426 protein-coding genes, 18 tRNA genes, 3 rRNA genes, 7 pseudogenes, 1 riboswitch and 1 other annotated feature (2 of these 456 cut by a window edge) are annotated in these 461373 nt (G+C 38.3%); of the genes and pseudogenes, 261 read left to right on the forward strand and 193 right to left on the reverse strand.

Features of this window, described 5'->3' with window-relative positions; genetic code table 11:
• The 9 genes from PMI_RS00930 to sfsA all read right to left on the reverse strand — a co-directional run.
• A protein-coding gene (locus PMI_RS00930; RefSeq protein WP_004245006.1) for a response regulator transcription factor crosses the window boundary here: on the reverse strand, positions 1-198 show its 5' end (the start). 435 nt of this gene lie to the left of the window's left edge; the window shows 198 of its 633 coding nt (coding positions 1-198); its start codon is at positions 196-198; its stop codon lies off the left edge, out of view.
• A gap of 200 nt (positions 199-398) precedes the next feature.
• Positions 399-779, reverse strand: a complete 381-nt coding sequence (panD, locus tag PMI_RS00935) for an aspartate 1-decarboxylase (RefSeq protein WP_004247282.1) — start codon at positions 777-779, stop codon at positions 399-401.
• 28 nt (positions 780-807) lie between these two features.
• Entirely contained in the window at positions 808-1659 is an 852-nt protein-coding gene (panC, locus tag PMI_RS00940; protein WP_004245004.1) for a pantoate--beta-alanine ligase, read from the reverse strand.
• Between the two features lie 43 nt (positions 1660-1702).
• Positions 1703-2494 carry a 3-methyl-2-oxobutanoate hydroxymethyltransferase gene (gene panB, locus PMI_RS00945; protein ID WP_004247283.1) on the reverse strand — a complete coding sequence of 264 codons (792 nt, stop codon included), beginning with the start codon at positions 2492-2494 and terminating at the stop codon, positions 1703-1705.
• 357 nt (positions 2495-2851) lie between these two features.
• Positions 2852-3349, reverse strand: a complete 498-nt coding sequence (gene folK, locus PMI_RS00950) for a 2-amino-4-hydroxy-6-hydroxymethyldihydropteridine diphosphokinase (RefSeq protein ID WP_004245001.1) — start codon at positions 3347-3349, stop codon at positions 2852-2854.
• The gene (pcnB, locus tag PMI_RS00955; RefSeq protein WP_370463127.1) at positions 3342-4898 is read right to left on the reverse strand and encodes a polynucleotide adenylyltransferase PcnB; all 1557 of its coding nucleotides are present in this window, start codon (positions 4896-4898) and stop codon (positions 3342-3344) included. Before pcnB ends, folK begins: the two co-directional genes overlap by 8 nt.
• A 114-nt stretch (positions 4899-5012) precedes the next feature.
• Entirely contained in the window at positions 5013-5318 is a 306-nt protein-coding gene (locus PMI_RS00960) for a hypothetical protein (RefSeq protein ID WP_004247285.1), read from the reverse strand.
• An 85-nt stretch (positions 5319-5403) separates the two neighbouring features.
• Positions 5404-5859, reverse strand: a complete 456-nt coding sequence (gene dksA, locus PMI_RS00965; RefSeq protein ID WP_004244998.1) for an RNA polymerase-binding protein DksA — start codon at positions 5857-5859, stop codon at positions 5404-5406.
• Positions 5860-6055: 196 nt separating this feature from the next.
• On the reverse strand, positions 6056-6766 hold the full coding sequence (sfsA, locus tag PMI_RS00970; protein WP_004244997.1) for a DNA/RNA nuclease SfsA: 711 nt from the start codon (positions 6764-6766) through the stop codon (positions 6056-6058).
• 85 nt (positions 6767-6851) lie between these two features.
• Between sfsA and hrpB the strand changes: the two genes are divergently transcribed.
• Complete coding sequence (gene hrpB / locus PMI_RS00975) at positions 6852-9281, forward strand: ATP-dependent helicase HrpB (RefSeq protein ID WP_012367502.1); 2430 nt, start codon at positions 6852-6854, stop codon at positions 9279-9281.
• Between the two features lie 131 nt (positions 9282-9412).
• Positions 9413-11722 (forward strand): annotated as a pseudogene (mrcB, locus tag PMI_RS00980) (bifunctional glycosyl transferase/transpeptidase); the annotation flags it as partial.
• A 102-nt stretch (positions 11723-11824) separates the two neighbouring features.
• Here the strand turns inward: mrcB and hemL are convergent.
• Positions 11825-13111 carry a glutamate-1-semialdehyde 2,1-aminomutase gene (gene hemL / locus PMI_RS00985; protein WP_012367503.1) on the reverse strand — a complete coding sequence of 429 codons (1287 nt, stop codon included), beginning with the start codon at positions 13109-13111 and terminating at the stop codon, positions 11825-11827.
• Positions 13112-13388: 277 nt separating this feature from the next.
• Here hemL and erpA point away from each other — a divergent pair, with 277 nt between their 5' ends.
• From erpA to PMI_RS01020, 7 genes are all read left to right on the forward strand, one after another.
• Entirely contained in the window at positions 13389-13733 is a 345-nt protein-coding gene (erpA, locus tag PMI_RS00990; RefSeq protein ID WP_004244992.1) for an iron-sulfur cluster insertion protein ErpA, read from the forward strand.
• 764 nt (positions 13734-14497) lie between these two features.
• A complete protein-coding gene (locus PMI_RS00995) occupies positions 14498-15016 on the forward strand; it encodes an Hcp family type VI secretion system effector (protein WP_004252498.1) in 519 nt (172 codons plus the stop codon).
• A 250-nt stretch (positions 15017-15266) separates the two neighbouring features.
• Positions 15267-17255 carry a type VI secretion system Vgr family protein gene (locus tag PMI_RS01000; protein WP_041707118.1) on the forward strand — a complete coding sequence of 663 codons (1989 nt, stop codon included), beginning with the start codon at positions 15267-15269 and terminating at the stop codon, positions 17253-17255.
• Positions 17255-18055 carry a DUF4123 domain-containing protein gene (locus PMI_RS01005; RefSeq protein WP_012367505.1) on the forward strand — a complete coding sequence of 267 codons (801 nt, stop codon included), beginning with the start codon at positions 17255-17257 and terminating at the stop codon, positions 18053-18055. The genes PMI_RS01000 and PMI_RS01005 overlap by 1 nt, the downstream gene beginning before the upstream one ends.
• Positions 18056-19975, forward strand: a complete 1920-nt coding sequence (locus PMI_RS01010) for a lipase family protein (RefSeq protein WP_012367506.1) — start codon at positions 18056-18058, stop codon at positions 19973-19975. It begins immediately after the preceding gene.
• On the forward strand, positions 19956-20750 hold the full coding sequence (locus PMI_RS01015; protein ID WP_012367507.1) for a hypothetical protein: 795 nt from the start codon (positions 19956-19958) through the stop codon (positions 20748-20750). Before PMI_RS01010 ends, PMI_RS01015 begins: the two co-directional genes overlap by 20 nt.
• Before the next feature lie 183 nt (positions 20751-20933).
• The gene (locus PMI_RS01020; protein WP_012367508.1) at positions 20934-21728 is read left to right on the forward strand and encodes a hypothetical protein; all 795 of its coding nucleotides are present in this window, start codon (positions 20934-20936) and stop codon (positions 21726-21728) included.
• Positions 21729-21766: 38 nt separating this feature from the next.
• On the opposite strand, the gene btuF is transcribed toward PMI_RS01020, so the two are convergent.
• Positions 21767-22597, reverse strand: a complete 831-nt coding sequence (btuF, locus tag PMI_RS01025) for a vitamin B12 ABC transporter substrate-binding protein BtuF (RefSeq protein WP_004252487.1) — start codon at positions 22595-22597, stop codon at positions 21767-21769.
• A gap of 99 nt (positions 22598-22696) precedes the next feature.
• Positions 22697-23404 carry a 5'-methylthioadenosine/S-adenosylhomocysteine nucleosidase gene (gene mtnN, locus PMI_RS01030; RefSeq protein ID WP_004244989.1) on the reverse strand — a complete coding sequence of 236 codons (708 nt, stop codon included), beginning with the start codon at positions 23402-23404 and terminating at the stop codon, positions 22697-22699.
• A gap of 119 nt (positions 23405-23523) precedes the next feature.
• On the opposite strand from mtnN, the gene dgt reads away from it, so the two are divergent.
• The 8 genes from dgt to PMI_RS01075 all read left to right on the forward strand — a co-directional run bounded on the left by dgt (position 23524) and on the right by PMI_RS01075 (position 36988).
• Positions 23524-25032 carry a dGTPase gene (gene dgt / locus PMI_RS01035; protein WP_012367509.1) on the forward strand — a complete coding sequence of 503 codons (1509 nt, stop codon included), beginning with the start codon at positions 23524-23526 and terminating at the stop codon, positions 25030-25032.
• Positions 25033-25419: 387 nt separating this feature from the next.
• Positions 25420-26745 (forward strand): 23S rRNA (uracil(1939)-C(5))-methyltransferase RlmD, encoded by a 1326-nt coding sequence (rlmD, locus tag PMI_RS01040; protein ID WP_004244987.1) that lies wholly within the window; start codon positions 25420-25422, stop codon positions 26743-26745.
• A 55-nt stretch (positions 26746-26800) separates the two neighbouring features.
• Positions 26801-29041, forward strand: coding sequence for a GTP diphosphokinase (relA, locus tag PMI_RS01045; RefSeq protein ID WP_004244986.1), 2241 nt, complete (start codon positions 26801-26803; stop codon positions 29039-29041).
• Positions 29042-29151: 110 nt separating this feature from the next.
• Positions 29152-29949 (forward strand): nucleoside triphosphate pyrophosphohydrolase, encoded by a 798-nt coding sequence (mazG, locus tag PMI_RS01050; RefSeq protein WP_012367510.1) that lies wholly within the window; start codon positions 29152-29154, stop codon positions 29947-29949.
• Between the two features lie 511 nt (positions 29950-30460).
• On the forward strand, positions 30461-32098 hold the full coding sequence (pyrG, locus tag PMI_RS01060; RefSeq protein ID WP_004244983.1) for a glutamine hydrolyzing CTP synthase: 1638 nt from the start codon (positions 30461-30463) through the stop codon (positions 32096-32098).
• 64 nt (positions 32099-32162) lie between these two features.
• Positions 32163-33464, forward strand: a complete 1302-nt coding sequence (gene eno, locus PMI_RS01065) for a phosphopyruvate hydratase (protein WP_012367511.1) — start codon at positions 32163-32165, stop codon at positions 33462-33464.
• A 320-nt stretch (positions 33465-33784) separates the two neighbouring features.
• Positions 33785-35167, forward strand: a complete 1383-nt coding sequence (locus tag PMI_RS01070; RefSeq protein WP_004247295.1) for an SLC13 family permease — start codon at positions 33785-33787, stop codon at positions 35165-35167.
• A 183-nt stretch (positions 35168-35350) separates the two neighbouring features.
• Positions 35351-36988, forward strand: coding sequence for an alpha-keto acid decarboxylase family protein (locus PMI_RS01075; protein WP_012367512.1), 1638 nt, complete (start codon positions 35351-35353; stop codon positions 36986-36988).
• 88 nt (positions 36989-37076) lie between these two features.
• Here PMI_RS01075 and mltD read toward each other — a convergent pair whose 3' ends face one another.
• Together mltD and gloB are read right to left on the reverse strand one after the other, a co-directional pair.
• Positions 37077-38411: a murein transglycosylase D gene (mltD, locus tag PMI_RS01080; RefSeq protein ID WP_012367513.1), complete on the reverse strand. Its 1335-nt coding sequence runs from the start codon at positions 38409-38411 to the stop codon at positions 37077-37079.
• Positions 38412-38484: 73 nt separating this feature from the next.
• Positions 38485-39240, reverse strand: a complete 756-nt coding sequence (gloB, locus tag PMI_RS01085) for a hydroxyacylglutathione hydrolase (protein ID WP_004252479.1) — start codon at positions 39238-39240, stop codon at positions 38485-38487.
• Positions 39241-39277: 37 nt separating this feature from the next.
• Here gloB and PMI_RS01090 point away from each other — a divergent pair, with 37 nt between their 5' ends.
• A complete protein-coding gene (locus PMI_RS01090; protein WP_004244976.1) occupies positions 39278-39991 on the forward strand; it encodes a class I SAM-dependent methyltransferase in 714 nt (237 codons plus the stop codon).
• Between the two features lie 24 nt (positions 39992-40015).
• On the opposite strand, the gene rnhA is transcribed toward PMI_RS01090, so the two are convergent.
• Complete coding sequence (rnhA, locus tag PMI_RS01095; RefSeq protein WP_004244975.1) at positions 40016-40495, reverse strand: ribonuclease HI; 480 nt, start codon at positions 40493-40495, stop codon at positions 40016-40018.
• Positions 40496-40560: 65 nt separating this feature from the next.
• Here rnhA and dnaQ point away from each other — a divergent pair, with 65 nt between their 5' ends.
• From dnaQ to PMI_RS01115, 4 genes are all read left to right on the forward strand, one after another.
• Entirely contained in the window at positions 40561-41319 is a 759-nt protein-coding gene (gene dnaQ / locus PMI_RS01100; protein WP_012367515.1) for a DNA polymerase III subunit epsilon, read from the forward strand.
• A gap of 122 nt (positions 41320-41441) precedes the next feature.
• Positions 41442-41518: transfer RNA gene (locus tag PMI_RS01105), tRNA-Asp, on the forward strand.
• A 489-nt stretch (positions 41519-42007) separates the two neighbouring features.
• Positions 42008-42988 (forward strand): FecCD family ABC transporter permease, encoded by a 981-nt coding sequence (locus PMI_RS01110; RefSeq protein WP_223232014.1) that lies wholly within the window; start codon positions 42008-42010, stop codon positions 42986-42988.
• Positions 42988-43782, forward strand: a complete 795-nt coding sequence (locus PMI_RS01115) for an ABC transporter ATP-binding protein (RefSeq protein ID WP_012367516.1) — start codon at positions 42988-42990, stop codon at positions 43780-43782. The genes PMI_RS01110 and PMI_RS01115 overlap by 1 nt, the downstream gene beginning before the upstream one ends.
• A gap of 70 nt (positions 43783-43852) precedes the next feature.
• On the opposite strand, the gene PMI_RS01120 is transcribed toward PMI_RS01115, so the two are convergent.
• Positions 43853-44689 carry an HpcH/HpaI aldolase/citrate lyase family protein gene (locus tag PMI_RS01120; RefSeq protein ID WP_012367517.1) on the reverse strand — a complete coding sequence of 279 codons (837 nt, stop codon included), beginning with the start codon at positions 44687-44689 and terminating at the stop codon, positions 43853-43855.
• 213 nt (positions 44690-44902) lie between these two features.
• Between PMI_RS01120 and PMI_RS01125 the strand changes: the two genes are divergently transcribed.
• From PMI_RS01125 to fbaA, 12 genes are all read left to right on the forward strand, one after another.
• Positions 44903-46786, forward strand: a complete 1884-nt coding sequence (locus tag PMI_RS01125; protein ID WP_012367518.1) for an IucA/IucC family protein — start codon at positions 44903-44905, stop codon at positions 46784-46786.
• A gap of 10 nt (positions 46787-46796) precedes the next feature.
• On the forward strand, positions 46797-48908 hold the full coding sequence (locus PMI_RS01130) for a TonB-dependent receptor (protein ID WP_012367519.1): 2112 nt from the start codon (positions 46797-46799) through the stop codon (positions 48906-48908).
• 11 nt (positions 48909-48919) lie between these two features.
• A complete protein-coding gene (locus tag PMI_RS01135) occupies positions 48920-50323 on the forward strand; it encodes a Y4yA family PLP-dependent enzyme (protein ID WP_012367520.1) in 1404 nt (467 codons plus the stop codon).
• A gap of 11 nt (positions 50324-50334) precedes the next feature.
• Entirely contained in the window at positions 50335-51351 is a 1017-nt protein-coding gene (locus PMI_RS01140; protein WP_012367521.1) for a PLP-dependent cysteine synthase family protein, read from the forward strand.
• Positions 51348-52505 carry an NAD/NADP-dependent octopine/nopaline dehydrogenase family protein gene (locus tag PMI_RS01145; RefSeq protein ID WP_012367522.1) on the forward strand — a complete coding sequence of 386 codons (1158 nt, stop codon included), beginning with the start codon at positions 51348-51350 and terminating at the stop codon, positions 52503-52505. Before PMI_RS01140 ends, PMI_RS01145 begins: the two co-directional genes overlap by 4 nt.
• Position 52506: 1 nt before the next feature.
• Positions 52507-53718 carry an MFS transporter gene (locus PMI_RS01150; protein WP_012367523.1) on the forward strand — a complete coding sequence of 404 codons (1212 nt, stop codon included), beginning with the start codon at positions 52507-52509 and terminating at the stop codon, positions 53716-53718.
• Positions 53719-53728: 10 nt separating this feature from the next.
• Entirely contained in the window at positions 53729-54856 is a 1128-nt protein-coding gene (locus tag PMI_RS01155) for an ABC transporter substrate-binding protein (protein WP_004247313.1), read from the forward strand.
• Between the two features lie 2 nt (positions 54857-54858).
• Positions 54859-55305 (forward strand): ParB N-terminal domain-containing protein, encoded by a 447-nt coding sequence (locus tag PMI_RS01160; protein WP_004244957.1) that lies wholly within the window; start codon positions 54859-54861, stop codon positions 55303-55305.
• 336 nt (positions 55306-55641) lie between these two features.
• Positions 55642-57636: a transketolase gene (gene tkt, locus PMI_RS01165; RefSeq protein ID WP_004244955.1), complete on the forward strand. Its 1995-nt coding sequence runs from the start codon at positions 55642-55644 to the stop codon at positions 57634-57636.
• Positions 57637-57894: 258 nt separating this feature from the next.
• Complete coding sequence (gene epd, locus PMI_RS01170; RefSeq protein ID WP_004244954.1) at positions 57895-58914, forward strand: erythrose-4-phosphate dehydrogenase; 1020 nt, start codon at positions 57895-57897, stop codon at positions 58912-58914.
• Positions 58915-59016: 102 nt separating this feature from the next.
• A complete protein-coding gene (gene pgk / locus PMI_RS01175) occupies positions 59017-60180 on the forward strand; it encodes a phosphoglycerate kinase (protein WP_004247314.1) in 1164 nt (387 codons plus the stop codon).
• A gap of 64 nt (positions 60181-60244) precedes the next feature.
• On the forward strand, positions 60245-61324 hold the full coding sequence (gene fbaA, locus PMI_RS01180; protein WP_004244952.1) for a class II fructose-bisphosphate aldolase: 1080 nt from the start codon (positions 60245-60247) through the stop codon (positions 61322-61324).
• A gap of 91 nt (positions 61325-61415) precedes the next feature.
• Here fbaA and PMI_RS01185 read toward each other — a convergent pair whose 3' ends face one another.
• From PMI_RS01185 to hpaC, 3 genes are all read right to left on the reverse strand, one after another.
• Positions 61416-61628, reverse strand: a complete 213-nt coding sequence (locus tag PMI_RS01185) for a TM2 domain-containing protein (protein WP_004244951.1) — start codon at positions 61626-61628, stop codon at positions 61416-61418.
• Positions 61629-61889: 261 nt separating this feature from the next.
• Positions 61890-63368, reverse strand: a complete 1479-nt coding sequence (gene dtpB, locus PMI_RS01190; protein ID WP_004244950.1) for a dipeptide/tripeptide permease DtpB — start codon at positions 63366-63368, stop codon at positions 61890-61892.
• A 623-nt stretch (positions 63369-63991) separates the two neighbouring features.
• Entirely contained in the window at positions 63992-64510 is a 519-nt protein-coding gene (hpaC, locus tag PMI_RS01195) for a 4-hydroxyphenylacetate 3-monooxygenase, reductase component (RefSeq protein WP_004244949.1), read from the reverse strand.
• A gap of 107 nt (positions 64511-64617) precedes the next feature.
• On the opposite strand from hpaC, the gene PMI_RS01200 reads away from it, so the two are divergent.
• Positions 64618-64809, forward strand: a complete 192-nt coding sequence (locus PMI_RS01200; RefSeq protein WP_041707081.1) for a hypothetical protein — start codon at positions 64618-64620, stop codon at positions 64807-64809.
• 277 nt (positions 64810-65086) lie between these two features.
• The gene (gene hpaR, locus PMI_RS01205; protein ID WP_004244947.1) at positions 65087-65524 is read left to right on the forward strand and encodes a homoprotocatechuate degradation operon regulator HpaR; all 438 of its coding nucleotides are present in this window, start codon (positions 65087-65089) and stop codon (positions 65522-65524) included.
• Between the two features lie 70 nt (positions 65525-65594).
• Here hpaR and betT read toward each other — a convergent pair whose 3' ends face one another.
• Positions 65595-67598 (reverse strand): choline BCCT transporter BetT, encoded by a 2004-nt coding sequence (gene betT, locus PMI_RS01210; protein ID WP_004244946.1) that lies wholly within the window; start codon positions 67596-67598, stop codon positions 65595-65597.
• Positions 67599-67966: 368 nt separating this feature from the next.
• Positions 67967-68602, reverse strand: a complete 636-nt coding sequence (locus PMI_RS01215) for a hypothetical protein (protein WP_004247317.1) — start codon at positions 68600-68602, stop codon at positions 67967-67969.
• A gap of 279 nt (positions 68603-68881) precedes the next feature.
• Between PMI_RS01215 and PMI_RS01220 the strand changes: the two genes are divergently transcribed.
• A complete protein-coding gene (locus PMI_RS01220; protein WP_004244944.1) occupies positions 68882-69556 on the forward strand; it encodes a DUF421 domain-containing protein in 675 nt (224 codons plus the stop codon).
• A gap of 82 nt (positions 69557-69638) precedes the next feature.
• Here the strand turns inward: PMI_RS01220 and rnz are convergent, their stop codons facing one another.
• Positions 69639-70556 (reverse strand): ribonuclease Z, encoded by a 918-nt coding sequence (rnz, locus tag PMI_RS01225; protein WP_012367526.1) that lies wholly within the window; start codon positions 70554-70556, stop codon positions 69639-69641.
• 1240 nt (positions 70557-71796) lie between these two features.
• Here rnz and PMI_RS01230 point away from each other — a divergent pair.
• The 8 genes and pseudogenes from PMI_RS01230 to PMI_RS01265 all read left to right on the forward strand — a co-directional run bounded on the left by PMI_RS01230 (position 71797) and on the right by PMI_RS01265 (position 78851).
• On the forward strand, positions 71797-72324 hold the full coding sequence (locus tag PMI_RS01230) for a fimbrial protein (protein WP_004244940.1): 528 nt from the start codon (positions 71797-71799) through the stop codon (positions 72322-72324).
• Positions 72325-72563: 239 nt separating this feature from the next.
• Positions 72564-75191, forward strand: coding sequence for an outer membrane usher protein (locus PMI_RS01235; protein WP_012367527.1), 2628 nt, complete (start codon positions 72564-72566; stop codon positions 75189-75191).
• A gap of 48 nt (positions 75192-75239) precedes the next feature.
• A pseudogene (locus PMI_RS01240) lies at positions 75240-75998 on the forward strand (fimbria/pilus periplasmic chaperone).
• An 11-nt stretch (positions 75999-76009) separates the two neighbouring features.
• Entirely contained in the window at positions 76010-76564 is a 555-nt protein-coding gene (locus PMI_RS01245; RefSeq protein WP_004244937.1) for a fimbrial protein, read from the forward strand.
• 13 nt (positions 76565-76577) lie between these two features.
• Positions 76578-77096 carry a fimbrial protein gene (locus PMI_RS01250; protein ID WP_012367528.1) on the forward strand — a complete coding sequence of 173 codons (519 nt, stop codon included), beginning with the start codon at positions 76578-76580 and terminating at the stop codon, positions 77094-77096.
• A 10-nt stretch (positions 77097-77106) separates the two neighbouring features.
• Complete coding sequence (locus tag PMI_RS01255) at positions 77107-77643, forward strand: fimbrial protein (protein ID WP_012367529.1); 537 nt, start codon at positions 77107-77109, stop codon at positions 77641-77643.
• A gap of 18 nt (positions 77644-77661) precedes the next feature.
• Complete coding sequence (locus tag PMI_RS01260; protein WP_012367530.1) at positions 77662-78510, forward strand: MrpH family fimbial adhesin; 849 nt, start codon at positions 77662-77664, stop codon at positions 78508-78510.
• Positions 78511-78530: 20 nt separating this feature from the next.
• Positions 78531-78851 carry a helix-turn-helix domain-containing protein gene (locus tag PMI_RS01265; protein ID WP_004244929.1) on the forward strand — a complete coding sequence of 107 codons (321 nt, stop codon included), beginning with the start codon at positions 78531-78533 and terminating at the stop codon, positions 78849-78851.
• 564 nt (positions 78852-79415) lie between these two features.
• Here PMI_RS01265 and mrpI read toward each other — a convergent pair.
• On the reverse strand, positions 79416-79982 hold the full coding sequence (gene mrpI, locus PMI_RS01270; RefSeq protein WP_004247323.1) for a phase variation DNA invertase MrpI: 567 nt from the start codon (positions 79980-79982) through the stop codon (positions 79416-79418).
• A gap of 678 nt (positions 79983-80660) precedes the next feature.
• Between mrpI and mrpA the strand changes: the two genes are divergently transcribed.
• From mrpA to PMI_RS01320, 10 genes are all read left to right on the forward strand, one after another.
• Complete coding sequence (mrpA, locus tag PMI_RS01275; RefSeq protein ID WP_004247325.1) at positions 80661-81188, forward strand: MR/P fimbria major subunit MrpA; 528 nt, start codon at positions 80661-80663, stop codon at positions 81186-81188.
• Between the two features lie 97 nt (positions 81189-81285).
• Positions 81286-81834, forward strand: coding sequence for an MR/P fimbria assembly terminator MrpB (mrpB, locus tag PMI_RS01280; RefSeq protein ID WP_023843516.1), 549 nt, complete (start codon positions 81286-81288; stop codon positions 81832-81834).
• 22 nt (positions 81835-81856) lie between these two features.
• On the forward strand, positions 81857-84472 hold the full coding sequence (mrpC, locus tag PMI_RS01285; RefSeq protein WP_004247328.1) for an MR/P fimbria usher protein MrpC: 2616 nt from the start codon (positions 81857-81859) through the stop codon (positions 84470-84472).
• A gap of 55 nt (positions 84473-84527) precedes the next feature.
• A complete protein-coding gene (gene mrpD / locus PMI_RS01290) occupies positions 84528-85286 on the forward strand; it encodes an MR/P fimbria assembly chaperone MrpD (protein WP_004244924.1) in 759 nt (252 codons plus the stop codon).
• A 13-nt stretch (positions 85287-85299) separates the two neighbouring features.
• The gene (locus PMI_RS01295) at positions 85300-85845 is read left to right on the forward strand and encodes a fimbrial protein (protein ID WP_004244923.1); all 546 of its coding nucleotides are present in this window, start codon (positions 85300-85302) and stop codon (positions 85843-85845) included.
• A gap of 12 nt (positions 85846-85857) precedes the next feature.
• Positions 85858-86343 (forward strand): fimbrial protein, encoded by a 486-nt coding sequence (locus tag PMI_RS01300; RefSeq protein WP_004244922.1) that lies wholly within the window; start codon positions 85858-85860, stop codon positions 86341-86343.
• A 10-nt stretch (positions 86344-86353) separates the two neighbouring features.
• Positions 86354-86902, forward strand: a complete 549-nt coding sequence (locus PMI_RS01305; protein ID WP_004244920.1) for a fimbrial protein — start codon at positions 86354-86356, stop codon at positions 86900-86902.
• 21 nt (positions 86903-86923) lie between these two features.
• On the forward strand, positions 86924-87751 hold the full coding sequence (gene mrpH / locus PMI_RS01310; protein ID WP_004244918.1) for an MR/P fimbria adhesin subunit MrpH: 828 nt from the start codon (positions 86924-86926) through the stop codon (positions 87749-87751).
• A gap of 21 nt (positions 87752-87772) precedes the next feature.
• Positions 87773-88096, forward strand: a complete 324-nt coding sequence (gene mrpJ, locus PMI_RS01315) for a transcriptional regulator MrpJ (protein WP_004244917.1) — start codon at positions 87773-87775, stop codon at positions 88094-88096.
• Between the two features lie 623 nt (positions 88097-88719).
• Positions 88720-90294, forward strand: a complete 1575-nt coding sequence (locus tag PMI_RS01320) for an AbgT family transporter (RefSeq protein ID WP_004244916.1) — start codon at positions 88720-88722, stop codon at positions 90292-90294.
• Positions 90295-90333: 39 nt separating this feature from the next.
• Here PMI_RS01320 and PMI_RS01325 read toward each other — a convergent pair whose 3' ends face one another.
• Positions 90334-90717, reverse strand: coding sequence for a DnaJ family domain-containing protein (locus PMI_RS01325; RefSeq protein ID WP_012367532.1), 384 nt, complete (start codon positions 90715-90717; stop codon positions 90334-90336).
• A 131-nt stretch (positions 90718-90848) separates the two neighbouring features.
• On the opposite strand from PMI_RS01325, the gene PMI_RS01330 reads away from it, so the two are divergent.
• Together PMI_RS01330 and arnT are read left to right on the forward strand one after the other, a co-directional pair.
• The gene (locus tag PMI_RS01330) at positions 90849-91187 is read left to right on the forward strand and encodes a carboxymuconolactone decarboxylase family protein (protein ID WP_004244914.1); all 339 of its coding nucleotides are present in this window, start codon (positions 90849-90851) and stop codon (positions 91185-91187) included.
• A 353-nt stretch (positions 91188-91540) separates the two neighbouring features.
• Positions 91541-93187, forward strand: a complete 1647-nt coding sequence (gene arnT / locus PMI_RS01335; protein ID WP_012367533.1) for a lipid IV(A) 4-amino-4-deoxy-L-arabinosyltransferase — start codon at positions 91541-91543, stop codon at positions 93185-93187.
• Positions 93188-93675: 488 nt separating this feature from the next.
• Here the strand turns inward: arnT and PMI_RS01340 are convergent, their stop codons facing one another.
• From PMI_RS01340 to PMI_RS01375, 8 genes are all read right to left on the reverse strand, one after another.
• Positions 93676-95028 (reverse strand): TolC family outer membrane protein, encoded by a 1353-nt coding sequence (locus tag PMI_RS01340; protein WP_012367534.1) that lies wholly within the window; start codon positions 95026-95028, stop codon positions 93676-93678.
• Positions 95028-96353 (reverse strand): HlyD family type I secretion periplasmic adaptor subunit, encoded by a 1326-nt coding sequence (locus PMI_RS01345; protein ID WP_004247333.1) that lies wholly within the window; start codon positions 96351-96353, stop codon positions 95028-95030. Before PMI_RS01345 ends, PMI_RS01340 begins: the two co-directional genes overlap by 1 nt.
• A 16-nt stretch (positions 96354-96369) precedes the next feature.
• Positions 96370-98109 (reverse strand): type I secretion system permease/ATPase, encoded by a 1740-nt coding sequence (locus tag PMI_RS01350; RefSeq protein ID WP_004252439.1) that lies wholly within the window; start codon positions 98107-98109, stop codon positions 96370-96372.
• 162 nt (positions 98110-98271) lie between these two features.
• Positions 98272-99747: a serralysin family metalloprotease ZapA gene (gene zapA, locus PMI_RS01355; RefSeq protein ID WP_004244908.1), complete on the reverse strand. Its 1476-nt coding sequence runs from the start codon at positions 99745-99747 to the stop codon at positions 98272-98274.
• A gap of 609 nt (positions 99748-100356) precedes the next feature.
• On the reverse strand, positions 100357-102420 hold the full coding sequence (locus tag PMI_RS01360; protein ID WP_012367535.1) for a M10 family metallopeptidase: 2064 nt from the start codon (positions 102418-102420) through the stop codon (positions 100357-100359).
• Positions 102421-102650: 230 nt separating this feature from the next.
• Positions 102651-104615: a M10 family metallopeptidase C-terminal domain-containing protein gene (locus PMI_RS01365; protein WP_012367536.1), complete on the reverse strand. Its 1965-nt coding sequence runs from the start codon at positions 104613-104615 to the stop codon at positions 102651-102653.
• Positions 104616-104921: 306 nt separating this feature from the next.
• Positions 104922-106886: a M10 family metallopeptidase C-terminal domain-containing protein gene (locus PMI_RS01370; protein WP_012367537.1), complete on the reverse strand. Its 1965-nt coding sequence runs from the start codon at positions 106884-106886 to the stop codon at positions 104922-104924.
• A 646-nt stretch (positions 106887-107532) separates the two neighbouring features.
• Positions 107533-109482 (reverse strand): M10 family metallopeptidase C-terminal domain-containing protein, encoded by a 1950-nt coding sequence (locus PMI_RS01375; protein WP_012367538.1) that lies wholly within the window; start codon positions 109480-109482, stop codon positions 107533-107535.
• Positions 109483-109950: 468 nt separating this feature from the next.
• Between PMI_RS01375 and PMI_RS01380 the strand changes: the two genes are divergently transcribed.
• Positions 109951-110835, forward strand: coding sequence for a helix-turn-helix domain-containing protein (locus PMI_RS01380; protein ID WP_004244894.1), 885 nt, complete (start codon positions 109951-109953; stop codon positions 110833-110835).
• Here the strand turns inward: PMI_RS01380 and PMI_RS01385 are convergent.
• The 8 genes from PMI_RS01385 to PMI_RS01420 all read right to left on the reverse strand — a co-directional run bounded on the left by PMI_RS01385 (position 110829) and on the right by PMI_RS01420 (position 121218).
• Complete coding sequence (locus PMI_RS01385) at positions 110829-112085, reverse strand: Zn-dependent hydrolase (protein WP_004247342.1); 1257 nt, start codon at positions 112083-112085, stop codon at positions 110829-110831. The two genes, PMI_RS01380 and PMI_RS01385, sit on opposite strands and share 7 nt — an antisense overlap.
• Before the next feature lie 368 nt (positions 112086-112453).
• The gene (locus PMI_RS01390) at positions 112454-113839 is read right to left on the reverse strand and encodes a carbohydrate porin (protein WP_012367539.1); all 1386 of its coding nucleotides are present in this window, start codon (positions 113837-113839) and stop codon (positions 112454-112456) included.
• Positions 113840-113893: 54 nt separating this feature from the next.
• Positions 113894-114538: a beta-phosphoglucomutase gene (pgmB, locus tag PMI_RS01395; RefSeq protein WP_004252426.1), complete on the reverse strand. Its 645-nt coding sequence runs from the start codon at positions 114536-114538 to the stop codon at positions 113894-113896.
• Positions 114531-117248, reverse strand: a complete 2718-nt coding sequence (locus PMI_RS01400) for a glycoside hydrolase family 65 protein (protein ID WP_012367540.1) — start codon at positions 117246-117248, stop codon at positions 114531-114533. The genes pgmB and PMI_RS01400 overlap by 8 nt, the downstream gene beginning before the upstream one ends.
• A gap of 25 nt (positions 117249-117273) precedes the next feature.
• The gene (gene treB, locus PMI_RS01405) at positions 117274-118695 is read right to left on the reverse strand and encodes a PTS trehalose transporter subunit IIBC (protein WP_004247346.1); all 1422 of its coding nucleotides are present in this window, start codon (positions 118693-118695) and stop codon (positions 117274-117276) included.
• Between the two features lie 118 nt (positions 118696-118813).
• Positions 118814-119782, reverse strand: coding sequence for a trehalose operon repressor TreR (treR, locus tag PMI_RS01410; protein ID WP_004244888.1), 969 nt, complete (start codon positions 119780-119782; stop codon positions 118814-118816).
• Positions 119783-119944: 162 nt separating this feature from the next.
• Entirely contained in the window at positions 119945-120397 is a 453-nt protein-coding gene (locus PMI_RS01415) for a YqeJ family protein (RefSeq protein WP_004244887.1), read from the reverse strand.
• Entirely contained in the window at positions 120394-121218 is an 825-nt protein-coding gene (locus PMI_RS01420) for a winged helix-turn-helix domain-containing protein (RefSeq protein ID WP_004244885.1), read from the reverse strand. The genes PMI_RS01415 and PMI_RS01420 overlap by 4 nt, the downstream gene beginning before the upstream one ends.
• A gap of 640 nt (positions 121219-121858) precedes the next feature.
• Between PMI_RS01420 and PMI_RS01425 the strand changes: the two genes are divergently transcribed.
• The 9 genes from PMI_RS01425 to PMI_RS01465 all read left to right on the forward strand — a co-directional run bounded on the left by PMI_RS01425 (position 121859) and on the right by PMI_RS01465 (position 129645).
• Positions 121859-122143, forward strand: coding sequence for a helix-turn-helix domain-containing protein (locus PMI_RS01425; protein WP_004247348.1), 285 nt, complete (start codon positions 121859-121861; stop codon positions 122141-122143).
• A gap of 144 nt (positions 122144-122287) precedes the next feature.
• Positions 122288-122848, forward strand: coding sequence for a fimbrial protein (locus PMI_RS01430; RefSeq protein ID WP_004247349.1), 561 nt, complete (start codon positions 122288-122290; stop codon positions 122846-122848).
• A 188-nt stretch (positions 122849-123036) separates the two neighbouring features.
• Positions 123037-123609, forward strand: coding sequence for a fimbrial protein (locus tag PMI_RS01435; RefSeq protein WP_036919880.1), 573 nt, complete (start codon positions 123037-123039; stop codon positions 123607-123609).
• Between the two features lie 60 nt (positions 123610-123669).
• The gene (locus tag PMI_RS01440) at positions 123670-126192 is read left to right on the forward strand and encodes a fimbria/pilus outer membrane usher protein (RefSeq protein ID WP_036919883.1); all 2523 of its coding nucleotides are present in this window, start codon (positions 123670-123672) and stop codon (positions 126190-126192) included.
• 35 nt (positions 126193-126227) lie between these two features.
• Complete coding sequence (locus tag PMI_RS01445; protein ID WP_004247352.1) at positions 126228-126959, forward strand: fimbrial biogenesis chaperone; 732 nt, start codon at positions 126228-126230, stop codon at positions 126957-126959.
• A 31-nt stretch (positions 126960-126990) separates the two neighbouring features.
• On the forward strand, positions 126991-127419 hold the full coding sequence (locus tag PMI_RS01450; protein WP_004247353.1) for a hypothetical protein: 429 nt from the start codon (positions 126991-126993) through the stop codon (positions 127417-127419).
• On the forward strand, positions 127412-127945 hold the full coding sequence (locus PMI_RS01455) for a fimbrial protein (protein WP_012367545.1): 534 nt from the start codon (positions 127412-127414) through the stop codon (positions 127943-127945). Before PMI_RS01450 ends, PMI_RS01455 begins: the two co-directional genes overlap by 8 nt.
• A 20-nt stretch (positions 127946-127965) precedes the next feature.
• A complete protein-coding gene (locus PMI_RS01460; protein ID WP_036900794.1) occupies positions 127966-128481 on the forward strand; it encodes a fimbrial protein in 516 nt (171 codons plus the stop codon).
• A 12-nt stretch (positions 128482-128493) separates the two neighbouring features.
• The gene (locus tag PMI_RS01465) at positions 128494-129645 is read left to right on the forward strand and encodes an MrpH family fimbial adhesin (protein WP_004247356.1); all 1152 of its coding nucleotides are present in this window, start codon (positions 128494-128496) and stop codon (positions 129643-129645) included.
• Between the two features lie 118 nt (positions 129646-129763).
• Here PMI_RS01465 and PMI_RS01470 read toward each other — a convergent pair whose 3' ends face one another.
• The 5 genes from PMI_RS01470 to PMI_RS01485 all read right to left on the reverse strand — a co-directional run bounded on the left by PMI_RS01470 (position 129764) and on the right by PMI_RS01485 (position 136567).
• A complete protein-coding gene (locus tag PMI_RS01470; RefSeq protein ID WP_012367546.1) occupies positions 129764-130456 on the reverse strand; it encodes a TetR/AcrR family transcriptional regulator in 693 nt (230 codons plus the stop codon).
• Positions 130457-130585: 129 nt separating this feature from the next.
• Positions 130586-131914 (reverse strand): putrescine-ornithine antiporter, encoded by a 1329-nt coding sequence (gene potE / locus PMI_RS01475; RefSeq protein WP_004247370.1) that lies wholly within the window; start codon positions 131912-131914, stop codon positions 130586-130588.
• A 63-nt stretch (positions 131915-131977) separates the two neighbouring features.
• Positions 131978-134140: an ornithine decarboxylase SpeF gene (gene speF / locus PMI_RS01480; RefSeq protein ID WP_012367547.1), complete on the reverse strand. Its 2163-nt coding sequence runs from the start codon at positions 134138-134140 to the stop codon at positions 131978-131980.
• Positions 134141-134513: 373 nt separating this feature from the next.
• The gene (gene speFL, locus PMI_RS19215) at positions 134514-134621 is read right to left on the reverse strand and encodes a leader peptide SpeFL (RefSeq protein WP_107034653.1); all 108 of its coding nucleotides are present in this window, start codon (positions 134619-134621) and stop codon (positions 134514-134516) included.
• Positions 134622-135796: 1175 nt separating this feature from the next.
• Positions 135797-136567, reverse strand: a complete 771-nt coding sequence (locus PMI_RS01485; protein ID WP_004244852.1) for a phosphoribosyltransferase — start codon at positions 136565-136567, stop codon at positions 135797-135799.
• A 287-nt stretch (positions 136568-136854) separates the two neighbouring features.
• Between PMI_RS01485 and PMI_RS01490 the strand changes: the two are divergent.
• Positions 136855-137405 (forward strand): annotated as a pseudogene (locus PMI_RS01490) (recombinase family protein).
• Positions 137406-138398: 993 nt separating this feature from the next.
• Here PMI_RS01490 and PMI_RS01500 read toward each other — a convergent pair.
• From PMI_RS01500 to PMI_RS19515, 3 genes are all read right to left on the reverse strand, one after another.
• Positions 138399-139259, reverse strand: coding sequence for an HNH endonuclease (locus tag PMI_RS01500; protein ID WP_012367549.1), 861 nt, complete (start codon positions 139257-139259; stop codon positions 138399-138401).
• Complete coding sequence (locus tag PMI_RS19510; protein ID WP_053089301.1) at positions 139252-139704, reverse strand: AAA family ATPase; 453 nt, start codon at positions 139702-139704, stop codon at positions 139252-139254. Before PMI_RS19510 ends, PMI_RS01500 begins: the two co-directional genes overlap by 8 nt.
• 561 nt (positions 139705-140265) lie before the next feature.
• A complete protein-coding gene (locus PMI_RS19515) occupies positions 140266-141246 on the reverse strand; it encodes an AbiJ-related protein (RefSeq protein WP_012367550.1) in 981 nt (326 codons plus the stop codon).
• Between the two features lie 252 nt (positions 141247-141498).
• Between PMI_RS19515 and pilL2 the strand changes: the two genes are divergently transcribed.
• The 7 genes and pseudogenes from pilL2 (at position 141499) to PMI_RS18830 (ending at position 144891) form a co-directional block, all read left to right on the forward strand.
• Positions 141499-142053, forward strand: coding sequence for a PFGI-1 class ICE element type IV pilus protein PilL2 (gene pilL2 / locus PMI_RS01510; RefSeq protein WP_012367551.1), 555 nt, complete (start codon positions 141499-141501; stop codon positions 142051-142053).
• Positions 142050-142754 carry a TIGR03759 family integrating conjugative element protein gene (locus PMI_RS01515; protein WP_012367552.1) on the forward strand — a complete coding sequence of 235 codons (705 nt, stop codon included), beginning with the start codon at positions 142050-142052 and terminating at the stop codon, positions 142752-142754. The genes pilL2 and PMI_RS01515 overlap by 4 nt, the downstream gene beginning before the upstream one ends.
• A 15-nt stretch (positions 142755-142769) precedes the next feature.
• Positions 142770-143030: pseudogene (locus PMI_RS18825) on the forward strand (TIGR03747 family integrating conjugative element membrane protein); the annotation flags it as partial.
• Positions 143031-143084: 54 nt separating this feature from the next.
• Positions 143085-143651: a hypothetical protein gene (locus PMI_RS01520; protein ID WP_223293427.1), complete on the forward strand. Its 567-nt coding sequence runs from the start codon at positions 143085-143087 to the stop codon at positions 143649-143651.
• Between the two features lie 3 nt (positions 143652-143654).
• Complete coding sequence (locus tag PMI_RS01525) at positions 143655-143924, forward strand: hypothetical protein (protein ID WP_004244841.1); 270 nt, start codon at positions 143655-143657, stop codon at positions 143922-143924.
• A 226-nt stretch (positions 143925-144150) separates the two neighbouring features.
• Positions 144151-144423 carry a transposase gene (locus PMI_RS01530; protein ID WP_012367553.1) on the forward strand — a complete coding sequence of 91 codons (273 nt, stop codon included), beginning with the start codon at positions 144151-144153 and terminating at the stop codon, positions 144421-144423.
• A gap of 219 nt (positions 144424-144642) precedes the next feature.
• Complete coding sequence (locus PMI_RS18830) at positions 144643-144891, forward strand: IS3 family transposase (protein WP_004247373.1); 249 nt, start codon at positions 144643-144645, stop codon at positions 144889-144891.
• Positions 144892-145225: 334 nt separating this feature from the next.
• Here the strand turns inward: PMI_RS18830 and PMI_RS01540 are convergent.
• From PMI_RS01540 to mutY, 4 genes are all read right to left on the reverse strand, one after another.
• Positions 145226-145301 (reverse strand) — tRNA-Phe (locus PMI_RS01540).
• Positions 145302-145561: 260 nt separating this feature from the next.
• Positions 145562-146632, reverse strand: coding sequence for a membrane-bound lytic murein transglycosylase MltC (gene mltC, locus PMI_RS01545; RefSeq protein WP_004244838.1), 1071 nt, complete (start codon positions 146630-146632; stop codon positions 145562-145564).
• 62 nt (positions 146633-146694) lie between these two features.
• A complete protein-coding gene (locus PMI_RS01550; RefSeq protein ID WP_004244837.1) occupies positions 146695-146967 on the reverse strand; it encodes an oxidative damage protection protein in 273 nt (90 codons plus the stop codon).
• 30 nt (positions 146968-146997) lie between these two features.
• Positions 146998-148038, reverse strand: a complete 1041-nt coding sequence (gene mutY / locus PMI_RS01555) for an A/G-specific adenine glycosylase (protein ID WP_012367554.1) — start codon at positions 148036-148038, stop codon at positions 146998-147000.
• Positions 148039-148253: 215 nt separating this feature from the next.
• Here mutY and trmB point away from each other — a divergent pair, with 215 nt between their 5' ends.
• The 5 genes from trmB (at position 148254) to PMI_RS01580 (ending at position 152209) form a co-directional block, all read left to right on the forward strand.
• Positions 148254-148973: a tRNA (guanosine(46)-N7)-methyltransferase TrmB gene (gene trmB / locus PMI_RS01560; RefSeq protein ID WP_004244835.1), complete on the forward strand. Its 720-nt coding sequence runs from the start codon at positions 148254-148256 to the stop codon at positions 148971-148973.
• Entirely contained in the window at positions 148973-149299 is a 327-nt protein-coding gene (locus PMI_RS01565) for a YggL family protein (RefSeq protein WP_004244834.1), read from the forward strand. Before trmB ends, PMI_RS01565 begins: the two co-directional genes overlap by 1 nt.
• A 76-nt stretch (positions 149300-149375) precedes the next feature.
• Entirely contained in the window at positions 149376-150302 is a 927-nt protein-coding gene (gene glsB, locus PMI_RS01570; protein ID WP_012367555.1) for a glutaminase B, read from the forward strand.
• Positions 150303-150373: 71 nt separating this feature from the next.
• A complete protein-coding gene (locus PMI_RS01575) occupies positions 150374-151111 on the forward strand; it encodes a YggN family protein (RefSeq protein WP_012367556.1) in 738 nt (245 codons plus the stop codon).
• 147 nt (positions 151112-151258) lie between these two features.
• Positions 151259-152209 carry a siderophore ABC transporter substrate-binding protein gene (locus PMI_RS01580; protein WP_012367557.1) on the forward strand — a complete coding sequence of 317 codons (951 nt, stop codon included), beginning with the start codon at positions 151259-151261 and terminating at the stop codon, positions 152207-152209.
• A gap of 102 nt (positions 152210-152311) precedes the next feature.
• Here PMI_RS01580 and hemW read toward each other — a convergent pair whose 3' ends face one another.
• From hemW to PMI_RS01605, 5 genes are read right to left on the reverse strand one after another with little or no spacing between them, the layout of a single operon-like run.
• Positions 152312-153442: a radical SAM family heme chaperone HemW gene (hemW, locus tag PMI_RS01585; RefSeq protein WP_004244830.1), complete on the reverse strand. Its 1131-nt coding sequence runs from the start codon at positions 153440-153442 to the stop codon at positions 152312-152314.
• Positions 153435-154028, reverse strand: a complete 594-nt coding sequence (locus tag PMI_RS01590) for an XTP/dITP diphosphatase (protein ID WP_004244829.1) — start codon at positions 154026-154028, stop codon at positions 153435-153437. Before PMI_RS01590 ends, hemW begins: the two co-directional genes overlap by 8 nt.
• Before the next feature lie 10 nt (positions 154029-154038).
• Positions 154039-154602, reverse strand: coding sequence for a YggT family protein (locus PMI_RS01595; RefSeq protein ID WP_004244828.1), 564 nt, complete (start codon positions 154600-154602; stop codon positions 154039-154041).
• A gap of 18 nt (positions 154603-154620) precedes the next feature.
• On the reverse strand, positions 154621-155439 hold the full coding sequence (gene proC, locus PMI_RS01600; protein ID WP_012367558.1) for a pyrroline-5-carboxylate reductase: 819 nt from the start codon (positions 155437-155439) through the stop codon (positions 154621-154623).
• An 18-nt stretch (positions 155440-155457) separates the two neighbouring features.
• A complete protein-coding gene (locus tag PMI_RS01605; RefSeq protein WP_004244825.1) occupies positions 155458-156156 on the reverse strand; it encodes a YggS family pyridoxal phosphate-dependent enzyme in 699 nt (232 codons plus the stop codon).
• Between the two features lie 21 nt (positions 156157-156177).
• Here PMI_RS01605 and PMI_RS01610 point away from each other — a divergent pair, with 21 nt between their 5' ends.
• Positions 156178-157197: a type IV pilus twitching motility protein PilT gene (locus PMI_RS01610; RefSeq protein ID WP_017628337.1), complete on the forward strand. Its 1020-nt coding sequence runs from the start codon at positions 156178-156180 to the stop codon at positions 157195-157197.
• Here PMI_RS01610 and ruvX read toward each other — a convergent pair.
• The 4 genes from ruvX to rsmE all read right to left on the reverse strand — a co-directional run bounded on the left by ruvX (position 157194) and on the right by rsmE (position 159987).
• A complete protein-coding gene (gene ruvX / locus PMI_RS01615; protein ID WP_004247382.1) occupies positions 157194-157613 on the reverse strand; it encodes a Holliday junction resolvase RuvX in 420 nt (139 codons plus the stop codon). The two genes, PMI_RS01610 and ruvX, sit on opposite strands and share 4 nt — an antisense overlap.
• On the reverse strand, positions 157613-158176 hold the full coding sequence (locus tag PMI_RS01620; RefSeq protein WP_004244821.1) for a YqgE/AlgH family protein: 564 nt from the start codon (positions 158174-158176) through the stop codon (positions 157613-157615). The genes ruvX and PMI_RS01620 overlap by 1 nt, the downstream gene beginning before the upstream one ends.
• A gap of 112 nt (positions 158177-158288) precedes the next feature.
• A complete protein-coding gene (gshB, locus tag PMI_RS01625; RefSeq protein WP_004244820.1) occupies positions 158289-159245 on the reverse strand; it encodes a glutathione synthase in 957 nt (318 codons plus the stop codon).
• A 10-nt stretch (positions 159246-159255) separates the two neighbouring features.
• Positions 159256-159987 carry a 16S rRNA (uracil(1498)-N(3))-methyltransferase gene (gene rsmE, locus PMI_RS01630; protein WP_004244819.1) on the reverse strand — a complete coding sequence of 244 codons (732 nt, stop codon included), beginning with the start codon at positions 159985-159987 and terminating at the stop codon, positions 159256-159258.
• 247 nt (positions 159988-160234) lie between these two features.
• Here rsmE and PMI_RS01635 point away from each other — a divergent pair, with 247 nt between their 5' ends.
• Positions 160235-160867 (forward strand): prepilin peptidase, encoded by a 633-nt coding sequence (locus PMI_RS01635; protein ID WP_012367560.1) that lies wholly within the window; start codon positions 160235-160237, stop codon positions 160865-160867.
• A 101-nt stretch (positions 160868-160968) separates the two neighbouring features.
• Here PMI_RS01635 and PMI_RS01640 read toward each other — a convergent pair whose 3' ends face one another.
• Entirely contained in the window at positions 160969-161634 is a 666-nt protein-coding gene (locus PMI_RS01640) for a DsbA family protein (protein ID WP_017827570.1), read from the reverse strand.
• Positions 161622-162494 carry an MBL fold metallo-hydrolase gene (locus PMI_RS01645; protein WP_004247385.1) on the reverse strand — a complete coding sequence of 291 codons (873 nt, stop codon included), beginning with the start codon at positions 162492-162494 and terminating at the stop codon, positions 161622-161624. Before PMI_RS01645 ends, PMI_RS01640 begins: the two co-directional genes overlap by 13 nt.
• 104 nt (positions 162495-162598) lie before the next feature.
• Between PMI_RS01645 and PMI_RS01650 the strand changes: the two genes are divergently transcribed.
• Entirely contained in the window at positions 162599-163519 is a 921-nt protein-coding gene (locus PMI_RS01650; protein ID WP_012367563.1) for a LysR family transcriptional regulator, read from the forward strand.
• Here the strand turns inward: PMI_RS01650 and PMI_RS01655 are convergent.
• On the reverse strand, positions 163496-164422 hold the full coding sequence (locus PMI_RS01655) for a LysR family transcriptional regulator (protein ID WP_004244812.1): 927 nt from the start codon (positions 164420-164422) through the stop codon (positions 163496-163498). The genes PMI_RS01650 and PMI_RS01655 overlap by 24 nt on opposite strands.
• A gap of 109 nt (positions 164423-164531) precedes the next feature.
• Here PMI_RS01655 and lysA point away from each other — a divergent pair, with 109 nt between their 5' ends.
• The gene (gene lysA, locus PMI_RS01660; RefSeq protein WP_012367564.1) at positions 164532-165776 is read left to right on the forward strand and encodes a diaminopimelate decarboxylase; all 1245 of its coding nucleotides are present in this window, start codon (positions 164532-164534) and stop codon (positions 165774-165776) included.
• 133 nt (positions 165777-165909) lie between these two features.
• Here lysA and fadE read toward each other — a convergent pair whose 3' ends face one another.
• Complete coding sequence (gene fadE, locus PMI_RS01665) at positions 165910-168357, reverse strand: acyl-CoA dehydrogenase FadE (protein WP_012367565.1); 2448 nt, start codon at positions 168355-168357, stop codon at positions 165910-165912.
• A 238-nt stretch (positions 168358-168595) separates the two neighbouring features.
• Between fadE and lpcA the strand changes: the two genes are divergently transcribed.
• Complete coding sequence (lpcA, locus tag PMI_RS01670) at positions 168596-169174, forward strand: D-sedoheptulose 7-phosphate isomerase (RefSeq protein WP_004244807.1); 579 nt, start codon at positions 168596-168598, stop codon at positions 169172-169174.
• A gap of 58 nt (positions 169175-169232) precedes the next feature.
• Positions 169233-170000, forward strand: a complete 768-nt coding sequence (locus PMI_RS01675) for a class II glutamine amidotransferase (protein WP_004244806.1) — start codon at positions 169233-169235, stop codon at positions 169998-170000.
• Here PMI_RS01675 and PMI_RS01680 read toward each other — a convergent pair.
• On the reverse strand, positions 169971-170723 hold the full coding sequence (locus PMI_RS01680; protein WP_004252270.1) for a L,D-transpeptidase family protein: 753 nt from the start codon (positions 170721-170723) through the stop codon (positions 169971-169973). The genes PMI_RS01675 and PMI_RS01680 overlap by 30 nt on opposite strands.
• 415 nt (positions 170724-171138) lie before the next feature.
• Here PMI_RS01680 and PMI_RS01685 point away from each other — a divergent pair, with 415 nt between their 5' ends.
• The 8 genes from PMI_RS01685 (at position 171139) to nqrM (ending at position 178321) form a co-directional block, all read left to right on the forward strand.
• Positions 171139-172479 carry a Na(+)-translocating NADH-quinone reductase subunit A gene (locus tag PMI_RS01685; protein WP_004244804.1) on the forward strand — a complete coding sequence of 447 codons (1341 nt, stop codon included), beginning with the start codon at positions 171139-171141 and terminating at the stop codon, positions 172477-172479.
• Positions 172480-172482: 3 nt separating this feature from the next.
• Complete coding sequence (locus PMI_RS01690; protein WP_004244803.1) at positions 172483-173721, forward strand: NADH:ubiquinone reductase (Na(+)-transporting) subunit B; 1239 nt, start codon at positions 172483-172485, stop codon at positions 173719-173721.
• Positions 173714-174499: a Na(+)-translocating NADH-quinone reductase subunit C gene (locus PMI_RS01695; RefSeq protein WP_004244802.1), complete on the forward strand. Its 786-nt coding sequence runs from the start codon at positions 173714-173716 to the stop codon at positions 174497-174499. Before PMI_RS01690 ends, PMI_RS01695 begins: the two co-directional genes overlap by 8 nt.
• Entirely contained in the window at positions 174492-175121 is a 630-nt protein-coding gene (locus tag PMI_RS01700; protein WP_012367566.1) for an NADH:ubiquinone reductase (Na(+)-transporting) subunit D, read from the forward strand. The genes PMI_RS01695 and PMI_RS01700 overlap by 8 nt, the downstream gene beginning before the upstream one ends.
• A 5-nt stretch (positions 175122-175126) precedes the next feature.
• Entirely contained in the window at positions 175127-175723 is a 597-nt protein-coding gene (gene nqrE, locus PMI_RS01705; protein ID WP_004244800.1) for an NADH:ubiquinone reductase (Na(+)-transporting) subunit E, read from the forward strand.
• Between the two features lie 16 nt (positions 175724-175739).
• Positions 175740-176966: an NADH:ubiquinone reductase (Na(+)-transporting) subunit F gene (gene nqrF, locus PMI_RS01710; protein WP_004244799.1), complete on the forward strand. Its 1227-nt coding sequence runs from the start codon at positions 175740-175742 to the stop codon at positions 176964-176966.
• Between the two features lie 85 nt (positions 176967-177051).
• Complete coding sequence (locus PMI_RS01715; RefSeq protein WP_004244798.1) at positions 177052-178074, forward strand: FAD:protein FMN transferase; 1023 nt, start codon at positions 177052-177054, stop codon at positions 178072-178074.
• A 19-nt stretch (positions 178075-178093) separates the two neighbouring features.
• Positions 178094-178321 (forward strand): (Na+)-NQR maturation NqrM, encoded by a 228-nt coding sequence (gene nqrM / locus PMI_RS01720; RefSeq protein WP_004244797.1) that lies wholly within the window; start codon positions 178094-178096, stop codon positions 178319-178321.
• Positions 178322-178477: 156 nt separating this feature from the next.
• Here the strand turns inward: nqrM and PMI_RS01725 are convergent, their stop codons facing one another.
• On the reverse strand, positions 178478-178690 hold the full coding sequence (locus PMI_RS01725) for a CsbD family protein (RefSeq protein WP_004244796.1): 213 nt from the start codon (positions 178688-178690) through the stop codon (positions 178478-178480).
• 93 nt (positions 178691-178783) lie between these two features.
• On the reverse strand, positions 178784-179656 hold the full coding sequence (locus tag PMI_RS01730; protein ID WP_012367567.1) for a glycerophosphodiester phosphodiesterase family protein: 873 nt from the start codon (positions 179654-179656) through the stop codon (positions 178784-178786).
• Positions 179657-179891: 235 nt separating this feature from the next.
• On the opposite strand from PMI_RS01730, the gene dinB reads away from it, so the two are divergent.
• A complete protein-coding gene (gene dinB, locus PMI_RS01735; RefSeq protein WP_004244794.1) occupies positions 179892-180947 on the forward strand; it encodes a DNA polymerase IV in 1056 nt (351 codons plus the stop codon).
• Positions 180948-181023: 76 nt separating this feature from the next.
• On the opposite strand, the gene PMI_RS01740 is transcribed toward dinB, so the two are convergent.
• Positions 181024-183186, reverse strand: a complete 2163-nt coding sequence (locus tag PMI_RS01740; RefSeq protein ID WP_012367568.1) for a TonB-dependent siderophore receptor — start codon at positions 183184-183186, stop codon at positions 181024-181026.
• A gap of 249 nt (positions 183187-183435) precedes the next feature.
• The gene (locus PMI_RS01745; RefSeq protein ID WP_004252266.1) at positions 183436-184893 is read right to left on the reverse strand and encodes an aminoacyl-histidine dipeptidase; all 1458 of its coding nucleotides are present in this window, start codon (positions 184891-184893) and stop codon (positions 183436-183438) included.
• 353 nt (positions 184894-185246) lie between these two features.
• Between PMI_RS01745 and gpt the strand changes: the two genes are divergently transcribed.
• From gpt to luxS, 19 genes are all read left to right on the forward strand, one after another.
• Positions 185247-185708 carry a xanthine phosphoribosyltransferase gene (gene gpt, locus PMI_RS01750; protein WP_004244790.1) on the forward strand — a complete coding sequence of 154 codons (462 nt, stop codon included), beginning with the start codon at positions 185247-185249 and terminating at the stop codon, positions 185706-185708.
• Between the two features lie 232 nt (positions 185709-185940).
• On the forward strand, positions 185941-187191 hold the full coding sequence (gene frsA, locus PMI_RS01755) for an esterase FrsA (protein WP_004247395.1): 1251 nt from the start codon (positions 185941-185943) through the stop codon (positions 187189-187191).
• Between the two features lie 71 nt (positions 187192-187262).
• Positions 187263-187664, forward strand: a complete 402-nt coding sequence (crl, locus tag PMI_RS01760) for a sigma factor-binding protein Crl (RefSeq protein WP_012367569.1) — start codon at positions 187263-187265, stop codon at positions 187662-187664.
• Between the two features lie 112 nt (positions 187665-187776).
• Positions 187777-188880, forward strand: a complete 1104-nt coding sequence (gene proB, locus PMI_RS01765; RefSeq protein ID WP_004247396.1) for a glutamate 5-kinase — start codon at positions 187777-187779, stop codon at positions 188878-188880.
• 11 nt (positions 188881-188891) lie between these two features.
• Positions 188892-190145, forward strand: coding sequence for a glutamate-5-semialdehyde dehydrogenase (gene proA / locus PMI_RS01770; RefSeq protein ID WP_004244786.1), 1254 nt, complete (start codon positions 188892-188894; stop codon positions 190143-190145).
• 144 nt (positions 190146-190289) lie between these two features.
• Complete coding sequence (gene aroL, locus PMI_RS01775) at positions 190290-190802, forward strand: shikimate kinase AroL (protein ID WP_004244785.1); 513 nt, start codon at positions 190290-190292, stop codon at positions 190800-190802.
• Positions 190803-190905: 103 nt separating this feature from the next.
• Positions 190906-193065, forward strand: coding sequence for a bifunctional acyl-ACP--phospholipid O-acyltransferase/long-chain-fatty-acid--ACP ligase (gene aas / locus PMI_RS01780; RefSeq protein ID WP_086935843.1), 2160 nt, complete (start codon positions 190906-190908; stop codon positions 193063-193065).
• The gene (lplT, locus tag PMI_RS01785) at positions 193065-194267 is read left to right on the forward strand and encodes a lysophospholipid transporter LplT (RefSeq protein ID WP_012367571.1); all 1203 of its coding nucleotides are present in this window, start codon (positions 193065-193067) and stop codon (positions 194265-194267) included. The genes aas and lplT overlap by 1 nt, the downstream gene beginning before the upstream one ends.
• A 32-nt stretch (positions 194268-194299) precedes the next feature.
• The gene (pncC, locus tag PMI_RS01790; RefSeq protein ID WP_012367572.1) at positions 194300-194806 is read left to right on the forward strand and encodes a nicotinamide-nucleotide amidase; all 507 of its coding nucleotides are present in this window, start codon (positions 194300-194302) and stop codon (positions 194804-194806) included.
• Between the two features lie 107 nt (positions 194807-194913).
• Positions 194914-195981: a recombinase RecA gene (gene recA / locus PMI_RS01795; RefSeq protein WP_004247401.1), complete on the forward strand. Its 1068-nt coding sequence runs from the start codon at positions 194914-194916 to the stop codon at positions 195979-195981.
• 900 nt (positions 195982-196881) lie between these two features.
• On the forward strand, positions 196882-199509 hold the full coding sequence (gene alaS / locus PMI_RS01800; RefSeq protein WP_004244779.1) for an alanine--tRNA ligase: 2628 nt from the start codon (positions 196882-196884) through the stop codon (positions 199507-199509).
• 217 nt (positions 199510-199726) lie between these two features.
• Positions 199727-199915: a carbon storage regulator CsrA gene (gene csrA / locus PMI_RS01805; protein WP_004244778.1), complete on the forward strand. Its 189-nt coding sequence runs from the start codon at positions 199727-199729 to the stop codon at positions 199913-199915.
• 465 nt (positions 199916-200380) lie between these two features.
• Positions 200381-200473: transfer RNA gene (locus tag PMI_RS01810), tRNA-Ser, on the forward strand.
• 9 nt (positions 200474-200482) lie between these two features.
• Positions 200483-200559: transfer RNA gene (locus PMI_RS01815), tRNA-Arg, on the forward strand.
• Between the two features lie 89 nt (positions 200560-200648).
• Positions 200649-200725: transfer RNA gene (locus PMI_RS01820), tRNA-Arg, on the forward strand.
• A 51-nt stretch (positions 200726-200776) separates the two neighbouring features.
• Positions 200777-200853, forward strand: a tRNA-Arg gene (locus PMI_RS01825).
• A 43-nt stretch (positions 200854-200896) separates the two neighbouring features.
• Positions 200897-200973, forward strand: a tRNA-Arg gene (locus PMI_RS01830).
• Between the two features lie 184 nt (positions 200974-201157).
• Complete coding sequence (gene gshA / locus PMI_RS01835) at positions 201158-202738, forward strand: glutamate--cysteine ligase (protein WP_004244777.1); 1581 nt, start codon at positions 201158-201160, stop codon at positions 202736-202738.
• Positions 202739-202903: 165 nt separating this feature from the next.
• Positions 202904-203419: an S-ribosylhomocysteine lyase gene (gene luxS / locus PMI_RS01840; protein ID WP_004244776.1), complete on the forward strand. Its 516-nt coding sequence runs from the start codon at positions 202904-202906 to the stop codon at positions 203417-203419.
• 130 nt (positions 203420-203549) lie between these two features.
• On the opposite strand, the gene PMI_RS01845 is transcribed toward luxS, so the two are convergent.
• Positions 203550-204824, reverse strand: a complete 1275-nt coding sequence (locus PMI_RS01845; RefSeq protein ID WP_004247404.1) for an HlyC/CorC family transporter — start codon at positions 204822-204824, stop codon at positions 203550-203552.
• A 35-nt stretch (positions 204825-204859) separates the two neighbouring features.
• Positions 204860-205660, reverse strand: a complete 801-nt coding sequence (locus PMI_RS01850; protein WP_004244774.1) for a cytochrome C assembly family protein — start codon at positions 205658-205660, stop codon at positions 204860-204862.
• Positions 205661-205832: 172 nt separating this feature from the next.
• On the opposite strand from PMI_RS01850, the gene ffh reads away from it, so the two are divergent.
• The 7 genes from ffh (at position 205833) to tyrA (ending at position 212048) form a co-directional block, all read left to right on the forward strand.
• On the forward strand, positions 205833-207194 hold the full coding sequence (gene ffh / locus PMI_RS01855; protein WP_004244773.1) for a signal recognition particle protein: 1362 nt from the start codon (positions 205833-205835) through the stop codon (positions 207192-207194).
• A 137-nt stretch (positions 207195-207331) separates the two neighbouring features.
• A complete protein-coding gene (gene rpsP, locus PMI_RS01860) occupies positions 207332-207580 on the forward strand; it encodes a 30S ribosomal protein S16 (RefSeq protein WP_004244772.1) in 249 nt (82 codons plus the stop codon).
• An 18-nt stretch (positions 207581-207598) separates the two neighbouring features.
• Positions 207599-208144: a ribosome maturation factor RimM gene (rimM, locus tag PMI_RS01865; protein WP_004244771.1), complete on the forward strand. Its 546-nt coding sequence runs from the start codon at positions 207599-207601 to the stop codon at positions 208142-208144.
• A gap of 39 nt (positions 208145-208183) precedes the next feature.
• Positions 208184-208936: a tRNA (guanosine(37)-N1)-methyltransferase TrmD gene (trmD, locus tag PMI_RS01870; RefSeq protein ID WP_004244770.1), complete on the forward strand. Its 753-nt coding sequence runs from the start codon at positions 208184-208186 to the stop codon at positions 208934-208936.
• 52 nt (positions 208937-208988) lie between these two features.
• Positions 208989-209342, forward strand: coding sequence for a 50S ribosomal protein L19 (gene rplS, locus PMI_RS01875; RefSeq protein WP_004244769.1), 354 nt, complete (start codon positions 208989-208991; stop codon positions 209340-209342).
• 451 nt (positions 209343-209793) lie between these two features.
• Complete coding sequence (locus tag PMI_RS01880; protein ID WP_004247405.1) at positions 209794-210888, forward strand: 3-deoxy-7-phosphoheptulonate synthase; 1095 nt, start codon at positions 209794-209796, stop codon at positions 210886-210888.
• A gap of 35 nt (positions 210889-210923) precedes the next feature.
• On the forward strand, positions 210924-212048 hold the full coding sequence (gene tyrA / locus PMI_RS01885) for a bifunctional chorismate mutase/prephenate dehydrogenase (RefSeq protein ID WP_004252261.1): 1125 nt from the start codon (positions 210924-210926) through the stop codon (positions 212046-212048).
• Between the two features lie 104 nt (positions 212049-212152).
• Here tyrA and PMI_RS19375 read toward each other — a convergent pair whose 3' ends face one another.
• Together PMI_RS19375 and PMI_RS19380 are read right to left on the reverse strand one after the other, a co-directional pair.
• Positions 212153-212326: a hypothetical protein gene (locus tag PMI_RS19375; RefSeq protein ID WP_004244766.1), complete on the reverse strand. Its 174-nt coding sequence runs from the start codon at positions 212324-212326 to the stop codon at positions 212153-212155.
• A gap of 29 nt (positions 212327-212355) precedes the next feature.
• Positions 212356-212511 carry a hypothetical protein gene (locus PMI_RS19380; RefSeq protein WP_004247407.1) on the reverse strand — a complete coding sequence of 52 codons (156 nt, stop codon included), beginning with the start codon at positions 212509-212511 and terminating at the stop codon, positions 212356-212358.
• Positions 212512-212898: 387 nt separating this feature from the next.
• Here PMI_RS19380 and PMI_RS01890 point away from each other — a divergent pair, with 387 nt between their 5' ends.
• Complete coding sequence (locus PMI_RS01890; RefSeq protein ID WP_026090474.1) at positions 212899-214239, forward strand: anaerobic C4-dicarboxylate transporter; 1341 nt, start codon at positions 212899-212901, stop codon at positions 214237-214239.
• Positions 214240-214332: 93 nt separating this feature from the next.
• Here PMI_RS01890 and pheA read toward each other — a convergent pair whose 3' ends face one another.
• The 3 genes from pheA to bamD all read right to left on the reverse strand — a co-directional run bounded on the left by pheA (position 214333) and on the right by bamD (position 217139).
• Complete coding sequence (gene pheA / locus PMI_RS01895; protein WP_004244764.1) at positions 214333-215490, reverse strand: bifunctional chorismate mutase/prephenate dehydratase; 1158 nt, start codon at positions 215488-215490, stop codon at positions 214333-214335.
• Positions 215491-215525: 35 nt separating this feature from the next.
• Positions 215526-215644, reverse strand: a sequence feature (Phe leader region).
• A 155-nt stretch (positions 215645-215799) separates the two neighbouring features.
• Positions 215800-216135, reverse strand: a complete 336-nt coding sequence (gene raiA, locus PMI_RS01900) for a ribosome-associated translation inhibitor RaiA (protein WP_004244763.1) — start codon at positions 216133-216135, stop codon at positions 215800-215802.
• A gap of 269 nt (positions 216136-216404) precedes the next feature.
• Complete coding sequence (gene bamD / locus PMI_RS01905; RefSeq protein ID WP_012367573.1) at positions 216405-217139, reverse strand: outer membrane protein assembly factor BamD; 735 nt, start codon at positions 217137-217139, stop codon at positions 216405-216407.
• A 130-nt stretch (positions 217140-217269) separates the two neighbouring features.
• Between bamD and rluD the strand changes: the two genes are divergently transcribed.
• The 8 genes from rluD to rrf all read left to right on the forward strand — a co-directional run bounded on the left by rluD (position 217270) and on the right by rrf (position 227910).
• Positions 217270-218247, forward strand: a complete 978-nt coding sequence (rluD, locus tag PMI_RS01910; RefSeq protein ID WP_004244761.1) for a 23S rRNA pseudouridine(1911/1915/1917) synthase RluD — start codon at positions 217270-217272, stop codon at positions 218245-218247.
• The gene (yfiH, locus tag PMI_RS01915; protein ID WP_012367574.1) at positions 218248-218979 is read left to right on the forward strand and encodes a purine nucleoside phosphorylase YfiH; all 732 of its coding nucleotides are present in this window, start codon (positions 218248-218250) and stop codon (positions 218977-218979) included.
• Positions 218980-219124: 145 nt separating this feature from the next.
• A complete protein-coding gene (gene clpB / locus PMI_RS01920) occupies positions 219125-221701 on the forward strand; it encodes an ATP-dependent chaperone ClpB (RefSeq protein WP_004244758.1) in 2577 nt (858 codons plus the stop codon).
• A gap of 578 nt (positions 221702-222279) precedes the next feature.
• Positions 222280-223822, forward strand: a 16S ribosomal RNA gene (locus PMI_RS01925).
• 71 nt (positions 223823-223893) lie between these two features.
• Positions 223894-223970: transfer RNA gene (locus tag PMI_RS01930), tRNA-Ile, on the forward strand.
• Between the two features lie 133 nt (positions 223971-224103).
• Positions 224104-224179: transfer RNA gene (locus PMI_RS01935), tRNA-Ala, on the forward strand.
• Between the two features lie 336 nt (positions 224180-224515).
• Positions 224516-227590, forward strand: a 23S ribosomal RNA gene (locus tag PMI_RS01940).
• Positions 227591-227794: 204 nt separating this feature from the next.
• A 5S ribosomal RNA gene (rrf, locus tag PMI_RS01945) occupies positions 227795-227910 on the forward strand.
• Together the 16S, 23S and 5S rRNA genes with 2 tRNA genes alongside form the textbook arrangement of a ribosomal RNA operon.
• 93 nt (positions 227911-228003) lie before the next feature.
• Here rrf and PMI_RS01950 read toward each other — a convergent pair.
• From PMI_RS01950 to PMI_RS01965, 4 genes are all read right to left on the reverse strand, one after another.
• Positions 228004-228351, reverse strand: a complete 348-nt coding sequence (locus PMI_RS01950; protein WP_012367575.1) for a YfiM family lipoprotein — start codon at positions 228349-228351, stop codon at positions 228004-228006.
• Positions 228352-228498: 147 nt separating this feature from the next.
• Positions 228499-229857, reverse strand: coding sequence for a CDP-diacylglycerol--serine O-phosphatidyltransferase (pssA, locus tag PMI_RS01955; protein WP_004246096.1), 1359 nt, complete (start codon positions 229855-229857; stop codon positions 228499-228501).
• Between the two features lie 188 nt (positions 229858-230045).
• Positions 230046-232706, reverse strand: a complete 2661-nt coding sequence (locus PMI_RS01960) for a bifunctional acetate--CoA ligase family protein/GNAT family N-acetyltransferase (RefSeq protein WP_004252258.1) — start codon at positions 232704-232706, stop codon at positions 230046-230048.
• 44 nt (positions 232707-232750) lie between these two features.
• Positions 232751-233434, reverse strand: a complete 684-nt coding sequence (locus PMI_RS01965; RefSeq protein WP_004247414.1) for a tRNA-uridine aminocarboxypropyltransferase — start codon at positions 233432-233434, stop codon at positions 232751-232753.
• Positions 233435-233571: 137 nt separating this feature from the next.
• On the opposite strand from PMI_RS01965, the gene PMI_RS01970 reads away from it, so the two are divergent.
• Positions 233572-234630 carry a C48 family peptidase gene (locus PMI_RS01970; protein ID WP_012367577.1) on the forward strand — a complete coding sequence of 353 codons (1059 nt, stop codon included), beginning with the start codon at positions 233572-233574 and terminating at the stop codon, positions 234628-234630.
• A 174-nt stretch (positions 234631-234804) separates the two neighbouring features.
• A complete protein-coding gene (locus PMI_RS01975; RefSeq protein WP_004246089.1) occupies positions 234805-235908 on the forward strand; it encodes a tRNA/rRNA methyltransferase in 1104 nt (367 codons plus the stop codon).
• Between the two features lie 107 nt (positions 235909-236015).
• Here PMI_RS01975 and emrB read toward each other — a convergent pair whose 3' ends face one another.
• The 3 genes from emrB to PMI_RS01990 form a co-directional block, all read right to left on the reverse strand.
• The gene (gene emrB / locus PMI_RS01980) at positions 236016-237533 is read right to left on the reverse strand and encodes a multidrug efflux MFS transporter permease subunit EmrB (RefSeq protein WP_004247419.1); all 1518 of its coding nucleotides are present in this window, start codon (positions 237531-237533) and stop codon (positions 236016-236018) included.
• A gap of 17 nt (positions 237534-237550) precedes the next feature.
• Complete coding sequence (emrA, locus tag PMI_RS01985) at positions 237551-238726, reverse strand: multidrug efflux MFS transporter periplasmic adaptor subunit EmrA (protein ID WP_004252255.1); 1176 nt, start codon at positions 238724-238726, stop codon at positions 237551-237553.
• 175 nt (positions 238727-238901) lie between these two features.
• Positions 238902-239552: a GntR family transcriptional regulator gene (locus PMI_RS01990; protein WP_012367579.1), complete on the reverse strand. Its 651-nt coding sequence runs from the start codon at positions 239550-239552 to the stop codon at positions 238902-238904.
• Between the two features lie 85 nt (positions 239553-239637).
• Here PMI_RS01990 and PMI_RS01995 point away from each other — a divergent pair, with 85 nt between their 5' ends.
• On the forward strand, positions 239638-240840 hold the full coding sequence (locus PMI_RS01995; protein ID WP_012367580.1) for an MFS transporter: 1203 nt from the start codon (positions 239638-239640) through the stop codon (positions 240838-240840).
• Between the two features lie 40 nt (positions 240841-240880).
• Entirely contained in the window at positions 240881-241483 is a 603-nt protein-coding gene (locus PMI_RS02000) for a cysteine hydrolase family protein (RefSeq protein WP_012367581.1), read from the forward strand.
• A gap of 202 nt (positions 241484-241685) precedes the next feature.
• Here the strand turns inward: PMI_RS02000 and mprA are convergent, their stop codons facing one another.
• Complete coding sequence (gene mprA / locus PMI_RS02005) at positions 241686-242213, reverse strand: transcriptional repressor MprA (protein WP_004246081.1); 528 nt, start codon at positions 242211-242213, stop codon at positions 241686-241688.
• 492 nt (positions 242214-242705) lie between these two features.
• Positions 242706-243914: an MFS transporter gene (locus PMI_RS02010; protein ID WP_004246079.1), complete on the reverse strand. Its 1209-nt coding sequence runs from the start codon at positions 243912-243914 to the stop codon at positions 242706-242708.
• 378 nt (positions 243915-244292) lie between these two features.
• Between PMI_RS02010 and PMI_RS02015 the strand changes: the two genes are divergently transcribed.
• Positions 244293-246686, forward strand: a complete 2394-nt coding sequence (locus tag PMI_RS02015) for a TonB-dependent hemoglobin/transferrin/lactoferrin family receptor (protein WP_012367583.1) — start codon at positions 244293-244295, stop codon at positions 246684-246686.
• A gap of 88 nt (positions 246687-246774) precedes the next feature.
• On the opposite strand, the gene proX is transcribed toward PMI_RS02015, so the two are convergent.
• The 7 genes from proX to nrdH all read right to left on the reverse strand — a co-directional run bounded on the left by proX (position 246775) and on the right by nrdH (position 254709).
• Positions 246775-247770, reverse strand: a complete 996-nt coding sequence (gene proX / locus PMI_RS02020; protein ID WP_004247424.1) for a glycine betaine/L-proline ABC transporter substrate-binding protein ProX — start codon at positions 247768-247770, stop codon at positions 246775-246777.
• A gap of 119 nt (positions 247771-247889) precedes the next feature.
• Positions 247890-249119 carry a glycine betaine/L-proline ABC transporter permease ProW gene (gene proW, locus PMI_RS02025; RefSeq protein ID WP_004252252.1) on the reverse strand — a complete coding sequence of 410 codons (1230 nt, stop codon included), beginning with the start codon at positions 249117-249119 and terminating at the stop codon, positions 247890-247892.
• On the reverse strand, positions 249112-250311 hold the full coding sequence (gene proV / locus PMI_RS02030) for a glycine betaine/L-proline ABC transporter ATP-binding protein ProV (protein ID WP_004246075.1): 1200 nt from the start codon (positions 250309-250311) through the stop codon (positions 249112-249114). The genes proW and proV overlap by 8 nt, the downstream gene beginning before the upstream one ends.
• 608 nt (positions 250312-250919) lie before the next feature.
• Positions 250920-251888: a class 1b ribonucleoside-diphosphate reductase subunit beta gene (nrdF, locus tag PMI_RS02035; protein WP_012367584.1), complete on the reverse strand. Its 969-nt coding sequence runs from the start codon at positions 251886-251888 to the stop codon at positions 250920-250922.
• Between the two features lie 25 nt (positions 251889-251913).
• A complete protein-coding gene (nrdE, locus tag PMI_RS02040; protein ID WP_004252248.1) occupies positions 251914-254040 on the reverse strand; it encodes a class 1b ribonucleoside-diphosphate reductase subunit alpha in 2127 nt (708 codons plus the stop codon).
• A gap of 28 nt (positions 254041-254068) precedes the next feature.
• Positions 254069-254473, reverse strand: a complete 405-nt coding sequence (nrdI, locus tag PMI_RS02045) for a class Ib ribonucleoside-diphosphate reductase assembly flavoprotein NrdI (RefSeq protein WP_004246072.1) — start codon at positions 254471-254473, stop codon at positions 254069-254071.
• Between the two features lie 11 nt (positions 254474-254484).
• Positions 254485-254709 (reverse strand): glutaredoxin-like protein NrdH, encoded by a 225-nt coding sequence (gene nrdH, locus PMI_RS02050; RefSeq protein WP_004246071.1) that lies wholly within the window; start codon positions 254707-254709, stop codon positions 254485-254487.
• Positions 254710-254990: 281 nt separating this feature from the next.
• On the opposite strand from nrdH, the gene PMI_RS02055 reads away from it, so the two are divergent.
• Both PMI_RS02055 and cspE read left to right on the forward strand, forming a co-directional pair.
• The gene (locus PMI_RS02055) at positions 254991-255464 is read left to right on the forward strand and encodes a methylated-DNA--[protein]-cysteine S-methyltransferase (protein ID WP_004246069.1); all 474 of its coding nucleotides are present in this window, start codon (positions 254991-254993) and stop codon (positions 255462-255464) included.
• Positions 255465-255661: 197 nt separating this feature from the next.
• On the forward strand, positions 255662-255871 hold the full coding sequence (gene cspE / locus PMI_RS02060; RefSeq protein WP_004246068.1) for a transcription antiterminator/RNA stability regulator CspE: 210 nt from the start codon (positions 255662-255664) through the stop codon (positions 255869-255871).
• A 457-nt stretch (positions 255872-256328) separates the two neighbouring features.
• On the opposite strand, the gene crcB is transcribed toward cspE, so the two are convergent.
• The 10 genes from crcB to rsfS all read right to left on the reverse strand — a co-directional run bounded on the left by crcB (position 256329) and on the right by rsfS (position 265455).
• A complete protein-coding gene (crcB, locus tag PMI_RS02065; RefSeq protein ID WP_004246058.1) occupies positions 256329-256703 on the reverse strand; it encodes a fluoride efflux transporter CrcB in 375 nt (124 codons plus the stop codon).
• Positions 256704-256718: 15 nt separating this feature from the next.
• Complete coding sequence (gene lipA, locus PMI_RS02070) at positions 256719-257684, reverse strand: lipoyl synthase (RefSeq protein ID WP_004246057.1); 966 nt, start codon at positions 257682-257684, stop codon at positions 256719-256721.
• A gap of 101 nt (positions 257685-257785) precedes the next feature.
• Complete coding sequence (lipB, locus tag PMI_RS02075) at positions 257786-258430, reverse strand: lipoyl(octanoyl) transferase LipB (protein WP_004246056.1); 645 nt, start codon at positions 258428-258430, stop codon at positions 257786-257788.
• 351 nt (positions 258431-258781) lie between these two features.
• Positions 258782-259045 carry a DUF493 family protein YbeD gene (gene ybeD / locus PMI_RS02080; RefSeq protein WP_026090527.1) on the reverse strand — a complete coding sequence of 88 codons (264 nt, stop codon included), beginning with the start codon at positions 259043-259045 and terminating at the stop codon, positions 258782-258784.
• 198 nt (positions 259046-259243) lie between these two features.
• Complete coding sequence (gene dacA, locus PMI_RS02085) at positions 259244-260455, reverse strand: D-alanyl-D-alanine carboxypeptidase DacA (protein WP_004246054.1); 1212 nt, start codon at positions 260453-260455, stop codon at positions 259244-259246.
• A gap of 126 nt (positions 260456-260581) precedes the next feature.
• The gene (gene rlpA, locus PMI_RS02090; RefSeq protein WP_012367585.1) at positions 260582-261595 is read right to left on the reverse strand and encodes an endolytic peptidoglycan transglycosylase RlpA; all 1014 of its coding nucleotides are present in this window, start codon (positions 261593-261595) and stop codon (positions 260582-260584) included.
• Positions 261596-261605: 10 nt separating this feature from the next.
• A complete protein-coding gene (gene mrdB / locus PMI_RS02095; RefSeq protein ID WP_004246052.1) occupies positions 261606-262718 on the reverse strand; it encodes a peptidoglycan glycosyltransferase MrdB in 1113 nt (370 codons plus the stop codon).
• 4 nt (positions 262719-262722) lie between these two features.
• Positions 262723-264618, reverse strand: a complete 1896-nt coding sequence (mrdA, locus tag PMI_RS02100; protein WP_004246051.1) for a peptidoglycan DD-transpeptidase MrdA — start codon at positions 264616-264618, stop codon at positions 262723-262725.
• Between the two features lie 37 nt (positions 264619-264655).
• Positions 264656-265126, reverse strand: coding sequence for a 23S rRNA (pseudouridine(1915)-N(3))-methyltransferase RlmH (gene rlmH / locus PMI_RS02105; protein ID WP_004246050.1), 471 nt, complete (start codon positions 265124-265126; stop codon positions 264656-264658).
• A 2-nt stretch (positions 265127-265128) separates the two neighbouring features.
• On the reverse strand, positions 265129-265455 hold the full coding sequence (gene rsfS, locus PMI_RS02110) for a ribosome silencing factor (RefSeq protein WP_004246049.1): 327 nt from the start codon (positions 265453-265455) through the stop codon (positions 265129-265131).
• Positions 265456-265845: 390 nt separating this feature from the next.
• Between rsfS and PMI_RS02115 the strand changes: the two genes are divergently transcribed.
• Positions 265846-266601: a YbgA family protein gene (locus PMI_RS02115; RefSeq protein ID WP_012367586.1), complete on the forward strand. Its 756-nt coding sequence runs from the start codon at positions 265846-265848 to the stop codon at positions 266599-266601.
• 13 nt (positions 266602-266614) lie between these two features.
• Here the strand turns inward: PMI_RS02115 and nadD are convergent, their stop codons facing one another.
• The 8 genes from nadD to PMI_RS02155 all read right to left on the reverse strand — a co-directional run bounded on the left by nadD (position 266615) and on the right by PMI_RS02155 (position 274965).
• Complete coding sequence (gene nadD, locus PMI_RS02120; protein WP_004252240.1) at positions 266615-267286, reverse strand: nicotinate-nucleotide adenylyltransferase; 672 nt, start codon at positions 267284-267286, stop codon at positions 266615-266617.
• Complete coding sequence (holA, locus tag PMI_RS02125) at positions 267279-268313, reverse strand: DNA polymerase III subunit delta (RefSeq protein WP_004246046.1); 1035 nt, start codon at positions 268311-268313, stop codon at positions 267279-267281. The genes nadD and holA overlap by 8 nt, the downstream gene beginning before the upstream one ends.
• Positions 268310-268858: an LPS assembly lipoprotein LptE gene (lptE, locus tag PMI_RS02130; protein WP_004246045.1), complete on the reverse strand. Its 549-nt coding sequence runs from the start codon at positions 268856-268858 to the stop codon at positions 268310-268312. Before lptE ends, holA begins: the two co-directional genes overlap by 4 nt.
• Positions 268859-268870: 12 nt before the next feature.
• Entirely contained in the window at positions 268871-271453 is a 2583-nt protein-coding gene (gene leuS, locus PMI_RS02135; RefSeq protein ID WP_004247439.1) for a leucine--tRNA ligase, read from the reverse strand.
• A gap of 359 nt (positions 271454-271812) precedes the next feature.
• Complete coding sequence (locus tag PMI_RS02140; protein ID WP_004246043.1) at positions 271813-272538, reverse strand: amino acid ABC transporter ATP-binding protein; 726 nt, start codon at positions 272536-272538, stop codon at positions 271813-271815.
• Complete coding sequence (gene gltK / locus PMI_RS02145) at positions 272539-273213, reverse strand: glutamate/aspartate ABC transporter permease GltK (protein ID WP_004246042.1); 675 nt, start codon at positions 273211-273213, stop codon at positions 272539-272541.
• Positions 273213-273953 carry an amino acid ABC transporter permease gene (locus tag PMI_RS02150; RefSeq protein WP_004247440.1) on the reverse strand — a complete coding sequence of 247 codons (741 nt, stop codon included), beginning with the start codon at positions 273951-273953 and terminating at the stop codon, positions 273213-273215. The genes gltK and PMI_RS02150 overlap by 1 nt, the downstream gene beginning before the upstream one ends.
• Positions 273954-274071: 118 nt before the next feature.
• A complete protein-coding gene (locus PMI_RS02155) occupies positions 274072-274965 on the reverse strand; it encodes an amino acid ABC transporter substrate-binding protein (RefSeq protein ID WP_004246040.1) in 894 nt (297 codons plus the stop codon).
• A 356-nt stretch (positions 274966-275321) separates the two neighbouring features.
• Here PMI_RS02155 and PMI_RS02160 point away from each other — a divergent pair, with 356 nt between their 5' ends.
• The 4 genes from PMI_RS02160 (at position 275322) to PMI_RS02175 (ending at position 279062) form a co-directional block, all read left to right on the forward strand.
• Positions 275322-275711 (forward strand): hypothetical protein, encoded by a 390-nt coding sequence (locus PMI_RS02160; protein WP_004246039.1) that lies wholly within the window; start codon positions 275322-275324, stop codon positions 275709-275711.
• Positions 275712-275791: 80 nt separating this feature from the next.
• Positions 275792-277828 carry a protein-disulfide reductase DsbD family protein gene (locus PMI_RS02165; protein ID WP_012367588.1) on the forward strand — a complete coding sequence of 679 codons (2037 nt, stop codon included), beginning with the start codon at positions 275792-275794 and terminating at the stop codon, positions 277826-277828.
• Positions 277828-278559, forward strand: a complete 732-nt coding sequence (locus PMI_RS02170) for a DsbA family protein (protein WP_004247442.1) — start codon at positions 277828-277830, stop codon at positions 278557-278559. Before PMI_RS02165 ends, PMI_RS02170 begins: the two co-directional genes overlap by 1 nt.
• Positions 278559-279062 carry a protein disulfide oxidoreductase gene (locus PMI_RS02175; protein ID WP_004252236.1) on the forward strand — a complete coding sequence of 168 codons (504 nt, stop codon included), beginning with the start codon at positions 278559-278561 and terminating at the stop codon, positions 279060-279062. Before PMI_RS02170 ends, PMI_RS02175 begins: the two co-directional genes overlap by 1 nt.
• A gap of 8 nt (positions 279063-279070) precedes the next feature.
• On the opposite strand, the gene PMI_RS02180 is transcribed toward PMI_RS02175, so the two are convergent.
• From PMI_RS02180 to miaB, 6 genes are all read right to left on the reverse strand, one after another.
• Complete coding sequence (locus tag PMI_RS02180; protein ID WP_012367589.1) at positions 279071-279754, reverse strand: hypothetical protein; 684 nt, start codon at positions 279752-279754, stop codon at positions 279071-279073.
• A 76-nt stretch (positions 279755-279830) separates the two neighbouring features.
• Complete coding sequence (gene lnt, locus PMI_RS02185) at positions 279831-281354, reverse strand: apolipoprotein N-acyltransferase (protein WP_012367590.1); 1524 nt, start codon at positions 281352-281354, stop codon at positions 279831-279833.
• Between the two features lie 7 nt (positions 281355-281361).
• Complete coding sequence (gene corC / locus PMI_RS02190; protein WP_004246033.1) at positions 281362-282243, reverse strand: CNNM family magnesium/cobalt transport protein CorC; 882 nt, start codon at positions 282241-282243, stop codon at positions 281362-281364.
• Positions 282244-282313: 70 nt separating this feature from the next.
• Entirely contained in the window at positions 282314-282781 is a 468-nt protein-coding gene (gene ybeY / locus PMI_RS02195; protein ID WP_004246032.1) for an rRNA maturation RNase YbeY, read from the reverse strand.
• Positions 282774-283835, reverse strand: coding sequence for a PhoH family protein (locus tag PMI_RS02200; RefSeq protein WP_004246031.1), 1062 nt, complete (start codon positions 283833-283835; stop codon positions 282774-282776). Before PMI_RS02200 ends, ybeY begins: the two co-directional genes overlap by 8 nt.
• A gap of 28 nt (positions 283836-283863) precedes the next feature.
• Positions 283864-285294, reverse strand: coding sequence for a tRNA (N6-isopentenyl adenosine(37)-C2)-methylthiotransferase MiaB (gene miaB, locus PMI_RS02205; RefSeq protein ID WP_004246028.1), 1431 nt, complete (start codon positions 285292-285294; stop codon positions 283864-283866).
• A 212-nt stretch (positions 285295-285506) separates the two neighbouring features.
• On the opposite strand from miaB, the gene ubiF reads away from it, so the two are divergent.
• The gene (gene ubiF, locus PMI_RS02210; RefSeq protein WP_086935844.1) at positions 285507-286694 is read left to right on the forward strand and encodes a 3-demethoxyubiquinol 3-hydroxylase; all 1188 of its coding nucleotides are present in this window, start codon (positions 285507-285509) and stop codon (positions 286692-286694) included.
• Positions 286695-286742: 48 nt separating this feature from the next.
• Here ubiF and fghA read toward each other — a convergent pair whose 3' ends face one another.
• From fghA to nagB, 13 genes are all read right to left on the reverse strand, one after another.
• Positions 286743-287573, reverse strand: a complete 831-nt coding sequence (gene fghA / locus PMI_RS02215) for an S-formylglutathione hydrolase (protein ID WP_004252226.1) — start codon at positions 287571-287573, stop codon at positions 286743-286745.
• A gap of 53 nt (positions 287574-287626) precedes the next feature.
• Positions 287627-288739 carry an S-(hydroxymethyl)glutathione dehydrogenase/class III alcohol dehydrogenase gene (locus PMI_RS02220; protein ID WP_012367592.1) on the reverse strand — a complete coding sequence of 371 codons (1113 nt, stop codon included), beginning with the start codon at positions 288737-288739 and terminating at the stop codon, positions 287627-287629.
• 19 nt (positions 288740-288758) lie between these two features.
• Complete coding sequence (frmR, locus tag PMI_RS02225) at positions 288759-289034, reverse strand: formaldehyde-responsive transcriptional repressor FrmR (RefSeq protein WP_004246023.1); 276 nt, start codon at positions 289032-289034, stop codon at positions 288759-288761.
• 266 nt (positions 289035-289300) lie between these two features.
• Positions 289301-289385 (reverse strand) — tRNA-Leu (locus tag PMI_RS02230).
• A 51-nt stretch (positions 289386-289436) separates the two neighbouring features.
• Positions 289437-289511 (reverse strand) — tRNA-Gln (locus PMI_RS02235).
• A gap of 3 nt (positions 289512-289514) precedes the next feature.
• Positions 289515-289591, reverse strand: a tRNA-Met gene (locus tag PMI_RS02240).
• A gap of 44 nt (positions 289592-289635) precedes the next feature.
• Positions 289636-289710: transfer RNA gene (locus PMI_RS02245), tRNA-Gln, on the reverse strand.
• Between the two features lie 44 nt (positions 289711-289754).
• Positions 289755-289829, reverse strand: a tRNA-Gln gene (locus PMI_RS02250).
• A 25-nt stretch (positions 289830-289854) separates the two neighbouring features.
• Positions 289855-289939: transfer RNA gene (locus tag PMI_RS02255), tRNA-Leu, on the reverse strand.
• A gap of 8 nt (positions 289940-289947) precedes the next feature.
• Positions 289948-290024 (reverse strand) — tRNA-Met (locus PMI_RS02260).
• A gap of 414 nt (positions 290025-290438) precedes the next feature.
• Entirely contained in the window at positions 290439-291671 is a 1233-nt protein-coding gene (gene nagC, locus PMI_RS02265; protein WP_012367593.1) for a DNA-binding transcriptional regulator NagC, read from the reverse strand.
• A 9-nt stretch (positions 291672-291680) separates the two neighbouring features.
• Positions 291681-292844, reverse strand: coding sequence for an N-acetylglucosamine-6-phosphate deacetylase (gene nagA, locus PMI_RS02270; RefSeq protein WP_004246019.1), 1164 nt, complete (start codon positions 292842-292844; stop codon positions 291681-291683).
• Positions 292845-292966: 122 nt separating this feature from the next.
• Positions 292967-293773, reverse strand: coding sequence for a glucosamine-6-phosphate deaminase (nagB, locus tag PMI_RS02275; RefSeq protein WP_004247451.1), 807 nt, complete (start codon positions 293771-293773; stop codon positions 292967-292969).
• Between the two features lie 387 nt (positions 293774-294160).
• On the opposite strand from nagB, the gene nagE reads away from it, so the two are divergent.
• Positions 294161-296164, forward strand: coding sequence for an N-acetylglucosamine-specific PTS transporter subunit IIBC (nagE, locus tag PMI_RS02280; RefSeq protein WP_004252221.1), 2004 nt, complete (start codon positions 294161-294163; stop codon positions 296162-296164).
• 227 nt (positions 296165-296391) lie between these two features.
• Here nagE and PMI_RS02285 read toward each other — a convergent pair whose 3' ends face one another.
• From PMI_RS02285 to PMI_RS02350, 16 genes and pseudogenes are all read right to left on the reverse strand, one after another.
• Positions 296392-297393 carry a tyrosine-type recombinase/integrase gene (locus PMI_RS02285; RefSeq protein ID WP_012367594.1) on the reverse strand — a complete coding sequence of 334 codons (1002 nt, stop codon included), beginning with the start codon at positions 297391-297393 and terminating at the stop codon, positions 296392-296394.
• Complete coding sequence (locus tag PMI_RS02290) at positions 297350-297595, reverse strand: excisionase (protein WP_012367595.1); 246 nt, start codon at positions 297593-297595, stop codon at positions 297350-297352. The genes PMI_RS02285 and PMI_RS02290 overlap by 44 nt, the downstream gene beginning before the upstream one ends.
• Positions 297592-297930: a phage protein NinX family protein gene (locus tag PMI_RS02295; protein WP_004247455.1), complete on the reverse strand. Its 339-nt coding sequence runs from the start codon at positions 297928-297930 to the stop codon at positions 297592-297594. The genes PMI_RS02290 and PMI_RS02295 overlap by 4 nt, the downstream gene beginning before the upstream one ends.
• Entirely contained in the window at positions 297923-298099 is a 177-nt protein-coding gene (locus PMI_RS19385) for a hypothetical protein (RefSeq protein WP_012367596.1), read from the reverse strand. Before PMI_RS19385 ends, PMI_RS02295 begins: the two co-directional genes overlap by 8 nt.
• 206 nt (positions 298100-298305) lie before the next feature.
• Positions 298306-299031 carry a phage holin family protein gene (locus PMI_RS02300; protein WP_012367598.1) on the reverse strand — a complete coding sequence of 242 codons (726 nt, stop codon included), beginning with the start codon at positions 299029-299031 and terminating at the stop codon, positions 298306-298308.
• Between the two features lie 28 nt (positions 299032-299059).
• Positions 299060-299593 carry a phiTE_072 family protein gene (locus PMI_RS02305; RefSeq protein WP_036908297.1) on the reverse strand — a complete coding sequence of 178 codons (534 nt, stop codon included), beginning with the start codon at positions 299591-299593 and terminating at the stop codon, positions 299060-299062.
• Between the two features lie 9 nt (positions 299594-299602).
• Complete coding sequence (locus tag PMI_RS02310) at positions 299603-299776, reverse strand: DUF7167 family protein (RefSeq protein ID WP_223310088.1); 174 nt, start codon at positions 299774-299776, stop codon at positions 299603-299605.
• A 33-nt stretch (positions 299777-299809) separates the two neighbouring features.
• Complete coding sequence (locus tag PMI_RS02315; protein WP_012367601.1) at positions 299810-300004, reverse strand: hypothetical protein; 195 nt, start codon at positions 300002-300004, stop codon at positions 299810-299812.
• Between the two features lie 39 nt (positions 300005-300043).
• Positions 300044-300220, reverse strand: coding sequence for a hypothetical protein (locus PMI_RS19390; protein WP_012367602.1), 177 nt, complete (start codon positions 300218-300220; stop codon positions 300044-300046).
• Between the two features lie 30 nt (positions 300221-300250).
• Positions 300251-300745: pseudogene (locus PMI_RS02320) on the reverse strand (single-stranded DNA-binding protein).
• Complete coding sequence (recT, locus tag PMI_RS02325; protein WP_012367603.1) at positions 300735-301541, reverse strand: recombination protein RecT; 807 nt, start codon at positions 301539-301541, stop codon at positions 300735-300737. Before recT ends, PMI_RS02320 begins: the two are co-directional and overlap by 11 nt.
• A complete protein-coding gene (locus PMI_RS02330; RefSeq protein ID WP_012367604.1) occupies positions 301534-302352 on the reverse strand; it encodes a PD-(D/E)XK nuclease-like domain-containing protein in 819 nt (272 codons plus the stop codon). Before PMI_RS02330 ends, recT begins: the two co-directional genes overlap by 8 nt.
• Complete coding sequence (locus PMI_RS02335; protein WP_012367605.1) at positions 302349-302603, reverse strand: hypothetical protein; 255 nt, start codon at positions 302601-302603, stop codon at positions 302349-302351. Before PMI_RS02335 ends, PMI_RS02330 begins: the two co-directional genes overlap by 4 nt.
• Before the next feature lie 267 nt (positions 302604-302870).
• A complete protein-coding gene (locus PMI_RS19395; RefSeq protein WP_012367607.1) occupies positions 302871-303026 on the reverse strand; it encodes a hypothetical protein in 156 nt (51 codons plus the stop codon).
• Between the two features lie 88 nt (positions 303027-303114).
• Positions 303115-303342 carry a hypothetical protein gene (locus tag PMI_RS02345; protein WP_012367608.1) on the reverse strand — a complete coding sequence of 76 codons (228 nt, stop codon included), beginning with the start codon at positions 303340-303342 and terminating at the stop codon, positions 303115-303117.
• Between the two features lie 122 nt (positions 303343-303464).
• Positions 303465-303740, reverse strand: a complete 276-nt coding sequence (locus tag PMI_RS02350) for a hypothetical protein (RefSeq protein WP_012367609.1) — start codon at positions 303738-303740, stop codon at positions 303465-303467.
• Between the two features lie 167 nt (positions 303741-303907).
• Between PMI_RS02350 and PMI_RS02355 the strand changes: the two genes are divergently transcribed.
• On the forward strand, positions 303908-304123 hold the full coding sequence (locus PMI_RS02355) for a hypothetical protein (protein WP_012367610.1): 216 nt from the start codon (positions 303908-303910) through the stop codon (positions 304121-304123).
• On the opposite strand, the gene PMI_RS02360 is transcribed toward PMI_RS02355, so the two are convergent.
• From PMI_RS02360 to PMI_RS02380, 5 genes are all read right to left on the reverse strand, one after another.
• On the reverse strand, positions 304120-304335 hold the full coding sequence (locus tag PMI_RS02360) for a hypothetical protein (protein ID WP_012367611.1): 216 nt from the start codon (positions 304333-304335) through the stop codon (positions 304120-304122). The two genes, PMI_RS02355 and PMI_RS02360, sit on opposite strands and share 4 nt — an antisense overlap.
• A 159-nt stretch (positions 304336-304494) precedes the next feature.
• Positions 304495-304803, reverse strand: coding sequence for a hypothetical protein (locus tag PMI_RS19535; RefSeq protein WP_012367612.1), 309 nt, complete (start codon positions 304801-304803; stop codon positions 304495-304497).
• 1 nt (position 304804) lies between these two features.
• Positions 304805-305005, reverse strand: a complete 201-nt coding sequence (locus tag PMI_RS02370; protein WP_232504901.1) for a hypothetical protein — start codon at positions 305003-305005, stop codon at positions 304805-304807.
• A gap of 600 nt (positions 305006-305605) precedes the next feature.
• The gene (locus PMI_RS02375; RefSeq protein ID WP_012367614.1) at positions 305606-305911 is read right to left on the reverse strand and encodes a hypothetical protein; all 306 of its coding nucleotides are present in this window, start codon (positions 305909-305911) and stop codon (positions 305606-305608) included.
• 30 nt (positions 305912-305941) lie between these two features.
• Positions 305942-306643 (reverse strand): XRE family transcriptional regulator, encoded by a 702-nt coding sequence (locus tag PMI_RS02380; RefSeq protein ID WP_012367615.1) that lies wholly within the window; start codon positions 306641-306643, stop codon positions 305942-305944.
• Positions 306644-306750: 107 nt separating this feature from the next.
• Between PMI_RS02380 and PMI_RS02385 the strand changes: the two genes are divergently transcribed.
• The 33 genes from PMI_RS02385 to PMI_RS02535 all read left to right on the forward strand — a co-directional run bounded on the left by PMI_RS02385 (position 306751) and on the right by PMI_RS02535 (position 326981).
• Complete coding sequence (locus PMI_RS02385; RefSeq protein ID WP_012367616.1) at positions 306751-306936, forward strand: Cro/CI family transcriptional regulator; 186 nt, start codon at positions 306751-306753, stop codon at positions 306934-306936.
• Positions 306937-307056: 120 nt separating this feature from the next.
• The gene (locus PMI_RS02390) at positions 307057-307404 is read left to right on the forward strand and encodes a hypothetical protein (protein WP_004247478.1); all 348 of its coding nucleotides are present in this window, start codon (positions 307057-307059) and stop codon (positions 307402-307404) included.
• 95 nt (positions 307405-307499) lie between these two features.
• Positions 307500-307673, forward strand: a complete 174-nt coding sequence (locus PMI_RS19400; protein ID WP_004251793.1) for a hypothetical protein — start codon at positions 307500-307502, stop codon at positions 307671-307673.
• The gene (locus PMI_RS02395) at positions 307670-308437 is read left to right on the forward strand and encodes a helix-turn-helix domain-containing protein (protein WP_012367617.1); all 768 of its coding nucleotides are present in this window, start codon (positions 307670-307672) and stop codon (positions 308435-308437) included. Before PMI_RS19400 ends, PMI_RS02395 begins: the two co-directional genes overlap by 4 nt.
• Entirely contained in the window at positions 308437-309822 is a 1386-nt protein-coding gene (locus tag PMI_RS02400) for a replicative DNA helicase (protein ID WP_012367618.1), read from the forward strand. Before PMI_RS02395 ends, PMI_RS02400 begins: the two co-directional genes overlap by 1 nt.
• Positions 309823-309847: 25 nt before the next feature.
• Complete coding sequence (locus PMI_RS02405; RefSeq protein WP_012367619.1) at positions 309848-310297, forward strand: YbcN family protein; 450 nt, start codon at positions 309848-309850, stop codon at positions 310295-310297.
• Positions 310298-310375: 78 nt separating this feature from the next.
• Positions 310376-310666, forward strand: a complete 291-nt coding sequence (locus PMI_RS02410; RefSeq protein WP_012367620.1) for a DUF1364 domain-containing protein — start codon at positions 310376-310378, stop codon at positions 310664-310666.
• A complete protein-coding gene (locus PMI_RS02415) occupies positions 310663-311019 on the forward strand; it encodes a RusA family crossover junction endodeoxyribonuclease (protein ID WP_004245983.1) in 357 nt (118 codons plus the stop codon). Before PMI_RS02410 ends, PMI_RS02415 begins: the two co-directional genes overlap by 4 nt.
• Positions 311019-311651 (forward strand): bacteriophage antitermination protein Q, encoded by a 633-nt coding sequence (locus PMI_RS02420; protein WP_004247487.1) that lies wholly within the window; start codon positions 311019-311021, stop codon positions 311649-311651. The genes PMI_RS02415 and PMI_RS02420 overlap by 1 nt, the downstream gene beginning before the upstream one ends.
• Positions 311652-311961: 310 nt before the next feature.
• Positions 311962-312483 (forward strand): YagU family protein, encoded by a 522-nt coding sequence (locus PMI_RS02425; protein WP_004247148.1) that lies wholly within the window; start codon positions 311962-311964, stop codon positions 312481-312483.
• A gap of 158 nt (positions 312484-312641) precedes the next feature.
• A complete protein-coding gene (locus PMI_RS02430; RefSeq protein ID WP_004247488.1) occupies positions 312642-313064 on the forward strand; it encodes a hypothetical protein in 423 nt (140 codons plus the stop codon).
• A 53-nt stretch (positions 313065-313117) separates the two neighbouring features.
• Positions 313118-313387, forward strand: a complete 270-nt coding sequence (locus PMI_RS02435) for a phage holin family protein (protein ID WP_004251611.1) — start codon at positions 313118-313120, stop codon at positions 313385-313387.
• Positions 313387-313857 carry a lysozyme gene (locus PMI_RS02440; RefSeq protein WP_012367622.1) on the forward strand — a complete coding sequence of 157 codons (471 nt, stop codon included), beginning with the start codon at positions 313387-313389 and terminating at the stop codon, positions 313855-313857. Before PMI_RS02435 ends, PMI_RS02440 begins: the two co-directional genes overlap by 1 nt.
• The gene (locus PMI_RS19405; protein WP_012367623.1) at positions 313839-313997 is read left to right on the forward strand and encodes a hypothetical protein; all 159 of its coding nucleotides are present in this window, start codon (positions 313839-313841) and stop codon (positions 313995-313997) included. The genes PMI_RS02440 and PMI_RS19405 overlap by 19 nt, the downstream gene beginning before the upstream one ends.
• 2 nt (positions 313998-313999) lie before the next feature.
• Entirely contained in the window at positions 314000-314461 is a 462-nt protein-coding gene (locus PMI_RS02445) for a lysis protein (protein WP_012367624.1), read from the forward strand.
• Positions 314462-314808: 347 nt separating this feature from the next.
• Complete coding sequence (locus PMI_RS02450; RefSeq protein ID WP_004247494.1) at positions 314809-315393, forward strand: BRO-N domain-containing protein; 585 nt, start codon at positions 314809-314811, stop codon at positions 315391-315393.
• 199 nt (positions 315394-315592) lie between these two features.
• A complete protein-coding gene (locus PMI_RS19410; RefSeq protein WP_004245978.1) occupies positions 315593-315751 on the forward strand; it encodes a hypothetical protein in 159 nt (52 codons plus the stop codon).
• Between the two features lie 33 nt (positions 315752-315784).
• Complete coding sequence (locus tag PMI_RS02460) at positions 315785-316387, forward strand: hypothetical protein (protein ID WP_017628804.1); 603 nt, start codon at positions 315785-315787, stop codon at positions 316385-316387.
• A gap of 2 nt (positions 316388-316389) precedes the next feature.
• On the forward strand, positions 316390-317877 hold the full coding sequence (locus tag PMI_RS02465) for a terminase large subunit (RefSeq protein ID WP_012367627.1): 1488 nt from the start codon (positions 316390-316392) through the stop codon (positions 317875-317877).
• Complete coding sequence (locus tag PMI_RS02470) at positions 317877-319247, forward strand: DUF4055 domain-containing protein (RefSeq protein WP_012367628.1); 1371 nt, start codon at positions 317877-317879, stop codon at positions 319245-319247. Before PMI_RS02465 ends, PMI_RS02470 begins: the two co-directional genes overlap by 1 nt.
• Positions 319244-320365 (forward strand): phage minor head protein, encoded by a 1122-nt coding sequence (locus tag PMI_RS02475; protein ID WP_012367629.1) that lies wholly within the window; start codon positions 319244-319246, stop codon positions 320363-320365. Before PMI_RS02470 ends, PMI_RS02475 begins: the two co-directional genes overlap by 4 nt.
• A 111-nt stretch (positions 320366-320476) precedes the next feature.
• Positions 320477-321238, forward strand: a complete 762-nt coding sequence (locus tag PMI_RS02480) for a hypothetical protein (protein ID WP_012367630.1) — start codon at positions 320477-320479, stop codon at positions 321236-321238.
• 13 nt (positions 321239-321251) lie between these two features.
• Positions 321252-322205, forward strand: coding sequence for a major capsid protein (locus PMI_RS02485; protein WP_012367631.1), 954 nt, complete (start codon positions 321252-321254; stop codon positions 322203-322205).
• A 53-nt stretch (positions 322206-322258) separates the two neighbouring features.
• Positions 322259-322492: an Ig-like domain-containing protein gene (locus PMI_RS19225; RefSeq protein WP_228766817.1), complete on the forward strand. Its 234-nt coding sequence runs from the start codon at positions 322259-322261 to the stop codon at positions 322490-322492.
• A 39-nt stretch (positions 322493-322531) separates the two neighbouring features.
• Positions 322532-323011 carry a DnaT-like ssDNA-binding protein gene (locus PMI_RS02495; RefSeq protein WP_012367632.1) on the forward strand — a complete coding sequence of 160 codons (480 nt, stop codon included), beginning with the start codon at positions 322532-322534 and terminating at the stop codon, positions 323009-323011.
• Between the two features lie 2 nt (positions 323012-323013).
• Entirely contained in the window at positions 323014-323364 is a 351-nt protein-coding gene (locus PMI_RS02500; RefSeq protein WP_004245967.1) for a hypothetical protein, read from the forward strand.
• A 1-nt stretch (position 323365) separates the two neighbouring features.
• On the forward strand, positions 323366-323947 hold the full coding sequence (locus PMI_RS02505) for a hypothetical protein (RefSeq protein WP_004245966.1): 582 nt from the start codon (positions 323366-323368) through the stop codon (positions 323945-323947).
• Positions 323944-324345, forward strand: coding sequence for a phage tail terminator-like protein (locus tag PMI_RS02510; protein WP_004245963.1), 402 nt, complete (start codon positions 323944-323946; stop codon positions 324343-324345). Before PMI_RS02505 ends, PMI_RS02510 begins: the two co-directional genes overlap by 4 nt.
• A 45-nt stretch (positions 324346-324390) precedes the next feature.
• Positions 324391-325047 carry a phage tail protein gene (locus tag PMI_RS02515; RefSeq protein ID WP_004247505.1) on the forward strand — a complete coding sequence of 219 codons (657 nt, stop codon included), beginning with the start codon at positions 324391-324393 and terminating at the stop codon, positions 325045-325047.
• 51 nt (positions 325048-325098) lie between these two features.
• Positions 325099-325404, forward strand: a complete 306-nt coding sequence (locus PMI_RS02520) for a phage tail assembly chaperone (RefSeq protein ID WP_004245960.1) — start codon at positions 325099-325101, stop codon at positions 325402-325404.
• Between the two features lie 26 nt (positions 325405-325430).
• Entirely contained in the window at positions 325431-325706 is a 276-nt protein-coding gene (locus PMI_RS02525) for a DUF1799 domain-containing protein (RefSeq protein ID WP_012367633.1), read from the forward strand.
• Positions 325707-325931: 225 nt separating this feature from the next.
• Positions 325932-326165: a hypothetical protein gene (locus PMI_RS02530; protein WP_012367634.1), complete on the forward strand. Its 234-nt coding sequence runs from the start codon at positions 325932-325934 to the stop codon at positions 326163-326165.
• Between the two features lie 6 nt (positions 326166-326171).
• Entirely contained in the window at positions 326172-326981 is an 810-nt protein-coding gene (locus PMI_RS02535; RefSeq protein ID WP_012367635.1) for a hypothetical protein, read from the forward strand.
• 250 nt (positions 326982-327231) lie between these two features.
• Here PMI_RS02535 and PMI_RS02540 read toward each other — a convergent pair whose 3' ends face one another.
• Positions 327232-328065 carry a phage antirepressor N-terminal domain-containing protein gene (locus PMI_RS02540; protein ID WP_012367636.1) on the reverse strand — a complete coding sequence of 278 codons (834 nt, stop codon included), beginning with the start codon at positions 328063-328065 and terminating at the stop codon, positions 327232-327234.
• A 69-nt stretch (positions 328066-328134) separates the two neighbouring features.
• Entirely contained in the window at positions 328135-328296 is a 162-nt protein-coding gene (locus tag PMI_RS19230; RefSeq protein ID WP_004245955.1) for a toxin-antitoxin system HicB family antitoxin, read from the reverse strand.
• Positions 328297-328409: 113 nt separating this feature from the next.
• Between PMI_RS19230 and PMI_RS02545 the strand changes: the two genes are divergently transcribed.
• The 8 genes from PMI_RS02545 to PMI_RS02580 all read left to right on the forward strand — a co-directional run bounded on the left by PMI_RS02545 (position 328410) and on the right by PMI_RS02580 (position 334995).
• Positions 328410-328667 (forward strand): Arc family DNA-binding protein, encoded by a 258-nt coding sequence (locus PMI_RS02545; protein WP_012367637.1) that lies wholly within the window; start codon positions 328410-328412, stop codon positions 328665-328667.
• Positions 328668-328767: 100 nt separating this feature from the next.
• Positions 328768-329613, forward strand: a complete 846-nt coding sequence (locus tag PMI_RS02550) for a ParA family protein (protein WP_004245953.1) — start codon at positions 328768-328770, stop codon at positions 329611-329613.
• Positions 329600-330019, forward strand: a complete 420-nt coding sequence (locus PMI_RS02555) for a hypothetical protein (protein WP_012367638.1) — start codon at positions 329600-329602, stop codon at positions 330017-330019. Before PMI_RS02550 ends, PMI_RS02555 begins: the two co-directional genes overlap by 14 nt.
• Positions 330012-330680 (forward strand): hypothetical protein, encoded by a 669-nt coding sequence (locus PMI_RS02560; RefSeq protein WP_012367639.1) that lies wholly within the window; start codon positions 330012-330014, stop codon positions 330678-330680. The genes PMI_RS02555 and PMI_RS02560 overlap by 8 nt, the downstream gene beginning before the upstream one ends.
• A 97-nt stretch (positions 330681-330777) precedes the next feature.
• Positions 330778-331431: a hypothetical protein gene (locus tag PMI_RS02565; protein ID WP_012367640.1), complete on the forward strand. Its 654-nt coding sequence runs from the start codon at positions 330778-330780 to the stop codon at positions 331429-331431.
• 59 nt (positions 331432-331490) lie between these two features.
• Positions 331491-334430 carry a phage tail tape measure protein gene (locus PMI_RS02570; RefSeq protein ID WP_012367641.1) on the forward strand — a complete coding sequence of 980 codons (2940 nt, stop codon included), beginning with the start codon at positions 331491-331493 and terminating at the stop codon, positions 334428-334430.
• Positions 334431-334452: 22 nt separating this feature from the next.
• Positions 334453-334665, forward strand: coding sequence for a hypothetical protein (locus PMI_RS02575; RefSeq protein ID WP_004247512.1), 213 nt, complete (start codon positions 334453-334455; stop codon positions 334663-334665).
• A gap of 39 nt (positions 334666-334704) precedes the next feature.
• Complete coding sequence (locus PMI_RS02580) at positions 334705-334995, forward strand: hypothetical protein (protein ID WP_004247513.1); 291 nt, start codon at positions 334705-334707, stop codon at positions 334993-334995.
• 19 nt (positions 334996-335014) lie between these two features.
• Here the strand turns inward: PMI_RS02580 and PMI_RS02585 are convergent, their stop codons facing one another.
• Positions 335015-335215: a hypothetical protein gene (locus tag PMI_RS02585; RefSeq protein ID WP_004245944.1), complete on the reverse strand. Its 201-nt coding sequence runs from the start codon at positions 335213-335215 to the stop codon at positions 335015-335017.
• A gap of 143 nt (positions 335216-335358) precedes the next feature.
• Between PMI_RS02585 and PMI_RS02590 the strand changes: the two genes are divergently transcribed.
• The 9 genes from PMI_RS02590 (at position 335359) to PMI_RS18835 (ending at position 343864) form a co-directional block, all read left to right on the forward strand.
• Entirely contained in the window at positions 335359-335700 is a 342-nt protein-coding gene (locus PMI_RS02590; RefSeq protein WP_012367642.1) for a phage tail protein, read from the forward strand.
• Positions 335697-336440: a phage minor tail protein L gene (locus tag PMI_RS02595; protein ID WP_012367643.1), complete on the forward strand. Its 744-nt coding sequence runs from the start codon at positions 335697-335699 to the stop codon at positions 336438-336440. The genes PMI_RS02590 and PMI_RS02595 overlap by 4 nt, the downstream gene beginning before the upstream one ends.
• The gene (locus PMI_RS02600; protein ID WP_012367644.1) at positions 336437-337147 is read left to right on the forward strand and encodes a C40 family peptidase; all 711 of its coding nucleotides are present in this window, start codon (positions 336437-336439) and stop codon (positions 337145-337147) included. The genes PMI_RS02595 and PMI_RS02600 overlap by 4 nt, the downstream gene beginning before the upstream one ends.
• Positions 337144-337731: a tail assembly protein gene (locus tag PMI_RS02605; RefSeq protein ID WP_004245938.1), complete on the forward strand. Its 588-nt coding sequence runs from the start codon at positions 337144-337146 to the stop codon at positions 337729-337731. Before PMI_RS02600 ends, PMI_RS02605 begins: the two co-directional genes overlap by 4 nt.
• Before the next feature lie 51 nt (positions 337732-337782).
• Positions 337783-341976: a TipJ family phage tail tip protein gene (locus PMI_RS02610; RefSeq protein ID WP_012367645.1), complete on the forward strand. Its 4194-nt coding sequence runs from the start codon at positions 337783-337785 to the stop codon at positions 341974-341976.
• The gene (locus tag PMI_RS02615; RefSeq protein WP_004247521.1) at positions 341976-342338 is read left to right on the forward strand and encodes a hypothetical protein; all 363 of its coding nucleotides are present in this window, start codon (positions 341976-341978) and stop codon (positions 342336-342338) included. The genes PMI_RS02610 and PMI_RS02615 overlap by 1 nt, the downstream gene beginning before the upstream one ends.
• A gap of 1 nt (position 342339) precedes the next feature.
• Complete coding sequence (locus tag PMI_RS02620) at positions 342340-342954, forward strand: hypothetical protein (protein WP_012367646.1); 615 nt, start codon at positions 342340-342342, stop codon at positions 342952-342954.
• Between the two features lie 49 nt (positions 342955-343003).
• Positions 343004-343264: a hypothetical protein gene (locus PMI_RS02625; RefSeq protein ID WP_004247524.1), complete on the forward strand. Its 261-nt coding sequence runs from the start codon at positions 343004-343006 to the stop codon at positions 343262-343264.
• A 183-nt stretch (positions 343265-343447) separates the two neighbouring features.
• Positions 343448-343864 (forward strand): hypothetical protein, encoded by a 417-nt coding sequence (locus tag PMI_RS18835; RefSeq protein ID WP_223302921.1) that lies wholly within the window; start codon positions 343448-343450, stop codon positions 343862-343864.
• Between the two features lie 108 nt (positions 343865-343972).
• Here the strand turns inward: PMI_RS18835 and PMI_RS02630 are convergent, their stop codons facing one another.
• The 6 genes and pseudogenes from PMI_RS02630 to PMI_RS02655 all read right to left on the reverse strand — a co-directional run.
• On the reverse strand, positions 343973-344278 hold the full coding sequence (locus PMI_RS02630; RefSeq protein ID WP_012367647.1) for a helix-turn-helix domain-containing protein: 306 nt from the start codon (positions 344276-344278) through the stop codon (positions 343973-343975).
• A gap of 100 nt (positions 344279-344378) precedes the next feature.
• Positions 344379-345461: a fimbrial protein gene (locus tag PMI_RS02635; RefSeq protein ID WP_012367648.1), complete on the reverse strand. Its 1083-nt coding sequence runs from the start codon at positions 345459-345461 to the stop codon at positions 344379-344381.
• A gap of 9 nt (positions 345462-345470) precedes the next feature.
• Positions 345471-348005, reverse strand: coding sequence for a fimbria/pilus outer membrane usher protein (locus PMI_RS02640; RefSeq protein ID WP_012367649.1), 2535 nt, complete (start codon positions 348003-348005; stop codon positions 345471-345473).
• 9 nt (positions 348006-348014) lie between these two features.
• On the reverse strand, positions 348015-348740 hold the full coding sequence (locus PMI_RS02645) for a fimbrial biogenesis chaperone (protein ID WP_012367650.1): 726 nt from the start codon (positions 348738-348740) through the stop codon (positions 348015-348017).
• 65 nt (positions 348741-348805) lie between these two features.
• Entirely contained in the window at positions 348806-349351 is a 546-nt protein-coding gene (ucaA, locus tag PMI_RS02650; RefSeq protein ID WP_012367651.1) for a uroepithelial cell adherence major pilin UcaA, read from the reverse strand.
• 496 nt (positions 349352-349847) lie between these two features.
• Positions 349848-349985 (reverse strand): annotated as a pseudogene (locus PMI_RS02655) (DNA polymerase III subunit theta); the annotation flags it as partial.
• A 244-nt stretch (positions 349986-350229) separates the two neighbouring features.
• Here PMI_RS02655 and glnS point away from each other — a divergent pair.
• From glnS to PMI_RS02670, 3 genes are all read left to right on the forward strand, one after another.
• Positions 350230-351897 (forward strand): glutamine--tRNA ligase, encoded by a 1668-nt coding sequence (gene glnS, locus PMI_RS02660; RefSeq protein ID WP_012367653.1) that lies wholly within the window; start codon positions 350230-350232, stop codon positions 351895-351897.
• Between the two features lie 638 nt (positions 351898-352535).
• Positions 352536-353930 carry a chitoporin ChiP gene (chiP, locus tag PMI_RS02665; RefSeq protein WP_004247531.1) on the forward strand — a complete coding sequence of 465 codons (1395 nt, stop codon included), beginning with the start codon at positions 352536-352538 and terminating at the stop codon, positions 353928-353930.
• 273 nt (positions 353931-354203) lie between these two features.
• The gene (locus tag PMI_RS02670) at positions 354204-355043 is read left to right on the forward strand and encodes a DUF817 domain-containing protein (RefSeq protein ID WP_012367654.1); all 840 of its coding nucleotides are present in this window, start codon (positions 354204-354206) and stop codon (positions 355041-355043) included.
• A 63-nt stretch (positions 355044-355106) separates the two neighbouring features.
• On the opposite strand, the gene fur is transcribed toward PMI_RS02670, so the two are convergent.
• From fur to ybfF, 4 genes are all read right to left on the reverse strand, one after another.
• Positions 355107-355553, reverse strand: coding sequence for a ferric iron uptake transcriptional regulator (fur, locus tag PMI_RS02675; protein ID WP_004244382.1), 447 nt, complete (start codon positions 355551-355553; stop codon positions 355107-355109).
• A 190-nt stretch (positions 355554-355743) separates the two neighbouring features.
• Positions 355744-356271, reverse strand: a complete 528-nt coding sequence (gene fldA / locus PMI_RS02680; RefSeq protein ID WP_004244384.1) for a flavodoxin FldA — start codon at positions 356269-356271, stop codon at positions 355744-355746.
• Positions 356272-356429: 158 nt separating this feature from the next.
• Positions 356430-356729: a LexA regulated protein gene (gene ybfE, locus PMI_RS02685; RefSeq protein WP_004244385.1), complete on the reverse strand. Its 300-nt coding sequence runs from the start codon at positions 356727-356729 to the stop codon at positions 356430-356432.
• 198 nt (positions 356730-356927) lie between these two features.
• Positions 356928-357713 carry an esterase gene (ybfF, locus tag PMI_RS02690; RefSeq protein ID WP_012367655.1) on the reverse strand — a complete coding sequence of 262 codons (786 nt, stop codon included), beginning with the start codon at positions 357711-357713 and terminating at the stop codon, positions 356928-356930.
• Positions 357714-358177: 464 nt separating this feature from the next.
• Here ybfF and seqA point away from each other — a divergent pair, with 464 nt between their 5' ends.
• The 10 genes and pseudogenes from seqA (at position 358178) to PMI_RS02735 (ending at position 364377) form a co-directional block, all read left to right on the forward strand.
• On the forward strand, positions 358178-358729 hold the full coding sequence (gene seqA / locus PMI_RS02695) for a replication initiation negative regulator SeqA (RefSeq protein ID WP_004244392.1): 552 nt from the start codon (positions 358178-358180) through the stop codon (positions 358727-358729).
• 74 nt (positions 358730-358803) lie between these two features.
• On the forward strand, positions 358804-360447 hold the full coding sequence (gene pgm / locus PMI_RS02700; RefSeq protein WP_012367656.1) for a phosphoglucomutase (alpha-D-glucose-1,6-bisphosphate-dependent): 1644 nt from the start codon (positions 358804-358806) through the stop codon (positions 360445-360447).
• Between the two features lie 156 nt (positions 360448-360603).
• Entirely contained in the window at positions 360604-361086 is a 483-nt protein-coding gene (locus PMI_RS02705) for a YehS family protein (protein WP_012367657.1), read from the forward strand.
• A gap of 156 nt (positions 361087-361242) precedes the next feature.
• Complete coding sequence (locus PMI_RS02710) at positions 361243-361485, forward strand: type II toxin-antitoxin system ParD family antitoxin (RefSeq protein WP_004244397.1); 243 nt, start codon at positions 361243-361245, stop codon at positions 361483-361485.
• Positions 361478-361771 (forward strand): type II toxin-antitoxin system RelE/ParE family toxin, encoded by a 294-nt coding sequence (locus PMI_RS02715; protein WP_004252213.1) that lies wholly within the window; start codon positions 361478-361480, stop codon positions 361769-361771. The genes PMI_RS02710 and PMI_RS02715 overlap by 8 nt, the downstream gene beginning before the upstream one ends.
• Before the next feature lie 172 nt (positions 361772-361943).
• Positions 361944-362099 (forward strand): annotated as a pseudogene (locus PMI_RS18840) (DUF1456 family protein); the annotation flags it as partial.
• Positions 362100-362247: 148 nt separating this feature from the next.
• Positions 362248-362580 (forward strand): type II toxin-antitoxin system RelE/ParE family toxin, encoded by a 333-nt coding sequence (locus PMI_RS02720; RefSeq protein WP_012367659.1) that lies wholly within the window; start codon positions 362248-362250, stop codon positions 362578-362580.
• Between the two features lies 1 nt (position 362581).
• On the forward strand, positions 362582-362866 hold the full coding sequence (gene nadS, locus PMI_RS02725; RefSeq protein WP_012367660.1) for a NadS family protein: 285 nt from the start codon (positions 362582-362584) through the stop codon (positions 362864-362866).
• 337 nt (positions 362867-363203) lie between these two features.
• Positions 363204-363410 carry a YbfA family protein gene (locus PMI_RS02730; RefSeq protein WP_004247539.1) on the forward strand — a complete coding sequence of 69 codons (207 nt, stop codon included), beginning with the start codon at positions 363204-363206 and terminating at the stop codon, positions 363408-363410.
• 223 nt (positions 363411-363633) lie between these two features.
• Complete coding sequence (locus tag PMI_RS02735) at positions 363634-364377, forward strand: type 2 GTP cyclohydrolase I (RefSeq protein WP_004247540.1); 744 nt, start codon at positions 363634-363636, stop codon at positions 364375-364377.
• 80 nt (positions 364378-364457) lie between these two features.
• Here PMI_RS02735 and PMI_RS02740 read toward each other — a convergent pair whose 3' ends face one another.
• From PMI_RS02740 to PMI_RS02765, 6 genes are all read right to left on the reverse strand, one after another.
• A complete protein-coding gene (locus tag PMI_RS02740; protein ID WP_012367661.1) occupies positions 364458-366533 on the reverse strand; it encodes an SWIM zinc finger family protein in 2076 nt (691 codons plus the stop codon).
• Positions 366530-367684 (reverse strand): VWA domain-containing protein, encoded by a 1155-nt coding sequence (locus PMI_RS02745; RefSeq protein ID WP_017628479.1) that lies wholly within the window; start codon positions 367682-367684, stop codon positions 366530-366532. Before PMI_RS02745 ends, PMI_RS02740 begins: the two co-directional genes overlap by 4 nt.
• Positions 367671-370253 (reverse strand): DUF5682 family protein, encoded by a 2583-nt coding sequence (locus PMI_RS02750; protein ID WP_012367663.1) that lies wholly within the window; start codon positions 370251-370253, stop codon positions 367671-367673. The genes PMI_RS02745 and PMI_RS02750 overlap by 14 nt, the downstream gene beginning before the upstream one ends.
• Before the next feature lie 100 nt (positions 370254-370353).
• The gene (locus PMI_RS02755; protein ID WP_012367664.1) at positions 370354-371463 is read right to left on the reverse strand and encodes an ATP-binding protein; all 1110 of its coding nucleotides are present in this window, start codon (positions 371461-371463) and stop codon (positions 370354-370356) included.
• Between the two features lie 25 nt (positions 371464-371488).
• Positions 371489-375217, reverse strand: coding sequence for a DUF4132 domain-containing protein (locus PMI_RS02760; protein WP_012367665.1), 3729 nt, complete (start codon positions 375215-375217; stop codon positions 371489-371491).
• A 387-nt stretch (positions 375218-375604) separates the two neighbouring features.
• Positions 375605-376735, reverse strand: a complete 1131-nt coding sequence (locus tag PMI_RS02765; RefSeq protein ID WP_004244407.1) for a multidrug effflux MFS transporter — start codon at positions 376733-376735, stop codon at positions 375605-375607.
• A 102-nt stretch (positions 376736-376837) separates the two neighbouring features.
• On the opposite strand from PMI_RS02765, the gene PMI_RS02770 reads away from it, so the two are divergent.
• Entirely contained in the window at positions 376838-377599 is a 762-nt protein-coding gene (locus PMI_RS02770; protein WP_004244408.1) for an AraC family transcriptional regulator, read from the forward strand.
• A 69-nt stretch (positions 377600-377668) separates the two neighbouring features.
• Here the strand turns inward: PMI_RS02770 and PMI_RS02775 are convergent, their stop codons facing one another.
• Complete coding sequence (locus PMI_RS02775) at positions 377669-378952, reverse strand: citrate synthase (protein ID WP_004244410.1); 1284 nt, start codon at positions 378950-378952, stop codon at positions 377669-377671.
• Positions 378953-379583: 631 nt separating this feature from the next.
• Between PMI_RS02775 and sdhC the strand changes: the two genes are divergently transcribed.
• The 12 genes from sdhC (at position 379584) to ybgE (ending at position 393964) form a co-directional block, all read left to right on the forward strand.
• Positions 379584-379964, forward strand: coding sequence for a succinate dehydrogenase cytochrome b556 subunit (gene sdhC, locus PMI_RS02780; protein ID WP_123059542.1), 381 nt, complete (start codon positions 379584-379586; stop codon positions 379962-379964).
• On the forward strand, positions 379958-380302 hold the full coding sequence (sdhD, locus tag PMI_RS02785; RefSeq protein ID WP_012367666.1) for a succinate dehydrogenase membrane anchor subunit: 345 nt from the start codon (positions 379958-379960) through the stop codon (positions 380300-380302). Before sdhC ends, sdhD begins: the two co-directional genes overlap by 7 nt.
• A complete protein-coding gene (gene sdhA, locus PMI_RS02790; protein WP_004244416.1) occupies positions 380302-382068 on the forward strand; it encodes a succinate dehydrogenase flavoprotein subunit in 1767 nt (588 codons plus the stop codon). The genes sdhD and sdhA overlap by 1 nt, the downstream gene beginning before the upstream one ends.
• Before the next feature lie 34 nt (positions 382069-382102).
• Positions 382103-382819, forward strand: coding sequence for a succinate dehydrogenase iron-sulfur subunit (locus tag PMI_RS02795; protein WP_004244417.1), 717 nt, complete (start codon positions 382103-382105; stop codon positions 382817-382819).
• 284 nt (positions 382820-383103) lie between these two features.
• A complete protein-coding gene (sucA, locus tag PMI_RS02800; RefSeq protein ID WP_004244418.1) occupies positions 383104-385908 on the forward strand; it encodes a 2-oxoglutarate dehydrogenase E1 component in 2805 nt (934 codons plus the stop codon).
• Between the two features lie 13 nt (positions 385909-385921).
• Positions 385922-387130, forward strand: coding sequence for a 2-oxoglutarate dehydrogenase complex dihydrolipoyllysine-residue succinyltransferase (gene odhB, locus PMI_RS02805; protein WP_012367667.1), 1209 nt, complete (start codon positions 385922-385924; stop codon positions 387128-387130).
• A 161-nt stretch (positions 387131-387291) separates the two neighbouring features.
• Positions 387292-388458, forward strand: coding sequence for an ADP-forming succinate--CoA ligase subunit beta (sucC, locus tag PMI_RS02810; RefSeq protein WP_004244420.1), 1167 nt, complete (start codon positions 387292-387294; stop codon positions 388456-388458).
• The gene (gene sucD / locus PMI_RS02815; RefSeq protein WP_004244421.1) at positions 388458-389330 is read left to right on the forward strand and encodes a succinate--CoA ligase subunit alpha; all 873 of its coding nucleotides are present in this window, start codon (positions 388458-388460) and stop codon (positions 389328-389330) included. Before sucC ends, sucD begins: the two co-directional genes overlap by 1 nt.
• Before the next feature lie 1483 nt (positions 389331-390813).
• Complete coding sequence (gene cydA / locus PMI_RS02820) at positions 390814-392382, forward strand: cytochrome ubiquinol oxidase subunit I (RefSeq protein WP_004244422.1); 1569 nt, start codon at positions 390814-390816, stop codon at positions 392380-392382.
• Positions 392383-392396: 14 nt separating this feature from the next.
• Positions 392397-393554 (forward strand): cytochrome d ubiquinol oxidase subunit II, encoded by a 1158-nt coding sequence (cydB, locus tag PMI_RS02825; RefSeq protein ID WP_004244423.1) that lies wholly within the window; start codon positions 392397-392399, stop codon positions 393552-393554.
• Between the two features lie 12 nt (positions 393555-393566).
• Positions 393567-393680, forward strand: a complete 114-nt coding sequence (cydX, locus tag PMI_RS18845) for a cytochrome bd-I oxidase subunit CydX (protein WP_004244425.1) — start codon at positions 393567-393569, stop codon at positions 393678-393680.
• Positions 393680-393964 carry a cyd operon protein YbgE gene (ybgE, locus tag PMI_RS02830; protein WP_004244426.1) on the forward strand — a complete coding sequence of 95 codons (285 nt, stop codon included), beginning with the start codon at positions 393680-393682 and terminating at the stop codon, positions 393962-393964. The genes cydX and ybgE overlap by 1 nt, the downstream gene beginning before the upstream one ends.
• Positions 393965-394054: 90 nt before the next feature.
• Here the strand turns inward: ybgE and PMI_RS02835 are convergent, their stop codons facing one another.
• Positions 394055-394948, reverse strand: coding sequence for a LysR family transcriptional regulator (locus PMI_RS02835; RefSeq protein ID WP_012367668.1), 894 nt, complete (start codon positions 394946-394948; stop codon positions 394055-394057).
• Between the two features lie 90 nt (positions 394949-395038).
• Here PMI_RS02835 and PMI_RS02840 point away from each other — a divergent pair, with 90 nt between their 5' ends.
• The 11 genes from PMI_RS02840 to PMI_RS02890 all read left to right on the forward strand — a co-directional run bounded on the left by PMI_RS02840 (position 395039) and on the right by PMI_RS02890 (position 402838).
• Positions 395039-396409, forward strand: coding sequence for an MFS transporter (locus PMI_RS02840; RefSeq protein ID WP_004252183.1), 1371 nt, complete (start codon positions 395039-395041; stop codon positions 396407-396409).
• Positions 396399-396806, forward strand: coding sequence for a hypothetical protein (locus tag PMI_RS02845; protein ID WP_004244431.1), 408 nt, complete (start codon positions 396399-396401; stop codon positions 396804-396806). Before PMI_RS02840 ends, PMI_RS02845 begins: the two co-directional genes overlap by 11 nt.
• A gap of 309 nt (positions 396807-397115) precedes the next feature.
• Positions 397116-397511: a tol-pal system-associated acyl-CoA thioesterase gene (gene ybgC / locus PMI_RS02850; protein WP_004247549.1), complete on the forward strand. Its 396-nt coding sequence runs from the start codon at positions 397116-397118 to the stop codon at positions 397509-397511.
• The gene (tolQ, locus tag PMI_RS02855; protein WP_004244434.1) at positions 397511-398197 is read left to right on the forward strand and encodes a Tol-Pal system protein TolQ; all 687 of its coding nucleotides are present in this window, start codon (positions 397511-397513) and stop codon (positions 398195-398197) included. Before ybgC ends, tolQ begins: the two co-directional genes overlap by 1 nt.
• 22 nt (positions 398198-398219) lie before the next feature.
• The gene (tolR, locus tag PMI_RS02860; RefSeq protein WP_004244435.1) at positions 398220-398645 is read left to right on the forward strand and encodes a colicin uptake protein TolR; all 426 of its coding nucleotides are present in this window, start codon (positions 398220-398222) and stop codon (positions 398643-398645) included.
• A gap of 27 nt (positions 398646-398672) precedes the next feature.
• Positions 398673-399740: a cell envelope integrity protein TolA gene (gene tolA, locus PMI_RS02865; RefSeq protein ID WP_004244436.1), complete on the forward strand. Its 1068-nt coding sequence runs from the start codon at positions 398673-398675 to the stop codon at positions 399738-399740.
• Positions 399741-399882: 142 nt separating this feature from the next.
• On the forward strand, positions 399883-401178 hold the full coding sequence (gene tolB / locus PMI_RS02870) for a Tol-Pal system beta propeller repeat protein TolB (RefSeq protein WP_004244437.1): 1296 nt from the start codon (positions 399883-399885) through the stop codon (positions 401176-401178).
• Positions 401179-401223: 45 nt separating this feature from the next.
• Positions 401224-401721, forward strand: coding sequence for a peptidoglycan-associated lipoprotein Pal (pal, locus tag PMI_RS02875; RefSeq protein ID WP_012367670.1), 498 nt, complete (start codon positions 401224-401226; stop codon positions 401719-401721).
• 9 nt (positions 401722-401730) lie between these two features.
• Positions 401731-402504 (forward strand): cell division protein CpoB, encoded by a 774-nt coding sequence (gene cpoB, locus PMI_RS02880; protein ID WP_004247552.1) that lies wholly within the window; start codon positions 401731-401733, stop codon positions 402502-402504.
• 152 nt (positions 402505-402656) lie between these two features.
• Positions 402657-402732 (forward strand) — tRNA-Lys (locus tag PMI_RS02885).
• A gap of 30 nt (positions 402733-402762) precedes the next feature.
• Positions 402763-402838, forward strand: a tRNA-Lys gene (locus PMI_RS02890).
• A gap of 155 nt (positions 402839-402993) precedes the next feature.
• Here PMI_RS02890 and PMI_RS02895 read toward each other — a convergent pair.
• Positions 402994-403884 (reverse strand): aminoglycoside 6-adenylyltransferase, encoded by an 891-nt coding sequence (locus PMI_RS02895; RefSeq protein WP_012367671.1) that lies wholly within the window; start codon positions 403882-403884, stop codon positions 402994-402996.
• A gap of 239 nt (positions 403885-404123) precedes the next feature.
• Here PMI_RS02895 and pnuC point away from each other — a divergent pair, with 239 nt between their 5' ends.
• The gene (gene pnuC, locus PMI_RS02900; protein WP_004244441.1) at positions 404124-404852 is read left to right on the forward strand and encodes a nicotinamide riboside transporter PnuC; all 729 of its coding nucleotides are present in this window, start codon (positions 404124-404126) and stop codon (positions 404850-404852) included.
• Positions 404853-405095: 243 nt separating this feature from the next.
• Positions 405096-406154 (forward strand): 3-deoxy-7-phosphoheptulonate synthase AroG, encoded by a 1059-nt coding sequence (aroG, locus tag PMI_RS02905; protein ID WP_004244442.1) that lies wholly within the window; start codon positions 405096-405098, stop codon positions 406152-406154.
• 73 nt (positions 406155-406227) lie between these two features.
• Here aroG and gpmA read toward each other — a convergent pair whose 3' ends face one another.
• A complete protein-coding gene (gpmA, locus tag PMI_RS02910; RefSeq protein WP_004244443.1) occupies positions 406228-406980 on the reverse strand; it encodes a 2,3-diphosphoglycerate-dependent phosphoglycerate mutase in 753 nt (250 codons plus the stop codon).
• A 350-nt stretch (positions 406981-407330) separates the two neighbouring features.
• Complete coding sequence (modF, locus tag PMI_RS02915; RefSeq protein ID WP_004244444.1) at positions 407331-408797, reverse strand: molybdate ABC transporter ATP-binding protein ModF; 1467 nt, start codon at positions 408795-408797, stop codon at positions 407331-407333.
• Positions 408798-408972: 175 nt separating this feature from the next.
• Here modF and PMI_RS02920 point away from each other — a divergent pair, with 175 nt between their 5' ends.
• The 3 genes from PMI_RS02920 to PMI_RS02930 are packed head-to-tail and all read left to right on the forward strand — an operon-like array spanning position 408973 to position 416267.
• On the forward strand, positions 408973-410532 hold the full coding sequence (locus tag PMI_RS02920) for a ShlB/FhaC/HecB family hemolysin secretion/activation protein (protein ID WP_012367672.1): 1560 nt from the start codon (positions 408973-408975) through the stop codon (positions 410530-410532).
• A gap of 15 nt (positions 410533-410547) precedes the next feature.
• Positions 410548-415956, forward strand: coding sequence for a DUF637 domain-containing protein (locus tag PMI_RS02925; protein ID WP_012367673.1), 5409 nt, complete (start codon positions 410548-410550; stop codon positions 415954-415956).
• On the forward strand, positions 415956-416267 hold the full coding sequence (locus PMI_RS02930; protein WP_004244448.1) for a hypothetical protein: 312 nt from the start codon (positions 415956-415958) through the stop codon (positions 416265-416267). Before PMI_RS02925 ends, PMI_RS02930 begins: the two co-directional genes overlap by 1 nt.
• Before the next feature lie 209 nt (positions 416268-416476).
• Here PMI_RS02930 and modE read toward each other — a convergent pair whose 3' ends face one another.
• Complete coding sequence (gene modE / locus PMI_RS02935) at positions 416477-417268, reverse strand: molybdenum-dependent transcriptional regulator (protein ID WP_004244449.1); 792 nt, start codon at positions 417266-417268, stop codon at positions 416477-416479.
• Positions 417269-417426: 158 nt separating this feature from the next.
• Between modE and PMI_RS18850 the strand changes: the two genes are divergently transcribed.
• The 4 genes from PMI_RS18850 (at position 417427) to modC (ending at position 420927) form a co-directional block, all read left to right on the forward strand.
• Complete coding sequence (locus PMI_RS18850) at positions 417427-417570, forward strand: AcrZ family multidrug efflux pump-associated protein (protein WP_004247559.1); 144 nt, start codon at positions 417427-417429, stop codon at positions 417568-417570.
• Between the two features lie 818 nt (positions 417571-418388).
• The gene (gene modA / locus PMI_RS02940) at positions 418389-419159 is read left to right on the forward strand and encodes a molybdate ABC transporter substrate-binding protein (protein WP_004244452.1); all 771 of its coding nucleotides are present in this window, start codon (positions 418389-418391) and stop codon (positions 419157-419159) included.
• Positions 419160-419176: 17 nt separating this feature from the next.
• Positions 419177-419869, forward strand: coding sequence for a molybdate ABC transporter permease subunit (gene modB / locus PMI_RS02945; RefSeq protein WP_004244453.1), 693 nt, complete (start codon positions 419177-419179; stop codon positions 419867-419869).
• On the forward strand, positions 419863-420927 hold the full coding sequence (gene modC, locus PMI_RS02950; protein ID WP_004244454.1) for a molybdenum ABC transporter ATP-binding protein ModC: 1065 nt from the start codon (positions 419863-419865) through the stop codon (positions 420925-420927). Before modB ends, modC begins: the two co-directional genes overlap by 7 nt.
• Positions 420928-420991: 64 nt before the next feature.
• Here modC and PMI_RS02955 read toward each other — a convergent pair whose 3' ends face one another.
• Positions 420992-421813 (reverse strand): pyridoxal phosphatase, encoded by an 822-nt coding sequence (locus tag PMI_RS02955; protein WP_012367674.1) that lies wholly within the window; start codon positions 421811-421813, stop codon positions 420992-420994.
• Positions 421814-421961: 148 nt separating this feature from the next.
• Between PMI_RS02955 and pgl the strand changes: the two genes are divergently transcribed.
• Complete coding sequence (pgl, locus tag PMI_RS02960) at positions 421962-422951, forward strand: 6-phosphogluconolactonase (protein ID WP_012367675.1); 990 nt, start codon at positions 421962-421964, stop codon at positions 422949-422951.
• Positions 422952-423007: 56 nt separating this feature from the next.
• Here the strand turns inward: pgl and bioA are convergent, their stop codons facing one another.
• Positions 423008-424285, reverse strand: a complete 1278-nt coding sequence (gene bioA / locus PMI_RS02965) for an adenosylmethionine--8-amino-7-oxononanoate transaminase (RefSeq protein WP_004244458.1) — start codon at positions 424283-424285, stop codon at positions 423008-423010.
• 103 nt (positions 424286-424388) lie between these two features.
• Here bioA and bioB point away from each other — a divergent pair, with 103 nt between their 5' ends.
• The 6 genes from bioB (at position 424389) to PMI_RS02995 (ending at position 431640) form a co-directional block, all read left to right on the forward strand.
• Positions 424389-425426, forward strand: coding sequence for a biotin synthase BioB (gene bioB / locus PMI_RS02970; RefSeq protein WP_004244460.1), 1038 nt, complete (start codon positions 424389-424391; stop codon positions 425424-425426).
• Positions 425426-426589 carry an 8-amino-7-oxononanoate synthase gene (bioF, locus tag PMI_RS02975; RefSeq protein ID WP_004244461.1) on the forward strand — a complete coding sequence of 388 codons (1164 nt, stop codon included), beginning with the start codon at positions 425426-425428 and terminating at the stop codon, positions 426587-426589. The genes bioB and bioF overlap by 1 nt, the downstream gene beginning before the upstream one ends.
• On the forward strand, positions 426564-427331 hold the full coding sequence (bioC, locus tag PMI_RS02980) for a malonyl-ACP O-methyltransferase BioC (RefSeq protein ID WP_012367676.1): 768 nt from the start codon (positions 426564-426566) through the stop codon (positions 427329-427331). The genes bioF and bioC overlap by 26 nt, the downstream gene beginning before the upstream one ends.
• Positions 427324-428010, forward strand: coding sequence for a dethiobiotin synthase (gene bioD / locus PMI_RS02985; protein WP_004244465.1), 687 nt, complete (start codon positions 427324-427326; stop codon positions 428008-428010). The genes bioC and bioD overlap by 8 nt, the downstream gene beginning before the upstream one ends.
• Before the next feature lie 471 nt (positions 428011-428481).
• Complete coding sequence (gene uvrB / locus PMI_RS02990; RefSeq protein ID WP_004247566.1) at positions 428482-430491, forward strand: excinuclease ABC subunit UvrB; 2010 nt, start codon at positions 428482-428484, stop codon at positions 430489-430491.
• Positions 430492-430674: 183 nt separating this feature from the next.
• Positions 430675-431640, forward strand: coding sequence for a DUF1266 domain-containing protein (locus PMI_RS02995; RefSeq protein WP_017628465.1), 966 nt, complete (start codon positions 430675-430677; stop codon positions 431638-431640).
• Between the two features lie 117 nt (positions 431641-431757).
• On the opposite strand, the gene PMI_RS03000 is transcribed toward PMI_RS02995, so the two are convergent.
• Complete coding sequence (locus PMI_RS03000; protein WP_004244471.1) at positions 431758-432693, reverse strand: gluconeogenesis factor YvcK family protein; 936 nt, start codon at positions 432691-432693, stop codon at positions 431758-431760.
• A gap of 290 nt (positions 432694-432983) precedes the next feature.
• Positions 432984-433133: riboswitch (molybdenum cofactor riboswitch) on the forward strand.
• Between PMI_RS03000 and moaA the strand changes: the two genes are divergently transcribed.
• The 5 genes from moaA to PMI_RS03025 all read left to right on the forward strand — a co-directional run bounded on the left by moaA (position 433123) and on the right by PMI_RS03025 (position 436234).
• Positions 433123-434103: a GTP 3',8-cyclase MoaA gene (gene moaA, locus PMI_RS03005; protein WP_004244473.1), complete on the forward strand. Its 981-nt coding sequence runs from the start codon at positions 433123-433125 to the stop codon at positions 434101-434103. It overlaps the preceding riboswitch by 11 nt.
• A 41-nt stretch (positions 434104-434144) precedes the next feature.
• Complete coding sequence (gene moaC, locus PMI_RS03010; protein WP_004247569.1) at positions 434145-434624, forward strand: cyclic pyranopterin monophosphate synthase MoaC; 480 nt, start codon at positions 434145-434147, stop codon at positions 434622-434624.
• Positions 434621-434866: a molybdopterin synthase sulfur carrier subunit gene (gene moaD / locus PMI_RS03015; protein ID WP_004244475.1), complete on the forward strand. Its 246-nt coding sequence runs from the start codon at positions 434621-434623 to the stop codon at positions 434864-434866. Before moaC ends, moaD begins: the two co-directional genes overlap by 4 nt.
• A 1-nt stretch (position 434867) precedes the next feature.
• Positions 434868-435329: a molybdopterin synthase catalytic subunit MoaE gene (moaE, locus tag PMI_RS03020; RefSeq protein WP_004244476.1), complete on the forward strand. Its 462-nt coding sequence runs from the start codon at positions 434868-434870 to the stop codon at positions 435327-435329.
• A gap of 194 nt (positions 435330-435523) precedes the next feature.
• The gene (locus PMI_RS03025) at positions 435524-436234 is read left to right on the forward strand and encodes a Bax inhibitor-1/YccA family protein (RefSeq protein ID WP_004244477.1); all 711 of its coding nucleotides are present in this window, start codon (positions 435524-435526) and stop codon (positions 436232-436234) included.
• Between the two features lie 142 nt (positions 436235-436376).
• Here PMI_RS03025 and PMI_RS03030 read toward each other — a convergent pair whose 3' ends face one another.
• Genes PMI_RS03030 through PMI_RS03050 form a run of 5 tightly spaced genes read right to left on the reverse strand, consistent with a single transcriptional unit; the run spans position 436377 to position 442138 of the window.
• Positions 436377-437486: an ABC transporter permease gene (locus tag PMI_RS03030; protein WP_012367678.1), complete on the reverse strand. Its 1110-nt coding sequence runs from the start codon at positions 437484-437486 to the stop codon at positions 436377-436379.
• Between the two features lie 15 nt (positions 437487-437501).
• Positions 437502-438653 (reverse strand): ABC transporter permease, encoded by a 1152-nt coding sequence (locus PMI_RS03035; protein WP_004244479.1) that lies wholly within the window; start codon positions 438651-438653, stop codon positions 437502-437504.
• Positions 438646-440415, reverse strand: a complete 1770-nt coding sequence (locus PMI_RS03040; RefSeq protein ID WP_004244480.1) for an ATP-binding cassette domain-containing protein — start codon at positions 440413-440415, stop codon at positions 438646-438648. Before PMI_RS03040 ends, PMI_RS03035 begins: the two co-directional genes overlap by 8 nt.
• Before the next feature lie 20 nt (positions 440416-440435).
• Positions 440436-441422 (reverse strand): secretion protein HlyD, encoded by a 987-nt coding sequence (hlyD, locus tag PMI_RS03045; RefSeq protein ID WP_012367679.1) that lies wholly within the window; start codon positions 441420-441422, stop codon positions 440436-440438.
• 17 nt (positions 441423-441439) lie between these two features.
• Complete coding sequence (locus PMI_RS03050) at positions 441440-442138, reverse strand: transcriptional regulator (RefSeq protein ID WP_004244482.1); 699 nt, start codon at positions 442136-442138, stop codon at positions 441440-441442.
• A 310-nt stretch (positions 442139-442448) separates the two neighbouring features.
• On the opposite strand from PMI_RS03050, the gene rhlE reads away from it, so the two are divergent.
• The 3 genes from rhlE to PMI_RS03065 all read left to right on the forward strand — a co-directional run bounded on the left by rhlE (position 442449) and on the right by PMI_RS03065 (position 445242).
• The gene (rhlE, locus tag PMI_RS03055) at positions 442449-443846 is read left to right on the forward strand and encodes an ATP-dependent RNA helicase RhlE (RefSeq protein ID WP_012367680.1); all 1398 of its coding nucleotides are present in this window, start codon (positions 442449-442451) and stop codon (positions 443844-443846) included.
• A gap of 9 nt (positions 443847-443855) precedes the next feature.
• On the forward strand, positions 443856-444788 hold the full coding sequence (dusC, locus tag PMI_RS03060; RefSeq protein WP_004247575.1) for a tRNA dihydrouridine(16) synthase DusC: 933 nt from the start codon (positions 443856-443858) through the stop codon (positions 444786-444788).
• Between the two features lie 205 nt (positions 444789-444993).
• Positions 444994-445242, forward strand: a complete 249-nt coding sequence (locus tag PMI_RS03065) for a GlsB/YeaQ/YmgE family stress response membrane protein (protein ID WP_004244486.1) — start codon at positions 444994-444996, stop codon at positions 445240-445242.
• An 83-nt stretch (positions 445243-445325) separates the two neighbouring features.
• On the opposite strand, the gene sseA is transcribed toward PMI_RS03065, so the two are convergent.
• The 4 genes from sseA to metC form a co-directional block, all read right to left on the reverse strand.
• The gene (gene sseA, locus PMI_RS03070) at positions 445326-446171 is read right to left on the reverse strand and encodes a 3-mercaptopyruvate sulfurtransferase (protein ID WP_012367681.1); all 846 of its coding nucleotides are present in this window, start codon (positions 446169-446171) and stop codon (positions 445326-445328) included.
• 12 nt (positions 446172-446183) lie between these two features.
• Positions 446184-446369, reverse strand: a complete 186-nt coding sequence (locus PMI_RS03075; protein ID WP_012367682.1) for a hypothetical protein — start codon at positions 446367-446369, stop codon at positions 446184-446186.
• A gap of 285 nt (positions 446370-446654) precedes the next feature.
• Positions 446655-448022, reverse strand: a complete 1368-nt coding sequence (gene dcuC / locus PMI_RS03080; protein WP_004252125.1) for a C4-dicarboxylate transporter DcuC — start codon at positions 448020-448022, stop codon at positions 446655-446657.
• Between the two features lie 35 nt (positions 448023-448057).
• Positions 448058-449233, reverse strand: a complete 1176-nt coding sequence (gene metC, locus PMI_RS03085) for a cystathionine beta-lyase (protein ID WP_004244491.1) — start codon at positions 449231-449233, stop codon at positions 448058-448060.
• Between the two features lie 408 nt (positions 449234-449641).
• Between metC and purB the strand changes: the two genes are divergently transcribed.
• On the forward strand, positions 449642-451009 hold the full coding sequence (purB, locus tag PMI_RS03090) for an adenylosuccinate lyase (RefSeq protein WP_012367683.1): 1368 nt from the start codon (positions 449642-449644) through the stop codon (positions 451007-451009).
• 70 nt (positions 451010-451079) lie between these two features.
• Positions 451080-452459 (forward strand): MmgE/PrpD family protein, encoded by a 1380-nt coding sequence (locus PMI_RS03095; RefSeq protein WP_004252118.1) that lies wholly within the window; start codon positions 451080-451082, stop codon positions 452457-452459.
• Positions 452460-452579: 120 nt separating this feature from the next.
• On the opposite strand, the gene PMI_RS03100 is transcribed toward PMI_RS03095, so the two are convergent.
• Positions 452580-453488 carry a LysR family transcriptional regulator gene (locus tag PMI_RS03100; protein ID WP_012367684.1) on the reverse strand — a complete coding sequence of 303 codons (909 nt, stop codon included), beginning with the start codon at positions 453486-453488 and terminating at the stop codon, positions 452580-452582.
• A gap of 263 nt (positions 453489-453751) precedes the next feature.
• Here PMI_RS03100 and dinG point away from each other — a divergent pair, with 263 nt between their 5' ends.
• A complete protein-coding gene (gene dinG, locus PMI_RS03105) occupies positions 453752-455860 on the forward strand; it encodes an ATP-dependent DNA helicase DinG (protein ID WP_004247579.1) in 2109 nt (702 codons plus the stop codon).
• Between the two features lie 60 nt (positions 455861-455920).
• On the opposite strand, the gene dps is transcribed toward dinG, so the two are convergent.
• Positions 455921-456427 carry a DNA starvation/stationary phase protection protein Dps gene (gene dps, locus PMI_RS03110; protein ID WP_004244496.1) on the reverse strand — a complete coding sequence of 169 codons (507 nt, stop codon included), beginning with the start codon at positions 456425-456427 and terminating at the stop codon, positions 455921-455923.
• A 277-nt stretch (positions 456428-456704) separates the two neighbouring features.
• Positions 456705-457595 (reverse strand): threonine/homoserine exporter RhtA, encoded by an 891-nt coding sequence (gene rhtA, locus PMI_RS03115; protein WP_004244497.1) that lies wholly within the window; start codon positions 457593-457595, stop codon positions 456705-456707.
• Positions 457596-457943: 348 nt separating this feature from the next.
• Between rhtA and PMI_RS03120 the strand changes: the two genes are divergently transcribed.
• Together PMI_RS03120 and PMI_RS03125 are read left to right on the forward strand one after the other, a co-directional pair.
• A complete protein-coding gene (locus PMI_RS03120) occupies positions 457944-458522 on the forward strand; it encodes an LOG family protein (protein ID WP_004244498.1) in 579 nt (192 codons plus the stop codon).
• 9 nt (positions 458523-458531) lie between these two features.
• The gene (locus PMI_RS03125; RefSeq protein WP_004244499.1) at positions 458532-458996 is read left to right on the forward strand and encodes a GNAT family N-acetyltransferase; all 465 of its coding nucleotides are present in this window, start codon (positions 458532-458534) and stop codon (positions 458994-458996) included.
• 63 nt (positions 458997-459059) lie between these two features.
• Here the strand turns inward: PMI_RS03125 and PMI_RS03130 are convergent, their stop codons facing one another.
• Both PMI_RS03130 and moeB read right to left on the reverse strand, forming a co-directional pair.
• Entirely contained in the window at positions 459060-460760 is a 1701-nt protein-coding gene (locus PMI_RS03130) for an amidohydrolase (RefSeq protein WP_004247580.1), read from the reverse strand.
• Between the two features lie 256 nt (positions 460761-461016).
• Positions 461017-461373 carry the 3' portion of a molybdopterin-synthase adenylyltransferase MoeB gene (moeB, locus tag PMI_RS03135; protein WP_004244501.1) on the reverse strand. It continues 411 nt past the right edge of the window, so the window shows 357 of its 768 coding nt (coding positions 412-768); the start codon falls outside the window, past its right edge; it ends in the stop codon at positions 461017-461019.

The following is a 461373-nucleotide window of genomic DNA, read 5'->3' on the forward strand; positions in this document are numbered from 1 at the left end:
TTGTAATTGTAGGCCACTCTCTCCAGGCATAGAGAGATCCATCACCGCCACATCAATATTATCATTTAATAAATAGGGCCAAGCTTCTTGGCCATTTGCGTATTCACCGACAATATTAATATCCGGCTCTAGCATTAGCAGTTGTGCAAATCCAGAACGCACAACAATGTGATCATCGATGAGAGCAACGTTTATCATATTTTTATTAGGCTAAGCATTGTTAGGTAATATTTATCTGTTTTATAACAAGCTACAGGAAGTTATGCGAGAAAAAAGGGAGCAAAAACACGCTTTTGCGCTTTGTCTCTCGCTTTTAGCGTATTGAATCGAGACAATTAGCAGGGCAGAATTACCCCCTCACAAACAGGGAACCTCCATTTGTAAGGGGGATAGGCAGATTAAGCGACTTGAACGGGAACGGCTTTAGCAATGCGTTTCATTTCATTGTCGCCTTCAAAATAGGCAATGTTGGGTTTATGGCTACGCGCATCGCTATCTGGAATTTGCACATAAGAGCAAATAATTAAGCGATCACCTACAGCAGCACGGCGAGCGGCTGCGCCATTGACAGAAATAATACCAGACCCTCTTTCTGCGCAAATGGCATAAGTAGAGAAACGTTCACCATTATCAACGTTATAAATATCAATGGCTTCATTTTCAAGAATACCAGCGGCATCCATAAAATCCTGATCAATCGCGCAAGAGCCTTCATAGTGAAGATCAGCTTGGGTGACTTTTACGCGATGAAGTTTGCCTTGTAACATGGTGCGTAGCATTGTTGCGTTTCCTATTTTTAATTATTCATTAGACTAAGCTAACTTGTTGGCTATCGATTAAACGAGTGTTACCCAACCAAGCTGCCATTAAAATAACGGCACATCGGCTCTCTTCGCTAAGTGGTGCTAGTGTTTGTGCATCACAAATAAAACATTCATCAGCACGAAAGCCTTGCTGTTCAAGGGTTGCTTTGGCAGTTTGTAATAGTTGGTTAACATCAAGGTTTCCCGATTTTAATTGCTCGGCTATCTGTTGCATAGCTTGATAAAGCACAGGGGCTTGTTGTTTTTCATTATCTGATAACAAACGATTTCGAGAGCTAAATGCCAATCCTGTTTTATCACGCACAATAGGGACTGGAATAATACTGATATCAAAACATAAATCACTGACCATTTTTTTTATGATCTGCAGTTGTTGATAATCTTTTTCACCAAATAGCGCGACATCAGGCTGTACAAGGTTGAATAGTTTACTTACAACGGTTGTTACACCGCGGAAATGTCCTGGGCGACTAGCGCCTTCTAACACAGAAGAAAGTACTGGAACCTCAACAATCGTTTGGTTTTCCATCCCATTTGGGTACATCTCTTTCGCTGATGGGGCAAAGACAATATCAACATGTTTATCGCGCAGTAACTCACAATCTTCTTGTAGGGTTCGTGGATAGTTTGCTAAATCGGCTTCTCTATCGAATTGCATTGGATTAACAAAAATAGAGGCGATAACCACATCAGCATGAATACGCGCTTCTTCTATCAGTTTTAGGTGACCTTGATGCAGGTTGCCCATGGTCGGAACCAATGCAATGCGTTTACCTTCTTGTTTTAGTCGCTTAATTTCGCGGCGTAAGATAAGCGTTGTTTCAATAATTAGCATAGCGTGACTCCTTTAAACTATTTTAATGAATTTAAATGATAAATCAGTTAAATGAGTGTTGTTCTTGAGGGAACAGTTTTTGTTCAACTTGTTGAACATACAGTCTGACAGCCTCGGGTAAGGAGCCAGCTTCTTGTAAGAAATTTTTAGAAAATTTAGGGGCATTAGGTGTTAGACCTAATAAATCATGCATCACAAGAATTTGTCCATCAGTGACATTGCCGGCACCAATGCCGATAACGGGAATATTGAGTGATCCGGTAATAGTTTTTGCTACGGAAACGGGGACGCATTCTAATACAGCTAGTTGTGCTCCTGCGGCTTCAAGCGCCATAGCATCTTGCTTAAGTTGCTCTGCAGCAGCTTCTTCTCGACCTTGTACTTTATAGCCACCAAACACATTAACAGATTGAGGGGTTAAGCCTAAGTGAATACAAACAGGCACTGCGCGTTCAGTGAGCATTTTGACTGTAGGAATAAGCCAGCTTCCTCCTTCAATTTTGACCATATTCGCTCCCGCTTGCATTAAAATAGCTGCGTTAAGACAGGCTTGCTCTGGAGTGGAATAAGACATAAAAGGCATATCAGCAATTAAGAAAGCGTTAGGGGCGCCTGCTCTTACACAACGGGTATGATAGGCAATTTGCTCAACGGTGACAGGTAATGTGCTGTCATGACCTTGTAGTGTCATACCGAGTGAATCACCAATTAACATGGCAGGAATACCTTCATTGGCAAATAGACGAGCAAAGCTAGCATCATAAGCCGTGATAGTGGCAAACTTTTTCTTTTCTTGTTTATAGCGATTGAGCGTAGATAGCGTAACCGGCTTCATGATAATAAACTCCATGGTGTGTTGCGTGTAAATTGAGTTATTTATGTCAGTTAATTATTTGTTTATTAAAGAGAATATGGCATAAATAAAAAACATTAACTGCTGATTGTAGCATCTACGTACTAAAAACGAAGAAAAAGTCGTGAATTGAATAATAAAAAATAGAAATAAAAAATATTTTGATATTTATCCAAGAATTAGAAATGGTGATATAACAGGCGGGAGGGAAGGGCGTATTTTATCACTTATGGGGAGGGATAACGCGATAAAGGAACAGTACAAGAGAGTTGTGAACGGGGTTGATACTGTCAGTCAACAGCATCAACCATTAACATCAAACACGCTTATTATGTGGTATCACCACTTTTCCATACCATTTTTAGGTACGAGCGCTAATCTGTCTGCTAATCGTTCTCCGTCATCAGGGAAACAAAGTTCAGGTGCTAAATCCGCCAATGGATAAAGCATAAATTCACGCACCTTAAGTCCATAATGAGGCACAGTTAAACGTTCGGTCTGTATAACTTGATCACCAAATAACATGATATCTAAATCAAGGGTACGAGGTCCCCAACGGTTACCTGCTTTTCTTTCACGACCATGGGCAAGTTCAATTGCTTGTGTATGGTCGAGCAACTCTTCTGGGGCTAAAGTAGTATCAACGGCGACAGCCATATTGAGATAATCGGGTTGATCTTGAGGTCCCATAGGGCGTGTGCGATACCAAGGTGATTGGGCAATCAGTGTAGTATTAGGGATTTCACTAATCGCTTTTATCGCCGATTTTACTTGCTGTTCTGGTGAGTTTAAATTACTGCCCAGAATAATATACACACGCTGTTGTTGCTTACTCATGTTTGTTCTCTTGTCTTGGTGCATTATTTTTTGCATTAGGGTGACGAGGACGTTTACGAGGACGTGTTCTTTTGCGTACCGGGCCTGGACCTAATTCAGAGACCATAGAGCGTTGTTGTGTATTGTTTGAAATCTGAAAATCAGCCCACCAAGCGGCTAATGCTTCCAGATCAGGATTTCTTTGTACATTAGCGCGTAATTCCAGTAGATCAAATGCTGCACGGAATTTAGGATGCTCAAGCAGTTTATTGGCTCGGCGCCCTTGACGCTTAGGTAAACGCTGCTGTAATTGCCAAATATCACGCATCGTGGTGGTGATACGTTTAGGGATCGCAATAGTACGACATTGCTCATCTAAAATATCATTCATCGCCATTGAGAAAGCATCGTAATAAGACAGTCCACTTTCTTGAGCCAGTTTTTCGGCATGCTCCACTAAGGGATACCATAGCATTGCTGCAAATAAGAATGCCGGATTTACGCGCATTTCTTTACTAATACGATAGTCGGTATTCTTTAGCACCTGTTCGATCATTCTTTCCATTGGGGTATCTTGCTGCTCAGTGATCCTTGAGGCAACTAATGGAAAAAGAGGCTCTAAAAGTTGGAAATGGCGCATTAACCGATAGGTTTTATAACCATGTCCTGTTTGTAATAATTTCAGCGATTCTTCAAATAGGCGTGCTGAAGGAATATTACGTAATAGTGGTGCTAATTGGCTAATTGGCTCTGCAGTTTCCGGTGCGATACGCATATCCAGTTTACTGGCAAAGCGGATAGCTCTTAGCATCCGAACTGGATCTTCACGATAGCGAGTTTCAGGAGAGCCAATTAAACGAATAGTACCTGATTTAAGATCAGCCAAGCCCCCCACATAATCACGTACAGCAAAATCATCGACGCCGTAATAGAGACTATTTAAGGTAAAATCCCGACGAATGGCATCTTCTTCAATCGATCCGAAGATATTGTCGCGCAGCAACATACCGCTTTGTGCTTGTTGTGACTGATTGCGATCGGATGTTTCATGATCTTCATGAGAGCCACGGAAAGTAGCGACTTCAATCACTTCGGGGCCAAACATAATATGCGCTAGACGAAAGCGTCGACCTACTAAGCGGCTATTACGAAATAATCGACGGACTTCTTCTGGCGTTGCATTGGTAGCAATATCAAAGTCTTTTGGTTTTTTCCCTAATAATAGATCGCGTACACCACCACCCACTAAATAAGCCTGAAAGCCTGAATTATTCAGACGATAAAGAACTTTTAGTGCGTTATCACTGATGTCTTTACGCGAAATCGGGTGTTGATCTCTTGGGATCACAGTCATTGGCAAATCACTCCCGTTCGCCTTTTCGTTATTACTTTTGTTCTTACGGGGACGGTCTGCGGATAGGGCAGGACGCCGACGCACAGTCGTTTGTGTTTCTTTTTTAGGTCGGTCAGATGCAGTGACAGGCCTTTCACTCGCTACCGATTCTGTATCTGACGATGTTGTTTGTCGTCCTAGCAAATTACGGCAGAAATGCGCTACTCGGTTAAAAATATGACACCTCGAATAATTAAATCTAATAATTAAAAAATTAAGCGGCTAATCATAGCCTACTGAACATTTTTTGAGAATGCTTTGTGTGGGTTATTGTGCATCTTCATCATAATGTTAACGAATAATCTTGCCTGACAGCAACGGTTGACGAGGTAAGAAAATGTGCTCCATCAATATTATTCCTTGCTTATGGCCATCAGCTATAGTGATAGAATTATACGCAAATAACTTCTCTTTTATGTGAATAAACATCGTCATCACAGTGCGAATAGTCTGAGTTATTGTATCAAGAAGTATTAATTGGAGGATGATATTATTGATGTGAAAGCGCCAACGCTCATAATTTGTGTCAGCTTGAAGATAACGAGCCAATGCTGTAACCAAACCACCAAAACAAAGTTGGTTTATTAATAATGGCACTAAATGCCTAATACACACTGTCATCTTGGGTATTAATGTTTAGATTAAAGCCCCAGCACCTAAGTACTGAGGCTATACTCATTAATTAGCCAGCCATCTGTTTTTCACGGATTTCAGCTAATGTTTTACAGTCGATACAGAGATCGGCTGTTGGACGAGCTTCTAAACGGCGGATGCCGATTTCAACACCGCAAGACTCACAAAAGCCGAAGTCATCATCTTCAACTTTCTTCAGTGTTTTCTCAATTTTCTTTATGAGTTTACGTTCACGATCACGGTTACGCAGCTCAAGACTGAATTCTTCTTCTTGTGCAGCACGGTCAACAGGATCTGGGAAGTTGGCCGCCTCATCTTGCATATGAGTGACGGTACGGTTGACTTCATCCCTGAGCTGATTGCGCCAAGATTCAAGTATTAGCTTAAAATGCGCTAATTGGGCTTCGTTCATGTACTCTTCGCCCGGTTTTTCCTGATATGGCTCAACGCCAGCAATAGCGAGAATGCTCATGGACGATGTTTTACGCTTTTGCCCTTCTTGCATAATGCTTCTCCTACATACGCATTTTCTGAATAATCCCCCACCTTAAATAGGAAGGGAAAAAAATAGGGCGCTATAAATAGCAGATGCCCGCGCGGATAGCAATTATTCCTTTAATAAGTTTTCTCATGATGTGAAGGCACGCAAGTAAAAAGGCCATTTTAGTTAAAAAATACTTAACCAACACCATGAAAATGTATTAACCTTTTGAAATAAAAGGTAATTGCTTTCCAATTGTTAAATCGTACTCACTAATATTGATGCGATAACATAAAATTTCAACCCCAGCATCACATGCTTGTTTTAGCAATAAGTCATACTTAGGGTCAATCTCTTTAGCAACAGACACTTGTGTAATGCCAGTATGGGGGACAGCGTAAAATAAGATAGCCCTTAAGCCCGATTTTGCGATAGCGGTCAACTCTCGAAGGTGCTTTTGACCTCGCTCTGTTTTAGCGTCAGGAAAATAGCCCATTCCAGCATCTAATAAAGTGACCGATTTCACTTCAATATAGCAGTCAACTTTATGATTTGACTTAAGTAAAATATCAATACGGCTATTCTCACTACCATACTTCACTTCGCGTCTTATCTCATCATAGTCAGATAATTCTGGAATATCGCCAGCTTCTATCGCATCGGCAATGATCGTATTAGCTCTTAAGGTATTAATACAGATCCAATCACCTGATTGAGTTTGGGTTAATTCCCAACTATGAGGATATTTTCTTTTGACATTCGATGACGTGGAATACCAAACCGTATCACCTGGAGTTGCGCATCCCGTCATCGCACCCGTATTAGCACAATGGAGCGTGAATTCTTCACCATTTGCCGTCACTACGTCTGCTAAAAAACGTTTGTATCGTTTTAATAAAGTGGCAGATTGTAGTGGTTGTTCAAATTTCATAATCACCCTGGTGAAAATACGTCCTTTAATAAAGGGCTAATGCTACAATGAGCCACAGAGAAAGTTAATCAGTTATGGAGCTTGTGTGCATCTATTGCCAATTTTTGAGGTAGCAGGATCTGTTGTTACTGCATTAAAACAATGTCCCCAAGTCTTACTTCACGCCCCCACAGGGGCGGGAAAATCAACCGCACTGCCACTGTATTTGCTTCAACAAAATATATTTGATGGCAAAATTATTTTATTAGAGCCAAGGCGTATTGCGGCAAAAAGCATCGCTTATCGTTTAGCAAGTCAACTCAATGAAGAGGTGGGTAAAACGGTGGGGTATCGCATGCGTGCTGAAAGTAAAGTGAGTCAGCAGACGCGCCTTGAAGTGATCACCGAAGGGGTGTTGACACGTATGTTACAGCAAGATCCTGAACTGACAGGTGTAAGTTTAGTGATACTTGATGAATTTCATGAGCGGAGTTTGCAAGCAGATTTAGCATTAGCACTGCTATTAGATGTGCAATCAGGATTACGTGATGATTTACGCCTTTTGGTGATGTCTGCAACATTAGATAATCAAAAATTAACTTCACTATTGCCGGATGCGCCGATGATTAGCTCTGAAGGGCGTAGTTATCCTGTTTCACGGCACTATTATCCTATTCAATCACACCTGCCTTTTGAACAAGAAGTTGCCACGATGGCGCGACGTTTGCTTACACAAGAGACGGGCTCTTTACTTGTTTTTTTGCCCGGTAGTGCAGAAATTATTAGAGTCGCGCAATTATTAGCTGACAAAGTGGATAAACATACCTTAATTTTTCCACTTTATGGGGCACTTTCATTAGCACAACAGCAACAGGCCATAGAGCCTGTAGAAAAGGGATATCGCAAAGTTGTATTAGCAACAAATATTGCAGAAACCAGTTTAACAATCGAAGGTATTCGCTTGGTGCTCGACAGTACCATTGAAAAACGTGCCCAGTTTGATTTAAAAAGTGGTGTAACAAGCTTATTGCGCCAACGAATAAGTCAAGCTTCACAAACGCAAAGAGCGGGGCGGGCAGGACGTCTTGAAGCCGGAATTTGTTGGCACTTAATCAGTCAGGAACAAGCTGAGCGCGGGGCAACTCACCAAGTACCTGAAATTTTATCTAGTGATCTCTCTTCGTTATGGCTTTCAATATTGCAATGGGGATGTCGTGATATAAACCAACTCTCTTGGTTAGATACACCTACACCAGCAGCAATAAACGCAGCTAAAACATTATTGCAACGATTAGGTGCCATTGATAATCAAGGGGGATTAACCTCGCGGGGAGTACGTATGGCACAGTGGGGCATCGATCCCCGATTGGCGGCAATATTAGATTATGCTAGTGAAAAAAGTGAGCATCATCTTGCTACCGCAGCAAGGCTGTGTGCCATTTTAGAACAGCCACCAAGAGACAGAGAGATTAATCTTGAATGGCTGATCCAACAGAAAAATCATCAATGGTCACAGCGTGAAAAACAGCTATTACAGCAATGCAAAGGGCAATGTCGCCCAGAATTATTAGCATCACTATTGAGTGTCGGATTTGCAGATAGAATAGCCAAAAACCGTGATAATCAAGGTCGATTTCGTCTCGCTAATGGGCAAGGCGCAATGATGGATAATACTCAACCAATGAGCCAATCGCCGTGGATTTTAGCACCATTGTTGTTGCAAAATGCACATTATGCGGATGTGCGAATTTTATTAGCCTTACCTATTGATATTAATGAAGTATCCTCTATCTTTCCGGAATTGATACAAGATAATACCACCGTTGAATGGGATGAAAAGCGCGGTACACTTCTTGCGTGGCAACAGCGCCAATTAGGTCAGTTAACCGTTAGCCAAATGCCATTAGATAAACCTAATAAAGCGCAAATGCAAACGGCATTATTAAATTGGTTACGTAAACAAGGATTAAGTGCTCTACCCTTAAGTGAAGAGAGCAAGCAACTGTTTATTCGCCTTGCTTTAGCGCAAAAGTGGTGCCCTGAGGCCAATTTACCTGTATTGAATGAAGCCGTTTTATTAGACTCATTAGAATTGTGGTTACAACCTGAATTAGGCGATACCCAATCACTTAAGGCACTGCTACAAATGGATATTAATGGGATAATTAAAAATCAGTTAACTTGGCATGAGCAACAATTATTGCAAGAGCTGTTCCCAACACACTATATTGCTCCAACGGGCACTAAAGTGATGATTAGGTATGATTTAGATAATCCGCCGATTATTGCTATCAGGATCCAAGAGGTTTATGGTGAAAAACAAAGTCCTATTGTGGCAAAAGGGCAATTACCTGTAGTGATGGAGTTACTTTCTCCGGCTATGCGACCTATCCAAAAAACACAAGATCTCGCTACTTTTTGGGCCGGAAGCTATACACAAGTACAAAAAGAGATGAAGGGGCGATATCCCAAACATTTGTGGCCAGATTCACCCGCAACAACGGCCCCCACTCGACGTGTAAAAAAATGGAGTTAGCGCGTATTTATACGTGCTGAATAACAATTTGAGAGCTTTCCTGTGGGATAGCTTGGAAAAATAGCGACAATGTTAGGCTTCTTTACCCTAAGGGTGTGGTGAAGAGGTTTTAATGAGAGAAACTGTTCATGAGTAGAAAGAAAAAACCAGTAAAGAAAACCAATAGAAGGCGTTCTTGGTTTTGGTTATTTGTTAAAATCGCCATTGTGGTTGCGGTTTTAGTCGGCATCTATGGTGTTTATTTATATTCCCAAATTAAAGAGCGCCTTGACGGTAATGTATGGGAATTGCCTGCTGCCGTTTATGGACGTACTGTCAATTTAGAACCTGGCATGAACTATAGCCAAAAAGAGATGGTAAGTTTACTGGAAGGTATGCAGTATCGCCATGTCAATAAAATCACCCGTCCTGGGGAATTTGTCGTTAAAAATGGCACTATAGAGATGTTACGTCGACCGTTTGATTTTCCAGATGGTCGCGAAGAGCAAATTTTAGCGAAATTGACCTTTGAACAAAACTCATTGGTGAGTATCACCAATATGAATAATCAGCGTCAATTTGGTTTCTTCCGCCTCGATCCTAAGCTTATCACTATGATGCAATCGGCTAATGGTGAACAGCGTCTATTCTTAGCAAGAGATAAATTTCCTCAACTATTAGTCGATACATTAATTGCTACGGAAGATCGCCGTTTTTATGAGCATGATGGCATCAGTATTTATTCTATTGGTCGTGCGGTGTTAGCGAACTTTACCGCAGGTAGAGCGGTACAAGGGGGAAGTACTTTAACGCAGCAATTAGTAAAGAACTTATTCCTAACCAATGAAAGAACGCTAAAAAGAAAGCTTAATGAAGCCTATATGGCGATTATTATGGATGCGAGCTATAGCAAAGATCGTATTTTAGAGCTGTATCTTAATGAGGTGTTCTTAGGGCAAAGTGGTGATGAGCAAATTCGTGGTTTCCCACTGGCTAGCCTTTACTATTTTGGTCGACCTGTTGATGAACTAAGTCTTGATCAACAAGCATTATTGGTTGGAATGGTGAAAGGGGCTTCTGCATACAATCCATGGCGCAATCCTAAGGCTGCATTAGAGCGCCGTAATGTGGTACTAAAATTATTACAGACCCAACAAATTATCGATCAAGAGCTTTATGATGTATTAAGCGCACGTCCTTTAGGAGTAAAACCTCGTAGCGAAGCGCTAACGCCACAACCGGCATTTATGCAGTTAGTTCGTCAAGAGCTACAAACTAAATTAGGTGATCAGGTTAAAGATTTATCGGGGACTAAAATTTTTACAACGCTTGATCCTGTTTCACAAGATGCAGCGGAAAAAGCGGTAGAAGCGGGAGTTGCTGATTTACGTAAAACACGCAAAATCAACGATCTCGAAGGCGCGATGGTCGTTGTAGATCGCCTCAGTGGTGAGGTTAGGGCGTTAGTGGGCGGTTCACAACCACAATATGCCGGTTTTAATCGTGCCATGTCCGCTCGTCGTTCAATTGGCTCATTAGCAAAACCGGCAACTTATTTAACCGCATTAAGTGAGCCTGAGCGTTTTCGTTTAAATACCTGGTTGGCGGATGAACCTATTTCAGTGCCTATTCCGGGAGGAAAACCATGGCAACCACGTAACTACGATCGTGGTTATAAAGGGCGATTAATGTTGGTGGATGCTCTTGCTACATCACGTAATGTACCAACGGTTAATCTTGGTTTAGAAGTCGGGTTAGACCAAGTGATCAAAACGTGGATCAAACTAGGTGCCCCTGCAGAAAATTTAGAAAAAGTACCAGCGATGTTACTTGGCGCACTAAACTTAACTCCAATGGAAGTGGCGCAAACTTTCCAAACAATCGGAAGTTTAGGTAATCGCGCTAAATTATCGGCATTGCGCTCCGTTATCAACCAAGATGGTACGGTGCTTTATCAAAGCTACCCGCAAGCAGAAACAACGGTTTCTCCACAAGCAGCATATATGACACTGTTTGGTATGCAACAGGTGGTTAATTCAGGTACAGCAGCACGAGCATTAAAACCTAAATTTGGTCAATATAACCTTGCAGGTAAAACCGGAACCACCAACGACTTACGTGATAGCTGGTTTGCGGGTATTGATGGTAAAGAAGTTACTATTGCATGGATGGGACGTGATAATAATGGCCCAACTAACTTAACAGGATCGACAGGGGCATTGATCCTTTATCGTCATTATTTAGAAAATCAAACACCATTAACATTAAATCCACCTGTACCAGAAGATATAGCACAGATGTCGATTAATGCTGAAGGTAACTTTGTTTGTTATGGTGGCGGCGTGCGTACATTACCTGTGTGGACAGCAGATCCTGATAGCCTCTGTACACCGTTACCACAAGAGAGCGACGGCGACGATAGTGCGGCACCTAAATGGTTACGCGATCTGTTTTCTGAGTAATTATTCGCAATACTATTGAGATAAAAAATATCCTCCTGCAATCGCGGAGGATATTTTTTTGCCAGCAATACCAGCAATAAATGCTATTTAAGTAATGAAAGATTACGCTTTCATTTTGCTAAAGGCGTATTCAGCCGCATCGATAGTACGTTGAATATCTTCTTTGCTATGAGCAATAGACATAAAGCCAGCTTCAAAAGCCGACGGAGCGAGGTAAATACGTTTTTCTAACATTAAGTGGAAGAACTGTTTGAAGCGTTCGACATCGCAGTTCATTACGTCTTGATAGCAAGTCACTTCTTTGGCATCGGTAAAGAATAAACCAAACATACCGCCTACATGGTTTACTACCATAGGGATACCTGCTTGTTGTGCTTTTTCAAGTAAGCCATCCGCTAACATAGTAGTAAGTTCATCCAGTGTTTGGTGAACTCCCGGTTGTGAAACTTCTTGCAAACAAGCTAGACCCGCCGCCATCGCAATGGGGTTACCCGATAATGTTCCCGCTTGGTAGACAGGACCGATAGGGGCTAATTGAGACATCACTTCTTTATGTCCGCCGAAGGCGCCTACAGGCATGCCACCACCTATAATTTTACCTAAACAGGTCAAGTCAGGATCAACATCGTAATAAGCTTGTGCGCCGCCTAATGCGACACGAAAACCTGTCATTACTTCATCAATAATCAGTAATGCACCAAATTCATCACATAATGCACGTAATCCCGGTAGAAAATCGGCTTTAGGTGGAACACAGTTCATATTACCGGCAACGGGTTCAACAATAATACAGGCGATTTCTTCCGGATAATTTTCAAATGCTTGACGTACTGAATTTAAATCGTTGTAAGTACAAGTTAAAGTGTGTTTAACAAAATCAGCAGGAACACCTGGAGAGTTTGGTTGTCCCATCGTCAATGCACCAGAGCCTGCTTTGACTAATAAGCAGTCTGCATGTCCATGGTAACAGCCTTCAAATTTAATGATTTTGTCACGACCGGTGTAGCCACGAGCAAGACGAATGGCACTCATGGTGGCTTCTGTACCTGAGTTCACCATACGAACCATATCCATCGAAGGCACTAACTCAGTGACTAAATTTGCCATTTCCACTTCAGCAGCCGTAGGAGCACCAAAGCTTAGGCCTTTTTGCACCGCATCAGTTACAGCGTGGCGAATAGCGGGGTGATTGTGGCCTAATACCATCGGTCCCCATGAACCGACATAGTCAAGATAAGCACGTCCATCGGCATCATAAATATACGCACCATTAGCACGTTCAATAAAAAGCGGTGTGCCACCAACACCGTTAAATGCTCTAACCGGTGAATTGACGCCACCAGGTATCACTTGTTGTGCGAGATTATAAAGCGTTTCAGACTTGCTCATGTCAGACTCCTAATGATGGGTGAGCGTAAGATTAACGCCTATTCTAAAGCACAGTGCAGATGAAGCCAAATACACGACAACAACATTTTGATTTATCATTGTTATTGTTCGAGTTGGCACTCATTAATAAAGAAAAGTTGTGTATCAAAAAGTGCATTTTGTCCACAACAAACTTGAAGGTTAAGAGCAGGTATTAGATAATCATCACATTATATCAGCAAGAAGCATCAATTTTTGCTGGCTGTTTTTTACTGGATTATCCAGTCTGGAGTGAACAATGAGTGATGATATGGCTCTGCCGTTACAATTTACAGATGCGGCTGCAAATAAAGTAAAAGATCTAATTGCGGATGAAGAAAACCCAAATCTGCGTCTACGTGTTTATATCACCGGTGGTGGCTGTAGCGGATTCCAGTATGGTTTTACCTTTGATGATGCTATGAATGAAGGTGATATGACCATAGAAAAACAAGGCGTTGCCTTAGTTATTGATCCAATGAGCTTGCAGTATTTAGTGGGTGGCTGTGTTGATTATACTGAAGGCCTTGAGGGCTCACGTTTTATCGTCACCAATCCTAATGCGAAAAGCACTTGTGGTTGTGGTTCATCGTTTAGTATCTGATTTTTATATTATTTGACGTCGTGGCTACACTGCCGTGCCACGGCGTTAGCAATCCCCACATCTTTCTATATGCTCCGCTCACTGCACGTTATTGGTTGTGTTGCAGTATTTTTTGTCACTGTTATTTTTGCTTATCGAGTGAATAACTTAATACCGTCCTTTTAAATCTTCATTAATAATGACTCCGGCTTTTCTTCTAATTTAATATTCTTTAAGTTTTATTATTTGATACTCCATTTATGGCTATTATTTTATAAAATCACTATTTTTAACTATATAAGTTTATATTTAGAATAATCATCTAAAATAAATCAATTTACTGGTGCGAGTTTTTTAACCATTTTGAATAAAAATAAGAGGTTACTTATTATTAACAAAATTTGGTATTTTTCTTCTTGTAAATCAACAAGGTTACATTTTGTTACAAAATACACATTTTGTTACAAAGTTTAAATCTATGTACATTAGTGCAGTCTGGCTTTTATTGATTTATTTTCGAATATGAAAGAGAAAATGCATATTTTTTTATACAGATATAGTAATACGAAAGTAGAAAATATCGACTTTGCAATTATTTTACGCTAAGTCACTTATGCTATGGAGATAAAACCTGCCTTGGTCTCCCTCTTTGCTTTACATTCCTTAAATTTTACTTAAGCTATTCTTATTAAATCGCAGTGTGCACAGGCCGATTTTTTGAAAAGGATATCAACAATAATAGTGTTGTTGAGAAACAATGATTTACTGTTAATGAAGGATTTATTATGCCAACTCCATGCTATCTCTCTATTGAGGGAAAAACCCAAGGTAATATTACTGAAGGAGCATTCACTGCTGAATCAGTTGGAAATATTTATGTTCAAGGTCATGAAAATGAGATGCTTATTCAGGCATTTTCTCATGTAGTTACTGTGCCGACAGATCCACAATCAGGGCAACCTGCGGGTCAACGTGCTCATAAACCTTTCCGGTTTACGGTAGCGTTAAACAAAGCTGTTCCTCTGTTATATAACGCATTAGCATCAGGAGAAATGTTACCTAAAGTTGATTTAAAATGGTATCGCACCTCTGTTGAGGGTAAGCAAGAGCATTTCTTTACCACCACACTAACAGATGCGACCATTGTGAATATCGATTGCCAAATGCCTCACTGTCAAGATCCTACCAAATCAGATTTTACTCAGCTCATCGAGGTCGCTTTATCTTATCGCAAAATTGATTGGGAACACACAATTGCGGGTACTTCTGGTGCTGATGATTGGCGAGCACCTCTTGAAGGTTAATCTCTTATGATTTATGGGCTCTATATTGAGCCCATATTTATAAAAATAGATAAAGTATTTAGCTTGCTTTCTATCTATTTTATAAGTGTTTGCCGCAATAAATGGAGTTGCTATGTCAACAGATGAAGCAAATAACACACCAAAACCTCGTTTAATATTAGATGAACCAGTTTTATCCCATTCTTCTGGAATAATGATCTCAGCAGCAGAGCAACGTGCTCGTATACAAAGACATGTCGAACTTCTTGATATGTTAGAACAAGGGTTACTGAAAACGGGTTTAGTTTTTACTTGCCAAGTAGCTGGATTAGCTGACGATACTTTTCAAGTCACTCAATTTGATTTAAACGAAGGACTTTCTGAGCTATTTACACTCACTATTCAAGTCGTGAGTACTCAAAGTGATATTGATTTTTCATATTATTTGGGAGGGGCATCATCACTTACAGTAAGAAGAAACGGTAAAAAAATTCGTACGGTACAAGGTCTATTATCGAGTGCAGAACAAAGTAATACTGATGGTATTAAAACTTGGTATCAGTTAGAGATCCGTCCTGAAATGTGGGTGATGACACTTAATCAAGATAGTCGCATTTTTCAGCATAAAACAGTACCTGAAATCTTAAAACATTTACTTGATGAAGCACATATCAAATATGATAACAGGCTCTACCAACCTGAACTTCATCAACCTCGTCATTATGTTACTCAAAAACGTGAATCAGCTTATGATTTTTGGTGTCGTTTAGCTTTTGAAGAGGGAATTAACTTTTGGTTTGAGGAAGGCCCGAAGCTTTTTTACAGCGATAATCATTTAGGCATGACGGCGGGGATCACTTTAACTTATAACCCACAGTCTGAAACAGATATTACCGACAGTACTGCAACGAAATGGCGTTATATAGAACGTTTATGCAGTGATGTCCGTATAGATAAAGACTATAACCAAATACGTCCTTCCTACCCCTTATCGCAACAAACAACAGGGAAAAATCATCAACAACACCCTATATTTGAAAGTTATGGTCGCTTTCAAGAAGATGCACAGGGCCAGCCATTTAATCAACTGCGTTATGAACAATCTCAAAACCATCGTCAAACGGGCTATGCACAAACTAATTGTTTTGCTCTTATGCCTGGTAAGATATTTACCTTAACTAATCATCCGTGTACAAGAATGAATGAATGTTGGCAAGTAGTTAGCGTTACTCATCATGGTGTACAGCCTTTAGGAGATAACAGTGAAGGACAAGGCACTCAACTTTCTAATCACGTTACCTTTATTCCGAGTATGCAAGAGTGGCGACCACCATTTCATTATAAACCATTAGCTGATGGTGATGAATTAGCTACAGTTGTTGGTCCAGATGGAGAAGAAATTTATACCAATGAACAAGGTGCTGTAAAAGTTTATTTTCATTGGGATAGAAGAGGAACACCTGATCATAGTGGATCGTGCTGGCTTCGGGTTGCGCAGGGATGGAGTGGCAATGGTTTTGGCTTTATAGCTATCCCGCGTGTAGGGCAGGAAGTGATTGTTTCCTATTTAAATGGCGATATTGACAGACCTATTATTACGGGATGTACTTACAATGGTCGTAATACACCACCGCTTGATTTACCGAAAGAAAAAACCAAAACCACATTTCGTAGTAAAACTCATAAAGGTACTGGATTTAATGAACTAAGATTTGAAGATGCGGGTGGCCGTGAAGAAGTGTATTTGCATGCACAAAATGATTTAAATATTCATGTGCAACATGATAGTCATTGGCATACCGAACATGATGTTAGGCAACGGATAGATAATCAAAGAGTAACTGAAATAGCTGGTGATGAGCATTTTATTTTGAAGGGAACACAAAAATCATTAATTGAAGGTAATGTTTCATTACAAATCAAAGGCGCGAAGCATTGCAAAGTAAATGATGCATTAATAGCTGAAAGCGGTAAGGAAACTCATTTTAAAAGTGGTGGAAAAATTATTCTTGAAGCTGTAAGCGAAATTACCTTAAAAGTAGGAAGTAGTTTTATCCGCCTTACCCCAAATGCAATCTTTACTTCTGGAAATTTAGATATTGGATCAAGTGGACCAGGAATAGGTCAAGATCCTAACATTCAACTACCTGATGGTGTCACTCCTTTTGAACAACCCCTTTTTGCGATTAAAAAATATTGTGTTTTAACAGCAAATGAAGCAGGTAGTTTATTAATAAAGCCAGCTAAGGACGAAAATTAATGATACCTTTAACATGGATGCAATGGAGTGATAATATTTCGCAAGGAGATATTTATTTTTTTATCAATTCAACATTTGTATTAGATACTATTAATTTTTTTTATAGTAATGATTGGATTGAAGAAGCTATTCCTTTATACAATAGAGAAACTAGACTTTCTCATTTAGAAGACATAAGCCCTTGGTTAATTAAAATAAAATCTCTATCAAGGTATAGCTTAGCAAAAAAAATAGATGAATTTTTGATGGAAAAGTATAATTGGGGTTGGGTATATCATAGTGAATTGAATTGGGATGTTCAAATTACGCATTGGAAAAACCATCAAATAGTTATAGTTAATAATGAAGAAGTCCATTTGAGACTATTTGATCCAAGAGTAGCAGGAATATTATTCCCTCATTTAAAAAAAGAAGATTGGTTTTCATTAATGTATCCAGTTAATAATGCATATATTCCATTTGATAATGAGAATTTATTTTTTGAAAAACCAAAAGAGATATTAAAAGTACAGAAAGAAATTTCACCATCTATTTATACACTTCCTAGCTATCTTTTAGATGCTTGGCGTCATTCAACACATATGATTAATTTAGTTGTTGAGAATCTTATTCTCAACTTTTGGGAAGAAAATGGTGAGCTTGCTTATTCTCTTTTTTCACGAGAAAAAGATATTAAGGAGGTTATTTATAAATGGGTTAATAAAGAAAGATTAAGACATACTGATATTGCTTATTTAAATAATAAAAATTTATTAAGTTATTTATTAGATGTAAATCTAATCAAAAAGGACGAAATATAAATGACGGATAAAGCAGATTGTATATCTTGTGGTAAAAAATGGGTTGAAATTTATCTTGTAGATGAGTTTAATCAGCCTGTTTTTGATATTGAATATGAATTATTCCAAGTCTTTGGTCCTATGACTGAACCAAGAAAAGGAAAAGTAAAATCTGATGGTATAATAATAGAAGATGAATTGTTTGATATTCCAATTACGCTTAGATTAGATACTCAATCGTTAATAGAAAAAATGAGTGAAAGAAAGCTAAGAAAATTAAGAGGAGAAGATAATTCTATTGTTAAGTCAAAAGCAATAGAAATGAATCGTAGCTATCGCTATACAACAATAGGACCATTATGCAAAGATAAAATTGATATTGATAATAAAGAATATCAAGATAAATATCCTTTTTATCATTTTCCTGAGCAAGAAGCATTTAAAGGATTAACATTATCAAAGCTAAATACTGTCTATGTAATTGAGATTTGTCCATTTAGAGTTTGGTCATTGATTTTGCACCATACAGAACAGTATTCTATGATTAATGCTTATAATTTAGGTCTTTTAAGTCAATTAATTTACAATAATGATAATTTATATGATCCAAATTCAGTCAGAAACTTTTTTGAGCGACAATGCTTTGATCTAAGTCGCTACCCTGTGGTCAGAGAAAAAAATATTAAAGCAGAATATCCTGCTATTGTTATTGATGTACCTTTTGATGAACGTTATGATAAAGCGATATTTTTAGATACTGAAGATAAAGTGCAGCATGGATCTTATGCTGAAGGAAGTACTCAATTATTCTATATTCAGAATAAAGAACAATTTATTATTGCTTGGCGAGGCTCTCAGGAAGGTACTGATTGGGTTGATGATTTTACTTATCGTTCTAAAGATATAAAAACCCATGCCTCCGAATTTAAGATAGATGGTAAAATACATAAAGGTTTCTTAGACGCTTATCAATTAGGGAAAAAATTCTTTCCTGAGAGATTTTCTGAAATGAAAAAAATGTCAAGAGAAAGAAAGTTGTTTATCTGTGGACATAGCTTAGGAGGAGCTTTAGCTTTGGCTCATGCTACAGAATTGAGTGTAAATAAACCATTGCTTTATACTTATGGAGCCCCGAGACTATTTACTATCTCTGCACTCAAACAGCTACAAAAATTTACTCATTATCGTCATATAAATAACAATGATATTGTCTCTAGAGTACCACCAGAAGCAAGCTTAGATAATTGGTTATTTAATATCTATGGGATTTTTGGCACTATATTGGGTGGCGCTATATCAATTGTTGATTTACTTGGACAGAAAATGATTACTCAATATGGTGAATATTATTTGCACCATGGTAATCCAGTTATATTTTATGAAGTATGTAATTTAATTGAGTATTATGATGAAAAAATACCCAATGCAACTCATACATGGCATTATAGTTATTTTAATGATCGTAATAATAAAACTAAGCTTTATATTGTACCTGAGATTAATAAAAAAATATTAAATAAATCATTTGAAAAAGAAAAAGAATTTATAAGCAATTTAAGTGAAGAAGATAAGAAAGCGATTTTTCCTGAACAAAAAAATCCAGAAGGTAATGGTGGTACTAGTGTAACAGATCATTATATGGGCAGAGGCTATTTGCCTTTTTTACATGATCAATTATTAGAGTTAATTGATCATGATAAAACACCTAAGCGTTTAAAATCTCGCGAAAGGTTTAAAGTAGCTCTTGAAAATAATACTAATATTATTAATCCTGATTTGTATAGAAAAAAAACATTAGAAGCATATCGTCAGCGTAATTTATATTTTTTAGATTTGCAAAATAGCATGGGAAATTCACTTATTCCAATGCAAGAAAACCCAAAAGAAGTTGATATGTTACAGCAATTTAAGGAGCAAACATATGAGATATTTAATCAATAATTGTCCACTTATTATTTTAGGGAGCGTTGTTTTACTATTATCAGGTTGTCATTCACTAACTTCTAAGATAGATACAACATTTTTGCCCCCAGAAAATGGTAGAACAGTTAAAATTTCGGTTGATGTGCCGGATATGGCTGAATTATTGCCAATGAAAGTCATGTATCGTTCAAATCTTTGCCAAAAAACATATCATAATAATGAAGTACCTAAATATACAGTACCCGGTTTTAATAGTGAGATAATAGCATTAGAAAAAAGAGAGAATAGCTCATTATATAGTACAGAGATCCCTTATAGGGGAGGCGGAAAATGTGATTGGCAATTAAGTAATGTTACATTAAGATTGACATTAAAAAAGAATAATTCTTTTACTAAAGATATTGTTGATATAGTAGGAACCGGAGTAATTATTATTTTTGATAATAATCAACCTCAACAAACTGGTCATAAACCAATTAAAATAAAGGGTAGTTTTGATATAGTAGAGCATTATTTCCCGTGGGTAAGTGATTCATTTAAAAATAGTAATGATATTAGCTTATGGTTATATGGAAAAGAACTTTTCCTTTATTACCAATCTCGTGATGCTCAACAAATAACATGGAAGCCCATCATTCATAGTGATATTGTGGTTTATTCTGAATATCCAGCAGAGGAAAAAACAGAAGGTGTAAGTACAATCTATTCTTATCCAGATGGTACAAAAAGTGCAAATAGGGATGGGAAGCCTGATTACAAAAAACTACTCTCTTTAATTAATTCGTCATCGTAATAATTAAAATAACCATACTAGCACAATACAAGGGTAAAATATTCTTTTAAAAAGATACTATAAATACCGGAAGAACTGTGTTAATTGGTTTTTTTGATTGATTAACACGACGATAAAGTTATTTGTTTAGATGATGAAGTGAACTGTTCTTATAGTTACATATTAGTCACTATGGAATAAAAAATGAATATTATTAATAAATATTGTCTTTTTTTACTATCAGTAGTGGAGATATTACTATTATCAGGTTGTCATTCACTAAGTTCTAAGATAGATACAACATTTTCTCCCCCAGAAAATGGTAGAACAGTTAAAATTTCGGTTGATGTGCCGGATATGGCTGAACTATCACCAATGAAAGTCATGTATCGTTCAAATCTTTGCCAAAAAACATATCATAATAATGAAGTACCTAAATATACAGTACCTGGTTTTAATAGTGAGATAATAGCATTAGAAAAAAGAGAGAATAGCTCATTATATAGTACAGAGATCCCTTATAGGGGAGGCGGAAAATGTGATTGGCAATTAAGTAATGTTACATTAAGATTGACATTAAAAAAGAATAATTCTTTTACTAAAGATATTGTTGATATAGTAGGAACCGGAGTAATTATTATTTTTGATAATAATCAACCTCAAAGAAGTGGGGGAAGAGCAATAAATAAAAAAGGAGATTTTGATATTGTTTCTGATTATTTTCCTTGGATAAATAGATCATTTAAAAATAGTAATGATATTAGCTTATGGTTATATGGAAAAGAACTTTTCCTTTATTACCAATCTCGTGATGCTCAACAAATAACATGGAAGCCCATCATTCATAATGATATTGTGGTTTATTCTGAATATCCAGCAGAGGAAAAAACAGAAGGTGTAAGTACAATCTATTCTTATCCAGATGGTACAAAAAGTGCAAATAGGGATGGGAAGCCTGATTACAAAAAACTACTCTCTTTAATTAAGCCGTCATCGTAATAATTAATAAAAAACAGACTAGACTAATATTATTGATTTTACTTATTATTATCTTTAATAGCCTCACAAATCTGTTGAGCCGCATAAATAATACGTGGTGCTGGTCTGCTAAAACTATCTTCATCAATAGCGATAATAGGAATATCTAGTTGAGGTTGCCAAAATTGTTGTATTGCGGCAATTTGGTTTGGTTTACCACTAAATAAAATCAAATCAGGTTTTTTACTGATCACTTGCTCGCGGCTGACTTGTGGCCAAGGAACTGCACTATTCGCAAAAATATTTTCTCCGCCACAAAGTTCGGTAATCTCATTTTGTAATGAATGTTTTGATGTCGTAAATAGGGGTTGCATACCAAATTGAATAAAGACTTTTTTCTTCGCTTGATGAGGCGTCGTTGAGGCGTACTTTTGCTGTAATTCTTGATATTGCTGACGTAATTTTTGTGCACTTGCTAAAGCGACTTCAGGATGAGTGCTATAAGAAGAAAGTCGGGTAAGATCGTCAATGATTTCTTCGATACTGTGTGGATCAGAGTAAATAATAGGGATACCCAATGATTTTAACTGATCGAGCGGTCGTTGAGGATTACCGCTTGGCCATGCAATAATTAAATCAGGTTTTAATAGCAAAATGCGTTCTACATTAATGCCTTGCCAGTCGGCAACTTGTACGAGATCTTTTGCTGCTTGTGGATAATCAGAATAAGCGCTCGCCGCAACCATATTCTCTCCCATACCTGCGGCATAAGCCATTTCCGTGGCAGACGGGGATAAAGTAATAACACGTTGTGCGGGAGTGGCTGCGATAACATAACAAGGTGTCAATATCAGGCTTAGCAGCAGTGCAAAAGTGTTTAAGAAACGCATTTTTCTCGTCTTTATAGTCAAATATACCCGTCTATTTTTATCTTACCTGCTGAGCTAAAAGAGAGACGGGTTTGTTAAGCGGCTTATCGATTAAATAAATTAAAACTGAGTCTCTGTTTTTAATTTATCAAGCATAGTAGTGACCATTAAGCTTGATTGTTGTGCGGCAACAGATAAAAACTCATCAAAACTTAAATGCGATTCTTTATCTGCCACATCTGAAATGGCACGAACAACAACAAAAGGTGTATCAAATTGATGGCAAACATGTCCAATAGCGGTTGATTCCATCTCAACAGCGACGACTTCTGGAAAAGTACGACGAATACGTGCTAATGGCTCGGCACCATTAATAAAAGCATCGCCACTACAGATTAATCCACGCACGGCATTTAATTTTAGTGATCCAATACACTCTTGAGCAATATTGACCAGTTTGGGATCGGCAATAAATGCCGGCGGGCATTGTGCCATTTGTCCTGGTTCATAACCGAAAGCAGTAACGTCGGCATCGTGATAACGTACTTCTGTTGATACGACAATATCGCCAACATTTAATTTTGCATCTAACCCACCTGCAGAGCCGGTGTTGATCACAACATCAGGGCGAAAATGTTCAAGTAATAGTGTGGTACCGATGGCGGCTGCCACTTTACCAATGCCTGATTTTAGTAATGCAACATCTACACCATTGATTTTGCCAGTATAAATTTCACAACCACCACGAGAGACTATTTCGCAGTTTTCAATTTGTTCACGCAGAAGTTTGACTTCTTGTTCCATTGCACCTATTACGCCAACTCTCATTGTGTCATACTCCCTTGTAGGTTAATAATATATAGCGTTAACCAAGAGTTTATCATTTATCGCAAAAACACGATATAACGCAGCGAATTCGTTTCATCGATACCAGAAAGAGGATAGAAATGATCGATTTTAAACTGAAGTTAAATTATCAACGCAAATATAACAGCAGTGATATCGATATTGATGATGAAATGCAGATCTCGCGCCAATTTGAAAGCGATCGCGGGCGTATTATTAATTCAGCGGCGATCCGTCGGTTACAACAAAAAACACAGGTATTTCCATTAGAGCAAAATTCGGCGGTACGAAGTCGATTAACCCATTCGCTGGAAGTACAACAAATAGGCCGTTATATCGCTAAGCAAATAATCGGCGAACTAAAAAAGCATAATAAATTAGAAGAATATGGCTTAAATGAACGGATTGATAGCGTTGAAAGTTTAATTGAAATGGCGTGTTTAATGCACGATATTGGCAATCCTCCTTTTGGTCATTTTGGTGAAGCTGCAATTAAACATTGGTTTCGTAAGGTGTTAGCACCTGATGCTTCCATAGAATTTGATAATTGTCCTTTTTTACCTATTCGCTATTCAGCAGACCGACATTTAAATGAATTAAAACAGACTTTGCGTCAAGACTTATGCCATTTCGAAGGCAATGCTCAGGCAATTCGCATGGCGCATCACTTGTTAAAACTCAATTTAACCTATGCGCAAATTGGCTGTGTTTTAAAATATACACGTCCAGCTTATTGGCAAGGTGCTACGCCGAAAGAATTTAGCTATTTAATGAAAAAACCAGGTTATTACTGGTCTGAAGCTGAATTTGTTAAAGAAGTGCAAGAAAAACTTGCAATGAAAGATTTTTGTCGTTTTCCACTGACTTATATTATGGAAGCGGCAGATGATATTTCTTATTGTATTGCTGATTTAGATGATGCGGTAGAAAAAGGCATTTTTGATATCAATCGCTTAGTGCAGTTATTAAAAAATGCATGGAGTGAAAGTGGTGCGGTAACAGAAGGTGATCTGTTTGATATCACTGTTAATCGAGCTTTTAAAAAAGTGGATCAAAATGAAGCTAAGCGTAGCATGCAAGATCAATTTTTTATGTATTTGCGCGTCTATATTACCGGAAAATTAGTACCTTACACCGCCTATCGCTTTATCAAAAACTTACCTCAAGTTTATGAAGGCAACTTTAACCATGCTTTACTGGAAGGAAAGAGTGCTGAACATCGTTTATTGACAACGTTAAAACGAGTGGCGCAAAAGTGGGTATTTAGTCACCCCGAAGTTGAAGAGCTTGAAATGAAGGGCTATCGAGTGATCAGTGGGTTATTGGATATTTATAAGCCATTGCTTTTATTATCGACCGATGATTTTCTAAGACTACATAAATATAATGAACATCCTCATTATGTTATTGAGACGCGTTTATATCATAAGCTTTCGATTAAACATAAGCTTGCTTATAATGAAGCATTAGAAAAAATTTACGATATTAATAGTGAAGAGGGAAAAACCTTAGAGTTTTATTATCGTACAAGATTGATACAAGATTATATCAGTGGTATGACCGACCATTATGCATATGAAGAATATAGAAAATTAATGGTATGTGATTAATGTGTAATCGATTGAAATATCTATCATATTGATTAATGATAATTTTTAGATTTTTCTTAGAGATAGTTACGCGTTATTAAAATAACAGAAAATATTTGTTATTAATTGTAAGTATATTCAATGTAAACGTTATATATAATAGTTTTTAGTTATAGAATAATATTAAATCTATATAAAAGAGTACTTCTACTTGTTAGCATAAAAATATTTTTCGATTTCATAAAAATATTGCTTATATCAGTTAAGTAAATAACTTGTTCGATGGTATACTCTCCTCATATCTTATTCTAAATGGTCTAGTAAACACTTAATTCTGTTTGCGGAGTGAAAATGTCAAACTAGGCTGTTTTAGAGTTAATCCGCAATAGATTCATAAAATTTAATACTATGGTGCAGTTTTATTCCCCTAAAAAACGTCCTGCTAAAAAACAGGTAAAAAACTTGGCGGTAACCGCTAATGCATTGGATGCTAACGGTCAAGGTATTGCTCATGCTGAGGGCAAAACCATTTTTGTTAAAGGATTACTTCCACAAGAAACTGCACGCATTCGTTTGACCGAAGAAAAACGCCAGTTTGCCAAGGGAGAAGTGATCACACGATTAACCACAAACCCAGAAAGAGTGACACCACCCTGTCAGTACTATCAACATTGTGGTGGGTGCCAGCAACAACATGTGCCTATTGATTGGCAACGTACCACTAAAGCTGAGGTTTTATCACATCTTATTAAACGTGAAACTAATGTAGTCATTTCAGCACAGCCTGTTATTGCCGGTGCGGAGTATGGCTATCGGCGCCGAGCAAGATTAGGGTTACGTTATCACCCTAAAAAGGGTTTGGTAATGGGATTTCGCCAAGCACTTTCTAATGACTTAGTGATGGTCACCCAATGCCCAGTATTAAAACCACAACTTAATGTACTGTTATTGCCACTGTGGCAGTGTTTAAAGCAACTCTCTGTCGTGCGTGATTTAGGTCATGTGGAATTAGTGTTAGCAGATAATGGGCCATTAGTGATTTTGCGTCATTTATCACCGCTATCTGAGGGTGATAAGCAATTGTTAGATGATTTTTCTCATCACGCTCAAGTGATGATATATCTGGCGGGTGATAATGGTGAGATCGCACAATTAACAACGATTGAGAAGGAACCCTTCTATCAGATAGAGGGTCTAAAATTACACTTTGCACCAACGGATTTTATTCAAGTTAATGATGAAATAAATCATAAGATGGTTGCTCAAGCGATAGCATGGCTCGATTTATCGCCAAACGATCGCGTACTAGACTTGTTTTGTGGCATGGGTAACTTCACATTACCTATGGCAAAGCGTGTTGATAAAGTCGTTGGGGTCGAAGGTGTTCCTGCACTGGTGGCGATGGCGAAAAAAAATGCTGAACTTAATCAATTAGATAATGTTCAGTTTTGGCATGCTGATTTATCCGCCGATTTTTCTGCTATGCCTTGGGCACAGGAAGGATTTAATAAAGTTCTGCTAGATCCCGCAAGAGCGGGAGCTGCACAAGTGATGTCACATATTGTGACGTTATCCGCAGAAAAAATTGTGTATGTTTCCTGTAATCCGACCACGTTAGCCAGAGATAGTAAGATATTATTAGATTCCGGATATCAGCTAACCCAGTTAAGAATGTTGGATATGTTTCCACAAACAGGGCATCTGGAATCAATGGCATTGTTTATTCGCAAATAAACAGATAGCCACTCAATAAGTCGCAGATAAGATTTATATCGAGTAGGGAGAGAATATGGTTGCAGTTAGAAGTGCTCACTTAACACCTGCAGGGGAGTTTGCCGTTGATAAATGGGTTAATAGCTTGAATTTAACTCATGCGAATGCGGGGAGTGAAATCATGCAAACCTGGGAATACTGTCATCGTACTGTTCTGGGCCGTGAAGATGCGCAACTGTTGCTATGGCGCGGTGTTGAGATGGTTGAACTTCTTTCGACACTCAGTATGGATAAAGATAGCATGAGGGCAGCACTTCTCTTCCCACTTGCTGAAGAAGATCTTATTAACCAGGAAGTTATCACTGAACATTTTGGTGAGGCGATATGGAATTTAGTGCGTGGCGTAATGGAGATGGATGCTATTCGCCAGCTTAAAGCGACACATACCAACGAAACTAGCTCAGTACAAGTCGATAATGTACGCCGTATGTTATTGTCTATGGTAGAAGATTTTCGTTGTGTAGTTATTAAACTCGCAGAGCGGATTGCCCATTTACGTGAAGTGAAAGATGCCACTGAGGATGAACGAGTCTTAGCGGCAAAAGAGTGTTTTAATATCTATGCACCATTAGCCAATCGATTGGGGATTGGACAATTAAAATGGGAGCTTGAAGATTTCTGTTTCCGTTATCTTCATCCTGATGAATATAAGCAAATTGCAAATTTACTGCATGAACGCCGTATTGATCGCGAACAGTATATTGATAATTTCGTCAGTACGGTGCGTGGTTATATGCAGCAAGAGAATATTGAAGTCGATATCTACGGACGTCCCAAGCACATCTATAGTATTTGGCGAAAAATGAAGAAAAAAAATCTCGCCTTTGATGAGCTATTTGATGTTCGTGCGGTACGTATTGTTGTCGAACGCCTACAAGATTGTTATGCCGCTTTAGGTATTGTACATACTCATTTTCGTCATTTACCCGATGAATTTGATGATTATGTTGCCAATCCAAAACCAAATGGTTACCAATCTATTCATACGGTAGTACTTGGCCCTGAAGGTAAAACCGTTGAGATCCAAATACGTACTCGTCAGATGCATGAAGATGCTGAATTAGGTGTTGCAGCGCATTGGAAATATAAAGAAGGTGCTACTGGTGCAACAACCAAAGGCGGGACGGGAAGTTATGAAAATCGTATTGCGTGGTTACGTAAATTAATTGCATGGCAAGAAGAGATGGCTGATTCTGGTGAAATGCTAGATGAAGTACGTAGCCAAGTATTTGATGATCGCGTCTATGTCTTTACGCCAAAAGGGGATGTGATTGATTTACCTGCAGGCTCGACACCATTAGATTTTGCTTATCATATTCATAGTGATGTTGGTCATCGCTGTATTGGTGCTAAAATCGGCGGGCGCATCGTTCCATTTAGCTATCAGCTACAAATGGGCGATCAAATTGAAATTATTACTCAAAAACACCCTAATCCAAGCCGAGATTGGCTAAATCCTAATCTTGGTTATGTGACAACCAGTCGTGGTAGAGCAAAGATCCACAACTGGTTCCGTAAACAAGATCGCGATAAAAATATTATTGCAGGCCGCCAAATCTTAGATAATGAATTAGCGCCGCTTGATATTAATATGAAAGAAGCAGAAAAACTGCTGATTGCTCGTTATAACGTCCATAGTCTTGATGAAGTGCTGGCAGGTATAGGCGTTGGTGATATCCGTATCAATCAATTAGTCAATTTCTTACAAAGTAAGCTGAATAAAGCCACAGCGGAAGATGAAGACAAAGAGGCGTTACGCTCATTAGAAAATAAAACGGCTACACCAAAAACAACCACGTCAGGTGGTGGCAGTATTGTGGTCGAGGGTGTCGGGAACTTAATGCATCATATCGCACGTTGTTGCCAACCTATTCCAGGCGATAATATCGTTGGATTTATTACCAAAGGACGTGGTATTTCAATTCACCGTGCAGATTGTGATCAATTAGCTGAGTTACTTTCTCACGCACCAGAGCGTATTGTCGATGCGGTGTGGGGTGAGAATTACTCAAGTGGTTATTCATTAGTGGTACGGGTTGTGGCTAATGATCGTAGTGGTTTATTACGCGATATCACCACTATTTTAGCTAATGAAAAAGTGAATGTGCTGGGAGTTAGTAGCCGCAGTGATGTGAAGCAACAAATAGCGACCATTGATATGAATATTGAGATTTATAATCTCCAAGTATTAGGGCGTATTTTAGCGAAACTCAATCAATTACCTGATGTCATAGAAGCCAAACGCTTTTCTCATTAAGACATTGGTCACCTTAACGGATAAAATGCCAAGCACAATGTGTCTTGGCATTTTTTTACGAAATTTTGTTAACTCGACATAACGATCACTTTTATATACAAGGCCAGATAATGTCAGAAAACCGTGAAATTTTACGTTTATTAGCCATTATGGCGCAATTACGTGATCCTCAAACAGGCTGTGAGTGGGATAGGGTACAAACCTTTGACACCATAGCCCCCTATACATTAGAAGAAACCTATGAAGTACTAGATGCCATTGCCCGCAAAGATTTTTCCGCACTTAAAGAGGAGTTAGGGGACTTACTCTATCAAGTCGTTTTTTATGCCAGAATGGCGCAAGAGCAGCAATTATTTGATTTTAATGATGTCTGTGAAGCTATCAGCAATAAATTAGAACGTCGTCATCCACATATTTTTGCTACAGAAAATGAAAATAATTTAGCGACTGAAAAGCATCGTTGGGAAAAAATCAAGGCTCAAGAGCGTGAAGCGAAAGCACAATATTCATTACTTGATGATATTCCTGCTACTTTACCGGCACTAATGAAAGCAGAGAAAATACAAAAGCGCTGTGCCTCCGTTGGCTTTGATTGGCACGAGCTTTCTCCTGTATTAGATAAAGTGTATGAAGAAATAGATGAAGTGATGGCAGAAGTGAAAAAAGCCCCTAGAGATGATCAACGTATTGAGGATGAGTTGGGGGATTTGCTTTTTTCTGTGGTTAATTTATCGCGCCATTTAAAACAAAAGCCAGAGCAGGCACTTAATCGAGCTTGTCGTAAATTTGAGCAACGGTTTAGGTTTGTTGAAAAAATGCTCACAGAGCAGGGTATAAACATAGAAAATGCTTCATTAGAAGAGATGGAGATCGGTTGGCAAAAAGCGAAGGAAAAAGAAATTGAGTGAAGAATGACTCATCATTATTTGTTTTTGTGACATTAAGTGCGAAAAATAATAGATGAAATCTCATTGTTTTTGCTCACTTTTTATAAAAAATTATAAAAGGCGAAATTATAAAAGGTAATTTTGCTTTTTTTATTTTAGGTGGCTTTAAATATCGTTGTTGCATTTGATTTGCTAAAAAGTGTGATTAACCTCAAAAAAATTAAAAGCATGATCATAAGCAAAAGATATGTCACGAAACCTGCTACACTTTATATCGTGAAAAAAATAAAGCATCTATTCTCTAAAAGTGATATCTTAGCTGAAAGGATTAAGCTAAAATGCTTGAGAAATATTTTCACGGGTTTAGTTGATTGAATTTTTACTGTTTTTTCGTGTTTAAACGGATAAGTAATGTGATGAAAAAGAACTTTATACAACTAAGAATGTTTGTAGCGAAAATAAGGTTCGGGTATACTGTGTTCCCGTCCAGTTATATCCATCATCCAAATACACCTAAACTTTCAGGTTCAGCATGAAAACGAATTATATTTTTGTGACCGGCGGGGTCGTATCCTCTCTGGGTAAAGGCATTGCCGCAGCCTCTTTAGCGGCTATACTAGAAGCCCGTGGACTCAATGTCACCATGATGAAGTTAGATCCGTATATTAACGTCGATCCAGGTACGATGAGCCCAATTCAACACGGAGAAGTCTTCGTCACTGACGATGGAGCTGAAACTGATCTTGACTTAGGCCATTACGAGCGCTTTATTCGCACGAAAATGACGCGTCGTAATAACTTTACGACCGGCCGTGTATACTCAGAAGTGCTACGCAAAGAGCGTCGTGGTGACTATCTTGGTGCTACTATCCAAGTTATTCCTCATATCACTAATGAAATCAAAGAACGCATCATCCGTGGCGGTGAAGGTCATGATGTCGTGTTAGTTGAAGTTGGTGGTACTGTCGGTGATATCGAATCACTTCCTTTCTTAGAAGCTATCCGTCAAATGGCGGCAGAAGTAGGGCGTGAGCATACTTTCTATCTGCACTTAACATTAGTGCCTTATTTAGCGGCTTCGGGTGAAGTAAAAACCAAACCAACGCAACACTCTGTAAAAGAGTTACTCTCGATTGGTATTCAACCAGATGCATTAATTTGTCGCTCAGATCGCGTTATTCCAGCTAATGAACGCGCCAAAATTGCACTGTTTTGTAATGTTCCCGAGAAAGCGGTTATCTCATTAAAAGATGTCGATTCCATTTATAAAATCCCTGCACTCTTGAAATCGCAAGGATTAGATGATTATATCTGTAAACGATTCAGCTTAGATTGCCCAGTGGCAAATCTGTCTGAATGGGAACAGGTTATCTACGAAGAAGCCAACCCTGAAGGCGAAGTTACCATTGGTATGGTTGGTAAATATGTTGAATTACCAGATGCCTATAAATCAGTGATTGAAGCATTAAAACATGGTGGTTTCAAAAGCCGTGTTGCGGTAAATATCAAATTAATTGATTCTCAAGATGTGGAAACTCGTGGTGTAGAAATCCTAAAAGGGTTAGACGCAATCTTAGTTCCAGGTGGTTTTGGTGAACGTGGTGTTGAGGGCAAAATTATGGCTGCTCGATATGCACGTGAAAATAAAATCCCTTATTTAGGCATCTGTTTAGGTATGCAGGTGGCTATGATTGAATTTGCACGCAATGTTGCCAATATGGAAGATGCTAACTCCACAGAGTTTGCACCTGATTGTAAATACCCAGTTATTGCGCTTATTACTGAATGGCGTGATGAGAATGGCAATCTTGAAGTGCGTACAGAAAATAGTGACTTAGGTGGAACAATGCGCCTTGGTGCACAACCTTGTCATTTAAGTGGCGATAGTTTAGTGCGTACTCTGTATGGTAAAAATACTATTACAGAGCGTCATCGTCATCGTTATGAAGTGAATAATCTACTGTTAAAACGTATCGAAGATGCGGGTTTACGTATTGCAGGTCGTTCAGTTGATAACAAGCTGGTGGAAATTATTGAAAATCCAAATCATCCTTGGTTTGTTGCTTGTCAATTCCACCCTGAGTTTACCTCAACGCCACGTGACGGCCATCCGTTATTTGCTGGCTTTGTGAAAGCAGCCTTTGACTACCAAAAAGGCTTGCTAAAATAGGATATGTGAGAAGAGAGCGCGTATCTCTCTTCTCGGAAATTTAACTTGTACAGAGGAAAACCGTATGTCCAAAATCGTTAAAGTACTTGGTCGTGAAATTATCGATTCTCGTGGCAACCCAACAGTTGAAGCTGAAGTTCACTTAGAAGGTGGTTTTGTTGGTATGGCGGCGGCTCCATCAGGCGCATCAACAGGTTCTCGTGAAGCTTTAGAATTACGTGATGGCGATAAGTCACGTTTCTTAGGTAAAGGTGTTCTGAAAGCGGTTGAAGCTGTTAATGGACCAATCGCTAAAGCTCTTTTGGGTCAAGATGCTAAAGACCAAGCTAATATCGATAAAATCATGATCGATTTAGATGGTACTGAAAACAAATCAAACTTTGGTGCAAACGCAATCCTAGCTGTTTCTTTAGCAAACGCAAAAGCAGCTGCTGCAGCGAAAGGTATGCCTTTGTATGAGCATATTTCTGATCTGAACGGTACTCACGGTCAATACTCAATGCCTTTACCAATGATGAATATCATCAATGGTGGTGAGCATGCTGATAACAACGTTGATATCCAAGAGTTTATGATCCAACCTGTTGGCGCGCCTACTCTGAAAGAAGCGGTTCGTATGGGTTCTGAAATCTTCCATCACTTAGCAAAAGTGCTGAAAGCAAAAGGCATGAACACCGCGGTAGGTGATGAAGGTGGTTATGCGCCAAACTTAGAATCTAATGCGGCTGCATTAGCGGCTATCAAAGAAGCAGTAGAAGCTGCGGGTTATGTTTTAGGTAAAGATGTAACTCTGGCTATGGACTGTGCTGCATCTGAATTCTATAACAATGAGACTGGTAACTACGAACTGAAAGGCGAAGGTAAAACTTTCACTTCACAAGAATTCACTCATTACTTAGAAGAGCTGACTAAACAGTATCTAATCGTTTCTATCGAAGATGGCTTAAACGAATCTGACTGGGATGGTTTCGCATACCAAACTAAAGTACTTGGTGACAAAATCCAACTGGTTGGTGACGACCTGTTTGTAACTAATACTAAGATCCTAAAAGAAGGTATCGATAAAGGTATTGCTAACTCTATCCTGATCAAATTCAACCAAATCGGTTCACTGACAGAAACGTTAGCTGCTATCAAAATGGCGAAAGACGCAGGTTATACTGCTATCATCTCTCACCGCTCTGGTGAAACAGAAGATGCAACTATCGCTGATTTAGCAGTAGGTACAGCAGCAGGTCAAATCAAAACAGGTTCTATGAGCCGTTCTGACCGTGTTGCTAAATATAACCAGCTGATCCGTATCGAAGAAGCATTAGGTAGCAAAGCACCTTTCAATGGTCTGAAAGAAGTTAAAGGCCAAGCATAATCGTAATTTCGATTAGAAAGATTTATTAATTTTAAATGGGTGAATGTATTGTTCACCCATTTTTTTTGGCGCTAGATAGGGAAAGTAGGATATTTACACTAGAACAATGGAATAAAAAGTGTGATGCGTAAGAGAAAATAGTGTTCAATTTTTACTCTTTTATTAATAAATCGGTTAATTCTCGTGGATCAGATCCCAATTATAACTTTTGCACATTTTCAATGGAGTGAAATGTTTTTATATTTCACATATAACCTATTTCGTTAACAATTATGGCTTAGTGAACTTAATGTTCACGTCAGCTAATGTGGAGTATTATCATGGATGCGTCCAATTTAGCCCCATCGGCGAAATCAAGCCCGATAAACAAACGAGGGTTAATTATTTTAGCAATCGACGTTGTACTACTGCTGTTATTGCTAGAATTTTTACCCTACGATCCAAAAGCTAATGCAGGTTTAGCGTTAATGGTGTTTGTGGGTGTGTTATGGCTGACAGAAGCTATTCACGTAACTATTACAGCGTTGTTTATTCCAATCCTTGCGGTAGTGCTCGGGTTAATGAACACCAATGAATCGCTAAAATCTTTTGCTAATCCGATTATTTTCTTATTCTTCGGAGGATTTGCATTAGCAACAGCGCTTCATATTCAAGGATTAGATCGCTTAATCGCTAACCGCTTATTGATGATTGCTAAAGGCAAGCTCTCCATTGCTGTCTTGTTACTTTTTGGGGTAACGGCATTACTCTCAATGTGGATCAGTAACACGGCAACTGCGGCAATGATGTTACCGTTAGTGTTAGGCATTTTATCTAACTTAGATATTCGTTCAGAACGTAATACTTTCGTCTTCGTACTATTAGGTGTTGCTTATAGTGCCAGTATCGGTGGTTTAGGTACGTTGGTGGGTAGCCCGCCAAATGCAATTGCTGCTGCTCAACTAAATTTAGATTTTATTACTTGGATGAAGTACGGTGTTCCAATCATGTTAGTGCTATTGCCTATCATGTTTATTGTGATGTATCTGATGCTACGTCCTAACCTAAAACATAAGTTTGATCTGAAATTAGAAGTGTTAGAGTGGAATAACAAACGTGTTATTACCATGATTATCTTCTTAGTAACGGTATTTTGCTGGATCTTTAGCTCCTTTATCAGTAGCGCTTTCGGTGGTGTGAAAGATTTAGATACCGTCATTGCAGTCAGTGCCGCTATTGTTATTGGGGTGACGGGTGTCGCAAGTTGGAGCCAAATTCAGGAAAATACAGAGTGGGGCGTATTAATGCTGTTTGGTGGTGGTTTAACACTGAGCGCAATTTTACAATCTTCTGGTGCAAGTTTGGTTATGGCTGATTTTATGAAAGATACTTTTGGTAACAGCCATTGGTTTGTCATTATTCTTGCCGTAACAACCTTTATTATTGTTTTAACTGAATTCACCAGTAATACCGCCAGCGCTGCGTTACTTGTTCCTATCTTTGCAACGGTGGCACAAGCTTTAGGTATGCCTGTTATGGCGTTAACGATGATTATTGGTATCGGTGCATCATGTGCCTTTATGTTACCAGTGGCAACGCCACCCAATGCTATTGTATTTGGCTCCGGATATATTAAACAGACAGAGATGGTACGTGTAGGTGGGGTACTTAACCTTGTGTGTATCTTAGTTATCTCTCTCTTTGCTTGGTTCTTCTGGTTATAATTACAATTACTAATTAATAAATAAAAGGTATCTATAAAAATAGGTACCTTTTTTATTTTAATTAAATTAGTTTTTTTATTTTAATTATTCTAATTTTTTAATTTTATTAAATTAGAAAAAAAACAAATTGTACCTATACTTTAATTTCATTCTTTATTCTAATAAAAATAGTAGGTACAGGTTATGATTACAGTTTTAGATTATTTATTAGTAAGATTAAAAGAGTTAGAAATTAAAACTATTTTTGGTGTTCCCGGCGATTATAATTTACCTTTTATTGGTGTTGTTGATAATGATAAAGATATTCAATGGGTAGGCGCATGTAATGAATTAAATGCATCATATGCTTGTGAAGGATACGCACGGATCAAAGGTTTTTCTGCTCTGTGTACAACCTATGGAGTGGGGGAGTTAAGTGCGATAAATGGTGTTGCTGGCGCATTTGCAGAGCAGGTTCCCATTATTCATATTGTTGGCGCGCCTTCTCAGTCAAAGCAAGAGAAAGGAAAAACATTACATCATTGTTTAGCGACGGGTAGGTTTGATGCCTTTGAAAAAATGTATCGTCATATTTCAAAAACAACGGCTGTATTAACATATCACAATGCGACGGAAGAAATTGATAGAGTATTAGAAACATTGTGGCGTTATCGATATCCGGTTTATTTATTAATACCAGAGGATGTCGGTGTGATGAAAGTTAATAAACCAAAGTTACCATTACAATTAACATTACCTCAAAGTAATCCCGACGATTTAAATAAAGTTATTACTCTTCTTGAAAATAAAATTAAGCAATCAAAATCACCATGTATTATTATTGGCGAACAAGTATCACGTTACCAATTAAGAAAACAAGTTGAGAATTTATTAGAAAAAACTAATCTGCCGTTTTTTACTGTATGGGGAAGTAAAGGGGTTGTTGATGAAGGGCGTCAACAGTATGGTGGAATATTATTTGGTGAATTATCTAATCCACAAGGTTTAGATTATATTATAAATTCTGATTTAATTATTAGTCTTGGGGTGAGTTGGGATGAAGTTAATACAGCGGGATTTACCTTCGACGTTCCCACACAAAATTGCTATCAATTTTATGATACTTATAGCTTAATAGAGGAAGAGAAGATTTATGGCGTTTCTTTACTCGATATGCCTAACGCCTTATTAGCCCTTGACTATATTTATCCCCACAACATAGCGTTACTACCGCAAAAAATAGTACCGCCTGATTGGCAAGGACTGATAAAAATAGATTCTATTCCTCTTCTGTTAGATAAAGTCCTTGATGATAATTCGGTTATTCTTGCTGAAGCAGGTAATGCTTTTTTATGTGCTGTTAATCATATATTTTCTGGTAACAGTCAATTAGTGGTCAGTAATATTTGGGCATCCATTGGTTATACTTTACCCGCCGCATTAGGTGTTACTCTTGCATTAGAAAACCAAGGACGTGCCTTTGTTGTTATTGGTGATGGTGCATTTCAGATGACTGCACAAGAGCTTTCTACTTTATTACGCTTAAAACTCAATCCCGTTATTTTTATTGTTAATAATCAAGGTTACGCATTTGAAAAGATCTTTTACGGGCCTAAAGATACCTTTAATGATATCCAAAACTGGAATTACTCACAGTTACCTGAGCTATTTAATTGTGATGCTTATAGCGTGAAAGTGGATAGTCTAGAAGCGTTAGAAACCGTATTACCTTTATTAAAAGTGCATCAAGATGAACTGTGCCTTGTTGAACTTGATATGGATAAACATGACTATTCGGAGCCAATCAGTGAATTTATTGCGTTGCTTAATCAGTATAAATGATGGGTATTAAAATGTTATAAAGTAAACAGCCATCTAACTATCCGCTCGATAGTTAGATGGCGTTAACTGTTTATCAAGGCGCTAAAAACTATTTTTTTAAGTAAAGCGTTAATTGCGTTCCCGGTTTTAACATCTTGATATCAGCATTCCAGCTCATTAATTGCTTAAGATTAATATTGTGACGACGAGCAATACTGTAATAAGAGTCACCTTGACGAACTTTATAGTAACTTGGTGAAGCGCCGGTTGGTTTGCCTGTCGGACGATTGTTCACACTACCTGCATTATGAATTTTTAATGTTTGCCCAACTAATAGGGTACTCTTTGCACTTAATCCATTGAGTCGTTGTAGCTCTTTTACGCTCATATTATAACGTCGAGCAATGGCATAAAAAGAATCACCGGAGCGGACTTTATAAATACCTTCTTGTTTAATCGACTGATTGGCTTTAGCGACCGCTAAACGGATGGTCTTTAAAATCGCTTCGTCAGCAAACGCATTTTGGAACTGCGCAAGTTTATTACGAGGAAGCAAAATAACATGAGGGCCATTTGGTGCGGTGATCCCGCGCTTATAGCCTGGGTTATAGTCTTTTACGGTTGTAATAGGTAATTGGCTAAGTTCAGCGACTTTGCTTAATGTTATCTGTTCGCCAATATCAATTGCGGCTAATGATTTATCGCGATAGTTACTTTTCGGGAAAGTGATATCGGCTTCATTGTCACGGATAACTTTACTTAAGGCGAGAATTTTAGGCACATAATTCATGGTCTCTTTGGGTAATGAAAGTGACCAGTAATCGGTAGGTAGATTTTTGCTTTCATTAGCTTTTATCGCTTGCATAACACGACCTTCGCCCGCATTGTAAGCGGCTAATGCTAAAGGCCAGTCGCTATCAAACATAATGTAAAGGCGTTCAAGCAAATCTAAGGCTGCATTAGTAGAAGCGACAACATCACGGCGACCGTCATACCATTGATTTTGTGCTAGACCATAATAATTAGCTGTGACAGGGACAAATTGCCATAAGCCAGCCGCTTTAGCTGAAGAGGTGACATGAGGATTAAACGCACTTTCCACCACCGGAACCAGTGCAAGCTCCATCGGTAGATCACGTTTTTCTATTTCCTCAATAATCCAATACATATAAGGCTCTGCACGTAATGCAACGGTTTGTATATGTTTTGGATTATTTAAAAAATAAGTTTCTTGCTGCGAAATCCTTTCATTGTCAGGGATATCCATTTTTAATTCACTTACTACATAACCCCACAAATTGGTTTTTATATCATATTGTGGTTGGTAAGAAGTTGAAGTCCCTAAAGATGTGGGTGTTATCGCAGACAAATCGGGTTTTATGCTCTTAGATTGCTGGCAACCCGCCAATAGCAATATAGAGAACAAAATCACTTTTGTCTTCATGTTCGAAAATTAGTCCTGTGTGTTTTTTGCCCTAAATAATACTAGTGTTCCCAAATAAAACAACCGATAGGAACTAAAAGTTGTCTTTTAATTCTCTTAATTTTGTAAATGTCTTTATTGGAGCATAAGTATTAGAAGTTATACCTAAAATTCTTTGTAAATCAATATCGTCAGATTTTAGAAAAAGATTAATATTCTTTTCATTTTTCAGTGTTATCGGCACTGTTGGTTGCAAATGATGGCGCATTTCAGTAACTTTGTTTAAATAATCGGTAATATCAGGATTTTTTGGCATAATATGGTGCGCAAAGGTCAAGTTAGCTAATGTATACTCATGGGCACAACAAATTAAGGTGTTATCAGGTAATGCCATTAACTTTTGTAATGAGCTAAACATTTGTTGTGCACTACCTTCAAATAAACGTCCGCAACCGCCGGAAAATAGCGTGTCACCGCAAAATAAATAAGGTTCGCTATAGTAGGCGACATGACCTAATGTATGGCCTGGTGTTCCGATGACTAAAAAAGAAAAAGAATCAACGATAATGTGTTCTTGATCATGAATAATTTTATTAGCGCCTTTAGTTTGTGTTTCTTGTGGACCAAAAACCTCAATGTTAGGATATTTACTAACCAACCCAGCAACACCACCAACATGATCTTCGTGGTGATGAGTTAACAAAATAGCGACAGGTGTTAATGAACGTTGTGAGATGATGTCTATAACCGGTTTGGCTTGGGAAGGATCGACAATCACACATTCACTATTTTCATTACTTAATAGCCAAATGTAGTTATCGGATAAAGCGGGAATTCTGATAAGCTCCATAAAGTTACCTTACTTATAAATATAAAAGGGTTAAACGATGAAAGCAGCGCGTTCGGGAAAACCAATTTGTATGCCAAGCTCTTGGCGTAATATTCCTTGGGGAGAATATTACCGCATGGCAATTGAATTGCGATTACAAAATTGGTGGCCGAAAATATACGGTTTTCATATGCTTAAATTAGGTCAACTTAGTGCTGAACTCGATACTAAATCCAGTATGGTCTCACATCAAGTTAACGTGACTACAACGACGACAAACACAGATGTTATGGCGTCTCTCAATTATCTGCCATTTGAAAATAAATCGGTTGATGTCTGTCTTATGGCTCATGTTTTAGATTACAGTGCAGACCCTCATTGGTTATTAAGAGAAGCCGATCGTGTATTAGTGGATGACGGTTGGATCATCCTATCAAGTTTTAATCCTATCAGCCTATTAGGTATAGGAAAATGTACGCCTATTTTACGGCATAAACAGCCCTATTATTGTCGGATGTTTTCACTTCGTCGCCAAGTTGATTGGCTAAGTGTGCTTAATTATGAAGTGATAACACAACAGAACTTCCAGATTATGCCATTTTCCCGTCCCGTAAAACGTGATGGTAAGCGCTATCATGTCGGGGGATGTTTAAATTTAATATTAGCACGTAAAAGAACGCTTCCTTTAACACCCACCGCGATGAAGTTTGCATTACCGCGTATGAGTGTAAAAGGCAGAGTTTTAGGCGCTACACGTAATCGACCTGATTAATATCACTATCTGCCGTTATTACTCTCAGGTTTTATCTTGTTGACTTTCTAGATAGCCAGTATCTTCTTTTGTGGGAGATTGCGCGGCCGCTTTGGCCAGTTCATCACAACGTTCATTTTCGTCATGGCCTGCATGACCTTTAACCCAATGCCATTCAATTTCATGACGCTCAATGGCTTTATCAAGACGCTTCCATAAATCAACATTCAGCACAGGGCTTTTATCTGCTTTACGCCATTGGCGTTTTTTCCAACTATGTATCCACTTGGTAATTCCCTGTCTGACATACTGGCTATCCGTAGTCAGTGTAATTTTACAAGGGAATTTTAACGCTTCTAATGCTACGATAGCAGCAAGGAGTTCCATGCGGTTATTGGTGGTCATAAAAAAACCTTCACTAAGGGTTTTTTCATGCTGTTGGTAGCGTAAAATTGCACCATAACCACCAGGACCTGGGTTGCCTAAACATGAACCATCGGTGAATATTTCTACCTGCTTGTGCATAAAGGCGACTTATCCTTTTTAAGTAATACGAAAAATTAACCCTAAGTCTGACATAAAAACGGATTATGAGCACTCCAATCACACGACAAATTGTACTAGATACCGAAACAACCGGTATGAACAAACTGGGCGTTCACTATGAAGGCCATAATATCATTGAAATTGGTGCCGTTGAGGTTATCAATCGTCGCTTAACTGGGCGAAATTTCCATGTTTATATAAAACCAGAAAGATTGGTTGATCCTGAAGCTTTTGAAGTTCACGGGATCAGTGACGAATTTTTAGAAGATTGTCCTTCATTTGCAGAAATAGCGGATGAGTTTTTAGCGTATATTCGTGGTGCAGAATTAATTATCCATAACGCCTCGTTTGATATCGGCTTTATGGATTATGAGTTTCAGAAGCTTAACCGTGATATTCCTCTCACAGAAACTTTTTGCCAAATAACCGATAGCCTTGCTATGGCAAGGGAGTTATTTCCTGGCAAACGCAATAATCTAGATGCGTTATGTGACAGATATTTAATTGATAACTCCAAACGAACACTGCACGGCGCATTATTAGATGCCGAGATCCTCGCTGATGTTTACTTAGCTATGACCGGTGGGCAAACCGCATTAGCTTTTTCAATGGAAGGTGAATCGAACGAAGAGCAAAAAGGGGATGATATACAACGTATTGTACGACCAGTGCGTGGATTAAGAGTAATAAAAGCCTCTGCAGAAGAGTTAGTTGCGCACGAAGCTCGGTTAGATTTAGTGGTGAAAAAAGGAGGCCACTGTTTATGGCGTCCAGCTCCTGCTTCGAATGATGAAACTGCATAAAGGTAAAGTGATATAAATAGAGTGTTGAGATTAAAAACTATCCAAACGCATCTTTTTGTTAGAAAAATAGTTGACGACAAGGTAAGAGATTCGTAATATTCATCTCGTCCGAAAGGATACGCGGAGCGGTAGTTCAGTTGGTTAGAATACCTGCCTGTCACGCAGGGGGTCGCGGGTTCGAGTCCCGTCCGTTCCGCCAGAATTTATCGTTTTGATGTATTAACTGACATCAAAATAATTAGAAACCGTATCGCTTTATGCTGATGCGGTTTTTTTTGCCTAAAATAAAAATAGTATCATTAACTCATTAACTCATTAACTCATTTAGTCAGTATTCTGTCGACACTCACGTCTTCTATTACAGATATCTAAGTTTATTACTTTTGTCTCTGTTTTCTACCTCCATTTATAACGCCACTATTATTTGCTATTAAATAAGAGCAATTCATATTAATTGGTAGCTTTATTTTACCTATTATATTTTGTTATCGATAATGGTAACTATTATCGTTATAGTTTTAATTCGCATTATCTTGCTATAATCTCTCTTATACCTAGCGTGGGGTAACTAACAGGCTAACATTCAATGAGCGAAAATAGAGCGTCTAAACAACACTCAAGTAAAACAACAAAAGCAAGGGTAGTGAAGGAATATCAGCGACAGATACTTCGTCGTTTCTTTTACTTAATGATATTAGGGGGCGTGTTATGTAGCGTTTTGATCCTTGATTTTACTTTAGGGCCTTCAGGATTATCGCTGACTGAACTGTGGAATACACTAATATCGCCAGAAACTGCCGATGCTGGCACTCGGGTTATTGTGTGGGATATCAGGCTACCTTACTCCCTTATGGCGGTTGTCGTTGGAATGTCACTCGGGTTAGCGGGTGCTGAAATGCAAACTATACTCAATAACCCGCTGGCAAGTCCCTTTACGCTTGGCGTCTCTTCTGCCGCTGCTTTTGGTGCTGCTTTAGCGATTGTTTTAGGGATTGGTATTCCGGGGGTTCCTGCTCAGTGGTTTATTTCAGTTAATGCGTTTATTTTCGCATTACTGGCAACGTTGTTACTGGACTTTATCTCACGTTGGATGCGAGTTTCTACCTCTGGAATTATTCTCTTTGGCATAGCGTTAGTGTTTACTTTTAATGCTGCTGTTTCCATTATGCAATTTATCGCTAACGAAGATACGCTTCAGGGATTAGTGTTCTGGACAATGGGTAGCCTTAATCGGGCATCGTGGGATAAGTTATACATTTTATTGGTTGTATTAGTGATTATCTTCCCCTTGTCATTGATGAATGCTTGGAAACTGACGGCACTTCGTCTAGGGGAAGATCGTGCGATGAGCTTTGGGATCAACGTCAGACGCTTACGCCTAACAACATTACTTCGTATTAGCATCATTTCTGCCTTGGCGGTAGCATTTGTTGGCCCAATAGGTTTTATTGGATTAGTCGCTCCTCATATTGCTCGGATGACTTTTGGCGAAGATCATCGTTTTTATTTGCCCGCAAGTGCCCTTATTGGTGCATTGGTATTATCGATAGCTTCTTTAGTCTCCAAAAACCTTTTATCTGGTGTGATTATTCCGGTGGGAATTGTGACTTCTCTTGTGGGTATCCCTTTCTTTGTTAGTATCATTTTGCGTCATCGCGGGAGAATATAATGAACACGGGATTGAATGCTGGGTTGCGTATTGAAAAGTTTTCTACGGGATATGCGAAGCGAGAAATCATTAAAGAATTAACGGTCTCACTGCTTCCACGAGGGAAAATTACTGTTCTTTTGGGGCCTAATGGCAGTGGTAAATCGACGTTGTTAAGGGCGCTTGCTGGGCTTAATAGCGCACAAGGAAAGCTTTTTCTTGGTGATGATGAGTTACTCTCCCTCTCTTTTTCTAAACGAGCAGAGCAGGTGGTTTATTTGCCACAAACTTTACCTGCGGGTGTTCATTTGAGTGTCTTGGAGTCAATTCTGGTTGCAAGACGAGCTTTAGGTGAACATCGTTCTCATTCAGCGAATGATGAAGTTATAGATCTATTAGAACAACTGGGAATTTCACATTTAGCTATGCGATATCTTGATGAGTTATCCGGTGGACAGAAACAATTGGTGGGGCTTGCTCAATCACTAATTCGACGACCAAGTTTATTATTGCTAGATGAACCACTTAGCGCACTCGATCTTAATTATCAGTTTCATGTGATGGAATTAATCGCGAGAGAAACCAAGAAACGTAATATGATTACTGTGGTTGTTGTTCACGATATTAATATTGCATTACGCCATGGAGAGTATGTATTAATGCTTAAAAATGGGGAGTTAGTTGCCAATGGTTTACCAACTGAGGTGATCACACCAGAAATACTCGCCGATGTTTATCGCGTTAGCGCCCGTATTGAACGATGCTCTAGAGGCCATCCACAGGTATTAATTGATGGGAGGATAAATGATATATAGCATTTTTAAACCACTCAAATAATTGTATTTGATATGATGACTATACTTATTTGGGTGGTCTTTGATAGATTCAATTTGGTTTATATTTACCATTGATAATACGCGTGGCTTGTTTTATTAAAGGTAAATCAATCATCTCCCCATTAATCTGAAAAGCATAACTGGCTGTTGATTGCTTAACCACTTCTTGCGCCCATTTAATTTTTTCCTCAGTAGGTTTAAATGCCTTATTAACAGTATCTATTTGATCCGGATGAATACAGAGTTTAGCGCCAAATCCAAGAGCGCTAGCATGGTTGGCGTCCATTAATAATGTATTAGGTGTGCAAAATTCAGGGGTGACACAGTCAATAGGGGAGATAAGGTTGGCAATGCGTGAAGCGATAACGATTCGGCTTCTTGCGTATAGCAACGCTTCTGCTGTTTGTTGGCAATCAATATCTAGTGAGTAATCTAATGAGCCGAATGCTAATCTCGTTACACCACTATTGGCAATCTCTTCACAATGGTGCACTCCACGCGCTGTTTCTATAATGCCTATAAATGGTCGCTTTGATATAGCCAGATGAAGTTTTGATTTTATATAGGAAAGTATTTCCGCATCTTCCAGTTTTGGGATCATTACTCCTGTCATTAGCGTTTCATTTAATGAATTTAATAGATCAACATCGTTTTTAAATTCTTTCTCTTTAGGATGATTTATTCTGATATATATACTGGTGTTAATGATGGTGTTATTTATTGTCGTTAGCCAATTTTGAATGTTGTCACGTCCGAGCGGTTTTTCATCAGGATGAACCGCATCTTCAAGATCAAGAATGATCGCATTTGCACCATAAGTTAACGCTTTGGAAATCATAACTTTTTTATTAGCAGGGACAAACAGATAGCTAATCTCTTCGTTCATATTTACCTACCTTAGTAATAAATATAATGTATCTTCCATAAAAACGAATAATTATGAGAATGAGATTGATTATTATTTACATCATCATTTTCTGATGGTAGCTTACTCATCAACCTTTTTCAAGACGCTCGAAAAAGTAAAAAAAGGTTAAGTAACCCCCCAAGATAGATAAATTTAAATTAATTGTTTAAGCCTTATTTCTTTGGGAGAAAAATGATGGAGACGGTAGAGAAAAAGAGTATTGCAGGGCAACAAACTGCTATACAAACAGATTTTTCAACACGTAATGCCCTTGCTCGTATCATTCGCTGTCTTTTTGCAGAAAAATTATTGGATGATAATAAACTGCAAGTTTTCAATGATGAAAATAACGTTAAGTACCCGCTTTCTGATGGGATACATATCCTTCAATTTAATCAAACGACCGTTTTTCCTGCAAATACCGTTATTAATCGCGGTGATATTATCCTTAAATCAATGGATGGCCGCCACCGAATGGTGCAATCCCATGAAGAACTTATGGGGATACTGAAAAATGAACTTAGTTTCACCCCTACAACGGAGGGAATGACAAAATTCAATAAAGATGTAGCAAACAGTATCCATAATGATCGATTAGCTAGAGCACATCGGTCAAAGTGGCGGGATACGATTTCTAATGAGATGGCACAAGAGGGAACATCTTGTTTTATTGAATGGATAACTCGTCATTACAGTCGGCGTGATGGTGCAACTTTTCTCGATCAGTGGGGTGCGCTTGAAGGTCATTCTTATTACCCAACTTGGAAGTCTAGACCCGGTTTAAGCGATGATGATATTGTCGCACTATCAGCTGAATTTGGTGCACGAGTTAATCTGCGTATCGCAGCCATACAAAGCGATATGGTTTATTGTGAGAAGATGCCCCATATTCAGGATATCCATCAATGGTTTTCATCGGCTTTTCCAACCGTTTGGAATAAATGGTGTGAGTGGCTTACAAGTCAATATCAAAACCCACAAAAATGGTTACCTATTCCTCTGCATCCTTGGCATCTTGAACACTGGATCATTGCGCATTTCTCAAAAGAAATAGATGAAGGCATTCTTCTACCATTAGGCCCTCAACTTGAGACCGCGGCATCCATGTCGTTTAGAACCATGCTTCCTACCGCATCTAGATCACCCTTTATCAAATTACCTGTTGCTATCTGGATGACTAGCGAAATGCGCAGCCTTCAAGCCAAATCTATTCATATGGGGCCACGTATTAGTACGATTATTGAGGATATTTTGCGGGTGGATAAGGATTTTGATGGCAAGCTGGACTTTTTCCGAGAAGAAGTGGCGTGGCATTTTCGTCATAACGTACGTATGGATGACGCTGAAGGTAAGTTTCTCTCGGTTGTATTTCGTGATACGCAAGCATGGGAAAGAAACGATAATTTAATCGCTATCACAGTTGCATCATTATTTACTGAGCTCCCACATAAACCCCAACCCCTTATTAGCGAGCTGATCGCATTATCAGGCGACTTACCTGAAACATGGTTTCGTAATTATACCAAAGTCATACTGAAACCCGTTTTAGCGATGTATTTAATTTATGGCATTGCCCTTGAGGCACACCAACAAAATACGCAAGTTTTATTTGATGATTCCGGTCGTGCGGTCACCATGCTTATTCGTGATTTTGGTGATGGACGCAGTTGGGCTCCAGCACTGCGTCAGCAAGGATATGAGCTTCAACCTTATATCTGGCCCGGCATTTTACCCACGGTGTTTGAAGATGATATTGAACCTGTCAGAACCTTCGTTGTAGATGCTTGTCTTGTCAGCCATTTACATGAAATTGCGCTTTGTTTAACTCAACTTTATGACATCCCTGATACCCGCATATGGACTGTGATCGGCGAAGAGCTTGAACTTGTGTTTAAAGCACTTCAACCCAGAGTAGAGGCGGATTTTTGGCACAAAGAGCGTGAACATTTTCTCCACCACCCTTGGTATACCCGCTCATTAATGAGCATGCATTTACAGCAATATACTGATTACCGTCTTCAGCATGGACTTAACAATCCGTTAGCTGGTGAACAAGTAGATAACTCTAAGATCTGAGAGAATAATAATGATCACAAACAAACATTTTTTAGCATTGACTATTGCAGCAAGTTTAATTCCTGATTTCGTCAGCGCGGAAGAGAGAATTATTGTTAACGCAGAGCGCGTTAACCCCCAAACTAAAGGTAGGTTATCACAACAAGCCAACATAGGTTTATTGGGAAATAAAGATATCCAAGATATTCCATTTAGTATTAAGGGATATACCTCGAAATATATTGAGCAACGACAGGCTAAAACACTTGGCGATGTAATAAAAGATGATCCATCCGTTCAAGTGACATCTCCGTCAGGTGGTATTCTTGATTCCTTTATGATCCGAGGATTCCCTATCGGGGAAGGCAATATTGGTGAAGTTGCCCTCAATGGTGTTTATGGTGTAGCGCCAAATTATCAGTTATTACCTCAATATTTAGAGCGAATAGAATTACTAAAAGGGCCTGGGGCGGGGCTTTATGGTATCTCCCCCAATGGCGGGGTTGGCGGTGTTGTTAACGCGGTGACGAAAAGACCTACTCGTCAGGGAACTAAACAGATTACTACCACTTGGGGATCTGATAATCAACTTGGTGCCTATATAGATGTAGGTAAATTGTGGGTAACCCCAGACGGTGAAATGTGGGGCGTCCGATTTAATGGTGGTGGTAGTGGTGGAGATCTGGCGCTTGATAATACTCATAAAAAAACGGCATTAGGTGCACTCGCTCTTGACTATGGAAAAGATGGATTCACCGTTTCAGTTGATTTATTCGATCAATATCAATATGTCAAATCACCTAATCGTCCTTTTATTGTCTTAGCGGGTATCGATGTTCCTAAGGCCCCTAATGGTCGACGCAATATTGCCCAAAAAGGGATGTGGTGGAACACCCGCGATCAGGGCGTATTACTGCACAGTTCATACGAGCTTAACGATAATCTAACACTCTTCATGAATGCCGGTGGTGGTCGTTCAATCGTTTCACGTATCTCTGAGCAAACCCCAAAGATTATTAACGACAATGGAGATGTTGAATCGGCAATCACTAATTATCGCTTTAATGTACATCGTTATATTTTTGAAACCGGTGTCAGAAGTTATTTTTCAACGGGCGCTATTGATCATCAGATGACATTACAGGCCAGCTATTATCATGACCGTCTTGCTGTTGCGGGTAATGTAGGAAAACAAAAGGTGATTTCTAATATTTATTCACCATCAGAAGTCGATGTTACCCTACCATCGTCTCCAGCAAGCGTTCCCAAAGTATCTTCTAGTCAATTAACTAGCTTTGCCGTTTCGGACATCATGACCATATTGAATGGCAGTGTGGATATTATCCCCGGGATACGTTTGCAAAGAGTGCAAGCCGATAACTTTATGGCTAATGGACAGCGTTCGGCCAGTTATGATGAATCAGCGGTGACGCCAATGTTGGGGCTGGTTTACCATCCTTTAGAGTCTGTTTCGCTCTATGCCAACTATATTGAAGGGTTAAGCAAAGGCGATATAGCCCCGAGTTTTGCAAAAAATGCCGGCCAAGTGATGCGTCCTTATCGCTCGCGACAGTACGAAGTTGGGGTTAAGTATGATAATGCGGGAATACAAAGCAGTTTGGCTCTTTTCCAGATAACCAAGCCTAGTGGTGCTATCGACAGCACTGATAATATATTTAATGCTAATAGTGAGCAGCGAAATCGTGGCGTTGAAGTTAATCTTTCAGCGCAGGTGCTGGATAATTTACAAATCTCAGGCAATCTTTCTCTTATTGATGCCGAACTTATCAAATCGCCTAAATCTGATATCCGTGGTAACAAACCCGTTGGCGTTTCTCCTCTACAAGCAAATGTGGGAGTGGAATATGACCTTCCTATTTTGCATGGATTGTCATTAAACAGTTATGTCAATTATAGCGCAAAGCAATATGTCAATCAGGCAAATACACAGTCTATCAATTCTTGGACAACGGTAGATATGGGAGCCTCCTATAAAACACGTGTGTATGGTGCGCCTACCACTTTCCGTTTTGATGTACAGAATCTATTTAATCACCATTACTGGTCTGGTGTCGCGTCATATACCACTATTGCACAGGGAGCACCACGTACTTTCCTTGCCTCGGTAAGTGTTGACTTCTAAGAGGGTTCCATATGTCTTCGTTGTTAAATACTTATTACCGAGCAAATGAATCTTGGCAGATCGCTATAACCCAAGCATTACCCCCTTATATCGATCCGGTTATTATCCGTTGGTTGGAGACATCCCCTGATACCCTTGTTCATTTAACACAGATATATGGTTCACCCCTTAATATTGTCTGGCCTCATACTGTGGAGCAGAACGTTAATGCCATGGTCGAAGTCGCCAAAACATTTGGTATACAAACCAATTTGTATTATGGGGTTAAAGTCAATAAATCACAGTCATTATTACAAGCCGCTGTTGCTGCGGGAACTGGGGCGGATGTATCTAGCCTATATGAACTCAACGATGCTATTCGTGCGGGATGTAAAGGTACAGAGTTGTGTGCTACAGGCCCTGCCAAAACAACGGCATTTTTACAGGCGTTAATAGTGCAAGGGGCACGGATTGTTATTGATTCTATTGAGGAAATGGACGAGCTTATTCACCTTGCTACAAGGTGGATAAGTCCATCAGGACGTATAAGTATACTGCTGCGTTTTCGTCCTGAGTCTAATCATATCAGTCGTTTTGGTATGTTATCCGCTGAGATCATGACAGCGCTTGAGAAACTTAATTATAGTGACCAAGTAAAGGTTGATGGATTCCATTTCCATCTTAGTGGTTACTCTTCGGTATCTAGGATCAAAGCTTTTTTTGATACCTTACCCTTGATTAGCTACGCACGTGCTTTGGGTTACTCCCCTTATATTATCGATATTGGGGGAGGGTTACCTGTTCAGTATGTAGACAGTCATTGTTATAAGAAATGGCTCTCTACGCAAACACATAAAGACTATCGTACTCGACGAATTCCTGATTCTTTCTATCCATATGGTGGAGAGATAAATGCCCAAGGCTGGCTCACTGAGTTTCTAACCGGAGTCGATCCCACAGGTAAAAGAGTTTGTGATGCATTAATTGAGGAAGGATTAACACTTTGCCTTGAACCCGGAAGGAGCTTGGTTAATCAAAGTGCGATCAGTGTATTTCGTGTCTGTCGAGTTCGTCCATATGATCATGTCGGACATGTTATTTTTGTCGAAGGAACTAGTTTTAGCGCATGTGAAACGTGGTTTAATTCTGAATTCTTAAGTGATCCTCTCCATATTTATCGAAATAACCATCAGCCACTTTCTTCTGCTGGAAATGCTTGGATTGCAGGCCATAGCTGTTTGGACGACGATGTTATCACCAATCGTTTGATCGCTTTTGCACACCTACCAAAGCCAGGTGATTTACTGATATTTGCTAATACCGCAGGTTACCAAATGGATTTACTGGAAAATCAATTTCATCGGCATCCGTTGCCCACAAGATTAACTGCGGTCATAAACTCACATCAAAAACCTATATTTACCATTGATAATTAAGGACTTTTAATATGGTTTTTAGCAAAGTAACTGATTTAATTGGTAATACTCCTATCATTCAATTACCGCTGCTGCAATCGGATACGCGTCTTTATATCAAAGTGGAGAAAAATAATCCCGGAGGCAGTATGAAAGATCGCATGGCGAGAAATATGGTTGTTGCGGCACTGAAATCTGGAAAGATCAAGCCTGGTAGTACAATTGTGGAGTCGTCATCAGGAAATACTGGCATTGGGTTGGCAATCGCTGCTATCGAATTTGGGCTTCGATTTATCGCGGTGGTCGATCACCATGCTGCCCAAGATAAAATTGCTATCATGCGCGCTTTGGGTGCTGAGATCCGCTACGTTAAAGGCGACTATGGTGAAAATGAAGTTGCTGTTGTGGAACGCCAACGTATGGCGGCTGAAATCGCCAATGAAATTCCCGGCGCTATCTTTATGAATCAATCAGATAATGCAGCCAATGCGGGAGGATATGCAGATCTGGTACGTGAACTTATTAGTCAGATAGGCAAAATTGATGCGTGGGTTGGATGTGTAGGTACGGGTGGCTCTATGACAGGGATAGCCCATGGATTAAGAGTTCATAATCCAGAACTTGTAACCATTGCCGTAGAGCCGGAAGGCTCCATCATATTCGGAAAACCCGGTAAACCATACTATCAATCAGGTACAGGCACCCCACAAGGCGATACAGTGGGGTTAGTGTTGGATTACAGTTGTATTGATTATGGCGAACAAGTCTCTGATGTATGTGCTTTTGAAACGGCTCGTTACCTTGCTCGTCGTTTTGGTTTACTGGTTGGTGGCTCTACAGGGGGAGTGGTATATAAAGCGCTGGAGTTGATTAACAATAGTACAATTTGCGGAAATGTTGCACTTGCTATGGCTGATGGTGGTGAAAAATATCTGCAGACGATTTTTAATGACACATGGCTTAAAGAGCGAAATTTAATATCGGAGTCAGTCTGGGAACAACTTGATAATTGGTTTTCTTTGCCAACTTGTTTGGGGGATAGCAGATGATCCCAAATGAGAAATTGAGAGTAACACTATGTGGAGCCGGTCGTACAGGGCATCTTGCGGCAATTTTATTTAGCTTAAATCCTGCGATTGACGTCACTCTTTACAGCAGTCGCTCAGAAGCTGTGACAGCATATAAAGAAAATGATCATCAACTTCAGGCGGTGATGCCTGATGGTCAAGTTATTAAAACCCGCTCGGTTAGGATGACAGAAGCCATTGATGAGGCGTGCTCTGAGGCAGATATCATCATTATTACGACACCAAGTCATGTACGTGAAAGTTTACTTCAACGTATGGCGCCAATACTGCCGAAACATAAAAACATCTTTGTGGGCGCCATTCCCGGTTTTGCTGGCTTTGACTGGCTGGCTGAAAAAACGTTAGGTGATGCATCCAATATTGTTATATGGGGAATGAAAGATGTTCCCCATATTGCATTTGATCTGCAACCGGGAAAAAGTGTCAGAATGGGGGGCGGAAAATCACAACTCTATGTAGCTGTGCATAGAAGAGAAAAACCGCAATATGCCAATCTTCTTCTCAATTACCTCAAACAACTTTATGACTCACCTATTACGCTACTGACCGATTATCTAGAAATTACCCTAACGCCAGGAAATCCTATTATGCACAGCTCTGTTATCTATGGCCTTATCGGTCCATGGGGACAGTGGCACAATAGGCCTTTTGAGAGCATTCCATGTTGGTGGAACGATTGCCCTGAGTTGGGTGCCTATTTTCTTGCCCGCTGTGATAGGGAGAATCAAGCGTTATGTAATAAAGCAGAAGTTGTATTGGGGATTAATCTCAGTTCCGTGCAACCATTACAGCAGGAAATAGTAGCCGCATATGCGGACTCAATTGCTGATCCGCGAACATTACTCAGTGTGTTACGAACGAATAAGGCCTATCAGGGTATTCCTTTACCTCTTATTTCTACAGCACAATCCCATGGTTATATTTTTGACAAACAACATCGAGTTTTTCAGGAAGACATTGCCTATGGACTAGCGCTTCTTGTTGCTCTTGGGGAACGTCTTCGAGTACCAACACCCTATATAAGAGAAATATATGATTGGTGTTGTGGTTATATGGGAGGAAATCTGCCTCACCCTCAGATCCCAATGGATTGGCCAATAATAAGGGTGAAATAGTATGCGTGTTACCGGCAGTGTCATTTTTATTGTCCAGTTTTTATTTATCGTACAGTTACTCTCAATGGGAGCCATGGAAATGAGTGGCCCTTTTTGGCCGCTTCATCTCGAAAGTATGGCGTCGACAGAGCTACTGAGTATCGTGGGAACCGGCGTGTATATCGCACCTATGTTGGGCGTTATGCTAACCAGTACCTTTTGGGGACGAATAGGCGATAAAACTGGCAATAAAGTGATGATGATCCGTGCACTGATGGGGCTTGCATTAACGCAATTGGGGCTCGCTTTTGCCAATGATGTCTGGGTAATACTGCTACTACGCTTTTTACAGGGAACTTGTGCGGGGTATATTGCACCTGCTCAAGCTTATGGTATTGCCATGATCCCCATAGCACAACGTACTCGGCTTTTGGCATGGTTACAAGTATCTACCAATGCAGGATCGTTAGCTGGAGCCATTGCTGGTGGGGCCATCCTCGATTTACTGAGTTTCTTTTGGATAAACTTCGGGGCATTTATCATTTGTACGTTATGTGCACTACTGGTTTTTTTCATATTACCGAATGATTTACCGCGCCACGCTTCATCCAATTGCGTCACTTCCTCAACAAATAAAGCAAAAGCGATATCATCAATTAACCACAGCGTCATTGTTGGCTTACTTACCGTACTGGGTTTGTTATTAATGAGCCGCATGATCACACAAACCCCTTTTTCTCTTTATGTCAGTAGCGTATTTAATGCCTCTAACTGGTTAACAGGGGTCGCTTACGGATTGCAGGCTACAGGTGTGATTGTCTCAGCCTCCCTCTGGGCAAGATGGTTTGAAGCACACAACATATCTCACGCACTCTATCGAATGGTGGGGATCATTGCGGGATGTTTTATTGTGACCTTACTGCTAGCAGCAGTAAGAGAAATAAGCTGGTTTATCGGACTTTATTTTTTGTGGGGCATTCTTCTTGGGGCAACAACGCCAGTATTAACCGCATTAATATCTCGCTCAACCGCTGAAAGTAAACAGGGTTATATTTTGGGACTGGTGCAAAGTATTAGCCAGTTTGCCTCTATGGTTGGCATTGCACTGGGGGGGGGAATACTTGTTTGGCCTGGGTTGACCACGTTGTTTTTGTGTGTGGCGGTGATGTATTGCATTACTTTAATTATTACGCTGAAAATGAGTTACTCTTCAAAAAACACTAACCAAAAATAGGTTATTAATCATGATATTACGATTTATATTTTCTATTGTATTGTTGTATTCATCAATGGCTTACTCACAGCAAGTTGTAACACCTGTTACTGACCTACTTGGCAGAACTGTGAATGTCAAATTACCGGTACAGCGCGTCATTTTGGGGGAAGGACGACAGCTTTATTTAGTGGCTATGTTTGATAAAGAAAATCCAGCACAAAGGATAGTCGCTTGGCGAAAAGATTTAATACAGTCCGATCCGGCCACATGGCAACAGTACCGACAACAATTTCCACAGTTGGCAAAAATCCCTACCTTTGGTGGCAGCGAACAAGGAACGTTTGATATAGAGCAGGCGATTAATCTGCAACCTGATGTCATCATCATGAATATGGACGCACGCAATACTATTGTTGATGCTGGACACGAAGCTGCACTAGCCCGTGCGGGTATTCCCATTGTTTATGTCGACTTTCGCTATGATCCTATTGCACACATTCCTCCAACAGTGACGTTATTTGGTAAATTATTTGGCCAACCAGATCGCGCAGAAGCTTATTTAACATTCCGTGATAAAGAGTTACAACGAGTGACATCTCGAGTTGAACAATTACAGGGGGCATTGCCAAAAGTATTTTTAGAGCGTCTTGGGGGTTATTCAGAAGAGTGCTGTATGACCTTTGGTAAAGGGAGTTTTGGCCGTTTTGTTAAAATAGCGGGGGGGGATAATATTGCCGACAATCTTGCTCCGGGAACCTTTTTTACGCTAAATCCAGAAAAAGTGGTTGTTGCAAATCCCGATATTGTGATTATTACCAGCGGCAATTTTCAGGCATTTGTGCCGGGTGGAAAGTGGATCCCACTTGGGCCGGGGATTAATATTCAACAATCTAAACATCGACTCGCATGGTTTACGACTCGCCCTGCTTATGTTGATAGTAACGCTCGCCGTCGTGGCGCATTTTTTGCTATTTGGCATCAGTTTTATAATAGTCCCTATGATGTTATTGCTATCCAGCAGCTAGCTAAGTGGATACATCCCCAATTATTTGCTGATCTTGATCCTGATGACACATTCCGTCGTTTACATCAAGAATTTCTACCCATCTCATATCAGCCGGGATATATGATTGATTTGGAAAAAGAGGGGAGGTAAATATGGAGTATGATGTCGTGTTATATCCCATTGCCTTGCTCCGTCCTTCAGAAGAAGTCAACATGGCTCATGTTGAAGCTTTAACTAAGGAAATAGTCCGTTGCCAAAGATGGACAACACCTATACCCATTGAAAAAGAGACCGGAATTATTATGGACGGTAATCATAGGTATCAAGTCGCTCATCATCTTGCTCTCACTTATATTCCTTGTGTGTTGCTTGATTACACTGATACACGCATAACTGTGTATGATTGGCAGAATGGACGAGCGTTTAGCCCATTAAGAATAAGGGAGCAGATATTAAAGCAAGGTAATATTTTCCCTTATAAAACTACTCGACATCTATTTTCTCCAAGCCTTCCGGCCGTTAATTTTCCGCTTGAACAATTAGTTGAAAAAATAGCCAGTAATCATCTGAATGTTTTCAAGTTAGGTGTTGGTAGGTGACCATTAACAGCGGGAAAATTAAATAGCTTAGTATTTATTTGATTTGATAGATAAAACAGCAACGTAATTTTAGCTTGATTAGTCGTATCAAGCTAAGGTTTAATAAGATACTTCTTAATTGCGCAAATAAAAGTCATTTTTCATTTTTGTTGCGCAACAATGTGGTGGTGTAATGTTATTTCCCGCGTTTATCGTAATAAATGCTGTTTAAATCAAAGAATTATTGATTTTCACTGATTACGATAGCCACCTTTGTGGATTTTTTATATTGCGGTTTTTTGCCCGCATTGAGAGAATCAGCTATCTAGATGCTTTTTATCCGACTTGGAGTAGAAAATGACCACTCGTAAAACCCTTGCAAATGCGATCCGTTTTTTAAGCATGGATGCAGTGCAAAAAGCCAAATCAGGGCACCCTGGTGCACCTATGGGCATGGCTGATATTGCAGAAGTATTATGGCGTGATTTTTTAAATCATAATCCAACTAATCCTCACTGGGCAGATCGTGACCGTTTTGTTTTATCTAACGGCCATGCTTCAATGCTGATTTATAGCTTATTACATCTGTCTGGTTATCAAGTTTCTTTAGATGATCTAAAAAATTTCCGTCAGCTGCATTCTAAAACACCGGGTCACCCAGAATATGGTTATACCCCAGGTGTTGAAACTACCACGGGTCCTTTAGGTCAAGGGATTGCTAACGCAGTAGGTTTTGCGATCGCAGAACGCACATTAGCGGCTCAATTTAACCGTCCTGGTCACGATATCGTAGATCACTACACCTACGCCTTTATGGGGGATGGTTGTATGATGGAAGGTATCTCTCACGAAGTATGCTCTTTAGCAGGTACTTTACAGTTAGGTAAACTGATTGCATTTTACGATGACAATGGCATTTCTATTGATGGTAAAGTACATGGTTGGTTTACTGATAATACTGCTGAACGTTTCGAAGCGTATGGCTGGCATGTTATTAGTGGTATTGATGGTCATGATGCAGCGAGTATTAAAGCTGCGATTGAAACCGCACAACAAATTACTGATAAGCCTTCACTGTTAATTTGCAAAACCACTATTGGTTTTGGTTCTCCTCATAAAGCAGGTACTGCCGATTCTCACGGTTCACCATTAGGTGATGCAGAAATTGCAGAAACTCGTAAAGCTCTGGGCTGGGAGTATGGTCCTTTTGAAATTCCACAAGAGATCTACAAAGAGTGGGATGCTAAAGAAGCTGGTAAAGCAAAAGAAGCTGCGTGGGACGCTAAATTTGCTGAGTATGCAGCACAATTCCCTGAATTAGCAGCTGAATTTAAACGTCGTATGTCTGGCGAATTACCTGCAAATTGGGAAAAAGAGTCAACAGCCTTTATTGAACAGTTGCAACATAACCCAGCGAGTATTGCTAGCCGTAAAGCATCACAAAATACATTAGAAGCGTTTGGTAAAGTTTTACCTGAGTTTATGGGTGGCTCTGCTGACCTTGCACCAAGTAACTTAACTATGTGGTCTGGCTCTAAAGCATTAAATGAAGATAAAGCCGGTAACTACATCCATTATGGTGTTCGCGAATTCGGTATGTCTGCCATTATGAATGGTATTGCATTACACGGTGGTTTTGTTCCTTACGGCGCTACCTTCCTGATGTTTATGGAATATGCACGTAATGCGGTACGTATGGCTGCACTGATGAAAATCCGCAGTATCTTTGTTTATACCCATGACTCTATCGGTTTAGGTGAAGATGGTCCTACTCACCAACCTGTTGAGCAAATGGCAAGTCTGCGTGTAACACCAAATATGAGTACATGGCGCCCATGTGACCAAGTTGAGTCAGCAGTAGCATGGAAATACGCTGTTGAGCGTAAAGATGGTCCAACTGCGCTCATCTTCTCTCGTCAAAACCTTGCTCAACAGCCACGTACTCCAGAGCAACTGGCTAATATCGAGAAGGGTGGTTATATCCTGAAAGATTGTGACGGTACACCTGAACTTATCTTTATTGCTACGGGTTCTGAAGTTGAATTAGCTGTTAATGCTTACGATCAATTAACAGCAGAAGGCCGTAAAGTCCGTGTGGTTTCAATGCCAGCAACAGATGCATTTGATAAACAAGATGCTGATTATCGTGAAGCAGTATTACCTGCAGCGGTTAAAGCTCGTGTTGCTATTGAAGCGGGTATCGCGGATTACTGGTTTAAATATGTTGGTCTTGATGGTGTGATTGTCGGTATGCATAGCTTCGGTGAATCTGCTCCTGCAAACGAACTGTTTGCTGAGTTTGGTTTTACTGTTGAAAATGTGGTTACACAGGCAAAAACTCTACTTAAATAATCAATAAATGTTAACAAGAGCACATTTTTGGGAATAATTTCTCAGATGTGCTCTTTTTTTATGCTTCCCCCTTTTTTTGCTATTGCGATTTTCTCTCATTTCTCGTAATCTGAATACCAATAAGCTGAACCGTTTCAGTTATGCTAAAAATGTCGGTGACCGCACATTTTTTAGTTTTACTTGATTTATCGTTGTTGATTAGTCAATTGCTCGATTATTCTAGGCGGTTGCATAATTACGAGTTATCAAGGAAGTTACATGACAATTAGAGTTGCTATTAACGGTTTTGGTCGAATAGGGCGTAATGTGTTAAGAGCGCTTTATGAATCTGGAAAGCGGGCTGAAATAAGCGTTGTTGCAATAAATGAATTGGCTGATGCGACAGGTATTGCTCATTTGCTTAAATATGACTCAAGCCATGGTCGTTTTGCTTGGGATATTCGTGTTAATAATGACTTATTGCAAGTAGGTGATGATGCAATCCGTCTTTTCCATCATGCCGATATTGCAGACTTACCTTGGGGTGAGTTAGGTATTGATGTGGTACTTGATTGTAGTGGCGTTTATGGATCTCGTGCCGATGGTGAGGCGCATATTGCTCAAGGGGCAAAGAAAGTGCTCTTTTCTCATCCGGGAACGATAGATCTTGATGCTACGGTGGTATTCGGTGTTAATCAACATGAACTGAAAAAACAGCACCGCATCGTCTCTAATGCCTCTTGTACCACAAATTGTATTATCCCGATTATTAAAATGATGGATGATGCTTTTGGTATAGAGTCAGGTACAGTGACGACAATCCATGCTGCGATGAATGATCAACCTGTTATTGATGCATATCATAAAGATTTACGTCGTACACGAGCCGCAGGACAATCGATTATTCCGGTTGATACCAAATTAGCTGCCGGTATTACACGGATTTTCCCGAAATTTAAAGATCATTTCGAGGCAATTTCTGTACGAGTTCCTACAATTAATGTGACAGCAATTGATTTAAGTGTCACGGTAAAAAATGCTGTAAATGTGTTAGATGTCAATAAGTTAATTCAAAAATCAGCAACTGGCGCATTTCGTGGTATAGTGGATTACACAGAATTGCCATTAGTCTCAACAGATTTTAACCACGACCCTCATAGTGCCATTGTTGATGGTACACAAACTAGAGTCAGTGGGCAGCATCTGATTAAAACGTTAGTCTGGTGTGATAATGAATGGGGCTTTGCTAACCGAATGCTTGATACGACGTTAGCTATGGCTGCAACTGGTTTTAAATAATCATGTATTAATGACGGTACTCAGCAATAGCACATTATGTGATAATGCGCGGTACTGAACAGAAGATTACTAAATTTTAGAGAATCAATGAGAGGATTCATCATGTCTGTAATTAAGATGACCGATTTAGACCTGGCCGGTAAACGAGTACTAATTCGTGCTGACCTGAACGTTCCAGTGAAAGATGGAAAAGTAACTTCAGATGCACGTATTCGTGCTTCATTACCGACTATTGAAGCGGCTTTAAAACAAGGCGCTAAAGTTATGGTAACTTCACACTTAGGCCGTCCTACTGAAGGTGAGTACAACGAAGAGTTCTCTTTAAAACCAGTTGTTGACTATCTGAAAGAGAAATTATCTGCACCCGTTAGCCTAGCAAAAGACTATTTAAACGGTGTTGATGTTAATGCAGGTGAATTAGTTGTACTTGAAAACGTCCGTTTTAATAAAGGCGAAAAGAAAGACGACGAAACGCTGTCTAAACAATATGCTGCATTATGTGATGTCTTTGTCATGGATGCATTCGGTACGGCTCACCGTGCTCAAGCGTCAACACACGGTGTTGCTAAGTTTGCGGATATCGCTTGCGCGGGTCCTCTGTTATCAGCAGAGCTTGAAGCATTAGGCAAAGCATTAGATAAACCAGAGCGTCCAATGGTGGCTATCGTTGGTGGCTCTAAAGTATCTACTAAATTAACAGTTTTAGATTCATTATCAAAAATTGCTGACCAATTAATCGTTGGTGGTGGTATTGCTAACACCTTTATCGCAGCAGAAGGTCATTCTGTAGGTCGTTCATTATATGAAGCAGACCTTGTTGACGATGCGAAAAAATTAATGGAAAAATGCGATATTCCAGTACCAACAGATGTCCGTGTCGCGACAGAATTCTCAGAAACAGCGCCAGCTGTACTGAAATCAGCAAATGACATCAAAGATGATGAACAAGTATTAGATATCGGTGATGTGACGGCTGAACGTTTAGCTGAAATCCTGAAAAACGCCAAAACCATTCTGTGGAATGGCCCTGTGGGTGTCTTTGAATTCCCTAACTTCCGTAAAGGTACTGAAGTGATTGCTAAAGCGATTGCTGATAGTGATGCTTTCTCTATCGCTGGCGGTGGTGATACATTAGCGGCTATCGATTTATTTGATATCGCAGATAAAATCTCTTACATTTCAACCGGTGGTGGTGCTTTCTTAGAATTCGTAGAAGGTAAAAAACTTCCTGCGGTTGCTATGCTGGAAGAACGCGCTAAACAGTAATTAAGTCACGCTCATACAGGTAGAGTGTAAAACTCTGCCTGTTCCAAATATAGGATCTTATTACATGTCTAAAGTTTTTGATTTCGTAAAACCGGGTGTCATCACTGGTGATGATGTACAAAAAGTATTTGCAGTAGCAAAAGAAAATAATTTTGCTCTGCCTGCAGTTAACTGCGTAGGTACAGACTCAATTAATGCTGTATTAGAAGCAGCTGCGAAAGTGCGTTCTCCTGTTATTGTTCAATTCTCTAATGGTGGTGCTGCATTTATCGCAGGTAAAGGTCTTAAAGCTGAAGCGCCACAACAAGCGGCTATCCTAGGGGCTATTTCTGGTGCTCACCATGTACACCAAATGGCAGAATACTATGGTGTTCCTGTTATTTTACACACTGACCACTGTGCGAAAAAACTGTTACCTTGGATTGATGGTCTGTTAGATGCAGGTGAAAAACACTATGCGAAAACAGGTAAACCACTATTCTCTTCTCATATGATTGACTTATCAGAAGAGTCATTAGAAGAAAATATTGAAATCTGTTCTAAATATTTAGCGCGTATGGCTAAAATCGATATGACTTTAGAAATCGAATTAGGCTGTACTGGTGGTGAAGAAGATGGCGTTGATAACACAGGTATGGATAGCTCTGCGCTATATACCCAACCTGAAGACGTTGCTTACGCTTATGAAAAACTAAATGCTATCAGCCCACGTTTCACTATCGCTGCATCATTTGGTAATGTTCACGGCGTTTATAAACCAGGTAACGTTCAATTAACACCAAAAATTCTTCGTAACTCACAAGACTATGTGTCAGAGAAATACAATCTGCCACACAATAGCTTAAACTTTGTTTTCCACGGTGGTTCTGGTTCATCTGCAGAAGAAATCAAAGAAGCTGTAAGCTACGGTGTTGTGAAAATGAATATCGATACTGATACTCAATGGGCAACTTGGGACGGTATCTTACAGTTCTACAAAAAGAACGAAGGCTATTTACAAAGCCAATTAGGTAATCCAGAAGGCGCTGATAAACCTAACAAGAAATACTATGATCCACGTAACTGGTTACGTCATGGTCAAACATCAATGGTTGTTCGTTTAGAGCAAGCATTTAAAGAGCTAAATGCGATTGATGTTCTGTAATACAATTTTATTGTAATACACCTAAAAAACCCGCTTAGTATGCGGGTTTTTTTGTTGGTTGTTAGCACTAGATACGATGGTATTGGGCTATTTAGTTTCGGTTATATTTGTCATTAAAGGTTTGGTCTGAAATACACAGATAATAAATTCCTTCAATAAAACCGATAATAGCGGGTATCCCCGTCCAGCAAAAAATGAGATATAAAATCCCCATTCCTACTTTACGAAGATAGAATTTATGTATTCCTAGCCCACCAAGAAAAATAGCTAATAATGCGGCTGCTAGCTTATTTTTATCATTCATTAATATCTGCTCCTATTACCAATCATTGGTTTTTAATCATGAATATTGATTATTAGACAATGCTAAATATTGTCAGTTTCAATTAAAGGTACTATTTATAAGATAGATTAAAACCAGAAAAAAGAAAAAAAGAGAAGATCACTAATCATAAATAATAAAAGATTAAGGTTGTAGAAGATTTAATCGCTAAGCATTTTTATAAGAGATAAAAAAGCGCCTTTCTAGGCGCTTTGTCTGTGATAAGCGAAGGTGTTTGCTTATTTACTTAATCATTTTACTCTCTTCTTTCATCATGCGGTTTAGTAAAGGTACTGTTGCCCACATAATCAAACCAACCACTAAGGTAACGATACCGATTTTGCCAAACACATCAGTATAAATAGGCAGTGTTTGTAGTGGATCGGTAATACCTTCAGGTGGCGCGGTAAAGGTTGCTACATGGCCTCCTAACAGGTAAGCCGTCGCTTGTGTTAAGAACCACATACCTAAAATAAAGCCCATCATATATTGCGGTACGAAAGCGGCAATCATCGCTAAGCCTAATGCACTGATCATCAATTCCCCTAGACTTTGGAAGAGATAAATCAGTACAACAAACCAAGGTGATGTTAAGCCTTGAGCATCAGCAAACCACATACCTGAAGCGGCAGCGGTTAGGAAGCCTAATGAGCATAAAAGCATACCTGTGGTAAATTTTGCCGGCATGGATAAATCTTTGCCTTTCGCGCCAAAATGGCTATAAGCCATTGCTAAGATAGGGCTGGCAATAATGATCCAAAATGGATTTAATGCTTGGAAACTCACCGGGTTAATATCAAAGCCTAACAGGGTATGGTGAACATTATGGATAGCAAAAAAGTTAAGTGAGGTTGGCATCTGAGCGTAGAGAATATAGAAAATAACAGCTTCTAACATCAGAACAAATGCAACATACATTTTATTACGTGCCACTCTGTCTTTTTGTTTAAAGGCTTCACGAAAATAAATGATAACCACAACAATAGACAAGCTGATTAAAACGATGTTAGCAATCATCACATTGTGCAACAACCATGCACAAATAAAGACCATAGCGACAGAGCCTGCAATAACTAATAGCAGTTTGTTGAAATTCATTGGCAGGTGATCTGGTTCAGAACCAATATTCACGACCATTTTACGGCAGAAAAAATAGACCAATATGGCCATTATTAAGCCGATACCACAAATATTATAAGTCAGCGCATAGCCATAGCGATCGGCAAGAACGGGGGCAATAGATAAGGAGATTAATGAACCAACATTAATCGACATATAAAATAGTGTAAATGCACCATCAAGACGGGGATCTTTAGGTTTATAGCATTTAGCTAATAGGCTTGCTGGGTTTGCTTTAAATAAACCGTTACCTACTGCGATAGTGGCTAAAGCATAAAAGATTAAATTAGGATACATAATTGACATGCCGGTCATAAAATAACCGATAGCCAATACGATAGCCCCTAAAACAATGGTTCGTTTGGTGCCTAATAGATGGTCACCAACATAACCACCAATAGAAATAAGCCCATAAACTAATGCGGAGAATGCACCAAAAGTAATAAAAGCTTGTTCTTGAGAGAATCCGAGTTTACTAACAAAATAAACGGCAAGAATACCTTGTACGCCGTAGTAACCAAAACGTTCCCATAATTCCACAAAGAAAATCATAAAGAATGGTTTAGGCTGTTGTAATAAACCGACTTTAGCGGGTTTATCCATATCTTTAATGCCCCTAATTATTATTTATTTTCAACAACGATGCTATTTACTCAAATTCACGATGAATGTTACACCCTGATAACATTATCTGTTGTATTTAGAGTGATGTTTGCAAATTTAAGATGGTGATCGGTAAGTCCGGTAGACTAATATATTGATAGAATGACTTCTCAAAGGTTGATCACACTGTTAGTAAGATTAATACCAGATTGAAAAAAATAGTCATTAATTTATTTTCAATTAAAGCGATTTAATTGATCTTTGGTATAAATAATCACCAAAAAGAGCCTATTTTGTTTATATTTTAAGCTTAATAAAGCTGATAAAATATAAGCATAAAAATAGAGTGGAAGGGATATTTATATCGTGACTAATTGATTTTCTAAAGAAAAAGTTTTCTTATAATTTTAATAATTTCTTTTATAACAAACAGATGTTAAAAATAGTTTAATAAAACGCTGATAGCTCTATTTTAGGATAAAGTGAAATAAATATGCATGAAGTGCGGGTAATTATTTAAAATTTAACAAAGGTAATAAAAACGCCTTTATTAATAATGAAGGATTTAAATTGATACCCTCTTCAAAATAATAAAGTGCGTTTTTGTTTTTAATATTAGCTAATTAAGCGGTGGTTGGGACTAATTTATGTTTAACAGGATGGAAGCGACGCTTAAAATAAATTAAGCCATCGCCATCTTCTCGAACCGCAATATTTTTTATCTCTGCCATATAAACAAAGTGAGTACCTACTTGGCGTACATCGTAAATATCACCTTCTAGGCTAGCGAGTGCATTGGTTAATATCGGTTGCTGTAATGCGCCATATTGCCATCCTGGTTGGGTAAAGCGATCAGCCATTGCCAGACCTGTCATACCGGCAAAATGGCAAGCCATCTCTTCTTGTTCATGATTTAAAATATTGATACTTAATTTGCCATTTTCTTGAAACGTACTATTCATTTGGCTTTTACTATTGATGCAAATCATCACTGTCGGTGGAGTATCGGTAACTGAACATACAGCTGTTGCTGTTAAACCACAGCATCCTGCATCACCATTAGTTGCGACAATATTAACGGCAGCACCTAAGCTTGCCATTGCATCCCGAAAAAGTGGGTTAGCCTGTTTTTCATCAGACATTTTTTACTCCTACTGCCAGACTTCTCATCTGTGGGCGTCTTCACTTAAAATAACCATTAGTTAGAAAATCAGAATTTATCTAACTAGTGCCGCTTCACAAAGTTGTAATGATCTTGCTGATTTCTTTGCTGTGTGAATTTAAAGCCGTAACGCTACCTCGCATTAGCCAAGAGATCAATCTTTCTTTGTTACAACCTGTTAACTTTATCTCAAAAAGTCGTGAGACAACCTTATCGCTGGTTGTTATTATTCCTAATAAGTCAAGAAAAGCGATAGGTAAATCAAGTGATTTAGCCTAGTTTGCTGATAAATAACACGAAATGACACATATTATCCTGTTATTTTTTGGGGATATTACGCGGTTTTGTCTGAGAAAAGTACTAAGGTCATCAATTGCTAAAATAGCCTAAAATGTTAGAAATTGAGTCAAGTTTATTTATTTGTTAATATGATTAATTGTAATAAAAAGTCTATTCTTAGAATATTATTCATTTATAACTATAACGAGTTATAATTTTCACCGGCTAGATTGAGTGATTTTTCATCAATTTATCTATCAATAAAGAGCTTCTGATTATGCATGAGTCATTAACAATCGCGCTATTGCAAGCACGGGAATCTGCGATGGGATTTTTTCGCCCCGTTCTTAAAGAGCATAATCTGACAGAGCAGCAGTGGCGGATCATCCGAGTTCTTGCTGATAAGCGCTCTATCGATTTTCACGAATTAGCACAAAAAACCTGTATCCTGCGTCCAAGTTTGACAGGTATTTTGATTAGAATGGAAAGAGATGAGCTAATTTGTCGATTAAAACCAGTGAGTGATCAACGTAAATTATTCGTTTCTCTATCAACCAATGGGCAAAATTTATATGATAAAATCCAGCCTAAGATAGAAGAAGGGTACCAATTACTCGAACAAAAGTTTTCTACAGAAAAACTGCAACATTTATCTATCTTACTGAAAGAACTGATAGCGTTAAATCCAGAAAATAGTCATTCAACTGAAAAATAACATGTGTGCACCAAGAAAAAAGAGATGATGTTATACCATCATCTCTTTTGTTTTTATGTAATAGGTGAAATTACCTTTTACCTAATACGTGTAAGAAGTGAATATGTTTTTCATACTGATCGAGTATGTCATGAATAATTTGTTCTTTTGTCCAGCCCATGACATCGTAATCTTGCCCACCTTCTTTGAGATGAATTTCAGCACGATAGTATTTATGCTCTTCATCTTTTTCTTCATCTGTTAAGCCTGCTAGCGCGAAAGCGGGTTGAGTATAGAATCGTAATCGTACTTCATAAAAGAAGTTCATATCCTCACCTAAGTCCACTTCAAAGCCGATGCGATCTTCTTCTTCGTCATGGATATAGCATTGAATACCTTGTTTGCTTAATTCTGCCGACACCATTTCCATGGAAGGATTAACGACTTCTTCCATAAAACGTTTTACATGTGAACGTTTAGGAAAATAAGCAATATTTCTTAATCGACGTTGCCAAGGAATAGGATTACGGCTAGCCGGTGGGGCGATAGTCGTCATCTGTTGGCTATCTCGCTTATAAACATCCACTCGCAATGCCTTAATTAATCCATAAATTGATGCCAATAGCACGATGGCAAATGGTAACGCACTGGCAATGGTGACAGTTTGTAATGCTGATAAACCTCCTGCCAATAACAAGGTAATGGCTGAAATACCCATTAATGCAGCCCAGAAGATACGTTGCCATACAGGGGTTTCTGAATCTCCTCCTGACGCTAGGGTATCAACCACCATTGCACCGGAGTCTGCTGAGGTGACAAAAAAGACAATGACCATCAGCATTGCGACAAAGGAAAGCACTGATGAGAATGGAAAATAGTTTAAGAATTCAAACAGTGCTAATGACACATCTTGTTGTACTATATTCGCAAGAACTTCTGCACCTTTATCTTTAATTAAATAGATAGCGGTATTACCAAAGACAGTCATCCAAAGTAAGGTAAAGCCAGCTGGAACAAAGAGTACGCCGACAACAAACTCACGAATAGTACGACCACGGGAGATCCGTGCAATAAACATACCGACAAAAGGCGACCACGATAACCACCAGCCCCAATAAAGCAGTGTCCATCCACCTAACCAATCACTTGATTTTGGTTCGTAGGCATAAAGATTAAACGTTTTACTCACTATTTCTGATAAATAGCCCCCTGTATTTTCAACAAACGATTTTAAAATCAATACAGTAGGGCCAAGAATAATGACTAATAAAAGAAGAATAACGGCTAAACCAAGGTTAAGCTCGGATAAAAAACGGATACCTTTTTCTAATCCAGAGACAACCGAAATAGTAGCAAGCCCGGTGATAACAACAATTAAAACCACTTGCACGGTTGGATTAATTGGAATATCGAATAGATGGTTTAAACCGGCATTAACTTGTAGAACACCAAAACCCAGTGAAGTTGCGACACCAAATACGGTGCCCATCACAGCAAAAATATCTACCGCATGCCCAATAGGGCCATAAATACGGTCGCCAATGATAGGATAAAGGGCGGAACGTAACGTTAATGGCAAGCCATGGCGGTAGCTAAAAAACGCCAGAATTAATGCCACGATGGCGTAAATAGCCCAAGCATGTAATCCCCAGTGGAAGAAAGTCAAACGCATAGCTTCTTTGGCGGCTTCAATCGTCTGCGCATCCCCTGTGGGTGGCATTAAATAGTGCATAACGGGTTCTGCGACACCAAAGAACATCAGCCCAATACCCATACCTGCTGAAAACAGCATCGCGAACCAAGCAAAATAGCTAAAATGTGGACGAGCATGATCAGGGCCTAATTTTATTTCGCCAAAGCGCGATAGCCCTAAATAAGTCACACTCAGCAAAACCAATGCTACGGCTAAAATATAAAACCAGCTCGCGTTGGTGAAAAGGTTTTCCTGAAGGTGCCCTAGCTTGTCATTAGCGAGTTCAGGAAATAGCGCTGAAAACCCTACGACGAGCATAATAAGTATTGCGGAGGTGTAAAATACGGGAGGATTAATTTTCATCCTAATTTTTTTTGGTGTGATTTCATTTTGTTGGCTCATAGTTAACCTATTTTTGTTATTTTTCTTAGACAAGACTTTTCGATATTGCAATCTAGCATGTTAGTGGTATCGCTAGGAAAGAAAAGTTTGTAAGAAAATTTGAATAAAACATCAGATGATCTTGAAGCTTTATAAAAGAACGGAAATAAATTATATTTTTCCGTAAGGTGAAGAAAATTACAATTAAATCAATTTATTATCATATGTTTTTAGTCAGCGTCTTGACGCTTTAATAGGTTTCTCCTGTTGAAAAAAGGATAGTATGGTTACATTTTTTGCTTAATCGATCAACTCCTGTTTGTTTTTTGCACAAAAAAAGCCAGTAAAATATTACTGGCTTTTTCAACATCAAAATTTCTGAAATGAAATTATTTATTATCAGCCTTTAGAGAATCAATTTTTTGCTTTGCTTGATCGGTGAGCTCATCGGCTTTATCAAGCGCTTTATCTTTAGTATCTTGCGCTTGCTGTTTTACATCATCACTGGTTTTAGCCGCATCTTCTTTTAGTTGCGCTGCTTTGTCGCTAGCATTTTGTTTTAAGTTATCTGCAGTGGTATTAGCGTTTTGTTTCACTTCTTCTGCTTTACCAGCCAGTTTGTCACTTTCATTATTTAAACTTTGTTTGATTTCATCTGCTTTTGCACTTGCAGAATCTTTTAGTTCATCTGTTTTTTGTGCAATGCTCTCTTTTAATGCATCGGTTTTTTGATCGGCTTGTGCTTTAAGCTCTGCAGCTTTATCTTCAGCTTGCTCTTTTAGCTTGGCCGCATCTTGTTTTAATTCGTCAGCTGTCGCTGATGCACTCTCTTTTAAATCAGCGGCTTTTTCTTTAGCTTGATCTGTTAATTCTTTTGCTTTGTCTTGAGCCGTTTCATTTACTTGGGTTGCTGTCTCTTTTGCTTTATCAATACCTTCATCCACTTTTTTCGATGAATCATCACAACCTGCTGTAATGGTAACAAGACCTGCTAGAATTAAAGATGCCAGTAATTTTTTGTTCATGTTTCTCTCCAGAGAATGTATCCAAAACATATCGATGATATCTCGCATAACTAGTATTAAAAGCGAGAGGTTATTGAGTTGATATTTTATATATTATCTTAACTCCCAATAAAATAAGTATAGTGAGAGTCTGAAAATCAACAAGGTTAAGTATATTAAGTGATTACCACTAGTCAAATATATTAGATTTGTAAGGTTAATATCTGTCAGATTTCTCTCAATGGTATGTTTTATGCTTTATAATTACAGTGTGAATCGTTTTGCAAAGGTGCTTAAGAAATGGAATATTATCTGCTTGTGGTTATCAAGTTTATTATTGGTTTTACAATAATTTTGGCTCATATGAATATTTCAGGGAAGACACAACTCTCTCAACTAACTCCCATTGATTTTATTGGTAATTTTGTTTTAGGGGGGATTATGGGAGGGGTTATTTACACAGATGCAATCCCGCTTTACCAATATGTTATTGTCTTTTTGATAGGTGTATTTTTTATTTCTTTTCTCAATTATATCAGTAAAAAATTTAATTTTTTCCGAGCAGTAGCGATAGGTAATCCGATCCCGATTATTAAAAAGGGAAGATTTATTATGGAAAACATTACTGAGAAGAAAAATAAGATTGATATTCTTAATATCACTTCTAGGTTACATGCCCAAGGAATTCATTCTTTTCAAGAAGTTAATTATGCTCAAATTGAACCTGATGGACAAATAACGGTGGTGTGTGATGGTGCTAAAATGCCCTCTATCATTATTATGAAAGATGGTGTTATCCGAACTTCTGAACTTGAGCAGATAGAACGAGATGAAAATTGGTTAAACGAAGAGATGAAAAAACAACATATAGATAACCCAGAAGATGTTTTTTTAGCCGAATTTTGGGATGGTAAAGTCAATTTCATTTTGCAAGACGGTAAGATCAAACACGATTTCATTCCGACTGCTGAGTAGCAATATCCTGTGAAAGAATAAAAGCAACGATTAATACTATCTCAAGAGTCGCTATCGTTGCTCTATTTTGATTTAGTATTAGTTAAAGTTTGAATGTCTCAAAATCACTGGCGATTTGTGTATTGTCAAATATAGTATGACATTCCGCTAATAGCTCGGGGGTTTCTTTAGGTGAATAGCGACTACTGATATGAGTAATGATTAATCGCTTAGCATTCGCTTTTTTGGCTAACTCAGCTGCCTGTATGGTACTTGAATGTCCACGACTATTGGCTTTATCAGCCATATCATGTTTAAAGGTTGCTTCATGGACAATAACATCGGCATTCTCAGCGAGTTTAACTGCATTAGGCGTTGGTTGTGTATCGCCAAAAATCACAATACAACGACCTTTGATCTCTGTGCTTAGATAATCTTTTCCATCAATGATCCGTCCATCAGGTAGCGTAACGGTTTTCCCTTGTTTTAATAATTTATACCAAGGGCCTCTAGGAATATTCTCTGTCTCTAGCTTGTCAGCATTGAGTTTACCCGGTTTATTGTCTTCTTCTAGACGATAACCAAAGCAGGGGACAGGATGTGATAATGCGCCACAACTTGCGCGTATACCTTCTTCTTCAAAAAGAAAACCATCTTGTTCTATTTCAATAATATCTAAAGGGTAAGTGAGATAAGATTGGCTTAATGTAAGGGCTGTTTCTATAAATGCCTTAATGCCCGTAGGCCCATAAATGGTTAACGGGTTTTCTGTGCCCCCCATTGAACGGCTACAGAGTAGTCCGGGTAAACCAAAAATATGATCACCATGTAAATGGGTAATAAAAATCTTATTGATGCGTGATAGCTTTACATGGCTATGTAAGATCTGATGCTGGGTCGCCTCTCCACAATCGAACATCCACAGACTTTTTTGTTTATTTTGTAAATCAAGCACCATACTGGTGACGTTGCGATCTTTAGAAGGCACGCCTGCATTAGTGCCTAAAAAGGTAAGTTCCATAATGAAATCCTGATCTCCATGGTGAATTTTTAACATTCATCTTAATCGTAATGGTATCTAAACTAAATAAAATTCTGCAACTGTGATTAAGGTAATCTTCTCATTAAAGTTGATATGAATAATAGTGTGAATAAAAGATAATATACTTTATTTACTAAAATTAAATTTCTCTGATTAACGATTTAAATGTATCTGTTTTTATACAAACAGAATGAATGGGGCATATTCTTAATTTGTTTATTTTTTTTAATAAAGTTTAAAGTTCTTATTGAAAAAATAAAAAAAGTAAAATTTAAATTATGATTTTTTGAGTAAATAAACATATCTTACAAATTGAAATACTTTTTGTGTTTTTTTTACAATTTTAGTTTTTAATTTTTATCTTAAAAAGTTGTTTTGTTAATACAATGTAATGATATTAATTCTGTCTAATCAGAAAATATTCCATTATGAAGGTTTAATTTCTATATAGTTCTTTTTTATTATTTGGTTACAGCATTATTTAATTTTATTATGTCTATTTCTTAGTAAGTTAATGCTTTCAATTTTCTAATTAATTTCTTGTTTTTCATGCTGTTAAATTTAACCGCAATATTTCAAAACAACCTTTTAGTTTTAAATTCTATTAAAAATAATTTATTGGTTTTTTATTCTGAAAAATCATCGTTATTGAATAATAAAAGTTATAATATTGTATCTTTTTTGTACTTATATGTAAATTTATGGTTATTTGTTTTTTTGTTATAATATTAAAATAATAAAATTTATTTCTATTTATAAAAATATATTTCCTTTAATTTTTTACACTTTATATCTAAGTATTTTGTATTTAAAAGTCTATAAATATTCTTTTTATGATGCTATTTTTGGTTTTTTTATCTAATTACTTATTTTGGGGGTAATTATAATTTGCGTAAGATGAAAAAAAATCCAATTAATATCAGTGTATTAATAAATATATATTTAATTAAATTTATCAGGTTTGACTTAAATAAAGTGGCAGAGAATAATAAACCCAACTTGATATGAGCGTTATCTAATTTCGGTTGTTAATTATTATTTATTTTATGTATTGATGATTAATTATAGAGATTAATTTTTACAATATATCAAGATATACCAAATTCATTGCGTATCTTATTCATAAAAGAGAAGTGTATCGCCTGTATGGGATTATTTTTCTTAATTGAATGTTGTTGCTTTTATACTTTATTTAACTTTTATATTTTAGGAAAACAAAATGAAATTAAAAAAACTGCATTTAGTTTTAGGGTTAGGCTTATCTATCATTGCGGGCTCTGCATTAGCGGCAGATCAAGGGCATGGTACTGTTGAATTCTATGGTTCAATTATTGATGCTCCTTGTTCTATCGATCCTGATTCAGGTGCTCAACGTATTCCATTAGGTCAAGTGTCATCTAGCGCACTGAAAGACGGTGGCCGTAGTGCATCAAAAATGTTTAAAATCAAATTATTACAGTGTTCTACTGAGACATATAAAACAGTCAAAACAACCTTTACCGGTGCTGAAGCTCCTGATGTTTTAGAGGGGGCTTTAGGTATTGAAGGGATCGCCAAAAATGCAGCTGTTGTTATCACCAATGCAGGTGGTGAACAAATCAAATTAGGTCAAGCAAGTGCCGCCCAAACATTGAATGACGGTAACAATGACTTAAATTTTGCCGCTTATTTACAAGGATCTTCCTCAAAAGCTGCTATTCCTGGTGATTTTACAGCAATAGCCACTTTTGCTTTATCTTATCAATAATAGTCGTCAAATAAAGCTTTGTATAAGGATATACAAGGCTTTGTTAATTGATGAGCTTTCTTATCGTTAGGACACTTTTGTCATCGCGCTAGATATCGATGGTGAGTAATAGTAAAACGCGCTCTTTTTATAAATACAAAAGGATTATCAAACATAGTGATATTTCATCCGTAGGGGCATTACTGATAATTGACTGTTTTGGGCTCGAATATTACTAAATGGATTAGTTAGGTTTACTTATGGCTAAATTATTCAAGACGATTGATTTAAATGTTAAACATAAAAGTAAGCAGTGCAGAGGTCGTTCTGCTACCACACTGATCTATTTCGTGATTATAGGGATGGCAAGTATTGCCAGCGATTCATTTGCTGTTAGCAAAGATATTGAATTTAACTCAGATATTCTTGACTTAAAAGATCGAGGAAATATTGATTTATCAAGCTTTTCCCGAGCGGGATATATTACTCCTGGCAAGTATGAGTTAATTATTAATATTAATAACAATGAATTAAGTGGAACTTATCGTGTTGACTATATTGTGCCCAAAGATGATCCCAAGGCAAGCGAACCTTGTATCTCACCTATATTAGTTAAGCAGTTTGCACTCAGACCAGAATGGTTAAAAAAGTTAACTTGGAAAGATAAGGGTAATTGCCTTAATGAGGCATCGTTACCAGGTATGAGCCTGAGGACAGATTTAGGTAGTGGGGTTTTTTTTATTACTCTTCCTCAAGCTTATCTAGAATATTCATCACCGAATTGGGAGTCGCCTTCTTTTTGGGACGAAGGTATTGCTGGATTATTGTTTGATTATAACGTTAATGCCAATGTCAGAGCGCCTAGTGATGGCAAGCAGAAACAGCAGATCACCGCAAATGGTACGGCGGGGGCAAATTTAGGTGTTTGGCGTTTTCGGGCAGATTGGCAAGCAAGTTATGAGCACACTACAGGTGTATTGCATAGCACAGAAAATCACTGGAATTGGGATCAATTCTATCTTTATCGAGCGATAACGAAATGGGGCGCCCGTTTAGTCATGGGGGAGACTTACTTACGTTCAAACCTATTAGATAATTTCCGTTTTACGGGAATAAGTTTACTTACGGATGAGCAAATGTTGCCCCCTAATTTACGAGGTTATGCTCCAGAGATCACGGGAGTTGCAAAAACGAATGCAAAAGTCACCGTGAGTCAACAAGGACGGATTATCTATGAGACACAAATCGCGCCTGGGCCATTTCGTATTCAAGATCTGCATGATGCGGTAAGTGGACGCTTGGATGTTCGTATTGAAGAGCAGGACGGAACAATACAAGAATACCAAATTGATACAGCCAATATTCCTTATCTTACAAGACCGGGACGCCTTCAATATAAAGTATCTGCGGGTAAGCCTTCTCGATTAGATCATAAAACTGAAGGGCCTATTTTTGCAATGGGAGAGTTTTCTTGGGGAGTGAATAATGGTTGGTCTCTTTTTGGTGGCACTTTAGTTTCTAAGGATTATAACTCGGCCTCGCTAGGTTTTGGACGAGATCTAATGATGTTAGGTGCTATCTCTTTTGATACGACTCATTCATGGGCAACCTTCGCTAATGAGAATAAACACTATCATGGCAGTTCATATCGAATTAGCTATTCAAAGCGTTTTGAATCTATTGATGGGCAAATCACTTTTGCAGGCTATCGATTCTCTGATCGTCATTTTATGAGTATGGATCAATATTTAGATAGGCGTTATCGCTATGGCGCACAAGAAAATAATAAAGAGCTTTATACCCTTACACTGAGTAAACAATTTCCTCAATGGGGACTTAGTACCTATATAAATTATAACCATCAAAGGTATTGGGATCGACCGAATAACGACTATTACAACTTCTCTTTATCAAAGTATCTCGCTATCGGGAAGTTTAAAAACATTAACATTAGCTTATCCGCTTATCGTAATCGTTTTAATGGCAATCATGACAACGGCGTGTATTTCAACATTAATTTGCCTTGGCGTGATAGAGCAACGATAAGTTATAACTCGGTCATAAATAAAGAAGGTAACTCACATAATGTCAGCTATTTCGATCGCATTGATGATAACAATAATTATCGTCTAAGTGCAGGAGTTAGTAGTCGAGGTAAACCATCGGCTGATGGTTTCTTTACACATTATGGTGATGTTGCTTTAGTAACGGCTTCAGCCAGTCATATTAACGGCGACTATACTTCGGCATCTTTATCTTTCCAAGGTGGGGCAACATTAACCACTAAAGGCGGGGATTTTCACCGTAGCAATATGCCGGGAGCAACCCGTTTGTTAATTGATACTCAAGGTGTTTCCGATGTCCCGGTAAAAAGTCTTAGTGCCATATCTCATACCAATATTTTTGGCAAGGCGGTGATCCCCGATATTAATCACTATTATCGAGGCAGTGCTTCTATCGATCTTAAACAGCTACCAGACAATGTTGAAGCACTACGTTCTATTCATCAATTAACTTTGACTGAAGGCGCTATTGGCTATCGTCAATTTGATGTGATTGCCGGACACAAAGCGATGGCAACAGTACAGTTGGCTGAAGGAGGCGCTCCGCCATTTGCAGCGACAGTAACAACGCTTAATGGTCGAGAATTAGGTGTTTTTAACGACGGTGGAAAGGTTTATTTAAGCGGTATTAATTCAGGCGATGTCTTGTATGTACATTGGGATGGTAAAAACCAATGCCAATTATCCATTCCTAAATTGGCGGATACACAACTGATCACATCACTGCTTTTAACTTGCTTTCAAAGAAAGCCGACTATTTCAACATCATTCCTAGAAACAGATAAAACGCAAGCATTACCTCAACATTCATTTCTTAGTAAATAACGCTAAGTAATAACAATAATTGATTGATAGAGAGAAGAGTAATTAAAGATGATGGCATCTAAACATTTATTTATGGTAACTACCACCTTATTAACTGGAATGGTGTTTACGTCGCAAGTTGGTGCGACAATCGCTTTAGATCGTACACGTATTATTTTTAATGGTGCTGATAAATCAGTAAGTCTGAGTATAAGTAATCAAAACAAAGAATTACCTTATTTAGCTCAAGGTTGGCTAGAGAACGAGCAAGGAGAAAAAATAGAAACACCTCTTATTGTATTACCTCCTATTCAGCGTATTGAACCTGGGAATAAGAGCCAAGTGAAAGTGCAATCATTACCTGATATTGCACAACTACCTCAAGATAGAGAGAGTGTTTTTTATTTTAATTTACGTGAGATCCCTCCACGTAGTGATAAACCCAACGTATTACAAATTGCATTACAAACGCGGATAAAATTGTTCTATCGACCAAAATCTATTTATGCCACCCAAACTGATTTAAGTAATCCATGGCAGGAAAAAATTACCTTAACAAAGCAGGGGGAGAGTTATGTTGTGCATAATCCCACACCCTATTATATCACTATTGTTGATGGTCTAACGGATCTGAAAGGGAAAAGCTTAGAAGGATTTACCCCTATCATGGTAGCGCCTCGAGGGTAGGAAAAACTCAATTTAACGGTTTCTACGCTGGGGGCTTCTCCGGTATTAAGTTACATCAATGATTACGGTGGTCGTCCAAGATTGAAATTTAGCTGCGATAGTCGTGAATGTAAGGTGATAGAAACAGACCAAGGAAATTAATAGGTATATTTATGAAACAGCAGATTAATAAAAATAGTCTTGTATCAATATTGGTACTATTGAGCTTTTTTATCACAACAAATGTAACTGCTGTGACACCGGTTTTGTCAAGTACGGGACTATCACAAAATTCGCCTATTACACCTATTTATCCGATCCCTATCAACATAAAAGGGTACGTTATCGCTCACCCTCCTTGCATGATCAATGAGGGCAAAACGGTAGAAGTGAATTTCGGTGATGTGCTAAGTACACGAGTTGATGGCTTAAATTACAAACGTCTGGTTGATTATCATCCAAGTTGTGAACAAATGCCCATTAATACACTAAAACTTTCTGTCGAGGGGAATGGTACTTTTTTTGATGCCAATGCATTAATGACCAATATTACCGGATTAGGTATACGTATTTTGTATCAAAATAAACCACTTAAGTTAGGGCAGGCAATTAATTTTACTTATCCCGATTTCCCTGTATTGGAAGCGGTGCCTGTGCGTGATTTTTCTACTCTTCTTGTGGGAGGAGACTTTTCTACCACAGCGACATTGCGCATGGAATATCAGTGAGGAGATAACGGGAATGTTTAATAAACAGAGGATATTCTTTTTCATAACGTTACTTTCATCATTTTCATTAATGGCTGATGAGACGGCAAATAAGGCGACAATCACTAACAGCGAAAATAATTTGAGGTTATTTGGCACACTATTTATTCCCCCTCCTTGTGTGATCCAAAACAATGACATGATTGATGTTAATTTTGGTCACCAACTGGGAACGAGTCGCATCGATGGCATTAATTATACAAAGACCGTCAATTACACGTTGCAGTGTGAAGAAAATGCAAATGGTTGGGCATTAGGTTTATCCATTATCGGCTCTGCAAGCCAATTTGATGCGGCTGCTTTACAAACCAATATAACGGATTTAGCCGTACATCTCACGATAGATAGTGAGCCATTTATTTTAAATAAACGGTTTGTTATTACCTCTGATAAACCGCCGATTATTTTAGCTGTGCCTGTAAAAAAATCAGGAAGTACCTTAACAAAAGGTGCATTTGAGGCAACAGCAACGCTACTTGCTGAATATCAATAGGAGTATCGGGATGATATTACAAAGATTATCTCTGAGTACTGCAATCTTTGCCACTGTGATAGCTATGGCTAATGCTGATCCTAATATGCGTTTTCATGGTGAGTTAATTGATGAGCCATGTGTAATAAAACCCGGTGATGAAATTATTGTCATCACGCTGGATAAAGTGACTGATAGTGCTTTTTACAATGGAGTAGAAAGAACTAAAAGCCAGCAATTTGAGATCCATCTATCGGAGTGCGATCTCTCTATGAATAACAAAGTTTCCATCACATTTAAAGGTGATGAAAATAAGGCGATGGCAGGGAAAGGTTTTCTAGCATTGAGTCCAATAAGTCGAGCCTCTGGTATTGCTATTGGTCTAGAAGATAGCGATGGAGTCCTCTTACCCATTAATCAGCCATCAAAAAATATGGCTTTGCTTTCAACTAATAACACATTGAGGTTTAGTGCTTTTATACAAGCAGAACCTACCGCAATTGCTAATCAATCAATAAAACGGGGGCCTTTTAGCGCCATTGCTACATTCCATTTAAATTATGACTAATGTTGACTTGAGGTTTATATGCTTATACCTAATCGCCAATTAATCTTTTACTTATTTACTAGCATGTTGATATATCCAGCTTCCTCTATAGCCGCTATTTTTTCTTATATTACAGAATCAAAACCTGTGGGTAATGAGGGGACAGGGGCTGATTACACTTTTATTATCCAGCGTTGGGATCCCGAGCCACCAACGGCTTTAAATCCTTGTTATAAAAAAAAACCTTGTTATATAACCATAAATCATCGTCATCAGCCTAACCAGTCTGGAGGTTCAGCGACCAGAACTATTTTAAGTGATGGGCATAAATATCGAAGAATGGAAGATCTACGTATTGCTGTTATGAAAGAATTAGGAGGATTCCCTTATGGCCCAGGAGTTGCCATTCATCGATATGTTGATACATCAACCATACAAGAGTGCGTTGGTATATTTTATCAGCCAAATGCTTATGGTTTTGCTGAAGATGGCTATTTATTACCGGGTTCTATTTGTGCAATTGCTCCCCCACCTGTTGGACATTGTGATGTGTTAGCCCATTCTGTTGAGTTGGATTACGGCAATGTGGGGGAAAATGAGTTAGACAATGCGGTTCGTTCTCAGACTGTGAATGTGACGTGTAATCGTGATGTCTCTTTACAGGTTGTTGCAACAGGAATGAATAATCGTCAAGTCCCACTACGTAATGACAATAGCTTATATGCTGATTTATATATTAATGATAAATCTGGCGAAGAGGGAGAGGCTATCTTTGTCGCAAAAGGCAAAATGGTTTCTATACAAGTGAGTTCTAAATTGAGAACCAATGGACATGTTGCTCCAGGGTATTTTTCTGGCTCTGGCGCGTTGATTCTAACGTTACCATAATAATAAAAGGTTGAAATATCATGGTGAAATATCGTCGTGCAAATATTGATGTCAATGCACTGGTAGGTAAGCGCATACAAAAAAGGCGTAAAGAGTTAGGTTACACAGGTAGCCAATTGGCGGCAAAACTAGGGGTTAGCCAACAACAATTCTCACGCTATGAGCGAGGGTTAAACAAAATAGATCTTACTTATCTAGTGCTATTAGCTAAATTCTTAAACACACCTATTTACTGGTTTTTTGAGGACTGTATTACTTCAACGTCGGTCAAAAGTGGCAAACCGCTAAGTCGACGAAGCAATCTTTTAGCCAAAAAAGCACTAGACGCATTTCTGTATTAACCTTTACCTCTTACAAGAAAAAGTCCTTAAATAAGCAACCTATTTAGGTCAGGCTAAGGGGATGTTTTCCCTTAATGATCGCTATAGCGATATTGACTGTCGAGTTATGTTGCACTCATTAGGCTTGCAATCACTATCCCTAAGCGAGCTTAGATGGGTAGTGATTGCTTTATGAGCATTATAAATGTGTAGAAAGAGACGAAAAAATCAGAATTAATTGTATTTTGAATATATCTCTTATACTAAGTTAAATTATTAATGATAAATCTTTTTAATGTTTTTCTGTGGGTAAATGGATACCTTCTAAGATAGAGTCTATTGGAATAAAAATGATTATATTTCAAAAAAAATTAGTACACCAAATATGACCGGGTTTATTAAAATCAAGTATCATTAATTAATTCTTTATTAAGATTACTATCGTGATTATTTATATTAAATGATATAATTTTTAATATAAATCCTAATTTGAATTAAAAAGAAAAAAATATCTATATTCTTATTGTAAAATAAAACGTACTCAATTATTGATATTAACTTTTTAAGTAATCTATTAATAAAGAACTATTGTGAGTTTCGCGTTTCCCACATATTGATAAATCGTTTTGAGTTACTTGCTGTATAAATAACCGTATGGGAAATATTGCGATGGCCTAAATAGTCTTGAATTAAACGTGTATCTCTGCCTAAATCCGCCAGTGCGTAGCCACAGGCGTGGCGTAACATATGAGGGTGTGGACTAATAGAAACATTGGCTTTTTTACCTAAACGGCGTAATAACCCATAAACTTGTTGACGGGAAATTGGTCCCGTTTTTTGTGATAAAAATACCCATTCAGAATCTGATTCTCTCCAGTTTTCTCTACTTTTCAACCAGTTGCATAAGGCTTCATATTCCTCATCAATAATAGGTTGTGTTGTTGAAAGCCCACCTTTTAAACGCCTGACATAGAGTATTCTACTTTCTAGATCAATATCGCTTAATGTTAAATTACATAGTTCGCTAACACGAAAACCATGTAAAAAACACATTAAAAACATACAGTAATCTCTTTCGGGATACCTACCTTCCTTAGCTTGCTTTAAAATAGCATTCACTTCAAAACGTGTAAGAAATTTACGTTGCTTCATTTTCGTAACCTTTTCAATTAGATAATAAACAACAAAAGTCAGTTGCAGCATCACTATAGCAAGTAATATGCATCAATAAAGGGTTGTGTTTTTTTTATACTTTCTTTTTTACTCGTTAATTTTAAACAAGTTTATTGAAAGTTTGCCAATTTTTAGAAAACGAAAACCATTGATAGGTAAGAGAAAGGAGAATAGCAGGTGATATTTACACCTATTTAGAGAAACAATCAAAATACACCAAATTGTTTACTATTATTCTCCGGCTTCTAACTTAAGTCAAATATATTATTGGGTATATATTCTTAATTATTTAACATATTGATATTAAACAATTTTTTAAAAAATCAAAATAATTTATTACTTTGTGCAAAACACTGAAATAAATTTTTTTACTTTTTTAACAAACTATAGTATTTGCACTTAGAATTATATCATCTTTTTCCTAAATTTTAAGATGAAAAAATCTAAATAGTCATACTTGCAAGATGAAAATCTTTAACTAAACAATTTGGTGTATTTTGTTTCGTTTCTAACGATATTTCGCGGCGTTTGAAGTGGACTTAAATATACCAAAATTCCCGAGCTCAATAAATGAGCCATTCAATTAGGAATAATCCAATCCTAAATGAATTAATTATTTTAGATGTCTTCATCCTTTATATTTCAGGAAACAAAAAGATGAAATTAAATAAATTAGCTTTAGTTCTTGGTTTAGGTTTATCTGTTGTTGCGGGTTCTGCTTTAGCTGCAGATCAAGGTCATGGTACTGTTAAATTTGTTGGTTCAATCATTGATGCTCCTTGCTCAATTACTCCTGATACTGAAAATCAAACAGTTCCACTAGGTCAAATTTCTACTGCTGCATTAAAAGATGGTGGCCGTAGTAATTCTCGTGACTTTAAAATCTCTTTAGAAAATTGTACTACAGAGACTTACAAAACTGTTCAAACAACTTTCACTGGCTCTGAAGCAACTGAAGTTTTAGAAGGTTCTTTAGGCATTGAAGGTATCGCTAAAAATGCAGCTGTTGTTATCACCGATGCGGGTGGTAAACAAATCAAATTAGGCACCCCAAGTGCTGCTCAAAACCTGCGTGATGGTAACAATGATCTGAACTTTGCTGCTTATTTACAAGGTTCTGCATCTGAAGCTGCTGTTCCAGGTGACTTTACTGCAATCGCAACTTTCGCACTGACTTATCAGTAAGAAAAAATAAGTTCTGTACAAGGAAGTACAGAGCTTTAATTCCTGTCTTTACTTTTAATGATTTTTCTTACTAACGGAGAAAAATATGAATCGCAAGATGGCACCACTATTGCTATGCCTTGTTGCCAGTTTAGTGACTGCGCCAACGATAGCCAGTGATGTAAAACAAGATAAAAACATGCATCAGCGATTTGGGTGGCTCAATCTACAAGGAACCATATTAGAGCCGTCATGTGCAATATCAGCGGGAAGTAGTGATCAAGTGATCCCGCTAACGACGGTATCTATCCCAACGTTAGTCACTGAAGGTCAAGGACCGATTGAATATTTTTCTATCAGATTAACGGACTGTACGCTAATTAGCCAGAAAGGGCAAGAAGCGGATAATCCACGTTTTATCGCAACGTTCGATGGTCCTTCTAATGGAAATGGCAACTTTGAGTTATCCGGTGAGGCCAAAGGTGCTTCATTAGCGATAGCGGATCGTTATGGTCGACAAGCTATTCCAGGACAACCCCTACCGCCCGTTGGCATTGATTCGCAGTCAATGGCATTGCTGTACCAAGCTCGAATAGTCAAAAATAACGATACGCCAAAAGCGGGGAATTACCGTACGACGCTGCGCTTTAAGCTGGAATACTATTAAATGGATCAGGGTTGGATAATTTATGGTTAGATCATTCAAAACCGTTTGTTTAGAGAAGCGAGAAAAGAGAAAAAAGCATGCTATTCGGCCTGTTGCTATATTGATCTATTTAATTGTTACTGGGGCATCCAGTCTTTCAAATTCAGCTTTAGCGAATAGCGATATTGAGTTTAATGCTGATATTTTAGATCTTAAAGATAAACAAAATATCGATTTATCTGATTTCTCTCGAGCTGGCTATATTATGCCAGGGCGCTACGAATTTGTTGTTCGTATAAATAATAATGAACTTCCCGATATCTACAACATTAATTATGTTGTACCTGCAGATGATCCCAAAGGAAGTGAACCTTGCTTACCTCCTGAATTAGTTCGTCAATTAGGACTAAAACCAGAGTGGCTTGATAAAATTCGTTTTAACGATAATCAAACTTGCCTTGATACATCATCTATTCCCGGAATGACAATAAATGCCAGTTTAGGTAGTGGTAATTTATTATTAACGATACCTCAAGCTTATTTGGAGTATTCAGCACCAAACTGGGATCCGCCTTCTCGTTGGGATGACGGTATTTCAGGGATACTTTTTGATTATAACGTCAATGCAAATGTGACTGATCCTGCTAAAGGAAAACAACGTCAGCAAGTGACGGGGTTAGGTACGTTAGGGGCGAACTTAGGTGCTTGGCGTTTTCGCGCTGATTGGCAAGCGAGCTACCAACATACGACAGGGATCCCTCAAAGTACAGAAAACAGCTGGAAATGGAATCAATACTATCTCTATAGAGCTATCCCTCAATGGGAAGCGCGCTTTGTCATGGGAGAGACTTACTCGCGCTCCGATATTTTTGATAGTTTCCGTTTTACCGGGGTTCATCTCGCAACTGACGACAATATGTTGCCACCTAATTTACGTGGATATGCGCCAGAAGTCACAGGTGTAGCAAAAACCAATGCCAAAGTGACAATTAGCCAACAGGGTCGAGTGATCTACGAGACGCAAGTTGCTCCAGGACCATTTCGTATTCAAGATATTAATGATGCCGTTAGCGGTAAATTAGATGTACGTGTCGAAGAGCAAGATGGCTCTGTACAAGAGTTTCAAATGGATACGGCAAGTATTCCTTATTTAACTCGACCAGGACGAGTGCAATATAAATTCTCGGCAGGTAAACCTTCTAATATTGACCATAATACCGAAGGCCCCGTTTTTGGTATGGGGGAATTTTCATGGGGGGTGAGTAACGGTTGGTCACTTTATGGGGGCTCAATTGTTGCGGGTGATTATAACGCCTTGTCTGCGGGTATCGGCCGTGACTTAATGGCTTTTGGTGCTCTCTCTTTTGATGCTACTCACTCTTGGGCAAAAATTCCTCGTGATGATAAGCGTTATAACGGTGGCTCTTATCGATTAAGTTATTCAAAACGTTTTGAAGCTATTAATAGCCAAGTCACCTTTGCTGGTTATCGCTTCTCAGAACGCGACTTTATGACCATGGATCAGTATTTAGAGCGTCGCTATCGCGATGGTAATGCTGATAATAACAAAGAACTTTATACCATTATGTTTAGTAAGCAATTTCCTGACTGGGGATTGAGTACTTACTTAAACTATAGTCACCAAACATATTGGAATAAGCCAACTAATGATAATTACAACTTATCGTTAGCGAAAAGCGCGGATATTGGTCGTTTTAAAAATATCAATTTTAGTCTCTCCGCTTTCCGTAATAAATTTAATGGCACCAATGATAATGGCGTTTATATGAATGTCAGTATGCCTTGGGGTGATCGTGCGACCATCAGTTACAACACTGTCATTAATAAGAGCGGTAACTCTCATAATGTCAGCTATTACGATCGAATTGATGACAATAGCAGTTATCGTGTTGGCGCTGGGGTAAGTAGCAATGGTAAACCTTCAGCCGATGCTTATTTTATGCATTATGCTGATGCGGCCTTAGTCACCGCCAGTGCAAGTCATATCAATGGTGAATATACCTCTGCCACTTTATCGCTACAAGGTGGTGCCACACTTACGCCGAAAGGTGGAGCATTACACCGCGTTAGTCGTACAGGTAGTACTCGCTTACTTATTGATACAGACGGTATCGCTAATATTCCCGTGAAGAATTTTGGTGCGATTTCCCATACCAATATGTTTGGTAAAGCGGTATTGCCAGATATTAATGATTACTACCGTAGTAGCGCGAGTATCGATCTTAATCGATTACCTGAAAATGTCGAAGCATTACGCTCAATTCAGCAATTAACCCTAACCGAAGGGGCGATTGGTTACCGTCGATTTGATGTTATCGAAGGGCAAAAAGCCATGGCGGTTATTCGGTTAAAAGATGGAACCTTCCCACCATTTGGTGCCAGTGTCACAACAGAAAAAGGGCGTGAGTTAGGCATCATTAATGATGGTGGAAATGTTTATCTAACCGGTATTAATACCGGGGATGTATTGAGTGTTCGTTGGAGTGGTAAAGAGCAGTGCAAAGTACTTATTCCAACATTGGTGGAGAATGTGCAAATTTCATCACTGTTATTGACCTGTAGTGATGATGGCACAGCAACCTCTACTTTCAATCAAAGAGAAGTCTCCTTACCTAAAACGAAGTTTCTATCTCGTTAAGGTTAAGGAACAGGAAATAAAGATAAAAACAACTTCAGACAAAGAGTAATTAAAGATGATGTTATTAAAACGCTCATGCATTGTTGCAACCACTTTGTTAATGGGAATGGCATTTACTCATCAAGCTGTTGCTGCCATTGCGCTAGATCGAACTCGTGTCATTTTTAATGGTGCCGAAAAATCGATTAGTTTAAATGTCAGCAATCAAAATAAGGACTTGCCTTATCTTGCTCAAGGCTGGATGGAAAATGAAAACGGCGAACGTATTGAAAGCCCACTGATTGTTTTACCCCCGATCCAACGTATTGAACCGGGTGATAAAAGTCAGATTAAGGTGCAATCATTACCTGATATAGCCAAATTACCACAAGATAGAGAAAGTGTTTTCTATTTTAACCTACGTGAAATTCCACCACGTAGTAATAAGCCTAATGTACTGCAAATTGCATTACAAACGCGGATCAAATTATTTTATCGTCCTGCATCAATCTATGCCTCGCAAACGGATTTAACCAATCCTTGGCAAGAGCAGATCACTTTAACTAAAAAAGGTGATCGCTTCGAAGTGAATAATCCAACGCCTTACTATGTGACATTAGTCGATGGATTAACCAGTTTGAAAGGAAAAAGCTTGGATGGCTTTGAACCATTAATGATCGCACCTAAAAGTAGCGGCACGATAAATCTGAGTGCTTCCATGTTTGGTGCTTCACCGGTATTGAGCTACATCAATGATTATGGCGGTCGCCCTCAGATGAAATTCACCTGTAGTGGCAATCAATGCAAAGTAACAGAAACGGCAGCTGGAAACTAAATAGGTCTGATTTATGGTTATGGAACAGTGGTTTAGCCCAAGCAAGGCAGTGTTGGTTTTTATTCTGGCAACATTTACTGGAGGCCTGAGTTCTACTGCTGTTGCTAACTTACCTGCAGGAGCAGTAATAAGAGCGACCCCCGGGATTGTTTATATCAATATTACTGGAAACGTCATCGCTCCACCTCCTTGCTTAATCAATGACGGCAAGATGATCGAGGTGAATTTTGGCGAAGTAATGAGTACGCGTATTAATGATAGCAATTATAAGCAACCTATCGAATATACCGCGACTTGCCAAAAAAGACCGACTAACGCCATGAAAGTCTATATAACAGGTAATGCAACAGGGTTCGATAGTAATGCCCTACAAACTAATATTACGGGATTAGGGGTACGCATTCTTTATCAAGGTAAATTATTAGGATTAGGCTCAGCGGTTAAATTTACCTATCCCAATTTGCCTAAACTAGAAGCGATCCCTGTGCGTGATAATAGAGAAACACTAGTTGGTGGAGATTTTGTTGCCAATGCCACACTTCATGTAGATTATCAGTAAAGGGGCAACACGATGAATAAATTGCAATCTATTTGTCTGATTATATTACTAAATTCTACAGCAGTAATGGCGGCCGACTCGCCTAATTTAAAATTATTCGGAACATTATTAGTGCCACCTCCTTGTGTTATCAGCAATGACGAACGAATTGAGGTTTTTTTTGGTAAGAACGTCGGTATTAATAAAGTTGATGGTATTAACTATACCGAATCGGTGAATTATACCTTGGTATGCGACGCTAATTTAAAAGGTTGGGATTTGGGATTATCAATTATCGGACCTAAAACCCAGTTTGATGAGGCGGCATTGCAAACCAATATTCCAGATTTAGGTATTCATTTAACTCAAGATGGTAAGCCTTTTAAGCTAAATGAGCGTATTGCGATTTCACCAGATTCGCCTCCGGTTATTCAAGCTGTTCCAGTAAAAAGACCGGGAAGTACATTGCCTGAAGGGGCATTTGAAGTCTCAGCCACCTTATTAGCAGAATACCAATAGGAGCGTTTTGATGAAAATAAAAACATTATCGATCCGGTTCATATTGGGTCTATCTGTATCCATAGGGTTAACTTCAGCGGCTTTTGCAATACCGGACAACCTCTATTTTCACGGCATATTAGTTGATGAGCCTTGTACCATAAAACCGGGTGATGAAACCGTGGTACTCGATTTTGGCAATATTCCTGATAAAAACCTTTATGCCTATAAAAGAACGCCAAGCAAGTTATTTCAATTACGTCTGTCAGAATGCGATCTCTCAATCGGTAAAAGCGTCAAAATAACCTTTAAAGGAGAGGAAAACCAAGCAATGGCAGGAGAAGGATTTTTGGCAATAAGTCCGGGCAGCCAAGCTTCTGGTATTGCGGTGGGATTAGAGTCTGAAAATGGTAATGCTCTACCTATAAATAAAGAAACAGACAAGATGTCATTAACTGCGGGTGACACTATTTTGAATTTTTATGCCTTTATTCAAGGTGAGCCGGATGCGATTGCGAATAAGTCGATTAAACGTGGTCCTTTTAGTGCAATAGCCACCTTCTATTTGAATTATGACTGATAATGAAGATTGAGGTTTTACATGTTTATATTTAAACGATTTCCGGCGATATTTATCTTAATAGCGGGGCTTTTCTCAGCACCTGCGATGGCCTCTATTTTTTCTTATATAACAGAATCAACAGGGACACCTTCTAACGCCACTTACACTTATGTTATTGAGCGTTGGGATCCAGAAACCTCAGGAATATTAAATCCTTGTTATGGTTGGCCTGTGTGTTATGTCACAGTGAACCATAAACATACAGTAAATGGTACTGGGGGAAATCCTGCATTTCAGATTGCTCGAATTGAAAAACTACGTACTTTAGCTGAAGTTCGTGATGTAGTACTTAAAAATAGATCATTCCCTATTGAAGGGCAAACCACCCACAGAGGGCCTTCATTAAACTCTAATCAAGAGTGTGTGGGATTATTTTATCAACCGAATTCAAGTGGTATATCACCTCGAGGAAAACTCTTACCAGGTTCACTATGCGGTATCGCACCACCACCAGTGGGTGCTTGTAAAATATCTGAAGGTGCGGTGAACCTTAACTATGGTGATATTGATGAAGCTAGTTTAAGTGGTGCTAAGCGCTCTGAAACAATCAATGTAACCTGTAATTTAGCAATGAAAGTGTTGGTTATCGCATCTGGCTCTGATAGTGGGCGGGTACCTCTGCGTGCAGATAAGAGTTTATATGCTGATTTATATCTAAACAATTATCCTGGTGAAAAAGGCGTTACGGTAAATGTTCCAGCAGGCGGTTCAGCGCCAGTCTCTGTGAGTTCAACGCTACGCACGAATGGACGGGTAGCTCCAGGTCGTTTCTCCGGTTCCGGTTCAATTATTTTAACCATGCCTTAATCATGATAATGGGTGAATATTATGATGATGAATTTTGATTTTGCGAATATAGATGTAAATGCTTCTGTAGGTAAAAAGATCCAAAAAAAACGTAAAGAGCTGGGTTATACCGGTATGCAGCTGGCTAAAAAAATTGGTGTCAGCCAGCAACAGTTTTCTCGCTATGAACGAGGTATGAACAAAATAGATCTCAGACATTTAGTGTTGTTAGCTCTCTATTTAAATACACCCATTTATTGGTTTTTTGAGGATTGCTACGTAAAAAAGCCTTCATTAAATAATAAAGGAATAGATAAGCGCAATTATGTTATTGCTCAAGCAACACCTGATGCTTTTCATTATTGATATTCAGTCGATATGACATATTGATGTTTTGCTAGATATTACATTTCTTTGATTGATTACCTTATTGGTAGGGCAAGGGCAACCTTGCCGTTTTTTTATGTTGAAAGCTGACTTATTTTATCTCTTCTAATACACCCATTTATTATTTTTCTATTATTTACTACGCTATTATTAGGCTTTTCTCCTATTTTATTATCATACCGCTTAGTCACAAATAGACTTCTTTTTTAACATCTCTTAGTTAATTCTTGTAATGATGTGACTATAAATAGTAATTTCAGCCGTTATTATCAGGTTTATTAGAGTATTCGAAGCTTTTTATGTACTTTTTAAGGAGTTTTTAGTTCTGTAAAGGTTAATAAATAGACTTTAAAATGTTAAAAAGTGTTAACTTGCGCGCATTTTTTAATTTTAGATATTATAAATTGATTTTAATGTTTGTTATCTATAATTGATAGTATGTTTTTTAACTTATTGTTTTGTATTAATTAAATTATGTTTTTTTTCATTGTTTGAGTGTTAATTTTAGATAATATCATTTATATGATAGGTATTTACGGATAGTAAAAACAAATTTGGTTGTGTACTGTGCATTTTCTGTTTTTTTATAAAAAGGATAAATCATGCAAACAAAAAAACAGGGAGGAAGTCGTTTTCTACGCACAGTGGAATGGCTTGGAAATGCACTCCCCCATCCCGTTATTTTATTTATTATTTTAATTGCTATTTTACTTGTATCTTCAGCGGTTGGTGAATACTTCGGCGTTACAGTACAAGATCCACGACCAGAAGGCGCTAAAGGGCGCGCTGAAGATGGTTATATTCATATTATCAGTTTACTTGATGCTGATGGTATACGACGTATTCTTGCTAATATTGTTACCAATTTTACAGGGTTTGCTCCTTTAGGAACCGTACTGGTGGCTTTACTCGGTGTCGGAATAGCTGAACGAGCGGGATTATTATCAGCCGTTATGCGTTTAGTGGTTATGAAAGCTCCACGCAAAATGACCACATTAGCCATTGTATTTGCAGGTATTATGTCAAATACTGCAGCTGAATTAGGATATGTTGTCTTGATCCCGCTATCGGCAATTATTTTCCATTCGCTAGGTCGTCATCCATTAGCGGGGATTGCTGCTGCGTTTGCGGGAGTATCTGGCGGATATTCAGCTAACTTACTGTTAGGGACTATCGATCCATTATTATCAGGTATTACACAACAAGCAGCACGCATTATTGACCCAAGCTATATTGTTGGTGCGGAAGCAAACTGGTACTTTATGTTTGTCAGCACCTTTTTAATTACATTTTTAGGCTACATCATCACAGAAAAAATCGTTGAGCCTCAGTTAGGGCCTTATAATGGTAATGAATTAGATGATGAAGAAACTGATCTAAAAAATGCTGCGCAAGTTACCCCTCTTGAGAAAAAAGCACTATGGGCAGCAACAGGAACATTTATTGTGATGGCCATCATTCTGGCATTCACTGTCGTACCTGAAAATGGCATATTAAGAAACCAAGAAACAGGTTTAATTGGTAACTCACCATTCTTAAAATCCATTGTTGTATTCATTTTCTTATTTTTTGCTATCCCCGGTATTGTTTATGGTTGGATAGCTAAGACTATGCGTTCAGATAAAGATATTGTCGATGCCATGGCAAACTCTATGAGCACATTAGGTCTTTATTTAGTAATTATTTTCTTTGCTGCTCAATTTGTGGCTTTTTTTGGCTGGACAAATATAGGGCAAGTGATCGCTGTTAAAGGTGCGGCTTTACTTAATAGTATTGATATGCCAAGTGGGTTGCTATTTTTGGGCTTTATTTTAATTTGCGCCTTTATCAATTTAATGATTGGTTCAGCTTCCGCGCAATGGGCAGTAACGGCGCCTATTTTTGTTCCTATGTTAATGCTGGCAGGTTATGCACCAGAAACTATTCAAGCAGCTTATCGTATAGGTGATTCGGTGACGAATATTATTACGCCAATGATGAGTTACTTTGGTTTAATCTTAGCGGTTGCCACAAAATATAAGAAAGATACGGGTATTGGAACTATGATCTCGATGATGTTGCCATATTCTATTATCTTCTTAATTGGTTGGTCACTGTTATTCTACCTTTGGGTATTTGTTTTCCACTTACCTGTAGGGCCTGGATCGCCAATTTATTATTCACCGCATGCGGGATAATATTATTCTTTAGATAAGCTTATACAAGGATGTATAGGCTTATTTGTGTTTATCTTTATGTGTTGCTAACTTTTCTGTTAATTGGGTTGCATAGTCCGTATGTAGAAACTGTGTGTCCATTCCTGCCTGTTGTAATTTTAATTCGAGTAAAGTGAGTTTTTTTTGTAACTGTTCATCTTTGATGCCAGTTTCTGAAAGTGAACTTAATATTTCGGCTAAAGATAATGCATCTTTTCTATCTTGCATTTCTGGGGGCAAAAAGCCGGCATTCTTAAGCAAATGATAACTAGTCCGCAAAGACTCAGGAACATGACTGTTATCATCTAATACCAAGGGTTTACCTTCTCCTGGCAAAGAAGAGAGTTCACCATTTTTCAACGCCTTTTCAATGTGGCGCTCCGCCCATTCATCAAGAATTGACATTATTCAGCCTCAACATTAATGACTAATGTAATCAATAAAATAACAAACTTAATTTCACTTGATCAAATCACATAAAATGATATTATATTTTTATATTATATAAAAATATATATTGTTATAGGGAGAGTAAAATGAGCAAGTACCAAGAAATAGTAACAGACATCTCGGGGAATATGGGGGCATTATCTAAAAATATTCCTGAAGTTATGAAGTCATTTATGAGTACCACCAAAGCAAGCTCTAAAGATGGTGTGCTCGATGCTAAAACCAAAGAGCTGATTGCTATTGCCATTGCTGTTGCTAATCGTTGCGATGGTTGTATAGGTTTTCATACTAAAACCCTAGTTGAATTAGGGACGACAGAGCAGGAGCTTGCAGAAGCATTGGGCGTCGCGATTTATATGGGAGGGGGCCCTTCTGTGATGTATGCGTCCAATACCATGGGGGCTTTTAAAGAATTTAGTCAATAGTATTTAATAAAATTTAGTTATCATTATAGCCAGCATATTGCTGGCTTTTTGGGTTTTAAAGCTTATAGTGGCTCACTTATATTTTAGTTTTTCTTAATGATTACTAATGGTATTAGTTATATTCGTGAAATGCCAAAAGGAAATTATTATTGATAACCTTTTTTTATAAAAACATAAAGGAATTGTGAGTATTTTTACGTAAAAAAATAAAAGATAACAATTTGATTTTTAATAATATTTTTTTATTTCTCTCTTTTTATTAATAAAGCTTTAATAAATATATTTGAATTTTTTATAAAATATTATGACTAATTGATGTTGATAAATAATGTAGTGCGTTTATTTGAGGAATTATGAATATAGCGATGACAGAAAGATATAAATGGTTATTGTTTTTCCTATTTATCTTATTAACTTATTTTATTCCTTTAGAAACGCGACTGTTATGGCAACCAGATGAAATTCGTTATGCTGAAATTAGCCGTGAAATGTTAGTTTCTGGCAATTGGTCAGTGCCTTATCTTCTTGATATTCGTTATTTTGAAAAACCTGTTTTAGGATATTGGATCAATTGTATTGCTCAATGGCTATTTGGTGAAAGCCATTTTGCGGTGCGTATTGTTGTAGTAACATCAACCTTATTAACAGGATGGCTTATTTATAAAGCGGCAATGGTAGTTTGGCGCAATAGCGCTCTTGCTTTTAATGCTATGACCGTTTTTTTATCTTCTTTTCTGGTATTAGCAATAGGTACTTATAATATATTAGATCCTATTGTGACGCTGTTTGTGACCGCTGCAATGTACTCATTTTTAGTTGCGTTATCGACCCCGAATAAAAAGGGCAAAATAATTGCTTATATGGGTATTGGCTTTTTTTGCGCACTTGGTTTTTTAACAAAAGGCTTTATTGCGGTTGTTTTACCTGCATTAGTTTTTTTAGTCATGGCAATTAGTCAAGCTCGCTTTAAAGAAGTGGTTTGCTATTCCTCTATTGCACTGTTAGCTCTCGCTATTACCGCTGGACCTTGGGTGATTACTGTTGCATTACAAGCACCGGATTATTGGAATTATTTTTTCTGGGTTGAACATGTACAGCGTTTTATTGCTAAAGAGTCTGCTCGCTCACAACCAACGTGGTTCTATATCCCGATAGTTATATTGGGTGTATTGCCTTGGCTAGGTTTTTTATTTGGTGCATTAAAATCAGCTTTCTCTTTAAAAAAAGGTACACTCTATTTTCTGCTGTGGTTTACTCTCTTTTTTGCTTTTTTCTCAGCCTCAAAAGGAAAACTATTAACCTATATGCTACCGTGCTTTGTGCCATTATCTATTTTAATTGCACACTATATCGAAGAGTTAAAAGATAGACCTGATGAGAAAATTAGCAAAGTGAATGCATCTATCAATATTGCTTTTGGGCTAATGGGTATATCAGCCGTTATCTATTCTTTATACAGTGCCAAATTTGCGCTTTATGATACGAATGAAACGTTAAAAATAGTGTTAGCAATAAGTGGGTTTTTATTTTGGAGTGTGATTGGTGCGGGGGCGCTGTTTAGACAAACACAGTTTTTAACGATGTTTTGCTCTATCGGACTAAGTTTAGTTATTGGCTATGCAATCCCAGAAAAGATAGAAAGTAGGAGTACACCAGAAAATATTATCCAACGTTATTATGAGCCTTTGAGTAATAAATCGTATCTTTTAACGGACGAAGTTGGTATTGGTACATCACTTGCTTGGGGACTAAAACGTACTGATATTCGTTTAACAGAGACGAAAGGTGAGTTGGCTTATGGTTTAAATTACCCAGATGTAAAAAATAAATACTATAGCCTTGAACAGCTATTAGCATTAATTGAAGCAAACCAATATAAAGGGGTAGCGATTGTTTTAGTCAGACCTGATAGAAAGCAGATTTTGACTAAATTGACTACATTAAAGGAAAAGCCGATAGTAGAAAAAGAGGGCGATTTAACGCTGGTGTTCTTTAATTAGCTGAATTGCTTTAATATTTATTTTGCTGTGATGTTTTTTCTCAGTGAGTATTGATCATGTATTACGATTTTGCTTTTCGTGTGATTTATATGTGATCTAGATTAAAAAACAGAATTTGTCGGTAAATATATTTTGCTCTTTGTCGTTTTAATGGTAGGTTTAAAATGTGTCCATTAGAACGGAGTTAGCTAAGCACTATATGACAAGTCACTTAACTTTATCAGAACCCCCACCCAGACAAAATGTACTCATGAATAGGGGGAATTTATGCTGATTTTTTTAACTGAATGTATTATCGGTCTGGCATCAATTGCTCTTACTCACCGTGTATTAATGTTGTACGGTAATAAAAAGAAGTGATGAAAATACGATATGCTAATAAGCTAAGTAACCTATTAGACTAACTATCATAGACGCAAAGCCCTATAACCTGATTAATTATAGGGCTTTTATTATAGTATTGAGTTAAATTAAATATATATTTTCAGCTACTGAAAATAGTTTTCAATAATTTTTATTTTTTCAATATCTAGAGTATTGGTATATTGATGTAATAATGCCCAAGCTTGAATATAATCATATTTGGCTTTGATTAAATCTTGCTGCGCTCTATATAAAAGCTCTTCCGCATTAAGCACATCAACCATCGTTCGCTGACCACCAATATAGCTTTTTCGTGTTGCATTTAATTGTAACTTAGCGGAACTAACGGCTTGCTCAAAAGCCATCAATTTAATATGGCTCGTTGAGCAAATTTGATATTGATATCTTAATTCCTGCATAATATTTTGAATAATAGCATCCCTTTCAAATGCACTCATCTGATATTTTGCTGTCGACTGACGCATTGATGCCGTTGTTTTACCCCCATTAAATAAAGGCATACTGACATAAAAACCCACGTTAGCAGATTGGTATTTCTGGTTAATGGTATTATTACTATCAGAATTACTACTAGAGTAAGCCGCATAAAATTGTACTGTTGGGAAAAATTCTCCTCTATTTTTCTCAATCTCTTGTTTAGCTATCGCCATTTCATGACGAGCAGATTGTATCTTTAAGTTATTTTGTATGGCATTTTTTTCCCATGTGGAATAGTCATCGGGAGCCAGTGATTGAAGAACAAACTTTGTATCAGTTAGCTTTGCGATGTGCTCATGAGTAGGCAATTGTGAACCGATCATAGCACTGAGTTTGTTTTTAGCCTTTTCAATTTCTAATTGAAGATCGGTATATTGTGACTGGGTTAAATATAAACGAGTCTCTATTTCAGCAATATCTGTTTTGGTTCCTTCTCCTAACTCAAATAGGCGTTGACTTGAAGCTAGTTGTTTTTGATAGATTTCTTGCTGTGCTTGATTTAGCAATAATTTATCTTGTGTATAAGCAACTTGAATATAATTATCAATAAGTCGAATAATTAATTCTGAAAATTTATTTTGATAATGACTGTCTGCTAATAATGTTTTAATGATAGAAGCTTTGTATTCACTAAATGCGGTGTAGTCAAATAGTGGTTGACTAATAATCGCGTTGACAGAATAGCTTTGATAGTTTTGATACTCAACTGTTGTTATTTTATCCTGAAATATATTTATTGGATAAGCCTTACGTTGCCAGTTGCGAGGATTATTTTTGTAATTGACAGAAATATTGGGTAGCAATTGTGATAACCCGATATTTTCATACTCTTTACCTGCTACTTGCTCTTTTACCGCAGCATTAAATGTGGGATCATGTTTAATCGCTAAAAAATAGAGATCAGACAGTGTAACCGCTGAAGCTGGCAAGCTTAGGAGTCCTACGGAAAAAAGTGTAAAAAGTTTTTTTATTAGCATCATTATTCTTCCGTTAATGAAGTATGGAGCCTATCCAATACTGGTTTGAAAAGATAATTTAATAATGAGCGATCGCCAGTTTTAATAAATACATCAACGGGCATACCTGCTTTCAATTTATTTTTATTATCTGCTAATAATGTATAATCTTTTATGTTAATAAGAACTTGATAATATGGCTCAGTTGTTCGTTCATCAATTAATCTATCGGCAGAAATAATCGTTACTTCACCAGGAATTTTTGGCGTGGTATTTTGATTAAAGGCACTAAAGATCAAATCAACGGGAAGGCCAGGAGTTACCTTATCAATAAGATGCGGAGCAAGACGCGCTTCAATAACAAGTTGATGATCTTCAGGCACTATATCCATCAATGTCTGACCTGTTTTTACAAAGCCACCTTGGGTAAAAACAGAAAGATCCATCACAGTACCCGATATCGGTGCGATAATTGCCATTTTAGCTAATTTATCTGTTTCTATAATAAGTTGTTTTTCTGTTTCACTGATTTGTAATTGTATTTTATTTAGCTCTGTTCGAGCTAGTTGGTGGAAATTGGCATTACGTTGCAATATTCTTTGCTCATATTCTAATTTTTGTTTTTCTAATGCACTTATTTGCCCAAAAGTCTCGTTGAGTTGATTATTATTTTCTGCTAATTCTCGCACCATTTCTTGATATCGATGACGAGGAATATATCCTTCATTAGCTAATATTTGTAAATCATTAAGCTGATTTTGTAGATTACTAATTTGACTCTTTTTATTCTGAATTGAGCGCTTTAGATGGGTTAGGCGACCAGTAATGCCATCGATAGCTGCTTTATAACCATTTATTTCACTTATTAATTCTGCACTTTTTTCATTTAATAAACGATTTTGTTGTAGTAATAACTTCTCTCTATTTTCAGTAGATGAATAGTATTTATCGCTATTATTTAATTTAAATGAAGTTTGTTGATTAAGTTCAGCGTATAATCTTTGTTGAGTGATCAGTAAATTATCATATTGCTCTGATAACGATTTTACTAAGGCTTGAGATTGAATAGGGCTTAGTTGTATCAGGGTTTGTCCGGCAGATACCGGATCACCATTTTTTACAAAAATATGAGTAATAATACCTTCAACAGAAGACTGTACACTTTTTTTATTCCCCGATATTACTACGTTTCCTATTGCAGGAACGCCTTTATCAAGGGGCGCGAAAGCAGCCCAAAAAATAAAAATTGCTAAGCCTAATAAAACCACAGTCCATCCAATAACGAGAAATTTCTTTGGATCATCTGAAATTTTTTCTGACAGTGGTATAACATTTTTTTCTATAGTCATAATCAATTCCGAAAAATTAAGCGTTATTTGAGGTTGCTGGTGTTGAAGAAATAGTGTTTGCCGTTTTTGTGATAGTTGGATTATTTAATTCAGCAATAACAGACGCCGTTGGACCGAATAATTTGGTGTTTCCATCAAATATCACTAATAATTTATTAGTGACAGAAAGTAGCTGTTTTTGGTGGGTAATTAAAATAACGGTTTTTTTATGCTGTTTTAATGTTTCGATCGCCTGTGTTAACGCTCTAATACCTAAATCATCTAAATTAGAATTTGGCTCATCTAAGACAACTAACGTGGGATCGCCATATAATGCTCTGGCTAATGCAATACGTTGTTTTTGTCCGCCGGATAATCCTTCACCGTGAGCACCAATTTGGGTTTCATATCCTTGAGGAAAGCGTAAAATCATCTCGTGTACATGTGCCATTTTGGCGGCTTGGATCACTTTTTGAGGATCAACCTCAGTAAAGCGTGCAATATTTTCAGCGATAGTGCCGGGGAAAAGGGCGATTTCTTGAGGTAAATAACCAATATGTGGGCCAATTTCTTCTTTACTCCACTGAAAGATATCCGCATTATCTAATCGCACAATGCCTTTTTTGACCTGCCATATACCGACAATAAATTTTGCTAAAGAAGACTTACCAGAAGCACTCGGGCCAATAATACCTAGTATATCTCCCGGTAATAGAGCAAAATTGATATTATTTAGTAATATTCTGTCACTGTGTGGATACACGGCTTCATCGATATTAACAAGTAATTGGCCTTGAGGCTTAGGTAAGGCCATTTTTTTATTTTCTTGAGGGTATGTTTTTAATAAAGTTGTCAATCGATTGTAGGCTGCTTTACTACTATCCCAACTTTTCCATACATTGATCACTTGCTCAATAGGGGCTAATGCTCGACCTAAAAGTATTGAACCGGCAATCATCATTCCAGGACTGATAGTATTATCAATAGCAAGCCATCCCCCTAAACCTAGCATTAAAGATTGTAATGCCATACGTGTTACTTTTGTGATAGCGTTAATACCAGCTGCATTATCACTGGCTTGTGTTTGTGCTTGTAAATATTTGAAATGAGAGGTTTGCCATTGTTTACGTAATTGACTAAGCATTCCCATCGCTTCGATAGTCTGTGGATGTTCTAAATGATGACTTTGTATTAGTTGTGCTTGATTGGCAAAATTGTTCGCTTTTTTTAAATGATTTTTAGATAGATATTCATTAAGGATAGCCAAAGCAAATAAGATAAGGGCACCACAAAGTGCAAATAATCCTAACCAAGGATTAAATAAAGTAATAACTAAAAGGTAAATAGGGAACCAAGGTAGATCAAAGAAAGTGAATATGGCATGACTAGTAATGAATTGTCGTAAAGTAATTAGATCTGTTAATGCTAACGTTGGATTAATATTCGCTATTTTGTTTAATTTTTCTCGGTAAGCTGCAGTATAAATGCGTGAATTAAGTGATAAATCTAATTTATTACTCATACGTATAACAATAATGCTTCTTAAATATTCTAATCCTCCCATAAAGATAAAAAGAGCTAACATAATGATTGTTAGCATCAATAGTGTCATTTCATTACCTGATGGTAATACTCGATCGTAAACTTGTAACATATAAATAGAAGGGACTAACATTAATATATTAATTAAAGCGGTAAATAGCCCAATAGAGAGAAAAACTTTTCGTCTCTCTTTTATGATACTTGTTATCTCGTTATTATATTTTATTTGTGGCATGTGGTATTCCTGATTTAATTTGTCTATTTTTAGTACTAAATATCTTTTGTTGGTCTTAAAGAAGCGTCTATTTTCACTTTATTTATTATTATGAATATCAAAATAGCTTCATTTAAAGCAAAAGAGAGTAGGAGAAATAACTTTCTCCTACCCAACTATGACTTAAACAATAAAATCAGTTTCGTAATTAACAAAACCTACGATATCAATTTTAAAATCAGGATTATAATTATAGCCATAAGCATTAATGGCTAATTCAGAAGCATTGGTTACTTCATTATAGCTAAGAGTTGCTTCGCCAGCATTTCCTGTAAAATTATCAACAAAGTTAAGAATTTTGCTACTAAATGTATCTTGAATTAATGTTGATAAATCAATTTTATCAATACCGGTTTTGAAATCCATTATTTTATCTGCGGCTGATACTAAAGAATCTGCAATTTCTTTATAAATAAAGGTATTGCTTCCTGTGCCACCATGTAATGTATCTTGTCCACGACCACCATAAATAGTGTTATTACCACTATGGCCATAGATAATATCGTCTCCTTCGCCTCCAATAAGAGTATTATCAGCATCATTACCATGAATAATATCATTACCAAAACCACCAATTGCGTTTTCTATGGTAACATTTTGTGCAATAGAAACATTTTTCTGTAATCCCCCCACATCAGAAAAGTTCCCAGCACGTAAATCAATCAGTTGATCTTGATAGAAGCCTGAGAAATCAAATGTATCGTTACCACCACTATCCCATACAGAGAAAATTAATTTATCATTGCTATCAGTAGCCGTATAATAATCAATCCCAGTATTTGAATTGAAACCATATACATCATCACCTGTTCTGGTAGTCGTATTTGCGCCATAGAGATATTGCATAGCAGAAATATCATGAAGGAGAGGGGCTCCGGCATAAGCACCTTGGAAGTGGGCGCCTGTTTCATATTCATCCCAATAGCTCATTACTGTATATTGGCGACTATCTTCCGCATAATCAGATTTTAAATAACCTGGAACATTCTGACCTGCGTTATAATCACCAGGATGCATAAGACCCAGTGTATGACCAATTTCATGGATAATAGTTAAACGACCATAATTACCCAATTCTGGTGTAGTATTACCTGCATAATGATAATCACTAAACCATGCTTGGCCAGAAAGATCTTTTCCATAAGCATAGGTATTAGGCAATGTTGCATAAGCCTGAAATGTGCCATTGGGATCATAGATATTACCAAAAGTAATATCTGTTTTTACGTCAGAAGCCTTCATTCCATCAACATTCCCAACAGCAACTTCAGTAAATTTAATATTTGCAATGTCAGACCATGCATCTAAAGATTTTCTTGCATGCTCTTTTTGTAATTCATTAAATTCATAAGGATTCTTATTACCAAATTGATTAAATTTGCCTTCCCATTTTGGGAATGAATAAGTCACCTCAGCGGGTTGCCCAATAACATATTTGCCATTCCAAGTGGAATCTTCACGGGCTATATGTTTTCCTGCGGTATCATAATCAAAAGAAGGTAATACTTTGGTTGAATAGTTATAGAAGATCCCGCTTTTATCTAATAAATCAGAAATATTAGATAACCCAACGGCTTTTTTTAATAAAAAAGATCCCATAATATCCTCCAGATATAAATTTAGGTTAAGTTTATTTTCATACTGAAAATATATTTATCTGGCGAATGCCATTGAGGATAAAGATAGACATTAATTATTATTAATCTAGGGGGGTAAAATAAGTTTTTAAATAATTGTGAAGTAAAGTGTGTTTTAAGTCAGAATAATTTAATGAGGTGAATATAAGTATAGTTATATTTTATTTTTAGATGATTTCTATTGTTAGTTATTGTTTTATAATTGAAAGGAAAATTTTACTTAAGTTTGATTTTTAATTTAATTAATGGGTTTGTTTAAAATTAATGTATCGTTTATTATGTTAAGTTGTTTGATGTTTGATGTTTGATGTTTGATGTTTGATGTTTGATGTTTGATGTTTGATGTTTGATGTTTGATGTTTGATGTTTGATGTTTGATGTTTGATGTTTGATGTTTGATGTTTGATGTTTGATGTTTGTTTTATTTCTATAGTAATAATAATATTGGTGAATAATAAACAAAATAAAAATAACATAATGTATTATTTTTATACTGCTAAAAAACAGAACATCTAAATAAAAAAGGACTACAATATAATCATAATCCTTATTGTTAATTAGAATAATATCTTTATATATCTAAAAGATCATTGTAACTTAATATACCCTCAAGTTTTATAAAGATAGTCGAATGATGGTCGTTATTGGCTGTTGAAATAGTTATTGTGGTTTTATTTGTATGAATATCATTATGTAAAACTATTTCATTTTCATTTCCTGATAATTGTTCTACTCGTTTCATTTTTGATATATCGATTTTTTTATAATTTTGATCAACAAAAATAATTTTGTCTTCATTCGTATTAAAATCAAAAATTAAATTATAACTTTTAGCGCCTTTATAGCATAAGAAGTTAAAAGTATCATTTCCTTGTTCACCATATAATAGATTAGTACCTAATCCACAATAAAATATATCATTCCCTTCACCACCTTGAAGTTCATTTCGTCCTGCTTTTGATATCGAAAATAATAGATCATTGCCTTTACCGCCAATGAATGTATTATTTCCATAATAATCAACAAGGGTATCATCTCCATCACCACCAAAGAGTTTATCATTACCTTTATTTCCATAGAGGTAATCATTACCCATACTACCATGGAGAATATCATTACCCATACCACCATGGAGAATATCATCACCTATACCTCCATAGAGATAATCATTGCCTATATCACCATAGAGAATATCATTACCCATACCACCATAGAGGTGATCATTACCCAAACCACCCTTGATAGTATCATTACCATCACCACCTATAAGTTCATTATTAGCACTATTTCCTATGATAGTATCATGACCTGATCCACCAATAGCATTTTCAATAATCGTTTTGTAGGCAATAGAGATATTACTCCGTAACCCGCCAATATCTGAAAAGCTACCTTCATTTAGGTTAATAACTTGATTAACGGTATATAGGGAAAAGTCTAATGTATCAATTCCCCCCGAATCCCAAATACAACTTACTAATTTATCTTCTATGCTTTTTAAGGAGTAAGCGACACGTCCGGTATTAGAATGAAATCCATAGATATTATTTTCAAGGCGTGTGGTCATATTTTCGCCATAGAGTTGTTGCAATAATAATATATCTAGCAGCATAAAGGTCATGGGATAAAGACCACCAAAATCAGCATGCTCTGAGGTTGGTATATCATAACCCATAACAGAATATTTCAATGAAGCTAATACATGATTTTTATCTTTATATTCTAAGTATTGCCAACTATGGCTTAGCCCGAGTGCATGACCAACTTCATGCAAAACAACTTTATAATGATATGTACCTGGCTGATATTTATTATTTTTTAGTGTTTCAATTAGAGTATTGGTTTTTTTTATTATCAGAACAGTACCATTATCTTTAAAATTGAAAGCATCACCAATATTACCTTCTGTTTTTATATAATTATCAAGATCATTTTGATGTATTATCTTATAATATTGGTGTGATGATAAATTTAAAAATATAGTTCCAGAGTATTGGTATTGTTCATCAATATTTATCTTTTTTATAGGGGTTGAATACCTGCTAGGATAGGTTGCAAAACCTCTGGTGGTATATGAAAATTCTATTGAACCATGACTAATATGAAAATCATCGTAAAAACCAAATTTTATATCGGCATCGAATTCTGGATTAGATGCAACAAACTTTGCTTGTGTTATATAGGCAATTTCATTAAGAATATCGGAAATAACTTCTTGTTGATGAGGATATATGGTTGTTTGTGTATTATAAAAATAAGGATGTATACTATTCTTATTTTTATTAATACTATTTTCTATATCCTCTATATCTTTTTCTAATTCAGCTATTTTACTTATTGAATATTTATTTCTATAATATTTTAATGAAGCGATTTCTTTTTCTTTTTTTTCCTTAAGATAGGTCAATTCATATACTTTAGCGGTATGTTTTATTGATTCTATTCTATCTTTTTCTGTTACTGAATATTTTTTATTTGAGTAATTTCTTTTTTTATCATAATCAGGGAATATATATGTTATTTTGGTGATATTACTATGTGGTTGTTTAGGCCAACCATACATATAATTTATAACAATTTTACCATCAGGTAGATAGAAATAAGTTGGTTTTTTTATTGAGTTAAAACTATTCATACTAAATCCTTTTACCAAAAGAGAATTTTCTATATTTCTTAATTTTATAATTAATGGAGATATATATGGGAATAAATTTTATAAAAACACACTATTTATTAGTATGTTTTTTAGTTGATTACTATTAATTATTTATACGCATATTATGCTAGATTATTATTAATGTAATAATTGATGGTTATTTATAGAGTAATAATTTAAAATTTTACAAATCATATGGTGAAATGTATTTATACCGCAAAGAGTTCATCGTGGTTAAATATACCGACAATCTCTATATGTACAATGGACTTATTGTCGTTAGAAGATGTTGAAACATCTATGATGGTCTTATTGGCTGGTTTGTTATAATTTAATGAAAATTCATTTTTACTTCCTGATAACTTATCAACTTTTTTCATTTTTGATATATCTATTTTTCTATAATCTCTAGTGATCAACGTTATTTTATCCTTGTTTTTTTCAAAATCCCAAATTGAGCTATTGCTTTCAACTCCCTCATAACAGAAAAAATTAAAGGCATCATTTCCTTGTCCACCTGTTATACGATGAGTTCCTGTGCCCAAATATATTTCATCATCACCTTCTCCCCCTAGAATGATATTTCTACCTGGAAGCCCTCTATCTGTTGAGGCTACACAGATCCGATCATTACCCTTACCACCATCTAACATATTAGCACCATAATAATCGATAAGCATATCATCTCCATCATCACCATAGAGCACATCATTTCCCAATTCTCCGTATATAACATCGTTTCCAGAGCCACCATAAAATAAATCATTGCCATCACCGCCATAGAATAAATCATTGCCATCACCACCTATGAGGTTATTATCAAAAGGATTTCCTATGAGAGTATCATCACCTTTACCACCAATCGCATTTTCAATAATCGTTTTATAGGCAATAGAGATATTACTCCGTAATCCTCCAATATCTGAAAAACAGCCTTCATTGAGATTAATGACTTGATTAACGGTATATAGGGAAAAGTCTAATGTATCAATTCCACCCGCATCCCAAATACAGCTCACTAATTTATCTTCTATGCTATTTAAAGAGTAAGCGGCGCGTCCCGTATTGGAATTAAATCCATAGGTATTATTTTCAAGACGTGTGGTCATATTTTCGCCATAGAGATATTGTAACAATAATATATCTACTAGCATAAAGGTCATAGGATAAAGGCCACCAAAATCTGCATCTTTAATATCAGGACACTTATAGCTCATAACTGAGTATTTAATTGAATCTAATACTTTATGCTTTTCATTTAGTATGTATTCCCAAATATGAAATAGCCCTAGAGAATGACCTAATTCATGTATAAAAGTATGATATACAAATGAGCCGATTTTATGTTTATTTTGTTGGTATTCTTTGCGTAACTCATTATTACCCCTTGCTATTGTAATAGTTTTATCATTATTAATATAATATATATCATAGATATCTGCCTCATTTTCTATATATTCATCAATATTATCTTGCTTAATTGTTTTATAATATTCGCGTGAAGAAAAATCAATAAATATAGTACCCGGATCATCATGTTCTTCATCTGGTTTTATCTCTTTTATAGGTGTACCTTCCTCGTTAGGATGACTAGCACTGCCTTTTCGATAACCTGAAATGAATTTTGTACCAGATATATTAACAAATTGATTATAATAGCCAAATTTTAAATCAGCATTGGTATATGGTGATATTTTTTTAAAAAATATAGGTACGATATCTGAGGTGTGTTGTAATATTTCTTCGATAACTTTTTGTTGATGAGGGAATATTGTTTCTTGAGTGGAGTAAATATAGATAGGTATATTATCTAGTATAGTATAAATATCATTTGCTATTTTTTTTATTCCTTCTTCTAATTCTTTTATTCTTTTTTTTGAAGCCTCACTATCTTTATCTTCAATGGTGTTTAATTCTTGTTTTTTTTGTTCTCTAATATTTACTAACCTATAATATTCATATATATCTTTTAGCGTTTTTTTTCTCATGTTTTCTGTTAATGGGTTTTTATTTTTTATAATTTCTCGGTATGTGTTATGATCTGGAAATGTATAAGTTATTGTTGTTATTTCATTTGGTGATTTTTTTGGCCAACCTATCATAGTTCCTGTTGTGATGATCCCTTTAGGTAAATAGAAATTAGTCGTTTCTTTAACATTTTTTACTATAGTCATATAAATTCCTTTCTTATTTAATAATAAATTATTTGCATTAATTATTATAAAATAAACTTATTCTATAATTAGCTAATTATTGTATTTTTGTTGTTTTATTACTTTTTGAAAAAACACATATCAGTATTTTTTATATTATTAGTTGGTTGTTATATTTATAGAAATAAAGTTTATAGAAACACACTATTTATTAGTGTGTTTTTAGTTGGTTATCGTTATTATGCTGGATTATTATTAATATAATAATTAATGATAATTTATAGAGAAATAGTTTAAAATTTTAACAAATCATATGGTGAAATGAATTTATATCGCAAAGAGTTCATCGTGGTTAAATATACCGACAATTTCTATATGTACAATGGTATTATCGTCATTAGAAGATGTTGAAACATCTATGATGGTCTTATTGGCTGGTTTGTTATAATTTAATGAAAATTCATTTTTACTTCCTGATAACTTATCAACTTTTTTCATTTTTGTTATATCTATTTTTCTATAATCTCTAGTAATCAATGTTATTTTATCCTTGTTTTTTTCAAAATCCCAAATGAAACTATTGCTTTCAACGCTCTCATAGCAGAAAAAATTAAAGGTATCATTTCCTTGTCCACCTGTTATACGATGAGTTCCCGTGCCCAAATATATTTCATCATCACCTTCTCCCCCTAGAATGATATTTCTACCTGGAAGCCCTCTATCTGTTGAGGCTACACAGATCCGATCATTACCCTTACCACCATCCAACATATTAGCACCATAATAATCAATAAGCATATCATCTCCATCATCACCATAGAGCACATCATTTCCCAATTCTCCGTATATAACATCGTTTCCAGAGCCACCATAGAATAAATCATTGCCATCACCGCCATAGAATAAATCATTGCCATCACCACCGATTAGGTTATTATCAAAAGGATTTCCTATGAGAGTGTCATCACCTTTACCACCAATCGCATTTTCAATAATCGTTTTATAGGCAATAGAGATATTACTCCGTAATCCTCCAATATCTGAAAAACAGCCTTCATTGAGATTAATGACTTGATTAACGGTATATAGGGAAAAGTCTAATGTATCAATTCCACCTGCATCCCAAATACAGCTCACTAATTTATCTTCTATGCTATTTAAAGAGTAAGCGGCGCGTCCCGTATTGGAATGAAAACCATAGGTATTATTTTCAAGACGTGTGGTCATATTTGGGCCATAGAGATATTGTAATAATAATATATCTACTAGCATAAAGGTCATAGGATAAAGGCCAGCAAAATCTGCATCTTTAATATCAGCAAATTGATAGGCCATAACTGAATATTTATATGTTAAAATTACATCATTTTTTATATTTTTTAAATATACATTTATGTGCATTAGCCCGAGTGCATGACCTAATTCATGTATAAAACAAAGATATTCATATGATCCTAGTTTGTGTTTACTTTTCATTGTTTCGTTGAGTAACACATCCGTACTTTTTATTATAGCAACTTGATTATTATCATGGTAATTATATAAATCACCGGGATTGGCCTCATTTTCTATATATTTATCAATATTATCCCCGTTTTCCCATTTATAAAATTCATGTGTAGCTAAATTAATAAATATGGTTCCAGGGATATCATAATCTTCATTTGGCCCGATCTCTTTTATAGGTGTACCGTTATAGTTAGGATATTGAGCAAAGCCTCCATTTCCTCTCGTCATAAAAAAAGTAGTTGAATCTTTGTAAAAATGATTGAAATAGCCAAACTTTAAATTGGCATTTTTTTGTATAGGTACTCTAGTAAAAGTAAGGTCTGCGAAATCTGAAGCCAATTGTAAAATTTCTGTGATAACTTCTTGTTGATGAGGAAATATCGTCATTGGTGTAGCCAAAAAATATAAAGGTATGTTCTTTATTATCTGGCCACTTCTCTCACTCTTTGATTTTATATCTTGATTTATTTCCTCAATTCTTTTTTGGAAACCCTCACTATCTTTATCTTCAATAGCTTTTAGTTCTTTTTTCATTTTTTCTATTTCATAGTCTAATTTGTAATATTCTGCTAGCTCCTTTAATGCTTCTTTTTTTTGACTTTCTGTTATCGGATGTTTATTTCTTATATTTTCTGACCGCTCACTGTAATTAGGAAATGTATAGGTGAGATGCGTTGTTCCATCTATTGAATTTTTAGGCCAACCTGATATAGCGCCTGTTGATATAACCCCATCAAGCAAATAGAAGAAAGTTGGTTTTTTAGTGTTTTTTATTAATTTCATATAATGTCCTTTTTATTTAAAGATAAATTATCTATGTGTTTTTTTACAAAATAAATTAATGTTTAATAGCAGGCTAATTATTGTCTATTTGTTTTTTAATTTCTTTTTTAAAAAATACCTGTCAGCATTTCTACATTATTAGTTAAGATTATTGTTATGTGTTTGTATTATTGGCAACATGATGTATTATTATTTTTAATAAAAAAGGTACCGCAATATTATTACAGTGCCTTTTCTATTTTTTCTGTTACTGAATTTTTTGGTTTAAATAATCTCTTTTTTATCATAATTAGGAGGTATATAAGTTATTTGTGTGATATTACTATGTGGTTATTTAGCTCAACCATACATATCATCTATAACTATTTTACCATCAGACAAATAGAAGTAAGTTGTTTTTTTATTGAATTAAAACTATTCATACTAAATTCTTTTTACCAAAAGAGAATGTTCTATATTTCTTACTTTTATAATGATAGGAGTATATATAGAAATAAATGTTATAAAAACATACTATTTATTTCGTATATTTTTAGTTGGTTATTATTAATGTTTATACGCATATTGTGCTGAATTGTTATTAATAATTGATGATTATTTATAGAGAAATAATTTAAAGTTTTACAAATCATATGGTGAAATGTATTTATACTGCAAAGAGTTCATCATGGTTAAATATACCGACAATCTCTATATGTACAATGGACTTATCATCGTTAGAAGATGTTGAAACGTCTATGATGGTTTTGTTGGCTGGTTTGTTATGATTTAATGAAAATTCATTTTTATCTCCTGATAATTTATCAACTTTTTTCATTTTTGATATATCTATTTTTCTATAATCCCTAGTGATCAACGTTATTTTATCCTTGTTTTTTTCAAAATCCCAAATTGAACTATTGCTTTCAACGCCCTCATAGCAGAAAAAATTAAAGGTATCATTTCCTTGTCCACCTGTTATACGATGAGTTCCTGTGCCCAAATATATTTCATCATCACCTTCTCCCCCTTGAATGATATTTCTGCCAGGGAGCCCTCTATCCATTGAGGCTACACAGATCCGATCATTACCCTTACCACCATCCAACATATTAGCACCATAATAATCAATAAGCATATCATCTCCATCATCACCATAGAGCACATCATTTCCCATTTCTCCGTATATAACATCGTTTCCAGAGCCACCATAGAATAAATCATTGCCATCACCGCCATAGAATAAATCATTGCCATCACCACCGATTAGGTTATTATCAAAAGGATTTCCTATGAGAGTATCATCACCTTTACCACCAATCGCATTTTCAATAATCGTTTTATAGGCAATAGAGATATTACTCCGTAATCCTCCAATATCTGAAAAACAGCCTTCATTGAGATTAATGACTTGATTAACGGTATATAGGGAAAAGTCTAATGTATCAATTCCACCCGCATCCCAAATACAGCTCACTAATTTATCTTCTATGCTTTTTAAAGAGTAAGCGGCGCGTCCCGTATTGGAATTAAATCCATAGGTATTATTTTCAAGGCGTGTGGTCATATTTGGGCCATAGAGATATTGTAATAATAATATATCTACTAGCATAAAGGTCATAGGATAAAGACCGCCAAAATCTGCATCTTTAATATCAGCAAATCCCATGCCCATAACTGTATATTTATATGTTTCAATTGCACTATTTTTTATATTTTTCAAATATGCATCTATGTGCTCTAGCCCTAGTGCATGACCTAATTCATGCAAAAAAACATAATATATTTGTGATCCTAGTTTGTGTTTACTTTTCATTGTTTCGTTGAGTAACACATCCGTACTTTTTATTATAGCAACTTGATTATTATCATGGTAATTATATAAATCGCCGATATTGGCCTCATTTTCTATATATTTATCAAGATTATCCCGTTTGACCCATTGATAAAAATCATGAGAAGCTAAATTAATAAATATGCTCCCAGAGAAATCATAACTTTCATTTTGCCCGATCTCTTTTATAGGTGTACCATTATAGTTAGGCTTACTAGCAAAGCCTACTGTTTCTCTCGTCATATAATAACCAGTTGCAAACTGCTTGTAATAGCCAAACTTTAAATTGGCATTTTTTTGTATAGGTACTCTAGTAAAAGTAAGGTCTGCGAAATCTGAAGCCAATTGTAAAATTTCTGTGACAACTTCTTGTTGATGAGGAAATATCGTCATTGTTGTAACGGAAAAATATAAAGGTATGCCTTTTTTTATCTCGTATCTTCTCTCGGTCTTTAATTTTATATCTTCATTTATTTCCTGAATTCTTTTTTTGGGATCCTCACTATCTTTAATGGCTTCTAGTTCTTTTTTTCTTTCCTTTATTTCATAATCTAATTTGTAATACTCTGCGATATTCTTTAGCGTTTCTTTTTTTTGACTTTCTGTTATCGGGTATTTCTTTCTTATATTTTCTGACCGATCACTGTAATTAGGAAATGTATAGGTGAGATGTGTTGTTCCATCTGTTGAATTTTTAGGCCAGCCAGATATAACCCCTGTTGATATAATCCCTTCAGATAAATAGAAAACAGTCGGTTTTTTAGTGTTTTTTATTAATTCCATATAATATCCTTTATTATTTAAAAATAAACTATTTGTGTGCTTATTATAAATAGTTTGCATTTTTATTATTTAATAATTTGCTAATTATTGTGTTTTTAATTTTTTATTTCTTTTTGAAAAAACACATGTCAGTATTTTGTTACATTATTATGTTGTTATATTATTAGTTGATTGTATTGTTAATAAGATAATATGTTTCCTGTTAAATAGAAAAGGCACTGCAATATGATTACAGTGCCTTTTCTATTTATTATTATTATGATAGTTCCCTGGTGAGGCTATCTTTTTGATAACACCTAATTTAAAACCTAATTTATGTTATCAGCTAGGTACTACTGCGATTTGTTTGATTTCTATGTGAAGAAGGTAATATTTTTTATTATCTATTTCCTTTAAACTATATATGGCTAAATTATTTGATGTCTATTTTTTATACATATTCTTTATCTTTGGTGGAGCAATAATAAAATGTCTTATATATCAAGAGAAAAGATAGATTACTTGTCCATTGGTCATCGACTGCGTGCTTATCGTATTGCCTCCTCATTAAAAGCTGAAGATGTAGCTGAAAGTTTAGGGATCTCCCGTGCCGCTGTCTATCGATTAGAAAAGGGTGAAATCGTTAAAATTGAGACATTAGATAATCTTGCTCGATTACTTAACACCTCATTAAGTAGCTTATTAGGTATTAATACGGAGTATTACTCTAGCGCTAATGGTTTTTTTGAACGAATGCGCCAACTTGAAACACAATCTTCCCATATTTATACCCATTTCGAACCCTTTTCTTATTTATTAACCTCTGATTGTTATGATAAAACGCTTGTCGAAATGTTAACAGAAGCCTCTCCTGAAAATGCGCTAACAAAGAAGCAACAAGAAGTTTTATCTATTTTAAAAGAGCGTAAAAAGCATCAATCATTACACTCACCGCATATTTATAATTTAATTAGTCAACAGCAAATCGAAAAATTTCTTTATGTTGGTATGCTAGGCTCTGTTAATGTAAGTAAAGCCATTCAACAAGAAAGAAAACAACGCGCAAAACAAGAAATCAGCCATTTAATTGAAAAGTTAGAGCAAAAAAATAGTCATCTTAATATTGCGATTATTTCAGATACGATGCCATCTTTAACCTTTCAATTGTTTTATCAAAACAAAGCACCTCTCTCTTTAGCGGTTAGTCCATTTCGTTTAGGTGAATTTCCTAATGTAAGTACGGGTATTGCGACAGTATCTTCATCAACAGAAGCAATATTCCAATATCAATCTCTGTTTGATACGTTATGGGCAAAAGCAATAAAAAATGATGATGCCATTACACGCTTAAAAGAGATTATCAGTCATTATTGATTAGCTAGAACACCTAATGTTTCCGCTAAGATATCTGCAGCTATTGCAATATCACTAAACTCCGTAAATTCATCTGGGTGATGACTAATCCCCGCAACAGAGGGGGTAAAAATCATCGCTGTCGGGTATAAAGATGCCATATTCATTGAGTCATGACCGGCACCACTTAACATAGTCATATAATTGATATCGTGTTTTTGACAAATATTTTCAATAACTTGGCAAATTGAGTCATCCAGTTTTACTGGTGATTCAGCCGAAATAGGTTGCACTATTATTTTTACACCAAAATCTTTTTCTGCTTTCTCAACACTGTTTGTTAAACGCTGTACAACACGTTGAATACTGTCCGTATCAATACCACGAATATCCACGGAGAATTTTACTTGCCCTGGAATAACGTTCATCGAGTTTGGTATGACATTAAGTTTACCAATGGTACCTACGGTGCCGTATACCGCTTCCGTACAGGCAGCATGATTGATATCAGTAATAATACCCGCACTCGCCACTAACGCATCTTGACGTTGATACATTGGCGTTGCACCAGAGTGGTCTGCATGGCCATTTACGGTGACTGAAAAGCGTGTTGGCGCAGCGATACCATTGACAATTCCAATTGTTTTTTGATCGTTTTCTAGACGTTTACCTTGTTCAATATGTAATTCAACAAATGCACTATAACGGTCTGATTTAAGTAAACATTGATCTAAGTTTTCATGCTGATAACCAAGGGATTTTAAAACATCAAAGAAATTATTACCTTCATCATCTCTATTTTGTTCCCATCGAGTACGGTCAATTTTTCCTGTTAGCACTTTACTTCCGATACATGAAAACCCAAATCGGCTCGATTCTTCTGCTCGGAATACAATTAACTCTAGATCACGTTTCAGTTGTTGTGGTTTGTATTGCATCAAAGCATAAAAACCAGCAATAACTCCTAAGGCGCCATCATAAGCGCCCCCTTGGGGAACGGTATCAAGGTGAGAGCCTGTTCCTACGGCGGGTAATGTTCTATCTTGCCCCGGTAAGCGAGCGTAGAGTGTGCCAATACCGTCACGATAGACTTCAAGGCCTGCCTCTTTCATTACACTAGCAAGATAGAGATGGGCTGCTTCATCTTCTTCGCTATAGGCAATACGTGTTATCCCTTTGTCATGGTTATCTTTTTTATAAATTTGCATTGTTTCAATTAATGTTTTCATATCATTAATTGAAAAGTCTGTTGCTGTAATTGGTTGAGTCATAAGGTTATTCTCCGGTGTTTTCTGTAAAACTGTCTAAAAAATGAGACAAATAAAAGATTAAAAAAGCCATCTTTTATAGATGGTCTGCTATTTTTATAATCGTTACTTATTATATTTACTTCTCAGAATTTATTTCGTCAATGGTAAATAAGAGGGATTTTATATTCTGTGAGATAGGGCGTAATTAAAAAGAGATATATTTCTGACTTATTTCATAAATGAATCATTATTGTGTTAAAGATGTTATAAAAGATAAATAAAATAAGATGTTGTACTGATATTAATCTTTCTTATTTTTAACATAAATGAAAATTATTCTCATGGGGTATATTGGATGATATTCTCATCCAATATATTAATAATTAAATCTAGAAGAAGTATTTAAAACGTGCTCTTACACCATAACGATCTTTATCGCTATTTTCTATTTCAATATCTTTACCATTAATAACAGAATAATATGCACCTAAATAGATTTTAAAATTATCCATATCTAAAATATTAGATAATTCATATGAGGAATAGAGAGTGTGGATATTATATTTTCCTGGGCCAAATATAATATCATTATTGTTATCATCATCACTATTAATAGTATATGACTTAATATTATTATGGGCATAGATATAGCCTAATTGTAATTTACGCCATAAAATATTAGTACCTGTTGTAAAGTCGTTCTCATCGTTAGCGTCTAAATAAGCGGTATTCCAATTTATTGTGACACCATTTTCAGGATTTTGTTGTAGATTGCTCCAGCCTAAAGTTAATCCATAACCGTTGCGTTTGGATTGGTCTCTAAATTCACCCGTTTTTTTATCATCATAACCATAAGCATTATTGATAATATTTTTTTCTAAGGCTACAGCAACTTTAAAATTATTGTTATTCCATGCAATAACTGGGCGAAAATAAATAACATTTTTATTATTATATAGTTTATTTCCGTGATATTCCTTGTTAGCAAAAATAGACGTTCCATCTTCAATTAATAAATTAGTTTCAAAATACCAATTATTATATTGGCTATTAAACATCATGCTACCACCGCTATTGCTTCTCCCTCGACCTTCTTTCATCATGTAGATATAACCAAAACCATCACTATAAGTATCATTTGCAGTGTTGCCTGAATATTCAACAAAAGTATCTTGATTAAGCGGGAACATGTCATAAGCTTCATAACGACCTAACTTAAATTGCCAACGCTCTTTTTTACCAAAATAAAAAGCGGCATCATCAAGTGATACCTTACCATCAATATTTGCCAGTGGTTGAACAGTGAAGCCTGCATAATTTTTATTATCTAACAGACGCTCTCCGTCTAAGCCAATTAATATACGCCCATTGATCCCCCATTTATCATAATCGCCATAGTCTTTTTCTTTACCTGAGCGCATGTTAATGGAGGTTAGCTGACCTTTTTTACTTGCAATATCTGTATTAAATTCAACATCACCATATAACTTGAGTTTTCCATAACCGGTATTTGTTTCTATCAGCGATGATGGTGGCGCAGTTATAGTTTCGCTAGTTTGTGATAGATTGTTATTAAGCGCCTGATTTTGTTTTAACGCATTTTCTAACTTAGCGGCACGTTGCTCTGCTAACTCAGCTCTTTTTTCAGCGGCTAACGTTCTCTCTTCTAGTCGAGCTAAACGTTGTTCTATCGATAATTCATTTGTATTGGCGTGAGCAATTGTCGGCACGGCAATGCCGATACAAGTCGCTATCGCAAGGTGTTTGATGTTCATTGTTTATTCCTTATATCGGGAATAATGGAGGTTTATTATCCCCATGTTTTTTTATTAAAAAAGTGAATGAATATCTATTTCAGTTAATGAGTGAACAGCTAAATCTGCTTCTGGTAAGGGGCCGTCAGCAGTAACGCCAATTGCATACATGCCCGCTTGTTTAATCGATTGTATTCCAGCAATCGAGTCTTCAAATCCGATACATAAATGTGGTGGAATGTGAATAAACTCAGCCGCACGCAAAAATATTTCAGGATCGGGCTTGCCTTTTTTGAGTGTTTTAGGATCAACAATTGCCTTAAAATAATGCTTAATGCCTAATTTTTCTAATATGGTTGGGGCATTTTCTGAAGCTGATGCAATAGCACAAGGAATGTGATTATTGTTTGCTTGTTCTATTAGATCTAAAACACCCGGTAAAATATCTTTTGGAGTAATATTATTTAATAACTCAAGATAATATTTATTTTTTGTTTCTGTTAATGATTTTTTTTCATCCGCAGAATAAACATCACTTTTATTACCATGAGATAAAATAAGCTCTAATGACTCAATTCGACTTATTCCTTTTAATAAATGGTTAAACTCTTTGTCAAAATCAATTCCTATTTCATTAGATAGTTTTTTCCACGCAATATAGTGGTAATTGGCGGTATCAACAATTACGCCATCCAGATCAAAAATAAGACCTTTAGTCATTTTGCGTGTCTCCATTTAACTTTAATACTAATAACGTATTGGCGGTTAGCTTATGCGTTTGATGGTTAATTAAAATAGTACTGGGCTTATCACTTAAAATACTAATTTCTTTATGACTGAGATTAATTTGATATAAAGTAGAGCGATGCAATAATTTAAAGCTTAGTTTTTGCCATTGTTGAGGGAGTGAAGGGGTGATGGTCAACATATCCTGACGAATATCAACACCGGCATAAGCCATGATGGTGGTATTTAATGTTGCCGCCATGACACCAGTATGAATACCTTCGGCAGTTGTTCCACCTTGAATATCATTATAATCTGAATAAAGAGCATCTTGATAAAGTTGCCATGACAAATCATGTAACTGTATTTGTTCTGCGAGATAAGCATGGACAATGCGTGACAGTGTGGAACCATGAGAGGTTCTTTCTAAATAGTAATGTAGATTTTTTTCAGCAAAGTGCTTAGAAACTGAATAACCAAGAGAGGTAATTAGGGAATGTACGGTTTGCTTATCTAAGTTATTAAATAACATCAGGGTATCTGCTTGTTTAGCTACTTTGTAATCATCGGCAGATTTATTTTCTTTACGCAAAATTCTATCCATACGATAGATATTGCCGTATTTTTTTCGATAGCTTTCCCAATCCAGATCTTTTAATTGAAAATAACCTGAGAACTGTTCAATAATTTCATGAGCATCAATATTGATAGCAATACGATTTTTAACTTCTTGTATTTTATTGAAAACGCTAGATTGGCTGTTTAGCTGTTGTAATTTTTTAGAAAAACGATCATTGTTTATGAACATCTCTATTTGATTAAACAACCAAACCACCATTAAATTAGTGTATGCGTTATCTTTTAAGCCACCTTCAAGTGAGTCTGCGTATTTCTCATGAAATTCATCCGGCCCCATAACTCCATTAATATGAAAACGTTGATCGCCTTCATCCCACTGACATTGGTCTAACCAGAACAAGGTAATGTCATTGAGTAGTTCAAGTCCATACTGTTCCATAAATTGGTGATCATGAGTATTTAGCCAATATAGCCACACATTATAGGCAATCGCTAATGAGACATGACGTTGACGACAACTGTGGTCGGCATCCCATTGCCCTGATAAGGGGTTTAAATGCAGTGTCTGGGTTTGCTCACTACCATCATGCCCTGATTGCCAAGGGAACATAGCACCTTGAAATCCTTCTGCTCGTGCCGCAAGACGCGCAGCAGGTAGCCTGTGGTAACGATATAGTAATAGTTGGCGTGCGGTTTCAGGGAAGTGCATAATATAAAATGGCAGAATAAAGATCTCATCCCAGAAAATATGGCCTCGATAGGCTTCCCCGTGTAACCCTCGGGCGGTGACTGAAACATCTAATTGATGTTGCTGATTGCTAAATGGTGATGCGGATGACAGTAAATGGAAGGTATGTAAGCGTAGTAATTTTTGGGTCATCAGATCGCCAGAAATCGAGATATCGGCACTATCCCATAACGTTTGCCACGCTTTTTGGCTATTTATCAATTGGCTGTGTAAAGGTTGTTGTTCCCAATTAACCACATCTTGCCATGAGTCTGGGTAAGCCGTAGAGGTTGTTACAGCAACACATTTTTCAAGTTGATAGGTGGTATTTTGTTGAGCGTTGAAGGTGATGGTTTGTTCAACAAGCGTATCTGAAACATGACAAACAATATCTTCATTTGCAAAGAAATCACCACTTATTGTTGACGATAATCCGATCCCTATTTTTGACTGATCTGTTTGAGCTAATATAAATGCGTGTTGCTTATTCGCTCCAGTTTGTAGCACATGATAATGATGGGGATTAAGGCTACGGTAGCGTTGTACACCGTAATTATAAGTATTTCCTTCTAGGCGAGTTATAACCGTTATCTCACCTGAGAAATTTAATGGTTTAAAGGTATATAAAATGGCGTAATGTGACATATCAGCCATATTGGCAAATTTTGTACAATGAATATCAAGTTGCTGTCCTTCAGGGGTTTCTACACGCCATTGGCTAGTGAATACACCCGTTTTTAAATCTAATTGACGTGTTAAATGGTGTGTTATCAGTTGCTTTGGATGAAGATATTCTCCCTTACCAATTTTAAGAGAAATAAATTGTCCATTAGGTGCATTAACAAAATCTTCATTAATCACCTGATGGTTTTCTATTTGTGAACTTGCTTGATTATATAGGCCAGCAATATAGGTAGCAGGGTAGTGCTCATCACTTATAGTCATTTCGGGCAAAGTTCCTCTTAACCCAATATAACCATTGGCCGTAGTTAAGAGAGACTCTTGGCAATATTCATCTTTTCCTGTTTCTAAGCCTGAATATTCAATTGACCAAGCAAAGTTATTGGCAACTGTAACCATTTTTTCTTCTAAATCATGATGATGTTCAAGCTGCGCTTTATTGATATAAATAAAAGGTTTATTAAATATTTCAGTAAAGAAATTTGATAAATTTATTACTTTATTATCAATGGTTTTAATAATAGCGCTATCCGATTTATTACTTGTCGAATATATCAAACCACCTTGAGCAGAGTTAAATTTATGATTAATAGCTTTAGCCATATTTAGCCAATCAAGGTAATGGCTATTTGTGGTATTAAATGAATAATGGCTTTTTTCTGAAAGATATTTAATGGTGATATCAGTATCAGAAAGAATAATAGAGATATAATTCATGTTTAACCTTTAGTTTGAGATTAAATTAATCGACTTGCAAGGTGCCTGCTTTTTCTTTATAGCGATAGACCAGAATGGTTAATCCAATAGGGACGACAATAGCCACAATCATTGCTAATAAATAAACTAACCAATAAGTAGGTTGGATAGATAAAATACCGGGTAATCCGCCGACACCAATACCATTAGATAGCACATTATTTAATCCACAAATCAAACCCGCTAGCGCAGCGCCAATCATGGCGCACAGCATAGGAAAGCCATATTTTAAGTTGACGCCATACATGGCTGGCTCTGTCACACCTAAATAAGCAGAGATAGCTGCCGGAATAGTAATTTCTTGTTCATTTAATTTGCGACTAACGATAATAATGCCTACAACGGCAGATGCTTGAGCAATATTAGACAGAGCGATAATCGGCCAAATAGGTGTACCGCCATAACTTTGAGTCATTTGTAAATCTATCGCTAACGTTGTGTGATGTAAGCCGGTGATCACCATGGGGGAATAGAAAAAGGCAAAAATAGTTGAACCAATAGGGGCAAAATCACCTAACATTAAAAACTTGATCAGTTGGGCGAGACCATCACCTATGCTTCTACCGATAGGGCCTAAAATAACATGGGCAACAAAAACGGCGACAATAAGAGTTACAATCGGCACAATAACTAATTTTAGGTAATCAGGGATAAAACGACGTAATTTAGTCTCAAACCATCCCAGAAATAGTCCCGCTAAAATCGAAGGGATCACTTGGGCTTGATAACCTACTTTCTCAATAGTAAATAAACCAAAATTCCAAACCTCAGGAAGTTGTGAACCTAAATTGTAAGCATTCATTAGCTGTGGAGAAACTAAGGTTATACCTAGTACGATACCTAGTGCAGGTGTACCACCCATCTTTTTTACACTTGACCAGCAAATACTCACAGGTAGAAAATGGAAGATGGCTTCACAAGGTAACCAGAGAAAATCATATATTGGTGTTAACCAAGGATAAAAATAAGTGAGGGGTTTATTATCTGATATAGGCATTTCGCCAATAACATTTCTTAATCCTAACAATAAACCGCCGCAAATTAAGATAGGTAATAATGGAACAAAAATTTCGGCTAAATTGGCAATCAGCTTTTGCCAGGATCCCATATTCTTTTTCGCATCAGATTTTATATCATCTTTAGATTTAGCTTTTAATGAAAGCTTATCAATTAATAATTTATAGTAGATATCAACATCCATACCAACAATAACTTGAAATTGACCCGCATTATTAAAACAGCCTTTAACAAAAGATATTTTTTTAATTTTATCTATATCAGCAAGATTGGGATCATTCAGAACAAAACGTAATCTGGTTAGACAGTGTGAAACGCTAATAACATTATCTGAACCTCCAACAAGAGTAATTAACTCTTCAATGGCTTGGTTGTCTTGAGGTATCGACATATTAATATTCTCATAATAGTAGGGTTATTTTTAATATATCGAGATCTTTCTTTTTATCCAATGGGAACGTTCCCATAACAAGATAAAGATCACAGTTAATGATCATTAATTTATTTGATCATGGGTTTAAGTCATGACTTGATATAATGATTTTTTGTGCAGGAATATTTTTTTCTAGCATTTGTATCAATATGTTAGCAGCTTCTTGTCCACTTTCTCTAAAACCTAATCGATAGAATTTAGTTTGAGGAAATAAAAAGGTGAGTAGATCATTACGACCGATGCAGGCCACCTCAATATGATCTATTTTCTGTTCGGCTAAATATTTTTGTACACCAAAGGCCAGAGAATCGGTCGCACATAAAATAGCTTGAGGCTTGCTTGCTAATGCTTGTTTGGCAAGTAAATAGCCACTTTGATAATTAAGTTCACCAAGTTGAGCTTGAGATATTAATTGATGTTGCTGGCAATATTGAAGATAAGTTTGATAACGTAATAAACCCGTTGTTTCATCATTAATTTGGATCCCGATAAAACTTATATGTTGATAATGTTTGTCTCGATGGAAATAATGCATTAAAGCGTTAACAGCTCGTTCATCGTCATGACAAATGGAAACAAAACCTTCTAGTGGTCTTGCTATAACAACCATTTTTTGTTTCCAACTTGCTAAGTTAGCCGCATTGATCCCTGAAAATGCAAATAATATTACGCCATCGATTTTCTGGTGGGCGAGCATTTTTAAGTTTTCTTCTACTTTGGCTTGGCTAAATTGGCTTTCTAAAATAATAGGGTCAATGTTGTTTTGATAAAGGATCGGTAATATGGCACTAACTGCTTGATTTTCCGCATAAGAATCAAGGCGAGTGACGATAATACCAAAAGAACGATTAGAGTACCCCCGCATTGCTCGTGCAGATTTTGACGGTGTGAATTTATATTTCTCAATAATTGAGTTAACTTTTTTCCTTGTTTCTTCATTAACCATAGGATCTTGATTAAGTACTCTTGAAACAGTCGATTTGCCCACACCACAAAGTTTGGCTATATCATTGATTGTTAACTTTTTTTTATTAGTATCTGTCATGAGCGTTTTTCTGTATTTATCTGCTGTGTGATAAAGTTATTGTAGTTTTAGCAGGTTGTTTTCCACAAGTGATTCTTTTACTGTTTGATTTAGTCTAAAAATTGTACGCAGATACTACCACAATCGTAAAAAAGAGAATTTTATATTTGTCTTTTTTGTATACTAATAACAATAAAATGAGTATACATTGTTAGATGAGAATAAATAACCACCATCGTTTTGACTAAAAACAGAAAGACTTCTTTGCCAACCTTCTTTTACATATAAATTGGGAATTATTTTATTGATAATTTCACTGTTATTATCGTTAATAAGGATCTGTGTAGATGCTAGCTTGTAGCTAGTTTTCAGTTTGGTTATATCAAAAAAAGATTTTCTATACACTGGGATCAAATCGCCGTTATAATCAATAACACCTCGAATACTTGCCCATCCTTGCTCCTCCCCTAAAGTAAACATTAATTCTAAATTAGCTTTAGTATCCTCTTTATCATAAATAATTAACTTTGCTTCACAATTTATTACATTTTCTTTTTCTTGATTGAAGTAAAAACTAAAATAAATCATTAAACTTAAAATGATAACTAATACACTAATAGCACTATATTTTTTCATTTTTTATTATCCAATACATAAATAGACACACATTGATTATGCAAGAAATTAATAGGACTAAACTTTTTTTTACATAATATTAATGATGTTCGTGAATAAGAATCACTTTCAGTTATATAGATGAAATTATAATCTGAATAACTAGAAATATAATTATCAATTAAATTTTCTTTTTCCTCATTTAATATTTCTTTATTACAAAATAAATTATATTTTTTATATGTTCCGCAGTTACTATAGTTATATAATTTATGCTTTCTACTATCTAGGTAATTAAAAGTAAAAATAACAACAAAAAATAAGACTATCAATGTAAATATAATAATAAATAATTTCTTTTTTGATAAAGATATGCTTGTTTTTTTTATTGATGATAAAGAGTGATCTTTATTATTAATATTCGTATTTATATCTTCTTCTATTTCTTTTTTTATGTGAGGAATATCACTAATTTTATTTTCATTGATTAATTTTATATCTTGAATATTATTGTCAGATAGTTTTTCAATACTAATATTGTGATTAATGATATACCCTTTTCGAGGAACGGTGATGACAATCTCATCATCGATATCTAGCTCATTAAATGCTTTTCTTAATAAAAGAATATTTTGATAGAAAGCGCTATTAGTTATAAATTTTTCTTTATCTCCCCAGCCAATTCTAAATAATTCTCGTTGCGTAACTAATTCATTAACGGTAATAAGATGTATTAGCATTTTAGATGAAGGTGCTAAAATTTTCTTTTCTTTATTAAGTTTTTTTGAAAATAATAAATTTTTATCGCTATAAAATATAATGTCATCATTAATTAGATACATAGTGCCGCCAATACGTCATTTGGATATTTATTCTTCTTAATGCTAGAAAAGGAGTATTTTTTATATATAAAGCTAAAAAATTATTTTTTCAAGTTAAAAAAACTAAAAAATTTGTTTATCGCATTTTAATACATTTAAATAACAATTAGAAACTTACTGGTAACAAATAAAGCAAGATATCTATTTATTTATTCGTATAGATTAACTATGTGACTTTTATTATTTAATATTATAAGTCTCTATAATCTTTAGGAATTACCATTATTTAAATTTATTTATAATGGGGGTGTTACTCTGGGAATTAGTGGAAAGCTTTTATAAATAAATTGGTATTGGAATTAAATTTATTTAAAAATGAGTAAAATCACTTCTAAAATTAAAGTTAAATAAATCAATTAAGTTGATTTTGGTTTTTGTCTAACGTGTTGATATTAATGTTATTTTTTGTGAATTTTGGGAGTTTTGTAGTTTTTTTGCTAACACGCATTGTAATAACTCATGTAGCATTTATTGCATCAACAACATTGCGAAACAAAGTTAAAAGTTAGTTTTAATAAAATACAATCATAAAGCAGTAACTGGCATGCTCGTATTTTAGCATGATATATCCCATTTTTATAAAGCTAATAGAAAATAGATTATGGAAAGAGAAAAATACGAAATTGATAAAACTTACGATACTAAAGCTATTCATCAATACTTAGGGAAAGAGATCCGTTCAAAAAGAAAAGCGATAGGACTAACAGGTGAAGATTTAGCTAAAAAGTTAAATGTCAGTCAACAGCAGGTATCTAGATATGAAACAGCAGAGTCAAAAATAAGCTTTGAAAAGCTATTGTTAATATCTGATGTTCTAGATCTTAATATTCAATATCTATTAAAAGTTATCATTAGTGATAAATTTAAAATTATTTCTGATGATTAGCTTTTAATTAAATTCTATGGACAAGATTCCAATATGGATATTTATATTTTTAATAGGGATGCGTGAATAAGGATATTCTTTTATGAGATAGCCTATCTCAATGTCGGTAAATACTAAAATAGTCAAATATAAAGGAAATGATGTATGAAATTTAATAAAATAGCATTAACAGTTCTATTAGCTACTTCAGCTATTTCTTTAAATGCTATGGCTGATAATGCTAATACAGGTGTTATCACATTTACGGGTTCTGTTGTAAATACGCCTTGTAATATTGCTCAATCTTCACTGAAACAAACAGTTGAGTTTGGCCAACTTTCTCGTAAAGCCTTAGAAAGTGGTAAAATGGTTGAGGCTGATTTTGATATTGAATTTACAGGTTGTGATTTTACTAATTTTGGTATAGATGCCACTAGTGGTAAGCCCGTTCCGGTTAAATCAATGGAACTTGTCTTTACTGGACAAAATTATGCTGATACAGCAAATACATTATTGGCTACTTCTGCTGGTAATACAAATAACTTGGGAATTTTAATTGATGGTTTTGAGTTTGGAAAAGCAAAAGATGTTTTACCAAGTATTACAAATCTAAAGGGTGATAATGTATTAACCTTTAAAGCTCTTGCTAAAGCTGTTGATGCAAGTAAAGATGTTTCTGAAGGTAAATTTAGTGCAATTTCTAATTTCCGTATAACTTATCAGTAATATGAATTAAATTGACTGTTAGTAAATATAAATGCTGGCAGTCAATTTTATCTCTTGAATAAGAATTTTTTAATTTATTATTTTTCATATTAATTTCGTTGGTTTTATTTTATATATCAATGGGTTTTTATTAACTTAGAAATAAACCAGCTAAAGCTGAAGATTCTATTTATATAATGGAGAAGAAAGTGGCTATTTATCGACGTATAGGATTGCAAGTAATTAGCAGTCTTTTGTCACTTATTTCTAGTACAGCATTGGCTTTCGATCCTAAAGTTATTGAGCATGAAGGAAGTACTTATCTAGTGGGTAGTGTTATCTCAACTCCTTGTTCTATTGTAATGTCAAATCGTTATCAAACGGTTGATTTTTCTTCTTTAACTTTAGCTATGTTATCAAGCAAAGAAAAACGCGAACAGCAGACTTTACCATTTGAAATAGAACTTCGTGACTGTGGCAGCATTTACACGTCAATTGACAGCAAAACATGGATGATACGTTTTGATGGACAGAGCGTAAGTAATATCAATGCATTTATCTTGCAAGGCACATCTAAAGGTTTAGGGGTTTCTGTTCTAGATAATAATAAAAATGCATTAATACCAGGAGAAACATATCCTTTATTCGATAGCGTATTACGACAAGATAAATCGGGACAAATCCTCTATCTGCGTTACTTCCTTAGGCTAGAACTCACCGGAGAACCTTTACGAGCTGGAGATTACCAAGGACTGGTTCGTTTTTTTATCCATTATCAATAAAGGTAGATGCATTTTCTTAGGCTCTAATGAATAAAGTATTTTATTACCTCTAGGATGGGGATGGTGAATAGTATGATATTTGAACTCAATCAGTTAAGGCAAGTCGTATTATTGACAATGAGTATTAGTGTGTTTTCTGCTTATGCTACAGAATTCAATATCGATGTGTTAGATGCAGAAGATATACAAAATATCGATATGAGCCAATTTTCCATTGCTGGCTATGTTCCCCCTGGTGATTATGTATTAACAGTTTTTGTTAATGGACAACGTTTAGGCGCACCTCGCGATATCACGGTTTTAGAGCAAAAAACGCAAACACAAGCTATCTGTATACCTGCTGACTTACTTGATTCTATTGGTTTAAAAGAGTCTGTAAAACCAAAAGTGACTGTATACCCTAATAGTCAATGCCTTGATCTTTCTGTTTTGAAAGGAATGCAAACAGTTATTGATCTCCCAACACTATCACTCAAAATAACGATCCCCCAATTATGGATGGAATATAGAGATCCTTATTGGACTCCTCCTGCATTATGGGAAGAAGGAATTAATGGTGCTTTCCTTGATTACAGCGCTAATGTTTCAATCACCGAAGAAAAAGAGGGGGATAAACGTACTTATTTGTCCACTAATGGTACTGCGGGTATTAATTTAGGTGTTTGGCGCTTTCGTGGTGATTATAGTGCCATCTATCAAAAAAAGCGGGGTGGCAGACAATCACAAGAAATACACGATTTTGATTTTAGCCGTCTTTATGGTTTTACCTCCTTGAAAAAATTGGCTTCAATTTTAACTATTGGAGAAAATTATTTTTACTCAGATGTTTTTGAATCATGGCAATACAGCGGTATTTCATTAGAAAGTGATGATCGCATGCTACCTCCCAAATTAGTGGGGTATGCACCAGAGATCACAGGTGTAGCAGATACCAATGCAACAGTGATTGTTCGTAGCCAAAATCGAGTGCTCCTTGAAACAACAGTACCCCCTGGACCATTTCGTATTCAAACTTTAGATAGTGGTGTTCGAGGGATACTCGATATCACAATCCGTGAAGAAAATGGAGAAGAGAAAAAATTTAGTATCAGTACTGCCTCATTACCTTATTTAACTCGCCCTGGCCGTCTGATCTATAAATTAGTGATGGGTAAAACTCGTTATGATGGACATCATTTAACAGGTAAACCCGTATTCAGTGGTGAATTCTCCTATGGTCTATCTAATGCTTGGTCGTTATATGGGGGAACACAATTTAACAGCGATTATCAGGCAACGGCGATTGGTATAGGACGGGATCTATTTTCTTTTGGGGCATTATCACTTGATATTACTCAGTCTTTTGCACGTTTTACTGATAAAAAAATAAAAGGGCGTTCTTATCGTCTTAATTATGCAAAATCTTTTGATGCACTACGCACGGATATTACTTTTGCTGGGTATCGATTTGCTGCTAGAGATTATCGCACATTAACTCAGTTTATGGATCAACGTCGTACTGGTTATGATATTCGCTCTCCAAAAGAGAACTATCAAATTTATATAAACAAGTATTTTGATAATTTTAATATATCACTAAATTATCAATATAGTACCTATTGGCAAGATAAACCTCAAACACAATATGGTTTATACGCAAGTACTAATATCAGTATTCCAATGTTATCTCAGCAAAATGCGAATATATCTTTATCAGCAACCAGAACTGAACGAGATAGTGGTTATCAAGATGATGCTATTAATCTGTATTTAACAATACCATTATATAAAGGCCATAGCATTTCATTTTCTGAATCATATTCTCGTATTGGTAAAAGTAATCAATATAGCCATAGAGCAAGTTATAGTGGTTATAGTGATCGCGATAATTATAGTCTGAATGTGGGCTATAGTCATGGAGAAGAAATTGATAGCCAATCAAGTATCAGTGGTTATTATTCTCGCGACTTTTCTCAAGCTAACTTATCTGCTAACGCAAGTTATGTACCACAACAATATCGTAGTGTTGGTGCATCAATTAACAGTGGTATTACAGCTACAACTCAAGGTATTGCGTTGCATCGTTCAGCTAATGGTGATACTCGTTTAATGATTGAAACACCAGGGGTTGGTGATGTACCTCTAGATAGTGGCGTTATCAAAACTAATCACTTTGGACTTGCAGTTATTCCTAATGTTAATAGTTATCGTAAATCTACGGTTTCTATTAATACCAGTCAGCTACCTGAAAATATAGAAACGCTAGAATCAACAACTGATATTACCTTGACTAAAGGGGCGATAGGGTATCGCAGTTTATCAGTAATGAAAGGGGAAAAGTTGTTTGCCATTATATCCCTAAATGATGGTAAGAAACCGCCTTTTGGGGCAAGTGTACGTAATGCGGATAATCGTGAGTTGGGTATTGTTGGTGAAGATGGTGTGACATGGCTAGTAGGCATTTCATCAAAAGAAAAACTATCTGTTTATTGGGCAGGGAAAAAACAATGTGAGTTGTCACTTCCTGAAGATTTAGCATCGCCAACTAGCATGTTATTGCTACCTTGCTCTTCACCTACTATATCAAAAATTACAGAAAATTAATTATTAATTAAATGTTTTATATTGTGAGGTTAGTTATGTTTAATTTTAGTCGTGGGTTATATTGTATTCTTGTTGGGTATTCCATATTTATTTCGATGGCGGCACATAGTGCTGTGACATTAGATAGAACGCGTATTATTTTCCCTGGAACGGAAAAGTCAATTAATATTACTATTTCTAATGATAATCCTGAAGAAGCTTATCTCGCACAAAGTTGGATAGAAGATTTGCAGGGGAATAAATTAACTAAAGGTGCTATTTTAGCAACGCCTCCATTACAGAGAATCGAGCCAAATAGTTATAGTTTAGTTAGGTTAAGTACAACACCAGAATTACATAAATTACCACAAGATAGAGAGTCGGTATTTTATTTTAATTTACGTGAAGTACCACCGAAATCAACAGATGGCAATACATTACAAATTGCTTTGCAATCTCGTGTAAAACTATTTTATCGTCCAAATAGTATTTTATCTGAAGCAGAAACTAAATGGACACATAAAGTGACATTAACCAAAACGGCTCAAGGCTACCGAGTTAATAATATAACGCCTTTTAATTTAACAATAATTGGATTTGGAAATAGTAAAGCAGCCGCTGAAAAAAATCCTTTTGATGTTGTCATGGTGCCACCTAAATCGACTCATGATATTGCGTCTTCTATATTATCTACACCTTATCTTACTTATATTAATGATTATGGTGGTAAACCATCGTTGGTATTTCGTTGCCAAGGTGATACCTGTGTGGTAACTGGTGAACAATAATTCTTAACAATATTGGAATATAGGAAAAGTAATGAGTAAATATCACGTTTTTAAAATAGCCAAATGGTTCAAAGTGCTTTTACTCATTGTTGGCTGTGCATTCAGTCAATTTATTATAGCCGAAAGTTCTATCGTGAGTACTACGACAAAACAATCAGTTTATGAGCCATTACATCAAGGAGTAGTTCAAGTGAGAGCCACTCTGTTTAATGCGCCTTGTAATTTATCTTTTGATAATAATTTAAGTTTGATTGGATGTGGAGCTGGAAAAGATTATCGCACCATAAACTTATTTGATGTAACAGCAAATACTCCTGCAAGTATTCGTTATTATGATATACAACGAAGGCTATTTTCTGAAGATTATTCACTTTCATTACACAATGGCAATAATCCAATATATTTACCCACCTTAATGAAAGATCAACATATATTACGTTTAGAGGTAAGTTATGAATAAGATGGTGAAATTTCTAGGGCTTATTTCTTTAACAATATGTAATTGGCAGTCTCAAGCATTAGCGGCCAATAATTTAGATGTTGAATTTAGCGGTGAGTTAATCAGTGTTGCATGCCAAGTCGCTTCAGAATCAATAAATAAAAAAGTTACTTTACACAATCTACGTTGGCAATTTATTAATGAAAATGAAATTAGTAAAGTGACTCATTTCACGATTGCGATTGATAAGTGTAGTGAAACTGACTTACAGAAAAGTATTAAATTAACCTGGAAAAGTAACGAATTAGTTGATATCGATGGTAATCATTTTCTTATTACTAAAGGGGATAGTGGAGCACTATTAGGAATTATTGATAATAATGGAAGGTCTGTTATATGGAATAAACCGATGACAATTGGAGATGTAAGTGTTGTTGATGGTTCACAACAATTTGAGTTTGGTGTTTTTGTCCGTAAGCCAGCAATAGGAGAAATTAAGATTGGTGAATTTTCCAGTATCGTAACTTTTAATGTGGAGTATGAATAGTGCTAATATGGCTAAATAAAATGAAAAATTTATTGGGTGTAGCTTTATTATTTATTTCTCTAGTATGTAATGCTGATATTTTTATTAATATATCTGCAACAATGGTTGAACCTGTTTGTAATATACGTAGTGAAAATGGTAGTGCTCCATTAAAAATTGGTTTTGATACATTGACGATATCTTCACTGACTAAATCTCCTGTGGTAAAAGATTTTTCACTTTATATATCAGACTGTAATTTTAATAATACATTAGCCATTGTTTTAAACCCAAAAGGAGGAAGTACGCTTTTATATAAAGGAAAAAATATATTAGCAACAAGTACTGATGGGTTAGGTATAGATATTAATGAAGTGACTGGTGGAACTATTCGTTCACTGGAAACAAGTAAAAAGCATAAAATCAATCCAGAACGAATTAATTCAACTCTTTATCGTGTTGACTTACAAGCTCAGTTAGTAAATACAGTGCCTATTAATCAATTAAAACTAGGGAAGTTCAATTCAATAGTTACTATTTCAGTGACTTATAACTAATGGATATTTTTTATGTTGAAACTAATACATAAATTTTCCTCGTGGAAAAAAGAAATAGCATTAAATAATGTAATAATACCTTTATTAAATGACCTAATTTATTTCTTAATATTATTAAGTGTTTTTTTTATTAATTTTATATTTACATCTATTGCTATTGCAGATTATGCGCCAAGAATTCAAGATATAAACACTGGCTATATGATTAAATTGGCAAGTAACAGTCCTATTGCATTAAATCCAGTGAAAGGTACAGATGGTAAAAACTATTATAAAGTTGGTAATACGATTGTGATCAATAATACACCATCTAGTGTAAGTGTATCGGGGATTGTTCAGTGCATCGGGCTTACTTGGGGACATGCTTCAACAAATATTTCTTGGAATAATGCATATCATCGCTTGTTTACATATGTACCTATGGCTGGTACCAATATAGAAGGCCATATGGCATATCGTATTAATAGTAATTTGGTAATGACCATTGATACTCAAATGTTGAATTGGGTAAATATAAGAGGATCTGTTTGTGAACAGGCTACACCAACATTAACTGCTCATGCCAGTGAATTTACTGTACAATTTCCAATCAGTGTGACATTTTATATAAATGATATGGTTATTGATTCTCAGCTACCTATACCTGAAATGGATCTAGGAGGTTATGTTCGTGCATTTACACGATCAGGAACGAGTCCTCCTCAAAATTCTTGGGCATTGAATGATGTCACTGTTCCTATGCGATTAGCAGCATCACAATTAAACGTAACTTCTTCTTGTAAAACAGTAACAAGTACAGGACAAGTAAGTACTTTAAATTTAAAGCATGGGCAACTCAATACATTAAATTATGACAGCTTAGTTACAGAAAGTGTAACTTATAATTGTGTTTTTTCAAAAGCAACAAAAGTGAGATTACGTCTCGATTATATAACTGATAACGATCCTCAAAAAAGATTACCGATGGTGAGTACCCAAAACAGCAATAATAAAATTTATAGTGAATTGACCATGACAGATGAAATAACCGGGCAAAAAGGTAAAGATTTTAAAATTGACATTAATGATTTGAGAACAATTAAGATAACCAGCCATCTTCAAGGAACAAATGCGATAGCTGGAGATTATAAAGGTTCAGCTTGGCTAATCGCTACGTTTGATTGATATATTTATCTAAATAAGGCCTATTTATTATTAGATAAGTAGAGCCTTTTTTACATTTTTTAGAAATTAACTTAATAATAAATCTTTATTGATAAGTTGTTTCTTTTTTTTAAAAAAATTAGTTAGTAAAAGTATTTTTATTAAATAGAATGGGATATTCTGACGCTTGATAATGAATACCAAACACCTGCGCCATAAAAATAGAGATAAATATATCTAGTGGCTGATTAGAGCAGGTTAGTTTTGCTTGCATTATTGCTCCTTGCCAACCCATCCAGAAAAAAATAGCCATTTGTCTACAATCAATGTTTTTAGATATAAACTTATATTTTTGTGCTTCTAGAAGATAATTTTCTACCTTTTTCTGCCATCCAGAAATCACATTATTCAGTATTTTATAATAGTTAATGGGTAAATTAACAATATCTTGTATGAGATTACTTACTAAGCATCCTCGTTGCCAATGATACTTTTCCATTTCTGATTTTATCATGTGACAAAATGCTAATAGTCTTTTGGGGAAAGGTAATGCAGTATAAGACAAATAGTTATCTAGTTGCTTAGAAATAAAGTTGTCATAATGTTGGATGACGACTAAACCAAATTTTTCTTTACTACCAAAGTAATAATAAAATGATCCTTTCGGGATACCAACTTTTTCTAATATCTTACAAATGTCTGAACTGATATAGCCTTTTTCAGCAAACATTTCTATACCACTTTGAATAACTATATTTTTTACATCTGTATTAGGACTATGATTTTTGGGGGGACGTCCTCGTTTCAGTTTGGTGATTTCTGATATCATCATTTTGCTATCTCCACGACAGGGGAGCATACAGGTAGCTTATTGAGTACCTGTCAATGCTGATTATTTTGTTGTGAGAAAAGTCCCTCCCGCTGAAATTTTATGCGGGAGGAATATAACGAATAGCGTGTGTTATTTTGTCATTAGGTCTTGGTTTTGTTTCATTTCAAATCGTGGGGAGACAAAACCATATAGTGTCCATCCCAAGAATGTGGCTAATGCCCCCCACATTACAGCGTCTTCACCAGATGAATACAGAGCATAGAAACTATAAATGGCCCCAATGAATGCGATGATATTACTGGTTCTCGCTTTATGAGGTTCCACTTTGGCGACTTTTTGTAAAATAATCATTGCCGCCATAGAAAGGATGTAAGGAATAATATTAGTCACAACTGCTAGATTGACGAGTACATTAAACTGTTTATTTAATGATGGGCTGATGGTCATCAGTGACAGTGCAGATTGAATAACAACAATAACTAACATTCCTTTTACTGGGGCGTCAGCTTTGCTAACTGCAGAAAATATTTTTGGAAAATAACCAGAATCCGATGACGCCTTAAATACTTGTGCGATGGTGAACTGCCAGCCAAGTAAAGATCCACAACAAGACATAATCATTAGCGCCATAATGATTTTCCCAACACCTGGGGTAAACATTTGGGAGAAGGCTAAGCCAAATGGCGCGGTAGAGTTTGCCAGATCCATATTTGGCACAATACCTGCGATAACATTTGTTGATACGATATAAATAACGGCTGCACCTAATGTGCCACCTAATACAGCAATAGGAACATTCTTTTCAGGATTTTCAACTGCTTCACTATTGGCACAAGCTGATTCCATACCTAAAAATGCCCATAAGGTCATGGCAATAGAAGAGCCTACGGCTTCAAAGAATGGAAAATTATGTGGATTCCAAGAGTTAATGTATTGTTCAGGATTGAACCACCACCAGCCAATAATTGAAATACCCACAACAGGGATGATCACCCCCCAGACAGTGATGCTGCTTATTTGTCCGGTGATCCGCGCACCACCAAAATTTGCTATTGTGCAGATCCACAATACAACAATCGTTGCAATACAAATACCTAACGGAGTCATTGTCGCATCCATCAGTTCGGCACCATAACCCACAGCAGAAATTGCGATAGCGACATTGGCAATTAACAGGGAAATACCATAGGTATAATTGGCCATAAAATTCCCCGATTTGCCAAAGGCATACTCGGCATACCCTCCCATTCCTCCGCTACGACGGCTAAACATACCGCATTTAGCAAATGCATAGGCCAGAGCCATAGAGCCGACTGCAGTGACAATCCAAGATAAAATAGAAATGGTTCCTACTTCGGCTAGTTTGGTCGGTAGCATAATAATACCGGAACCCATCATATTCACCGCAGTTAATATAGTGAGTTGCAATACACTCATTTTATTTTTTGAAGTACTCATCGTTTTACTCTCCGGCTGACGGAGCATGCTTATTCACACTCCGTCACGCATAAATTAATTAACTCAGTGCTTAATTACATAGCCATATGCCCGCAGACGACCGTCCTCATCATTGCGGATATATACACCTTGTAATTCCGGTGAGAATCCCGGGAATAGATTAATTCCTTCTTCTAGCGCTAGAAAATATTGCTGTACAGAGCCACCCCAAATTTCCCCTGGCACTACACACAGTACTCCTGGTGGATAAGGTAGAGCACCTTCGGCGGCGATACGGCCTTCAATTTTTTCCACGGCAACTAACTCCACCTCGCCACGCACAAAAGCGATATTGGCTTCTTGAGGTAACATACTGACTTGTGGGAAATGTGATTTACGGAACATCTCTTTTTGCAGTTGTTTTACATTAAATTTCACATACATATCATGCATTTCTTGGCACAATTGACGGATGGTGTATCCTTGATAACGTGTTTGGTTGGCATGATATACTGATGGAAGTACCTCTTTCAGTGGGGCATCTTGTTCCAGTAATTGTTCAAAGCGAGCAATTTGTGCGACCAGATGCTGCATTTTCGCCATGCTTTCTGCAGGCGTTAGCAGGAATAATATGGAGTTAAGATCGCATTTTTCAGGAATAATGTTATTTTCACGTAGATAGTTCGCCAAAATGGTGGCAGGAACACCAAATGATTCATATTTTCCTGTTTTGGCATTAATACCTGGGGTGGTTAGTAGTAATTTACATGGATCAACAAAGTATTGATTTTCTTCATATCCCTCAAATGAGTGCCAGCGCTCTCCCGGAACAAAATTAAAGAATCGGAGATCATTGGCAATTTCATCAGTATCAAAATCTTCCCATGCACGGCCATCGATAGTTTCTGGAATAAACGGGCGAATATGTTTACAGGATTGCAGGAGTAATTTACGGGTTTCAATCCCTGTTTTTACGCAATTCATCCATAAACGTTTACCTGACTCACCTTCATGCATTTTGGCATTCACATCCAAAGCTGCAAATAATGGGTAGAATGGACTAGTTGAGGCATGCATCATAAAGGCGTTATTGAGACGTTTATGATTTACATAGCGTTTTTGACCTTTAATATGGCGATCTTTTTTGTGGATCTGTGAGGTTTGAGAGAATCCCGCTTGTTGTTTATGTACAGATTGTGTAACTAAGATCCCCGGATCGTTTTCATTCAGTTCAAGTAGAAGTGGAGAACAATCTTTCATCATTGGAATAAACTGTTCATAGCCCACCCACGCGGAGTCAAATAAAATGTAGTCACATAAATGTCCGATTTTATCGACTACCTGACGTGCGTTATATATTGTTCCGTCATAGGTACCTAATTGGATAACGGCTAGGCGGAAAGGGCGCTTTTCATTTGCACGTGTAGGGGCGACTTCTTTGATGAGTTCACGAAGATATTTTTCTTCAAAACAGTGAGCATCAATCCCACCGATAAACCCAAATGGGTTACGTGCAGCTTCAAGATAAACAGGCGTTGCTCCTGCTTGAATTAATGCTCCGTGATGGTTTGATTTATGATTATTACGATCAAATAATACTAGGTCATCTGGTGCCAATAAGGCATTAAGAACGACTTTATTGGAGGAAGATGTACCATTAAGTACGAAATAAGTTTTATCGGCATTAAAGACTTTTGCTGCATGTTGTTGTGCGGCACATGGGGCACCTTCGTGGATCAGCAGATCACCCATAGAAACATCGGCATTACATAAATCAGAGCGGAATAAGTTTTCACCAAAATACTCGACAAATTGGTTACCTAGAGGATGACGGCGGAAAAATTCACCTCCTTGATGCCCAGGACAATCAAAAGCTGAATTTCCTTGTTCAACGTATTTTTTTAAGCTGCCGAAAAAAGGAGGTAATAGACTCTCTTCATATTTTAACGCTGCAGTTTCTAGTTGTTTATTATATAACTCACTATTTTTTTTATTTAAATCAATTACACCAGTTAATCGATTAATAATATTAGCAGGGATAACTTCATCTTTATTAATAATGGCAAAAATAGGCTGTTCAAAGCTATTTTGTTCAATTAAATTAAGCTTTCCATTCTGAATGTCATTAAGTGAAATAACAATCACGGCAACATCAGAAAAATCAGTATGTAGAATATCGACACATTCACGGTGGGTTGAAATATAGTCAGACATATCGTAGCTGACCGCTATTTTATAACTTTTCATTTTTAATACCTTTTTTTGGTAAAAAATTCTCGCTGAAATATTAAGTAAAAATATTTCAGTTTTTTATTTTTATAAATGCGAGTTTTTTCCCTCGATAGAGTGTCGAGTTATAAAAATCACGTTTATATTTATGTCATCACGTATAAAAATAATGTATAGAATGATGGTTTTTATAATTTTAGTAATATGTTTTTAGCCAAATTACCAATAATAAGAACTAATTAACTGCACATTACTATGCATAAAAACCAGGAATATGAATGATCAATAAGAATCCATTATAGTCACATAAAATGTGATTTATAATGGTAAAGAGGTTGACTATCCATACGCTGGTAATATGCAAACCACGTGATGGATGCCAATAGAGAGATTATCTTTGAGCGTTGAAAAGATTAAAATCAAAACATGAACGATGTGAAAACATCATTATATGTGTAATACGTCTTATATGTGGCCAAAATCGATTATTATTTTCCATTTTCGCATCCGTTAATTATTAAGACCTATATAACAACTATAAATTAATATAATTAAATACCCGAATTATACTGTGATATAGATCAAAATATATCATTTTAAGAATAGTTTTGTCTTTAATTAATATGTTGCTTGTTAATTATTTGTTGTTTTGTTTTTAATAAGAGAACTTATAATTAATATAGTCGCTAAGTCTATATTATAAATAGCAATATAATAAATATAAAATATTTTCATTATGAATGTATAGGGTTGGTTGTTTGTATAAATATAATAAATATTTTTTATTTTGATTATAAATATAGTGTATGTTCCCTTTATTAAATTATTCGTGTAGTCATAAAACACTTTAAGACGTTTTTATCAGGTGCGTCGTAAAACCCATCTTTCAGGGGCGCGATATAAGGTGTGGTTTTCCGGCTAACTCAGTTTCTTTTGTCATAGACCAAAGTACAATGATATCCATATAACAACTTTAAGCCTTCAAATTCCAATTAATATCAAATGGTCAGTAGGAGGGTAATATGCGGTGCTTCGCAGGAGCTTGTCACTTTATTTTCAATTGTGCGTTAGCGCTTTAGAATGAGGTTCTGATATTGAGACTTGAGAAGACAAGCAGTACAGTTAGTACTGCTTGTAGTCATAGTAGAAAAGAAGTGACCTTTATTACTCCAAAAGGAAAAAGGATTAGAGCATCACAGAATGAAGTTTTTGATACTTTATTGAAATCAATAAAATAAATATTTATTGGATGCAGAAAGAGAGAGTTTAGGCTCTCTTCTGTATATTTATGGCGTAACTAGTCTGTTTTTTATTACAAAATTAGTTTCTGATTACTTACTCTTTTAATAGGGCTAGCTATTTTGTAATAGTAGAGAGTATTAAGAAGTATTTATAAAGGGTGTGATAAATAGTCGTAACGAAATTTGAAAGGAAGAATGCTTTGTTAATTTTTCACATAAGATTAAAAAGTAAAAGGAGAACCTAAGTTCTCCTTTTGATATTTCTCTACGACAACAATATGTGTTGAAGGATTAGCCGCTGCCTAATCGACTGATACTTGCTCTTTACAAGCTGACCTCAGTCAGGTGCTTACGCGGGTCTCATCTGGATTTTAAGAGCGGGGAGACTCAAGCACACTCTATAACGCCTTTATACCCGTTTATCTTGATATTATCAAGTTTTTTTGTTTTGTTTTTTTATTGAACTGAATAGGCAGATAGCATGTATAATGGCATTTGGATACTGTTGTGCAATGATATCCCTAGCTGTAGTTAATGTTGTTCCTGTAGCCATAAGATCATCGACAAGTAATATTCTGATTTTTTCAGTATTGGATGATGCTTGTGTGTTTAAAACAAATGGTGGAAATATATTCCTAAATTCAGTAGGGATACTTTTTAGTGAAAACCCTCCTTTAAGTCCAACTTCTTTTGCTTGTAATTTAATTTTGAAACTAAGACTTTTAGCCTCTTCAATATTAATATCTGCTTTATCGAGAAGTTGAAAAGCATTATCGACTGTTATTTTTCTTAAAATATCAGTTAAATATGTGGCATTAAATTTTTTTGCTAAACGTTTTGCGATAATAGGGCTAATATTATGGGCTGAAGGCATTGATATTATTAGTTGATACCCTTTAGGTTCTAATTCCATAAGTTTATTGCAAATGATTTTGAAGCTATCATTGAGTTTTTTTATGCTAGAAATATTTGTATATAAATCATCCTTTTTTTTCAAAGCATAAATTAAAGGACAATTATCCCCCAGTTGACGTTGTTTTCTATTACGTCTTCTTTTACCTGAAAGGAATTGTCTTTTAAAAATAGCATAAACTTTTAAGCCATCTGTATAATCAATAGTTGGATTCCCTTCAGACTGAGTTATTAGCCAGTCGGGGCAATTATGATCAACAATAACACATTGCTCTTGAATTATTAATCCCATAAATACATATGCTAGTCCGAGAAGAGAAGGAAAGTATAACAGAGAGAAAATAGCAGAGCTATATTAAAATAAGGCAATGTATTATTTAGAATATATAATTACATTAATAATTTAATTTATTAAGTTATTTAATATAATAATTGTTAATCGAAGTCCAGACTTTCATAGTGTGTCTTTTTTATCATAATATTTCGGACACTTAAAAATAATATGAAAAGAGTGTCTATTTATTCGATATTTTCAATTAATAGACACTTGTTGTCTGATAATGACTTAGGAGACATATTTTGCGCCTATTTGGTTATGCAAGGGTATCTACTAGCCAGCAATCTCTCGATACTCAAAAGAAAGCATTGATTGATGCCGGAGTGGCAAAGCATCGCTTATTTAGCGATAAAGGATCAGGAAGTCACATTAATCGTGATGGATTGCAGTTACTCAAAATTAAAGTTGAATGCGGTGATATTATTCTTGTGAAAAAACTCGACCGTCTCGGACGAGATACTGCGGATATGATTCAGTTGATAAAAGAATTCGATTCAATGGGTGTAGCTGTTCGATTTTTGGATGATGGTATAAGTACAGAAGGAACAATGGGAAAAATGGTGGTCACCATTTTATCCGCGGTGGCAGAAGCAGAAAGACAAAGAATTTTGGAACGAACAATGAGGGCAGGCAAGAAGCTTTGCTCAAAGGGGTAAAATTTGGACGCAAGCGTTCAGTGGATCGCGAAAGAATTATTGAGCTAAAACGAAGTGGGTGGGGAGGAACCGCAATAGCCAAAGAAATGAAAGTAGCTCGTTCTACGGTTTATAAAATCTTGAATGAAGAAATATAAATGTAGTGTATGAGCAGTGACATAGCAGTAATGTAAAAGCAAACTAATAGACTGCAATGTGCCAGTAGAAAACGTTGCTAATTACGTTGTGTATTAAAAAATGAGAAAAACGATCATGCTTAGTACAAAAAGCACGAAAGACCAAAATAAAGGAATATGTATGAAGTGATTTAGTATATTGGATAATATTTTGGGTGTGGTTGCTTTAGGTGAAAAATAAAAAATCGAGAAAATTTAGCTAGTGCCAAAGTAATTTGGACACCGCCAGTCATCAGACCCACTACCACACTTATCATCCCTGCCCATACGGTTTCAATAAAACAAGATGCATATAGTACTATATGGCGGAATAATTTACTCATAAGCTTTTCCTTGCTGACGTAATCGTTAAGTAACACGTTGAAGTAACGGGTAAACACAATTATTAGGAGAGCTGTGATGAGGAATGTAGGCATAGGAATTGAATCTATGGATGCACTAGCTAAATTCACTCATAATGAACTGTACAGCATTGGATGGGAGTTGTAAATAAGTGTACCTCAAGAGTCAATTTTTAGATTTTATAACCGATAGAATAACAAATTTTAGGTATATACTAATGACTGTTATGAGGTGATATTTTAACTTCCCAAGCATACAGGAAGAGCTTAGAAGAGTTTATATTCGATAAATTAATAACCACGCTGAATCAAAAAATCTAAAAGTTCATATAGAGGAAATTTGTTTTGTTATACAAAGAAATCTCTAAAAAGAAAAACAAAAAAGTTAACGATGATGCTATCAAAACTTAAAGAAAGAATTATTTCAGCGTTTTCATAAGACTAAGAAAAAAGCAGAGCGAGATAGTCAGTTTGTAATGAAATAACTTTAATTTACAAAAAAAAGGTTCTTTGGTAAATAGAACCTTTTAGGTTGGTAATAATAAGTTATTTTTTATTCATTATTACTTTAAATATATAAAAATATTTTTCTACTAACTAATTTTTCAAAATATTATTGATAGCCTTTATTGTTACAATAAGTTCTAAATGCAGAGCCGTTTATTAATCCAAGGTATAATATTTGTTCCCAATGATTTGCCCCAAAAATAAGTCTACTCTTATTAACTGCAACTAGAGCAGAGTTTAGTGCAGAAGAAAGAAGTATATCAAAGCTCTCTATGTTTGAAATTATGATATTTTCAAATTGTGCTATTTTTTCATTTGATTTTGATTTAAATCTATTTAACAAATCAAGATTGATATAATGTCTTTCAATTAGCATGAAAATATCTTCATTAATGTTATTTTCATTTCTTAATTCAAAGTTAACATTGAAAGTATTACCAATTAAATTAATGTTTGCAAAAAGATATTGTAAATTGGGTAGGTCATGTGAATATAAGTTTATAAACTCAAAGTTATTATTATTATCTAACCATTTATTTGATTTTTTGCTGTTGCATTGACTACAAGCTGGAAATAAATTTTTAGGATGTACTGCATATTCAGGATAATTTTCTTTAGGAATAATATGATCTAATGTATTTACGCTATTTAAAGTGCAATACTGACAAGTATCCATATCTCTACCATTTGGTAATTTTAATAATTGATTCTTAAAATTTGCAAATGGTTTTGAACTATAATTATATAGTTTGAGTAAATCTTTTTTTTCTAAATCTGAAAAAATAAGCGATTGTTGAATAAGATTTAAAGTATTATTATCAAAAGATGTATCATAATTTTGATAATAGGTATTTAATGAATTAAATAAATTAGATATTCTATCTTTATAATCTCCTCTATTTTTTGAGTTAATAATTGAACGTAAAAAAGAGATACTAGAATCAGAATATGGAGTTAAGTTAATCATTATTTTTGATCTCCATGTTTTGTAATAAAATGGAAAGATTTAAACTAAGAGGAACTCCATCAGATTGAATGGATTTTCTAATATCATCAATACTATATCCAATTTTAATTTGATCTTCTATTTTTTTTCTAAAATATTGTGGTGTATCTCTCGCACCGAAAATATCATCAGTAATTTTTGACAAGTTTTCACCAAATGTTTCCAGCGATGGATGTGTTACACTTAATACTTTATTTTCATTTTTTATGACAAAAATATTTTTAGATAAAATCCCTTGAACAATAATTGGAGAATGGGGTGCTATTATACAGTAAGATTTAAATTGATCAGCAAGAGAGTGAATGCTATTAATTAACTGAGATATGGCATTAGGGTGTAAGTGTGTTTCTGGTTCATCAAAAATTATTAATGAGTCATATCTTATATTAGCAATAATTTCAGTCATAATATATAAGAAAATAGCTTGCCCTGAGCTTAATTTTTTTTATTGATTTTTCTAATTCAATACGATTAATTTCATAGTCAATACTATTGGTTGATGAATTTGAAACGGTTTTTATCCAAGTAGCTATTAATTCAGGTGTGAAAAACTCACTATTAATATGCATCCAACTTATTAACCTATCTTTGTATATAATATTTTTCATGGACTTGAAGAAACGAGTTTTTAACTCTTCTTCTGATATATAACTTTCTTTGTTTTTATTTTTTTTCTTAATCCACAATAGATGTAATTTATTTTAGATGAATTTTCAGGAATAGAAAATTTATCAAATATACTGTATGAAACGGCTATTATCTTACTAAATAGTGGAACTTTACCTGAGAATAAATTTTTATTATCATTGGCGATATCACAAGGTAATTTTGATACCAATTGTGTCTTTCCTACACCATTATTACCAATCAATGCATATACTCTATTTTTTAAAATAGACTTATCATTAAAGTTAAAAGTTAAAAGTTAAAAGTTAAAAGTTAAAAGTTAAAAGTTAAAAGTTAAAAGTTAAAAGTTAAAAGTTAACTTTAATTTATCTTCATCATCAATGTAATCAGGTTTAAATATATATTCGAAGGAATAAAGTTGACTTAAATCGTATTTTCTTATTCGATGCCTAGCCTGTCTTAATAACTGCTCTTGTTCGTCATATCGAATTAAACTATCTTTAAATTGAGATAAATGTTCAAATGACTCTTGTATTTTAGTAAAGAAAGCTACATCATTTAGTGCTTTTAGTATTGATAATGCATTACCTTTAAATATATTCTCATAATATTCAAATTTTTGACCTAGAGAACAATGTTTATTATCTAATTTAAAAAAATTATTTTTTATCTCATTTGTTGTACTTATATCTTCTTTAGAGATTATTTTTAAGTCTCCAATGATGTATTCTTTTTGATTTTTATAATAAGACAATAGAAATTTATTATATCTTCCGAAATCATTCCAGTTAATTTCTATTAATTTAAAATATTCGTTTTCTTTATTTTTATTGTTTTTTATTATAAAGGGAATGTTGTTATTTTTTATATCTTTAAATTCATCATCATTATTAAAATTAGATAGTTCATAAATTGGTATATTATTTTCATCGTGTCCATTTAATTGATACTCTATGTTATATATAATTAAAATTGGATTTAACTTGTTATAGATGTAAGAAATTTCATTCACACCTATTTTCATTATGGATGGAGATACCAGTGTGTTGAGTAATAGGGTAAATAATTCGTCTGATTTTAAAAAGTCAAATCTTTCAAGGAGGATATACTCTAGAGTCCAATCATTATTATTAATGTAGTGTTGATTTAAATCTCCATATGCATCTTGATAACGAGGATCTTCAGAAGCTAAAATCCTTAAGTTTAAAATAGAATCAAAAAATTCCAAGGGGGAAATGTTTTTAAATAACTCAGATTCCATTGTCGCCAAAGTATTAATAATTTCTAATTTGCATTTTTTATCAATAGGTATAGTAAACATTTTATCACTTTATGTAATGAATTTTTTGTATAGTAATATAATCATTGTGAATGATAAAAGTAGTGTTATTTATTTTTATTATATGTGCGAAATTTTTTTAAAAAAAAGTTGAAATAAATTATTTTTAATTATATGTATAAAATTAATATCATTCAATAATGACACTTAATCAGACTATTTTTATAAACACTTCCTCATTGCCCCTTAACCAACAATCCATCAAAGTTGGACTCTTTGTAACAGAGAGTCCTTATGAACAAACCTATTTCCTTTATAATCTGTTTCACTACCTTATTTATAACGGCTTGTACTCCGAAAGAAAAACTTCAGCAACTTGAAACTGAACCTCGCTCGATCATTCTCAATAAAAACATTCAAATAGCACAGCCCGATCTCTATCTAACAACACCAAAAGTTGTGCGTTATGATCGCTATCTATTGATAAATACATCTCCAACGTTGGCTCAAAGTGACCCGATCGAACAAATAATTGATGTTCATATCCCAACTTCTCAACAATCCTCTGTTAGTGATGCAATGCGTTATATTTTACAACCGTCGGGATATTCTTTATGTAAGACAACGTCGTCTAATCAAGTACTCTATAACCAAAAACTTCCTGTTGTACATCATCAATTAGGGCCTATGCGCTTAAAGCAGGCTTTGCAAGTATTGGCAGGTGTTGCATGGCAACTTGAGATTGATGCAGTACAACGAATAATTTGTCATTCATTGCGAGAAGGTTACCAATTACCGACAGAAATACTCACAAACTCAACATTATCAGCGGATAGGATGTTGCAATGAAAATTCAATCTATATTGAATTCTCAATTTTTAGTCTCATTGGGGATTAGCGTGTTGACATTGTCAACAGAAGGAATGGCGGATCAAAGTCAACATCAAGTTTTAAAAACAGAGCAACAGGCATTAGAACAATCACTAATCGCTGAAAATGCTCAAGAATGGAAATTAACAGAGAAAGAATGGCAACGTTATGAAATGCTAAAAAAGGGGAAACGAGGGCTGTTTTCACCGAATTTAGATCCCTTAACTTTATTAGGTATTGAAGCTCGTACTTATGAGGAGCGACGTTATTTTGCTGAATTAGTGGTGAGGCAAGAATTTCAGCGTGTTGAAGCAGAATTAGCCTTTCAGCGAGAGGCGAATCAAGCATGGCTTCGTCTTTATCCTGAAATTTTACCAATTCAAAATGAAATGAGAGAAAGTCGTCAGGCTTTATTTGTAAAAGAAAGTTGTTCTATTTGTGAGGTAAAACTCGCTCAGCTTATCAAACTAAATCAACCTATTGATATCTATTTAGTGGGAAGTGGGGGGAAAGATGATGTGATACGAAATTGGGCTAAAAAACATCATATTCCTATCGAAAAGGTAAAAAATCGCCATATCACATTAAACCATGATAACGGGATATGGCTAAAGCATGGCAATGGAATAATGCCTGTTGTTTTACAACAAGGAACGCAAGGATGGCAAAGAGTCGATTAGTTTTTTTATTTATCTCCATTGTTTATCTTGGTGATAATAGTCGCCGTTGTTGATGGTTTGGTCAGACGTGATTTACGTCGATATGGTGCAGCTTATGAATCTAGTTTTGTTTATCATCATGCTAAGCGAATAATCAAGCCCGCAATTTATATCCTCTGTGTATTGTATTTATCATTGCCATTTGCAGTTTATCCGAATTTCTTGTTGTTGCCTTCTATCTTTTTGATAGGGATAGCTATTTCTGTGACAATAGGGTGTTTTAAAAAGTATTTGTAGGGATTATTCCTTTTTATTAATTAAGATTAAGATTAAGATGCGATGGAGTTGCTGATGCCTGAGTTAACAATACGAGAGTGTGGTGAGGAGGCAATTAGATTAACTAATGAGTTATTTCAACAGTCTGAGCAATCTTTTATGGCATATTTATTAAATGAATCAGACTTAGCATGGTGTATTGCAAGTACTAGAAATTTTCCGCCAGAGAGGCAACTTCCTTGGGATCACGCAGGACAAACATTTCAAAATGATAATGGATTTAGCTTTTGTTTTAAGTTTTTAGATATGCAAAATAGGCCTGCTGGAGCCTGCATTTGTGAATATTGCTCTGATAATGTATTGAATATTGAAATGATTCAGAACTTTCAAATTAAACCATCTATTCTTGATGGAAATACGCTTAAGTTTATGCTTTATACCATAGTGTTTTTTCTGTTACTGACACAAGGGACGGGTGTACGGCTCATGTTTCCTATAAATGAAAATGTTGCAACATACTATGTTGAAAAACATGGTTTTCAGGATTTAACTGGTGATGGTTCAAAAGAAATACTTTACCGCTCAGCAGAAGATTTATTAAATTGGTTTGAGCAAAATAACCGCTCAGTTGATAGTGAGTGATTTATGAGCGATACTATAATGCAATCAACATGGCAAACTAAGGAGTTGGGTATGGTAACCAGAAAAGGAAAATCTGTTACGCCTGAGTCTTCGTTTTTCCAAACGCCACACATTATTCAGACTCGAGAAGATGGAAGTACTGTTAGTACTGTTTGTAGTCGTAGTGGAAAAGAAGTGACCTTTGTTACTCCAAAAGGAAAAAGGATCAGAGCATCACAGAATGAAGTTTTTAATACTTTATTGAAATCTATAAAATCAGTAAATCATTCATAAAATAAATAGTTATTGGATACAGAAAAAGAGAGTTTAGACTCTCTTTTTGCATATCTATGGTGTAGCTAGTGGTTTTAATTACAAAATTAATTTCTGATTACTCAAGCTCTTGATATTTTCTTACGGCAACAATGTGTGTTGAAGGATTAGCGACTGCCTAATTGATCTGCTTTAATCAAACAAGACACTTTAATAATGGAATATAATTTAACTATTGAAGTGTTGAATGAAAAAACGAACAAACCGAGTTTATACTCTTGAGTTTAAGCAAGAAGCGGTCGCATTAGTCTCAAAACAAGGTTATAGCGTCTCAAAAGCGGCAGCTTCTTTAGGGATCACCGATAAATTACTTTATAACTGGAAAGCAAAATTCGACGCTGAGCAATCCGGTAGTAGCTTGAATTCCGATGAGAGAGCTGAACTATTAAGGTTTCGAAAAGAAAATAAAGAACTTAGGATGGAGAAAGAAATCCTAAAAAAAGCAGCGCCCTCCAGCTAAAGGAAACCAAGTAACGTTTAAAACGATTAAGCAATTACCTTCTCAGTTTCCCGTGCAGAAGCTCTGTAAGTTAATGAAAATAAGTCGTTCTGCCTACTACGCTTGGCTTAAACGCCCAGCAAAATTGATCACCGCAGAACCAAAGCTATCTTTGAACAGAGTCGAAATAGCTTAGGTTACATAACGTGACATAAACGGTTATGCAAAGAGGGCTTTAGCGTGAGTGCTTATGGCGTTCAAAAGCTAATGGCTCAGCTTGGCCTAGTCGTCACTCAGCGTGTTGCTTACAAAGTCACCACAAAACGCAAACACAGTGATGCGGTAGTCGATAATTTGTTAAATCAAAATGTTAATCCTCACGCACCTAACGAAGTGCGGGCGGGTGATGTGACCTATTTAAAAACAGGGGAGGGCTGGGTGTATTTAGTCATCGTGATGGACTTATACTCACGCCGTATTGCGGGTTGACACATCGATAAACGAATGACGGCAGATTTAGTTGTGCAGAACAATTAGGGCATGCCAGTATTACATCGACATTAGAATACATTGATGAAAGTGTTGATAACTTGCGAGATATACTTGAAGCGGAATTGATGTGATAAGAATAACAAGAGGAGTATCTAGATTTGACAGTGATTAGGAAAGAAAGTAAAAGTGACAAATAAAAAAAACAGCCTTGATATGAGCAAGACTGTTTAGTTTAAGAGTTTTAACATAAAGTGACTGTGCCAAATTATATTATTTTTCAACTCTTGTTTGCCCTCTCAGTGATTTAACTCACTGACGAACAAAAGAAATATGGTGCCCGGACTCGGAATCGAACCAAGGACACGGGGATTTTCAATCCCCTGCTCTACCGACTGAGCTATCCGGGCAACGGGGCGTATTAAACCCGATCTCACCGTCTTCGTCAACGTTATTTATCACAAAACTGTTCAATCGCTGTTTTTTTAATCTTATTGATTAATAAAAGACTCTTTTTTTCACAGAATGAGTAAAAAGAGTACTGAAGTGATTTTTGTTGTCGCAGAGCAATAAAGAAAAAATGTAGCGAAGTGAACAAAAGCAGGGTACCGATAACAAAAAAGCTTACCCAAATTGATTGGGTAAGCTTTATTTTTAAACATAATAATGGTTAACGATAGTTACGTTGCGCGGTGCTTACCTTTTCAAGATAACGCCGTGATTGGTCGGCCGGATGTTTATTGCGCAATGTCGTATAAACTTCCGTCGGCGCTAAGTTATTAATCATCGCGGCTGCTTTTTTCTTATCACTATGGAAGATGCGTAACACACTACCCGCACCGCCATTGTAAGCCTGTATCACCGCATAGCGACGAGAAACGGGATCTTTAATGTCACCTAAGTAGCTATTTTGTAATATCGAGATATACGCTGTACCAACATCGATATTATTCGCCGGATCAAATAAGTAACTGCGACTTGGCTGTCCTGATTTACCTTGCATACGAAATACATCTCGTCCGGCTGTTGCTGGCATAATTTGCATTAAGCCTAGTGCATCTGAGCTACTTACCGCATAGGGGTTGAAGCTGGATTCAATTTGCATAATGGCAAGGATCAGGGAAGGTTCAACACCATACTTGGCCGCGGCTTGTTGTACATAAGGTAAGTATTTATGTGCACGTTTATCTAAGTGGTTAGGTACTAAGTTAATAGTGACATACCAAATAGTGTTCAGCCCTGATTGACGTTTTTGTAATTTATTGGCAATTAGATAATCTGCAAATTTATTTGCTCGCCACTCCCAGCGTATAGGCTGCCCTGTATTATCAAGTACTTGTCCTAATAAAAAAGGCTCTGTACTGTGGGGAATATTATTTACATCAGAGTAGAGGTCGATAGAGCCGGGATCTTCTCCCATAAGCAATGTCGTGACAATCGCTTTATGTAATTGGAATTGAGGCGCGTCACCCCCTAGGGTTTCAATAGTGATAGTACCCGCTTCAAAATTAATATGGCTACGAGTTCTATAAGCGTCCGTATATTTTACGTAGTCTTTAGGGCCTGCGATTAATACTTCCTGCATTCCCCAAATCATCTCGATATTATTGGCAAATTGTCCCATTAATATATCGAAGGCATTGGTGTCTTTGCTGTAATCAGGCTCAAAAGTTTTAGTGGGTTTACTACTACATGAGATGAGTAGAGGGGCGATAATCAGCAAGAGAAGGATTTTTTTCATGGTCTATTGCATCGCTCTGGTGAATAAAACTCCAGAGCCGTAATGGCTCTGGAAAATGGATATTATTTTTCAGGTGGTGTGTAGCCGTCAATATGAACATCGTGGCCTTCAAATAAAAATCTTACCATCTCTTGTTCTAATAATTTGCGATCGTCAGGATTCATTGTGTTGAGTTTTTTCTCATTGATAAGCATGGTTTGCTTTGCCATCCATTGACCCCAAGCTTCTTTAGAAATCTCATTGAAAATGCGTTTTCCAAGCTCTCCTGGATATAACTGAAAATCAAGTCCATCCGCTTCTTTATTTAGGAAAGTACAAAAAATAGTTCTACTCATAATAAATCCTCAAATATCGCCGGTATTAGCTTAGGCTAATTGTCTAAGTAAATTCTCTACAGGTGCCGCAAGCCCTACGCTTGCCGGGGTTTGTAAGTTATACCAAAGTCCTTGTTGCGCCTCCATCAGAGAGGTAAACGTGGAGAGTTTTACGCAAATTGGTACTATATCTAAATGAAAATGGCTAAAAGTATGTCTAAATGAAATTAATTGCTCAGTTTTGTTATTTTCAAGACCATGTTCAGCTAGCCACTGTTCTAAAAGCATTTTTGTTTCAAACTGAGGAAAGGAGAACAGTCCTCCCCATATTCCTGCTGGTGGTCTTTTATCTAACCAGACCAGATTATCATATTGTAAAATAAGAAAATAAGTTGTTTTTTCCGGAATAGCCTTTTTAGGTTTTTTCCCCGGATAATCCGCCCAACTATGGTGAGCATAAGCAATACAACCTGTATTTAAAGGGCAAAGTTCGCATTTTGGTTTTGTTCGCGTACAAACCATTGCCCCTAAATCCATCATTGCTTGATTAAAATATTCAACCCCTTTGGTTGGGGTGACTTGTTCACTGATTTCCCATAATTTATTTTCAACTTCTTTTTTACCCGGCCAACCTTCTACAGCATAACAACGCGCTAAAACACGTTTTACATTGCCATCAAGAATAGGGTAAGGCTTTTTTAGTGATAGCGATAAAATAGCCCCTGCTGTAGAGCGTCCCACACCCGGTAAAGCACAAACGTCCTCAAAGGTATCAGGAAACTGTCCTTGATGCTTATCTACAATGTGTTGTGCCGCCTTATGTAAGTTTCTGGCGCGGGCGTAATAACCTAAACCCGTCCATAAATGTAGCACCTCATCAAGTGGCGCTTTCGCTAATGCGCTAACATTCGGAAAACGCGCAATAAAACGCTCAAAATAAGGGATCACCGTGGCAACTTGCGTTTGTTGTAACATCACCTCAGATAACCAAACGTGATAAGGCGTTTTTTCTTGTTGCCAAGGTAATGTTTTGCGCCCGTATTTGTGATACCAGTCGAGTACGACTTGCGAGAACTGCTGTGCATCCATCATATTTTATTTTTAACTCAGATCTGTATAAGGGTAAGATTGCACCACAGAGAGCATAAACTGTAAACACCCTTAATATTTATCTTATAGAGTGATGCTTATATAGGTGACTCTTGCTAAAATTGGCTATCTTTGGATAATGTCGCTTAAATGTATACTATAACGACATTATAACGTTATTAAGTTAATAATTGGCCTAACGACTGACAGTATTAGACATGATCAAGAATGTAATTTCTCCGGAATTCAATGAAGAAGGGCGTGCTTTACGACGCGTTCGTAGTTTTGTTCGCCGACAAGGCCGTTTAACTCCTCGTCAGGAACAAGCATTAGAAAAGCAATGGCCTATCTTTGGCATTGAATATCAACCGGAACCTATCGACTTCAGTCAGGTTTTTGGACGTAACGCCCCTGTTGTTTTAGAAATTGGTTTTGGAATGGGCGCTTCGTTGGTGACTATGGCAAAAAATTCGCCAGAAAATAATTACTTTGGTATTGAGGTACATGCCCCTGGTGTAGGTGCTTGCCTTGCCAGTGCACAAGAAGAGAATATCTCAAATCTGCGAGTTATGTGTCATGATGCGATAGAAGTACTCAATCACATGATCCCAGATAATAGTTTACAGATGGTTCAGTTGTTTTTTCCTGATCCATGGCACAAAGCGCGTCATAATAAACGTCGTATTGTGCAAGTACCATTTGCAGAGTTAATTTTAACTAAATTAGCGCCAAACGGTGTTTTCCATATGGCAACAGATTGGGAACCCTATGCAGAACATATGCTTGAAGTTATGACAAGTGTTGATGGATATCAGAACTTATCAGAAACTCAGGATTATGTACCACGACCAGAAACACGCCCCGTGACTAAGTTTGAACAACGCGGTCATCGTTTAGGGCATGGAGTATGGGATCTTATGTTTAAGAGGGTAAAATAATGGCTAAACAACGTAGTCGCCGTTTACGCAAAAAAATGCGTATCGATGAATTTCAGGAATTAGGTTTTTCAGTTAAATGGACGTTCCCAGAAAATACCCCTATTGAGGAGGTCGACAGCTTTGTTGATGACTTTATCCTTAATGTGATAGAGCCAAATGGGCTGGCATTTGATGCGAGTGGTTATCTGAGTTGGGAAGGCCTGATCTGTCTACAAAAAATTGGCAAATGTACCGAAGAGCATCGTCAATTAGTAGAAAACTACTTAAAAGAAAAAAATATGCAAGATGTACAGACCTCTGAACTATTTGACGTTTGGTGGGACTAATAAAAAGTTATACATTTTTAGCAAATAATCACAAGGGCATCCAACAGGATGCCCTTGTCTGTCTAGGGAATCAGCTGTGACTACAACGTTATCTAACGCATTATTGTCAGATATATTGCAACAAATTCGTCCTTTAATTGGGCAAGGAAAAGTAGCAGATTATATTCCTGCTCTCGCTCAAGTACCTGCTAATCAACTGGCTATGGCCGTGTATACGGTTGATGGTGAGCTTTATCAAGCGGGTATGGCCGATAAACGTTTCTCTATTCAGTCTATATCAAAAGTACTTAGCTTAACCCTTGCGTTAACACGTTATGATGAAAGCGAGATTTGGCAACGAGTAGGCAAAGAGCCTTCAGGATTACCTTTTAATTCGTTGATCCAGTTAGAAATGGAAAAAGGGCTACCACGTAATCCTTTTATCAATGCTGGAGCGATAGTGATTACGGATATGTTGCAATCGCGATTAAGTGCGCCAAAACAGAGAATGTTAGAAGTTATTCGTGCACTGACGAATACAGCTGATATTTGCTATAACACCGTTGTGGCAAAATCAGAGATGGAACATTTAAGTCGTAATGCTGCCATTGCCTATCTGATGAAATCGTTTGATAATTTTGATAATGATGTTATCACCGTATTAGAAACCTATTTTCACTATTGCTCGATTGAAATGAGTTGTGTAGAGCTTGTTCGTTGTTTTAGCTACTTAGCGAATCAAGGAATATGTGTTGGAAGTAAAAATCAGATTATTACGCCAAGACAAGCCCGACAAATAAATGCGTTAATGTTAACTTGTGGTATGTATGATGGTGCGGGAGAGTTTGCTTTCCGTATCGGTATTCCCGGTAAGTCTGGGGTGGGAGGCGGTATTATTGCTGTGGTTCCTGATGCCTTTACCGTAGCAGTATGGTCACCAGAGTTGGATAAATCTGGTAACTCATTGGCGGGGTGTGCTGCCCTTGAATTATTAGCAAACAAAGTAGGGCGCTCAATATTTTAAGTGGCTGTAGCGCCAAGAATGCGCAATGTTAGGTAAAAAAAGTAGTTCAATACGCTTCTAGGAGAGCGATTATGGGATTTAAAAAGTTGGTCGTTGCATTGGTTTTTGTCGCAAGTTCAGCCACTGCTGCACCCAGTTTTGACTGTGCTGTCACGCCAAAAGATGATTTACGTATTACACCTGAATTTGTTGAAGTGGCCGGCTCTAATGGTTTACTTGTTATTTATCCCGATGGCACGTTACTGCGCGATGAAAAGAGCGTCACACTAACCCCTGAGCAACAAGCTATTGCGAAAAAATATCAAGCGACAGTTAGGCAAGATATTCCTTGGTTAAGAAAAGAGATGGGAATTAAATTACAAGAGTCAAGAAAAGTACTGGATAAAGTTGTTATTGAAGCCTTTGGGCAAGATAGCCGTATTTTAAAGCGCTTAAGTGACTTAGAAAAAAATCTTAATCAACAAATGGATACTGTTATTTCGCTCAAGCCTGATAATGTCACATTCCATGCTCAAGCGATTAAACAGGTCGAAACCAAAGGGCGAGAAATAATTGAGAGTAGCCTTGGGGGGATGTTGCAAGATAGCATTAATGAATTAGGTCAAAAACAATTACTAGCTGCTGCGAGTGGTGATAGGAAAAAAGCCTTAAGTGGATTATTAGGTAATCTTGATGGTTTTCAGCAAATCATCGAAAAAGAGTGGAAGCAACAAGAAGCTTCATTTAATCAATTTGGGCAGCAGGCATGTAATAAAATCACCCAAATGGAAAACCAACGTGTCGAATTGATAAATTCACTAAACAAATAGCTTTATCCTTACAGTAAATAAGAGTTATAGATTGTTGATTCACAATAGTTGAAAATAACAATGAAAATCATTCTTATTCAATTGACATGTAAAGTAAGCTGTTTAGAATGCCCTGCTTAAGTATTCCACTTAAACAGGGCTAAATTCATGAAAAAGATCCTTGCGTTAGTTACTGCCTCTCTTCTGTCAGTTAGCAGTTTTTCTGCATTAAGTAATACCTCAGTTACATACCAGCCTAATCAAATTGTTGAACAGCAAAATGATAAAGTTGTTATCAAGCACCTATTAGGTGAAACTGCAGTATCTAAAAATCCGTCTAAGGTTGTACTGTTTGATTTTGGTCTATATGACTCTTTAGTTGCATTAGGTTTAGCGGATAAAGTGGTTGGTTTACCATTAGGAAATGCACCTGAATATATTAAAGGGCGTATTGCGAATGATGTGGCTAATGTTGGGGGAATGAAAGCCCCTGATTTTGAGAGACTCGCTGAGCTTAAACCTGATTTAATTATTATTACCGGTCGTCAAGGCGCTTCTTATGAGAAACTCACAAACATTGCCCCCACGATTAATTTAGGTACAAATAGTGCGAATTATCTTGATTCAGTGGAAGCGAATATTCAATTAATAGGTGAATTATTTGATAAGCAACAAGCTACTCAAACACAATTAGCAACATTGAATACCGTGATTGAACAGGCTCAGAAAAAAGCGGCAGGATCAGATAAAAAAGTGTTGGTCTTACTGCACAATGCAGGCAATTTAATGCCCAATAACCAAAGCGTGATTTACGATGTGGTTAAAGCGAAGAAAGCAGAATTACCACCTGTTGCTGAAGAAGAGAAAGGCAAACGTCGCGTGGTTACTTCTGAAATGATCGCCAAAGTAAATCCGGATGTTATTTTTATTATCGATCGCAGTGAAGCCATTGGTGCCGGTAAATTAGAGAAAAACACCTTTGAAAATGATGAAGTGAAAACAACTTCTGCTTATAAAAATGGTGGTATTGTTTATTTGCAATCTGATCTTTGGTATCTCTCTGGTGGTGGATTAGAAAGTCTTACTCAGCAAATTGAAGCGGTGCAAAGTGCACTTTAAAATCAGTGATAGTGGTTATAAGCGCCGATAAATAAATTATGCCCATAGTGTAAATGAACAGTATGGGCATTTGTTTATTAACGAAATAAGTGAATTTTCGTATTAAAGAAAGAGTTCAAGTAATGAATTAAGAAACAGTTTACCGTGGGGCGTTATCTGCCAATGGGTTTCTGTTTCACTGATATAACCTAATGCGAGTGCTTCATCAATTTGCCTACGGATAGTCTCTTGTGCAAGCCCCGTGTAGTCGCTAAAATCTTGCCGAGGAAAAGCTTCTAATAACCGAAAGCGGTTCATAAAAAATTCAAATGGACGGTCATCATTATCAACCCAATTTTGCTGGTGAAGATAACGTCCTGCCATAAAACCTTTAGGATGTTTGGTTTTTACCGTTCTCATAATTCGGCCATCGGCAAAACTTATTTTTCCATGAGCACCACAGCCAATACCTAAATAATCCCCAAAACGCCAATAGTTTAGGTTATGTTGACATTGAAAACCTGGCTTACAATAAGCCGATGTTTCATATTGTTGATATCCTGCTGCGGTGAGTAATTTGTCACCTTCAGAAAAAATATCCCATAACATATCATCATCAGGTAATTTAGGCGGACGGGAGCCAAATTGCGTATTGGGTTCAATAGTTAATTGATACCAAGAAAGATGTGGGGGAGATAAAGCGATTGCTTGTTGTAGATCTGAAAGTGCTTGAGATAATGATTGGTCAGGTAAGCCATGCATTAAATCAAGATTAAAGCTACGTAAGCCTAACTCTTTTGCTAGTCTCGCGGCATTTTTAGCTTCATCGGCATCATGAATGCGTCCTAAGCGGATCAGTTTATCATTACCAAAGCTTTGTACACCAATGGATATACGGTTAATTCCCGCCCGTTGAAAACCGGCAAATCGTTCAGCTTCAACCGTACCAGGATTGGCTTCCATCGTAATTTCAGCATCAGGAGCAACGGCTATGCGCTCTTTTACGCCATACAGTAAATCAGCCATTGATTCAGCACTTAATAGGCTTGGCGTGCCACCACCAATAAAGATAGTTTGCACTTCACGAGAGCCAACATGAGTAAGATCAGCATCTAAATCATTGAGCAGATGTTGCACATATTCCTGATGTGGAACTTCGCCTTTTAAGGTGTGAGAATTAAAATCACAATAAGGGCATTTTTGTACACACCAAGGAATATGAATATACAAACTTAATGGTGGTAACTTAAGCATTCTTAAGTGCATCCAACATTAGTTTTAGTGCTTTACCACGGTGAGAGTATTGATTTTTTTGCTCTCTGGTTAACTGTGCCGCAGTGCAATTTAGCTCAGGGATAAAGAAAATAGGATCATAACCAAATCCACCATCACCTTGCATTTCTTGAGTTAACACACCTTGCCAAATACCATGGAAAATTAGCGGAGTGGGATCGTTTTCATGGCGTAGATAAACTAACACACAGTTAAACTGAGCTTGACGTTTCTCTGCGGGAACATCTTTCATTGCTTCGAGTAATTTATCTACATTTTGCTGATCGGTTGCCTCAATACCAGCATAACGAGCAGAGTAAATGCCCGGAGCACCACCTAATGCATCAACCGAGATCCCTGAATCATCAGCTATAGCCGGTAAGCCTGTTACTTTGGCAGCATGACGCGCCTTAATTAGTGCGTTTTCTACAAAAGTAAGACCTGTTTCTTCAACTGAGCCAACACCTAGCTCAGTTTGTGCGACAATATCTAAACCAAAATCAGCGAGTAATGAGGCTAACTCTGTTACTTTACCGGGGTTTCCAGTAGCAAGAACCACTTTTTGCATATTATCTTCCTTAGTAAAGTGTCATGGTGATTAGCCACTGTAAAACATCTACACGTAAATAATTAAGGGCATAAAGGATCAGGATAACAATCATGGCTGAGAAATCTAATCCTCCCATTGCCGGAATAACACGGCGAATTGGGGCCATTAAAGGCTCAGTTAATTGGAAGAGCAGATGATCGATAGGATTACGTCCTTGACTGACCCAACTGAGAATTGCACGGATGATAATCATCCAAAAAATAATCTTACCTGCTGCGGTGAGTAATTCAATAAATGCGAAGGGTAGGACTAAAGAAAATGGAATAGCACCACCTGCTCCGGATAAGTAAGAAGGGAGGATAATTTCTAATAACACTAAAACATATGCCAAGATGACCGAAGCAGTATCAATAGAGCCAATAGAGGGGATAATTCTTCTTAATGGGCGCACAACAGGTTGGGTAATTTTAACCACAAATTGTGAAAACGGATTATAAAAATCAGCTCTTACACATTGCATCCATACACGAAGTAGTAGCACGGAAATATAGAGTTGAATAAGAGTCAGAATGACGAAATTTAAAAAGTTCATTAGTTGGCCCTGATGAAATTAAAACTGTTTTTCCATTTCTTGCGCTCGTTTAATCGCCGCTTGCATCGCTAAAGCAACATTCTCAGGTAATTTACCTGCATAGAATTGTGCCAATGCTGCAGCTGTTGTGCCACCTTTTGACGTTACTTGTTCACGTAATGTTGAAAAAGGTAAGCTATTTTGTTTTTCAGCTAATGCAGTAGAGCCACTGGCTGCTTGTTGTACAATAGCTCTTGCTACGTCGGCTGAAAAACCTAAGCGCTCGGCTTCTTGTTGCATAGATTCCATAAACAAGAAGAAATAAGCAGGCGCACTACCCGCAACGGCGATAATATCATTGATAGCTGATTCTTGCTCTACCCAAACCGTCATACCGACACTTTTCATTAACGCATCAGCAAATTGTTTATCTTCAGGGGTAATAGTGTTTTGAGCAAACATACCGCTTAACCCTTTGCCAACCAGTGCTGGGGTATTTGGCATGATGCGGATCAGTCGTAGCGAAGTGGCTAAATAATCATTATAACGAGAAGCTGGAATACCCGCGGCAATGGTTAGTACTAATTTTTGACTAAAATCGATATGTTGTAATGGCTTACAAACTTCAGCCATCATTTGCGGTTTGACGGCTAATACGATGACATCGGCATTTTCAACTGCATTGATGTTGTCGCAAGTACTCTGTATGGCAAACTCTTTTTCTAAAGGCTCACGTCGAACCTCAGAAGGTGAACTTACCGTAATATTTTTTGCGGGATAACCACCATTAACCAGTCCTGCAATAATAGCGTGTGCCATATTTCCGGCACCAATAAAAGCGATATTGCGATGTTCCATACTAATTTAACCTCTTTTTTATTTATTGGCGTAATCACGAGCGCCAAAAATGGCCGTTCCAATGCGTACCAGTGTTGAGCCACAGGCAATTGCTGCTTCCATATCACCAGTCATTCCCATCGACAATGTATCAATATCGGGGTACTGGTTTTGTAACTGTTTAAATGCCTGATGCATTTTTTCTAGTACCTCGACTTGCTTGTTATAGTCATTTTCTGGGGCAGGAATAGCCATTAGTCCGCGCAGTTTGATCCCTGGCAGAATGGATATTTGTGCAGCAAGGCCATCAAGCTCGGTAAGAGAGATCCCTGATTTACTGTTTTCATCACTAATATTTATTTGGATCAAAACATTGAGTGGCGGTAACGTAGTTGGACGTTGATCACTTAATCTTTGCGCTATTTTTAATCTATCTATGGTATGGCACCAGGCAAAATGTTCAGCAACAAGACGTGTTTTATTGGACTGCAATGGGCCAATAAAGTGCCAAACTAAATTTTTGTTTTCAGCAAAATAGCTGATTTTATCTACACCTTCCTGCACATAGTTTTCACCAAATTCAGTTTGTCCACATGCAATTGCTTTTTCGATATCGCTCACAGGCTTAGTTTTACTAACTGCAAGTAGAGTTATTTCGTCTGGAGAACGTCCGCATTTTTGCGCTGCGGTGTCAATGTGAGACCTGACATTGACGAGATTCTGTTTAATAGTATTCATGGCAACTCAGGAGATAATAAGATGAATATGGAAAAATTAATTATATATAGTGTAAAGCATAATGCTTCCGATCTGCACCTTTGTTGTGGCGATGTGCCACGATTACGGATCAATGGCGTACTTTATCAACAAAATCAATGTAAACCTATTACTTCTGATACGCTACTCAAATGGATAACACCTTATCTGACCACAGCGCAATTGCAATTTTTTGGTAAGGAGGGGCAAGTTGATACGGCGATAACTCTTGCTGAGGGGCAGCGCTTACGAGTGAATTTATTTCGCCAACAATTAGGGATATCCGCAGTACTAAGAGTGATAAATTCACAGCTCCCGACATTAACATCACTACGCGTACCAAAATCAATCACTGCATTATTAGATAATGTTTCTAATGGACTTATTTTAGTGACGGGAGCAACAGGGAGTGGTAAATCATCCACATTAGCAGCGATGATTGATTATCTCAATCAGCATAAGCGTCAGCATATTCTTACTTTGGAAGCGCCAATAGAGTTTATTTACACCAATAAGCAAAGCATTATCCAACAACGTGAAATAGGGCGCGATGTACAAAATATAGCGAGTGCAATAAAAGCCGCATTACGTCAAGATCCCGATGTAATTATGCTAGGGGAATTAAGAGATCTAGAAAGTATTAAAATGGCATTAATTGCGGCTGAAACGGGGCATTTAGTACTAGCAACATTACATACGCAAGGCGTTGTTCAAACGTTAGAGCGTGTCACTAATGTATTTTCATCCAATGAACGACAATGGATCTCGGCACAATTAGCTGGAAGCTTAAAAGCAATTATTTCTCAGCAATTGGTTCCAGCAACACAAGGCGGGCGTGTTGCCCTGTTTGAAGTGATGTATATGACGCAGGGGATTGCACATCTGATCAGAGAAGGGAAATATCATCAAGTGACGACATTAATGCAAACTGGGTTTGAATATGGCATGCAAACCTTCACTTTAAGTCGCCAACAACGTCAATATGAAGGTTTGCTCAATGAGCACATCAATGAAGAAAATTAATACTGCCGTTCAAACCAGCTTTCTAAAATAATAACGGCAGAAGTTGCATCAACACTGCCTTTATCTAAAGAGCGATACCCCCCTTGTTCAAAAAGGTGAGCACGGGCTTCTACTGTGCTAAGGCGCTCATCATGTAAGGCGATTTGTACGCCAAAGCGTCCATGTAAGCGATTAGCAAATTTTTTGGCTTGGGTAGTCACTAGCTGTTCTGTACCGTCCATATTAAGAGGCAAACCCACCACCACTAAATCCGGCTGCCATTCTTTAATGATTTTTTCGATTTGACTCCAATCTGGAATACCATCTTTAGCTTTAAAGGAGGCTAATGGCCTTGCTGTCCCTGTAACTTCTTGACCTATTGCGGCTCCAATACTTTTGGTGCCAAAATCAAACCCCATTACCGTTCTATTTGACATTATGCATGACCAGCCGTTGGTGAAATTGTGTGGATATCGATACCAATTAGTTCGGCGGCTTTATGCCAACGCTCTGCAATTGGGGTATCAAAAATGATTTGTGGGGTTGCTTCAACGGTAAGCCAACTATTTTCTAAAATTTCTCTCTCGAGCTGGCCTTTTTCCCAACTGGAATATCCTAATGAGACTAAGGTTTTTTCAGGCTGTCTTGCTGTACCTAATGTTTCTAACACATCTTTTGACGTGGTGATCATGGTGCTATCGCTGATTTTAATACTTGAGCTAAAACCAGAAACAGGGGTGTGTAAGATAAAACCATGCTCTTCCGCTACAGGGCCACCAGACATAACCGGTTTTTGTAAGCTAATCGCACTATCTCTATCTGCTGAGAATATCTCCAACTGCTCTAAGACACTTTCAATAGAGATATCTTCAATCGGCTTATTAATAACTAAACCCATTGCACCGTTTTCATTATGTTCGCAAACATAGACGACCGAGCGTTGAAAGAGCGGATCGCTTAATGATGGCATAGCAATAAGAAAATGGTTGAGTAAATTCATAATAGTAATACTGTTCTCTGATTGTTTTTATTAAAAAACCTAGCCCTATTGATAATGTTTAATATAAGGGCTAGGTAAAGACTTTTAAACCTTAAAACACATCGTTTAAAAATTAGTTTTTCTTGTTAAGGCGAGCTTCAATAGCATCCATTAACATACCTGTAATAGAAACCTCAGGATAAGCTGCTTCAATCTCACGAGCACAAGTTGGGCTTGTAACATTAATTTCCGTTAAACGATCACCAATAACATCTAATCCAACAAAAATAAGGCCTTTTTGTTTTAAGATAGGTGCTACTTGGCGTGCAATTGCCCAATCGCTTTCTGTTAATGGGCGCGCTTCTCCACGGCCACCTGCAGCTAAGTTACCACGGGTTTCCCCTTTGGCAGGGATACGGGCTAAGCAATAAGGAACCGGCTCTCCATCAACTACCAGAATACGTTTATCACCATCAACAATTTCTGGTAAGAAATTCTGTGCCATACAGAAACGGTGACCGTGCTCTGTTAAGGTTTCGATAATAACACCGACGTTTGGATCATCTTTTTTCAGGCGGAAAATAGAGGCGCCACCCATACCGTCAAGTGGTTTAAAAATCACATCACCATGTTTTTCATGGAAAGCGCGAAGGTGTTTGGCTTCTCGAGTGACTAATGTATTTGGCGTTAATGAAGGGAACCATGCTGTAAACAGTTTTTCATTACAATCACGTAAGCTTTGTGGTTTATTAACAATTAAAGTCCCCATATCTTCAGCACGTTCAAGAATATAGGTAGCATAGATAAATTCGGTATCGAATGGGGGATCTTTACGCATTAAAATGGTATCAAGGGAGCCTAACGCAATATCTTGCTCTTGACCAAATTCAAACCACTTTTCAGGGTTTTCTTCCACACTTAACAGACGTGTGTGTGCACGGGCTTCGCCTTGATTAAGATAAAGATCGTTCATTTCCATATAATGGATTTCCCAACCACGGCGCTGTGCTTCGAGTAACATGGCAAAGCTGGTATCTTTTTTAATTTTGATGGATGAAATAGGATCCATCACAATACCTAATTTAATCATTATTTCTCCTTTATCCCAGATCGCCGAACCGAACCTGCAAAGCGGTGATTGCGGTGAGTGCTGTTGTTTCAGTTCTTAATACACGAGGACCTAATAAAATATCAGTAAAATGGTATTTTGCTGTCATGGCAATTTCTTCAGGGGATAATCCCCCCTCAGGGCCAATTAATAGTCGTACTTTTTTAACTGGAAGTGGCAAGGTATTAATACTTTGGCTTGCTCTAGGGTGTAAATTAAGTTTTAAGCTATCATCCGTTTGGGCACACCACGCCTCTAATGACATCACCGGCATAAGCTGTGGAATTTTATTTCTGCCACATTGTTCACAGGCTGAGATAATAATTTTTTGCCATTGCTGATGCTTTTTTTCTAAACGACTAGGATCTAGTTTAACACCACAACGTTCAGAGATCAGCGGAGTAATAGTGTTAACACCTAATTCAACGGACTTTTGGATAGTAAACTCCATTTTTTCACCACGTGAAAGTACTTGGCCTAAATGGAGATCAAGTGGGGATTCTCTATCATCCATTTGTCCTTCATTAATCTGCACAATCACTGATTTTTTGCTACTTTCGATAATATCAGCATCAAATACTTGATTGGAGCCATCAAAAAGTGCCAGTTTTTGGCCTTTTGACATTCTTAATACTCGTCCAACGTGATTTGCAGCTTCTTCTGCTAATGAAGTTTGTGTACCTGCACTGAGTGGCTCTGGATGATAAATGCGAGGAATACGCATAACGTGAAACCCTTACGTAAAATGTTAACCATGATAAACAAGATATTGTGATATGCATCATACGCATGCCATTAGCTCATGCAAGTTATCAGGTGGCTTTTTCTATCATTATAGCTGGATTTTATTTGCGAGATTTGTCGTAAAACTTCATGTTTGCAATATGATAAAACAACCATTGCTTGGAAGTAATAGCATTCTATTTTAGAGTCCTAGATTAGGAACTCGCAAATATCAAGGATAGATATTTATGTTATTACCGCAAAACATCATGATTACAATGGCCTTTTTTACCTTTTTAAAAGGGTGTAGCGATTATTTCTCTACCTCTGTTTTAGCACGCCTCTCACCTATTCGTTATCAGCAATTGTGGCAAGTCTATTTAATTATCTGTTTTTATTGGTCTTTTACTATTTCTAATTATTCGTTATTAATATTATTTCTATTGTTTAGTTTTTACCTCTTAACTCTCTCGTTTTTCGATGCAGATTATCTTCAGCTACCTGATAACTTAACTTTTTGGTTACTTTTCTTTGGAATTACGCTTAATTTAACGCCTTATGGCGTGATTTCTTCAACTTGCTCTTTTTATGGCTGTTTAGTCGCAAGTTTGTTTTTTTATAGTATTTATTGGCTCGGTTATTGGATATATCAAGAGGCTATTTTGGGGTTGGGTGATGTAAAGCTTTTTAGTGCCATAGGCGCTTGGTGTGGAATAGAACTATTACCTTATATCCTCTTTTTCGCTGCACTATTAGGGATTGTTATTTATATGCTTATTTGGGCTTTTACTAATGTGAAGATAAAGCAGATTGCCTTTGGCTCTTGCCTTGCATTTTCAGCGATAGTTGTTTTAAGAGTAAAGACAATAATAATGTATTGAATAGGCTAATATTTCTTGCTGAATATTAAATAAGAGTGAGGTGTAGAATTTGTCTACACCTTCAAGTCTCTATCATTATTTACTCTATTTTCAGTAAGGTATTACAGCGTTTGCTTTAGAAAAGAGGTCCAACTTTTTGTATCGCCAAAATAATTCTCTACCGGGATCAACTGGTAGGTTTGGTTATCTTCAATACATAGCGTTGGGAAACCACGACCATTTACTTGATGCATTAATTGTTGAGTTTGCTGTATATGTTGAGTTATTTCATACTCATTTACTTGCGTAAATAGCGTCGAAAAAAGGGTGATATCAAACCCGAGTTTTTGTACGATAAAAAATAGCACATCTTTATCACTAATATTTAATCCATCAAGATAATAGGCATCTTGTAACGCTTTTAATAACATGACATCTCTATCGCCCATTTTTCTTGCTACCAATATCGCTGCAATTGGCATCAGTGAGTTTAATGTCATCTCTGTATTGGCGAGGTTATCACGGTATTGCTGGCTAAAAATTTGTCCCGATAACTGGCTAATACGTTCATCGATAGGGGTAACATGCTCTTTCCATGCATCGCCCCCTGTCACTTTTCTTGTCGGGGTAAATAATCCCCCACCATGTAGTGTTAGTACATGTGGGTATTCGTGACTCACTACTTCAATAAGTGGGGCAATGCCGTAGCACCACCCACAAAGTGGATCGTAAATATAGTGCAGCTTTTTGGTGCTATTTTCTTGGTTCACATGGCTTACTGAGGCCATTTCATCTCTCCTTTAAGGACTTTTGCGCTAAGCTCTAAACTCGATTTATCTGCTAAGTCAGGATAACTTTTTTCCATCGCCGCAATAAATTGTTCTGAGTTTTGAGTTTCAGCGAGTTTAGTTTCTGCCTCTTTAAGGTAATTCATTGTGAAATCAACAGAACGCATATCATAATTACTTTTTGGAACATAATGTCCCGGAATAACCGTTTTAGGTGATAACGTTTTAATCTGTTGTAACGCTTCTAGCCAATATTGGCGTTGTGCTTTAGATTGAGTATCTGCTAGCCACACATGAATATTTTCAGACAGTATTACCCCACCCATAATAGCATTCAGTTTTGGCACATAAACATAGGTTCTTTCTGGAGATTGGCTATCTAATCCTTTGATATAGAGTTTTTCACCTTCAAGAGAAAAACTATCACCAGTAACGACTTCAGGAATGATAACTTTTTTAGGGGCATTGTCTTTGAGGACAGGCCCCCAGTAGGCAAGTTTTCCTGCTTGGGTTTCATTAATGATTTTGACGGTGGGAGCTGAGGCAATCACTTTAGCATTTGGAAATGCTTCAGTAATGACATCTAACCCAAAATAAAAATCGGGATCAGAATGGCTGATATAGATATAAGTTAAATTTTTCCCTGATGCTTTAATTTTATCGACTAAGGCTTGAGCATCATTTTTTTGGAATTGAGCATCGATTAAGACAGCATCTTTATCACCATAAATGATTTCAGATGAAACAGGGAATACACTGGCATCACCGGGGTTGTAGATATCTAATGTTAACTCTGTTGCCATAACAGAAGTGGCGAAAAACGCAGTAGTTGCAAGTGTTAAAGGAAGTAATTTTTTCATCTTTATTTTCTCCATCATGTTGATGCGTTCTATAATAGGTTGCATGAAATGGGAGAAAAACCCTGTTTTGGTGAATACATTGTTGCATAAATCGAGCAAATAATATGGACAAAATTAAAGCATCAGAGGTTTTTGTGACCATCGTTAAGCAAGGTAGCATGATTAAAGCTGCTGATTATCTAGGTATGTCTAGAGCAATGGTGACGCGCTATCTTAATGAAATGGAGGAGTGGGCTGGGGTGCGTTTGTTGCATAGAACAACCCGTAAGCAGAGTCTGACTTCCGTGGGAGAATTAGTTTATCAACAAAGTTTACAACTGCTAGAGATGGCGGAGCGTATTCCCGCGAATATTCCCAAAGAGAGTCACCAAATCAGTGGGCTGGTGCGTATTACAACGGCACAATCACTCGCTAATTGTGCATTATCTGTGGCTATAACTGAATTTATACAACTTTATCCTCTTATTGCAGTCGATTTGCAAATATCTAATCAGACAGTCAATCTTATTGAAGAGCGTATTGATATTGCATTGCGTATTACCAACCATTTAGAGCCTAATCTGATAGCCCGCCCTTTAGCAAAATGTTTTTCTGTGGTTTGTGCTCATAAAGATTATTTAGCTAAACATGGTATCCCTAACACGCCGGATGATTTGACTTATCATCAATGTCTCACATATCGCTTTTTTGGCAGTAGCTTATGGGAGTTTAGTTTAGGTGATGAGCGTTATTCTGTTCCTGTAGGTGGTAATTTAAGTGCCAATGAGTCTGTTGTGTTATTGCAAGCCACTTTGCAAGGTGCCGGAGTCTCCTTACAACCTTACTGCTCAGCAAAACCCTATCTTGAACGGGGTGAGTTAGAAATTTTGTTAGCGGATTATCAGCCACAGCCTATGGGAATTTATGCCGTGTTAGCGAGCCGACAAAATATGCCCGCAGCCGTGCGTGTTTTACTGGATTTTCTGGTTGACTGGTTTGCTTCTTCGCCTCATTGGTTGTCATTATCGGGTGAACGCGTGAGTTAATTGTTTTGGATAATTGGCTAAAGTGGTTTTCATCACATCAATAAAATAGCGCACAAGTTGTGATGAGGGGCGATGAGATGGTGTGATCAAACTCACCGTAAATGGAATGGTAAAACTCAGTGGCCGTATACAGAGATCACTATATTGATAATCAAGGGCAGTAATAGGGTTAACGATAGAAACACCAATGCCTTTACTCACCATGGCACAAATTGAGGCCGCACTTTGTGTTTCCATGATCAATTGTCGAGTGATCCCCTGTTTAATAAACATAGCATCAATAAGTTGTCGATAACTATCATTAGCAGATAAGCTGATAAAACGAGTTTGATGAAAGTCTTGTGGCTGCAGTAATGCTTTTTTACTTAACACATGAGACTTTGGCAAAATAGCGACTTCATTTAACGTTAGCAGTGTTTCTTGTTGGGTTCCGGCAGGTGTTTGTGTGTGCTCTGTTAGCCCTAAGTCATAATGTTGTGCAGATAACCACTCCTCTAATAAAGGAGACTCCTGTGGCACTATCGTTAAATTAACCTCGGGATATTGGCTGAGAAATTGTTGGCAAATTGAGGGTAATAGTGATTGAGCAAATGCCGGTAAACAGGTGATATTTAATTCCGCTTGATGAAAATGGCGAATACTATTGGCTGCGGTAATAATGCGATCAAGTCCATAATAAGAGCGCTGTACCTCTTCAAAAAATCTTAATCCTTCCGTGGTAGGTTGTAGGCGACCTTTAATTCTATCAAATAGCTTAAATGACAATAGCTGTTCAAGACGTGATAGTTCGCGACTGACTGTGGGTTGAGACGTTTTCAGTAAATCTGCCGCTTCGGTTAGGTTTTGTGTGGTCATCACTGCATGAAAAATTTCAATATGTCGCCAACTAAATGGAGTTTTCATAAATTTTATCCTATATCACAAGTGAATAGACTATAGCTAATTTGATATTTTTATTCCCGCTTTAATTGCTTAATAATATTTTTATTCACCCTACATTGCTGAGTAAAAAATGATGACAACATCCAACAATGCGATCCTATCTCAATTAGCACAAACTTATGGCACGCCATTATGGATCTATCAAGGTGAGACTATTTCTGAACATATTGAGCAATTAAAAGCCTTTGATGTGGTTCGTTTTGCACAAAAAGCCTGCTCTAACATTCATATTTTACGGTTAATGAAACAGCAGGGCGTTAAAGTTGATTCTGTCTCACTAGGTGAAATTGAGCGGGCGTTGGTTGCCGGTTTCCAAGGTGGTCGCGAGCGTAGTGAAATTATCTTTACCGCAGATTTACTCGATGAAAAAACGATTGAACGTGTGGTTGAATTAGATATTCCGGTTAATGCAGGTTCTATTGATATGCTTCGCCAACTTGGAGAACGTCATCAAGGGCACGCGGTGTGGATAAGAATAAATCCTGGGTTTGGTCATGGACATAGCCAAAAGACCAATACGGGTGGGGAAAATAGCAAACATGGTATTTGGTATGAAGATGTGCCAGAAGCATTAGCGGTAATTAATCAATACAATTTGAGTTTGGTTGGTTTCCATATGCATATTGGCTCAGGGGTTGATTATCAGCATTTAGCGAGTGTCTGTGATGCAATGGTTGAGCAAGTACTCACCTCTAATGTTGATATTAAAGCCATCTCGGCCGGTGGGGGATTGTCAACACCTTATCAGCAAGGAGATAAAAGAGTCGATTTAAACCACTATTTCTCTTTATGGGATAGTGCTCGTCAACGTATAGCGCAACACCTTGGGCATGATATTGAACTGGAAATTGAACCAGGACGCTTTTTAGTGGCTGAGTCTGGCGTGTTAGTGTCACAAGTAAGGGCGGTTAAGTCGATGGGAAATCGTCATTATGTGCTGGTGGATGCAGGGTTTAGTGATTTAATGCGCCCAGCTATGTATGGTAGTTACCATCAAATCACATTATTAGATAAATACGGCCAATTAAAATCTAGCGAGTTTCAACAAGAAACCATAGTTGCGGGGCCTCTTTGTGAATCTGGTGATGTGTTTACCCAGCAAGAAGGAGGAATGGTTGCTCCTCGTTTATTACCTCCGGCAGAAGTTGGTGATTACTTAGTTATTCATGATACGGGGGCTTATGGTGCATCAATGTCATCTAACTATAATAGTCGTCCCCTTATTCCTGAAGTGTTAATTTCACAGGGCATACCTCAATTAATTAGACGTCGTCAAACCATTGAAGAGCTATTAGCGCTAGAAATTAACCTGTAACTTTTACTATTCCTCCCAGTGTGATCATCTCCCAATAAAAAACACCTCATTATTAAATTAAAATAATGAGGTGTTGTATCCGTGTTTCAGTCGTTAAATGGCAGACTATTTATTGACGATCATAACGGCATAATTAGGCTGCTTTATCTGTTTTTATTGTATCAGTTGACGACTTTTTTGCCGGCACCGCCAAGGCATCAAAGTCAAATTCATCCACATTAATACTACGTAAACGGCTTTGCTCCGCTTTGCGTAAGATATCAGCTTCTTCGGGAGTCACTCGTTTATCGGCTAAGGCTTTATCCGCTAATTTATCTAATTGAGTGAAGCTAAATTTCTTTTCATAGAGTCGACAGATACGTTCAAACAGTGGCTCTGCGGCTAAAATATCGAGCAGAGCTTCTTCCATTAAACCATGAGGATTGTGCTCACTGGGTGTGAGGAATTGTCCTTTACCAATACGATCACGGGTTTCAGAAGGTTGTTGGATAATTTGAGCCACTTTACTATCTAACTTATCTGAAGGCAGTTTCTGCACTTTACCCAGAGGGAAAATAATGGCGCGCAGAGCTCCTGCAACAAAACGATTTGGGAAATTGCGTAATAGCTCATCAATGGCATTTTCTGCTTGGTATAAACACTCTTTAATACCCCAGTGTACCAGTGGTAAATCAGCGGTATTACGACCTTCATCCTCATAACGTTTTAGCACCGCAGAGGCGAGGAAAATATGACTTAAAATATCGCCAAGTCTTGCAGAAATACGTTCACGACGTTTTAAACTACCACCTAAAACCCCCATGGCAACATCAGAAAGTAACGCCATGTTGGCACTGAGCCGGTTAATTTGTTGGTAATAACGACGAGTTTCATCTTTTGTTGGCGCGGTACTTAAGCGACCATTAGTGATACCTAACCAAAGGCTACGTAATGTATTACTGGCAACATGGCCTAAGTGACCAAATAAGGCATGATCAAAGTCGTGTAAGTTGTTATCTCTAGCCGCTGCAATTTCATCTAAAACATAAGGGTGGCAACGAATAGCCCCTTGTCCATAAATGATCATGCTACGAGTGAGAATATTAGCGCCTTCCACCGTAATGGCGATGGGGGAGCCTTGATAAGAGCGAGCCACAAAGTTGGAAGGGCCAAGACAAATCCCTTTCCCACCAACAATATCCATTGCATCAATAATCCCGCGTTGCGCTCTATGGGTACAATGATATTTTACGATAGCAGAAAGTACGGCAGGCTTTTCTCCTAACATAATACCTGTGGTAATTAAGGTTGAAGCTGCGTCCAAGAGATAAGCATTACCAGCAAGGCGCGCTAATGGCTCTTCAATTCCTTCCATCTTCCCGATAGGAAGCTTAAATTGACGACGAATTCGAGAGTAAGCACCTGTTGCCATTGCTGCACTTTTTAAGCCTCCAGTGGAGTTAGATGGCAGTGTGATACCACGACCGACTGAAAGACATTCCACCAGCATTCTCCAACCTTGGCCTGCCATTTTTGGACCACCGATAATAAAATCGATAGGAACGAAAACATCTTTACCACGAGTGGGACCATTCATAAAAGGAACATTGAGTGGGAAATGGCGATGACCAATTTCTACCCCTTTTACGTCGGTTGGAATTAAAGCACAAGTAATACCGGGATTTTCATTATCACTCAGTAGATGGTCTGGATCGCGAAGTTTAAAAGCGAGTCCTAATACTGTGGCTATAGGTGCTAAAGTAATATAGCGTTTATTCCATGTGAGACGAATACCAAGGACTTGCTCACCTTGCCAATCTCCCATACAAACCACACCACTATCAGGGATAGCGCCAGCATCAGAGCCTGCTTCAGGGCTGGTTAATGCAAAGCATGGAATTTCATCACCTTTGGCTAAACCAGGTAAGTAACGTTTTTTCTGCTCATCAGTACCATAATGTTGCAATAACTCACCTGGACCTAATGAATTAGGTACACCTACAGTGATGGCGAGAATACCAGAAACACCCGCGAGCTTTTGCAGTACACGAGATTGTGCATAGGCAGAAAACTCTAATCCGCCATACTCTTTTTTGATAATCATCGCAAAGAAACGATGGTCTTTTAAATATTGCCAAATCTCAGGAGGTAAATCAGCTAGTTCATGTGTGATTTGGAAATCATTGGTCATGCGACAAACTTCTTCAACTGGACCATCCAGAAAAGCTTGTTCTTCAGCGGTAAGTTGTGGCTTAGGATAATTGTGAAGTTGTTTCCAATCTGGTGCTCCACGGAATAATTCACCTTCCCACCATGTTGTTCCCGCATCAATGGCCTCTTGCTCTGTCTTAGACATAGATGGCATCACTTTTTGGAAAGCCTTTAGTGCAGGGGCTGAGATATATGCTTTGCGAATAGAAGGAAGAGTGAATGGTAATAATATCAATGCAACGGGCAGTAATAGCCAGTAGCTCCAGATATTGGCTAAACCCATCACGAAAGTATAAGCAATAAGTAAGATACTGCTTACTACAAGGCTGTATTTTCGGTAACTAAGTATACCGATGAGAACTAAGAAAAGCACAATACTGAGTAGGGTCATAATAAAACTCCTGTATTTGCAAGACATCAGAGGTCAGACCTGTTGTGTGTTATTTAGATCTAATGCAGTCACCAAGTTTTAGCAATATTTTTACATTCTAATTACAATGTAGCTCACAAATTATTCGTAAATGAGAGAAGTTAGCATTTGTAGGTAAAGAGGTGCTTCTTTCGTATCATTGGATCCGTTACACTGAGAAATAGATATTTTTTGATCCCTTTTCTGGAGTAAAAATCCTATGTACCAAGATCTTATTCGTGGCGAATTAACTGAAGCGGCAGATACACTCTCTCGTTTTTTACAAGATGATGCGAATATTGAAGCCATTCAAAAAGCAGCTGTATTATTAGCAGACTCATTTAAAGCAGGCGGCAAAGTTTTATCCTGTGGTAATGGGGGATCACACTGTGATGCCATGCATTTTGCAGAAGAATTAACGGGGCGCTATCGTGAAAATAGACCCGGTTATCCTGCTATCGCAATTTCTGATGTGAGCCATATTTCTTGTGTGAGTAACGACTTTGGTTATGAATATGTTTTTTCACGTTATGTGGAAGCGGTAGGTAAAGAGGGTGACGTATTACTGGGGATCTCAACTTCCGGTAATTCAGGCAATATTATTAAAGCCATTAGTGCCGCTCGTGAAAAAGGTATGAAAGTTATTACTCTAACAGGTAAAGATGGCGGAAAAATGGCAGGGAGTGCAGATATTGAAATTCGTGTCCCTCATTTTGGTTATGCCGACCGTATTCAAGAAATCCATATCAAAGTTATTCATATTCTGATCCAGCTGATTGAAAAAGAAATGGAAAAATAACGATATAGTAATATTGCCTTATATGAATAATTAAAGTGTGAGTAAGTAGGAGCGGGCGATGTGTGAATTGTTGGGCATGAGTGCAAATGTACCCACTGATATCAATTTTAGTTTAAGTGGCCTCATTCCTCGTGGTGGTAAAACTGGCCCTCATAAAGACGGCTGGGGTATCACCTTTTATGAAGGATTAGGATGTCGTACATTTAAAGATCCACAAGCTAGTGCCGTTTCACCCGTCGCTCGTTTTGTACAAGAATACCCCATTAAATCACATGCTGTCATTGCGCATATTCGCCAAGCTAATCGAGGTAATGTCAGTTTAGAAAATACGCATCCTTTTACCCGTGAACTGTGGGGTAAAAATTGGACTTATGCTCATAATGGACAACTTAAAGGTTATCAATCACTGGATACAGGGCGTTTTAGAGCGGTAGGACAGACTGATAGTGAAAAAGCCTTTTGCTGGATATTAAATCAGCTTGAAAAGCGTTACCAGAGAACACCATCTAATTGGCCGGCGGTCTTTCGTTTCATTGCTATTTTAGCTGATCAATTGCGACAAAAAGGTGTGTTTAATATGTTGTTATCCGATGGCCGGTTTGTTATGGCATATTGTTCAACTAATTTACACTGGATAACCCGTAAAGCTCCTTTTGGTAAGGCCAAATTGCTGGATCAAGATATTGAAATTGATTTTCAGCAACACACTAAAGCGGATGATATTGTGTCGGTAATATCGACATTACCCTTAACAGGTAATGAATCTTGGCAAAAAATTCCTGTTGGTGAGTTTGTTTTATTTGATCGTGGGTTGCGAATTTTGTAACCATTTACTATCGATACTTTTAGCTAAATTTAATGTGGAAATAGCCTCACGATTATTCACCAAATAGCGACCGTTTTTTACACTAATCGATGGGATCTTTTTGTATTCTTCCACATATTGGTAAGCAGGTGCTAACTGTTGCCAAAAATCCATATTGGCAGAGTATTGGAATTTTTTCATATTTTCGGCTGTCATTTTAAAAGGGAAAATATGAATATTAATGCTCTGTTGGCCATTTTTCAGCGCAAGTTCGGCATATTGGTAGATTTCATCCATCACAGTATCGGTCATTGCGTAGCAACCCACTGATTTACAAGCACCGTGGATCATCAAGAAATCACCGGTATAACCTTGCTCTTGATCGTATTGATTAGGAAATCCTAGGTTAATTGCTCGATAAAACCGACTATTTGGGTTAAGCTGAGTTTGATTAACTTGATAAAAGCCTTCGGGACTTTTTAAATCACCTTGATATTTCTTCGGACCTAATCCTCCCGAATAGCTACAAATGGGATAAGTACGTATTTTCTCTAATTGTCCATCCTGTTTTTCTATATACAGTTCTAGTAAGTTTTCTTCTTTAAATATTTGAATATAGATGGGCTCTCCTGTACTTTTTTTAACAGGTTTGATAAGAAATTTTGAACTATTTTCAGCGTTAACAAATAATGAGGTTAATATTATTGTTAAAAATATGATTAATTGTTTTGCGTGACTGGTCATGGTTTTATCAAAAAAAAGGCTTAAAATTTGTTGATAAACTAGATTGTAGATTGCAATGAAGCAATCAATTTGTAAATTTAAATCTACTATGGTTTCTTTTCTATTACAAAATATTCTGTATAAAACTTAATCGTTGGTCGAGAAATGTGATATTTTAATTCGGTTTATGCGAATTGTTAACGTTTCAGTCAAAATAATATTCCCATTTGCTTGAGCTAAATCACTCGAATAGTCAGACAGGCTGAAACTGAGATGATAAAATTCAGATCGGCAGAATAAGAGAAAATAGTAACAATTATCGGAGATAAATAACTTAGGGTATCAAACTACCTTAAGGTGTTTTTATTACAGAGTCGCTACATTTTCGGGGTGAATTTGTAGCTTAGGGTTTAACTGATAAACTTGTGCAAATCTTATGATTAAAATTAAAAAAGGACTCGACCTCCCAATTGCAGGAGCGCCTGCCCAAGTGATAGAAGACGGACCCGCGATTCGACACGTAGCTTTGCTAGGTGAAGAATATGTCGGAATGCGTCCTTCTATGATGGTTTCGGAAGGTGAGCATGTTAAAAAAGGGCAGGTTCTTTTTGAAGATAAAAAGAACCCCGGTGTAATATTCACAAGCCCTGCGTGTGGTAAAGTTGTTGCCATTAACCGCGGTGAGCGCCGTGTACTTCAATCCGTTGTTATTGAAGTTGACGGCGATGAAGAAGTCACTTTCGACAGTTATGATAGCTCATCACTTTCAGAATTGACCCGTGAACAGGTAGAAACAAACCTAGTAAATTCAGGTTTATGGACAGCGTTAAGAACACGTCCATACAGTCGTTCCCCTAAATTAGGAACCACGCCGGTGGCAATTTTTGTCACTGCGATGGATACTAATCCATTAGCGGCAGATCCTACTGTGATCATTGAACAAAACGAGCAGGCTTTTAACGATGGTCTGATTGTTTTAAGTAAATTAACAGAGGGTAAGGTGCATGTTTGTCATGGTGAAAAAGCACCGGCTAAACTCAATGATGGACAAATTAGCTATAACCAATTTGTTGGCCCTCATCCTGCGGGATTAGTGGGTACTCATATCCATTTTTTAGAGCCAGTCAGCGCGAAAAAAATGGTATGGCATCTTAACTACCAAGATGTTATTGCGATGGGGTATCTCTTTACTACCGGCTCTTTATATACCGAGCGTGTTGTTGCATTAGCGGGACCTCAAGTTAAAGCCCCTCGATTATTACGTACCTGTTTAGGTGCTGATCTTTATGAATTAACGAAAGATCAATTAGTCGATGGTGATAATCGTATTATTTCTGGCTCTATTTTATGGGGTTGGAAATCGGACGAAGCGCATCACTATTTAGGCCGTTTTCATAACCAAGTCTCTGTATTACGCGAAGGTCGTGAAAAAGAGTTATTTGGTTGGGGTTATCCAGGTACTAATAAATTCTCCATTACACGTACCACAATTGGTCACTTCTTAAAGAACAAACGTTTTGCATTTACAACCACAATGAATGGTGGTGAACGTTCAATGGTGCCAATTGGTAACTATGAGCGTGTTATGCCATTAGACATTATGGCAACACATTTGTTACGTGATTTGATTGTCGGTGATACTGACAGTGCTCAAGCATTAGGTTGTTTGGAATTGGACGAAGAAGATTTGGGACTATGCACTTATGTTTGTCCAAGCAAATATGAGTATGGCCCAGCACTGCGCCAAGTATTGACCAAAATTGAGCAGGAAGGGTAACTCATGGGGTTGAAAAATTTATTTGAAAAAGTAGAGCACCATTTTGAGCCCGGTGGTAAATACGCCAAGTGGTATGTACTCTATGAAGCGGTCACAACGGTTTTTTATACGCCGGGTACGGTGACACGTAATGGTTCGCATGTACGCGATACCATCGATCTAAAACGTATGATGATCCTTGTTTGGTTATCTGTTTTCCCAGCCATGTTCTGGGGAATGTATAACGTTGGTCAACAAGCGATCCCTGCTCTTAATCAGTTGTATAGTGGTGCTGAGTTACAGCAAGTGATTGCTTCTGATTGGCACTATGCACTTGCACAGTATTTAGGTGCATCATTGACACCAGATGCTGGGTGGGGAAGTAAAATGCTCCTTGGGGCAACTTACTTTTTACCTATCTATCTTGTTGTATTTGCGGTAGGTGGTTTCTGGGAAGTGTTATTTTCCCTTATTCGCGGACATGAAATTAACGAAGGTTTCTTTGTTACTTCTATTCTGTTTGCGTTAATTGTGCCACCCACATTACCATTATGGCAGGCTGCTTTAGGTATCACCTTTGGTGTCGTAATTGCAAAAGAGATTTTTGGTGGAACAGGACGTAACTTCTTAAACCCCGCATTAGCAGGGCGTGCTTTCCTCTTTTTTGCTTATCCGGCACAAATTTCAGGTGATCTTGTTTGGACTGCCGCTGATGGTTTCTCTGGTGCAACCCCTCTCTCTCAATGGTCTGTTTCTGGTCAAAGTGCATTGTTAAATAATGTCACTCAGCAGCCTATTTCTTGGATGGATGCATTCCTTGGAAATATCCCTGGTTCTATTGGTGAAGTCTCAACACTGATGATCCTAATTGGCGGCGCAATCATTTTATTTGCTCGTATCGCATCATGGCGCATTGTTGCCGGTGTGATGGTGGGTATGATTGCAATGTCATATCTGTTTAACTTGATTGGTTCTGACTCTAATCCATTATTCTCAATGCCTTGGCACTGGCACCTCGTATTAGGTGGCTTTGCATTTGGTATGATGTTTATGGCAACCGATCCGGTATCAGCTTCATTCACTGATAAAGGCAAATGGGCTTACGGTATTTTAATTGGCGTAATGGCTGTGCTAATCCGTGTCGTCAATCCGGCTTACCCAGAAGGAATGATGCTAGCAATCTTATTCGCCAACTTATTTGCACCGCTGTTTGACTATGTGGTTGTTCAGGCGAATATTAAGCGGAGAAAAGCTCGTGGCTAAAGAAAAAAACAAAGATAGCGTCGGAAGAACGTTCCTCGTTGTATTTATTCTATGTCTTGTTTGTTCCGTGGTAGTGGCTGGCTCTGCTGTTGGACTTAAATCTAAGCAAGAAGAGCAAAAGCTACTGGATAAACAACGTAATATTCTAGATGTTGCTGGTTTATTGGTGCCTAAAATGAGCGCCAGTGAAGTACTCAAAGTTTACGATACACGCATTAAAGCTAAGATTGTAAACTTCAAAACTGGCGAATTGACAGACAGTAAAGGCGACTTTGATTTAAATAGCGAACTACGTAGCGATGAAACCTCTATCGCACTATCACCTGAAGAAGATATTGCAAAAATTCGTCGTCGTGCCAATACCGCAGAAGTTTACTTTGTTCTTGATGATCAAGGTAAAACCCAAGAAGTGGTACTGCCCGTCTATGGTTCAGGCCTATGGTCGGTCATGTATGCCTTTGTTGCGGTAGATATTGATGGTGTAACAGCGAAGGGGATTACCTATTATTCTCATGGTGAAACGCCGGGGCTAGGTGGAGAAGTTGATAATCCGCAATGGAAGGCACAGTGGAAAGGTAAACGCTTACTGAATGAAGAAGGTGTGCCTGCTATTAAAATCGTACGTGGCGGGGCATCAGATAGTCCTTATGGTATTGATGGCCTTTCAGGTGCAACCTTAACCTCTAACGGCGTTCAACATATGTTCGATTTTTGGTTAGGTGATAAAGGTTTCGGCCCATTCCTGAAAAAAGTTCGTGAAGGAGAGATCAATGGCTGATACAAAAGAGATCAAACGCGTTTTACTCGGGCCGTTGTTAGATAATAACCCGATTGCCTTACAGGTATTAGGGGTCTGTTCTGCATTAGCAGTAACAACCAAGCTTGAGACGGCACTAGTAATGACCATTGCGGTAACATTAGTGACGGCATTCTCAAACTTCTTTATTTCACTGATCCGCAACTATATCCCCGGCAGTGTACGTATTATTGTGCAAATGGCGATCATTGCTTCATTAGTAATTGTGGTAGACCAAGTTTTACAAGCGTACGCTTATGAAATATCTAAACAGCTTTCTGTTTTCGTTGGTCTTATCATTACTAACTGTATCGTGATGGGACGCGCTGAAGCCTATGCGATGAAGTCACCACCTATCGAAAGCTTTATGGATGGTATCGGTAATGGCCTAGGATATGGGGTTATCTTGATCCTTGTTGGATTTTTACGTGAGCTATTTGGTTCAGGTAAATTATTTGGCATTACGGTGATGGAATCTATCCAAAACGGCGGTTGGTATCAACCTAATGGCTTATTCCTATTAGCGCCAAGTGCTTTCTTTATTATTGGCTTGCTAATTTGGGGATTACGTACATTAAAACCTGCACAGGTTGAAGAGGACTAATTGCCATGGAACATTATATAAGCTTATTTGTTCGTGCTGTTTTTATTGAAAATATGGCACTGGCGTTCTTCTTAGGGATGTGTACTTTCCTTGCGGTATCTAAAAATGTAAAAACAGCATTTGGATTAGGTATTGCGGTAACCGTTGTTCTGGGTCTTTCTGTACCTTTGAATAACTTGGTTTACAACTATGTACTACGCGCAAATGCATTAATGGAAGGTGTTGATTTAAGTTTCTTAAACTTTATCACTTTCATTGGTGTGATTGCGGCTCTGGTACAGATCCTCGAGATGATTTTAGATCGCTACTTCCCTTCGCTATATAACGCATTGGGGATCTTCTTGCCACTGATCACTGTTAACTGCGCTATTTTTGGTGGTGTGTCCTTTATGGCACAACGTGACTATAACTTTAGTGAATCTATTGTATATGGTTTCGGCTCTGGAATTGGCTGGATGTTAGCTATCGTATTACTGGCTTCTATTCGCGAAAAAATGAAATACGCGGATGTACCGTCAGGTATGAAGGGATTAGGAGTTACTTTTGTCACCACAGGGTTGATGGCATTAGGTTTCATGTCCTTCTCTGGTGTTCAGCTATAAAGGGTGAGAAGAACTCATGGATATAATTATTCTAGGTGTTGCGATGTTTACCCTGATTGTATTGGTGCTAACTGCATTGATTTTGTTTGCAAAATCAAAGTTAGTCAATACAGGGGATATTGAAGTTGAGGTGAATGGAGATCCTGAAAAAAGTTTCCATGCGCCAGCCGGTGATAAATTACTCAACGTATTATCAAACGAAGGTATTTTTATCTCATCTGCATGTGGTGGTGGTGGCTCTTGTGGTCAATGCCGCGTAAAAGTACTTGAAGGTGGTGGAGATATTCTTCCTACTGAGCTTTCTCATATTAATAAGCGTGAAGCTAAAGAAGGTTGCCGTTTAGCTTGTCAGGTTAACGTTAAAAATAATCTGAAATTAGAGCTACCCGAAGAGATCTTCGGGATTAAAAAATGGGAATGTGAAGTTATCTCAAATGATAACAAAGCCACGTTTATTAAAGAGTTGGTATTAAAAATTCCTGAAGGTGAAGTGGTACCTTTCCGTGCTGGGGGCTTTATTCAGATTGAATGTCCTCCTCACACTGTGCGCTATGAAGATTTTGATGTTCCTGAAGAGTATCGTGAGGATTGGGATAAATTTAATTTATTCCGCTATGTTTCTGAAGTTAAAGAGACCACAGTGCGTGCATACTCCATGGCGAACTACCCAGAAGAGCATGGCATTATCATGTTAAACGTGCGTATTGCGACACCGCCACCACGTAATCCTGATGTGCCACCGGGAATTATGTCATCTTATATTTGGTCATTAAAACCGGGTGATAAAGTGACAATTTCAGGGCCGTTTGGTGAATTCTTCGCAAAAGAAACTGATGCGGAAATGATCTTCATTGGTGGTGGTGCTGGTATGGCACCGATGCGTTCACATATTTTTGATCAGCTAAAACGCTTACATTCGAAACGTAAAATTAGCTTCTGGTATGGTGCTCGTTCTGTGCGTGAAATGTTCTATACAGAAGATTTTGATATGCTGGCTAAAGAGAATGAAAACTTTACTTGGCATGTTGCGCTGTCAGATGCATTACCGGAAGATAATTGGACGGGTTACACCGGCTTTATTCACAATGTGCTCTATGAAAACTACCTTAAAGATCATCCAGCACCAGAAGATTGTGAATTCTATATGTGTGGACCACCAGTGATGAATGCTGCGGTGATCAAAATGCTTAAAGATTTAGGCGTAGAAGATGAAAATATTATGCTGGATGACTTTGGTGGTTGATTTTTCACATAAAGTAGATAAAGCATAACAGTATGAAATGACAAGCGCCCACTAATGTGGGCGCTCATGATCAGAAGAGAGATATATGTTAAAAAGAAAGATGATGCATGGGATCTTGATGCTATGTGCACTGGTTTTCTTATCAGCCTGTGGTGAAAAACAGCAGGTGTTAGAAGGCGAAACGATGGGAACTTACTATTCAATTAAATATGTTCCTAGTAGTGATTCACCTTCACAAAGCGTCTTACAAACAGAAATCGATCGTATTCTTGAAGAAGTGAACGATCAAATGTCAACGTATCGTCCTCAATCTGAATTAAGTCGTTTCAATCAAAGTCGTGAAATTAATACGCCATTCCCAGTTTCACCCGCTACTGCTAAAGTCGTTAGTGAAGCGATTCGTATTAATAAAATTACGGATGGGGCTTTAGATGTTACTGTTGGGCCTTTAGTCAATTTATGGGGGTTTGGCCCTGAAGGACGTTTTACTCATCAACCTTCAGCCGATGAACTAGCTAAACGTAAAAAATGGACGGGAATTGATTACCTTGCAGTGGAAGGTAATACATTAATTAAAAAAATACCTGAGCTTTATGTTGATCTCTCTTCTATTGCTAAAGGTTACGGTGTTGATGCTGTTGCCGAATATTTGATTTCTCAAAATATTACCAACTATATGGTTGATATTGGTGGTGAGGTGAGAACACAAGGTGTTAATGGTAATGATAAACCTTGGCGCATTGCGATTGAAAAACCTGCTAATGATGGCACCACACAGAGTGTACAATTAATTATTGAACCGGGTGATAATTCGATTGCGACATCGGGGGATTATCGTAACTATTTTGAAGAAGATGGCGTCCGTTTTTCTCATACGATTGATCCTACAACAGGTCGCCCAATCAAACATAACCTTGCCTCTATTACCGTAATTGTACCTACTTGTATGAGTGCTGATGGTTTATCAACAGGGTTAAATGTTCTGGGGCCTGAAAAGGGCTTAGAGGTAGCAAATAAATTAAATATTCCTGTTTTTATGATAGTTAAAACTGAAAATGGGTTTGAAGAGCGTTATAGTAAGGCATTCGCCCCATTCTTGAAAAAGTAGAATTTAAGGAGAGAAGGTTATGTTAAAAATATTTCTTTTTGCCTTCATCTTGTTCTTACTGGCATTCTTTGGAATGGCTTTAGGATATATTGTTAAACGTAAAAGTATTCAGGGCAGTTGTGGTGGTTTAGGCTCTATTGGTATTGAGAAAGAGTGTGATTGTCCTGAACCTTGTGATGCTCGTAAAAAAAGAATGGCGAAAGAAGCTGCTCGCCAAGAGCTATTGCAAAAAAACCGCATCTTATAGTTTGGTTATCGATGCATTTTTTTGCTAACGATAGATTTATCAAGTAATAGCTAAAATAAAAGAGTGACGTATATTTTATACGCCACTCTTTTTTGTTTAGAAAAATCGCTTTCAGATAAGGATATTAAGCTTTTTAATACTGTGATTAAGTCGCTGCTACTTCCAAGGATAAGGGTTACTGCCTTCCCACTCTAATACTTCTTTTTTTGCCTCATCATAAGAATAGCCATAATGCTCTTGGAGTTTCCCTATCAGTTGCTCTCTGGTTCCTTCAATAATATCCAGTTCATCATGGGTGAGTTTTCCCCATTTTTCTTTCACTTTTCCTTTAAATAAATTCCAGTCACCAGAAGCTTTATTATTTAACATCTTATTCCACCTAACTTATTTCTGTTTATTGACACTATTAAGTGTAGAAGAGAAATGTATTAAGGTAAAAAAGCGCCAATGTCGCAACGATGTTTACTCTTTTCTGAATGCTTTTATTTTAGCTGGAGAATCAACCATAACTGCATCAGCACCTAATTCTACTGCTTGCAAATAATCTTTCTCAGTATTGATACCGAATAAAACGATATGCGCATTACCCCCCGCACGAAAACAAGACATCGCATCTTTGTCCCAACTTAATACAGCCGCTGAACGAGCTTCACCTAAGGTATATTTTTCAACCACCTCAACTTTTCTGTGCAGTTCAAGGCCATACCAACGTGTGATATCAAGATTTTCTGGCAGTAAACAGATATGTCCCATAGTAATATTGGCTAAGATATCGCGGGTAACATCACGACTTTCAAAGCGTTGTACGTTATCAGGTAACGCATCTAAAAAAGCACTATTGGTAGAATAAACACGCGTTCTCTCTAACGCATTATGTTTGCTTAATACCGAAGCTAATGCTTTGCCTTGTATAACGGGATCGGCATCAGGTGATTTTAAGTCAATATAGAATTGTGTTTTAGGAAATTGAGTCAGAATATACTCCAATGTCGGGATAGTAACTCCTTTATTGCGATATGGAAATTGTTGTGCTTCCCCATATTTATATCCTGCATCCCATTGCGCCAATTCTTTGGCAGTAAAGGTTGAAATTGCCCCTTGCCCATTAGTGAGGCTTTTTAGATCACTTGGACGATAAAGAACAGGGACATTATCTTTAGACAGTTGAACGGTTATCCAAATTGCATCAGCTTGATTGCTTAGTGCTGTTTTGATAGCAATTTCGGTATTTTCAGGTGCATCCGCTGTGCCACCTCTGTGTGCAATAATTTTAGGAGAAGTCATAACAAATACTGAGTAAAAGAGGAATGAAATTGCAATAAATATTTTGATCATATAACTCTATTTCCTTGTTTTATATTTGATTTTCAAATAATTACGATAAAAATAAAAAGAGCAGAATAAGTTAAAAGTAATCTATCATTACTGTGTGACATTTCTATAAACAAACGTACTTAATTAAAATAATAATCACTAATATCACTTAAAATAGGTATAGATCAGGGAATAAAAATTGTAGTTAATGGTTATTTACTGTATATTTAAACAGTAAATAGCGTGAGGTGATTGTATGCGGAAAATTATTCATGTCGATATGGATTGTTTCTATGCTGCGATTGAAATGAGAGATAACCCTACATTAAAAGAGATCCCTATTGCAGTCGGTGGTAATGCTTCTCGTCGAGGTGTTATCTGTACTGCTAATTATCCTGCTCGCCGTTTTGGTGTCCGTAGTGCCATGTCAACGGCTACGGCATTAAAATTATGCCCTCATTTAAAAGTATTGCCCGGTCGCATGGCATTATATAAAGAGACTTCAGCTAAAATTCGTCAAATATTTGCCCGTTATACAGATTTAATAGAGCCGCTTTCATTAGATGAAGCTTATCTTGATGTCTCTGATAGCAAACACTGTCACGGCTCTGCCACATTGATAGCGCAACAGATCCGCCAGCAAATTTTTGCTGAACTTAACCTCACGGCTTCCGCCGGTATTGCGCCGATTAAGTTTCTCGCCAAAATAGCATCTGATTTAAATAAACCGAATGGACAATATGTGATCACCCCTGAACAGATGGATGACTTTATTTTAAAATTACCATTAAATAAAATTCCGGGAGTAGGAAAAGTCACCTTTGCTCGATTACAAGAGATGGGATTAGAAACCTGTGCTGATGTTCGTGGTACGGATGTTATTTCCTTAGTGAGAAATCTAGGTAAATTTGGGCAAAGCTTATGGGAGCGTAGCCATGGTATTGATGAGCGATTAATCAATCCTGAACGTTTAAGAAAATCTGTTGGTGTTGAGCGCACACTGGCTGAAGATATTGATTCATGGGATGAGTGTTTAGCATTGCTTGATGGATTATATGATGAATTAGAAAAACGATTAAGCCGAGTGAAACCTGATCTTAGAATTGCGAGACAAGGGGTTAAATTAAAATTTGATGATTTTCAGTTAACCACCCAAGAGCATTCTCATCCTATTTTAGAAAAAACGGATTTAATTGATATTGCTTATCAGGCATGGCATGAACGTCGAAATGGCAGGGGAGTAAGATTAGTCGGTTTTCATGTCACGTTGCAAGATCCACAAATGGAACGACAACTTCTTTTAGCATTATAAGTATTAAAAAACCATAGCGAGCATCAAGGCGCACTATGGTTAATGTATTTAAATATACTTTTTAATTAATAGATGATCACCAGCGGTAATTTATCGTTGCTGTCATGGTTCTGCCAATGCCATAAAAACAGGCAGTTTCACCCGCACAAGAGGCAACATAGTGTTTGTTGGCAATATTATTCATATTTAGTTGAACTTCAGCCCCTTTTAAAGAGGAGGATAACTCGCCTAAAGAATAACCTACCATGGCATCATACAAAGTGACTGCAGGTACACTAATCGTATTTTTAGTGTCACCTTGAGATACACCGATATATCTCACACCAAAGCCCGCTTTAGCACCATTAAATAGCCCTGATGTTTCATCATACTGCCCCCAAAATGATGCCATATGTTTAGGAACCCGTGGTAATTCTTTTCCTTGTGTACCTGCGGTGATGGTTTTTCTCACTTCAGTATCGGTATAAGCATAGCTACTAATAAATGATATATTTTCAGTTAATTGGCTATTAATTTGCGCTTCAATACCACGGCTTCTAATTTCACCTACTGGCTCAAAATAGGCTTTTTCAGCGTTATAGTTAGTCACATTACGTTGTTGTAATTGGTAAATAGAGAGTGTTGCTAATGTCTGTTCATTTGGGGTGAGGTATTTTATTCCTACTTCTAATTGACGTCCTTCACTTGGCTCAAATGGTGCACTACCCGGAGCTCTTCGTGTCTGTAAATTAGGTTCAAAAGAGGTGCTATAACTAATATAAGGTGAAATACCATTATCAAAGGCATAGAGTAGACCCACTCGACCGGTTAGCTTCTGGTCGTCTTGTTGGTCTTTGCTGCTTTTGATGTGATCATAGGTACGAACTTGCGCCCAATCTTGGCGTAATCCCCCTAATAAGATCCAGTTTTTCCATTGGATCTGATCTTGCAAATAGATCCCTAACTGGTCGTGTTTTTGTAATTGATTTGTCACCGGTTTTTGTAAACTGATATCAATAGGATAATGATAATTAGGATTTCGCCAATCCAGATCATATTCTGGGCCCATCGCTTGCAATAAATTGTCTTTATTTTTACTCCATTGATAATCAATACCTATAATTACTGTATGCGCTAATTTTTCAGTATCAAAATCAGCTTGTAGTCGAGTATCAATACCAAATGTATCTGTTTCTCGTTTTTCCTGTTGAGCTCGGCGTTCAAGAATATAAGGGTTATCTTTTCTTAATGAACCAAAAACAAGATATTTATATTTTTGTTTGATATGGCTATAACGGGCATTTTGGATCAATTTTAATCTATCATTAAATTCATGTTCAAATTCATAACCAACGCCATATTGTTGACGCCATGATTGGTGATAATCAGCATTATTTACATTGAAATCAAATGGAATGGTGCCTTCGGGTGTTGTTTTGACCGTACCATAAGCTGGCAAAAAATTACGGTATCCCGCTTCGGGCTCTTGTTGAATAAAACTTAATAACGTTAAACGTGTCTGCTCATTTGGCAAAAAAGTGATGGCAGGGGCAAGGGCAAATCGTTCTTCTTTATAGTCTTTAATTTGAGTTTGTTGTGTTTTTGCTAATCCATTAAGGCGATAGAGAATACGATTATCATCACTTAATGAGCCTGCAAAATCAAAAGCTGTCTCTGCTAATTTATCATTTCCTACACGTGCTTGAATATGATTAATGGTTGTTGAAGTGGGTCTTTTGCTGGTCATTGCCACAAGACCACCTGGATTTAATTGACCATATAGAACAGAAGACGGGCCACGGATCAGCTCAACTCTCTCTAATAGCCAAGGGTCAATAGCTCCTGTAGAAGATGAGGCTCCCATACCATAACTAAGTCCATCAAGAAAGCGAGGGGCATAGCTATACCCACGAATAAAGATTTCATCATTTCGGTTTGAACTGCCGCGATATTCAGTGAAAACGCCAGGTGTATACCGCAATGCTTGAGAGACAGAACTGACATCTTGCGCATCCATCTGGTCACGTGTAATGACACTGATTGATTGTGGTGTCTTATCTATATCACTAAGTATTTTATTTGTTGATAGTGTTTTTGTTGCCACTAAACCTGAAATTGGTCCTTGCGGATCTTGTGAGGGGGATGCGGTAACAATGATTTTATCAGGTGAATTTTGTGTCATTGCGGCATGAATTTGTAACGATAACAGACTGAAGGGGAGAGTAAGTAATAGGTTGGTAGCAATAATTTTTTTAGACACTGTTGATCCCTTTAAATTTTTAATTTTTCTTTACCTAAAATGCGGTAATGGTGAAAATACCATTATGTAAATATTAATACTAATGATAATTATTATTATTCTATAAATTATTTTTATTAGTATTAATTTTTTATTACAAAATAGTATAAGAATTGGCTTTTATAAGGTGGGTTGGGAATAAGTTATAGGGAGATAAAATAACAAAAAACCCGCCTATTAAGCGGGTTTGATAACTGTTTTTAAGTAGAATTATTTAGCCGGGATCGCTTTTAAAATAGCTGTCAGTAACTGCCAGTATTGGCCTACACTCTTAATGTGTACTCGCTCATCCGGTGAGTGTGCACCGCGAATAGTTGGCCCAATAGAGACCATATCCATATCTGGATAAGGTTTTTTAAATAGACCGCACTCAAGACCTGCATGGATCACCATAATATTTGGCACTTTATCAAATAGTTGTTGATAAGTGTCGCGTACTAAGTGCATAACCGGTGAATCCGCATCAGGTTTCCAGCCAGGATAACCACCTTTGGTTTCGATATCTGCTTGAGCAAGTTTGGCTAATGCTGTCAGCATGCTAACAACATAAGTTTTACCGCTATCAATCAGAGAGCGAATTAAACATAGGATTTCTACTTTATCGTCAACAATACTCACTACACCGACGTTTAATGAGGTTTCAACCACACCTTCCACATCATCACTCATGCGAATAACACCATTTGGCATGGCATTAAGTAAATTGATAGTGCGAGATTGACAATCAGCAGTAAATACTGGTTTTTCGGTGCTAGTATCTGTTAATTCGATAGCTAGATTTTTTTCAGCAATGGCTAATTCACTTTTTAATAGCGCTTCAAATTCTGTGGTAATGCTATTTAATTGAGTCGCTTTATCCGCAGGAATAGCAAAAATAATATGCGCTTCACGAGGGATAGCATTACGCAGTGTACCACCATGGAAATCAATTAATTTTAGTGCTAATTCATCCGCATGTTCAGCAAGGAAACGCGCTAATAATTTGTTTGCATTACCTAAACCTAAATGAATATCACCACCTGAGTGGCCGCCATTTAGGCCTTTTAGTACCAGTTTTTTGACGATATGGTTTGCAGGAATAGCTTCATAAGTGAGGTCTACCGTGGTTTTAACATCAATACCACCGGCACAACCCATATAGATTTCGCCTTCTTCTTCTGAGTCTGTATTAATCAGAATATCTGCTTGTAACCAACCAGGCTGTAGTCCAAAAGCACCATCCATTCCAGTTTCTTCTGTCATGGTTAACAATACTTCTAAGGGGCCATGTTTAACAGTATCGTCAGCTAATACAGCGAGTGCAGAAGCCATACCAACACCATTATCTGCACCTAATGTGGTGCCTTTCGCTTTTACCCATTCACCATCAATATAAGGTTGGATAGGATCTTTGGTAAAGTCGTGTTCGGTATCGTTATTTTTTTGTGGCACCATATCTAAGTGCGCTTGTAAAACGACTGTTTTACGATCTTCCATACCTTTGGTGGCAGGTTTACGGATTAAAATATTTCCTACCGCATCGCGCTCAACAGATAAACCTTTTTCTGTCGCCCAAGCCATAATGTGGGACGCTAAGGCTTCTTCATGGTATGAAGGGTGTGGAATTGAACAAATTTTTGCAAAAATATCCCATAATGGTTGTGGGGATAGAGTAGATAGTTCAGACACGATGGATCTCCTCTAACAGCATCTGTGTTATGAATAGCCTACCGCTTTCTTAAGGGTTAGCTTTATTATTCTGAGCGTTATTCGCCAAATATAATTGAGAATATCACTTTCTTTTGATGAATGCGTCATTCTCTTACGTATCTATCTAATAATTTGGATTTCTGTGTTGGTGTTCGCTTTTTTATTGCGTGTTTTTTAGACAAAAAAAATACATATCAGGAAAAATGAGGATTATCTCGACCATTTTTATGTTTTCTCTGGTTTTTGAACGCTCAAATCACTATAATCTCGCGCAACCTTTTTTTCCGCAAAAAAGCTTCTCTCGAATTTCAAGTAGCTAGGATCACAATATTATGAGCGAAAAATATGTTGTAACGTGGGATATGTTGCAAATACATGCCCGTCAATTGGCACAACGTTTGTTACCAGTCGAACAATGGACAGGCATTATTGCCGTCAGTCGTGGTGGATTAGTTCCTGCCGCATTACTTGCTCGTGAATTGGGTATCCGCCATGTGGATACTGTCTGTATTTCTAGCTATGATCATGACCATCAACGTGACCTCAAAATCTTAAAAAAAGCAGAAGGTGATGGTGAAGGTTTTATCGTTGTTGACGATTTAGTTGATACAGGTGGCACCGCAAAAGTTATCCGTGAAATGTATCCGAAAGCACATTTTGTCACTATCTTTGCTAAGCCAGAAGGGCGTCCGTTAGTTGATGATTTTGTGGTCGATATTCCACAAAATACCTGGATTGAACAACCTTGGGATATGGGCGTTATGTTTGTTCCCCCTGTTTGTGATAAAAAATAATTTATCTTAATCAATTAATTCAAATATATTGATAAAATCCTCGTTTATTGAACTGACCCCAGTTCCTATGCGAGGATTTTTTATATCGGCTTTATTTTTGATGACCTTACGCTTTTCCTATCTCTTCGTGCTGATGTTGATCTGCTATTCCACTGTAGAAGTGAAATCCATGTTATGATATGAGCAGAATTTTGAGCCTCATTATACGATACACACTGATTTGAAGAGTGATATGGCAAATAATACAAATCTTTCTGAAACGTTATTTAAACCTCGTGCTAAACATGCGGAAACCTCAACGTTAATACAGTACACACACCCTAAATCTAATATTGATTCGTACTCTGTACTTAATGGGATGAGCCAGCAAAATTGGTATCGCACAATTCAACGTCTACAGTGGATCTGGCGAGGTATTTCCCCCATAGAGATCGAAGAAGTATTAAGTCGCATTGCTATTTTTGATGCGCCACGCAGTGATGATAAATTTATTGATACAGTCGTTGGTTATCGACGTGGCAACTGGTCATTTGAATGGTCTCATCAAGCAATGATTTGGCAACAAAAAGCGTTACGAGAGACCTCAGAGGAAGCAGCCGCTGATTGTTGGTTACGAGCGGCAAACCTTTATAGCATTGCTGCTTATCCATTTATTAATGGCGATTTTCTTGCTGATCAAGCGGTAGTATTGGCGATGAAAGCTTTTGAAAATGCCATGAAATTCTCTTCATTTGAAGTAAAAAAACTGACGTTTAAATTAACAGGTAAAGGAACTACCAGTGGATTTTTACATCTACCTAAAGGGTGTAAAGGACCTTATCCAACAGTCATTTTTTGTGGTGGGTTAGATAGTTTACAAAGTGATTATGTTAACTTTTTTAGGCGCTACTTATCACCAAAAGGTATCGCGATGTTAACCGTAGATATGCCATCTATTGGTTATTCTGTTAAGCAGAAACTCAGCGAAAATACCTGTCAATTGCATGGTGATATTTTACAGCAGTTGGGAGATATTCCATGGATTGATCACACTCGAGTGGGCGTAATGGGATTTCGGTTTGGTGCCAATATTGCGGTGCGTTTAGCCTATCTTTATCCAAAATTGATTAAAGGTGTTGTGGCATTAGGGCCATTAATTCATGCCTTTTTTACTCAAGCGGAATTACAGAAGAAAATCCCCATTATGTATCTCGATGTACTGGCGAGCCGCTTAGGATTATTAAATATAGATGAAAACAATCTCAGACTATCGTTAAGTAGTTATTCACTGAAAAACCAAGGGTTGATTGGTCGTCGTATGCCAGTGCCGATGATGAGTGTTTATTGGAAAGGGGATGAAATTAGTCCTAAAGAGGATTCGCAGCTCATTGCTCGCTCTTCTATGGATGGCGATATAGTAGAAATAAAAGAAAAACCACTTTATAAAGGGCTTGAACAGGCATTAACTAAAAGCGCAGATTGGATCTATGCTAAATTAATATAAATAATTTCAAACAATAACTTGCTAATTATAATAGATTATATAACAGTAGAGGTGATAAGGAGACTGAATTTATGACTTCATCTTTGCACCCTACCCGAGGTAAGTTATTAAAACGTTTTGCTCAAATAGGACCTTATATCCGTGAGCAACAATGCCAAGAAAGCCAGTTTTTTTTTGATTGTTTAGCTGTTTGTGTAAATAAGAAAGTCACACCAGAAAAACGAGAGTTTTGGGGCTGGTGGATGGAACTTGAACGTAATGGTGAACAGTTAATTTATTATTACCAAGTTGGCCTATTCGATAAAAATGGCGATTGGGTTAATCAAGTAATAAGTAAAAAAGATGTGATTGAATCAATACATGAAACACTTATTCGTTTTCATGATTTTCTACAAGCGGCGGTAAGTGAATTAGAGATGACGCTAGTTCCAGATGAAAAAATGAGCAATTTTCCTCTTCCCCTTAAGCCCTAATTTTGTGTTAGGGCAACTTTTCATAGATTTTGCGTTATGTCAGTTGGCATAACGCTTCTCTCCTGATAAAACAGTGTATGATCTTTTAAATCAACAAAAAATGGTAAATGTTATGAGTAGCAGCCAAACGCTGGTTGTTAAATTAGGGACAAGTGTACTGACTGGTGGTTCACGACGTCTGGATCAGTCTCATATTGTAGAGCTGGTTCGCCAATGTGCAAAACAACACGAAAAAGGGCACCGGATAATTATTGTCACGTCGGGAGCAATAGCGGCAGGGCGTGAATATTTAAACTACCCCGATTTGCCCGCAACAATAGCATCTAAACAACTGTTAGCCGCTGTGGGGCAAAGTGCTTTAATTCAGGTATGGAAGCAGCTATTTGCTATTTATGGTATTCATATTGGGCAAATGTTATTAACTCGCGCGGATATAGAAGATAGAGAACGTTTTTTGAATGCGCGTGATACACTGCATGCATTATTAGATAACAAGATTATTCCTGTTATCAATGAAAACGATGCCGTTGCTACTGCAGAAATAAAAGTAGGGGATAACGACAATCTTTCGGCATTAGCTGCCATTTTAGGTGGCGCTGATAAACTCCTGTTACTTACTGATATCGAAGGTCTATATACGGCCGATCCTCGTAGCAATCCGGATGCGAAGCTTATTCCTGAAGTTTTTGATATCAACGATGAATTACGTCAAATGGCCGGTGATAGTGTCTCTGGTTTAGGTACTGGAGGTATGGCAACTAAGTTACAAGCGGCCACTGTTGCAGGGCGTGCTGGTATTGACGTTGTTATTGCCGCCGGTGTTAAGCCTGATGTTATCAGTAAAGTTATTGATAATGAACCTGTCGGAACACTCTTTCATGGTTTAAAAAGCCCCCTTGAAACGCGTAAACGATGGATTTTTGGTGCTCCAGTCGCAGGGGTTATCATTGTTGATAATGGGGCTGAAAAGGCGATTAAAGAGCAGGGGAGTTCTCTTTTACCTAAAGGTATTAAAGAAATTAAAGGTGACTTTTCTCGAGGGTGTGTTATCCGCATTCAAAGTTTGCAAGGAAAAGATCTTGCTCATGGTGTCGCGCATTATAATAGTGATGCGCTACGCTTAATTGCGGGGCACCATTCGCAAGAGATTAGTCAAATTTTAGGTTATGAGTATGGCAGTGTTGCGGTTCACCGTGATGATATGATTGTGAGCTAGGGAGTATAAATATGTTAGAACAAATGGGAAAAGCGGCGCGAGAAGCTTCTTGGCACTTAGCTCAGCTATCAACCGAACAAAAAAATCAGGCACTGTTAGTCATCGCTGATTTATTAGAGCAGCAAGAAGCCATTATTCTTGCTGCTAATGAAAAAGATATGGTGGCGGCACGAGAGTCTAATATTAATGCTGCAATGCTTGATCGTTTATTACTCACATCAGAACGTTTAAAAGCGATCGCTGATGATGTTCGCCAAGTTTGTCATCTAGAAGATCCTGTAGGTCAAGTGATAGATGGTCGTTTATTAGACAGTGGCTTACGTTTAGAACGCCGCCGAGTCCCTTTAGGGGTTGTTGGCGTTATTTACGAAGCTCGTCCAAATGTGACTATAGATGTAGCATCTTTATGCTTAAAAACAGGGAATGCGGCTATTCTCCGTGGCGGAAAAGAGACTCACCATACTAACCAAGCCGTTGTCGCGGTGATCCAGCAAGCACTAGAAACATGCGCTATTCCTGCGGCTGCTATTCAAGCTATCGATAAGCCAGATCGTGAATTAGTCGCAAAAATGCTAAAAATGGATGAGTATATTGATATGCTTATTCCTCGAGGTGGTGCAGGATTACATAAGTTATGTCGTGAACAATCCACTATTCCTGTGATCACGGGGGGGATTGGTGTTTGTCACACCTTTGTTGACGAAAGTGCTGATTTAGACCAAGCATTAAATGTTATTATTAATGCTAAAGTACAGCGTCCAAGCGCATGTAATTCGTTAGAAACGTTATTGGTACATGAAGCTATTGCGGAGAGTTTCTTACCTCAATTAAGTGATGCGATGGCAGCACAAAAGGTTACTTTGCATGCCAGTCAACGCGCTATAACTGCATTGAAAAAGGGACGTGCGACGGTCGTCGATGTGACTGAAGCAGATTATTGTGATGAATGGTTATCACTGGATCTGAATGTTGAAGTCGTTAATGATTTAACAGCGGCAATTGCTCATATTCGCCAATATGGTACCGCGCACTCAGATGCTATTTTAACGCAATCTATCAGCCATGCTGATCGCTTTGTACGCCAAGTTGATTCTGCTGCGGTATATGTGAATGCTAGTACACGTTTTACAGATGGTGGACAGTTTGGCTTAGGTGCTGAAGTAGCGGTGAGTACACAAAAGCTACATGCACGAGGCCCTATGGGATTAGATGCTCTAACCACCTATAAATGGATTGGTTACGGCGACAATACATTACGTCGCTAATAATCCCTTAAATAGCTAAGCCATACTTTCATAAAGTGTGGCTTTATTTTTTTGTATTGTGAGGTATGATACTTAATACTTTACACATTGTAAATTTTAGATTACACCCATTTAGCGGGTTAACACAGCGGAGAGAGTGCATTTATGGAAAGTACAATTTACCTTATAGGACCTAGAGGTGCAGGAAAAACAACAGTAGGTAAAGCGCTTTCTCTATCTTTAGATTATCAATTTATTGATACAGATAATTGGATAACAGATAAATATCAACAAACTATTTCTTCTATGGTTGAAGCGGAAGGTTGGGATGTATTTCGCCAACTTGAATCAGATGCGCTTATTCAAGTTAGCCAACCTAACCAAGTTATTTCAACGGGGGGAGGGATAGTGTTGGCAGAAAAAAATCGTGTTTATATGAAAAATTCAGGTGTAATTGTTTATTTACAAGCTTCACTTGAAACTTTAGTTGAGCGTTTATCTCAAGATCCTAATGAGGCACAAAGACCTAGCTTGACGGGAAAAACATTAGTTTCAGAAATACATGATGTTTTAATTAAGCGTGAGCCTTTATATATGCAATGCGCAGATATTATTGTTGATGCTGGATTATCTATTAATGATATTATTGAGGTCATTCTCGCAAAACTCGCTAAATAATTAGGAAGTTGTCCTATATAAAGACGAAAACAAAAGACAACTATTTTATTTTCATCATATCCTATTTATAGTAAGGCTAATTATAGCAAAATGAGATATGGATATGATGTTGATAGCGTTTTTTAAAACACTATTTAAATTCTTATTTCGAGTAAGAATTGAAGGACTAATTAATCAGTTTTCACAATATGAAAAATGCATTATTACGCCAAATCATACATCGTTTATTGATGGTATATTATTGCGTTTATTTTTACCGATTAACCCTGTCTTTGCTGTTTACACCTCAGTGGCTAATGCCAAACATACCAAATGGCTCAGTCGTTATGCGGATATTGTTCCTTTAGATCCCGCTAATCCAATGGCGGTTCGCCAATTAGTTAAAGAAGTCGATAAAGGCCGTCCTGTTGTTATTTTCCCTGAAGGGAGAATTACGGTAACTATTGGTTTGATGAAGATTTATGAAGGTGCTGCGTTTATTGCTGCTAAATCAGGGGCAAAAGTTATCCCTGTTAGAATAGAAGGTGCTGAATTTAGCTACTTTTCTCGAGTGCATAAAACGTTAAATATAAAAGCAAAGCTCTTTCCTAAAATCACAATAAAAGTGCTACCTGCGGTTGATTTACCTATGCCTACAGCGGAAAAATCAGCAGAGCGCCGTCGCTTATCGGGAGAAAAGCTCCGTGATATTATGATGGATGCTATTATGCAAGCACGTCCTAATATCACGCTCTATGAGGCATTTTTACAAGGAATGTCTCAGTTTGGTCGTTTCAGTCCTCTTATTTCAGATATTAATATGAAAGAGGATAGTTATCAGGGCCTATTGAAAAAAATATTAGGTGTTAGTCGTATTATTGAACGCTATACCGAACCTAATGAACGAATTGGCCTTTTACTTCCTAATACTACCGTTACGGTTGCGGCTTTATTTGGGGCAACGATGCGCCAACGGGTTGTGGCGATGCTTAACTATACTGCGGGTAGCTTAGGTGTACAAAATGCCATGAAAGCGGCATCCATTAAAACGATTTTTACCTCACGCCAATTTTTAGAGAAAGGAAATTTATTACATATTCCAGAACAGACTCCGGATGCAAACTGGGTTTATCTTGAAGATCTCAAAGATAGCATTACTAGAGAAGATAAACGCTGGATTGCACAGCACTTACTCACTCCTCATAAAGCGATGTTAGCGCAAAAATCGACGGATGCAGCAGTTATCTTATTTACTTCTGGATCTGAAGGCACTCCGAAAGGTGTCGTTCATAGCCACTCCAGTTTATTGGCGAATGTAGAGCAAATTCGCGCTATTGCTGACTTTTCACCCAGAGATAAATTTATGGCTGCATTACCGTTATTCCATGCTTTCGGTTTAACGGTAAGTGTATTAGCACCTATCTGCTTAGGGGCACGAGTATTCCTCTACCCAAGCCCACTACATTATCGTGTAGTACCTGAATTAGTGTATGACCAAAATTGTATAGTATTATTTGGTACTTCAACTTTCTTAGGTAATTATGGCAAATTTGCTCATCCTTATGATTTTGCTCGACTAAGATATGTGGTTGCAGGGGCGGAAAAACTGTCCGAATCGACACGAGTATTATGGCAGGATAAATTTGGTATTCGTATTTTAGAAGGTTATGGGGTCACTGAATGTGCTCCTGTTGTCTCCATTAATGTACCAATGAGTGCTAAGCCATATACCGTGGGGCGTTTATTACCAGGCATGGAAGGGCGTTTAATTCCCATAAGCGGCATTACGGATGGTGGAAGATTACAACTGCGTGGTCCTAATATCATGCTTGGCTATTTGCGCGTTGAGTCCCCTTATAAATTAGAACAGCCTACAGCAATAAATGCCGAAGGCATCGAAGAAGTGGGTTGGTATGATACGGGAGATATCGTTGCTATTGATAGCGAAGGTTTTTGCACTATTAAAGGGCGTGTAAAACGTTTTGCAAAAATAGCGGGAGAAATGGTTTCTCTTGAAAGTGTAGAGCAATTAGCGGCTAAAGCCTCGGAAGGCAACCATGCTGTGGTGGCGGTAAATGATCCACGTCGAGGTGAGTCATTAGTGCTTTTTACAACCGATAAGCAACTTGATCGCAGTATGTTATCGGCATTAGCTAAATCCACTGGTGTGGCAGAAATTGCGGTACCAAAAGATATTCGTTTTCTCAAAGAAATTCCTGTTTTAGGAAGTGGCAAAACGGATTTTGTCTCGTTAAAGCAACTCGCTGAACAGGAAAATAATTAATGTCAGAGAATATAAGTCAGCCCCCATTACTGAGTAAGGGCATGAAAGCAGTATTATTATCACAGTTTCTTTCTGCATTTGCGGATAATGCTTTGTTATTTGCCATACTCGCTCAATTTAAATCAGCACTTTATCCAGAATGGAGCCAGCCTATTTTACAAATGGTGTTTGTGCTGGCTTATATTCTCTTAGCTCCCTTTGTTGGACAAATTGCCGATCGCCAGCCTAAAGGTAGGGTGATGCTTACTGGTAATGCGTTAAAATTTGCCGGTGCTTTTCTTATTTGTATTGGAACCGATCCATTCTTAGGTTACGCCTTAGTGGGGATCGGCGCCGCCATTTATTCGCCTGCTAAATATGGTATTTTAGGTGAGTTAACTGATGGCGAGCGTTTAGTCAAAGCAAATGGCTTAATGGAAGCATCAACTATTGCGGCAATTTTATTAGGCTCTGTGATTGGTGGGCTTCTTTCCGATTGGAGCATTATCTTAGCATTAGCTGTCTGTGCGATAATGTATGCTTTAGCTGTATTGGTTAATTTTAGCATTCCCAAGTTATCACCTGCTCAAATAGGTCGAGGCTGGAATATTAAAAAAATATTCAATCAATTCTTAGCTGCTTGTGGCTCTTTATGGCGAGATAAAGAGAGCCGTTTTTCTCTGGTAGGAACAAGTATGTTTTGGGGGGCCGGCGTCACATTGCGTTTTCTATTAGTGCAATGGGTGCCTATAGCTTTGGGAATGACTGATAATACAACACCAACAATATTAAATGCGATGGTGGCGATTGGTATTGTGATTGGCGCTGGTTTAGCCGCTAAGTTTGTCACATTAAAAACGGTCCGTCGTTGTATGCCTGCCGGGGTTTTAATTGGCTTAGGTGTTGTTTACTTCTCATTACAAACCACCATTATTCCAGCCTATTTTATCTTAGTTGTTATTGGCATTTTTGGTGGCTTCTTTGTTGTACCATTAAATGCTTTGCTACAAGATAAAGGAAAGCATAGTGTGGGAGCGGGGAATGCCATTGCTGTACAAAATTTAGGTGAGAATACCGCAATGTTACTGATGCTAGGTTTGTTCTCGCTAGTCACCAGTATGGGTATTTCCGTTATTACAATTGGTATTGGCTTTGGTGCTATCTTTGCGCTAGCAATTGGTGGATTATGGTTGTGGGATTGCACAAGAAAGAGAGCTGAATAACGTTAATTGAGAGTCGAGGTGAAACAACCTTCATGATAAATAATGATGAAATGACCCATCTGAGCATTGAAGTCGGTCAGGCTCTGCTAAAACGAAAAAAAACGTTAACTACTGCAGAATCATGTACTGGAGGATGGATTGCAAAAGTCATTACTGATATAGCAGGTAGCTCAGATTATTATCATCGAGGTTTTGTGACTTACAGTAATCAAGCTAAACATGACATGATTGGTGTAGATGAGCAAACATTGTCTGATTTTGGTGCCGTGAGTGAACAAGTTGTCTGTGAGATGGCAAAAGGGGCATTGCTAACAGCAAATGCAGACTATGCTGTATCGGTTAGTGGTATTGCAGGTCCCGGCGGCGGTAGTGAAGAGAAGCCCGTTGGTTTAGTTTGGTTTGGCTTTGCAATAAAAACCCCAGAGGGGCTTCGAGTGGTTGCTAAACACTGTATTTTTAGTGGATCACGAGAGGAGGTGAGAGCCCAATCTGTGATTTTCTCTTTAAAATCAATTCTTAAAGAAATTATTAATAATTAACTTGATACTGTATGATTATACAGTATAATGAGTTTCAACAAGCAAAATCATATACGTTTTAATGGTAGTGACCCATCTTTATGCTTCACTGCCCAGAGGGAGATAACATGGCTATTGATGAAAACAAACAAAAAGCATTGGCCGCAGCACTTGGTCAAATTGAAAAGCAATTTGGTAAAGGTTCTATCATGCGTCTGGGCGAAGACCGTTCCATGAACGTAGAAACTATCTCTACAGGATCTTTATCATTAGACGTTGCTTTAGGTGCAGGTGGATTGCCACGTGGCCGTATTGTTGAAATCTATGGCCCTGAATCTTCTGGTAAAACAACCTTGACTCTACAAGTTATTGCCTCTGCTCAGCGTGAAGGAAAAATTTGTGCATTTATTGATGCTGAACATGCATTAGACCCAATTTATGCTCAAAAGCTAGGTGTCGATATCGATAATCTACTCTGCTCTCAACCTGACACAGGTGAACAAGCACTGGAAATTTGTGATGCATTATCTCGCTCTGGTGCGGTCGATGTTATTGTCGTGGACTCCGTGGCAGCATTAACACCAAAAGCTGAAATTGAAGGTGAAATTGGTGATTCACACGTTGGTTTAGCCGCACGTATGATGAGCCAAGCTATGCGTAAACTAGCGGGTAACCTTAAAAACTCTAACACACTACTGATTTTCATTAACCAAATTCGTATGAAAATCGGTGTTATGTTTGGTAACCCAGAAACCACGACCGGTGGTAATGCGCTTAAATTCTATGCTTCTGTTCGTTTAGACATTCGTCGCATTGGCTCTGTCAAAAATGGTGATGAAGTCATTGGTAGTGAGACTCGCGTTAAAGTTGTTAAAAATAAAGTGGCTGCACCGTTTAAACAAGCTGAATTCCAAATTATGTACGGTGAAGGTATTAATACCTATGGCGAACTGATTGATTTAGGTGTTAAACATAAGTTAGTAGAGAAAGCGGGTGCTTGGTATAGCTACAATGGCGAAAAAATCGGTCAAGGTAAAGCTAACGCAACCAATTACTTAAAAGAACACCCTGAAATGTACAATGAGTTAAACACTAAATTGCGTGAAATGTTGTTAAATCATGCTGGTGAATTCACAAGTGCTGCGGATTTTGCAGGTGAAGAGTCAGACAGTGATGCTGACGACACAAAAGAGTAATTAGCTGGTTGTCATGCTGTTTGTGTGAAAATAGACCTTAAATCATTGGCTATTTTCACGACAGCATCCCATTGAATAACTTGTCTGTATAAAATTTGGTCAGATATCAAAGGAAGCCTTAAAAAAGCTTCCTTTTTGTTTTATGTAAAAATTAACCACTCAGTGGTAGTGAAAAATTAGTTTATTTTTCACTGTTTTTCTTTTTTTTTGCAATTTATTACTATTTTATCAGCAATAACAATATTTTTATCTTTGGGGGGATTACACTATGTAAGTGTTTATATAGTGAAGATTTGGTGATGTATTCTATTGGTTATTTATAACATCATATTTCTTTTACATGTTTGAAAAAACAGCATTAAAATAACTTGTTAGCATCTATCTATATAGATAATCAATCTCTTTGACTACGAGAGAAATGGATTTTTGCTACTTTATTATTTTAAATTTATCAGTAAATATATTTAGTTAAATGATTCTGGCGGGATTTTTATTCAGAAAAATTAAATATGTAATGGGAATATTGGCTTTTTTTGATAATACAGATTTAGGATAGCTGTTGCGAGCAAATGAGCAAAATGCTATTGATAATAAACTAAAAATGACGAAAAAATTATTTAATAGTTTTATTATGAAATTATCGTCATTACCTTCTCATATCTTACAAAATTCGCCTCGATTTGGTTAAAACGACCTATCTTGAAGTATGTTGCTACTTTCAGAAAACTACTAGACGATTTACAATGTCAACTCGAATAAGTTTATCGGGGGTTTTACTTCTGAGCGAAGAAATTCTATCTTATCCCTACTTATGTATTCGTTGGCTAAGTAGAGGTAAAACTAAACCTCCTCTAACTAGATTTCTAATTTCTGTTTTTCCAGCTTGATTTCGGGATAATTATGAGCAAAAGCACCGCTGAGATCCGTCAGGCGTTTCTCGACTTTTTTCATACTAAAGGACATCAAATAGTACCAAGCAGTTCTTTGGTTCCAAATAATGATCCAACATTGCTGTTTACAAACGCAGGGATGAACCAATTTAAAGATGTATTTCTTGGATTGGACAACCGACCTTATTCCCGAGCGACAACCGCGCAACGTTGTGTGCGCGCGGGTGGTAAACATAATGATTTAGAAAATGTGGGTTATACAGCACGTCACCATACATTTTTTGAAATGTTAGGTAACTTTAGTTTTGGTGACTATTTCAAACATGATGCAATTAACTTTGCCTGGGAATTATTAACTGGCAAAGAGTGGTTTAACTTACCTAAAGAGAGACTTTGGGTAACCGTTTATGCCACTGATGATGAAGCTTATGATATCTGGAATAAAGAAGTTGGTGTTCCAGCTGAGCGCATTATTCGTATTGGTGATAATAAAGGCGCACCATTTGCTTCAGATAACTTCTGGCAAATGGGAGATACGGGGCCTTGTGGTCCATGTACTGAGATATTTTACGATCATGGTGATCATATTTGGGGGGGACCGCCAGGGACACCTGAAGAAGACGGTGATCGCTATATTGAGATCTGGAATATCGTCTTTATGCAGTTCAACCGTAAATCAGATGGTACAATGGATCCATTGCCGAAGCCTTCTGTTGATACGGGAATGGGATTAGAGCGTATTACTGCTGTACTACAGCATGTTAACTCTAACTATGATATTGATTTATTCCGCGCACTCATTAAATCCGTTGCTGAAGTGACTAATGCGACAGACTTAGCAAATAAATCATTACGTGTGATTGCCGACCATATCCGTTCTTGTTCTTTCCTTGTTTGTGATGGTGTCATTCCTTCTAATGAAGGTCGAGGCTATGTGCTACGTCGTATTATCCGTCGTGCTGTACGCCATGGTTATATGTTAGGTGCGAAAGATACTTTCTTCTATAAACTCGTTGCACCGCTTATTGATGTAATGGCTGAAGCCGGTAAAGAACTTAAGAATCAACAAGAAATCGTTGAAAAAGTACTTAAAACGGAAGAAGAGCAGTTTGCACGTACTTTAGAGCGCGGTTTACAATTATTAGATGAAGAGCTAGAAAAATTAACCGGTGATACTTTAGCGGGTGAAACGGCTTTCCGTCTTTATGATACATATGGTTTCCCATTAGATTTAACTGCGGATGTTTGCCGTGAAAGAAATATCAAAGTTGATGAAGAAGGCTTTGAACTGGCAATGGAAGAGCAACGTAAACGTGCTCGTGAATCTAGCGGTTTTGGTACTGACTATAACGAACTGATTAAAGTCGATAGTCGCAGTGATTTCTCAGGTTATGACCATAATGAGCAACAAGGTACTATTAATGCGATTTTCCATAATGGTCAAACAGTCACTGAGCTTAAAGCAGGTGAAGAAGGGATTATCTTCTTAGATAAAACGGCTTTTTATGCTGAGTCTGGTGGCCAAGTAGGTGATAAAGGTCTTCTGATTGGCAAAGATAGCCAGTTTGAAGTTACCGACACGCAAAAATATGGCAAGGCTATTGGTCATATTGGTAAAGTCATTTCTGGATCTTTTATTGTTAATCATAAGATCAATGCAGTCATTGATGTGGCTCGTCGTGATGCTATTCGCTTAAATCACTCAGCAACGCATTTATTGCATGCGGCATTACGCCAAGTATTAGGCACTCATGTTACCCAGAAAGGCTCTTTAGTTAACGATAAATATCTGCGTTTTGACTTCTCTCACTTTGAAGCAGTAAAACCAGAACAGTTACGTGAAATTGAAGACATTGTTAACGCGCAAATCCGCCTTAACTCGCCGGTTGTCACCGAGTTAATGGATCTTGAAGATGCGAAGCAAAAAGGTGCGATGGCACTCTTTGGTGAGAAATATGAAGAACGTGTTCGTGTTTTAACCATGGGGGATTTCTCAACTGAACTTTGTGGTGGTACTCACGCAGCCAGAACGGGTGATATTGGTCTATTCCGCATTATGAGTGAATCAGGGACTGCGGCCGGTATTCGCCGAATTGAAGCGATTACGGGGGCTACAGCGATTGAAAGTGTTCATGAGCAATCGGATCTGATTTCTCTTGTGGCACATGCACTTAAAAGTGATGGTAGTAATTTAGTTGAGAAAATTAAAACGGTTCAAGAAAAATACCGTTCATTAGAAAAAGAACTTCAACAACTGAAAGATCAGCAAGCAGCTCAAGAAAGCTCCTCGTTAGGAAGCCAAGCTAAGAATGTGAAAGGTATCAAACTTTTAGTTCGTGAACTGAATAATGTTGAACCAAAAATGTTAAGAACAATGGTTGATGATTTAAAAAATCAATTAGGTTCAGCAATAATTGTACTTTCTACTATTTCTGATGGTAAAGTGAGCTTAATTGTCGGTGTGACTAAGGATTTGACTGCTAAAATAAAAGCAGGTGAGCTAATTAGTTTTGTCGCTCAGCAAATCGGTGGTAAAGGTGGTGGTCGCCCTGATATGGCACAAGCTGGTGGTACAGATGTTGAAGCGTTACCCGCTGCTTTAGCGAGTGTTGACGAGTGGGTAGAATCGCATCTTTAAGCGATAGCTACCTGAAAAAGCGTTATCCCTAGTTTTTAGGGGTAACGCTTTATGTAATATTGACAATCCGTTAAATAATCAATCACAAAATTTATATTTTGTTATGAAGTATGGGCTATATGTGATAAATAATGATTATACGAATTGACAATGTATGATGGATAATGGCCGGGAAATTCTAGAGACCCGACTCTTGTAAATTTTCAAGGAGCAAAGAATGCTTATTCTAACTCGTCGAGTTGGTGAAACGCTTATGATAGGCGATGATGTAACCGTAACCGTTTTAGGGGTTAAAGGTAATCAGGTACGTATTGGCGTAAATGCCCCCAAAGAAGTATCTGTCCATCGTGAAGAGATCTATCAACGAATTCAGGCCGAGAAAACTCAGCCCACAGATAACTACTAAGCAATCTCTTATTTTTAGCTAGTTACCCTTTCTTCGTAAGCGTCCACACTTTTGCCGGGTCTGGGCGCTTTTCTTTTCTATAGAACTTTCCATTTTCTTTCTCGTTCTTCACCTCGCTCTTTTGAACTGTATTTATTATTACACTATCCGCTTATTCTGATTGACAGAATTGAAAGTCTTTTTACTGCTTATCATTCGATTCATAATTATTAGTAGGGGGAATAAAATTATTCGTCGATGAGATAAAATGCTTGAATGATTTTTCATCAGCGATATCATGGTATTCAGTTCTTTTTTAGCCTTTCTTGCTGATAAACGCATCAGTTTGTTTGTGAAGTGTTCAAACGAACCTATATTCGTAAAAAGTTGAGAAAAATTGTTTGACTTCTCAGGCTGAGAAAGTAATATGTGCGCCACACAGAGACGAGATGTTCACAAAGAACTTCTTCGAGTGGTTCTAAATATGGTGAGATGGCCGAGAGGCTGAAGGCGCTCCCCTGCTAAGGGAGTATGCGGTCAAAAGCTGCATCGAGGGTTCGAATCCCTCTCTCACCGCCATTTAGATTTGCATCCTTAGCTCAGCTGGATAGAGTACTCGGCTACGAACCGAGCGGTCGGAGGTTCGAATCCTCCAGGATGCACCATATTCCAACCCCATGATTAAATGTATGGGGTTTTTATTTTGGTGCAAATAGTGAATAATTTGCATTAAAAGAGTAAAATTAAACAACGTGCATCCTTAGCTCAGCTGGATAGAGTACTCGGCTACGAACCGAGCGGTCGGAGGTTCGAATCCTCCAGGATGCACCACTTATTTCTCGACATTGCACAATGTAATGTGAGAGGCAAAAAGATAACGACGCATCCTTAGCTCAGCTGGATAGAGTACTCGGCTACGAACCGAGCGGTCGGAGGTTCGAATCCTCCAGGATGCACCATCTTTTTATAAAGTTAGCTTATCTTAGTTAAATTAGTACGACTGCATCCTTAGCTCAGCTGGATAGAGTACTCGGCTACGAACCGAGCGGTCGGAGGTTCGAATCCTCCAGGATGCACCATCTTTAAAGCCTCGCTTATCGCGGGGCTTTTTGCTTTTTCTCTTTCCTGCATTGTTTATATATTATCGATTTGTTTCGCATCAACTAATAACGCCGATATCATCTAATCAGCGACAATTTGGTGACTTTGCGATAAAGTAACTGTTATCTACTTATTAACATTAACCAACGCGGGAGGTCACCTTTGATCCCGGACGTATCTAAAGCGCTTTCTTGGTTGGAAGCCCATCCTAAAGTTTTATGTGGTATCCACCGTGGTATAGAGCGAGAAACCTTAAGAGTTACTCCTGATGGTCATTTAGCGGCTACAGGACACCCTGTCGAGCTAGGTAAGTCACTCACTCACAAGTGGATCACGACAGATTTTGCTGAGTCTCTGTTAGAGTTTATTACTCCTGTTGACGATAATATTGATCACACCTTACATTTTTTAAGTGATTTGCATCGCTATACGGCACGTCATTTAACCAATGAGCGTATGTGGCCGATGAGTATGCCTTGCTTTATTGAAGCCGAAGATAAAATAACATTAGCGCAATTTGGTACCTCTAATGTTGGGCGTTTTAAGACGTTATATCGAGAAGGGCTGAAAAATCGTTATGGTGCGTTAATGCAAACTATTTCTGGTGTGCATTACAATTTTTCGTTACCTATCGAATTTTGGCAAGCGTGGGCAAATATCACCGATGAAGAAACAGGTAAAGAGGCGATTTCAGACGGTTATTTACGTTTGATCCGTAATTACTACCGTTTTGGTTGGATAATTCCTTTTTTCTTTGGTGCTTCGCCAGCTATTTGTGGTTCATTCTTAAAAGGTCGAAAAACCAATTTACCCTTTGAAAATACCCCTAAAGGCGCCAAATACTTACCTTATGCAACTTCGTTGCGCTTAAGTGATTTAGGCTATACCAATAAGTCACAGAGTGATTTAGATATTACTTTTAATCATCTAGAGACTTATGTGAAAGGTTTGAAAAAGGCTATTCATAAACCGTCAGAAGAATTTGCTAAATTAGGTGTAAAGAAAGACGGTAAGTATATTCAATTAAATACTAACGTATTACAAATTGAAAATGAATTATATGCGCCTATTCGTCCTAAACGCGTAGTCAAAGGGGATGAATCACCTTCTGATGCATTATTACGTGGTGGTATCGAATATATCGAGGTTCGCTCATTAGATATCAATCCATTTACGCCTATCGGCGTTGATGAAACACAAATCCGTTTCTTAGATTTATTCTTGATTTGGTGTGTATTAGCGGATGCACCAGAAATGAATGCAGAAGAATTGGCCTGCTGTCGTGCAAATTGGAATAACGTTATTCTAGAAGGGCGTAAGCCAGGTCAAGTTATTGGCATGGGTTGTGGTGAAAGAAAAGAGCCATTAGCACAAGTGGGGAAAGCGCTTTTTGCTGACTTACAGCGCGTAGCTAAGGTATTAGATAGCTGTTCTGGAACTAAATATCTAGAAGTTTGCCTTAAGTTAGAGGAAATGTTTGATAATCCGCAATTAACCTTCTCTGGCAGATTATTAGAAAAAATTAAAGCACAGGGTATTGGCGGTTATGGTCTATCTTTAGCTGAAGAATATCATCAACAATTAGTCAATACCGCTTATGAAGTGTTAACAGATGATGCTTTTGAACATGAGAGAATTTCATCTATTAAACGTCAGGCAGACTTAGAAAAGAGTGATACCATTTCTTTCGATGAATATTTGAAGCTCCATGCTGGGCCAAATAATGATGGTGTGGCTTCTTAAAACTCAGATAGAAAAAAGCCACACTAAAATTTGTGTGGCTGAATAAATTCTATAGAGAAATAGGGATGATAACATTTTGCGCGTATTCATTACTAAGACCGAGGCGCTCGCAGAAAGTTTCATGTTCTCTTAAAAATATTTAAAAATTTTCTTAGGAGGTTTTTTATGCCGTTATTGGATAGCTTTACTGTTGACCATACACGTATGTCTGCACCTGCGGTACGCGTTGCTAAAACGATGAAAACACCCTCTGGTGATACTATTACCGTTTTTGACTTACGCTTTACTGTCCCAAATAAAAAAGCCATGCCTGAGAAAGGAATTCATACGTTAGAGCACTTATTTGCAGGTTTCATGCGTAATCACTTAAATGGTGAAGGTGTTGAGATCATCGATATTTCGCCAATGGGATGTCGTACAGGCTTTTATATGAGCTTAATTGGTCAGCCTGATGAGCAACGTGTTGCTAATGCATGGAAGGCAGCTATGGAAGATGTATTGAAGGTTAAAGATCAAAACCATATTCCTGAGCTTAATGTCTACCAATGCGGAACTTATGAAATGCACTCGTTAGCTGAAGCTCAAGATATTGCACGAGACATTTTATCTCACACTATTGGCATTAATCATAATGATGAATTAGCACTACCAGAAGACAAACTCAAAGAGTTACAAATCTAGTTACAGTTGCTTTATAGATAAAGAGACAATAACTCAAGCTATTTGCTCTTGATTTGTTGTCTCTTTTAATTTGATGGGTGATTTATCATAACGGCCAACGCCAATTGCATTGAACCGCTATTAATAATCGCTAGTGACGAGAGGGCGTAAGATGGCGGATCAAGGCTTTCTTAATCACATTGTCTTGCACTTCCAACACTTCAAATTCATAACCATCAATCGTTATTTTGGCACCTACTACGGGTAAATCACCCAACTCTTCAATAATAACCCCATTAATTGTTCGTGCTTCATTTTCTGGTAAATGGCAAGCAAAGGCTTTATTGATATCTCGGATATTAGTTGTGCCATCCACTAATAGTGAACCATCTTTTTGTGGGATCACTTCTTCTGCTAAAGAAGGAGACATTGAGGTAGTAAAATCACCGACAATCTCTTCTAGGATATCTTCAACAGTGACTAATCCTTGAATTTCACCATATTCATCGACGACAATACCGGCTTTTTCATTATTACGTTGAAAATTAACTAGTTGTAAGCTAAGTGGTGTACTTTCTGGGATAAAATAGATTTTATCAGCCGCTTTAATCAAAATTTGTTTAGTAAATTCTTTCTTCTCTGTCATAAGACGGTAAGCTTCGCGTACTCGTAGCATACCAATGACATCATCGAGGGTATCACGATAAAGGACAATACGCCCATGAGGGGAGTGAGTTAACTGTCTGACAATGGATTTCCACTCATCATTGACATCAATACCAAAAATTTCATTTCTTGGTACCATAATATCGCCAATGGTCACTTTTTCTAAATCCAAAATAGAAATCAGCATATTTTGGTTACGCTGTGACAGTTTCGATTTTGATTCATTCACAATGGTGCGTAGTTCTTCTTTTGATACCGCATTACCCTGTATTACGGGGGATTTAATACCGAAAATGCGCATAAACACTAAGGTAATTTGGTTAAAAAACCACACAACGGGCAACATGATTTTCTGTAAAGGTGACAAAAGAACGCTACTTGGATAAGCGAAACGTTCTGGATAAAGCGCTGCGATAGATTTTGGTAGTACCTCAGCAAAAATAAGAATGACAAAGGTTAATACACCTGTTGCAATAGCTACTCCTGCATCACCATATAAACGCATTCCTACAATAGTGGCGAGAGCGGAGGCGACAATATTAATCAGGTTATTACCAATTAATACTAAGCTAATCAATCTATCGGGACGCTGTAATAGTTTTTCTACTCTTTTGGCTGAGCGATTACCTTGCTTGGCCGCGTGGCGTAGCCGATAACGATTGATAGTCATCATGCTAGTTTCAGTGCCTGAAAAATAGGCTGAGGCAAAGATCATACCGATAAGTATGATAATGAGCGTTGTTGTCGACACATGCTCCAAAATTGAGTTCCTTTTGCTACCTTAAAATGAAAAGATTAATTAAGCATTAACTCTTGCAATAAACGATTACCAAAAAAAGCTAATGTCAAAATAATGGCACCGATCAGGTTAAAAATAACCACTTTTTTCCCACGCCAACCCTCACGGAAGTGTCCCCATAATAAAATGATGTAGACAAACCACGCAATAATAGAAAATATTGATTTATGGATATTTTCTTTACCAAAAATATTATCCATATATAACAGGCCGGTACACAAGGTTAATGTCAGTAATACTACCCCCACTTGGGTAATATGAAACATTTTACGTTCAATTGACATTAATGGTGGCATTTGTGGTGAAAATTTTAGTTTCTTATTTTTTAGTTGATAGTCGAGCCAGCTGAGTTGTAAGGCATATAAAGCAGCAATTAACAAAGTGGCGTAACTTAATAAAGCAAGCCCAATATGAATAAAGAGCGATGTGCTACTTTCAAGGTGGGTGACAAACTCACCTGGCATCAAGGCGGCAATAATGAGATTGACTATGGAAAAGCAATAAACAATAGGCAGCAAAAACCAAGCTCTACCACGGGAAGCAACAATGGTCATGATAACGCAGACCATTAAACTGACCACCGCCCCTAAATTGGTGAGTGACAGATTTTGCCCGCTATGTGGACGGAAAATCAAAAATTTTAATGAGATAGCATGGGTCACAAGGGCGACCACCGCAAAAAGCAGCGCTAATCCACGGTATCCATTTTGCTCTTTTCTCAGCAAACTGGGGAGAATAAACACCAGACTGAGTAAATAAGCGCAGACAGCAACGATAGAGATTGATATAACGGGCATAGTTTCGCTTACATAATAGGGTACATAATTGCTTAGTATAGCGCTAGGTGAATTCCGCTCCAACTATTGAAGTCATTAAGCGTAAATCTCTATGCAGAGATCTGCGCGTCATCGTGATATAATCGATAAAATAGACGACAGACAAGCCCAACTTTAACACTGAGCTAAGATAATGTTTGAGAATTTAAGTGACAGATTATCGCGCACATTGCGCAATATCAGCGGCAGAGGCCGACTGACCGAAGAAAACATTAAAGACACACTGCGCGAAGTGCGTATGGCTTTATTAGAAGCTGATGTGGCTTTGCCCGTGGTTCGTGAGTTTATTGCACGTGTCAAAGAGAGTGCAGTAGGTCATGAAGTTAACAAAAGTCTGACCCCAGGTCAGGAATTTGTCAAAATTGTACAAAATGAGCTGGTAAATGCGATGGGAGAGGTCAATAACGATCTTGACCTTTCAGCTCAGCCTCCTGCCGTGGTATTAATGGCTGGTTTACAGGGTGCGGGTAAAACGACAAGTGTTGCTAAACTCGGTAAATTTTTAAAAGAGAAAAAGAAGAAAAAAGTATTAGTAGTTTCTGCTGACGTCTATCGTCCCGCAGCGATTAAACAACTGGAAACCTTAGCCGAAACGGTTGGTGTTGACTTTTTCCCTTCAACGGTACAAGAAAATCCCGTCACCATTGCTAGCAATGCGTTAAAACATGCTCAGCTCCAATTTTATGATGTATTGCTGGTGGATACTGCGGGTCGTTTACATGTTGATGAAGGCATGATGGAGGAGATCCAACTTCTTCATAAAGCAATCAATCCAGTAGAAACCCTATTTGTTGTTGATGCAATGACAGGCCAAGATGCTGCCAACACCGCAAAAGCCTTTAATGAAGCACTCCCTTTAACAGGGGTGGTATTAACTAAAGTTGATGGTGATGCTCGTGGTGGTGCAGCATTATCTATTCGTCATATCACAGGGAAACCAATTAAATTCCTCGGTGTTGGTGAAAAAACAGAAGCATTAGAACCTTTCCATCCCGATCGTATTGCCTCACGTATTTTAGGCATGGGCGATGTTCTTTCATTAATTGAAGATATCGAAAGTAAAGTTGACCGAGCGCAAGCTGAAAAGCTGGCAACTAAACTAAAAAAAGGGGACGGTTTTGATTTAAATGATTTCTTAGATCAGTTAAAGCAAATGAAAAACATGGGGGGCATGGCGAGTATGCTAAGTAAAATGCCCGGCATGTCTCAGGTGCCTGATGCGGTGAAATCACAAATGGACGACTCAATTTTAGTCAAAATGGAAGCTATTATTAGCTCAATGACGAAAAAAGAGCGCCAAAAACCTGAAATCATCAAAGGTTCTCGTAAACGTCGTATTGCGATGGGATCGGGAACACAAGTGCAAGACGTCAACCGCTTATTAAAGCAGTTTGATGATATGCAACGTATGATGAAAAAGATGAAGAAGGGCGGCTTGGCTAAGATGATGCGTGGCATGAAAGGTATGATGCCACCAGGCTTTCCAGGTCGCTAAAAGCAAAAAGTCCGAAAAAAACGTCGCTTTGGATTGCTTTTTTCGCCAAAGTGAGTAAACTTTTCGGGCTTTTTATATGACAACCGGACGCCATTCCTCGATGGGGTCTGGTTGTTTTGTTAACTAATGAGGATGTTATGGTAACAATTCGTTTAGCTCGTGGCGGCGCAAAAAAGCGTCCGTTTTACCAAGTAGTCGTGACCGATAGCCGCAATGCGCGTGATGGTCGTTTTATTGAACGTGTAGGTTTTTATAACCCACTGGCAACCGGTAATGCAGAAGAATTACGTTTAGACGTAGACCGTGTTGAACATTGGGTTGCTCAAGGCGCAACTGTTTCAGAACGTGTTGCTGGCCTGATCAAATCAGCGAAGAAAAGCGCTTAATCTGTCGCGGTGGTAACAATGAGCGAACAAAAAACCTTTAAAGAGCCTGTAGAACCTATTGTTATGGGTAAGTTGGGCTCACCTTACGGGATCCGTGGTTGGCTCAGAGTTTTTTCTTCCACCGAACATGCCGAAAACATTTTTGAATATCAACCGTGGTTTATTCAACGACATGGTCAATGGGAATCCATTGAGATAGAAACTTGGAAACACCACAATCAAGATATTATCGTCAAGCTAAAAGGTATTGACGACAGAGATGCTGCAAATATTTTGACTAATTTTGAAATTGTCGTAAGTGCTACACAACTTCCTGATCTAGACGGTGAGTATTACTGGAAAGATCTGATGGGTTGTCAGGTAGAAACTGACAAGGGCTACGATTTAGGTGTCGTTAACGACATGATGGAAACGGGCTCAAATGACGTCATGGTAATCAAAGCAAATCTGAAAGATGCATTCGGTGTCAGGGAGCGGTTAGTTCCGTTTCTTGATGGGCAGGTTATCAAGAAAGTCGATCTCTCAGCGAAAAAAATTATCGTTGATTGGGATCCTGGTTTTTAGATTCTCCGGTTAACGGTTCTCAACAGTGGGACAGTGCAAATGTGGATTGGGGTAATTAGCCTATTTCCTGAAATGTTCCGCGCTATAACCGAGTACGGGGTGACTGGTCGGGCAGTGAAGCATGGTCTGCTGAATGTGGAATGTTGGGATCCCCGAGATTTCACTTATGACAGACATCATACAGTAGATGATCGCCCCTATGGCGGTGGTCCCGGTATGTTGATGATGGTACAACCGTTAAGGGAAGCTATTCATCAAGCAAAAGCTGCGGCAGGTGATGGTGCAAAGGTGATTTATTTATCACCTCAAGGGCGCAAACTCGATCAACAAGGTGTTTGCGAATTGGCCACAAATGAGAAATTAATTCTGGTTTGCGGTCGGTACGAAGGAATAGATGAGCGTGTCATTCAGACCGAAATCGATGAAGAGTGGTCTGTTGGTGATTACGTATTAAGTGGTGGGGAACTCCCTGCCATGATAATGATAGATGCAGTAGCACGTTTTGTTCCTGGTGTTCTTGGACATGCGGCTTCGGCGAAAGAAGACTCTTTTGCAGAAGGATTACTGGATCATCCTCACTATACTCGTCCAGAGGTGTTAGATGGTATGGCGGTTCCGGCAGTGTTACTGTCTGGTAATCACGCTCATATTAATCGCTGGCGTATGAAACAATCGCTGGGCCGGACCTGGCTAAGAAGACCTGAGCTTCTGGAAAGCCTAGCTCTGACTGACGAGCAAAGAGTGCTGTTAGCAGAATTCCAGCAGGAACATTTGCAAAGAACAGCAGAGTAAGTCTGACACAAAGTGTCATTAATATCAGTTTACCTAGGGTAAGAGAGTTATTATGAGCAATATTATTAAACAAATCGAACAAGAACAAATGAAGCAAGATGTACCTTCATTTCGTCCAGGCGATAATGTAGAAGTTAAGGTATGGGTCGTTGAAGGTTCTAAAAAACGTCTGCAGGCATTCGAGGGCGTGGTTATCGCTATTCGTAACCGCGGTCTGCACTCTGCATTTACTGTTCGTAAAATTTCTAATGGCGAAGGTGTTGAGCGTGTATTCCAAACTCACTCCCCAGTCGTAGATAGCATCACAGTTAAACGTCGTGGTGCGGTTCGTAAAGCTAAACTGTACTACCTGCGTGAGCGTTCAGGTAAGGCTGCACGTATTAAAGAGCGTCTTAACGCTAAATAATACGCTTTCGCACATCCGAAAGTTATGGTTAAAAGGCCAGCATCAGCTGGCCTTTTTTTGACTATAACCTGCTCTATTTCCTCTAATGTCTTCTATCTTTTTATAAGCACTCGACAATAGCTCACTCTCTTGCCTATTTTTCTCATCATTAAATAACATCTCTTATAAAGTCGTTTCATCTGCTAGGTGAAGGCCAATTTCTTGCGGGTGTAAAATTAAAATTACAGTCTGCTATTTTTATTTTATCTTAGTCACATTTTTTGTGTTATTTTGGATATTTATAATCTATTGATTTATAAGAATAAATCTAACAATATCTCTATTATGTAAACATATGATTACGATTATACCTTTTTTATTGAAAATATGGATTGATTTCTTTACATTGCATGTTATCTTATCGTTTAGACACACAAAAATCACAATGACAGACATAAAAAAGGTAACGATTATGATCATGCAAAAAGACGCACTCAATAATGTCAACATCAGCGAAGAGCTGGTGTTAATTACGCCGGAAGAGTTAAAACAAAAATACCCGTTGAGTCGTAATGATCTGCATGCCATTACTCAATCACGTCAAACTATTTCTGAAATTGTTCAACGTCGTGATCCGCGTTTATTAGTGGTATGTGGCCCTTGTTCTATTCATGATGTCGATGTTGCGTTAGATTACGCAAAACGTCTAAAAGTCTTAGCGTCTGAGTTAAGTGATAGTCTGTATATTGTGATGCGTGTCTATTTTGAAAAACCTCGTACAACAGTTGGTTGGAAAGGTTTAATTAGTGATCCGTTTATGGATGGCAGTTTTGAGATGGAAAAAGGCTTACATATTGCCCGTAAACTATTAACAGAGTTGGTTCAGTTAGGTTTACCTTTAGCTACGGAAGCCTTAGATCCTAACAATCCTCAATACTTAGGTGATTTATTTAGTTGGTCAGCTATTGGGGCAAGAACGACCGAGTCTCAAACCCATCGTGAAATGGCATCAGGTTTATCAATGCCTGTTGGTTTTAAAAATGGCACAGATGGTAATTTAGATACGGCTATTAATGCGATGAAAGCGGCTTCTATGCCACATCGTTTTATGGGCATCAATCAATCAGGACAAGTCTGTTTATTACAAACACAAGGCAATCCTGATGGACATGTTATTTTGCGTGGGGGTAAGAAACCTAATTACCATGAAGAAGATGTCGCGTTATGTGAAGCTCATATGATAAAAGCGGGATTAACACCATCATTGATGATTGATTGTAGTCATGGTAATTCAAATAAAGATTTTCGTCGTCAATCTGTCGTGGTTGATTCAGTGATTGAGCAAATTAAAAAAGGTAATCAATCAATAACAGGAATTATGTTAGAAAGCCATATTAATGAAGGCAATCAGTCATCAGAGCAGCCTCGTAGTGAGATGAAGTACGGTGTTTCTGTTACTGATGCATGTATTAGCTGGGAAACCACTGAATCGGTGTTAAGAAATCTGCATCAGCAAATTTCGCCAGTTTTAGCACAGCGTGCAGCGCAACTAAGAAAAGTTAGCTAACCCAATAACACTTTAATAAGAAGAGGCAAGCATAGATGGCTGAAGAATTACAAAATTTGCGAGAGCAAATTGATCAGGTGGATAAAACATTGCTTTCTTTACTCGCCAAAAGAATGCAATTGGTAGCAGAAGTGGGAGAAGTTAAAAATCGCCACGGGTTACCTATCTATGCACCAGATAGAGAAGCCGCAATGCTTGCTTCTCGACGTAATGAAGCAGAAAAAATGGGTATTTCTGCTGATTTAATTGAAGATGTTTTACGTCGAGTAATGAGAGAGTCATATAGCAAAGAAAATGATAAAGGCTTTAAAACACTTAATCCCCAATTAGGCAAAATTGTCATTGTGGGGGGGAACGGAAAAATGGGGAGACTTTTTTCTCGTCTCTTTACACTTTCTGGCTATCAAGTGGAAAGTCTTGAAGCGGATGAGTGGCAAAGTAAATCTCCGGCTATTTTTGCGGATGCTGGTATGGTGATAATCAGTGTCCCAATCCATTTAACGGTTGATGTTATTGAGCAATTACCGCCCTTGCCAGAAAATTGTTTATTGGTAGATTTAGCCTCAATCAAGCAAGCGCCTTTAGAGGCGATGTTAAAAGCACATAATGGCCCTGTTTTAGGACTACATCCAATGTTTGGTCCAGATGTGCCAAGTTTAGCAAAACAAGTTATCGCTTATTGTGAAGGGCGAGATTTATCACATTTTGAGTGGTTGCTTGAGCAACTTATGGTGTGGGGAGCAAGAGTAGAGGCTATTACTGCACAAGAGCACGATAAAAATATGAGTTTTATCCAAGCATTGCGACATTTTACTACTTTTGCATATGGGCAACATTTGGTGAAAGAGAATGTCGATTTAGCCAGTTTATTAAGATTATCTTCTCCCATCTATCGTTTAGAGCTAGCGATGATTGGTAGGCTCTTTGCTCAAGATCCACAATTATATGCCGATATTATTTTATCTTCACAAGAAAACATTAACTTGATCCGTAGATATCATCATTCATTAGGTGAAGCTATAGCCTTATTAGATATAAACACAAAAGATGAATTTATTGGCTCATTTAATAATGTAAGTGATTGGTTCGGTGATTATGCTTCACAATTTATGAAAGAGAGTGGTGCGTTATTACAAAAAGCCAATGATAGCCGGATTTAGTATAAATATACATAAACGCTATACCTAATACTTATAGTAAGAAAAACGAATGACAGGTTATGTTATTCGTTTTTTATTTTATATGTTATATCTTGCGATAAATATTACCACTCATCATCACAAGGGGGCCAAACACAGCGAGTAGATTGTTGAGTATTGCTATTATGTTGACAATACTGATTAACAGTGCTGGTATCTTTGATTTTATTATCCCAAGTATAAGCGCTAGCATAAAAAGCGAATAAACTTGATAGTATAAAAATAATTAATTTCTTCATTTTCTTCTCCTAACGTTGATAGGTATAACTTAATAATCTTTCGGATCGGGGCATGGGCTTACGGTACAGCGAGTTGAACTTATATGGTGATCTAATGAATAGGAGTAATAGCCTTTTCCTTTATGAGCACTATCAACGAAATTCAAATAGCTCAAACCTAGCAGTAGCATGATAATTGTATGCATATCTATTCCTTACTTATTCAATATTCATAATGAATAAACCAATATACATTTAGAAAAAATGAATGAAATTTCTATTTTTAGCAATCACCTAATAATGACAACATTATATTATTTTTAATTTATTTGTTATGTAATTGTTGTCTATGGGTTTAATTAGTTAATGATAAATGTTCAAGAATGTCTTTTCTTTTTAAGCTATTTGTTGGTGAGATCTTAAATTTGCATAAAATAATTAACGGATATTAAAACTATAACAACGATCAAAAAAATACCTATAACAGATGCCGTAAATTATATTGGTCGACGTTGTTTTTTTGCAAAAAGTGCTAACGATTTAATTGTATTATTTTTTATTTCTATTCCGATGCGTTTTTTAAGGGGTTAATGATGGATTTTATAATACAACTCGCCATTATATTAGTTTGTTTATTTTATGGAGCAAGGAAAGGGGGAATTGCATTAGGTCTATTAGGCGGAGTGGGGCTGGTTATTTTAGTCTTTATTTTTAATTTACCTCCGGGTAAACCGCCTGTCGATGTGATGTTAGTGATTATTGCTGTCGTCTCTGCATCTGCAACGTTACAAGCATCGGGTGGTTTAGATGTTATGTTGCAAATAGCTGAAAAATTATTAAGAAAAAATCCGAAGTATATTTCTATTGTTGCACCTCTCGTTACCTGTACCCTGACTATATTATGTGGTACTGGACATGTGGTTTATACCATTTTGCCTATTATCTATGATGTATCGATTAAAAATAATATTCGTCCAGAAAGACCGATGGCAGCCAGTACCATTGGTTCACAAATGGGAATTATCGCAAGTCCCGTATCTGTTGCGGTCGTCACCTTAGTGGCAATGTTAGGTAATGTCACTTTTAATGGTAAGCATCTTGAATTTTTAGATTTATTAGCGATTACCATTCCATCAACCTTTATTGGTATTTTAGCCATTGGGATTTTTAGCTGGTTTAGAGGTAAAGAGTTAGATAAAGATCAGCGCTTCCAAGATTTTATTTCCATACCAGAGAATCATGATTACGTTTATGGTGATACTGCAACATTGTTAGATAAAAAATTACCAATGAAAAATTGGGTAGCAATGTGGATATTCTTAGGTGCGATTGCGGTTGTTGCTGTATTAGGTGCATTTTCTGAATTACGTCCCGTATTTAATAATAAACCATTATCTATGGTATTAGTTATTCAAATGTTTATGTTATTAGCGGGCGCTTCTATTATTATTATTTGTAAAACTAATCCCTCACTTATTTCTAAAAATGAAGTTTTTCGCTCCGGTATGATAGCCATTGTGGCGGTCTATGGTATTGCTTGGATGGCAGAAACCATGTTCTCTGCACATATGAAAGAAATAGAAGCTGCATTAGGACAATTAGTTCGTGAGTATCCTTGGGCTTATGCCGTTGTCTTATTACTTGTTTCTAAGTTTGTTAATTCACAAGCCGCCGCATTAGCCGCAATAGTCCCCTTGGCTTTAGGTATTGGTATTGATCCTGCCTATATTGTTGCTTCAGCACCGGCGTGTTATGGCTATTATATTCTTCCTACTTACCCCAGTGATTTAGCCGCTATCCAATTTGACCGTTCAGGAACAACACGTATAGGTCGTTTTGTTATTAATCATAGCTTTATTTTACCGGGATTAATTGGTGTTACTGTTTCTTGTATTTTTGGCTGGGTATTTGCTGCTATGTATGGTTTTTTATAATTAGCTAAATTATCCTGGGAATAGAGTCATAAAAGTAGAAAAGCCAGATAACAATAAGCTATCTGGCTTTTGGTTATAAAGTAGGGTAATAAGCTATTGTATTTCAACGGGTACAATATTTTCTGAAGGATAGCATCCTAATACTTTGAGTGAACGAGATGTTTTTGATAAGTCATGTAATGCTTTTTGCATATTGATATCCCGTAAATTAGCTTGTACATCAATATAAAACATCTCTTCCCAAGGTGTACCATTTATTGGGCGAGACTCTAATTTAGTCATAATAATGCTGTATTGTTTTAAGGTAATTAAAGCATCAACTAATGCCCCTGCTTGTTGCCCCGTTGCCATTAAAAAGGTGGTTTTTGCAGGTACTTGTTCTGATACATCAATAGGTTTACGGGCAATCACAATAAAACGAGTAACATTAATTTGTTGATTAGCTAAATTACTAGCAAGTGGTGTTAAATTATAAAGCGATCCGCCAGCTTCACTGCCAATAGCGGCTACATGGGGAGATTGTGCTAATGCAACTTTTTCCATTGCCGCAGCTGTGCTTTCACAATATTCAATTTTCCAGTGAGGGTATTGATTTAAATAGTGACTGCACTGTTGGAATGGTTGTGGATGGCTATAAATAGTGTGTAATTCTTCTAGGCTACTCTTAACTGCTGTTAATAAAGCATGGTTTATCGGAATACGAATTTCGCCAACAATCGACAGCGAGGTGGTTTGTAGTAAATCATAAACATCATTAATTGCACCAGAGCTGGTGTTTTCAATAGGTAGTAAACCGTAATCCGCTTGTCCTGTTTCTACCAGTGTAAAAATATCTTCAAATTTATGGCAAGTGCAATCAACAAAAGTATCAAAATGGCGGGCTGCATATTGGCGAGCGGCAATATGAGAATAAGAACCTTTAGGGCCTAAATAAGCAATTCTTGCAGATTCATTTGCAGTCGCATTAAGGTGTTGCTGTAAAATGGCTTGCTGCGTGAGCACCGAATCTTCGATGATCATTTGGAAAATACGGCTGATATAAAAGCCATCTAATCCAACGTTTTTCCCTTTTTCGATTAATAGTTCAAGCAGTTCACGCTCACGGTTTTTATCTCGAATAGGGCGGTGGGTATTTAATTTAAATTGGGCAACTTCAGTCGATAATTGGCGTCTTTGAGCTAATAGTGAAAGTAGTTCAGAATCTAGCGCAGTGATTTTATCTCTGATTGCTAATAAATCGAGTTTTTCCATGTTAGTGCCCTATACTTTTGTATCGTACCATTTTAAATAAAAAAGCCTCCATTTTTGGAGGCTATTGTCGTTCTTACTTTTCTTTCTGAAATAAACAAAGCCTCTTTAAGAATAGAGTAAAAAGAAAAAGAAGAATGGCAAAAAAGAGTGAGTCATCATTATATGGATTGATTAACTATTTAACATATAGCTATCAAACATGATGATGGGTGAGGAGTCAAGAAAAATACAATAAAAAGCGCATCACGAGGATGCGCAGAGGCGTTTTGAGTCAGTGAATTATTCTAATTTTTAATCAAGCTTCACTACTTATATTTCATTTACGAGTAAATTTTCTTCTTTTAAGCTATTGGCCGCACGTCGAGACTCATTTTTATGCTGAACTTTATTTAATTGACGTTCCAATTTTGCCAAGAGATCATTAATTGCCGCATACATATCAACATGTTGTGCGTTTGCTACAAGTTGTCCATTCGGAGTATGAATACTTGCATCAACACTAAAACCTTTTGGATCCTTAGTGAGAATAATATGAGGGTTGATTAAATTTACCTGCCATTTGTTAAGTTTAGTTAAACGGCTTTCAATGTGTTCACGTAGTGCTGGGGTAATGTCCATTTGTTTGCTAGTGATATTTATAATCATATAGTTACCTCTTTATTACTCCATCTTGGATAGGTTCAGAATATCGTGATACACAATTTAAAACATGATCAAGATCACTTTTTGTTAGAAGTTTATATAACAAGTAATAGAAACGTGACAAATGATAAATAGCTGAAAAAGAGTGCTTGTAGAGTCGTGTTTATTCGTTCATATTAAGAGGGTTGGTCTGATGAAAAGTAAGTTTTTAGCCTTTGAATTAGCATAAAAAAACAGCAGCGCTAGGCTGCTGTTTTTGATAGTAAAAATGTTTAAGCAGGGTTGGCTGCAATCAGTGAGGCAACTTTATCTGCTTCTTGAGTTAAGCCTAGTTTTTTGTAGGCATTTTCCATATACACAAGCGCTTCACGTGTAGCTTCGGTATCTGGATAATCACGCATCATTTGTTCAACTCGATTAATAACCGCGACATAAGCCCCTCGTTTGGTATAGAATTTCGCAACAGAGAGTTCATATTTCGCTAAACGGTTTTTAAGAAAAACAAGACGCTTTGTGGCATCTGCTGTGTAGAGGCTATCAGGATAGTAGCGAACTAACTGGCTAAAGTCTTTGAAAGCCACTCTTGCATGCTGAGGATCACGGTCTGAGCGATCAATACCAAAGAATCCTTGTAATGCACTATCATCTAATGCCTGAGCGGTTAACCCACGCATATATAGAACATAGTCAATATTTGGATGGGTTGGGTTTAATCGCATAAAGCGGTCAATAGCGGAAATCGCCATTGGTAACTCAGCTGATTTATAATAAGCATAAATCAGATCAAGCTGAACTTGTTGTGAGTAAGGACCAAAAGGATAGCGATTATCGAGAGACTCCAGTTGTTTGATAGCCGCTCCATAATTGCCATCTAGCAATTTTTCTTGGCTTGTTGCATAAAGCTCAGAAGGAGACATATCAGCAGTTGCGTCTTTGTCTGAACTAGAACAGCCAGAAAGTAACAGGCTTACAGTGGCCGCTGCCACTAGGTATTTCATGCGTCTCATCACGTATTGATTATCCTCTGAATAGGTTTGGGAGTCTCTCCGTGAAGCTCCCTGAAATCGGTTATACTATAACTCATTTTAAATGAAACGGCTGTGCCGTCAAAATACTAACTTAATATAGAAACTATTTATGTCTCAACAAATACGACTTAATGCTACAGTCGCAGATTCACAGCTGGGTCAACGCTTAGATCAGGCTTTGGCCGAATTGTTCCCTGATTATTCAAGATCACGCATAAAAGAGTGGATCTTAGACAATAGAGTGCAGGTTAACGATAAAATCATCAATAAGCCAAAAGAAAAAATGCTTGGCGGTGAAAAAATTGAAGTCGATGCCTTAATCGAAGAGGATGTTCGTTGGGAGCCTCAGAATATTCCGTTAAATATCGTCTATGAAGATGATGATATTTTGGTGATTAATAAACCAAGAGATCTTGTTGTTCATCCCGGTGCAGGTAATCCTGATGGCACCGTATTAAATGCACTTCTTTATCGTTATCCAGAGATTGTTAATGTTCCCCGCGCTGGTATTGTTCATCGTTTAGATAAAGATACAACAGGTTTGATGGTTGTTGCAAAAACAGTTCCTGCTCAAACTCACTTGGTAGAAGCATTACAGCGTCGCGAAATCACCCGTGAATATGAAGCGGTTGCAACAGGAAGGATGACAGCAGGAGGGCTGGTTAATGAGCCAATTTCTCGACATCCCACCAAACGTACCCATATGGCAGTGCACCCAATGGGAAAACCTGCGGTGACGCATTATCGTGTTATGGAACATTTCCGTGCCCATACCCGCTTACGTTTGCGTCTAGAAACCGGTCGAACTCACCAAATTCGTGTCCATATGGCTCATATCCATCATCCATTAATTGGTGATCAACTGTATGGTGGTAGACCGCGTCCTTTGAAAGGGGCTAGTGAAGAATTTCGTGAGACGTTACGTCGCTTTGACCGACAAGCACTACATGCCACAATGTTACGCCTTTATCATCCTATTACCGGAATTGAAATGGAATGGCATGCACCGTTGCCTGATGATATGGTAGAACTTATTCGCGTACTAAAAGTGGACGCAGAACAGTTTAAAGATGAAATGGACTGGTAAATGACCTCATTGATTTATCCTGATTGGCCACAGCCTGACAATATTGGCGCATGTAGCACATTAAGAACTGGCGGTGTCAGTTTGCCACCTTATAACAGCCTTAATTTAGGAGCGCATGTGGGCGATGATGCGCTATTGGTAGAACAAAATAGACGTATCATTTGTCAACAAGCTCAATTACCTGAAATGCCATTATGGTTAACACAGGTTCATGGTATTGAGGTGGTTAATTTGGATAATCAAGACAATCATACCGTTGAAGGCGATGCCCTTTACACCTCTAGTGCTAATAAGGTGTGCGCTATCATGACCGCAGATTGTTTACCTGTGCTATTTAGTACCATTGATGGAACGGAAGTTGGCGCTGCCCATGGTGGATGGCGCGGGCTTTACCAAGGTGTATTACAACAGACACTCACTCAATTTAAAGCCTCTAATGAGAAGATTATGGCGTGGTTAGGGCCAGCAATAGGCCCTAATGCTTTTGAAGTAGGGGCAGAAGTCCGTCTCGCTTTTGTAGAAAAAAATATTGCCTTTGATAGCGCATTTATTCCCCACAATGGCAAATACTTAGCTAATATTTATATGTTAGCGAGAATAATTCTGCAGGAAAGTGGGGTAAATCAGATTTATGGTGGGGACTTTTGTACTGTTAGCGATAAATCACGCTTTTTCTCCTATCGACGTGAACATACTACCGGACGTATGGCCTCATTAATCTGGATCAAATAGACGCTCTCCAACGTTTATTCTTCCTTATCCCAAATATAGGCAAATATTTTTGCTCAAAATTGTCATTTTGAGCTTGAATATTGTCTAAATGACCTCATCTATTCTCCAGTGATAAATTTTAAATCGAATTTTACTTGGAGGTGTTATGCGTCTGGATAAATTAACCAATAAATTCCAGCAAGCTCTCGCAGACGCCCAGTCATTGGCACTTGGGAACGATAATCAATTTATAGAACCCATACATTTACTGAGTGCGTTATTTAATCAACAAGGTGGCTCTATTCGCCCACTATTAACATCCACAGGTGTTAATGCCTCACAATTTAATGAAAGAATTAATGATGCATTATCTCGATTACCAAAAGTGGAAGGTGCTGGTGGAGAAGTTCACCCTTCAAACGATTTAATTAAACATCTTAATTTATGCGATAAGTTAGCTCAGAAAAAAGGTGATGAATTTATTTCATCAGAACTTTTTCTTTTAGCTGCCATGGAAAGCGGTGGTCAGGTTGCTGATATGCTAAAAGCCGCCGGAGCTAACAAAGCCAGTTTAGAATTAGCCATTGAAAAAATACGTGGTGGAGAAACAGTGAACGATCAAAATGCAGAAGACCAACGTCAAGCATTGAAAAAATATACTGTTGATTTAACAGAACGAGCAGAACAAGGCAAGCTTGACCCCGTTATTGGACGTGATGAAGAAATAAGAAGAACAATCCAGGTATTACAACGTCGTACTAAAAATAACCCAGTATTAATTGGTGAGCCTGGTGTAGGTAAAACCGCGATTGTTGAAGGTTTAGCTCAACGGATCGTTAATGGAGAAGTTCCTGAAGGTTTAAAAAATAAACGTGTGCTTTCACTTGATATGGGGTCTTTATTAGCAGGGGCTAAATATCGTGGTGAATTTGAAGAGCGTTTAAAAGCGGTATTAAATGATTTATCTAAACAGGAAGGTAGTGTCATTCTGTTTATTGATGAATTACATACTATGGTTGGTGCTGGTAAAGCTGATGGTGCGATGGATGCAGGGAACATGTTGAAACCTGCTTTGGCACGTGGTGAATTACACTGTGTCGGCGCCACTACATTAGATGAGTATCGCCAATACATTGAAAAAGATGCGGCTTTAGAGCGTCGTTTCCAAAAAGTTTATGTGGCGGAGCCTACGGTAGAAGATACCATCGCCATTTTGCGTGGTTTAAAAGAGCGTTATGAATTGCATCACCATGTACAAATTACGGATCCGGCGATTGTAGCAGCAGCTACTTTGTCTCATCGTTATATTTCTGATCGTATGTTGCCAGATAAAGCAATTGACTTAATCGATGAGGCTGGGGCAAGTCTACGTATGCAGATGGATTCAAAACCAGAAGCATTAGATAGACTGGATAGAAGAATTATTCAGCTAAAACTTGAACAGCAAGCACTGCAAAAAGAATCTGATGATGCAAGTAAAAAACGTTTAGCTATGTTAAATGAAGAACTTGCAGAAAAAGAGAAAGAGTATTCTAGCTTAGAAGAAGAGTGGAAAGCAGAAAAAGCAGAGCTTACTGGTACTCAGCATATAAAAGCAGAATTAGAGCAAGCGCGTATTGCACTAGAGCAGGCTCGCCGTAGTGGTGATTTGGCAAAAATGTCAGAGATCCAATATGGTCAAATTCCTACTTTAGAAAAACAACTTGCTGAAGCCAATAAAACTGAAGATAAGCATATGAAACTGTTACGTAACAAAGTAACAGATGCTGAAATCGCTGAAATCTTAGCACGTTGGACAGGTATCCCTGTGTCTAGAATGTTAGAAGGGGAGCGTGAAAAACTGTTAAGAATGGAACAGGAATTACATAGACGCGTTATCGGCCAAGATGAGGCGGTAAATGCAGTCTCTAACGCAATTCGTCGTAGCCGTGCTGGATTATCAGATCCAAATCGCCCAATTGGTTCGTTCTTATTCTTAGGGCCAACCGGGGTTGGTAAAACTGAATTGTGTAAAGCGCTCGCTGATTTCTTGTTTGATAGTGATGATGCGATGGTGCGTATCGATATGTCTGAGTTTATGGAGAAACACTCTGTTTCACGTTTAGTGGGGGCGCCTCCAGGATATGTGGGCTATGAAGAGGGGGGTTACCTAACAGAAGCTGTTCGTCGCCGTCCTTATTCTGTCATCTTATTAGATGAGGTAGAAAAAGCGCATCCTGATGTGTTTAATATTTTATTACAGGTATTAGACGATGGCCGCTTAACAGATGGACAAGGTAGAACCGTTGATTTCCGTAATACCGTAGTCATTATGACATCAAACTTAGGCTCGGATTTAATTCAAGAGCGCTTCGGTACTCTTGATTATCCGGCAATGAAAACTATTGTTATGGATGTTGTTGGTCACCACTTTAGACCTGAATTTATTAACCGTATTGATGAGGTAGTGGTATTCCATCCATTAGGTAAAGAGAATATTGCCGCTATTGCTCAAATTCAATTACGTCGTTTGTATCAGCGTTTAGAAGAGCGTGGTTATCACGTGACTATTACGGGAGCAGCATTAGAAAAACTGGGTGAAGTTGGATTCGACCCAATCTATGGTGCTCGTCCATTGAAACGTGCTATCCAGCAAGAGGTTGAAAACCCATTAGCGCAAGATATATTGTCGGGTAAATTAGTTCCGGGTAAAGAAATTATCTTGGACTTAGATGACAATCAGATCATTGCAAAACAGTCATAAAGTATCTTTATATATAGTAGTGATATATAGAAGATGTCATTAAATTGAAAAAGAGGCCTGAATAGGCCTCTTTTTTATGCCTGCAGTTTTGTGTTTTTAAAGGTAAATGAACAGAACAAAGAGAAGAGTACCTATTTGATCTATTTTTTGAGCAATAAATGTTTATAAATAGCGCTAAAATCGATGCTCTGATTATTAAATATGCTGTTGAACATTTTTTTTCAAAAAACTATTGCCAGCCTCAGAAAACTCCCTATAATGCGTCCTCGTTGTCACGGCATAGGGCGCTAAGCGAACCGGCTGAGAGAACAAAATAAAAAGTGAAAAGCCTGATAAATTAGCGCTTGACACTGAATGAGGAAGATGTAGAATGCACCTCCTCGCAACAACGCAGAAGACCGGAAACGGCAGCGACAGTTGCACTGCTCTTTAACAAATTATCAGACAATCTGTGTGGGCACTCGCAGAGGCGATATCTTCTAAAAAATTAGATGTATCAAGTCTTGAAGAGTGGCTAACAAGTTAATTCATATAATGAATAAGCTAAGTTTTCGATTTCTTTGAGCATCAAACACTTTTAATTGAAGAGTTTGATCATGGCTCAGATTGAACGCTGGCGGCAGGCCTAACACATGCAAGTCGAGCGGTAACAGGAGAAAGCTTGCTTTCTTGCTGACGAGCGGCGGACGGGTGAGTAATGTATGGGGATCTGCCCGATAGAGGGGGATAACTACTGGAAACGGTGGCTAATACCGCATAATGTCTACGGACCAAAGCAGGGGCTCTTCGGACCTTGCACTATCGGATGAACCCATATGGGATTAGCTAGTAGGTGGGGTAAAGGCTCACCTAGGCGACGATCTCTAGCTGGTCTGAGAGGATGATCAGCCACACTGGGACTGAGACACGGCCCAGACTCCTACGGGAGGCAGCAGTGGGGAATATTGCACAATGGGCGCAAGCCTGATGCAGCCATGCCGCGTGTATGAAGAAGGCCTTAGGGTTGTAAAGTACTTTCAGCGGGGAGGAAGGTGATAAGGTTAATACCCTTGTCAATTGACGTTACCCGCAGAAGAAGCACCGGCTAACTCCGTGCCAGCAGCCGCGGTAATACGGAGGGTGCAAGCGTTAATCGGAATTACTGGGCGTAAAGCGCACGCAGGCGGTCAATTAAGTCAGATGTGAAAGCCCCGAGCTTAACTTGGGAATTGCATCTGAAACTGGTTGGCTAGAGTCTTGTAGAGGGGGGTAGAATTCCATGTGTAGCGGTGAAATGCGTAGAGATGTGGAGGAATACCGGTGGCGAAGGCGGCCCCCTGGACAAAGACTGACGCTCAGGTGCGAAAGCGTGGGGAGCAAACAGGATTAGATACCCTGGTAGTCCACGCTGTAAACGATGTCGATTTAGAGGTTGTGGTCTTGAACCGTGGCTTCTGGAGCTAACGCGTTAAATCGACCGCCTGGGGAGTACGGCCGCAAGGTTAAAACTCAAATGAATTGACGGGGGCCCGCACAAGCGGTGGAGCATGTGGTTTAATTCGATGCAACGCGAAGAACCTTACCTACTCTTGACATCCAGCGAATCCTTTAGAGATAGAGGAGTGCCTTCGGGAACGCTGAGACAGGTGCTGCATGGCTGTCGTCAGCTCGTGTTGTGAAATGTTGGGTTAAGTCCCGCAACGAGCGCAACCCTTATCCTTTGTTGCCAGCACGTAATGGTGGGAACTCAAAGGAGACTGCCGGTGATAAACCGGAGGAAGGTGGGGATGACGTCAAGTCATCATGGCCCTTACGAGTAGGGCTACACACGTGCTACAATGGCAGATACAAAGAGAAGCGACCTCGCGAGAGCAAGCGGAACTCATAAAGTCTGTCGTAGTCCGGATTGGAGTCTGCAACTCGACTCCATGAAGTCGGAATCGCTAGTAATCGTAGATCAGAATGCTACGGTGAATACGTTCCCGGGCCTTGTACACACCGCCCGTCACACCATGGGAGTGGGTTGCAAAAGAAGTAGGTAGCTTAACCTTCGGGAGGGCGCTTACCACTTTGTGATTCATGACTGGGGTGAAGTCGTAACAAGGTAACCGTAGGGGAACCTGCGGTTGGATCACCTCCTTACCTAAGAGATACGTGTTATGTGAAGTGCTCACACAGATTGTCTGATGAAGAACGAGCAGAGATACCGGTATAGGCTTGTAGCTCAGGTGGTTAGAGCGCACCCCTGATAAGGGTGAGGTCGGTGGTTCAAGTCCACTCAGGCCTACCACTTTTCCTTTATGCTGTGTTGTGAAGCAACTCGTTTACATTAAGTAAACTTCGTTACTCCACGCCTTGCCTAAAGAAAAAGCTTCTTATTATAAGAAGAAAAAGGAGTGGTTATACGGGTATTAAAACATTATGGGGCTATAGCTCAGCTGGGAGAGCGCCTGCCTTGCACGCAGGAGGTCAGCGGTTCGATCCCGCTTAGCTCCACCATAATCTCTTGAATATAAAACAATGATTCAGAGTATATTAGGAATAGTATACTGTGAATTATTATGCTCTTTAACAATCTGGAACAAGCTGAAAAATTGAAAACAAATCAATATATCACCGAGGTATATTGATGAGTCTCTCAAAATCTCAAACTTTGAATGTGTTTTGACATCAAAGTGGGATGAGCGAGCAATTTACAGTTCGAGGCGGACAGCGCGCAGCAAGCGCAGCATACTTTTGTATGTGAGCATTGCGAGCACTGCCCAACGAAGAAATGTAATCTGCGCAGCCATCACCACCCAGATAGTCTTTGAAAGAGACACTTTCGGGTTGTGAGGTTAAGCGAATAAGCGTACACGGTGGATGCCTAGGCAATCAGAGGCGATGAAGGACGTGCTAATCTGCGAAAAGCGTCGGTAAGGTGATATGAACCGTTATACCCGACGATATCCGAATGGGGAAACCCAGTATCCAATGGATACTATCATTAACTGAATCCATAGGTTAATGAGGCGAACCGGGAGAACTGAAACATCTCAGTACCCCGAGGAAAAGAAATCAACCGAGATTCCCCTAGTAGCGGCGAGCGAACGGGGAGCAGCCCAGAGTCTTAATCAATAGCAGTGTCAGGAGAACGGTCTGGAAAGTCCGGCAGTAAAGGGTGATAGCCCCGTATCTGAAGATGCTGTTATTGTGAACTCGACGAGTAGGGCGGGACACGTGTTATCCTGTCTGAATATGGGGGGACCATCCTCCAAGGCTAAATACTCCTGATTGACCGATAGTGAACCAGTACCGTGAGGGAAAGGCGAAAAGAACCCCGGCGAGGGGAGTGAAAAAGAACCTGAAACCGTGTACGTACAAGCAGTAGGAGCCCCATCACTCAAGTGCCTCGCACTGAGTGATGCAAGAACATCACCGAAAATAGCGCCGAATTTGCTAACAAGGTTGGTCGATTTTTTCAAGCCGTCGCGCAGTGTACCTAGAAGTACACGAGCAACGGAAGTTAAAAAATCGGGCAAGATTGAACGCAAAGGCAAGCGGGACATTTGAGGATGGGGTGACTGCGTACCTTTTGTATAATGGGTCAGCGACTTATATTCTGTAGCAAGGTTAACCGCATAGGGGAGCCGTAGGGAAACCGAGTCTTAACTGGGCGAATGAGTTGCAGGGTATAGACCCGAAACCCGGTGATCTATCCATGGGCAGGTTGAAGGTTGGGTAACACTAACTGGAGGACCGAACCGACTAATGTTGAAAAATTAGCGGATGACTTGTGGATGGGGGTGAAAGGCCAATCAAACCGGGAGATAGCTGGTTCTCCCCGAAAGCTATTTAGGTAGCGCCTCGTGAACTCATCTTCGGGGGTAGAGCACTGTTTCGACTAGGGGGTCATCCCGACTTACCAACTCGATGCAAACTGCGAATACCGAAGAATGTTATCACGGGAGACACACGGCGGGTGCTAACGTCCGTCGTGAAGAGGGAAACAACCCAGACCGCCAGCTAAGGTCCCAAAGTCATGGTTAAGTGGGAAACGAAGTGGGAAGGCTCAGACAGCCAGGATGTTGGCTTAGAAGCAGCCATCATTTAAAGAAAGCGTAATAGCTCACTGGTCGAGTCGGCCCGCGCGGAAGATGTAACGGGGCTAAACCATGCACCGAAGCTGCGGCAGCGACACAAAGTGTTGTTGGGTAGGGGAGCGTTCTGTAAGCCTGCGAAGGTGTACTGTGAGGTATGCTGGAGGTATCAGAAGTGCGAATGCTGACATAAGTAACGATAATGCGGGTGAAAAACCCGCACGCCGGAAGACCAAGGGTTCCTGTCCAACGTTAATCGGGGCAGGGTGAGTCGACCCCTAAGGCGAGGCTGAAAAGCGTAGTCGATGGGAAACGGGTTAATATTCCCGTACTGGTGGTAACTGCGATGGGGGAACGGAGAAGGCTAGGTTGTCCGGGCGACGGTCGTCCCGGTTCAAGCAGGTAGGCAGAGTGATTAGGCAAATCCGGTCACTTAATGCTGAGATGTGATGACGAACCACCAAGGTGGTGAAGCAATTGATGCCCCGCTTCCAGGAAAAGCCTCTAAGCTTCAGGTTACCAACAATCGTACCCCAAACCGACACAGGTGGTCAGGTAGAGAATACTCAGGCGCTTGAGAGAACTCGGGTGAAGGAACTAGGCAAAATGGTGCCGTAACTTCGGGAGAAGGCACGCTGGCGGTAGGTAAAGTCCCTTGCGGACGGCGCTGAAGCCAGTCGAAGATACCAGCTGGCTGCAACTGTTTATTAAAAACACAGCACTGTGCAAACACGAAAGTGGACGTATACGGTGTGACGCCTGCCCGGTGCTGGAAGGTTAATTGATGGGGTTAGCGTAAGCGAAGCTCCTGATCGAAGCCCCAGTAAACGGCGGCCGTAACTATAACGGTCCTAAGGTAGCGAAATTCCTTGTCGGGTAAGTTCCGACCTGCACGAATGGCGTAATGATGGCCAGGCTGTCTCCACCCGAGACTCAGTGAAATTGAACTCGCTGTGAAGATGCAGTGTACCCGCGGCAAGACGGAAAGACCCCGTGAACCTTTACTATAGCTTGACACTGAACATTGAGCCTTGATGTGTAGGATAGGTGGGAGGCTTTGAAGTGTGGACGCCAGTCTGCATGGAGCCAACCTTGAAATACCACCCTTTAACGTTTGATGTTCTAACCTAGGCCCATAAACTGGGTCGGGGACCGTGTCTGGTGGGTAGTTTGACTGGGGCGGTCTCCTCCTAAAGAGTAACGGAGGAGCACGAAGGTTGGCTAAGCATGGTCGGACATCATGCGGTTAGTGCAAAGGCATAAGCCAGCTTGACTGCGAGAGTGACGGCTCGAGCAGGTACGAAAGTAGGTCTTAGTGATCCGGTGGTTCTGAATGGAAGGGCCATCGCTCAACGGATAAAAGGTACTCCGGGGATAACAGGCTGATACCGCCCAAGAGTTCATATCGACGGCGGTGTTTGGCACCTCGATGTCGGCTCATCACATCCTGGGGCTGAAGTAGGTCCCAAGGGTATGGCTGTTCGCCATTTAAAGTGGTACGCGAGCTGGGTTTAGAACGTCGTGAGACAGTTCGGTCCCTATCTGCCGTGGGCGTTGGAAGATTGAGAGGGGTTGCTCCTAGTACGAGAGGACCGGAGTGAACGCACCACTGGTGTTCGGGTTGTCATGCCAATGGCATTGCCCGGTAGCTAAGTGCGGAAGAGATAACCGCTGAAAGCATCTAAGCGGGAAACTTGCCTCGAGATGAGTCTTCCCTGTCGCTTTAAGTGACCTAAAGGAACGTTTAAGACTAAGACGTTGATAGGCTGGGTGTGTAAGCGTAGCGATACGTTGAGCTAACCAGTACTAATGAACCGTGAGGCTTAACCTGACAACACCGAAAGTGTTTTGTCAGAGAGACGAAACGATGAAGTCAGCTTGTTCAAGATTAAATTACTGGCGACTCACCGAAAGGAAGGAAGCGAGTAATAGACAGACCAGTTTGTCTGGAACAAACTGGAACAGTGCGGAGCACTGGCCCCGAAGGGGTGAGTCTCAGGATGAGACGAATAATTACAGAATTTGAAGAATTCTGCTTGGCGGCCATAGCGCGGTGGTCCCACCTGATCCCATGCCGAACTCAGAAGTGAAACGCCGTAGCGCCGATGGTAGTGTGGGGTCTCCCCATGTGAGAGTAGGGAACTGCCAAGCATTAAATAAGACGAGAAAGCCAACCCAATGGGTTGGCTTTTTTGCGTTTGATATTTTTTATTCTCAATTTTATCCTTTAACTAAGGAAAAGAGTTATTTCAATTGCTGATAGAGTAAACTGCCAGCCGCGGCTCCTGCCACATCATAAGCAAAATCATGCCAGCTCCATCCTGTACCTTGTGGTCGACTATCATAAAGCTCTTTAGCGACGCCTAAACTTATTGAAAAAGATAAGCCAATAACTAATCCTTCTCGATAAGAATAGTTCTGATGATCTGCGTAAGCATTAGCTCCTGCGGAGGCTACCATAGAAAATAAAAAATGCTGTGCTTTATCTTTTCCTTGCCAATTATCATTGGCAACATGAAAGGATTGACAACCATTTAACGTGACGAGTGAAAGTAAAACTATCAGATAGAAGCTATTACGCTTTAGTTTCATATAATATCCACGCCTTATTACTATATCTTGATCGTTAGATAGTTGAGCTTAAATCTTAATAAGTTGAAGTATAGTGGATTATAGCGACAAAAAAGCCTTACTTATTTTAAGTAAGGCTTATAAATAGTGCTTAGCAGTATAGTTAAATTAGAGTATACGACTAATTAGTCTATCAACACGGATACGCCGTAAACGTTTAATTAATTTTTTCACTTTTAGAGGGTAAAATTTAATACTCTCTAATTGTTGATAGCTTTTAACAATTAGTGTTTTTTCTCTGATACAAGCTAACTCTTTATGGCGTTGTTCATGTAATTCATGATGTGGATCGTGAATTAAGATGGCATTTTCAAGATCTAATCCCCAAGCTCGAGGGTTTAGATTATTACCTGTAATTAATTGCCACTCATCATCAACCCACATGCCTTTTAAATGGTAGGTATTATCACCGTCTTTCCAAAGCCTTACTGTTAATTGGTCATTATCAATAAAACGTTGAAAACGTTGGGTGAATTTACGAAGATTAATCTCATATAAATAAGGTAAAGCACCGATTATTTTAAAGGGCTCTTCTGGCGGAATATAAAAGTCATTTGCCGTTTTATCACCAATAATAATCTCAACCTGTTTACCATTTCTCAGTAAATGACTAATTTGACGCACCAAAATAGCAGGTAAATTAAAATAAGGTGTACAAATAACCAACTTTTCTTCAGTCACGGCCATGAGGTGGGAGATAGTCTTATTCAAGATATTTTTCTTGCCTAAGCCGACCAATGGAGTCACTGTTAACTGATTATTTGAGGCATTTCCTTTAATATCGTAACCATCATGTGTGCGTAAATTAAAGCGGAATTGACGGATACAATTTTTAATTTCTGCACAACGCACTCTCTCTTCTGAATCAAGACGTTGAATAGCATCTGATTGCAAAAGGCTATCGACAATGAATTGCTTCATTGTGTTTGCGAGTTCAGCATTATGAATGATGTGATATCTGTCATAACGGTATTTATCAAGTTTATGCAAATAGACGTTATTAATACTTGCACCACTGTAAATAACCGTATCATCAAAGATAAACCCTTTTAGATGTAATACGCCTAATGCTTCACGTGTATTAACAGGAATACCATAAATAGGGACGTCAACATCAGGATGCTGTTGTGCAACTTTATGATACCAATCTGCATTTGTTGCATCAGCAGAGACACCTATACGACCGCGTTGAGCACGATGCCAATCAACAATAACGGTGATGGAAAGTTCAGGACGTTGTTGTTTTGCGGTATAAAGTGCTTCAAGGATCTCCTCGCCCGCTTCATCATGTTCTAGATAGAGTGCGGTAATAAAAATCTCTTTTTGAGCTTGCGCGATATATTTCAATAAGGTGCTGCGAAACGCGGATGTCTGATAAAGCGTTTCAACATCAGCAACTGACTGAGCTAATTTAGGCAGTTGTGCAAGGTGTTGTTGATGCTTAGCAAGTTTTAGTTTAGACAACATCACAGTGCTTATTTCTCTTGTTTATGATGACTAAAAGAGTCATCTTCTATGTAAAAAATTCTGTAACCGATCTTCTGATCATAACATTAGTTATATAGGATGTACGCATAAAATCATCTTATAGAGTGAATTTCTCTTAGGATGTGTGAATAATCACATTCAGAAATTTTCTATTCGCGATTTTATCACTATACATCACTGAGAGGATCAAGAAGCAAGTTGAGATTGACTATTCCTTCATCAAACTGTACTTCCACAGAAAACCCTAATTTTTTAGCTAGACTTATCATATTACGATTTTCAGGCATGGTAATGGCAGTTAACCGTTTGATGCCATGCGCCTTAGTATAGTTGATTAATTTCATCATTAATTGGTGACCCAGTGTATTACCTTTTAAATCAGAGCGTACCAAGATAGCAAATTCAGCCTGTTGATTATCAGGATCTGCCATAGCTCGAGCAACACCAATAATTTCTGGATCATCGTGAGGGTGGCGAATGGCGACAAAAGCCATCTCACGATCGTAATCAATTTGTGTCATATTAGCGAGATCGTCATGGGTAAATTCGCTGATCTCACTAAAATAGCGATAATAGAGATCTTCTTTGGTCACTTGATTAATAAAGGTTTTTAGTAGAGGTTCATCTTCAGGCAAAATAGGTCGAATAAAACAAGGTTTGCTATCTCTTAAAAAGAAAGTTTCTTCTAATTCATTGGGATACGGGCGAATAGAAAGTTTTTGATGAGGATCGCCTTCGATAGGTGACAGCTCCATAGCCACGTCTAACAAAGTGAAATCATTACCCGATACTAACAACGGATGTATGTCGAGCCTGACAATTTGTGGACAATCTAATAGTAAGTGTGAAACTTGCACCAAAAAATGGCTTAAGCTTAGGATATTCAGTGGTTGTAATGCACTTCTAGGTTGGAGCTTGCCACTTTTTATTGCATTAATGACCAGATAACGAGCTAGCGCCATATTAAGTGGTGGCAAAGCAACGGCAGCTTTTGTTTCGATTTGCCACTCAACGCCTCCTTCTCCTAATAGAATTAGTGGGCCAAAGATGGGGTCTTGTTCAATCGCAACACGTAGCTCTTGGGAGCCTGCACGGTTTGCCATACTTTGTACTAATAGTCCTTGAATTTTCGCTTGAGGGTAAAGCTCGCTTACCCGCTCGATAATGGCATGTGCAGCCGATTCAACTTCATTGCTGTCTCTTAAATATAACATAACCCCCTGAACTTCCGATTTATGAGGTATATCAGGAGAGCGTAATTTCAGCGCGACCGGATAACCTATTTTTTCTGCAATACTGACCGCTTCTTGTGCATTATGAGCAATCCAAGTAGGTAAAGTATTAAAGCCATAGGCTTCCATAATGGGCTGGACTTGGTGTGTATCAAGGCGATACTGTTTTTTGTCGAGAGCGTCTTCAATACAGCGATGGGCTTGCTGGGTGTTCATTTTTATTTCTAAAGGTAATGCCGGCGTTTCCTTTAGTTGTTTTTGGTTTCGGCGGTACTCCACCATATGCATAAAAGCGGTAATTGCGCCTTCAGGAGTGCGATAAGTGGGAATCCCCGCTTCACTAAATAATTTACGTGATTGTTGAGATGAATATTCGCCTCCCCAATTAGTAAATAGAGTGAGCCATTTTCTTCTGGGGTGCTTATTAATTGCTTCAATAACTTTTTGTGCTGTTTCAATACTTGGTGCAATAGCACTTGGTGTATGAATTAAGAGTAATGCATCATGATCATGGCTATCTAATAGACAATTCACTGCCCTAATATAGCGCTCTACCGTGGTATCATCACCTAAATTAAGCGGATTACGAATAGCAGATGTGTCTTGCACAATGGCTTGCAATTGTTGCTGAGTATCAGCAGATAATTGTGCTAATTTGCCTGACTGTAAAAATAATTCATCTACGGCCATTGCCGCAGGAGCGGAACCATTGCTGATGATCATCAGTTTCTCGCCTTTTAATGGCGTCATATAACTGAGGGTTTCAACCGCTGAAAACATCTCATGAGTATCTTGTACGCGTAACAGTCCTGCGCGTTGGAAGGCTGCATCATAAGCTACATCATAACTTGGCGTATCGCCTAAGAGTAATTGGGCTTTTTGTGTTCGACCACTTTTTATAACTAGTATTGGCTTATTACGTGATGCACTACGTGAGGCAGACATAAAGCGCCTTGCATCATGAATATGCTCTAAATGCAGTAATATTGCACTGGTTTTACTATCTCTTGCTAGAAAATCCAGTAAATCATCAACTTGGATATCTTGGTTATCACCTAATGCAATAAAATAGGAAAAGCCAATATTGCGGTAATACGCCCAATCTAGGATGGTGTTAGCTACTGCTGCTGATTGTGAGATAAATGCCAATTTGCCTTTTTTTACAGGAAGGGGTGAAAAGCTGGCATTTAAGCCTTGCCAAGGGGCTAATAAACCTAAACTATTTGGACCTAACAAGCGAATATGGTATTGCTGGCAGAGTGTCTTAATAGCTTGAAATTGTTCTGATTGTGCTGAAAGAACAATCACGGCTTTACAGCCTGATTGACCTAATTGCTCAAGAAGTTCAAGATTGCGGCGATGATGAGTACAGATAATTGCCAAGTCTGGTACTTGGGGGAGTTTATCAATAGAAGGATAAGTAAAAACACCAGAAACAGAATTGCGAGTCGGATTGACTGGAAAGACTGGCCCATTAAACCCACCACTGAGTAAGTTTTTCATCATTGTGGTTCCTGCTCTGCCTACTTTGTCAGAGGCACCAATCACCGCAATTGATTTAGGACGTAATAGTGCTTCAAGGCCTCGCTGGCTCATATCAACTCCTAAGTTTATGATAAACTGTATTCAATGTAGCTGATTTACTCTTCTTTTGCCTGACGTCTGTCTGGTTTTCCAATTAAATATTGTTGACGAAAGTAACTAAAATGAGAAAAAAGCTGTTGTGACGCTAAATCATCGCCGACATTGGCTAAAATAGAAGCGGCAACTTCAGCGGTACAATGTTGCTCTTCTCTTGCTGCTTGACGGAGCATGTAGTCACATTTACTGGCTTCATTAATTGAAAACAGTGGTAATGCATCAAGGTAGGGGCTTTTACGAAACATTTTTCTCGCCTCTGTCCAAGTGCCGTCTAGTAAGATAAATAGCGGTGGCTTACTGTTTGCAGGTAACTGGTGATAAACTTTTCGCGAAGGAGAAGCATAGCTGTCTGGGAAGACGACATAAGCTTGTCGATGCGGATCATTAATTGCATCAAGTAAGGCTTTTTCAGGCTCGGTACGTGACCATAAAAAGGCAAGTGTATCGGGTAAAACATCGGCAATTAATTTTCCTGTATTACTTGGTTTCATCACTTCTGTATCGTACATCATTAAACAAAAACGGCTTTTCGCGGTTTGATGAATGATGGTGTCACACAGACACTGTTTTTCAGGTAATAAACAAAAAGTGCATCGTTTAACACGAAAGCCTCTGGCTTTATATGGGCGTGTAGAGATAGAAACTCGATATTGACGAAGTCGAGAAACCGCATTGTCATGCATAACAGAAAGACCACAATCATAAATAAAGGAATGAATATTACCATGATCCCCAAAGGTCTACTATCAGTTGTTTTTTATGAAAGTTTATTTACCGTATAGTGGTAGGATTATTATTATTTAATAAATTTTGGTGACTTATGAAGGTAACACAAATCCTTTTTTGTAATAATGAAAATAGTATTACAGATAATGAAATAAAAAACCTATTTAATATCTTTGATACTCAGGTCATTAATAATAGTAGAGTGGATGTTAATCTTGAGACTGCCAAAAATCAAATAAATAAACTCGCTAATGCAGTTAGGAATGGAAGCTCAAAAGATTTGGATTATTTAGTAAATATCATGTTTCATGATGATATAAAAATAAGCTTATATGCAACTAATCAGCTCTACTTGATTTATCCAAAATTAAATAACTCGATAAGAGAAGATATTAAAGAATTAGTCAAATTACTCTATGAAATAAAAATAAAAGAGGATCAAGAGTATTTTAAAGAACGACCTTTATTAAGTGCAATGGCTTGTGAGGAAGCGATTGCTAGACAAAAGGGAAAAGGGGAGAATGTTTTTATCTCAGCGGTTGATAATTATTTAAATATAAAATGTAATGATAGCGTATTGGCCAATAGTAATGAAAGCGTAAGTAATAATAATCGATATATATCTTCATCTGAATTAGAGTCTTGGGCGTCATTTCAACCCTATCAGTGTGATATTGGTTCCTATGAATCAATACTTAAAAAAATAGAAAATAGCAAAGGATCCGCGGAGTTAAAAAATTATGTGGTTTTAGTCAATAATAACCATTGGGTTGCGTTATTGACTTATAAAGATAGCTGTTTTTTATGTGATTCATTGCCCTCAAGCAAAAAAGATGAACGTCATAACTTATTAATTGAACTAGAAAAAAAAGGATTTAATACTATCAATATAGAATATAATCTACAAGAAAATGTACCTAATGGATGTGGTCTTTTGGCGCTTAATTATATTGATAGTTTACATAATGAATGGAATAAATTTAATCATGAAAAAGAAGATGATTTAATATCCACAATAGAAACAGTATTACAAAAAACAGGAAAAGACTTTCTAAACCTAAGTTGTGGTGAGCAAACCACATTTAATCATGATGTTAGGAAAAAATTGATTATGGATACACTTTTTTGTATTGTTAAATCTAATGATGAATAGCTCCATTAGTTATTGATATAAAAGCTATTTTTTATTAATAAAAAGCTAAATCTAATTTTATTTTTAAAGAGAGTGTTTTTTGATATAGGTTTATCTCTTACTCTGCGTGATTCTCTCGGTGACAGTTGCTAAACTATCATGTAATCTGCGCCCCTATTGCAGTTGGAGAGACTAATGAACGATTCTTATGAAGGTAAAAACGGCAAAGTAAAAGTGATGTATGTCCGCAGTGAGGACAGTGCCGATAATAAACCTAAAAAACCATCCCGCCGCCCTAATAATGCTCGTGGTGATACTGACCGTAGTCATCGTCGTGATGATAAACGCGGTGATAACAAATTTTCTCGTCGTGATGAACGTGGTGCAGGTAAGTCTTCAGGACGTAATCCATCACGCAGTGGATCAAGCTCCTTACGTGATAACGATAGTGAAGGTGGTAATTATTCTCCATGGAAAACGATTTCTCGTCCGGGAGATGAGCCATTAAAAGAGCATGATGGAATTACTGGTAAAAGCCAAATAGATCCCGAACAGCTTCGCCGTCAGCGTTTAGAAGAGACGCGTATCTATGGTGAAAATGCTTGTCAGGCTATGTTTAAAAACCGTCCAGAAGCCATTGTTCGAGCTTGGTTCTTACAAGAAGTAACACCTCGTTTTCGTGAAGCGTTAAAATGGATGGCGGCAAATCGTAAAGCTTACCATGTTGTTGAAGAAGAAGAGATGGTTAAAGCGGCGCGTACGGATCATCATGGTGGCGTTTGTTTCTTAATCAAAAAACGTGTTGGCCATGATGCACAAACCTATTTAAAAGATGCACCAACAAAAGATTGTGTCTTAGCGCTTGAAGATGTGGGTAATCCACATAATGTCGGTGCTATTATGCGTAGCTGTGCTCATTTTGGTGTGAAAGGCGTCATTTCTCCCGACTCATCAGTGCTAGAATCTGGTGCAGCAGTACGTACCGCAGAAGGTGGTGCCGAGTATATTCAAGGAATTGATGCTGATAATTTTGCTCAGACATTAGAGCAGTTTAAACAGGCTGGCTATACCTTAGTGACAACCTCAAGTCACAAAGGAAGTGTGCCACTAGCAAAAGCTCAATTACCTGAAAAAATGGTATTAATCTTAGGTCAAGAGAAGGATGGCTTAAGTGATAGCACGTTAAAACAAGGGGATATGAGCATTTATATTGGTGGTACAGGCCATATTGAAAGCTTAAATGTCTCTGTGGCTTCTGGCGTGTTATTGGCTGAATGGTGGCGTCAACATCACGGCTAATTATTTAATTGTTAGATGATTTAAAAATCCCGCTGAATAATGAACTGCAGTCAGTTCACCATGTTCAGCGGGATTTTTCTTTAATTAACTAATCAATTCATTAATGGTTATTTACCCGGTGAGAATGGCGGTTTAGCAAACCAAACAACCACCAGCATTAAAATGAATATTCCTGCCGCTAGCCAGAAAATTTCATTCGCTGAAATAATCAGACCTTGTTCAGTGATTGTTTTAGCTAAATAAGCCGAGGTTTGTTCATCAGAAAGCCCCAATTCTCTCATCTGTTGAAAAGCCAATTGTGCATCGGGATCGAGTGGATTAATTTTTTCAACAAAGGTTTCATGATGTAATGACTCCCTTTGTGTCCAAATTGTTGTCGTTAATGACGCGCCAATTGCACCCGCTAAGGTTCTTAAAAAATTAGATAAACTGGATGCCGAGGCCATTTTCTCCGGAGGTAATCCCGATAAAGTCATCGTGGTTAATGGCATAAAGAAACATGCTACACCTAAACCTTGCCAGAATTGTGGCCAAGCAACTGTGGCAAAATCCATTCCGGGTTCAAAAGTATAAGCTCGCCAATAAAAACATACCGCAAACATAATAAAGCTAAAGCTAATGATATAGCGTAAGTCGACTTTTCCACCAAATTTTCCGATGATTGGTGTAATGATCAGCGGTAATAAACCAACAGAGGCTGCAGCTAAACCCGCCCATGTTGCGGTATAACCAAAGACTTCTTGCAACAGGAGAGGGAGCAACACAATAGTACCGAAATAGATCATATAAGCGAGACTAAGGGTTAAACAGCCAATAGTGAAATTGCGACTTTTAAACAGAGAAAGATCAATAACAGGGTGTTCGTCAGTTAACTCCCACACAATTAAGAAACTTAACGCCACTACAGCAATAATAGTAAGTACAATAATTTCAGTTGAATTAAACCAATCCAGCTCTTTACCTTGATCAAGCATGATCTGTAGTGCACCAACACCAACCACCAATAGTACGAGACCAATGGTATCTATTGGTTTAATTTCCGTTTTGGTTTCGCGACCCGCTAATGTATTTGAGATGCACATAATAATTAACACACCAAAAGGTACGTTAATAAAGAAGATCCATCCCCAATGGTAATTATCACTGATATAGCCACCTAAAATAGGGCCTAAAATAGGTGCAACGACAATGGTAACCGACCATAACGCTAATGCCATATTGCGTTTTGCTGGTGGATAGTTATTCAATAGCAAACTTTGTGATAACGGAATTAAGGGGCCTGCGACTAAACCTTGAAGTACACGGAAAAAGATCAGCATTTCTAAACTTTGAGAAATACCACACAGCCATGATGTTAAGGCAAATAGTGCTGTTGACCACATAAAGAGGCGTACTTCACCAATACGTTTTGCCAGCCAGCCAGTAATAGGAATTGAGATAGCATTTGCAACACCAAATGAGGTAATAACCCAAGTGCCTTGAGAATTTGATGCACCTAAGTTACCCGCTATTGTCGGGATGGCTACGTTAGCGATTGTTGAATCGAGAACTTGCATAAAAGTGGCCAGCGCAAGTGCGATGGTCATTATAGCAAGTTTTCCTCCTTGTAAGGGTTCTTTAATCACCTTTACACCTCGCTTTATCATCCTGCATTTTGTTCAATGATTTCATTAATCAATGAATTGATTTCTGACATATCAATAGTGAGTGCATCAGTATGATAAGCCGGTGCTTGACGTTCGCTCTGTGATAATACTTTTCCATCAAGATTAACGGTATCCACAGTCACTTCAGTGGATAAACCGATACGTAGCGGTTTTTCTGCAACTTCTTTTTCATCAAGGGAAATACGTACCGGCAAGCGCTGAACTACTTTTATCCAGTTACCACTGGCATTTTGTGCCGGTAATAGTGAGAATGCACTGCCTGTTCCCATATCTAATCCCTGTACACGACCATGGTAAATAACTTTTTTACCATAAAAATCAGTGGTTATTTTCGCGGGCTGTCCGATACGCATATTGGCCAGTTGCGTCTCTTTAAAGTTAGCGTCTATCCACATACCTGTGACAGGTACGACGGCCATTAACGGTTTACCCGGTGCAACTTGTGCACCAACTTGAACGCTACGACGTGAGACATAACCTTCAGCAGGACTTAGTATTTTTGTTCGTTGTAAAGCTAGCCATGCATTACGCACTTCTGTTGCAGCTTGTAATACAGAAGGTTGTTGTGCAATAGGCGTGGTTAAGATAATGGCTTGATTAGCATTATATTGCTCTTTTGCTACATCTAATGCCGCTTTTGCCGTGGCAACAGCTTCTCTTGCATGTTGGAGTTCTTCTTTTCCAATGACATTTCGCTCGCCTAATACTTCTCTACGACGCAGATCATTTTGCAATTTTGCCAATTCAGTTTCACGTAAAACAATATTCGCTTTTAATTGACGACCATTGATGATTTGCTGATGCATTTGACGGACACTATTTGCTAAAGCGGTTTTTGCTTTATCTAATGCAAGTATTTCATCACTATCATCTAATTGGACTAGCGGTTCACCTGCTTTTACGTAGTCTGTATTGTCCACATAGACAGTCGTTACCGAGCCTGAAATTTGTGGCATAACCATAATTTGATTGCCTGTTACGTAGGCATTATCTGTGGTTTCATGATGTCTAAGAACCATAAACCAGTAAGCGGTATAAGCGAGCCCCGCGAGAATAAAGATAAAAGTCAGTAGCAATAAAACATTTCGGCGAGTTCGTTTTTTATTGCGAATGGGAGCCTGAGGTGGATTTTTTTCCTCATTTACACTCATTTAGAAGATCTCCATAAACCAGAAAAAAGCATTATATATGTTTCCAGAATAAAATCCGGAAACATATATATTGGGCTTATATTAGAATAATAATTAGCACGAAAGGCCAATTATAAATGTGAATGAATATATTTGTTTATCAATTCATGTTGTAAATGAGGTTGGCGGTATTTGGTCAGGATATCGCAATGCCTCTTGCTCTTAGGCTACGTTTACTAGATGTAATGGTATCTAGTAAACGGAGTCTACTTTCGCACAAATGAGTGGCGAGTAGTTCTACGGCTTTGTCCGTATCTCTCGAACGAAGTGCGACAAATATTTCACGATGCTCATCCCACGCTGGATTAGACGGCGCTCTATCAAGCCATCGTGCTCGCGAAAGCCTACGTAGGGCATCATTTATCCCTTCAATAATAAATGCGTTATTACAAAGGCGTGCCAACTCTCTATGGAATCGTGTTCCAGCATTTTCCATGCTCTCTTCTGGTGAATCTACCGTGGTTTCTTTAAGCAGGCGTTCCAAATTGTTCAACTGTTCTTCGGTGATCTGGCTGACTGAAAGTTTTAATGCTGCTACCTCCAGTATTTCTCGGTAAATACATAATTGTTCGATTTCATCGGCATCGATTGGTGCCACTAACCAACGTATACCATCACGACATATAAGTCCCTCTGATTCCAACTTTTGTAATGCGGCTCGAACGGGAGTTCTCGATGCGTTAAATTTCGCTTCAGCCCAGCGTTCAGTTAACCGTTCTCCTGGGCCTAGTTCCATGTTGAGTATCAGTTTTCTTAATTGTTTTTCAACCTCTAACACTTGGCTCATAACGGCAATACTCTCCTAAAAATTGACAGTAAAATAAATTATCTATATGGTATACCAAATTGGTATACCAGAAAAGAATGTTTCTATGACTCAATTATATAACAGCTTTTGGCGTCGAAATCTGCTCGTTTGCTTTATTGGTTCTTTTTCAACTGTTTTTGCAATGACCTTGATGTTACCGTTCCTCCCCCTATATGTTGAAGAGCTTGGTGTTCAAGGTCACGCCGCCATTGTCCAATGGTCTGGCGTGGCATTCAGTGCAACGTTTATCACTGCTGGCTTAATTGCTCCAGTATGGGGAAAGCTCGGTGACAAATATGGACGTAAATCGATGCTCGTAAGAGCCAGTCTTGGTATGGCGGTGACCGTCTCACTTATGGGAATGGTAACAAATATTTGGCAACTTGTCGGTCTAAGGCTATTAGTTGGTTTGGCGGGGGGATACTCATCTGGAGCAACTATTCTTATTGCAGTACAAGCTCCAAGAGAGCGTGTTGCTTGGGCGTTGGGCATTGTTTCATGTGGTGTAATGGCGGGTAATCTTATTGGCCCTCTAGCTGGAGGTTGGTTACCTGACTTGTTCGGTATTCGAAACACGTTTTTCTGTGCCGGTGCACTGATCTTTTTGTCCTTTATCATGACCCTTACGCTTATCCGTGAAGATACGCCGAAATACATAAATACTACGACAAAAATGCAAGTGAGTTGGTCGCAGTTACCAGCACGATTTGTGATAGTTAGCATGCTTTGTACGGGGTTGTTGCTGATGCTGGCCAATATGTCGATAGAACCTATTATTACAGTTTATGTGCGTACACTCGTTAATGATCCTGCTCAGATAACTAGGGTTGCAGGTTATGTCATGGCCGCTGCTGCCTTAGGTAGTATTATTTCAGCCTCTTGGCTTGGGAAATTAGCAGATAGGATAGGGCATTTGCGTATTATCACGCTGGCACTAGCTATAGCCGGTTTATTGCTGATCCCTCAGGCCTTTGTTACCTCTGGTTGGCAACTTATTATTTTACGTTTTCTTATGGGATTAGCATTGGGGGGATTGTTGCCTTGTATTGCGGCAGTAATACGTCATCACGTTCCAGAAGGAATGATAGGCAGTATCCTTGGCTATTCGGTCGCAGCCCAGTTTGCAGGTCAGTTCATCGGCCCGTTAATAGGTGGCGTTATTGGTGGTCATATAGGTATGCGCGCAGTTTTTCTGGCAACTAGTGTTGTCTTATTGTTGGGAGCCGCTTGGAATTTTAAATTACATCGTAATTCAGTTATACGCTGATGAACTTCGTTCTTCTTCACCTGTATATTTCGGAGATTTTATGACAACACAATTCAACAATAACAATAATAATATCGATAAAAATAGTGCTCTGCTGGTAATGGATTTTCAGACGACCATTCTTAATAATTTTCTTCCACAAGATCGTGCTGAAGATGTTATTCGTAATACATCATCATTAATTTCCGCTACGCGTGCAGCAGGCATACCGATTATCTATGTTAGTGTTGAGTTTCGTGAGGGGTATCCTGAGGTTAGTCAAAACAATATAATTTTCTCATCGATTAAAGACAATGGAATATTAATCACCAATAGTGAAAGTTCCGCTATTCATGATGATATTTTTCCGCAGGAAAATGAAATCGTTATTATTAAACGTAGAGTGGGGGCTTTTTCATTTACTGAGCTTGAGATGGTTCTTCGTACACAAGGTATTGAAACCTTGATCCTTGCAGGAGTCACGACCAGTGGCGTGATTTTATCTACAGTTAGTCAGGCATTTGACCTAGATTATCGTCTAGTGATTGTAAGTGATTGTTGTGCCGATCCTGATCATGACACACATGTTTTTTTACTCGAGAAAATCTTGTCTCAACATGCTGTTGTAACCAGTTCATCTGAAATATCAAAATATTGGGTATAAATAGACTAAGTAGCCAATGTTACATAGATCTTGTCGGTAGTATGATAGATTAAATATCAGACATGATTGAGTGCAAGGGCTGGGGAATATTGGCTTTTGGCACAGAGCGACCTGTCAGATTTATGTTAGCTCTGTGCCATAGCTAGTCAGGTCAAATCTGAGCTAATACAGATTAGATCAATAAGTTTATTGATAGTGATGGTTATTCCTGCTGATTATCCGCTAATGTATCAAGTTGTAATAATAATTTACGCATTAGGGTTTCTAGCTGTTTTTGTTCACCTTCATCTAATACTGACCAAATTTTCTTTAAACATTCGTGCTGTGGTGGTAATAAGCTATTTAAAAACTCTTCTCCAGCATCAGTTAAATGAAGATGTAGACAGCGACGGTCATTATGACTTTCACGACGCTCAATCCATCCTTGTTTTTCTAATTCATCTGCAATACGAGTGGCATTTGTTCTTGATGAGCCTAACGCCGCACTCAATTCTGATGGTTGAATACTACGATTTTCCGTTGTATCTAAAATCATAAGTGCCATAAATAATGTCTCGTTAATGCCCTGAGACTTTAACATATTATTACGACTTTCAAGAAGTTTGCTCTGGACGTGCATAGACAGGCGAGTTAACAAAATTTCTTGGTAAGGAATATCTTTGTTAAGCGATTTCTGTTGTGTAGCGCGAGTGTTTAGTAGTTCTTCTGTTGGCGTAAATGAGCTTTCCATTTTTAGACACCTTGTTAGTTTCGATAATTAGGATAACGTTGTTATCAACATGTTAAATGGTATATTAAACACACAATTTAGCAATTTTTATTATTTATAGTCACTATGTTTTTTTGATTATGCTACCTGATTCATAAATTTTTTGAATGATAACATAAAAAAATCACTAGGTGCTTATCTATTTACAATAAGTTATAAAAATCAATTTATCCCTTATTTACTTATGAATAATAGTCTATTTAGGAAAAAATGGATCGATTTCTACGATAAAACACGTAATAAATTTATTTTACACTATAATGATTCTATTGTTAATAATACCACTTAGAAACTATGCCGTTTATGCTATATTGATATAATTGATATGTATTTCTTAATAAAGAATGAGATGATGATATACATAAATAGTAATCACGCTGTTAAAACATTTACGTTTTGTTCTGTTTAGAGGGGTATTGCTGACATAAAATACCCCTTTTGAGATAAGTTTTATTATTCAGATTGGATCACTGGATCATTTTTATAACCAAATAACCAAACCAGTAAACCTAATAAGCCAATGATTGCACCGGCGCTGGAAACACCAATCCAGCCATATTGGTGATAAGCGTAACCCGATAATAAAGAGCCTAGGGCGCCCCCGATAAAATAGCTAGTCATATAAGCGGCAGTAAGCCGATTTCGGGCATCAGGTAAAATACGGTAGATAGTGCTTTGGTTAGTGACATGAACACCTTGAACGGCTAAATCTAATAAAACCACACCAATAATAAAACTAATCAGTCCAATCCATTGATAATAAGGGGCGATAACAATAAGTCCCCAACAAATGAAGAGAAGAATTAAACCTGAAGTAGTCGTTTTTTTACCTTTGCCTTTATCAACCCATACACCCGCTTTACCTGCCATTAGTGCTCCCGCAGCACCGACAAGTCCAAACAAGCCAATAACTGCATCGGAATAATTAAAGGGATCAGAAGCGAGTAAAAAAGCCATTGATGTCCACAGTAAACCAAAGTGGGCAAAGATAAGTGCACCAATCAGTGAGCGGGTACGTAATACTGGGGTCGTGGCAAACAATTTAAAAATAGAACCGAGCAGTTGAAAATAATTTAAATTTGTTTGACTTTTATAGGTAGGTAAACAGCGCCATAGTGTAATAGCTAAAATAGCTAGAAAAACACTTGCTAGCCAGAAAATGCCCTGCCAATTAGTAAAGGAAGCCATCAGCCCTGACGCTGTTCTTGCCAGTAAAATACCAAGTAAAAGCCCACTCATAATAGTACCTACCGCTTTTCCTCGTTGATGAGGTGCAGCAAGTGTAGCGGCAAAAGGAACCAGAATTTGGGCGACGACCGAGAACATACCTGATAGGGCAGTACCAATTAACATAAGCCAAATATTAGGTGCCATTGCCGTAATTAATAAGCCGCTCGCTGAAATCAGCGTCATGATAACAATCAGTGAACGACGTTCAAAAATATCGCCAAGGGGAACCAATAGCATTAAACCTAAGGCATAACTTAATTGTGCTGTAGTGACAATAAAGCCAGCTAAAGTGGCAGAGATATGAAAATAATTTGCAATTGAATCAAGTAGCGGTTGTGCATAATAGTTACTTGCGACAACCATGCCAGTGGCAACGGCCATAAGTAAAATAAGGCCTTTACTAAGAGAGGTTTGTGGTGCTGTGTTTTCCATAATACTGATCACAAATTATTTGTAAGGTAAATGATAGTAACATGAGTCATTTTTTTGCGGAAAGAATTACTGTGATAGCAATGTTCAATCAATCGGGCATGAAAGTTTTTAATCTATTTTTATAATAGATTAATATTAAAAGTAAAATGTGATTTATTCTCGGCAGATAACCGAATATTTGCATTATTTATTATGCTAAATAGATGAATAGCCCCATTCCCTCACTGTCCTGATTAGACAAGTACTAATCCATATAGTAACCAATGTTATTAGTTAATTATATCATTAATATTAAATTATTTAGTTATTCTGTTTTAAATATAGCTCATTTTTAGTTTAGTTAACTTTTTTATGGTTTAGATCAAAAAAAGCTATGTAATGATAATAATTATCATTAACATGATTGTGTTGTTAAATGTATTTTTAGCTATTTATTTGCGTATTAATAACCATATAAAAGATACTATTATGAACTTTTTGTTAATTAAGCATGAGCCTCATTTTCAGGGAATGGGGGCCGTTTCATTTTCATCTCATGCGATTTTTTTATTACTCACTACACTTGCTTCGTTTAATAGCGTTGCTTCACAAAGCACAGAAAAAGCATCACAGACTCAACAATCTGAAACTGTGGTGCTTGATCCTATTTATGTTTCCGGAAAATTAAATTCGAGTGTTGAAGCAGGAAGCACGGCTTTGACATTAAAAGATATCAATAGAATTCAGCCAAATAATATCGCTGAATTGGTAGATAAATTACCAGGGATTTCTTCATCTGGCTCGCCAAGACCTGGTGGGCAAACTTTAAATATTTGGGGAATGGGCAATCCGGAAGATGTGAAAATCACTCTTGATGGTACACCGAAGACGTTTGAAAAATATCGTCAAGGTTCCATATTTATCGATCCTGAATTAATTAAACGCCTTGATGTCGATAAAGGACCACATAATATCACCCAAGGAAATGGAGGATTTGGTGGCTCCGTACGGATTGAAACGAAAGATCCGGATGACTTACTGTTACCTGATCAGCATATTGGTATGTTTTTAAAATATGGACATCATACCAATGATAGGCAAAATCGTTATAGTGGTGCGATATATGGCAAGCTAATGGATGGAACGGCTGACGGTCTATTTTATTTTAATCGTCGTAAAAGCGATGATTTACGTCGTCCTGATGGCACTAAATTTGGTTATTCACAATCAGATCAAGATTCGTTTTTAATTAAAACCAATGTCTATTTAACAGACGCACAAACATTAACTTTATCAGCATCAAGATCTGTCAGTGATGGCTGGACGCCTTGGGCTGCCAAGCGAGATGAACTGGCAAAACCGAGTCAATATGATGTTGATAAATATGGTTTTGATGGAGCGATGAAACGTAAGTTAGTTTATCGTGACCAAAAAGATGACACTGTGAGTGTGAAATGGAATATTCAGCCAATTGATTCTGACCTGATTAATTTCACATTGACTTATGGTTATTCAAATACCAAACAGAATGATAAACGCCCTGATAATGCGAGTTCTTATCTAAGTAGTAGTATGGGTAACCAAAGTTGGGTTAACTATAAAAATCATCAAATTGAAGTGAAAAATGAAAGTACCGTGATGCAAGGAGCTACCGAACATGTGATTTTAGTAGGAGCGCGTTGGCACCGTAATGATCGTAATGTGTTAATGTTTACGCGGGATAAAGCGAAAAATCCAAATTATAATTATGGCTATTATGCACCACCTTATATGCCAGAAGGGACGCAAACAACCACGAGTTTTTATCTTCAAGATTCAATTAGTTATCGAACACTAACCCTCACGCCTGGTGTGCGTTATGATATAGTGAAAAATCAAGGAGCAGGGAGTCGAGCGAAGGTTTATCAAGATCCTAATCCCTATTACGGTCATGATTATAGTGATGTAACTTATCGTGGCATTACACCTCATTTGGGTATTTTATGGAAAGCGACCCCCAATATTAGATTTTTTGGTGATATAACTCATACATGGCGTGCGCCGTTAATTGATGAACAATATGAAGTGCAAGCCAGTATCTCTAGTTTGACAGGCACGAGTCGCCATTTAGATAAAGAGACCGTTACCGCAACACGGATTGGCGCCATTGTTGATTTTGAAAATGTTTTCCAACAAGAAGATCAGCTGCAACTTCGAAGCACATTTTTTGATACTCGTGGGAAAGATGAGATATTCCGTCGTCGCGGTGTCTATTGTGAAAGCGGAAAAGTAACCGGAAACAATGGAAGTTGTCCTCCTTCCCTTGGAAATTATCGCAATTTACCTGGCTACCATATTCAAGGTATGGAAATAGAGGCATTTTATGACAGTACTAATCTCTTTGGTCGCTTAGCGTATTCGACAATGAAAGGTAAACGCGATCAATCTCCTCGTGATCCGTGGTTTGGACAAAAAACATGGATTGCAGAAATTCAACCGGATGCATTACATGCCACCCTTGGAATGAAAATCCCACAAATAAATATGGTTGCAGGGTGGACAGGGGACTTTATTGGCGCTCAACGTCGTTCACCGATGGATGCTGATCCGGCTGCTACTTATTGGTCATTACCAAAAAGTAAAGGCTATGCCATTCATGGACTATTCGCTAATTGGAAACCTGCTTTTATCGATAATACCGAGATACGTTTTACTGTCGCCAATTTATTTAACCGTGATTATTACCCTTATTTAGGTGAGTCGGTATCTGGTACTGGGCGAGATTATCGCTTTACTGTGGTTAAAAGTTTTTAGTTAGACAACAGGACAACAGCCATAAGATAAAAAAAAGCAGAGCATATTAATAATGCTCTGCTTTGACGTTATTTAAGGATTATCACTATTAATTAGCCGCTTTACGCGCTTCTTCTACCCAGCCATCAAAGGTTTTTTGATGTGCTTTGATCCACGCGTTAGCATGACGTTCAATATCTGCTTGTGATTTTTGACCATTATGCATACGTAAGTTTTGGGCGTTGATATCAGCCACTGAAACTTTCATTATTTCAAATAATTTAGCAGCAGCAGGGTTGGCTTCGGCCCATTTTTTATTTGCCGCGATATGCATTGTACTCGGTGGGAAACCGTAGTTTTTACCGTTTGGTAAGGTTGTATCGGTTTTGTCATCTCCCGGTAATGAAGAGAAGGGAACTTGTAGCCAAACGACATCTTTACCCGGCTTTAATACATCACTTATCCAGTATGGTGTCCAAGTATAATAGAAGATAGGTTTACCTTCTTTATAACGAGTAATGGTATCTGCCATCATTGCCGCATAGTTACCCTGATTATGGGTGACTGATTTCTCTAAATCATAGGCTTTTAAGTGATTATTAATGGCTTCTTCACAACCCCAGCCAGGGTTACAACCGGTTAAATCTGCTTTTCCATCACCATTGGCATCAAATAATTTGGCAATTTTCGGATCTTTAAATTGCTCTATATTAGTGATGTTATATTTTTCAGCCGTTTTTTTATCGATTAAGTAACCTTGGGCTGCATTAACCACATAATCACCTTTACGATAAAATGTGTTATCGCCACCTGCGGCTTCATATTGTGAGTTATGCAAAGGTACCCAACTAACCGCCATAAAAGTGGCATCACCATTAGCAATAGAAGAATAAGCTACGTTGTAGTCAACTTCTTTAATGGGTTGCACTGTGTAGCCGAGTTTTTCGAGTGCTTTATTGACAATGAGTGTCTGAAAAGTTTCTTCAGAAATAGTACTTTGTACCGGTTGAACCGAAACCCCTTTACCGGGTAAATCAGCAGCGGATAACTGAGTGCTTATCAGTGTGGCGGACAATACTGTTGCCCAGAGAACTGGATTACGCATAGTTTTTCCTTCTGTTGTGATGGGTAAGAGATAATAGTCGCTGTGTCGTGCTACTGTTATCTCTTATATTAATTGAATAAATATGTTTGATTGTTAGTTAATCTTATTGCCAGTATGAGTTATGCGGCTTTTTTACCAAACAGGCGGCAGATCAAACCAATCGGGCCTGTCATATACCAGCGTCTATTACCTTTCAGGCGACTATTTTGGCCTAAAGATTGAGTTAAGCGGTCAAGAATAATCGCGAGGATCACAATACCGGCACCACCTACAGCCGCTAATCCCATATCTAGGCGACCAATACCACGTAATACCATTTGACCTAAACCACCAACGGCTATCATTGATGCGATAACAACCATTGACAGTGCTAACATTAAGGTTTGGTTGACCCCAGCCATAATCGTTGGCATTGCCAGCGGTAATTGTACTTTAAACAACATTTGTCGAGGATTTGCCCCAAATGATTGAGCCGCTTCAATGAGATCTTCCGGTACTTGTTTGATACCTAAAATAGTTAATCGCACTATCGGTGGTAAGGCGAAAATAATCGTGACAACTACACCGGGTACGTTACCAATCCCGAATAACATCACGATAGGTACTAAGTAAACGAAAGCGGGGGTTGTTTGCATGGCATCTAAAAGTGGTCTGACAATTTTTGATGCTCTGTCACTATGTGCAAGCCATATCCCTAAGGGGAGACCAATAATCAGGCAGAATAGTAATGAGGTCAGCACTAATGCAAGGGTTATCATCGCTTCAGACCATGCACCAATAGCACCGATTAAGATCAGTGAAATAAAAGCGCTTATTCCCATCACCTTACCTGAAAGTTGCCATGCAATCAGTGAAAATAAAATAATCGCAACAGGTGCAGGCATTGAGGTAAGAAAGTTTTCAAAGCCACCTAATACTAAATCGACTGGAACGCGTATCCCTTGGAAAATAGGACGAAAATGCAGCACAATCCAGTCAATACCATCCGTTACCCAAGAATCTAGTGGGATCAGCGTATGATTAAATGGATCCATAATATTAAAGTGATCAGGTGTACTTTCTGTTGGCATGGCATCTAGCCAATCAGTACCAGAAGAGAGATCACTGCCGTCAGTGCCACTCCCTGTACCCCAAGGATCAGCATCAGCTCCACCGGTATCACCGCCAGCGCTACTACTCCAAGGGTCGGTATCAGTAGTGTTGCTATCCGTGGTTGCCCAAGGATCATTGTCTGTATCTGTGTTGTTATGCGTTTCTTGCGCTGAATTTTGTGTTGTATTGGCGTTTTCTGTTGCCGCTTCTTGAGTGTCCGTTTCCCAAGGATTGGCTTGGTTATTTGTCTTACTCATTTGGTGTCTCCTTATCCAGTGCTTGTAACAACATTCCTTTCGAAATTAAACCGATATAACGGTTTTTTTCATCAATAACAGGGATCGCACAGGGAGATTGCGCAACAGTAGAAATCAGTTCATTTAATGGTGTATCACCATTAATCGCACAAGGTTCAGTTAAAATAGCGGATCCAATAGGTTGCTTCGCTTTTAATGCTTCTTCAAGAGAAGTGACAGAAACAATACCTGCAAATTTCCGTCCTCGCTCAATTAAATAACCAAAGTTTCTATCTTCATCTTCCAGTACTTTTAATGCTGAACGGGGACCAAAACCTGGCGCAATATGCAGTAGTGTTTCTGGGCGACGTTTAGCAATATCTTTAGCGCTAAATACATGACTGATATCAACGCCACGGAAGAAGGTACGTACATAATCATTGGCTGGGTTATTAAGAATTTCATCAGGGGTACCGATTTGTACCACCACACCGCCTTGCATAATCGCGATACGATCACCAATACGCATGGCTTCATCCAGATCATGAGAAATAAACACAATGGTGCGTTGTTTATCACCTTGTAAGCTCAATAACTCATCTTGCATTTCTGTTCGGATTAATGGGTCAAGTGCGGAGAATGCCTCATCCATTAATAAGATATCAGGATCATTGGCCAGTGCACGAGCAAGCCCAATACGTTGTCGCATCCCACCGGATAACTCATCCGGCCAAGATTGAGCATGAGAGCTTAAGTTAACTTGCTCTAATGCTGCCATGGCTTTTTCATAGCGCTCTTCTTTGCTAATGCCTGCAAGCTCCATACCAAATGCTGTATTATCGAGTACATTCATATGAGGCATTAAAGCGAATGATTGAAACACCATACTGATTTTTTTACGTCGAACTTGTCGTAAATCTTTATCAGACATGGTGGTGATGTTTTCACCATCAATAAGGACTTCGCCTTTAGTGGGATCTATCAGACGATTGAGAAGGCGCACTAATGTAGATTTACCAGAGCCTGATAATCCCATGATGACAAATATTTCGCCTTCTTCAATGGCCAGATTGGCATTTTGCACACCAACGGTTAACCCTGTTTTATCAAAGATTTGGTCTTTGTTCATACCAGATCCTAATAATTCAAAGGCCCGTTTAGGGTGCTCACCAAATATTTTATATAGGTTTTTTACTTCGAGTTTAATTGCCATGCAATATCTATTTTCCTATTTAAATATGAAAGGAATAAATTAAATGTTAATAAATTAGTTTGTTGTTTTTCCTAAATTGAGATTTTTAGTAGGGGAATTACCCTATCATAATGAACAAGCCTGACAACCCTATGTTAATTATAATTAAACAAATAATTTTGTGATTTTTTTAGGTTTTTTTTGATAATTAATATTTAAATAAAGTAAAATTATAGAAAAGAAAGAAGTCAAAAAAACCATACTAACTGTATGAAATAACATTATTTTTATTCAGATGTTAATTTTAATTATCATCACAATAGAAATAACAACAAAATAAAAAAATGTAAAAAGATACTGATAAAATAAAAATAGAAAAAAATGCATTAACATTAAAAAATCTTATGTTTTTTGAGGGGTGATCTTAAGTTATCGATAACTAGTCATAAAAATCATTCGTAAAAAATTGATAATTCTGGTTAATGGAACGGTAAAAATTACACAATCAGGTTGTTTTTCAAGCAAATAAAAAGGCACTAAAAAATAAGTTTTATTTTTCAGTGCATTATATTAATTGATTAATTCATAATTAATATGAATGTATTCTGTTTTTTGCTGTAGAGGGTTAGCTAGAAATCCCAGTCATCATCTTCGGTATTGATCGTTTTACCAATAACATAAGAAGAGCCTGAGCCAGAAAAGAAATCATGATTTTCATTTGCATCTGGCGATAGTGATGAAAGTATTGCTGGACTAACATTAGTTATTTCATCTGGAAATAGTGCTTCATAACCTAAATTCATCAGCGCTTTATTCGCATTATAATGAAGGAATTTTTTTACATCTTCTGTCCAACCGACAGAGTCGTAGAGATCTTCTGTATATTTAACTTCATTATCATATAAATCTAATAATAATGAGAAAGCAAAGTCTTTAATATTTTGTTTCTCTAATGATGATTTATTTAATAACTGATTTTGGAATTTATAGCCAATATAATAACCATGCACAGCTTCGTCACGAATAATTAAACGAATTAAGTCGGCTGTATTGGTTAATTTCCCTCGACTTGACCAATACATTGGTAAATAAAATCCAGAATAGAATAAAAAAGACTCTAAAAATACACTGGCAATTTTTTTCTTTAATGGATCACTATCTTGATAATAACGCAGAATAATATCTGATTTCTTTTGCAAATAGGTATTTTCTTCACTCCAACGATAAGCATCATCAACATCTGTTGTTAAGCAGAGTGTCGAAAATATCGAGCTATAAGAGCGAGCATGTACCGCTTCCATAAAACAGATATTCGATAATACCGCCTCTTCATGAGGAGTCTGAGCATCAGGCATTAAGGTTGGTGCCCCGACCGTATTTTGTATCGTATCGAGCAGTGTAAGCCCTGTAAATACACGGATAGTCAACTGTTTTTCAGCTTGGGTTAAGGTATTCCATGAAGGTATATCATTAGAAAGTGGAATTTTTTCGGGTAACCAAAAATTCATGGTTAAACGGTTCCAAACTTCTAAATCTTTTTCGTCTTCAATACGATTCCAATTTATCGCATTAACACGACTTAAATAAGATGCAGACATAGTAACACTTTCCTTATCATTATTATTAAAGGGCGCATGAAACACAGCCTTTTATTTCTGTGCCGGCTAATGCTGTTTGTCTAATACGAATGTAATACAAGGTCTTTATACCTTTACGCCATGCATAAATTTGTGCTTTATTAACATCCCTTGTGGTTGCTTCATCAGAAAAGAATAATGTTAGCGACAATCCTTGGTCGATATGTTGTGATGCTTGGGCATAGGTATCGATAATTTTTTCTGCGCCAATTTCATAAGCATCTTGATAAAAATGACGGTTTTCATTGGTCATAAAAGGGGCGGGGTAATAAACCCGACCGATTTTACCTTCTTTTCTTATTTCAATCGGTGCCACAATGGGGTGAATACTCGATGTAGAGTGATTGATATAAGAGATTGATCCTGTTGGTGGTATTGCTTGTAAGTTTTGATTATAAATACCGTGAGTCATAATCGAGAGCTTAAGTTTTTGCCAATCTTCTTGGGTTGGAATATGAATATTGGATTGGCTAAATAGCTGGTGGACTTTTTGGGTTTTAGGTAACCACTGTTTTGATAAATATTTATCAAAATACTCCCCAGTGGCATATTTTGACTGTTCAAACCCTTTAAAGCGCTGTTTAGTCTCTATCGCTAATTGGTTAGAGGCTAAAAGGGCATAGTATGTTACGGTATAGAAATAGATATTGGTAAAATCAAGTCCTTCTTCTGAACCATAATAAATCCCTTCACGGGCTAAATAACCATGTAAGTTCATTTGCCCTAAGCCAATGGCATGAGATGCTTGGTTGCCTTTTTCAATAGAAGGTACTGATTCTATTTTAGTCATTTGTGCCACACTCGTCAGTGCTCTGATGGCAACATTTACGGTATGCGCAAAATCTGGTGAGTCCATCGCCATGGCGATATTCATTGATCCGAGATTACAGCTAATATCATGACCAATTTGTCGATAACTTAAATCAGGATTGTATTCACTGGCACTATTTACTTGTAAGATTTCTGAGCATAAATTGCTCATATTAATTCGGCCCGCAATCGGATTTGCGCGATTGACGGTATCTTCAAACATAATATAGGGATAACCTGATTCAAATTGAATTTCAGCTAAAGTTTGAAAAAATGCCCGTGCTTTAATTTTTTTCTTACGTATCTCTGCATTGTTGACCATTTCAGTATATTTTTCGCTAATACTGATTTCTGACATAGGAACGCCATATACTCGTTCTACATCATAAGGTGAAAATAGATACATATCTTCGTTGCGTTTAGCTAATTCAAAGGTAATGTCGGGAATAACGACACCTAATGAAAGCGTCTTAATACGTATTTTTTCATCAGCATTTTCTCGTTTTGTATCTAGAAAATGATAGATATCAGGATGATGAGCATGGAGATAAACCGCTCCAGCACCTTGTCTTGCGCCTAATTGATTGGCATATGAGAAGGCATCTTCAAGCATTTTCATCACCGGTACTACGCCAGACGATTGGTTTTCAATGCGTTTTATGGGGGCTCCTGCTTCTCGTAAATTAGTCAGTAAGAAAGCAACACCTCCGCCACGTTTCGACAATTGCAACGCAGAATTGACTGCTCGGCCAATGGACTCCATGTTGTCTTCGATACGTAATAAAAAACAAGAGACCAATTCGCCACGCTGTTTTTTTCCACAATTTAAGAAAGTAGGGGTTGCAGGCTGGAAACGGCCACTAATTATCTCATCGACAAGGTGAGTGGCGAGTTTGGTATTCCCCTGTGCTAGGGTTAAGGCAACCATACAAACACGATCTTCATAGCGTTCGAGATAACGCTCACCATCAAAGGTTTTTAAGGTGTAACTGGTGTAGTATTTAAATGCACCTAGGAACGATTGAAAGCGAAATTTTTTGCTATAGGCATGCTTAAAAAGCTGTTTGATAAACGGGAAATCGTACTGCTCTAATACTTGTGCTTCGTAGTAGTGTTGTTGCACCAGAAAATCGAGCTTTTCTTTTAGATCATGAAAAAACACCGTATTTTGATTAACGTGTTGACGAAAAAAATGGTGGGTGGCTAATTTGTCTTTATCAAACTGGATATTGCCTTGCTCATCATAGAGATTGAGCATGGCATTTAAGGCGTGATAATCGAGTTGTTCTATAGAGTGGGTCATATTTTTTATCTCATTCACTTTTTAGTCATTATTTGCTAGCTGACCAAAATGTGCTTAATCCGGTTTTTACACGTTTAACATCTTCAGGCGTACCAAGTAACTCAAAACGATAGAGAAAAGGGACTTGGCATTTTTGTGCAATAATGTCACCTGCTAAGCCGTAAGCAGAGCCAAAATTGGTATTTCCTGAAGCAATAACACCGCGTATTAATTGGCGATTTTCAGGAATATTTAAAAACTGGATCACCGCTTTAGGCACTGCGCCTTTAACGCCACCGCCACCATAAGTTGGGCAGAGCAACACAAAAGGTTGTGTGGCTTGTAGTGGTTCATCCTCTTTTATCCTTGTCGCTTGTAGATTAAGTTTTTGTACGAAGCGGTGACAATTTTCTGAGCGACTAGAGAAATAAATTAAAGGGGCAGTCGATTGCATAAGTTGCTCCTTTAGCGCGCTATTTGACGAATTTTATCTGGGCAGAAGCCAGACCAATGTTCGTCACCATTAACGACAACTGGTACTTGGCGATATCCCATAGAAACTATTTTTGCTAATGCTTGAGTGTCTTGGGTGAGATCAACCGCAGTGAAAGGAATTTTTTGTTGTTGTAATGCGCGCTCGGTTGCACTGCATTGAACACAATTTGGTTTGGTATAGAGGATCACAGACATAGAATAACCCTTATAAAAATGTGAATGTGTCTGCTCACAGTCACAATGAAAAGTACTTAAATACTATATATAGGTTTATTCTTTTTCAACCACACTAGATATGGTGTTTTTTATTTTTGATAATGATTATTATTAAAATTAAGCAGTTAGCAGATTTATTTTATTTTCTTATCGCTCATTTGAGCAATTTTTATTAGGTATAGTAGAAAATTAGATGATTGATTTACTTACAAAGCATGTTTTAATCTTGATGATACAGACAAATCAATAGAGAACACATTATGTACCAAGATTATCTCAATACGCCGAAAGGTTTTCCAAAGCCTTATATATCCATTACTGCAGATGATGATGGCATCACCAGCCTTAACTTTGTTAGTGAAAAAGAGGCGTTAGTTAATTCAAATGCCATAATTGACCTGTGTATAAAACAGTTAAAAGAGTATTTTTCGGGTAAACGCACCCTATTTTCAGTGCCACTAGCGCCTAAAGGAACCGAATTTCAAATACGCGTTTGGCAGACTTTACAGTCTATTCCTTATGGTGAAATTTGGAGTTATAAAAAGTTGGCACTTACATTAGGTTCCGTCAACTATTGCAGAGCGGTAGGAATGGCAAATTCACGTAACCCAATCTCGTTAATTATTCCTTGCCATCGCGTCATTGGTCATAATGGTAAGTTAGTAGGCTATACTGGGGGACTTGATATCAAACGTTGGCTATTACACTATGAAAAAGTGGATATTGACGAATAGTTCATATTGTAAGTATTAAGCACTATTTCTTAAGTGATTAATGGCTTAAGTTATGGGATTTGTCTGAATAATAATCGTTTAACAGAAAAAAAATACGCGTTTCGTGATCTAGACTGTGGACAGCGAATCATCATTTTTGTTTTACTATAGCCAACGCAAAACGCTTGCGTTTATTTTCTATTTTAAAGGTAAACTTGATGTCTAAATTAAAAGGTAACGTTAAGTGGTTTAACGAAACTAAAGGTTTTGGTTTTATCACTCCAGAAGATGGCAGTAAAGATGTGTTCGTCCACTTTTCCGCTATTGTTTCAGAAGGTTTTAAAACACTTGCTGAAGGTCAAAAGGTAGAGTTTGAAGTTACTGACGGCGCGAAAGGGCCATCTGCTGCAAACGTTGTCGCTATCTAATTAACGACTTCTCCAAAAGTAAAAAACGTTTTTGAAATGACCCCCAATAGTTGGACAACCAATTATTGGGGGTCTTTTTATGTCAAATACAGGGGGGATTTAAACATCATCATTGCTACTTAGGGTGACTATGCTTGCCACACTGCATAACTCTCGCTCGTTTTGATGATGAAAAAAGACTTGAGAAATTTAAAGAGGAGCTTGCGTATCTAGCTGCGGGATAAATACCGTGGTTGAAAGTTTTTTAAATTATTAAAATCAAGAATACATCATAGCTATCATTTTAAAATATCAATGAATGTATTGATAAAATTGGCTAATTTATTGAGTAATACCACCGGGAACAAAATCAAATTAAAAGGCCTGACATTGGTTGAATATTAAGTTCAGGCCTTATAAATCGCTTAACTAAAAGAGTACAACTTTATGATTAACGGTTTTTATCTTGTTAAAGAGACTACATTTCACGGAGTAGCCAGAATGCGAATGCCGTCATCAGAAACGAGCCCGCTAAGTTTGCCCCCATGGTGCCTAATGCCCAGCCTATTCGTCCTTCATTAAATAAGGCGACCACCTCAACGGAAAAAGTAGAAAAGGTGGTTAAGCCACCACAAAAACCTGTGGTAAGCATGATTTTCCAAATAGGATCAATATTGGGAGCCTTACTAAACCAAGCAATGCCAAAGGCGATAATAAAGGCACCAATACAGTTAGCGACCAAGGTCCCCGTTGCAAAATGGGGAAAAAGAGAATTGAGGCGGTAGCTAATTAGCCAGCGTAGTACGCTACCTAAACCACCGCCGATAAATACAGCTATTGCAATGTTAAGCATAAGAGAGATTAATCGTTATTTAACCTCAATCCCTTGAGCTTGAAGATCAGCATGATAAGACGAACGAACAAATGGTCCACAAGCGGCGTGGGTAAAGCCCATTGCTAATGCTTGCTCTTTCATATATTCAAACTCGTCAGGACTGACGTAGCGTTGAACAGGAAGATGGTGACGACTGGGTTGTAAATATTGCCCTAATGTCAGCATCGTTACACCATGTTTACGCAGATCGCGCATCACGTCAATAATTTCTTCATTTGTTTCACCTAAACCGACCATTAACCCCGATTTAGTTGGAATATTTGGGTGGGCTTGTTTAAAGCGTTCTAGTAACGTTAGAGACCATTGATAGTTCGCACCAGGACGCACTTGACGATAAACACGAGGTACGTTTTCTAAATTGTGGTTAAAGACGTCTGGTGGTGTGTCAGTGAGGATCTCTAATGCTTTATCCATACGACCACGGAAATCAGGGACTAAAGTTTCGATGCGAATATTAGGATTTTTTTCACGGATAGCGGTAATACAATCGGCAAAATGTTGTGCACCACCATCGCGTAGGTCATCGCGATCTACTGAGGTGATAACAACATAACGTAATCCCATATCTTTTATCGTTTGGGCTAATTTAATTGGCTCTTGGGGATCGGGTGCGTTAGGACGACCATGAGCAACGTCGCAAAATGGGCAACGACGCGTACAGATTGCCCCTAAGATCATAAAGGTTGCGGTACCGTGGTTAAAACATTCTGCAAGATTAGGGCATGAAGCCTCTTCACAAACAGAATGCAGGCCATTTTTACGCATGGCCGCTTTAATACCTTGAATTTTACTTGAATCTGCGGGCAACTTTATTTTCATCCACTCAGGTTTGCGTAGCAGTTCTTCACGTTCTGTAACGATTGTTTTAACAGGAATAAGTGCCATTTTATCGGCGTCACGATATTTTACGCCGCGTTCCATCTGAATAGGTTTACTCATAATTGTGCCAGTTCCAGTTATCTAGGGTGATTAACACGATGTGACTGAGGTAATCAGGGTTTTAAAAAAAAATGATAAATGTTAAAAAAATTATAGCATTTTTATTGCTGTGGTTGGAATCCCAGTTGTGTACAAAAATGGTTGATTAATAATGATGCCACTTGTTCCGATGTTGCATTAGGCGCCAAATCAACCAGTTGTGTCATTTTTAGATCAGGATAACCACAAGGATTTATTCGCGTAAAAGGAGATAAGTCCATATCAACATTAAGTGCTAGACCGTGAAAAGAGCAACCTTTGCGTATACGTAATCCCAAAGAGCAAATTTTATCACCATTAACATACACGCCCGGTGCATCTGCACGAGCATATGCGTCTACATTAAATTCTGCGAGTGTGTTGATCACAGTATTCTCTAAAACAGTGACTAATTGGCGAACGCCAATATGGTTACGTTTTAGATCAAGCAAAACATACATCACTTGTTGGCCAGGGCCGTGGTAGGTCACTTGTCCACCGCGGTCAGATTGGATCACCGGTATAGAGCCTGTGTTTAAAAGGTGTTCTGCTTTACCCGCTTGACCTTGGGTAAAAACCTGTTCATGTTGAACCAGCCAAATTTCATCAGGTGTATGACTTTCCCGTTTTTCCGTAAACTGATGCATAGAATCAGAAACCGGTAAATAGGGTTTCATACCCAATTGGCGAATAATGATTGTTTTATCTTGCACCGTGAAAATCTTCATTTGTAGCGTAATTGTGAAAGGCAGTATAACGCTCCAACAAATGAACTACCAGAATGAGATGAGATTATTGCTTCAGTTTGTGTTTGATAAAGGAATATTGATAAAAAAACGACGTAGTGAGAAGGGGGATAGATGTGATTAACCAAGCAGTGCTTAATTGGCGATTAACCCCAATTAGGCTTTTATTTAAGTGAGACTTACTAAATCTAGGTGACAAATCAATAACGAAATAATAAGAATTAATATAAGAAGTAAGGTGAAAGAGAAAGATAAAGAGAAGATACTGCGTAATATTGCTTCTTAAGTACGTCTAATGCCCCCTAATAGGGTAAGGGGGCAAATAGAAAAAAATTATAACACCATGCGAACAAGCTCTAATTCACCTAACTCTTTATAGAGGGTTTCTACTTGTTCAATATGCGTTGCGTTGATAGTCACCGAGACTGAGTGATAGTTACCTTTGCTACTTGGTTTTACTGAAGGTGTATAATCACCGGGTGCATGACGCTGGATCACTTCAACGACTTGGTCAACTAATTCGGGTTTAGCATGACCCATGACTTTGTAAGTAAATGAGCAAGGGAACTCTAATAGTTCGTTTAATTTTGTTTTCATCATAATGTAATCCTTAAGACAACAGGCGATGTTGTTTTAATAATCTCTTTTACACCTCATCAGCACAAATAAAAAGCGCATTCCTCCTATAATGAGGAATGCGATACTGATAGTTAGGGTAAATATAGAATGGGTAAATGTGTTTATTCCAATATCGATATAATCTTTATATATGGACACATTTATCCTTTTCAAGCCTTAACCAAACCAACGTGAAAATAATAATTTGATGTAATCAATCAAGCGGCTGAAAATGCCACCTTCTTTCACTTCATTCATAACAACAAGTGGACGTTGTTCAATGACTTGCCCATCAAGTTGGAAATTAATGGTGCCAACCACTTGGTTTTTACTGACTGGCGCATGTAATTCAACATTATCTAATACATAACTGGCCTTTAGATCTTTGAGTCGGCCACGGGGGATCGTGAGATAAACATCTTTATCAACCCCTAATTGCACTTTATCAGTATCACCATACCAGATAGGTTCAGCGGCAAATTCTTTACCCACTTGCAGCGGTTTTACCGTTTCAAAGAAGCGAAAACCCCAAGTAAGTAGTTTTTTACTTTCAGCATCACGGCCTTTAGATGAGTGTCCCCCCATCACAGCAGAAATCAAGCGCATATTTCCTTCTGTTGCAGAGGCAACAAGATTATAACCCGCAGCTTCAGTATGACCTGTTTTAATACCATCAACATTGAGGCTAGTATCCCAAAGTAAACCATTACGGTTAGTTTGACGGATATTATTGTAGGTAAACTCTTTTTCTTTATAAATGGCATATTCTTCTGGAACATCACGAATTAATGCGGCGCCAATCAATGCCATATCTCGTGCACTACTGTATTGCCCAGGTGCATCTAAACCATGTACAGTTTGAAATTGTGTGTTTTGTAAACCTAGACGCTTAACATAGTCATTCATCATAGTGACAAAGGTATCTTGGCTTCCCGCAACATAAGAGGCCATTGCTACACAGGCATCATTACCTGATTGTAGATTGATACCGCGTGTTAATTGTGAAACGGTGACTTTATCACCGGGTTTTAAAAACATTAATGATGAGCCGCGAAATACAGGGTTGCCCGTTGCCCATGCTTCTTCACCAATAGGAACAATATCGTTGTTCGATATTTTTCCTGCACGAATGGCTTGACCTATAACATAACTGGTCATCATTTTGGTTAAACTGGCTGGATCACGACGGACATCTGCGTTTTTTTCCGCGAGGACTTTCCCAGAATTATAGTCGATAAGAATATAGGATTCGGCTTCGATATTAGGAACAGCGGGTATCATTGTTTTTAATGTGTCATCAGCAATAGCATGATGGCTAATAGCTAATAATATAAAGGTTGCACTAAATAGACGTGTTCTTAGTAATTTCACTGGGCGTGTCTGTTTCATTCTGTTTGTCTGTTCCGGAAATTCAGGGAAAATAAATAAAAGTTGATAAGAAAAATATCAGCAAACTCAGGTGATTCTATGCCTGAATTTGCTTTTAGAAAAAGAGTTTTTACGAATTATTACCCTTTATTGGCTAACAATAAACCCATCGATATTTTTACTTTGTTTCAAAGCACTTTTTATTGTTTCGGCTTGCGTTTTTGATGAGTAGGGGCCTAATTGCACTTTATGTAGTCCATCAGTTGTATTAATGACACCTTGGGTATTTAAAGCATTGGTTAATTCAGTTAACCATGTTTGTGCATTAGTTTGATTACTTAAAGCACCTACTTGTACATAGTAGCCTTGCGCTATTGCGCTAGATGAAGATACTGGCTGTGGAGCTGGAGCTGGAGCTGGAGCTGGAGCTGGAGCTGGAGCTGGAGCTGGAGCTGGAGCTGGAGCTGGAGCTGGAGCTGGAGCTGGAGCTGGAGCTGGTTGAGTCACAGTTATGGGAGACGGTGCTGTTACAGAGGGTTGGGGAGCCATTGTCGATGGCTGAGTATTAAAGTTAGGACGCTCAGGTAATGTAGTGGCTCTTTTCTCTATTTGTGCACCTTGGGTACCAATACCACTTATTTGGCCATTTTGATCAACGACAATACCTTCAATTTGAATAGGGGTTGTTGGCATTAACTGCAAACTGTTATAAACAGCAGGTGTAACCTGTATTTGTTTGCCTTCAACGTAAGGGCCACGATCGTTAATTCGCACAATCATTGTGCGTCCATTGATTAAGTTTGTTATTTTCGCATAACTTGGAATAGGCAATGTTGGGTGTGCCGCAGCAAACTCATAAGGGTTGACTCGTTCACCTATGGTTGTTAAGCGACTCATTGCTAAGCTGTCGTAAACAATCGCTTGTCCTCGTTCACTAAAGTTCGCCGGATCTTTGACTATGCGATAAATTACCCCATTTTTACGATAATCTTGATTCGCAGTCGGGTGATAAGGCTCATAACGAGGCTCTATACCTAATACGGGTTGTGTAGGTACATTTGGCAACCTTGTGGTTGGCTGATTATTATTCACAGGTTTATCAGCAACACATCCTGCAAGTAGCAATGCACTGACACCCATCAAAACCCATTGCAAACGCATAGAAACCTCATTATAAACTTTTTGATAATAGTTTTCGGTGTGTATGAATTGACATAACAATGCCAAATCCTGCCATTAGTACAATTAATGCCGATCCCCCATAGCTTACCAGTGGTAATGGCACGCCGACTACTGGGAGGATCCCACTCACCATACCAATATTGACGAAAACATAAACAAAGAAGATCAGCATTAATCCACCAATCATGACTCTGCCAAATGTATTTTGTGCTTTTGTCGCGAGATAAAGACCTCGAGCAATTAAGAGTATATAGAGCGTTAGTAGGATTAAAACACCAATCAGTCCTAATTCTTCTGCGAGTACGGCAAAAATAAAGTCGGTATGGCGCTCTGGTAAAAACTCAAGTTGAGACTGAGTCCCTTGTAACCAACCTTTGCCATGTAATCCACCAGAACCGATAGCAATTTTAGATTGGATAATATGATATCCGGCTCCTAAGGGGTCAATTTCAGGATCAAGTAACATCATGACCCGTGTTCGTTGGTAATCATGCATCAAGAAAAACCAGAGTATCGGAATAAATCCAGCAATTAATAGTGTTGCGACAGTAATTAAACGCCAACTCATACCGGCAAGGAAGATAACAAAAATTCCTGAAGCAGCAATTAAAATAGAGGTACCCAAATCAGGTTGTGCAGCCACTAAAAGGGTGGGGACGAAGATCAACACTAAGGCTATTGCTGTGTTACGTAATGTTGGCGGACAAACATCACGGTTCATAAAGCGAGCGACCATTAGAGGAACGGCAATTTTGGCAATTTCAGAAGGCTGAAAACGTATGATACCTAAATCAAGCCAGCGTTGTGCACCTTTACTAATTTGCCCAAAGACATCAACAAAAATAAGTAATACAACACAAAATACGTAAAGGTGAGGAGCCCAGTTTTCATACACCCGTGGAGGGATCTGCGCCATGATAATCATAACGATAAAACCCGTAGCAATTTGTCCCAGCTTGCGTTCCATCATATCGGGATCTTGCCCACTTGCTGTCCACATAATAAATGCGCTATAGCATAATAAGGCAATAATGCAGAGCATAAAGAATGGATCGATATGTAAACGCGTCCAGAGTGATTTTTTCTTGTTATTTTCTGTCATTGGGTTATTCCTCTGAGCCACGCGGTGAAGGCGGGGAAATAGGCAACTCGGTGTTGTTGTCTCCAAGTATAATGTGATCAAGTATTTGGCGAGTAATATCCCCAACAGATGGGCCAGCACCACCATTTTCTAAAATTATAGAGACGGCAACGGTAGGGTTTTCATAAGGCGCAAAAGCAATCATTAATTTATGATCACGAAGATGTTCTGCTAATTGGCTAGCATTATAGGTTTCATAACTAAATACCTGTGCTGTACCTGATTTTGCAGCAATCTTATAAGGAGCATCAGCAAAGCTACGTCGCCCTGTACCATTGGGTAGATTGGCAACACCATACATACCGTACTTCGCTAACTCCCAATAACCGGAGTTGATATCGCCAATTTGGCGTGTCTCTTTATCCACGTAAGGTAGCATTTCATTACCTAACTTGGTGCCATAAAGTAAGTGAGGGGTTTTAACCTGACCATCGTTAATTAAGGTCATTAACGCTTTTGACATTTGGATTGGGGTCGCCGTCCAGTAACCTTGACCTATACCAACAGGGATGGTATCCCCTTGATACCAAGGTTTTTTATATCGTTGTTGTTTCCATTCTCGGGTTGGCATAATGCCATTACGCTCTTCAGAAAGGTCAATCCCCGTGTATTCACCATAGCCAAAGCGGGACATCCATGTGGAAATACGATCAATACCCATATCATAGGCAACTTGATAGAAGAAGGTATCTGCTGACTCAATAATGGATTTAGTAACATTGAGTTTTCCATGACCCCAACGTTTCCAGTCACGATAGCGTTTTTCAGAGCCGGGCAGTTGCCACCAGCCCGGATCATGGATAGTTGTGTTAGGAGTAATAACCCCTTCACTTAGGGCTGCAACAGACATAAAGGGTTTAACCGTTGATGCAGGAGGATAGAGCCCTTGGGTTGCCCGGTTTATTAATGGTCTATCAGGATTATTAAGTAGGCCTTGATAGTCTGTATTAGATATTCCCCCAACAAATAGGTTAGGGTCATAACTTGGATTAGAAACCAGTGCTAATATCTCGCCGTTACGAGGATCTGTGACGACCACAGCCGCTCGGCTAGTGGTTAATAGCGTTTCAATATAGGTTTGTAATTCAAGATCGATAGTTAGGTAGATATCTTTACCGGCTTGTGGTGGTTGCTCATGCAATTGGCGGATCACACGGCCACGGCTATTAACTTCGACCTCTTCATAACCGGTTTTACCATGCAAAACAGATTCATAATAGCGTTCAATACCTAATTTACCGATATCTCGGGTTGCTGCGTAATTAGGATAGAGCCCTTCTTTTTCAAGACGTTCTACATCTTTATCGTTAATTTTTGCAACATAACCAATAACATGAGTAAGGGCTGAACCATAAGGGTAATAGCGACGTTGATAGCCTTTGATTTCTAATCCGGGATAGCGATATTGATTAATGGCAAAACGTGCCACTTGCACTTGGTCAAGTGACGTTTTAAGCGGAATAGAACTAAAACGACGAGAGCGTTTTCGCTCTTTTTCAAATGCAGCAATATCGTCGTCAGTTAAATCAACGACCTCTCGTAAACTCTCCAATGTTTCTTGGATATTAGCCACTTTCTCCGGTACGATTTCTAATTGATAGATAGTACGATTTAGGGCAAGTGGAACCCCATTACGATCGTAAATAATGCCTCGGCTCGGTGGGATGGGAACTAATTTGATCCGGTTATCATTCGAGCGAGTTTGATAATCATCGTGGCGAGCGACTTGTAAGTGATACAAGTTAAAAACTAAGATGCCCGTTAAAACTAAGATCCCTGAAAATGCGACAATAACACGGCGGATAAAGAGTTTTGACTCCGCTGTATAATCTCGAAACGGGGTGCGTTTTCTTTTCTTCATCCCATTAGTTGATTTCACTTACTTACCCGCCAATTTATTATTCCCGATGATAAGGATGGTTTGTGGTAATACTCCATGCACGGTAAAGGCTTTCTGCTACCACTACACGTACTAGCGGATGTGGCATAGTTAATGGAGATAAAGACCAACTTTGTTCTGCAGCTGCTTTACAAGCGGGGGCTAAACCTTCAGGGCCACCAATTAATAAGCTGACATTTCTTCCATCTAACTTCCAGCGATCGAGTTGCTCGGCAAGTTTTGGGGTATCCCAACGGGCGCCAGGAATATCAAGGGTGACGATACGATTTCCTTTACCTACCGCTGCTAACATCTGTTCGCCTTCTTTTTCGAGAATACGCTTAATATCAGCATTTTTCCCTCGTTTACCCGCGGGGATCTCGATGAGTTCTAAGGGCATATCTTTGGGAAAGCGGTTAAGATAATCCATAAAGCCGGTCTGGATCCAGTCCGGCATTTTTGTACCAACGGCGATGAGCTGTAATTTCAAACTCAGCTCCAGAGTTTTTCGAGTTCGTACATACGGCGACTGTCTTCTTGCATTACGTGTACCATGGCTTCACCAAGGTCAACAACAATCCAATCAGAAACGCCTTGTCCTTCGATGCCTAAAGGTTGTAATCCTGCTTCACGACAGTCATCAACCAGATTATCGGCGACAGACATTAAGTGTCTGTTTGAAGTTCCCGTACAGATGATCATGTAATCAGTGACACTTGATTTTCCACGAACATCTAATGCGATAATGTCTTGAGCTTTAGAATCCTCAAGTTTATCAATAATAAATTGCTGTAATTCTGAGCCTTGCAAAAGGGTCACCTTTTTCTATTTAGTTAACTCAATCGAGAAAATAACAAAGCGCTATTTTAAAGGAATTTATACCAATAAATCTATTTTACTCGATGATTTATTCCAGTTGTCGATAGCAAAAACATCTATCAAGTATGGTTGCTATTCGACGCTTGATTTAGAAAAATTCATATATGCCTATTTATTGCGCCATAATAAATAATAAAAGCCGGCAGATAAGAACTTTCCAATTAGACGACAGTTTTACTCCACAGTTCCCTTAATGGGAGCCGAGGGTGAGAATAACAGTAAAACAATGTCTGTCAATGCTCGTGAAATACCTGATAACGGTATCATCACGTCAATGATTGTATCATTATACGGTGTAATGTTGAGATAGTGACTAAGAGAAACAGACGAATGAAAGAAAATTATTATTATTTGGAGCAAACTTCAGAAATAGCGAGTAACAAAAACGCATTGTTACAGGCAGATTGGCAACGATTTTGTCAATTGTTATGCTATGAAGGCATTGAAATTAAACAAAATAATGATGAAAAACGACAAAATAAGGCAGTGATTTGTCGAGTTAAAATGAAAGGGGAATATTCATCAACCTTATTCACACAGATTTTAGGGGGAGGAGAGTTACAATTAACCCTTGAACAATTTTCTCAACCTAGTGGATTGGAACATTTTCTGACACAGTTTTTTGCCTTAATTGATTATCAACAGCAGGTAAATGCTAAGTTGAGCAAAAAAGCACTGATCCAATTTCATAGTCGATATAAATATTTGTTAATGGCTTATTCTCAAGTCGCTTATCGAGAATTGGGGCGTTATATGGCCAATATCCCTAATTCGCTACCGCTGTTACAATTTGCCGAGCAGTATCAAAAGGCCTTAATGAAAGCACTATCAATACCAGCAACTCGAGAAGGGCATACCAATGCATTAATGCATATGGCGGGATATTTTAAGCGAGCACTTAGCGCAGAGCAAAAACAGTTGTTAACACAAGAGATTTTATCTTATCGGCAAGGAAAAACGAGTCTTTCGGCTCCTTTGTCACGGTTGAAAAACTACTTGGCGTTTTATCCTGATAATTATCTACTTTCTCAACGCTATTTTTCACCTTATCCAGCTGTATTTGATGACTTAAGAGCGCAATTTTAATCTCTAAGATCTGTTATCGATACAACTGATGCTGTTTGATATAGTTTTCAACAGACTCAGGCAGAAGATCATGACAATCTAATCCTGCTTTATGTCTAGCCCTAATATCGGTAGCTGAAATATTGTATAAAGGAGTATCAGCAAGAAAAATTTTCCCGGCGGGTAAACAGTGAATATCTGCTTGCTGTTTGGTTTGATGTTGTTCAAGCCAGGTTTGCATTTGTGGTGATGTAAATGTGGTTTGGTAACCCGGGCGAGCGCAAACCAATAAGTGACACACATCTAACAACTCTTCCCATTTATGCCAAGTATCAATTGAAAGTAATGAATCTTGTCCAATAATAAAGGCTAATGGCTGTTTCTCACCAATTTCTTGTCTAAACGCTTTTAATGTCTCAATGGTATAAGAGGGAGTCGGTTTCTCTAACTCTCGAGTGTCGACTTTGAAAGCACTAAAAGGTTGTAATGCGAGCCGCACCATGGCTAATCGCTGTTGTGAAGAGGCTTCTGGTTGGGGGCGATGAGGGGGAATATTATTAGGCAACCAAATCACTTCTTTTAGCCCTATCAAGCCAGAAAGGGCTTCTACAGGACGTAAATGCCCATAATGGATCGGATCAAAAGTACCACCATATAGAGCAATGGCTTGATGAATTAAAGGGGGGTTATTATTGGTGCTAGCCATGGCGAATAAATCCTTCCGGTAATGCTTTTCCACATAATAATAAGCCAAGGGCATGAAGTTCAGGCCAAACGTTTTGTCCGTGATCCTGTTTAAGGGTTATTTCAATCTGGGTAAGTAATCGCATGGCAGTGAGTAATTGATGCTCTGACAAACGTTGTAACGCGGCGGTAAATATCGGACGTCGGTTTTGCCATATCCGATGTTGATCGAAAACGGATTTTAAGGAGGCCGTTTTAGCGCTACGATGTAAGGTAATTAATTGCATTAATTCGCGTTGCAATGTTCTAAGCAGAATAACGGGTTCAGTATCCTCTCTTTTTAGTTGCTGCAAGATATGCCATGCCCGTTGGGTTTTGCCTGCTAATAATGCATCAATCCAATGATAAGCAGTAAAATGAGAGGCATCATTGACAGCCGCTTCAACTCTTGGCAGGGTTAATTTACCATCAGGATAGAGCAAACAGAGGCGTTCAATTGCTTGAGCTAAAGCGAGTAAATTTCCTTCATAGCAGTAACACAGTAATTGATTACCTTGTTCATCAAGCTCAAGGCCTTTTTGCTTGGCGCGTCTCGCTACCCAATTTGGTAATTTATCTAACTCAGGGGTTAAGCAAGTCACATAAATACCTTGCTGGCTGAGTGTTTTAAACCATTCGCTATTTTCCTGTGCCTTGGTTAATTTATGTCCACGTAAAATTAACAAGAGATCTTCATGCAATTCGTGAGATAAGCGTAAAAGCTTTTCTGACATTGCCGCATTAGGACCATTTTCAGGAAGATGGAGTAAGATAGATTGCTTTTGTGAAAAAAGACTCAGTGACTGACAGAGTGAATATATTTCATTCCAATCAGTGCTGTTATCAAGGGTAAATTGATAATGTTCCGTAAAGCCTTGTGATTTTGCCACCGTTTGAATGGCATCTTGAGATTCTTGGAGTAATAGCGGTTCATTACCCCAAAGTAGGTAACTTTGGCGCAACCCCTCTTGGAGTTGCGCATTAAGTTGTTCTGGATAAAGGCGGATCATTTGGCTGGTGAGATTATCTGTTTCGCTTTAGCTGCCTCTGACGCTTTTTGGCGTTCAGCATTGTGAACCACCAATAATTTACGTACTAAGATAGCGGTAGCCTGTTCACGCATTTCCTGTTTGATAATATCATTTTCGGCATCTTTAGCTAATGCTTCTAATGGGTTATCAAAGAATGGACGTGAAACCTGTGATGAAATAGGGTAGATGGTTCCATCAGGCATAATCACTTGTGCATCTAGGACAAAAGTGAGCTGACGTTCAGCCGATTTACCGTCTTGATACACAGAGACAGTCTCTTTATTTTCTGAAGATCCAACAATTTTGAGAACAGGAATATCTGCTTTTGGCGTTTCAACCAGTTGAACTCCACTTAATCTCAATTGTTGACGCATTACACGAGACAGTGGCCCGTATGGGTCACCAGAGCTTAGGTAAAGCGTTTTTAATTCAGCTGGAACTTGGGTTTTACCTTGTAGGTGAAAACCGCAGCCAGCGGTGACCAACACCGCTAACGCAAAAAACAGCGAAAATAGATATCGCACTAAGCCTCCTTATCAGCCAACAACGATGTTCAGTAATTTGCCCGGTACATAAATCACTTTACGTACGGTGACATTTTCTAAATATTTAGCAACACTGTACTCTTTTGTTGCCATTTCCTGAACATAATCTTTTTCTGAATTAGCAGGAACAGTGATACGACCACGTACTTTACCATTAACTTGAACAATAATAAGTTTCGTGTCATCGACCATCGCTTCTTCATCAGCAACAGGCCATGGTGCAACATCAATATCCTCTTTACCTCCTAACGCTTGCCACATGACAAAACAAGCATGTGGAATGATAGGAGAAAGCATACGTACCACCGCTTCTAATGCTTCTTGCATTAAAGCACGATCTTGCTCAGTCTCTTGTGGTGCACGTGTTAATTTATTCATTAACTCCATAATCGCAGCAATAGCCGTATTGAATGCTAAGCGGCGACCTACATCATCAGAAACTTTGGCGATAGTTTTGTGTAAATCGCGACGTAAGTCTTTCTGCTCTGTGGTTAATGTTGCCAAATCAAGTGATTGAGTCGTTCCTTTTTCGGTATGCTCATGAACTAAACGCCATAAACGACGTAAGAAACGGTTCGCACCTTCAACACTTGATTCTTGCCACTCAAGTGTTAATTCTGGTGGTGCAGCAAACATCATAAATAGACGTACGGTATCAGCACCATAACGCTCAACCATGGTTTGTGGGTCGATGCCGTTATTTTTTGATTTAGACATTTTGCTCATACCAGCGTAAGTCAGTTCATGGCCTGCACTGTCAGTTGCTTTGATGATGCGATTTTTTTCATCGCGTTCAACAATCGCTTCTGCAGGAGAGACCCAATGGCGAGCGCCATCTTCACCGGTATAATAAAATGCATCTGCTAATACCATGCCTTGGCACAGTAAGCGTTTAGCAGGTTCATCAGAATTAACTAAACCAGCATCACGCATCAATTTATGGAAGAAACGGAAATACATCAGGTGCATGATAGCGTGTTCAATACCACCAATGTACCAGTCAACCGGTAACCAATAGTTAGCAGCTTTTGGATCTAACATTCCCTTGTCGTAATCAGGGCAGGTATAACGTGCGTAATACCAAGAAGATTCCATAAAGGTATCAAAAGTATCTGTTTCACGTAGCGCAGGTTGACCATTAATCGTTGTTTTAGCCCACTCAGGATCCGCTTTAATTGGACTGGTAATGCCGTCCATTTTCACATCTTCTGGTAAAATAACCGGTAATTGGTCATCAGGAACTGGAACAACGCTACCATCTTCTAAGGTTGCCATTGGAATTGGCGCACCCCAATAACGTTGACGAGAAACACCCCAGTCACGTAAACGGTAATTCACTTTACGTTCACCCACACCCATTGCAGTAAGTTTATCTGCAATAGCATTAAAACCAGCTTGGTTATCAAGTCCTGAGAATTCACCAGAGTTAATCAGGCTATTTTTCTCAGTCAGAGCGCCTGTTGATAAGTCAGGTTGGTTACCTTCTGCATCAGCAATAACCGCTTTAATCGGCAAACCATATTTAGTGGCAAATTCCCAGTCGCGTTCATCGTGACCTGGAACGGCCATAACCGCACCTGTACCGTATTCCATTAAGACAAAGTTAGCTACCCAAATAGCGACTTTCTCTTGGGTTAATGGATGAATAGCATACAGACCTGTAGCAATACCTTTTTTCTCCATGGTTGCCATTTCAGCTTCTGCCATCTTCATGTTACGGCATTCATCAATGAAGTGCTGAATTTCAGGATTATTTTGAGCGGCTTTTTGAGCTAATGGATGACCGGCGGCCACAGCAACATAAGTGACCCCCATAAAGGTATCTGGACGTGTGGTATATACGGTCATGGTATCGTCGCTATCTGCGACATCAAAGGTAATTTCTACACCTTCAGACCGGCCAATCCAGTTACGTTGCATGGTTTTAACTTGTTCTGGCCATTCATCTAACGTATCTAAGTCGTTTAACAGCTCTTCAGCATAATCGGTGATTTTAATAAACCACTGTGGAATTTCTTTGCGCTCGACAGGGGTGTCGCAACGCCAGCAACAACCATCGATGACTTGTTCGTTAGCCAGTACGGTTAAGTCGTGTGGGCACCAGTTTACAGCAGAGGTTTTTTTATACACTAAACCTTTTTCATACAGCTTAGTGAAAAACCACTGTTCCCAACGATAATATTCTGGTGTACAGGTGGTGACTTCACGATCCCAATCATAACCAAAGCCCAGTTTTTTTAACTGGCCTTTCATATAATTGATATTTTCATAAGTCCACGGTGCAGGTGCGGTGTTATTTTTTACGGCAGCACCTTCTGCGGGTAAACCAAACGCATCCCAACCAATAGGTTGTAAGACGTTTTTACCCAACATACGTTGATAACGGGAAATCACGTCACCAATGGTGTAGTTACGGACGTGTCCCATGTGTAGTCGACCAGAAGGATAAGGTAGCATTGACAGGCAGTAATATTTTTCTTTGTTATTATCTTCTGTCACTTTAAATGTATTGTTCTTTTCCCAGTGTTCCTGGATAGTTTGCTCTATATCTTCGGGACGATATTGTTCTTGCATGGCACCGATAATCCTATGGTGAATTAATGGCTACCGAAGGGTAACCGCTATGATGAATTAAGACTTGCATAGCATAGCTGATTTTGTCTAATAGCCACAACTATTGATCTCAAGGAAAGCCATTGTTTGCATAACTTTTTTGCCACAATGGCGAGATAGCGCGAAAACAGCATTTTTTTGTTAATGATAAATGCGAGATTTTCAAGCGGTTAGCCTAATTATTGCAATAAAAATGAATTAATTGCTACTGTGTTGCGTCATCAAAGGTTGATGATTATTTTTAGCGATATTTTGCTGGCATGTAATAATTCATGCCAGCAAAGGGGAAAAGTGAGTGGGATGAAAAAGAAAATTGAAGATTAATGTAAGATTTTAGCTAGGAAATCTTTAGCCCTTTCTGATTTAGGATTATCAAAGAAGTCATTTTTCGGGCTATCTTCGACAATACGACCTTCATCCATAAAAATAATACGGTCAGCAACTTTTTTAGCAAAGCCCATTTCGTGTGTAACCACCATCATGGTCATGCCTTCATTAGCCAGCTCAACCATAACATCAAGAACTTCATTAATCATTTCAGGATCAAGTGCGGATGTGGGTTCATCAAATAGCATCGCAATAGGATCCATACATAAAGCACGAGCAATAGCAACGCGTTGTTGTTGACCACCAGAAAGTTGAGCAGGGTATTTATTAGCGTGGTTGGCTAAGCCTACGCGCTCTAATAATTTTAGCCCTTTCTCTTTTGCTGCACCTTTCTCTCTATTAAGGACTTTCACTTGCGCTAGTGTAAGATTTTCAATAATGGAAAGGTGAGGAAATAATTCAAAGTGTTGAAACACCATACCAACTTTGGCTCGTAACTTAGCTAAATCAGTTCGTTTATCATTGACTTTTATATCATTTACTAGGATTTCACCTTGTTGTATAGGCTCTAAACCATTAACGGTTTTGATAAGCGTCGATTTACCTGAGCCTGAAGGTCCACAGACAACAACAACTTCCCCCTTTTTCACTTCAGTGGAACAATCTGTCAGCACTTGAAACTGACCATACCATTTGGATACATCTTTTAGGGAAATCATCTAAGTAGTCCTTTTTTTAAGAAAGTTCACTAACATTGAAGCGGAGAAACTAATTATAAAGTAGACAAAACCAGCAAAAAGGATCATTTCAACCTGTGTGCCATCACGCTCACCAATATTTGCCGCTGTTCGGAAAAAGTCGGTCAGACTTAATACATACACGAGTGAGGTATCTTGAAATAAAACGATACCTTGTGTGAGCAATAAAGGGATCATGGCACGAAATGCTTGAGGTAAAATCACTAAACGCATCGTTTGTGATTTTGTCATTCCTAAAGCTAAGGATGCTGAAAACTGGCCTTTACTGATGCTTTGTATACCTGCTCTGATGATTTCAGAGTAATAAGCAGCTTCAAATAGAGAGAACGCTACCATTGCTGAAATTAAACGGATATCACTTTTTGGTGAAAGGCCTAGAACATTTTGTAATATGTTAGGCACAATTAAATAGAACCACAGTAATACCATCACTAAAGGAATAGAACGAAAGGTATTAACGTAAGCGGCCGCAAACCAACTGATGGGCTTAAAAGTAGATAAGCGCATCACTGCAAGTATTGTTCCCCATAAAATACCGATAACAATTGCTGTTATGGTGATTTTTAAAGTAATGACCATGCCATCCATTAAAAAAGGTAGGCTAGGAACAACAGAACTCCAGTCAAACTCGTACATTATTGACCTCCTGCTGTGCCAGGTAAACGCACCCGTTTTTCTAACCAGTGCATAATCAACATAATAATGACGTTAATAAAGACATAGGCTAGTGTGATAGCGGTAAAGGATTCATAAGCTTTAGCTGAATAATCTAATAATTTATTCGCTTGCGCAGCCATATCAATCAGGCCAATCGTTGAGGCGATTGCAGAGTTTTTGACTAAGTTCAGCATTTCAGAGGTCATTGGCGGAATAATGACGCGATAAGCATTAGGTAATAAAACATAGCGGTAGGTTTGTGGCAGTGTTAAGCCTAGTGCTAAGCCTGCTGCTTTTTGTCCTCTTGGTAATGAATTGATTGCCGCCCGCACCTGTTCACACATGCGCGCTGCGGTAAACAAACCTAAACAGAGTGCTGAAGAGACAAAGAATTGGATATTCGGCGTTAAGTCCATTTTGAACCAATCACCAATAGCTTGTGGTAAGAGTTCAGGGATCACTAAATACCATGTGAAGAATTGTACAATCAGGGGGACGTTACGAAATAGTTCAACATAGATAGCCCCTAAACTAGAGAGCAAGCGATTAGGTACGGTTCGTAAAATACCAAAAAAAGAGCCGACAATAAAAGCGATGATCCAAGCACAAAGAGATAAAGCGACAGTAACTTGAAAGCCTGAAATAAGCCAACCTAAGTAAGTGGTATTTCCAAAAGGGGCTTCTTGGAAGAATATCCCCCAATCCCAATCAATCGACATGATTTCACCTCCGGTGAAAAAAATGGGGCAGGGAACGGCTGCCCCAAACTTCACTGATCTGTCTGTCCAACAGATACTTTATAATTATTAATTTTGCATCAATTACTTATATGCATTGTTAGTTCAATGCTTTATCATTTGGTGATGCAAAGAGTGCTTTCATTTCATCCGAGATAGTGAATTCTAAATTGAGGTTTTTCGGTGGAATTGGGGCATTAAACCAACGATTGAACGATTTTTCTGCTGCGCCAGATTTTTGCGCATTAGCAATGGTTTCATCAATTAACGACTTAAATTGTGTATCACCTTTGCGTAACATACAGCCATAAGCTTCTTCCGATTGAGGTGTTCCCACAATCTCCCATAACGCAGGTTTTTTCGCTTTAGCACGTTCACCCGCTAATAAGGCGTCATCCATCATAAAAGCAACGGCACGCCCTGATTCAAGTGTACGGAATGAGTCGCCATGATCTTTTGCGCTAATAATGCGCATATTCATTTTTTTCTCATCATTGAGCTTGTTGAGTAACATTTCAGATGTGGTGCCTGACGTAACAACCACATTTTTGCCCGCAAGATCAGCAAAATCTTTAATTCCACTGTCTTTTTTCGCAAGTAAACGTGTACCAACAATAAAAATAGTATTCGAGAAATCAGCTTGTTGTTGGCGAGCGAGATTATTGGTCGTTGAGCCACACTCAAAGTCAAATGTACCATTTTGTAATAGTGGAATTCGATTCTGAGAAGTGATAGGGATAAGACGAACTTGTAGGTTAGGTTTGCCTAATTTTTCTTTTACTGCCTCAACAATCAGGTTGGAATAGTCTTGAGAGTATCCGACCACTTTTTGTTGATTATCGTAGTATGAAAAAGGGACAGAGGATTCACGATGACCAACAATAATAATATCGTTATCGTTGATTTTTTTTAAGGTACCAGTGAGTTCTTCTGCTTGCACAGCTCCTGCAGCCCCTAAAATCATTAATGATAATGCTAGTTTACGCATGCGCATAATAACTCCTGTCGTGGTGATATTGATGTGTTGCTTTGTGTTACTTTTTTGTTTTAATTTGTTTTGATAATGTTAATAAATAGAACAAATAACATACGGTTGGGAAGTGCAATATTCCAAATACGAGAGCTATCTCTCAATAAAAGGATGAAATAAAAAATTGTTCAATGTTTTTTGGAAGTGATTTTCAATATTTAAAATTATTATAGTAATAACCATGAGAAGTTAAAGGTTAAAAAGAACAAAGAAGAAAAAGGCGTTAATCTAAAAAAGAAAAGAATTTGTAAAGTTTATCTTAAGGAGTTGTTTGTCTGTAGATTACCGTTAAGATAGCAGGTCAACAAATGAGGAAATCTATGCATAATTGGCGGTCAGGTCGCTGGCTAGTGTTGATAACAGTATTGCTGATCTTGTGTTGTATTGTTCAGCGCTCTATGGGGGCTCATGTGATTAGTGAGCGCTTAGCATCTGCTGTTTCGCAAACACAGTCCTCATTCTCGACGCCAATTGCAGAGCAACAAAATGCAAGTGAAGGGAAATATTCACTTTCAACCTGCGAATTAAGTGCTAAATCACTCTTATCGATTCCTCCTTTAGCGATTGAACCGCTTTTTTATACTTGGGCGGTATTACTTTTATTTGGTATGGCTGCCATTTATGTTTCTCGTCAACGTAGCCAGAAAAAACAACATCACCCACCTCCACGAATAAGGCTTCACCTTCATTACTGTATTCTAAGGGATTAGTAGCGCTTTAACTCAATAATACGTCTTATATTGAGGCGTTGTTTTATGTGTAGCGTTAGAGGATTTTTTAGGGAGTTGCTATGGTTCGTTCTTTTTTAATAGCATTGATGTTGATGCTATTTTCATTATCTTCATTAGCCGCCGATACAGGTTGGCTAACTATGCCAGACAATGATCATGCTCAGGTTAGGGCTACGGCTGACAAGTCATCGACAGGCGATGTTAAAATATTGCTTGAGGTGCAATTAGCGCCGGGCTGGAAAACATATTGGCGCTCTCCCGGAGAAGGTGGCGTAGCACCTGAAATTAATTGGACGCAATCTGTGTCTGATATGATATGGCATTGGCCATCACCTTCCGCTTTTGATGTCGCAGGTATTCATACCCAAGGTTACGATAAAGAAGTCGTCTTCCCCATTGAACTAAAATCTGTCGATAGCGATAACTTAAATGGGGTATTAACACTTTCAACCTGTAGTAATGTCTGTATTTTAACTGATTACTCATTAAATCTGGATTTAAACGAGCCTGCTCCCGCTGACTTTGAATGGCAATATAATCAAGCCATGGCCAAAGTACCTGTGACAAGTGGATTAATTTCTGCTGTTTCATCTGATTATCGAAATAGTCAATTAACCCTCTCATTACAACGAGAACAAGGTGACTGGCATCAACCTAATATTTATCTCGATCCACCACAAGGAATGCTATATGGCATTCCACAGTTAACAGCAAAAGGTGATCATTTATCTGTTACTGTCGATGTAACCGATGATTGGGGAGACGCTGCGGGTGACATTACAGGAAAAGCACTCTCCTTTGTTGTGACTGACGATGGCTATTCACGTCAAGTCAATGACACTATAGGCCAAGGCGATAGCGCATCTCTGCCTACTGCTGACTCGGGGGTAGGATTATGGAGTATTTTAGCCTTTGCGCTGTTAGGGGGCTTAATTCTTAATTTAATGCCTTGTGTGTTGCCTGTTTTGGCAATGAAATTGGGCTCAATTCTTCATATCGAAAAACGTGATACAGGGGCTATTCGTAAACAGTTTTCTGTTTCTGTTGTGGGAATTTTAGTGTCATTTTGGGCCTTAGCGCTGTTTATGACCGTATTACGCTACAGTCAAGAAGCAATAGGTTGGGGCATACAGTTTCAAAGCCCTTGGTTTATCGGCTTTATGGTGCTGATCACGGCTATTTTTACCGCTAATTTATTTGGCCTATTTGAATTACGTTTATCAAGTAATATGAATACCAAAATAGCGACAGCAGGAGGCCAAGGTTATAGTCGACATTTCTGGGAAGGGGCTTTTGCTACATTGCTTGCTACACCGTGTTCAGCCCCTTTCTTGGGGACTGCGGTTGCTTATGCATTGATAGCACCATTAAGTGAGTTATGGTTAATTTTCACCGCATTAGGTCTTGGAATGAGTTTACCATGGATCATGGTTGCTATGTTTCCATCAATTGCCAAAGTGTTGCCAAAACCCGGTAAATGGATGAATCGCCTAAGAGTTGTTTTAGGCTTTATGATGTTGCTATCTTGTATTTGGCTGATCACTTTATTGATCCCCCATTTTGGTATTGGCATTGTTGCGGCTATTTTTGTGGCTATCGCCCTGATCTTGCTTTTTGCTATTGCTAAACATTACGGCAAAAAAACGCTATTTGCTTCAATGGTGATCACCCTTATTTTGGGTGGTACAAGCTATCTATTTATTGCTCAGCCTGATACTCAGACCTTGGCGGGGCAAGATCATGTAAATTGGCAACCACTCTCAGAAGAGGCTATTCATCAAGCGTTAGCTGAAAATAAACGGGTGTTTATTGATGTTACCGCAGATTGGTGTGTTACCTGCAAAGCAAATAAATACAATGTATTATTACGCGATGATGTGCAAAAGGCACTTTCAGAGCCTGATGTTGTCGCATTAAGAGGGGATTGGACGAAACCGTCAGAACAGATCACCCAATTTTTAAAACAGCGCGGTCAAGTCGCCGTGCCGTTTAACCAGATTTATGGACCATGTAACAAGGAGGGGGAGATCCTACCGCCTCTTTTAAATAAAGATCTAATGTTAACTATTCTTTCAGAGGCTAAAGGAGCCCAATAATGAAAAAAACACTTTCTGTACTGGTTATCTCTTCGTTACTTTTTGGTGCAAATGTTCAAGCCGCTGCCTTGAATGCAGCTCAAGAAAAAGAAGTACGTGCATTAGTTCGTGATACTTTAGTGAGTAATCCTGAGATTTTGGAAGAAGCTATCATGGCATTGCAAACTAAGAAGGCAGATGAGCAACAAGCACAGTTCCGTCAAGCATTGGCCTCTGAACATGATGCATTATACAACGATGCGGCAAGTCCACGTATTGGCGCTAAAGATGCTAAGTTAGTGTTAGTGTCGTTCACTGATTATAACTGCCCGTATTGCAAACGCTTTGACCCATTATTAGAAAAGATCACCGAACAATACCCTGATGTGGCGGTTATCATTAAACCATTACCATTTAAAGGTGAAAGCTCTGCTAAAGCCTCTCAGGCGGTGCTTTCTGTCTGGAAAGAAGATCCAAAAGCATTCTTAGCACTTCATCAACGTTTGATGCAGAAGAAAACGATGCTAGATAATGCAAGTATTGAAGATGCAATGAAGAGCACTAATACTAGCAAAATTAAGTTAACTGATGACAGCTTAAAAACGTTGCAAAATAACTTAGAGCTTTCTCGTAAACTGGGTATTCAAGGTACGCCAGCGACGGTAATTGGTGATACTATTTTACCGGGTGCTGTTGATTATGATCAGTTAGAAATTATTGTGAAAGAACAACTGGCGAAAGTGAAAAAATAATGGCAAATCGTTTACGAAAATGGGGTAAAGAATTAATTATTCTCGCCCTTATTTTTGTGGCTATTTCATTTGCTATGGACTGGTGGCGTCAACCAACGCCACCAGAACTTACTGATTTATCTACGCTTTATACAGTTGATGATAAACCAGTCTCATTGATTGCCCTTAGCCAAGAGAAACCATTACTGATCTATTTTTGGGCGAGTTGGTGTGGCATTTGTAAGTTAACTACACCGACGGTAAATGATTTAGCACAACAGGGTTATAATGTTACGTCTGTAGTTATCCGCTCTGGTGATGATGCCAAAATAATACGTGGCATTAACTCCAAGCAACTAGTTTTTCCGGTTATTAATGATGATAGAGGGGCTATTTCTCAACGTTGGGGGATAAGTGCTACACCTTCTTTTGTTATTCTCTATAAAGGTGAAATGGTGCACTTTACAAGTGGCTGGACATCCTCTTGGGGATTAAAACTTAGGTTATGGTGGGCTTCAATTTAACTTGTTTATCAGAGTTTAAATGAAGAAAAAATAATGCCAGGTAGGCTGATAATAAAATCTATTATCTCATAGACAAGTTTTTTACGTCTGCGTTTTATTTTTGCTTCTTGGCTACCTTGAACAATTAATTCCTTTTCATTGTAAGTGCGTTTTGAGGTATTAATATGTATTGGTACAATATTAATAGGAATAACGATTTGATTATTCTTATTGGCCGGTGTTAATTGAGCTAATGTCCAACCATATTGATGTTGTTTATCTCCAAACGCATTTTTCTGGATAATACGACCGTAATAATCTTTACGAAAACCTTTTTCTTCATTATCGCTGGAAATCTGATGGGCATGTTGCCAATAAGGTAAAACATCTGTTGGTGATTGAATGAGTCGCGATAGTGCTGGTGGGTCAAGTGGGATCATATTGAGACGTTTAGAGCTTGCTTCTTGTTTTTGCTCATAGGCTCTCGCTGTTTGCCAATGTAAAGGCACAATTGTTTCATCTTCAATAAGTTGATGAATCGAACTAGGTTGTTTTGATAATACCCAGCCAAATTCATTTTGTTGATTAAACAGTTGGCGCTTGATCCATTTAGTTTCTTTATCTTTACGAAATCCTTTTGTTTCATTATCGGCAGATATTTTTTTCGCTCTTTGCCAAATAATATCAAGAATATATTCAGGGTAATGGATCATTGAAAAGTCCTTTTATTAGAAAAGCCCTTACTTAATTAATTGTTTTAAGATTAATTGAGCAGGGCTTTATTTAACATTAAGAACGACGCTTAATAAAAGCAAGAATTAAAAATACCCCTGCTAAAATCCACACTGGATAACTCCCCATTTTATAATAAGGTGTTGATCCTGTCGTGGGTGTCATTTTTTCAGCTAATGCACCGGCTTCAAATTGTGGAAGCTGGGCAATAACATCACCATTAGCAGCAATAAAGGCGGTAATGCCGTTATTAGTTGAACGTAATAATGGGCGTCCTAACTCTAATGAACGCATTCTAGCCATTTGAAAATGTTGCCATGGACCAATTGAATTACCAAACCAAGCATCATTTGAAATAGTTAATAAGAAACGTGTATCCGGCTTAAAGTTAGCGCGAACTTGTTCTCCAAGAATAATTTCATAACAGATGGCGGCGGTTATTTTAGCATCATTTACCGTCAGTTGAGGTTGTATGTATTCACCTTGGCTTAATGATGACATAGGTAAATTAAAAAATGGCGCTAATGGGCGCAATAAGGACTCTAAAGGGACATACTCACCAAAAGGCACAAGATGATGTTTGTTATAGCGATCTGTTGCCGGATATTGGTAAGCATAGTGTTCACCTAATGTAATAACACTATTATAAAAACGATAGCCTTCTAAGGTGGGACGCGCATCAATAATTCCTGTCATTAGATGCGTGTCTTGTGCTCTTAATTGTTTATCCAATTGCGCTAAAAAGCCTTGTTGCTGAATTTCAACATCAGGGATAGCTGACTCAGGCCAAATAATTAAGTTTGCTTTACCGATAAAAGGGCGACTTAAGGTGAGATAGGTGTTTAACGTACTTTCTAAAGTACCGGGTTGCCATTTTAATGATTGCGCGATATTGCCTTGAACTAAGGCAATTTCTTGTGTTTCATCAGTTAAAGGTTGATACCATTGATAAGATTTAAAGCTGATAGGTAAGAGTAATAATATTGCTCCGATCACCGCACTATATAGTGATTTACGATAGATAGCGACAGCAATAAGTCCACTAATTATGGTCAGCAAAAAGGTTATCATGGTGACACCAAAAATAGGTGCAATACCTTTTAATGGGCCATCAATTTGGCTATAACCAAATTGTAACCACGGAAACCCTGATAACACCCAACCTCTTAAAAATTCAGTGAGTTGCCATACAGCGGGAGCCGCAAAGACAAAACGCCAAACGGTAGGTTTAGGGAAGAACTTGTTTAATAATCCGGCAAATAGGGCGGTATAAAGCGATAAGTAAAGGGCTAACAATATGACTAAGAAAATATTGATAGCAAATGGCATTCCCCCAAAATCAGCAATGCTGACATATACCCAGTTTACACCACTACCAAATAATCCAAATCCCCAGGCAAAACCAAGCCATGCCCCTTGTCGTGTGGTTCGTTGCGTTATTATCAGTAGCAAACCTGATAAAGAAATTAACGCTGCAGGCCAGAAATCAAAGGGAGAAAATGCGAGTGTGCCACTGGCACCGAAAAAAACCGCCAGTAGGGTGCGAACCCACTGGCGGTTTAATAAAGAGAAATTATTCATTAATATCCTACACATCATTACCTAGTTCAGGTACAGGCGCATCGTCAGGAATGTGCACATAAACCTGAATAATTTTACGGCTATCTGCCATAACAACTTTAAATTGGTAATTATCAATGGTAATAGTTTCACCTCTAGCAGGAAGATGACCGAAGGCTTGCATAACTAAACCACCAATCGTATCGACTTCTTCATCACTAAAGTGAGTACCAAATGCCTCATTAAAATCTTCTATTTGGGTTAATGCTCTCACTGAGTAGGTATGGCGACTTAATGGACGAATATCAATATCATCCTCATCATCATACTCATCTTCAATTTCGCCGACGATAAGTTCAAGAATATCTTCAATCGTGACCAAACCAGAAACACCACCAAATTCATCAATGACAATAGCCATATGATAGCGTTGCGAACGGAACTCTTTTAGTAAGCGGTCAACGCGTTTACTTTCTGGTACAACGACAGCAGAACGTAAAACTTTGTCTATACTAAATGGCTCAGCACCAGTACGCATAAATGGCAATAAATCTTTTGCCATTAATAAGCCTTCAATATGATCTTTGTCTTCACTGATGACAGGAAAGCGAGAGTGCGCTGAATCAATAATCACATCAAGGCACTCATCAAGGGTTTGATTGCGTTTTAATGTGACGATTTGCGAGCGGGGGATCATAATATCCCGTACACGCTGTTCAGCGATATCCATTACCCCCTCTAACATATCACGGGTATCAGGATCGATTAATTCTTTCTGTTCAGAATCGCGGATAAGCTCCATCAGATCATCACGATTTTTAGGTTCACCGTGGAATAACTGATTAAGCAATGTGAGAAACCCCTTTTTAGGACCAGGGTTATCGTTACTCGAAGATTGGTCGTCGCTCATGGCGTTTTAACTATTTTTCCTCATTGAATGGTTATTAGATATAGTATTTATCATAAAATAAAGAGAACTGTTACTCTTTTTCAATCAAATAGGGATCTTCATAACCTAATTTTTGTAAGATTTCTGTCTCTAAACCTTCCATTTCTTCAGCTTCATCATCTTCAATATGATCATAGCCTAAAAGGTGCAGACAACCATGGATAACCATGTGTGCCCAGTGCTCTTCAACAGTTTTATTTTGCTCATCGGCTTCTTTTTCAACGACCTGACGACAGATAATTAAATCACCCAGTAAAGGTAATTCCACTTCAGGCGGTGCTTCAAAAGGAAAAGAAAGTACATTAGTTGGCCTATCTTTTCCACGATAAGTTAGGTTTAACTCATGGCTTTCCGCTTCATCAACGATACGGATAGTCACTTCACTAATAGGCTGAAATTGCGGTAGTACGGCTTCCAGCCAAGTGATAAATTGGGCTTCACTCGGAAGCCCTTGTGTATTTTCAGTGGCAACTTGTAAATCAAGAATCACTTCACTCATGATTTTCTCTCTGCAGTCTCTCTTTTTCTGCTTTAATTGCTTGGCGGCGTTTTTGATCTTCAACTTCCCAAGCTTCATATGCGACAACAATCTTAGCAACCACAGGATGGCGAACCACGTCTTCACTATGGAAGAAGTTAAAGCTTAAATCATCGACATTAGATAGCACTTCTATGGCATGACGCAATCCGGATTTATGGCCTCGAGGAAGGTCGATTTGCGTGATATCACCTGTGATGACCGCTTTAGAGTTAAAACCGATACGCGTTAAAAACATCTTCATCTGTTCGATTGTGGTGTTTTGACTTTCATCGAGAATAATAAATGCGTCATTGAGTGTACGACCTCGCATATAAGCTAAAGGGGCCACTTCAATCACATTACGCTCTATCAGTTTCTCAACTTTTTCAAAACCTAACATCTCGAATAACGCATCATAAAGTGGTCGTAAATACGGATCGACTTTTTGGCTTAAATCGCCGGGTAAAAAACCGAGCTTTTCACCCGCCTCTACCGCAGGGCGAGTCAGTAAAATACGGCGTACTTCTTGACGCTCAAGGGCATCGACAGCGGCAGCAACAGCCAGATAGGTTTTCCCTGTACCTGCAGGCCCGATACCAAAAGTAATATCGTGAGTTTGGATATTGGCAATATATTGCGCTTGGTTAGGCGTACGTGGTTTTATCACGCCGCGTTTAGTGCGAATATTGGTCGATTTCCCAAATTCAGGCACATGCTCATCACTTTGCTCAAGCACTCGGCTCTCTTTGATGGCAAGGTGAATTTGCTCAGGGTCGATGTCGGGTATCACACCTTTAATGGGTGAGGTTTCCACATACAGATGTCGCAAAATTCCTGCAGCTGCATTCACATTCAGTGATTTACCCGTTAGTTTAAAACGGTTATCACGGTGATTGATCTCGATACCTAAACGGCGTTCAAGTTGCTTAATATTGTCGTCAAATGGGCCACATAAACTCATTAAACGGTCATTATCTGCGGGCTCTAAGAAAATCTCTTGGGTCGCTACCTGTGTATGGGCTATTACTGTCACTGAGTATCCTTTTGTTAAGTCTGATCAATTAAGGTTGGTAAACACCTACACCTAATTCATCTTCTTTACGAGTACGGGCAATAACGGATTCTGGTGATTCATGGATACGTAAATCCATTTGATCTTCCGTTCTGACCACTTTACCACGCAATGAGTTAGCGTAAACGTCAACAATTTCGACATCAACGAATTTACCAATCATATCCGGTGTACCTTCGAAGTTAACCACGCGGTTATTTTCGGTACGACCTGAAAGTTCCATCACATTTTTACGTGAAGGGCCTTCTACAAGAATACGTTGTACGCTGTTAAGCATGGCACGGCTGTAGTTCATTGCTTGCTGATTAATGCGCTGTTGTAACAGATATAAACGCTGTTTCTTCTCTTCTTCACTCACATCATCAGGTAAATCAGCCGCAGGGGTTCCTGGACGGGCTGAATAGATAAAGCTAAAGCTCATATCAAAGTTTACATCCGCAATTAATTTCATGGTTTTTTCGAAATCATCTTGCGTTTCACCTGGGAAACCAATGATAAAGTCTGAGCTTATCAGAATATCAGGGCGTGCTTTGCGTAATTTACGAATAATGCTCTTATATTCAAGAGCTGTATGATTACGCTTCATTAAGGTTAAAATACGATCTGATCCGCTTTGTACTGGTAAGTGTAAGAAGCTAACCAATTCAGGGGTATCTTCATAAACCGCAATAATATCGTCAGTAAACTCAATAGGGTGGCTGGTAGTAAAACGAATACGATCAATACCATCAATCGCTGCCACTAGGCGCAGTAATTCTGCAAAGCTACAGATTTGCCCGTCAAAGGTTTCACCACGATAAGCATTGACGTTTTGACCTAATAGATTAACTTCGCGTACCCCTTGAGCGGCCAGTTGTGCGATTTCAAATAGAATATCATCACAAGGGCGGCTGACTTCTTCACCACGCGTATAAGGCACTACACAAAATGAGCAGTATTTATTACAGCCTTCCATGATAGAAACAAATGCAGAAGGGCCTTCAGCACGAGGTTCAGGTAGACGGTCAAATTTTTCAATTTCAGGGAAACTGATATCGACCACTGGGCTTTTGGTGCCTTTTACCTGATTAATCATTTCTGGTAAGCGGTGTAAGGTTTGTGGTCCGAAGATAATATCGACACACTGCGCACGTTGACGAATGTATTCACCTTCTTGAGAGGCAACACAACCACCAACGCCGATGATAATATCAGGTTTATTATCTTTAAAATTTTTCCAACGTCCTAACTGATGAAAGACTTTTTCTTGTGCTTTCTCACGGATAGAACAGGTATTTAGCAGTAGAATGTCCGCATCTTCGGCGACATCGGTTAACTGATAACCGTGGGTGCTTTCGAGTAGGTCTGCCATTTTAGATGAATCGTACTCATTCATCTGGCAGCCCCAAGTTTTAATGTACAGTTTTTTTATCGTCGACATTGTATAAATCCGGTATTTACAGTGAGATAATAGCTAATCACTGAAAAACGTTGCGTGTAATAAGCCAATAAGGCGGTTATTGTAGTCATTTGTGTGGTCAGTGACTAGAGTCAGTCGGCGCTAATTCTTTCTGGCGTTCAGTTTTGCTTATTTCTAATAAACTGATATAGCGCTTACCTATTATTTTTAAAGCAATGAGTTATGGCATAACAATGATGAGAAATGTAAAAAACGATTTTGATGCAGTCATTGCCGGTGGTGGCATGATTGGCGCAGCCGTTGCCATTGGGCTGGCGCAAGAAGGGTTGCGTGTTGCAATGGTAGAACGGCAATCTCCAGCACCTTTTGATGCCTCATCTCATCCTGATATTCGTATTTCTGCGATCAGCTGCGCGTCCGTTAGTTTATTAAAACAGCTAGGTGCATGGCAACATGTTTTAGCGATGCGCAGTGCGCCATACCTAACCCTCGAAACATGGGAAGAAGATAATGCCCATGTTATTTTTGATGCCAAAAGTCTTGGTTTACCTGAATTAGGTTATATGGTTGAAAATCGCATTTTGCAATTGGCATTGTGGCAAGAAGCAGAACGTTATAGCAATATCACTTTATTATGCCCAAATAGTCTAAGTAACATGAAATACTTAGATAATAAATGGCAAGTCACGCTTGCTGATGGTCAGAAAATCACCACTCAGTTAGTTGTAGGGGCCGATGGGGCTAATTCGCAAGTGCGTCAAATGGCGGGGATTGGCAGTAATGGTTGGCAGTATCGTCAATCCTGTATGTTAATCACCGTGAAAACGCAATTACCACCAGAAAAGGGTACATGGCAACGCTTTTACCCTTCAGGGCCACGGGCTTATTTGCCTCTGTTTGATAATTGGGCTTGCTTAGTTTGGTATGATTCTCCGCAGAGAATTAGAAAGCTACAAACGATGTCAATGGCACAGTTAGAAAAAGAAATCGAACATGCTTTCCCTGAACGCTTAGGCAAAGTGACACCTATTGCAGCAGGCTCTTTCCTATTAACTCGTCAGCATGCTAGTCGTTATGTTGATAATGGTGTGATTTTAGTGGGGGATGCGGCACATACTATTAATCCATTAGCAGGACAGGGGGTTAACCTCGGTTATCGTGATGTGGATTGCTTGCTTAATTTAGTGGCGCAAGCGAAACAGCATTTTGAACCTTGGCATTCAATGGCATTGTTAAAAAAATATCAGCGCCGTCGTATGCCTGATAATATGCTGATGCAGGCAGGAATGGATCTCTTTTACCACGCTTTTAGCCATCAATTACCAGGCTTAAAATTAGCCAGAAATATCGGATTATTAGCTGCGCAGCATGCAGGAAAAGCGAAAGAAGCCGCGCTACGTTATGCTTTAGGGATTAAATGATGAGCAATGCGATGATCTGAATTGTCTTCATCGATCATCGCATTAGGTTTAAGCCTTTAAGTGCTTAGCATGAAAGGCTATATGTTCACCGATAAAACTCGCGACAAAATAGTAACTGTGGTCGTAGCCTTGATGTAAATTTAAACAGCACGCAAACTGTTTTTTATCACACACTTGTGCTAAACGTTCTGGCTGTAGTTGCTGTTGGTAAAAAGGATCATCAAGACCGACATCCACTCGTATGGGCACTGTCTGTTGTGTTTTATTCAGTAATTCAATCGTGTCATATTGTTGCCATTGTGCCATATCGTCGCCTAAATAAGCGCTAAAGGCTTTTTGTCCCCAAGGGACTTGGGTTGGTGCAACAATGGGTGAAAACGCTGAAATACTGCAATAGCGAGACAAATTACGCAAACCAATCATCAATGCGCCATGTCCCCCCATTGAATGTCCACTAATAGCACGTTGCTCATTGGCAGGAAAATGTGTCTCAATCAATTTAGGGAGTTCATTAACAATGTAGTCATACATTTTATAATGACTATTCCAAGGTGCTTGTGTGGCATTCAGATAAAAACTAGCACCTTGTCCTAAATCATAAGCACTATCATCAGCCACATTTTCACCACGAGGGCTAGTATCAGGTACCACTAAAATAACACCGTGTTGCGCAGCATATTGCTGTGCTCCAGCTTTAGTAATGAAGTTTTGTTCATTACAGGTTAATCCTGATAACCAATATAAAACCGGATATTTTTGCCCATCTTCCATAGGCGGGAGATAGATAGCAAATTTCATCTCACAATTGAGGGTGGTAGAGGTGTGTTGATAAACCTCTTGCCAACCGCCAAAACAGGCATGGCGTTCAATGTTGTTCATTTTGACTCCTTAACAACAAAGTCAGACCTATTTGATAATAGGCCTGAGAGTGATTAATCGAAATGAATAACAGTTCTAATTGATTTACCTTCATGCATTAAATCAAAGGCTTCATTTATTTTTTCAAGAGGTAAAGTGTGGGTCACAAAAGGTTTGAGTTCGATTTTCCCATTCATTGCATCTTCAACCATATTGGGTAGTTGGCTACGACCTTTTACTCCGCCAAATGCAGTCCCTTTCCATGAACGACCTGTGACGAGTTGGAAAGGGCGTGTTGAGATCTCTTGTCCTGCCCCCGCAACACCAATAATGATAGATTGCCCCCAACCACGGTGAGCACTCTCTAGAGCGGCTCTCATCACATTGACGTTACCAATACACTCAAAAGTATGATCAACGCCCCACTGAGTCATTTCAACCAGTACTTCTTGAATAGGTTTGTCATAATCATTGGGATTTAAACAGTCTGTGGCACCAAATTGGCGTGCTAATGCAAATTTTTCAGGATTAGTATCAATCGCAAAAATACGGCCTGCTTTGGCTTGTCTAGCGCCTTGCAGTACAGCAAGACCAATGCCACCTAAACCAAATACAGCCACCGAGTCACCTTGTTGTACTTTTGCCGTATTATGTACAGCACCAATACCTGTTGTCACGCCACAACCAAGTAAGCAGACTTCTTCATGGTTGGCTTGTGGATTGATTTTAGCGAGTGATACTTCAGCTACTACCGTATACTCACTAAAGGTAGAGCAACCCATATAGTGATAAATAGGTTGTCCATTATAGGAAAAGCGCGTTGTGCCATCAGGCATTAAGCCTTTACCTTGGGTTGCTCTTACTGCTACACAGAGATTCGTTTTGCCTGATTTACAAAATAGGCATTCGCCACATTCTGCTGTATAGAGAGGGATCACGTGATCACCCGGTTTGACACTGGTGACGCCTTCACCTACTTCAACCACCACCCCCGCGCCTTCATGACCTAAAATGGCTGGGAAAACACCCTCAGGATCATCACCTGAAAGGGTAAAGGCATCAGTATGGCATACGCCAGTGTGACTAATTTTAATCAATACCTCACCTGCTTGAGGTGGCATCACATCAACTTCAACAATTTTTAAAGGCTCTCCTGGTCCAAAGGCGACCGCAGCACGAGATTTCATAATGATATCCTTGTTGTTATTAGCGCAGGTAAGTGCGTATTAGTGAGATTGCATCATCAACGGAGTTTTTTTGATCTTCAGGAGAAGCGACGGCATCCATTAGACCTTCACGTAAATGACTTTCGAGTACGCCCGCCATCAGGCCATTGATAGCACCCCGAATGGCAGCAATTTGCTGTAAAACTTGGCCGCATTCATTTTCGTTTTCAAGGGCGGTTTCTAATGCCAAAATTTGCCCTTTGATTTTTCTTACACGGGTTAACGCGGCTTTTTTTTCTGCTGGTGAGTGTGGCATACATAATCCTTAATTATACTATGGGGGAGTATAGTATTAGCGTGAATGTATGTACAGCTTGATCAAAAAATAGCGTTACGATGAGTCTATGTAGATTATCGAGCAAACAATGATAACTATGAGAGTAATTAATGAGAAAATAGACAAGGCGTCAGCGTGTTGATAAAGGGTGAGAGAGAGGGGATATTTAAGGCTAAAAACAAAAAAGACCCGCCATAGCGAGTCTTGTTTGTTGATTTTAATTAGTGTTTGACACTATCAATCAATGGTGCGGGAGGCGAGACTTGAACTCGCACACCTTGCGGCGCCAGAACCTAAATCTGGTGCGTCTACCAATTTCGCCACTCCCGCAACAACCTTTGAGAAAAAAAGACTCGTTTAACGAGTCTCTCTTTCAGAATATGGCTGGGGTACCTGGATTCGAACCAGGGCATGCCAGGATCAAAACCTGGTGCCTTACCGCTTGGCGATACCCCAAAATGGTGGCTATGACGGGATTCGAACCTGTGACCCCAACATTATGAGTGTTGTGCTCTAACCAGCTGAGCTACATAGCCAATAGGAGATAATTTCTCACTATTTATTGAATTTAGCAGAAATATGGCTGGGGTACCAGGATTCGAACCTGGGAATGCCAGGATCAAAACCTGGTGCCTTACCGCTTGGCGATACCCCATCCGCTAATTCAATTGTCAACACGCATATTATCTATCAGGAAAATGGCTGGGGTACCTGGATTCGAACCAGGGTATGCCAGGATCAAAACCTGGTGCCTTACCGCTTGGCGATACCCCACCTGATAAATTGACGACGGTTAAAATGGTGCGGGAGGCGAGACTTGAACTCGCACACCTTGCGGCGCCAGAACCTAAATCTGGTGCGTCTACCAATTTCGCCACTCCCGCAAAAAAGATGGTGGCTATGACGGGATTCGAACCTGTGACCCCAACATTATGAGTGTTGTGCTCTAACCAGCTGAGCTACATAGCCATCTTTTTTTTGCATAACCTTCGTCGGCGTTGCGGGGCGCATTATGCGTATTACAGACAAATCCGTCAACTGCTTTTTGCATTAATTTTCGAGAAAAGTGTTCGTTTGCTCGCTGGTTAATCATTTTGTCGAAAAAAGATCCAAAAAACAACCTTATTGATGAAAAATCTTACTAAGTAAATAACAACAGATTGTCTGAATAAAAAGAAAAAACAGCCTAATAGGTGATAATTTGATAGCACAGGGAAGGGGATATTGCGGTGTGGTGGTGACATAATAAAACAACGCACAGTTATTTTAGCTGCACGTTGTTTTTTAAACAAAGATGACTGGTTGAAATTTATCCTAAAATTAATCTTAATTGAGATAAATAACAGCCTTCATTTAAAAATCCGTTTTATTGTAACAAAAAGATTATTTGTCGAATAAATATTGTAGTAACTCTCCATTAAGCATTGCTCGCTTGGTAAGTGCAAATGCCCCAATGGCTGAGCGATGATCAAGTTCGGAGATAACAACAGGAAGCGCTTCTCTAAACTCTTTTAATACTTGGGTATTAATGCAACTTTGGATCGACGGTAGTAATATTTCAGCCGCTTCGGTCACTTCTCCTGCCAGAACCACTTTTTGTGGGTTAAATAGGTTAATTGCAATGGCGATGGCTTTACCTAGATGAAGACCCACTTGTTTAATGGTTTCAACAGCGAGGGGATCGTTTTTTACCGCGGCATCGCATATATCTTGAATTTGGCATTGTGTTGCAGATAAATGCTGGCTGGGATAGCCTTGTTCAAGTTGGTAGCGGACTTTAGCTTCTATTGCGCTATTGGACGCAATAGTCTCTAAACAACCAAAGTTACCACAGTGGCAACGCTCTCCTAATGGATCTATTTGGATATGACCAATTTCACCAAGATTACCACGCTGGTTGAGCAAAATTTTGTTGTTGATAATAACACCAGCCCCTGCGCCACGATGAATACGAACCAAGATAGAATCTTCACAATCTCTGGTGGCACCAAAATAGTTTTCTGCTAAGGCGAGACTCCGAATATCATGGCCCGCATAGCAAGGCAGGTCAAAGTGTTTTTCTAAGCTATCAACGAGTGCCCAGTTATTTACCTTCATATGAGGCATATAGTGGACAATGCCTTTATTAGGATCAACTAACCCGGGCAAGATAATTGAAATTGAAATAAGCTCATTAATACGACGTTGATTTTGTTTAATAAAATCATCAATAGCATTAATAAGCAAGGTTTCAACTTCTTGTTGGGTGCTTTGTTCTAAAGGGTAGTGTTGCTCTACTAAGGCTTTACCACTGAGATCATAAAGAGCAACAGTGGCATCATTGCGTCCTAATCGGACGCTGACGGTATTAAAACGGCGATGTTCCACAACAATGGATATTGCGCGACGACCTCCGGTTGAAGCCTGTTGATCAACTTCTTTAATCAAGCCACGTTCAAGAAGCTGACGAGTAATTTTAGTGACACTGGCAGGGGCGAGTTGGCTCTGCTCGGCGATTTGAATACGAGAAATCGGCCCGTGTTGATCAATGAGCCGATATACAATCGCACTGTTAAGTTGCTTAACAAGATCGATATTGCCAATTTGCGTTTCAGTGTTGTTGTGACTCATCAGCATTTACATCCATTAGTTATCTGTTATTTCAATACCATTGACAAATGTTGTGCAAAGGTTGAAGTCCTTATCAAAAGAAGCAATATTTGCTATTTTACCTGCTTCAATTGTACCGAGTTCGTTATCTGCACCAATCGCACGGGCAGGGTAAAGTGTTGCCATACGCAACGTTTCATCTAATGGAATACCAACATGAAGTACACTATTTTTAATAGCGTCAATCATCGTGAGTGATGAACCACTTAATGTACCGTCCGCATCCACACACAGCCCATTGCGATAATATATCGTTTTTCCAGCAAAAACGAAGCTATCCATCTCATTTTTATTTGGATCAAGCCCCGCAGGAGCTGTCGCATCTGTCACTAATAACAGTTTTTCACCTTTTAAGCGCTTACTGTTACGGATATTTGCCCATGAAACATGTAAACCATCGGCAATGATCCCTGCGTAAACCTCAGGGGTATCATAAATTGCCCCTACAAGACCCGGGCCACGACCTGAAATATAAGGCATTGCATTATAAAGGTGAGTCGACAATGAAATACCGTTACGAAAGCCTTTACGCGCTTCTTCATAGGTGGCATTTGAGTGGCCTGCAGAAACAACAATACCTGCTGTGATTAATTGACGAACATATTTTTCATCGACCATTTCTGGTGCGAGTGTAATTTTAGCGATGACATCAGCGTTATCACACAAATAGTCAATCATCTGTGCACTTGGTTGACGAATAAATTGAGGATCATGTGTCCCTTTTTTAATGATATTGATATAAGGGCCTTCTAAATGTAATCCCAACACTTTATTTTGGTGTTTTTGCATATAAGCGCGAGTTGCTTCAATGCCTATTTTCATCAATTCATCAGAACAGGTAATTAATGTTGGTAAATAGCTAGTACAGCCTAAGCGTTCATTGGCTTTTTGCATAATCTCTAGCGTTTTTACTGTGACATTTTCCGCGGTGTCATTAAATTGTACACCGCCACAGCCATTGACTTGTAAATCAATAAAACCGGGGGAGACAATCGCACCTTGCATATCACGAGTGGCTATATCTTTTGGTAGTTGATCCTGTGGGCAAACCTGCTCAATACGTGACCCGTTAATAATAATGGCGTGATCTTCTAAACGGTCATAACCTGTATAAATAACAGCATTTGTTAAGGCAAACATACCTTTGTCTCCTAATATAAGGGAAGTCAATCTAAAAAACCGATATCAGCCAGCAAATTCTGGCTGATAAGTAAGAGAGCTTAGTTTTCCACTACTTATCGTAGGTACTTAATTTACTAAACTTAATCTTGGTATTGCTGGCGCTCTTGCGCTTCAATTTGTTGAAAATAACGCAGTGTTTTCACACGCAGTTCCATTGTCGCCGGATCATCACAGACTAAAATTGCTTTAGGGTGTAATTGTACGCAAGAGATAGTCCATAGATGGTTAACAGCACCTTCTGTTGCCACCTGTACTGCTTGAGCCTTATTGATGCCAGTCGCTAAAATCATTAACTCTTCTGCATCTAATAATGTCCCTACACCGACAGTTAGCGCATATTTAGGCACTTTATTGATATCGTTGTCGAAGAATCGTGAATTAGCGAGACGAGTATCTTCAGTCAGTGTTTTCATCCGTGTACGAGAAGCGAGTGATGAGGCGGGTTCATTAAAAGCGATATGACCATCATTACCAACACCTCCCATAAACAGATTGATTTTGCCATAAGACTTTATTTTCGCCTCATAACGTGCACATTCTGCTTGTGGATCTGTTGCATTACCGTTTAATAAATTGATATTTTCATCTTTAATATCAATATGATTAAAAAAGTTCTCATACATAAAAGTACGATAACTTTGTGGGTGATCTGCTGGAATGCCAACATATTCGTCCATATTGAAGGTGACAACATGCTGGAAACTTACTTTACCTGCACGATGTAGTTCAATTAGCGCTTTGTACGTTGCTAATGGCGTACCACCAGTAGGTAAACCAAGAACAAAAGGACGATCGGCGCTTGGCGCAAATGCGTTGATTTTCTCAACGATATAATTAGCCGACCATTTTCCCACTTGCTGTGCCGTGGATAGGGGGATTAACCTCATAATAACCTCATAGAAAAAAGACAAATCTGACAATCAAGTTACATACTATTTCAATGCGTGATTATCAGTGACTCATCTATAACACGAATTGCTTTTCATTTTTAGTCAATGAAGACATCAATCCTTCAAAAGATATTTTTAATCATAAAATAAGCTTTCTGACTTAGCCAGCATTTAAGCTAAAAAATATCCTATATAGGTGACTTTAATCACAAATTAGCACTAATTAATTTGCGATACAAAATAATTTTTTTAGACTAAAAATGGAATTAAATAATTAACTCATCAATAAATATAAATGAGTATAAATAAGATCCCAAATAGGGGTTATCCAAGGGGGAGTGTGTGAATATTTTAAGTTATCTGCAAAAGATAGGACGGGCATTGATGGTGCCCGTTGCGACATTGCCTGCTGCTGCAATTCTGATGGGAATAGGCTACTGGATTGATCCGGTAGGCTGGGGAAACGATAATGCGCTAGCTGCTTTACTGATCAAATCAGGTGCTGCCATTATCGATAATATGTCAGTATTGTTTGCGATAGGTGTTGCTTATGGTATGTCAAAAGACAAAGACGGGGCGGCGGCCTTAACTGGCTTTGTCGGCTTTTTAGTGGTGACTACACTTTGTTCACCTGCTGCGGTATCGATGATCAAAGGTCTACCACTTGCAGAAGTGCCTGTGGCTTTTGGTAAAATAAACAACCAGTTTGTCGGTATTCTGGTTGGGGTACTTTCAGCTGAGCTGTATAACCGCTTTAGCAGTGTCGAATTACCTCGTGCATTATCATTTTTTAGTGGTCGTCGCTTAGTGCCGATCCTCACGTCATTCTTGATGATTATCGTCGCCTTTATTCTAATGTATATCTGGCCGGTAATTTACGGCGGCTTAGTGAGCTTTGGTGAAAGCATTAAAGATATGGGGGCTTTGGGCGCCGGTATTTATGCTTTCTTTAACCGCCTATTAATTCCTGTTGGTTTACACCATGCGCTGAACTCTGTGTTCTGGTTTGATGTGGCGGGTATTAATGATATTCCTAACTTCCTTGCTGGTCAGCAAGCGATTGATGCGGGCTTGGCAACGGTCGGTGTGACAGGACGTTATCAAGCAGGTTTCTTCCCAGTTATGATGTTTGGTTTACCAGGGGCAGCACTGGCTATTTATCATTGTGCGCGCAAAGAGCATAAAGCAAAAGTTGCCGGTATCATGATGGCTGGGGCATTTGCGGCATTCTTTACGGGGATCACTGAACCGCTTGAATTCTCCTTTATGTTTGTTGCTCCAGTGCTTTATGTTATTCACGCATTCTTAATGGCGATTTCTGTTTATATTGCCGCAAGTATGGAGTGGATTTCAGGCTTTGGCTTTAGTGCGGGCCTTGTGGATATGTTCTTATCTTCACGCAACCCTCTGGCGGTTAAATGGTATATGTTGATTGTGCAAGGTATCGCATTCTTCTTCATTTACTATGGTATTTTCCGTTTCACTATTACTAAATTTAACCTGAAAACACCGGGTCGTGAAGATGAAGTGGCGGGGGATGAAACCGCAGACGGCTATGATGAAGATATCAAAGCCGTCCCCACTAATAGCAAAGAAGCAGTGCAACAAGAAGCACGTCAATATATCGCTGCAGTTGGTGGCTCAGATAACTTAACTGGTATTGATGCTTGTATTACTCGTTTACGTTTAAATGTAAAAGATGCCAGTGTAGTCAACGATGCTTACGCAAAACACCTAGGTGCTTCAGGGGTTATTCGCTTAAATAAACAGAGTGTTCAAGTGATTGTGGGCACACGGGCTGAAATTGTTGCAAGTGCCATGCGTGATGTATTAGCACAAGGCCCAGTTGCCGCTTATGCTGGTAGACATACAGATAACGCGGTATCGACAGAAAAAACATCAGAAAAACAGACTAATAATGATGCCAAAGTCATTCTTGAAATGGTCGCGCCATTTGATGGTGAAGTGGTTGCATTAAAAGATGTGCCTGATGAAGCTTTCTCAAGCGGTGTCGTGGGAGATGGTCTTGCTATTAAACCCACATCAAATATTGTGATGGCACCTGCTGCCGGTACGGTAGTAAAAATCTTTGATACTAACCACGCATTTTGCATTGAAACGGATAACGGTGTTGAGATTATCGTCCATATGGGGATTGATACGGTCGCATTAGGAGGAAAAGGCTTTAAACGTCTGGTTGAAGAAGGTACAGAGGTTAAACTCGGCCAGCCTATCTTAGAGCTAGATCTTGAGTATTTAAACACTAATGCTAAATCAATGATAAGTCCGGTTATCATCAGTAATATCGATGACTTTGATAAAGTGAGTGATATTGCATCCGGCCAAGTGACGGCAAATAACACCATAATCTATAAAGTATTAAAATAAATATCATATAGATATTTAATCCTCTATAAAGAGATGGTTAAATAAGACGATAAAACGGGGAGTGTTGTCTACTTCCCGTTTTTTTATCCCTATCTTGATAAATATCTCTGCGCTCTCTTTCGCTAGGGTATTTATGAAACCTGCTTATTGGATTATAGTGGTGTTCGTTTTTTTGTATTATAAATCAATGTCATACATATCGATACTCACAATCACTCACTATTAACTCACAATTCAACGTAGCCATTACCTCTATCATCAAGGTATTTATCTGTCATTCTCATAGATTTGTGGCCAAGTATTTTCTTTGCAAACTCAGCACTTTTTTCTTCTTCATATAATCTTGCAGATAAACTTCTAATTTCATGAAATGTTGGTTTATTCTCTAAATACTCAGGTAGGGCTTCGATAAACTTACCTCTTAATGTTTTTGCTGTGGTATTGCCACAGATTTTATCTGAGCTCCTATTCATGAGATTTAAAACATCTTTAATAGAATAACCAATAGACTCAAGTCTTAATGAGAGTGGTATTGCTACTTTAGAACCTGTTTTTATTTGGGTGACATACAGCCTATCATTTTTTATATCATCCCACTTCATATTGATAATATCGCTAATGCGCTGAGCTGTAAGGACCGCTAGTAGAAACATATGCCTATATTTGTCATTTGTGTGCTCCAAGGCGTATTTAAACTCTTCTAGCGATAACCTTGAGCGCTGAACGCTTGTTTTTGGCGGCTTTGTCACGGAAACGGGATTTTCCTTTATCACACCATCCGCAATGGCTTCATTAAAAGCATCTAGCATAGTGGACCTTAGTAATTTTGCCATTGCCTTTTTAGGGTACTCTGAAATAAATGTGGCTACATCTCTTGGTGTTACATTCTCAATTGGACAGTCATTAAAGTGTAATTTGATTAACTTTATTCTTGATTCGTAATCGTAGAGCGTCTTCTCTTTTAACCCCCGGCTGTTTACCTTCCCCCTATAAGTATCAAGCCACTCATGCAATGTTACACAGTGAACATTATTAATTCTGTCAACTAATGACTCTTTAGGTTTATAAATAGCCAAATTGGCTTGTATGGCTTCGGTTATTGCTAATGATTTGTTTGAGCCAACAGAAAATTCCTTTTTAGTTCTTACATCCCTGTAATAGTAAATCCCTTTACGCAAATACAAGTTAGGCGGTAAACCCTTGTTCTTTGCACTTCTGCTTCTGCCCATTAATTTTCTCCATTAAATATTGCGGTTCCCTTACCATTTTGTCATTTGTTAGAATTGTCCACGGCTCTAACTCATATTCTCTACCAACCTTTTCTGGAGCAGGGTATAACCTACCTTCCTTTATATAGCGAGATAATTGCCGTTGACTTCTAGGGTTAGCGAAATATTTATTATTCCATTCTGATAATGTAATTCGTTTCATTGATTATTCTCCGTATCCTTCATCATTAAAAAAACTTCCATAGCGCCACGGTATGGGTTTTTATTTACTGACATGAAGTCATAATCAAGGCAGTCAGCTGTCCATTTATTAGAATGGTACATTGGTGATAACCCTATTTTATTTTCAATAATAATCGGCATTGCGTCTGATGGGTTATTGCATGGGTCGAAAAAGCGATAACCAAACGAGCCATCAACAAGGAATTGGATAATATCCATTGTTTGTTTAATTACATCGTATTGCGTTTCAGGTAAAACAGATTGAGCTACTAATAAATTAATCTCGAAATCAGATAGTTCGGTGTATTTATTCATTATCATCTCCTAGTATTTCATTAATAGTATTTCTGATGTCAATTAAGTCTTGTTTTGTCACATCCATATTCCAAGATGGAGTATTTAAAATAAAACAATCTTTTGTTGTAGGTTCAATCTCAATACAATCTTTGTAATTTTCCAAGCCAGCATAATATTTATCTTTCATTCCATACCTCTCCACAAACAACTTTAACATTCCTCACTGACATTAAATATTCAGCACGTTTATTGCATTCCGATTGCGTATAAATATCTTCCGTAACAGGCACAGCAGAACCCTGTATTAACATGTGTAATACATATCCGATTATTTGCATGAATTGTTACTCTGAATTTTAGGTATAAAAAACCCTGCACTAGCAGGGTGGGTAATTAATAATAAAGTTCATTTAGTCTAGATGTTATTTCCCTTTCTGTTTCTTTTAGGAAATCTATCAATTCATTTTTATCTTTACAGCTAAAATGTTCATCAGGGATGTCTAGTGAATGCGCATGTGAATACATAACATAGCTATATGTTTTATTAATGAAATTCTCACTTAATGAGTCAATGTCTAAGATAAATATAAATAAATATAAACTCGCATGTATATTATTTCTATCCAAAAAATCATTATTTTTAAGCTTAAGGTTTATGGTGTTAGTAATATTGTACTCATCCTCTAATGGGTCTTTGTATATAATTTTATTTCCACTAACTCCTATTCCATAATATTTATCATCATTCTCAAGAAATGTTAAGACTCTTTTTATTTTAAAATTAAAATCACTAACCTTTTCCCTAATAAAATAAATTAATTTTTCATCTATCTCTTTTTGTTTTCTTTTATCATCATTTTTTTGAGAAAAATAAACCCCGATTGTTATGAGTATACCCAGTGAAGATAGAAGAGCGAAAAAAGCAGATAGAAAAGAAAAAATTATGCTCAACTTATCTTTACCTTGCGCGTCATTGGCAAATATATCAATAACAAAAATACCAAAAACAATTAAAGCTATTGAAGCTGTTAATGCCCAAAAAATAATATTTTTAAACTTTGAAGATAGTTCAATCATTGTGGATACCATTATAAATATAGGAATCATACTCACATCCATGTGACTAATCCACTGTCAAAATGCCTCCTTAACTCACATTCATTTGTTTTAATGCTTCACTAACGGCATTTAATCGTGATTCCATTCTTAGATATTGAGGGTTGGGAATAGAAGGCCAGTCGTTATACCAAGCATTATCACCAAACAAGCTAAGCAACTTACCGCCTAAAAAACTATTGCAACAATCATCTTTAACATCATCTGATAATTCGATTAAATCCCAATATTCCCTTGCTTCGTATTTATCTATTTCATCATCTTTGCGTAGTTTGATAACTTGCTTTTTAGCGTATTTAGCATTTGCATCGTTATCATCATCTATCTCAGAGATTAAATTAGAATCTAATTTGCCTATCCAGTAGTGATTGTTAATCCTATGAATAAACTCAATTAGTGAGCTACCCATCGAGCCCCAAAAGCAAGACCATGAATCACCCCATTCGCTAATTGTGACACGGCCGTTTTTATTATCGCCGTAGTCCTCAAGGTAAACATGAATAGGGTCGTGACGTTCTACACCCGTTATCACTAATTTAGTCACTTGAGATTGTTCAACTTTCATCACTCCACCTTAATCTTCTGTCTTCACATACCAATCAACAAGATTATCAATTGCAGTATTGATATATCCTGATTGCTCTTCTTCGGTTAATTTATCCCATTCGTCCTCAGTAATGCCCAGCCTACATTCAGAGTCAGAGCCAACCTTGTTTGTCCTTGCAACTAAAACCATCTGCTTACTCATGTTCATTCCTCTTATTGCATCCCTGCGAGTTAATTAGTCCAGCTGAATGGCGCCTTCTTCTGGATATTCAGTACAGTAAAATACATGCACACGACCGGTTTCTTTATCTTTACGTGGCTCGATGGTGTATTCAGTCTCATCATTAATATCTAATCCGTGAGGTTCTACTTTTAAGCCGACAAAATCAGCCATAGCCATTATTTGCTTCGTTGTTAATGTAATAGTCATATCTATCTCCTGTTTGCATCCTTGCAAATATTCCCTGAGCTATTTAAATTTACGCTCTATTTCTTCCGCTGCTTTATTTTCGTAATAATCAGCCGTTACGTTTTCTATTAAATCGTCCTGTTCTCTCTCGGATAATTTATTAAAATCTTCTTCTGAAATAGCTATAGTTAGTGTCACCTTTTCATTTGTGCTTAAATTGCGTATTACTAAGTTCATGGCTATATCCTTTGGTTAAACGGGTAGGGATTAGAAGGGTATTTGATCATCCCAATCTTGAGGAGGTTCACTTTGTGGTGTTTGATTACTCGATGCTTGTTTTTGTGCTTGCGGTTGCTGTGGTTGACCCCATCCTTGATTCTGCTGTGTCTTCTGGCTTCCTGCCTGATTACCACCGTTACCGCCTAGCATCTGCATTGTTCCACCGACATTAACTACCACTTCCGTTGTGTATCGGTCTTGTCCGCTTTGGTCTGTCCATTTACGCGTTTGTAATTGACCCTCTATAAAAACCTGACTTCCTTTTCTCAGATATTCACCTGCAATTTCCGCTAATTTTCCGAAGATGCATACTCGATGTCACTCGGTTTTCTCCTTCATCTCACCAGTCTGCTTATCACGCCACGATTCCGATGTAGCTAGTGTGAGGTTTGCTACTGCGCCACCTGATGGCATATAGCGGATTTCAGGGTCTTGCCCCAAGTGACCGATGAGAATACATTTATTCACGCCTTTACTTGCCATCAGTACCTACCTCCTCATATTCTCCTTCAAAAATAGTTGCATTCTCTTGGTCTACATTAGCCTCTGCTTTTTCGTCTAAAATGACCGCTTTCTGCATTTCGATAGAGACTGGCAGATATTTAAATAAGCGACGGATAACGGTTTTCTTCGCCATTTCTTCCCAGTGAGAGACCCAAGGCCCATTTTGACCAGCCTTACTTGATGCTCTGACTTTCTCAATTTGGTTATGCGTCATAACTTCAAACTGGACACCGCCATCTTTCAGCCTTGCGACAGCGTAAACGTGTGTAATTGGTGAGTCCTCATTTTCACCCGGCACGTGCGTTAAGTTTTCATTCAGTCCATACTCAAAGTGGAAACTATCGCCTTGCCTTACCGTTCTGGCTGAAATGCTGATTATTTGATTTGAGCGACGGGCTAGATCAATCATTCCTCGATAACCAATAATTAACTGCACATTTGATTGTCCTGACTTGGATTTTCCATTTCCAAACGGGAGCAGGTATGCATGACCAAGTGCGTTACCCGGCTCCAATCCCAATTGTGAACACTGCACAACAGCTCCGATAAAACTTTGCATATCACAGTTGGCTAATTCTGGTGTTTTTCTGATTTCCGTTGACACTATTCGGATCATTCTATCCGGCGTCATATGACGAGGAAGGGCGGCTGCTAGCTGAGCTTTCATACTTGGTTTATTGATACACTCAACCAACAACTGATCTTTGGTTTTTTCTTTTACCTTTGTACCTTGTGTTTTTTGCAAGTCAGCTTGAGCTAATGGTGGGTTACTCATCCCTTAATTCCTTAGCCCAGTAGGGCAGTGATAATGTGCGTATGCCTGCCCATTCGTCCGTTTTTAGGCATTCTGCATACGTTCTTAAATTTTGTTTGTAGGTTGTCCGACCAATATCTTTTGCTTGTTGGTCTAAATTGAAAACTCTAACGGGGTATCTACCGCAGTCGATAGTCGTGCTTACAACAAGAAAGACAAAGACAGGAGCTTCGCCTGTTAATGATTTATATCCATCTGAATAAAAAGAGTCCTGTACGTGGTAACGATATTCGTACATGGAGCGATCGAATCGCTGAATATCGGCAGAGCTTTTTACATCAATAATCCAGTGGTGCTCTTGAATGAGTTTATCTGGCCTGCAACGACAAAGAATATCCGTATCTTCATCATTCCAATAAATGCTACTTTCAGCTACTCCGTTAGCTTCTAAGCACCATCTTGCGATAGGGTGCGCCATTGCACTATTTCTCATGAGCATTAACTTCCTGTTATCGTCATGAGTAATAGGTGTGATACCTTCCTTTTCACACATTTCGAGAAATTCCTTTTCCTCTTGCTTCCCTGCGTTTGTTCTACGATTTACATCAGGGCCTATCTTGTATCGCTTACTGTATTCATCGGGTTCTAACAAAAGACAATGGATAGCAGTCCCGAAATCCAATGCCTTTATTTTTTCTTCATCAACAGGAGCTTCCTTGCTCCAAATATATTCGGCTGGCATTTCGCTTATTAAATCCAACTGAGATTTACTGATCCCTAATCCATGGTGATAGTCCTCATTTGAAATGTCGTAATAGATACCGGGCTTCATCCTAAAACCTCTTTATCTATCCCGATCTGAATAGCTGTTCTAATTCCGGCTAAAACCGCATCCAGTGCTTGGGGACTAATTTCAAATACAGGATTTAACTTCCTTGCTAAATCCATGCACAGTAGTTCTTCTGGTAGGCTATCCATAACCTCATCAACTGATATTTTCTCTTCCTGAGAATTAACAAACGCTTCTCGTTCCATTTGGCGTTCGCACCAGTCGTTTCTGAGTCCGTAGGTGTTGGTAATCACGCAACCCTCCTTAGCTTAGAAACTCGCAATATCCTGTTAATAAAGACTTCCTTGCCTATCGCATTGATAATCCTTTCAAGCGATTCATCGTCACAATCGAGTACATATTCCATTGCCTCAGCTGAGTCTATTTCCGTCAATTTAGCCAACTCAGTGAAACTTCCTGTCTCAATACTGAGTTTGCTACTTTCGTCAAATTCCATGACTGTTTTGCCGTCTACTACCCGAGTTCCGTTCGAGTAGCTGTATGAAATTTGCATAATCACCTCAACTTACAAATGTCGGTATTACGCCAACGGTTGTTACAATGACCACAGCTAAACTGAATAACCATGGGCTTGTACGTTTATTTTTACGTGCTTGAGGCGTAGTGATACGCACCACCATGCCGTCACGCATAGCGCTGTAATAGTTAGTTTTCATGGTGACCCCGTTAGATGAGAGATAAGGCGGTTATCTGGTGTTGGCGAAGTGAAGGTGTATTAATTTATTTTTAATGATTTGAATTTTATTAGTGTGTTTTTTTATTGAGTAATGTATTTATAATCGCTTTTTCAAATGATGATTTAATTGAATTTTCTCCAACTAAATTATCTGAGAAGTTATTTAGTAATAATTCTAATTCTGGAGTTTCTTCATGAACGTATATTTTTGTTTTTACTTCAACATGTGGTGATTTAATTCCATGTTCTAAAGTTAATTTTACGTTAATAACGACACTGGTTTTTTGTTTCATCATTTTTATTTCCTTTTAATGAATATAATTAATTACGAAATGTCTTGTTTATATATCTAAATATAGGGTGGGTTACTGCTGAACGAGGGATGTCATACTCCCTCCGTTATTAACTAAACACGATGCTAATTATCAAGCTTGAGTTTTTGAATTAAGTTACTCACTGTGGTATCTACTGCTTCCTGATCGATGGTGTCGAATAGCTTGTTGCGTGCTTCTTCCGCTTTATTACAGCCTTCCTCATCATCGTCGTCGTAATCTATCCATAATCCAAAATCGACCTCGAAAAGTTTCTCTGGCCAGCAATATTGCATCCCGATTTTTGACTCATCGGCGTTATGAGCTTTCTTGATTAGAATCTGACGCCCGTGTGACTCAAACTCCTTAAACCATATTTCCATCTCTATCTCCTATCTATTAATCAACTCACCACAGCCCGCAGAATGGACTGTAATTAGTTAACTGTGCCTGCTTTTAACCACATCAGGCGAGGTGGTTCTTACATTCCCCAACATAAGAAATCTGTGTATAATTCAATCACCCCAACATAATTAAAAGGATTGAATTAATGAGTAATAGAGTTATCTCTGATGACAACCCTGTTAAACGAGTTGCTTTTGATATGGCGCTAGCTTTAGCTGCTAAACAGGATTCTATTAAAACCCCTGAGCAACTTATGGCTGAAATTGAATCGCTTTACCCTGAGTGTTTAGAGGTTGCTGAGAAGCAATACAAAAAAGAGACTCCACCTCCGATGGGGGTTTTGCTAAAAAGTACAATCTAAGACTTTAATTTCTCTATCTTTATGTGATGCATTTTTAAAAACTCTTCTAGCGGAACTAATTCCATAATGGTTGTTCCGCAATTTAGAGTTAATTTAGTGATTGGTTTCCCATCTGACCAGGTATCTTCCTTTATTGAAGAAATACTTTCTGTCTTAAAGAAAATTCTTGTTCCATCGTTTCTTAGATATTCATACATTTTTAAGTTAATCATGTTTAATCCTATCTCGCCGTAACCCCGAACTTACTGCTCGGCTGTTTTGTTTTAACTCCTGAATATACTGCTACATTAGGTAAGCAGCAGTTATCAGGTGTGTTTATTTAGGTAATAAAAAACCCCGCGGCTGCGAGGCTTTAGATTGATTGGCGTAAATCACCATTTTTTATTTGGGTTTCTTTGATGAGCATGATTTACAACTCTATTCATAATGTCGTCTTTAGGTGGATTGTATATTTTCTCTTCCCTTTCTTGTTTTGGTAGGGATAGCTTTTTATGTAACTTCAATTCAGAAGTTGTTCTGTAAGCTACCGGACCAACAAGCGGAGGAGGTGGACCGCACAACCCCTTGCGTTCACATTCATTTATATACTCTAGCGCTTTCCTTGCCAGATACTCACCTCTTCTAATATATCGCCTTGCTTTTGAGTTTCTTCCTTTCTCAAGATAGATAATTTTAGTCATATCAAGCCCTCGCCGTCACTTCCCCGCTTGGCATAATAGGCTTGCGTAGACGTAATTTCTTACGATGTTCACTAGGTGTATCCTTTAAACAAATAATTAACTCTGACAATACATCCGTTTCATCGACTGGCTTAATGATTGAATCCCATATTTCCTCAGTAGTGCGACCACGATTCGCTTCTTCTAAAGCTTTGCGAGCCATTAATTCACCTCTAGCGATATAACGACGCATCTTTGAATTTGTCTTACCAGTGCGCGGTAAGTAAGTAATTTGAGCCATAATTTACCCTCGGTTAGTAAGTATTGGTGATGCGGTCATTGGCTATCAGTCTCGAACTGTCTTGTCAGCCTTGCTTGCATCCTCTGCAATAACACTACTTTATTTGCTGGTCACCTTCCTAAGTTAATGATCAACAGCGTTGTTATTACTCGACGGACTCACACCGTCTGACATTGGCTTTGCTTGCATCTGGTTCAGCGTAACCGCATCCCAATACTCACTTGGAGTTTTGAAACTTTCCCACAATGGCGGGAGTTAATTTGTAAAAGAGCGAACATCCTGTTTATCTATGGCTCCTTGCCTTCGATGTGATTAACTATACAAGCATTACTTTATTAAGACAAGTAAAACTTGTGTAAAAACTTGGGTTAATCTTTATTTAAACAATAAATGCTTGTTTTTGTTTGTGTTATTTTTTGTAAAAAATTTAAATTTTTTATTCTGTTGGCAGTTTTTGTGATTTGTGGGCATAAAAAAATCCCTCATTAAAGAGGGAACTGTGATGTGGTAGGTGAGAGGTAGCTAGTTTTTACTTGATGTTATTTCTGCGAAATCCAGTAGTGCTTTCTGGCAATCGTTGGTCATATCAATTAAGGTGCTGTTTTTCTTTTTTGCCTCATTGCTCATGAACTTATCTATAAACTCATCCCCATTTGGCACATTATTTTCTTGCTGAAATTTATATAAAGAAGAGTAAGCGTTGCACTCAGATGCTTTCATGATTGTAGTTATCAATTTGAAGTCATCTTCATTAGTGATATCAATCTTATTAGTAGCATGGGCAGATATTGAAGAAACAGTAATTAGTAATAAAATTATATTTTTCATTTAGTTACTACCTGATAATTAAATAAATTTCTATCCATGAAATTTGTATTTTATAGATTGGCTAACTAAAACTTTGGCATGAATGTAGAGGCTATTGATACTATCTTCTTCTAAATACCAAGTTTCATATCTTGCGTTATCCGATATGACAGCCAGTCTCTTATATTGCTTTTGAAGCCTTTTTATATATAGCTGATTATCTAATACAAAGACATAAATTCCATCACCATCAAAAAAGTTAGTGGTGATATCTACGAATATTTGATCTCTGGGCTCAAATGTTCCAGCCATAGAGTCACCTTTAACAGTGATCATCTTGATTGTGGATGCAGATCTCCCACCAAACAGTCTTTTTGCTTCATCTGCTGAATACTCAATAGCCGTTATTGTCTCAATAAAATCATCAAGAACCATCACACCTGGCCCTGCACTAGCTTGGATATCCAGCATCTCCACCTTGTAGGTATTTTTATCTGAAACTTCAATATCTTGATTTATTTGAATACTACTGACTTTGTTTCTTTCATCAATATCAGTTATTCCGAATAACAACCAATTGGTATCAACTTCAAGTATTTCAGCAATTTTAATAACTCTGTTTTTTCTTGGCTCAGTACTGGTCTCCCACTGCTGTACTGATTGTGGTGACACTCCTACCAACTCAGCTAACTCAGCTTGGGTCATGTTTTTTGCAAGTCTAGCTTGCTTGATTCTTTCGCGCATAGTTTTCATTCGCTCAATATACAAGTTGTGCTTTTATTTTTCCAACAAGTAATACTTGCTTAAATAAAGCGTTTCTTGTATTCTTCTTGTTGTTAATCAGTTAAAGGAATATCTTTATGAATGCATTGGAAACAACAATTAAAAAAGCAGGTGGAATTCCAGCTTTAGCTAAGAAGCTAAAGATTAGCGATCAGGCCATTAGACAATGGGAGCAAAAAGGTCGCATTCCTCCTGCAAGATACGCTCAAATCAACGAACTATTCGGAATACCATTTGAGCATTTAGTAAAAGATAAAAATTAGTTTCACCCGCTCTTTTCACAATTTAGGTTCCGCCATTGTGGAACATATCAACAATCCGCTCATATGGAATGAGCCACGGATCATTATTGTCCCTTAGTTAACTCATAAGGACTTTAAACAATGGAATGCGCAAATACACGCAAACAATTCAATCAATTTATCTCTAACCACCTAATAGCTTCAGCATTACAAGCATTGAGAAATAAAACTCAGTCTGCCGTGGCTAGAACGTTAGGTGTTCATGATTCAACTATCCTACGTCGAACTGAAAAATATCCTGAAATATGCGAAACGCTTGTCGCATCGGGAATTATTGATTTTGTGATGGAAGGAGAACGAAAAATCTCAGAAGAAGAGTACCGATTTTTGTGGAAACAAATGGGTGAACTTTCTCAAATGAAAATAAAAGAAAACGCCTCGATTGCGGCAACAAACGAGGCGTGTTGTTCAATGGAATTCACCATTTAACGTACAAATATACTGTATCAATATCCAGTTTTTATCACAAGGGGAAACTTCAGTTTCCTTTTTTTGATACAGCTTTGGAATGGAGAAATTATACCATGAGACAAAGAATAAATCATGAATTTAATGGCTGTGATGAGCATAAAAACATCATGAGAAATAGGCTATTACAAGAAATAACCCCACTGGGTTGTCAGCGTTTAAAGGAAGCATTGAAAGACGCAAAATTAAGGAAAGCACATCGGGATAAGTTATTAGGAGAGCGAAAATGAGTATGCTTCTAATGGCAAAAGCCATGCAATTACAGGTGGGGAGTACAGCACAAAAAATGGTGCTACTGAAACTTGCTGATAATGCCAATGATAAAGGTGAGTGCTTTCCTTCTTATGAGACTATTGCACGTCATTGCGAAATTAGCCGTCAAAGTGCGATAAACCACATTAAAAGTTTATGTAAAAAAGGGTTTGTTCGTAAAGTTACGCGAAAAACTGATAAGGTGCATACTTCCAATTTATATATTCTGGATTTGGAGGCTAAATCTCTTGATGACGGTAGTCAAAATACAGTACCACCTAGTCAAAATTCTGTACCAGAGGTAGTCAAAGAATTTGACCACGGTAGTCAAACGGTTGGACTAGGGGGTAGTCAAAAATTTTTACCCAGAACCAGTCAGTCTTTTAACCAGTCAATTAACCTTAAAAAACTATCGTCTGACGACTCGAAACCTGCAAAGCAGATTTCAATTAATCGACAAGCTAAAATTCCTTATCAGGAAATCATGCAAGCCTTCAACGAATCGGTAGGGGATAGATTACCCAATGCCGAATCACTGAATGACAAACGCAAACGAGCAATATCCAAATTCCTGAAAGAGCTCAAAGAACCCACAGTTGAATCAGCTAAAAATTATTTTGATTATTTTATGGAAACGGCGAGTGCTTGGTATTTTGGCGAAAATAATCGGGGTTGGCGAGCGAATTTTGATTATTTACTCAGACCTGAAACGGTACTCAAAACAAGGGAAGGAGCACTGTGATGAACCAAGTTCCGAATAATTTAATGGCGGAACAAAATGTTATTGGAGGACTACTGCTTGACCCGCAAAGTGATAATGCGCAATCAATTTTTTCACTGCTAAAACCTGAAGATTTTTATGCCCGACACCATCAAATTATTTATCTCACCCTGCGAGAAATGTATACCCAACGTATGCCAATAGACATCATGACGGTGACGGATTGTCTGGAGTCAAAAGGCCGAATTAATCAATCAGGTGGTTTTGCCTATCTTGCTGAGATGGCAAGAGAAACACCGAGTATTGCTAACATTATGGCTTATGCGAAAAAAATCCGAGAGTGTTCCGCACAGCGTTTTGTTATCGAAAAGACGGTTGAAATTCAAAAGCTCATGATGGCGCCAAGTGAGTTAGGTTTTACAGATAAAATTGAACAAGCACAACGCTTGCTTGATGAAGCTACTTCGTTTGGAAAAATGGGGAGAAAAACAGGGTTACGCCGAATTGATGATGTGCTGGATGATGTTTTTACCGACATTTGTGATCGACAAGATAACCCAGAGAAACATCGAGGATTAAAAACGGGATTTAAAGATTTTGACCGTCTATTAAGCCCGAAACAGATTGTCATAGGCTCACTGTTCGTGATTGGTGCTCGTCCAAAGATGGGAAAAACAACCGTTCTCACTGAAATGGCAAAAAATGTCTCACAACAAGGTAAGCCTGTATTACTGTTCAGCATGGAAATGACGGATAAACAGCTTGTTGAACGGACACTAGCCCAACAAACCCAGATTAATTCAGATAAATTTTACCAAAAGTTAGAAGAGCATGAATGGGATAGGCTTTGCAATGCCATCGGTCGCCTTAAAGATGAGCCCAATATTTGGGTGGATGATACACCAGGTATGTCCTTACAGCATATTCGCTCTGAAAGTCGGAAAATTAAACGCAAAGTCGGTGATATTGGGTTCATTGGTGTCGATTACCTCACGCTGATGCAAGCGGGAAAAGCTGACCGTAATGACATTGCCTATGGTGAAATCACTAAGGGGCTAAAAATATTAGCAAAAGAGCTCAATACGGTGGTTGTGTTGCTTGTACAACTGAATCGAGGATTGGAAAACAGAGCTGATAAACGCCCCGTACCAAGTGATTCAAGAGACACAGGACAAATCGAGCAAGATTGTGATTATTGGTTAGGCATTTATCGTGATGCGGTGTACCACGATAATGCAGATGAAACGCTGACCGAGATGATTTTAAGGCTCAATCGGCACGGTAAAACAGGCACGGTGTATGTTGACCAACAAGGATTGAGTATTACACCAGTTGATCAATATATGGCTGCTTATCGCGCTCAACCGAAACGAGAGCCTAAAAGGTATTGTGAAAAATCGTTTTAACTCATGAAAGTAAAAAGGAGACCTCGTGACAGATGATATCTGTCTCCATAAATCCAATCTCAACAGTATTTTCAAAGTGCTCTCCGAAATCGTGACAACAGGTAAACGCTATCGCATCAAAATCACCGAGTGGCGTGATTTAAGAACCATACCCATGAATAAAACATGGCGTATGTGGATGGAAACCACAGGCGAGTGGTTACGTGCACGTGGCGTTGTTATCGATATTAAAAATGGTGTCGGTGAAATCGTTTTATCAAAGCCCATTACTAATGAGGAAACGCATGAATATTTCGTTGGACACTGGTTAGGGCGCAATGAAAACGGTGAGCGTGAAGAAACCAGCAAGATGGATAAAGCAAGGATGCTTTACATGATGGAGAAACATGAACAATGGTGCATTGAGAAGGGAATTCCGATCATCATTCCTCGTAACTCTGAATATATGAGTTTGAAAAGAAAGCAAGAAGAATAGGAAATAGTGATGATTATTTCAGTTAATAACATGATCGTTTTTATTTTAAAGTGATAAAAAATAGTAATCAGGAGGCTCATGATGAATTTACGCAATGAGGCAAAAGGGCGTGAATGTCAGATTAGAATACCTTCAGTTTGTAATGGTAACTCTGAAACGGTTGTTTTAGCCCATTACAGAATGTCAGGTCTTTGTGGCGCCGGAATAAAATCGCATGACTTATTTGGCGCTTGGGCTTGTAGTGCATGTCACGATGAAGTTGATAGACGAACACGATTTACGGATATGGAGTATGCAAAACAATGTCATCTAGAAGGTGTTTTGAGAACGCAAGCCATATTGATCCAAGAAGGGAAGTTGAACGTGTGAAGGTCTTTAATATCGAACCAGTACCTAAACCAAGGATGACTCAGGCTGATAAATGGAAAAAACGTCCCCCAGTTTTAAAGTATTTTGCGTTTAAGGACGAAGTAAAGTTAAACAAAATCACCCTACCTGAATCACATTACCACATTACATTCATTCTACCCATGCCGAAGAGTTGGAGTAAAACTAAACGCTCCGAAATGAACGGTAAACCCCATCAACAAAAACCGGATAAAGATAATCTCGAAAAAGCATTACTTGATGCTATTTTTGACGATGATTCACGTGTATGGGATGGGCGGGTAACAAAAGTGTGGGGAAAAAGGGGGCAGATAATTATCCAAGAGGTGCGATAGTGAATATTGAGTGGATACGCGAGCGAGTAAGTACAGCGTTGATGAATGTTTGTATTATAGAAAATGGGCCGTTAAGTGCCATGGAGGAACAAGCAATACTTGTAACCGATAGGTTTAAAAGAAACCCAATACGCTATGCGGGTGAAAGAAAGTCTCGATACAGACTCCCCTCACATCCACTCAAAATTAAGCAAAAACATGCCAAAGGAAAATCAAAACCATTAATTAATGAAGTTACTTATCGCACTTCATCATGGCGCAGAGGTATTCATCAATTGCCTAACGAAATGCGCTTATGGTTACTCTATTGCTATGGTGATTATCAATATTATCGTGAGCAAATACTCATTGTTCCCTATATTTGGCATGAGTTTCAGCGATTAAATAGTAAAAAAAGGATAACGAAAAAAGTTAAGCAACGACTTCAATCTCTTACCTTACTAGCCATTCAGGCGGTAAAAGCAGAAATTAATCAAACAGCAAAAAAATATACGGATGTTAAGCTTGCTGAATTGTTGGGCGTCAGTGCTGATGCTTGGCGAAAGAGCTATAAACTGTATTGGATTTGTTTATTAGATTGTTGCTATCAATTAGATAGAGATTCGCTATTCAAAATTAGCGCTTTAAGCTGATTAAAAAAGTTGCAAAACTCCGTTTTTTTCTATAAATTAAATGCAATATTTATATAATATTATAAATGTAAGTATTTCAAACCTCGCTTCGGCGGGGTTTTGTTTTTTTTAAAATATATTTATAATTATTAATTAAAAAATTTGTTGGAAGTTTTTTGTTTTCATTGATTGTTTGTTTATATTTAAGATGAAATTTATTGTTATCCTATAAGAATAAACCTGCAGTGTTTAACTAATAATTAAAATAATAAACAGGTATTCTTATCTCTACTATACTCATAATATTCAATTTATAGAGCGAGTATATATAATGATTGATTTGTTTAAGTTAACGAAAAAAAGTTCTAGGCATATTGGTATAGCAATATATGTTGGTATTATAGCGGGTATCTTTTCAGCTTTAGTTAAATCTGGTTTTGAAGACCTAATTCCCCCGAGAACACTTGAAACGACACCCCCGCCAGTCGTCTTACTCGAAAAGCTTGGATTAAATATAGATACTATGACTTATCATTGGATGGGATATAGTATTAATTGGGGCGGTAATGGTGTTCATATATTATTCTCAATAGTTATCGCTGTGACATATTGTGTTATTGCTGAATTCTTGCCAAAGGTTAAATTATTACACGGTATTTGTTTTGGTATTGGCGTTTCTGTTTTTGCTCATGGTTTAGTCGTACCTCTACTAGGATTGTCTGGCTGGCTTTGGACAGCAGGTTATCAAGCATTAATTTCTGAGTTTGTTGGAACCGCTTTTTGGATCTGGTCAATTGAAGCGATTAGACAAAATTTGCGTTATTGTTTAACTAAAGAAAATGATGCTGAGTAGATAAGGAAGTTCAACCTTAATCTGTTATAAATTTCTTAAAGATCGCTTAGGCGGTCTTTTTTCGTATATGCCGACCACAGAATCAATCACCCTCGTTATCACGTTCACACAAGAGCTGTGAGTCGGCACCTTATTAACTAAATAAATTGGTAAATGTTATGTCAAAAGAGATAAGCGAATTACAGTTTAGTCTTCACTATGCCTCAGAAACAGACAGTGAAAAGAATACCTCCATCATTTTAACGGCGAATATCCATACGGCTGATGGTGAAACTCAACAACTGACACAATTAATTTGCACGACATCTTCCGCAGGTAAAAAGCAATATCGAATCGGCTTGCAAAAAATTAGTGATGCTGGTGCTCCATTGCTGGTGGCGATTGAATCCTATTGGCGCAAAAACACACAAGAGAGTTGTGTTTATTTGTTAGAGAAAGCGAAGCAATTTATTCAAGGACACTTACAACAAACGAATACATGGATATCTATGTATGGTCTTGTGATTGTTTCTAATGCGTCACTGGAAGAACAGTTGCCTGAAGGTTTATTAAAGGCACTTAAAGTATCAATCCCCGCCTAATTTTTTTAACACTTTCACACTAATCATCAACGGACACTCCTCTGGGGGTGACTATGCGTATGGAAAAATTAACCAATGTAACTTATGGAACAGCAGGCCTAACGGCCTTTTTTGCCAGTCTCTCTTTATATGAATGGGTATTTGTTATCGGGATGGCGTTCAGCATGCTTCTGGGTTTAGCCACTTATTTTATGACTCGTCGAGAACAACGAAAACGCACTCAATTATTTGAAGAGCTTGTTCGTCATGTTGACCCACAAAACCCGACCGAAACCTTAAAAAAGCTTGCTGAATTAATGGTGAAAGCGCCAAAGGATATTTAATGTCTCTCAAACAGAAAATAGCGGCGCTAACAACAGCAGGAGCAACAGCCATCGCGTTAGTAGTAATAGCCCATTTTGAAGGTGTACGTTATGAACCTTATCGTGATGTGGCAGGTGTTCTAACTGTTTGTTATGGACATACAGGCAAAGACATTATTCAAGGCAAGAGATACACACAACAAGAATGTGATGCGTTATTACAAATCGATTTTATTAAGACACAACAGCAAGTCGATGCATTAATCAAAGTATCACTCGATGACTACACCAAAGCTGCTTTATATTCCTTTGCTTTTAATGTGGGTACAACCGCATTTGCTCGCTCAACATTACTCAAGAAGCTAAACGCTGGTGATAGAGCGGGTGCCTGTGAAGAAATGAAACGTTGGATATATGCAGGCGGAAAGGTCTGGCGAGGGCTTGTCAGTCGTCGAGAGGCGGAGTCAGCACTATGTCATGGAAAACTTTAATCATCATTATCGGCTTTATTCTTGCATTACTCATTACAGTCGCTGGTGGCATTTATCTCTTGATTGATAACTCATGTACTAAAGACCAAGTGAGTTTAGAAAAGCGCTGTCAGATTGCACTCTCATATCATCGGTACTAATCATGAAATACGGAAAACTCTATGCCGTCATTGCGATGGTAGGCATTATCGTGGGTAGTTATTGGGTGATTAACTGGCAAGCTAATAGGATTAATTCACTGACAGATATCAACAAAAAACTGGCCGTGGCTCTCGAAGAACAGAAGTCTATTAATACTGACTATCAAGCACGCATAATGCGATTAAATCAGTTGGATATTCAATATACGCAGGAGCTAGCGAATGCTAAGAATGAAATTAGTCACTTGCGTGATATTAGTGAGCGTCATCCAGAGCGGGTGTACATCAAAGCCGAGTGCCCCAAAGTCAAAACCACTCCCTCCACCAGCTTGGCTTATGCAACCACCGCCCGACCTACTGACACCGCTATCCGAAATTATTGGTTACTCAGAGAGCGAATTGCAGAGTCAGAACAGATGATTAAAGGGTTGCAGGATTATATCAAACAAGAATGCATGGAATAAAAAAAAGCCCAGCATGGGTGCATGGGCAAACTAACAGGATATTAATCAAAGTATAGTGATAATTACTTAGTATAGCTTAAGTAAATATATATATCAGCAATTAGATAAGTCGTTTATCCATTAAGGAGAGTGATCATATCTTGACTGCTAGGAACAGACTAGAAGTGGCTTGGCAGTGTATCGCTAAGCTGCGAACTCTACGCATTTCATTCTGTGCATTCACCGCGCAATTAAAAACACTCACAGAACCTTACAGAAAGTCGAACCTGAGAAAAACCGTTAATGGTGTTTTCTGTGGGGCGGTTATTTCTGGTGAACAGGTTCGCTTTTCTATAAGGATTTACACCATGAGCAAATCATTAGTTTTCAAAGGTAATGAAATTACTCCATTTGATAATGGTGATAATAAGATTTGGTTTACCAGCTCTCAGATGGCTAAGCTACTCGAATACAAAAATGAGAAGTCAGTAACCAATCTATATAACGCCAACAAAGACGAGTTTTCTGATGATATGACAATGGTCACTGAAACAATGACCAATGGAATAAACAACAACTTACGTAAGAAAAAGGTCAGGATCTTCTCTGTTAGAGGTGCACATCTAATCGGAATGTTAGCTAATACAGATGTAGCGAAATCCTTGCGTCGATGGTTACTTGATCTAGCTGAAAAAGAGTCAAAACCACAAACAGGGTTAGCAAACCTTGACATGAATGAGCTTAAAACCCTGACTATCAATGAGATGCAAAATAGATTAGTAGCAGCCGATAACTGGTCGTTCGAGAACTTTGGCAGGAAAGGTAGTGACTTAATGAATTTACGCAAGCGTCACCTAAAGAAAATACGCAAAGCGAAGAAGGCAATTAAAGAACTATCACAATTAACCTTGCCTGATATGGGCGAATTTCCAGATGGAGAAGAGCCAGCATGAACCACGAACAATTCATAGAGCAGAACGTACTAGCCGAGTTAAAAAAGCTCGGCTTTTCTTTACCTGTTTGTCGTAGAGCAAGTTACATGGCGGTAGATCATTATCGCCGAAGCTCTCAAGCAAGTAGAAAAGGGCGAATGTTTGACGACTGCTTACATATTGCCAAAGTGTGGGCGAGTAAGTTCGCTAAGGAGAAAGTATGACCAAACAAGAAAAAGCAAACTTATCCATTCTCTATCGTCAATTACAGCAATCACTTGAATACTTACACTGTGGAAGAGTTGATGATGGGAGAATAGTTGCTGAAATCGTCGAGCGCGAGTTAGGCAAGTTAGTCAACAAACAGAAAACCAAATAGGCCCTAGCGGCCTTTTTTATTTAAGGAATGGATATGGCTAAAAGACCAGATTGGGAGGCCATCGAGTCGGCTTACCGAGCTGGCGTGATGTCCATAAGGGAAATAGCCTCTCAATACGAGATAACCCATCAGGCGATAAGTAAGCGTGCCAAGAAAGAAGGATGGGAGCGAGATTTAAAGGCAAAGGTTAAGGCTAGGGCTGAAAACTTGGTTGCCAAAAGGGAGGTTGCCAGTCTGGTTGCCACCGAAAAGGCTATTTCAGAACGGCAACTTATTGAGGCTAATGCCGAGGTTATCGCTAATGTCCGCATGGAGCATAGAGGCGATATTCGAAGGGCTAGAGAGTTAACTAATAACTTATTTGATGAACTATCTGCTGAATGTGCTGATGTGCCAGCCTTAAGAAAACTTGGCGAGTTAATGTTTAGTCCTGATGATAACGGACGCGACAAACTCAATGAAATTTATCACTCAATCATCTCCCTGCCTGAGCGCGTTAAGTCAGCCAAATCATTAAGCGAAACATTTAAAAATTTAGTTGGCCTTGAGCGTCAAGCATACGGCCTTGATGATGTTCAGCCGAATAAGACAGCTAGTCAGCTATCAGAACTAATGGACGACTTATCTAAGGAATAATCATGAAGCCAGAACATCTTGCATTATTGAGAGATAAGCTCTGGCGATTAAATCACCTCTACTGGATAACCAATAAAGAAGGCAAGCCAGTTCGATTTAAAATGACGCCTGAGCAACTCGAATATTTTGAAGGGATGCACACGCGAAACATTATCCTTAAAGCCCGTCAGCTTGGCTTCACTACTGAGGTCTGCATTATCCAGCTAGACGCAGCGTTATTTGAGGCGGCTAAATGTGCATTGATAGCCCACACACTTAACGATGCTAAGCGGCTATTTAGGGAAAAGATAAAGTATGCCTATGACAAGCTACCCGATGAAATCAAAGCGGCTAACCCAGCGAGTAATGATGCGGTTGGTGAGTTGGTGTTTAGCAAAGGCGGCTCGCTTTATATCAGCACGTCATTTCGTGGCGGTACACTCCGTTATTTGCACGTTTCTGAGTTCGGTAAGATATGTGCTAAGTATCCAGAGAAAGCCCGTGAGATTGTCACTGGCGCATTTGAGGCGGTATCAAGCGATTGTTTTACGACGATTGAAAGCACAGCGGAGGGTCGAGCAGGTTATTTCTTCGATTATTGCCAGTCTGCTGAGAAAGCGCAAATTCAGAATAAGACTCTCTCTAACCTAGACTGGAAGTTCTTTTTCTTCTCATGGTGGAAGAATCCAGAGTATGCCATTAACCCTGTTGAGCCATTACCCCAGCGGTTAGTTGATTACTTTGATGAGATAGCCAGCAAACATGGTGTTCAATTAAACGAGCGCCAGAAAGCATGGTATTACGCCAAAGAGAAAACGCTTGGCGACGATATGAAACGGGAATACCCGTCAATACCGTCTGAGGCATTCCAACAATCGGTTGAAGGCGCTTACTACGCCAAGCAGTTCCGCTTCCTGTACGAAAATAAACGCATTGGCACACTTCCTGATAACTCGCACTTACCGGTTCACACGTACTGGGATATTGGTGTGGGTGACTCAACGTCAATTTGGTTTATTCGTGAAGTGGGCGAGGAGTTCCACATTATAGACCACTACTCAAACAGTGGTGAAGGTCTACGGCACTACATGAAAGTACTGAAAGACAAAGGCTACACATATGCAAGTCACAATGGCCCTCATGATATCGATAACCGTGAGTTTGGCTCGGATGCGAAATCTCGGCGTGAATTAGCGCGTGAGGGGTACGAAATCGACGGACAAATTTACTCAATCCGATTTGAAGTAGTGCCGAAGCTTTCAGTTGATGAAGGTATCGAGGCAGTACGTGAAATTCTGCCACTTTGCGTGTTTGATGAGCATAAATGTAGTGAAGGCATTGCTCATCTAGAAGCTTATCGTAAAGAGTGGGATGACAAGCGAGGCTGTTGGAAAGATAAACCGCTTCACGATTACACGTCACATGATGCTGATGGATTTAGGTATTTTGCGGTGAGCAGAAGAAACACTAAGCGCCCAGCATTCGAAATTAACCTAGGAACAACCTTCTGATGAGTACAACAAATGTAGATTTCACTCGACCGGAGTATAAAACGGCTGCTCCTCAGTGGGAGTTAGTGCGCTCTGTTTGTCGAGGTGGTGAAGATATAAAAAGCTATCTTCCTGAGCTTGAAGAGCAAGATAGTGAGCGTAAAAAGAAGCGCAATAAAGATTATCAAGACCGTGCGGTGTTCTATCCAATAACGGGCAATACTCGCAACGGCATGATAGGGATGGCATTTAAAAAAGATCCCTTAGTTGCTGTCGTCGAAAAGCTGTCGTGTTTAAAAGACGATGCTGACGGGGCGGGTTCAAGTATCTATCAATTGGCTCAGTCTTCACTTGAGTCAGTATTGGAAGTCGGTCGGCATGGTCTGTATGTTGATTACAACAGTGATTCGAAACTCCCGTACATATTCCAATATCGTGCTGAAGACATCATTAACTGGCGTACAGCTCGTATTAATGGGCGCACGATGTTAACGCTGGTGGTATTGCGTGAAACGGTGGAAGAAGAGGACGGGTTTGGTTTTAAGGATGAGGTTCAATACCGTGTATTGTCGATAGAAGAAGGTAAGTTTGTCTGTCGTGTCTATCGCAAGCCCAGTGGAAGTAGCGTTTTTGAAATTTCTTCTGAGTATATACCTGCGCGTGCTGGTAACGGTGTGTGGAATGAAATTCCATTTACATTTATTGGTGCACAGAATAATGATCACACTATTGATGAAGCCCCACTTCTAGGATTGGCAAAAATCAACCTAGGGCATTATCGAAACTCTGCTGATTATGAAGATTCTGTTTTCTTCTGTGGGCAAATACAACCTTATCTAGGTGGGCTAGGAACAGAATGGCGTGACTATCTAGAAAAGAAAGGCGTTATGGTTGGTTCTCGCTCACCAATTATGTTGCCAGAAAAAGGTTTCTTTGGTTACGCTCAGGCTCAACCTAACATGCTGGCAAAAGAAGCAATGGACAGTAAACGCGATTATATGGTTGCGCTCGGTGCTCAATTGGTTTCTGCTGATAGCAAAGTTAAAACGGTTATTCAGTCTGTCGGTGAACAGAACGCACAAACCTCTATCCTGAGCATCTGTTGCTCTAATGTTTCCGATGCATGCAGTAAATCGCTAATATGGTGTGCTGAATACTTAGGTTTAGATACTGCAGGCATTTCGTTTGAGATTAACAAAGACCTCGTTAATCACATTGCCGATAGTTCGATGATCCGTGAAATCGTCGCAGCATGGCAATCTGGCGCAACGCGTAAATCTGACTTAGTGAGAAGTTTGCAGAAATATGATGTTATCGACCCCGCTGATGATGTTGATGTGGTGGTGGATGAGCTTAATAATCAAGAGCCGACAATGGTAGGTGAGACATGAGATCAGTGAATGAGCGGTTAATGGATGAATTGATTGCTCACTCCCTGTTTTCTGGTCGCTATTCTACAGGGGTGGCTAGACGCATGATAAAGGCACTTAATGAGTTTGATGCTGAATTAACTGCTTCACTTATAGTGTCTTTAGATGATACCTCCATCGATGTTAATAGTTTCACTGCAAGGCGATTGGAGTCGTTGCTGTCCAGCGTTAGAAGTATTAATAAGCGTGCAGTTGATAGTGCTTTTTCATTGTTAACAGAAGAAATGAGAGCGCATGCATTATATGAGGCTGGCTACTACCCATCACTGTTTGATGCTCTACTACCTGATGTTGTTCTACGCAAATATCCACTAATGAGCATTACAGAGGAAATGCTATTTTCCTCAGTCATGTCTCGCCCATTTCAAGGGAAATTACTTTCTGAATGGGCTGATGGATTAGAATCAGATCGCATGACACGCATAAATAACGCTGTTCGGAATGGTTATTTAAATGGTGATAGTGCGGTAGAAATCGGACGTAAAATCAGAGGACATGCAAACCAAGGTTATAAGGATGGCGTATTGCAACTAAGCCGAGCTAATGCGACGACAATAGCTAAAACGGCCATTAGCCATTTACAAGCAACAGCGCGAGATCAGTTTGCTGATGCCAATAAAGACATTCTTGATTGTAAACAATGGTTATCTACCCTCGATAATAAAACATCTCACGATTGCATTATTCGGGATAGGTTGAGATACACGCTGGAAGGTAAGCCTATTGGTCATAAAGTTCCTTATCTACAAGGCCCCGGAAAAATCCACTTCAATTGCCGCTCAACAGAAACGCTGGTTACCAAATCGTGGCGTGAATTAGGTATCGATTTAGATGAGATGGACGCAGGAACTCGTGCCTCAATGGACGGGCAGGTGCCAGCAGATACCAATTTTCTTGATTGGATACAACGGCAACCTGAATGGCGACAGCGTCAAGTTTTCGGAGAAACGCGATTCAGACTAATGAAAGAGGGCGGTATGCATCCTTCTGAGTTTTATACCGATAAGGGAGAGTTTATTTCACTAGAGCGACTTAGAGAGATAGATGGGCATGCATTTAGAGAGGCTGGATATAGCTAATCAATAAACCATTTAACAAGGTCACCTCGGTGGCCTTTTTTATTACCTAAACTCAGCTCAGGGCTGAGTTATTACAACGCGCTAGGCGCATCTAATCCCAAGGGGAATCACATGTTATTTATGAATATCGAACGCAAATATTATTCACAGGCTGATGATGGTTCGCAAGGTGGAGGTGGTGGAACACCGGAAATCACTCCAGAAATTCAAGCTATTATCGACCAGCAGGTTTCAGGGCTAAAGGCTAAAAACAGTGAGTTGCTAGGCAAGCTCAAAGAGCAAGGCGATAACCTGAAACGTTTTGAAGGCATTGACCCAGACACTGTGAAGGGCATGCTTAAACGCTTTGAGAATGACGAAGAAGCCAAGCTCATTGCTGATGGCAAGATTGACGAGGTTCTCAATAAGCGCACTGAGCGTTTGCGTGGTGATTTCGACAAGAAGTTAAAAGAAGCAAGCTCTAAAGCTGAAAAGGCAGAGGCGTTTGCAAATAAATTCCGTGCTCGTGTGTTAGGCGATGAAATTCGTTTTGCAGCAGGGAAAGCGGGTGCATTAACCAGCGCTCAAGAAGATTTAATTTTACGTGCCAAAGGCATTTTTCAGATCAACGATGAAGGTCAGGCCGTAGCCGTTGATGAAGATGGCAATCCAATCATGGGCAAAGATGGTCGCACGCCATTATCACCTATTGAATGGATTGAATCCCTAAAAGAAAGTGCTCCTCACTTATTCCCCGCAGCCTCTGGTACAGATGCAGGGAAACATAAACAAGGTGGTGCACATTTTAAACGTTCTCAAATGTCCGCCAGTGACAAGGCTGATTATATTCGCCGATACGGGCGTGACGCATATTTAAAACTTCCAAAAGAGTAAGGAAATATAAGTAATGGCTACGATGACTAATAATGATTTAGTAATTTATAACGATTTAGCACAAACTGCGTTTTTAGAACGCCGTCAAGATAATTTAGCAGTATTTAATCAGGCATCAAACGGCGCAATTGTGCTGGATAACCTTTTTATTGAGGGGGACTTCCGTAAGCGTGCATTTTATCAGATCGGCGGTTCGATTGAGCATCGTGATGTAAACTCCACAGCATCTGTAGAGAACAAAAAAATCGGCGCGGGCGAATCTGTTGATGTAAAAGCACCTTGGAAATATGGTCCTTATGCAACGACAGAAGAAGCATTTAAACGCCGTGGCCGTGATGTATCGGAGTTCTCTGAGTTAGTGGGTACCGATGCGGCAGATGCTTCACTAGAGGGTTATATCAAATACTCTTTAGCTGCTTTAGGTGCCGCTATTGGCAATAACAAAGAAATGGTGGTGACTGCGGATATTGCGACAGATGGCAAGAAAACACTGACCAAAGGTTTACGCAGATATGGTGATAAGTTCAACCGCGTAAATCTGTTTGTTATGCACTCAACCACCTACTTCGATATTGTTGATCAGGCCATTGACAACAAAGTGTATGAAGAAGCGGGTGTGGTTATCTACGGTGGACAGCCAGGCACATTAGGTAAGCCTGTGCTGGTAACGGATACAGCGCCAGTAGATGCCATCTTTGGTTTAGTGCCGGGTGCTGTGACTATCACTGAATCCCAAGAGCCGACTTTCCGATCTTATGAAATCAATGACAAGGAGAACTTGGAAGTTGGTTATCGTGGTGAAGGCGTGGTTAACGTTGGCGTTCTGGGCTATAGCTGGGATGAATCAAAAGGAAAAAACCCTGATTTAACACAGTTAGGCACCGCAGGTAACTGGAAGAAGCATTTCACTAGCAACAAATTAACCGCTGGCGTCATGATTAAACTGACTGCCGAAGAGGGAAAGTAACCCTGTCAGCGGATAAAACGTCCGCTATCGCTGACAGTACAGATACAGTAACGATCACTCTTAATTACACCAAGGGCAGCTCTCCAGTCGAAGGAGCTACCGTTAATTGGTCTACAACAGGTGGCAAATTAAGCGTTACTTCATCTAAGACGGGCAAAGCTGGTGGTGCGACAGTGAAATTAACTTCTGATTCACAGGGTGAATTTATTGTCACAGCCACTGTTGATGGTGTTGCACAAAATACTGATGCAATTACATTCACAGAAAAAACTTCTCCAGACGAGTAATTTAAGGGGCTTTGTGCCCCTCTTTTTTTTGAGGTGAGCATGATTGATCCTGATAAGAACTCTCCAATATTTAATAGCTACGCAAGTGTGGATGATTTGAAGAAATACGCTGAGGATAGAAATATCACTTTGGCAGATAGTGGACTAGAGGCATTACTAATTACGGCGATGGATTATCTTGAATCGCAAAAATGGTTAGGTAAACGAACTAACCTAAATCAACCTTTATCTTTCCCTCGCTCAGGGCTATCTCGCGACGGTGTTGCCATCCCAAGCGATCAGATACCAAAGCAATTAATCCAAGCTCAATGCCGTTTAGCGATTGAATCAGTAGAAAATGACCTACAGCCCACGTTAGGCGCTGAAATCACCTCAGAGCGAATTGAGGGCGCTATTACTGTGCAATATGCCGAAGGCACTAATACTGGCGCACCAAACTTTCCTTGGTTAAAAGGTTTATTGTCTGGCTTGATTGATGTCTCGGATGGATTTGCCATTAATACATTTGCAATGAGGTAGCCATGAACATTTATCAACGTGGGCAGAGTACAGCATTAAGGATGTTGAAAAAATATGGCGTTTCCTATCAGGCTAAGCGTGATGGTAAGCATTGGGTTGATGATGAGGGGCAGGAACACTTTGAGCCAGAAACGTTATTTTCTGTTGTCGGGGTAAAAACGCAATATAAACCTTACGAAATCGATGGCACGCTTATTCTCTCTACGGATATTAAAATGATACTTCCTCCAGATATTGATATTCAGAAAGGGGATAAGGTGCTTGTCGATGGCGTTTGGTTGCGCGTTCATGAACCGAACCCTGTTAAACCCGCTGATATTATTATCTGCTATCAGTCTCAACTGAGGGCGTGACATGTCAGATCAGTTCATGAAGTCGATTAATATCTTTATCGACAAATCTAACGCAAATATTGAAACGGTTGTCAAAAATACAGGGTTTAAAATATTAGCGAAGCTTGTTGATATGTCACCTGTTGGAAATCCTGAATTATGGGAAGTTAATAGGGTTGCCTCAAACTACAATAAAGCAGTTTTTGAACATAATGAATATCTAAAACAAGATCCTAATAATTTAACACCAAAGCGACGTCAATTAAAAAAGCGTGTTCGTGTTAATGACTCTATGGATATTTATGTTCCTCCTGGTTATACAGGGGGGCGGTTTAGAGGTAATTGGCAGGTGTCATTTGATGCCCCAGCGGAAGGCGAGACGGGGCGCATAGATAAGTCAGGCAATATGACAAAGGCGTTAGGCAACGTTGTTATTGAACAATTTAAGGTAGGAATGAAAGCTATCTATTTCACAAACAATGTGCCTTATGCTTACCGCCTTGAAATGGGGCATTCGAAACAAGCACCTAACGGTATGGTTGCTGTGACTGCTGAGGAATTTAGTCAGTTTTTCAACTCTGCCGTATCGGAAACTAAATCATGAATCAGTCGACAATTAATACTGAAATACGAAAGCTGGTGGCGAGCATTGGCAAGGATTTAAATCTTAAAATCGCATGGCCCAATCTTCCTTTTAATGATATTAACGATCCCTATCTTCAACTCCATGTCATGCCAGCAGAAACGGATAACATCGGGTTATCTCTGGATATGCCTGTTTATCGTGGTGTTATCCAAATTAACGTAGTTGGGAAAGTAGGGGGTGGGGACGCTAAGATATCAACTATTGCTGATGACGTTAAAAACAGATTAGAAAATGGATTAACATTAGGGGAGGGTATCTACATTAACGGAGAGCCTAGCCAGTTCCCTCCAATTTCAGATGAAACAAATTATACCATTCCTATTCGTGCATCCTATCGATGTAATGCAATCCGATAACACCGCTTAATTGCGGTTTTTTTATACCTAAAATAGAGGTTAACAATGGCCTATAACATTCCTAATGGGTCGCGTGTTTACGTCGCAAGTAAATACGATGACGAAATTAAAATTACCGAGGCAACTAATGCCGAAGAAGCCGTACTAACAGTTGATGATGTGGGTGACATTGCTAAAGGCGATATTGTTCATGTTACATCTGGCTGGAAAAAAGCTTCGGGTGCTTTCCGTGTTGCAAGTGTCGCTGAATCTAAAATCACCTTAGAAGGTGTCGATACAAGTGATAAAAATGTGTTTCCTGCTGGTGGCGGTACAGGAACATTAAAGAAAGTATTGTCATGGGAAGTCATGCCACAGGTAATGACACTTTCTACAGAAGGTGGGGAACAGCAAACTCAAGAGGTTCAATTTCTTGAAGATGAGCAGGCAGAAACTATCGATACCTATAAAAATGGTGTTGTACAGGTTTATACCTTTGCTCACGATGCTAAGCTGCCTATCCGTAAATTGCTAACAAAATTGGACGACAGTAAGCAAGTTACTGCAATCCGATTCTTCAATAAACGCGCAGAAGAAGATCGCTATTACACAGCTTCAATTTCATTCCAGCGTGTGCCAAACACTGCTATCAACGAAGTTGAAAACGTAACAGCGCGATTCTCACTTAAATCTGAAATGCAGATTTATACCAACGCATCTTAATCAATAAATACTCACAACAGCCCCGAGTCAGGGGCTTTTTAAGGACTAATAATGCCTAAATTTACACTCGTCCCAAATCCAACCTTCAAAGCTAACGTTAAAATTCCTGTTGCCGGCAAAGAAAAGCCAGAAGTAGTTACATTCACATTTAAACATCACTCAGTAAGTGAGCTTGATGGAATGCGAGAAAAACCGATTTCTGAGTTCTTTGAGCAGATTATTGCTGACTGGGCGATCGAAGAGCCATATAACAAAGAAAATTTAAACATATTGTTAGATAACTACCCTTCAGCCTCTCGTGCTATTTCATCAACATATTACAACGAGCTGCTAGGTAACCGCGAAAAAAACTCCTAACGGTCGCCGAGGCGATGTATGGCGGAATGAGTTCAAAAGAATCGGCTGAGTTCGAGCGAGCTTTTGGCTTTCCGCCTGACATTGATGATGTTGAGGTGTGGCCTGATGTTTGGGATTCGTATCAAGTATTTTCAGCCATGAATACACAGTGGCGCGTAGGTATGAATGGTATTACTGGCTTGGATTACAACCCATTAAACCAAATAATGGACTTACTCAACATCAAAGATAGAGCGACCGTTTTTAGCGATATCCGCATTATGGAAGCTAAGGCGTTAGAGGTAATGCATAAAAGGTCATAATAATGAGCTGATCAGTGGTAAACGCCGGTTGGTGAGTAGGAAGAGAGGATAAAGGGAGGCTGCGAGCAAGAATGCAGCACATAGTAATTAGTTTGGCTTAAAGCTTGACCTAGTAAATAAAATGTGGATCAAGTTATGGACAAGTGATACCTTTCTGATATCATAAAAATATAGCTATACACATTGTATAGTCATTTCACTTACAAAATAATAACGGAGGGGATTATGAAAAAGTTAATTCGAGAATTTCTTCGTGTAATTCTCTCAGTTGAAAAAATAACCAATCCAATTATTGGTGGTAACGATCAGAAATCTAAAGACGAAAAAGAGGCTTTAGACAATAAAGATAATTTCTTTGTTGGTCGTGATGGTTCGATATCACTAAATCCTAACAGTATAGTTGTCCAGAAGGCTTTTAAAGACAACATAGAAAAATTACAGTCAACAAAAGGGCGGTAATTCTTAGTGTGGGCTGCTGTAATTGTTCTCGTCTTGGTTTGTGGCTATAACTATGTAGATAATCATTTGCCGTCAAGATATAAACTGAATAATTCTGTTGGTTGGAACGCGTACTTTTTTGTAGCGCTCAAAGGCGGTGAGTTTTTAATACAAGGGCTGATGGCATCTGTTGTGGTTGCCATTGGCCTTTATATTATTATGTATATATTGAATGCGCCATCTTATCTTTTTGGTTGGTATGAGCCTTTCACATTTGTAGACTCTATTTTCAATATCAGAGTTTCTGGTATGAGTTTTTGGACTATCTTGTGGTTATCTTTTACTGTTTTGATATCTATCGGAAAGACTGCTGATGTTAAAAAAAGAAATCAATCCCTACAAAAGAGAATGGAAGACTTTAGGGAAGTAGCAAAAGTTTACGCCATTGAAAGTTTGCTACTGGAGTCATTTGAAAGAATGGATGATGGCTTACTGGTTTTTGTGACTCTCAAGTCTAGAAAGGTTTATGTTGGAATGGTTGATGGCATCAGGTTTGAAGGAATGGATATCAATACGCTAGTGTTAATACCGTTCATGTCAGGATATAGAGAGAAAGATACATTAACATTCCATGTTGAGCACAACTACACAGATCACTACGCGCAACAAGGAATAAACTTCAGCTCAGAGCCGTTATCAGTATTCCAGTTTAGACATGTCTTACCTTATGAGCAAATAGAGTCATTTTCGTTATTTAACGTCAACACATACAATGTATTTCAAGAAGTAGCAAAAGAAAAAGAGATAAAAAAGAAATCAGAAACAGATTCAAACTAACCCACTCCGGTGGGTTTTTTGTTGCCTGAATATCTCAAATTATTGATATTGTTTGATTGTTCTAAATTGAAATGACCGACCTACAAAATAATTGTAGGTAACTACAAAAGTTTTGTAGTTCAAATATTGAGCGACTCCTAAAGGGTTTTACAAAAAAGTTGTAAAACTTATCTTGTGTAATTTATTGATATAGTTTGATTATAACGAATCGTTAGAATTGATAGCCCGTCCTTGGGCGTTACTACTATTGTTATGCAATTAACGGAGTGTTTAAAATATCTCCGCTTTTCTCACCTTGCATAACTTGGGTGCGTAGACGGAAGTTTTGCAGTAACTCAATAAGCGCATTAGAGTCACGTTGTAATTTTTGAATGTATTCAACACTGACAACGTTATGACCATCAACGCTAACTACTTGTTGCTTTTCATTTTTATAAGAAAACAACCATCTTCCCTCTTTGGGTATGGTTACAGTGATTGAGTTTTGATTTGGCTCAAAAAGTATATTTTCTTCCTGTTTAGGAATGTATTCACCCTCAAGAACGAACTTGTGAATATACTCAACCGCATCGGGTATCTGATCTGCTGTTAGCTCTTCAATGCTACTAACATTAAATTTCTGGTGAACAAGAGAATAGGCTTCTGGGTACATAATGCCTTTCTTACTAACCAGTAGATTAACAGCATTCTTTAATGGGTTGCGTTCTTGAACAGTTGATTTGTGTTTTTTCTTAACTTCACCAGTAGTCCAATATTCATAAAGTACGTCGTCACACTCTTCTTGATACTTGATTACTTTATCGCGGATCTCTGGTTTGACTTTGTTAGGGCTGATAGTGTGAAGCCAGCCTGCAAGTTTACGGAGAGCTAGGCAAAGCATTGATTGCTCACCGCCTTTTGAAGGTATCACGATTTCCGTGATCCCTTTACTAAACCTTTGTTTTAGCTTTTCAAATTGAGATTGCCAAGTTAACCCCATGCCTTCAACTATTGGCTTCATTGGTACATATGGTTCGCCGTTGAAATTTACTACATACAGGTTGTTACCGTGGAAAGGTACGTTAATTGTTGATACACTAGTCATGTCGGTTACTCCGTAGTTTCTGACAAATTAGAAGCCCTAGCTACCGCAAATAGTTGGGGCTTCGCTGTTTTAGTTGACACGTTTTTCTCTTTCTTTCACATACCAAGCTATCGCTTGATTAACTATTGAGTTTTGCGAAATACCATCTTTCGCTGAGAGTTCTACCACTTTACTTTTTAACACCTCTGTTAATCTGAGTTGAAATTTTCCTGTTTTTTTATTGGTATTCATATCTTCATCCTTTTATGTGTCTATGTGACATCACAAAGATATCAATGTGAATCTATATAGTCAACGAATAATTGACTATATTGTGATATCACAATGACTTTACTGGTGGTTGTATGTCACAAAAAAATACGAGAATAAGAGATATAACGCCTTATAGCCTTAGAATGCCTGATACTCTGAAGGAAAAGTTAATGCAAAGGGCAAGTAAGAATGGGCGATCTCTTAATGCTGAAATGGTTATGATTCTTCAGTCTGCCGTGGATGAGGATAACACCCCTAAAAACTTAAACGAGTTGTCACAGCTTGATCCTGAAAAGTTCAAAGAACTGTTCATGGAAACTATCAAGAAGATGAATGAGGGTAAAAAGTGACTAATATCACATTTTATTTTGTTGTTACTGTATAAAAAACAGGAATGTAAAATTTTTTAGTGCCTGTAATATATTTTGATATTTTCTTTGGAGCTTGCACATGAATGCGCCTGTAATTAGCTTTATTAATATGAAGGGTGGGGTGGGAAAGACCACTCTATGTATTAGTATTGGTGAGTATTTAGCAAACTATAAGGATAAAAAAGTATTAATAATAGATATTGATCCTCAGTTTAATGCAACACAATCTTTTATGGGTAAGCATGATAAAATAAGTGAGTACTTATCTTTAGTAAAACAAAGAAAGACAATCAAGAGAATATTTGAAGTAAATGCTTCTATATATGATGAAGATGCAGTATTAAAAAAAGAAGATGTTATTTACAGTGTATATCCAAATCTAGATATAATCCCTGGTGATATAAACATAATGTTTGAGCATAACACGGTAGATACAATTAGATTGATTAGGATAAGAAATTTCATTGAAGACAATAAGTTAAGAGAAATCTACGACTATATTTTTATTGATTGTCCGCCTACCATTTCGATGTATACCGAAGCGTCCATAATGGCATCTACACATTATATAATGCCAATGAGAATAGATCAGTATTCAGTATTAGGGAGTAACAATTTGCTATCAATTGTTTCTAAGCTGGCTAGAGATCAAAGACTTACAATAAAGCCGTTGGGTGTTATTTATACCGATACTGCACCAAAAAGATTGACCAAGAAGACCAGAGCAATTAAGACGGCTATAGAAACCGAAAAAGGAATCAGGGATCTATATTTCTTCAAGAATCATTTTTCAAAGGTTAGGGATTTACAGGTTGGTCAGCAATTAAATTTTGCGTCAGCGTATTCTCAGTCTAAAGAAATCATTGATAGAATATGTACGGAACTCGAGGCTAAGCTTAAAGAGGTTGATGATGAATCAGAATAAATTAATAACTAAAAAGAAATTAATGGAACTAAAAGATTCTGAATCGCTTGAGTTTATGATCGGGTTTCTATCTTTAGTAATATTTTCCAAAGAAATTTTTAAGTCGAATTTTGAATTGAGTGAATTTATTAAAGATGCATTTAAGATAGAATATAAAAGATACGTTGTATCCTCAAGAACCCTTATGTTCTCTAGGCTTGCGAAAGATATAGTTAGAAAATATTCTGATGGAAATCATTTCACAGCTAAAAATACTGTTGTCAATATCATTTATGAAAAGCTAGATCAGCTGCCAATCAACGATATCGCTTTAGAAGCGAAAAAGAAAGAAAATAAAAAGAGAAAAGGTAAAAATACTACAACAGAAAGTATCTCAAAGTGGATAAAGGGGTTTAGGGGTGAGTAACTTCCTTACTATTGACCCTTACAACGTGTTGGGAACAGTGTCCAAGTTCAAAGAAGACCTAAAAGTAATTCCTGACCAATATGTTGTTGACTCGTTAATATCAGCGGTAAAAAAGTCTATTTTTTTGAAGATAATTCACGAAAAATCTTTGAGAGGTAATAGACACTTATTAAGCGTCATCTATGATTTTTTAGGTTGTATTTCAGCAATAAAAAAAAATGAAGATAGATACTTTTATTTTAATATAAGGTCATGCATTGAAAATTCAATTAGATTCTTGTTGAACAAAGATAATGATGATGAGATCGGTGTTACAAGGATGTTCAGTGAGTTTAAAGAAAGATATAAAGGTGTAGACGGTGTTAGCGCACTTACTAGGGTATATTCTGATGCATGTAATTACGTTCATAACAATGTCAAGGCTGATATTGATGTATCAAAAAGCTATAAATACATTGATTCATCCAAGATTTTTGAAAAGAAAAAAAGCAGAAATCTATGTAATGACCTCGTTTCAGTGCAGTCGTCACTAGATAATTTTTTGCTAATTAATAATAAAGAAGACATAAAGTATTCATTTTTATATCTAAATGAAAATATAGAATATTTAATAAATAAAAAGTTTTTAGAAAGATTGTTCTCATCAGAATTGGTATCATAATTCTATAAACATGCTTCGGCAGGTTTTTTGTTTGCTTCAATTTGCGACTACACTCAGCTAACATTAAGAAAACTAAATAAAGAACTGAGAGGACGGGATGAAGAAGTTATTGAATATTAGTGGGGTGATTGCTTTGCTGGTTAGCTGCTTGTTTTTTAGCACAACAACGTTAGCAGTAGAGAAAAAAATATCAGCCCCATTTGGATTAAAATGGGGGATGACATACAGTGATGTGCTCAGCAAAACTGGAAATATAAAGTTAATTGGTAATGAAAAAAATAGAGTGAAAGAGTATCTCATCAAAAATGATTCCTCATTAATTGATGGTCTGGATATGTACAGTGTAAGTATTGACGATAAGTATGGATTAATTAATGTAGATGCATTGATTTATGTGTATGACGATGATGATAGTAAAGTTATTGAGAAATATAACATATTAAAACAAGCATTATCTTCAAAGTACAGTGAACAATATTCTGAAGAATACTTATGGAAGAATAGAACAAGAGGAATGCTTACTCTACCAGAATGCCTAAATAATGAGGGTTGTGGTAAATATGTATCTTTGTTTCAAGGTAATGACTCCAGTAGTGTTATGATTATGTTGAATGCCACTGGCGATAATAGGTCAGTTATTATATCTTTGTTTTACAAATCTGAATTTATTGAAAAAATAAAACAAGAAGAAAAAAAACAGAATGAAATAATTATTAAGGAAAAATCAGACGCTTTGGCAAACTCTCTATAATACCATATTCTAAAATACAACCACCTTCGGGTGGTTTTTTTATATCTGGAGGAAATTAAATGGCAGATATAGCAACAATATCATTAAAGGCTGATACGTCAGATCTGGAGCGTGGCACACAAAAGTTAAAGGAGTTCGGCGATACAGCAGAGAAGGTAAGCGGTTCTTCGCGAAATTTAAATGACCAGTTTAATAGAGGGGTTGATCATCAAAAGAGAGCAGCCGACGCGATAAAGAGGCAAAAGAAAGAACTTGATGATTTATTAAATTCAATAAATCCAACCAATAAAGCATTTGATGCGCTTGATAAAGCCACTCAAAAATTAATAGAGGCAAATAAAAAAGGGATATTACCAAAGGATCAGTTTGCAGACTATAACGCCATACTTGAGCAGACTAGAGATAAATTAACACGAGTTAATATGTCTCTTACGGCTGAAGGGCGGGCGCTATTAGCTCAAGAGGCGGCAACAAATAGAGCCAAGCAAGCTGCTGATGATTTTTTAAATTCACTGAAAAATCAAACTGAAATTATAGGCAAAACGAGGACAGAGATTTTAGAGCTAAAAGCTGCTCAACTTGGTGTGTCGCAACAAGCTGCGCCGATGATCAATAAGCTAAAAGAGCAAGAAAAAGCCTTTATGAATGGCTCAATTACCATTGGTCAATATAAACAAGCAATGCGTCAACTTCCCATGCAAATGTCAGATATTGTTACGTCATTAGCATCAGGAATGCCAGTCTGGATGGTGATGATACAACAAGGGGGGCAAATAAAGGACTCATTTGGTGGTGTCGGTAACTCACTAAAAGCGTTAGCATCACTTATTACCCCTGCAAGAGTTGCTATGTTTGGTTTTGCTGGTGCTGCGGCAGCTGTGGCGTTAGCCGCGTATAAAGGGTCGCAAGAATTTGGCGAGTATAATAAGCAGCTAATTCTTACTGGTGGTTATGCGGGAAGAACAGCGGCACAGCTAGATGCTTTGGCTAGAAGCTTGTCGGGGAATGGGATCGCTCAGTATGGAATGGCTGATACTATCTCAAAAGTAGTTGGATCTGGTTCTTTCTCGGGTCGAGATGTTGATATGGTATCTAAAACTGCTGCTGCTATGGAAAAGACCGTTGGTCAATCGGTTGATGAGACAATAAAGCAATTTCAGAGATTGCAAGAAGATCCAGTTAAAGCGGTCACTGAATTAGATAAGTCATTACATTTTTTAACTGCTACCCAATTAGAACAAATAACCACACTTCAGACGCAAGGAAAAGAGCAAGAAGCGGCTAAAATGGCTATGGAATCATATGCCAATGCTATGGATGAGCGAACCAAACAGATAAAGGAAAATCTAGGCCACCTTGAGAGAGCGTGGGAAGGGGTTAAAAACATGGCTAGTAGCGCATGGGATGCAATGCTAGACATCGGCAGAGAGAATACTCTAGAGCAGCAAATCAAAGAGTATGAAGAAGCTCTGATTGAGTTTCAAATAAACCCTGCCTCCAAGGGGCTGTATTATAACAAGACTGGATTAATGCCAGATGAAGTTAAAAGTAAACTCGCTCTACTAAAAGAAGAAAAATTTCAACGTGACATTAAAAACGCAAGAGAAAAAGCCGCAAGAGATGAGGAAGAGCGTAAAAAAGCGCAGTTTAGAGCCGATCAAGAATTAAAGCGACAATACGAAACCGCAGAGGAAAAGCACCAAAGACTACTCAAGGAGATAATAAATAATGCGGATGCATCTCAAGCTGCAAAAGATGAAGCCATCCGCCGAGAGAAAGAGCGTTACGAGAAAGAAAAAGCCAAAGGTAAAGGTAAAACCCCAACCTACCGACCAGATTATGGTACTAGAGTAGATGAATCAGCAAATCAAGCCCTATTATCCCTACAAGCACAATTAAAGGTGCTAAAAGAGCATAAAACAGTCAGTGATGTGATTAGCTCTGAGCGTAAAAAACTTTGGGATATGGAAGCGAAAATATCAATCCTTGAGGAGGCTCAGAAAACAAGACAGTTAACCAAGGACGAAAAGGCGTTGCTTGCTAAAAAGGACTACATTCTTGCTTCTCAAGAAGCATTGGCCATAGCTGGTGATGAGGTTAAGCTTCAGGAGTTACATAATCGTGAGTTAGATAAGCAACTTAAACGCGTTGAAGAAATTAATGCCAGAAGTCGCGCCTTAGAGTTGGGAGCTGGTAAGTCTGGCCGCATGTATCAACGAGACATCGCACTAGAGAAAGCTAAATCACCAGACGAGAGAAAAGCCTTAGAGGAGTATTATGCTAAGGAAGACTCTATTCGTGCTAACTGGGAGTTAGGCGTCAAGAAAGGCTTTGCTGAATTCCAAGATCAGGCAACAAACGTTTACGGTAACGTAGCTCAAATTAGTCAATCAGCATTCCAAGGCATGAGTAACAGTCTCTCTGATTTTGTATTGACGGGCAAAGCTAATTTTGCTGACTTCACTCGCTCATTCTTAGAAATGACCACCAAGATGTTAATGCAGATGGCTATGCTAAATGCTATGAAAGCGGCATTTGGTGGTAATGCGGTAGGTAATTTCTTTGGGTTTGCAAGTGGTGGTTATACAGGCGGTGGTGGTAAATATGACCCCGCTGGCGTAGTGCATAAAGGCGAGTTCGTCTTTACCAAGGAAGCAACGCAACGATTAGGTGTAGATAATCTCTATCGACTAATGGATGCAGGAAAGAGAGGTTATGCTTCAGGTGGTCATGTCGGTGGTTCTGCGCCAATGTCGGTTACACAGCCAACAGCATTTATCGCTCGCAATCCTCAAATTGCTGGTGGTGGGGTGAATGTGACAATTGATATGAGCGGCGTCAAGATTGAAACCGAACAGCAACAAAGTGCAATGCCAAATATAGATGTGAGAGCTGCTGAGCAATCGTTAAAGAATAAAGTTAAAAGCCTTTTTATTAGTGAAGGGCGAGAAGGTGGTGATTTGTACAAGATCATTAAAGCAGTATCAGGAAATAGATAATCATTTAATAAGAGAGGTATTTATGAAATTAAAATTAGGAAATATTTGTATTCGTCCAGAAGATAAAGAAATTAGCATTCCAGTAGATGTATACATGGGAAATGAAGCTGATTTTGAACCACCAAAAGCATATCTGGTTTATCAAACTAGCTTTGATGCTAATAAGCCTCTTTCGGAATATTTTAAAGAATCCGAAGAATATGCAAGAAAAACAATTAAAGAATTAAACCAATAACAGCCACCAAATTCTGTGGCTTTTTAATGAGAGGTAGTTATGAAAATCAAAGTAGAGTTCCCATTGTTATCAAACAAATTTTCAGGAGTGGAAATTACAGGGGATGTGAAAAGATATGGCATTGGGGCTATAAAAATAAGTGAAAAACCTATATTAACGTCAGAAATTACAGTAACGGAGATAGTGGGAAATAATACCCCAGATGAAGAACCAAAGTTACAATTTAAGTACACAGAGGATTATAACCCAAATGAAACATTTGCTTCATTTATGGGGAGAGCGGAAAAATATGCAAGAACCATGATAGATCGCATAAAGGCGGCACAGTAACCGCCTTTATAATATGGTACTAATTATGTAAATGTGACTGAATGATACCAAACGCCTCGATAGTTACAGGACTATCATGCGATACTTTATTTAATTCACTAATAAGTTTTTCTTTTTCAATATCAGACATATTCCTAATCATTACTTGAATTATATACTCTAAAGCAAGAGTACGTGTTTGAAGGGTCTCTATGTCTTTAGCCATTTCACTAACTAACATATTCAATTCTCCATCGAAGTAAGTCAGCCATTCCTTCGGTAAGTTTCTCTGGGCTGAATATATAAAATAACCTAATGGATATTTATTAATATCCTGATATTTGATCAGGCGGCTTTGTGTCGCCTTTTTTATTGGAGTAACCAATGGAAGAGTTTAAATGGCGAACACAAATACAAGATTCGCCAAGCGGTGAGTTCAAGCATCGTATTAAAGAAGTTGAATTTGGAGATGGTTACAAACAAGTTGCTGGTGATGGTATTAATCCAGAATCTCAAACGTGGCCATTCTCTTATATGGGATTGAAAGATGAGGTGATGCCTATTTTTAAATTCATTCGGCAACACACAGTAAAATCATTTATTTGGACACCTCCATTTGGTGAAAAAGGTCTTTATCGAGTTAAAGCTGATTCAATATCGATGATCCCCATATCTGGCGGAGTAATGAAATTGTCAGCTACGTTTGAACAGGCATTTAGCGCATGAATATCACAGCAGATGTACAAAAATTAGAGCCGGGTAATAAGGTTCAATTAATTGAGGTGGATGGCAGTGGTTTTGATGGGCCAATTCTTCGCTTCCATGCTTACAATCTTCCTCACACACCAGAAGAGATAGAGAAATCTAATGGTGATATCAAGCCAAAACCAATTTGGTGGCAAGAAAATGAATATGGGGCATGGCCCTATGAAGTTGAAGGAATGGCAAAGAATAGCGACGGAAGCCCAGCGAGACCATCTCTAAAGGTTGCCAATATAGATGGCTTAATCTCATCTTTGTGTCTCCAGCTTGACGATATGGTGCAAGCAAAGGTTACTATTTATGAGACATTCTCTCATTATCTTGATGCCAAAAATTTTCCTGATGGTAATCCAACCGCTAACCCTGATGAGTGTTTTAAACAGGTTTATTACATCGATCGTAAAACTAATGAGGTGGCTGGCGAATCCGTAGAGTTCGAGCTGTCTAGCCCGTTTGATTTGCAGGGAGTAATGATACCCGTTCGACAAATTCATAACCTTTGTTATTGGTGCATGAAAGGCGATTATCGCAGTGGTAATGGGTGCTCATATTCAGGGAATAAATATTTTGATGAGAGAGGAAACCCTGTTGATGATCCAGCGCTAGATAGTTGTGGTGGGCTTATTAGTGATTGCAAAAAACGCTTTGGTGAGAATGAGCCATTAGATTTTGGAGGGTTTCCCGCTGCGGGGTTAACGAGATGATCACAAAAAAATTAAGAGAATCGATATTTGAACATGTAAAAGCCGAATATCCCAAAGAAGCTTGCGGAATTATCTGTCAGAAAAGTCGAGTTAAAAAATACTTTCCTTGTAGCAATCTTTCAGATAACCCAACAGAGCATTTTGAGCTTTCTCCAGAAGATTACGCTCTTGCTGAGGACTGGGGTGAGCCAATAGCAATTGTGCACAGCCATTGTGGTGATGGTGTAACGACTCAACCTAGCGAAATAGATAAATTACAGTGTGATGCAACTGGATTGCCTTGGGTGATCGCATCATGTCCAGAGGGTGATATTCGAATTATTTACCCTCGAGGTGAGCGTGAATTAGAAGGACGTCCTTTTGTGCTGGGTTATGCTGATTGCTGGTCGTTAATTATGGACTATTATCACCAAAAACACGGTATTGAGTTACATAACTACAGCGTTGATCGGCATTGGTGGGAAGAAGGCGAAAACCTGTATACGGATAACTACGAGAAAGCGGGTTTTGTTGATATCGCTGGTGAACCAAAAGAAGGTGACATGATTATCATGCAAGTGCAAGCCGATGTACCTAATCACGCTGGTGTGATTATGAATGGCATGTTACTTCATCATCTTTATGGTCAACTCAGCAGGTTGGTCCCCTACAGCGATTATTGGCGAGATAGGACTGTAAAAATTGTTCGGAGGAAAGAGTTTGTATGAGCCTAAAAACAATACGTCTATATGGTGTTCTTGGCGCAAAATTTGGGCGTGAACACAAATTAGATATAGATTCACCTCGCGAAGCAATTAAGGCACTCTCTGTGCTTTATGATGGGTTTGAGCTGTTTCTTGCTAATGCACATCTGAAAGGGCTGGAGTTTGCTGTATTTAAAGGTAAGCGCAACATTGCTGAAGATGAATTACATCTTGATACCAAAGAAGAGATCCGCATAGCACCAATCATTAAAGGAAGTAAACGAGGAGGATTCTTTCAAACTATGTTGGGCATTGCCATGATCGGTGTCGCGACATTTGCTCCTTGGGGTACTGCCTTATTTGCAAGTGACTTGATTGGGGCCATAGGTCTTGGTGTGGCGCTTGGTGGTGTTTACCAGATGCTTTCACCCCAACCGCGAGGTCTATCAATGAGGCAAGATTCAGATAACAAACCATCTTATGCCTTTGGCGGAGCTGTAAACTCTACTGCGCAAGGAAATCCAGTTCCTTTACTTTATGGACTGGACAGGCGAGAGGTAGGTGGGGCAATCATTTCCGCAGGTATTTATACAGAAGATCAGCAATAACATAAACGAATTTCAGAATAGCCACTATGTGGCTTTTTTTATGGGTGAAATATGGAATTAATTCATGGTGCAAAAGGTGGTGGCGGTGGCGGACATACGCCCACGGAATCACCAGATAGCTTACTTTCTGAATCAACAGCTAAGATTTTATTGGCTATCTCAGAAGGTGAAATTGCTGGTGGCTTAGACGATACTCGTATTTTTCTTGATGATACACCGATTGGCAATGCGGACGGTACTAAGAATTTTGAGGGTGTCACTTGGGAATTTAGACCGGGTAGTGAACACCAAGAATACATTCAGGGTATCCCATCAGTAGATAGCGAAACATCGGTAGGGTTGGAATTAAAAGACGATCAGCCCTATGTGCGGAGCATTAATAACACTCAGCTATCTGCTGTGCGCATTAGACTATCTGTTCCTCAATTGTTTCAACAACACGATAACGGGGATACTACAGGCTATAGAATTGAATATGCTATTGACTTATCTACAGATGGTGCTGGATATAATGAAGTATTAAAGTCTGCTTTTGATGGTAAAACGACCAGCGAATACCAGCGAACACACCGCATTGACTTACCCAAGGCAAATACAGGTTGGCAGATCCGTGTCCGACGATTAACTAAGAATCAGAATACAGCCAGAATTGTTGATAAGGTTACTATCTCTGCTGTTACTGATGTTATCGATGCTAAATTGCGTTATCCAAATACGGCCCTATTGTTTATTACTTTCAATGCGCGTCAATTTAATAATCGCATCCCTAAAATTAGCGTTCGCCCAAAAGGTGGCTTGCTTATCAAAGTGCCCACGAATTATGACCCGATTAATCGGGCCTATTCAGGCGTATGGGATGGCACCTTTAAACTTGCAGCAACCAATAACCCGGCATGGGTATTTTATGATTTAGTACTCAATAATCGCTACGGCTGTGGTGACCGGATCCAGTCTTCTCAGGTTGAAAAGTGGGACCTGTATAAGATTGCGCAATATTGTGATGAATTGGTACCCGATGGGCATGGTGGTGATGGTAAGGAGCCTCGATTCCTGTGTGATGTTTATATTCAATCGCAAGAATCGGCATACCAAGTACTGAGAGATATAGCGGCTATTTTTCGTGGTATGACATTTTGGGCTGATAACAAGGTTAATGTTGTCGCTGATATGCCAGATAGTATTTTTAGAACGTTTACTAATGCCAATATTGTTGGAGGTAAGCCTACCTATTCAGGAGGTAGTCAGCAAAATCGATATACACAAGCATTAGTTTCCTACACAGACACCAATAACCACAGTAATGATGCGATTGAGGCTGTGGCCGATATTAAACTACAGCGTCGTTACGGAGTACGCAAAACTGAAATATCAGCGATAGGTTGCACTCGACAGACGGAGGCTAACCGTAGAGGTCGCTGGGCGTTACTCACCAATGCTAACGACAGAGTTATTAGTTTTGCGACAGGATTAGAGGGGGCAATACCTTCTCCTGGTCATATCATTGCTGTTGCCGATTCTACATTGGCTGGAAGAGATAATGGTGGACGTATATCGCGTGTAGAAGGCAGAAAAATAACACTTGATCGCAGAGCCAATATTAAAGCAGGTGATAGGTTGATTGTTAATCTGCCAAACGGGCGCTCAGAGGGAAGAACCGTATCACTGGTTGCTGATAATATCATTACAATTTCAACGGAGTACTCACAGGAACCAGAGAAAAACGCAGTTTGGACAGTTGATGCTGATGATTTAACATTACAACTTTATCGGGTCGTTAATATTACTGATAATGGCGATAATACATACACTATTACTGGCGCAATCCATAACCCAAGCAATTACGATCACATTGACTCTGGCGCAAGAATAGGTGAGCGTCCAATCACCATTGTTCCACCGAGTGTGCAAGCACCACCTAAAAACATTCGTATATCATCCTATTCTCAGGTTAATCAAGGTATTTCATTTATTACTCTGCGTGTTGATTGGGATGCAGTTGATAATGCCATTACCTATGAGGCTCAATGGCGGAGAGATAATAATAACTGGGTATCAATGCCAAGAACATCAACATGTGGGTTTGAAGTTGATGGCATTTATGCTGGTCGTTATCAGGTGAGAGTTCGTGCGATAAATGCGTCTGAAATATCCAGTGTATGGACTAATGCGCCAGAAACAACACTGACAGGAAAAGTAGGGAGCCCGCCTAAACCTGTAAACTTTAGAGCTTCACCGCTCGTATTTGGCATTAAGTTAGGCTGGGAATTTGGTGAAAACACCAGTGATACGTTAAAAACGGAAATTCAGTACAGCAAAACCAATAATGGTGAAGGTCTGATGCTGTTATCTGATGTTCCTTATCCCTCAAAAACCTATGAAATGGCAGGGTTATCAGCAGGTTTAACGTTTTATTTTAGAGCAAGACTGGTAGATAAAATAGGTAATCATTCCGAATGGACTGAGTTTATTCTGGGAGAATCTGAGTTTGATGCTAGTATTATTCTTGATGAATTAGCGGGGCAAATCAGCCGAGACCAACTCGCACAAGACTTATTGGGTGAAATTAACAGTAAAGCTAACCAAATCGATATTACTGAATTACATGAGTTGATGAGGATAAATCATGACAAGATTTTATCTGAGTTGATGAGGCATGGAGCAACGATTGAAGAAAGTGAAAAAAAATGGGAGGAGGCAGGAAAATTACTGGCTGAGCGGATGAACCAAGTTTCAACGGCAACAGAAGCACAGGCTGCCGCAATTAAACAAGAGCAACAAGCACGTATTGAGGGTGATAAAACCGAAGCGCAACAACGGCAATCCTTAGCTACTCAACTTCGTGGTGATTATACTGGCAATGATTTATCGAAAGTGACCGCAGGACTCATTTCCGCCGAGAAACAAGCGCGGGTCTCGGGTGACCAAGCAGAAGCGAAAGCCCGACAATCACTGGAAACACGGATGAATGGGAATGTTTCAGCGATTAATAAATCATTAGAAACCCTCACCTCGAAACAGCAAGCACAAACGCAAGAGATTTCAACGCTCAATTCAAATCTTAAGGGGAAAGCTGATAGCAGTGTGGTGAATGCGTTAAATACGCGAGTAACTAATCTCGATGGCAAAGTGATGTCCGCAACCTCTCAGGTACAAACGTTATCCAGCAAATTAGATACAGTGAAAGCCGATTTAACGGAGTCTGTGGTGGTGGATTTAGATTTATCTAAACTCAATGAAAACACCTATTATCCGATTATTTTGCCATTAGTAACTTCTCGACGTTATGCCTTTAAGGTTTTTAGAACATTAGGGCAATATAGAGACAATAAACCGAGCTATGCGACTCACAGCACCAAAGGCTTTGCCATGATTGTGGAATGGCAAGTGAGTGGTTCCGGATGGGGAACCCAGTCTGAAAACCGCATCATTGATAATTTTGATTGGCGATGGACAAATCAATCCCCTGTGATGGGGCCAGCTCAATTAACGAATGGTTCTGTGGAATATATCTATTTGCGAGGAGGTGCTAAATATCAGCTCACTAAGCATAAAAGTGTTAACCATCAAATTATCACCCGCACTTATACCAATAACAAACAATCGGTGGCACCAAAAGGATTTGTGGCGAATGAAGTACCTAAGTCCAGCGAACAGAAAGCCAATGCAACGGCGAATGCGGTAAACCAACTTGAAACTAAGGTGACTGAGGTCTCAGGTAAAGTGACCTCTACCGCCCAGCAAGTCACTCGCCTTGAAAGCCAAGTGGGTACAAGTTCAGCCAAAATTGAACAAACGTCGAAAGTGGTCACCGACATAAATGGCAAAATTTCCGCATCATGGACAATGAAAGTTCAGCAAGATAGCAAAGGGAATAAAGTCATTACGGGCATTGGCTTAGGGTTTAATGCACAAGGAAATAGCCAATTTCTGGTCAATGCCCAAAACTTTGCGGTGATATCGTCATTAAACGGCAAAGTGGTGACACCGTTTATCGTGAAGAATGGACAGGTAGTTGTTAATGAAGCTTTTATTGGTGATGCAACTATTACCAGTGCAAAAATAGCTAATGTATTGCAATCAACCAATTTCAGCCATGCAAACAAGGTGGGCTATCAACTTAATATGCGCACTGGTGAAGAAATTAAATATGGGAATAACGCTCAGGGGTACTGGATTGAAACAAACATATTAAAACGTTTGTTTGATAAAAAAGGCACAATGCGTATCAGAATGGGGATATGGTAATGGGCATGGGTTTAGAAATATATGATGAGAAAGGGCGACTCATTATTGGAGAAGACACTATTATACCGCGCCACTTGGGGCAATTTGACCTTCCTTTGTCCCAATATGGATCTCTTACTATTCCTGAGATTTCCTTAGGAGGTGAGGTTGTTTGCCATTTCTGGCTACGGTATCGCTCTCGATGGAGTGGTGAGTTTCATGTAGATAAGCCTAATGAGAGAACAGAATACTCCATATCTGGAAATACGTTAAACTACCGCGTTGATTACAATATCTATCGCTGGGAGAACAATGGCTCTGGTGGCGGGCAGACACAAGCGAATGACTCATTCTCAAGTCATGTTGTCGTATGGGTGGTGTGAAATGGTTGGTGTAGAAATTTACACAAATAATAGGCTGATACAATTAACCGATAAACTCGAAACAATATGTGTTTTGAGAAAAGCAACTCCTGATGAACTAACGTCATCATCAGGCCCTCATGATAGCTATCCGAGAATCTATGCGTTAAATAGCCAATGGATGGTTGCTCCGATTTCCAAGGTAAGCATACCTCAACACGGAGTTGGTCTTGAAGTTTATGATGAGCAAGGGAAAATGAAATTTTCATCTCTTGCTAAGTTGGTCTGCTTTGAGAAATATTATGATGTCAATACGGGGAGCGCTGGCAAAGGCTCATTAAGAATCGCAGGCAAAAGTGGTCATCGGTATGGCATGATTAAGACTCGCTCTATGGGGTATTTTCATAATACAAACATACGAAGCTACATAGACCCTGACACGTGGGATGAAGTTTGGACATTCAAAAGATATAGCGAGCGTTATGTCTTGATTGATGATGTGGGAGGGTTAACATTTGAGTATCGATACGAGTTCTTAGGAGAAGAGGATGGCTGGATAAGTATGCCTCCGAGTCGAGAAGGTTCTGGATTAATGGAACAAGGGCTTATGATAGACGTTTCAATGTTAGAAGATTAAATACCGCACTAATGTGGTTTTTTTGTATCTAAATTTTAGGAAATAAATCATGATATACACAACAGGCACTGTTAGCACAGTGTCAGGGTCTGCTATTGTCTCTGGCACAGGTACCATTATTTTAATTAAAAATGGTAATGCTAATTTTATTTATATGGTGGACAGGGTTAATAGCGATACAGAATTAGTCATTTCACAACCGGCTACATTTACCGTAAAAAACACTAGTTACAGCATTAATCTCACTGAGCCGAACTCATACAGCGACGCTAATAATCGTATGACCGCTATTGCATCAGATATTACGTAGTTCTTAAACGAGCAACGAGTTACGCTCGATGGTGTTAAAAAAGTGCTGGGGGATATTAGTAAAAAGTTAGATAAAAGTGGTGTGGACCTTTCAGGGATTTCGAAGTGCGATTACACGTAATACACAAATGGCTTATTGTGTGTTTCGACAAAAATCCACCTTAAAGGCGGGCGCTATTGGTCTTTGCCGACAATATTATCGCATTTAGATAAGTGTGTTGTGTTTTATCATACCACCAACCCTCAAGCGGAAGTGAGCTATTTAGCGCATAAAAAGCAATTATACAGTTCAGCCCAAACAGACATTTATGTGTGTGTATTCGTTTCAGGAATGGTTTTGACCCCGAAGAAACGTTGGGGGTTATCACTGTACAGTGAAGATGGAGCACGGGTCTTTAATACGGACTATCTGCCTTTTACCCGAGGACAATCAATGGCATTGTTATTACGGAAGGGGAGTGTAGAGACTCCATATAGCTTGCCTTTAGTCTGTGCAACCAGTCAGTTTGTGAATGCATCTTATCAGGATGACCACATTGATTGGGCCAAGCGCAATACGGGGATACGGGGATTCGTTTTCGGGGAAAACAGATTTTTGTGAGCGAACGAATACGTGATGCTCATCGGCAACATCATGTAGAGCAACGTATTCCCTTTTATGTCCTTAATGGTTCACATTATTTTTAATAAAATGAATACCTGTCTATATTTATGTGGGATACATGTCGCTTTTCTTTATTGGCATAATGCTTTCTGCTGATAATGATTGTTTTGCTTTAATCATTTCTTTTTCATTTGAAAATTTATAATTAGGCAATAGTTCTTTAGGTTTGACACCTAAAATAAACGCGATAGAGAATAAATGTTCTACTGTTATTTTGGTATGTCCATTCTCTATACGTGAATAGTGCTGTTGACTTATTTCCAATGAATGGGCTATTTCCCTCCCTGTCATCCCTAATTCTTTTCTTTTTTGCATTATTCTATAAGCAATAATGGAATTAATTGTACTCATGAACTTCATTCTCCAACAATAAACAGATTTTTAAGTTTAACAGAGTAAAAAGCATTTGTTATAAAAGCATTTTACTCTACTTATAAAACTCAATTAATTTTTATTGATATGAAAAAGTAATCGTTGCTACTGCTTTTACACTTCCTGGCGTAATAGTATTTTCTGTTTTTATATAATTAGCTTTTAATTTTATACGTGGATTTATCTCTCCTCTATAATTTGAAAAATGCCATTGATTTTGATTTCCTTTGTTAGGAGTGTCTGAACCATAACTAATCGCAGTTACTTCATTATTTTTATATAATCTTAGCCCAACGCCTTTTGCCGTAGAATCCGTTGCTAATGTTAATATATCAGAACGATTCCCATGTTGGGTCGCATCATTTAATGTAGCATAAACATCAATACCGTCTTGGCATTGAAGTTGTATATTAACTTCCCCTCCTTGCACTTCTTTATACAAAGACGTGAACTGGGATTGATAGACAGTATTTAATGGAACAACATAATTCTTTTGATTCATCGAGCATGTTTGGCTTTGCACTTGGATGCGCCCTCCATTTAACATAACAGGAGCTGTTAATCTTTTATTATTCAAACTTGCCCGATTAGATTCCAATAAAATATGGCCCAGTTGTTTGGTTGGTATCGTTACATACCCATTAGGTAATCGTCCTGTTGCGACAAAAGCAACATATAAACGAGCACCAAAACTTCCAGTTGCACCATTATAAGCATTTGGATTTGTATTGGCGGCAACAGGATCAATATATATACTTGAGCTGTTTATGGGAACCAATGGCGTTGCAGGCCAATAGCCCGCCATACCAATAATAATACCTAGCCCTGGAACTCCAGTATCAAATATATCGAAATCGGAAGATTGAGTGTTATTTCCTTGGCGAAAGTTATATGTGATTTTGCCTATTTTAGGTAATGTAGGAGTAAATTTTCCACGCATTAATGCTATTAAACTACCGCCGTTAAATATATATTGATTACTTGTTCCGGTGAGTTCCCCTATCACTCGTGGGTAAGTATGGGCATCAGCAGGACCAATAACAACAACAGGGAGGGTAGATGTGTTGATTGTTATTGGAGACGGTACGTAGTCATTTGCACCAGCAACAGCTAGACTAGGGAATAGAGTTAAAAGAAATAATATGACAAAGATTCTTTTCATGGTTTGTTCCTAATTAGAGTGCGGTATACACTGAACAGGAATGGTTTGAGGTCGCATGTCAGTTTCATTGCGTGTCGCATGATATGTAAATGAGCATTTATCGTCATGATTTGGTCCCCATATCACATCAAGTTGACCTTGTTTAGGAAGACCGCGGGTAAATAAGCGTCCAGCTTGAGCCACATATCCGACTAACTGCTTATGCTCATCCAAAACCTCGGAAGCCATTGGAGGAGTACTACCATCTGGCATTCGAATATCAAATAGTAGGCTTCTCCCTGTTTGAGTATTAAATGTCACTAACGTGGCACTATTAGCGCGAGGAATGATTTCTTGTTCTGTTGCTGATAACTCAACATTCAAATCCAAATTAGTGGGGTCGATGCTAATTTGATTTTTTTCATAAGGCGTGACATAAGGCACAATACCATTTCCCCAAAAATCTAATCGGCTACCTGGTGCATTATTAATGACCGCACCTTGTGCTCCTTTTGCATGGATAATGGTAAAAGTATCACTTAAATCATTACTTAACGTCACTCCATAAGGATGTACGACAACGGCCCCCGACGCACCCAATGACATTTGACGATTATGTTGAGTATCTTGCCCGACGGTTGCGGTTACATTTACATAAGGTGAACGATAGCCTCCATTCATCGCATAGCCGGAAGGTCCACTTTCCTGACTATTACCTGAAATACCATAAGAGAATTGATTATCTTCCCCAGCGATACCGCTGATGGATGTTTGAATGCTGTTTTTCTCGCCTTTATTATAATTTAAGACAGTAGAAAAAATGGGGCTTTGAACACGCTCTCCCAAAGGAAGCGTAAAGTTCACATAAAATCTGTCATCTCGGTGTTGTTGCTCATTATCTCGTGATTGAGAAAAGCCAATCTGATAACCAAGTTTTTTCCAAAAATGGCTATATCCCATCTGATACTCATTACGACTTCCTTTATGCTCCCAGTAATTATAAGTGGTACCAGTTAAAAATATATTTCCCCATTTTTCACCTAATTCTTGATTAATTGAAACTTGGAATTGATTTTTAGGGCGATAAAATGCGGCACTTTTTATGGAAACATCATCAATAAATTCACTGTGATTAGCCAATAGCGCATCTTTCAAATGGTAAAAATCTTTAGATGAATAACGATAGGCTGCTAACGTGATATTTGTACTCGTGGTCGGAATATTGACGCTATAGCTAGTATGTAAACTGTAGCCTTTACGCGTTACGTTAGAGTGATTAAATGTTGTTCTGGACAATGTAATGTCAGATGCAATTGCCCCAATCGGCGTGTTAAAAGCAACACCAGCCAATCCTGCGGTATATTTTGAGCTTGTGGTCAGTCCACTATTTAAAGTGATATCATTTGTCAAACCATATTGATATGTGCCTTGTGCAATTAAATCATGATATGTCTCATTTGCATAACGATAGCGTCCCACTGACATTTGCCAACGGCTAAATCCGGGACGAATAAGTTGGGCAACAGAAGCAAAAGGAACCGTAAATGTTCTTGTTTGTCCATTAGATTCGGTTATTTGCACAAGAAGGTCGCCAGCATATCCACTGGGATACAAATCATTAATGACAAAGGGGCCAGCAGGCACAGTTGTTTCATAAAGGATGTGAGCATTTTGATAAATCGTAACTTTAGCATTACTATTAGCAATGCCTCGCACGATCGGAGCGTAGCCACGTAAAGAGTTGGGTAACATTCGTTCATCCGATGCTAATCGAATTCCCCGTAAGCTAAGGCTATCCATTAACTCGCCATTCGTATAAAAATCACCTAATGTGAATTGTGCCCGTAACCGAGCAATATCATGCGTCACATTTGTTTCGATATTCTGATATCCGGTAGAATGACCATTATTCCAGCTTTCACCACCACGGTGACGAAAAGCCCATCCCCATAAATTGAGTCCCGCTTTTAACCCAAGGTAAGTCTGCTCATTATTTATATCCGGAGTATTGTATTGATAATAGTTAACATCATAGTTGACAAATGCGGCAGGGACTCCACTTTGCCACTGTGCAGGGGCAATATATCCTCGAGGTCGAGTATTCACTTGTGCCTGAGGAATTTCTATATTCAGCTTTAAAGTGGATAAATCAAAATGAAATTTTGCTGAGGGGAGTCCTTCTGAGGCGGGATAACAAGTGGCTTTATAACTGTTTTCAGGAACAGTGCCTTTGACGACATCAATTAATGAAAGTAATTCCGGCGTTAGACATAACGTCGACGTATTCGCATTGTCAGTATATAAATACTGTACATTAGCTTTTCCTTTCCATTCATTATTGAGATAGATATCAGCGTAATACTTGCCCTCAGGAATAGGGTTGCCATAATTAAAGCGACGTATATCAATCGCATTCTTTCCTTGCACTGAATGCAAAAAGCTAGGATCAAATTCAGCTTCTTCAGCAGCGAATGAAGAAATTGTTATCACCCCAATCCCCAAAGCAACACAAAACGGAAGAGAATAACGATAAGAAATGAGGTGTAACCGATTATTAAAATTCATTATATTACCTTATTCCAAAGTAGATTCACCTTGTTGGTATCCACCATAATCATTAACAACAACCCAAGTGACTTTATTTGTTAATGTTGGCTTCTCTTTAAGTGAAAATATTTTTGAAGAAAAAGGAGCTATCATCCCACTTTGTTCAACAGGCGTTAGCTGTTTATCCTGACCCACTGAGATTTTGTTGTAAGTGATGTAATAAGGTGTTGGGTTAATCGCTTTAATGCGTAGTGCTCCTTCCTGATGCCAAGTCACTTTTTGGTAAGCATCATCAGGCGTTACGTTGAGATTATCAGGGCGAAAGAAAAACTTAATGCGACTACGAACGGCTAATTGTAAGTAATTGTTATTTCCCTCTGAGTTTTCTGAATTTTCTTCCACTTTAGGTTTTGCTGGAATGTCTAAGACATTTAGATAGAAAAGAGACTCTCTATCTTGTGGTAATGATTCACCGGTATAGACAATCCGGATGGTTTGCCCTGATTTCGGCTCCATACGAAATATGGGAGGAGTAATGATAAAAGGAACGTGAATTGAATCTGGTGCTGCAGCTGCGTTTCCGGTATCTAACCAAGACTGAATTAATGCGGGGGATTCATCGTTATTATTTAATTGAACATTAATGCTTTTTTGCGTTGCGGGATAAACAACGCGGGTCCCCATAATAACCACACTGGCTTGAGCCACTGTGGATACAAACAGAGTCAAGAAAATAAGAATGAACTTTAACATAATACCTCTAGAAGGAAATGGGGCAGTTTTTTCTGCCCCGTAAAATAAAAGCAATCCAATAAACCTTACTCATAGGCAATGGTGTAATGAACGGTTGCTTTTACATCCCCAGCGGTAGATGATCCGGTTGCATAATATTGAGCAAAATATGGAAGGTTTACATCAGCATTGTCGATTTGTACTTCCTGAACATTTTGTGAGTTAACATCAGTACCTAACTGAATTGTTGTTGCTGCATCTGAGTTAAGTAATTGAACTTGAACATTATTCGCTTTAGTTCCTGTTGCTGTATTTTTTAAATTATGTGTAGTTAAATCAGTATCAGCGGATGGTTCAAAATATACTTTAACGTTTTTAGCACCATCTTTATCTGTGGAACAACCAGTTAACTTAATTGTAAATGGAGTTAAGCCTGCTGTTGTTGCTACATTATTTAATGTTGCGACTGAAACAGTCGGCAAAATAACAGCTAAATTTTTTGATTGGGTATCAACAGAACATGTTTGATCAACAACTTTACCTGTAAATGTAATTGTTCCGTCATACGCCATAGATGAGCCAGCAAATGCAGCAGAAAGAATAGTAGCTAGTGCTATAACTTTTCTTTTCATATATTTATGATTCCTATTTTAAATTAAAGTTAAGTTATTTTTTGTTTTTCAAAAAAATGAAAAGTATTATTGAATAATAAAATATATATAATCCTATTAAATAGAGTTTATAGTGAGGTTTATATTTGTAGATTATATAAATAATAAAGATATTAAGTTTTTTAATGGTGATGTAGCAAATATAAAAATAAATAATTGAAATTATTATTTCAAATATCACTTAAGTAAAGATGGTTTTTTCGATCGATGGCGTTGATTTTGATAGTTACGACCTATTAATGGTTGGTGAAATGATCGTTAAAATCGATCTTGTTATTGTTGTTCAATGTGTTATATCAATGATTGATGATATATATATGAGAAGGTTATTAGTCAAAACTTGAGTTTTAATATAAATCAAATTGCTTAGCTCTTTCAGATATGGTGCAGAATTCCCATGTAGCAACTTCTTATTTTTTTCACTATAAAACACTAACCCTTTATTAAAATACATTCATAAATGTGCTGGTTGTTGTCGTTCAACTTCGGACGCAACAATTGGCATGTTGAGCCGTTCTTTATATGCGACACCTGAAGCAGCCAAATCGACATTGATTTTGTCTTTTTCTTCTTGAGATAAGTTTGCGAGGTTCATAACGGATCCGGTTAGTTTTTGGAGAGTATAGCAGGGTGGGAGAATTTAACAGAAAACACACTCACTAAAACTTGTAATATATTGATTTATTTGTCTGGTATTGTCATGTTTTGTCGTGTTTTTTCTTATTAATTATATCATGGTTAAATTGTAAATAATTGATTTTAAAACAATAGCTTGATTTAAGTCTGCTTATTGGATTATAGTAGGTCAATATGCGTTTTGCTTTGAGGAAAAAATGACCATGAATGAGGCAGATGCCCGCCCAACGAACTTTATTCGTCAAATTATTGACGAAGATCTGGCTACCGGGAAACATAATAGTGTCCATACCCGTTTCCCTCCTGAACCTAATGGCTATCTTCATATTGGCCATGCAAAATCAATTTGCTTAAATTTTGGTATTGCACAAGATTATCAAGGTAAATGTAATTTACGTTTTGATGATACGAATCCAGTAAAAGAAGATGTTGAATATATCAACTCGATTCAAAAAGACGTTCAGTGGTTAGGTTTCCAATGGGATGGTAACGTTCATTACTCCTCTGACTATTTTGATCAACTGTATCAATATGCGATTGAGCTGATTAACAAAGGCTTGGCTTATGTTGATGAGTTGAGTGCTGAAGAAATTCGTGAATATCGTGGCACACTCAAAGAGCCAGGAAAAAATAGCCCTTATCGCTCTCGTAGTGTAGAAGAAAACTTAGCGCTATTTGAAAAAATGCGTGCGGGTGGCTTTGAAGAGGGGAAAGCGTGCCTACGTGCGAAAATTGACATGGCATCACCATTTATTGTCATGCGTGATCCTGTTCTTTACCGGATCAAATTCGCTGAACACCATCAAACAGGTAACAAATGGTGCATTTATCCAATGTATGATTTTACCCATTGTATTTCTGATGCATTGGAAAATATCACACATTCTTTATGTACTTTGGAATTCCAAGATAACCGTCGTTTATATGATTGGGTGTTGGATAATATCACTATTCCTTGCCACCCTCGTCAATATGAGTTCTCACGTCTTAATCTTGAATATACCGTCATGTCTAAGCGCAAGCTAAATCAGCTTGTGACAGAAAATATTGTTGATGGTTGGGATGATCCGCGTATGCCGACAATTTCTGGCTTACGTCGTCGTGGTTATACGGCTGAGTCAATCCGCGAATTCTGTCAACGTATTGGTGTGACCAAACAAGATAACAACGTGGAAATGGCATCATTAGAAGCTTGTATTCGTGATGATTTAAACGAAAACGCACCTCGTGCAATGGCTGTTATCGATCCGGTACGTTTAGTGATTGAAAATATGCCAGAAGGTGAAGAGATTTTAACTGCGCCAAATCACCCAAATAAACCAGAAATGGGAACTCGTGAAGTACCATTTAGCCGTGAAATTTATATTGATCGTGCAGACTTTAAAGAAGAAGCCAATCGTCAATATAAACGTCTGGTATTAGGTAAAGAAGTCCGTCTGCGTAATGCTTATGTCATTAAAGCAGAACGAGTTGAAAAAGATGAACAAGGTGAAATAACCACCATTTATTGTACTTACGATCCACAGACGTTAAATAAAGATCCGGCTGATGGTCGTAAAGTAAAAGGGGTGATCCACTGGGTCAGCATTCCACATGCTATTCCAGCAGAAATTCGTCTTTATGATCGTTTATTTAGCGTACCTAATCCTGGTGCTGAAGAGGATTTCTTATCAACCATTAACCCTGAATCATTAGTGATCCGTCAAGGTTTTGTGGAAGCAAGCTTAAAAGATGCGGCTATTGAAAAAGCGTATCAATTTGAGCGTGAAGGTTACTTCTGTGCTGATAAGCTTTCGACAGCGGATAAACTGGTCTTTAACCGTACTGTTGGTTTACGTGATACTTGGGCGAAGATTTCGAAACAAGGTTAATACGCTCTGTTTTAGTGGCGTGTAATATCACTAAACTCACATCTTAATAAAATGCTCGATAATAATTTATCGAGCATTTTTTATTTATCAAATAAGTTTGTTTTTATTGACCAATAATTATTATTTTTTATTTTTTTAATGTGAGTTTCTATAGCTATTATTTGTATCAATTCTTATTTACGTTGTGTTAAATTATTAACTTTTGTCATCATCTTCTTCTTTTATTTCATATGATTATATTGAATTTGTCTATAATAATAAAAATGTGAACCATGACACATATTTTTCTTTTCTAAAAAAGTTTATTAATTAATGCGACTAATAATTCTTTTCTATAAAAACGAAACATTATCATATTAGGTGTGATAATTTTCTTTTTTAATATCAATATATTAAAAAATATTTACGTTCTACTTGTCCCTCATTGACTAAAGAAAAAATATGAAACTGTAATTAAGTAATGTGCCCTTGGTCATATTTTGATAAAAATTCTTTTTTTTAGGTTGATAATTCGCGTCGCGAAAAATAAGCTGTTGTTAACCTAATTTTAGGTTTTTTCCCCATTTGGGGTTTTATATTTGGAAATAGGCGTTGGTGCTTATTTCTTTTTTAGTCAAAGTCAAAGAGGAAACAATGCTATGGTTATGCAACATGCTAAACCAGGCAGGGTGGCACTTGCCGTTATGGGCGCATTGCTTGTAACTGCACTACCTGCGAAAATGTCTTATGCTGAAGGATTTATTGATGACTCAACCCTGACAGGGGGGATCTATTACTGGCAACGTGACCGTGATAGAAAAGAGTTAACACCAAACAGTCCTGATTACGGCAAATATAAAGCAAATTTACACCACTCTACCTTTAACGCTAATCTTGATTTTTCTTCTGGTTATCTGGGTGATTTTTTTGGTATTGATTTAGCTGCTTTTGGTGCTGTTGAACTTAACAACAGTGGGCCAGCTGCACCTAATGAAATAGGATTTAGTGATGCAAAAAGTCGCTGGGATGAAAAATGGACAGGTGATCGCAGTGGCGTGAGTATTTATAAAGCTGCTGCTAAATTTAAATTAGGCCATTTCTGGGCTCAAGGTGGATATATTCAACCTAAAGGGCAAACATTATTACGTCCTCATTGGAGTTTCTTACCTGGTACTTATCGCGGTGCAGAAGCGGGCGCTGTATTTGATTTCGATAAAAATGGTGAACTCTCTTTCTCATATATGTGGACTGATGAATATAAAGCGCCGTGGTATCGGAATATGTACAATTTCCGTAAGGCAGACTTAGAGACAAATATCAGTTATTTACACTCTTTTGGTGCCAAATATGATTTTAAAAATAGCTTAGTATTAGAAGCCGCATTTGGCCAAGCTGATGGTTATATTGATCAATATTTTGGCAAAGTTTCTTACGATTTCCCTATCGCAAATAATACATTAAAAACCTCTTATCAATTCTACGGTGCAAAAGATAAAGTCACCGGAGGGGGAATTAACGATGTTTATGATGGTTTGGCATGGTTACAAGCATTCACTTTAGGCTATACCTACAATGTATTTGATTTTAAAGTTGAAGGTACTTGGGTTAAAGCAGAAGGTAACCAAGGTTACTTTTTACAACGTATGACGCCGGGATGGGCAACCTCGAATGGTCGTTTAGATATCTGGTGGGATGGTCGTTCTGATTTTAACGCCAATGGTGAAAAAGCATTATACGCGGGAGTGATGTATGATCTAAAAAATTGGGATCTACCGGGCTGGGCGATTGGTACTTCCTATGTGTATGCTTGGGATGCAAAACCGAGTAGTAACCCTATTTATGACCAAAGTAAACGTATTAGAGAAAGCGCATGGAATGCCGACATCATGTATACCGTTCAAGAGGGGAGAGCGAAAGGTACGTTATTTAAACTCCACTACACTCGTTATGATAACCATTCCGATATACCAAGCTATGAAGGTGGTTTTGGTAATATCTTCCAAGATGAAAAAGACGTTAAATTCAATGTGATCATGCCATTTACGATTTTCTAAATAACAATAAGGATAAAGTGTATTTATTACGCTTTATCCTTAATAAAAAATCTAATTAACATTATGATAAAAAAGAAAAAACAATAAAAAATATGATAAATAAAAAAGAGTAATGTATTCATGTTTTTTAATATCCTTTTTTTTAGTCTTTTTCATTCTTGTGCATTTTTTCATTTTATGGCAGATTTCTTGCAACTTATTTTACCTTTCTTTATTTATATTTATTAATCTGCATTTAATACAATTGAATAATACAGGTTTTCAGGAAGAAGCATGTTAAAACGATTGGATGATTTCTTATTAGAGCCACCATTAAAGCCTTTCAGAGGTATAAATCGATTTATTGTTGAGTTTCTTTTTTTCGGTGTAAAAGAGGCACGTTCTTGCTTATTCGCTGGTTTTTTCTTCTTTATTTTATTTGCGACGCCTAGTAAAGGAGTGCTAGGTATACCGCGTTATGATGTTTTGCTTATTCTCGCTATTGTTTTCCAATTATGGATGGTATGGGGAAAACTTGAAACATGGGATGAATTAAAAGCAATTTGTTTTTTTCATGTTGTAGGTTTTGTCATGGAGCTATTTAAAACATCAGCAGCGATTGGCTCATGGAAATATCCTGATTTTGCTTACACAAAATTGTGGGAAGTGCCTTTATTTACAGGGTTTATGTATTCTGCTGTCGGGAGTTATTTAATTCAAGCATGGCGTTTTTTAAAAGTTCGAATAGAACATTATCCTCCTTATTGGATGGCAACTTTGGTTGCTCTCGCTATTTATATTAATTTCTTTTCTCATCATTTTATTGGTGATTATCGTTGGTATTTAACGGCATTTATTTTAGGTCTTTATGCCCGTAGTGTGGTCTATTTTACGCCTTATGATACAGAGAGACGGATGCCTCTGTTACTGGCTTTTGTTCTGATAGGTTTTTTTATTTGGCTTGCTGAGAATTTCGGTACGTTCTTTGGTGTATGGCAATATCCAAATCAAATTGGTGCGTGGTCTGTTGTGCATGCTGGGAAGTGGGGATCTTGGTCACTATTGGTCATTGTTACATTTACTATCGTAGTACACCTAAAACATATTAAGCATAGTATTAGTGTGGTTAAGTAGCGTTACCAATAAAAAAGGAACTGCGGGCAGTTCCTTTTTTTACTGAGATATTATCCAGAATGATTACTTCTCATCATGTGCGTGGCTATCTTCTTTACAATTACCTGCGGCGCAGTGACCATATAAATACAGGCTATGATTGGAAAGTTTGATGCCATGGCGTTCAGCGATATTTCTTTGACGAACTTCGATAGCATCGTCAGTAAACTCGATAACTTTACCACAATCAAGGCAAATTAAGTGATCATGGTGATGTTGTTGAGTTAATTCAAATACTGATTTACCACCTTCAAAATTATGTCGGGTAACAATACCAGCATCATCAAATTGGTTTAAGACGCGATAGACTGTTGCCAGACCAATCTCTTCGCCGATATCGATCAGTTTTTTATAGAGATCTTCAGCACTGACATGATGGCACTCAGGATCCTGGAGCACTTCCAAGATCTTTAAGCGAGGAAGTGTAACTTTTAACCCAGCATTTTTTAACGCTTTATTATTGTCGGTCATGCGGATTTAATCCTGTTGCTAATGGTGAATTTAATATGTGCTCACAAAATACTGTATATATTCATTAATACATAGGGTATTTAATAACCTTAATGATTATAGGCATGATATTAAAAAATAAACACCCCACCTATCACACTATCTTAGCACACCATTGAATAATTATCATTCTCAATATTAAGAATTTATATTATCCCAGAATTTCGTCAAGGCTCATCTCTTCTTTGATCTGAGCAACCCAAGCGTCAACACGCTCTTCAGTTAATTCTGGTTGGCGATCTTCATCAATCGCAAGGCCGATAAAGTGATTATCATCAGCAAGACCTTTAGATGCTTCAAAATGATAACCTTCAGTAGGCCAATGACCCACAATGACTGCGCCACGAGGTTCAATGATATCACGAATAGTTCCCATTGCGTCACAGAAGTATTCTGCATAGTCTTCTTGGTCACCACAACCAAATAGAGCAACAAGTTTACCGTTGAAATCAATATCTTCTAATGTTGGGAAAAAGTCATCCCAATCGCATTGTGCTTCACCATAATACCAGGTAGGAATACCTAGTAATAGAATATCAAATGCTTCGATGTCTTCTTGACTGGATTTTGCGATATCATGAACTTCGGCATTATCCGCGCCTAATCTTTCTTGAAGCATTTTGGCAATATTTTCAGTGTTGCCGGTATCACTGCCGAAGAATATTCCTATGATTGCCATAAAGTGAGATAACCTCTTTTATTCTCTTTGTCTGTATTTTTGAACAATTACCAGTAAAAGATAAACATCATGTTTTCATCATTGAAAACTAAAGCACTATTTTGACGAAAAGAGCAGGGTAATTCTGTCGAATTTGTGTGATTTTCCTGCTGATTTTTTTAGCTTTGATGTTTTTTTAACGCATAAGTTTGTGCGAGTTGTTCTAGTAATATTTCTTCAATAAGCTCACTACGACTGACATTTTTTGCGCTCGCAAGCTCATTAAGCGCATTGACAGCATCCTCATTTAATTTCAACTCAACCCGACGTAATCCATTGACGCGATCGCGTCGTAATTGGTTTCGTTTATTAATTCTAAGCTGTTCATCCCGAGAAAGCGGGTTTGTTTTAGGTCGCCCAGGTCTGCGTTCATTTGCGAACAAATCCAGTGTGGTGCGATCAGTTTGTTCTTTTGCCATAAATTTTGCTGTGAAAGGGCGTATACCAATGACTCAATATGAAGCGCCCAATAATACCCCACATATCGGCGTATCGCTACTGCTTCCTGTGTTTAACCTATTGTCATTTGGTCTTTTTATCAACAATGACAGATTTAAGAGCAATAATTGTACGCTATAAAATAGTATTGCTGGTGATTTATAACCAACAAAGGAACATTATACTGTTTTGGCTAAGAAGCGACGAATGGCCTTAATTACTGTTTCTGGTTTTTCAGAATGCACCCAATGTCCTGTATTGGCGACAACAAAGGCGGTTGCTTGTGGAAATTGGCGAGCAATATTATTGCGATATTCATCTAAAATATATGGGGATAGTCCACCACGTATAAACAAAACAGGATGATGCCAAGCAGGCACTTCTTGCCAACCAATAATATCGGGGTAAGCCTGTTTGATTGCGGGTAAATTAAATAACCATTCACCTTTTTTAAATGATTTAAGCAGAAATTGGATAACGCCGTCTTCTTCAATAAAAGGGCGCATAATAGCAATAGCTTCTGTACGTTGTGTGACGTGAGCTTTAGTGACAGCTTCAAGGGCTGCAAAAATTTTATCATGACGACGAACATTATAAGCAACAGGAGACATATCAATAACCACGATACGTTCAAGGCGAAGAGGTGCGAGAGCGGTCATTGCCATTGCAATTTTCCCTCCCATTGAGTGACCTATAACGATTGCTTTTGCGATATTTAAGCTATCAAGCAGGGTTAATACATCTTGTGCCATATCGTGATAGTGCATACTTTCACTATGAGGAGAATGCCCATGGTTGCGCACATCAATTTGTATCACGGTGTGGTCTTGACGTAGATCGCGACCTAGTACGCCTAGATTATTGAGATCACCAAAAAGCCCATGGATCAACACAATAGGTAAATTGTTTATCGTTGCTGTTTCTGGTTGATGTATTTGATAGTTTAATAATGCATTGAGTTTCATATTGATGACCAAAATTAAGTCTATTTTTTCCTTATGATGACATGTGCAATCATATTAGCCAACTTGTTGTCTTTTTCGGAATATGAAATAAAGTTAAGCTAACAAGAGATAGTTTAATTTATTATGTTCTGAGAAAATAGAATAATATAGATTATTATTCCAAACTTAACGGGAAAGATAAAATTTTGATATAGCTCAATAAGGATAAGTCAGAGTTTTATATTATTTTAATTGCTGATGTGAAAGGGCATTGAAGAAGATGTCAACTCTATTCTATGGCAATAAATTCAAAGAATAGAAGATGATACAGATAGAAACAATAGGATAAATACCCAGCTTAAAGTTTAAAAAGATTAATTCTTTAATGAATACGCTTTAAGTTATTGAAATTTTACCTATTTTGTTTTTAAAGATTATATCTTATAATCCTAGTCACTTTTTTTTGAAAATAGTACTGGGTAGCAATGAAAAAGATAGAAATTGATGACGAACTTTACCGCTATATCGCTAGCGAAACTAGACATATCGGTGAAAGCGCTTCAGATATTTTAAGGCGTCTATTGAAGCTTGATGCCAAACAGCCCGTACAGCCAGTCGTTGTCACTGAGTCAGTACAAGCGCCTGTCGTTAAACAGGATGCTGATCTTAAGCCTGTCGCACCAGCAAAAAATCCGGTCCGTGAAATGCGTGAACTGCTGTTATCTGATAGTTATGCAGAGAAAACAAAATCAGTTGATCGTTTTTTACAGATCCTGTCTACATTATATAGCTTAGATAGTGCTACTTTTACTCAATCTGCTGAAACAGTACATGGACGCACGCGAATTTATTTTGCCGGTGATGAAAAAACATTGCTCGACAGTGGACGTCATACAAAACCTCGCCATATTCCCGGTACGCCATTTTGGGTTATTACCAACTCAAATACTGAGCGTAAAAGAACTATGGTACAAAGCATCATGCAGGATATGCAATTCCCTGCCAATGAGATTGATAAAGTGTGTGGAACTATCTAAACACTATTGTTAATTGATGCATTGCAAAGGCTTTCGTTTAAAGCATGATTGTGATGTAAAATAGGAGAAGATTTGTGGCAATCCATTCAAGAGCTGGGCAACATACTCGTCAAAGCGATCTGATTAATGTAGCGCAATTAACCGCACAATATTATTCACTAAAACCGCAAGCAAATCAGAATGCTCATCGTGTGAAATTTGGTACATCGGGTCACCGAGGCAGTGCCAAACGTCATAGCTTTAATGAAGCACATATTCTAGCAATTGCTCAAGCTATTGCTGAAGTCCGAGCTAATAATGGTGTAACGGGGCCTTGCTATGTAGGTAAAGATACCCATGCATTATCTGAGCCTGCTTTTATTTCGGTTTTAGAAGTGCTTGCTGCAAATAAAGTTAACGTGATTATTCAAGAGAATAATGGTTATACCCCAACGCCTAGCGTTTCCTTCTCTATTTTAACTTACAATCAAGGGCACCAAGACATTGCTGATGGTATCGTCATTACACCATCACATAATCCTCCTGAAGATGGGGGGATAAAATACAATCCATCAAATGGTGGGCCTGCTGATACTGATTTAACCTCTGTGATTGAAAAACGCGCCAATGAATTATTGAAAAATAATTTATCGGGGGTTAAACGTCTTTCTTATGATGATGCATTAGCGAGTGGTTATATTCACGAGCAAGATTTAATTATGCCTTATGTTAAAGCGTTAGGTGACGTTGTTGATATGAAGGCAATTAAAAAAGCGGGTTTGAAATTAGGTGTCGATCCACTGGGTGGTTCAGGAATTGAATACTGGAAACGCATAGGTGAATATTACGAACTTGATCTTGAGTTGGTAAACGATCAGGTGGATCAAACTTTCCGCTTTATGACATTAGATCATGATGGTGTGATCCGTATGGATTGCTCATCACCTTGGGCAATGGAAGGTTTATTGCAACTGCGTGATAAATTTGACTTAGCTTTCGCCAATGACCCTGATTACGATCGCCATGGTATTGTCACACCTTCGGGCTTGATGAATCCTAACCACTATTTAGCGGCAGCGATTAATTATCTTTTTCGCCATCGTCCTCAGTGGTCAAATGAGGTAAAAGTGGGTAAAACACTCGTCTCTAGCGCGATGATTGACCGAGTCGTGGCTGATTTAGGTCGTGAACTTGTTGAAGTACCTGTCGGCTTTAAATGGTTTGTGCAAGGTCTATTCAGTGGCGAGTTTGGGTTTGGTGGTGAAGAGAGTGCGGGGGCATCATTCTTACGTTTTAATGGTAAACCGTGGTCAACAGATAAAGATGGTATTATCTTATGTTTACTGGCTGCTGAAATAAAAGCAGTAACAGGTAAAGATCCACAACAACATTATAACGAGTTAGCGCAACGTTTTGGCTCTCCAAGCTATAATCGTATACAAGCATCTGCAACTCATGAGCAAAAAGCGTTATTGTCACGATTATCACCAGAAATGGTCACCGCAAATACCTTAGCAGGTGATCCTATTACTGCGCGTTTAACTCACGCATCTGGAAATGGTGCTGCTATTGGTGGTTTAAAAGTGATGACCGATTATGGTTGGTTTGCTGCTCGTCCTTCTGGGACAGAAGAAGCGTACAAAATTTATTGTGAAAGCTTCCGTGGCTCTGAGCATCGCGAATTAATTGAAAAAGAAGCCATTGAAATTGTTAATAATGTTTTTGCCAGTAAACAATAAACTAAATAACTTAGTCGTATAATTTATTTATTACCAAATAGAATACACTCTACCTATAGGTGGAGTGTATTTTTTTAATCATAATAACTTTTAGATCACAACATTGATATCCATCATTGATGATTGATTTAGAATTGAATAAAGAGCGGATAATCAATGCAAAATAATTATGTGTTACGCAGTGTGCGTTATATGTTAGATCTTAGCGATGGTCATATTGTTGATATAATGAAACTGGCGGATTTCACAGCGACTAAAGAGCAAGTCAATCAGTGGTTAAAAAAAGACGATGATCCTGCCTTTGTTGAGTGTGATGATATGGCCTTGGGACATTTTTTAAATGGGCTTATCTTTTATCGTCGTGGTAAAGATGAAAAATATCCTACTCCAGAAGTCGAAAAACGGATAACCAACAATATTATTTTAAAGAAATTACGTGTTGCCTTTGAATTAAAAGACATGGATATGATTAACATTTATGAACTAGCGGATTTTCGCGTTTCTAAGCCTGAACTTAGCGCGATATTTCGTAAGCCAGGACATAAAAACTACCGTAACTGTGGCGATCAACTGGTGAGATACTTTCTGAAAGGGTTAACTGAAACCTTACGTGGCAAAGGCAAAGCGGTGAAGAAATAAAATTAGAGTATTTTATGCTATAAAATTATCTAGTTACTGAATGATACCCCAAAATTGATTTTCTGATTTGGGGTATTTTTTTATGGTATTAACTGGCAAATGAATAAATTTATTGCTAATGTAGTATTACTAAGTAATACAATGTAGGAAGGGGTTATGGCACGAGTAACGAGTGTAACTTTAGGTGAACACTTCAATGATTTTGTGGGCTCAATGATTAATTCAGGGCGTTATGGAAATACCTCTGAGGTTATTAGAGATGCTTTGCGTATGATGGAAATCAGAGAAGAACGACTCCAATTGGTTCGTAAAATGGTACTAGATGGTGTGAATTCACTAGAAAGTAAAAATGACATGGATGATATTTTTGCAAGAGCTGAAAAGGACTTAAATGTATAAACTTTCTAAATTAGCAGAAGAAGATATTTACCAAATTGCTCGTTATACTATTCAACAATTTGGAGTAACTCAGGCAAAAAAATATCATAATGATTTAAAACAGACATTTGAGCTACTAGCTAAAGCACCTTGGATTGGACGAGAATGTAATTGGGTGTGTAATGGTATGAGACGATTTGAGTTTAAAAAACATTCAATTTATTATCTACCAAAAAATGATACCTTATTTATTACTCGTCTTATTCATCATTCAATAGATGTTGATTTTGTTGATTTTCCTAAATAAATATTTCATTACTTATTACCAAATATATTGTCCAGTCATATATCCTTTAGTGCTGATATAGCATTATTGGATACCTTATCTCCCTTTTCTTGTTTTGATTTTCTCTTTTTTATCATTCACTCGCGAAATTATTTACTATAACCGTAATTCAATAAAGTATTAGTTTGCTTTGTTAACGGATTTTCGCGTTTCTAAGCCTGAGCTTAGCGCGATATTTCGTAAGCTAGGACATAAAAACTACCGTAACTGTGGCGATCAACTGGTGAGATACTTTTTGAAAGGGTTAACTGAAACCTTACGTGGCAAAGGCGAAGTGGTGAAGAAATAAATATGTCTTAATTCAAATTATTCCCTCTTAATATAAATAGAAGAATTTTTTCAAGAAAATTCTTTATAGTATGCGAACTCGTATTTAATCTTGAATTTAGGTGGTGTACATTGTACACTTTTAAATGATGGATTAGAAAGGGAACTTAATGAGTCATGCTATAGAATTTATTGAAACCTCAATATTTACTCAGCAAATCAAACTATTGGCTACAGATAAAGAAATAAGAATACTTCAAAATGAACTTATCAGTAAACCTGATAAAGGCGACTTAATTAAAGGAACAGGTGGATTACGCAAAATAAGAATGGCTGTAGGTAACAAAGGTAAAAGTGGGGGGACTAGAGTTATTTATTTTTTAGCGACTAAGGAAGTTATCTATTTAGTTATGGCGTATCCAAAAGCAATAAAAATTAGTTTAACTGATTCAGAAAAGATTGAGTTAAAAAAACTAACAAAAAAACTTAAAGGTGAACGGTGATATGAGTTTCTTCAATGATCTAAAAGCCTCTTTAGAAGAAGCCGTAGAAATTAAAAATGGCGATAAAAAAGCATCGAAAGTGACTCGGTTTGAAGTTGCTGATGTAAAAGCGATTAGGGAGCAACTTAACGTTTCACAAAGTGAATTTGCACATGCATTAGGGACAAGTATCGATACTGTAAAAAGTTGGGAATTAAAAAGACGTAATCCGACAGGGCTTACAGCGAAAGTACTTATTGCTATTCATAAAAACCCTAATTTATTTAAAGAGTTAGCCAATATCTAATTTCTTGTTTACTGCTAAACTTATTTTGTTTAGCAGTAAATCTCACTCTCTGATTTTCTCTTTTTTATCATTCACTCGCACTCGCGAAATTATTTACTATAACCGTAATTCAATAAAGTATTAGTTTGCTTTGTTAATGTTTTTTTGTTTTTGTTTTTGTTTTTGTTTTTGTTTTTGTTTCAATTTTGTTTCATTTTTATTTCTATTGTGAAATTTAATTACACTACAAGCAAAATAAAGGTGATTTTTCGCACAAAATAAGTGGTCTGATCAGTAGTAAAATTTCATCAAATGAGGTAAAATTTCAGCATCAATTCATTTTATGCAGGAGAACACTATGCCAGCTTATAACGAATACACTAAAAAACATGTTTTAGCCCGTCGTACTGGTGCGGTAGCGCTAGGTATTGTGGCATTTCCTGTTATGGTTTTTCATCCTAAACGCGCTCAGTTTTATAGCTATTTACATCGTGTATGGTCTAAAACAAGCAATAAGCCAGTTTGGTTGGCTAAATCAGAAATGGCATTAACTAGCCATAAATAACAGAAAATTCCATTTAACGCCTGTTGAAACAGGCGTTATTTTTTCCCCTTCTTCAAACCCTTTTTAACGTGTTATCACGTGTATTTTTCACTGTTCTATTTATTCTCTTATTTTAAGTTACAATAAAGGTTATTCACTTTGAGAAGTGCTAATTAATCTATTGTTATTTATTACATATGTACACTACGCACTGTGGCGCCGTGATAACAAGGAGAAACAGGATATGAAAAATACTGATCTAGAATTAATTATTAATGAAAAGCTAAGTATTGAGAATTTTCACGACTACGCACCTAATGGTCTTCAAGTAGAAGGGCGCCCTCATATTCAAAAAATAGTGACAGGAGTAACGGCTTGCCAAGCTTTACTTGATGAAGCGGTACGTTTAAATGCAGATGCTGTATTAGTTCACCATGGTTATTTTTGGAAGAATGAGCCAGTTGTTATCCGTTCAATGAAACGCAATCGCTTAAAAACCCTACTATGTAATGATCTCAATCTATATGGTTATCACTTACCTTTAGATGCCCATCCTATTTTAGGTAACAACGCTCAATTAGCGTTAAAAATGGGCGTAAAAGTTGAGGGTGAGATCGAGCCTTTAGTGCCGAAAGGGATTTTTGATCTACCTGTCACAGCCAATGAATTAAAAACACGACTCGAAAAAGCCTTACAGCGTAATGTGCTTCACTGTGGTGACAATGCACCAGATGTTATTCGCCATATTGCTTGGTGTACTGGTGGAGGACAAGGATTTATTCAACAGGCGGCAGAGCAAGGTGTTGATGCATTTGTAACAGGAGAAGTCTCAGAGCAGACGATTCATATAGCAAGAGAAATGGGCGTGCATTTTTTCGCTGCTGGGCATCATGCTACCGAGCGTTATGGTATTAAAGCATTAGGTGAATGGTTAGCACAAACTCACCATTTAGATGTTACTTTTGTCGATATCGATAATCCTGCCTAAACCCAGTTATTGCTATTCTATAAGCTATCTCTCTTATTAACTAAGTGAGATAGCTTTTTATTTAACAACAACCTTGAAATTTATTCATTAAGTTGAATGGGTAACGGGCTTTGTAATTGTTGCAGATTATCACATAGCCAAATTAACTGTAATAAAGCTTGAGAGTCACGAGCAGTTAAAGCGAGATAACGAGTTAATTGGTTAGCTATTAATGTCATACCTAAATCGTCAGCAATTTGTTTGCTTCTCTCTAATTGCTCTTTTTGCATTGCAGAAAGTTGTTCTCGCCCTGTACATGCTTGGGCTTCCAATACGGATAAAATGGGGCGACAAAATTTTTGTGCAAGGGTAGGTTCGCTGTGATGCATTGCCGTTTGTCGCTTACGTTTAGCCATATATTCTTGAATATGACTAATAAAACCAGACTGTTTTTTCTTACGTGGAAATTGGTCAAAATCGAGATAAAACATTTCAATGCCTTGCTCTGTTTTGATCCAAATGGTGGTGGGTAATAAATCGATATTGAAATCACGTCGAACAGGTTGCACGGTGATCGCAACGATTTCTAATTCTCGTTTAGTGAGAAAACGTAATTCTTCTAAATTATTTTGCGTTTCGCCTTCCCAATAAAGGCGCAAAAAGGCCGAATTTCCATTATTATCTACCACTTCCCAAATAACACACTGCTCTACTTCATGCCAAATTAAGGGATTATAGCTTTTGATATGTAAAACCAGAGGGGAAAGAAATCCTTCTGGTTGATCCGTAAAATAATTGGGTAAATCTTGCCAGTTATGAATACCTAATTCTGTTTGTAGTTGATGATAATCTGTGACATCAAGAAAATCGGTTTGATTTTGCGCAAAGCTATCGCCAATAGTAGCTAGTTTCCCTTCATCAGAAATACGAGGCGCTTGTAATAAGAAAGGTCGGCGCATGAGCTTATCTGCAGTTTGTTTCCATAACGATAAACTATGCCAAACACTATAGCGATTAAATAGGGTATCAAGTTGATTAGGGCGAGCTTGTGTCGCTTGTAAAAATTGTTTTGTTTCTTTATCCCAGAAAGTAAAAGTTGTGCCTAATGCGCCACTTTGTGCTGTCCACCAATGTGCATCAATAGGAATAAGCGCGAGACTGGTTTTTTTATCATCATATTGACGGCGAAGTTGCCCTCGTAATGTTTTTAATTGTTCAGGTGTCGCATAAGATAGCTGGAAAAGATAGGCTGAGATATGAGCTAATAGACGTAAGACATTGCTTTCATCCATAGTGAAATGTCTTTCAGCTAACCGCTTGACTTGAGTACTTAATGTTCGTAAATAAGAGGCTAAACGAGGTAAACCCTCGGCACGAGCAGACATATTAAGTAAATGTAATTGCGTTGCGCTACTTAAACTAATGTGTGATAGCCCTTGACGTAATAGATCATCAATAAATTGTTCAATAGTATTAATAAGGGCAATTTCTTCATCATTCAGTGGGCGTTGTGAAGATTTTAAGGGAATTAAATCTTCAGGCCACGTCCAAGGCTGTGTATTTTGCTTAAATATTTTCGCGACAATCGCAAGATGAAAAGCTTTTTTCTGAGAGCTAGAAAAAGGGGATAACATGCCATCGTAACCACTTGCTTGTAAGAAAATGACCGGTTCATCAACATCAGGGAGTTGGATTTTTAGCTGGGTTCCTGTGTCTTCTAGAACTAAAGTTTTATCTTCCCATTGTTCAATTAAGTTAATCGCAGTCCGACAGGCGGGTTTACCTGCTTTTTTGATGAGTAACTCGGGATCAAGCGTAAATAAAGAGGGTAATAAAGGCGGTGTTTCAACAGGCGCTATAATTTTTTCTGCTGATGTTTCAATGGGATTATCAGTATTAATATCATCAGTCGAATTGTTGTTGGCTTGTAACCATAAAATAGCGGCTAAAATATGTTTGCAACAACCTGCTGCGGAACAATCACAACTGGCTTGCTGAATGCCTGCTTCATGTAAAACGACTTTTTGCCCATCACTGCTAAATTGCCCTGTATTTGCATCAGTAACAGAGACTTTTTCGTTATCAACATCTTTTCTTGCGCGTCTTAATAATCCGGCATTAGCAAAGACGGTAAGCGCATCTTCATCATAATGAAAATAAACGGTCTGCCAACTCATTGCATTACCTCTGCTAGCCACTGTGCGAAATGTTCTGGGGTTAAAGCTGCAACTTGCATACCTCTATCGGCGAGTTTTTGTGCGATAGTTGAGTCATAAACCGGTTGAGCCTCATCATCTAGTGCTGCCAGTCCTAATAATTTAACTTGTTGGCTATTGAGACGTTGTGTGCAATCTAATAATCGGGTTAATGATCCCCCTTCTTCAAAGTCACTGATAAGCGAAATAACAGTACGCTTAGGGTTGTTAACTAAGCTTTCGCAATATTGCATGGCACTAGCAATATCCGTACCTCCTCCCAATTGGACTGTCATTAACACTTCAACGGGATCGTCGGCTAAGTGTGATAAATCGACAACTTGAGTATCAAACACGATTAAGGAGACATTAACAGCAGGTAATGAAGCTAAAATACTCGCACACACAGCTGCATACATAATGGAACTAGACATTGATGCACTTTGGTCAACACAGAGAATGACATCCCATGGAAAATGCTGTTGCATTCGTGAATTAAAGTAAGGAGTTTCAATCAATAAACGACGATTTTGGGTATCGTAATGTTTTAAATTGGCGGCAATAGTGGCACGCCAATCAAAGTTACGACTATTTGGTACTAACGAGCGTCTAAAGCGATTACGACGACCGGTTAATGATTGGCGAAAGTTATTACGAATTTGACGCAAAATATCTTCAACCACTTTACGAATAATGGTTTTTACTGCATCTCGCGTTTCTTCGCTCATTCGTCCGCGTAAGCTTAATAGTGTTTTAGCTAACGCTTTAGTCGGCTCCATGGCTTTTAGCGTATTGGGATCTTTAAGAAAGCTACTGATTTGATAACGTTCAATCGCTTGTGATTGCATACGTTCAAATGTGCTATTGGGAAAAAGTTTGCGAGCTTGATTTAGCCAGTTTACGGCAGTAAGTTGCGATGCATCGAGAGAGCCATGGCGACCGCGCTCTTGACGTAATCCTCGGCGCTGATATTCACGGCGATAAAGAAAATCGAGTGTACGTTCAATTTTAAGATCATCAGCATTAAACGTGGCTTGCCCTAAAGCATCATCAGCGTATTGGCCTAAAATCAAGCGCCAGCGTTTGGCTTGTTGTATTTTATCTTTAGGCATATCATCATCATGCTTCTCCATGAGTATGGTCTCCTTTCTCTGTTTTCTTCGCCTCAAACCAAGAAATCATGCCTTGTGTCTTAATGCGCTGTTGCAATTTTTGATTGAGTTTAGTGGCTTCAAGCATTTGCTTGGCACTAAATTCTGATTGCCATAGTGATAAGGCTTGCGTATCTAAACCAATATCATTAGCAATATATTGTGCAAGCTCTGCATTTTGTTTGGGATTAAGTTGGCTAAAGGCAAAACGCAGATCAGGTAAAATCTGAATAAAGCGTTCTTCATCCCATTGCTGTAATAAGCTATTTAAGTGATTGACTAACAACGGCAGGCGAATGACTAGCTCTGGTGCAGTGCGCATTATACCGACAAAATAACCAATGGCATGTTCGGGAGCGCTGCCTGTACTAAAGGTCGCATTTAGCACGGCCGCTAAGGTCTTTTCGTCAATATACGAACCTAGATAACGTAATGCATCTACCGCACCTTTTAATAAAGGAACGGTATCTAATTGTCCATCAAGGCGATTAAGTTGCTGATAAAAATCACTTTTATAATCATATTGATGATCCAGTGATGGCATAAACTCAATGAGTTCACGTAAAGAGAGTAGGGCTTGCAGATTGCTTTCTTGTTGTTGCTCATCACCTTGAGCCAATTGCTCTAAGCAAAAGAAGGCTTGAGGGATCACTTGATGTAGCCTATTTTCCAATGTCAGCTCATCGGTAATATCAAGATATTGACGACCTCGCCATAAATGGATCAATTTATGTCCACATTGTGTTAATGACTCAAGGCGAAAATCTTGCTGAATATAGCTATCTAGCAGTTTAAATAGCGTAGGGATACGCTGGTGGAGCCCAATTAATGCCGCTTGAATTAACAAAGTGACCGCACTTTGGCTTGAACGGCTTTGTCCTTGTTCTGCAAGCTGTTTTTCCATTGCTAACAGTTTATTTAAGGCGATAGTTTCAAGTTGAGAGCCTTTTTCTGATAATGAGATCAGTTCACCTTCAACATTGGGGGTCCATGCATATTGCCATTCTTCAAATAATAGATCTAACTGGTGACCAGAAAGAAAATCAGGTCCATTGACACGGTGGGCAAAATGGATTTCTAAAAATGCCAATAAATGTAAAAAACGACTTCTTAAGCGATGTTGGGGGTTGCGATAAACATCACATTTTGTAGTTTTTGCTAATGTATCATCAAGTTTAAAGCGAAATGCTTTGGCGCGTTCATAGGTTTCATTGACTAAAGGGGGCGTTGCTGTACCTAATGGAATTTGTCCTAATAGATAACCTGAAAAACAGGTTTTGATTTCGTCCCATAATTCGTTTTGACTGTCATCTAAACTGCCTTTAATAAAGGCGCTTTGTAACCCATCAAGCAAATCATAACGCCCCATACCAGTGTGCTCTCTTAGTAAAGCGAGGCGTAAACTCTGCTCGGCTGCTAGTTTTACGGTTAAATAACTGGGTGGATTATCAAATTGTTGTTCTCTGATAGTCTGAGCCACTGAGCTTAAAAAGGCGATGCCCATTTTATTGCGATAAACTTGCGTTGGCTGTTTTGCCGCCTCATTGTTTTCTAATTTATCATGATGTTGTTGCATTAAGCTTTGCCAAGCTTGTTGGTAAAAAGCCGGAGATGGCATACCAGATGCATAGCCATTAAGTGCATCTAATCTGTCAAAGCTATAGCGAATAAGCCAAGCTTGCTCTTTTTCGCCCATTTTTTGCATTTTAGTAAAGTGCTTTTGTTCTGAGCTAGAAATAGCGAAAGAGTTGGGTTGTGAAGAAGCTAAGCCTTCGATTAGCGCAAGGGTGTGGGCTCCCCCTGTGACGATTAATATTTTGGCATTAGGCTCGTACTGTTTGATGGTTTTTATATGAGTGAGCATATGTGCTTCACGTTGTGAAGAGCCTTCAGATGCAAGTACTTCAGGTTCATAGTCAAGGCGTGCAAGTGCACACCAAATAAAAATGTCATTAAACAGAGTTTGCCAATCTGCTAATGCCTCAATACTGCGTAACTCAAAAAGATGCTCCCAAACATCATCATGATCACGGCAATGACATTGTTTAGCTAATTGTGCAATAAATTGGCTATGGGCTAAATAACGTTCTTTTTGTAAGCTACGGCTTTGTAGATCGCTGTACTCTTCGTTATTGACTTGAGCAGCCCAAGGTAAATCGATAAAACGTGTTGTTGCATTGATGCGTAAACCACCTCGCAAAGCTTGCCACTCAGGGGAATATTCACAAAATGGGAAATAGGCAGAGTGTAGCGATTTTTCACGCTCTTCTAGGCCACTATCATGATGACAATATTCGGCTTGCCCCATAATAGCAATAGGAGGGAGAGTATCTTTATCCGTTAGGCTAGGAATAAGCGAATTAAAGGTATCCGGACCTTCAATTAAGATATAATCAGGTTTTACAGAATCAATTAATGATAAAACTGCATAAGCACAAGCTGGGCTATGGTGGCGTACAGGGGCAAAATAGAGATGTTGTTGCTGTAACGACGTCCATTTCAGTCGGGCTTGGTCAATTCTTGTTGGTAAAGATATTGAAGGTAGCGTCACCGTGTTGATCCCTTTTTTGGGTGAAAAAGCAGAGTAAGTTAACTCTGCCTTTAATAGATAAATAAATAGACTTTAATGCCTCGCTGTGGCTCTTTACGTTTTATTGCCAAAAGTCTTTTGATGCATCAAAGAACGCTTTCCACTCTTTACTATTTCTGGCCCTTTCTCTGGCGACGTTGTCCATGTAATAACGAATACGCTTAATATCATCAGGATTATCTTTTAATACAACGCCGATTAATTGACGTGCAATCGCACCGGCATTCATCACGCCATCACCTAAATAATGCGCTTCTAACGCACAAGCATAAGCGATATTTACGGCTTCTGCTGTTGACATAACCGCATCAGGTGTTTTGATATTGCCACCATCTTGGGTATTACCTGAACGTAATTCTTGGAATGTGGTAACCAGTAATTCCACCACATCCATAGGGATGGTGATTTCTGTCGCTAAAGCACCTAACTCATTTTCAAGCTGTGATTGGATCAAACTGATTTCAAAAGCTGGATCACGAATAGGTTTTACTGTTTCAAAATTAAAACGTCGCTTTAATGCGGCAGACATCTCATGTACACCTCGGTCACGCAAGTTTGCGGTACCAATCAAGTTAAATCCGGGTTTTGCACTAATACGCGCACCGTCGCCCATTTCAGGGATCATTAACTGTTTTTCGGACATTAAAGAAACCAGCACATCTTGAATTTCAGGAGGACAGCGAGTTATCTCTTCAAAACGAACAATTTTACCTTGTAACATGCCTTGATAAATCGGTGAGCCGACTAATGCTCGTTCTGTTGGGCCTTCTGCTAATAGTAACGCATAGTTCCATGAGTATTTGATATGATCTTCTGTCGTCCCTGCAGTACCTTGGATGGTTAATCCTGAATCACCACTGATAGCAGCCGCAAAAAGTTCTGAGAGCATTGATTTTGCTGTACCTGGCTCACCAACCAGCATTAAGCCCTGTTTGCCTAATAATGTAACAATTGCACGATCAACTAAGGCATCATCACCGAAAAACTTAGGTGTGATACCTAAAGTATCATCACCTAAAATAAATTGGCGCACAGCCCGAGGAGAGCGAAGCCATCCTTGGGGCTTCGGATTATTAGCATCCGCTTTTGTTAAGCGTTCTAATTCTTCAGCAAATCGAACCTCGGCACTTTCCCTAATTGCTTGTTGTTCTTTGGGTGTTTTTTTAGCCATATTCTTTCCTAATTATCCCTAAATTTTACCAAGGTGTTTTCTTTTCCCATTCAGGATCAAATCCTGCACAAGCTTCAGCGACTTTTAGATAATCCGCGTAGCTTTCTGCTAATAAAATCGGTGGTACTTGCTTTAACTCAATATTATTGCGATCCCAGTAATTTTGCTGATCCTTCTCAAAACTTAAATCGAATAAAACCGCTGGAATATTTTCTTCTGGTACATAGCTACCACTAAAACCGATATTGACGTAGTAGTTTAAGCTAGAGAAGAATTTGTAATAGTGAGAGAACGAGCCTCCATCTTCAGCAGGGCCTCGCTGATAGCCCATTTTGGTTAAAATACCCCGTAAGGTGAACGTGTCTGTGATCCAACCTTTTCGGTCTTCAACTTCTGTTTGTGTCAGATCTAAATCAGGGATCTTATGTTCCATTTGTGAAAATAAGAATTTCACTTTGTAATCTTTGAAGTGTGCAATCCATGCTTTACGCTCATCTTCATTAACTAGGGCGGCGTGAGCTAATTGAATCAAAGAATCATTTTGTAAGGTGACTTCGTCATCTTCAAGGTTAAGTAAAGCACCATCATCAGAAGGGCGGAAGGTATTGATAACTTCACCTTCTTTTACTTCTTGCCAAACTAATTGTTCAATCAATTTATGCATAATAGGGTGAGCTAAAATATACTCTTGCCAATCAGCGCTTAGCCATTGGCGTTGCGCGCACATCGCTTCATATAAACGCACACTTTGTAATTCAATAACTTGTTTAAGTTCTTTTTTACTTGAAGTGAAAAGTTTTTTCGCTTCTTTAATCAGCTCTGGATCGTCATTTTTGCGTGCTGCAGGTAATGACTTAACTTCCTTACCTTCAGGATTAAACAGAACAATTTTTTGTTTTGCATCCATTTTGGCGGTGAAAGTACGCTCACCATATTCCAGTACTAATGTTCCTGAATCATCAAAGCCGGCGGTTGGAATGGTTCTATCGGCTAATTCATCAGCACTCCAACCATTGCGTTCAGCTATTTGCGTAACTAAATTACGCGCTTTTTCCTGCACAGATGCTGTGCGATAACGACGTGATAATGAAAGCAGAAGTTGAATGATAATAGGATCATTACTTGAAGCTACCGCATCAATCATCGCTTCGATTTGCGCACGACGCTGATAGTGATCACGCATATAGTTACGTAATACTGATACTGCAATATGCCCCTCAATTCCACAAATAAGCGCGAGCATTCCTTTATCGCTGATTGCCGAACCTAAATAACGACGTAGTACCTCGTTTTTAATTTCTTCGACGACTTGCTCTAAAGTATAGGTTTCATATTTAGCATAATATTCAGGATAACGTTTGGCCCAATCTTTGTATTGTGTTAATCGAGAAGGGGCATTTTGTTGCGCTTCAGCCATCGCTTCTTCAAGTGTTGGTCCTTTAATATCTTGAGCGACAAAAGTGTGCAGGATAAAGCTTGAAAGTTTATGTTGGCTATCAACGCAAAGTAGGCTGATATAACGTTGTAATAACGCATTACCCCCTGGCATTTTTAATTTGACGGCGAGAATAATCCACCAACGAATAATCGCGGGATCAACCGCTTTTTTGTTTTCCCATGTTAATGCAGGGATCGCCTCGAAGTTAAACCAAGCAAGGCTTGCGGGTGGTTTGGCTTTGAGACCTTTTTCAGCTTCTGCTAATAATGTCTTTGGCGATAAATAGCTTGAAATATCCTCACCTAATTGTTCTAACGCAGTGAGCAGAGCGGCTCGTACTACTTCGCGTTTCTCTTTTTTCAGTAAGGCATTAAGGGCAGGTAATGAGTCAGGGTTATTTAAACGTGCTAACCATTCAATCGCGGTGACTCGAATTTCTTGTTTACTTGAAGTTAAGCCTTCTTGTGCACTTAAGTGAATATTCGGTAAGGTTTCTAATAATTTCTGAGCTGAAACTCGGTGTGTTTTATTTTCACCTAGAGCCAATTCCATGATACGCGGAACGAATTGTGCAGGAATGGTTGGAAAACGGCTTAATACTTCAATACCTTGTGAAGTTTCAAATTGGCGATAGCGGTGTTCACTTTGATTTGGCATTAAGTTTAGCGCTTCTGCAATATAATCAGTATGTTGAGAGAAGAAAGGCCAAACTTGTTCTGGTTTACGGAAACGACGTAAGCCATCTTGATAAGATTCTAAGCACAGCGCCGCTGTGATACGCGTTGCACGTTTGAAATGACATCGTTCTAATACATTTTCAACGTGTCGTAATTCAATATCACTCAATAAACGTTCAGGAATATCACTATTAAAATAGTGAGAGGAAAAGTGATCCGCATGTTGGCGGTTATTGGTGATCACGCGCACGGCATGGAAAAAGGTGTATTCAGGTAAATTAGGAATACGGTTTTTGTGTTTAATTATTTGGATCTCATTGACTTGAATAGTGCCTTGTCCGCTATTGAGTTTATCCACTAATGCTCGACACTGTTTTTCATCAATTTTAGAGAGATCTTTATAATGGCGTTGTGCCCAATTATAAGAGTGTTTAGACGTTTTATTTTCTTCAATTTCACGTTCAGCATTTTCTTTTGCTTTTACTAACATTTCATTGAAGTTATTCACCAGAATATCGCGGGCACTATCGGGTAATGGTGTGTCTTCTAAGGGAGTAAAATCAGGCGCTTTAATGGCTTCAACGGTATTTGCATTATCAGCAACACAAAAACGTTGTAGCGCACTTTCAATGCTCTTGATAACTGCTTTTGAGGTTTCATGTTTTAATGCTTCTGCCAGCACATCACGGTTTTCACCTTGGCGCGCGAATAAATCAGCGGCTTGTGTACGTTGTTTGGGAGTACCATTCATTAAAACATGGGTTAAATTTTCTTTTACGATTTCAGCAGGTAAGGTATTTAAAATAGGTTCAGCCGTTTTTTTGACGGTTCTTAAACTGCTAGTGGCAAGTAAAACAATAATATCTGCAAAAGTATCGCGTAATATCGTATTTTTATTTAGATAATTTATTAGCTCGACTAAGCCATTCGCTGAAAGTTTTTCAACTAATTCTTTTCTAACAAATTCTTGATGTGAAAGTAGATAGTCTTTTAAATCACACAGTTCATAAATACGCTTAAGATTAGCGGCATAATATTCAGAGACATCTTTTCTATCAAAAATTGCAAATAACGCGTTTTCACCGCCAATATTGGCCTCTGCTTCGACCATATTGGCGATAAACTCCATACTCCAATGTTTACGATGTTCTAAATTAAGGTTACGTGCATTATCGTAAGTGGTATAAAACGCATCAACTAACAGGTAGATAACCCAAGTGGGGACTTGCGTTGTTGTTACTTTAATATTGATATCTTGACATGCGGCAGCGATGACTTTGGCAAAACGGGCCACTTGCTCTAAGGAAAAACTTTCACCAACCTTTGAGTAGAGTTTATGGCGGGCATTAAGGCCTTGGGTGATAACCTTACCGTACTTTCCTGTATCAACATTACTGGCATACCACCACTCTAATGTTCCCGCACGATGAAAATAAACGGCGGCTTTCGCTGCATCTAGTTTATTTAATTCAAATAGAATTTCAGGGTTTGTACCTGTAAGTACATAATCTAATGCACGCTTAGGTAAACTTTTATCAAATATAGCCAGTAGGACAAGAGAGCCTTGAAGATATTGTTCAGTAATATCGACGTCTTTTTTCCCAAAAATAGGGAGAATATCTAATATTTTTTTTATCACGCCAGTTCCTTAAGCCATGTATGGATAAACAGTTTTTTTTACCATGAAACAGTAAAACGAACAATTTTATTATTACTGGCGAAAATAAAGTCAAGGCATAACATTTGTTAAATATATGGATATAAACACTGAAAAAGCCAATCTAACTTTATTAATATTCAATTCATCATTATATAAAATGCAATCTCAGGAAAAAGTACTAAAAGTTAAGAAGTGATAATAAAGGCGTTTTTTGTGGATTTTAAAAAGATTAAGAATTGTCTGTTTAATTTGCTAAGTATTAACACTTAGTCCTGTAGATAAGTTAATCTTTCTATTCTTGATTTTTTCGAAATGTTACAAAATAAAAAGAGCTTCTTATAAATATAACAAGCTCTTTTAAATATATTATTTTGCTGTTTGGCGAGAGAAAGAGAGTAACAAAGCACCTATACTACAAATCAGCAAGGTAATCGCTAAACTTTGTCCCCATCCAGCCAGTGCTAAACCACCACCAATAAGTAAATAGTAGAATAAACCTAATAGTGCACCCGCTGTGCCTAAGCGATCTTTATATTGCGCTAAAGCCGTCGCTAAGATATTTGGAATAGCAATGCCATAGGCAACGACACTTGTCATCATTGGAATAATAAAACTAATGTGATTGCGTAATAAATAAACACCTACAGCACTAATTACTGCAATAATACTTGCAAGTAATACTAATTTCTCACATTGCCAATGATGGCTTAATAATGCTTTATTAATGTAAGAACCAATACCGACACCTATTGCTAATACAATACCACTATAGCCAAAAGTACTTGCACTATAACCTTGATTATCAAACATAAAAGGTGCTAGTTGGTAATAAGCAAATAGACTGATATTAAAAAAAGCAATTAAAAGTATAGTCTTGGCAATTTGCTTATCTTTCAGCATTTTTATCGCTGTTTCCGCTAGTGGTGCGGTTTTTATTGTTGCAGGGCGACTTTCTGGTAATGCAATAGTACTCCACAGCAATAAAACGACGGCGAGAAGAGCAAGACCACTAAATACCCCTTGATAACCTGCATAGCTCACCAGTAAAGAACCACTTAACATACCAATAGCCGGACTTAATGCGATTGCCGCTCCCATAACGGAAAATACTTTGGCTAATTCTTCACCACTATAAACATCACGCATAATAGTTTGTGTTCCTACAGAGCCAACTGCGGCACCAAAAGCAGAAAGCATACGTAATATCAGTAATACAGAAAAATTATCGGTCATAAAGACACCAATACAAGCAATGGCATAAATAAATAACCCTGCTAACATTGTTGGGCGCCGGCCAATGACATCACATAAACGACCCCATATAATGACACCGAGTGCAAAAGCAAAAAAGTAGAGCGAAAGTGTTTGCCCTGCTTCATTGGCACTGACTCTAAAACCATTTGAAATATCAGTAAGTGCTGGGCTATAAATGGTTTCTGCAATTTGTGGAAACATCATTAACGCAATTGCTAACCATAGAGAGAGTTTTCTGTTCATTCTTTGTTTTCCTAAAGCTTGATACTTTGATGACAGAATACAGTGATAATAATTGTCTTGTTATATATATAAAGACATAATATTTACCAAATAGGACAAGTGATGGCTTGGCTTAATCAATACGACCACTTTGTGCCAGAAGAACACCTTGCATCAGTTGTGGGTATTGCTGCAGAGATGGGAAAACATGATTCAGGTTTTCACTCACATGATAGGGGGCAGTTACTGTTTACTCAATCGGGTTGTATGAGAATTACTTTAGCCTCTCGTGTATCTGTTTTGCCACCCATGAGAATTGCCTGGATCCCGCCAAAACTGGAACATCGAGTCGAGATGTATGCGGCTGTAGGTTATCGTTCAGTTTATATTGCCGATAAATTTCATCATCGTTTCCCAACTGAAAGCGAAATACTGACTATTTCACCTTTACTTAGAGAGATATTAGAGCGTATTGCCATTGCTGATTTTGACACCCAGTGGGAAGTAGGGCGGTATGCAAATTTATTAGCTGTTTTTTTAGATGAAATTCAGCAAGCTAAACGTCAACCTAATCATTTATCAATGCCCAGTGATAGACGGTTAAGAAAATTATCTTTCGATGAATTACCTCCGCCACTACAAGAATTAGCGCAATATATTGGCGCTAGTGAAAAAACCATTACTCGATTATTTTATAAAGAAACAGGATTAAGCTATCAACAATGGCGTCAGCAATGGCGATTAATGAAAGCGATAGAGTTATTAGCCACACATCATCGTTATTTAGAAATTAGTCAATTATTAGGGTTTGCCAGCGATAGTGCCTTTATCACTTTTTTTAAAAAAATGACCGGGCAAACACCACAAGAGTATTTAAGAAATTGATCCATGCTAATAGCATAAAGCCCCGCAAAAACGGGGCTTAGCCAGTCAATAAATCGTGTTTAAATCGATTTATTTATTTTTAAGTTCACTATGGAATTTACGCTCGTTATAGCCAGTATATAACTGACGAGGACGTGCAATTTTCAGTCCATCTTCATGCATTTCATTCCAGTGAGCAATCCAACCGATAGTACGTGCAATAGCGAAAATGACCGTAAACATATTTGATGGAATACCTAGCGCTTTTAGAATAATACCTGAATAGAAATCGACGTTAGGATAGAGTTTTTTCTCAATAAAATACGGGTCATTTAAGGCGATGCGTTCTAATTCCATTGCCACTTCAAGTAAACTGTCATTGAGATTCAGTTCTTTTAACACTTCGTGACAAGTTTCGCGCATGACTGTTGCACGCGGATCGTAGTTTTTATATACACGGTGACCAAAGCCCATTAAACGGAAAGAGTCATTCTTGTCTTTTGCGCGTTTAATAAATTCAGGAATATGTTCAACGGTTTTGATCTCTTCCAACATACGTAAACAAGCTTCGTTAGCACCACCATGAGCAGGTCCCCATAGTGAAGCAATACCCGCAGCAATACAGGCAAATGGATTTGCACCTGAAGAGCCTGCAGTACGTACAGTAGATGTTGAAGCATTTTGTTCATGGTCGGCATGAAGAATAAAGATCCTATCCATCGCACGTTCAAGAACTGGGTTAACCACATACTCTTCACAAGGTGTGGCAAACATCATATGTAGGAAGTTACCTGCATAAGACAGATCGTTTCTTGGATAAACAAAAGGTTGTCCTATGGAGTACTTGTAACACATTGCGGCTACAGTAGGCATCTTAGACAGTAAACGATATGCTGTGATATCACGGTGAACTGGATTAGAGACATCAAGCGCATCATGGTAAAAGGCAGCTAAAGCTCCTGTCACACCACAAAGTACAGCCATCGGGTGTGAGTCACGACGGAAACCATGGAACAGTCGGGTGATTTGCTCATGGATCATGGTATGGCGAGTGACGGTTGTTTTAAATTTATCGTATTGCTCTTGGGTCGGTGCTTCGCCATAAAGCAGGATATAACATACTTCTAAGTAGGTTGACTCAGTAGCCAATTGCCCAATTGGGAAACCGCGGTGCAGTAAAATACCGTTATTACCGTCGATATAGGTAATTTTCGATTCACAAGATGCCGTTGAGGTAAAGCCTGGATCATAGGTGTAATAACCTTTGGAGCCGAGAGTACGAATATCAATGACTTTGGAACCGAGTGTAGGGGAGAGAACGTCCAAGTCCACAGAAGTTTCACCAATCGTTAACTTAGCTTTGTTATCAGCCATTTATAATCTCCTTAGCGCTTATTATGTCTCCTAACAAAGTCGAGGGTATCTTCATAAAGATGCACTTCGATAGTGAAACTATAGTTGATAAAAAGTACCTAGCGAGTTTTATTTTATGGCTTAACACGAGTAAAACCGTAGGTCTATAGTGTGTCACTTTTGTTAAGGAGCTTTTGATGTTATGTTTTTTAGGTGCTTTTTTATGCAAGGCACTTAGAATGTGTTCTGCTTACACTTTTACATAAGTTTTCGATTTCTGGAAGCGTGTTTGCGCACAAAAAAAACATAAACATTAAAAATATGCACTAAATGTAAGAGAAATGTTGTACATGTGTCAAAAATGATAACGATTATTACATTGGATGTTTGAAAAAGTGATCCCTCTCACTGTTCGAACCAAATGTCTAGCACACAAGTTGTGTGGTAATTGTAATAAGTTTGTGAAGCACTTATACTGCGCCCAGGTCTCCGGAACCTTTGTTGTATGGAGAACCAGCGTAACGAATCCACAATTTTTGTAAAATAGACGGATTTAACATTTTACTTAAAGTGTGCCTTTGTACCCCATTCGCTGCTTAATTTCCATCCAGGTCCGGAGGAAGGAAAAATTATAAAAGCTGTGTGGGCATAAATTGTGAAAAAACAAAGACCTGTCAATCTGGATTTACAGACGATACAGTTTCCACTCCCTGCTATCGCATCGATCTTGCATCGTGTCTCAGGGGTTATCATGTTAGTCGCAGTTGGTATTTTACTGTGGTTACTTGGCACCTCTCTCTCATCTCCCGAAGGTTTTCAGCAAGCCGCTGATATCATGACTGGCTTCTTCGCGAAGTTTATTTTATGGGGCATCCTAACAGCATTGGCATACCACATTTGTGGTGGTATTCGTCATATGTTAATGGACTTCGGCTTTATTGATGAAACATTGGTTGTTGGTCGTCGTTCTGCGGCAATTTCAATGATTATTACCGTTATTTTATCAATATTGGCGGGGGTATTAGTATGGTAAGTAATTCTTCTACTTTAGGCCGTACAGGCATACAGGATTGGTTATTCCTACGTGCAACTGCCATCATTATTTTCTTATATGTTTTATATTTTGTCGGTTTTGTTGCAACAACTGATATTACCTATGAAGTTTGGCGTGGATTCTTTAGCTCCTCTCTAACCAAAGTTTTTACCCTATTAACGCTACTTTCTATTCTAATTCATGCATGGATTGGAATGTGGCAAGTGTTAACGGACTATATTAAGCCAATAGCATTACGCTTGACGTTACAACTTATTATTGTCATTGCGCTGTTGGTTTATCTTATTTATGGAACAATTGTGGTGTGGGGTGTGTAATGAATCTGCCAGTTAGAGAATTTGACGCAGTTGTAATTGGTGCTGGTGGTGCAGGTATGCGCGCCGCTTTACAGATTTCTCAAATGGGTCTGTCATGTGCACTAATCTCAAAAGTTTTTCCTACTCGTTCTCATACTGTTTCCGCTCAAGGTGGTATTACAGTTGCTTTAGGCAATACCCATGAGGATAACTGGGAATGGCATATGTACGATACTGTTAAAGGTTCCGACTATATCGGTGACCAAGATGCTATCGAATATATGTGTAAAACCGGTCCAGAAGCTATTTTAGAGCTGGAACATATGGGACTTCCTTTCTCTCGTCTTGATGATGGACGGATATACCAACGCCCATTTGGTGGTCAGTCGAAAAATTTTGGTGGTGAACAAGCTGCCCGTACTGCTGCCGCTGCTGACCGTACTGGCCATGCACTATTACATACTTTGTATCAACAAAATTTAAAAAATCATACCACTATCTTTTCTGAATGGTATTCGCTGGATTTAGTTAAAAACCAAGACGGTGATGTTGTTGGTTGTACCGCTATTTGCATTGAAACAGGTGAAGTTGTTTATTTTAAAGCCAATGCCACCATTTTAGCGACAGGTGGTGCGGGGCGTATTTACCAATCAACAACTAATGCGCATATCAATACGGGTGATGGTGTTGGTATGGCAGTTCGTGCGGGTGTGCCTTTACAAGATATGGAAATGTGGCAATTCCACCCAACAGGTATCGCAGGGGCTGGGGTGTTAGTGACGGAAGGTTGCCGTGGTGAAGGTGGCTATCTACTGAATAAAGACGGCGAACGCTTTATGGAACGTTATGCACCAAATGCTAAAGATTTAGCAGGTCGTGACGTGGTTGCACGTTCTATTATGATTGAAATCCGTGAAGGCCGTGGTTGCGATGGACCATGGGGACCTCATGCCAAACTGAAACTCGACCACTTAGGTAAAGAAGTTCTGGAATCTCGTCTGCCGGGTATCCTTGATCTCTCTCGTACCTTTGCTCATGTTGACCCAGTTAAGGAACCTATTCCGGTTATTCCTACTTGTCACTATATGATGGGGGGGATCCCAACTAAAGTTACCGGACAAGCTATTCGCATGAATGAAAAAGGCGAAGATGAAGTGATCCCAGGATTATTTGCTGTGGGTGAAATTGCTTGTGTATCTGTCCATGGTGCTAACCGATTAGGTGGTAACTCACTGCTTGACCTTGTGGTATTTGGTCGTTCTGCGGGTGTTCACTTAAAAGAGTCTTTGATGGAGCAGGGCACGATGCGTGATGCCAGCGATTCTGATGTTGAAGCTGCATTAACACGCTTACATCGTTGGGAAAATAATCGTTCAGGCGAAGATCCGGTTGAGATCCGTAAAGCATTACAATCTTGTATGCAACATAACTTCTCGGTCTTCCGTGAAGGGGATGCAATGGCGAAGGGCTTAGAAGAGCTGAAAGTGATCCGTGAACGCCTGCAAAATGCCCGACTCGATGATAATTCAAGTGAATTTAATACACAGCGTATTGAGTGCTTAGAGTTAGATAACTTGATGGAAACAGCTTATGCCACAGCGGTATCTGCTAATTTCCGTACGGAAAGTCGTGGTGCACATAGCCGTTTCGATTTCCCTGATCGTGATGATGAAAACTGGTTATGCCATACATTATATCAACCGCAAACCGAAACAATGACACGACGTAAAGTCAATATGCAGCCGAAACTGCGTGAGGCTTTCCCTCCAAAAGTGCGTACATATTAATTAGCGGTGTTATTGAAGTTGCGGAGACTGAATTATGAAACTTGAATTTTCAATTTATCGTTATAATCCCGACGTTGATAATGCGCCGCGTATGCAAGATTACACGCTTGAAGTACCCGAAGGGCGTGACATGATGTTGCTAGATGCATTAATTCAATTAAAGGAAAAAGATCCTACATTATCATTCCGTCGTTCTTGCCGTGAAGGTGTATGTGGCTCCGATGGAGTGAACATGAATGGTAAAAATGGTTTGGCATGTATCACACCTATTTCATCTTTACAGAAAGGAAGTAAGAAAATTGTGATCAGACCGTTACCAGGTCTACCGGTTATTCGTGATTTAATAGTGGATATGACTCAATTCTATACGCAGTACGAGAAGATCCGTCCATATGTGATTAACGACGACAAAAATCCTCCGGCTCGTGAGAATCTACAGTCACCAGAACAACGTGAAAAACTTGACGGACTTTATGAGTGTATTCTTTGTGCTTGTTGTTCAACATCTTGCCCGTCATTCTGGTGGAATCCAGATAAGTTTATTGGACCTGCTGGACTGTTAGCAGCGTATCGTTTCTTGATTGATAGTCGTGATACTGAAACAGAATCTCGTCTTGATGATTTAAGTGATGCGTTTAGTGTATTCCGTTGTCACGGTATTATGAACTGTGTCAGCGTATGTCCAAAAGGGTTAAATCCGACTAAAGCAATTGGTCATATTAAATCAATGTTGCTAAAACATAGTGCATAAATTAATAACCGCCCTAAAATAGTTAGGGCGGTTAATGAAAAAATTAAGTTAGACGTTTGCAATAAGTAGTCTGTGTATTTGTATAAGTTTGTCTTGATAGCGGTTTTTGGAGGCACCTTTAAACACTGTTAGACAGTTTTTAAAGGTTCCTTGAGAGTGAAAAACTCCAATATTTTAAGAACCTGCGAGATAGCGGGTCATAAGAGAACCTTGCAATCGACACCGTTTAATAACGGTACTAGTTATCCACGGCGAACTAAAGCTGTATAGCTTAAGGGATCATAATGCAGAACGGCGCAATGAAGGACTGGCTAGATTCCACATTTCTAGCAGGAGAGAATCAGTCTTACATAGAAGAAATCTATGAAGATTACCTAACTGACCCAAACTCTGTTGACGAAAGTTGGAGAGAAATCTTTCAACAACTACCCGTAAGTCAAGGCGCAGAACAGTCGCATTCTCAAACCCGCGACTACTTCAGACGCCTCGCAAAAGAATCCACTCGATATCATACCTCGGTAAGCGATCCTGCAATGGACTCAAAACAAGTTAAAGTTTTGCAGCTCATTAATGCGTTTCGTTTTCGTGGTCACCAAAATGCTAATCTCGATCCGCTTGGTTTATGGAAAAGAGAATCTGTTCCAGATTTAGATCCTGCTTTCCATAATCTCACCAAAGAAGATTTTGAAGAAACCTTTAATGTTGGTTCTTTTGCTATCGGCAAAGAAACCATGAAACTCGGTGATATCTATGAAGCACTGAAACGTATTTACTGCGGTTCTATCGGTGCTGAATATATGCATATTACCAATACAGAAGAAAAACGTTGGATCCAACAACGTTTAGAATCTGTCAATGTTGCAGACCAATTTACTAAAGAAGAAAAAATTCGCTTTTTAGCAGAACTGACTGCAGCTGAAGGGTTAGAACGTTACTTAGGGGCTAAATTCCCAGGAGCAAAACGTTTCTCTTTAGAAGGTGGGGATGCTCTGATCCCAATGTTAAAAGACTTAATTCGTCATGCAGGGAAACAAGATACCCGTGAAGTGGTACTTGGCATGGCTCACCGCGGACGTTTAAACGTTCTGGTTAATATTTTAGGGAAAAAACCGGCAGATTTATTTGATGAATTTGCGGGTATACACAAAGAGCATTTGGGAACTGGTGACGTTAAATATCACCAAGGCTTTTCATCTGATTTTGCAACAGAAGGTGCTCAAGTTCACCTTGCTTTAGCCTTTAACCCATCTCACTTAGAAATTGTGAGTCCGGTTGTTATCGGTTCTGTCCGTGCTCGTCGTGACCGCTTAGATGAAGCGCGCAGTAATATGGTTCTTCCGATCACCATTCATGGTGACGCAGCAGTGACAGGGCAAGGTGTTGTTCAAGAAACACTGAACATGTCACAAGCTCGCGGTTATGAAGTTGGTGGTACGGTTCGTATTGTTATTAATAACCAAGTTGGTTTTACCACATCAAATCCTAAAGATGCCCGTTCAACAGAATACTGCACTGATATTGTGAAAATGGTTCAAGCACCTATTTTCCATGTAAATGCAGATGATCCTGAAGCGGTAGCTTTCGTCACCCGTTTAGCGTTGGATTTCCGTAATACCTTTAAGCGTGATGTGATGATTGACCTTGTTTGTTATCGTCGTCATGGACATAACGAGGCGGATGAGCCAAATGCAACTCAGCCATTGATGTATCAAAAAATCAAAAAACATCCAACACCTCGTAAGATCTATGCTGATAAGTTAGTAGAGCAAGGTTTAATCGAAGCTAATGATGTTACTGAGTTAGTTAATCTCTATCGTGATGCTCTCGATCGTGGTGATTGTGTCGTTGAAGAGTATCGTCCTATGGGGCTACATTCTTATACATGGGAACCTTACTTAAACCATGAATGGAATGAAGAGTATCCGCATAAAGTCGAAAAATCACGCTTACAAGATTTAGCGCGTCGTGTCAGCACAGTACCTTCTGAAATCGCAATGCAATCTCGCGTCGAGAAAATTTATGCCGATCGTGCTGTTATGGCTGAAGGCGAAAAATTACTCGATTGGGGGGCGGCTGAAACCTTAGCGTATGCCACTTTAGTGGATCAAGGTATTACTATTCGCCTCTCTGGTGAAGATGCAGGCCGTGGCACATTCTTCCATCGTCACGCGGTTATTCACAATCAAACCAATGGTTCAGTTTATGTACCATTAGCCAATATTCATAACGCCCAAGGTCAATTTAATGTTTGGGATTCTGTCTTAACAGAAGAAGCGGTATTAGCATTTGAATATGGTTATGCTACTACTGAGCCTCGCGGGCTGACTATTTGGGAAGCGCAATTTGGTGACTTTGCTAACGTAGCACAAGTGGTTATCGACCAATTTATTAGCTCTGGTGAGCAAAAATGGGGTCGTATGTGTGGCTTAGTCATGCTGTTACCTCATGGTTATGAAGGCCAAGGTCCAGAGCACTCATCTGCACGTTTGGAACGCTATCTGCAATTATGTGCAGAGCAAAACATGCAAGTTTGTGTGCCTTCCACACCGGCGCAGGTTTACCATATGTTACGTCGCCAAGCGTTACGTGGTATGCGTCGCCCATTAATCGTTATGTCACCTAAATCACTGTTACGTCATCCATTAGCGGTATCGAGCTTAGATGAATTAGCGGATGGTAAATTCTTACCTGTAATTGGTGAGTTAGATGAATTAAATCCAGCGGATGTGAAACGTGTCGTGATGTGTTCAGGGAAAGTTTACTACGATTTATTAGAACAACGTCGTGCTAATGGGCAAACAGATGTTGCGATTATTCGTATTGAACAGCTATATCCATTCCCTCATGATGATATGGCACAGATTTTGGCACCTTATGCTCATGTGAAAGATTTTATTTGGTGTCAAGAAGAACCGCTAAATCAGGGCGCTTGGTATTGTAGTCAGCATAACTTCCGTGATGCTATTCCTACTGGCGCAACATTACGTTATGCAGGTCGTCCTGCATCAGCTTCTCCAGCTGTTGGTTATACCTCTGTTCATCAGGAGCAACAAAAAGCTCTGGTTGAAGATGCACTGAAAGTTGAATAAATAAGGATAGAAAATGAGTAGTGTAGATATTCTAGTACCGGATCTCCCTGAATCAGTTGCTGACGCGACAGTCGCAACTTGGCATAAAAAACCTGGTGATAGCATTCAACGCGATGAAGTGCTGGTTGAAATTGAAACAGATAAAGTTGTGTTAGAAGTACCGGCGAGTGAAGCTGGGGTGCTGGATAGCATTCTTGAAGAAGAAGGCGCTACGGTAGGTTCACGTCAATTATTAGGACGTATTCGTCTTGGTGATAGCACTGGTATTCCTGCGGATGTGAAACCTGCACAAGATACGACGCCTGCGCAACGTCAAAGTGCAGATATTGTTGCGAAAGAAAGCAATGATGCTCTTAGCCCGACAGCACGTCGTTTAGTCGCTGAACACGATATTAATCCAGCAGATGTAAAAGGCAGTGGTGTTGGTGGACGCTTAACTCGTCAAGATATTGAAAGCCATGTTGCTAATAATAAATCAGCAGCAGCGGCCACCGCTGAAGTTTCTCAAGCTCCATTATCGCATCGTAGTGAGAAACGTGTACCAATGACACGTTTACGCAAACGTGTTGCAGAGCGTTTATTAGAAGCGAAAAATACTACCGCCATGTTGACAACGTTTAACGAAATCAACATGCAGCCTATTAAAAATTTACGTGCGCAATATGGTGAAGCATTCGAAAAACGCCACGGTGTACGTTTAGGCTTTATGTCTTTCTACATTAAAGCGGTAGTGGAAGCGTTAAAACGTTATCCAGAAGTCAATGCGTCTATTGATGGTACTGATGTGGTTTACCACAACTATTTTGATATCAGTATTGCCGTATCAACACCTCGTGGTCTGGTAACACCGGTATTACGTGATGCAGATGCGATGAGCATGGCGGATATTGAGAAAAATATCAAAGCATTAGCAGTGAAAGGTCGTGATGGTAAATTAACCGTTGAAGATTTAACAGGCGGTAATTTTACTATTACTAACGGTGGTGTTTTTGGCTCATTAATGTCAACACCGATTATCAACCCACCACAAAGTGCTATTTTGGGTATGCATGCGATTAAAGATCGCCCAATGGCAGTTGATGGTCAGGTTGTTATTCTACCTATGATGTATCTAGCACTTTCTTATGACCATCGTTTAATTGATGGCCGTGAGTCTGTCGGTTTCTTAGTGACCGTTAAAGAAATGCTAGAAGATCCTGCCCGTTTATTACTGGATGTGTAGGTAATAAATATCGCTTTTAGGCAGGAGATGCTCCTCCTGCCTCTACAGCAACATACACAAGCATCAAAGAAGTACAGTGTGTTCGTGAAGCCAGATTTTTCTGGCTTATAGTCAAAAAAATAAGAAAGTCCGACTTTCAACAAGATTATGGATAGAACATCATGAATTTACACGAGTATCAGGCAAAACAGCTTTTCTCACGGTATGGATTACCAGCACCTGCTGGTTTCGCCTGCTCCACGCCGCGCGAGGCAGAAGAAGCTGCATCAAAAATTGGCCAAGGCCCTTGGGTTGTTAAATGTCAAGTTCACGCGGGTGGACGTGGTAAAGCGGGTGGCGTAAAAGTCGTCAACTCAAAAGAAGAGATCCGCGCATTTGCTGAACAATGGTTAGGCAAACGTTTAGTAACTTATCAAACAGATGCTAATGGCCAACCAGTAACACAAATCTTGGTTGAAGCTGCAACAGATATTGCTAAAGAACTTTATCTTGGTGCTGTTGTTGACCGTGGTACCCGTCGTGTTGTCTTTATGGCTTCCACTGAAGGTGGCGTTGAAATTGAAAAAGTGGCGGAAGAGACGCCAGAGCTTATTCATCGTGCCATTATTGATCCGCTGACAGGACCTATGCCTTATCAGGGACGAGAATTAGCCTTCAAACTCGGTTTAAAAGGCAAACAAGTTAGTCAATTTGCTAAAATATTTATGGGATTAGCGACGATTTTCTTAGAGCGTGATTTAGCGCTTATTGAGATCAACCCATTAGTGATCACCAAAGATGATGATTTGATTTGTCTTGATGGTAAATTAGGTGTGGACAGTAATGCGTTATTCCGTCAACCGGAAATGCGTGAAATGCATGATCCATCACAAGAAGATCCACGTGAAGCGCAAGCGGCACAATGGGAATTAAATTATGTAGCACTCGATGGCAATATCGGTTGTATGGTTAATGGCGCTGGTTTAGCTATGGGAACCATGGATATCGTTAAACTGCATGGCGGTGAACCTGCTAACTTCCTTGATGTTGGGGGAGGGGCAACCAAAGAGCGTGTTACAGAAGCATTTAAGATTATTTTGTCAGATGAAAATGTCAGTGCTGTATTAGTCAACATTTTCGGTGGCATTGTACGTTGTGACCTTATTGCAGACGGTATTATTGGTGCAGTTGAAGAAGTCGGTGTTAACGTACCAGTTGTTGTTCGTCTTGAAGGAAACAATGCAGAGTTAGGCACTAAAAAATTAGCAGATAGCGGTTTAAATATTATTGCTGCTAAGAGCTTAACGGATGCCGCTAAACAAGTTGTTGCAGCAGCGGAGGCAAAATAATGTCTATTTTAATCGATAAAAACACTAAAGTTATTTGCCAAGGTTTCACTGGAAGCCAAGGAACTTTCCACTCCGAACAAGCTATTGCTTACGGTACTCAAATGGTGGGTGGTGTTACACCGGGTAAAGGTGGTACAACACATTTAGGCTTACCTGTATTTAATACTGTACGTGAAGCAGTGGAAGCAACGGGGGCGACGGCGACGGTTATTTATGTACCAGCACCATTTTGCAAAGACTCTATTTTAGAAGCTATTGATGCAGGTATTAAACTAATTATTACAATTACAGAAGGTATTCCTACGCTGGATATGCTGACTGTAAAAGTAAAATTAGATGAAGCTGGTGTTCGCATGATTGGCCCTAACTGTCCGGGTGTTATTACTCCAGGTGAGTGCAAAATTGGTATTATGCCTGGTCACATTCACTTACCTGGCAAAGTAGGTATTGTCTCTCGTTCAGGTACTTTAACTTATGAAGCAGTAAAACAAACTACTGACGTTGGTTTAGGTCAATCAACCTGTGTTGGTATCGGTGGTGACCCAATTCCGGGATCGAACTTTATTGATATTCTGAAGCTATTCCAAGAAGATCCGCAAACAGAAGCAATTGTTATGATTGGTGAAATTGGTGGTACAGCAGAAGAAGAAGCAGCTGCTTATATCAAAGATCACGTTACCAAACCTGTTGTAGGCTATATTGCTGGTGTTACAGCACCTAAAGGTAAGCGTATGGGGCATGCTGGCGCCATTATTGCGGGTGGTAAAGGAACTGCTGACGAGAAATTTGCCGCATTAGAAGCCGCTGGCGTTAAAACAGTACGTAGTTTAGCTGATATCGGTGATGCTGTTAAATCGCTATTAAATAAGTAACATTTTTGTTAATTGCTTCTAGTTAAAACTACATATCATGCCAATCTCTGATCAAACTGGAGATTGGCATTTTTTATTGTTCTATTTTATGGCGCCTTTAGGTGCTGTCAGCAAGTAGTCACGTGTATTTTTGTTCGATTTTATCTCATCTTATTGTTTTTAAATATATTTTTATTTCATTTTTTGTGTGTTAAATAGTGATTTAAACACAGCAATAACGAAAATATGGCGCTAAACAAGAATACCTGAGCCCTGGTTTGCTAAAAAATGCGGAATTTGTTTTACTCAGCCTAACTGATATGAAGAGTAGGGGAAGGCAAAAAAAGGGATACTTTTAGTATAATTTTTATTCATTAATACTATGTGTATAAGATTTACTATAGTTAATTTATATTGTTTAACGATACCTTATTAGCAGATACCCCCCCTCAATTATTATCATTTGTTAGTATTATTGGAAGGGCACAATCTTGCCCTATTGCAGTATGGTGAAGGTTTCATAGTGAAAAATGTATTATAGATACAATAATGCTCGAAAGAGAAGTTTAATGAGTAGCAGAGTAACCATGCTAAAAAACCGACCTTCTAAAATAACATTAAACTATCAACTATCAGCTAAACTTTATAGATAAAGCTTAAAAATAATCATTCTTCAATACAGTTATGCCATTTTGCTACCCATATTTAAAAATAAAATGATTGTATATTGTTGTTTTACAAAGGAATATTATTTATTTTTATGGCTTAAGGTATGATTGCTATAGAGTGTATGAGTTATTTTTATTCAATGGATAGATACATTATTTATCCTAAATTAAACTTTGTATTAAAAAAAGATTATCATTATAAGAGTTTATTTATGTTTTAGGTTCGCTCGATAAAACTAAATTAAAAAAGATAAAAAATTAAAAATTTATTTTCAACTTATTAATTAATAGATTATTTTTTTTAAATATCCCTTTTTTACCTGAAAAAAAATGTTTTTAATATTAGAATTAATGAAATACAGCTAAATATGACTATTTAAATGTATTTATGAAAATAAAAAGTTAATTTTATTATGGAAATTAATGGGAGGTAAATTATACTTAAAAATAAAACCAACAGTAAATTAACATTACGGTAACTATTGGGTAATTTATTCGCAACTAGTTAACATTAAAGTGTTTTTTTGATGTGGGTCAAGTTATTAATTGTGGAAAAATTTTCTAAATATGCTTAAATTGGCACACGATCAAATATGCTGTTACTAACCTAAAAGTCGTATTGTTGACCTAAGCTCAGAATTCAAATCTGGGTCACGCAAAATATATTTATTATATGTAAATATAGGCGTACTATTTGTAAGGTATTGTGTTTTTGGTCTTTAATATTCGTTGTTGTTTTTAGAGGCATTTATTGCTGGTAGTTATGAGGCTTTATTTATTAATTAAAGTCGGGTTGCCGCAAGTCGGTGTCTTCCTGCTAGGAGCAAGGAGTCAAGATGTTTGATATTGTCGAACTGTCACGGTTACAGTTTGCCTTAACAGCGATGTATCACTTCCTGTTTGTCCCATTAACGCTCGGTATGGCGTTTATGTTGGCAATCATGGAAACGATATATGTCCTGTCAGGTAAACAAGTTTACAAAGATATGACAAAGTTCTGGGGTAAGTTATTCGGTATTAACTTTGCTCTGGGTGTCGCAACTGGTTTGACCATGGAGTTCCAATTTGGTACTAACTGGTCATATTTCTCTCATTACGTTGGTGATATCTTCGGTGCGCCTTTAGCAATCGAAGGTCTGATGGCATTCTTCTTAGAATCAACTTTCGTCGGATTATTCTTCTTCGGTTGGGATCGTTTAGGCAAGAAGCAACACTTAATGGTAACTTGGTTAGTTGCCTTTGGTTCTAACTTCTCTGCGCTGTGGATCTTAGTCGCAAATGGTTGGATGCAAAACCCTGTTGCTGCAGACTTCAACTTTGAAACCATGCGAATGGAAATGTTGAGTTTTGCTGATCTGGTCTTAAACCCAGTTGCTCAGGTGAAATTTGTTCACACCGTTGCTGCAGGTTACTGTACTGGTGCATTCTTTGTTTTAGGTATCAGCTCTTACTACCTACTCAAAGGTCGTGACATCGGTTTTGCAAAACGTTCTTTCGCTGTTGCGGCAACCTTTGGTATCGCTGCGGTATTATCTGTTATCGTACTGGGTGATGAATCTGGTTATGAAATGGGTGACGTACAAAAAACCAAATTGGCTGCTATTGAAGGTGAGTGGCATACAGAGCCAGCACCAGCTTCCTTTAACTTGATTGCATTCCCTAATCAAGAAAAAATGGAAAACACGTTTGCTCTACAAATTCCATATGTCATGGGTATTATAGCAACACGTTCTTTTGATACGCCGGTATTAGGTCTGCATGATCTGATGAGCCAGCATGAAGTGCGTATTCGTAATGGTATGAAAGCGTATGACCTGTTAACTGAACTACGTTCAGGTAACACTGATCCTGCCGTACGAGCTGCATTTAATGAGTCTAAAAAAGACTTAGGCTACGGTCTATTATTGAAGCGTTATACTGAAAATGTTTCTGATGCAACTGAAGAGCAAATTAAGTCAGCTGTAAAAGATTCTATTCCTAACGTCGCACCACTTTTCTGGTCATTCCGTATCATGGTCGCGGCCGGCTTCTTGATGTTACTGGTTGTTGCGATCTCCTTCTGGACTGTTCTGTCTAACCGTATCGGTAACTACAAATGGTTACTGCGTGCTGCGCTATTTAGTATTCCATTACCATGGATTGCTGTTGAAGCGGGCTGGTTTGTTGCAGAATATGGACGTCAACCATGGGCGATTGGTGAAATCTTGCCTACGGCTGTAGCAACTTCTTCACTGACACAGGCTGATATTCTCGTTTCTATGGGACTTATCTGCGGTCTGTATACTCTGTTCCTCGTTGCCGAAATGTTCCTGATGTTCAAATTTGGTCGCCTTGGCCCAAGTAGTCTGAAAACGGGTCGCTATCACTTTGAACAGAAGACAGCTTCTTCTGCACAAAGTAAGTAACACAGGAGTCCACTATGTTTGATTATGAAGTATTGCGGTTTGTTTGGTGGCTACTGATTGGTATCTTACTGATCGGCTTTGCGGTCACCGATGGTTTTGATATGGGTGTCGGTGTGTTATTGCGCGTCATTGCAAAAGATGACACAGAACGCCGTATTTTAATTAACTCTGTTGCACCTCACTGGGATGGTAACCAAGTTTGGTTAATCACTGCCGGTGGTGCATTATTCGCTGCATGGCCAATGGTATATGCTGCGGCATTCTCTGGTTTCTATTTTGGTATGATCTTCGTACTGGCGGCATTATTCTTCCGTCCAGTAGGTTTTGACTACCGTTCTAAATTAGAATCACCAAAATGGCGTGGTATGTGGGATTGGGGTATCTTTATTGGTAGCTTTGTTCCACCATTAGTTATCGGTGTTGCTTTTGGTAACCTGTTACAAGGTGTTCCATTAGAAGTCGATAGCATGCAACGTGTATCTTATAATGGTACAACTAACGCACTAATTAACCTGTTAAGCCTATTAAACCCATATGGTTTATTAGCTGGTGTTATTAGCTTAATGATGATTGTGGCACAGGGTGCTAGCTATCTTCAAATGCGTACTACCGGTGAGCTGCATGAGCGTACTCGTAAAGCAACTTACATTACCTCTTTAATCACTTTTATTGCTTTTGCATTAGCAGGCGTGTGGTTAATCTACGGTATTGATGGCTTTATTATCACTAGTGCGGTTGATACTGCGGGTCCTTCTTCTCCGTTGTTGAAAACAGTTTCTCACGAAGCTGGCGCTTGGATGACGAACTACAACAACTATCCTATTTTATGGATCTTACCGGCATTAGGTCTGTTAAGTCCTTTATTAGCGGTTGTTGCAACTAAAGCAAACAAAGGAGCTTGGGCATTCCTGTTCACTTCACTGACTATTGCTTGTGTTATCCTAACGTTTGGTGTAACCCTGTTCCCATTCATTATGCCATCAAGCACATTCCCTGATGTAAGCTTGACAATTTGGGATGCAACTTCAAGCCTGTTCACTTTACAAGTGATGACAGTAGTCGCGATTATCTTTGTACCTATCGTTCTCCTCTACACTATCTGGTGTTACTGGAAAATGCATGGTCGCCTCGATAAGAAATTTATCGAAGGCAATAATCATACTCTTTACTAAGGAGCATAGAGAATGTGGTATTTTGCATGGCTTCTCGGCACACTCTTCGCTTGTAGTATTGCGGTGATCGCAGGACTGGCTTATGAGCACGCTGAAGCGAAAAAAACTTCAGAAAGTGAAGAATAATGTTGGATAAAAGTTACCAACTACTTAACAAGGGCCCAATTAGGGCTCTTGTTTTAATCATGGCTCTAGCAATGGCATTTTGTGTTATGTGGGATCCGAGTCGATTCGCGGCTAATACAAGCTCATTAGCGATTTGGCAAGGAATATTACTGATTTGGGCTGTATGTGCAGGGGCAGTTTTTGGCTTAGCCTATCGTCCTAAACATGTTGTAGCGCAATATCTATTACATCCCATTCCCGCCATTATTATTTTAGTTGTAGGGCTATATTATTTCTTCTTCTAATCAAAATGCCTTATTTTAACCTCTAGTAAGTGGCGTAAAATAAGGCATTCACTTCTTGTATATGGGTTATGCAATATTCCCCCTCACCTTTTAGGGCATAGAATTAATTCTCTCTTTTAAAAAATCAATAAATAGACGGGTTTTTCTTGGCATATGTTCACCATGTGGAAAAATGACATTAATAGATTGATTTAATAAGGTAAGTTCAGGAATAGGGCTAACAAGTTCACCCTGTGTTATTTCTTGTTGAATGTACCACTCTGGTAATATAGTCATTCCCATTTGTTTGAGTGCCATCTGTTTTAATGCACTAATAGTATTCGTTTCGAAAAGTGCCATTGAGTGCAATTGTGAAAATAGTTGATTGATTTTATCTTGTTGGCTGAGTTTGCTATGGCGTAAATTGCTGTTTGCAAGATAGGGAACTGCCGCTAAATCTGCAATTTCTTGGATAGGATATTTTTTCAATAAATGTGGTGATACCACTAATTTGATTGTGTAATCTGCTAATTTGCGATAGCGATAATTACTGTCTTTTAATGCGCCAAGGCGTATCGCCAAATCTAACTTATGATTGATAAGATCATCAATAGAAGAATTGAATATATATTGCACTTTTAGTTGAGGGTGTAAACACATAAATTGATGTAAAAGTGGCAATATATAATGTTCACCAAATTCAGCCGTTGAAGTTAATCGTAAAGTTCCCTGTAAGTTTTGTTGTCCTAACCGTGCCTTATCTAATGTTTGTTCGAGTTGAACTAAAACTTGACGAAAATCTTGATAAAGGATTTCTCCCGTTTCAGTTAATGTGAAGCGCCGAGTATTCCGATTAAGAAGAGATACATTTAATTCCGTTTCTAATGCTTTAATATGAATACTCACCATTGATTTACTTAAGCGTAAATACTTTGCTGCTTGTGTAAAAGAGCCTGTATCTACTACGGCGATAAAAGAACGAATTCGGTCTATTTGATTTTGCATGATTGTTTACTCTGATTAAACAATAAGTTCTATTTTGTCAGATAGACGATATTCGTCAATCTTTCGTACCCTATAGGGCGGAGGATTGCTATGTCTTATCGTTATCAAATAGCCATTATTTTTTTACTGGGTTTTTTTATTGATTGTATAAATATTTTTATGTCGGCAATTGCATTACCAGCAATTGCAGCGGATATGAAGGTATCTATCGTCTCCATTACATGGGTATCAAATAGTTATATTTTAGGTTTAACACTGATTATTCCATTGAGTCACTGGTTATCTCAACGTTTTGGCGTGAGAGTATTAATAGTCAGCTCGATGTTGATATTTAGTGCTTCTGTGGCGTTAGTAGGCTATTCACACTCATTTTTTGAGCTGATTTTATGGCGTTTTATTCAAGGTCTTAGTGGTGGATTATTAATTCCCATCGGCCAAGCTTTAACATTTCAGTATTTTCAAGGGCATGAAAGAAGCAAAGTCTCAACTTTAATTATGGCTGTTGCTCTTATTGCACCTGCAATTTCTCCCACAATAGGTGGGTTTATCGTTGATGCTGTATCTTGGCGTTGGGTTTTTTATAGTAATGTGCCTTTTTCATTACTTACTGCGTTTTTGGCTTTTATTTGGGTAAAAGAGTCTAAATCACAAGAAAATATAATACCAGATCTTAAAGGGATCTTATTAATCAGTATTATTATCGTATCAGGGTTATGTGCATTATCTGCTTACGGTGAGTATCACTCTACACAATTAGCATTAGTCATCAGTTTTTTTGCTGCATTATTTTCTCTTCTTTATTATCGTCATTATAAACAGAGTTTATCACCGGTAATTAATCTAAATTTATTAAAAAATAGAAACTTATCACTTTCCATTTTTCTCTATTACTGTATTCCAGGTGTTTTTACTGGTGTAAATATTCTGGCGATTTTTTATTTACAACAATATCTCCATTTTTCGGGGCAGGGTACAGGCAGTTTTATGCTGCTATATGCTATAGGTGCATTTATTTCCATTATTGTTGGTGGTGCACTTTATAATAAATTGGGTATGAAGCGCTTAGCTATATTCGCTTTAATTCTGCACAGTATTGGTATTGTATTATTAGCATTAGTAAATAAAGAGAGCGATCTGCCTTTATTAATACTGGCTTATTTAATGATGGGAATTGGTGGAGGGATCGGTGCAAATACAGCACAAACAACGGCCCTTTATGACTTTGATAAACAAAGGCTTATTCAAGCTAGTGTTATTTGGAATATAAATCGTCAAGTTGTATTTAGTGTTGGCGCGACACTTGTTGCAATGATCTTCAACACATTATCTCTTTTTGTATCGTCACAAATGGCTTATAGCACGACATTTTTTATCTGTGCAACCATAGGATTATTTCCGCTATTTCTTTTCATATTGTTAAAGCAAAAAACAAACTTACAGGAAACAAATCATGAGCATTAAAATAGACCCATTAATAGAAAGTGTGCAAGTGTTGCATAATGAGATTGAAACTGTTTTTACTCAAACCCCTATTGCTACACAGGCATTAAAAAATATAGAAATGTTACTTGCCAACACGTTTTCTATGATTGGTATAACAGGAAAGAAAATAAATTATGATGATGTAATGGCAATGTTTTCTCGTAATGCAGGGAAAAGGCCAGAATTGAGGATTGAAACAGATAGTTATAACATTATTTACCAATCTGAACATTGGGCAACGGTGAGCTATCGTGAAACGCATTATGAAAATAAGAAGATTCTCACCCGTCAATCTGTGGTGGTTTTGAGACGCACGTCTCTAGATTGTCAATGGCAGTGGTATTACTTGCATGAAACACCTGTATTAGATAATTAATTGATTTTAATAAAAAACCAGTAATAAGACTGGTTTTTTTATTGGTTGGGAAAAAGTTTGAATCAGAGTGCTAAACTATTAATTGTTAATTAGCAAGCATTTTAATGCTGAACTAATAAAAATATTTTTTCTATTCAGGCGCTAAAGCATATTGCGTGTTGCAAAGAAGAGTTTATGATTGGCGTCTGAAAACGGTGTTTTCTATTCTTTACGTTACTATGATTCCCTTAGAGGCACCTCTTAAGTATAGTTAACAAATCTATAGCTTAATTATTTATGGGATTACTCAAGGAGTGTAAGGACGGAATTATGCGGTTTCTTTGGCCAGTTCGTGTCTATTACGAAGATACTGATGCCGGTGGTGTGGTCTATCATGCCAGTTATTTAAAATATTTTGAACGTGCAAGAACAGAATTACTCAGAGAAAAAGGTTTTTATCAGCATGATTTACGGGAGTATGATCATGTTGCGTTTGTTGTGCGTAAATTAACCATTGACTATATTGCGCCAGCACGGCTCGATGAGCTTCTGAAAGTAGAAAGTGAAATTACTACATTACGTGGTGCATCAATGACATTTTCTCAAAAGCTTATCAATCAAGATGGTGTGGTACTGTGTAGGGCAGATGTATTAGTTGTCTGCGTTGATTCATTAAAAATGAAGCCTGTAGGGCTTCCTAAGTCCATTATCGCGGAGTTTAAGTAGTGGCTGACATGAATGTTATCGATCTCTTTCTAAAAGCGGGGCTTTTAGTTAAGTTGATCATGTTGTTATTAATCGGATTTTCTATTGCCTCATGGGCGATCATTATTCAACGTACGAAAGTATTGAATGCAGCAGATCGTGAAGCGGCAGATTTTGAAGATAAATTCTGGTCAGGCACTGATTTGGCTCGTCTATATAAAGAAAGCCAAGCTCGTCGTGACGAGTTATCAGGGGCAGAACAAATTTTTCATTCTGGTTTTAAAGAGTTTGCACGACTACATCAAGCGAATGTTCATGCACCCGATGCCGTTGTTAATGGGGCTTCCCGTGCAATGCGTGTTTCATTTAATCGTGAATTAGAGTCCTTAGAAACGCATATTCCTTTTTTAGGTACGGTGGGGTCAATTAGTCCTTATATTGGCTTATTCGGTACGGTATGGGGGATTATGCATGCATTTATCGCTTTAGGTAGCGTTAAACAGGCAACTTTACAGATGGTGGCACCCGGTATTGCTGAAGCGTTGATTGCAACAGCCATTGGTTTATTTGCGGCCATCCCCGCAGTTATGGCTTATAACCGCTTTACGCAACGTGTAAATAAGTTGGAACAAAGTTACGATAACTTTATGGAAGAGTTCCTGACGATTTTACATCGCCAAGCTTTTGTCTCCGCAGAAAAGAAATAGTTAACGCAAAAGGAGAGAGCTGATGGCACGAGGTCGCAGTAGCCGCCGAGGCGTAAAATCAGAGATTAATATAGTACCTTTGCTTGATGTGTTATTGGTGCTTTTGCTGATTTTTATGGCAACAGCGCCAATTATTTCACAAAGTGTTGAGGTTGATCTTCCACAAGCAACAGAAACACAGACTGTTTCAACCAGTGATAACCCGCCTGTAATTGTCGAAGTTGCAGGAGTGGGGCAATATAATATCCGTGTTGAACAAGAGGTTTTAGAGCTTTTACCTCAAGAACAGATTATGGCTGAAGCAAAACGACAATTAGAAAAAAACCCGAAAGCGGTCTTTCTTATTGGTGGCGCTAAAGATGTTCCTTATGATGAGATAATTAAAGCACTCAACATGTTACGTCAAGCGGGTGTTAAGTCTGTCGGTTTAATGACTCAGCCTCTTTAGTAGGCTGAAATAAGTTTGGATAATAGCGTGGGAAAGAAGACGAAACCAATCCGAAGTAAATTGAGCGGTTCAGTTATCTTGTCTACTGTCTTGCATTTACTGATCATCGCTTTGCTTATCTGGGGATCGTTAACTCAGAAATGGAATTTAGGCGGTGGCGGTGGATCTGATGGGCAAGTTATTGATGCTATTATGGTTGACCCTAATGCGGTAGTACAAGAGTATAATCAGCAAAAGGCGCAACAAGCTAATGTCCAAAAAGCAGAACAAGAACGTAAAGCGCGGGCGCAGCAACAAGAAGAAGAGCTACGCCAACAACAAATTAAAGAACAAGAACGTTTAAAAGCGTTAGAAGTGGAACGTTTGCAAGCAAAAGAGGCTGCAGAAGCTCAACGTCGTGAAGCAGCCACCGCCGCTGCTAAAGCGAAAGAAGAGCAAAAGCAGGCTGAAGAAGCTGCCGCACAAGCTAAAGCTGAACGCGATCGTATTTTAAAAGAGCAAGCTGATGCGAAAGCCAAAGCAGAGGCAGAAGCGAAGAAACAAGCAGAATTAGCAGCAAAACAGAAAGCAGAAGAAGCGAAGGCAAAAGCAGAAGCTGAGGCAAAAGCGAAGGCTGAAGCCGATGCTAAAGCGAAAGCAGAGGCTGATGCAAAAGCGAAGGCAGCCGCAGAAGCTAAAGCCAAAGCAGCAGCGGAAGCTAAAGCGAAAGCCGCTGCACAGCAACAAAGTAAAGCGGTTGATAGTCTACTCGATGGATTAGTTGCTCAAGGCGATAAACAATCGGGGGCTTCTGCAGCAGGTCAAGGTGGTGGTAATCGCTCTGGGGCAAATGCTGCGGGCATTGATCGCTATACTGGGCAAGTAAAAGTTGCCATCGAACAGAAGTTTTTTGATTCTGATTTATATAAAGGTCGTAAATGTGACCTTAAAATAAGTATTGCACCAGACGGTATGTTAGTAAGTGCAAAAGCGGTAGGTGGTGATCCGGCTTTATGCCAAGTTGCATTACAAGCGGCTAAAATGGCAACATTGCCTAAGCCACCGAAAGATATTTACGAACAAGTAAAATCACCAACAATTGAGTTTAAGCCATAAAACTGTCTGATAGTAGGAAAACATACATTAATTTATCTCTATTTTAGAATGTTATTGATGTGTTGTATGGTGTTGTTTAAAAGCGTTTGTTACTATTCTGTGCGTTATTGCGCAATAACCGCAATAATAAAAGGGAGACATGATGAAGCAGGCATTAAATGTTATTTTCGGACTTTTGATATTATGCGTTACAACGCTCGCTAATGCAGAAGTTCGCATTGAAATTACACAAGGGGTGAATACTGCACGCCCTATTGGTGTTGTTCCTTTTAAATGGGAAGGCACAGGTCAAATGCCAGAAGATATTGCTGGAGTGATTGCGGCTGATTTACGAAATAGTGGTAAATTTAACCCTATTGATATGAATCGTTTGCCTCAACAACCCGTTACCGCTTCTGAGGTTCAACCTGCACTCTGGACAGCATTAGGTATTGATTCAGTGGTTGTAGGGCGTGTTCAGCCCTCGGCAGATGGTCAATATGTTGTTAGCTATCAATTAGTTGATGTTGCTGGCTCTCCGGGAGCGGTTTTAGCGCAAAGTGAGTATAAAATCAGCAATAAATGGTTACGATATGCTGCTCATACCGCCAGTGATGAAATCTTTGAAAAATTAACTGGCATTCGTGGTGCGTTCCGTACCCGTATTGCTTATGTCGTTGTGACTAATGGTGGCGCTTATCCATATGAATTACGTGTATCTGACTATGATGGATTTAATCAAGATCGCGTTTATCGTTCATCACAGCCATTAATGTCACCCGCTTGGTCTCCTGATGGTGCTAAACTAGCATATGTCACATTTGAAAGTGGTCAATCTGCTTTAGTTGTACAGACATTAGCAACGGGGGAAGTGCGTCAAATCGCTTCTTTCCCTCGACATAATGGTGCACCTGCTTTTTCTCCAGATGGCTCTAAATTAGCCTTTGCACTGTCAAAAAGCGGTAGTCTAAATCTTTATGTAATGGATTTAGCCAGTGGCAATATGACACAGGTAACCAACGGTAGAAGTAATAATACAGAGCCGACTTGGATGCCTGATGGACAGACTTTGGTCTATACTTCGGATCAAGGCGGACGTCCTCAAATTTATAAAATTAATATTAACGGAGGAACGCCAGAACGTATTACTTGGGAAGGAAAACAAAACCAAAATCCTGCAGTAAGTCCTGATGGTAGTTTCTTAGTTATGGTGAGTTCTGAAAGCGGTAGGCAACATATCGCTAAGCAGGATCTAGAAACGAATGCTGTTCAATATTTAACAGATACGTTTCTGGATGAAACGCCAAGCATCGCGCCTAACGGCACTATGGTTATTTATAGCTCCACTCAAGGCTTAGGAACCATTTTGCGACTAGTATCGACTGATGGACGTTTCAAAGCGCGTCTTCCGGCGACTGATGGTCAGGTTAAATCACCTGCCTGGTCTCCGTTTATGTGATGCATAAGAATTATGTATGGCAAACAAATAAAGGAACAATTAGAGATGCAATTAAACAAAGTGTTTAAAGGGTTGATGTTAGCATTACCACTCGTTGCTGTTGCAGCATGTAGCTCAAACAAAAACGACGATCAAACAGATACAAGCAACAATGTACCTGTTACTGAGCAAGGCCCTACTGCTGAAGAATTAGCACGTCAGCAATTAGAACAACTGAAACAAACTAACATTGTTTACTTCGGTTTTGATAAATATGACGTTACTTCAGAATATGCTCAACTGTTAGATGCTCACGCTGCATTCCTGCGTGCTAACCCTTCAGTACGCATTACTATCGAAGGTCATGCTGACGAACGTGGTACTCCAGAATACAACATCGCGTTAGGCGAACGTCGTGCAAACGCAGTTAAAATGTATCTGCAAGGTAAAGGCGTATCAGCTGATCAATTAGCAATCGTATCTTACGGTAAAGAAAAACCTGCTGTACTGGGTCATGACGAAGCCGCTTATGCGAAAAACCGTCGTGCAGTACTGGTTTACTAAGAGAACGGCATGAACAACAGTAACTTCAGACCTTTATTGATGAGTCTGTTGTTACTGGTTGGCGTAGCGGCTCCTGTAGCCGCTATTGCCCAAGCGCCAATCAGTAATATCGGTTCAGGCTCTACTGATGAACGACTCGCCCAACTTGAGCGTATCTCTAATGCTCATAGTCAGCTTTTGACCCAATTACAGCAACAACTCGCAGATTCTCAACGCGATATTGATATGTTGCGTGGTCAAATTCAGGAAAATCAATACCAGTTAAACCAAGTTGTAGAGCGTCAACGTAATATCTATCAACAATTAGATAGCCTAAATGGTGGCAACTCAGCACCAACAACGGATGAGGCTTCAACGGGTGGCAATGTACCTTCAACATCTGATACAAGTACGAGTTCGTCGTCAACAGGTGATGAAAAAGCCGATTATAACGCGGCAATTGATATTGTATTGAATTCAAAAGATTACGATAAGGCAATTGTTGCATTAAACAACTTTATTAAAAGTTATCCGAAGTCTAGCTATCAATCAAATGCTCAATTTTGGTTGGGGCAAATGTATTATCTAAAAGGTAATAAAGATCAGGCTGCGAGTACTTTTGCTATTGTTGTGAAAAATTATCCAAAATCTCAAAAAGCAAGTGAGGCCTTTTATAAGATAGGGCTTATTATGCAAGAGAAAGGGCAAAAGGATAATGCGAAAGCTATTTATCAACAAGTGGTTAAGCAATATCCAAACAGTGCTGGTGCAAAATTAGCACAAAAGCAGTTAGCAGCACTATAATTATTGGCCCCGTAATGTGAATGTTACATTTTCGGGGTTAACTGATTGTTTTTTCAGCGTTTGAATGTTTTTTTGAAAAAAAACGTTGCACAATAACATTAAATCAGTATTATTACCCGCCGTTGCCACAGAGAATGTGGCGAGTTCGAAAAGGGTCGTTAGCTCAGTCGGTAGAGCAGTTGACTTTTAATCAATTGGTCGGGCGTTCGAGTCGCCCACGACCCACCATTTTCGAATTTACATACCATTTTATGAAATGGGTCGTTAGCTCAGTCGGTAGAGCAGTTGACTTTTAATCAATTGGTCGGGCGTTCGAGTCGCCCACGACCCACCATTTCAATATGCTTTTCTAGTCTTTTATCACACGCCATTCTCATTCTATCTAAAAATGCTCTCTATAACTCGTTTTTGTATTTATTACTCGAGTTACTCAAATAGAGGATGTAAATAGATAGCTTCTCCATTGCTGAAAAAACTATCTGATCTCACTTAAGTTGGATAATGACAAATAATGGAAGTGGTTATTTGGTAATATTCATTTTCAGTTAATAGTTCATTATCAATAAACCAATCGCTAATAAGTGTTTGAGCTTGTGTTGCCTTTTCTATCGACAAACCAAAACGCTTTGATGCATCAATAAAAAAAGCCATGATAATACTTAATGCAGCCGCTGCTTCATAAGGGGTACTCATAGCCAGTGTGCTTTCTAATGAACGTAATGAGTAAAACTTAGGTAACCACTCCCGTAAGTTTTTGCCTTGATACCAGACATCTTGTGTTGATGTTTGCAGAGCAACTTGCTCTAGTAAACGGATCAACCATTCCCTTATATCACTCATACGATATTCAGCGAACCAAAATTCATTACGTAAGATAGCTATAGCGATTTGTGTGGCTTCAAACCAAAACTCTTGAGCCAAGGCATCAGCTTGCTCTATGGAAAGGGCTGGGGGAGTCACAGTGCTAATTTCTGGAAGTTGGTCACATAAACCTGTTTTATCAAGTAAAACACGATAGCCTCGTTGATAAACTGGACTTAGACCATTTTGTTTCATATTGATAATTCTTTCAGGCTCTGCCATCAAAATATCCATTTTTCGGCCTTGAGCTAATACGTGCAAATAGATTGGCCAGCGAATGCCGTTCGGATCTTCACATTCTGTTGCTAAAGAGACGAGGTGTTTACCAAATTGTGATAGCCAATGTTGGTTTTTTGCTAGCTCAGTCGCACCGTGACCAATAAGCTCTATATCAATATCAGAATAGCTGTCTATCTTCTTATTACGACCCACTGAGCCTGTTAATACCACAGCCTCAATTCGAGGATCAAGTAATGTAAAAGATAACATGCGATCGATTAAGCGGGTGATTGGCTCCATATTTCTCTCTAGTTGTTATAGTAGATAAAGTTATTTGTTGTAAGTATGAATAAAAAAATAGCATATTTATTATATAAAACACTTTTTGTTTTTTATGGTAAATAAATGGCATTTTGTTTAATATTTTAAACTAAGTGCTATCATTGATAGGAATGTATATATATCTTTATCACTTTGCAACAATGTCGCAATAACCCATATTTTATTTGTTTTTTCTATGATTAAGTCGGGGTTGTCAAATGGATGTCATTAGTTGGTTTAGTATCAATAATATTTTAGTCAATATTCCATTAGGAAAAGAAGGCTATCCACTCTCATGGATTGAAGCTATAGGGACTATTGCTGGATTATTATGTATATGGCTTGCGAGCCAGGAAAAGATCATTAACTATTTATTTGGGTTAATTAATGTCACTTTATTCGCCATTATTTTTTTCCAGATCCAGTTATATGCCAGTCTACTGCTACAAATTTTCTTCTTTGCTGCCAATATTTATGGTTGGTATGCATGGAGTAGAGTGAATGATTTTGAACAAGCAGAATTGAAAATACGTTGGTTAAAGCCGGGCCAACAAATCGTATTAATCATTGTCTCCATTGCTGCCATTATTGCGCTAACGTTTAATATTGATACCGTTTTTGGCTATTTAGCAGTTATTGCTGTTGATATCTTAAATGTCTTCGGGGCAAATTTAGCCACACCTGCTATCGAGCCAGATGCTTACCCATTCTGGGATTCAACAATGACGGTACTCTCCATTGTGGCTATGATCTTAATGACACGCAAATTGGTAGAAAACTGGTTAATTTGGTCTGTTATTAATGTCATTAGTATTGTTATATTTTATAAACAGGGTGTTTATGCCATGTCTATTGAATATATCATCTTATTGGCTATCGCTATTAATGGCTCTCGTTTGTGGATCAAATCAGCAAAGCATTCAAACAAAAATAATTATCTCTCATAATAAAAAAGGCTGGTAGAGTTATATTTCTCTCCAGCCTTGCTATTCGTTGTGTTTATTCTTCTATTCTAGGCAATTTCAAATCATTATTTTACTTAATGGTGCTATTACTTGTTTTCGATGTTTTTGTTATCTATCGTCATGGGCTGTTTAGGCTCTTAAGGGTGTTTACAGAGAGAAAACGAATGGTTAGATTGAAGAAACAGAAATCATATTGACTAGATAATAATAGAGTGGAACACGGGAATGAATTACCAGAATGATGATCTTAAAATAACACAAATCAATGAACTTTTACCGCCAGTGGCATTATTGGAAAAGTTTCCAGCCACTGACAATGCGGCGTTTACAGTTCGTCATGCCCGTGAAGCTATTCATCAAATCCTTGCTGGAAAAGATGATCGCCTATTAGTGGTGATTGGGCCTTGCTCTATTCATGATCCTAACGCGGCACTGGAATATGCTCAGCGTTTAAATTTATTAAGAGAAGAGCTGAAAGATAAACTTGAAATTGTGATGCGAGTTTATTTTGAAAAACCACGTACCACAGTCGGTTGGAAAGGGCTGATAAATGATCCACATATGGACTGTACCTTTGATATTAATGAAGGATTACGCATTGCTCGTCGTTTGCTATTAACCATCAATGATAGTGGATTACCAACGGCTGGCGAGTTTTTAGATATGATAACCCCACAATATGTCGCTGATTTGATGAGTTGGGGAGCTATTGGTGCTCGAACAACAGAATCTCAAGTGCATAGAGAATTATCCTCCGGACTATCTTGTCCTGTTGGTTTTAAAAATGGCACAGATGGCACAATTAAAGTGGCGATTGATGCCATCAATGCTGCAGGCTCTCCACACTGTTTCTTATCAGTAACTAAATGGGGTCACTCAGCGATAGTTCGTACTGCAGGGAATAAAGATTGCCATATTATTTTACGGGGCGGTAAAGAGCCTAATTACAGTGCAGAACATGTTGCTGCCGTAAAAGAAGGTCTGAAAAAAGCAGGATTACCCCAAAATGTTATGGTTGATTTTAGCCACGCCAATAGCTGTAAACAATTTAAGAAGCAAATGGAGGTTGGTGCCGATATTTGCCAACAAATTAGCGCAGGAGAAAAAGCTTTAATTGGTGTAATGGTTGAAAGTCATTTAGAAGAGGGCAATCAATCATTAGAAAGTGGTGAACCTTTGGTATACGGTAAAAGTGTCACAGATGCTTGTATTGGGTGGGATGATACAGAAACGTTATTACGCCAATTAGCCGATGCAGTCGCTACTCGTCGTAATAAATCATAATAGTCTGTTTTTATTAATAAAAATGCCACTCAAAAGTGGCATTTTTTTTATCTAATTCAAAGTAAAAGTAAAATTATTTTGCTTTACCTTGGTTAGCAACAGCCGCGGCTTTTGCTGCGATTTCTTCTGCATTACCTAAGTAGTAACGTTTGATTGGTTTCATATTTTCATCAAATTCGTAAACTAAAGGTACTGCTGTTGGGATATTCAGTTCAAGAATTTCTTCTTCACTCATATTGTCTAGGTATTTAACCAGAGCGCGCAGTGAGTTACCGTGAGCGGCAATAATCACTTTATCACCTGAAGCAACGCGAGGTTTAATGACTTCTTCCCAATATGGTGTTACACGGTCGATAGTTAACGCTAAGCTTTCTGTTAATGGCAGTTCAGCTTCAGTTAAAGATGCATAACGTGGATCTTTACCTGGGAAGCGATCATCATCTTTAGTTAACTCTGGTGGGGTAACCGCAAAACCACGACGCCATTGTTTAACTTGCTCGTCACCGTATTTTTCAGCTGTTTCAGCTTTGTTTAAGCCTTGTAATGCACCGTAGTGACGTTCGTTTAGTTTCCAGCTTTTCTCTACTGGCAGCCATTGTTGATCAACTTCATCAAGAATGTTCCACAGAGTGTGGATTGCACGTTTTAGTACAGAAGTATATGCGTAGTCAAAAGTAAAACCTTCAGCCTTCAGCAGTTTACCTGCTTCTTGCGCTTCATTACGGCCTTTATCTGACAATTCAACGTCAGTCCAGCCTGTAAAACGGTTTTCTTTGTTCCATACACTTTCACCGTGTCGAACTAGCACAAGCTTAGTTACTGCCATAGTTTAGACTCCTATAATTACTTTCTTAATATAAGTTTAAAATCAGGACTGCAATCATTATATGGATCATCAACAAGAACGCCAAACATAACTAACAAAACTAGGGGGATTATGTCAAAAATGACGATTGTTTGATGAAATATTACACAGTTATTACACCTTTTGCTTAATCGATAAAGCTATTAATTTAACGGGATCGGTGAAAAGAAACGAAAAGCCGATTCTGGATAATTATCAGTAAAAAATATGCTCTCTAAATCTATCGTTAAAATCATCGCCATCTATCGATAACAAATACCCTTTTCTTCAGTGTGATGATGTATCTTACCTTAAAAATAGCCTATATCTAGTTAACAGGGTTGTTGTTGGTAACGATAGATATCTCCTTCTTTAATAAAAATCAGTCGATGGGTAATACAGTGAGGTGCATCTTCTTGATGATGACTGACAAACAGTAGTTGAGTATTGCTATGGCTTATCATGATATCAATAAAGCGCTGTACTAATAGTCTATTGGTTGTATCTAATCCTTGTAGTGGTTCATCGAGGATCAATAATGTCGGGTGTTTAACCAATGCTCTTACAATTAATACTAGACGCTGTTGTCCCCATGAAAGTGAGTGAAAAGGATGGTTAGCGAGTGCAGTTAAACCAATTAGTGTTAGCCATTCATCCGCTAATTTTTGCTGTTTATCGGTAACGGCTTGATAAATACCAATAGAGTCATGAAAACCAGAAATAATCACATTTTTCACACTTGAAGAGACGCGATAGCTTTGATGTAAGGCATTACTAACATAACCAATATGGCGTTTGATCTCCCAAATGGTTTCACCACTGCCTCTTTTACGACCAAATAGTGTTAAATCATTGCTATAGCCTTGAGGATGATCTCCTGTGATTAAGCTTAATAAGGTCGATTTTCCTGCGCCATTAGGACCTAATATTTGCCAATGTTGTTGTGGTTTAACTTCCCAGGTTAAGTGATGGAGCACAGGTTTATCATTATAACTGACCACGCCATCCTTAAGTATAATAGGGGAAAGCGTTGGTGGTAAGGTAGGAACTGCATCAACGGAGTCTGAGGCGGGTAAGATCAGATTTTCAAGTGTTTCACTGTGAGATAATTGCGCAATTACTGAGTCTGATAAAATATCACTTTTTTTACCTTGTGCCACGAGTTTACAGTCAATCAATAAGCCAGCATTTTGCACAAAATCAGGAATATCATTAAAGCGATTTAAAATAAGAACAATCGTTAGCTTTTGTTGATGTAGTGATGAAAGTAACTCACTTAATGTACGACGAGAGTCAATATCTAAACCATCAAAAGGCTCATCTAAAATTAATAGATCAGGTTTATTCATCAATAACTGAATAAGCAGTACCTTACGAGACTCTCCCGTTGAAAGATATTTAAAACGCCTTGATAAAAGTGCATCAATACCAAATTGTTTTGCTAATAACAGGCAGCGATCATTATCTTTTACCTGCATTTGGATCACCTGAGCCACGGTTAATCCCGTATCATCCTCATCTTCACTTAATAAGTCTGTATTGTTACGCAGCCACTCTTCCTCTATCATTTTTTGTAATTTTTCAAAAGAGAGATTAATCGGACGAGTAAACCTATTAATAAGCTCACCCGATAATAAAATCCCCTCTTGGCATAATGTATTAGCGAGCGCCGTTTTACCACTACCATTGCTACCAACGAATGCCCAACTTTCTCCTTCATTGATAGTTAAATCATCGATATGCAAGCAGAGTGTATCACTTAAGCGAAACAGTGTTTTTGTGAGTTGCAAGTACTTCATTATTATTATCCTTGTTTTTATTACAAGTAGAATACTTACCAATATCGGTTTAATTAAAACTTGTCAATATTTGTTGCTGATCGCTTAAGTAAAAATAGTGCAGAGAGAATAAAAAAGATAAAAGATGGGCAAGATTATTTATGTTATTTTAATAAAAACATAAGGACTCGTTTATATGAATAACATTAAAAGGGAATGTGTTAACTATTTATTAGGATTAATGGCGCTATTTTTATTAACGATAAGTAAGATAACTTTTGCAGAAATAAATAATAATGTAAATAATTGCTTCTTAATTAATGAAATAAAAATAGAAAGGAATGGTTTATTAACTAATAAGGCACAAAAAGAATTAATATCTAAATATATAAATAAATGTTTAACATTAAGTGATATGCAACATATCATTAAATCAATGACTAATGCGTATATTGAAAAAGGCTATATTACTTCACAAGCTTTTATTGCCGATCAAGATCTCTCAAATCATCAGTTAACCATTAACGTAATTGAAGGAAAGATAAAATCAATCTTTATTGATAATATGACTTCCCCCATGGTTGATATTCTATTTCCTTCATATCAAGATAAACGACTTAATTTACGTGAGTTAGAGCATGGGCTTGAACAACTAAATCGATTAACAACATCACAATATAGATTAGATATTCAACCTAGTGACAGGATAGGATACTCGACTATTTTTATTTATAAGAAAAACAAAACGCATCCTTTCAGAAATCAACTTACTATTGATAATTCAGGTTCAAAAGCAACAGGTGAAATGTTACTGACGAATACCACAACAATAGATTCGTTATTTGGATTTGGAGAGCAGTGGGATCTCTCCTTAAACAGTAATACAGATTTATTACATTCACATTATTATAGAGGCTATACAGCGAGTATAAATATTCCCTATGGCTATTGGTTTTATCAATATCAGTTATCTTATAACCGTTCTTCTCATTTTATTAAAAGTTATAGTAATAAATATATCTATAAAAGTATAAATACTAATCAGCAAGTTGATATTAGTCGTTTACTTTATCGGGATAGTAAGAAGAAGATAATATTAAAAGGCATATTAAAGCATAAAAAAGTAAAAACGGAATTAGCCAAACAGCCGATATTAATCAATAGCCCAACATTAACATCACTATCATTAGCCCCCCAATATCATTTTAATCTGACATCAGGTTATTTATCTATTAATCCATCAGCAGAAATTGGGTTGTCTTTTTTTGGGGCATCACCTGATTATATTGCTGAAAACTCACCCCGAAGCCACTATAGAAAATTGAGTCTAAATATACATTATCAATATTTATTTCCTTACTCTGTCTCCTATATTACGTCTTTTTATGGTCAATATACATCTGATAATCTTTATAGTGTGGAAAAAATATCCATAGATGGATTAAATGCAGTTCGTGGTGCTAAACAAAATAAGCTTAGTGCCAATAGAGGACTTTATTGGCGTAATGAAATTAATACACCATGGATAAATTCATTTTTAGGTCAATGGCGTTTTATTACAGCTGTTGATTATGGCGTTATCTATTCTGATCAATATGAAACAAAGCAGCAGTCTTTATTAGCTGGCGCTATGGGGCTTTCATTTTATCGTTCCCCTTTTTCTTCACAACTATTGATAAACAAACCATTCATTTATCCAAAGTGGTTAAATGCTAACCAATGGTCTTTATCTTGGTCAATTTCTTTCGCTCTTTAGATAAGGAAGTTTTTTATGCATAAAAAGGATATTTCGCGAAAACAGCGTTTAATAAGCTATTGTGTTATTTATTTAACCGCTATTTACCCATTGCATCCTGCTTGGGGCTCTGTCATTACTTCATCTGATAAAACGATAACAATAAACCAGCAAAATAATATTCCTATTATTAATATTGCAACACCTAATGACAGTGGTGTTTCTCATAATAGATTTAATGTCTTTAATGTTAATAAACAGGGGGCAGTACTTAATAATTCGCAAGTTGATGCCAATAGTCAATTAGCAAAAAAAATATCTGCTAATAAAAATTTAAAAGGTAATACGGCTAATTTAATTATTAATGAAGTTGTCGGTAATAGTCGTTCACAGTTATTAGGTAAATTAGAAGTTGCAGGACAACAAGCGGATGTTTTAATTGCTATTCCTAATGGAATTAGTTGTGATGGTTGCTCATTTATTAATACTCCATCAATTACTCTCACGACGGGAAAGCCTCAATTTAGCCCTCAAGGTACCTATTCGGCACTAGAAGTAAAAAAAGGCAGTATTGTTATTGGTAAGCAAGGTATGAATGCCGATTTGCAAAATTATGCCGATATTATTAGTCGTAGTATTGAAATAAATGGAAAGATAAATGCTAAAAATCTCTCTTTAATGCAAGGGAATAACCATATTGATTTCGGCAAAGGGACAGTAAATAGCATTAATGGAGAAGGTGTAAAACCGACCGTCGCTATTGATACAAAAGCATTGGGTGGAATGTATGCCAATCAAATACGCTTAGTTAGCACAGAAAAAGGGGTCGGTGTTAATTTAACTGATATTCAAACAAAACAAAATAGTATCAATTTAACAGTTGATGGCAAAATTACCTTTAATGGCAATATTCAATCTGAGCAAGATATTAATGTTAGTAGCAAAGCGCTACAAATGAATAGTAATGCCAGCTTAAAAGCGCAAAGAGATATTACATTAGCAACTAATACGCTAACGAATCATAGTGATATTATCGCAGAAAAGGATATGCGTTTATTCGTAGATAAATTCACTAATAAAGGTGAAAAAGCGCTTATTCAAGCAAAAGATAATTTATGGATACAAAAAAATGCACAGGGTGAACCAAGTAGTTTAATTGAAAATCAATCAGCCACCATAAAAACAGAAAAGGGTGATTTGATTATTAGAACCAAGAAATTGGTTAATGAATCTATTACTCCTTTATTTAAAGAAATAAAGCAAGAGCCTGATTCTACATCGTCTATAAATATAGGTACTCATTTTCTTCATCCTTACAATAGTCCTACGAATAATTTCCTTATAATTATTTTACTTGCTGAATTAAAAGAACTCTCTGATAAAAAGTGGTTTGATATATTAGATTTAAAAAATAATGGAGGTGTTAATGTAGAACGCTCATTATTTGAAAAGAATAAAAAGTATGTTCCTAGTGTTATTTATTCTGGTAAAAATTTATATATACAATCTAACGAGTTTTTTAATACCCAATCTGATATTTTTGCAACTAATGATCTTATCGCAACAGGAAACAATGCAAAAGTATACTATTATCGGTTTGGACACCTTAATAAATGGGATCTTTATTCTCATGATAATGCTCATATTTTTTATCGAGATGATGTAAATAAATATAATATTGATGAAACTAAATTTCAAAAAATAGTTCATTTTATTCCCTTTACTAAAACTGGAAGTCATTATGAATTTATTGTAGATAGTGCTTCTGAATATATGATAAAAGCAGGTAATAATTTAGTTTTAGATTTTAAAGATAGTATAGCGTTAGAACGTAAATTTCCATTTTTAGAAAAAGAAATTAAAAAGTATAGAAGAATATCTGATTTTGAAAGTACTATATTAGCTAAAAATATACTATTAAATGCTAATAATTTAAATATCTCATTAAATTTAAAATCAAGTAACTCTTTATCTGTTATTGCTAATAAAAATATAAATATAAGTAATTCAAATTTATTATCTGGTGATATTATAAATTTAACAGCAATTGATAATGTTAATTCTGAAAATATAGATGTAACGGCAAAGCATTTTTCCATCATAACTAAGAATGGAGATATTAATTATTCATTTAGCCCTATAGCCTCTTATACTCTGAATAGCATTAAGGCACCATTTATTGATGTGTCTGAAAAAATAGACTTTTATTCAGGTAAAAACATTTACATTTCAAATGTAATAATTAATGAATCAAATGAAAAAAGTTTATCAGCATTAGAGAATATTAAAATAAAACGCGATGAGTCTTTATTTTTCAACCTAATGCCAAATTTTAGAGATGAACAATATATTTCAGCGTTTTTATTTAATATGGGGTTTTGGAAAAGTAAGAATAATATAAGCTTGATGGCTGGTAAAGATATTGTTAGTCAGGGAATAAAATATTATAGTAACAAAGAAATAACTTTTAATGCAGGACAAGATATTTTTCTTGCCTCCAAATTAATAAAAGAAGCCGCTCCTTTTTTCAGTGATATTTATTACCCCCAACTACAATCTAAATTATTTTCAGATAATAACCTTATTTTAAATGCCGCGCGTGATATTGATTTAAGTTCAACAGTATTAAATTCAAAAGATAAAGTTATTGTATTAGCGGGTAGAAATATAAAACTGGGTGCAAATGCTTATTCCGCCATCGAAGATCCCCACGAAGATGCGCAAGACATTCAATATGCCACCACATCCATTATGGGAAATAAAGGTATTTCTATTGCATCATCAGGCTCACTCACAACAGAAGGAAGTTCACTTAAATCAGAGGGGGATATTGCTATTTCCAGTGGTGGCAATATCCAATTGGGATCAGTAAGAACACATTTTCGTAAAGAGTCGGACTCAGAGTTAGAAGAACTTCGTAAACAAGTCAGTACTGAAATTAATAGCGGTAATCATCTAACACTATTATCTGAGGGCAGTATTTTATTTCAGGCCTCTCAATTGGCTGCTAATAAAAAGATGGATATTGCTGCTAAAGGTGGATTTCTTTATGCACAGGCAATGGAAGAATCCAGTTACTATGAAGAAGAAAAGAAAAAATGTAATTGGTGGACACTGTGTGCGACTAAAAAGAAATATACCAAAACATTTAATAACACAACGAATAAAGTTACCGAGTTTATTGCTAATGACGATATTAATTTAATTGCTAAAGATGATATCACTTTAGAAGCAAGCAAATTAGAGACAGCAAAGAATGCCAAATTAACCAGTAAAACAGGAGGCATTAATTTTAAAGCGGTGAAAGATACTGCTTTTAAACAAGTTATTACTCGTTCAAAAGATATATATATCACTCAACGTAATCAGGGATACACCAAGGGAACATGGCTATTACCTGAACTCTATATTGGCGGAAAGCTGACTATCGATGCGCCAAAAGGCATATCTGCAGATATTAAAGCCAAAAAAGAGCAATCTTTAGAGCAGGCATTAACTGCCTTAAGTAACACACCAGAATATGCTTGGCTTAATGCGCTCCAAGGTCAAGAAAATATTAATTGGAATTTAGTGAAAGACACTTATTCCAGTTGGGATGATAAAACCCAGCAGTTAAATCCAGTTGTTGGTGCGGTTATTGCCATCGCGGTAGGGGTTGCAACTTATGGTACGGCAACAGCTGCCTCAATAGGAGGAATGGCAAGTAATGCCACTATTGCTGCAGGAGCCTCTGCGGGGGTTGCGTCAACGGCATCAGTTGCGGCACAAGCCGGTTTTGCTTCTTTAGTTTCGCAAGCTGCGGTCTCTTTAGCCGAAAATCAAGGCAATATTTCTAAAACATTTGGCGCCTTAAGTCGCAGTGATACGGTGAAATCCATTGTCACCAGTATGACCGTTGCAGGCGCCTTGCAAGGTCTTGACCAATTTATGGGTTGGGATCAAGCAATACAGGGGGGAACATTACCGACAACAGGCAAGTTGCTTGCGACGGATAATGCCACATGGACTCAAGTTGCTCAACGCGTTGCCTCACAGTCAGTAGTGAGTTCTACACTGGGCACAGCCATTCAAGGTGGCAGTTTTATTGATAATTTTAAAACTGCGCTATTAAGCCATATCGGCAGTCAATTTCACGCTGAAGGTGCCAATCTCATTGGTGATAACGGTGCGATATTAGGGCATGCAGGAAAGGTTTTAAGCCATTCTGTTGTTGCAGGAGTGAGTGCTGAAATTGCAGGAGGCAGTGTAACAGGTGCAGTAGCCGGCGCCTTGGCAGCAGAAATAGCGGCAATATCGCTACAAAGTAAATTATTTGAGCCTAGTTATTTAAATGAAACTGACAGACAAGTTGCATTAATTCAAGAGGCACTACATGGCAATGAAGGAAAAACACAGCTCACTAAATTAATTGGTGCACTGACAGGCGCTATTGTGACTCGTAAGCCTGAGGGCGTATTTTCTGCGGCTAATTCTGCGGAGTTAGTTTATCGACATAATTACAGCGAACATATGCTTTCAAAGCTAGCACTAGAAAATAATAAGGACATAATTGCAGCGTCAAAAGGTGATGTTGCAGCAGCAGAAAGAGTTGTAAATCGACAAAATGCAGGGATGATTGCGATTGCTCTTGGTTTAGGAGGAAGTGCGAGCATTATTGGTGGTCACACTGTTATTGCAGCAACACCAGAACTTATTGCTATTACGCAAGCTGCATTTAGTACATGTAAAGCTAATTGGGTTTATTGTGCTAATCAGCTAGGTATTAATATCGCTGGGATATCAGCTCCAGAAGCTGCAATCGCTGGTGTCACCGTTGGTACTGGTTATAAAGTATTAGCTAGTTCAGAAGAAAGTGCTAAAGCTTTCTCTAGCATGTTAGCTAATAGTTCAAAGTCTTTAATGACTTCAGGAAAATTAAATATAACTGCTATAAAACCGATAGTAGAACAAGAAAAATTATTAATAACTACCAACAAAAAAGCTATTGAAATAATCAATAACGGGGAGTTTATAATATATTCAGGAGTAACTACGAATGGATATAAAGTATCTAATGGAGCCAAAACCGTAGTTTTTAAAAATGAATTAGAACATCCTATTGTTCAATCTAGGATTAATATTAAAGTGGGAGATGTTGAATCAGGTTGGTTGCATGTACAAAAACGTCATTTTTCAGGAGCGCAAAATGCTAGCCAATTTACGCTTAGTGAACAGGAAATTAAAGATATATTATTAAGTCCTGCTGTCATTAAGATTCCTATTAATAAAACGAGAGAATCATATAATAAAAACACCAATAGTATTGATATTTTGTATGAAAGAGTGATTCAGCTTGATAAAAATATAGGAATTGATAAATTTAGTAAACAGCCAACTAACATAATTACTATGCTCACAGATAAAAATGGAAATTTAATAACTACTACCCCTGGGGAAATAAAGTGATGACAAATGAAGCTTTTTTAAAATTTAAGGATTCAGAAAATAAAATTATCATTCCGTACCTCAAAAAAGTATTTCCATCATTGAAATCAGCATGTTGTTTATATCATATGATAGAACAATTAGAGGATGTTTATACTTACTTAATTAATAGCAAGGATGTTATTTTTATTGAAGTGTCGAGGTTAAATAATTCTATTAACCATACGGATATTTTATCAATTAAAGATTATGCTATTATGAAAAAGGGGAAACAATATCATCGTTATATGAAAGAGATTATTGCTTTATCAAATAGTGAGATAATTAAATGATAGTTTATGGATGGAATATTAGATTAATAAATTATATATAACAATACAATTATAACGTTAAAAATCCATTGTATTGGCAAAGTATTAATTGCATCAATAAAAAAAGCTTTTACACGTTGTATTAGTCGAAAAACCATCACTTAATATAATTTTTAAAATATCAATTAAGTGATGGTGTTATTTTTACTGAAAATCCATCATGCTAATAATTAACATAATGTGGCGATAATCACCTGATCGGCATTAAATAACGCTGTTACGGTATCATTAATATGTAGCTTTTGTTGTGTAACATGCTGGTTAGAACAAGTCGCACACACTTCTAGTCCACCTTCTAACGTTACCACTAATTCACTATTTTCATTGCCCGTTTCAATTTGGGTTAGGGTGCCTGATAGCGCATTGTCATATTGTTGTGCTACAGAGGCGCCTTTTTCTATATTGACCCATGGCGCTTTAATTAAAACGAGTACTTCTTTGCCTTCTTTAAGATTTAGACGATCGGCGCTTTTTTCAGTTAACGCCGCGCGAATAACCGTTTTTTGATCAGCAAGCTGAACATTAACATGTTGTTGTACTTGTAAGTGATCGCGTTCAATAATGGTGCCAAAAAATTGGTTTCTGGCACTGGTCTGTAACGAAAAACGTGAAATAGCCGCTAAAAGGCTGTCTAAAGGTAATGAATCGTCTTTTAATACATCAAAGGCTTTTTGTTGAATTTGTCCTAGTAGATCATAAAGTTGTAGTAAGCGTTCACAATAATGAGTCAGTGTAGCGCCTCCACCCCCTTTACCGCCAGTTGCTCTATCAACCAGGAGTTCGTCAGCCAGTTGATTCATTTCATTGATGGCGTCCCAAGCACTTTTATAACTAATGCCCGCCATTTTCGCCCCTTGGCTAATTGAGCCTGTTGCTTTAATTTGTTTTAACAGCGCAACACGGCGTGGATCAGCAAAGAGCTTATCTTGAAGTTTCAGTGTCAGTAATATTTCTGCTTGCATAATGATAGGCTTCTTCTGGTTTGTCTGTTTATCGCATTTTTTGTGCCGACACAAAACGATAATTCTCTAGAATAGATACAACTATAGCGTTATTATTCGTTATTCGTGAAGAAATGCCAACTCTGGCTTTCCGAATATACCATGATAAAGAGGTTATCATGTTTGAATTATTGAAAAGTTTAGGGTTCGCTCTCTTGATGGTACCTGTTGTGATGGTACTTATCATGGGCATTATTTATGGTTTAGGCGAGATTTTTAACTTAATTTCACCTAGTCAGTCAAAGGCTGATAAAAAAGCATAATTACCCCTCTATTTAGAACAGCCCTTTATTGTGAAGGGCTGTTTTTTAATACTCCTCAAATACTCCTCAAATACTCGTCATACTTCAAGTTGTAGCGTTGTTGACTGCGTTTATTCGCACTAGTCACATACTTATGTATGCTCCTAGCGACTCATTCACTTGTCGCCTAGCTACACCTTGAATTATTTAGAGTATTTAGTATTTAGCTATTTAACTTCAAGTTGTCGCGTTGTTGACTGCGTTTATTCGCACTAGTCATATACTGATATATGCTCCTAGCGACTCATTCACTTGTCGCCTAGCTACACCTTGAATTATTTAGAGTATTTATCTTTTAGCTATTTATCTTTTAGCTATTTAACTTCAAGTTGTCGCGTTGTTGACTGCGTTCATTCGCACTAGTCACATACTGATGTATGCTCCTAGCGACTCATTCACTTGTCGCCTAGCTACACCTTGAATTATTTAGAGTATTTAGCTGTTAGCTATTTAACTTCAAGTTGTAGCGTTGTTGACTGCGTTTATTCGCACTAGTCACATACTTATGTATGCTCCTAGCGACTCATTCACTTGTCGCCTAGCTACACCTTGAATTATTTAGAGTATTTATCTTTTAGCTATTTATCTTTTAGCTATTTAACTTCAAGTTGTCGCGTTGTTGACTGCGTTTCTATCTCCATTGCTATCGCCATTTTTGTCTCCCTATTTATCGCTATATTTATTGATATATAACCAATTTTAATCAACTTATCCTTTCATTTTACGTTATATCTTGATATATACAGCGTGGTTATTGTCCTATTTAAGTGGAACTCAACATGAAAAAATTATCAGGTAAGTTACTGGCTGGTGCGATTATCTCTTTTGCTTTAGTGAGCCAAAGCATGGCATCGGAAAAAATAACGGTATTTGCGGCGGCTTCTCTCACTAATGCGCTTAATGAAATTTCGGCACAATATAAACAGGAAAAACAAGCGGATGTCGTTGCTTCTTATGCATCCTCTTCAACACTTGCTCGCCAAATTGAGCAAGGAGCACCTGCAAATCTATTTATTTCTGCCGATCAGCAGTGGATGGATTATGTTATTAATAAGAATTTAATGGTGACTGATTCACGACATACATTATTAGGTAACGACTTAGTGTTAATTGCTCCTAAAGATAGCAAATTAAACAATGTTGTTATTAATAAGGATACTAAATGGAAATCCTTACTTAATGGTGGAAAATTAGCTGTGGGTGATCCAGATCATGTACCTGTTGGTATCTATGCTAAAGAGTCATTAGAATATTTAGGTGCATGGGATGTGGTGAGTCCGGAAATGGCACGCACTAATAATGTTCGCAGCGGCATGGCATTAGTTGAACGAGATGAAGCACCATTAGGTATTGTCTATGGCTCTGATGCTGTTGCCAGTGACAAAGTGAAAGTGGTTGGGGTATTCCCAACTGATAGTCACAAACCTGTTGAGTATCCAATGGCAGTTGTAAAAGGACAGGATAATAAAGCTGTTCGTGATTTTTATGACTATCTAAAAACACCTCAAGCCGCAGAAATATTTAAGAAATACGGCTTTAGCCCACTTTAGGAATTATACTTTTGGAGATGTTAAGTGAATACGAATGGCAAGCGATTCTTTTAAGCCTTAAGGTATCGACAATTGCAGTAATAATTAGTCTTCCTTTTGGTATATTGATGGCTTGGCTATTAGTTAGGGTTCGTTTTCCCGGTAAATCATTGCTTGATAGCATTATTCATTTACCTTTAGTTTTACCTCCCGTTGTTGTTGGTTATCTATTATTAATTAGCATGGGGAGACGCGGATTTATTGGTGAATGGCTATATAATTGGTTTGGATTTAGTTTTACCTTCAGTTGGCGAGGGGCGGCACTTGCCTCAGCTGTTGTGGCATTTCCACTGATGGTAAGAGCAATTAGACTAGCACTAGAAGCTGTCGACCAACGTATGGAACAAGCGGCAAGAACATTAGGCGCATCACCATTACGTGTCTTTTTTACTATAACGTTACCATTATCTATGCCCGGCATTATTGCGGGGATCGTATTGGCCTTTGCTCGCTCATTAGGTGAATTTGGCGCCACAATCACTTTCGTCTCCAATATTCCAGGGGAAACCAGAACGATCCCTTTGGCTATGTATACGTTAATTGAAACACCGGGGGCAGAAATGGATGCCGCCCGTTTATGTGTCATTGCAATTATTTTGGCGCTCGTCTCTTTAATGGCTTCAGAGTGGCTAACTCGTTGGGGGCGTAAAAGATTGGGGGGCGTATGCTAGAGATGAATTTTAAACAGACACTGGGCTCTTTGTGTCTGGAAGTGAATACTCAATTACCAACAGAAAGTATCACGGCGGTATTTGGCTTATCTGGCGCAGGTAAAACGTCGCTCATTAATGTGATTGGTGGTTTAACCAAACCTGATTCAGGACATATTGTGTTAAATAATCACACATTGGTGGATATTGAGAAGAAAATTTATCTGCCACCCGAAAAGCGCAAAGTAGGCTATGTATTTCAAGATGCACGACTATTTCCTCATTATACCGTAAAAGGAAATTTACTTTACGGTATGTCACCAACAATGAAAGTACAGTTTGATAGAATTATTTATCTATTAGGTATCGAACATCTACTTTCGCGTTTTCCTATTACGCTATCTGGTGGTGAAAAACAACGTGTGGCTATTGGACGTGCATTATTAACTGCACCCGATATTATGCTAATGGATGAACCATTGGCCTCTCTTGATTTACCCCGCAAGCGTGAATTATTACCCTATTTAGAAAAACTTTCACAAGATGTACAAATACCTATTTTGTATGTGAGCCATAGTCTAGATGAGATTATTCGACTTGCTGATAATGTGATTGTTATGGATGCCGGAAAAATTAAGGCAATGGGTAAGTTAGAAGATGTTTGGGCCAGTAGCGCATTACGCCCTTGGTTACAAAAAGAGACGTTAAGCAGTGTTGCAAATGTTATGGTCGTTGAACATCATAGCCATTATGCGATGACGGCGACCGCCTTTGGTAATCAAGTACTGTGGTTGCCACAAATAGAGGCAAAAATAGGTCGCGATGTGCGCGTTCGTATTGATGCTTCAGATGTATCGTTAACTACCACTCGCCCATCAAATAGTAGTATCCGTAATATATTACATATGAAAGTGGTCGAAATGATCAAACATGATGATCAGGTAGATGTGAAACTGGTTAATGATGGCAATTATTTATGGGCGCGGATCACCCCTTGGGCGAGAGATGAACTCAATATTCAAGAAGGGCAGTGGCTTTATGCGCAAATAAAAAGTATTTCACTAAGTCGCCATCTTTAATTTATTGATTTATAAAAATAAAGCCTCGTCATAGATGAGGCTTTGTTGTTTGAATAGCAAGTATTTAAGACAAAATATATTTATGAATAGTCTCTGCAATACCGGGCTGATTATTATTTTTAGTCACCAGTTTAGCGCGTGCTTTGACCTCATCTGATGCGTTGCCCATAGCAACACCTAAACCAACATGCTCTAACATACTTAAGTCATTGAAGTTATCACCAAACGCCATAACATCACTCATCTTCATGCCATTAGCTTCAACCCAACGCTGTAAACGGCGACCTTTGCTATTACCTTTCTTGGCGATATCAACTTGATCGACCCAAGACCATTCACACTCTAAGCCGACTTGTTGTTCTACTTGTTCGATTAAAGCACGTAACTCATCGTGATTGGGGGTTGTGGTCGCTATTTTCCAGATAGAATCAACATGATGCATTGCTTGGTAAAAATCATCTACTTTGACTAAATTAGGGCGTTGTGCCAGAGGAAGAGTATCAGCCCAATTAAGTGTACGTTGTACGGCAGCGGTAAGTTGATCATACATCATTGCATCATCTGCATAGACTAAATGATGCACATCGGTTTGTTTAACCAAGTCGAGTACCGCGCGTGTTTCTTCGGGGGTTAAAGGATCAGATTCAAGCACTTTTTTACCGAGGTAGTCGTAAAGATAAGTACCATTACAACAGATAGCGGGTGTATCAAGATCTAGCGCTTGATAGAATGGATGAATAGCAACATGGTGACGACCTGTTACAATGAGTACTTTAACGCCCGCTTTTCTGGCAAGATTAAGAGCAGTTAAAGATCCCGGTAGGATACGTTTTTGGTCATCAAGCAATGTGCCATCAAGATCCAGTGCAATAACGCGGTACGACATAATAAGCCCCTTGATAGTATAAAGATGCAATGATGCTGATGTTACACGTTAACCTAGCAAAGATAAACTAGCTTAATCGTGACAGGTATCAGTTGGTTAAGTTATTATTCTTTATAAATCAATAGGTAATCGATTTTAAGGAGAAAGGATGAAACAGGTAGTCTACGTAGCAAGTCCAGAGAGTCATCAAATCCATGCGTATACATTAAATAGCGCGGGAGAGATGCATCTACTGCAGGTTGTTGAGGTTGCAGGACAAGTTCAACCTATGGTGGCTAGTGCAGATGGAAAACATCTTTATGTTGGCATTCGTCCTCATTTTAGTGTGGTGACCTTTGAAATCGCACCTGATGGCCAGTTAGAACAAAAAGCAATAACGGCAATTCCAAGTGCGCCGGTTCATTTGTGCTTGGATAAAACCGAACGCTTTTTGTTTGTTCCTTCTTATCACCAAGGTAACTTAGCGGTATTGCCGATTAATCAACAAGGTATTGCTCAAGCACCAATACAACTTATTGAAGGATTAAATAAACCACACTCTTCTAATATTGATTGGCATAACAAGCAGCTTATTGTTCCCTGTTTAGGTGAAGATCATATTCGTCTATTTAATCTTTCAGAAGAGGGACATTTAAGTGAAGCGCGTAGCGAAGAGTTAACCACAGCAATAAATGCAGGGCCGCGTCATTTAGCGTTCAATCCTAATGGCGAAGTGTTTTATTGCCTTAATGAATTAGATGCAACAATCAATGTTTATCGTCGTATGGGTGATCTTTATCGTTTAATGCAAACCATCGATATTGTGCCAGAAACTTTCAATAGCACACGTTGGGCCGCTGATATCCATATTACCCCAGACGGTCGTTTCCTCTATGCCAGTGAACGTTCGGAAAGCTTGATTAGTGTAATGGCAGTTTCAGAAGCAGGGGATCATCTACAACCTGTAGGTCATTATACAACACAGACACAACCACGCGGTTTTAATCTTGATAATACAGGAAATTATCTCATTTCTTGCGGTCAGAAATCTGATTTTGTCTCTGTTTCTCGTATTGATAGGCAAACCGGCGCATTAACGGAATTAGCTTGTTATCCAGTCGGAAAAGGGGCGATGTGGGTCACTGTAGTCACCAAATAAGTATTGCTTGCTCTCTAGCGGTAGATGATGCCGCTAGAGATATTAAAACAAAATAATTAATTGGTAAGATTAACTGCTTTCTCAATTGCTTGAGTGAGTTTAGTGAGCTTTTCAGGTGATATAATATAAGGAGGCATAATATAAATCAGTTGACCAAAAGGTCGTATCCAAACCCCTTCATCGACAAAGTATTTCTGTAGTTTAGCCATATTGACTGGCTCAACCATTTCTACGACACCAATAGCACCAAGTACCCGCACATCTTTAACGCTTTTTGCTTGCTTTAAGGGTAACAATTCGGTTTTAAGTTGATCTTCAATTTGAGCGACTTGATTAACCCAGTGACCTTGCTCTAATAGTGATAAACTAGCATTCGCCACCGCACAGGCAAGAGGATTCCCCATATAGGTAGGGCCATGCATAAAGCAACCTGCATCACCTTGGCTGATAGTATCGGCAATATGGCGTGTAGTTAACGTGGCGGATAGCGTCATATAACCACCTGTTAATGCTTTACCTACACACATAATATCGGGGGAGATCCCCGCGTGTTCACAAGCAAATAATTTACCGGTTCTGCCAAATCCAGTGGCGATTTCATCGGCAATTAATAACACATTAAATTCATCACATAACGCTCGAGCTTGTGTTAAATACTCTGGGTGGTATATGCGCATACCACCAGCCCCTTGGACGATTGGCTCTAGCATCACAGCGGCAATATGTTGATGATGTTGCGCTAATGTGGTGCGTAAATCGTCTATATCAGTAGCGTCCCACGGTTGATAAAATCCGGTTTTTGGCGCTTCGACAAACAGATGATTCGGCAGGTAGCCTTTGTAGAGACTATGCATCGAATTGTCAGGATCACACACCGACATCGCACCAAAAGTATCACCATGATAACCGCGTTTTAATGCCACAATGCGCTGGCGTTTTTCACCTTTTGCCTGCCAATATTGCAATGCCATTTTTATCGCCACTTCAACCGCTACAGAGCCTGAATCAGCGAGGAAAATACACTCTAGTGGGGCGGGAGTGATAGCCAATAGTTTTCGACATAGAGCAACCGCTGAGGGATGGGTGATACCACCAAACATCACATGGGACATTGCTGCTAGTTGTTCTGTTACCGCCGTATTGAGTTCAGGGTGGTTATAGCCGTGGATCGCAGCCCACCATGAAGACATACCATCAATTAATTGTTTGCCATTCGCTAAAGTGAGTTCAACCCCTTTTGCACTTACGATTGGATAAGCCGGTAATGGGTTACTCATCGAGGTATAAGGGTGCCAAATATGGCGTAAATCAAAAGCAATATCATCGGGTGTCATTTTACTTTCCAGTTAATAATGTAAACCTAGTGTGATCAATTTTAGTTGACATGATAACCCTATTATTTAAACTGGCAATCACTTTTGAACAGGAGAATGTATTGTGAGTACGTTAAAACGTTGGACATTAAAAGAAGCTAGGGCACTGTTTGATATGCCATTTTTAGATTTGGTTTTTCAAGCGCAACAAGTGCATCGTCAACATTTTGATCCTTCACAAATTCAAGTCAGCACCTTACTGTCGATAAAAACAGGCGCTTGTCCTGAAGATTGTAAATATTGTGCCCAAAGTGCGCGCTATAAAACAGGGTTAGAAAAAGAGCGCTTAATGGAAGTACAACAAGTGATTGAATCAGCCAAAAAAGCAAAAGCAGCTGGTTCAACCCGTTTTTGTATGGGCGCGGCTTGGCGTAATCCACATGAGCGTGATATGCCTTATCTTGAGCAGATGGTCAAAGAAGTGAAAGCGCTAGGTATGGAAACCTGTATGACATTGGGTAAGCTTGATGATTCACAAGCCTCACGCTTAGCACAAGCCGGACTGGATTTTTATAACCATAATCTTGATACATCACCTGAGTTTTACGGCAGCATTATTACCACCCGGACATATCAAGACCGTTTAGATACCTTAGATAAAGTACGTAATGCTGGCATTAAAGTGTGCTCTGGAGGCATTTTAGGTTTAGGGGAAGAGGTCAAAGATAGAGCCGCTATGTTAGTGCAATTAGCTAACTTACCGCAACCGCCGGAAAGTGTACCTATCAATATGTTAGCCAAAATTAAAGGTACGCCACTGGCTGATAATGAAGATGTCGATCCCTTTGATTTTATTCGGACTATTGCTGTTGCTCGTATTATGATGCCTCGCTCTTATGTGCGACTTTCAGCAGGGCGTGAACAAATGAGTGAACAAACGCAAGCATTCTGTTTTATGGCTGGCGCAAACTCCATTTTTTATGGTTGCAAATTATTAACGACCACGAATCCCACTGAAGATAAAGATCACCAATTATTCCGTAAGCTTGGTTTAAATCCTGAAAGATTATCTGTCTCAATGGGCGATCAGCAACAAGAAGACGTGTTGCTACAAGCTGTTGCTGAAAAAGACACCGAACAATTTTATAACGCGGCACTGTAATGAGTTGGCAAAACTATCTAGATAAGCGACTTAATGAGCGTAGAAATACGCCATTATGGCGAAAAAGACAGGTGATCCAGCATAGCAATGGACGCTATTTAACCACACTGTCTGGTGATAAATATGTTAATTTTTCTGGTAACGATTATTTAGGGATAAGCCAACATCCTGATGTTATTCAAGCATGGCAACGTGGTGCGAATGAATATGGTGTAGGGAGTGGGGGATCGGGTCATATTACCGGTTTTACACAGGCCCATCAGCAGTTAGAGCAACAACTCGCTGACTGGTTAGGGTACGATCATGCGCTATTATTTTCTTCAGGTTATAGTGCTAATCAAGGTGTTATTGCGACATTACTTGAAAAAGAAGATGCCATCATTGCCGATAAACTTTGTCATGCTTCATTAATGGAAGCGGCTATCTTATCACCGGCGAGTTTATGGCGCTTTTTGCATAATTCTGCGCCATCTCTATCTCAGCGGCTTCATAAAACCTCTGCGAATAAAAGCTTAGTCGTGACAGAAGGGGTTTTTAGCATGGATGGTGATAAAGCGCCATTAGCGGCTATGGCAGAAATAAGTCAACAGCATCAGGCGTGGTTAATGGTTGATGATGCGCATGGTATTGGCGTGTTAGGTAAAGAAGGTAAAGGGAGTTGCCATGAAGCAGGGATTAAACCTGAGTTATTAATAGCGACTTTTGGTAAAGCCTTTGGCATTAGTGGTGCGGCTGTACTGTGTAATAAGGCGACTGCTGAGTTTTTCGAACAATATTCACGTCACTTAATTTATAGTACCTCAATGCCCCCCGCACAAGCCGTTGCTTTACATGCAGCGTTAAAAGTTATTAAACAAGATGATGAAGGACGAGAATATCTTCAACAACTTATTAGCTTTTTCCGTCAAGGTGTCTCATCACTTCCAGTCACATTATTACCTTCACAAACAGCCATTCAACCGTTAATTATTGGTGATGAACTACGCTGTCAACAACTTTCAGACTATTTACAACGTGAAGGTTTCTGGGTAAAAGCGATCTTTCCACCGACTGTACCCCCTCACAGCGCACGTTTACGCATTACTTTAACGACTCGTCACCAAATTTCCGACATTGCGATGTTAATCGAGCTTCTTCATGGTTTCTTCAATCAAAACAGATAAACAGCAGATAGCCCAGTGTTTTAGTAAAGCGGCTAGCCATTATGATCATCATGCCTCTATTCAACGTTATAGTGGTGATAAATTGATGTATTTAGCTCGCCACCAAGCTGGGGATAGGGTGCTAGATGCGGGGTGTGGCACTGGGTATTTCAGTCAAAAATGGCGACAACAAGGACGATTTGTTATCGCACTTGATTTATCTCATGCCATGTTACAAGTGGCGAGACAACAACAACGGGCTAATTGTTATTTACAAAGTGATATTGAGCACTGTGCGATCACCCCCCACAGCATAGATATCGTTTTTAGCAATTTAGCTATGCAGTGGTGTGATGATCTTGCCATTGCGGTAAATAGCTTAATGAGTGTCGTCAATCCACAAGGGGCGCTCTATTTTTCTACGTTAGCAACATCAACGTTACAAGAGGTACGAGATGCTTGGCAGTTTCTTGATAACCACCAACATGTTAACCCGTTCCTCTCTTACCAACAGATTGAACAAGCCTGTAGTGGTTTTCAATATCAATTTGTGACTGAAAAGGTGACAGAACAATATGCATCATTGCCTGAGCTTTTTACCTCATTAAAAGGGGTAGGCGCGAATTTTGTGCAAGGAGAACGGCCAAAAGGATTAATGACACGCCAAAAACTGCGTCAATTAGAGCAAGTTTGGCGCAAAACAGACTCTGGTAAATATTTACTTACTTATGAACTCGTTATAGGAAAGATTTCTCATGGCTAAAACATGGTTTTTAACAGGAACAGATACCGAAGTCGGTAAAACCGTCGTAAGTAGTGCATTATTACAATGCGCTACACAACAAGGATATCAAACGGCGGGTTATAAACCTGTTGCATCTGGCAGCGAATGGTTACCTGAAGGTTTACGTAATAGTGATGCATTAACGTTACAACAGTTTAGTAGCGTCCCTTTGGCTTATCAGCAAGTGAATCCCTATTGCTTTGAAACCCCCACATCACCTCATATTGTGAGCGAAGAAACAAAACAACCTATTGATTTTCAGGTTATGTCCAAGGGGTTATCTTATCTGCAACAACGCGCAGATTGGGTATTAGTTGAAGGTGCTGGGGGATGGTTTACGCCACTATCAGCAAACCAATTCTTTGCAGATTGGGTGATTGAAGAAAAATTACCGGTTATTTTAACGGTGGGTATTAAATTAGGTTGTATTAATCATGCATTATTAACGCAACAAGCTATTTGGCAATCAGGGTTGACTTTAGCGGGTTGGGTAGCAAATGAAGTAGAGCCTGCCGGGCGGTATCAACAGCAGTATTTAGCTACTTTAATGGCGCATATTAAAGCACCACTTTTAGGTAAAATTCCTTATTTAACACAAGACGTTAAACAACATAATTTTACCTCTTATCTTGATCTCTCTTATCTCAAATCACATTGATACATCATCATTGAGTCAATTTTAACAGCTTATTTTCATGTATAAAAAAATAAAAAAATTATTTTTTTTGCTAAATATTAGGGTTATTTTTAATAAGAAAAAAAGCTGTAACCTACCGTGGTATAAGCACTTTGTTCAGTTATCCACTATTCCTGTGGATAACCTTGTGTATTACCATAATAAAAATACGCCAAATATAGAGAATACAAGGCATTGCTAAAGATTGGTGTTATTCTCAACTTTTATTTTTTATTGTTTATTATTAATAAGTTAAATAAAATCAATAGTGCGAAAGCGTCAACTCACTCTCAGTGATTTATCCCTAAAATAAGGGGTTGATTTTTTAAAAAACTTTTTGATTAAAATCTGGGGATAACTTAAATCCGTTATTCAGATTATTTTTTGTAAGATAGAGATTGAAGCTGGATTTTTATCCAGTATCATAAGGAGTGTCTGCGAGGAGATAAGAATATGAGCAAAGTTTTTAAACTGCATTCAGAATTTAAACCCGGTGGTGATCAACCTACTGCTATCGCTTCATTATGTGAAGGGTTAGAAGATGGACTTGCTCACCAAACCTTATTAGGGGTAACCGGATCAGGTAAAACCTTCACTATTGCCAATGTGATAGCTAACCTAAATCGTCCTACTATGGTATTAGCGCCAAACAAAACGCTAGCTGCACAGCTTTATAGTGAAATGAAAGAGTTTTTCCCTGAAAATGCGGTGGAATACTTTGTCTCTTATTATGACTACTATCAACCTGAAGCCTATGTGCCAAGCTCCGATACCTTTATTGAAAAAGACGCCTCTGTTAACGAACATATTGAACAAATGCGTCTATCGGCTACAAAGGCTCTCTTAGAGCGTAAAGACGTTATTGTGGTCTCTTCAGTTTCAGCTATTTATGGTTTGGGTGATCCTGATAGCTATTTAAAAATGATGCTACATTTAAGCAATGGCATGATTATTGACCAACGTGCGATTTTACGCCGACTTGCTGATTTGCAATATACCCGCAATGATCAGGCTTTTCAGCGCGGTACTTTCCGAGTCCGTGGTGAAGTGATCGATATCTTTCCTGCTGAATCTGATGACTACGCTTTACGTGTTGAATTATTTGATGAAGAGGTTGAGCGTTTATCGCTATTTGATCCTCTCACAGGGCAAATTCATTACAATGTGCCACGTTTCACCGTCTATCCTAAAACCCACTATGTTACGCCGCGCGAGCGTATTCTGGATGCGATGGAAAAAATCAAACAGGAGCTAGCTGAAAGACGTAAGGTGCTATTAGCCAATGACAAATTGGTTGAAGAGCAGCGAGTTACCCAGCGTACTCAATTTGATTTAGAAATGATGAATGAATTGGGGTATTGCTCAGGTATTGAAAACTACTCCCGCTATCTTTCTGGCCGTGGGCCTGGTGAGCCACCACCAACGCTATTTGATTATTTGCCTGCTGATGGGTTATTAGTGATTGACGAATCACACGTCACTATTCCGCAAATTGGCGGCATGTATAAAGGCGACCGCTCACGTAAAGAGACGTTAGTGGAATATGGCTTCCGGTTGCCTTCTGCGTTGGATAACCGACCATTGCGTTTTGAAGAGTTTGAAGCATTAGCACCACAAACCATTTATGTCTCAGCAACACCGGGCAAATATGAGCTAGAAAAATCAGGTAATGACATTGTAGAACAGGTGGTTAGACCTACAGGCTTACTTGATCCGGTGGTTGAAGTTCGCCCTGTTGCCACACAGGTTGATGATTTATTATCAGAAATACGTATACGAGCAGCTAAAAATGAACGTGTATTAGTGACAACATTAACAAAACGTATGGCGGAAGATCTGACCGAATATCTTGAAGAGCATGGTGAACGGGTACGTTATTTGCACTCAGATATTGATACCGTCGAGCGGGTTGAAATTATCCGAGATTTACGTCTAGGTGAATTTGATGTGCTGGTGGGGATAAACTTACTTCGTGAAGGGTTAGATATGCCCGAAGTCTCTCTTGTGGCGATTTTAGATGCAGATAAAGAGGGATTCTTACGTTCAGAACGTTCGCTTATTCAGACGATTGGTCGTGCTGCTCGTAACCTTGAAGGTAAAGCTATTTTATATGGCGATAAAATAACAGATTCTATGGCGAAAGCCATTGGTGAGACAGAACGTCGTCGGGAAAAACAGCAACAATTTAACCTTGAACATGGCATTGTGCCAAAAGGCTTGAATAAGAAAATTGGTGATATTCTTAAGATTGGTCAACCGACTCAAGGCCGTAATAAGAAAGGACATAAAGCGGTTGATACTCATGAAGATTATCCATTACTTTCTACGGCTGAATTAGAAAAAGAAATTCAGCGCTTAGAAACGGAAATGTATCAACATGCTAAAGATCTTGAATTTGAAAAAGCGGCTCAAACACGGGATAAATTACAAACTTTGCGTGCGCAATTTATTGCTAATTCTTAATAAGAACATTTAAGTAGATTAGCTTACAGGGGGCGTTATAACGTTTATAACGCTCTTTTTTGTTATTTCTTTATCACTTTTTATTTATTTTGTTATTCCCTTCCTGGCAATCAACTGTTTAAATATTACAACTAACAAACAGTCAATGATTTACAAAGATAAAAAAGACATTAAGGATAGTGAATGAGTGGTTATGTGTATGCAGGGTTTCCAAGCTCTGTAGGAGTCATTATTGGTGTTTTTTTCCTCGTGGTACTTTTTAAGTGGTTACGCAACTTTGCCGTGCAAGACAATAAATTATCAACCTCTGCAATGCCAGCAACAACTGATCCAGAGTCTGCGTTATCTACTCCAACAACGGAAGGTTCAGTAAATCAGCTATTACCTAATGAATGGGGATTATATGTTGCAGCCCCTTATGCTGTCATGAATGAATGGGCATATAACGAATATAATCAAGGTAAAGATGATGGTGGGCTATCAGCGGCTTGGGGAGTTAATGATCGGTGGGATTTAATCTACCAATTATTTTGGTTGCTGACTCAAGGTCATACCAATGACTTTTACCAGTTACGTGACCAGATTTTGAATGGCAAAGAAGAAGATATTCAATCATTAAAAAACGATATTTTATTATCTGATTTAACTGAAAATGATAAAAATGAACGTTTATGGCAAATCGATATGATGAACACCAATCGAATGAATATCCAAAATGTAAAATATCTTATTTGGGATCTTTGTCGTTTTAACAAGCTTTGCTTAGAAGGCTGCCAACAAGGTTATATTACCCAGCAAGAAGCACAAACATGGTCATTAATGAGTGCATCAATGCTACGTCGTATTTATGATGGTTGGGAAGATATGTGGCAAAACTTTATTGCTACTCGTTGGTTATGGGCAAGTGGTGATCAAAATTGGGCATCATCACATCAAACATTTTCCGATGTCGTACAAAATATACTCAAAGCAGAAAATACCTTAGCGACAGAAGAAAACTGGGTAATGGAGCTACCCCCATTAGATTTAATGTCTTTTACACGAGCCGTAGCTGGATTAGGTTTTATGAAAAATGATGTGCCTATGACACTGGCTGAAATAGAAGAAATGATCAGCGAACGCATTACTTTAAAAACACTTAATAGCTAATTGTCTATTTGTAAAACAAAATTACACAGTTAAAGTAAGAAAATAATCTAATAAAGACTAATTAACCGCACTGAGATAGATAATGATTTTAGTGCGGTTTTTTGATTGGTATAACGATTAACTCGCTGTACAAGCGGTATTACGTTGACCTAATTGCTGAAGTGTTAATTCAATAGCTTTACTTAATAGGTGCCTATCATGACGGTAAGGAATATCTTTCGCCTCTAATTGCGCTTGAACAATTAATCGTCCTTTCATTGATTCATATTGTGTTTCTGGACTAATAATCACAGCATCAATAGTTTGTAAGCCAATATAGGTTTCCATCATGGCGATTTTATCTGACATCGTCATACTTGCAGCCGCAGGGCTAAGCTCTTTACCTAAATTACCAATATAAATAGTAGTGGCACTGCTACGACGTAATGCTTTAGCTAAATCAGGTAGCAACAATAAAGGCATCAAACTGGTAAAAAAACTGCCCGGGCCAATTAAAATTAAATCAGCTTGCTCAATGGCTTCAATGGCTTCTCGTGTGGTGGTGACGTCTGGATAGAGTTTTAATTGACGAGGCATCCTCGGTAAATTATCTACATTGACCTCGCCATAGATTTCATTTCCTTCATCATCAATGGCCATTAAATCAACCGCTTGTTCTGACATAGGAATAAGATGAGCATTGACTCTAAGTAGACCGCGGATAAGATTAATTGCTTCTAATGGGCGAACGCTTAAGTTATCTAAGGCCTTTAGCATAAGATTACCTAAGTTGTGTCCAGCAAGCTCTCCCGTGCCTGAGAAACGGTATTCAAACATCGCAGAAGCAACGGAAGGCTCTGTGATTAATTGATTAATACAATTGCGCATATCTCCCCACGCGATACCGCCTTCGTCTTTACGAATACGTCCCGTGGAGCCACCATTATCTGTTGTCGTGACAATCCCCGTAAGGCGAGTTCCTAAATAGGAGAGTGCTGAAAGCACACGTCCAAGGCCATGACCTCCACCAAGGGCTACAACACGATCTAAATCACTTAGCGTGCGATTTCGCATAATTGTCTTACTCACTTTTAAAAATTTGCCGCTAATTTATCACAATTATAATTTAAGCCTATGATCACGGCGTGATTTCATCACATTCTTAATCTTGAATGAGTATCGATTGCTGGTTATTTAGACAAATAAAAGGGAAGAGTAAGGGGGAGTGTAAATAGAATAAAAATAAAAAAAGTGTTGTAAGTCGTTGTATTATAAATTATATAACGAAAACAATATTCGCTTTTTATTAAATAAACAGGTAAAATCCACACATAAAATATTGGTATAAGAACCTGTTAAAAACAGGTAAAGATTAACTCCTAGCCTTAACATCTAAGTCAACAAGCTTTATCCAAAGGATATGATGTTCTGGCCGTGACTAACTAAGTCACCAGGGTGCACGGTAGAAATGCCCGCATCTCCCGAATTTGGAAAGGTGTTATTATGCAACAACTTGTTGATGCGTTTTCCCGCAAATTTTTCTATTTACGTCTATCAATCACAGACGTGTGTAATTTCCGTTGCACTTACTGCTTACCTAATGGCTACAAGCCAAATGGTCATAAGTCCTTTCTATCACTGGATGAAATCCGCCGACTGACTCACTCTTTTGCTGAATTAGGCACAGAAAAAATCCGTTTAACGGGTGGTGAGCCTACGATGCGTCGAGATTTTACCGATATTATCGCGACTATTAATGAAAACCCTGCCATTAAAAAGATTGCTGTGACAACGAACGGCTATCGTTTAGCCCGTGATGTTGCACAATGGCGTGATGCGGGGCTAAGTGCGATAAATGTCAGTGTTGATAGCTTAGATCCCCGCCAATTTCATGCCATTACCGGGCAAGATAAATTCCATCAAGTGATGGAAGGAATAGACGCTGCTTTTACGGCAGGTTATGACAAAGTGAAAGTCAATGTTGTGCTAATGCGCAACGTAAATGATAAAAACTTGCCTGATTTTCTCCATTGGATCAAAGACAGACCGATACAACTACGCTTTATTGAACTAATGGAAACTGGTGATGGTAGTGATGTTTTTAATCGCTTTCATTTATCTGGTGAAGTGATCCGCCAACGTTTACTTAACGAAGGTTGGCTACAAATTCCTCGCGCCCGTAGTGATGGGCCAGCTCAAGTCTTTACTCATCCTGATTATCAAGGTGAAATTGGTCTTATCATGCCTTATGAAAAAGACTTTTGTGTCACCTGTAACCGTTTACGTGTTTCTGCGATTGGTAATCTTCATCTTTGCTTATTTGGCGAAAATGGTATTCCTTTACGCGATTTATTGGCTGATGATGCACAACAACAAGCCCTACAACAGCGTATTCAGGGTGGACTTCTTCATAAAAGAGAAACACATTTTCTTCATCAGGGCGATAGTGGTATTACCCCTAATCTTTCTGTGATTGGTGGATAAGTTTTTTCGCTCTGTTATTTAGTTAATTTCAGGAGTTGTGCATGTCTCAACTAACTCATATTAATGCTGCCGGTGAAGCGCATATGGTGGATGTTAGCGCCAAAGCTGAAACCGTACGTGAAGCGCGAGCAGAAGCCTTTGTTGAAATGTCAGCAGAAACCTTAGCAATGATAACCGAAGGTCGACACCATAAGGGAGATGTCTTTGCTACCGCACGTATTGCGGGTATTCAAGCAGCCAAAAGAACATGGGAATTAATTCCTTTATGTCACCCATTGCTGTTAACCAAAGTTGAAGTCCATTTAGAAGCCCTTACAGACTCAAATCGTGTGCGTATTGAATCAGTGTGTCGCTTAACGGGTAAAACGGGTGTTGAAATGGAAGCACTCACTGCCGCATCAGTAGCCGCATTGACTATCTATGATATGTGCAAAGCAGTACAAAAAGATATGGTCATAGGATCTGTGCGTTTATTAGAAAAAACCGGTGGTAAATCGGGACACTTTAAGGTGGATGCATGATTAAGGTTCTTTTTTTCGCCCAAGTGCGTGAATTAGTGGGTGTTGATTCACTGGAATTACAAAATGATTATCCAACAGTGGATGATTTACGCCGTGCTTTAATTAACAAAGGCGATCGTTGGGCATTAGCGCTTGAAGATGGCAAATTGTTATCCGCAGTAAATCAATCCTTTGTTCAAGGCACTTATGCCATTAAAGACGGTGATGAAGTGGCTTTTTTCCCACCTGTAACAGGGGGCTAAGATGAGTACATTGACCCGTATATCAGTCCAAAACGAACATTTTAATGTTGGTGATGAATATCAATGGTTGTCAGAGTGTGAAAGTGATGGTGCGGTCGTCACTTTTACAGGAAAAGTGCGTAATCATAATTTAGGTGATGAAGTTAATACGCTAACTCTAGAGCATTATCCTGGTATGACAGAAAAGGCGTTAAATGACATTGTTGAGCAAGCACGCGCGCGTTGGCCTTTACAAAGAGTCAGCGTCATCCACCGTGTTGGCCAATTAAATATTGGTGAAGAGATCGTGTTTGTTGGTGTGACCAGCGCACATCGCCATAGTGCTTTTGAATCCGCAGAATTTATTATGGATTTTTTAAAAACGCGCGCGCCTTTTTGGAAAAAAGAGGGGCTATCAGCTAACCAAGATAGATGGGTTGATGCTCGCCAAAGTGACTATGATTCAGCTAAGCGTTGGGAATAATTCATCAAGTGAAATCAAAGACAACATCACTTTACTTAAATTTATTTTACGGTGACATTCTATACAGTTTATTTCGTGGAAATGTAACATTAGTGTGATAAAATTAATCACTAATGAGTCCATAATGGGCTCTTTACTGAAATAAACGTTATCGTTAAATTCAACGTTATCACTATGATTAAAGGGTAATCATCATGGATCGATTTTCACGTTCAAATGATTCAATCGTACAGCGCACTGGTACAGGTCTACAAACCTTTATGGCGCAAGTGTATGGCTGGATGACTGTAGGTCTGTTACTTACTGCATTTGTTGCTCTGTATGTTGCATCCAGCGCGACTTTAATTGAGATGATCTTCACTAATAAGATCTTTTTCTTTGGTTTGATTATCGCTCAATTAGCATTAGTTTTTATATTATCCGGTATGGTACATAAAATGAGTGGTGCGCTTGCCACAACCCTCTTTATGCTCTATTCCGCATTAACAGGTGTCACTATTTCGAGTGTGTTAATTGTTTATACTTACTCCTCTGTTGCTAGCACTTTCTTTATCTGTGCGGCAATGTTTGGTGCATTAAGTGTTTATGGTTACACCACTAAACGTAGTTTAACTGGGATGGGTAGCTTCCTGTTTATGGGGCTTATCGGTATTATCATTGCTTCTATTGTTAATATCTTTATGCAAAGCAGCATGATGAGCATGGTTATCTCTTACGCAGGTGTACTGATTTTCGCTGGTTTAACCGCATATGACACACAAAAATTAAAGGATATGGGTAGCGAAATTAATCAAGAAGATAAAGAAAATATGCGCCGTTACTCAATTATGGGTGCATTAACGCTTTATTTAGATTTTATCAACCTGTTCTTAATGTTACTGCGTATTTTAGGCGATCGTCGTTAATCATAAACTGCGTCGTTTAATAACCGCATAGTTAAATCCCATAACCTCTTCAGTTATGGGATTTTTTGTATTTATAAAATACGGGCAGCAAGTCGTTATTTATAGCGTGAGATGTTTATTCTTATCTATCAAGGTACAGATTTTATACTATCTTCCTGCAGAAAAGATAATAGGCAATAGAGCCTGTCCCAATAGCAATAACAATCAGTGCCCATAAACTATGCCATATTACGGTAATATCGGCATTTTTGAGGTAGATTTGTTTGGTAATATCAGTGAAATGACGGATTGGGTTTATCCATGTGGCTTGCTGTAACCAAACTGGCATATTTTCCACTGGAGAAATATAGCCTGATAATAATACTGCGGGCATCATAAATACGAACACACCAATAAATGCTTGTTGTTGTGTTGAACTTAACGCGGAAATCAAAAGCCCAAAACCTACCAGCGATAAACCGTAAATAAGCATGGTAAAGTAAAATAATAGCAGTGAGCCTGAAAAAGGTATTTGATAGCCGAAAATACCGATAATTAATACAATGGTTCCCTGTACTGCCGCAACAACCATGGCAGGAACCGCTTTTCCTACAAAGATTTGCCAAGTTGATAACGGTGAAACTAATAGCTGATCTAATGTCCCTTGCTCTCGCTCTCTAGCAACAGACAGTGATGTTACTATCATTACTCCGATGGTGATAATTAAGGCCACTAAAGAAGGCACAATAAACCATTTATAGTTTAAATTGGGGTTATACCAATTACGTACTACTAATTCGCTTTTATTCAGTAAAGATGGGGTATCGCCGGCTAATTCTGTTTGATAATTTTGCACAATTTGTTGTACATAATTTGCCGCAATTTGTGCACTATTAGAATTACGTCCATCAAGAATTAATTGTAATTTTACCGGAGTATGACTGGCTAAATTAGCACTAAAATTTTGTGGAAAACGCACCAATAGCAAGGCTTTACGATTATTAATCGTCTCTTTAATTTCATGTTCACTTTTTAATAATAGGGTTTCAGAAAAAGCACTGGCTTTGGCTATGCGTTGGGTTAATTCAATAGATTGTTTACCATTGTCTTCATCAAAAATAGCAACAGAGGCATTGGTAACATCAAGGGTGGCAGCAAAAGGGAATAAGATCATCTGAAAGATAACCGGTAATATTAAGATAATCCGTGTTTGCGGCTCTTGTAATAATGACTGTAGCTCTTTCATTATCAGGGTGAGAAGACGATGAAACATAAAAACTCTCCCTTATTAATCTAAGCGACGACGTGTTGCTAACGCCGTTAAGCCAATAAAAAAGATGGCTGAAACAATTAATAGCCACATATCTAGCATTAAGATCATCGGAATATCTCCCGCTAAGAAGAGTGTCTGTAAGCTACTAACAAAATAACGTGCGGGAATAAAATAGGTCACTACTTGAATAAAAAATGGCATGCTATCAATTTCAAACACAAAGCCTGATAACATCACCGCAGGTAAAAAAGCCGCATTAAGTGAGATCATTGCCGCGTTAAATTGATTGCGAGTTAGGGTGGAGATCAATAGCCCCATACCTAGTGCAGTGGCTAAAAATAGTGAAGTAATACCCGCTAAAATCCATAATGAGCCACGGTAAGGCACGCCTAATATATAGACAGTGACCAACATACATAGCACCATAACAAAACTGCCTAATACTTGATAAGGAATAAGCTTGGAAAGCAGTAATTCTGTGCGTGTAATTTGGGTTGAGAGTAAGGCTTCCATGGTGCCACGCTCCCATTCTCGAGCGATAACCAAAGAGGTTAGAATAGCCCCAACCACGGTGATGATAATAGTGACGGCACCGGGAATAATATAGTGTTGGCTGATGGCGGCAGGGTTAAACCAATACCTTGGCTCAATTTCAATTAATGGTTGCTGCTGAATGCCTTGACTTAAAGCTTGTTGCTGTAACCAGATTTGCCAAACCCCTTTGGTATAGGCTTGTACAAAGTTTGCGGTATTTGGCTCACTACCATCGGTGATCACTTGAATGGGAGCTTTGCTATCTTGTCGGGCTAATAATTGCGCAAAGTCGACAGGAATAACCACAATGCCACGAATTTCTCCGGCTTGCATTTTATCGATAAGCAATTGGCGATTATCGCTGATGGTGGCGTTAATATAGGGAGAGTTGGTAAAAGTATACACTAACTCTTGTGCCGGTTGGCTTTGTTGGTTAGTTAATATACCAATATTTAATTTGCTTGAATCTAAGTTGATACCGTAACCGAAAATAAACAGTAAGGTGAGGGGGATAACAATAGCAATAAGCGCGCTACTGGGATCACGGGTGATTTGTTTAGTCTCTTTTAAACAAAGAGCATATAAACGTCGCCAAGAAAAATGTGCAGGTGATGATTGAGACGAATTACTCATGTTTTTCGCTCCCTTGGTGATTTTCTTGTTCAAGTTTTTTATCGTAATCCAGTACTAAGCCAATAAAAGCATCTTCCATAGAGGGGGTCGGATTTTCTTCTGTTGCTACCATCTGTTTTAATGAATCCGGCTCGCCTGCTGCAATAATTTTTCCGCGATAAACCAAACCGATACGATCACAATATTCAGCTTCATCCATAAAGTGAGTCGTTACCATCACTGTTACACCTTTATCCACCATTCCATTGATATGAAGCCAGAATTCACGGCGTGTTAAAGGATCAACCCCTGAGGTAGGTTCATCAAGAAAAAGAATATCTGGCTCATGCATCAAGGAGCATGCAAGGGCAAGACGCTGTTTATAGCCAAGAGGTAAGGTATCGGTGATTTGGTTAATCATTGGCTGTAAGCCAAATGCGGTTATCATATCATTGATTTTATTGCGCTGTTGCTTACCATATAATCCATAAACCCCAGAAAAAAATTTCAGGTTTTGCCCCACTTTTAAGTTGCTATATAGCGAGAATTTTTGTGCCATATAACCTAAATGTTGGCGAGCTTTACCTGAGCTGACTTTCAGATCCATACCTAACACTAATGCTTTACCACTCGTTGGTACTAATAGCCCGCACATCATCTTAAAGGTTGTCGATTTTCCCGCACCGTTAGGGCCTAATAACCCGAAAATCTCCCCACGTTTAACTTGGAAATCAACATGATCAGTGGCGGCAAATTGACCGAACATTTTCGTTAATTGTTGAGCTTCAATAACGGTTTCATCGGGTGCTGGGGGGATTTGTGGCATGATCTCCGCCAGTTCAGATTTATGAGAAGGGCCACCACCTAATAAATCAATAAAGGCATCTTCAAAGCGCGGTGTCGCCGGGATAAGTTTTGCATCTGGTTTTCCTAAGGCGTTTAACAATGCTGTTTGGTCACTGTGTTTTTTTAAGATCAATCGTACAGATTGCCCTTGGATCACGCCATCGGTCACTTGAGGTTGTATAATGGCTTGTTGCAATACTTTTCGACGCTGATGACCTTCAACATTGAGTAAAAAAGAGCGTCCCGCCATTTTAGCCGTTAAGGTCTGAGGTACACCGCTATAAAGTAATTCACCTTTATTCAGTAGCAGAATATTTTTACATTGTTCTGCTTCATCAAGATAAGAGGTACTCCATAAGATAAGCATGCCATCACCGGCTAAGGTATGAACCATTTGCCAAAGCTCTCGACGGGCAATGGGATCAACACCAACCCCCGGCTCATCTAATAACAGGACTTTGGGACTACCTAATAGAGTACAAGCTAACCCTAATTTTTGTTTCATCCCACCAGAAAGATTACCCGCTAGACGAGAGGTAAAACGTGTTAAGTCAGTAAAAGAGAGTAGCTGTTGATAAACTCTTTTTCTCTCTTCACCGATAACATTTTTTAAATCTGCATAAAGGTTGAGATTCTCTAGCACAGTGAGATCTTCATATAAGCCAAATTTTTGTGGCATATAACCGAGGATAGCCCTAACATCAACACTCTGTTTTTGCGGATCCATTCCTAAAATTTTGATCTCACCAGCATCAGGTTTTAGTAATCCTGCTAGCATGCGGATTAGGGTTGTTTTTCCCGCACCATCAGGGCCGACAAGACCTGTGACTGAACCACCGGTAATGGTGGCGGTGAGTGAAGCAACCGCCGGTTTTTCAAGCCCAACAAAGCGTTTTTCAACACCGCTTAAATTGATGGTGTAATTTGTGTTATCCATATTGATTGCCTCTCCTCAACTTAATGAGTCGGTGCAAATTTCAAGGTCACTGGCATTCCTTGGCGTAATGAATCATCAGCATCGGTGACAACCACTCTTATACGATAAACTAGATCAGTGCGTAGTTCCGGTGTTTCAACGCTTTTAGGGGTAAATTCAGCGGTTGGCGAAACAAAACCTATAGTGCCATGATAAGGCTTATCTTTGCGACTATCGGTATAAAGATACACCTCGCGATTAGGTATCGCTTCACCTAAATGATTTTCACTAATATAAGCTCTAACCCACACAGGGTTAGTTAAAGAAACAGTAAAAACAGGGCTTCCTGCTGATAAAATAGTGCCAGGCTCCACAGCACGAGTCAGTATAGTTCCTTCTGCAGGTGAGGTTAATTGGGTGTCTTGAAGATTAAGCTCTGCTTGGGCAACTGCCGCTTTGGCTTGAAGTACTTGACCTCTTGCCATATCAATATCTTCTTGGCGATAACCATTTTGATATTGATTGAGTTTGTCTTGTGCTGCTTTTAATGCCGCAGCCGCTTGGTTACGATTATTGCGGGCACTGTCTAAGTCATTAGCTGAAATAACTTTGCGATTAGCAAGATCTTGTTGTCGCTTATAAAAGTTTTCAGCATATTGCCATGCGGCACGTTTTAATGACACATCTGACTGGGCTTGTGCAATTTCTTCACTGCGGTAACCAGCCTCCATTAAGGCTAATGAAGCGATGGCACTATCACGTTCACCATAAGCTTTATTTAATGCATTAATGTAAGGTGCATCATCGAGTTGGCCTAATAATTGACCCTTGGTGACCGGCGCACCTTCATCAACTTGTAGTTCCGCTAACTTGCCTGCAACACGAAAACTTAAGTTAACCGTCCGAATATCAACATTTCCATAGAGTACTAACTCAGGATCTTTGTTCTCTTCATAATAATAGATACCTGCGATAATACCGATAATAATCATTAAGATAATAAAGACACTGATTTTTTTCGTTTTCATAATAACTCTATTTATATTTATGCATGGTTGTTATGAGTATAGATCTCTCTTAGTCCATCAAGTAGTAAAGTAATATGTACTTTTAAGGTATTAGAAATAATTTCATATTCCTGTTTACCAATTCTATCCCATCCAGTTTGGCGTAAAATGGTTTCTCGTACTAATCGAAATGATAGCACCTCTCCCAAAATAGCGTGAGTATGTAGCATGGTTTTTGGTAAAGTTGGATCTAAGCCAATATAAAGTGCTAATAAACGATTTACACGAGTTAATAGCGGAGATAACGCTTGCTGGTGGATAAGGGAATAGGCTTCTGTGGGAACAAGTTGTTCTCTTGCCATAATGCGACTGATATGTACATTGCTTTTATCAAGTACGAGTCGGGCATATTGCAAAAAACTGTCAATGATCAGTTTTTGTAATAGGGGTAAGTGCTCTGTTGGATTAGGTTTTTCAAGAAAATCATCAAGTTGTGCAACGGTGGGTTCAAAATCAATTCGAATTAAATCGGCAATATACTGTGCAACAGCGAGATATAACCCTTCTTTAGAGCCAAAATAGTAAGCAATAGCCGCGATATTTTGCTTCGCAGCTTGCGCAATCTGGCGAGTTGTGGCGCTATCAGGCCCATTTTTACCAAAGATTTCACAGGCAGCTTCTAATAACTGTCGTTTTGCAAGTTCCCCTCGAGTTTTCTTTTGGTGTGTGTCTGGCATAAGGATACCTTACTTAAGTAAAATGTAACAAAGAAATAACATTAAAATAGTCGTTATTGAAAGTAGTATATTCGATGATATTGAGTAACAGGATAAATTTGTAGTAAATAATGAAATAAAGATGACATGTAATAAAAAAAACATGATTTATTTAAAAATTATTTTTATATTCGCAAGATAGCAAAACTGTTAAAATGACCGCTATTAGGTTAACCTGATAAGGTTCATTCTCTTTCACCTTGCGGTGAAAGCCCGTCATTTTTAATTTCAATCACCGTGTTATGCGTTCTGGTTGTAGGAGATTTCTGTTTTGACCGATTTTACATCGCTTGGTTTAAGTGAGGCGCTTCTCCGCGCTATTGATGAACAAGGGTATAAAACCCCAACCCCTATTCAACAACAGGCGATTGAGCCGATTTTGGCGGGTAAGGACGTATTAGCAAGTGCACAAACGGGTACGGGAAAAACGGCCGCATTTACATTACCGATACTGGAAAAACTCGCTACATCAGCAGAGAAAACGAAAGGGCGTAAGCCAGTTAAAGCGCTTATTTTAACCCCTACACGTGAATTAGCTGCACAAATTGCCGATAACGTAAAAGCTTATAGTCGTTATTTACCTATTCGTTCATTGGTGGTTTTTGGTGGCGTCAGTATCAATCCTCAAATGATGAAACTACGAGGTGGCGTCGATGTTTTGATTGCAACACCAGGCCGCTTACTTGATCTTGAACATCAAAATGCTGTCGACTTATCTCGCGTTGAAGTATTGGTGTTAGATGAAGCTGATCGTATGTTAGATATGGGATTTATTCATGATATTCGTCGAGTCATCAATAAGTTACCGAAAAAACGACAAAATTTACTCTTTTCAGCGACTTTTTCAAAAGAGATAACAGGGCTTGCTAACTCACTACTCAACAATCCTATAAGTATTGCTGTTGCCCCCAAAAACTCAGCGGCTGAATCTGTTGATCAATATGTCCATTTAGTGGATAAAAAGCGTAAGACAGAGCTGTTATCACACTTAATTGGCCTAGAAAATTGGCCTCAAGTTCTTATTTTTACTCGAACTAAACATGGTGCGAATAAATTAGCTGAACATCTTAATTTAGATGGCATCAAATCAGCGGCGATCCACGGTAATAAAAGCCAAGGAGCTAGAACACGTGCTCTAGCTGATTTTAAAGACGGTAAATTAAAAGCGTTAGTTGCCACTGATATTGCAGCGCGGGGACTTGATATTGACCAACTTCCTTATGTGGTCAACTTTGAATTACCGCAGGTAGCAGAAGATTATGTTCATCGTATTGGTCGAACAGGGCGTGCGGCGGCAACAGGTAAAGCGATATCTTTAGTTTGTGTTGATGAACATGGCTTATTAGCCGATATTGAACGCTTATTAAAACGTGAAATCCCTCGTTTAGCATTAGAAGGTTACGATCCTGATCCCTCAATAAAAGCGGCGCCTTTGCATAAAAAGCCAAAGAATAAAGCACGTAATAATAAAGAAGGCGGACATGGTCGTGCTGATATTCGTGGCAAAGATAATCGCCATACACCACGTAATAAAAATAGTCGTAATCAAAAAGAGAGTGAAACGGGTGAGATAAAACAGAATAAATCTAAACCAGCTAGACGTTCACGCAAACACGATGATGATCGTGATAATCAAAATCCTTGGTCAAAAGCTAGAAAAGAATTTTGAGGCTAAACTGTGCGAGTCCTATTAGCGCCAATGGAGGGGGTGTTAGACCCCCTTGTGAGAGATCTACTGACGGCGATTAATCATTACGATCTCTGTATCACGGAATTTATTCGCGTTGTTGATTCATTATTACCGCCAAAAGCATTTTATCGTTTATGCCCTGAATTACACACCCAAAGCCGCACGCAAAGTGGCACTTTGGTGCGGGTACAATTATTAGGGCAAAATCCACAATGGTTGGCAGAAAACGCTTTTCGAGCCGTCTCTTTAGGTTCATGGGGGGTTGATCTTAATTGTGGTTGTCCTTCTAAAACCGTCAATGGTAATGGTGGTGGTGCCTCGTTATTAAAACAACCAGAAACGATTTATCAAGCAACTAAAGCGATGCGTGGTGCTGTACCTGCGGATTTACCTGTTTCTGTAAAGGTACGATTAGGGTGGGATTGTTCATCTTATTGCCATGAAATTGCCGATGCTGTAGAACAAGGTGGCGCGACAGAAATTACTATCCACGGTAGAACAAAAGAAGATGGTTATCGTGCTGATAAGATAAACTGGCAAGCGATTGGTGAAATTCGCCAAAAATTGACTATTCCCGTTATCGCTAACGGTGAGATTTGGTGTCGAGAAGATGCTATCTCTTGTTTAAAGATAACCGGCTGTGATGCGATTATGATAGGTCGCGGGGCGATGCATACGCCCAATTTAAGTAATGTGATAAAAGGTATTGAAGAAAAAATGCCTTGGTCACAAGTGATCCAATTACTTAAACGCTATATTCGTCTAGAAAAGCAAGGGGATACCACTTATTACCATGCTTCCCGTATAAAACAGTGGTTGGGATATTTAAGAAAAGAGTATCAAGATGCTGATGCACTTTTTAGTCAAATTAGAACGCTAAAAACCTCACCTGAAATAGCCAAAATAATAGAAGCGTTATAATAACCACAATAGGTTATTAATAGCCAAAACCAGCATTAATAATAAGGTGCTGGTTTTTTCTATAAAAAGGTAAAAATATCTGAATATGAAAAAAATAATTGCTGTTTAAGTACAATTATTGGAAAAAATCACTATTTCGTCTTACACTCTTAAAGTGACCATTTTTAATATACTATCTATATTATCACTACATTTAGGGGGAACTATGGGATTTCTTTCTTGGATTGTGTTCGGTCTTATTGCGGGTATCTTAGCCAAATTCTTAATGCCTGGCTCGTATGATATCGGCCTTATCTGGACCTGTATTCTAGGTATTGTGGGTGCTGTAGTTGGTGGTGTAATTAGTAATTTCTTTGGTAAAGGCAAAGTAGATGGTTTCAATTTTGGTAGTTTTGTCGTTGCCGTAATAGGGGCAATCGTTGTGCTTTATTTAGCAAAAATATTTGCCAGTTAATTGGAAATAAAGAGTCTATTAATACTATTAAACCCGCATCTGCGGGTTTACTTTTTTGTGCTAACTTCACTATCGCTTTTATTTTATTCGCATTCACAAGGTAATGCGTTTTCTGCTCCCCACTGCGCCCAAGAGCCATCATACAGTGCGATATTCTGGCAGCCCAATAGAGTTAAAGCTAAAAATAGAATAGCCGCAGTCATACCTGAGCCACAACTGACAATAATTGGCTGAGATAAATCGACTCCCGCTTGTTCAAATATGTGCTGTAATTGCGCTTTATCTTTTAATTGTCCATTAATGACTAAGCTATCCCAAGGAACATTTTTACTATTGGGAATATGGCCCCTACGTAAACCGGGACGAGGCTCTGGTGCTCTACCATAAAATCTATCCGCCGAACGAGCATCAATGATTTGATTTTGTTGCGTAGTCAGATTATCCAGTATTTGTTGTTTATCGACACGGCGTTGAGTGTTGCGTGTGACGATAAAAGGGTGAGTGGTTGGGACGTTGGGCGTTTTTCCTTGCTCAAGGGGGAACCCCGCTTCCTGCCAAGCTTGTAAACCACCGGCCAGAATACGCACCTTGTGACAACCTAAGGTAGTAAAAGTCCACCAGCCACGAGGTGCTGAAAAGAGATTACCGATATCATAGAGGATCACTGTTGTATTATTTGAAATACCTAACTGAGTTAAGGTTTCAGAAAACAGTGTGTCAGATGGCAACATATGTGGTAATGATGTTGTTTTATCGGCGATTTCATCCAGATCAAAAAAATGGGCACCAGGGATATGACGTTCAAGATAGCGCTGATGATAGTCAATATCTTGCGTAGGCATAGGCGCGCTAACATCAACTATCACCAGATCTTGATCGTCGTGATGTTCAAAAAGCCATTGTGGGGTAACAAAATAATCAAATTCCATGGTGCAACCTCTTTATTTCGTCGATGGTGAGCTATCTGGTAGAGCTGGAAATTGCTGTGCTGGTGAGCGATTAGGTTGAGTCTGCTCTGTGTCTACCGGTGTGGTTGAGCGCGTATAAATATTTAGTCCGGCAAGAAAAACGCCTCCAAGGGAGCCAAAAGCCAGTAGTGCGATAACAACAAGAAGTAATTTTTTCATAAGATTTATGTGCAGATGAATGTTACTAAAAAGTATATCTAGATATGCCATTGAAACAAGTGCTGTACCACATAAAGCAGTAAATTGGTTAGTATTAAAATAGGATATCGCTGTTCAAAAAACAAACAAATTTGGAATATAATAATACCTAGTTTTAATTATGGTGATAGTTATTGTTTAGGGTGATGGATAATAACAAAAAGCCCTTAAACTCAGGAGTCACCGAGTTTAAGGGGAAGGGAATACAACTTATTATTTTATTTGATACACAATCGGTGCTGTAAATTATGTGTATAAAAACCAGAATGTCATCGCTAAGTTAACGGTAGCGGCGATAGCCATTGGAATTGCGGTTCTTTTCACTATTTGGAAAGGTGAGACATTGGCAATTCCTGCAATAGCAACAATAGCTGCCGTAATAGGTGAAACTGTGCGACCAAAGCTGGTCATAATTTGCATAGGTAAAATTAAAGTGATGACATCGACTTTTAAGAACGCAGCAATTTTGGGTGTTAATGCGGCAAATGAAAAGAATGCAGCATTACCCGATCCCATTAAAAAGGCTGCTAATGCTAAGATGGCACTCATCACAATAATCATCGCAGCAATACCAAAGCCAGCATCTTGAGCAGAACTAATTAAGGTATCTACCGCGCCACTTTTTAGTAATCCATTAGCAAAAAATTCCCCAGATACAATCAACGATACAACTAAAACAAACTGTTTTCCCATGCCTTCAAAGAATAACATAAAACTGTTCATTACCGCTTTAGCATCGCGCAATCGCACATATTCAAAGACTAGTGCAATAACCGTACTAATAATCATTGCGGTAGTCACTTCTAATTTAATGTAATTATGAAATAACGGACTAAAACCAATAATGAGAATTAAAGGGATCACGGGTAATAAGGCATATGATAATGGCACCTGACTTCCTTCTTCTTTTACATTATCAATAGCTGTTGGGTCGAAAACAAAACCCTCACGTTTATCCCACCAACGTTGAATAAAGAAATGGGTAATAGCAACCGCAATGATAATAGGAATAGTGATAGGGAGTTGGTGTTGAACAAAATAGACTGCAGGTTCAATATCCGCTGTTTTAGCCGCCATAATAACATTTCCAGAGCCGGGTCCATGATCAATAAATTGACAACAACCGATAACAGCTAAAGCAGATAGAGGACTAATACCTGAGCGAATTAAAATAGGGTACATCGTTACCATGAGTAACATTCCTAAACCTGCATGGCTAGGAATAAAAATAACTAAAATTTGTGTGACTAAAAATGAAATAACCAGTAATAAGTAGGGGGATTTAATCGTTTTTAATGGTTTTTCAAAAATAGCAAATAAAGCTCGGCTGGCGCCCACGTGTTCCATATAACGTGAGAAACCAGCAATTGCCATTAAGGTTAAACCTAAACCCGCTAAACGCGAGCTCATAATATCGGTAAAAATTTGGAAAATATCAAAATACTTAAATTGTGTAGATTTATTTTCCGGTAATAAAGGGTTGAGATCGAGAGAAGCTGTAAGGAGCAATAACAGCATGCCTCCGAGTAATAACACAGGTTGAGGTTTATAACCTCGAGCCAGCAAATAAACTACCAACGCAGTAACTAGCGCGGCAATAATTAAACCAGTCATAATTAATTCCCCAGTGTCGTGATGCAGTATTGTTGTTATTGATTTAATGCACTAAATGCTTGGGTGAGATCTGCAATTAAGTCATCAGTAGACTCAAGACCAATATGTAAACGTACAAAAGGACCGTGGCCTTCACGCCAATCTGTTGCTGTTCTGGCACCCATAACATTGGCGGGTAATGCAAGACTTTCAAATCCTCCCCAAGATGCACCAATACCAAATAAGGTTAATGCATCAATAAATTGTTCAGATTGTTTAATGGTATATTTTTGTTTAAATTCAATGGTTAATAATCCATTACTACCTTTACAATCACGTTTCCATAAGTCATGGCGAGGATGTGTGGGTAACTCTGGAAACCAAACTTTGGCCACTTCAGGGCGTGTTTCTAACCACTGAGCGATAGCCAGTGCTGATTTACCATGATTTGTAAGACGTTGAGCAAGAGTCCTCATTCCTCTCAGGACTAAGGCGGCATCATCAGGGCTACTTGCTTGACCAAGAGCTTCTGGTAATGCCCCAATTTGTTTCCATGCGGTTTCATTTGCGATCATAATGCCCATCATGACATCTGAGTGACCGCATAAATATTTAGTTGCAGCAATTACAGAAACATCAGCACCTAATTCCAAAGGGTTATAAAGCCATGCCGAGCCCCAAGTATTATCCACCCCAACAGGAATATTTTTTTCATGAGCGATATGGCAAATTTCTGGTAGATCCAGCATTTCATAAAGTAATGAACCCGGTGATTCAACGAAAATAAGTTGAGTGTTTTCTTGAATTTTTTGCTCGAAATCTGAACCGTCAGTTTTAAAAAAGCTATAAGTGATATTATTAGGCTCTAAAAAAGCAGAGGCTATTTTACGTACGGGTTCATAGACAGAATCAGCAAATAAAACATGCCCACCACTTCGGGCGTAGCCCATAATAGTAAATGCAATTGCGGCTAGCCCTGTAGGAAAGAGCTGTGCTCGATAACCACCTTCTAATTCAGTTACTAATGCTTCAAGTGCAAACGCTGTTTCTGTACCACGAGCACCATAGCTTAATACTCGTTCAGTAATACGACGATCGCGTATTTCACGCCAGCTTTTTATTGAATCAAAAACAATAGTACTGGCTCTCATAACAGGAGGGTTAATTGGGCCAGATGTTTTAATTGCTTGACGCCCACTATGTATCAATGTTGTTTGTTTATTCTGTTTCACTATTTATATCTCCGAATATAGAAAATAAGATCTCCCAGTAATTAATTTAGAATTTAATTACTATTTTGAGCTGGAAATTTGTAGTTGCTATTATTTATAACAAAGATATTTATTTTTAAAATATCTATTTTTAAAAAATGATGATCTTGCTCTAATTTTTTATCATTAATTATTCTAATTAAATCTTAAAGATTGTTTAAGATTTAAAAGGTATAAATAATAAATTAATTTTATTTTGCAACTTATTGAATTTTAATTAATTTTCAATTGATTAGAAATTCTTTAAATTAGATTAAAATTATCAAAGTGTTTTTATTAAAATTCTATTGCATAAATAAAGTAACAAGCTAACAACTCGTTTTATTTTAAAAACGATTTTTTATTATTCTTTTAACAGGGGAAATAATTATGGGAACTAGTGTGTTTGATTCTGTTTTATTAAAAAACTTATGGTCAACAGAAGAAATGAGAACTATTTTTTCTGACAAAACTAGAATGCAAAATTGGCTTGATTATGAAGCAGCATTAGCAATAGAACAAGCTGAGCTTGGTTTAATTCCTCAAAAGGCGGCGGAGGTTATTGTACAGAGTGCAAAACTTGAAAAATTAGATATGGATTATGTATTAGAACAAGTTCGTCTTACTCGACATCCATTAGTACCTACTATTCGAGGCTTAGAACATGCTTGTTCTGAACATTATGGAGAATATGTTCATTTTGGGCCGACAACACAAGATGTTATTGATACAGGCTTAGTGCTACAACTTAAAGCTGCTCATCAAACTTTTTTACGTGATATTAAAATATTAGGTCGTTCATTACTTTCTTTAAGTGAAAAACACCGCAATACACCTATGGTTGGACGCACTTTAGCGTTACAAGCGTTACCAATCACATTTGGGCATAAAACAGCAATTTGGTTGACAGAGTTAGCGCGTCATTATCAACGACTTAAAGAGGTGGAACCTCGTCTATTTGTTGGCAGTGTAGTCGGTGCTGTCGGGACTAAAGCTTCTTTAAGCGATAAAGCTGATGAATTAGAAAAACGCGTATTAAAACGCTTAGGATTAGATATACCGGAAATCTCATGGCAACCAGCACGTGATAGATTTAGTGAATATGGTATGTTAATTGGATTAATTAGTGGAACGTTAGGGAAAATAGCTAACGAGATCTTAATATTAGCACACAATGAAATTGATGAGCTTTCAGAGCCTTTTGGTAAAGGGCAAGTTGGCTCTTCAACTATGCCACATAAACGCAATCCAGCTATTGTTGAAAATGCCGCCTGTGTAAGTAATACCTTAAAAGCTAATCTTTCTGTATTAACGGATATGATGAAACATCAACATGAACGTGATGGTGCTATCTGGAAGATGGAGTGGAAGATTATGCCAGAAATGTGTCTGATGTTATCTGTTATCTTGGATAATATGAAAACAGTACTAGGTGGGCTAAATGTTCATGTTGAAAAAATGCGTCACAACATGGATATCTTAGGTGGGTTTATGTTAGCAGAACGTGTGATGTTTGCTCTGTCCGATAAAGCAGGCAAACAAACTGCTCACGAAATTGTGTATGAAGCGTCAATGTCTGGACAAGAAGAGGGGATTACTTTCGTAGAAGCTATTAATCGTGATACTCGTATTCGTGACCATATTTCACAAGAAGAGTTAAATGCTTTGCTAGATCCAACTACCTATGTTGGTAATGCTCCTGAGCAAGTTGATCGTGTAGTCGCTCAAACAAAAGCTTCCGGCTGGTTAAATGATTAATTGATGGAATGAAATCTCATAAAAAGCCAGTGATAACTGGCTTTGTTATTATCAGCATTGAGGTATTTATATGACATTGAGTCAGCATGTAGCTAATTTTATTACTACAACGACATTTTCACAGCTTCCAACGCAACTGATAGCTCGAGCCAAATTACATTTATTAGATACATTAGGTGTAGCACTTGCAGGGAGTACACAATCTAGCTCGAAACAAGGACGTCATGGGATTACTCTTTTACCCGATAGCCAAGGTAAGATCCCCATTTGGGGAAGTATGCAGACAGCTAATACCACTGCAGCAGCCTTAGCCAATGGTATTGCTGCACATGCATTAGATTTCGATGATACACATACTGATTCTATTACTCACGGTAGTGCTGTATTAACACCGATAGCTTTTGCGTTAGGGGAAACATTAAACGCCTCAAATGAAGAAATATTAACGGCTTGGGTTATTGGTTGGGAAGTTGCTGCACGGGTTGGTTTAGCGAGTCACAGTGGTTTCCATCAACGTGGATTTCATGCAACGGCGATTGCTGGGATCTTCGGTGCAACAGCATGTGCGGCTTCATTATTAAAACTTACGTCACAGCAGGCGGTAAATGCGTTAGGACTAACGGCAAGTCAAGCAGCGGGTATCGCTGAATATCTGACTAATAGCTCATCGGCAAAATGTTTTCATGCCGGATGGGCCGCTCAATCCGGTATTATTGCAGCCTCGTTAGCTAAAGGGGGAATGACTGGGCCTGAGACAATATTTGAAGGGCGATACAGTATTTATCATACTCATGGGATCAGTGAGCAAGCGATCCCTGAACAAGTTGCACAAGGATTAGGTGAACAATGGGAGTTTTTAAATGTTTCAATAAAACCTTATCCGGTTTGCCATTTTGCTCATGCTACTGTTGATTGTGGACGTCGTTTACTTAAAAGAGGGATCAGTGCGGAAGAAATTGAACAAGTAGAATGTGTGATTGATCCAGTTGCTGCTGCATTAATTTGTGAGCCACTCGAAACAAAATGGGCGCCAAAAACAGCTTATGGGGCAAAATTTAGCTTACCTTGGTTATTTGCTATTGGTTTTTTAGATAATGCGTTAACTTTATCATCGCTTTCAGCGGAAAACTTACAGCGTAACGATATCCAACTATTGGCGAAAAAAGTGAGCTATCGTTATCCATCAGAAAATGAAATTCCCTTTCCGAGCTATTTTCCTGGATTAATCTTTGTTAGATTGAAAAATGGGCAACAATTAACTGAAAGGATCGATATTCAGTATGGTAACCCTGAAAATCCGATGGTTGATACGGATGTAATAGCGAAGTTTTATGATAATGCCAAGTGTGTAATGAAAAAGACACAAGCTGATCAACTGATTGAAAATATAATGAATTTTGAAAATATACCTATTTCATTACTTACACAATTATTACGGGTAGAGGCATAACTCTTTTATCTGCATCCACAGGGACAAGATAATGAATCTGATACCTTTTGTTTAAATGAGTTGCACCTGATAAATGGCACTGACAATTTATTGTAGTGCCATTTTTGTTTCCTTAATGAGTTAGTGGTTTTGAAGGGTAATATCTGCGTGATTAATGACTTCATTCTGCTCATTTTTTAATGAATCAAATAGTATCTGAGCTGCTTTACTCGGGCTATTGGCATTAAGATAAAGGTTATAACGAATAGCAGGTAATGGCGGTAATCCCTCTTTTTCACCCAAAATACGTAAATCATCATCAGAAAGCTCGATAGAGCGTGCCATTATACCTAAACCAGCACGAACGGCCGCTCTGGCACCAGATAAGGTGGTGGCAATATAGGCAATGCGCCAGCGAATATTTTGTTGATCAAGGTGATTTATCATCATATCACGGTAAGTACTTGGTTCATCAAGAACCACTAAAGGTAACGGTTCGTCAAGATCAAATCTAAAATGTTTACCGCAATACCATAACGAAGGCGATACGCGTAAGACAATTTTAGGGTAACCGACATGCTCTTCTGTAGAAATGGCTAAATCGACCTCATTATTTTCCAACATTGACATTAAAAAAGGGCTACGTTTAACAATAATCTCCATAATTAAACGAGGATAAGCACCTGAAAAACGAGCAAGTAGATCGGGTAAGATTGTGTTTGCTGTATCATCGGGAGAGCCAATCTTTAATATTCCATCAATTTCTTCATGCAATAAAGATAAACATGCTTCATCATTAATGCGCAAAATCCGCCGAGCATAATTAAGCAGTTGAGTGCCTGCTTCGGTTAATGTTTTATTTCTCCCTTGTCGAGCAAAAAGCTCTTTACCTATTAATGACTCAAGGCGTTGCATTTGTTGGCTGACTGCAGATTGTGTTCGGCAAACTGATTCAGCGGCTGCGGCAAAGGTGGAACCATCGGCAACAGCAACAAAAGTTCTGAGTAGGTCTAACTCTAAATTAAAAATAGGGCGCTTTGCAGAAGTCATTTTATTATCTCTTAATTGGTGTTGTGGTGCGAAATAAAACGCAAGAGGTATTATTTTTATAAAGGTTAATAAAGTTCTTTTTAATTGGCATACCGCTCTCTTTCATACTATGAAGAGTTGGATCAATAATCTATAACACCGCTCAATAAATTCGTAGGGTTACGCAGTATTTGATGAAAAAGGCGAGTAAGTGCAGCTGACTACTGATTTTTATACAGTATTATGCGACAATAACGCTTATTTTAATGACAAATAGAGTAGTTATGTCCCTTTCTCAATCTGTAAAAATGCAAATCAGCCAATGGTATAAAGCATTACCTGAGCATATTGAAGGCTTTATTCCACGAGCGCCTCAGCGCGAAATGATTGCTGAAGTTGCGAAGACATTTTCTGATGAAACGGGGCGACATCTAATTATTGAAGCGCCTACCGGAGTAGGTAAAACACTCTCTTATCTTATTCCTGGTATTGCTATCAGTCGGGAAGAGAAAAAACCACTGATTATCAGTACGGCGAATGTGGCGCTACAAGATCAAATTTACAGCAAAGATCTGCCTTTACTAAAAAAAATTATTCCAGACCTGACTTTTACTGGGGCTTTTGGGCGAGGTCGTTATTTATGTCCCCGTAATTTAGAGGCAATTTGTGCAACAGAAGGTGAGCAAATTGATTTAATGTTCTTGCTGGAAGATAAAGTTGATGTCGCAACCAGTGCGGAAAGGGAGATTTGCCAAGAGTTAAAGCACGATTTTACCAGCTTTGGTTGGGATGGTTTGCGTGATCACCATAAACGAGCATTAACGGATAGTTTATGGCGCAAGATTAGCACAGATAAAATGAATTGCTTAGGTCGTAATTGCCAATACTATCATCGCTGTCCTTTTTTTCTGGCCCGTCGAGAAATAGACGAAGTTGATGTGGTTATCACCAATCATGCTCTTGTGATGGCTGCGATGGAAAGTGAATCGGTGTTACCTGATGCAAAAAATATTTTATTAGTATTGGATGAAGGGCATCATATTCCTGATGTTGCTAGAGATGCGCTTGAAGTTGAAGGGGAAATAACCTTATCGGCATTAAATATGCAACTTGATAATATGACTCGTCATGTCAGCCAATATTTAGCACAATTTATCCCAGTCAAACCACCCAAATTAGCCGATCCCATTCGTTTTGATGCTCATATTGCAAAAATGCGCGAAGCCTATCAAGACGTTGAACATTTTACCCGCGCGTTATTGCCTGAGCGCAGTGAAAATGATGAATATTTATTTCCATTAGGTCAATTACCTGAACAATTACTGTTATGTTGCCAAGACTTATTTAAGCTAACCGATGGTTTAAAAATGTTAGGTGAGTCGATTCTTAACGACTTAACTGAGCGAACAGCAAAAGAAGATGTTGTACGTTTACATCGCGCGATTTTAACCACTAGCCGAATGGTTGGTTATCTGGAAAATATGGCAAAACTATGGCGACTTGCGACATTAGAGCAGACATCAAAAGCACCCGTTTCGAAATGGCTTACTCGTCGTTATGATAAAAAGCAGTCACATCTCTATTTACATTGTGCTGGTATTCGCGTTAGTGAACAGTTAACACAATTATTATGGAAAAATATTCCTCATGTGGTGATCACTTCTGCCACACTACGTTCATTAAACAGTTTTTCGCGTATTCAAGAGCTTACAGGACTAAGCGAACACTTTGATGATCGTTTTATTACCTTGTCATCGCCTTTTACACATGAAAGGCAAGGGAAACTCGTTATCCCTAAAATGCGTTATGAACCGACAATGGCGAATGAAAAAGCGCATTTAAAAGAGATGGCACGCTATTTTCGTCAAGGAATGGTAGAAAACCACCATCGAGGGCAATTAGTATTATTTAGTAGTCAACGGGCGATGGAAGGTTTTTTAGAGGAAGTTAAAGATCTACGTTTGAGTCTCTTAGTCCAAGGAGATCAACCGCGCTATCGTTTAGTGGAGACACATTGTAAGCGTATTGATGCGGGCGATAATAGTGTGTTAATTGGGCTACAATCTTTTGCTGAAGGGTTAGATTTAAAAGGTGACTATTTAACGCAAGTACATATTCATAAAATTGCTTTTCCACCTGTTACTGATCCGGTCATTGTGACGGAAGGGGAATGGCTAAAATCACTGAAACGTTATCCTTTTGAAGTGCAAAGTTTACCAAGTGCATCATTTAATTTGATCCAGCAAGTTGGGCGTCTTATTCGTAGTCATCATTGTCATGGTGAAGTTGTTATTTATGATAGACGTTTATTAACGAAAAACTACGGCTCACGGCTATTAACCGCGCTACCTGTCTTTCCTATTTATCAGCCAGATATACCTAAAACAGAATAATAAAAAGGCTACCTATATTGGTAGCCCTTTTCAGTAAGAAGCATGTGATTAAGTAAGCAATTAGTTTTCAATATTTGCTTCAATAAACCATAAGAATTTATCTAGATCACGGGATGCTGCGGTAAACATATCAGCAGTATCTTCATCTTCAACTTCATCAATCGCTTTACGAATATCATTAGCGACTACCGCATAGCGATCAGCCAATGCTTTAAGGTGATCTTGCACATCATGAATATCGAGTGGATAGGCTTTTAAAGGTGTTTTTTTACTGACAGTTTGTGGTGTACCAAGGACTGTGCCACCTAATTGTACTAAACGCTCAGCAAACTCATCAGTATGTTCATTGATGGTATCACGGAAACCATCTACCATTTCGTGTACGGCAATAAAGTTTCTACCGCGCATATTCCAGTGTGCTTGTTTGGTAATGAGAGACAAATCGATAAACTGAGTCACCATTTGCTGCAGTAGTTCGATAGTATGCAGTTTAACACTGTCATCAACATTATTACGGGTATAAAGCAGGGCTGAAGGTGTGGATTTGACTAATTTAGCAGTACTCATAATCGTTCTCCCTAAATAATTAATAACTCAATATCTTAATTTCTGTTAATTATGATAGTGGATTATTAATGGTTAGTCTTATCGCTTGCTACTATTAAATTGATAGGGCATTACTAATAAAAATGTCATCTATCGAAATAGCCTATTTAGAATAAGACAATATGCTTAAAATAGCAATGTTAGGGAAGTAAAGTTATTATTTAATAAGTAAAAAGAGATCAACTGATCTCTTTTCATTTAATATTTTATTTATTAATAAGTTAAACTGTATAAATATTTATTCTACTTTTTCAATTTTGGTTTTTCTTTTCATGGTTGCAGTGGAACCAATCGACGCTAACACAATAAATGCCAACGCAACCCATTGTATTAACGTTAAATGTTCATGTAAGAAAATAATACCAATAAAAGCCCCCATACAAGGCTCTAAACTCATCAATGTCCCAAAGGTTTTTGCCGGTAAACGGGTAAGTGCAATCATTTCCAAAGTATAAGGAAAAGCGGTAGATAAAATCGCAATAGCTAATCCAATAGGTAATATAGACCAACTAAAAACTAGCTCAGGGCTACTTTGTAGCATACCAATAGGGAAAAAGATAAAGGCGGCAATAAGTGAGCCAATAGAAACTGTCGCTGCGCCATAGCCTTTTCCTGCACGTTGTCCGAAAACAATATACAGTGCCCAACCGACACCCGCACCTAATGCATATAAAATGCCTAGGGGATCGAGTCCGTGAATATTATCCCCAATCGGCAGTAATAACCCTAATCCAGCAATCACTAAGATTATCCATAAAAAATCGATTGCTCTGCGTGAAGAAAACATCGCTACCGCAAGCGGTCCCGTAAACTCAAGTGCTACTGCAATACCTAATGGAATAGTTTCAAGAGCCAAGTAGAATAAGTAGTTCATTGCCCCTAATGATAAACCATATAAAAATAGTGGCATTATGGCACTACGAGAAAAGCTTAGACGCCATGGTTTAAAAATAAAAAACAGGATCAGAGTACCTAGAAAAAGGCGTAATGCTGTGACTGCGGGGGCGCCAATAACAGGAAACAGGCTTTTTGCCAATGATGCGCCACTTTGTATTGATAGCATAGAAAGAAGCAAAAGAAGCACAGGGTAGAACACCTGTAATTTAGCTGAGTGTCTGGCTGACAACATCCTGAAAAACCTCGTCAAAAGTAAAGCGTTGAGTACTCTGTTATCCTATATAACAAAGGATCACATAATATAAAGTAAATTTGTGATTTTTAATATAGTTATTTATTAATTATTTATTAATAACACAACTTAAATTATTTTAGTTTAGGGATAGTTTAATAATATTAAAATATATTTGGAAAATACAGTAAGGATGAATAAAAACAATCAAATTAAATGTGTATTATTAATAAAACAAACAGAGAGATATATTATAAAAGCGATAAAATAATTTTTTTTGACCTTTTTTATAACTGAGGGGTTCAGTATAATTTTTCACTCGTTTTAACTAGCTAAAGAGAATTAAAAATGAATAAAATAAAGTCTATTGCCGTGTATTGTGGTTCAAGTTTAGGCGCTTCACCAATTTATAAACAACAAGCGATTCTTTTTGCTAAAGAGCTGGTTAAACGTAATATCACTTTAGTTTATGGTGGTGCCAGTGTAGGAATTATGGGCACGCTCGCGGATACCGTTTTACAGGAAGGGGGTAAAGTTATTGGTGTGATCCCAACGCTATTAGAAGGGCGTGAAATCTCACATAAAAATCTGACAGAACTCCATGTCGTTGAAACTATGCACCAACGTAAAAGTAAAATGATTGAACTCGCGGACGGCTTTGTGGCACTGCCGGGGGGTTTTGGCACATTAGAAGAGTTCAGTGAAGTGTTTACTTGGAGCCAAATAGGCCTTCATCAAAAGCCATTAGGTATATTTAATATTAATGATTTTTATCAGCCATTACTGGCTATGATAGATAAAATGGTAGATGAAAAATTCTTACATGAAAAATATCGTCATATGGCGATTGTTGAGCAATCACCTATCCAGTTATTAGATAAATTTGAAAGTTATATTGCCCCTTCGATTAAAACCTACGATAAATAAAGGTAGAGCATGATAACCATAAGAAAAGCTGTACTTTCTGATGTTGAGCAGATTAATACCCTGTATGGCTATTTATTTGCTGAGATGGCGAAATTACAGCCAGAAAGATTAAAACCGGGTAAACAAGATGAAGCATTTATTATTAATGGCATTAAAAATGATAAATTTCATCTGTTAGTGGCTGAGTTAGAACAGAAAATTGTCGGTTTTACTATTGCCCAAATACAAGAGACACCGCTATTTAACTGTTTAGTACAGCGTAAATATGCCTATATTTTTGATATTGTTGTTGACCCTTCTGTTCGTGGACAAGGGGCAGGGGCATTGTTGCTAAATGCCATGAAGGCGTGGGCTAAACAACAAAAAATGACCCACCTAGAGCTTTCAGTATTGGCTGAAAATGCCGATGCTAAACGTTTTTATCAGCGAGAAGGGTTAAAAGAAGTCAGTACCGTGATGGGTATTGCTTTGTAATTTTCGCTTAATCATGGCAAAAATAAACCCGCTGAGTGCGGGTTTATTAATTATGTTATTCAGCTAAATTGTGGGTTTCCCCGCAATTATCGTACACAATACCCTGACATTTTCAATATCTTCTGCCGATATTTCAAACAAGTTTCTATCTAAGACAATAAAATCGGCGAATTTCCCTACTTCTAATGAACCAATCTGTTTATCCATATCTAGTGCATAAGCGGCATTAATGGTGGCGGCTCGTAATACTTCGATTAAGGTGAGATTGCGATCATTATCTAAACGTGGCTGAGAGGGATCTTTTTGTCGAGTCATGGCAACTTTAAAGTCATACCACTCATTTAATGGATCAATCGGCCAATCACTGCCAAATGCGACAGTCACTCCCGCATCAATAAATTTACCGGCGGTTTCTAGATATTGGCAACGTGCTTTGCCTAACATTTCAAGATCTTTATCAATATTATGTTGCTCTACGCCAGCCCATTGAAAGGAGAGAAAAGGGTAGGTATTTAATTGGGCAAAGCGCGCATAATCTTTTTCACACATTAATTCGTTATGCGCAAGGCCGGGGCGAATATCTTTTTCTGGCAAGGCTTTGCGCATTTCACTAATGGCGTCAAGTGCGACACTAATAGCCCCTTCAGCGACGGTATGAATATGAGGATGATAACCTGCACGGCTAATCTCAGTGACTAATGGCGTCAAGATTTCAGGTGAAAAATAGAGATCGCCAACATGCTCTGAATCTTGCCAATGAGGCGTTTCATCCGTACCGACATTAATACGATAAGGAGCGTGTAAACGTGCTGTCATAATCGGCGCTTGTAATACACCATCAAGAAAAAGCTTAATATGGCGAATAGCGACACTGGGTTGCGCGCCTTGACTGATTTGATGCCAGTGAGAGAATCGTGTTATTGCTTGTTGTACAGCATGAGGAATAGCTGCAATATCAGCCACATCATCAGGGGTAATTTCAACCGCATTCTCAACACGAACCGTTAATTCACCCGCTTCTCGCAAGGTATTAAAGGCACGTAATTGTGGCTCACCAACACGTGCATCCATGATAGTCGTTACCCCTTGTTGATTGAGCAACTTTTGTACATGGCGTGCGATTTGTAGATTTTGCTCTGCCGTTAAAGGCGGTAGGCTATCAATAGCCTGCATAGCTGGCGCATCTTCAAGAATACCAATAGGTGTTCTATCACCATCACGTTCAATATTGCCATCAGGTGGATCGGGGGTTTCAGCCGTAATATTTAATAATTCTAGTGCGCGGGAATTTGCTAATACGCTATGACAATCACTAGAAAAAAGTAAGATAGGGCGAGACGTATTTAAGCTATCAAGGTGATAACGCGTCATTTGTATCCCTTCCGGTTGCATCCCTTCACGATACCATGCTGACACTTTCAACCAAGCTGTATCACTATCGATGGGATCAGCATCAAGATAGCGTTGGATACGCGATAGAATTTCATCGATTGTTAAGGAGAGGTAATCAAGGTGACAACCTGCTAATGTGGCTCCCCCCCAAAATGGATGCATATGAGCATCAATAATGCCGGGCATCACCATTTTCTTCTGTAAATCGATATGCTGTGTTTTTTCATTACAGTAAGCAAGTAAATTCGATTTTGTGCCTGTTGCAATAATAATGCCTTGGGAAACAGCGATAGCTTCGACGAAATTGTTACTATTATCAGCGGTATAGATTAGGCCGTTATAATAGAGTGTGTCTGCAATTTGAAATGTCATTCTTCTACCTTGTATAGCTTTTTTGGCGATGATGGCTAATTTTCGGTACTGATTGGGCATCCTATGAAGTTTTGATGCGGGCGGTCATATTAGAATTAAATGACGCTCAATACTACCTGCGTGTTACATTGATTTAACTAACTGTTTTATCAACGGGCGAAAATAATAGGATAAACCGTATAGAATACCACTATATGGAAGAGAATAAGGTAAGCAGAACCGATAGCTACTTACCCTATTAAAATATTAGAAGGGGTCAATTATCGGGCAAATTAGCCGCACATACATCACAGTGTGGATTTTTAGGTAGCTTAAATTCACGAAATTGCATCCGCATAGCGTCAAAAATTAATACTTTGCCATGTAAAGTTTCGCCATAACCAGTGAGTAATTTGATGGCTTCAATGGCCTGTAAAGTGCCAATAGTACCCACAACAGGGGCCATAATACCCGCTTCAACACAAGTGAGTGCATTATCACCAAAAAGATGACTTAAACAGCGATAGCAAGGTTCATCATCTTGATAGGTAAAGACGCTAATTTGGCCTTCCATACGAATTGCTGCACCAGATACTAAGGGTTTTTTCTGCACAAAACACAGTCGATTTAGTTG

It is taken from the genome of Proteus mirabilis HI4320 (genome assembly GCF_000069965.1).
In the GTDB taxonomy this organism is placed as follows: domain Bacteria; phylum Pseudomonadota; class Gammaproteobacteria; order Enterobacterales; family Enterobacteriaceae; genus Proteus; species Proteus mirabilis.

Excerpts from the sequence above, each read along its gene's own strand:
- erpA (WP_004244992.1), top strand. The coding sequence starts at position 13,389 with ATGAGTGATGATATGGCTCTGCCGTTACAATTTACAGATGCGGCTGCA.
- PMI_RS19410 (WP_004245978.1), top strand. The coding sequence starts at position 315,593 with ATGACCAAACAAGAAAAAGCAAACTTATCCATTCTCTATCGTCAATTA.
- PMI_RS01365 (WP_012367536.1), bottom strand. The coding sequence starts at position 104,615 with ATGACTATAGTAAAAAATGTTAAAGAAACGACTAATTTCTATTTACCT.
- corC (WP_004246033.1), bottom strand. The coding sequence starts at position 282,243 with ATGAGCGACGACCAATCTTCGAGTAACGATAACCCTGGTCCTAAAAAG.
- aas (WP_086935843.1), top strand. The coding sequence starts at position 190,906 with ATGATGTTGATAGCGTTTTTTAAAACACTATTTAAATTCTTATTTCGA.
- moaD (WP_004244475.1), top strand. The coding sequence starts at position 434,621 with ATGATTAAGGTTCTTTTTTTCGCCCAAGTGCGTGAATTAGTGGGTGTT.
- PMI_RS01455 (WP_012367545.1), top strand. The coding sequence starts at position 127,412 with ATGAATAAGATGGTGAAATTTCTAGGGCTTATTTCTTTAACAATATGT.
- PMI_RS02155 (WP_004246040.1), bottom strand. The coding sequence starts at position 274,965 with ATGCGCATGCGTAAACTAGCATTATCATTAATGATTTTAGGGGCTGCA.
- PMI_RS02505 (WP_004245966.1), top strand. The coding sequence starts at position 323,366 with ATGTCAGATCAGTTCATGAAGTCGATTAATATCTTTATCGACAAATCT.
- mltC (WP_004244838.1), bottom strand. The coding sequence starts at position 146,632 with ATGAAAAAAATCCTTCTCTTGCTGATTATCGCCCCTCTACTCATCTCA.
- PMI_RS01350 (WP_004252439.1), bottom strand. The coding sequence starts at position 98,109 with ATGCCACAAATAAAATATAATAACGAGATAACAAGTATCATAAAAGAG.
- PMI_RS01595 (WP_004244828.1), bottom strand. The coding sequence starts at position 154,602 with ATGAACTTTTTAAATTTCGTCATTCTGACTCTTATTCAACTCTATATT.
- PMI_RS01245 (WP_004244937.1), top strand. The coding sequence starts at position 76,010 with ATGAAACAGCAGATTAATAAAAATAGTCTTGTATCAATATTGGTACTA.
- sseA (WP_012367681.1), bottom strand. The coding sequence starts at position 446,171 with ATGGAATTTGATTATTTTGTTACCCCACAATGGCTTTTTGAACATCAC.
- PMI_RS01070 (WP_004247295.1), top strand. The coding sequence starts at position 33,785 with ATGGATGCGTCCAATTTAGCCCCATCGGCGAAATCAAGCCCGATAAAC.
- PMI_RS01130 (WP_012367519.1), top strand. The coding sequence starts at position 46,797 with ATGATCACAAACAAACATTTTTTAGCATTGACTATTGCAGCAAGTTTA.
- PMI_RS01295 (WP_004244923.1), top strand. The coding sequence starts at position 85,300 with ATGGTTATGGAACAGTGGTTTAGCCCAAGCAAGGCAGTGTTGGTTTTT.
- PMI_RS01250 (WP_012367528.1), top strand. The coding sequence starts at position 76,578 with ATGTTTAATAAACAGAGGATATTCTTTTTCATAACGTTACTTTCATCA.
- PMI_RS02165 (WP_012367588.1), top strand. The coding sequence starts at position 275,792 with ATGGTTCGTTCTTTTTTAATAGCATTGATGTTGATGCTATTTTCATTA.
- btuF (WP_004252487.1), bottom strand. The coding sequence starts at position 22,597 with ATGCGTTTCTTAAACACTTTTGCACTGCTGCTAAGCCTGATATTGACA.
- PMI_RS01215 (WP_004247317.1), bottom strand. The coding sequence starts at position 68,602 with ATGAACAAAAAATTACTGGCATCTTTAATTCTAGCAGGTCTTGTTACC.
- PMI_RS01220 (WP_004244944.1), top strand. The coding sequence starts at position 68,882 with ATGGAATATTATCTGCTTGTGGTTATCAAGTTTATTATTGGTTTTACA.
- PMI_RS00995 (WP_004252498.1), top strand. The coding sequence starts at position 14,498 with ATGCCAACTCCATGCTATCTCTCTATTGAGGGAAAAACCCAAGGTAAT.
- PMI_RS02300 (WP_012367598.1), bottom strand. The coding sequence starts at position 299,031 with ATGGATGTGAGTATGATTCCTATATTTATAATGGTATCCACAATGATT.
- PMI_RS01400 (WP_012367540.1), bottom strand. The coding sequence starts at position 117,248 with ATGAATTATATCTCTATTATTCTTTCTGATACTGATATCACCATTAAA.
- PMI_RS01360 (WP_012367535.1), bottom strand. The coding sequence starts at position 102,420 with ATGAATAGTTTTAACTCAATAAAAAAACCAACTTATTTCTATCTACCT.
- dgt (WP_012367509.1), top strand. The coding sequence starts at position 23,524 with ATGATCGATTTTAAACTGAAGTTAAATTATCAACGCAAATATAACAGC.
- PMI_RS02595 (WP_012367643.1), top strand. The coding sequence starts at position 335,697 with ATGAATATCACAGCAGATGTACAAAAATTAGAGCCGGGTAATAAGGTT.
- PMI_RS02550 (WP_004245953.1), top strand. The coding sequence starts at position 328,768 with ATGAATGCGCCTGTAATTAGCTTTATTAATATGAAGGGTGGGGTGGGA.
- dinG (WP_004247579.1), top strand. The coding sequence starts at position 453,752 with ATGTCCCTTTCTCAATCTGTAAAAATGCAAATCAGCCAATGGTATAAA.
- yfiH (WP_012367574.1), top strand. The coding sequence starts at position 218,248 with ATGACCTCATTGATTTATCCTGATTGGCCACAGCCTGACAATATTGGC.
- PMI_RS01675 (WP_004244806.1), top strand. The coding sequence starts at position 169,233 with ATGTGTGAATTGTTGGGCATGAGTGCAAATGTACCCACTGATATCAAT.
- PMI_RS02400 (WP_012367618.1), top strand. The coding sequence starts at position 308,437 with ATGAACCAAGTTCCGAATAATTTAATGGCGGAACAAAATGTTATTGGA.
- PMI_RS02570 (WP_012367641.1), top strand. The coding sequence starts at position 331,491 with ATGGCAGATATAGCAACAATATCATTAAAGGCTGATACGTCAGATCTG.
- rluD (WP_004244761.1), top strand. The coding sequence starts at position 217,270 with ATGTCTCAACAAATACGACTTAATGCTACAGTCGCAGATTCACAGCTG.
- PMI_RS02150 (WP_004247440.1), bottom strand. The coding sequence starts at position 273,953 with ATGTCGATTGATTGGGATTGGGGGATATTCTTCCAAGAAGCCCCTTTT.
- PMI_RS01090 (WP_004244976.1), top strand. The coding sequence starts at position 39,278 with ATGAAAGCAGCGCGTTCGGGAAAACCAATTTGTATGCCAAGCTCTTGG.
- dps (WP_004244496.1), bottom strand. The coding sequence starts at position 456,427 with ATGAGTACTGCTAAATTAGTCAAATCCACACCTTCAGCCCTGCTTTAT.
- lpcA (WP_004244807.1), top strand. The coding sequence starts at position 168,596 with ATGTACCAAGATCTTATTCGTGGCGAATTAACTGAAGCGGCAGATACA.
- PMI_RS02310 (WP_223310088.1), bottom strand. The coding sequence starts at position 299,776 with ATGAGTAAGCAGATGGTTTTAGTTGCAAGGACAAACAAGGTTGGCTCT.
- miaB (WP_004246028.1), bottom strand. The coding sequence starts at position 285,294 with ATGTCGACGATAAAAAAACTGTACATTAAAACTTGGGGCTGCCAGATG.
- moaC (WP_004247569.1), top strand. The coding sequence starts at position 434,145 with ATGTCTCAACTAACTCATATTAATGCTGCCGGTGAAGCGCATATGGTG.
- PMI_RS02545 (WP_012367637.1), top strand. The coding sequence starts at position 328,410 with ATGTCACAAAAAAATACGAGAATAAGAGATATAACGCCTTATAGCCTT.
- pyrG (WP_004244983.1), top strand. The coding sequence starts at position 30,461 with ATGAAAACGAATTATATTTTTGTGACCGGCGGGGTCGTATCCTCTCTG.
- mutY (WP_012367554.1), bottom strand. The coding sequence starts at position 148,038 with ATGATGGATGCACAGCAGTTCTCGCAAGTCGTACTCGACTGGTATCAC.
- speFL (WP_107034653.1), bottom strand. The coding sequence starts at position 134,621 with ATGGAAAATAATAATCGATTTTGGCCACATATAAGACGTATTACACAT.
- PMI_RS03120 (WP_004244498.1), top strand. The coding sequence starts at position 457,944 with ATGAATAAAATAAAGTCTATTGCCGTGTATTGTGGTTCAAGTTTAGGC.
- PMI_RS19390 (WP_012367602.1), bottom strand. The coding sequence starts at position 300,220 with ATGAACTTAGTAATACGCAATTTAAGCACAAATGAAAAGGTGACACTA.
- PMI_RS02840 (WP_004252183.1), top strand. The coding sequence starts at position 395,039 with ATGTCTTATCGTTATCAAATAGCCATTATTTTTTTACTGGGTTTTTTT.
- PMI_RS02390 (WP_004247478.1), top strand. The coding sequence starts at position 307,057 with ATGGAATGCGCAAATACACGCAAACAATTCAATCAATTTATCTCTAAC.
- pgl (WP_012367675.1), top strand. The coding sequence starts at position 421,962 with ATGAAACAGGTAGTCTACGTAGCAAGTCCAGAGAGTCATCAAATCCAT.
- PMI_RS02485 (WP_012367631.1), top strand. The coding sequence starts at position 321,252 with ATGGCTACGATGACTAATAATGATTTAGTAATTTATAACGATTTAGCA.
- pheA (WP_004244764.1), bottom strand. The coding sequence starts at position 215,490 with ATGGAAAAACTCGATTTATTAGCAATCAGAGATAAAATCACTGCGCTA.
- folK (WP_004245001.1), bottom strand. The coding sequence starts at position 3,349 with ATGAGTAAGCAACAACAGCGTGTGTATATTATTCTGGGCAGTAATTTA.
- tyrA (WP_004252261.1), top strand. The coding sequence starts at position 210,924 with ATGGCTGAAGAATTACAAAATTTGCGAGAGCAAATTGATCAGGTGGAT.
- PMI_RS01415 (WP_004244887.1), bottom strand. The coding sequence starts at position 120,397 with ATGAAAAAATATAGTGCTATTAGTGTATTAGTTATCATTTTAAGTTTA.
- PMI_RS02555 (WP_012367638.1), top strand. The coding sequence starts at position 329,600 with ATGAATCAGAATAAATTAATAACTAAAAAGAAATTAATGGAACTAAAA.
- PMI_RS03040 (WP_004244480.1), bottom strand. The coding sequence starts at position 440,415 with ATGGATAACACAAATTACACCATCAATTTAAGCGGTGTTGAAAAACGC.
- PMI_RS01075 (WP_012367512.1), top strand. The coding sequence starts at position 35,351 with ATGATTACAGTTTTAGATTATTTATTAGTAAGATTAAAAGAGTTAGAA.
- lysA (WP_012367564.1), top strand. The coding sequence starts at position 164,532 with ATGATGACAACATCCAACAATGCGATCCTATCTCAATTAGCACAAACT.
- PMI_RS02730 (WP_004247539.1), top strand. The coding sequence starts at position 363,204 with ATGCCAGCTTATAACGAATACACTAAAAAACATGTTTTAGCCCGTCGT.
- PMI_RS01460 (WP_036900794.1), top strand. The coding sequence starts at position 127,966 with ATGAAAAATTTATTGGGTGTAGCTTTATTATTTATTTCTCTAGTATGT.
- PMI_RS19535 (WP_012367612.1), bottom strand. The coding sequence starts at position 304,803 with ATGACTAAAATTATCTATCTTGAGAAAGGAAGAAACTCAAAAGCAAGG.
- PMI_RS01680 (WP_004252270.1), bottom strand. The coding sequence starts at position 170,723 with ATGACCAGTCACGCAAAACAATTAATCATATTTTTAACAATAATATTA.
- PMI_RS01500 (WP_012367549.1), bottom strand. The coding sequence starts at position 139,259 with ATGATTAACTTAACTCCATATTCTGATTCTAGTATCTCTTTTTTACGT.
- sucA (WP_004244418.1), top strand. The coding sequence starts at position 383,104 with ATGCAGAACGGCGCAATGAAGGACTGGCTAGATTCCACATTTCTAGCA.
- clpB (WP_004244758.1), top strand. The coding sequence starts at position 219,125 with ATGCGTCTGGATAAATTAACCAATAAATTCCAGCAAGCTCTCGCAGAC.
- rplS (WP_004244769.1), top strand. The coding sequence starts at position 208,989 with ATGAGCAATATTATTAAACAAATCGAACAAGAACAAATGAAGCAAGAT.
- purB (WP_012367683.1), top strand. The coding sequence starts at position 449,642 with ATGGGAACTAGTGTGTTTGATTCTGTTTTATTAAAAAACTTATGGTCA.
- PMI_RS01110 (WP_223232014.1), top strand. The coding sequence starts at position 42,008 with ATGATATTAGGGGGCGTGTTATGTAGCGTTTTGATCCTTGATTTTACT.
- PMI_RS02895 (WP_012367671.1), bottom strand. The coding sequence starts at position 403,884 with ATGGAGCCAATCACCCGCTTAATCGATCGCATGTTATCTTTTACATTA.
- pssA (WP_004246096.1), bottom strand. The coding sequence starts at position 229,857 with ATGTTGTCTAAACTAAAACTTGCTAAGCATCAACAACACCTTGCACAA.
- hemW (WP_004244830.1), bottom strand. The coding sequence starts at position 153,442 with ATGCTTAAGTTACCACCATTAAGTTTGTATATTCATATTCCTTGGTGT.
- PMI_RS02395 (WP_012367617.1), top strand. The coding sequence starts at position 307,670 with ATGAGTATGCTTCTAATGGCAAAAGCCATGCAATTACAGGTGGGGAGT.
- PMI_RS02530 (WP_012367634.1), top strand. The coding sequence starts at position 325,932 with ATGAAAAAGTTAATTCGAGAATTTCTTCGTGTAATTCTCTCAGTTGAA.
- PMI_RS02460 (WP_017628804.1), top strand. The coding sequence starts at position 315,785 with ATGGCTAAAAGACCAGATTGGGAGGCCATCGAGTCGGCTTACCGAGCT.
- PMI_RS01320 (WP_004244916.1), top strand. The coding sequence starts at position 88,720 with ATGCAAACAAAAAAACAGGGAGGAAGTCGTTTTCTACGCACAGTGGAA.
- PMI_RS02740 (WP_012367661.1), bottom strand. The coding sequence starts at position 366,533 with ATGAGTTGGCAGACCGTTTATTTTCATTATGATGAAGATGCGCTTACC.
- PMI_RS02495 (WP_012367632.1), top strand. The coding sequence starts at position 322,532 with ATGATTGATCCTGATAAGAACTCTCCAATATTTAATAGCTACGCAAGT.
- PMI_RS01380 (WP_004244894.1), top strand. The coding sequence starts at position 109,951 with ATGTCTTATATATCAAGAGAAAAGATAGATTACTTGTCCATTGGTCAT.
- PMI_RS02175 (WP_004252236.1), top strand. The coding sequence starts at position 278,559 with ATGGCAAATCGTTTACGAAAATGGGGTAAAGAATTAATTATTCTCGCC.
- ruvX (WP_004247382.1), bottom strand. The coding sequence starts at position 157,613 with ATGTCAAATAGAACGGTAATGGGGTTTGATTTTGGCACCAAAAGTATT.
- PMI_RS03100 (WP_012367684.1), bottom strand. The coding sequence starts at position 453,488 with ATGACTTCTGCAAAGCGCCCTATTTTTAATTTAGAGTTAGACCTACTC.
- PMI_RS02055 (WP_004246069.1), top strand. The coding sequence starts at position 254,991 with ATGTACCAAGATTATCTCAATACGCCGAAAGGTTTTCCAAAGCCTTAT.
- PMI_RS02350 (WP_012367609.1), bottom strand. The coding sequence starts at position 303,740 with ATGGAAATATGGTTTAAGGAGTTTGAGTCACACGGGCGTCAGATTCTA.
- treB (WP_004247346.1), bottom strand. The coding sequence starts at position 118,695 with ATGTCGATACCTCAAGACAACCAAGCCATTGAAGAGTTAATTACTCTT.
- PMI_RS03030 (WP_012367678.1), bottom strand. The coding sequence starts at position 437,486 with ATGTTTCATCGTCTTCTCACCCTGATAATGAAAGAGCTACAGTCATTA.
- PMI_RS03050 (WP_004244482.1), bottom strand. The coding sequence starts at position 442,138 with ATGCCAGACACACACCAAAAGAAAACTCGAGGGGAACTTGCAAAACGA.
- PMI_RS02710 (WP_004244397.1), top strand. The coding sequence starts at position 361,243 with ATGGCACGAGTAACGAGTGTAACTTTAGGTGAACACTTCAATGATTTT.
- PMI_RS01650 (WP_012367563.1), top strand. The coding sequence starts at position 162,599 with ATGGACAAAATTAAAGCATCAGAGGTTTTTGTGACCATCGTTAAGCAA.
- PMI_RS02180 (WP_012367589.1), bottom strand. The coding sequence starts at position 279,754 with ATGATCCATTACCCTGAATATATTCTTGATATTATTTGGCAAAGAGCG.
- PMI_RS01020 (WP_012367508.1), top strand. The coding sequence starts at position 20,934 with ATGAATATTATTAATAAATATTGTCTTTTTTTACTATCAGTAGTGGAG.
- PMI_RS02920 (WP_012367672.1), top strand. The coding sequence starts at position 408,973 with ATGAATAACATTAAAAGGGAATGTGTTAACTATTTATTAGGATTAATG.
- PMI_RS01325 (WP_012367532.1), bottom strand. The coding sequence starts at position 90,717 with ATGTCAATTCTTGATGAATGGGCGGAGCGCCACATTGAAAAGGCGTTG.
- PMI_RS01235 (WP_012367527.1), top strand. The coding sequence starts at position 72,564 with ATGGCTAAATTATTCAAGACGATTGATTTAAATGTTAAACATAAAAGT.
- crcB (WP_004246058.1), bottom strand. The coding sequence starts at position 256,703 with ATGCTTAACATTGCAATAGCTGTATTTATCGGCGGTGGTTTAGGTAGC.
- PMI_RS01635 (WP_012367560.1), top strand. The coding sequence starts at position 160,235 with ATGTTATTACCGCAAAACATCATGATTACAATGGCCTTTTTTACCTTT.
- gshB (WP_004244820.1), bottom strand. The coding sequence starts at position 159,245 with ATGATTAAATTAGGTATTGTGATGGATCCTATTTCATCCATCAAAATT.
- PMI_RS01515 (WP_012367552.1), top strand. The coding sequence starts at position 142,050 with ATGAAAATTCAATCTATATTGAATTCTCAATTTTTAGTCTCATTGGGG.
- ybeD (WP_026090527.1), bottom strand. The coding sequence starts at position 259,045 with ATGAAAACAAAATTAAACGAACTATTAGAGTTCCCTTGCTCATTTACT.
- ybfF (WP_012367655.1), bottom strand. The coding sequence starts at position 357,713 with ATGAAACTCAATGCATTATTAAACTATCAAATACATCAACCAGAAACA.
- tolB (WP_004244437.1), top strand. The coding sequence starts at position 399,883 with ATGAAGCAGGCATTAAATGTTATTTTCGGACTTTTGATATTATGCGTT.
- aroG (WP_004244442.1), top strand. The coding sequence starts at position 405,096 with ATGAATTACCAGAATGATGATCTTAAAATAACACAAATCAATGAACTT.
- recA (WP_004247401.1), top strand. The coding sequence starts at position 194,914 with ATGGCTATTGATGAAAACAAACAAAAAGCATTGGCCGCAGCACTTGGT.
- PMI_RS02720 (WP_012367659.1), top strand. The coding sequence starts at position 362,248 with ATGAGTCATGCTATAGAATTTATTGAAACCTCAATATTTACTCAGCAA.
- pnuC (WP_004244441.1), top strand. The coding sequence starts at position 404,124 with ATGGATGTCATTAGTTGGTTTAGTATCAATAATATTTTAGTCAATATT.
- PMI_RS02770 (WP_004244408.1), top strand. The coding sequence starts at position 376,838 with ATGGCTTGGCTTAATCAATACGACCACTTTGTGCCAGAAGAACACCTT.
- alaS (WP_004244779.1), top strand. The coding sequence starts at position 196,882 with ATGAGCAAAAGCACCGCTGAGATCCGTCAGGCGTTTCTCGACTTTTTT.
- seqA (WP_004244392.1), top strand. The coding sequence starts at position 358,178 with ATGAAAAAGATAGAAATTGATGACGAACTTTACCGCTATATCGCTAGC.
- PMI_RS03075 (WP_012367682.1), bottom strand. The coding sequence starts at position 446,369 with ATGAAAAAATTACTTCTTGTTGTTATCGCACTACTGGCTTTTGGCTCC.
- mrdA (WP_004246051.1), bottom strand. The coding sequence starts at position 264,618 with ATGAAGAAAAGAAAACGCACCCCGTTTCGAGATTATACAGCGGAGTCA.
- PMI_RS01120 (WP_012367517.1), bottom strand. The coding sequence starts at position 44,689 with ATGAACGAAGAGATTAGCTATCTGTTTGTCCCTGCTAATAAAAAAGTT.
- panC (WP_004245004.1), bottom strand. The coding sequence starts at position 1,659 with ATGCTAATTATTGAAACAACGCTTATCTTACGCCGCGAAATTAAGCGA.
- PMI_RS02115 (WP_012367586.1), top strand. The coding sequence starts at position 265,846 with ATGAAAGAAAATTATTATTATTTGGAGCAAACTTCAGAAATAGCGAGT.
- dnaQ (WP_012367515.1), top strand. The coding sequence starts at position 40,561 with ATGAGCACTCCAATCACACGACAAATTGTACTAGATACCGAAACAACC.
- mrpB (WP_023843516.1), top strand. The coding sequence starts at position 81,286 with ATGGCACCACTATTGCTATGCCTTGTTGCCAGTTTAGTGACTGCGCCA.
- PMI_RS01005 (WP_012367505.1), top strand. The coding sequence starts at position 17,255 with ATGATACCTTTAACATGGATGCAATGGAGTGATAATATTTCGCAAGGA.
- hlyD (WP_012367679.1), bottom strand. The coding sequence starts at position 441,422 with ATGAAAACGAAAAAAATCAGTGTCTTTATTATCTTAATGATTATTATC.
- hpaR (WP_004244947.1), top strand. The coding sequence starts at position 65,087 with ATGCATGAGTCATTAACAATCGCGCTATTGCAAGCACGGGAATCTGCG.
- rhtA (WP_004244497.1), bottom strand. The coding sequence starts at position 457,595 with ATGTTGTCAGCCAGACACTCAGCTAAATTACAGGTGTTCTACCCTGTG.
- PMI_RS01115 (WP_012367516.1), top strand. The coding sequence starts at position 42,988 with ATGAACACGGGATTGAATGCTGGGTTGCGTATTGAAAAGTTTTCTACG.
- PMI_RS02765 (WP_004244407.1), bottom strand. The coding sequence starts at position 376,735 with ATGAACAGAAAACTCTCTCTATGGTTAGCAATTGCGTTAATGATGTTT.
- modC (WP_004244454.1), top strand. The coding sequence starts at position 419,863 with ATGCTAGAGATGAATTTTAAACAGACACTGGGCTCTTTGTGTCTGGAA.
- PMI_RS01995 (WP_012367580.1), top strand. The coding sequence starts at position 239,638 with ATGACTCAATTATATAACAGCTTTTGGCGTCGAAATCTGCTCGTTTGC.
- lplT (WP_012367571.1), top strand. The coding sequence starts at position 193,065 with ATGTCAGAGAATATAAGTCAGCCCCCATTACTGAGTAAGGGCATGAAA.
- sucC (WP_004244420.1), top strand. The coding sequence starts at position 387,292 with ATGAATTTACACGAGTATCAGGCAAAACAGCTTTTCTCACGGTATGGA.
- PMI_RS01420 (WP_004244885.1), bottom strand. The coding sequence starts at position 121,218 with ATGTATCTAATTAATGATGACATTATATTTTATAGCGATAAAAATTTA.
- PMI_RS02955 (WP_012367674.1), bottom strand. The coding sequence starts at position 421,813 with ATGTCGTACCGCGTTATTGCACTGGATCTTGATGGCACATTGCTTGAT.
- PMI_RS01690 (WP_004244803.1), top strand. The coding sequence starts at position 172,483 with ATGGGGTTGAAAAATTTATTTGAAAAAGTAGAGCACCATTTTGAGCCC.
- rpsP (WP_004244772.1), top strand. The coding sequence starts at position 207,332 with ATGGTAACAATTCGTTTAGCTCGTGGCGGCGCAAAAAAGCGTCCGTTT.
- PMI_RS02290 (WP_012367595.1), bottom strand. The coding sequence starts at position 297,595 with ATGAAACGAATTACATTATCAGAATGGAATAATAAATATTTCGCTAAC.
- PMI_RS02465 (WP_012367627.1), top strand. The coding sequence starts at position 316,390 with ATGAAGCCAGAACATCTTGCATTATTGAGAGATAAGCTCTGGCGATTA.
- PMI_RS01990 (WP_012367579.1), bottom strand. The coding sequence starts at position 239,552 with ATGAGCCAAGTGTTAGAGGTTGAAAAACAATTAAGAAAACTGATACTC.
- PMI_RS01685 (WP_004244804.1), top strand. The coding sequence starts at position 171,139 with ATGATTAAAATTAAAAAAGGACTCGACCTCCCAATTGCAGGAGCGCCT.
- betT (WP_004244946.1), bottom strand. The coding sequence starts at position 67,598 with ATGAGCCAACAAAATGAAATCACACCAAAAAAAATTAGGATGAAAATT.
- PMI_RS01260 (WP_012367530.1), top strand. The coding sequence starts at position 77,662 with ATGCTTATACCTAATCGCCAATTAATCTTTTACTTATTTACTAGCATG.
- glnS (WP_012367653.1), top strand. The coding sequence starts at position 350,230 with ATGAATGAGGCAGATGCCCGCCCAACGAACTTTATTCGTCAAATTATT.
- PMI_RS01590 (WP_004244829.1), bottom strand. The coding sequence starts at position 154,028 with ATGCAAAAAGTGGTTCTTGCTACTGGAAACCCCGGTAAAGTAACAGAG.
- trmD (WP_004244770.1), top strand. The coding sequence starts at position 208,184 with ATGTGGATTGGGGTAATTAGCCTATTTCCTGAAATGTTCCGCGCTATA.
- PMI_RS01530 (WP_012367553.1), top strand. The coding sequence starts at position 144,151 with ATGAAAAAACGAACAAACCGAGTTTATACTCTTGAGTTTAAGCAAGAA.
- rnhA (WP_004244975.1), bottom strand. The coding sequence starts at position 40,495 with ATGCACAAGCAGGTAGAAATATTCACCGATGGTTCATGTTTAGGCAAC.
- proC (WP_012367558.1), bottom strand. The coding sequence starts at position 155,439 with ATGGAACATCGCAATATCGCTTTTATTGGTGCCGGAAATATGGCACAC.
- PMI_RS02445 (WP_012367624.1), top strand. The coding sequence starts at position 314,000 with ATGAAATACGGAAAACTCTATGCCGTCATTGCGATGGTAGGCATTATC.
- proA (WP_004244786.1), top strand. The coding sequence starts at position 188,892 with ATGTTAGAACAAATGGGAAAAGCGGCGCGAGAAGCTTCTTGGCACTTA.
- PMI_RS02330 (WP_012367604.1), bottom strand. The coding sequence starts at position 302,352 with ATGAAGCCCGGTATCTATTACGACATTTCAAATGAGGACTATCACCAT.
- PMI_RS01150 (WP_012367523.1), top strand. The coding sequence starts at position 52,507 with ATGCGTGTTACCGGCAGTGTCATTTTTATTGTCCAGTTTTTATTTATC.
- PMI_RS02500 (WP_004245967.1), top strand. The coding sequence starts at position 323,014 with ATGAACATTTATCAACGTGGGCAGAGTACAGCATTAAGGATGTTGAAA.
- PMI_RS01390 (WP_012367539.1), bottom strand. The coding sequence starts at position 113,839 with ATGAACATCAAACACCTTGCGATAGCGACTTGTATCGGCATTGCCGTG.
- speF (WP_012367547.1), bottom strand. The coding sequence starts at position 134,140 with ATGAAAAGTTATAAAATAGCGGTCAGCTACGATATGTCTGACTATATT.
- PMI_RS01620 (WP_004244821.1), bottom strand. The coding sequence starts at position 158,176 with ATGAATTTACTCAACCATTTTCTTATTGCTATGCCATCATTAAGCGAT.
- ybgE (WP_004244426.1), top strand. The coding sequence starts at position 393,680 with ATGTTGGATAAAAGTTACCAACTACTTAACAAGGGCCCAATTAGGGCT.
- modA (WP_004244452.1), top strand. The coding sequence starts at position 418,389 with ATGAAAAAATTATCAGGTAAGTTACTGGCTGGTGCGATTATCTCTTTT.
- bioA (WP_004244458.1), bottom strand. The coding sequence starts at position 424,285 with ATGACACCCGATGATATTGCTTTTGATTTACGCCATATTTGGCACCCT.
- ybeY (WP_004246032.1), bottom strand. The coding sequence starts at position 282,781 with ATGAGTGAAGTGATTCTTGATTTACAAGTTGCCACTGAAAATACACAA.
- ubiF (WP_086935844.1), top strand. The coding sequence starts at position 285,507 with ATGATGAGAAATGTAAAAAACGATTTTGATGCAGTCATTGCCGGTGGT.
- mrpJ (WP_004244917.1), top strand. The coding sequence starts at position 87,773 with ATGATGATGAATTTTGATTTTGCGAATATAGATGTAAATGCTTCTGTA.
- PMI_RS01880 (WP_004247405.1), top strand. The coding sequence starts at position 209,794 with ATGATCATGCAAAAAGACGCACTCAATAATGTCAACATCAGCGAAGAG.
- chiP (WP_004247531.1), top strand. The coding sequence starts at position 352,536 with ATGGTTATGCAACATGCTAAACCAGGCAGGGTGGCACTTGCCGTTATG.
- PMI_RS01485 (WP_004244852.1), bottom strand. The coding sequence starts at position 136,567 with ATGGGATTAATAATTCAAGAGCAATGTGTTATTGTTGATCATAATTGC.
- PMI_RS02220 (WP_012367592.1), bottom strand. The coding sequence starts at position 288,739 with ATGAAATCTCGTGCTGCGGTCGCCTTTGGACCAGGAGAGCCTTTAAAA.
- PMI_RS02015 (WP_012367583.1), top strand. The coding sequence starts at position 244,293 with ATGATAATAATTATCATTAACATGATTGTGTTGTTAAATGTATTTTTA.
- modF (WP_004244444.1), bottom strand. The coding sequence starts at position 408,797 with ATGAAGTACTTGCAACTCACAAAAACACTGTTTCGCTTAAGTGATACA.
- PMI_RS01125 (WP_012367518.1), top strand. The coding sequence starts at position 44,903 with ATGATGGAGACGGTAGAGAAAAAGAGTATTGCAGGGCAACAAACTGCT.
- PMI_RS01975 (WP_004246089.1), top strand. The coding sequence starts at position 234,805 with ATGAACGATTCTTATGAAGGTAAAAACGGCAAAGTAAAAGTGATGTAT.
- PMI_RS03125 (WP_004244499.1), top strand. The coding sequence starts at position 458,532 with ATGATAACCATAAGAAAAGCTGTACTTTCTGATGTTGAGCAGATTAAT.
- PMI_RS02480 (WP_012367630.1), top strand. The coding sequence starts at position 320,477 with ATGTTATTTATGAATATCGAACGCAAATATTATTCACAGGCTGATGAT.
- emrA (WP_004252255.1), bottom strand. The coding sequence starts at position 238,726 with ATGAGTGTAAATGAGGAAAAAAATCCACCTCAGGCTCCCATTCGCAAT.
- PMI_RS01230 (WP_004244940.1), top strand. The coding sequence starts at position 71,797 with ATGAAATTAAAAAAACTGCATTTAGTTTTAGGGTTAGGCTTATCTATC.
- PMI_RS01640 (WP_017827570.1), bottom strand. The coding sequence starts at position 161,634 with ATGGCCTCAGTAAGCCATGTGAACCAAGAAAATAGCACCAAAAAGCTG.
- fur (WP_004244382.1), bottom strand. The coding sequence starts at position 355,553 with ATGACCGACAATAATAAAGCGTTAAAAAATGCTGGGTTAAAAGTTACA.
- mrpD (WP_004244924.1), top strand. The coding sequence starts at position 84,528 with ATGATGTTATTAAAACGCTCATGCATTGTTGCAACCACTTTGTTAATG.
- bioF (WP_004244461.1), top strand. The coding sequence starts at position 425,426 with ATGAGTTGGCAAAACTATCTAGATAAGCGACTTAATGAGCGTAGAAAT.
- epd (WP_004244954.1), top strand. The coding sequence starts at position 57,895 with ATGACAATTAGAGTTGCTATTAACGGTTTTGGTCGAATAGGGCGTAAT.
- PMI_RS01960 (WP_004252258.1), bottom strand. The coding sequence starts at position 232,706 with ATGAGCCAGCGAGGCCTTGAAGCACTATTACGTCCTAAATCAATTGCG.
- PMI_RS02515 (WP_004247505.1), top strand. The coding sequence starts at position 324,391 with ATGGCCTATAACATTCCTAATGGGTCGCGTGTTTACGTCGCAAGTAAA.
- PMI_RS02995 (WP_017628465.1), top strand. The coding sequence starts at position 430,675 with ATGAGTGGTTATGTGTATGCAGGGTTTCCAAGCTCTGTAGGAGTCATT.
- PMI_RS02010 (WP_004246079.1), bottom strand. The coding sequence starts at position 243,914 with ATGGAAAACACAGCACCACAAACCTCTCTTAGTAAAGGCCTTATTTTA.
- proV (WP_004246075.1), bottom strand. The coding sequence starts at position 250,311 with ATGGCAATTAAACTCGAAGTAAAAAACCTATATAAAATATTTGGTGAG.
- PMI_RS02775 (WP_004244410.1), bottom strand. The coding sequence starts at position 378,952 with ATGGCTGATAACAAAGCTAAGTTAACGATTGGTGAAACTTCTGTGGAC.
- PMI_RS02525 (WP_012367633.1), top strand. The coding sequence starts at position 325,431 with ATGAGTTCAAAAGAATCGGCTGAGTTCGAGCGAGCTTTTGGCTTTCCG.
- nqrM (WP_004244797.1), top strand. The coding sequence starts at position 178,094 with ATGTTAAAAATATTTCTTTTTGCCTTCATCTTGTTCTTACTGGCATTC.
- PMI_RS01575 (WP_012367556.1), top strand. The coding sequence starts at position 150,374 with ATGGGATTTAAAAAGTTGGTCGTTGCATTGGTTTTTGTCGCAAGTTCA.
- PMI_RS02540 (WP_012367636.1), bottom strand. The coding sequence starts at position 328,065 with ATGACTAGTGTATCAACAATTAACGTACCTTTCCACGGTAACAACCTG.
- raiA (WP_004244763.1), bottom strand. The coding sequence starts at position 216,135 with ATGATTATAAATATCACTAGCAAACAAATGGACATTACCCCAGCACTA.
- cspE (WP_004246068.1), top strand. The coding sequence starts at position 255,662 with ATGTCTAAATTAAAAGGTAACGTTAAGTGGTTTAACGAAACTAAAGGT.
- dacA (WP_004246054.1), bottom strand. The coding sequence starts at position 260,455 with ATGAAACAGACACGCCCAGTGAAATTACTAAGAACACGTCTATTTAGT.
- panD (WP_004247282.1), bottom strand. The coding sequence starts at position 779 with ATGCTACGCACCATGTTACAAGGCAAACTTCATCGCGTAAAAGTCACC.
- PMI_RS01520 (WP_223293427.1), top strand. The coding sequence starts at position 143,085 with ATGCCTGAGTTAACAATACGAGAGTGTGGTGAGGAGGCAATTAGATTA.
- PMI_RS01000 (WP_041707118.1), top strand. The coding sequence starts at position 15,267 with ATGTTAGAACAAGGGTTACTGAAAACGGGTTTAGTTTTTACTTGCCAA.
- sdhA (WP_004244416.1), top strand. The coding sequence starts at position 380,302 with ATGAATCTGCCAGTTAGAGAATTTGACGCAGTTGTAATTGGTGCTGGT.
- PMI_RS19375 (WP_004244766.1), bottom strand. The coding sequence starts at position 212,326 with ATGAAGAAATTAATTATTTTTATACTATCAAGTTTATTCGCTTTTTAT.
- PMI_RS19230 (WP_004245955.1), bottom strand. The coding sequence starts at position 328,296 with ATGAATACCAATAAAAAAACAGGAAAATTTCAACTCAGATTAACAGAG.
- bioD (WP_004244465.1), top strand. The coding sequence starts at position 427,324 with ATGGCTAAAACATGGTTTTTAACAGGAACAGATACCGAAGTCGGTAAA.
- PMI_RS02315 (WP_012367601.1), bottom strand. The coding sequence starts at position 300,004 with ATGACTATTACATTAACAACGAAGCAAATAATGGCTATGGCTGATTTT.
- nrdF (WP_012367584.1), bottom strand. The coding sequence starts at position 251,888 with ATGTCTGCATCTTATTTAAGTCGTGTTAATGCGATAAATTGGAATCGT.
- PMI_RS01265 (WP_004244929.1), top strand. The coding sequence starts at position 78,531 with ATGGTGAAATATCGTCGTGCAAATATTGATGTCAATGCACTGGTAGGT.
- PMI_RS02345 (WP_012367608.1), bottom strand. The coding sequence starts at position 303,342 with ATGATGAAACAAAAAACCAGTGTCGTTATTAACGTAAAATTAACTTTA.
- PMI_RS01715 (WP_004244798.1), top strand. The coding sequence starts at position 177,052 with ATGTTAAAAAGAAAGATGATGCATGGGATCTTGATGCTATGTGCACTG.
- pgk (WP_004247314.1), top strand. The coding sequence starts at position 59,017 with ATGTCTGTAATTAAGATGACCGATTTAGACCTGGCCGGTAAACGAGTA.
- PMI_RS02285 (WP_012367594.1), bottom strand. The coding sequence starts at position 297,393 with ATGGGCAGAAGCAGAAGTGCAAAGAACAAGGGTTTACCGCCTAACTTG.
- mltD (WP_012367513.1), bottom strand. The coding sequence starts at position 38,411 with ATGAAGACAAAAGTGATTTTGTTCTCTATATTGCTATTGGCGGGTTGC.
- nagB (WP_004247451.1), bottom strand. The coding sequence starts at position 293,773 with ATGAGGTTAATCCCCCTATCCACGGCACAGCAAGTGGGAAAATGGTCG.
- PMI_RS02845 (WP_004244431.1), top strand. The coding sequence starts at position 396,399 with ATGAGCATTAAAATAGACCCATTAATAGAAAGTGTGCAAGTGTTGCAT.
- odhB (WP_012367667.1), top strand. The coding sequence starts at position 385,922 with ATGAGTAGTGTAGATATTCTAGTACCGGATCTCCCTGAATCAGTTGCT.
- PMI_RS02795 (WP_004244417.1), top strand. The coding sequence starts at position 382,103 with ATGAAACTTGAATTTTCAATTTATCGTTATAATCCCGACGTTGATAAT.
- PMI_RS02635 (WP_012367648.1), bottom strand. The coding sequence starts at position 345,461 with ATGAAAAGAATCTTTGTCATATTATTTCTTTTAACTCTATTCCCTAGT.
- PMI_RS19380 (WP_004247407.1), bottom strand. The coding sequence starts at position 212,511 with ATGCATACAATTATCATGCTACTGCTAGGTTTGAGCTATTTGAATTTC.
- PMI_RS01145 (WP_012367522.1), top strand. The coding sequence starts at position 51,348 with ATGATCCCAAATGAGAAATTGAGAGTAACACTATGTGGAGCCGGTCGT.
- mrpA (WP_004247325.1), top strand. The coding sequence starts at position 80,661 with ATGAAATTAAATAAATTAGCTTTAGTTCTTGGTTTAGGTTTATCTGTT.
- PMI_RS01015 (WP_012367507.1), top strand. The coding sequence starts at position 19,956 with ATGAGATATTTAATCAATAATTGTCCACTTATTATTTTAGGGAGCGTT.
- holA (WP_004246046.1), bottom strand. The coding sequence starts at position 268,313 with ATGATCCGCCTTTATCCAGAACAACTTAATGCGCAACTCCAAGAGGGG.
- fbaA (WP_004244952.1), top strand. The coding sequence starts at position 60,245 with ATGTCTAAAGTTTTTGATTTCGTAAAACCGGGTGTCATCACTGGTGAT.
- nqrF (WP_004244799.1), top strand. The coding sequence starts at position 175,740 with ATGGATATAATTATTCTAGGTGTTGCGATGTTTACCCTGATTGTATTG.
- PMI_RS02735 (WP_004247540.1), top strand. The coding sequence starts at position 363,634 with ATGAAAAATACTGATCTAGAATTAATTATTAATGAAAAGCTAAGTATT.
- PMI_RS19400 (WP_004251793.1), top strand. The coding sequence starts at position 307,500 with ATGAGACAAAGAATAAATCATGAATTTAATGGCTGTGATGAGCATAAA.
- PMI_RS02620 (WP_012367646.1), top strand. The coding sequence starts at position 342,340 with ATGGTTGGTGTAGAAATTTACACAAATAATAGGCTGATACAATTAACC.
- PMI_RS02520 (WP_004245960.1), top strand. The coding sequence starts at position 325,099 with ATGCCTAAATTTACACTCGTCCCAAATCCAACCTTCAAAGCTAACGTT.
- PMI_RS02305 (WP_036908297.1), bottom strand. The coding sequence starts at position 299,593 with ATGAAAGTTGAACAATCTCAAGTGACTAAATTAGTGATAACGGGTGTA.
- sucD (WP_004244421.1), top strand. The coding sequence starts at position 388,458 with ATGTCTATTTTAATCGATAAAAACACTAAAGTTATTTGCCAAGGTTTC.
- PMI_RS01970 (WP_012367577.1), top strand. The coding sequence starts at position 233,572 with ATGAAGGTAACACAAATCCTTTTTTGTAATAATGAAAATAGTATTACA.
- PMI_RS01450 (WP_004247353.1), top strand. The coding sequence starts at position 126,991 with ATGAGTAAATATCACGTTTTTAAAATAGCCAAATGGTTCAAAGTGCTT.
- nrdI (WP_004246072.1), bottom strand. The coding sequence starts at position 254,473 with ATGCAATCGACTGCCCCTTTAATTTATTTCTCTAGTCGCTCAGAAAAT.
- PMI_RS02510 (WP_004245963.1), top strand. The coding sequence starts at position 323,944 with ATGAATCAGTCGACAATTAATACTGAAATACGAAAGCTGGTGGCGAGC.
- ucaA (WP_012367651.1), bottom strand. The coding sequence starts at position 349,351 with ATGAAAAGAAAAGTTATAGCACTAGCTACTATTCTTTCTGCTGCATTT.
- cydA (WP_004244422.1), top strand. The coding sequence starts at position 390,814 with ATGTTTGATATTGTCGAACTGTCACGGTTACAGTTTGCCTTAACAGCG.
- dksA (WP_004244998.1), bottom strand. The coding sequence starts at position 5,859 with ATGCAAGAAGGGCAAAAGCGTAAAACATCGTCCATGAGCATTCTCGCT.
- fadE (WP_012367565.1), bottom strand. The coding sequence starts at position 168,357 with ATGACCCTACTCAGTATTGTGCTTTTCTTAGTTCTCATCGGTATACTT.
- PMI_RS01345 (WP_004247333.1), bottom strand. The coding sequence starts at position 96,353 with ATGACTATAGAAAAAAATGTTATACCACTGTCAGAAAAAATTTCAGAT.
- PMI_RS18850 (WP_004247559.1), top strand. The coding sequence starts at position 417,427 with ATGTTTGAATTATTGAAAAGTTTAGGGTTCGCTCTCTTGATGGTACCT.
- lipA (WP_004246057.1), bottom strand. The coding sequence starts at position 257,684 with ATGAGTAAACCTATTCAGATGGAACGCGGCGTAAAATATCGTGACGCC.
- PMI_RS01440 (WP_036919883.1), top strand. The coding sequence starts at position 123,670 with ATGGTGAATAGTATGATATTTGAACTCAATCAGTTAAGGCAAGTCGTA.
- PMI_RS01155 (WP_004247313.1), top strand. The coding sequence starts at position 53,729 with ATGATATTACGATTTATATTTTCTATTGTATTGTTGTATTCATCAATG.
- PMI_RS02930 (WP_004244448.1), top strand. The coding sequence starts at position 415,956 with ATGACAAATGAAGCTTTTTTAAAATTTAAGGATTCAGAAAATAAAATT.
- PMI_RS02370 (WP_232504901.1), bottom strand. The coding sequence starts at position 305,005 with ATGGCTCGCAAAGCTTTAGAAGAAGCGAATCGTGGTCGCACTACTGAG.
- mrpH (WP_004244918.1), top strand. The coding sequence starts at position 86,924 with ATGTTTATATTTAAACGATTTCCGGCGATATTTATCTTAATAGCGGGG.
- nagA (WP_004246019.1), bottom strand. The coding sequence starts at position 292,844 with ATGTTTGCCTTAACAAATGCTGTTATTTATACAGGTTATGACCGTTTA.
- PMI_RS01580 (WP_012367557.1), top strand. The coding sequence starts at position 151,259 with ATGAAAAAGATCCTTGCGTTAGTTACTGCCTCTCTTCTGTCAGTTAGC.
- PMI_RS02615 (WP_004247521.1), top strand. The coding sequence starts at position 341,976 with ATGGGCATGGGTTTAGAAATATATGATGAGAAAGGGCGACTCATTATT.
- PMI_RS01655 (WP_004244812.1), bottom strand. The coding sequence starts at position 164,422 with ATGAAAACTCCATTTAGTTGGCGACATATTGAAATTTTTCATGCAGTG.
- PMI_RS03130 (WP_004247580.1), bottom strand. The coding sequence starts at position 460,760 with ATGACATTTCAAATTGCAGACACACTCTATTATAACGGCCTAATCTAT.
- rlpA (WP_012367585.1), bottom strand. The coding sequence starts at position 261,595 with ATGCGTTTGCAATGGGTTTTGATGGGTGTCAGTGCATTGCTACTTGCA.
- mprA (WP_004246081.1), bottom strand. The coding sequence starts at position 242,213 with ATGGAAAGCTCATTTACGCCAACAGAAGAACTACTAAACACTCGCGCT.
- PMI_RS02600 (WP_012367644.1), top strand. The coding sequence starts at position 336,437 with ATGATCACAAAAAAATTAAGAGAATCGATATTTGAACATGTAAAAGCC.
- PMI_RS01605 (WP_004244825.1), bottom strand. The coding sequence starts at position 156,156 with ATGAATACTATTAAACAGAATCTCGTCAATGTCAGGTCTCACATTGAC.
- rimM (WP_004244771.1), top strand. The coding sequence starts at position 207,599 with ATGAGCGAACAAAAAACCTTTAAAGAGCCTGTAGAACCTATTGTTATG.
- PMI_RS01305 (WP_004244920.1), top strand. The coding sequence starts at position 86,354 with ATGAAAATAAAAACATTATCGATCCGGTTCATATTGGGTCTATCTGTA.
- mazG (WP_012367510.1), top strand. The coding sequence starts at position 29,152 with ATGTCAGAAAACCGTGAAATTTTACGTTTATTAGCCATTATGGCGCAA.
- PMI_RS02575 (WP_004247512.1), top strand. The coding sequence starts at position 334,453 with ATGAAATTAAAATTAGGAAATATTTGTATTCGTCCAGAAGATAAAGAA.
- cpoB (WP_004247552.1), top strand. The coding sequence starts at position 401,731 with ATGAACAACAGTAACTTCAGACCTTTATTGATGAGTCTGTTGTTACTG.
- panB (WP_004247283.1), bottom strand. The coding sequence starts at position 2,494 with ATGAAGCCGGTTACGCTATCTACGCTCAATCGCTATAAACAAGAAAAG.
- dtpB (WP_004244950.1), bottom strand. The coding sequence starts at position 63,368 with ATGGATAAACCCGCTAAAGTCGGTTTATTACAACAGCCTAAACCATTC.
- bioC (WP_012367676.1), top strand. The coding sequence starts at position 426,564 with ATGGTTTCTTCAATCAAAACAGATAAACAGCAGATAGCCCAGTGTTTT.
- ybgC (WP_004247549.1), top strand. The coding sequence starts at position 397,116 with ATGCGGTTTCTTTGGCCAGTTCGTGTCTATTACGAAGATACTGATGCC.
- pncC (WP_012367572.1), top strand. The coding sequence starts at position 194,300 with ATGATAAATAATGATGAAATGACCCATCTGAGCATTGAAGTCGGTCAG.
- gltK (WP_004246042.1), bottom strand. The coding sequence starts at position 273,213 with ATGTACGAGTTTGACTGGAGTTCTGTTGTTCCTAGCCTACCTTTTTTA.
- nagC (WP_012367593.1), bottom strand. The coding sequence starts at position 291,671 with ATGCTGATGAGTCACAACAACACTGAAACGCAAATTGGCAATATCGAT.
- proW (WP_004252252.1), bottom strand. The coding sequence starts at position 249,119 with ATGAGTAAGACAAATAACCAAGCCAATCCTTGGGAAACGGACACTCAA.
- PMI_RS01340 (WP_012367534.1), bottom strand. The coding sequence starts at position 95,028 with ATGATGCTAATAAAAAAACTTTTTACACTTTTTTCCGTAGGACTCCTA.
- PMI_RS02380 (WP_012367615.1), bottom strand. The coding sequence starts at position 306,643 with ATGAAAACTATGCGCGAAAGAATCAAGCAAGCTAGACTTGCAAAAAAC.
- PMI_RS01700 (WP_012367566.1), top strand. The coding sequence starts at position 174,492 with ATGGCTGATACAAAAGAGATCAAACGCGTTTTACTCGGGCCGTTGTTA.
- PMI_RS01470 (WP_012367546.1), bottom strand. The coding sequence starts at position 130,456 with ATGATGATATCAGAAATCACCAAACTGAAACGAGGACGTCCCCCCAAA.
- fghA (WP_004252226.1), bottom strand. The coding sequence starts at position 287,573 with ATGAACAACATTGAACGCCATGCCTGTTTTGGCGGTTGGCAAGAGGTT.
- PMI_RS02360 (WP_012367611.1), bottom strand. The coding sequence starts at position 304,335 with ATGATTAACTTAAAAATGTATGAATATCTAAGAAACGATGGAACAAGA.
- moaA (WP_004244473.1), top strand. The coding sequence starts at position 433,123 with ATGCAACAACTTGTTGATGCGTTTTCCCGCAAATTTTTCTATTTACGT.
- moaE (WP_004244476.1), top strand. The coding sequence starts at position 434,868 with ATGAGTACATTGACCCGTATATCAGTCCAAAACGAACATTTTAATGTT.
- PMI_RS02355 (WP_012367610.1), top strand. The coding sequence starts at position 303,908 with ATGAGTAATAGAGTTATCTCTGATGACAACCCTGTTAAACGAGTTGCT.
- PMI_RS01185 (WP_004244951.1), bottom strand. The coding sequence starts at position 61,628 with ATGAATGATAAAAATAAGCTAGCAGCCGCATTATTAGCTATTTTTCTT.
- rlmD (WP_004244987.1), top strand. The coding sequence starts at position 25,420 with ATGGTGCAGTTTTATTCCCCTAAAAAACGTCCTGCTAAAAAACAGGTA.
- PMI_RS01160 (WP_004244957.1), top strand. The coding sequence starts at position 54,859 with ATGGAGTATGATGTCGTGTTATATCCCATTGCCTTGCTCCGTCCTTCA.
- PMI_RS19385 (WP_012367596.1), bottom strand. The coding sequence starts at position 298,099 with ATGAAAGATAAATATTATGCTGGCTTGGAAAATTACAAAGATTGTATT.
- fldA (WP_004244384.1), bottom strand. The coding sequence starts at position 356,271 with ATGGCAATCATAGGAATATTCTTCGGCAGTGATACCGGCAACACTGAA.
- PMI_RS02385 (WP_012367616.1), top strand. The coding sequence starts at position 306,751 with ATGAATGCATTGGAAACAACAATTAAAAAAGCAGGTGGAATTCCAGCT.
- pal (WP_012367670.1), top strand. The coding sequence starts at position 401,224 with ATGCAATTAAACAAAGTGTTTAAAGGGTTGATGTTAGCATTACCACTC.
- PMI_RS01445 (WP_004247352.1), top strand. The coding sequence starts at position 126,228 with ATGTTTAATTTTAGTCGTGGGTTATATTGTATTCTTGTTGGGTATTCC.
- PMI_RS02755 (WP_012367664.1), bottom strand. The coding sequence starts at position 371,463 with ATGGCTAAAAAAACACCCAAAGAACAACAAGCAATTAGGGAAAGTGCC.
- PMI_RS01300 (WP_004244922.1), top strand. The coding sequence starts at position 85,858 with ATGAATAAATTGCAATCTATTTGTCTGATTATATTACTAAATTCTACA.
- PMI_RS02835 (WP_012367668.1), bottom strand. The coding sequence starts at position 394,948 with ATGCAAAATCAAATAGACCGAATTCGTTCTTTTATCGCCGTAGTAGAT.
- PMI_RS02645 (WP_012367650.1), bottom strand. The coding sequence starts at position 348,740 with ATGTTAAAGTTCATTCTTATTTTCTTGACTCTGTTTGTATCCACAGTG.
- PMI_RS01255 (WP_012367529.1), top strand. The coding sequence starts at position 77,107 with ATGATATTACAAAGATTATCTCTGAGTACTGCAATCTTTGCCACTGTG.
- cydX (WP_004244425.1), top strand. The coding sequence starts at position 393,567 with ATGTGGTATTTTGCATGGCTTCTCGGCACACTCTTCGCTTGTAGTATT.
- tkt (WP_004244955.1), top strand. The coding sequence starts at position 55,642 with ATGACCACTCGTAAAACCCTTGCAAATGCGATCCGTTTTTTAAGCATG.
- lipB (WP_004246056.1), bottom strand. The coding sequence starts at position 258,430 with ATGAAGATTTTCACGGTGCAAGATAAAACAATCATTATTCGCCAATTG.
- PMI_RS02640 (WP_012367649.1), bottom strand. The coding sequence starts at position 348,005 with ATGAATTTTAATAATCGGTTACACCTCATTTCTTATCGTTATTCTCTT.
- PMI_RS01330 (WP_004244914.1), top strand. The coding sequence starts at position 90,849 with ATGAGCAAGTACCAAGAAATAGTAACAGACATCTCGGGGAATATGGGG.
- PMI_RS03095 (WP_004252118.1), top strand. The coding sequence starts at position 451,080 with ATGACATTGAGTCAGCATGTAGCTAATTTTATTACTACAACGACATTT.
- PMI_RS03025 (WP_004244477.1), top strand. The coding sequence starts at position 435,524 with ATGGATCGATTTTCACGTTCAAATGATTCAATCGTACAGCGCACTGGT.
- proX (WP_004247424.1), bottom strand. The coding sequence starts at position 247,770 with ATGCGTAATCCAGTTCTCTGGGCAACAGTATTGTCCGCCACACTGATA.
- PMI_RS02435 (WP_004251611.1), top strand. The coding sequence starts at position 313,118 with ATGCGTATGGAAAAATTAACCAATGTAACTTATGGAACAGCAGGCCTA.
- PMI_RS02170 (WP_004247442.1), top strand. The coding sequence starts at position 277,828 with ATGAAAAAAACACTTTCTGTACTGGTTATCTCTTCGTTACTTTTTGGT.
- PMI_RS02715 (WP_004252213.1), top strand. The coding sequence starts at position 361,478 with ATGTATAAACTTTCTAAATTAGCAGAAGAAGATATTTACCAAATTGCT.
- PMI_RS02580 (WP_004247513.1), top strand. The coding sequence starts at position 334,705 with ATGAAAATCAAAGTAGAGTTCCCATTGTTATCAAACAAATTTTCAGGA.
- mrpC (WP_004247328.1), top strand. The coding sequence starts at position 81,857 with ATGGTTAGATCATTCAAAACCGTTTGTTTAGAGAAGCGAGAAAAGAGA.
- PMI_RS02605 (WP_004245938.1), top strand. The coding sequence starts at position 337,144 with ATGAGCCTAAAAACAATACGTCTATATGGTGTTCTTGGCGCAAAATTT.
- PMI_RS02565 (WP_012367640.1), top strand. The coding sequence starts at position 330,778 with ATGAAGAAGTTATTGAATATTAGTGGGGTGATTGCTTTGCTGGTTAGC.
- relA (WP_004244986.1), top strand. The coding sequence starts at position 26,801 with ATGGTTGCAGTTAGAAGTGCTCACTTAACACCTGCAGGGGAGTTTGCC.
- gloB (WP_004252479.1), bottom strand. The coding sequence starts at position 39,240 with ATGGAGCTTATCAGAATTCCCGCTTTATCCGATAACTACATTTGGCTA.
- PMI_RS03035 (WP_004244479.1), bottom strand. The coding sequence starts at position 438,653 with ATGAGTAATTCGTCTCAATCATCACCTGCACATTTTTCTTGGCGACGT.
- PMI_RS01370 (WP_012367537.1), bottom strand. The coding sequence starts at position 106,886 with ATGAAATTAATAAAAAACACTAAAAAACCAACTTTCTTCTATTTGCTT.
- proB (WP_004247396.1), top strand. The coding sequence starts at position 187,777 with ATGAGTAGCAGCCAAACGCTGGTTGTTAAATTAGGGACAAGTGTACTG.
- potE (WP_004247370.1), bottom strand. The coding sequence starts at position 131,914 with ATGAGTACTTCAAAAAATAAAATGAGTGTATTGCAACTCACTATATTA.
- PMI_RS02160 (WP_004246039.1), top strand. The coding sequence starts at position 275,322 with ATGCATAATTGGCGGTCAGGTCGCTGGCTAGTGTTGATAACAGTATTG.
- PMI_RS01610 (WP_017628337.1), top strand. The coding sequence starts at position 156,178 with ATGAATATGGAAAAATTAATTATATATAGTGTAAAGCATAATGCTTCC.
- PMI_RS03065 (WP_004244486.1), top strand. The coding sequence starts at position 444,994 with ATGGGATTTCTTTCTTGGATTGTGTTCGGTCTTATTGCGGGTATCTTA.
- PMI_RS02625 (WP_004247524.1), top strand. The coding sequence starts at position 343,004 with ATGATATACACAACAGGCACTGTTAGCACAGTGTCAGGGTCTGCTATT.
- cydB (WP_004244423.1), top strand. The coding sequence starts at position 392,397 with ATGTTTGATTATGAAGTATTGCGGTTTGTTTGGTGGCTACTGATTGGT.
- PMI_RS03000 (WP_004244471.1), bottom strand. The coding sequence starts at position 432,693 with ATGCGAAATCGCACGCTAAGTGATTTAGATCGTGTTGTAGCCCTTGGT.
- PMI_RS01950 (WP_012367575.1), bottom strand. The coding sequence starts at position 228,351 with ATGAAACTAAAGCGTAATAGCTTCTATCTGATAGTTTTACTTTCACTC.
- nrdH (WP_004246071.1), bottom strand. The coding sequence starts at position 254,709 with ATGTCTGTGATCCTCTATACCAAACCAAATTGTGTTCAATGCAGTGCA.
- ffh (WP_004244773.1), top strand. The coding sequence starts at position 205,833 with ATGTTTGAGAATTTAAGTGACAGATTATCGCGCACATTGCGCAATATC.
- PMI_RS01550 (WP_004244837.1), bottom strand. The coding sequence starts at position 146,967 with ATGAGTAGAACTATTTTTTGTACTTTCCTAAATAAAGAAGCGGATGGA.
- ybfE (WP_004244385.1), bottom strand. The coding sequence starts at position 356,729 with ATGGCAAAAGAACAAACTGATCGCACCACACTGGATTTGTTCGCAAAT.
- PMI_RS02375 (WP_012367614.1), bottom strand. The coding sequence starts at position 305,911 with ATGAAAAATATAATTTTATTACTAATTACTGTTTCTTCAATATCTGCC.
- PMI_RS02630 (WP_012367647.1), bottom strand. The coding sequence starts at position 344,278 with ATGAGTACAATTAATTCCATTATTGCTTATAGAATAATGCAAAAAAGA.
- PMI_RS01430 (WP_004247349.1), top strand. The coding sequence starts at position 122,288 with ATGAAATTTAATAAAATAGCATTAACAGTTCTATTAGCTACTTCAGCT.
- PMI_RS02470 (WP_012367628.1), top strand. The coding sequence starts at position 317,877 with ATGAGTACAACAAATGTAGATTTCACTCGACCGGAGTATAAAACGGCT.
- nagE (WP_004252221.1), top strand. The coding sequence starts at position 294,161 with ATGGTGCCCGTTGCGACATTGCCTGCTGCTGCAATTCTGATGGGAATA.
- PMI_RS19510 (WP_053089301.1), bottom strand. The coding sequence starts at position 139,704 with ATGACTGAAATTATTGCTAATATAAGATATGACTCATTAATAATTTTT.
- hemL (WP_012367503.1), bottom strand. The coding sequence starts at position 13,111 with ATGAGCAAGTCTGAAACGCTTTATAATCTCGCACAACAAGTGATACCT.
- frmR (WP_004246023.1), bottom strand. The coding sequence starts at position 289,034 with ATGCCACACTCACCAGCAGAAAAAAAAGCCGCGTTAACCCGTGTAAGA.
- recT (WP_012367603.1), bottom strand. The coding sequence starts at position 301,541 with ATGAGTAACCCACCATTAGCTCAAGCTGACTTGCAAAAAACACAAGGT.
- PMI_RS02410 (WP_012367620.1), top strand. The coding sequence starts at position 310,376 with ATGATGAATTTACGCAATGAGGCAAAAGGGCGTGAATGTCAGATTAGA.
- PMI_RS01385 (WP_004247342.1), bottom strand. The coding sequence starts at position 112,085 with ATGACTCAACCAATTACAGCAACAGACTTTTCAATTAATGATATGAAA.
- rsmE (WP_004244819.1), bottom strand. The coding sequence starts at position 159,987 with ATGCGTATTCCTCGCATTTATCATCCAGAGCCACTCAGTGCAGGTACA.
- mrdB (WP_004246052.1), bottom strand. The coding sequence starts at position 262,718 with ATGACAGAAAATAACAAGAAAAAATCACTCTGGACGCGTTTACATATC.
- zapA (WP_004244908.1), bottom strand. The coding sequence starts at position 99,747 with ATGGGATCTTTTTTATTAAAAAAAGCCGTTGGGTTATCTAATATTTCT.
- uvrB (WP_004247566.1), top strand. The coding sequence starts at position 428,482 with ATGAGCAAAGTTTTTAAACTGCATTCAGAATTTAAACCCGGTGGTGAT.
- eno (WP_012367511.1), top strand. The coding sequence starts at position 32,163 with ATGTCCAAAATCGTTAAAGTACTTGGTCGTGAAATTATCGATTCTCGT.
- nrdE (WP_004252248.1), bottom strand. The coding sequence starts at position 254,040 with ATGACCCACTCTATAGAACAACTCGATTATCACGCCTTAAATGCCATG.
- csrA (WP_004244778.1), top strand. The coding sequence starts at position 199,727 with ATGCTTATTCTAACTCGTCGAGTTGGTGAAACGCTTATGATAGGCGAT.
- bamD (WP_012367573.1), bottom strand. The coding sequence starts at position 217,139 with ATGAGACGCATGAAATACCTAGTGGCAGCGGCCACTGTAAGCCTGTTA.
- nadD (WP_004252240.1), bottom strand. The coding sequence starts at position 267,286 with ATGGCTAGCACCAATAATAACCCCCCTTTAATTCATCAAGCCATTGCT.
- PMI_RS01425 (WP_004247348.1), top strand. The coding sequence starts at position 121,859 with ATGGAAAGAGAAAAATACGAAATTGATAAAACTTACGATACTAAAGCT.
- mrpI (WP_004247323.1), bottom strand. The coding sequence starts at position 79,982 with ATGAAGCAACGTAAATTTCTTACACGTTTTGAAGTGAATGCTATTTTA.
- rnz (WP_012367526.1), bottom strand. The coding sequence starts at position 70,556 with ATGGAACTTACCTTTTTAGGCACTAATGCAGGCGTGCCTTCTAAAGAT.
- PMI_RS02670 (WP_012367654.1), top strand. The coding sequence starts at position 354,204 with ATGTTAAAACGATTGGATGATTTCTTATTAGAGCCACCATTAAAGCCT.
- luxS (WP_004244776.1), top strand. The coding sequence starts at position 202,904 with ATGCCGTTATTGGATAGCTTTACTGTTGACCATACACGTATGTCTGCA.
- treR (WP_004244888.1), bottom strand. The coding sequence starts at position 119,782 with ATGACAGATACTAATAAAAAAAAGTTAACAATCAATGATATAGCCAAA.
- PMI_RS01375 (WP_012367538.1), bottom strand. The coding sequence starts at position 109,482 with ATGGAATTAATAAAAAACACTAAAAAACCGACTGTTTTCTATTTATCT.
- PMI_RS01140 (WP_012367521.1), top strand. The coding sequence starts at position 50,335 with ATGGTTTTTAGCAAAGTAACTGATTTAATTGGTAATACTCCTATCATT.
- tolR (WP_004244435.1), top strand. The coding sequence starts at position 398,220 with ATGGCACGAGGTCGCAGTAGCCGCCGAGGCGTAAAATCAGAGATTAAT.
- mtnN (WP_004244989.1), bottom strand. The coding sequence starts at position 23,404 with ATGAGAGTTGGCGTAATAGGTGCAATGGAACAAGAAGTCAAACTTCTG.
- pgmB (WP_004252426.1), bottom strand. The coding sequence starts at position 114,538 with ATGACTAAAGGTCTTATTTTTGATCTGGATGGCGTAATTGTTGATACC.
- nqrE (WP_004244800.1), top strand. The coding sequence starts at position 175,127 with ATGGAACATTATATAAGCTTATTTGTTCGTGCTGTTTTTATTGAAAAT.
- PMI_RS02440 (WP_012367622.1), top strand. The coding sequence starts at position 313,387 with ATGTCTCTCAAACAGAAAATAGCGGCGCTAACAACAGCAGGAGCAACA.
- PMI_RS19515 (WP_012367550.1), bottom strand. The coding sequence starts at position 141,246 with ATGTTTACTATACCTATTGATAAAAAATGCAAATTAGAAATTATTAAT.
- PMI_RS02295 (WP_004247455.1), bottom strand. The coding sequence starts at position 297,930 with ATGAATAAATACACCGAACTATCTGATTTCGAGATTAATTTATTAGTA.
- PMI_RS01565 (WP_004244834.1), top strand. The coding sequence starts at position 148,973 with ATGGCTAAACAACGTAGTCGCCGTTTACGCAAAAAAATGCGTATCGAT.
- modB (WP_004244453.1), top strand. The coding sequence starts at position 419,177 with ATGTTAAGTGAATACGAATGGCAAGCGATTCTTTTAAGCCTTAAGGTA.
- PMI_RS01010 (WP_012367506.1), top strand. The coding sequence starts at position 18,056 with ATGACGGATAAAGCAGATTGTATATCTTGTGGTAAAAAATGGGTTGAA.
- PMI_RS01850 (WP_004244774.1), bottom strand. The coding sequence starts at position 205,660 with ATGCCCGTTATATCAATCTCTATCGTTGCTGTCTGCGCTTATTTACTC.
- PMI_RS02475 (WP_012367629.1), top strand. The coding sequence starts at position 319,244 with ATGAGATCAGTGAATGAGCGGTTAATGGATGAATTGATTGCTCACTCC.
- PMI_RS01730 (WP_012367567.1), bottom strand. The coding sequence starts at position 179,656 with ATGATCAAAATATTTATTGCAATTTCATTCCTCTTTTACTCAGTATTT.
- PMI_RS02425 (WP_004247148.1), top strand. The coding sequence starts at position 311,962 with ATGATTGATTTGTTTAAGTTAACGAAAAAAAGTTCTAGGCATATTGGT.
- PMI_RS02585 (WP_004245944.1), bottom strand. The coding sequence starts at position 335,215 with ATGTTAGTTAGTGAAATGGCTAAAGACATAGAGACCCTTCAAACACGT.
- frsA (WP_004247395.1), top strand. The coding sequence starts at position 185,941 with ATGGCAAATAATACAAATCTTTCTGAAACGTTATTTAAACCTCGTGCT.
- pilL2 (WP_012367551.1), top strand. The coding sequence starts at position 141,499 with ATGAACAAACCTATTTCCTTTATAATCTGTTTCACTACCTTATTTATA.
- modE (WP_004244449.1), bottom strand. The coding sequence starts at position 417,268 with ATGCAAGCAGAAATATTACTGACACTGAAACTTCAAGATAAGCTCTTT.
- nadS (WP_012367660.1), top strand. The coding sequence starts at position 362,582 with ATGAGTTTCTTCAATGATCTAAAAGCCTCTTTAGAAGAAGCCGTAGAA.
- PMI_RS01965 (WP_004247414.1), bottom strand. The coding sequence starts at position 233,434 with ATGCATGACAATGCGGTTTCTCGACTTCGTCAATATCGAGTTTCTATC.
- PMI_RS02925 (WP_012367673.1), top strand. The coding sequence starts at position 410,548 with ATGCATAAAAAGGATATTTCGCGAAAACAGCGTTTAATAAGCTATTGT.
- aroL (WP_004244785.1), top strand. The coding sequence starts at position 190,290 with ATGGAAAGTACAATTTACCTTATAGGACCTAGAGGTGCAGGAAAAACA.
- sfsA (WP_004244997.1), bottom strand. The coding sequence starts at position 6,766 with ATGAAATTTGAACAACCACTACAATCTGCCACTTTATTAAAACGATAC.
- PMI_RS01890 (WP_026090474.1), top strand. The coding sequence starts at position 212,899 with ATGGATTTTATAATACAACTCGCCATTATATTAGTTTGTTTATTTTAT.
- PMI_RS02140 (WP_004246043.1), bottom strand. The coding sequence starts at position 272,538 with ATGATTTCCCTAAAAGATGTATCCAAATGGTATGGTCAGTTTCAAGTG.
- hpaC (WP_004244949.1), bottom strand. The coding sequence starts at position 64,510 with ATGTCTGATGAAAAACAGGCTAACCCACTTTTTCGGGATGCAATGGCA.
- dcuC (WP_004252125.1), bottom strand. The coding sequence starts at position 448,022 with ATGACTGGTTTAATTATTGCCGCGCTAGTTACTGCGTTGGTAGTTTAT.
- crl (WP_012367569.1), top strand. The coding sequence starts at position 187,263 with ATGACTTCATCTTTGCACCCTACCCGAGGTAAGTTATTAAAACGTTTT.
- sdhD (WP_012367666.1), top strand. The coding sequence starts at position 379,958 with ATGGTAAGTAATTCTTCTACTTTAGGCCGTACAGGCATACAGGATTGG.
- PMI_RS02610 (WP_012367645.1), top strand. The coding sequence starts at position 337,783 with ATGGAATTAATTCATGGTGCAAAAGGTGGTGGCGGTGGCGGACATACG.
- PMI_RS02430 (WP_004247488.1), top strand. The coding sequence starts at position 312,642 with ATGTCAAAAGAGATAAGCGAATTACAGTTTAGTCTTCACTATGCCTCA.
- leuS (WP_004247439.1), bottom strand. The coding sequence starts at position 271,453 with ATGCAAGAACAATATCGTCCCGAAGATATAGAGCAAACTATCCAGGAA.
- gpt (WP_004244790.1), top strand. The coding sequence starts at position 185,247 with ATGAGCGAAAAATATGTTGTAACGTGGGATATGTTGCAAATACATGCC.
- PMI_RS02590 (WP_012367642.1), top strand. The coding sequence starts at position 335,359 with ATGGAAGAGTTTAAATGGCGAACACAAATACAAGATTCGCCAAGCGGT.
- PMI_RS01200 (WP_041707081.1), top strand. The coding sequence starts at position 64,618 with ATGATCTTGCTGATTTCTTTGCTGTGTGAATTTAAAGCCGTAACGCTA.
- lnt (WP_012367590.1), bottom strand. The coding sequence starts at position 281,354 with ATGAATAATTTCTCTTTATTAAACCGCCAGTGGGTTCGCACCCTACTG.
- PMI_RS01525 (WP_004244841.1), top strand. The coding sequence starts at position 143,655 with ATGAGCGATACTATAATGCAATCAACATGGCAAACTAAGGAGTTGGGT.
- PMI_RS02745 (WP_017628479.1), bottom strand. The coding sequence starts at position 367,684 with ATGGAGAAGCATGATGATGATATGCCTAAAGATAAAATACAACAAGCC.
- PMI_RS01465 (WP_004247356.1), top strand. The coding sequence starts at position 128,494 with ATGTTGAAACTAATACATAAATTTTCCTCGTGGAAAAAAGAAATAGCA.
- PMI_RS19405 (WP_012367623.1), top strand. The coding sequence starts at position 313,839 with ATGTCATGGAAAACTTTAATCATCATTATCGGCTTTATTCTTGCATTA.
- PMI_RS02705 (WP_012367657.1), top strand. The coding sequence starts at position 360,604 with ATGCAAAATAATTATGTGTTACGCAGTGTGCGTTATATGTTAGATCTT.
- PMI_RS02450 (WP_004247494.1), top strand. The coding sequence starts at position 314,809 with ATGAGCAAATCATTAGTTTTCAAAGGTAATGAAATTACTCCATTTGAT.
- PMI_RS01645 (WP_004247385.1), bottom strand. The coding sequence starts at position 162,494 with ATGAAAAAATTACTTCCTTTAACACTTGCAACTACTGCGTTTTTCGCC.
- PMI_RS01135 (WP_012367520.1), top strand. The coding sequence starts at position 48,920 with ATGTCTTCGTTGTTAAATACTTATTACCGAGCAAATGAATCTTGGCAG.
- trmB (WP_004244835.1), top strand. The coding sequence starts at position 148,254 with ATGATCAAGAATGTAATTTCTCCGGAATTCAATGAAGAAGGGCGTGCT.
- gpmA (WP_004244443.1), bottom strand. The coding sequence starts at position 406,980 with ATGGCAGTAACTAAGCTTGTGCTAGTTCGACACGGTGAAAGTGTATGG.
- dinB (WP_004244794.1), top strand. The coding sequence starts at position 179,892 with ATGCGGAAAATTATTCATGTCGATATGGATTGTTTCTATGCTGCGATT.
- PMI_RS02000 (WP_012367581.1), top strand. The coding sequence starts at position 240,881 with ATGACAACACAATTCAACAATAACAATAATAATATCGATAAAAATAGT.
- arnT (WP_012367533.1), top strand. The coding sequence starts at position 91,541 with ATGAATATAGCGATGACAGAAAGATATAAATGGTTATTGTTTTTCCTA.
- PMI_RS19395 (WP_012367607.1), bottom strand. The coding sequence starts at position 303,026 with ATGAAAACTAACTATTACAGCGCTATGCGTGACGGCATGGTGGTGCGT.
- PMI_RS01725 (WP_004244796.1), bottom strand. The coding sequence starts at position 178,690 with ATGTTAAATAATAAAGCTTCTGGTGACTGGAATTTATTTAAAGGAAAA.